This is a genomic window from Sphingomonas sp. LC-1 (genome assembly GCF_025371035.1).
GTDB classification, from domain to species: domain Bacteria; phylum Pseudomonadota; class Alphaproteobacteria; order Sphingomonadales; family Sphingomonadaceae; genus Sphingomonas; species Sphingomonas sanguinis_E.
The window spans coordinates 1-455,805 of record NZ_JANZXB010000001.1 but is presented as its reverse complement, the minus strand read 5'-3'; the positions used below and the strand labels follow the sequence as shown (position 1 = coordinate 455,805).

Genomic DNA, 455,805 nt, shown 5'->3' with positions numbered 1-455,805 from the left:
TGTCGCTCGACGGTGTCGCCCGTCGCGCGGCGCATGGCCTCGGCACTGGCATGTTCCAGCGCGCTTGCCGCCTGGGGAATGACTTCCGCCAGCGTCTCGCGCGCGCTTTCGGCCGCGCTCGCGGCAGTTTCGCGGACGCGGAGCAGCGCATCGACCAGCTTCGGCGCCGCCTCGTCGGCGAAACGGTGCGAGCGGTCGATGGTCTCGTCCACCATCATGCCCAGCGCATCCGCCTTGGCCCGCCCGCTCGACAGCGTCTCGATCAGCGAACCGGACAAGGTCTCCAGCGTCTGGCGCTGTTCGGCGATGACATCGGCAATCGCTTCGATCGCCTCATGCGTGCTTTCGGCTGCGGCGACGAGGGCGAGCAATTCGGGCTTGGTTTCGACCACCACCTCATGGCTGGCGTGCATGCGTTGGTCGAGCCGACCAAGTGCTTCGGGCAGCGTCTCGTCGATTTCGCGCGCCGCGGCATCGAGCGCGATCAACAGCGATTCGGTGGTTCCGATGACGCGATGCGCCACCTGCTCGCCAACCTCCAACGCGCCGGTCATCGCATCCGCCGATCCGCCCAGCGCGCTGATCGACGCGGCAAGCATCTGCGACTTCTCGGTCCCCTGCGCATGGAGCACCGCGATCCGCGTCTCGACCCGTTCCAATTCCTCGTCGAGCGAGCGGACCACCGCCTCGCCCGCGACCCGCTGCGCCTCCAGTTCGCCGGTCAGGCGGGCGACGGCGGCATCGACGGTGACGATCCGTTCGGCCAGCGCATCGGCGCTGTCGCGCGCAGCGCTGTCCAGCGCAGCCTGATTGGCGCCGACCATGGCCAGCATCGCCTCGCCCTGCGCGGCCAGCCCCTGACGCGACTGGTCGATCGCCTCGGCGGTTCGGTCGAGCAGCGCGTCAACGGTCGTCGCGACGCTGGCGCTGACCTTTTCGAGATGCTGGCTGGCGTTGCGGCTGGTCGCTTCCATCTGCTCGATATGGGTCGCCAGCCGCATCGCGGCGCCGGTGGCGATGGTGTCGGCATCCTGTCCGCGCCGCCCGAGCGCCACCAGTTGCGCGTCGAGCGCCGCGACATGCGTCTCGGCCGCGCGGACGATGTCGGCCATCCGGTCGCTCGCCTCGCTGACATCCTCCGCCGCCTGGGGAAGCGCGCCCAGCAATTGGGTCAGCCCCGCCTGGCTGGTTGCCGCGACATCGGCCAGCGTTCGGCCATGCGCCTCAACCATCTGGATGTCGTCCGACAGATCTCGGGAGATGGTGGAGAAATGATTTTGCGCCAATTCCATCAGGTCGGACAGGCTCTGGGCCTGCGCAGACAGTTCGGCCCGATTCCCCTCCAGCGCGCGCCCGATCGCGGCGACCGCGCGTTCGAGCGCCACCGCCTCCGCCCGCATCTCATGCGCGGTGAGCGCGAAACGCCGCTGCTCGGCTCGGCTATTGCGCTGTACGACCAGCCACAGGACTGCGATCGCCATGGGGCCCGCCAGCCCCAGCGTCACCAGCGGAGGCAGGGTCGCCAGCGACAGTTCGGCCGACCGCGACATGCCCCAGGCCGCCACCGCCCCGGCCCAGCCGATCGCGCATGCCAGCGCCAGCATCATCGGCCAGCGGGGGGCGGGTTCCTCCGCCACGGGGTCTGGCGCGGCGCTCTCGTCCAGCCAGGGGCTGCCGGTGAAAGCGGCCATGGGCGGCGCGGTATCGTCGGCCATATCCGACGCCGTTTCCAGCCCGTCCGACCTGTCCTGACGCTCCGCGCGCAAATCCACGATCATCCAAGCCCCCGTGTCACAATGGGTCGGTTTATCACGTTTGCCCGCCGCAGGAAGCGATTTGCGCTATTCCGTGGCAAGGACCATCCGGTTTATGAGGGGGCAATGACCTATGAACATGGAACGATCGACTCCGCTCTGGCGGCCGTTGCCGGTGACGAGCCCGCCGTCATCCAGGATCTTCGGCGCGCCTTTGTCGAGGGCGTGACCCGTGCGCTGGAGGTCATGCACGCGGCAGGAAATGGTCAGGAATGGCGCGAAGCGGCCTTGCGGCTGAAGGGGCTGGCGGCCAGCGTCAACGCCCTGCCGCTGATGACCCTGGCGGCGCAGGCGGCGGAACGCGATGGCCGGGACGCCGCATTGCTCGACCAGATCGGCCAACAGGTCGCCCGCCTCTGAAGGGCTTAGGAGCGAACCCCGCACGGTCGGGGCTGGCAAGGACCGCTCCAAGCGCCTAACAGCGGGCGATGCTGTCCGGTCTTCTTTTTGCGATTGACGACGCTGACGACCGCCCCGGGCGGTTGACGGCCACCTTGCCGTTCGCTGGCGTCACGCTGATCGAATATCAGGCCCGGCTGCTGATCGCGGCGGGGGCGGCGCAGATCATCATCGTGGTGGCGCGGCTGACCCCCGAATTGCTGGGCGCGATCGCGCGGATCGCGCAGCGCGGCGTGGTGGTCGATACCGTGCGCAGCGCGGTCGAGGCCGCCGAAAAGCTCCATCCCCTGTCGCGGCTGGTCGTGCTTGCCGATGGCCTGATCACCACCGAGGACATGATCGCACTGGTGTTGCGCGATACCGGCCATGACGCGCTGGTCGTCGTGCCGGAGGCGGGGGCCGAAGCGGGATTGGAGCGGGTCGGCGGGCAGATGGCATGGGCGGGCGTGGCACGGGTGGATCCGCGCCGCGTGGCCGAGGTCGCCGCGCTGCCCCGTGACTATGATCTCCAATCGACACTGCTGCGGCTGGCCGCGCAGGCGCATGCGACGCACATCCTGCTGCCCGGCGATGCGCAAAAGGCGGGGCATGGCATCGTCCACCGCGCCGAGGCGCTGGATGCACAGGGACGCGCCGTGGTCGCCCGGCTGGTATCCGGGCGGCGGAGCTGGTTCGATCGCTATATCCTCGCGCCGATCGCGCGGCTGAGCCTGCCGCGCCTGGTCGAGCGGGGCGTGTCCGCGCAGGTCGCAGGCGGGGTCGGAGCGGGACTGGGCCTGTTGGGGCTGATGCTGATCGGGTTCGGTCTGCCCGCGTTCGGGTTGTTGGTGACGATTGCCGGGACATTGGGGTTGGGGCTGGGGGAGACGCTGGCGGGGCTTCGTGACGAGCAGGGGGCGGTACGCGCGCATTCGGCGGGTATCGCCGGTCTCGCCGCGCTCGCCATCGCGACATTGGGGTGGCAGCATTACCGGCTCTTCGCCGACGATCTCGCGCCGATGTTCGCGATCATGCTGATCGTCCTTGCCATATTGGCCGAACGCGCGGCGCTGTATCGCTTTCGGCGGCGCTGGTGGGCCAGCCCGCCGGCCTATCTCTTGGTCGTCCTGCCGGCGACCATGCTGGGTATGACGCTGGGTGGACTCGCACTGGCGAGCGTCTATGCGATCGTCACTTTGGCGTCCGCAATCGAGACATTGCGCGCGCAAGTTTAGTGTCGCTTTAACATCAAAGGCATTAGCGATGCTGGATGGCGGTCGCACAGGACCCATTTGATGCCCCCGATTGGCAGCACGCTCGGCTATCCGAGCGCGTTGCAGCGGCGCGTGCGCGGGCGGCGGCACGGTGCCAGGGGGCGGTGGCGGACCTGCGGCTGGATGACGACGCGCGGTTGACCGATCAAATCCGGTTCGAAGTCGGGGCGCGTCTGCAGGCGCTTGTCGAGACGACCGTGTCCGATCTTCTGCATCAGGCCGAGCGTTTGCGCGCGGATGGGGAGGAAATGGCCGATCCCCCCGGTCCGGCCGAGGCGATCCGGCGGCTCCGCCGGGCGGGGCTGTTCTTCGATTCGGATCTGGTCGCCGAACTGGTGGCGCAGCTTCGGTTGCAGCTATTGGCTCAGGCGCTGCCGATCGAGACGATGGTGGGCGACGCGCCCAGCCTGCTGGTGCGCCTGACCGAGGCGCCCGACCGGATCGTCGCATCCTCGGCGCGCGCGGTCCTCGCCGCCGAGGGGCGGGCCCGCATGGTGGAGGCGGATGGCGAGGCGATTGCGCTGCCGATCGCGCTTCGCCGTCATCTGGTCTGGCTGGTCGCCGCCGCGTTGCGCCAGGGGGATGATGCTGGCCTGGACCAGGCGCTTGCCCTGGCGGCGGAGCGGGTCCTGGCGGCCCATGGCGAGGCGGACAGCCCCGGCGCGGCGGTGTTGCGACTGGCCGAGGCGATCGACGCGCGGCCCGCCGAACTGCCCGATCTGCTGCTCGAAAGCCTGTCCGATCGACAGCCGGGACTGTTTATCGCGCTGCTCGCTCATGCATGTGGCATCGACCATGACGAACTGCGCGACGTCGTGCTGGAGCCGGAGGGCGATCGGCTGTGGCTGGTGCTGCGGTCGCTTGATCTAGGGCGGCCGACGGTCGCGCGCATCGGTCTGGCTTTGGCAGAGGCGGATGGGCGGCGCGATGTCGATGCCTTTGCGGACGCGCTGGATGCGATCATGGCGATCCCTGCGGAAGCGGCGCGGAGGGCGATTGCCTCGCTGAGCCTTCCCCGCGCCTTTCGGGGGGCGATCGCGCGGCTGGACCAAGGCGCCTGGCGATGACCTCCATCAACAGCCCGGGCGAATCGATGGTGGCGCGCGCCATATTGGATGCGACCGATCACCTGTTGTCGGCCGATCCTCCGATCGAACTGCTCCATATGCGCGCGGGCGGCGGGGCGGATGATCCCATGGCAGTCGCGCCCGTCGCCCGGATCGCGCGACTGGCCCGTCGGCTCGGCATTGCCGTATCGCGGCAGGTTCGGGTGGCCGATGACGAAGGCGATCTCGACCTGTGGGTGCAGGCACGGCCCGAGACGGGGCAAATCCGGCTGAGCGTCAGCGGCTGGCGTGACCGGGCCGCCTGGAAACCCGTCGCCACGCCGCCCGATTATGCCGCGATGGGCGCCGATTTCCGCTGGGAAACCGATGCGGCGCTGCGCCTGACCTTTCTGTCGCGCGAAGCAGGGGCACGGCATGGTTTCGACCCCGACGCGATGCTGGGGCGGCCGCTCAACGCGCTGTTCGCCTTCGATCCGTCCACGGGGGACGGGGGTGTGCTGATGAGCGGGACCGCTCCGCTCGACGGGCGCTGTGCGCGATTGCGGCCGAGCGATATGCCGGTCCGGCTGTCGGCGGCGATCCGGCATGACGGGATGGGCGGGATCGCCGGGCTGACCGGCGCGACTTTCCTGATCGATCAGCCGGGCGAGGATGACGACGCGGCACGGGCGCTGGCCGCGCAGCCACCCTTGACCGAAAGCTTCACCGCCGGTCTGGACCGGGCGTTGCGCACGCCGCTGGCGCGGATCGTGGCCAATGCCGACAGTATCGCGGCGCGGGCCGATGGACCGATCGCGGCCGATTATGCCGAATATGCCGGTGACATCGCCCACGCGGGACGTCATCTGATCGGGTTGGTCGACAATCTGGTCGAGCTGCAGGCGATCGAACAGCCCGATTTTCGCCTGGCCGCCACGCCGATCGATCTCGCCGACGTCGCGCGCCGCGCCGCGGGTCTGCTCGGCGTGCGGGCGGATTCCGCCGGAGTGACGATCCGCCGCCCGGCCATCGCCGAGGGGATGGGCGCGATCGGCGATTTCGGCCGTTCGCTGCAAATCCTCATCAACCTTATCGGCAACGCGCTGCGCTATTCGCCCCATGGGGGAGAGGTGGTGGTCAGCGTGGAACGCGAAGACGATTGGGCGCTGGTTCGCGTCACCGATCGGGGCAAGGGCATCGCCCTGAAGGACCAGCCGCGCATTTTCGAGAAGTTCGAACGGGTCGATCCGTCCGAACCGGGTGGCAACGGCCTGGGCCTATATATCGCGCGGCGGCTGGCGCGCGCCATGGGCGGCGACCTGTCGGTCGAAAGCGAGCCGGGGCAGGGCGCGACCTTCACTTTCCGCCTTCGCGCGCGATAAAAAAAGGGCTCCCGCAGGAGCCCTTTTCCTTTTCTGGCAGATCGATCAGCGCCGCTTGGGCAAGCGCCGCGCGATCAGGATCAGCGCCAATCCCGCGATCGCGACGAAGGCGCCGCGATCGGCCCATTCGCCCTGACCGAGCATGAAGCTCTCCTGCGGCCAGCGGATATAGCCCAGGCCCTGACCGATCCACAAAAGCCCCGTCAGCGCCAGAAGGACGCCGATGGCGATCAGGATCGGCCGGGCCCGGTTCATGGCTTAGCGCTGCTCGACCGGAACGTAAGGACGCTGCGTCGGGCCGGTGTAGAGCTGACGCGGACGGCCGATCTTCTGGTCGGGATCGGTGATCATCTCGTTCCACTGCGCGACCCAGCCGACGGTGCGGGCAAGCGCGAACAGCACGGTGAACATCTCGGTCGGGAAGCCGATCGCCGACAGGATGACGCCCGAATAGAAGTCGACGTTCGGGAACAGCTTCTTCTCGACGAAATATTCGTCGTTCAGCGCGATTTCTTCGAGCCGGAGCGCCGTCTCGAACAGCGGGTCGTTGACCTTCAGCGCGTCGAACACCTCGCGCACGGTCTTCTGCATCACGGTCGCGCGCGGATCGTAATTCTTGTAGACGCGGTGACCAAAGCCCATCAGGCGGAACGGATCGTTCTTGTCCTTGGCGCGGGCAATGAACTCCGGAATACGCTCGGGCGTACCGATCTCACGCAGCATGTTGAGCGCGGCTTCGTTCGCGCCGCCATGCGCCGGGCCCCACAGACACGCGATGCCCGCCGCAATGCAGGCGAACGGATTGGCGCCCGACGATCCGGCCAGACGCACGGTCGAGGTCGACGCGTTCTGCTCGTGATCGGCGTGCAGGATGAAGATGCGGTCCATCGCCTTTTCGACGGCCGGGTTCACCTCATAGGCCTCAGCCGGAACGCCGAAGGTCATGCGCAGGAAGTTGCCGGTGTAGGACAGCGAGTTGTCCGGGTACAGGAAGGGCTGACCCACACTGTACTTGTACGCCATCGCCGCGATCGTCGGGATCTTGGCGATCAGGCGGTGCGACGCAATCGTCCGCTGTACCGGATCGTGAATGTCGGTCGAGTCGTGATAGAAGGCGGACAGTGCGCCGACCACGCCGCACATGATCGCCATGGGGTGCGCATCGCGACGGAAGCCGCGGAAGAACGCTGCCAGCTGCTCATGCACCATGGTGTGGCGCGTGATGGTGGTGGTGAACTCCGACAGTTCGCCCTGGTTCGGCAGTTCGCCGTTCAGGAGGAGATAGGCCACTTCCATGAAGCTGGAATTTTCGGCCAGATCGCCGATCGCATAGCCACGGTGCAGCAGCACGCCTTCGTCACCATCGATATAGGTCAGCTTCGACCGGCACGAGGCGGTCGAGGTGAAGCCGGGATCGTAGGTGAAGGCGCCGGTCTGGCCATAAAGCTTACGGATGTCGACCACGTCCGGGCCGATCGAGCCGGACATGACCGGATAGTCGAATTCTTTGCCGCCGATGCCGAATTTCGCGGTGTCGCTCATACTCAATGATCCTTCCTATCTGCGGTCATCTGGTCCGCGATCCGCCCCAGGCTTTCTTCACGGCCCAGCAATGCGAGCACGTCGAAGATTCCCGGAGACGTCTTGCGTCCGGTCAAGGCGGCGCGGAGCGGCTGGGCGACCTGACCGAGCTTCACGCCCTCGGCTTCGGCCACCTTGCGTACCGCGTCTTCCAAAAGCTCCGTATCCCAGTTGTGCACCGCGTCAAGCGCGGTGTGAACGGAAAAGAGAATGCCCCGTGCCTTTTCGTCGAGCAGGCCGGTGGCGGCGTCGTCCAGGCTCAACGGACGGGTCGCGAAAAGGAAGCGCGCGCCGTCGGCCAATTCGTTCAAATTCGCCGCGCGCGGCTTCAGCGACGGCATGGCGGCGGTCAGCAACGCCACGTCCTCGACGCCCATACGCTGGGCCACCAGATCGGCCAGTCGCGAATCATCGGCCTCACGGATGTAGTGGCCGTTGAGATTTTCGAGCTTCTTGAGGTCGAAGCGCGACGGCGCCTTGCCCACGGCGGCCAGGTCGAACCACTTCACCGCCTCGTCGCGCGAGATGATCTCGGCATCGCCGTGACCCCAGCCCAGGCGGAGCAGATAATTGTCGAGCGCTTCGGGCAGGATGCCCATCTCATCGCGATACGCCTCGATCCCGACTGCTCCATGACGCTTGGACAGCTTGGCGCCGTCCGAACCGTGGATCAGGGGGATATGGGCATAGATCGGCTCGGCCCAGCCCATCGCCTTGTAGATCGGCAACTGGCGGAAGGCATTGTTGAGGTGATCGTCGCCGCGGATCACATGGGTCACGCCCATGTCGTGATCGTCGACCACCACCGCCAGCATATAGGTGGGCGTGCCGTCCGAGCGAAGCAGGACCAGATCGTCCAGTTCGGCATTCTGCACGGTCACGCTGCCCTGCACCCGGTCCTCGATCGTGACGGCACCTTCGCGGGGTGCGCGCAGGCGGACGACGAAGGGCTGGTCCGCCGGGGCGGTGGCGGGATCGGCATCGCGCCAGGGCGAGCGGATGCGCAGCGGCTGCTTGGCGGCCTGCGCGGCCTCTCGCTGGGCGGCGATCTCGTCCTGGGTCATGTAGCAGCGATAGGCATGGCCGCGTTCCATCATCTCGCGGGCGACCTTGGCATGGCGATCGGCGCGGGCGAACTGGAACACCGCGTCGCCGTCCCAATCCAGGCCCAGCCAGCGCATGCCGTCCAGGATCGCGTCGATCGCGGGCTGGGTCGAGCGGACGCGGTCGGTATCCTCGATCCGCAACAGGAACTTGCCGCCATTGGCCTTGGCGAACAGCCAGTTGAACAGCGCGGTGCGCGCGCCGCCGATATGGAGGAAGCCGGTCGGCGAGGGCGCGAAGCGGGTCACGACCCCGTTGGCGGCCGACCCGGTAGCGATATCATCTGTTGCGCTCAACCGCGCATACTCCCAATCATGAAATCCGATGGCCCATTCAGCCGCCGCAGCCCCTAGCATCAAGCGTCCGCGCCGCCAAATGCCGCGCCTCGCCTGGGCCGAGCGTTGGGCCGAGGCGGAGCGGAACCAGTTACCCCTGTGGGTGCCGGTCATGCTTGGGGCCGGTATCGCTTGCTGGTTCGTGCTGCCCGATCCACGCGCGTGGATCGGCATGGTCTTGGGGCTGGCCGGAATAGGGCTGGCGGCGGTGACGCTGGCCGATGGCGGACGGGTGTCGCGCATGGTGGCGATCGCCGCCTTTCTGATGAGCGCGGGGGTGTTGCTTGCCTGGGCGCGGGCCGATTCGGTGCGCGCGGCGGTACTCCAGCATCCCGCCATCGCGACCATGGTGGCCGAGGTGGAGGGGATGGATCGGCTGGCCGCCAGGCGGATCGTGCGGTTGATGCTGCATCCGCTGGAGGCACGCGACGGTCGGGACCGGCCCATCGTCCTGCCGCCCCGCATTCGCGTATCCTTGCACGAGGAGGATGCGGTCGCCGGACTGGGGGCAGGGGCCCGCATACGCCTTCGCGCCCGTTTGATGCCGCCGGCTGGGCCGGTCGCCCCCGGTGGCCATGACTTTGCACGGGCGGCCTGGTTTCAGGGGATCGGCGCGACCGGGCGCGGCTTTGCGCCGGTGGGAGTGATGCAACCCGCCCCAGACACCGTGGGACTTCGTCAGCGATTGTCGGCGCGTATCACGTCCCGGATCGCGGGCAGCGCGGGCGGGATCGCGGCCGCGCTCGCCACCGGTGATGTCGGGGCGATCGAAGACGGTGATGCAGAGGCGATGCGCCGCGCGGGGCTGGCGCATCTGCTGTCGGTCAGCGGGCTGCACATCACGGCGGTCGTCGGCATCGTGATGGTGCTGACGGTGCGGCTGCTGGCGCTATGGCCTTGGCTGGCGCTTCGGGTACGTTTGCCCTTGGTGGGCGCGGCGGCGGGGGCTTTGGCGGCGATCGGCTATACCTGGCTCACCGGCGCCGAGGTGCCGACGATTCGGTCCTGCGTCGCGGCGATGCTGGTGCTCGCCGCACTGGCGCTGGGGCGGGAGGCGATGACGTTGCGCCTCGTCGCGGCTGGGGCGTTGATCGTCCTGGTCTTCCGGCCCGAGGCGTTGGTGGGCGCGAGCTTCCAGCTATCCTTCGCCGCGATCACCGCCATCGTCGCGCTTCACGATCATCCAGCGATGCGACGCTGGTTCGGCCCGCATCCGGACTGGCGATGGTCGATGCTGCGCCATCTGGCGGCGTTGCTGGTGACGGGGCTGGTGGTCGAGGCGGCGTTGATGCCGATCGCGATCTTCCACTTTCACAAGGCCGGGCTTTACGGTGCGATGGCGAATATCATCGCCATTCCCTGGACGACGTTCGTCGCGATGCCGCTGGAAATGATGGCGCTGCTTTTGGAGCCGCTGGGCCTGGGCGCGCCCTTCTGGTGGATGTTGGAGAGATCGCTTGGCTTGCTGCTGGCGCTCGCCCATCATGTCGCGGTCATGCCCGGCGCCGTGGTGGCTTTGCCGGTCGCGCCCGTCTGGGCCTTTGCGGCGGCGCTCGGGGGCGGACTATGGGTGGCGCTATGGCGTACCGGCTGGCGTTGGTCGGGAATGCCGATTCTAGCCATGGGTTTTGCCGTGATGTTGGCGGCACCGGCGCCGGACCTGATCGTCACGGGTGATGGCCGCCATGTCGCGGTGTCCACCAGCAAGGGCGTTGCCCTTTTGCGCGATCGTGCGGGCGATTATATGCGCTCGACCCTTTCGGAAATGGGCGGCTCCGATGCGGAGCCACAGGCTCTCGCCGATCAGCCGGGCGCGCGGTGCGGGCAGGATATGTGCGTGACCCGGATCGCGACGGGCGGACGTCTCTGGCAGGTCGCCGCGACCCGTAGCGGTTATGCCGTGCCATGGGACGACCTGATCGCGTTATGCTCCCGCATGGACATCGTCATCGCGGATCGCCGTCTGCCCGCCGCGTGTCACCCACATTGGCTGAAACTGGACACCCCCGCATTACGTCGGACGGGCGGGCTGGCGATCCGGTTCGACCCACCGCGAGTCGATATGGTCCGCCAGCCAGGTGACCGTCACCCATGGGTGGAGGCCGCTGCCGATCCGGCGAGCCGCCCTCAATCGTAGCGGCGCAGGATGCCCGACAGCTTGCCCTGCACCCGCACCTGCGCGGGCGCATAACGCTGAGGATTATAAGCACGGTTGGCCGGGTCGAGACGGACCATCGAGCCCTCTCGCCGGAAATATTTGAGCGTCGCCTCCGAATCGTCGATCAAGGCGACGACGATCTGTCCATCGCGCGCCACATCGGTCCGGCGGATCAGCGCATAGTCGCCGTCCAGAATGCCCGCTTCGACCATCGAATCACCCGAGACTTCCAGCGCATAATGCTCGCCCGAACCCAGCAAAGCGGCGGGCACGGCCAGAGTGGAACTGCCCTCGAACGCCTCGATAGGAAGACCGGCGGCGATCCGGCCGTGAAGCGGGATTTCGACCACGTCATTGGCGGGCTCGGCCAGCGGACGGACCGAGGGACTGCGGACATTGTCCGAAGCGGCAGCCGACGCCGTTACCGGCTTTTCGGGCCGATCGGGCATCCGCAACACCTCCAGCGCGCGGGCGCGGTTGGGCAGGCGACGGATGAAGTGGCGTTCCTCCAGCGCGGAAATCAGGCGGTGGACGCCCGACTTGGACTTGAGGTCCAGCGCCTCCTTCATCTCCTCGAAGGACGGCGACACCCCGGTTTCCTTCAAACGGTCATTGATGAAGCAGACAAGCTCATGCTGCTTTGCGGTGAGCATCGCGATCCTCCGTCCAGAACAGACGTGGAACTTATATGGAACGTTTGGGCTTGCGTCAAGCGAGCATCAGGATTTCCGCCGAGTCGCCCTCGTGCGCCGCTGGAGCATGAGGCGGGCGGATCACCAGGCAGGTCGACCGTGCCAAAGTCAGCAGCATCGAACTGTCCTGGATCGCGGCGGCATGGACGCGCCCGTCGATCATCGCGGCGCGGAGATAGTCGATCCTGGGCCCATTGGCGGGCAGATCCTCGCCCAGGACCGCGGGGATCGGCGCGGGGAAGGGATCGGCGGCGCCTGCCATATGCGCGATCAGCGGGCGGACGAACAGGGTCGCGGTGACGAAGGCGGATACCGGATTACCCGGCAGGCTGAGCACCACCGTCTTACCTAGTCGCCCAGCCATCATCGGCTTGCCGGGGCGTAGCGCGATCCGCCAGAAATCGATGCTTCCCCCCGCCGCCTTCAGCGCGGGCTGGACCAGGTCGTGATCGCCCACCGACGCGCCGCCGGTGGTGACGAGCAGATCGGCGCGAACCCCCGCAAAGGCGTCGCGCAGGCGCTCCAGATTGTCGGGCAATATGCCGAGGTCGATGATCTCCACCGGCAGCTCGGCCAGCATCGCCGCGAGCATGACGCCGTTCGATTCGGGGAGCGCGGCAGGGTCGCCCATTCCCGGTGGGACGAGTTCGTCTCCCGTCGCAGCGATGGCGACGCGGACCGGTGGGCGGACGGGCAGGGTGCCATGGCCCCCGGTCGCGGCGACGGCGATCCGAGCGGGCGTCAGTCGCTGGCCCGCGGCGATCAGCCGGTCGCCCGACGAGAAATCGAGACCCCGGCGGCGGACATTGCGGCCCGGATGCGCGGGACCTTCGCCGGTCAGGATCAGCATCGTGCCGTCGCGGCCGGCTTCCTCCTGAATCAGCACGGCATCGGCGCCGGGCGGCATGGCGGCGCCGGTGAAGATGCGGGTCGCCTGGCCCGGCCCGACGCTGTCGGTGAAGGGACGTCCGGCGGCACTTTCGCCGATCACCGTCCAGGGCCCCGGCATGTCGGCGAAGCGGATCGCATAGCCGTCCATCGCCGACAGGTCGCTCGCGGGCTGGGTTCGCGCCGCCAGCACGTCACGTGCCGCCCAACGGCCGGCAGCCTGTCGCAGGGGGAGGTCGACGATCGGGCGATCGGTGGCGAGCGCGATCAGACGCTGCTGGGCTTCGGCGACGGGTAGAAGAATGACGGTCACTCCTGTTGGCCCAAGGCCGTTTCGCGGCCGATCGTCGTTCCCGGCGTCAGGCGTGCCAGTCGCCCGACTTGCCGCCGGTCTTCGACACCAGGCGAATATCGCCGATCGCCATGCGCTTATCCAGCGCCTTTGCCATGTCATAAACGGTCAGCAGCGTGACCGACACAGCCGCCAGCGCCTCCATCTCCACCCCCGTCTGCCCCGCCGTCGCGGCGGTGGCGGTGGCGGTGACGCCATCCGCCTCCAGCACGAGATCGATCTCGACCTTGCTAAGCGGCAGGGGATGGCAGAGCGGGATGAGGTCGCTGGTCTTCTTGGCGGCCATGATCCCCGCGACGCGCGCGACGGCCAGCACATCGCCCTTCTGGACGCTGCCCGCCGCAATGGCGGCGGCGGCTTCGGGTGCCATGGTGATGCGGCCCTTTGCCACGGCTTGCCGTGCCGTCACCGATTTCGCCCCGACATCGACCATGCGGGCCGATCCGCTATCGTCCAGGTGGGTGAGGCCGGTCATCCGATCAGCGCACGCGTGGCGGCCTCGACATCATGCTGACGCATCAGAGCCTCGCCGATCAGGAAGCAGTGAATGCCATGCTCGGCCATCGCGTCGAGGTCGGCGCGTGTCGTCAGACCACTTTCGGCGACGAAGGTGCAACCTTCCGGCGCGCGGCCGACCAGTTCATAGGTCCGCTGGAAATCGACGGAGAAGTCGCGCAGGTCGCGATTGTTCACCCCGATCAGCCGCGACTTCAACCGGGCGGCGCGCTCCATTTCGGCGGCGTCGTGCACCTCGACCAGCGAGTCCATCCCGCATTCGATCGCGGCGGCTTCGATCTCCTGCATCTGCCCATCGTCCAGTGCGGCGACGATGATCAAGATCGCATCGGCCCCCAGCGCGCGTGCCTCATGCACCTGCCAGGGATCGACCATGAAATCCTTGCGCAGCACCGGGATCGACACCGCGGCGCGCGCCTGTTCCAGGAATATGTCCGCTCCCTGGAACCAACGCTCGTCGGTCAGCACCGACAGGCAGGCCGCACCCCCGGCCTCATAGGCGCGGGCATGGGCGGGGGGATCGAAATCCTCGCGGATCAGGCCCTTGGACGGGCTGGCCTTCTTGACCTCCGCGATCAGCGCATGGCCGGTCTTGGCGTCCAGGGCGGCGCGAAATCCGCGTGGGGCGGAAACGGTTTCGATCTTGGCATCCAGATCGGCGAGCGACATCGTCGCCTTGCGCGCGGCGACATCGGCGCGCTTGGTTTCCAGGATGCGGTCGAGCATCGTCATCGGTAGGCTATCCATCGGTCGAGGAGCGCCGCAGCATCCCCGGTATCGATCGCGCGGGCAGCGGCCACGGCCCCCTGGGCCAGATCGGCGCTGTGCCCGGCGACCATCAGGGCGGCGGCGGCATTGAGGAGAACGGCGTCGCGATACGCGCTTGGCTCTCCGGCGAGGAGGCGGCGAAGCGCTTCGGCATTGTGCCGGGCGTCGCCGCCGCGAATGGCGGTGATCGGGTGACGGGGCAGCCCGGCATCCTCTGGCGTGATCGTGGCGGGCGCTTCGATGGAGCCTACCGACACCGCGATGCTGGAACCCGCGCCGGACAGCTCGTCCAGCCCTTCCTCGCCCGAGACGACCAGAGCCGCCTCCGCACCGAGCTGCTCCAGCGCCTCGGCATAGACGGTGGCATAGTCAGGACGGGCAATGCCGATCAACTGTCGCCCGACACGCGCGGGGTTGGCGAGCGGGCCCATCAGGTTGAAGATCGTCCGTCGCCCGATCCGCCGCCGGATCGGGGTGATACGCGCCATGGCAGGATGGTGGTTGGCGGCGAAGAGGAAGGCGATGCCGATGTCGCCCAGGCTCGCCTGCGCCACCTGTCCCGCGCGCTCCATGTCGAGGCCCAACACCTCCAGCGTGTCCGCCGCGCCCGCCTTGGACGAGGCCGCGCGGTTGCCATGCTTAGCGACCGGCACGCCCAGTGCCGCGACGACCAGCGAGACGGCGGTCGAGACGTTGAGCGTATGATGCCCGTCACCACCGGTGCCGCACACATCGATAGTGCCCGATGGCGCCTCGATCGGGATCAGCCTTTCGCGCATGGCGCGTGCCGCTTCCGCAATCTCGATCGAGGTTTCGCCCCGTTCGGCCAGCCGGGTCAGGAAATCGGCGACCGCCTCGTCATCCGCGCGCCCGTCGAGAATGTCGGCAAAGGCGGCATGTGCCGTCTCGCGCGACAAGGGGCTGACGGGATCGGGGAGGAGCGCGATGGTGGTCACGCCGCCGTCTCGGCGGGCGGACGCAGCCGCTCGGGAAGGTCGTGCGCGATTCCCGCCTCGCGCAGGAAATTGGCGAGCATGGCATGGCCGTATTCGGTGGCGATGCTTTCCGGGTGGAACTGGACGCCATGGATGGGCAGGGTCCGGTGGCGGAAGCCCATGACCGTGCCATCCTCCGCTCGGGCGTTGACCACCAGGCTGTCCGGCACGTCGTTGACGATCAACGAGTGATAGCGCGTGGCGGTGAAGGGCGAGGGGAGACCCCGGAACAGCCCCGTCCCGTCATGATGCACCGGCGATGTCTTGCCGTGCATCAGGCCGCCGCGTTCCACCAGCCCGCCGAAATGCTGGCCGATCGCCTGATGGCCCAGGCATACGCCCAGCAGCGGACGGCCCGCATCGGCCGCCGCCTCGACCAGATCCAGGCTGACGCCCGCTTCGGTCGGCGTGCAGGGGCCGGGAGAGATGAGAAAGGCTTGCGCCCCCGACGAGAGCGCTTGGCCCGCCGAGATCGCGTCGTTGCGGACCACCTCCACCTCGCTGCCCAATTCCTGAAGATAATGGACGAGGTTCCAGGTGAAGCTGTCGTAATTGTCGACGACCAGGATCATGGAACCGCCATAGCCGATCGCGCGGGCGGTGCAACGTCTGCGTGACGCATGGGGAAGGTCGGCCCCCTCGCGTCTGCGACACATGGCCGTAATTTCGCCCGAATGGCGTCGTCTGGGCGAACCGTTCAGCGTGGAGCCATGCGCCACGTCCGACGTTAAAGTCTCAAAGGAGTCCCGTTGCCATGGTTCGAGCCGCCCTGATTGCTGCCCTGTTGCTGACCCCGGCCACGGCGTTCGCCCAGCAGGCCACCCAGGATCAGCAAGCCGCGACCGGCCAGCCGCCCAAGCGGGTGCGGCAGGTGACGTTGACCGGCGATCAGAAATGTCCCGAAAGCACGGCCGAGGAAGTCGTGGTCTGCGGCCGGGACGACGAGCCCTATCGCATCCCGAAGGGCCTGCGCGACGACAAGCCGATCCCCGCGCAGAATCAGAGCTGGGTCAACCGCGCGGCGACGATGGATCAGGTCGGACGCGTGGCGGGCGGCATCCCCGACACCTGCTCGCCGGTCGGTACGGGCGGCCAGAGCGGATGCAGCATGACCTGGAACCGCCAGTTCGCCGACGAACGCCGCGCCCGCCGCGCGGAGCAGACGCCGCCTCCCGCCGACGGGGATTGCGGAGATCGCGGGCGGCGATAGACCGAGCCTCATCCCCCGTCCGGCGCTTCGTGCTTCCTCCCTCTCTCATCGAGAGGAAGAATTACTAGCGGGCAGGAAGGACGAAGGTAAGAGACTTACTGTCCGAAACCCCCTTCGCCTGCCCGCGCGACCGCATCCCGGGCGGCGGCGAGCATCGCGCCCGCCTTGGCTTCGCATTCGCGCTGTTCGTAAGCCGGATCGCTATCGGCGACGATCCCCGCGCCCGCCTGGACATGGATGGTCCCGTCCTTCACAACGGCGGTCCGCAGCACGATGCACGAATCCATCGACCCATCGGGCGAGAAATAGCCGACGCCGCCCGCATAAGCGCCGCGCCGCTCGGGCTCCAGTTCGGCGATGATCTGGCAGGCTCGGACCTTGGGCGCGCCGCTGACCGTGCCCGCCGGGAAGCCCGCGAACAGAGCGTCCAGCGCATCCTTGTCATCGGCCAGGCGGCCGACGACGTTGGAGACGATGTGCATGACATGGCTGTAGAATTCGACGGTATAGCTATCGGTCACCCGGACGCTGCCCGCTGATGCTGCGCGACCGACATCGTTCCGACCGAGGTCGAGCAGCATCAGATGCTCGGCGCGTTCCTTCGGATCGGCGAGCAGGCTGTCGCGGTTGGCCGCATCCTCGGCCCCGGTACGCCCACGCGGACGGGTCCCCGCGATCGGCCGGATGGTCACTTCGCCGTCTCGGACGCGGACGAGGATTTCCGGGCTCGACCCGATCAGCGAAAAGCCGGGCAGGTCGAGATGATAGAGGAAGGGCGAAGGGTTGATCCGCCGCAGGCTGCGATAGAGTTCGAACGGCGGCAGTGCGAAGGGCGCGGAAAAGCGTTGCGCCAGCACCACCTGAAATATGTCGCCCGCGACGATATAGTCCTTCGCGCGCGCCACCATCTCGGCATAGCGGCCCGGCGGCAGGGCGGGCTCATAAGCCGGCTCGGGCAGGTCCGCGCGTAAGGCGGGTGGAAGCGCGGTCGTCGCCAGCCGTGCGGCGGTCGCGTCCAGCCGGTCCTCCGCTTCGGCAATCATCCGTTCGGCATCGCGTGCCGCATCCGGCCAGACCGGCGCGACCAGATAGAGTGCGTCGGCCAGCCGGTCGAAGACCAGGATCACGGTCGGCCGCACGAAGATCATGTCGGGCAGGCCCAGCGGATCGGCCTCGGGCTGCGGCAGGTCCTCGACCAGTCCGACCGTCTCATAGCCGAAATAGCCGACGAGACAGGCGAGTGCGGAGGGAAGCCCATCAGGCACATCCGCGCGACATTCGGCGACCAGATTGCGCAGGGCGGTCAGCGTCGGCTGCGCGCACGGCTCGAACGCGTCGCGGTCGGTCGCCCAATGGCGGTTGATCGCGGCGTCATGGCCATGCGCCCGGAATACCAGATCGGGGGCGAGGCCGATCAGGCTATACCGTCCGCGCGTCGCGCCGCCCTCGACCGATTCGAGCAGATAGTCGCCGCGCCCCGGCTCGATCAGCTTGAGCGCCGCCGCCACCGGCGTTTCGGTGTCGGCGATCTGCCGCCGCCAGATCAGCAGCGGCTGCCCGGCCTTCAACCGTTCCACCGCGCCGCCGGCGGCGTTCGCCTCAATTGCCGCCATTGTTCAACAGTTCCGCACGAACCTTGGCCACCGCCTTGGGATCGGTCTTCACACCCACCACGTCGCGAACCGCACGGGCGAATTGCGAGACATATTCGCGGCCGATCAGGCGGCCGATATCGGCGCGCGCGGCGCGGATCGCGTCATCGTTGCCGGCCGCGTTCCCCGCCTCGATCTTCGTCACGCGCAGGATGTACCAGCCCTCATTCTGCGGTGCCTCCAGCGTGCGCGCCTTGTTCTGCGGCATCGAGAAGAGCAGCGCGAGCGGCGCGGCGGCGGGGGTGTTCTGCGCGGCGGCCAGATCACGGCGCGACGCCGCGATCGGGCGGACCGGCGGAGTTGCGAGCCCGGTTTCCTTCAGCGCCTGCGCCATCGGCATGCCCTTGTTGACCTTGGCCAGCACGGCGTTGGCCAGCTTGCGCGCGGCGGCGCGGGCGCGGTCGGCATTCAGGTCGGCCAGCACCTGCTGGCGCACCTGCGCCAACGGACGCGGGGCGGAGCGCTGAACCTGACCGACGCCGACGACCGCGAAGCCGCCATCCTGGCCGATCGGCACGATCTGCGGCGCATCGCCTTCGTCTGCGGTGAACGCGGCGGTGATCATCGCGCGCTGTTCCGGCGTCGGCTGGAAGCCGGGCGCGTCGGGTGCGGCGCCTTGCGCGGTGACGGCGGGCGTCGTCTGCGCCTGGAGCTTGCGGTCGGCCACCACCTCGTCAAAGGTCGCGTTGCCCGACAGCGCATCCTCGATCGTATTGCGCATTTCGCCAAGTGCGGCGGCCTGCTTCTGCTTGGTCAACTCGGCGACGATCTCGGGACGCGCCTGCGCCAGCGTCTTGCCCGGCACCTGAGTGACCGCGTCGACCTTCGCCACGACGAAGCCCAGCGTGCCGCGAACTGGGCCGACCACCGCGCCCTGGCCCGCGCCGAACACCGCATCGGCCACGGCGGCCGAGCTTTGCGCGGCATAGGCGGCCTTCTCGACTCCCTTTTGCGTCGAGGCCTCCAGCCCGGCGGCACGCGCCGCATCGGCGAGCGAGGTGCCCGACTTCGCCTTGGCGGCCAAGGCACTGGCACCAGCCTGATCGGCGACGATCACCTGGGTCACGTCGCGCTTCTGGGTCGCGGCGTAGCGCGCCTGGTTGGTCTGATAATAGCGCGCAATCTCCGCCTCGCTCGGCGTGGCGCTGGCTGCGACGGCGGCGGGGGTCACCAGTGCGTAGCGGACGGTGCGGCGCTCTGGCAGCGTGTAGCGCTGGACATTACGCTGATAGAAGGTCTGCAGATCGGCATCGGTCGGGGCAGGGCCCGCGGGCACCAGACGGGTCGGGATATAGCCGACCTCGCCCGCGCGCTTTTCCAGAAGCAGCGAAGCATAGGGCAGCGCCATCTGCATCGCGAACTGGGTCGCGCCGATGGTGGGGACGGTCAGCTGCTGGGCAAAGGTCGTCCGCTCGATGTCGGTGCGGACCTGCGCGTCGGTCATCTTGCGCTGCGCCAGAAGCTGTTGATACAGCGCCGGATCGAACTGGCCATTGGGACCGCGAAAGGCAGGGATCGAAGCGATCTGGCCATCGACCAGACGCCGCGACACGACCATGCCCTGCTCCCTGCCGAATTGTTCGAGCGACAGGCCCGTGATCTCGCGCTGAAGCACCCCTTCGAAGCCGCCGGCCGCAACGAACTGCGCCATGTCGAGCGTGGGCTGTTCCTGGCGATAGGCCGCGACCTCGTTCTGCGCGGCGGTGCGCAGGTCGTTGGCGGTGACCTTCGCATCGCCGACCTTGGCGACGTCCGACCCGGTCAGCCCGCCCGCCATTCCGGCGATGTTCGACACGTCGCCCGCCGCAAAGGCGATGGCGATGATGCCGAGCACGATGAAGGTCACGATGACGCCGGCCTTCGAATTGATGATCCGGCGGAAGAAGCTGAGCATGGACGACCGATCGGCAAGGAATAAAAACGTGCCCGCTTTAGGGGGCACTCGCGCCCGCATCAAGCTTGTGCGGACGCCACGATACGCTATCGATGTTGAACACGTAAAACACACGACTCAATGGGAGCCTGAATATGGCACGGCGCAAATTGGTGGCGGGCAATTGGAAGATGAACGGCTCGCGCGCTGCTCTGGCCGAACTGGACGCTATCGCCCGCGCGGCGGAAGCGGCTCCCGGTGTCGATGTGGCGATGGCGGTGCCCTTCACGCTGATCGCCCCCGCCGCCGAGCGGGAGCCGGGCCTGGCGATCGGTGCGGAGGATGTGCACGACCGTGATTCGGGGGCGCATACCGGTTGCGTCTCGGCGGGGATGGTCAAGGAGGCGGGCGCGCGCTTTACCATCGTTGGTCATTCGGAACGGCGCGCGGATCAGGGGGAGACCAGCCAGGACGCCTGGGCCAAGGCGGCGGCGGCGCATCGCAACGGTCTGAACGTCATCCTGTGCTGCGGCGAGACGGAAGCGGAGCGCAATGCCGGTCGTGCCGAGCGCGTGGTGCAGGCGCAGATCGAGAAGTCGGTGCCTGACAATGCGGACGGCAGCTGGTTTACGCTCGCCTATGAACCGCGTTGGGCGATCGGCACGGGGCGGACGCCGACGGTGGACGAGGTCGCGAGCATCCACGCGATCGCCCGCGCCAAGCTGCGGATGCTGATCGGCGATGCGGCCGACGAAGTCCGTATCCTTTATGGCGGCTCGGTAACCGGCGACAATGCCGCGACCTTGCTGGGGGTCGAGAATGTCGATGGCGCGCTGGTGGGCGGCGCCAGTCTGACGGCGGCCAAGTTCGTGCCGATCATCGAGGCGGCGGCGGGATTGTGATTTTGCGGTGCGCTCGGACGTGGCCTTCGACGGCGCTCAGGCTGGACGGAGCGAGGGATTATCGCAACCGCCGTTCACGCTGAGCGAAGCCGAAGCGCACGCTCCGAACCTCGCCTCGAGTCCCTGAATAGCGCCCCTTCAACATCCGATAGGCTGCCCGCAGTGCATAGGCATCGCCCCCCTTGGGCCGTCCCGGCTTGGCCGAAGGCCGCCAGGCGAATACGTCGAGATGCGCCCAGGCCGTATCCTTGGGCACAAAGCGCCGCAGGAACAGCGCGGCGGTGATCGCACCCGCAAAGCCGCCATCGGGGGCATTGACCATGTCGGCGATGTCGGACTTTAACATCTCGTCATAGCCATCCCAGAGCGGCAGCCGCCAGACCGGGTCTTCCTCCGCCACGCCCGCCGCCAGCAGTGCCTCCGCCAATGCCTCGTCATCGGTGAACAAGGGCGGCAGATCGGGGCCCAGCGCGACCCGTGCCGCGCCGGTCAGTGTGGCGAAGTCGAGGATCAGTTCGGGCTTCTCCTCGCCCGCACGGGTTAGCGCGTCGCCCAGGATCAGGCGACCCTCGGCATCCGTGTTGGTGTTCTCGACCGTCAGGCCTTTTCGTGTCTTCAGCACGTCTCCGGGGCGGAAGGACGCGGCCGACACCGCATTCTCCACCGCCGGGATCAGCAGGTGGAGCCGCACCGGCAGCTTCGCCGCCATCACCAGACCGGCCAGCGCCAGTGCATGGGCTGCGCCGCCCATATCCTTCTTCATCAGCCGCATTCCGGCGGACGGCTTGATGTCGAGGCCCCCGGTGTCGAAGCACACGCCCTTGCCGACGATCGCGATGCGGGGATGGGCGGGGTTGCCCCAATGGAGTTCGATCAAGCGGGGCGCCCGCTCCCGCGTCGCCGCTTGCCCGACCGCATGGACCATCGGATAGTCGCGCGCCAGCATATCGCCCGCCGTCACACGGATTTCGGCCTGATGCGCACGCGCCAGCGCGGTGGCTTCGGCTTCGAGTTCGGCGGGACCCAGATCGCCCGCGCCGGTATTGACCAGATCGCGGACCTGCGCGGTGGCGTTGGCGATGCGGATCACCTCCTCCCGGTGGCCGACATCGCGGGTCAGCAGCACCCGCGCGCCCGCATTCTCCACCTTGCGATAGCGGGTGAAGCGATATTGCCCCAGAAGCCAGCCCAGCGCGTTCGCGCCGACGTCCGCGCCGTCGAGGCGATAGCTGCCTTCCGGCAGGGTTTCGGCCAGCTTGGCGAGCGCCCAAGGGGAGGCGGGGTCGGTCACGCCCGCGACGACCCCAATGTCGTCGCCGTCGGGAAATAGCAGGACGCTATTGGGCCTGGCGGTGAATGCCTGCGCCGATGCCAGCGCGCGGACCGTGGCGGGCTGGCGTGTCAGCCAGGCGTCGAAGCCGCCGGGCGCCAGAAGCGTGACCGACCGGGCGGGCTGGCCGCGATCGGGTTGCAGCAGGGAAGAAAAGTCCATCATTCGACAGGGCTCACCAGAAATTGCTCGATCTTCCCGCCGGTACCGGGTTCGGCATAGGTGCTGATCCGCAAGGACCGCGTCGGATAGGTGACCCGGTAGGAGCGGTTGACGAAACCGCCGCGCAGGCGCGTGCGCCCTACCTGCTCGACCTTGGTCGGCGCGCCCAGCGGAGACAGGCTGGCCTTATAGTCGGCAATGGTCGCGGGCGTGAAATAATAGGCCGCATCCTCGGTCAGCAGCATGCGGTCGAGACTGCCCATCCGAAGCTGCGTATAGACGCGCTTGGCGCGGTCGAGCGCGGCGGCGTCCTCGGCACTGACCTGGGGCGCGGGCAGGACGATTTCCGAAATGCCTTTGGCGATTCGTCCCTGCGCATCCGCGAACCAGGCGTTGACCGCAACCACCACGGCAGCCTTGTCATCCGGGTAGACGATATTCTCGGTCAGGAAGCCGACCGCCTCGCCGCTATGCTCGACGAAGCGGCGGCCATTGTCGGAGCCGACCCCGACACCCAGACCGTAATTGGTGTTGGACCCGTCGGTCAGCTTGACCGGATTCTCCTGCTCTTCCCACAGCTTGGCCGGAAGGAGCGTGCGGTTCATCCGCGCCACGTCCCATTTGGCCAGATCCTGCGGCGACATCGACAATTCTCCTGCCGCATAGAGCCAGCCCGAAGCGGCGGGTGTCTCGACGCGGACGGGGCCGAGCGCGTGCCGCAGATACCCTTGCGGGAAGCCGGGGCCGACCGCCTTGTCCTGGTCGACCGCACGAATGCCGAGCGGACGGAACACTCGTGCCTGGAGGAAGTCTAACAGCGGTTGGCCGGACACCTTCTCGACGATCATGCCCGCGACGACATAGCCAGTATTGGAATATTGCCACTGCGCGCCGGGCACGAAGTCGAGCGGCGCTTTGGCCCAGCGGTCGACGATCCCCTGCGGCGTGGTGGGGGTCGCCATCGCCTTGAAGCTGTAATCCTGCGGCCAATAGTCCCGCAGGCCCGAGGTGTGGCTGAGCAACTGGCGGATGGTGATCGTGTCGCCACCGGTAATGCCGGGGATATATTGGCCGACCTTGTCGTCGAGCGAGAGCTTGCCGTCATCGGCAAGCAACTGGATGGCCGTGGCGGTGAACTGCTTCGACACCGAGGCGATCTGATAGGGGAGTTTCGGGTCGGCAGGTCCGGTCTGTCCCTCGAACTGCTTGCCATAGGCCTTGGCAAGTACGATCCTGCCGCCGCGCACCACAGCGATCGAGGCGGAGGGGACACCGGTATCGGCCAGCGTCCTGGTCACCAGCGTATCGATCTTCTGGGTTTCCGCCGGGGTCAGCGCCTGGGCGAGCAGCGGGGCGGGGGCGATGAACGCGATCGCCGCCAGCAAATAGGGGTATCTCATGCGCCCCAAGGAAGCAGGTTTGCGGGGGCGGTGCAACGGGCGCGTTGGAGGGTGGGGGCGTGGGCTTCGACTTCGCTCAGCCTGAATGGGCGTAGGAAAAAGGGGCTGCCCTCCCTTCAGCCTGAGCGAAGTCGAAGGCTACGGGACGCCATCCCGACTTCGCGCGATGCGAACGGTTGGGGGAGAGTGGTCCGGGATCTGTACCACCCGGCCCCGCCCGGGTTGTCGTAAAGCCTATCCGTTCCCCATGACAGGCACGCCATAGAGATCGTGCTCGTCGGCATCCTCGATCTCGACCTTCACGATATCGCCGACCGAGAGATGGGCGGCATCGCGCAGGAAGACCTCGCCGTCGATTTCGGGTGCGTCGGCCTGGGACCGGCCGGTCGCGCCGCCTTCCTCGTCCACCGCGTCGATGATGACGGGCAGGGTGCGGCCGACCTTGGCGGCCAGCTTGGCGGCGGAGATGGCGGCGGTCTTTTCCATGATCCGCGCGTAACGCTCTTCCTTCACCTCCTCGGGGACGTGATCGGGCAGGGCGTTGGCGGCGGCACCCTCGACGGGCTCGAAGCGGAAGGCACCGACCCGGTCGAGCTGCGCCTCGTCGAGCCAGTCGAGCAGATATTCGAAATCCTCCTCCGTCTCGCCGGGGAAGCCGACGACGAAGGTCGAGCGGATGGCGATATCGGGGCAGATGTCGCGCCACTGGTGGATGCGCTGGAGCACCTTGGCATCGTTGCCGGGCCGCTTCATGCGGCGGAGCACCGACGGCGCAGCATGCTGGAAGGGAATGTCCAGATAGGGCAGCACCAGCCCTTCCGCCATCAGCGGGATCACCTGATCCACATGCGGATAGGGATAGACATAGTGCAGCCGCACCCAACCGTTCACTGGGGCCGCGATCTTGCCCAGTTCGCGGGCCAGGTCGGTCATGTGCGGCACGACCTCCTGCCCCTTCCACATCCGCGGTTCGCGGCGGATATCGATGCCATAAGCCGAGGTGTCCTGACTGATGACCAGCAACTCGCGCGTGCCCGCCGCGACCAGCTTCTCCGCCTCGCGCAGGATGGCGTCGGGGCGGCGGCTGACCAGGTCGCCGCGAAGCGACGGGATGATACAGAAGCTGCACCGGTGGTTGCAGCCCTCGGAAATCTTCAGATAGCTGTAATGGCGCGGGGTCAGCTTCAGCCCGGCGTCCGGGATCAGGTCGATATAGGGCGACAGGTTGGCGGGCGCGGCGGCGTGGACCGCCTCGACCACCTGCTCATATTCATGCGCGCCGGTGATCGCGAGCACGTCCGGGAAGCGGGTGCGGATCGCCTCGGCTTCCTTGCCCATGCAGCCGGTCACGATGACGCGGCCATTTTCCTTGATCGCCTCGCCGATCGCCTCCAGGCTTTCCTCCTTGGCGGAGTCGAGAAAGCCGCAGGTGTTCACCAGCACGACATCGGCCCCGGCATAGTCGGGCGACATCTGATAGCCATCGGCGCGAAGCTGGGTCAGGATGCGTTCGCTGTCGACCAGATTCTTGGGACAGCCGAGCGAGACCATGCCGACGCGCGGCGGAGTAGGGAGTTTGGTTGCCATGGGATACGCGCGCACATAGTCCAAATCGGATCGCTTTTCCAGATGCGTGCATCGTCGCGCTTAATGTGGATGGTCGACAGGTCCGGCCGATCCCGGCATGAGGGAAACTAACGTAGTTAAAGGTTGGAAGGCGATGCTGGCGATCGGATTGATGTCGGGAACCTCGCTCGACGGCGTGGACGCCGCCTTGGTCGAGACGGACGGCGAGGCCCAGGTCCGTCCCGTCGCCTTTCGTTCGGAGGCCTATTCGGATGTCGCGCGCGCCGAACTGGCCGAGGCCACCGCGCTCGCGCTGACCTTCGACCGACCGCGCGCCAGCCCGCCGATCGTCGCGGCGGGCGAGTTGATCGTGCGGACCCATGCGATGGTCGTGCAGAAACTGTTGCGCGATGCCGGGATCGGCGCCGATGCGGTGGAGGTGATCGGCTTCCACGGCCAGACGGTCGCACATCGCCCCGATCGCGGCTGGACCTGGCAGATCGGGGATGGACAGGCCCTGGCGGACGCCACCGGGATCGTCACCGTCTCGGACTTCCGCTCCGCCGATGTCGCGGTGGGCGGGCAGGGGGCGCCATTGATGCCCGTCTATCACGCCGCGCTGGCCACCGGGCTCGACAAGCCGCTGGCCGTGCTGAACCTGGGCGGGGTGGCCAACATCACCTGGATCGGTCGCGACGGGGCGCTCGTCGCCTTCGACACCGGGCCCGCCAATGGCCTAATCGATAGCTGGATGGAGGCCGAGAGCGGGCAGCGCTTCGATGCGGACGGTGCGCTGGCGGCGTCAGGTCGGGTGGAGCCGACCGTTCTCGACACGATGATGGACAATGGCTGGTTCGACCTCGCACCGCCCAAGTCACTGGACCGCAACGACTTCACCATTCAACCGGCGCGCGGGTTGTCGGCGGCGGACGGGGCGGCGACGCTGACGGCCTTTACCGCACAGACGGTCGCGCGCGCGCTCGACCATTTGCCCGAGCGGCCCAGGCGGCTGCTGGTCGCCGGGGGCGGGCGGCACAATGCGACGATGCTGCGCATGATCGCGGAGGCGACGGGGCTTACCCCCGAGCCGACCGATCGGCTCGGCTGGAATGGCGACGCGCTGGAGGCGGAGGGGTTCGCCTATATGGCGGTGCGCCGGCTGAACGAACGGCCGATCAGCTTTCCAGGAACCACGGGCGTGCCGGAGGCGATGACCGGCGGGGTGATCCACCGGCCTGCGGCAGGCTGAGGGAGATCGGAAAGGCCGAGGTTCGCAGCAGATCGCCTTAGAGGAGAAGGATCAGCGTCGCTTGGTGCCCTGCTTCCGCAACGTGACCGGGATGGGGCAGCCCCCGAAGTTGCGCACCACCGCATAATGCGGTTCGGCAGGCGGCATGTCGCTGAGCTTGCGGGGGCCAGCGGTGGCTTCGGTCTGGCTGACGCGCTTGTCTTCGGGGACGCAGTGCTCCGGCGACGGACCGATGGTCGGCTGGTTGATTTCGGGCTGCGCCATCAATGCGGCGGCGGCGAACAGGATCATCATCGACATATCCTCCCGAGCATGGGGAGGGGCAGTCTATGCCCGGCGACCCCGTCTGGCAATCAGCGCGCGACATAGGCGTCGATCAGCGCACCGACATAATCGGGCTTGTCGCTGGTCAGCTCGGGGGCGGCGCGCCCCTTGCCATAGATGAAGCCGTATATCGGATAGGTCGAACTGCCCAGGCCGTCCGAGTCGCGGAACCAGACCTTGACCTGGCTCCAGTCATTGCCGGGCGAGACGTCGAACAGGGTCACATCCTGTTCGGCATGGCCGCGCTCGCCATTCTGGATCGACCAATTGGCATGGGTCAGCATCAGCACCCGATCCTCGACCACCCGGCTGACCACCGCGACATGGCCCAGCGGCAGGCGGCCGGTCTTCTCGAACACCACGACCGCGCCGACCCGGGGGGTATGGCCACGCGGATATTTGCCCTCGGCCTGGCTCCACCAGGTCCATGCGTCGCCATAGATGGAAATGCCCGATGCCTGACGCGCGAAAGGAACGCATTGCCCGACATAGTCGAGGAGCGATCGCGCTTGGGCCGGGACAGCGACCGTGAGTGCGCAGAGCGATATGACTGCTTTGGACACCAGAGCTTTCATGATCGTCACGCTAACCCGCGTGGATTAATCGTGAACTGTTCGGAATGGTTAACATTGCGGTAGCCAGTCGGGCCGTGGGTTTCGCGCGGCCGGATGAGCGGGCGCGCGGCCTTTGCCGTGGCTAGCCGCGTCGCGCGCTGGCCCGCGCCTCCAGCAGGTTCCACAGGCCGTTATGCTGGACCAGTAACTGAGTCGCGCCGAACCCCAGCGCACGGGGAAGGCCCAGGCTGTTTTCGTCGGTCTCGAAGTCGAGCAGCGGCTCGGGCATCGGATTGGGTGGGGCGGACAGGCCGAAGCGTCGCGCGGCCTGTACCAGAAGCTGGCGGATCGTGCGCCAGTCGAGGATCAAGGCCGAGACCGCACCGGTCGCACATCCCCGCCGGTCCGAATTGGCCAGCATCTCCAGCGTCTGGCGCAACTGGGTCAGCGCGGCATCGGTCTGCGCCTGTCCCGGCGTCGAAGGCAGCGGACCCGCGGCCGAGGTCAGATTGGCGAGAAAGGCGCGTTCATAGCCGAAAGCGGTCGACGACTGGATCAGCCAGGGCAGGGTCTCGATCTGGATGCCGCGCGCCATGGCATAATCGATCATGCATGGGTGATTTCCATGCACCGCGCACACCGCATGAACCGCATCGGTCAGGTCATGCAGCAAGGCCTGCGGCAACAGCAGCGACTGGACATGCGGATGCCCCGCGCTCCCCGACCGCGCCAGGATCGCCCGGATGTCACCCCGTCGATCGTTCTGAATATCGAATGCGATGGTCGCGGCCATGTCCGTTCCGATGTTGGGCGTGGCACGACGACGATTCCAGTTCGTCATCGCACCCGCATGAAAGCTTTACCCAAATTTCGTTAACGCGGAGTTTACGAAGATTGGCGCGGCGGAAAGGTTGCGAGGGGAGTGGGTATCGCGCAGCCTGGCGATCGGCCGTTCGGATCGCGCTTGCCGGATCGTCGTGCCGTCGCGATAACGCCGCCCGACGCGTCGGGGGTGATCCGACGGACTAGGGTCTGGAGTGGTATGAATGCGCAAATGGGTGCTGGGTCTGGCGCTGGCTTCGGTCGGGGCGTCGATCACGATGGCGATGGGAGCACCGGTCATGGCCGCTGAACCGGAGAAACAGGGTGATCTGACGCTGGCGCGCGTCTTTGGCAGCCCCGATCTGTCGGGATCGCAGCCGCGCGGGCTTCGTCTGTCGCCGGACGGTACGCTGCTGACCTCGCTGCGCCCACGGGCCGACGAGAAGGAACGGCTGGACCTCTGGGCGCGCGACACGCGCACCGGTGAGGAGCGGATGCTGGTCGACTCCAAGAAGGTCGGCTCCGGTGCCGAACTGTCCGAAGCCGAGAAGATGCAGCGCGAACGTGCGCGCATCGGCGGATCGAAGGGGATCGTTGCCTATGACTGGGCGCCTGACGGCAAGTCGATCCTGGTGCCGCTCGACGGCGACCTGTACCTTGCCGGCCTGGACGGGCAGGTCCGTCGCCTGACCAACACGCCAGGTGGCGAGTTGAACCCGATCGTCAGCCCCAAGGGCGGTTTCGTCAGCTTCGTGCGGGATCAGAATTTGTGGGCCATGCCGCTGACTGGGGGCGAGGCGCGGGCCTTGACCAAGGAAGGCGGCGGCACCGTCCATTTCGGTGAGGCTGAATTCGTCGCACAGGAGGAAATGCACCGCTTCACCGGCTATTGGTGGAGCCCCGACGAGCGTTACATCGCCGTCGAGCGTTTCGACGAAGCCCCGGTCAAGGTGGCGGTCCGCGCGGCGATCGGCGCGGCGGGCACCAAGATCTATGAACAGCGCTATCCGGCGGCGGGCACGCCCAACGCGCTGGTCGACCTTTATGTGATGAAGGCGGATGGTTCGGGCCGGGTCAAGGTCGATCTCGGCAGTGATCCCGACATCTATCTGGCGCGGGTCGACTGGACCCCGGACGGCTCGGCGATGCTGGTCCAGCGCGAGAGCCGGGACCAGAAGCGGCTCGACATGCTGCGCGTCGATCCGGCGACCGGCAAATCGACGGTGGTCTTCACCGAACGTTCGGGTGAGCGAAGCTGGCTGAACCTGTCGGACGCCTATCGCCCGATGAAGGACGGCAGCCTGATCTGGCGGTCGGAGCGGGACGGTTATGGCCATCTCTATCGTTTCGCGAACGGCAAATGGGCGCAACTGACCAAGGGGCCTTGGGTCGTGACCGGGCTGGTCGGCGTCGATGAAAATAAGGGTCGGCTCTATTTCACGGGCCTGAAGGACGATGTGCTCGAACAGCATGTCTATGCCGTCGACATCGCGCATCCGGATGTCATCACCCGCCTGACCGAGCGCGGCTATACGAACAGCGCGACGATGGATTCGGCCGCCAGCCGCCTTATCGTCTCGCGCTCCGGACCCAGCCAGCCGACCCAGGTCTATCTGGCCGACACGACGGGCAAGCGGCTGAACTGGATCAACGAGAATGCGATTGTCGCGGGCCATCCCTATGCCCCCTATCTCGCCAGCCACCGCGAAACGAAGTTCGGTACGATCAAGGCCGATGACGGCACGACGCTCTATTGGGAGATGATCACGCCCAAGCTGGAACCGGGCAAGCGCTACCCCGTCTTCTTCCAGCATTATGGTGGCCCCGGCACCGGTCAGCAGGTCACGCGCGGCTGGCAGGGCGCGCTGCCGCAATATCTGGTCGACCAAGGCTGGATCTTCTTCCAGATCGACAATCGCGGCTCGTATAATCGCGGCAAGGCGTTCGAGGATGCGATCTACCACGCCATGGGCACGGTCGAGGTGGCCGATCAGCTTGCGGGCGCGAACTATTTAAAGAGTTTGCCTTTCGTCGATCCGACTCGGATCGCGACCTATGGCTGGTCGTACGGCGGCTATATGTCGATCAAGATGCTGGAGAAGACGCCGGGCGTCTATGCCGCCGCCGTATCGGGCGCGCCGGTCACCGACTGGCAGCTTTACGACACCCATTATACCGAACGCTATCTGGGCGATCCGCGCACCGATCCGAAGAGCTACGAAACGTCGCAGGCGATCACCGATGCGGCCAAGATTCGCGATCCGCTGCTGCTGATCCACGGCATGGCCGACGACAATGTCTTCCTCGACAATGCGACCGCCTTTGCCGCCGAAATGCAGAAGACGGATACGCCGTTCGAAATGATGCTCTATCCCGGTCAGACCCACCGCGTCGGTGGACCGGTCATCTCGCAGCATCTGTGGCATACGATCCTGAACTTCCTCGACCGGACGGTGAAGGATAAGCCGGCGGAGAAATAAAGCCGTCATTCCTCCCCTGTAAGGGGAGGTGGCAGTCCGCAGGACTGACGGAGGGGTGTTCACGCTGATGGTGACACCCCTCCACCACCGCTTCGCGGCGGTCCCCCCTTACAGGGGAGGAGTTAGGGTGGCGACCATGGCATTTCTGAAGACCTTCCATCTCTGGCCCTTCCTCGACACGCTGGTCAGCTATCTGACCGCCTTCGTCCTGGGCACGGTGATCGGGGCGGAGCGGCAGTATCGCCAGCGCACCGCCGGCCTGCGCACCAATGCGCTGGTCGCGATCGGCGCGGCGGCGTTCGTCGATTTGGGTCAGCGGCTGGGCGGCAATATCGAGTCGATCCGCATCATCGCCTATGTCGTCTCCGGTATCGGCTTTCTCGGCGCGGGCGTCATCATGAAGGAGGGGATGAACGTTCGCGGCTTGAACACCGCGGCGACCCTGTGGTGCTCGGCGGCGGTCGGCTCGATCGCGGGCAGCGACATGGTGGCGGAGGCGGTGCTGCTGACCGGCATCGTCCTGCTCGCCAACACCGCGCTGCGCCCGCTGGTCGATGCGATCAACCGTATCCCGGTGGAGGGGCGGCATGTGGAGGCGACCTACTCGGTCAGCCTGACCACGACCGCCGCCAATGCCGGGCCGGTCGGCGACCTGCTGGTCGAACATCTGGAGGGCGCGGGCCTGCCGGTCGGCGAACTGGATAGCGAGGAGCGGGGCGAGGATCAGGTGACCGTCACCGCGATCCTGACCAGCACCATCGTCGAGGCGGGCGAACTGGACCGCATCACCGATCATTTCCAGAGCGTCCACGGCATCGCCCACGCGACCTGGGCGGCGAGTACGCATGATTGATACGCCGCCCATTCAAACGGCCGTCGCCCCAGCACAGGCTGGAGCCTCCCGCCGAATAGGCTGACCGATGCCGGGCTGGGTCTATATCACGACCAGCAAGCCGGACGGTGTCCTGTATATCGGCGTCACCGCATATCTCGCCGCGCGCATCCATCAGCATCGCACCGACAAGGGTGCGGAGTTTTGTCGTCGCTACGGGCTGCACCGGCTGGTTTACGCCAAGGAACATGGCCGGATCGAGGATGCCATCGCCCGCGAAAAAGCGATGAAGGCCTGGAAGCCGGAATGGAAGATAGGGCTGATCCAGAGCGTCAATCCCGCTTGGGACGACCTTTTCGACCGGCTGGCGTGAAGGCGAAAGGCCCCAGCCTGCGCTGGGGCGACGTGTCAGCGCCTAAACCCCCGCTTGCCGTGCTCAAACGCGCACTATTCGTAAAGTCGGTGGACGTATCCGCGCAATGACGCTACCGGCTCACGCTTCCGAGTGGAGGGTTTAATGGGTTATCGCGTGGTGGTCGCCGGGGCGACGGGCAATGTCGGCCGGGAAATGATCAACATTCTGGCGGAGCGGGAATTCCCGATCGACGAGCTGGCGGTCGTCGCCTCGTCGCGCAGCCAGGGCGACCAGATCGAATATGGTGAGACCGGTAAGATGCTCACCATCAAGAATATCGAGCATTTCGATCCGACCGGCTGGGACATGGCGCTGTTCGCGATCGGATCGGACGCGACGAAAGTCTATGCCCCCAAATTTGCCGCCGCGGGCTGCATCGTGATCGACAATTCGTCGCTCTATCGCATGGACCCGGACGTGCCGCTGATCGTGCCGGAAGTGAACCCGGACGCGATCGACGGCTATACCGCCAAGAACATCATCGCCAACCCGAACTGCTCGACCGCGCAGATGGTCGTGGCGCTCAAGCCCCTGCACGACAAGGCGAAGATCAAGCGCGTCGTCGTCGCGACCTATCAGTCGGTGTCGGGCGCGGGCAAGGCGGGCATGGACGAACTGTTCGAGCAGAGCCGCAACATCTTCGTCGGCGACCCCGCCGAGCCCAAGAAGTTCACCAAGCAGATCGCCTTCAACGTGATCCCGCACATCGACAGCTTCCTGGAGGACGGCTCCACCAAGGAAGAGTGGAAGATGGTCGCCGAGACCAAGAAGATCCTCGACCCCAAGGTCAAGGTGACGGCAACCTGCGTCCGCGTGCCGGTCTTCGTCGGCCACTCCGAGGCGCTGAACATCGAATTCGAAAAGGAAATCTCCGCGACCGAAGCCCAGGACATCCTGCGCGAGGCGCCCGGCGTCATGCTGATCGACAAGCGTGAGGACGGCGGATACGTCACCCCGATCGAATGCGTCGGCGATTATGCGACATTCATCAGCCGTGTGCGCGAGGACTCGACGGTGGATAACGGCCTGTCGCTGTGGTGCGTGTCGGACAATCTCCGCAAGGGCGCCGCGCTGAACGCGGTGCAGATCGCCGAACTGCTCGGCCGTCGCCACCTGAAGAAGGGGTAAGTCTCGATCCTCCCCGGAACGGGGAGGGGGACCATCGCGAAGCGATGGTGGAGGGGGCTCTCCGACGGGGCAGTCCTATAGGGAAGCCCCCCTCCGTCAGCGCTGCGCGCCGCCACCTCCCCGTATCGGGGAGGTGCAGGGCTTACCGCCCCATATACAGCCCCGGCCGGTGCCAGGCGAACAGGATCAGGCTGATCGCCGCCGCGCTGACCGCCGACCAGGCGAGTTGCGAGACGGTGACGACGGGGATCGCCATCGACAGGATCACGACGTCGAGCGCGACCTGCGTCATTCCCATATTCCATCCACGCTTGCGATAGAGCCAGATGGTGATGACCCCGGTCCCGCCGACCCCGGCCTGGTGCCGGGCGAGCGACAATATGCCCATGCCGATCACCGTTCCGCCGACCAGTGCGGCAAAGGCCGGATGGACCGTATCGACATGGACCGACACGCGGGTGATCGCGGAAGCCACGCCGATCCCGACATTGACCAGCACCGTCTTCACCGCGAAGCGCGCGCCCATCACCTTGTGCGCGAACAGGAAGAACGGAATGTTGACCAGCGTGAACAGCACGCCCGCAGGCAGCGGGACCAGATAGGATAGCAGCAGCGCGACGCCCGCGATCCCGCCCGTCACCAGCCCCGCTGCTTTCAGAAAGACCAGGCCCACGATCAACAGCGTGCAGCCGATGAAGATCGCATAGGCGTCCTCCAACAGGCTGTGCGGACGCCCGATCGGGCTGGGCGGCAGGGTTTCGGCAGGGGAAGCGGTGGCTGCGGTCATCGACGGTCCGGTTATGGGTCCGGCATCCGCTCCCGATTATCCTGCTTCTGGCGGCAGAAGCAGGCTATTATCGCAAATCCCCGGCAAGGCCAATCGCACTAGCGGATGATAAGCCAGCCTATTCCGGCGATCACCCCCAGCGCGTAGAGCCCGCCCTGCGCGCGTAGCAGATAGCTGGCGCCCAGCACCCCGGTCGCCGCCAGCGCGCAGGCCGCCACCCGGTCGGCGGCGATCCATTGCAGGATGACGAACGCACCGACCATGTTCGCCGCCGCGTTGGCCGCGATCCAGATATAGGAAGGGAAGGCCCCGATCGACCCGATCAGCGGGATCTTGATCGTGGCAAAGCCGCGCATCGTGCCGGGAAACAGATCCGCCGCGAGATGAAAGCCCACGCCGAACCCCAACCCCGCCGCGACCGGCCAGGTCCGCAGGTCGAGCGTGGCGACGTAGAAGGGCAGGACGCTGTGCACCAGCGCGCTGCGATGCTGGAGTTGGAGCGGCGTGTCGAGATCGGGCAGCCGCGTCCCCGCCGCCGTCGCCGCCGCAACCGTGGCGATCAGCATCCACGGGCCCCCTCCACCGGCGAAGGCCAGGATCACCGCCAGAAGAAGAAATAGGGATGCTGCCATGGGCGGCGGCTACCCGCTTGTACCCCTTTTGTCCATGCGTGCGACTCGCTCGGAACTACAAAAAAAGCGCGGATTCCCGCCATTTTGTCGCGGACTGGTGAGAATGGGACTCAGGGCGCTGCTTTGGCCTGCGCCGACACGGTCAAGGTACAATTTTTTGAGGGTGGTGGGCAGGCCCCGCTCAGGCATATTCGGGATCATGACCATGCAGGCCAAAGCGGGTATCGGCGCGCTGACCGACCGGGAAAAGCAGACGCTGCGTCTGATCGTCCGGGGGCATGACGCCAAGTCGATTGCGCGTGAATTGAACCTGTCGGTCCACACCATCAACGAACGGCTGCGTGACGCCCGCCGCAAGATGGCCGTGTCGAGCAGTCGCGAGGCGGCGCGGATGCTGCTGGAGGTGGAGGGCGATGCATCGCTGTCGACCCCCGAATCTGTGGGGGACAGAAGGATCGGGGAGGACCGGCCCGAGCCGATCACGGATGAAGGCCCGGCGCCGATCATCGGCGTGGAGGCTGGCATCCGCCGTCCCCGTATCATCATCGGAGCGATACTCATGACCCTCGCCCTCAGCCTGCTCGCCCTTGGCGGCCTGACCCATATGGCGTCCACGCCACCCCCGACGGCTACGACCACAGCCATCGATCCGGCGGTGGTCGAAACCGCGCAGCATTTCCTGCGACTGATCGACCAGGGTCGCTGGGCCGACAGCTATCGCCTGACCACGAACAGCTTTCGCACGCTCAATACCGAGCAGGTCTGGGCCGCCACCTCGGAGAAGGTGCGGACGCCGCTGGGCAAGACGGTATCGCGGACCTTGCTCAGCCAGGACGATGTCCCCGCACCGCCCGCCGGTTATCGGATGGTGCGGTTCAATACGCGCTTCGACAGTTCGGCGAATGTCGTCGAAACCGTCACGTTGGAGCAAGAGAATGGCGAGTGGCGAGTTGCCGGGATTTATGTGGGCTAGCTGCCCGACACTATTGTCCTTTGGCGCGTGCGCAGGGCAAGGTTGTCGGTCCATCGGCAGCCCTTCCTTCTGACCATGAACGCCCCATCAACCGTTCGGCCTGAGCGAAGTCGAAGGCCACGCGATGGTCCTGCGAGGGAAAGCGGGTAAGCGCACTTCGACTTTGCTCAGTGCAAGCGGTCGTTGGGATGATTGCGTGCACATTTTTGCCGAGCCGATTAGGAGGTTGGCTTACAACTCAACCGCCGGAGACCCGACCCTTGGCCGACACCGCCCCCGAAACCCGCTTCTTCGATAGCTTCGACGGCACCCCGATCGCGTGGCGTGAAATGGGGGAGGGGCGGCCCGTGGTGCTGATCCACGGCTATTTCTCCGACGCCTATACCAACTGGATCCGCTACGGCCATGCCGCCGCCATTGCCGCGAAGGGCTGCCGGGTCATCATGCCCGACCTGCGCGCGCATGGAGAGAGCGGCAAGCCGCATGACCTCGCCGCTTATCCGAAGGATGCGCTGACCCGTGATGGCCATGCGCTGGTCGAGCATCTGGGGCTGAGCGATTATGACCTGGGCGGCTATTCGCTGGGTGCGCGGACGGTCAGCCGGATGCTCGCGACCGGGGCGGAGCCGGGCAAGGCGATCTTCGCGGGCATGGGGCTGGAGGGACTGCTCCATACCGATCGCCGGGTCGCACATTTCACCAATATCCTGACGCGGCTGGGCGAGCATCCGCGCGGCAGCCCGGAATGGATGGCTGAGGCGTTCCTGAAGACCACCGGCGGCGATCCGGTGGCGCTGCTCCATATCCTCCAGACCTTTGCCGATACGCCGCTGTCGGCGATCGAGGGGTTCGACCTGCCCGCGCTGGTCGTCGCGGGCGTGGACGATTTAGACAATGGCGCTGCGGTCGATCTGGCCGAAGCCCTGCCGCGCGGGCGCTATGCCGAAATACCGGGCAACCATATGAGTTCGGTGACGAAATCCGAACTTGGCGAAGCGATTGCGCAGTTCCTCACGGCTTGACGGCGGCGGGCAAAGCCGCGCAACTGCGCGCCATTCGCCCCGTTTCGAGGGCCCATCAGATTTTGAGGGGGATAGCATGATCCGTTCCGCCGTTTCCGGCACCGTGCTGGCGTTCCTGCTGGCCGGCACAGCCCAGGCGCAGGCCACGGCTTCGACGCCGCCAGCCGCGCAAGCGCCCGCGACCGTCGCCGGGGCCGATGCCTTCGTCGCAGAGGCGGAGAAGACGCTGGCCGAGAAATCCTTGGGGGCTCAGCAGATTGCGTGGGTCAACGCGACCTATATCACCGACGACACCGATGCGCTGGCGGCTGCTTCGGGCGCGGAGATGACCGATCTGGCGGTCCGCTATGGTCTGGGCGCTGCGCGCTATCAGGCGCTGCCGGGCCTGTCCTATGACACCAAGCGCAAGCTGGACCTGCTGCGCGGCGGGATCACGCTGCCTGCGCCCACCACGCCCGGTGCGGCGGCGCAGCTTTCGATGCTGACGACGCGCATGTCCTCCTCTTACGGCAAGGGCAAGGGGCTGCGGAACGGCCAGCCGATCAACGGCTCGGACATCGAGGCCGCGATGGGCAGCGAGCGCGATCCCGCCCGTTTGAAGGAGATGTGGGTCAGTTGGCACGACAATGTCGGCGCCCCGATGCGCGCCGACTATGCGCAGATGACCGCGCTCGCCAACCAGGGGGCCAAGGAACTGGGCTATGTCGATGCGGGGTCGCTGTGGCGCTCCGGCTATGACATGAGCCCCGAGCAATTCGCACAACTGACCGACCGGATCTGGGGCGAACTGGAGCCGCTCTACAAGGCGCTGCACACCTATGTCCGGTGGAAGCTGAACGAGAAATATGGCGACGCGGTGCAGGCCAGGACCGGCCCGATCCGTGCCGACCTGCTCGGCAATATGTGGGCGCAGGAATGGGGCAATATCTATGACCTGGTCGCGCCCAAGGGGGCGGGCGATGTCGGATATGATACGGGCGATCTGCTGAAGGCCAAGGGGTACGACCCGATCAAGATGGTGAAGGCAGGCGAGGGCTTCTACTCCTCGCTGGGCTTCGCGCCCCTGCCGCAGACCTTCTGGCAGCGGTCGCAGATTACCAAGCCCGCCGACCGTGAGGTGATCTGCCACGCATCGGCCTGGGATGTCGACAATCTGGACGACATCCGCATCAAGATGTGCACCAAGGTCAATGCCGACGACTTCGTGACCATCCATCACGAACTGGGCCATAATTACTACCAACGCGCCTATAAGGATCAGCCTTTCCTCTACAAGAACGGCGCGAATGACGGGTTCCACGAGGCGATCGGCGACACCGTCGCGCTGTCGATCACGCCCGATTATCTGGTGAAGATCGGTCTGCTCGACCCCGCCAGGGTGCCGAGTGCCGACAAGGACATCGGTCTGTTGCTGCGTCAGGCGATGGACAAGGTCGCGTTCCTGCCCTTCGGTTTGCTGATCGACAAGTGGCGTTGGGGCGTGTTCTCCGGCCAGATTCCGGCGAGCCAGTATCAGGCGGGATGGGATGCCCTGCGCCTCAAATATCAGGGCGTAGTGCCGCCAGTGGCGCGGGACGAGACCAAATTCGATCCCGGCGCCAAATATCATATCCCGGCGGGTGTGCCCTATGCGCGCTATTTCCTGGCGCGGGTACTTCAGTTCCAGTTCTACAAGGCGGCTTGCCAGCAGGCCGGTTGGAAGGGGCCGCTTCACCGGTGCTCCTTCTACGGCAACAAGGCGGTCGGCGAGAAGTTGAACGCGATGCTGGCGATGGGCCAGTCCAAGCCCTGGCCGGATGCGCTTCAGGTCTTCACTGGTAGCCGCGAGATGTCAGGCAAGGCGTTGGTCGAATATTTCGCGCCGCTCAAGACTTGGCTTGATCAGCAGAACAAGGGCAAGCCGCAGGGTTGGTGATGGTCGGAGAGGGCGTGGGGCGGCTGGCGTTGCCGGCCCCTCCACCACTCGCTTTCGCCAGTGGTGAAGGGGCGTTTCAAGCAACGTCCGTTCAGGCTGAACGGAGGTCGGGAATCAGTCCTTCTTGCTGTCCTCGGCTTTGCTCTCGTCCCGCTTCGGCGTACTTCCCCGCAGCGACAGCAGCGCCGCCGTCAGCCCGGCGGCGGCCGCCAAGCTCCCCAAGATCGACGCCACACCCCATTTGCCGCCCACCCGGTCTAGCCCATGCTTGCCCAGCACGGGCGCAGGCGCGGGCGTGATCGCGGCGGGCTTGCGCGGTGGCGATTTGCACGGGGTGGTGCGCTTGGTCGATCGCGGCTTGGGTGGTGCCTTGGGCTTCGGCGCGGGCTTGGGGGGCTCGACCGCCGCATTCTCCACCGGGGCGGCGTCGATCGCCTCGACCGGTTTTCCCTCCAGCGGTTCGACCGGCTTGGGCACCGGACGCTTGCGCGGCGCAGCGGTGCCAGCCGTCTTGGGCGTGGCGCGGCGGCGGGGCGGGCGCGGCTTTTTGGTGTCCGGTGTATCGGCCATCGACATTCCCCCTGTTTCGGTCCGTGTCCGTAACGCTCTCGACCCCCGCCGGTTGCCGATCAGCGGAAGGGCGGTTCGTTGAACGCGCGCAGCTTGCGGCTGTGCAGCTTGTCGCCCTCGCGGCGTAGCTGCTCGCAGGTCTCGATGCCGATCCGCATATGTTCGCTGATCGCCCGTTCATAGAAGCGATTGGCCTGGCCGGGCAGCTTTAACTCGCCGTGCAGCGGCTTGTCCGACACGCAGAGCAGCGTTCCATACGGCACGCGGAAGCGATAGCCCTGCGCCGCGATGGTGGCGGACTCCATGTCGATCCCGACCGCGCGGCTGAGCGAAAAGCGCAGCGCCGAGGCGGAGTAGCGCAACTCCCAATTGCGGTCGTCGGTGGTGACGATCGTGCCTGTGCGCAGGCGACGCCGCAATTCATCACCCGACTGGCCGGAGACGATCTCGGCGGCCTTGGCGAGCGCGACCTGGACTTCGGCGATGGCGGGGACCGGAATCTCGGGGGGCAGTACATCGTCGAGCACATGGTCGTCACGCAGATAGGCATGCGCCAGCACATAGTCGCCGATCCGCTGGCTGGGGCGAAGCCCGCCGCAATGGCCGATCATCAGCCACGCCTCGGGCCGCATCACCGCCAGGTGATCGCAGATCGTCTTGGCGTTCGACGGACCGACACCGATATTGACCAGCGTGATGCCGGTGCCGTCTTTGGCGACCAGGTGATAGGCGGGCATCTGGTGCCGCCGCCATGCGCTGTCGGTGACGATCTTGTCGACATCCTCCGGCCGCTCGATCACGATCCCGCCCGCACCCGACAGGGCGGTGAAGCGCGAACCCTCGCCAAGCTGCGACGCGCCCCAGCGGACGAACTCGTCGACATAGCGGTGGTAATTGGTGAACAGCACATAGCGCTGGCAATGCTCGGGCGGGGTGCCGGTATAATGGCGCAGCCGGGCGAGCGAGAAGTCGGTCCGCAACCCGTCGAACAACGCCAGCGGGCGATTGCCGTCGGCGGTCATCCACAGTCCGTCGGCGATCTCGTCGCCGATATGGGCCAGTTCGGTCGCGGGGAAGAAGCGCGCCAGCTCCGCCGCCGACACCGTGTCCAGGCTCAGAGCGTGGCCAGGGTCGAGGACATAGGGAAAGGGGATTTCCTGCCGCCCCGGTACGGCCTCGACCGTGACGTCGTAATCCTCCATCAGCAGGCTTAGCTGCTCGACCAGATAGTCCTTGAACAGCGCGGGCTTGGTCACGCTGATCCGATAGTCGCCCGTCGACACCAGCCGCCCGAAGGACCGCATCGGCGTCGGACGCCCACCGGCACCGCGATAGATAAGTCGGATTTCGGGATAGGCGAAACAGCCTTGCGCGCGCGCTTCCAGCGTCGGCGCGGTGCCATTCCGCAGATAAAGGGTGAGGGCCTCCTTCAGCCGGGTGACAGAGGCGGTGTAGAGGCGGTCGAGTTCTTCGACGATCTTGGCGGCTTGAGTCATCGTCCAGAGCTAAGCCGTGTTTCGGGCTCTGGCAAGCCGGGGTTGAAGGGACCTGACGGCGTGGACGAGTCCGGTTCGTCCACGCCGTCGGTCGTGGGCGATCAGGCGCCCTGTGCGGAGTTCTCGTCGTCCGAGGTGCCGCGCAGCTTGGCCGCACCAAACGCGGCACCGGCGACCGCCGCGGCGACACCGGCGGCGATTCCGGCCGCCGCATAGGGGTGACCCTTCACCGTCTCACCGGCCGCCTTGGCCGCGCCCTGCGCCTTTTCGGCAAAGCTTTTGGCCGCGTCCTGCTTTTCGGGGGGGACATAGGTGGTCATGACCGAGGTTCCTCTCTTCATGCTGGTCTATGCAGGGGAAAACGCGTCGAGCGTCGGGACTGTTCCGCCAGCGATCCGGTTCCCCGCGCGGTTCGCCGGATCAGATTGCGGACAACAGATGCTCGGCGGAGCTCACCTTGAACTCGCCCGGCGCTTCGACGAACAGCTGTTCGACCACGCCGTCATCGACCAGCATCGTGTAGCGCTGGCTGCGCACGCCCATGCCGAACTTCGTGCCGTCCAGCGTCAGGCCGATCGCCTTGGCGAAGTCGGCATTGCCGTCCGCCAGCATGGTGATCGCATCGGACGAATGGACCTGGCCCCAAGCCTTCATCACGAACACGTCGTTGACGGCGGTGCAGGCGATCTCGTCCACGCCCTTGGCCTTCACGGCATCGGCGTGCGAGACGAAGCCGGGCAGATGCTGGGCCGAACAGGTGGGGGTGAAGGCACCCGGCACCGCGAACAGCACGACGCGCCTGCCCGCGAAGAAATCGGTCGTCGTGACCTGCTCGGGTCCCTCGGTCGTCACCTTGACCAGCGTGGTGGTGGGGAGGCGGTCTCCGACCTTGATCGTCATCATCCAGATCCTAAAGGCAAGCGGCCCGGCACCGTGCCGGGCATCGGCCTGGCCCTCATGCGACCGAAGCGCCGCTGATTTCAAGCATGGCGAGGCGGAGCGGTGATCCCTATAGTCGGGGTGTGCATCAACTGACCTTTCTATCCGGCCAATTCCTGCTCGCCCTTCCAGGCATGGCCGATCGTCGCTTCGACCATGCCGTCATCGCCATGTGCGCGCATGACGAGGGCGGGGCGCTGGGCATCGGCCTGGGTGCGACGATCGAGGGTATCGGCTTCCACGCGCTGCTCGACCAGTTCGAGATACCGCATGGCGACGCGCCCGACGCGCCGGTCCATTTCGGCGGGCCGGTCGAGCCCCGGCGGGGCTTCGTACTCCACTCGCAGGACTGGGAGGGGCAGGACAGCGTCGATGTCGGCGGTCGCTGGATCCTGTCGAGCACGGTCGACGTGTTGCGCGCTATCGCCGAAGGGCGGGGTCCGGCGCAATGGGTGGTGGCGCTCGGCTATGCGGGATGGGATGCGGGGCAACTGGAAGAGGAACTGCGCGAGCCCGGTTGCTGGTTCAGCGTCGCCGGCGATCCGAAGATCCTCTACGATGCAACCGCCCCGGATCGGTGGCAGGCGGCGTTCGGCTCGGCGGGGATCGACCCGCGCCTGCTGGTCACCGGCGGCGGCACCGCCTGATCGACGCGCAAGCATATAAAGATATCTTTATATTTGATCCGTAGGGCGAAGGCCGCTAAGGCGGGCGCCGTGCCGATCGGCGTGCGCGCCACGTCTTGGTCGGCCCCATTTTGCACGGAGTTTCGTCGTGTCCACGACTGCCGCCACCAAGAACGATTATGTCATCAAGGACATCAGCCTGGCTGATTTCGGTCGCGCCGAGATCAAGATCGCCGAGACCGAGATGCCCGGCCTGATGGCCCTGCGCGACGAGTTCGGCGCTGCTCAGCCGCTCAAGGGCGCGCGCATCACCGGCTCGCTGCACATGACGATCCAGACCGCCGTGCTGATCGAGACGCTGACCGGGCTGGGCGCCGATGTGCGCTGGGCGACCTGCAACATCTTCTCGACCCAGGACCATGCCGCCGCCGCGATCGCCGCTGCGGGCATCCCCGTCTTCGCCGTGAAGGGCGAGACGCTGGCCGAATATTGGGACTATGTCGGCGACATCTTCGACTGGGACAAGAATGGTGACGGCACCACAGCCAACATCATCCTGGACGATGGCGGCGACGCGACCATGTTCGCGCTGTGGGGCGCCAAGCTGGAAGCCGGCCAGACCTTCGGCGAGCCGGAGAATGAGGAAGAGGTCGAGTTCCAGCGTTCGGTCAAGGCGTTCATCGCCAAGAAGCCGGGCTATCTGACCCAGACCGTCAAGAACCTGAAGGGCGTGTCGGAAGAGACCACGACCGGCGTTCATCGCCTGTACGAGATCGCGAAGAAGGGCGAGCTGCCTTTCCCCGCGATCAACGTCAACGACTCGGTCACCAAGTCGAAGTTCGACAACCTCTATGGCTGCAAGGAATCGCTGGTCGACGCGATCCGTCGCGCCACCGACGTCATGCTGGCGGGCAAGGTCGCCGCGGTCGCCGGTTTCGGCGACGTGGGCAAGGGCTCGGCCCAATCGCTCCGCAATGGCGGCGCGCGCGTGCTCGTGACCGAAATCGACCCGATCTGCGCGCTGCAGGCGGCGATGGAGGGCTTCGAGGTCGTGACCATGGATGAGGCGGTGAAGCGTGCCGACATCTTCGTGACCGCCACCGGCAACGCCGACGTCATCACCGCCGATCACATGAAGGCGATGAAGCCCATGTCGATCGTCTGCAACATCGGCCACTTCGACAGCGAGATCCAGATCGCGGCGCTGTCGAACTACAAGTGGACCGAAGTGAAGCCCGGCACCGACCTGGTCGAGTTCCCGGACGGCAAGCAGATCATCGTGCTGGCCAAGGGCCGCCTGGTGAACCTGGGTTGCGCGACCGGCCACCCGTCCTTCGTGATGTCGGCCTCGTTCACCAACCAGACGCTCGCCCAGATCGAGCTGTGGACCAAGGGCGAAGACTACAAGAACGAAGTCTATGTCCTGCCCAAGCACCTCGATGAGAAGGTCGCCGCGCTCCACCTCGAAAAGCTGGGCGTCCAGCTGTCGAAGCTGTCGGAGAAGCAGGCCGCCTATATCGGCGTGCCGGTCGAGGGCCCGTTCAAGCCGGATCATTATCGCTATTGATCCGACCATCGGGTTTCGATCCGACGGAAAGACAAAGGGGGTCGTCCGAACGGGCGGCCCCTTTTTCATGTGCCGTCCCGCCGAGCCGTTGTTCGATATGGCGTATCGTGTGCCGATCGGGCTAGATGGATCGATGCAGCGTTCAGGCCCGGCCCTTTTCGGATGATCACGATCGGTAGCGTCGAGGCAGCGCTGTTGGGCGCGGGGGCGTGCGCGATGATCGTCGTCGGCATGATCCTGTTGTTCCTGGGTATTCGTGCGCGGGCCGAGGCGTCGGCAGTGCGGCTGGAACGCGATCGGCTCGATGCCCTGCTGCGCGCGGGGCCTGCCCAGGCGATGCTGATCCGCAGTGACGGGCGGATCGAAATGCCCCGGCGGTTGGCCGACTGGCTTGGGCTGGCCGAAGTCGCGCGCTTCCTGGAGGAACTGGCCTCCGACGATAGCGGACTGTCGGCGGATGATGCCGCGTCGCTGGCCGCCGATCTGAACGCCGCGCAGAAGACCGGCCGCCGCTTCCGCCGGATCGTCCGGCCACAGCAATCGGAACGGACCCTGTTGTTCGACGGCGCGCGTGCGCCGGGGGATCAGGGTGCGGCGGGCGCGGTCGTCATCTGGGTCTTCGACATGACCGAGGCGCAGGACCAGATCGTCCGTCTGGATGCCGAGGCCAAGCGGCTGGGCGATGCGTTCCAGGCGCTGACCGGGCTGATCGAGGCCGCGCCCCTGCCCATGTGGTATCGCGGCCCCGACCTACGCCTTGCGATGGTCAACACCGCCTATGTCGATGCGGTGGAGGGACGCGATGCCGCCGATGTGGTCGGGCGCGGGCTGGAACTGGTCGAGGGTTCGGGGCGCGGTGGTCCGCTGGCGGGGGCGGCGGCGGCGCGCGACCAGGGGCGGCCGCACGAGCAGGTGCTGCCCGCCACCATCGACGGCGCGCGCCGGGCCCTGCGCATCTTCGACGTCCCATTGCCGACAGGGGGCATTGCGGGTTTCGCGGTCGATATCGAGGATCTGGAACAGTCGCGTGCCGGGGCCAAGCGCTTCGCCGAGGCGCAGCGCGCGATGCTCGACCGGCTATCGGCGGCGGTGGCGCATTTCGGGCCCGATCGGGGCCTCGTATTCTGCAATCAGCCCTTTCGCCGCATGTTCGCGATGAAGGCGGAATGGCTGGCCGATCACCCCGAATTCGACCGTGTCCTGGAGCGGATGCGCGAGGCCAATCGCAGCCCCGAGGTCCGCGACTTTCCCGGATGGAAGGCCGAGCGGGTCGGCTGGTTCCGCCAGGCGAGCGGCGGTATCGAGGAGCAATGGCATCTGCCCGGCGGCACCCATCTGCGCGTCGTGGCGCAGCCCTTGCCCGATGGCGGGTTGCTGCTGATCTTCGAGGACCGGACCGAGGAGGTGCAACTCGCCTCCGCGCGCGACACGCTGCTGCGGGTGCGGACCGCGACCTTCGACAATCTGTTCGAGGCGCTGGGCGTGTTCGCCGCCGATGGCCGGTTGCAATTGTGGAACAACCGCTTCCGCGCACTCTGGGGGCTGGAGGAGGATTTCCTGACCAGCCATCCGCGCGTCGATGCCTTTGCCGAGCGCGTGGCCGAGCGGCTGGCGACGCCGGGCCGTTCCGGGCTGATCGTCGATCTGGTTCGGTCCGCGACGATCGAGCGGCAACAGCGCGGCGGGCGCGTCGCCTTTGCCGATGGACGGCATTTCGAATTCGCGGGCGTGCCGCTGCCCGATGGCAATGCGCTGTTCACCCTGCTCGACATCACCGACAGCCGCCGCGCCGAACAGGCTTTGCGCGACCGCGCCGACGCGCTGGAGGCGGCGGACAAGGTCAAGACCGCCTTCGTCGCCAATATGAGCTATGAGCTGCGCACCCCGCTGACCTCGATCAGCGGCTTTGCCGAGATGCTGCATGGCGGGTTCGCGGGAGCGCTGCCCGAGACGGCGACGACCTATGTCGAGGCGATCCTGGAATCGACCGAACGGTTGGGCCTGCTGGTCGACGATGTGCTCGATCTGACCCGGACCCATGCGGATGCGGAGATCGCGCGCGAGGATGTCGAACTGGCCCGCGTCGCACGCGCGGCGGCGGACACGATCCGGCCGCTGGTGGGGCGACGCAAGCTGGACTTCGCGGTTGAGATCCAACGTTCGCTGGGCCGCATCACCGGCGACCGGCGGCGGTTGCAGGAGACGATCGAGCATCTGCTGCGCCATGCGGTCGAGCATACGCCGGAGGGCGGGCGCATCCTGCTGCACGCCGATGGCGACTCCGCCCGCGCACGGATCGTGGTGTCGGATGACGGGCAGGGCATGGACGAACAGGCGGTCGCCCGTGCCTTTGACCGCTTCGCCGAACCGGGGATCAAGGCGACGGGCGAGCGCGCGCTGGGCCTCGGCCTGCCGCTCGCCAAGCAGTTCGTCGAGGCGCATGGCGGTTCGATCAGCCTGTTGTCCGAGCCGGGCGAGGGAACGTTGGTGACGGTCGAACTGCCCCGACGCGTGGCGGAAAAGGATCGAACGACGGGAGAGGACAGGGCATGACGATCCGGCTGGCCGATGCCGCCGCCACCGAGGAATTCGGGCGGCGGCTGGCGGCGCATATCCGCCCCGGCGATGTGGTGACGCTGACCGGCACGCTGGGCGCGGGCAAGACGAGCCTCGCGCGCGGTCTGCTCGCCGCGCTCGGCCTGCCGGGCGAAGCGCCGAGCCCCAGCTTTGCCATCGTCCAACCCTATGCCCCGCCCGAAACGGCGATCCCGATCCTCCATGTCGATCTCTATCGTCTCGACGGGCCGGAGCAGATGGAGGAGCTGGGGCTGGACGAGGCCTTGTGGGACTCCGCGCTGATCGTCGAATGGCCCGACCGGGCGGGGCCCGATGCGTGGCCCCAGGCGCTCGCCCTGACGCTGGAAATCGATCCGGCGGGCGGTCGTGTCTTGACAGCGAAGCTGCCCTTGGGCTGGGAAGCGCGATGGCCGATATGACCCCGCCGGCGGATGCCGCCGCCTTTCTGACGACACTGGGATGGGGAGGGGCGGACATCGCGCCGCTTGCCGGTGATGCCTCGTTCCGCCGCTATTTTCGCGTGACCCTCGAGGGGCGCAGCGCGGTGTTGATGGACGCGCCGCCCCCGCATGAGGACCCGCGCCCGTTCATCGCGGTCGCGCGCTGGCTGGTCGGTCGCGGTTTCGCCGCGCCCGCCATATTGGGTGCGGACGAGGCGCGCGGGCTGGTCCTGATCGAGGATTTCGGCGACGACCGGATGCGCGAGGCGATCGAGCATGATCCCGATGCGGCGGTGTCGCTCTATAGTGACGCGGTCGATCTGCTCGCGCGGTTGCGCGGCCACGCGCCCGAGGGGCTGGCCCCCTATGACGCCGCCGTCCTTCACCGCGAGGCCGGGCTGTTCACCGAATGGTATGCCCCCGCACTCGGACTGGACGTGGATGTCGAGGGGTATCGCGCGGCGTGGGACCGCGTCTTCGCCCATGCCATCGCCGACAATCCGGTCACCGTACTGCGCGACTATCATGTCGAGAATCTGATGCTGGTCGGGCCGATGCGGACCCTGGGCCTGCTCGACTTTCAGGATGCGCTGGCCGGCCATTCCGCCTATGACCTGGTCTCGCTGCTCCAGGATGCGCGGCGCGACGTGGAGCCGTCGATCGAGCAGGCGATGCTGGAGCGCTATCTGGCGGCGACGGGCGAGGGCGATGCGTTTCTGCGCGCCTATCATGTGCTGGGCGCACAGCGGAACGCCAAGATTCTGGGCATCTTCACGCGCCTGTGGAAGCGTGACGGCAAGCCGCGTTATGCGGGCCTTTGCCCGCGCGTATGGGCCTATCTGGAGCGTGATCTGTCGCAGTCGGTGCTCGAGCCGGTCGCAGCCTGGTTCGACGACAATATCCCACCCGAATTGCGCGGCGATCCGCAGCGTCTGGCAACGCAGGGAAGCGTGGCATGACCCGGCAACTCTCGATCCGCCCCATGCCCCATGGCCGGGTGCCGCGCACCGCGATGGTGATGGCCGCGGGCATCGGCAAACGGATGCGCCCGCTGACCGCGACGCGGCCCAAGCCGCTGGTGTCGGTGGCGGGCAAGCCGCTGATCGATCACGTCTTCGACCGGCTGATCGCGGCCGGAATCGAGCGGGCGGTGGTCAATGTCCATTACCTGGCCGACCAGTTGGAGGCGCATCTGCGCGACCGCTTTCCGGAGATCGAGATCATCATCTCCGACGAGCGCGATCGGCTGCTGGAAACCGGCGGCGGGCTGGTCAAGGCGCGGCCATTGCTGGGCGACGATCCCATCCTGGTCGTCAACAGCGACAATCTCTGGATCGACGGTCCGGTCGATGCCATCCGCCTGCTCGCCTCCCGCTGGGATGAGGCTCGGATGGACGCGCTGTTGCTGATGGTGCCATTGGCGCGCGCGCATAATCATCAGGGGCAGGGGGATTTCTATCTCGGCCCCGATGGCCGGATCACCGGGCGGCGGGCGCGTCACCGGGTGGCGCCCTTTTCCTATACGGGCATTCAGATCATGCATCCGCGTCTGATCGCGGACGCGCCCGAGGGGCCGTTTTCGACCAATATCTTCTGGAACCGCGCAATCGAGGCGGGGCGCGCCTATGGCCAGGTCCATCAGGGCCTGTGGTTCGATGTCGGCACGCCGCGCGCCATTCCGCAGACGGAGCTGATCCTCGGGGATGGTTGAGCCGCGCCGCCCCCGGCTGCACACCATTCCCGCGCATCGCGGCTTCGCCGATGCGCTGGTCGCCGGGCTGATGCGGCGCACGGGTGGCGATCCGCTGACACTGGCGCAGGGTATGATCCTGTTGCCGACCAATCGCGGTGTCCGCGCCGTGACGGAGGCGTTCGTGCGCGCGAGCGGCGGCGGCCTGATCCTGCCGCGCATGGTCGCGCTCGGCGACCCCGAACTGGGCGAGGCGGCAGGCTCGGCGCTCGATCCCGCCGATGCGGACGCGCCGCCACCGCCCGCCATTGCGCCATCGGCCAGGCGGATGATCCTGGCCCGGCTGGTCGAGCAGGAGCGTGCGCGGGCGGGGCAGCCGGTCACCGCGGCGGAGGCGGTGCGGCTGGCTGGCGATCTGGCGCGCACGCTGGACCAGATGCTGGTCGAGGAGGTCGATCCGGCCGAACTCGCCGCGCTCGACCTGGGCCCCGAACTGACCGAGCATTGGCAATCGGCGCTTGCGACCTTCTCGGTGGTGCTCGACCGGTGGCCGGGCGTGCTGGAACGGATGGGGCGGATCGATGCGGCGCGGCGGCGGACCTTGCTGCTCGACCGGATCGCCGCGCGCTGGCGAGAGGCGCAACCGGCGGGTTTCGTCTGCGCGGCGGGCGTGACCGATACCGCGCCGGCGGTGGCGCGGCTGCTGCGCTGCGTCTCGGAGATGCCGGGCGGATCGGTGGTGTTCGCGGGGCTTGATCTGACCATGCCCGGCGAGGAGTGGGACGCGCTCGGCCCGCATAAGCCCGATCCGGAGACGGGGCGGACCCGTCGCTCGATCGAGACGCATCCGCAGTTCGCGCTGAAGCTGCTGCTCGACCGGATGGGCGTCGGACGGGGCGAGGTGACGGTGTGGCGCGGTGGCGACGACTATGACGCCGGGCCGATACGCGGTCGGGCCATCGCCAATGCCATGGCGCCCGCCGATTTCACCGGCAAATGGACCGACCTGCCCGCCGAGGACCGGCGGCTGTCCGGCGTGTCGACCATCGAACTCGCCACGCCTGCCGAGGAAGCACAGGCGATCGCGCTGGCCCTGCGCGAAGCCGTCGAGGAGCCGGGTCGTACCGCGGCGCTGGTCACGCCCGACCGGGAACTGGCGCGCCGGGTGGCGGCGCATTGCCGGCGTTGGGGGATATTGATCGACGACACCGCGGGGCGGCCCTTGTCGATCCTGTTGCCGGGCACCTTCCTCCTCCAACTGGCGGAGGCGGCGGCCCAGCATTTCGCGCCGCTCCCCCTGCTGGCGTTGCTCAAGCATCCGCTGATCCATGGCAATATGGAGCGGGTCGAATGGCTGGACGGTGTGCGGGCGCTCGACCGGGCGCTGCGCGGGCCACGCCCCGCGCCGGGGCTGGACGGGATTGCCGCGCATGTGGCCGACAAGCCGACGGCGTCCGCCTTCTGGACCAAGGCCGCGCCGATGCTGGAGGCGGTAGGACGCACCTTCGGCGATGGGCCGCAGTCTTTGCGCGGCCTTCTGGCTTGTCTGCGAGAATGCGGCCAGGCGCTGTGCGGCGATGCGCTGTGGACCGGGCCAGCCGGGCGCGCGGCGGCGGAATTTCTGGCGGGCTATGAGGAGCAGGCCGATCACGGCCCCGCGCGCGTCGATCCGGCGGAACTGCCGGGCCTGTTGCGCAGCCTGTTCGATGAGATCGCCATCCGCGCCATCCCGCGCGAAGGCCAGCATCCGCGTCTCGCCATCTATGGTCCGATCGAGGCGCGTCTCCAGACCGCCGACCTGATGATCGCGGGCGGTCTGAACGAAGGCGTCTGGCCGGGCCGCCCCGCGCCCGATCCGTGGTTGGCCCCGCGTATCCGCTCGCTGCTGGGGCTGGTCGGGCTGGAGCAGCGTATCGGGATCGCCGCGCACGATCTGGCGCAGGCGATGGGCGCGCCGCGTGCGCTCCTGACCCGCGCCCGGCGGGATGGCAGCGGGCCGACGCTCGCCTCGCGCTTCTGGCTGCGGCTTCAGGCGATGGCGGGCGACCGGTTCGAGGCGCATCCAAGCCTGGCGCGCTGGGCGGAGAAACTCGACCGGCCGGAGGACTATAGGCCCGCCGACCGACCTGCGCCCAAGCCGCCCGCCGCGCTACGCCCCACCGCGATTTCGGTGACCGAGGTCGATCGGCTCAAGGCCGACCCTTATGCCTTCTACGCGCGCCGCGTGCTGCGCCTGTCGCCGCTCGATCCGGTCGATGCCGATCCCAGCGCGGCGTGGCGGGGCACCGCCGTCCATGACATTCTCGAAATGTGGTGGAAGGAGGATCGATGTGACGTGTCTGCCCTCCGCCCCCGCGCGCTGGCGATGCTGCGCGATCAGCGGACGCATCCGATGATGCGTGCACTGTGGCAGCCCCGGCTGATCGAGGCGATCGACTGGATCGCCGCAGAGGTCGCCGTCAAGGCCGGCGAGGGCCGCCATGTCCTGAGCGCGGAAGGCAAGGGCGAGGCCAAGCTGGCGGGCGTGACGCTGACCGGGCGGTTCGACCGAATCGACAAGGCTTCGGACGGTTCGCTGGTGGTGATCGACTATAAGACCGGCAAGCCGCCCTCGACCACGGCGGTACGCGAGGGGTTCAGCCTGCAACTCGGGCTGCTCGGCCTGATCGCCGAGCGCGGCGGGTTTGAGGGCGTGGCGGGCAAGGCGGGCGGCTTTGAATACTGGTCGCTGGGGCGTGGACGCGAGGGGCTGGGCTATATCGCCACGCCGGTCGATCCCGACGGCAAGCGTGAACGGATACGGACGGATGAGTTCGTATCGATCGCAGCGGCGAATTTCGCGGAGGCGGCGGGGCAATGGCTGACCGGCGATGCGCCGTTCACGGCAAAGCTGGTGCCGGAATATGCGCCCTATGCGGAATATGACCAACTGATGCGGCGGGATGAATGGTATGGCCGTGATCGGTAAATCCTTGGCTTCGGACGCGCGTGATGGCGTGGCCTTCGACCCCGCTCTGGCGGAACGGAGCGGGGGCTTGGTTCCTACCTCCGTTCACGCTGAGCGAAGTCGAAGCGCGTGGGACTCCCGCTGCCCGGAGCATGCTGCATGAGCGCGCGGCCCATGGCGAACCTGCCCCCGCTAAAGGGCGATCAGGCCGCTGCCAGCGACCCCGCCGCGCATGTCTGGCTGTCCGCCTCGGCGGGCACCGGCAAGACGCAGGTGCTGGCCGCGCGCGTGTTTCGTCTATTGCTGCGCGGCGTCGCGCCCGAGGCGATATTGTGCCTGACCTTCACCAAGGCAGGCGCGGCGGAAATGGCGCAGCGGATCAACGGCCGCCTCGCCGCCTGGGTGCGGATGCCCGAGACCGAGCTGTTCGCGGACCTGCGCGCGCTGGGCGAAACCGCGACGCCCGATTTGCGGGAGCGGGCGCGGACGCTGTTCGCGCGGGTGCTCGACGCGCCGGGCGGCGGGCTGCGCATCCAGACGATTCACGGCTTTTGCCAGGGGTTGCTTGCGGCGTTTCCAGTCGAGGCGGGGCTCGCCCCCGGCTTTCGTCCACTGGAGGCGCGCGAAGAGGCAGTGCTGGCGCGCGAGGCGCTGGCACGGATGCTGGAAACCGCGGAGCGCGAGGGCCGGGTCGGGCCGGTCGAAACGGTCGGCGCGCTGTCGCTGCGATTGGGTGAGGGCGGGGCGGAAAGCTTCCTTGCCGCTTGTGCCCGCTCGCCGGGGGCCTTGGAGGCGTTGCCCACCGGCATCCAACCCTGGCTTCGTCGCGCGCTGGGCCTGCCATCGGGCGACATTGACGAGGTGATTGCCGAGGGCGTCGACGAGATCGACGAGGATGCCGTCGCCCGTTTGGCAGGCGCGAACCGGGCCTGGGGTACCGCGACCGGTGAAAAGGCGGCGGCGGTGCTGGAGCGATGGCTGGGGAGCGACCGGGCCGGGCGCGTTGCCGGACTTGAGGAGCTGATGGGCACGGTCTTCACCGCCAAGGGGGAACCGCGCAAGGCATCGAAGAAGCTGACCGATGCCGATCCCGATTATGAGGATATGGCGCGCGAACTGGGCGAGGCGTGTCGCCATCTGCTGGGCCTGGCGGCGAGAGCGCGTCATGCCGACCTGCTGGCCGATGCGCTGGCCGTGGGGCGTGACTATGCACGGGCCTATACCCTGTCCAAGCGCGCGATCGGGGCGGTGGATTTCGACGATCTGATCCGCACGACCGTCGATCTTTTGGAGCGGCCGGGTATCGGCGAATGGGTCCGCTACAAGCTCGATCAGGTGACCGAGCATGTCCTGATCGACGAGGCGCAGGATACCAATGCGCATCAATGGCGAATCGTCCGCGCGCTGGCCGATGAGTTTTTCGTCGGGCGCGGGCTCTATGCGCCCTCGACCCGGACGCTGTTCACCGTCGGCGACCACAAACAGGCGATCTTCGGCTTTCAGGGCACCGATCCGATCAACTTTCAGGCGGCCGAACTCCATTTCTCGCGCCGGGCCGAGGAAGTGGCGGGCGATGACGAATGGCCGCAAGAGGAACGCGGCCTGCCGTTCAACCAATTGTCGCTGACCCACAGCTTCCGTTCCACAACCCCGATCCTGGAGTTCGTGGACGCCGCCATCGAGGCGCTTGGCGAACCCGGCATGGGGATGGCGTCCGAAGTCGAGCGTCACGCCAGCGAGGTGAAGGGCCCCGGCCGCGTCACGCTCTGGCCGCCGGTGGTGGCGGGCGGCAGCGACGAGGACGAGGAAGGCTGGATCGACGATGCGGTGCGCAAGGTCGCCACCGACATCGCGCGCGCCGTCCGCCGCTGGCTGGATGATGGCGTCATGCTGGAGAGCAAGGGCCGTCGCCTCGAGCCGCAGGACATCATGATCCTGGTCAAGCGGCGCGGCGACCTCGCCTCCCTGATCGTCGCGCGGCTTTATGCCGAGGGGGTGCCGGTGGCGGGTGTCGATCGGCTGCGGCTGAACGCGCCGCTGGCCGTGCAGGACCTGCTGGCGACGGTGCGCTTCGCGCTTCAGCCCGATGACGACCTGTCGCTCGCCTCGCTGCTCGTCTCGCCCCTGATCGGCTGGTCGCAGGATCAGTTGATGCAGGCGGGGCACCGCGAGCGGGGATCGCTCTGGGCGCATCTGACGCGGACACGGCCGGCCGAGGATCTGGCCCCGCTCCGCCAGATGCTGGCAAGGGCGGACGTCTCGACGCCATACCAGTTTCTGGAGGAATTGCTGTCGGGGCCGCTTGATGGCCGACGCAAGCTGATCCGGCGTCTGGGGACCGAAGCGCGCGATCCGATCGAGGAACTGCTCAACGCCGCGCTGACCTTCGAAAGTACGACGACGCCTTCGCTTCAGCGGTTCCTCGACTGGTTCGATCGCGGCGATGTGGAGATTGTGCGCGATCCGTCCGCGCCGCTCGACGCGGTGCGGGTGATGACGGCGCATGGTTCCAAGGGGTTGCAGGCGCCGCTGGTCATTTTGGCCGATGCGACCGCCGACCCGACGGCCAGCCCCCGTTCGATCCTGCGCTGGACGCCCGAACCCGGCGCACTGCCCATCCCGGTCTTCCCGCCGCGTGCCGAGGAGCGCGGCGGCCCGCTCGACGCGGTGGCGGCCGAGATCGCTGCGCGCGAACTGGCCGAGCATTGGCGCCTCTTCTATGTGGCTGCGACCCGCGCCGAAGAGCAGCTGGTCATCGCGGGTGCGCTCGGCAAGCGGGCCGCCGGGGTGCCGCCGATGCATAGCTGGTACGCGACCTGTTCCCGCGCGATGACCGCGCTGGGCGTGCCCGAGACCGAGCCGGGCGATGGGCAGCCCCGAACGTTTATCGGCACGGCGCCACAGCCACCCGTCACGCCGCGCCCCGGCGTCGTCGCCCTGTCCGGCGCTCGCGAGGAAACGGTGCTACCCGAATGGGTCCACCGGCCCGCCCCGCAGGAGTCGCGTCCGCCACGCCCGCTCGCCCCTTCGCAACTGGGCGAGGATATGGTCGCCGACCCGCCGCCCACCCCCGCGATGCGCGCGGCGGCGGAACGCGGGCGGCTGATCCATTGCCTGCTCGAACGCCTGCCCCCGGTCGCCCCCGATTTGCGACGTGGGGCTGCGGAGCGCTGGCTGATCCAGGCGGCGGGCGTCGAGGACGCGGCGTTGCGCGCCGATGTGACGGCGGCGGTCTTCGCCATTCTGGACGATCCGGCCTATGCGCCGCTGTTCGGGCCGGGCTCGCTGGCAGAGGCGCCGATCGCCGCGACACTGTCCAACGGGCTGGTCGTGTCCGGGCGAGTCGATCGCTTGCTGGTCGGCGCGGAGGAGATACGGCTGATCGACTATAAGACCGGGCGGCGCGCGCCGGGAGGCATCGACGACGTCCCGGTGTTCCACCTCGCCCAGATGGCGGGCTATGCAGCGGCGCTAGAGGTGATCTTTCCGGGGCGCCCGGTATCGGTCGCGCTGCTCTACACCGCCGGGCCGCGCCTCATCACGGTTCCCGACGCGATGCTCGCCGCACACAAGCCCGGCTATCGCGACGGGGAGCAAAGCTTGCCGTTCGGAGGTTGAGGGACCGGCGCGCCCATCCTAGATGGGATCCAATTCAAGGAGTAACGATAAATGGCAACCAAGCAGATCACCGACGCCAGCTTCGAAGCGGACGTCCTGAACTCCGACAAGCCGGTGCTGGTCGACTTTTGGGCCGAATGGTGCGGACCGTGCAAGATGATCGGCCCGTCGCTGGAAGAATTGTCCGAGGAATTGGGTGAGCAGGTGACGATCGCCAAGCTGAACATCGACGACAATCCCGACGCGCCTGGGCGTTATGGCGTGCGCGGCATTCCGACGATGATCCTGTTCAAGGGCGGGGCCGCCGCCGCGACAAAGGTCGGAGCCGAGCCCAAGGGCCGGATCAAGGCGTGGATCGAAGGCGCGCTATAAGATCGAAATCGCTGGGCATCCCCAACATTCACGGGGCAGGCCCGATCCCCTTTGCCAGGGGATTGCCTGAGGCCTCCTCACCATCCCGGCAAGGGCCGGAGTTGCGTTGGGGAGGCCTTGGCGTATTCGCCTCAATCGGTCCTTTTATCGGAACCATTTTGGCCTAATCTCTCCACGATCTCGAGGAAGCGGACCGGAAGCATGGTGGGGCTGTCCGCTTTGGCGGAGGGTGGCTGACCTCGACCGTCAGGACGCCCGATACAGCGGCCTTGGCCTGTCACGCCTCTGCGAAGGCTGCGATGGGCAGGAATGGCGACAGCTTCAGTCCTCTTCCGTCGATGCGGGAGGGGCCATTGATGCCAGTCCTTCTTATGAATGCGAGGCAGAGAGGCGGTTTTACGGGCCGGTCGGCCGGTTCCGTTCCGGACCCAATACTTCGCGTGAGAAGCGAGCGAATATTTCTACCGGGTCCTGCCCCAGCGCCCAGGCGATTTCGCAGAACTCCAGCATATCGACACGGCGTTCGCCCCGTTCGATGTGAGAGATCATCGGCTGCGGCCTCGAGAGGCGACGAGCGAGTTCGACTTGTGTCAGACCCGCCTCCTTGCGGATCGTCGCCATAAAGCTGGCCAGCTGCTTTCCCAGTGCATGGAAGACATATTTGTCCAAGAAAAAGCGGGCCTTGGCGTAAGCAACTGACCCACTTCCCTTATCGGGAAAATGCGTTTATACAATTTTTGTATATTTTGGATGGGGGCAATGGGGGATACAGGCGAGCGACGTGAGCTTCAGGGCCGGGCCCGGCTCATCATCTTCAGCGCCATCGCCGGGGGGCTAGGCGGGCTTTTCTGGCGCGAGTTGTTCCATCACCTGGCCGCGTTCTGGCGCTAGGCCCGATCGGCGAGACCCGCGTCAGCTCAGCGGGATCATGACCACGTCGCGAAAGGTCTTCCGCTCCTGAAGCGCGGCATACCAGCGTTCGAGCTTGGGTCGCGCAGGGCGCTCCACCGGCAACTGGAACCATGTGTTCGCATAGGTCGCGACCGGAATGTCTCCGATCCCGAACGCCGCACCCGACAGCCAGCGCTGGCGATCCAGCACATCCTCCAGGATGGACGACAGGCTTGCGGCCCGCGCCACGCTTCGTTCCAACAGGGCCGCGTCGCGCTGGTCGGGGGCGGTGCGGATCAATTGGAAGAAGATGGGGCGGATCGCATCGGCCCAGGTGAAGTTCCAGTCCATCCAGCGATCCGCCGAGGCACGCGCCTTGGGATCGGTCGGATAAAGAGCCTCGCCGCCATGACAGCCTGCCAGATAGCGGAGGATCGCGTTCGACTCCCACAGGGTAAAGCCATCGTCCTCGATCGTCGGGATCAGCGCATTGGGATTGCGCGCGAGATAGGCCGCGTCCATTCCGAACGCGCCGCCGACATCGTGCCGCTCATAGGCCAGCTCCAATTCCTCGGCCAGCCAGATGACTTTCTTCACATTGTGCGAGTTGAGGCGGCCCCAGATGGTGAGCATGGAAATCAGCTCCGATAATCGGCGTTGATCGAAATATAGCCGTGGGTCAGATCGCAGGTCCAAACCGTCGCGACGCCGTCCCCGAGTCCCAGATCGACTCCGACCGCGATCTCCTGTCCTTTCAGGTGCGCGGTGACCGGGGCTTCGTCATATCCCTCTACCGCCAGGCCTTCGCGCGCGACGAGCGTTTCGCCGAAGCGGATCGATAGCTTGTCGCGCTCGGCGGGTTCGCCTGCCTTGCCGACCGCCATGACGACGCGACCCCAATTGGCATCCTCGCCCGCGATGGCGGTCTTCACCAGCGGCGAGTTGGCGATCGACATGGCGATGCGATGGGCCGAATGGTCGCTCTCCGCCCCCTCGACGCGAATTTCGATCAGCTTGCTGGCGCCCTCGCCGTCGCGCACCACCAGCAGCGCAAGTCGATGGCACAGATCGGCCAGCGCCGCGCGGAATGCGTCGGCGCCATCGCTATCGTCGTCGATGATCGTCGCATTGCCCGCCTTGCCGGTCGCGAAGGCGAGGACGGTGTCGCTGGTCGAGGTATCGCCATCGACCGTGATGCACGAAAAGCTTCGCCCATTGGCCGCTGCCAAGGCGCGTTGCAGAAACTCGGGCGAGACGGCGGCGTCGGTGAAGATGAAGCCCAGCATCGTTGCCATATCGGGGGCGATCATGCCCGAGCCCTTGATGATCCCGGCCAGCGTCACCGTGCGGCCGTCGACGATGGCGGTCGTCGTCGCGCCCTTGGCAAAGGTATCGGTGGTCATGATCGTCGCGGCGGCGTCTTCCCAGCCACAGGGCTCGGCAGTGAAGGCGGCGTCCAGGCCCGCTTCGGCCTTGTCGATGGGAAGCGGTACGCCGATCACCCCGGTCGAGGCGACGAACACGTCCGATGGCTGGCAACCGATGGCGGCGGCGGCCCGGGCGGCGATGGCCTCTACGGCCGCGCGGCCCCGGTGCCCGGTAAAGGCGTTGGAGTTGCCCGCATTGACCACCAGCGCGCGTGCCTGGCCCAGCACCAGCGCCTTGCGGCACCATTCCACTTCGGGCGAGGGGCATTTGCTGGTAGTCAACACGCCCGCCACGCTGGTCCCCTCGGGCAGCGTCACGAAGGTCAGGTCGCAGCGATCCCAATTCTTGTACCGAGCCCGCGCAACGCGAAGCGTCACGCCGTCGATCGCGGGCATCGCAGGGAAGGGCAGGGCGAGGGGCGAGGTGGCGGTGCTCATAGGGGCAAGCTACATAGCCGAGCGTGTTACGGGAGCAAGCGCTTCCGCCCGTCCGCGAAGCCACGAAAACTGGCAGTCCTGCGATCCTCGAACGGACGACCTGTCGCATGGCCGTGGCGTATGTCCGGTTCCGGCCCGCCCTTGATCTCCGGGCGCGCCCGGCCCGTGGCAAGTATCGCAGCTTCGACGTTCGATCGCTGCGGTGGTCCATGCAACGGATGGACGTGCCGCGCGTATCTGCCTAAGACAGACTCCGCATGAACCTGCTTCTGCTCCTTTCTGCCCTTTTGTCCGCGCTGACCGGCGTGGGCGCGAGCGCGCGTGGGCAGGAGGCGCGGGGTGTCGTGGCCGAATGCAGCATCGCCGCCGCCAAGCAGGCCGCCGTTGCGCGGGCCGCGACCCGGCCGGTGCAGCCGCTTGCCACGTTGATCCAAAGCGCCGGGGCCCTGCCCCTGTTCCGCGCCGATGAACCGCGTGCCGTCGTGGCCATCTTCATGGGCCGTCGGCGCGAATAGGCGCTGGCGTCGGCATCGCGCCGACCCCATTTCTTACCCCATATGGTCGCGCGCCGTCGTCTTCGACGTGGCTGCGCCTGCAACACGCTATCAGTCAGGAAATCGCTTATGTTCGGCGGCCTCGCCAAGTCCCTGTTCGGTTCGTCCAACGACCGCTACGTCAAGTCGCTCCGCCCCACGATCGCCAAGATCGCCGCGTTCGAGCCCGAGATGGAGGCGATGAGCGACGAGCAGCTTGCCGCACAGACGGTCAAGTTTCGCGAACAGCTCGATCAGGGGGCGACCCTCGACAGCCTGTTGCCCGAAGCGTTCGCGACGGTGCGCGAAGCGGCCAAGCGCGTGCTGGGCCAGCGCCATTATGACGTGCAGATGATCGGCGGCATCGTCCTCCATCGCGGCGAGATTGCCGAGATGCGCACGGGCGAGGGTAAGACGCTGGTCGCCACGCTCGCCACCTATCTGAACGCGCTGCCCGGCAAGGGTGTGCATGTCGTCACGGTCAACGACTATCTGGCCAGCCGCGACGCCGCGACCATGGGCCGCATCTACAATTTCCTGGGCCTGACCACCGGCACTATCATCCCCAATCTGGACGATGGCCAGCGCCGCGCCGCCTATGAGGCGGATATCACCTACGGCACGAACAACGAGTTCGGCTTCGACTATCTGCGCGATAACATGAAGTATGAGCGCTCCTCGATGGTGCAGCGCCCCTTCCACTATGCGATCGTCGACGAGGTCGACTCGATCCTGATCGACGAGGCCCGCACCCCGCTGATCATCTCGGGCCCGACCGACGACAAGTCGGAGCTGTATATCAGCGTCGATGCGATCGTGAAGCAGCTCACCGCCGACGATTACGAGAAGGACGAGAAGCAGAAGTCGATCATCCTGACCGAGGACGGCACCGAGCGCGCCGAGCGCCTGCTGGAGGCGGCCGGGCTGCTCCAGGGCGAGAATCTCTACGACTTCGAGAATACCCAGGTCGTCCACCATCTGAACCAGGCGCTGCGTGCGAACATGATGTTCAAGCGCGACACCGATTACATCGTGAAGGACGGCAAGGTCGTCATCATCGACGAGTTCACCGGCCGCATGATGGACGGGCGGCGCTGGTCGGAGGGGCTCCACCAGGCGGTCGAGGCGAAGGAGGGCGTCAATATCGAGCCCGAGAACCAGACCATGGCCTCGATCACCTTCCAGAATTATTTCCGCATGTACCCGAAGATTTCGGGTATGACCGGCACCGCCGCGACCGAAGCGGGCGAATTCTACGACATCTACAAGATCAACGTCGTCACCATCCCGACCAACCTGCCGATCGCGCGCGTGGACGAGGAGGATGAGTTCTACAAGAACACCCAGGACAAGTTCCTGGCGATCGCCAAGAAGATCCGCGACCATGCGGCCAAGGGACAGCCGGTGCTGGTCGGTACCGTCTCGATCGAGAAGTCCGAACTGCTCAGCGAATTCCTGACCCAGGAAGCCGTGCCGCACAAGGTGCTGAACGCGCGCTATCACGAGATGGAGGCGCATATCGTGGCGCAGGCGGGGCGCCTGGGCGCGGTGACGATCGCGACCAATATGGCGGGTCGCGGCACCGACATTCAGCTGGGCGGCAACCTCGAATTCCGGATGCTCGACGAGCATCCCGATCTGGTCGAGGGGACACCCGAATATGAGGAAGCGGCGACCCGCATCCGCGCCGAGATCGTCGCCGAGAAGCAGAAGGTGCTGGAAGCGGGCGGCCTGTTCGTGCTCGGCACCGAGCGCCACGAAAGCCGCCGTATCGATAACCAGCTTCGTGGTCGTTCGGGCCGCCAGGGCGATCCGGGCCTGTCGCGCTTCTATCTCAGCCTCGACGACGATCTGCTGCGCATCTTCGGCCCCGACACGCTGTTCGCCAAGATGATGCGCAGCAACATCGAAGATGGCGAGGCGATCGGCAGCAAGTGGCTGTCCAAGGCGATCGAGACCGCGCAGAAGAAGGTTGAGGCGCGCAACTACGACATCCGCAAGCAGGTCGTCGAATATGACGACGTGATGAACGACCAGCGCAAGGTCATCTATGAGCAGCGCGCCGACATCATGGATGCCGAGACGGTGGGTGAGGTCGTCGCCGACATGCGCGCCGAGACCGTGAACGCGATCGTCGGCACCGCCTGCCCGCCCAACAGCTATCCCGAGCAGTGGGACGTCGCGGGCATGAAGCAGCAGCTCAAGGACCTGCTCAACATGGAGCCGCCGGTCGACGACTGGCTGACCGAGGAAGCGATCGACCCCGAGATCGTGCTGGAACGCGTCAGCGCCGAGGCCGATGCCATGGTCGAGGCCAAGGCCAAGGAACTGGAGCCGGAAACCTGGGCCAGCGTCGAAAAGTCGATCCTCCTCCAGAATCTCGACCATCACTGGAAGGAGCATCTGGCGACGCTCGACGCGTTGCGCCAGGTCGTCCATCTGCGCGCCTATGCGCAGAAGACGCCGATCAACGAATATAAGCATGAGGCGTTTTCGCTGTTCCAGCGGATGCTCGATAATATCCGCGAAGATGTGACGCGCACCATCGCCTACGCCCAGTTCCAGATCCAGGCGCCGCCCGAACTGCCCGAGCTGCCGGACTTCATCACCTCGCACTTCGATCCGTTCACGGGTGAGGACAATACGAACGACTGGGATGCGGCGGCGCGTGGGCTGCTCCCGCCGCAAATGCCGCCGATGCAGATTCCCCAGCCCGAGGGCATGGATCTCGGCACCGACCCGGCGCAGTGGGAAGGCCGCGTCAACCGCAACGCGCCATGCCCCTGCGGCTCGGGTCTGAAGTACAAGCATTGCCACGGGGCGGTGACGGTCTGATCCTCACCTCATGGTAAGCAGAGAGGGCGGTGGGCTTCGGTCCGCCGCCCTTTTCGCATGACGGTGGCCCCGGCGTTACCCGTCTAATCCCACTGCCGAAAAGGATCGCATCCTTTCTCGGTATGACGATGGGGAAGAGTCGGACAGCCGGCGTTAAGCCGGGCCGCGCAATCCTCCCGCAACGGGGAGAAAGAGGGATGAGACACCAAGTGATCGTCGCCGCCGCGCTGCTCGCGCTATCCACTGCGGCGCCCGCGCAATTCACGCAGGCCGGACCGCCCGCCGACGGCGTCGCCATGCCCAGCCAGCCGAGCGTTCGTAGCGATCGCGCCGCCATCCGCCGCTCGATCCGAGAGGGGCGGCGTAGCGGCGATATTTCCCGTGCCGAGGCGCGATCCTTTCGGCGGGACGATGCGGCGATCGGATCACTGGCGGACCGCTTTGCCGCCGATGGGCTGTCGCTGTCCGAACAGGCCGAATTGCAAAGCCGGACCGAGGCGTTGCGCGGCATGGTCAACGCGCGGCGGGTCAGGGGCGGAAAGCCTTGAGCCACAAAAAAAGGGGCCGCCGTCGCGTGACGGCCGCCCCCATTCGTCTGATCGTCGCGAGGCTTATTTCGGCATCACGACCGTCGGGCCGATCGTGCTGACGATCGCGCGGGCATCGAAGGCGCGCAGATTGTCGCGCGGGATCGGGCCCTTGCGCATCACGACCTCGGCCGTCGCTTCGTAACGGTCGATCGTGTTGATATCCATGTTGTTGCCGAAGAAGGGATCGCCCCAGAATGGATCCCAGCTGCGCCAGCCAAAGCCGCGACCATAATAGCGCCAGGACGGGCCCCACCAGCCGCCGCCCCAGCCGCCAAAGCCGGGGCCGAACGCGCCGGGGGTGGAATAGGTGCGCGACCGAAGCTGCGTATCGCGGTCGGCCATCACGAAATAGTCATAGCCATTGGCCAGCGTCAGCTCAGCGGCCCGAAACAGCAGGTAACGCTCGACCGTATCGCGCGAGGTCACCGTGTTGCCGGCGAAGCTGACGATGAAGCGGCCCGGTTCGACCTGCTGATCCGAATAGCCGGTGCGGTAGAAGCCCGATCCCGTGGCCGGGCGATAGGTGGTTTCAGTCGCGCATCCCGCGACCATCAAGGTGCTGGCGCCGACCAGGGCGAGCGCGACCTTCCGACCGAATTGCATGGACTTTTCTTCCTTTCTTGCCGCTCGGCCGTACCGGGCGGCACCAGCCCTGTAGCGTATGGCAGCAAAACGGTCGATGAACGGTTTTGCTCCTGCGATGAATAGTGCGTCACATGCCAGCCATATGAAGCGCCACCTGCCGGCGATGCGCAGCGCGACGATGTTCGAACAGGTAGATGCCCTGCCATGTTCCCAGCATCAGCCGCCCGCCGATCAGCGGGATGGACAGGTGGACCCCGGTCAGGATGCTGCGCAGATGGGCGGGCATGTCGTCGGGGCCTTCGTCGTCATGGGCATAGGCTTGCCGGTCCTCCGGCGCGATCCGGGCGAAGTAGGCCAGGATATCGGTCTTCACCTCCGGCGCGGCATTCTCCTGGATGATCAGCGAAGCCGAAGTGTGGCGGCAGAACAGGGTCAGCAGCCCCTCGTCCATATGCTGTTCGCGCACCCAGGCAGAGACGGCGCGGGTCATCTCGGTCAGACCCTGACCATGGGTGTCGATCGACAATATCGTGGTGGCTTGGCGCATGCGGGATCAATGCCCGAGGCGCCCGAACGGTGCCAGCCCTTCGCGCGATCCCGCGCGATGAAGGCAATGTCATGGTTCGTGGATTGAACGGGTGAGGGGGCCGTGCGTTGTGCCGACTTGAGGAAAAGGAGACCTGCCATGAAAGCCCTGCTCGCCGCTCTGGCCGTCGTTACTGTCGCCGCCCCCATCGCGGCCACGCCCGCCGTCGCGCAGGACCGCGACTATCGCTGGCATGGCGATCGCGACGATTGGGAGCCGTCGCGCGATTACCGCCGCGGCAATGCCCGCGAGCGTCGCTTGAGCCGTGAAGATCAGATTTTCCGGGGCCGCGATGGCCGCACCTATTGCAAGCGCAATGACGGCACCACCGGGCTCGTCGTCGGCGCGCTTGGCGGCGGCGTGTTGGGCAATGTGATCGGCGGTGGTACGCTGGGTACGCTGCTGGGCGCCGGCGGCGGTGCGCTGCTGGGCCGTTCGATCGATCGTGGCAAGGTTCGCTGCCGCTAAACCGCTGATGTGAAAAGGGGATGTCGCCGGGTGGCCCGGCGGCGTCCCGTTCGCCATGAGGCCCTCGCGTCGTCGCCCCCACTAGCCAAACGCCCTATGCCTGCCCCATGATGCGGGTGGGAGGGACTTGATGGCTTTCGATCTCAAATGGACCACGGCGATGGCCGCCGCGTTGCTCGCCAGCGGTTGCAACCGCGCCGATGCCGATGACGGCTGGACCGCCGAACAAGATACCGCGATCTGCACCGATGCCCAGGGCAAGCGCCTGCCCGACGATCGCTGTCGCCAGCACCGTGTCGGCGGGGGCGGAAGCGGGGCCTTCTGGTATTTTCTCGGACGCGGTCGTCCCATCCCCTTTTACGGCGAGCGCGCCACTGGCGGCAGCTTCCGGGCCGCATACGGCGCACGATACGCCACCGCCCCGGCGGGTAGCGCGATGACCCGCGCAGCGGCGGTCAGTCGCGGCGGGTTCGGTTCCTCGGCATCGCGTTTCGGCAGCATCCACGCATGATCCGCGAAACCCTGTCGCCCCGGCCCGATTGGCGCGCCAAGGTCGAGGCGCTGGGCCTGATCTGGCATGCGGGGGCGGAGCGGCCCTATTGGGACGAAAGCGCCTGTTATCGCTTCACGCGGGGTCAGGTCGACCGGATCGAGGCGGCGACGACCGAACTCTACCGGTTGTTCCTGGCGGCGGGAGAGGCGGTGGTCAGCGATCCGGCCTTGCTGAACCGCTTCGCCATCCCGCCGGTCTTTCACGATCCGATCCGCGAGGCGTGGGAGGCCGAGCCGCCATCGCTCAATTTCGGGCGCTTTGACCTGGGCTATGACGGAGCGGACGCGCCCAAGCTGTTCGAGTTTAACTGCGACACGCCGACCTCGTTGCTGGAAGCCGCCGTGGTGCAATGGGCGTGGAAGGAGGAATGCTTCCCCCCGCTCGACCAGTATAACAGTCTGCACGAGGCGCTGATCGCGCGGTGGCGAGAGATCGCGCCAGACATGCCCTCCACGCTACACGTCGCGCATGTCGCCGACATGGCGGGCGAGGATGCGGTGACGGCGGCCTATCTGCGCGACACGGCCGAGGCGGCGGGGATCGCGACGGTACCGATCCTGATGGAGCGGATCGGTTGGAATCACGACGCGCATTGTTTCGTCGATGAGGCGGACATGCGGATCGAGGCGCTGTTCAAGCTCTATCCATGGGAATGGCTGGTGCAAGAGGACTTCGCGCCGCATCTGCTCGACAATCTGGAGCGTGGCGACCTGACTTGGATCGAGCCGATCTGGAAGATGATCTGGTCGAACAAGGCGATCCTGCAGGTGCTGTGGGATCTGTTTCCAGGCCATCCCAATCTGCTGCCCGCCAGCTTCAGCATTCCGAATGGGGATGCGGTCGCCAAGCCGCTATTGTCGCGGGAGGGGGCAAATGTGTCCATCCGGCGGGCGGGGGCCATCGTGGCGGAGACGGCGGGCGCCTATGGTGAGGAAGGCTATATCTACCAGTCGCTCTACCGCCTGCCCGAAACCGCGCCGGGATGTTTTCCGGTGCTGGGAAGCTGGGTAGTGGACGGCGCACCCGTGGGAATGGGGATTCGCGAGGACGGGCTGATCACTTCGAACACCGCGCGGTTCGTACCGCATGTGATCGACGGCTGATCCGTCATGGCTGGCGCTGTCTTGGGAAAGACAGCGCCGGTGGCTCCCTGAGTAGGATTCGAACCTACGGCCGCTCGATTAACAGTCGAGAGCTCTACCGCTGAGCTATCAGGGAATGTTCCGGCGCTGTGGAGGGGTCCTATAAAGGCCCGGAAAAATGCCGCAACCCCCTTTTTGACGCTTTTGCGTAAGGGCGGCAGCCAAAGCTGTGGATAAATCCCCGGCTCAGGAGACGAACTGCTCCATCGTGATGCGGTCGTCCAACGCGTGTTCGGGGTCGAACATCAGGGTCAGCTCGCGCGAACGGTCCATGCAGATGTCGACCTGCGCCACGTCGCGCACCTCGCGCTGGTCGGCCACGGCGGAGACGGGGCGCTTGCCGGGGTCGAGGACAAGGATCGAGATTCGGGCCTTGTCGGGTAGGATCGCCCCGCGCCAGCGCCGGGGACGGAACGGGCTGATCGGGGTCAGCGCGATCAAAGCCGAGCCGAGCGGCAGGATCGGCCCCTGCGCGGAAAAGTTATAGGCGGTGGACCCGGCCGGAGTCGCGGCCAAGATTCCGTCACAGGCCAGTTCGGGAAGGACGATCCGTTCGTTGACCATCACCTCCAGCTTGGCGGTCTGTCGCGTTTCACGCAGCAGCGATATTTCGTTGATCGCGGGCAGGCTATGGACGCGGCCATCGATTCCGGTCGCCGTCATCTTGAGCGGAGTGACGCGGAAAGGCTTGGCGCGGGCCAGCCGGTCCTCCAGCCCATAGCCGCGCCATTCGTTCATCAGGAAGCCGACCGTGCCCAGGTTCATGCCGAACACCGGCACGGGGCCGCGCCGCCGCTCCAACATCCGATGCAGCGTCTGAAGCATGAAGCCGTCGCCGCCCAGCGCGATGATATAGTCGGCCTCGTCGAAATCGACCCAATCGGCGCTTTGCTGCAACTCGATGGCGGCCGCCTGTGCCGGTGCGGTGGGCGAGGCGACCAATGCCCGCCGGACGGGTAGCGTCATCCGCCGGTCACGCTCATATGACGCGATACCGCCGGGGCCGATCCCGCCTCGATACGGAAATCGTGCCGTGCGGGCTTGGCGGCCAGCCCCGCGTCGATCGCGACGTCCAGCCCTATGACCCCGCCGTCGCGCAACGCGGCTTTCAAATCCACCTGATCCTCATGACCCAGACACATATATAATTTGCCTTCGGTCGTCAGCCTCACCCGATTGCAGCCGTCACAAAAATTCGCGGTCAGCGGCGAGATGAGGCCCAGCCGGGTACCGGTTCCCTCAACCTGCCAGTAACGGGCCGGACCGCCGGTCCGATGTCCCGCGCGGACCAGCGGGAAGCGGGCGGCAAGCTGTTCGAACACCTGGGTCAGCGGCAGGAAACGGTCGACCCGATCCTCATCGATCGCGCCCAGTGGCATCGTCTCGATCAGCGACAGGTCCAGCCCCTCGGCCACGCACCAGTCGAGCATGGTGCCGATCTCGTCCTCGTTCAGCCCCTTCAGCGCAACCATGTTGATCTTGATCGCCAGCCCCGCATCGCGCGCGGTCAGGATGCCGTGGATCACCTGGTTCACGTCGCCATGCCGGGTGATGTAGCGAAAGCGTTCGGGATCGCGGCTGTCCAGGCTGACATTGATCCGCCGGATGCCGGCATCGACCATCGTGGTGGCATGGTCGGCCAGCCGGGTTGCGTTGGTCGTCATCGTCAGTTCGTCGAGACCGTGCCCGACATGGCTGCCCAGTCGGCGAACCAGTTCGGCCACGTCGCGCCGGACCAGCGGCTCGCCGCCCGACAGGCGGATTCGCGTCACGCCGCGCGCGATGAACCGCTCGGCGATGATCGCGATTTCGTCCAGGCTGAGCAGCTTGGCACGCGGAAGGAAGGTCATCTGCTCCGCCATGCAATAGCGGCAGCGCAGATCGCAGCGATCGGTTACCGAAATCCGCAAGTAGCGGATCGCGCGGCCATGCTGATCGATCAGCGAATCCCCGGCCGTGCGCCGATCGGTCGGCAATGCAACGGTCGAGGAAGTGGCGTAGCCCATCGTCATGGAGTTAGCCCCATGGCGGGACGCGGGCAAGGCGGATTGCCATTGGTCTTGTCCCAGTCGGTGGATAGGGTGCGCCCATGACGCAGGATGAATTCGGTTTTGACGCCCACAGCAGGGGAACGGCGGTCTTCGCGCTTTCGTTCCATCACCCTGCCATGCTGGACGAAGCGATCATCCGTGCAGGTTGGGCCATCTGGTCGATGGCGCCGGGCGACGGCGGCGCCCCAGCCGGCGATACGCTGGTACAATCGTTTTTGGCGAGCGAGGCGCGGGTCGCTCTGATCGATGCGCGCGGACCGGGCGATACGGGGCTGCGCGCGGCGCAGGCGTTGGGCGCGGTGATCGCCGCGACGGGCGCCGCCATGCTGGCCGTGGTGCCCGATACGGGGCACGAGACGCTGGACGCCTTTCTCTCGGCGGGTGCCACCCATGTCCTGGCACCCGATGCGGATGAGGCGATGATCCACGCCTCGCTGAAACTGGCCGAGCGTCATGCCCGTCGGACGCTGGACGTGCGGCGGCGGCGCAGCCATGCGGATGGCGAGGTGGGTGAGGTCCATCGCTGGATCGCCGACACGATCGAACGGGGCGATCCATGCGTCGCCATCATCGTGTCGCTGTCGCGGCTGGACCTGATCAACGCTGCGCATGGCCGCCCGGCGGGCAACATGCTGCTGCGCGGGGTCGAGGCGCGGATGCAGGCGGCCGCCGAGGAAGCCTTTGGCGACCGGGCGATCGTCGCGCGTTCGGGCGGGGCGGAATTCATCTTGGCGGGCGTGATCGAGGAAGACCGGGCCCGCGCCGTGGCGGAGATGGTGGAGGCGTTGCTCGGCACGCCGTTCCAGGCCGGGGCTGTGCCCATCCGATTGGGCGTCCGGCTGGGGCTGGCGACGGACCGGACGGGGGAGGACCCCGCCACGCTGCTCGCGCGGGCGGGCGAGGCGCTGTCGCGGGCGCGGGCCAGCGACGGATCGATGCTACGATTCGCGCATCCGGGCGATGTCGCCCCGCTCGACGTGCTGGCCGCCGATCTCCACCATGCGATCGAGCGCGGTGAGATCGACATCCTGTTCCAGCCTCAGGTGGCGATCGCCACCGGCCTGATCTCGGGTGTCGAGGCGCTGGCGCGCTGGCGGCACCCCACGCTGGGGCCCCTGGGGGCGGATCCTCTGTTCGCGGCGGCGGAGCGGGCCGATCTGGGCCTGGCGCTGTCGGACCATATCCAGCTGATGGCGCTGCGAAAGGCGGCGAAATGGCCGCTCGCCCTGGCGCATCTCCGGCTGTCGATCAACATCACCGCCGCCGATGTGGCACGGGCAGGTTTCGCGCGGCTGTTCCTCGACCGGGTGGCCGACAGCGGCTTTCCAATCGACCGCCTGACCGCCGAAATCACCGAGACGGGGTTGATCCACGAACTGGACCGGGCGGCTGTGGTGTTGGAAAGCTTGCGCGAGGCCGGGGTGCGGATCGCAATCGACGATTTCGGCACCGGCTATTCCAGTCTTGCCTATCTGACCAGCCTGCCGATCGACGCGATCAAGCTCGACCGGTCACTGGTGGCCGAGGTCGATGGGGCACCCCGCAGCCGGGTTGTGGTGCGCGGGATCATCCGGATCGCGGCACGGCTGGGCATGGCGATCATCGCCGAAGGGGTGGAGACCCATGACCAGGCGCAGCTTCTGGGGCGACTGGGTTGCCAGACCTATCAAGGGTTCCTGCGTGCTGCCCCGCTCGATGAAGACGCGCTGCGTGCAATGGTCGAGGAGGAGGTGAAATGCGCGGTATGACGGTGATGGCGGCCCTGGCGCTGATGCCGGGCGTGGTGCAGGCGGCCCCCGCCAGCGATCCGGCGGCGGCGGGCATTCGCGCCGCGATGCTGGCCAGTGCGGCCGGGTGGAATGCCGGCGATCTGAACCGCTTCGTGGCCATCTACGCCCCGGACGCCATCTTCGTCGGCAAGCGCGACCTGATCCGGGGCAAGGCCGCCATCGCGGACAATTACCGCCGCAGCTTCACCGGATCGGGAAATAGCCGCGGGACTCTGCGCTTCGATTTTCTCGACCTGAAGCCGATCGGCGACCGCCGCATCCTGTTCGCGCGATGGAATTTGTCTGGCGGCGCGGAAGCGGAAAGCGGGATGACGACCTTGGTCTTCGAACGTCGCGCCGATGGGTGGAAGATCGTGGCCGACCATAGCAGCTGACCCATTTATTCCTCCCCGTCGAAACGGGGAGGAATGCGTCATCAACCGGCCGCTTTCGCCAGTCCCTTCGACAGTTGCAACGCCCCGTGTAGCCGCGCCTTGGCATCCGGCCAGGCGCGGTTGAGCACCAGCTTGCCATCGGGGCGCAGTTTCGCCAGCTCACCCAGCCGCTCGACATAGGCGAACAGCCCATCGACATTGGGCGGCCGGTTGTCGTGGAAGGCGATCAGCACGCCGCGCGGGCCGACGTCCATCTTGGCGATGCAGGCCGTTTTGGCGTTCAGCTTGATCTTGATGACCTGGATGAGATTGTCGGTCGCCTCGGGCAGCGGGCCGAAGCGGTCGATCATCTCGGCGGCGAATTCCTCGACTTCCCTGTGCTTTTCCAGGTCGTTGAGGCGGCGATACAGCCCCATGCGCAGGTCGAGGTCCGGGACGTAATCGTCGGGGATAAGGATCGGTGCATCGACGGTGATCTGAGGCGAGAAGTCGCGCTTCTTCTCGAACGCGCCACCCGCCTTGGCCTCCAGGATCGCCTCTTCCAGCATCGACTGGTAGAGTTCGTAACCGACCTCCTTGATATGCCCCGACTGTTCGTCGCCGAGCAGATTGCCCGCGCCGCGAATATCCAGGTCGTGGCTGGCCAGCTGGAAGCCCGCGCCCAGCGAATCCAGGTCGGACAGCACCTTCAACCGCTTCTCCGCCGCCTCGGTCATCATCCGCTCTGGCGGCGTCACCATATAGGCATAGGCGCGCGTCTTCGATCGGCCGACCCGCCCGCGCAGCTGGTAGAGCTGAGCCAGGCCGAAGCGGTCGGCGCGGTTGACGATCATCGTGTTGGCGGACGGGATGTCGATGCCGCTTTCGATGATGGTGGTCGAGACCAGCACCTCGAACTTCCGGTCGTAGAAGGCCGACATGCGCTCTTCGACCTCGGTGGCCGACATCTGGCCGTGTGCGACGACATAGCGGACTTCGGGCACCTCCTTGCGCAGATATTCCTCAATATCCGGCAGATCGGCGACGCGCGGGGTGACGAGGAAGCTCTGCCCGCCGCGATAATGTTCGCGCAAGAGAGCCTCGCGCAGCACCACCGGATCCCAGGGCATGACATAGGTGCGCACCGCCAGGCGGTCGACCGGCGGCGTCTGGATCACCGACAGCTCGCGCAGGCCCGACATCGCCATTTGCAGCGTGCGCGGGATCGGCGTGGCGGTCAGCGTCAGCATATGGACATCGGCCTTCAGCGCCTTCAGCCGTTCCTTGTGGGTCACGCCGAACCGCTGTTCCTCGTCCACGATGACGAGGCCGAGCCGCTTGAACTCGACATTCTTCGCCAGCAGCGCATGGGTGCCGACGACGATATCGATATCGCCCGAGGCCGCGCCGTCCTTGACCTTCTTGGCTTCGGTCGCGGTGACGAGGCGGGAGAGGCGGCCGATCTTGATCGGGAAACCCTCGAACCGGGCGACGAAGTTGTTGTAATGCTGGCGCGCGAGCAGCGTGGTCGGACAGACCACCGCCACCTGCATTCCCGCCATCGCCGCGACGAAGGCGGCGCGCAGCGCGACCTCGGTCTTGCCGAAGCCGACATCGCCGACGATCAGCCGGTCCATCGGCTTGCCCGCAATCAGGTCGCCCAGCACATCGTCGATCGCCCGGTCCTGATCGTCGGTTTCCTCATAGGGGAAACGGTCGACAAACGCCGGATACCCTGCGCTGTCGGGCTCGGCCACCTCGCCGGGGCGCAGCGCGCGTTCGGCGGCGGTGGCGATCAGTTCACCCGCGATCTCGCGGATGCGCTCCTTCATCTTCGACTTGCGCCGCTGCCACGCCTCGCCGCCGAGACGGTCGAGCGTCGCGGCGTCCTCGCCTGAGCCGTAGCGGGTCAGGACTTCGAGATTCTCGACCGGCACGTACAGCTTGTCGCCGCCCGCATAGGACAGCGCGACGCAGTCATGCGGGCTCTTGCCCACGGGGATCGAGGTCAGCCCCTCATAGCGGCCGATGCCGTGATCCGAATGCACCACCAGATCGCCGGGCGAGAGGGTCGCCAGTTCGGCCAGGAAGGCATCGGCCGACTTGCGCCTTTTCTGCCGCCGGACCAGCCGGTCGCCCAGCATGTCCTGCTCGGTCAGCACCGCGATGCCCGGTGCGGTAAAGCCATGGTCGAGCGGCAGGACGACCAGCGCCACGCCGAAGCTCTTCGCCGTATCGGCGATGCCCAGCGCTTCCTGCCAGGTGTCGGCGGCCTTAGCCCCCTTCAGCCCGTGATCCTTCAGCAGGCTACCGAGCCGCTCGCGCGCGCCGTTGGAATAGCTGGCGAGGACGGGCTTGCGGCCCTCCTTGCGCAGCGCCTCGACATGATCGACCACCGCCTCATAGATATTGGCATGGGCCGCGCGTTCGGGGGCGAAGTCGCGCGCGCCGTCCACCTCGAAATCGAGGACGATGGCGCTTCCCGGCTCGTGGAAGGGCGAGACGAGGTGCGCGGTCGCCGCCTCCAACCCAGCCTCCCATTCCTTGTTCGTCAGGTAGAGCGCCTTGGCGGGCAGCGGGCGGAAGCTGCCCGGCTGCGCGGCTTCGGCGCGTTTGCGGTTCTCATAATAGTCGGCAATCGCGTCGAACCGGCCGCTCGCCGCCGCCGCAACGCCATTGTCGCGCACGACGACCGCACCATCGCCGAGATGGTCGAACAGCGTTGACAGCTTCTCCTCGAACAGCGGCAGCCAATGCTCCATGCCCGCCATGCGCCGCCCCTCGGACACCGCCTGATAGAGCGGGTCGCCGGTCGCGGTCGCGCCGAAGGTCTCGCGATAGCGGGTACGGAACCGCTTGATCGATTCCTCGTCGAGCAGCGCTTCGGAGGCGGGGAGCAGCGTGAAGCCCTCGATCCGCCCCGTAGTCCGCTGGTCGGCGGGGTCGAAGGTGCGGACGCTCTCGATCTCATCGCCGAAAAAGTCGAGCCGCAGCGCCTGTTCCTCGCCGCTGGGGAACAGATCGACCAGGCCGCCGCGCACCGCGAACTCACCCTGGTCATGGACCGTCTCGGTACGGACATAGCCGTTCGCCAGGAGTAGCGCGGACAGCTTCTCCAGCCCGATCCGCTCGCCGGGCGCCAGGCGGGCGACCAGCTGGCGGATGCGGAACGGCGTCAATACGCGCTGGGTCACGGCATTGGCAGTGGTCAGCACCAGCTGCGGCGTCTTCGGCTTGGCCTGGAGTCGGTGCAGCCCCGCGATCCGCTCCGCCATGACGCGCAGGGTGGGCGAGGCGCGGTCATAGGGCAGGCAGTCCCAGGCCGGAATCTGCAAGATTTCCAGCTCGGGCGCGAAATAGGTCGCGGTCGAGGCCAGCTCGCGCATCTGCGCTTCGTCGGCGCAGATGAAGACCGCGCGGGTCGTCGCGGCGCGCGACAGGTCGGCCAGCAGCACCGGCAGGAACCCCGCCGGAACGCCCGACAGGGTCAGCGGGCTCTTGGCGGTCAGGATCGTCTTGATATCGGGCATGGGGTTCCGAAGCTGGGGAAAGCGGAGGGCCAAACGCGTGTCGCGGGAAATTTCCCCTTCATCCGTCATCCCGGCGAAGGCCGGGATCTCGTGCGGCAAGGGAAGAACAGCCGCCAAAGGCCCCAGCCTGTGCTGGGGCGACGATGTTACCGGGCGATCGGTACGAAATTCAGCGCGCGCATCCGCTGCATCACCGGGCCGTCCCATTGCGGCGGGCAGGGCTGCGTCCCGATGGCCCAGGCCATGATGTCTACATCCTGTTCCTCCAGCAGCGCCTCGAACCAGTCGAGCTCTTCGGGGCTGAGCGTTTCGTGATGCGCATCGAAGAAGCCGCCGATCATCAGATCGGCTTCCTTGGTGCCGCGATGCCATGCGCGGAAGCGAAGGCGCTTGATACGGGTTTCGTGGTCCATGGGATTCCGATCCAACGAGAATAGGCTCCGCACGCTCTGGCGGCGCGCGAAGCAGAGGCTATACAGACCCATCTAGTCATGCGTCCCGATATCCTCAATCCGCTGTTCGCCGAGGTCACGTCGCTGAAAGGCGTCGGGCCCGGTCTCGCCAAGCCGCTCGAACGCCTGCGCATCGCGCGCGTGGTCGATGTCGCCTTTCATTTGCCGACCGGGCATATCGACCGCTTTCCCCGCGAGGAACTGATGGTGTCGGACGCGGGGCGGGTGATCGCGATCCCGCTGACCGTGAAGGAGCACCGCGTTTCGTCAAGCCCGCGTGGGCCGACACGGGTGCGCGCCGAGGATGCGGCGGGCAACAGCGTTGCGCTCGTCTATTTCGGCGGCAATTCGGGCTGGGTGAAGAAGCTGCTGCCGATCGGCGAGACCAAGGTCGTGTCGGGCCGCCTCGACCTCTACGGCCAGGATTTGCAGATCGTCCATCCCGACCTGGGCGACAGCACCGAGGATTTCCGCGAGCGCGAGGCGATCTATCCGCTGTCGGAGGGGATCACCTCCCGACGGCTGGGCGCGCTCGCGATGCAGGCGGCGGAGCGCGCGCCCGAACTGCCCGAATGGATCGAGCCGGGGCTGAAGGCGCAGCGCGGCTGGCCCGACTGGAGGGAGGCGCTCGCCCGCATCCATGCCGATCCGGCCGACGCGAAGGCGCGCGAGCGGCTGGGCTATGACGAGGTCTTCGCCAACCAGCTAGCGATGACGCTGGTCCGCGCCGACACCCGCAAGCGGCGCGGGCGGGCGTTGAACGGCGACGGTCGCTTACGCGACATGCTCAAGCTGCCCTACACGCTGACGGGCGCGCAGAGCCGGACGGTGCGCGAGATCGAGGGCGATCTGGCGCAGGACGCGCCGATGCTGCGGCTGCTCCAGGGCGATGTGGGTGCGGGCAAGACGCTGGTCGCGGCGATGGCGATGCTGATCGCGGTCGAGGCGGGGGCGCAAGCAGCGATGCTGGCCCCGACCGAAATCCTCGCGCGCCAGCATTATGAGACGCTCCGCAAGACGCTCGCCGGGCTGCCGGTCGAGATCGCGGTGCTCACCGGACGCGACAAGGGCAAGGCGCGCGAGGCCACGCTGATGGCGCTGGCGGCAGGCGAGATCGACATCCTGGTCGGCACCCACGCGATCTTTCAGGAAACCGTGACCTATCGCGATCTCGCGCTGGTAGTGGTGGACGAACAGCACCGCTTCGGCGTGGCGCAGCGGATGATGCTGTCCGCCAAAGGTAAGGCACCGCCGCACCTGCTGGCGATGACTGCAACGCCGATCCCGCGCACGCTGACGCTGGCCAATTATGGCGAAATGGATGTCAGCCGACTGGACGAGATGCCCCCCGGTCGCCAGCCGATCGAGACGCGCGTCGTGTCCGAGGACCGGCTGGACGAGGTGGTCAACGCGCTTGGCCGGCATTTGTCGGATGGCGGTCAGGCTTACTGGGTCTGCCCGCTGGTCGAGGAAAGCGAGAAGTCCGACCTCGCCGCCGCCGAGATGCGCGCCGAAACCCTTCGCGCGCGGTTTGGGGATCGGGTGGGGCTGGTCCACGGCAAGATGAAGCCTGCCGAGAAGGACGCCGTCATGGAGGCGTTTGCAGACGGGCGCCTGGGCGTGCTGGTTGCGACGACGGTAATCGAGGTGGGGGTGGACGTGCCCAACGCGACCCTGATCGTGATCGAACATGCCGACCGCTTCGGCCTGGCGCAGTTGCACCAGCTGCGCGGGCGTGTCGGGCGGGGTGGGGGGCTTTCGCGGTGTCTGTTGCTGCGCGGCTCGCATCTGTCGGAGACGTCGCGGGCACGCTTGGCCCTGATGCGTGAGACGAATGACGGCTTCCGCATTGCCGAGGAGGATCTGCGGTTGCGCGGGGCGGGCGAATTGCTCGGTACGCGGCAGTCGGGGGAAATGGCGTTCCGGCTCGCCACGCCCGAAAACATGGCCGATCTGATGCAATGCGCACAGGACGATGCACGCTTGCTGATCGACCGCGATGGTGGGCTGGAGGCTCCGCGGGGCCAGGCAGCGCGGACGGCACTTTATCTGTTCGAGCGGGACGCGGGCGTGGCGTTGTTGCGCTCGGGCTGAACGAAGCGGCGCGTCCGGCGTTAGGGCGCGGATATGGCTGGCCTTTTACCGCTCATCCTCGTCCTCATCGCCGGTATCGGCCTCGCGGTGCAGCCGCCGACCAATGCGGCGCTGGCCAAGGCGTCAGGCTCGGTCATACTCTCGGCGTTGACGTCGTTCCTGATCGGGGCAGTGGTCCTGTTGGTGGCCTGGGCCGCGATCGACCGGACCAGTCCTATGGCGCTGAAAGGCGCACCCGGCTGGGCATGGCTGGGCGGCTTTTATGGCGCGGGTTTTGTTGCGGTGCTGGCCTATGCCGCGCCGAAGCTGGGCATCTCGGTCGCCCTGACCGCCGCAATCGCCAGCCAGTTGGTCGCGGCGCTGATCGTCGATCATTTCGGCTTGTTCGACGTCAAGGTCGAGCCGGTTTCGGTCGGAAAGCTCGTCGGCGTCGGCTTGGTGATCGCCGGAGCGGTGGTGGTTCGGCGGGGGTGAGAGGTCTGGCCTATCGACCGAGCCGTACCCCGGCGGAGGCCGGGGTCCAGTTGCTGGCCGTTGGTGGTGAGGGAAAGATGCCTCCCACGCATCGTTATCCCGCTTCTTCGGCGAGGTAGAAACTGGGCCCCGGCCTTCGCCGGGGAACAGAGGTTTAGAGGGGTATTGCTCCAAACCCCCGTTCAGCGTGAGCGAAGCCGAAGGCCAGGGGAATTACCCCGCCGTCAGCAACCCATGGTTCTTCTTGCCCGACGACAGCTTCACCGGCTCGGCACCCACCGCGATGACGGCGTTCTCGTCCGCTACCTTCTCGCCGTCCACGCGCGCACCACCACCTGCAATCAGGCGTCGCGCCTCGCCCTTCGACTTGGCGAAGCCCAGCCCGATCAGCGCATCGACGATGGTGATCGATCCGCCCGCGACCGCAAAGCTCGGCAGTGCGGCACCCGCGGAGCCTTCCTCGAACGTCCGCCGCGCCGTCTCGGCCGCTTCCTCCGCCGCCGCGCGGCCACGGCACATGGCGGTGGCTTCGTTGGCGAGGATCTTCTTGGCTTCGTTGATCTCCGCACCTTCCAGCCGTTCGAGGCGTGCGATCTCGTCCAGCGGCAGGTCGGTGAACAACCGCAGGAAGCGGCCCACATCGCGGTCGTCGGTGTTGCGCCAGAATTGCCAGTAATCGAAATGCGGCAACTGGTCTTCATGCAGCCAGACCGCCCCGGCCATGGTCTTGCCCATCTTGCCGCCATCCGCCGTGGTGATCAGCGGCGTGGTGACGCCGAACACCTCGGTCCCGTCCATGCGGCGGGCGAGTTCAATGCCGTTGACGATATTGCCCCACTGGTCCGACCCGCCCATCTGAAGGCGGCAGCCCTGGCGCTGGGCCAATTCGCGGAAGTCATAAGCCTGGAGGATCATGTAGTTGAATTCGAGGAAGCTGAGCGACTGCTCGCGGTCGAGCCGCAGCTTCACCGAGTCGAACGACAGCATCCGGTTGACCGAGAAATGCTGCCCCACTTCGCGCAGGAAGGGGATGTACTCCAGCTTGTCGAGCCAGTCGGCATTGTCGACCATCACCGCATCGGTGGGGCCATCGCCGAAGGTCAGGAAGCGTTCGAAGATGCGCTTGATCGAGGCGACATTGGCCTGGATCCCGTCCTCGGCGAGCAGCTTGCGCGCCTCGTCCTTGAAGCTGGGGTCGCCGATCTTGCCCGTGCCGCCGCCCATCAGGACGATCGGCTTGTGGCCGGTCTGCTGCATCCGGCGCAGGAGCATGATCTGTACCAGACTGCCCACGTGCAGCGACGGCGCGGTGGGGTCGAAGCCGATATAGCCGGGCACCACCCCCGATGCCGCCAGCTTGTCCAGCGCGGCGGCATCGGTCATCTGGTGGACGTAACCCCGTTCATCGAGGGTGCGAAGCAGATCGGACGTGTATGCCATAATGGCCGCTCGTTACACGCCCTATCCGCGTTCGTCACCCTCCGGCGAACATGGGTTTAGCGACAGACGGTCCGGCCGTTGCGCTCGACATAGTTGCAGGGGCGGTAGCCAGAGCCGCGACCGTTATAATTGGTATAGTCGCCCTGCGATCGCGGATCGACATAGCCGGGGGTGCGACGCGCCCGATCAAATTCGCGCTGGGTCCGCGCCTCGCGCCGTCCGCGCCAATCGTCCCGGCGCCGGCCGCGATCGTCGCGCCAGCCCCGACGCTCGCCACGCCAATCGCGACGGTCATCGTTTCGCCAGTCACGGCGATCGTCACGCCGGTCACGCCGGTCGCGATCGAAACGAGGGCCATCGTCGCGCCAGGACTGGGCCTGCGCGCTGGATACGGGAAGCGCCGTCGTCGTCGCGACGCCCGCCATGGTCAGGCCGATCGCGGCCAAAGCTTGGAACATCTTCTTCATACGCCAACTCCCGGGGGCAGGGGCCCCATGATCGTCCCCAACCTATGACAGGGTGTGGCGTTCCCGATCCTGAACAGCGTGTTAGGCGGTGTTCAGGATCGGGCGGAGAGGATCAACGGCCGGGCAACTGGCTCATCGGATCGACCGGCGAGCGTCCCCGGCGCAGTTCGAAATGAAGCTCGGGGCGATCGGCAAAGCCCGTCTGACCCGACAGCGCCAGCGTCTGCCCGCGCTTCACGCTCTGTCCGCGCTGGACCATCAGCTTCGAGGCGTGACCGTACACACTGGTCCAGCCATCGCCATGCTTGACGATGACGAGCCCGCCCAAAGCGGCGATGCCGTCGCCGACATAGGCCACGACGCCGTCCGCCGTCGCCTTGATCGGTGTGCCGACCGGCACCGCGACCTTGATGCCGTCATTGCGCTCCCCGCTGGAGCCCGCGCCGAACCGTTTCACCACCTTGCCCTCGACCGGCCAGGCAAAGCCCGAGCGCAGGCGGCTGGGCGCGGCGACCACGGCAGTCGGGGGCAGGACGCGGGCCGGCGTCGCGCTGGGCTTGGCGGGGGCCTGATTGGTGGCGAGTGCCGGTTCGCCGCCGGTCAGGATGTCGTCCACGTCCAGCGTGAAGGCTGCCGCCCGCTCGGCCAGGCTGCTCGAAACGGGCGTTCCTGCGGCGGTACCGGGGATCAGGATGCGCTGTCCCGCGCGCAGCACATAGGGTTCGGCCAGCGCATTCGCCTCGACGATGCGCGACCAGGGCACGCCATAAGCGCGGGCGATCGCGATGCCGCTCTCGCCGGATCGGACCAAATGATAGCGTCCGGCGGGAATGGTCAGCCGCTGTCCCGCGCGGATGACGTACGGCGCGGTCAGCCCGTTGACGCGCGCGATCACCTCCGACCCCGCGCCGGTCCGATCGGCCACGCCGCGCAGCGTGTCGCCCGACTGGACGACATAGGTCGATGCGGTGATCTCCCTGGCATCCGGGGTGACGGGCCGCACCTCCCAGGAGGGGCGAGGGGCGGGCAGCGTGGATACGGGCTCGCGCGGTGTCGCTGGGATGGGCGCGGTCCGGACGGGCGCCTGGACCGGGACCGGCGGGGGTGACTGACGCGGCGTGACGGGTACCGAGCGGCGGATCGTGGATCGCGGCGCACCTGTCCGGGGTGCGGACGTCCGGGGTGCCGGCGCGATCGGACGGGGCGCACGATCGGCGGCCGTCGTCTGTGGCGGTGTCATGACCGGGGTAGGCGGAGCGACCGGCTCGGGCGTGACCATGGGCGGCTCCATGTTCGGGATGCACGCCGACAGCAGCAACGACGCTGTGATGACGCCCGCCATGGGCTTCGATGTCCGATTCACGCCAAGTCCCCCCAGACCGTCATCAGCGATAGGCCGCGCCGAGCATAGCGAGCGACGCGCGATGCGTCAGGTCGAGATGCAGCGGCGTGACCGCAATGCAATCCTCCGCGATGGCGTCCAGATCGGTGTCGTCGCCCGGCTGATGCGGCAGGCGACCGAGCGCCAGCCAATAATAATCATATCCGCGCGGGTCGCTACGTCGCTCCAGCTTCGCCCGGCCATAGTCGCGCAGGCCCTGGCGGGTGGCGCGAATTCCTCGCACCGCCTCGGGCGGGACCGGCGGAAAGTTGACGTTAATCAGCGTCCTGGGGCCGAAATCGAGTGACAGCAGCGGGCGCAGCACCCGCTCTCCCCAGGCCTCTGCCGTGGCGAAGGACACCGCGTCGCCCAATCCCTGGACGGCGTAGCGCTGACTGAGCGCCACCGACCGTATGCCTGCCAGAGCACCCTCCATCGCGGCCGACACTGTCCCGGAATAGAACACATCCTCGCCCAGATTGGCGCCGCGATTCACGCCCGACAGGATCAGGTCGGGCTTTCGGTCGGCCATCACCTCGCCCAGCGCCATCAGCACCGAATCGGTCGGCGTGCCCGTGACCGCGAAGCGCCGTTCGCCGAACTGCCGCAACCGCATCGGCCGCGTCAGGGTCAGCGAACGGCTGGTCCCCGACTGGTCTTCGGCGGGCGCGACGATCCAGACATCGTCGGACAGCGTCGCGGCGATCCGCTCCAGCGCGGCCAGGCCCGGGGCATGATAGCCATCGTCATTGGTCAGCAGGATCCGCATCAGCGCGGCTCCAGCACCGCCAGTCCGCCCAGATAAGGCCGCAGGGCCTCGGGCACGACGACCGAGCCGTCGGCCTGCTGATAATTCTCGATCACCGCGACGAGCGTCCGGCCGACCGCGAGACCCGATCCGTTGAGCGTATGGACGAAGCGCGTTCCCTTGCCCTCTGTCGGGCGATAGCGGGCCATCATCCGGCGTGCTTGGAAATCGGTGCAGGTCGAGCAGGATGAAATCTCGCGATACCGCGCCTGTCCCGGCAACCAGACCTCCAGGTCATAGGTGCGCGCAGCGGTGAAGCCCATGTCTCCGGTGCACAGCAGCATGCGGCGATAGGGCAGGGCGAGCGCCTCCAGCACGCCCTCGGCGGCGGCGGTCATCCGTTCATGCTCGGCCTCCGACTGGTCGGGGGTGGTGATCGACACCATCTCGACCTTGTCGAACTGATGCTGACGGATCAGCCCGCGCGTGTCGCGCCCCGCCGCGCCCGCCTCCGAGCGGAAACAGGGGGTCAGCGCAGTGAAGCGCAGCGGCAGTTCCGCCTCGCTCAGGATCGACTCGCGGACGATGTTGGTCAGCGACACTTCCGCCGTGGGGATCAGCCAGCGGCCATCGGTGGTACGGAACAGGTCCTCGGCAAATTTGGGCAACTGCCCGGTGCCGAACGCGGCTTCGTCGCGGACCAGCAGAGGCGGCTGGACCAGCTCGAAACCATGCTGCTCGGTCATACGGTCGAGCATGAATTGGCCCAGCGCGCGCGACAGGCGCGCCATCTGTCCCCGCAGCAGCGTGAAACGCGCCCCCGACAGCGCCACGCCGGTCTCGAAATCCATGCCCAGCGCGGGCGCGATCGCATCATGCTCGCGCGCCTCGAACGCGAAGGAAATGGGCTCGCCCTTTTGATGGACCAGCGCATTGTCGTTCTCGTCCGCGCCCTGCGGCACATCGGCGGCGGGCAGATTGGGAATGGCGGCGAGCGCGGTATTCAGTTCCGCCTCGACTAGGCGTTCCTGTTCCTCCAGCTCGGGCAGCCGGGCCTTGAGCGAGGCGACTTCGTCCATCAGCGTCTGGGCGCGTTCCTCGTCGCGTGACGCCTTGGCCTGGCCGATCTGCTTGGACAGTTCGTTGCGACGGGTCTGCGCGGCCTGCGCTTCGGCGACGATCGCGCGGCGGCGTTCGTCGATCGCGATCAGCGTCTCGGCGTGGGGCGCGGCACCCCGCTTGGCAAGCGCGGCGTCGAAGGCGGCGGGGTCATCCCGGATCAGGCGAATGTCGTGCATGGGGGCGAGGCTATGGCCTCCGCTCCGCCGTCACGCAACCCGTGCCGGTGACCTCGCGTTATCCCCTTGCACAGACAAGGAGAAACCCGATGCAGGTGCCGCATAACAGCTTCGTGCTGGTCGTCGATGGCCGCAAGAGCCTGTTCTTTCGCAACGAAGGCGATGCCGAATACCCCAATCTGGTCGTCGAACACGCGGTCGAGCATCCCAATCCCGCCGATCGCGACCAGAAGACCGACAAAGCGGGTTCCGCTTCCTCGACCCAGAGCGGACCGGGTGCCCCGGCCATCGCGCAAGGCGGATCGAATCAGGCGGGCGGCGGCGGCCAGGGGGCGCAATTCGCGCCGGCGCGCGGTTCGATGGGCGAAACCGACTATCATCAGCAGGAAGAGGACCGCTTCGCCGCCGAGACGGCCGACATGCTCAAGCGGCGGGCGCTCGCCAACGAGTTCGAGGCGCTGATCGTCGTCGCGCCCCCCAAGACGCTCGGCGAATTGCGCAAGCATTATCACAAGACGGTCGAGGACCGGCTGGTGGGCGAGCTCGCCAAGGATCTGACCGGGCATCCGGTGCCCGAGATCGAAGCTGCGCTGCAAAAGGCGTAGCGCAAGCCGCCGGCGACGGCGGAGCGATGGTTCAGGCGGCCTTGGGTTTGGCCAGGCGCCGCCGGATCACCAGCGCCGCCGCCGCGCCGCCGAACAGCAGGACCATTGGCGGAGCGGGAACCGGGGTCGGCGGGCCACCGGTCGAACTGCCCGATGACGAAGCGCTGCTCGCCGACGATGCGCTCGACGCGGAGGAGGCGCTGGAGGCCGAACTGGCCGAGGAACCGTTGGACGACCAGCCATCGCTGCTCGATCCATAGCCGCTCGACGACGCGGAGGAAGCCGAGGACGCCGAAGAGGCGCTGGACGCGCTCGACGAGCTGACATTGCCCGAGGACGAACTGGTCGAGGACACGTTGCCCGACGAAGTCGAGGACCCTCCGGTGGACGACGTCGAAGAGACGTTGCCGGACGATGTGGACGACCCGCCCGTGGAGGATGTCGAGGAGACGTTGCCAGATGATGTCGACGATCCGCCCGTGGAAGACGTCGAGGAAACATTGCCGCTCGACGAGGTGCTCGACACATTGCCCGAGGATGAGGTGCTGCTGACGCCGCCGGTCGAGCTGGACGACCCGCCCGAGCCGCCCGATGCGGATGAGGTGGAGGTCGATCCGCCGCTGCTGGTCGAGGAGATGACGACGCTTCCGCTCGATCCGCCGCCGCCAAATCCGAAGCCCCCGCCGAGCCCTCCACCGAAGCCGCCGCCCCAGCCGCCGCCGAAACCACCCCAGCCGCCGATCACCGCCGGCACATAGCCGCCGCCGGTCGCCATGGGTGGGCTGGGGGGCAGGGGGACGGGAACGGGGGGCGTCTCGGTCGTGACGGTGATGACGGTCGGCGGCGGCGTGGTGGTGGTGGTCGTCCGACGCGTGATGATACGTCGCGCCGGGTGAGGCGGAGGAGGACGATGCACGATCCGCTTCTTCTTGACCTTGGTCTGCTTGACCAGGGGCGGCCGCTGGGGATGGTCCACCATATGGACGGCACCTCCGCCGATCACGGCGCCGCCTGCGGCACATGCCGTCAGCTTCGCCAAGGCCATTCGCACTGACATCGTCACATCCTCAAACCGGGCAAGGGGACGGGGTTGCCGTCCGGCCGCCTGCACGGCCTCCATGGGGTCGTCTCTGTCATCATACTGACCAAGAAAGCTTTAAGGTCCAACACCATTGTTCGGTTGCCCGTTCAGCTTTGGGATTCGCGCCTTCTGGTCCGAATCCGGTTCGAGGCGACCGGTCGGTCGCCCAGCGCGGATTCGAGGATCGGGTGTGGAATCTGACGATTGGCTGGCGCTTTCGTCCATTTCTCATTCACGTCGCAATATTATTATAGAATAAGTGATTACGATGAAATGCCGGTCGCTTGCGGCAGACGGTGGCACCGACTATAGGCGCTCTCGACCATTAGGGGGCGGCCCCGAGGACACGGTGCCGACCGTTGCACTGACGGGCCCTTTGGGAGGATGGTATGGCGACGGTGTTTAATCGCGTGACGGACTCCACCGGCCCGGATGTGGCCAACGATATCGATGAAAATTATCGTCCCAGCGCGGACGAGCCTTTCATGAGCCTGAAGCAGCAGGCGTATTTCCGACGCAAATTGCTGGACTGGAAGGAATCCATCCAGCGAGAGGCGCAGGGCACGCTGTCGCAGCTTCAGATCGACTCCTTGCGCGAGCCCGATCTGACCGATCGCGCATCGAGCGAGACCGACTGGTCGATCGAGCTTCGCACCCGTGATCGCCAGCGCAAGCTGATCTCCAAGATCGACGCCGCGCTGCGTCGGATCGACGAGGGCGAATATGGCTATTGCGAAGTGACGGGCGAACCGATCAGCCTGGGTCGGCTGGAAGCACGCCCGATCGCGACCATGACGGTCGAGGCGCAGGAACGTCACGAGCGAAACGAAAAGGTTTCGCGCGACGACTGATCCGTCATGCCGCCGGTTCATCGCGCTTGATCGGGCGTTGACCGGCGGAAGGCGTCGGTCGGGCGCATCCGGCTTGCCCCAAAGGGCGACAACCCCTGTGGCTCATCCTAGATTAAGGAATTGGCAAGGCCATCGCCGGTAGTGCATGGTCGCGCGAGCAATTTGGGGCACCGACGGATTTCGATATGGACGCGATGAACCGCGAACCCGGCGACGGGAAACCGATGGCGGACGACGAGCAGGACCGGGCGGACCGCGCCGGTCAGCGCGACAGCCTGTTGCTGATGGCGCAGATGACATTGAGCGGCGATACGGCGCCGCGCGAAGTGCGGGTGCGCAACATCTCCGAGGGCGGGCTGATGGCCGAACTGCCCGTCGCGGTGGAAATCGGTGCGCCGATCATGGTCGATCTTCGGGGCATCGGTCCGGTCTCCGGCCGGGTCGCCTGGTGTACCCAGGGGCGTATCGGCGTCGCGTTCGACCGGCCGATCGATCCCAAGCTGGTTCGCAAGCCAGTGGGCGGCGGCACGACGACCCCAGAATATGCCAAGGCGGCGACGGGCTTGCGCACGCGTCCGTTCAGCTACTGATCGATGCCGTTTAAGGGGGTGACTGCTTGGGCGGTCAGTCTCGCCGATCTGCCTCCCATGGGGCGGGGCCGCAACAGGGCCATGATCGCGCAATTCCATAATGCCCGGCCATCGCCGGGTATAAAGGCCGCGGCAGGTCCGATGACCCGCGCGGCCAGCCAAGGCTATAGGCCTTGAATCTCTTCCTTCAGCCTCAGTTTCTGCTTCTTGAGATCCGCCAGAATCTGAGTGTCCGGCACGGGGCGCTGTGATTCGGCGCTGATGCGCCGGTCGAGCGTGGCGTGCTTGGTCTCCAGGGCCGTTTGATGCGCCGTATGCATAGGGCTTCAACCTCCTGTCGTTGCTTTGGGACAAGGAGTAAAACACCAAAAGGGCGATCTGTCCCCCCTCATTTTCACGAAAATCGACCGGTCGAGCGATTTGGCCCGATGACATGTTGGGACCTCTCGCCGTGGCGCGACAGGCTTGCTAGAGGGGCGTGGAGACGGCGTGCTTCGCGGCGTCGACCCATCAGGGGGTGCAGGATGGACGTCACGCTGGCGCGCGCGCGGATCGATATGTTGCGTGTCGAGCATCGCGATCTCGACGATGCCATCTCGGCACTGTTGATGGCGCAGACCCCTGATCAATTGCAGATTGCGCGACTGAAGAAGCGCAAATTGCGGCTCCGGGACGAGTTGGTGGAGTTGGAAGACCGGCTGATCCCCGACATCATCGCCTGACCGCGCCGGATCGGGACAAGTCCCCCGATCCGCCCACTTGCCCGAGGCGGCGGCCCCATGCGAGCGTCAAAGCCATGCTGCATCCCCCGATCGAAAGCCATTTCCAGACCCGGCTGATCGATGGCCTTTATGCCGAGACAATGATGCTGGCCGAGGCGGCACGCAGCTATTTCGACGGGATCGGGCGTCAGGATCGTGACGGGCTCAGCCCCGTCCTTCGCGTTACCTTTTCATGCGAGTCGCTCAAGGTGACGACGCGGCTGATGCATGTCCTGGCCTGGGTGCTGACCCAGCGGGCCGTGGATGCGGGGGAACTGGACTGGACGGAGGCGCGGGAGCCGGTACGGCGTCTGGGCCGTTCGCCCGAAACGGATGCGCAACGGGTCGAACAGCTTCCGGTTCATGCCCGTCGCCTGACCCAGGCCAGTCTCGACCTGCATCGCCGTGTCGAACGGCTCGACCGGATGGCCGACGATGCAAGACCGGTGGGAAGCCCGGTCCAGAGCCTACAGGCGCGGCTGATCCACGCGTTTTAAGTCAGCAGCCGCGCCCGGGCGGCGTCATATTGCCCGGCGAGCGTGGCTATCCGCTCGGCCGCAGGCGCAATGTGGTCGATCGCGCCGATCCCCTGACCCGCACCCCAAATGTCCCGCCAGGCCTTAGCCGCCTGTCCGCCGCCAAAGTTCATGGTCGCGGCGTCTCCTTCGGGCAGATGATCGGGATCGAGTCCTGCCGCGACGATCGACGCACGAAGGTAATTGCCATGAACGCCGGTGAACAGGCTGGAATAGACGATGTCGCTCGCGCGGCCCTCGACCACCGCCTGCTTATAGGCGTCCGCCGCATTGGCCTCGACCGTGGCGATGAAGGGGGAGCCGATATAGGCCAGATCGGCGCCCACTGCCTGGGCGGCCAGGATCGCGTCACCGGTCGCGATCGATCCCGCCAAGGCCAATGGCCCGTCGAACCAGGCCCGGATCTCTTGTACCAGCGCGAAGGGGGATAGACGCCCCGCATGGCCGCCCGCGCCCGTCGCCACCGCGATCAGGCCATCCGCGCCCTTCTCGACCGCCTTGCGCGCGAAGCGATCGTCGATCACGTCGTGCAAGGTGATGCCGCCCCAGCCATGGACACCCGCATTCACATCCTCCCGCGCGCCCAGCGAGGTGATAACGATCGGGACTTTCCACTTGGCGCAGGTTGCCAGATCGGTCTCCAGCCGGTCGTTGGAGCGGTGCACGATCTGGTTGACCGCAAAGGGAGCGGCGGGCCGATCGGGATGCGCGCGGTCATGAGCCGCCAGTTCCTCGGTGATGCGGTGCAGCCACTCGTCGAGCAAGGTGGCGGGTCGTGCATTCAGCGCCGGAAACGAGCCGACGATCCCCGCCTTGCACTGGGCAATGACCAGATCGGGGTTCGAGATGATGAACAGCGGTGACCCGATGACGGGCAGCGCGAGACGACTCAAGGCGGGGGGCAGGCTCATGAGTTGACGATAACGTAAACGGAAAGCCTGTCCAGCAGAAGGGTTGGACCATGTAACTTTATGACATGAGCGTCATTTGCTTTGCGCTGTCGAGCGCGTAGAGCTTTGCCATTCCTAGTTGAAAGGCTTTGAACGCGATGAAGTCCGCCCTTTCGGTCCTGCTTGTCCTGACCGTTTCCACCCCGGCTCTGGCGGCGGGTCAGCTGCCGCAGACGGTGGCGCCGATCCTGTACGATATCACCGTCCGGCCCGATGCCAAGGCGATGAGCTTTTCCGGCGAGGAAACCGTCGATGTCGACGTGCGCCAGGCGACCGCGACGATCGTCCTGAATGCGGCCGAGTTGAAGATTACCCGCGCCACCTTCGACGGAAAGCCGGTGCCTTTCGCGCTCGACAAGGATGCGCAGACGGTGACGCTGACTCTGCCACAGGCGGCCGCGGTCGGGCGGCACAAGGTGGGCTTCGCCTGGACGGGGACGATCAACCGTTCGGCCAACGGCCTGTTCGCGATCGACTATACCAATGCCGACGGCACGCCCGATCGCATGCTGGCGACCCAGTTCGAGGCGCCCGACGCGCGCCGCTTCGCGCCGATGTGGGACGAGCCCGCCTTCAAGGCCAAGTTCCGCCTGACCGCCACCGCCCCCAAGGGCCAGCGCGCGATCAGCAACATGCCCGCCGCGTCGATCACCCCGCAGGCGGACGGGACGCAGCTCTATCGCTTCGACGAGACGCCGGTGATGTCGAGCTATCTGCTTTATTTCGGATCGGGCAATCTCGACCGCAAGACGGTGGACGCGGGCGGCGTCCAGATCGGCGTGGTCAGCCGCAAGGGCGTGGTCGACCAGGGCGATTATTCGCTGGGCGCGGCGACCAAGCTGCTGTCCTATTACAACGACTATTTCGGCACGCCCTATCCGTTGCCCAAGATGGACATGATCGCGGGGCCCGGCTCCAGCCAGTTCTTCGGCGCGATGGAGAATTGGGGCGCGATCTTCTATTTCGAGAACGAGTTGCTCTTCAATCCGCAGGTCATGTCGGAGAGCAATCGCCAGCGCATCCACACCGTCGTCGCGCATGAGATGGCGCACCAATGGTTTGGCGATCTCGTCACCCCGCGCTGGTGGGACGACCTCTGGCTGAACGAAGGTTTCGCCTCGTGGATGGAGGGCAAGGCCTCCAACGACCTGAACCCCGCCTGGGAAGCTGCCGCCGCCAGCGTCGCTGGCGAGCGCGAATCGGCGATGGGGATCGACGCGACCAGCGCCACCCATCCGATCATCCGCAAGGTCGAGACCGTCGACCAGATCGGCGAGGCGTTCGACAGCATCACCTATCTGAAAGGGCAGGCGGTGATCGGGATGCTTGAGTCCACGCTGGGCGCGGACACGTTCCGCAAGGGCATTCGCGCCTATATGGCCAAGTACAAATACCAGAACACCGTCACCGATCAGCTTTGGGAGGAACTGTCCAAGGCGTCGGGCACCAATGTCGCGACGATCGCGAACGACTTCACGCTGCAGGGCGGCGTCCCGCTGATCACCCTGTCGGGTTCGCGCTGCGAGGGTGGCAAGACGGTCGCGATGCTGTCCCAGGGACGCTTCGGTCTGGATGAGGCCTCCAAGGCCGCGCAGACCTGGCACGTGCCGATCCGCGTGGCGACGATCGGCGGGGGCGAAACCAGCGCCATCGTCACGGGGGCGGCGCCGGCGCCGGTCACGGTCGGCGGCTGCGGGACGCTGGTCCTCAATCGCGGCAAGGGTTCCTATACCCGCGTCATGTATGACGATGCGGGCCATGCCGCGATCGTGCGCGACTATGCCAAGCTCTCGCTGGATGATCGCCTGGGCACGCTGGGCGATGATTATGCGCTGGCGGCGGGCGGCTATCAGAATCTGGCCCGCTGGTTCGATCTGATGGCACAGGTTCGACCCGAAGCCGATCCGCTGGAATGGCAAACGGTCGCGGGCGAATTGGCGCGTCTGGACGGACTGTACGAGGGCACGCCGCTGGAAAAGCCGCTGCGGGCGAAGGTCGCCGCCCTATTGTCTCCGGTGCTGGCCCGGATCGGATTCGAGCCCAAGCCGGACGACAGCGCGCTGGTCTCCAACCTGCGGGAGACGCTGATCGGGCGTCTGGGCACCAACGGCGACGCGATGGTCGCAGCGCGGGCCCGCGGCTATGTCGCGGCACTGGCGAAGAACCCGAATGCGATTCCGGGCGCGATCCGCCAGCCGATCCTGGCGACCTATGCTACCCGCGCGACGCCCGCCGAGTGGGACAAGCTGCTCGACCTCGCCAAGGCCGAGCGCAATCCGGTGGTCAAGAATCGCCTCGTCGCGCTGCTCGGCTATGCCGAGGACGAAAGCGCAGCGCGCCGGGCGCTGAACCTGCTCAAGAGCGAGACCTTCACCCCGCCGCAGCGCGCCGCGCTGCTTCGCTCGATCGCGGGCGCGCATCCCGACATGGCGTTCGACTGGGCGGTGGCGAACAAGCCTCTGGTCGATAGCTTCCTGGAGGAAAGCAACCGTGCTAGCTTCATCGTCGGGCTGGGCGCGGGATCGAACGACCCCGCCATGCCCGGCAAGATCGAAAGCTGGGCCGCCGCCAATCTGCCCGAAGGCTCGCGTGGCGGGGCCAAGCGTTCGGTGTCGCAGATCGCGGTGCGCAAGGCGGTGGCCGATCGGTTGAAGCCCGCCGTGCAGGCTTGGCTGGCGCGCTGATATAGAGGCTGGCGGGGGCCGTTCCCCCCGCCAGCCCCCCACCCATCTCTAATTGCCGTTCAGCCTGAGCGAAATCGAAAGGCCAGGGGAAAACTTCACGTTCTCTGCTCCCCGGCGAAAGCCGGGGTCCAGTTGCGAAGAAGTTGAGAGGGAAGGAGAATGGCGAGGGGGGAGGCTAAGGTGCTCAGTGTCGATTGGCCTGCCACGCCGACGAAAGGCGCCATCTCGTCCGGGTGGTAACTGGGCCCCGGCCTTCGCCGGGGTACGGCCCGGGGTAAGGGGGGCGCCCGGCCTCCGGCGTCGCTGAGGCGGGTAGGCGAACGCAATAACTGCCCCAGATTCTTGCAGACTCTTGCTTCCAATGCCGAAACACGAAACGATGACGGCTCCGTCATCCAATCGTGAGCGTTACGTGATCCGCAAAAGCCTTGTCCTTCTCCTTGCCGCCACCGCGTTGACCGCCCCGCTCGCCGCCCAGGAGGAGGGGGAGAAAAAGGCTTCGCATCATGAAGCCGCCAAGGCCGAGGCGGAGGCCGCCTGGGCCCGCGCGCCGCTGGAGGAGGCGGAGGTCCGCCACCGCGACAGCGTGACGATCAACGGGCGCGCCTATCCCTATGTCGCCTCGGCGGGCACGCTGACCGTGCGCGATATCGAGGGCAAGCCGACCGCCTCCATGTTCTACACCGCCTATACGCTGGAAGGGGTGAAGCCCGGTACCAAGCGGCCGGTGACGTTCCTGTACAATGGCGGCCCGGGTTCGCCCTCCTTCTGGCTGCGCATGGGATCCTTCGCGCCGATCCGCATCCGCACCACCAGTCCGGAATTCGTGCGTCCCGCCCCCTATGATGTCGGGCCCAACCCGGACTCGCTGCTCGACAAGACCGACCTCGTCTTCCTCGACGCGATCGGCACCGGCTATTCGCGGCCGCTGGGCGATATGAAGCCCGCGCAATTTTACGGCGTGGACGAGGATGTCGATGTCTTCGCGGGCGCGATCCAGCGCTATGTCACCAAATATGGCCGCTGGATGAGCCCCAAATTCCTGCTCGGCGAAAGCTATGGCACGCTCCGCTCGGGCGCATTGGCCTATCAGTTGCAGGAGAAGGGCATGGCGCTGAACGGCGTCGTGCTGCTCAGCTCGATCATGAACTATGGCTATCGCCAGCCGGGGCTTGACCAGGTCTATCTCAACTACCTGCCCAGCTATGCCGCGACCGCCTGGTATCACAATCGCCTGGCCGATCGCCCCGCCGATGTCGCGACGGTGGTGGCGCAGGCGCGCGCCTTTGCGGTCGGGCCCTATATGTCGGCACTGGCCAAGGGGCAGAGCATCTCGCCGCAGGAACGTGACCAGATCGCCGAGCAGATGAGCCGGTTGATCGGTATCTCGCCCGACTTCATCAAGCGCGCCAACCTGCGCATCGACCTGCCGCGTTTCCAGAAGGAGCTGCTGCGCGGCTCGGCGCGGACGGTGGGCCGGTTCGACTCGCGCTATCTGGGCATCGACACCGATGCGGCGGGCGAGCGACCCGAGACGGACGCTTCTTCCGACGCGATTTCAGGGGCTTATATCGCGTCCTTCCAGGATTATTTGCAGTCGACGCTCGGTTATAAGACCGAACTGCCCTATCGCCTGTCGGCCCGCGATGCGGCGGGCTGGACGTGGAACTGGAAGCACAAGTCGCCCGACGGGTCGCAGAACAATCCCAACACCGCGATCGATCTGGGCGCCGCGATGCGGGCGAACCCGTATCTCAAGGTCCTGTCGATGAACGGCTATTACGACATGGCGACGCCATTCTTCGGGACCGAGAACGACTTGGGCCATATGATGCTGGAACCCGCGCAGCAGGCGAATCTGCGGTTCACTTACTATCCCGCGGGCCACATGACCTATCTCAACCCCGACGCGCTGCGGAGCATGAAGGTCGACCTGTCACGCTGGTATGACGAGGCGGTCAGCGACGCGAAATCGTCAACCCCGCCAGTGCCGCCTTCGGGGCAGGGGGCAGGTGTTTTGGATCGGCGGCCAAACTAGTCTAGTGCGATTGTGGTCGGGAAGCGGGGGATGAGCGACGTACCGCAGCAGGATGCGTCTCAGCATCGTCGCTCTCCTGCCCGGCTGCAATGGCTGCATCGCGTCGGCTATGTGACGACGACGCTAGTCGCGATCCAAATTCTGTTCATCATCGGTGCCATTTGCTGGGATGAATGGGATGAGGCGCGTCGTACCCGATCTTGGTGGGAGTGGTCCAAGACACAGGACGGGCCACTCAAGCGGGGCACTCGCCTTCCGAATGACGATCTGCTGGACTATCTGAGGCAGTTGCTCCCGATCGCGTCTCTGCATGGGGATGGCTTTCGTTTCGTCGTCACACCCAGTTTCAGCCAAAGCGATTACGCCTTCACCTTATCGCTGAGACAGGGCGCGAAGTCGGCGAAGGGCTCGCTTTATGTCTTGGGCAGTCGAACGCCTGAGGCCGTCGTTCACCCCCGAGCTTTCACGGTTCCGGCATGGGACTATCGCCGATATGCGGATGTGATGGATCGGCTGACCGATGGCTGGCCGGGTGCCGATGAGGGGTGCACTGATGGGGCGCCGGTCGCATTCGAGCGAATCAGAGGGGAGCGGGTGACGTCGGGGCGCGGCAATTGCAGCCCACATTACGGTCGTATCAAACGGCTCAATCTCGCGCTCATACGACGTTTTGCTCCGGGGCCCGACCTGCCGACCGAACGCGATTGGTATCGCCCCTTTCCGGAGGACCATTGATCAGGAATAAAGGGGGATGATGGTGGACGCACTTGGGCTCGAACCAAGGACCCGCTGATTAAGAGTCAGGCGGGCCACGTCCAACAGCGTGTTAACATGCCTGCATCCATTGGCTTTTGCAACGACCGTTTGCACCTCGGCCAAACCGTTTGCACTCACTTCAGCCGAGGGTTGCGGCGAACCTCAGCAAAGCCAGCGTATCCAAGTACCTGGAGAGGGCATCGATCGTGGTCCGCTTCGATTCTTCGTTCGCCGAGGAGCCGAGCGCACGCGCTATGAAGGGCAGTGCTTCGCTAATCGAACACCATGCTTGCCAGTGCGAAGTGGGTGATCGGCGCTCGATGACCTTTGCTTTGGGACCGCTCTCGTCGAACGGCACCGGTTCGATGATAATCGCGATGACGTCTCCGCCTGCGAAGTAGGTGTAGCCTGAGTGGCCCATGCGCAAGGCATCCATGTCGACGCCCTCGAACGAATGGCCACCGAACAGATTGTTCTCCTCCCAGCGATCCTCCTCGATCATACGTCACCCGCTCGCATGCTGGCCGAGAACCGCATCACGATCAGAGGGCCAAGGAGGCGCGACATGTCCGCGAGGACCTTTTCGCGCCCGGACGGGTGCGCCCGCAGGATCCTGGCGATGTAGGGCAGGGCCTGATCCAGTGTACACCAGCTGCGCCAATGCGAGCCGTCGTCACGTCGCTGGACCACGAGCGCGAACGCCTGATTGCTTGCGCTGTTCAGCCTCACCCAGGTTCCGAGCCCGGTGACGTCGACGGCGTTGGTGCGCTTGCAAAGATTCGGCGAGAAGACATCGAGATCGTCGACCAGCGTGGCCCACGGATGCCAGACCATGTCGTCGCTCATTCTTCGCTTTCCCTTCGTTTAGCAGCTTCCTTCATAATTGCGGCCGCCCTCTGCTGCTCCTCCCGCGCCGACAGGTACTTGAGCGCCATCTGGTAGGTGCTGTGACCGATGATCGACGTGATCGTCGCCACGGTCGCTCCCGCCTCGTTGAGCGTGCCGGCGGCGCTGTAGCGCAGGCCATGGAAGCTGATGTCGTGCCAGCCCTGATCGTCCAGCCATCTGCGCAGGTGGTCACTGTACAGACGTTCGGAGTAGGGACTGCCGTCGTCCTGCAGTAGCAGCTGAGCGGCGTCGTCATCGTCGTTCGATCCACGGCGACGCGCGACCAGGTTGACTAGGGGGCCGGTGGCGACGACGTCAACCAGGTTGCCGGTCTTCTCCTGTCGGATGCGCACCATGGGGCCGACGCACTGCGCCTTCGTCATGTTGCAGCAGGTCCGCAGCCGCTGGCCGGTGTACGCGCCGAGGATCACACCGTCGCGGATGTGGCGGGGGCCGTGATCGATCGCATGCTGGATCTGATGCTCGGTCCACGGCTTGCGACCGTCGACGTTCTTCTTCCGATGCAGCTTCTTCACGCCGAAAGCGGCGTTGACCGTCACCAGCTCCTGATTGATCGACCATTCCATGAGCGTGGATACGACCGACTTGAAATAATCAGCGGTTCGCGCGCCCGTGGTCTCGGTGATCGGTGCGGGTGGCTTTCGCTTGTTCTTGGGCCTTTCCGGGATCGGTTTGTCCTTGGCGCGCAGGCGAGCCACACGCGCTTCCCAAGCGTCGTCGACGGCGGCATCGCGCGCGGCACGGGCATCGATCGCCGCCTGTCGTGACGCGACGGTCGCGGCCTTGACCTGCTTGCGGAGCGCGCGGACGCCGGCGGAGGTTAGGCGGGAATATGGGAGATCGCCGACCATGTCACACAGCCGGTCGAGTTCGCGGCCATAGTCGGTGCGTGTCTTCGCGCTCAGCTGCGTCCATTCGTCCGACGCGCGGTACAGATTGACCAGGGACCGGATCGAGGTTTCGTCGGCAGCCTGCTTCGCCGCGATGGTCGTCTTCTCGACCTGGGCCTTGAGCTGCTCGTACAGGCGATTGAACGCCGGCTCACCCGGCAAACCGGGCAGGCGAGTAGGTGGGCCGGGAAGGCTGGCGTGACGGAAATACCAAAGCTCGCGGGTGCCTTTGCGCCCACCGGTCTTCCGGATCGTCATGGTGTACGGAAGGGTGGCGTCCGCCACGTCAGCTTGCCTTGCTGAACCGGGCCGCGAACGGATCCGCAGCATCACGATCGCGATCGTTGGCCGCATCGCCGTCGACGACGCCGTGCTGACGGTCGATCATCGCGTCGAGGTCGTCGCGAAGCCAGACGCGGCAGCCACCATCGCGGATTCCGGCCGGATAGATGCCGGCCTTCACGCGATCGAGGAAGGCGTTCTCGCTCACGCCGCAGTAGTAGGCGGCAGCCGGAGCGCGCATCTGACGGGGCGGGAAATGGTACGACATGGCTTCGATTCTACTCTGGCGCTGGCATCCGGTGGACCGACCTCGCGGCAGGACCTCTCGAAGATGATGGGTCCATTTTTCGAGATCTGTCGACAGGAGATTCGCGCTTCGTTCTTCCGTTCACGACCTGTTGCTTATCGGCAACCATATGGAAGGGGGCGACCCCGCTCACGGGACTATCCTCTACCGAGGTCCTGATCCGAGCCCATGCCTGCCGGTCTATCTCGGCCGCGACGAACGTGCTGGTCGGATATCGTGTGCGGACCGTCACGCCGGTCGCGGCGGCGGCGATCAGGACGATGGCCGAGGGGACGAGGACCGAGCGCGGCCCCTGCCAGCGCATCATCTCAGCAGCCGGACCTCCATCCGGTCCATCACGCCCCGGTCGATGGCGCCGACGGCGTGAAGCCGCTGCACGTCCTCGAAAAGCATCGGTCGCCAATGACCGTCCGCGCGCCGCTCGTGCCGTTCCAGAACCTCCTTGCGGCGGCACCACATCGTCACGCCGCCACCCATGTCGGCCGCTCCGTACAGCCCGTCCACCGTCTCCTCGATCGCCGAGATCGCGATCGGCTTGCCTTCGTCCATCTTTCATCCTCCGACTGTCATCAGGGGAGGATTCCGACCCTCTTCACGCCGGACGGGTGTAGCTTGATCGCGGGATGGCTATCGCCCGCCTTCTTCAGCGATGATCCTAACCACGCCCAGCTTGTGGGCGAGGAGCAGTGCCGTCGGCAGCGTCGCTTCGCGGCGGTCATCGCCGCTGCTGAACAGCCGCGAGATGTAAGCGCGCGAGAAGCCGCAGCGACGTGCCAGTTCAGACTGGTTGACGTTCTGCTCCTTCATGGCGACGCGGACACGGGCCATCAGGTCGGCGGCTTCGCGGGACTGCGGATCGATGCTGTTCACTGGCCGTCCTCCTCGTCGTCGGCACCGAAGGCAGGGTTGATCGCGTATTCCGACCGGCCGACGCTGATCATCACACCGTCAGCAACAAGGCGATCGAGCAGCCAGCGGGACGTGCCCTCGATTTCCTTCCCACCCCTGGTACCGTTGTCGGCGATGCCGCCCTTCGCCGGCTTAAGCCCGACCAGCGCCGGCGTGTCCTGCTTCCAAAATTCGTCCTTCAGGCGGTTCTGCACCATGTTCGCCGTGATCGGCTTCTTCTCGACCGTGGCGATGTGCGTCGCGATCTTCAGCACCAGTGCCAGCGCGAGCGACCGGTCGACGTTCGAAGGCGTGACCGCAGGCACGTCGCTGATCGCTCCGTTCGAGGCTGCCGCTGAAGCCTGAGCGTTCCATTCGAGGTACTGGACGAAGCTACGCGGCTTGTGCCGCATCAGGTTGGTAATGTCGTGGAACGCGCCCGCACCGACACGACGGGGCGAGAACCACATCTTGAGATCCGGAAGGCCACCGACGTTCTCTTTGGCGATCTGTACGCAGATCGCGCGGGAATGCTCCTGCGGCAGGCCCATCGACTCCCACCACTCGTCGGCGACGATCTTGCCGCCGCGACCCTTGGTATAGCTTCTGCCGAGTGGACGACGTACCTCGATGGTCGCACGAACGTTGGTCGACCACGCGAACCCGCCGGCCAGCCGCTCGGCCCGACCTGCCTCCGGGTCCAGCTTGTCAGGGTTCGCCGACTTGACGGAGTGGGCGAGAGCGAGAACGGCAAAATCGCCTGCGATCGCCTTCTTGTTGAGGAACCAGCAGAAGACAGTCGATTCCTTGTTGTCCGTCAGCTCCATGCCGCCGGTCGTGGTCACCGAGTCCACCACGAGAAGGATATGGCGCTCAGGATCGTCGGCCTCGCGTCCGGCATTGTGCCGGTTCATGTCGTCGACCAGCGCCTTGCACTTGTCGTTGGCCGCGAACCTTCCGGATGCGCCTTCGTCGTCGAACAGGTAGGCCGTGTCGAAGGGGAACTGCTCGTCGGTCATGCTCAACGGCGCGATCACCCGGATGCGCTTGCGGGTGGCCTTGGCATCGTCGCCGGCCGGATCCATGCCGAGATCGTTGACGATGATTGACCAGACGCGGCGATCGACGCGCTCGTATGTGTCCTCCGCCGTGTAGATCGTCGAACGTCCGCGCCTGACGATCTCCAAGCCGGTCTGCGGATCGTAGACGTGCGTCGGTGCCTTCGAACCAACGGCGGCGCAGTGGACCATGACCGACAGGGCGTACCACGTCTTCATGGAATTGCCCTTGCCGAAGATCAGCGTGAGGCCAGTGCGGCACAGCAAGCCCGCCACCGTCATGCGCTCTTCGCGCTCCTCCGGCATCGCGATCGGCCCGTCTTCGTCGTCCGGGCTGTGAAAGGCGAACGTCACCCCCTGCGACGGCTTGCGACCGCTCGTCTCGTCCGCCTTGGCCTGCAGATCCTTGTCATGAAAAGTCATCTTCGCGCCCTCGTTCCCCGTCCCATCAATATAGGCGCAATGTTGCCTGTAGGCAACAACCCCTTCGAACAGGATCGTCGTTTTCTTCAGCAGAGTCCGGGAAGGAGCGGCGACGGCTCGAGGGCGGCAGCGGCATCGCGGTCGGCGAGGCGCTTGGCGGCGCGCCAAGCGCGCTGATCCTCCCGACGCTGGTTGATCGAGGCGAGGACGACGGGATCGGCGGCTAGCTGGTCGAGCAGGCCGCTCAGTTCGAGCTGGAGGAAGATGCGATCGACGATATCGGTTTCTGTGTCAGGCGCGGTGTCGACCCAGGGGCCATCCGCCTCGACGCGTTCCACCACCTTTAGCAGGAAGCGCGCGGCCATGCGGTGATCGATGGATGCCAGGTGGGTCATCGCCTCGAAAGAGGCCAGCATCTCGCGATCTTCGTCGTCACCGGACCCGTCGCGCAGCAGGCAGTCGATCAGCGTCGCGTAGGTGTGCGCCGAATCACGATCAACTTCGGCCTCCTCCGTTCCTGCCAGGCAGCTGTCTATCACCTGCTGCCCCAGGCACCGTAGCGAGACCGTGTCATAGCCGTCGAGCTGTCGCGACGTACTGGCCGTCATCAGCATGGCACCGATCGCGAGCGCGCCTGGCACGCCGGCTTCGTTGACGACCAGCATCGCGCGACCACTGTCGATCAGGCTGGCGACGCCGACCGGCCCGGCCATGCGGCGCAGGCGATCCTTCAAGCCGCGTCCGCCTTCACGAGAGGCGCTGACTTTGATCGAGCCCAGGATCCCGCCGGTCAGATCGCGTCGGCGACCATAGGCCGCGAGTTCCCGTCGCACAGCGGCGTGTCGGTGCGCGGGCACGTCGTAGGCGGCGATCAGCTCTTCGGCCGTCGGCGCGCCGTCGTCGGCGGTGGCGGGCGTCGCGCCCATTGTGTTGATGCGCTGATACAAGCAGTCGGTTCCCGACGCGCCGCCTCGTGCGGAACGTTTGTGGAACCATGGTGGATCGGATCCGGGCTAATGACAAGCCCCTCCATCAACGACCATATCAGGACAACATCAAATCCGGAGGACCGTAGCCGATGGATGGGGGGAGGATGTCTAGCGTTTTGACGGGTCCGCGAGCAGTCTAGCGCACTAGACGCTAACCTTAGTTTCTGATTCTGACCTCAATGACTGCTCGAAACGCCCGCAAAGTATGAGGTTCTGGCGTCAAGCCACCTTAGCGCGGTCTAGTGCAGCTAACCTTAGCGCCGTGCTTCACTAGACGGTCACAACAGGCCGGGGAACTCGCTAAAAAGCCAAGCGCCGTCGGAGTTTTTGCCGTCTTGGCGGGGTGATTACGGCGGTGTTTAGTGTCTAGTGTTTTCCGTATGTATATACATACACAGGCAGGAGAGGCTGACGCCTCCTGCCTGTGTATGGGTACATATACGAAGCGGTGGCGGTTTGGAAGATCAGGACCGGGACGGGCTCAGTGACGTGGAAGGTCAGCTGATGATCGGTACAGTGCAGTGTGCTGAGCCCGTCCCGGTCCCTTAACATCGGAAAGGTTCGCGACGTCGCGATTTCGTACAGGACGACCGTGGGGTGCTGCTACCACCTCGTCAATCCCCTGCGGCATCGGTCTTCGCGGTTCGCATATTCGGCGATGTGTCGCGACCGCGTTGCCGTCGTCCAAAAAAGCGCGCGACATGTCCGAGGGGGGTATTTACGGCAACATCGCCAGGTTGTAATATCAGGACAATTCGTTAACGCAAGGACCACGCAATGGCCGCACCGCTGATCCAGATCGACGCCCGCCGCGCACTGCGCAGCCTCGGACGCGTCGGCCCCGCGCTCCATCACGGCACGGTGCGCGGGATCAACGACGTCGCTTTCGGCGCGATGAGGTTCGAGAAGGGCCAGCTGCCCCGCCGCCTCGACCGGCCCAGCACCTTCACCGCGCGCGGCGTCCAGGTCGACCGAGCCGCCGCGACGCAGGCGACGCCCGAGGCGGTCGTGAAGGTCAGCGACCAGCGCGCCAAGTATCTCCAGTACGCGGAGTTCGGCGGCAAGCTGACCAAGGCGAACGCCGGCGCGTCGCGCGGCAGCGGCTCCGAGGCCATCGTCATCCCCATCGCCGAGATCGTCCAGAACAACCTGGGCTCGGCCGGGCGCGGCGCGGTGAAGCGCGCCCTCAAGCTCCCGCGCACATTCCTGGCGCGCATGAACAACCAGCTGCACGGCGGCGTGTGGCAGCGCAACGAGAGCGGGCGCGGCATCAAGCCGCTGCTGCTGTTCAGCGACACCGTGGACTTCAAGGCTCCGCCGCTGCACTTCCGCGACGATGTCGGCGGTTTCGCCGGCCCGCGCATCCGGGCGGCGGTGGCGATGCGCGTGGATCGCGAGCTGTCGCGGGCGGTGCGCTCGTGAACTACACACAGCCGCAGGTCGTGAACCGCACCCAGCGTCGCGCGGCCGACAAGAAGCGCGGACATGCAGGCAAGGACTTCGTGCTCGCCGAGGCGCGTTGCATCGCTGCGAGCGGACCTCGCATGCGCCGCGCTCGCGAGCCGGAAATCACCTGGGTGGACCAGCCGATGGTGGGACAGGTTGACCCTGTCGAGTTCAAGATGATCGTTGAGGCGCTCGGCATCGATCGCATCCACGGCATCATCATGCAGCAGACCCGCGAACTCCAGATGAAGCTCTGGTGGAAAGGCGACTTGCTCGTCAACAAGCGCTGGATTGAGGCAGATCTGGTCGAGCGTGCTTACTCGGTGATGCGGACCACGCTGGACGGCATGACCATGATGCGCCTCGCCGCCGCCTATCCGACCTCGATCTTCTGGAAGGGAGCGGCAGCATGACCGGCCTCATCGCCAACGGAGCGACCGTCACCAGCCGCACCGGCACGTTCCGCGTGATCGACTGCCCTTGTGGCCAAGTCGACGAGGACGGCGACCCGATCGGCGCGCTGGTGCTGGTGGAGTGCATCGCCGGCGACGCGCCGCGGCACGTGCCGGGACGGCGGACGTGGCAGCCGGGCGAGCAGCTGCGGAGGGCAGCGTGATCAGACAGCTTACTGTAGCCGATCTGGTGAAGGCATCGTTGGCGATGGGCATCCATCGTGCGACCCGCGCTCCCGGAACGACGCCCAGGTACATGCTTTCGGCCGGCTACCCGCCCATAAAGCAGATGGCTTTGCCAGCCCCGTTCAAAGCTGGCGATCTCGTCACCCGCGACGGCACCGACCTGCAGCGGGTTGTGCGCGTCAACCCGTTCGGCGACCTTCTCGACGTGGAATGTGTCCATGAGCCGCTCGGCTACCTGCTCGACGAGCATGGCACCCGTGACAAGCCGTGGTGCCGCGTTGGCGACATCGAGAGCAATCTAGCTCGTCGCTACAGCCTGGTCGAGATCGCAGACGCCCTGGATCCGGACAAGTCGCTGGCTTGGCTCGATATCGTCGTGCCGAACCTGCTCGCCAGCGACGCGATCGACGCGATGACGAAGATGCGGCTGGCGGCGCGATGGGCGGAGGCACGGGCGTGAGGCCAACGACCATGAACCTGTTCGGCGAGGAAGTCCCGCTGCCCTATGAATGGGAAACGGGATACAGGTTGCACCGCAGCGGCTTTGGGTCGTGGAACGAGGTGGCCCGTGAAGATGTCCGCTTCTGTCGGCTGGTGTGGAACGTTGACCGCGAAATGGGAGAAGGCAGCACGTCCTGTCTCCGACCGGCCTTCGTTTACGGCGAGGCCTTCTACGCTGTCGGCGAGCGCGCCCTGTTGTCGGTTGATCACCTGTTCCGTGACGAGTGCGTCGATACGCTCGCGGCGGCGCTTCGACACCCTGACCTGGAATCCGAGTGGGCTCACCAGGCCTTGCCCGGCGTTCTCGCCAGCGGTGCGATCGACGCGATGACCAAACTTCGGCTGGCGGCGCGATGGGCGGAGGACGACATGACTTACGGCGGCTGACCAGATCGCCCTTGGCTCTCCAGGCCCACGTGGCGCGAAACGAGCCTCTAGCCCGGTAGGTAAAGCCGGGCATCTGCGCCGACGGGAGGATCACTGCCGCCACACCGGTACATCTCCGGCGTATCGAAGTGGAGGGGCGGGCCTGCGGGCGCCGCCCCTCATCATCATCGACCTGCAGACGCCTTGTCGAACTCGCCAGCGATGCGATCAGCGAACTCCTTCCGCGCCATCAGGCTCATAAAGTCCTGCCCGGGCGGGAAGTCTGGTTCGAAGCTCGCCAGCGTCGTCGCGTTCGGTGCGGGAAAGACCAAGCTAAGAAACTCTCGGCCTTCGACCTTGACGTATCCGAACAGGAAACGAGCGCGACGATCGAACTTGCGTTCGGTGCTCCCGTAGCGCTGAAAGTAACCTTCGATCGCCTCTGGCGTAGAGAAAGACGTCGAGACACCCTTGTTGAACGCTTCCGGGCTAGCCGCCTTCTTCGCGATCATGTCGATCGACTTGCTGATTACCACCTTGTTAAGAAGCCCGAAGACCAACGCCATTCCCCCATTTGCTGTTGGCGGCACCATATAGCGATCGATGCGCTCGACAAGCGTCGTCGTGTCAGTGGGGTGGCCCGCCGTGGACCACCCCATACGATCACTCCCAGGCTGCCCATTCCGCTCGGATGATCGCCGCGCCGGCGTCGCTGCAGAACGGGCGCAGGAAGGCGCCGTAGCCGCCACTGCCTAGCTCCCTCGCCGGCGCAACCAGATGTACGTGCGCATCCCGGCGGACGCCCGAGCGGGCAGGGACGTGCAGTGCCGCGATCACCGCCATCGACCGATCCTCGCAGAACGCCTTGCGCGCGAACGCCCGCACCCGCGACCACGCCGTCAGGATCTCGTCCGTCTTGTCGATGCGGAAGTTGCAGACGATGGCGAGATCCTTGATCCCGGGGAACGACTCCGCCTCGTACCGCTCGACCAGGCGGCGGGCCTCGAGCAGGTCGGACGGTGCGCCCTGGGGCAGCATGACCTCGTACGTCGCCGTTGGTGACCAGGGATCCGCAGCGCCACCGACTCGCGCGGCTGCGACCGGGTGCAACTTGTTGAACGTGAAGTCAGTCAGGTCGTTGCGGATGCCGTCGCCCAGCTGTCGGCGCAGCACTCCCCACCGCACACCGGGACCAGCGTCCACGGCGACGAACGGTGCACCCGCCCGGGGCGGCATCGCCTGCGTCCAGCCCTCCATCGTATCGATGCGGCGCTGCTGCTGTTTCTGTATCTTCGTCTTCATCGTCATACTCCGGGGCCGGCCACCGCGCGCCTGCCTGAACCCCTGTCATTTCCACCATACGCACGGCTCGACCGTGCATCTCTCCACCTTGCGACTGCGAGCAGGCGTGTGCCGACAGGCGCTGACCCCGTGACACGGCGACGACAGAGATGATGTTCGATCCGACAGGGAGCGTGCCTGCTTGGCCGGCCGTCTCTGTGGGAAGGCGGGGGCGCTCTGTCCGGTGCTAACACGCCGACAGGGAGACAGGCCGAGCGGGTCCTTCCAGGGGGGTATACCCATGACATGCGGGGGTGTTCGCTAGCCCGACCCAAAGCTGCGAAATTCGACGCAAGAATGCATTCCGACACTTTCGGCGTCCTGATCCTTCCTAAAGCCGCACGGGAAGGACGACACCTGCGACAATCCCCATGGGCCCCGTGCATCCAGCCGGAACCGCAGAATCCCGAGGGTTTCATTGGTGTCGAACGACCTGCAAGACGCGATCGCAAAGGCGGCGAAGGCCAAGCCCGCGCCGAAGCCGCGCAAAGTGAAAGTGTCGGAACGCGGGCGACCCCCTTCCGACACTTCACGCCGTAGATCTGCGCCCATCCATACGCCGACCGCTCTGGCTGAGTTGCTCGATGTACATCGTGACACGGTGTACGACATGGAGCGCGAGGGACTGACCCGCAGCGTTGATGGCAAGGGTTTCACGCTGCCCGACGTGTTCCGTTTCGTGAAGGCGCGTGAGCGGGCCGCCGGTCGCGAAGAAGCGTCAGACCCGAAAGGTGAGCTCGAGTTCGAGAAGATCCGTGGTGAGCGGGCGAAGAACGACATCATCGAGGATTCGCGCGACGAGAAGCGCCGCAAGCTGATCGAGGTCGAACTGGCGGTCGCCGTCTACGAGGACGACGCGACGCACGTCGCGGTCCATCTGCGCGGACTTGGCGCGAAACTGATGCAAGATCTAGCCATAGTCGATGATCCTGACGCGATCTGCGACCGCATCGACGAAGAGGTCGAGAAGATGCTCGAGCATTTGAATGCCGAGCACGTCGATCCAAATTGCGAGGACTGCCATCCGTATCTGGGCGGTGTCGAGATCGAGGGGAGGGCCTGATCGCGACCGTCACCTCGTACGCCGCCCTCGGTCCTCGCGTTGCCCAAGCGGTGCGGAACATCGAGATCATGGCCGCGACGTCGGCGCGTCATCCCCGCGAGGGGTACGACCGTCGCGCCGAACGCGCACGCCTGTCGTTCCGCAAGTCGGCCCGTAAGGCGCTTCACCGCGAGGAACGGCTGAACCTCGTTGAATGGACCGAGCGCAAACGCCGCCACGGTCGCTTTTCGAAGTCGCCCGGTTCGAAGGTCCGCATCGCAGATCTCGAGGTTACGCGTGGACCGTTCCTGTGGTTCACCGAGCCCGGCGTTCGCGAGATCGGCATCCAGGCTTGTACCCAGTCCGGCAAGACGTTCCTAATGGAGTCGGTCGCCGGCTGGGTCATGCACATCGCGCCGGGGCCTATCCTCTACGTCGGTCCGACGATCGCCGACGCGGTCCAGTTCACCGATGAGAAGTTCATGCAGATGGTCGAGGCGACGCCCGTCCTGAAGCCGAAGATCAACACCTCGCGGACCAGCGGAAACACGAACGTCCGCAAGCGCTTCCCCGGTGGCCGCATGCGCGCCGTCGGTACGGAAGCGCGCGGCGGCTTTACCATGGTGGCCGATCAGTACCTGCTGCTCGACGAGATCGATGGCCACGGGAACGCCGGTGGCGACGGCGACACGTACCTGCTCGCGAAGGGCAGGACGCCCGAATTCGCACACAGCTACAAGCTGCTGGCTGTTTCGTCGCCGACGGTCGAGGACCGGGGCAAGGGCCTGCCGTCGATCAACAAGATCTACAAGTCCGGCGACCAGCGGTTGCCTTTCGTCCAGTGCCAGAATCCCGAATGTCGGCATGACCACTTTATGGAGTGGCAGCCGGAGAGGACGGGTGAGCCGTCGCTGCATATCCCCAAGCGCGATGACGATGCCCGCGGCGACTTCATGCCCGACGGTGCGGGCTACGTCTGCCCGAAGTGCCGGCACGTTCACACGAACACCGAGCGCCTGCGGATGCTGCGTACCGGCGCGATCCACTGGCGGGCGACGAAGAAGTTCAAGTGCTGTGGTGTTTGGCAGGATCCGCGCGAGCGGTGGGAGGCCTGCGACCAGACGCCGGGCGATTACGCTGCCCAGTGGCAGCCGTGGGGTGAGCCCTTGGGGGTTCCGTCTATCGGATATGGCGACCGGGGTGTGGACCGGGCGCGGTGCCAGGTTTGCACGAAGATGCCGGTCCCCAACCGGATCGCGACAGGGCACTACGGACGGTACTATCGTCCGCAGTTCAGCCTTGCCGAGATGGCGCACGAATTCGTCGAAGTCATCCGCGATCCGTCGAAGCGGCGGGCGTACTGGAACACGATCCTCGGTCTGCCCTACGCGGATTCGAAGTCGCAGGCACTGTCGTCGGACAACCTCGATGCCCGTGGCGAGATCTGGGAAACCCGGATAATCGACGACCAGACGGGCGAGTGGGAATACGTTGTGCCTTGGGGCGTCGCCATGATGGGCGTCGGCATCGACGTGCAGCTCGGTTCGGCGGATGGGACCGGATCGCGCTTCGCCCTGAACCGTAAAGGCTGGGGCGCAGGCGAGGAGGTCTACGTCCTCGATTATCGCGAGACGACCGCAAACACCCGCGACGTGTCGGAATGGGAGCGGGTCATCCTCCCCTACATCGAGCATGCGATGCAGCGCGCCGACAAGCGTCCGTTCATGCCTATGTACGTCTGCATCGATGCCGGCAACAACCCGGACCAGGCTTCCGAGTTCGTCGCTCGACATCGTGCACGTTTGTTCGCTCGCGGGATCCACCTGTTCGCCGTGAAGGGCCTGCGCGAAACCGGGGCCCAGAGCTGGCGCACGTGGGCGGGAGCAGCGCAGTCGGCCAAGGCGTTTGAGAAGTTCAACGATGCCAATGTGCGGCTGTGGAACGTCGGTACGCGCGAGGCCAAGGACACCATCTCCTCCTACCTGCGCACCGAGGCCGGCCCCGGCACGGTCCACTATCCCCGGGGCATCGGACGACACTGGATCGACGGCGTTCTCGCCGAAGATCAGGTCGAGAAGGGGGGGCGTCTCGTCTGGGAACATCTCCGCAAGAGCGTGAAGAACGAGCCTTTGGACACGTTCGTCTATAACCTCGCCGGTCTTCGCGCGATCCAGTCGATGTACCCCAACTGGTCGCTGGCTTGGCAGGCTGCGCAGGTTGGCGCGATCACTCCCGCCATCCGGTCGGTCGAAGGTGAAGACGCCAACGCCCCAGGATCGGCGATCGCCGACGCGGCAGTCCGTCTTCACGGCGCCCTGACCGCGCTCGCGGCACGGGAAGGATCCGCTGCGTCACAATCGTCACCGACACCCACGGTCCCCAAGCCCGCACCCGTCGAGGTCGAGCTGGATGAGCCGTGGATCGCCGAAACCGGCTGGCACGCGCCAGTCATGCCCTGGGACTGACCACGATGAGCATGGGCTACACCGAAGCTGACCGCGCCAAGCTCCGAGCTTGCATGCTGGAGGGTGTGCGTGAAACCAGCATGGGCGGTCGTCGGATGGTATTCCACTCGATCGCCGACATGCTGGCTCTGGATCAGGCCATTTCGGCGGAGCTCGCTGCTACTGCTGCGCCCGTGCATCGCGGTCCTTCGGCCGTCCAGATCGTGGTCGATCTCTGATGGCTGCGCAGACCGGCTTCTTCTCCCGCGCTTGGGCCGCGACGAAGACGGCGTTGCTGGGCGTGCCTGGCGACGTCGGCAGCGACGTGATGACGCGCGGCGTCGACGACCGTCGTGGCCGGTTGCGCGGCGCGTACGACTTCGACGATCCGTTCGGCGGATCCGGTCGCTTCCACACCGCTGGCTCCGGCACGTCGCTGCTTGCGCCGTCGCACCAGCGGCTGGTCGCCAGTTGCCGTGATCTCGTCCGCAACAACCCACACGCCCGCGCGGCGGTGCGCGTTCTGGCCGCTGCCAGCGTCCGCTACGGCATCACGCCGATCTTCTCGTCCGACAACAAGCGGACGCAGGAGGCGATGGAGAAGGCATGGCGCAAATGGATCGCCAAGGCCGACGTGACCGGGACCCATGACTGGTACGGCCTGATGCACCGGGTCGATTGGCAGTTCTGGGAAGCCGGCGAATGCTTCCTGCGCTTCCACGTCCTCGACGACGCCGAGGCGAACGCGCTCGGTCTCGACATCCCGCTGCAGCTCGAGTTGATCGAATCCGAGCAGGTTGCGACCGAGAGTTGGACCGCGCCGAACGGCAACCGGGTGATCGCCGGCATCGAGGTGAACAAGCGCGGTCGCAAGGTGGCCGTCTGGGCGTACGCGAAGAACGCCGAGGACCCGATGGACGTCGGCGTGCGCGAGAAGATCCGCCTGCCGATCTTCGACGGCCGTTCCGGCGAGATCCTGCACATCGCCAACCCGATGCGCGGCAATCTGCGCGGCGAACCCGGCCTCGCCATCGCCGGGACAAGGATGGAAGCGCTGGACATCTACGAGCGCGCTCTGCTGACCCGCGCCCAGGTCGAGGCCTGCTTCTCCGGCTTCATCGAGACCGCGGCGACCAGCGTCCCCGCCAACGGCGGCATGCCGATCGACCCGGCGCTGGGACAGACGTCCGCGCCTGATCGCCCCGGCGCGCCTCCCGTGCTGCACCTCAAGCCCGGCATCGTCCAGCGGCTCAACCCGGGCGAGAAGGCGACGTTCGCGTCTCCGATCGCCAGCGGCGGGCTGGAGGTGTTCGCGCGGCAGACGCTGCACGACATCGCGACCGGCATCGGCGTGCCGTACGAGCTTATGACCGGCGACCTGTCAGACGTCAGCTACACCAGCTTCCGCGCCGGAACGATCCAGTTCCGCGACCAGGTCGAGATGCACCAGTGGCTGGTGCTGATCCCACAGCTGTGCCTGCCGGTCGTGATGTTCTTCTCCTTCCTCGGCTATCTGAAGGGCCGCTGGGCTGAGATGGCGCCGGAGAAGATGGACTGGGGCCTGCCCAAGGCGGCGTCCGTCGATCCGGTCAAGGACGCCATGGCGCTGCTGATCGAGCTCAAGGCCGGCGTGACCGACCTCGCCCAGGTGAAGTCGGACCGTGGCGAGGATTGGCGGAAGACGCTCGATACGATCGCCGAAATTCGCGCCTACGCCAAGTCGCTCGGCCTGGAGGGCTTCCTGCCGGAGGGCTTCGGCGGAGCGCTCGCCGAGGCGGAAGCGGCCGCGAAGTCGCCCGCCGCACGGGAAGATTCGGCCACGGTACAATCGGATGCAACGGACGGAACCGGGGGCGAGCAGACGCCGCGCCAGGCCCGCCAGGCGAAGAAGAGGCATCCGAAGTGACCACGATCACCCGATCCCAGCAGCTGGCGACGACCGCCATCGGCATCATCGGTGCCATGGGCGTGTCCGGCATCGAGCCGGGTTCGGCGGAGTTCACGCGCGCCGTGAACCGCTTCATCTCGACCGATCCGGTCTTCACTCGCGCGGTGCACGTGCGGGCCGAGGGCGACGCCGCCGAGGGCGCGACGGGCGGCGAGCCCGAGAACGTCGAGATCAAGGACGGTGAGGCGTTCAGCTTCGACGCCGTGGCCTCGCGCGGCACGAAGCGCCTCATGTGGCATCCGGCCTATCGCCGCATCGTCTGGGAGGTGCTGACCATCACCCCGGACAGCGTCGACACCAGCGTCGTCGATGCGCAAAACGGCATCCCGTTCTACCGTGACCACTGTCACTGGTCCGGCGCGCTGCTCGGCCGCGTTGACCGGCTCGAGGTGACCGATGGCGAGGTGGTCGCGCGCAGCATCCGCCTGTCCAAGCGCGATGACGTCAAGGGCTATCGCATGGACGTGGCCGACCGGATCACCGGCGGCGTGTCCCTCGGCTACCGACACAAGCGGTCCGAGCTGATCGAGGCGGGCGAGAACGAACTCTACCCGACGTGCATCGTGCACGAGATCATCCCCGTGGAACTGTCGGCTACGGACATGCCGGCCGACATCCTCTGCGGCATCATCGAGGCCAGCATCCGCAGCGCGTCCACCGACGTGCCGGACACGGCCATCACCGGAACCCGCGCGGCCGATGCCGCCGGCATCACCGCCAACCGCGCGGCCAACACTCAGGAGAACCAGAACATGGATCCGACTGCCATCGGCACCACCGGTGCCAACCCCGCTCCGGTCGCCGACGCGCCCGTGATCACCCGCGCCGACCAGCCGGTTGTTCAGCAGCAGCCCGGCATCACGCAGATGAACGTCGTGACGTTCGATCCGAACGCCTTCGCTGCCCGCTCGGCCGAGATCTACACCATCGGTCAGGAGCTGCAGCTCGACCCGGCTGTCGTGACCCGCGCGATCGGCGACGTCAGCATGACGCTCGACGCCTTCAAGCTGCAGGCCCTCGCCGCAGTTCGTGGTCGTCAGACCCCGGGTACCACTGCCGGCAACGATGTTGCTACTCGTGGCGACCGCGTCGGTGCGATGATCGAGTCGATCGTCTGCCGCATGAACAACACTACTCCCACCGGACTGGCGACCGAGTACATGCGTCACTCGATCCGCGACATGGCGGAGGAGAGCCTGGCCGCTGCCGGTCACGTGATCGCGCGTAACGACCCGAACGAGGTCTTCACCCGCACCTTCCACGTCACCTCTGATTTCGGCGAGGCGCTGCGCGGTGCCATCGGCCGTACGCTGATCACCATCGGCGGCAGCCGGACGCCGACGTACGAGAAGCTGTCCGAAAGCCGCGACCTGCCGAACTTCCTGCCGAACAAGGCGATCGACGTCGACACCTTCCCGGTGCTGAAGCTGGTCAACGAGGGTGGCGAGATCCAGTACGGCACCGTTGGCACCGGCGAGTTCGACGTGCTGCTGAAGACGTTCGCGCTGGGCCTGCGGATCACCCGCCAGGCGTTCGTGAACGACGGCCTGGGCCTGTTCCCCGGCGTGGTCCGCTCGCTCTCGCGCCGCATTCCAATTCAGAAGAACGCGATCGTGTACCACGCGCTCTTCATCGAGGCCTATAAGGTCGCGACGGGCAAGGTGTCCAAGGCGCTGATCCCCGGCAAGAACCTGCTGCCCGCCGGTTCCACGCTGTCGGCCGAGAACGTCGACAAGGCCAAGGTGTTGATGGGCGAGCGTACGCTCCGCGACGGCACCGATCCGGGCATCACCGCCCGCTTCCTGGTCGTCGGACCGAAGAACGAGTCTCTGGCGGTCAACATCACGACCGCCAACCTCGCGGCCCTGGGCAAGGTGAACACCAACACCGAGCTGACGACCGTGGTCGACAAGTCGATCAAGGGCGACAGCTGGTTCCTTCTGGCTGACAAGGAGGAGGGCACGCCCGCCCTGCAGCACGGCAGCCTGATCGGTAACACCGGCCCCATGATCAAGCCGTGGGCGCAGGTGAGCGGCTTCGACGGCGTCGAGATGGAAGCCAAGATGGATTTCTACGGCGCTGCTTGCAGCACGTACGCCATCGCCGGTTACGTCGATGCCGACGCCTACAAGGCCGCTGGCCTGGTGAAGGCGAGCGCCGAGGACGCCGGGCTGAAGGCCACCGTCTGATCAACCCAGGGGGCCGGTTCACCGGCCCCCGTAGACGCCCGATGATCCGATCGGACGGGCGAAATCCAGCGAGGGAACGACCACCATGCGCAGCTACGACTCCCCCGGCACGGTCATCACCGTGCTCATTCCCGAAGCGGACTGGGTCAAGTATCCGGTCGGCGACCTCAACGTGCAGATCGGCGACCTCGCCGGCGTGACGCAGGGGCCGGTCAACACGATCGATGGCGGTCTGCTCAACGTCTGCGTGTCCGAGGTGTACAACCGCTCGGTCACCAGCGCCAACGCCGTGACGGCGGGTGCCAAGGTCTATCTGAAGGCCGACGGTACGCTGACGACCACGCAGGCCGATGGCCCGCACTTCGGCCACACGCTCGACGCTATCGCGGCCGGCAAGACCGCCGACGTCCGCGTCAGGCTGCTCGGCTGAGCAACCTGGGGCCGGTCACTGCCGGCCCCTCCATCCTCCCGCGCGAGATCGACCATGCAGAGCTACGCCAGCCCCGGACGCGTCATCACCATCGTCAACGCCGGTCCCGGTGCCGTCGAGGTGCGCCGCGATCAGCCGTACCGCCTCGGCAGCCTGATCGGCATCACCCAGCATGGTGCTGCGGTCGATGCCGACCTGAACTTGTGCGTCGAGGGCATGTACGACCAGATGGTCGATCTCGCGCCGGGTGTCGCCGCCGTCGAGGCCGGATCCCCCGTCCACATGGCGACGGACGGCACCTGGACGCTGGTCGCCGGTCTGACCGACACCGCCGCGCACGTATCGTTCGGCATCGTGACCGAGCGCATGACCCGCCGCCGCGTCGTGCAGGTCAAATTGATGCCGGTCGCATCCGCGTCCGCCGGCGGTGGTGGCGGGACCGATCCCGCGCTGATCACCCGCGTCGGTGCCGCCGAGGACGCGATCCTGGTGCTCGACGAGCGTGCCGACGGCGCGGACGCAAAGATCGCCGCGTTGCAGGCCGGTGGCGGTGGTGGCGGCTCGTCCCAGTCGAAGATGCTCGCCATCGGTGGCTGGACCTGCGGGCCGAGCTACACCGATGGGCAGGCGCGTTTCGTCACCAGCTACGGTGTCACCGGCCAGCCGATCCGGGGTGACAAGCTAGTCTCGAACAACGCGGACGAGTTCGTGTGGCCCGCGTCGCGCGATGGCGTCGAGCCGGCCAGTAAGAGCTACATCAAGGCCGTGAAGGGTGGCGTGTACGAGATCTTCATCTCGGCCAGAATGCCTCAGGAGATCGACTTCCCGCCGAACGTCGGCCTCGAGTTTCGATACTCCATCTGGAACGCCGCTGGTGCGTCGCAGGCCGACAACATTCCGATCAGCATCGGCGTCGGTCCGTACGCGGACGGCTATGGCACCATGGGTCCCAGCAACGGCTTCCGCGAACTGTCGATCATGCGACTGCTCGCCATGCCGGGCGGCTATGTGTCTGCGCGGGGTCTGATCTACCTCTCTCCCGGGTTCACCATCGCCCTGTCTGGGGCAACGTACAAGGGTCCTGCGTACAACGGCGACTCCGCCGTGCTGCTCCAGACCTTCGGCTACGACGGCGAGAACGCGTGGCAGAATTCGTACCGTTCCTCGATCATGATCCGGAGGGTCTGATGCCTACCGCCGACGACACCGCGACGCTGCCGAACGTCAGCGAGAACCCCGCGCTCTTCATCGTCTTCACGAAGGTGGGCGGCAAGCTGCAGACCACCCTCGAGGCCGATGCCGATCCGCAGTTCTGGATCGACAAGGGCTTCCGCGTCGAGCCGGCCTGCCCAGGCAAGTACCGCGTCGGTGCCGAGCTGAAGGTCGAATCCTGGCCGGCCGACGAGGCCTGACCATGTCGATCTGGGACCGCATGGTGGCCGTCGGTTTCCGGCACCTCTCAGATCCCGCGCGCTACACGATCGCGGCGACCGGGGAGGTGCGCGACGTCGCCATCATCCCGATCGACGAAGCCGAGACGCACCAGTTCCGCAAGGGCGGCGTCGAGGGCGACACGTCGCGGATCCTCGCGCGTGTTCACGGCGACCAGATGCCCGCCGGCTGGACCGGGCCGGGGGTCGATCGCAACGGCAACCCGGTCGACACCATCCTGCACGAGGGTGCAACGTACCGCGTCCGGAAGCTGCGGACCGAGCGCAACGACGTGTACGTCATCGAGCTGATCGTCTGATCCTCGCGCGCTGACCGTCGCCGCACGGGAAGGATCGGTGCCCGTACAATCACCGCATGCACATCAGGCGGCAACTTCGCGAGGCTATCGTCACCACCCTGGACGGGATTGCGGGGACGCGCGTGCTGACCACGCACCGTCTCGAGCACGCGGCCGAGCTCGCCGCCGGCGGTGAGCGCGTCATCATGGTGTACCATGTCGCCGATCTCGAGCCGCAGCGCCTCAACGCCGCGATCCAGGGTGCCAGGCCGACCCATCGCGGTTTCGCCTTCGGCGTTGCCCTGATCGTGAACGACACCGCCGCCGAGGATGGCGTGTTGGACGACGTCAGCGTCGAGGTCGAACGCGTACTGCTTTCCGATGAATCCCCGGTCCGCCGCATCGCCACCCGCGACGTGAAGCTGGCCGGCGGCGAGATCGACATCTTCGGCGGCAAGCACCCGGCTGTCGCTCTTCCGTACATCTTCGAACTGGTCGTCCCGATGGTCGAGGGCGTGCCGGACCGCAAGGGCTGAAAGGAGCCACGACCATGAGCACCAGCAACCTCAACCCGAAGTCGATGGAGGACGTGGTTCAGGGCCGCGCCGTCCTCGCGCTCGTCCTTAACCGCGGGACGCCGCAGCAGGAGGAGATCCACGCCGGCATCGTCACCGTCGCCAACATCCAGGGCACGGACGAGCCGACCGACGTGTGGTCGCCAAACGGCGAGACTCGCGTGAAGGTGGGCCAGCTCCCCGGCGAGCGGTCCTTCACCTTCTCGTACACGACCCAGTCGATCACGCCGGACGTCCGTGTCCTGTCGGTCATGGGCCTGAAGCGCGAAGGCGGTCTGCCCGCCATCGCGGACTGGCAGAAGGAGATCGCCAAGCCGGTCGTCGGCCGTCGTGTCGATCTCGGCCGTCCGATCCCGGACGCGGCCGTTGCGGGAATGGTCAAGGGCGAGCACTACGACCTCATCGAGAACGACGAGGTCATCCTGTTCAAGGCTGTGCCGGCGAACGCGCCCGCCACGGTCAAGATCACCGGCACCGCCGCAGCGATCCCCGGCGCGATCGTCGCCGACATGGGACGCTCGCCGACCCGGCAGATCGACATGATCCTGCGCTCGTTCGAGCTCGATAAGAAGCCGTACCGCATCGAAATGCCGCTGGGCCTCCAGCGCATGTCGAGCGAGCTGCCGCTGATCGGCGAGAACGACGCCGTCGAGGCCGAGATTGAGGTCGAACTGCTCGCCGACCAGACCGGCAGCTTCGGCAAGCTCACCGTCTACCCGGCCAAGCCTCAGGCATAACCCCGCGAACGAGCGCCCGGTCGGCTTCGGTCGGCCGGGCCATCGCGCTCTGACAGGACACAACGATCATGCCCGCCACGACCTCCTACACCTCGATCTTCGACCTGGTCGCGCCCGACCATCACGTCGAGATCCGCGGCGAGAAGTTCAAGATTCAGAAGGTGGGACCGGAAGAGCTGGTGCTGCTGCTGAAGCGGTTTCCGAGCATCACTCAGATCCAGGACCTGGACCTCGCCGCGTTCGACGACGAGAACATGGACCTGTCGAAGCTCGATCCGGCCAAGCTCGAGATGCTCGCGACCATGAGCGCCTACAACGTGGCGATGGCCACCGTCGCGCTCGGTCACCGTGACAACCCCGAAGCCGAGGCCCAGGTCGCCGCGCTGTTCGACCAGTCGGAGCAGATCCGCATCATCGTGGCGGCGCAGGAGCTGTCGATGAAGACGCCCGACGAGGGTTTTTCGAAGCGCTCGGCCTGAAACTGCCCAAGGCCAAGCGCGGGAAGGGCGAAAAGGCCGGCGCCGGTCCGCCCGCGCTGGCCATCGCGATCGGCTGGGCGATCGAGCTGCGGCTCGCCGGGCTCCAGTCGCCGGATCCCATGCGCATGAGCTTCGCCGAGATCTGGACGCATTGGCGTGTCCTTCGCGGCATGCAGGCGCGTGAAACCATCCGCGACGTGCAGACGATGACGATGGGCAGCCGGGGCAAGCCCGAAGCGGTGAAGCGCTACATCAACGAACTCGGAGGGGGCAATGGCGCAGGCTAGAGACGCACGCGGCCGGTACATCTCCGGCACCGGCAGCAATCCGGGCATCGCCGTTGCGATCCGCGCGGTCGGTCTCACGCAGACGATCGCCTCGTTCAAGGCCATGCAGGCGCAGGCGCGGCTGACGTTCGCGCATATGGTTAAGTCGTCACAGCAGGCCCGTGCATCGCTTGAGGCGATGGCGAAGCCGGTGACGGTCTCGATCCGTGGATTGCAGAACATCGCCAGGGTGACCGCTCTTGTCGGCACCTTGGCTGCGGCCGTTGCCGGTCTCGAGATCCAGAAGGAGTTCGATGCCGGGAACGCGGTGACCGGCTTCAAGGCGGGTATCGAGGTCGCGATCGATCGTACTGGTGAACTGCAGCAGAAGCTGGCGGACGCCCGGGCGGAGTTCGATCGAACGCCGATCTCCCAGTCCGGTCCCGTCCTTCAGCAGATCCGCTCCCTCGAGGCCGAAATCTCGGCTTCGCGCAATGTCAGCGTGGGCGTCGAGGATCAGTGGAAGCGCATCATCGGTGTAGCCAACGAACTCGGCCAGGAGGTCGAGAAGGTCGCGCCGGGGTTCGTCCAGCTCGCGAACGCCACCAAGGGCACGAGCCTCGCCGGCAAGCAGACGGACATGATCTTTCGCGGGCTGCTCCAGACCAGCCGCGCGATGAGCCTGTCTGCCGACGAGACGTCACGTGCCGGCATCGCGATCGCGCAGGTCGCCAGCAAGCAGAAATGGTCGGCAGAAGAGGCTCAGCAGCTGGCCGAGGCGGGCATTCCGGCGAACAAGATCCTGCAGCAGGAACTGGGCGTCACCGCTCAGCAGTTCGTGAAGATGCAGGCGGACGGCATCAGCGCCGAGGTGGCGTTGACGGCGCTCGCGCGCGGGATGAGCAAGAACTTCGGCGGCAAGGCGGCGGAACTGGCCAACGGTCCTGCAGCGTCGGTGGCGCGCCTGAAGAACAGCATCTTCCTCGCCCGCGCCGAGGTTTCGAATGCGGGGTTGGCCAAGGGCCTGGGCGTAATCGCCACCAGTGCGCAGCAGCTGGTCGATCGGCTCGCATCGACGGGCAAGCTGACGCAGTTCGGTGCCGCGATCGGCCGCGGTCTCGAGGGTGTGCCGGCGATGCTTCAGCGGCTCGCCGCGCAGTACGAGCTCGTACGCTTCTATGCTCGCCAATGGATCGATCAGATGCGGATCGCTCTCGGCCTGGACATGACCGGGTGGGCCGATCGGTCCGCCGCCGGTTTCGCCTGGCTGAGGCAGACGCTGTTCCAACTCGCGTTCGACATTCCCGGCGTCATCTACGCCATGCGTCAGGCGTTCGCCGGCAACGACGGCAACGTCGCCGATCGGTACAAGTGGGTGCTGCCGCTGCGCGACTTCATCCAGAACGAACTCATGCCGATCCTGCAGAGGATTCCGGGCATCCTTGCGGAGTGGTGGCCTGCGATCAAGGCCGCAGCTGACATCATGATCTCGGCGATCACGACCATCCACCAGGCGTTCTTCGGCCTGTTCGGCGAAGAGGCCGGTCGCAAGATCCTGGCGTTCATGGTCATCGCCAAGGTGACCGGCGCGTTCTCCGCCTTCGCCGCGACGATCAGCACCGTGTCGACCATCGTGCGCGGGGCGATGACGGCGTTCACGCTGCTCAGCAGCCCGGTCGGCTGGATCGTGCTGGCAATCGCCGCGCTCGTGGCCGGTTTCATCTACGCCTACACCCACTTCGAGACGTTCCGGAAGGCAGTCGACACCGTCGTCGCCGCCGTCTGGGCCGTGATCAAGTGGTTCTTCGGCGCGGTATGGGACAAGGTCAAAGGCACCTTCGATGGCGTGAAGCAGATCTGGGAAGGCATCACCGAGATCCTGACCAACCCCTTCCAGGCCGCCAAGAAGATCATCGACGGGATCATGAAGGTGATCACCGGCGGCTACGGCTTCGGTGACCTGATCAAGGGCGGCAAGATCATCCTGAGCAAGGTCAGCTCGGTCTTCGGCTTCGCCAGCGGCGGATATGTCCGTGGTCCCGGCACCGGCACGTCCGACAGCATCCCCGCCATGCTGTCGAACCGCGAAGGCGTGATCAACGCGGCTGCGACCCGCCACTACGGCGGCGAGCGCTTCATCGACAGCCTGAACAACCAGACCTTCAGCCCCTTCGCCGCGCCGGCGGACGTGATCGAGGTATCATCCGGCGGCACGGGTCGCCCGATGAGCTTCGTCATGCCGGGCGTCGGCGTCGCCAGCGGCCGCGTCGACGACGACTTCGCGGACGGCATGAAGCGGGTGTTCGATCGCGCCACCGCCGGACGTGCCCGGCAGGCAAAGCCGAGGGGGCATAGGTGATGGATCTGTCGCGCGTCGTCCCAAGCATCAACGGGCGGATCATCTCGCTGGCGGCACATCGCGGCGTGACGATGCGCTACGGTTCGATCGCGGACGTTCCGGCAGCGCGGCGAGATGTGAACTGGACGCTGCGCGCCTCGTCCCGCAGCCGGCTGCCGTCGCGTATGTTCTCGGTAAAGCTGTCCGGCAGCTATATGGTCGCGCCGCTTGCCTTGGTGCGAAACGACATCATCACGCTCGACTGCACGCTGCCGCTCCCTGAGGACGGCTATATTCCCGAGCAGGACCTTCGTCGGCCGATCGCGGTCGGCAGCAGTGTCGTTTACAAGGACGAGTTCGATCGCGAGATCGTCGATCCCGCTGCATGGCCAACGGCCTACAAGACGTACTGGTGCCCGCGCCTAATCATGATGGTGCTGGATTTCGACTACGGCGGAAACACGCTCGCAGCAGAATCCGACTGGGCGTACGACCTCGAAGAGGTTGCACCGGAGGCGACACCATGAGCGGCGAGCCCGTCCAGCTGGGCCGTATTTGGTCCCGCCTGTGCGACGAGAACCGCAACTGGTCGGCCGAGGCGGACCGCGTCGTCGATCTGCCGACCTATGACGTGACCATCTCCGAGGACGAGGGTGAGTTCCCCGTCATGGAGATCGCGTTCGAGAACAAGGGTGTCGGCATCGACACGCTGGTCGGCGGTCGTCCTCGCATTCTGGTGTCGGTCGATCGACTCGACGCCGACCTGAAGCGCGTCGACACCGTTCTGCTGTTTGACGGCACGCTCGATGATGCCGGTGACGTGGAAATGGGCGGCGCGGACGTGACCCTGCGCTACGAAGCGCGGCGGGACGACTGGCAGACGCTGCGCGACGCCGTGCTCGCCACAATCGGCCTGCCGTTCGCGGACCCGTGCGCAGGTGATATCTCCGATCCGGTCGAGCGGCTGGATGCCATTCCGTCGCTGGTGTGCTGGTCGAGAACCACGCGCCGACCGGTCCTGTCCTCGGCGATCGTCGGCGGTGGCGGTACGCACCATGACATCGGTGCCCGCCATGTGCAGGGCGCGTGTCGCGTCCGCCGCAACGGCAAGCCCCTCGGCCGCGTCGATGTGGTGCTGTCGGCCGAATGGACCGAGCGGCGCATCGCCGAGTTCGAGGTCCGCAAGATGATCGAGGCGGCGGCCGGCGGCGAGCTGTCCACGCTGGCGCCCGAGGATCTGGCGAAGGACTGGGCGAAGCCGGGCAGCGACTTCAGCGGCGGCTACATCGTGTCCGACGGCGATCTCGAGGTGCTTGATCCGCCCCAGGGCTCGACCGAGGTCGTCGAGTTCGCGCAGGCGGCAGCGGCCGCTCGCACGTTCCGGCCAGGTGCGACGCAGCCTCAGGCCGTGCGGCTTCGCCGGTACTGGCTCAAGCCGGTCCTGTCCCTCGGTGCGACAAGCGAGACGAAGCGGCGCGAGGAGGTGCGGTTCAGCGTGTACAACGCAGGGCAGGGCGCATCGACCGACAGCGAGACGATCGAGATCAAGCTGGACCGGCTGCAGCTCGACGTGGCCGTGCCCGACTGGCAGCCGAACATCCACTACGCCCAAGGGGCGATCGTGCGGTTCGCCGGCTTCATCTGGCGCTCGCTCAAGGCGCACGACGCGACCGAGTCGCTCTGGATCGACCGCGTCTATGAGGACGATCTCGGTCGCAGGGTGTACCGCTGGGAGCTTGTGATCGCCGACGGTTCGCCGCTCGGCTCACCGATGGCCGCGTCGTTCTTCAACACCGTGCGCGGCTGGCTGTCGATCGATCACGCTGCGGCCGCTGCGGCTCAGCGGCTCGCCTACAGTCAACGCAACTGGGAAGTGGAGATCGAGGTCGAGCCGCTGGACGTGCTGGGCATCTCGACGCGCGACACCATGCGGGTCGTCGCCCCCGGCATCATCCCCGGCGAAGGCTCGGAAGCGATCGGCAAGGTCAAGAGCTACAAGCTGCACCTGAGCGCCTCCGAGGCGACGCTCAGCGTCACGCTCGGCGTAAGCAGCGGTTCCGGGCGGGCTGGCGGCACCGGCGGGCGCGTCGTGGCGTGGGGGCCGAACTGGTCGCGCGTCGCGTACGCCGCTCCGGCCTATGTCGCACCGTACGCTCCGCAGATGGGCATCGCCAAGGTGACCGTCACCAACGACGCACCTGCGCAGATCGCACACCTCCAGCAGGCGGCGGCGAACGGGCGTGATCTCGGAGATGCGCTTGACGAGGTGCCGACCTCGATCCGCGTGACCGTGCTGCCGACCGGCGGCGGAGAGACCGTCATGCCTATCATGATCGCCGTCTCGCCCTACCAGGGCTTCCGCGGGATCTCGACCAGATGATCGACGACGCAATCCGTCAGTTCCAGGAACCGCCGCGCCAGGCGGGTGCGCAGGTGCCGACGCCCGCACCGTCGCGCGCCGCGTCGTCCGTCGCCACCATGGGCCGGGACGCACCCGCACCCGAGGGCAGGCAGCGGATCGAGGCGCGGCTGCTGACCACGTCAGGATCTGCGCACACCGAGACCGGCAATGTCTGGCACCATACGCCGCAGCTCGAGATGGAGATCGGCACCTTCAACGAGCAGGCGTACGTCATCAACGCCGGCGGTTCGATCGTCGTGGATCCCAAGATCGCGAACGTCTGGAACATCAGCCTGGCGGGGACGGCGACGATCTCGTTCGCCCCGCCGGCGGTGATCCCCAGGGGTCAGATCGATGCGGGCCGCGATCGCAACCGCGTCTCCGGCATCGTGCTGCGCGTCATCCGCAACGGCAACGATTACGCCTTCTCCGGTGTCGAGGTGCCGCTCGGTACCAAGGACCGCACGCGGGCCGACGCCAACCGCGACAAGTGGGTAGCCGACTGGTGGGGCGGTCCGGATCTCGGCAGCAACTGGGAACTGCAGCTGGTCGCGTCCGGCTACGAGGCCGGCTGATGCTCTGGCGCAAGCTGCTGATGGCCGGCGTCTCCGCTCCGGCCGTGTCGACGCACTGGATCATACCCGGCGGTCGCATCCTGACGCTGAAGGACGGCACGCTGATCACGGTCGATCCGGCTGCCGGCTGGCCGCAGTGGAGCGATGCCGGCGATCCGTTCCGCGATGCGGAAGGGCGCTACGGCACGTACGAGCAGCTCAACCATGGCGGCGGCGTCGGCGAGGCGCGTACGATCCGGCTGCGCGACAAGGGCAGTGACCGGCAGGCTCCGCGCTCGCTCGGTCCTTACCGGGGTTGGGCTTCCGAGAACGTCGCGATCGGCATGTCCTCGACCGGCATCGGCGACTCCGGCAACCCCTTCGGCTATTCGCGCCCCAGCTGGTCGCTGTCCGGCCGGAACGGCAGCACTGACACCGGCGCGACGGCGGATTGGCCGTGGGAGTTGCAGAGCAACGGCACCAGCAGCGGGCAGAGCACGAAGCCCGACCACATCATCGTCATCCAGAGCAGCTACATCCCCAACATGGCGTACGGCGAGGGGGTCTGCGTCGCGCGCGACCTGGGCGTCGTTCTGCGCCTCGCCGCGACCGCGATCACCGGGGACAAGTCCACCGATCCGAGCGGTCGGCCATGGCTCGGCTGGACCGTGGACGCCGCCGGCACCGTGCGCCGCATCGCCGACCTGACCCCGGCCCAGGCCCGGCAGCTCGGACGCGACAACGGCTTCGTGCCGCCGAGCGATGCCGTGATCGAGGAGCGCGACCAGTCGTACGGCTGGGAATTCCTGCGACCGATCTCGCCGGTCGGCCTCGACGCCGTGCTGGCGACCGGCTGCCTGCGATATGAGGAGAGCTACGTCCGTCGCGCCACGACCGATGAGCGGACGTACTACACCGTCGGTCGCCCCGGTTACGGCACGAACCATATGGCCGCACCGCTCGAGGGCACGCTGAACTGGTACCATGCCGCGAACATGCCGCCGATCACGGTCACGGAACGACGCGCCACCTATCTGTTCGTCACGGTCCTGCTCCGCGCGGGCGGCATCGCGCAGGTCGGCGTGACCGGCAGCTCGGTCGCACGGTCCACGCGGGTCGATGCCGCAGCCAGTCCCAGCACCGGCGAGCCGCTGTCGTTCGACGTCTATCGCCGCCGCGACGGATCGTACGACATCGTGTGGGAGGGGCACCCGCAGTATCGGCAGTTCCGATATCGCGGCGGCACGTTCCCCACCGAGTTCGTCTACAGCCCCAACGGCTGGCGCACCGCCATCATCTGGCCGGCGTACAGCGCCAGCGGCAGCGTGAACGACGAGGTGTTGGTCGATCACTACATGCCCGTCTGGTTCTATTCGGACAGTCCGACCCTGGGATCGATGCCGCCGCCGAAACCCGACGACTGGGACGAAAAGGAGCAGGGGCCATGGGTCGAGCCGCCGTACGACGTCGACGAGCGTCTCGCCTGGCGGGGCATGCGCTTCTGGTGGCCGAACGAACGCGAGTGGCACTGGCAGGATCGTCAGAACGACACCTACGCGGACTCCGGCCGTCTCGGTTACGTCCGTAAGGTGAACCCGCTCTACCCGAGGGGGCCGTACGCCCGCGACGGCGTCGGTCAGTGGTACGGTCGCGGCGACTTCGTCGTGGCCCGCCATCAGGACGGCACGCTGTCCGCGCACGAGGCCGGCCGCATCGTGCCGGGGATCCAGTCCGGTCCCGGTGGTGCGCTCGATCCGCATGCCGAGCGGGACGGTCGCAATCCCGTCATGCGTCTGCTGCGCTGGCCGGGGCGACCGAACGCGTTGCGCATGCTGCAGGACGGATCATGGGCCTATGCCGCCAACGGCCGCGTATGGTCGGCGATAGGCAGCCTGGGGCCGGCGCAGGGTACGATCTCCGTGGCGGCGACCCTGACAGAACCGGACGGCGCGAAGGCGCGGGAAGCATGACCGGGGGTAGCATGAGCGGCATGACCGCTCCCGCCGACCATGCCTTCTCGAAGCACGACGTCGAACGACTCGTTCGTCAGCTCGTGCCCCCGATCGCCAGCGAGACCGCGAAGGCCGTCGCCACCGAAACGGCCAAGGCGGTCGTCGCCGAGGTGACGCGGACGCTATCGACCGAGATCTCGCGTGGCTTCGCCGAGGCCATGACGACCCAGTTCAGGGTGCTCGGCATCGAGACCGGCAGCGCCGAGGCGATCGCCAGGCAGCACCGGCGTAACCAGTTCACCGACGACTGCATCGCCAATCAGGATCTTCACCACCGGCGCATGACCGTCCTCGACGAGATGGTGCGCGACTTCGATCCCGACGACCGCACCTGGGTGCGTGAGCAGCGTCGGCGGCAGGAGCGCGACGGCAACACCCTGCGCGAGACGGTCATCCGCTGGATCGTCCCGATCGTCCTCGGCGCGCTTCTAGCCGCAGGCGGATTCCGGCTTATCGAAGGGAAGACCAGCGTACCGGCGCCGGTCGTCGCGCCGGCGGTCATCGAGCATCGCCCGGCCGAAGCGACGACGCATACGCCGACCCAGTGACCGGCTTGCCTCGATTGCGATAGCCGCTACTCCTGTCGCATGGCGGACGGAAAGCGATCATTGTTGGCGGGACCGGCGGCGCTCGTCGCCGGCTATCTGATGTGCAAGGGCGTGGGTGCCGTGCTGCCGACGCGCTGGATCACCGACTACGACGGCAGCTTCACCGGTCTCGGTGCGACGCTGTACTGGATCGTCTTCATCGGAACCGTCGGCATCGTGCTTCACGCCTTCGGCTACACCGGCCGCGACACGCCCGAGCAGGCGAAGCGTCGCGACGATCCCTGGTACTGATCACGGATCACGCTTGCGGAGCCGGAGGGTGTTTTTCGTGATGCGCTTCACCACCACCGCGTCCATCGGATCACCCTTGCGCCGCGCCTGATGCGCGAGCGTCATCTTCCTGTTCCACTCGGCGTCAGCAGCCTTCTGCTTCTCGGTCTTCGGCAGTTTACGGCTCTTCGGCACCTTGGCGCTCGGCCGGTCTTCGCTCTTCGCGTCCACCGACATAGCCGCAGGCTTGGAGCGGCCACTGATGAAGCCGACCGCCGCCCGGATGATCGACGACCCGCCGTTGTAGCCGCCCTTGCCCATCAGGTCCGGGCTTCCAGTTTCACGTCGACGTCAAGCTCTTCGTCTTCCTCATCGAATCCTTCAGGCAGTTCCCGCAGCGCTTCCCAGCCGTAGGTCGTCCCCAGATCGTCCTTGTCGCCGTCCTCCCACACCTTCACCAGTCCGATGTAGAGGCCGTCGTCGTAACCAACCAACGCGTCGCGCACCTTGCACCGGGCCGCGTCTTCACGACTGCCGGTCATGATCCTCGTCGTCGACGACTCGCCTTCGTCGTCGATGATCTGCGCTACAAATGTCGGCATCCCGGTCTCCTTCCCACCGATCCTGCCTTCGCACGGGAAGGGGCGCAACGGTCATAATGGTCGCCATGCAGCCGATCGATCACGTGGTTCTCGAGAACCAGCTCCGCCAGGAACACGAAGCGCGCAATGCGCCCGTCAGCCTCAACCGCCACGAACGTCGTGCCGTCGCCGTGATGGAACGCCGCGAAGCCGCGATGCGCGCCGTCGAGCAGCGCGTCGCGCCGACGTTCTACGGGACCGCTGGCCACGTCGGTATCATCACCGGCTGATGAGCTGCATCGCGCGCCTGAAGATCGCGCTCGCCGAGGACGACCTCGAGCAGGCGCGCATCCGCACCAACGAGGCCGAACGCGCGGTCCATGCCGCCGAAGACGCGCTCGCCCGGGCGCGCGCCAACCGCGATCACGTCCGCACCGCCGAACGGCTGCGGCTGTCCGACCTGCACCGTCTGAAACGCGACAACGCCTGAGGAGGCGACCTTCATGACCACCGGCATCGGCGTATACGCCGCCATCTCCGCCTGCACCGCCGATCTCCTGGGCGGCGTCGCCAAGGACCGTCGCAACAGCGGGCAGGGCTTCAACTTTCGCGGGATCGACCAGTTCATGAACGCCGTCGCGCCGGTCATCGCGCGCAACGGTCTCGTCGTGCTGCCGCGCGTCATGTCGAAGAGGCAGGACGAACGCCAGACCACGAAGGGCGGCGTCATGTTCTACACCCACCTGCACGTCGAGTTCGACTTCGTGGCCGTGTGCGACGGCTCGACGCACACCGTCGCGACGGAGGGCGAGGCGATGGACAGCGCCGACAAGTCGACCAACAAGGCAATGTCGGCCGCGCTGAAGTATGCGCTGATGCAGGCGTTCATGATTCCGACCGAGGATATGCAGGACGCGGACGCGCACTCGCCCGAGGACGTCCGGCCGCGCCCCAAGCCGATCGACCTGTCCGGCGTGACGAACCCTTGGGAACCGACGAAGGACGCGTTGAAGGCGAAGCTGTTGGCGGCGACCAATACCGGCGCCATCGACGATCTGCGCGCCTCGGACGAGTGGACCGGGTTCGTGAAGGGCGTTGGCGTCCCGAGCGGCTGGCCCGAGTCTCTGATTGATCTCGCACGAAAGAGGTGGCGGGAGGTCGCCTGACCTGCCGCATGGGAAGGTCGTCGCGGCTCACACTGTGGCCATGACGACCGATCCCACCTGGCTCGCCGCCGCCCGCGCGCATCTCGGTACCCGTGAGTTTCCCGGACCGACGAACAACAACCGGCTTCTGGCGCTGCTCAACACCGCCGCCCGCTTCAACGGGTTCACCTGGACGTCAGACGCCGTGCCTTGGTGCGGCGGGTTCGTCGCGGCCTGCATGGTCGCGGCCGGGATCGAGCCGCCGAAGATCGCCGCTCGCGCCAAGACGTGGGCCACTTGGGGCGCGAACCTCCGCACGACGCACCTCGCTCCCGGCGCCGTCCTGGTCTTCGGCCGCGAAGGCGGGGGCCATGTGGCGTTCTATCTGGGCGAAGACGCGACCGCCTACCACGTGCTCGGCGGCAATCAGCAGGATGCCGTGACCGTCACCCGGATCGCGAAGTCGCGCCTCATCGCCGCCCGCTGGCCGCGTGGCGTTCCCGTGGTCGGCGGGCCCGTCCGCATGACGAACATCGCCGGGATGCCACTGTCGAGGAACGAGGCATGAAGCCGTCGGTCCAGCCCGTCGTCGCCTACCTGTCGACGCTCGCCGCCATCGTCGTCCTGACGATCACCGCGGCCGTCGTGTGCGTCCTGGTGCCGGCGGAGAGCCTGACCAAGGTCGAGGTCGCGCTGGGCTTCGTCGGTGCTGCCGTGACCGGCCTGATCGGCGTCATCGGCACCTTCCGCCCGAAGGCGAGCGGTCCGTCCGAGGTGTCGGCCGCGCCTCCGGGGGAGGGCGAGTGACGATGATGGCCCTGATCTTCATCGCCGGCGTCGAGGCCGGCGTCATCGGCATGGCGCTGCTCGGCCTGTCCATGATCCGCAAGGGAGACTGACGATGCTGACCGCATTCACCTGGGCGCGCGCGATCGCCGCCATCCGTCGCTGGGGCATCCCCGCGATCGTCGCCGCACTGGTCGGCATCGCGGTCTGGTTCGCGTTCCAGTCGCAGCGGATCGCGTCCGAGCGGGACGCCATGGCGAAGCAGGTCGCGATCTCGCGTCACGCCGAACGGGACGCGCTCCGCCGTGAGGTCGCCGCCCGCGACGCCAGGCGTGCCGCCGACACCGCCGCCGAAGCGGCAATCACCCGCGCGACCGTCCTCGAGATGGCCGTCTCGCAGCAGAAGGGAATGATCGATGCGCTCGAACAACGCTATGGTGCGACTGCTGTCAGCGATCTCACTCGCGAGCATCTCCGCCGCCTGCGCGCCGCGCAGCGCCCCGCCGGCTAGCGTCGGCATCATCGTCCCGCCCACGCTCCTGCACTGCAAGGGTGAGCCGGCCGTGCCGAACCCTGATACGGCGACCGACGTTGATCTCGCGCGATGGCAGCTGGATCTGATCGCCGCCGGATGCGACTGTCGCGATAAGCTGGCCGCGATCTGGGCGCTGCAGGTGGGGTCGAAGCCGCCGGCATCGACCTGCACGGTCCGCTAGCCGCGCCGCCCCAGACTGCCGCCGTCAGCGACGATCGCGAACGCCTGCTCGGCCTCGGCCAGCGTCGTGAAGGTGAGGGGACCCGCCGACCCGACGCGGACCTGCCAGAAGGGTGCGCCGTTGTAGGAGGACCGGCCTGCGAGCAGTCGGACGGCCGTCGCGCCACCCTCGCGGTTCGCGCGCTGGTGGATCCGCAACTCGCGCGGCTTCGCGATGCGCGCCATCAGATCGGCATCCATTCGGCGTGCGGCCAGTCCGCCGCCAGCCTAAGCATCTCGAGCGGCCGGTTGACGCGACCCCATGCGATCGCCTTGCGGATTCCGTCCTCGAGCTGCGCAGGCACGGTGCCTTCGACCGGGGTGCCGATCATCCAGTCGTCCATCATGCGTACGCTTTTAATGGTGTCGTAGGCATACACGGTGCGGACGATGGCGACCGGGACAATGGTGCCGAGCCGGCGGTTCGCGTCGGCGATGCGCTCGGCGACCTCATCGGACATGGACGTGCTCATGCCCCATAGCTCCCGTCGATCCGCGCCCACAGCTCGGTTGCGAGCTGGCGATCCTCCTCGGTCGAGGTTTCCGACCGCGGCAGCCGGCCGTCGATGCGCATCCACAGCTCCTCAGCGTCGCGGGCACGGGTGCAGGGGGCAGGGCGGCGGCGCACCGAGTACGGGCGGTACGTCTTGGATCCGTGCATCACTTGCCTCCTGTCCTGTCGAGCAATTCGAGTTGCGTGCCGACAGCCGGTTCCTTCGACAGCGACGCGATCAGCGCGAACTTGATCGCCTTGCGCCAGCCATAGGCCGGACGGGATAGGTCGCGGTCACGAGCGGCGTACTGGTAGAGGCAGCGGACCTCGCACGGCATGTAGGTGCGCAGCGAATCGAAGGCCTCACGCGCCTGATCCGGCGTGGCGTCATCGATGGCCCAGGCGAGCAGACACGCCTCGGTGCCGAGCAGCCGCTCGACGGGAACGTCGCCGATGATGAGCTTGCCGCGAGGAAAGCCGGCATCCTTCAGGCGACCATTGAGGTGAATCTGCAGGGCGGGTGCGACAGCGGACCACGTCGTCCTCGGCACGATGGCGCGGACGACTGGTTCGTAGATACCCGATGGCCAGCCGTTGCGGCCGTAATCCTCGAGAAGAGTGACGGCAGCATCACGCTGACGCGGGGTGCGGATGAGCCAGCGATGTGCTCCGTCCCAAGTCGGCGCCCCGAAGCCGATGGTTGCGGCGCTCACGACCGCACCTCCGCCCAGTACGTTCGCGCGGCCTTCGTGCCGCCCCGGGCCAGATTCGGAAAGCCGCCGCGGCGACGGTCATAGCGCAGCTGGTTCGCCGTCCACGGCAGGACCGTGACGACGGAACGGGCGTCGTGATCATAGACGAACGGGATCTCGGCATCACCGATCCACGCCAGCCAGAGCGAGGTGCGACGGCCGCGACGATCGTCCGAGGCATGGCCGATCAGCATCAGACCCGGCTGGACAACGACCCCGGTTTCGATCCGCTTGCCGAGGTTCAGCAGGTGCGCGGTGTCGACCACGACGCCGAAGCGCTCGTGAACACGGGCGGCTGCATGCGAGCGCCGCGCCCACTGACGCACCTCGTCGCGGTGTTCGTTGACGAAGGCGATGTGCGCCGTCCCAATCCCCGCTTCCCTGTCCATCTCCGCGTAGCTCACCCGCTGCGCTGCCGTCCTCGGCGTTCCCATGGCCTGTCTCCCGCACGGTCCTCATTACCGCTGCACGAATCATGGGGTCATCTTATGGTCCTTGTCCATACCCTCTCCGAACAGGACCCTGATATTCACGTACCCAGCCACTCATCTAGGAGGTGAAGGTATCCAGAAAAGCGCATGACGTGCACGAGGGGGGTATGGACAGGTCTATATCATCAGGTTCATTGTCCTCCTACGCCCAGCGCTGTGCTGGACCACGAGGGATGACGACGATGACCGACAAGATGAATGCGCAGGCCGAACTGGACGTGACCATGCTGACGCGGCGCGCCCGCATCGAGCAGACGCGCGGCGGATCCGTCGAACGGCTGCTGGGCAGCACCGATCAAGACGTGTTGGCGCTGATGCCGCTGGACGCCCGCACACCGGACGAGGTCGAGGGATCGATCTACGCCAGCATCGCGAGCGGCGAGGTGTCCGCCCGCATGGGCATGCACCGGATGGACGCCGCCTGCGTCGTCCACACCGACTATGCGTGGCACTGGATCGTCCACGCCGAATGCGCGGAGTACGGCATGACGCCGGCCCGCATCGCCATGGCCGAGGTCATGGACCTGGTACGCCACGACTGGCGCGACGTCCTGCCCGAACGCGACGCTCTCGACACCGCTGTCGCCTGACCGGTCCCGGAAAACCGAAACAACCTACCGACCACCATCACGACGGGGAACACCATGAACACCGCACATCACCACGACGCCGCGCAGTACGCCGCCCTCGATTCCGAGGCCGATGCCCTGCTCGCGTCCGAAATCCTCGAGCACGAGATCGCGACCATGGTCGGCGATGCCGCCGGCGACGTCTGCGGCGACCTGGTCGACGACCTGGACGGCGCGCGCACCGAGCGGGAGCGCGACGCGCTCGAGACGCTGCTCTCCACCGCTCACTCTTGGCTGGACGCGCACTTCCGCGATCACCTGACCGGCAGCACGACGCCGTCGCCCGCCGCCGCCGAGGCCGATCGCCTCTGGGCCGTTGTCACCGCCGAGCGCGCCACCCCCGGCTACGACAAGCGTCCGACGCTGCTCGAGATCGAAGCCGACGAGGCCTTCCTCGCCGACATCGCGTACTGATTCATACGCGCCACGACGGAGGCCAACATGCCCAACTATAAACTGATGGACTCTGCCGCGTCGCCAACGATTAACTGGAGGCACGCGGCACAGCTAGTAGGCGTCGAGCCAGAGGGGATGATCGAGCTGATGAACATCGCCCTGTCGATGACCGCACCTTTCGAGATCGATGTTAACGCCGCGTGCGCTTACCACACCGACCTGGGCATCGGTCCGACCTTCACGCAGGGTCAGCTTGAAAGGTTCTGTCGTGATTACGACCTCACCCAGAGACACCCGTTTCCGGCGGTATAGAATGAACAGGTTACGTTCTGCGGGCGTGGGAGAGAACTGCCTTCTATAGGGCAGGTCTGTGCATAGGCACCGGGGCCAAGCGTGGTCGGAGAAGGGGCCGGTGGAGCGATCCGCCGGCCCTTCTCTTTGCCCGCCGCCTGGGAAGGTGAACGACCGCGACAATCGTGGCCGTGGTCTATCTCGACGCCATCGCCATCGGTCATCCCCGTGCTCAGCCGCGCCCCCGCGTCGTCGGTCGCGCGGTCCTGACCGACAGCGCCGCATCGGCCGCATGGAAGGCGACAATCGTCGCCGCGATCGTCGACGCCGGTTGGACGCCGCCGCCGGCGGACGCACCGCTGGAGTTGGTCGTCGAACTGGCGATGCCGACGGCGCAGGCGAAGCGAGAGGGCATGCCCGCGATCGGCCGTCCGGATCTCGACAATCTGATCAAGGCCGTCGCCGATGCGCTGATGGAACCGGGCGGGCGGGACTTCGCGAAGGCGGTCGCCGGACTGGGGACGAAGGCACGGAACTATGGCGGCGTGATCGCCGATGACGCTCAGATCGTTTCGGTGCAGGGCACGAAGCGATGGTCGCCACGGCCGGGCGGTGTGCGGATCCTGCTGCGGGATGCGACCGCCGGCGGGTAACATCTCTAGTAAGTGAGGGATATTACTCTGCCCATGCCGAGGGGGTGATTCACATCCACCCTTCGGCATGGGACAATCATGCCATGACCGATCAGCCCTACACCATCATGCGGACGCACCGCATCACGTCATGGTCGCACGCGTACTGGGTCGGCCAGCACAACAGTCGCGACATGGACACGCCCAACGCGGACCCGAGCGCGATGCCGCCACGTCACCTCATCGGCACCGGCGACGCCCGTGCCGATCTGCAGGCGGCACACGAGCGGTTCAAGCCGAAGATGACCGCCGATGCGGTTCTCGGGCTGGAATTCATCTTCACGGCAAGCCCGCAGTTCTTCGATCGCCTCTCCCCGTCCAGCCGGGTCAGCGTGGCGTACCAGATGGCCAACCTTGCGCGCGAGTATCTCGAGGAGCGGTATCCGCACGAGGGTCAGATCACGTCACTGGTCATGCATCTGGACGAACGCGTCTTCCATGGTCACGCCGTCGTCATGCCCGTCCACCTGCGCGTCGACGGTCGGACCGGCGAGCGCGAATACTACCGGGACGACGAGGGCAAGCGGCGTTGGCGCGTGAAGCGTCCGGAGAGCCGTGAACCGGAATGGATGCTGTCCGCCGACCGCGACATGGGTGGCAAGGCGCAGCTGTCGATCCATCAGGATCAGTGGGCGAAGATGGTCGAGCATCTCGGTCTGCGGCGCGGTCGTCATCGCAGCGGCGCAGTGCACAAGACCAACAAGGAGCACGCCGCCGATCTCGACGCGGCTATCGCCGCCGCCGGCGTCGAGCGCGACGAGCTGGTGCGCGAGCGCAGCGCGGTGGCCGTGGAGGCGACCCGTCAGCGCGACGATGCCGCCGCACTCGCCGAGAAGCGGACTGCGCTCGACGCCGAGCGGTCGGCCCATGCCAAGGCGGTCGCGGCCGAGCGTACCGCTCTGGCGGCGCTGCGTGCCGCGATCGACGCCGATCGCGCGAAGTTGGACGAACGCGCCGAGAAGGCGAGGGAGTGGCTGCTGCGGGCGCGTCAGCGGGCGAAGGAGTTGAACGGCCTCGAGCTTCAGGAGCGCGCCATCGCCAAGCGCGAAGCACGCGTCGAGGAGGACCGGGCCAAGCTGGACGAACGCGCGACCGTCATCGCGGATCTCGCGGATGCGGCTCGGCTGGCGCTGGCGCACATCGACACCGCCTGGCTGCCGGCCGACCTCCGTCCGCGCATATACGCGGTGGCCACCGACTTCGGCCTCGCGCTGCACGAGGCGGCGCGCGTCGATCCGAACGCGCGCCTCGTGTCTCGCACGCCGATCAGCGCCAGCCGGCCGGTCTGATCGTGGTGCCGCCGCCCGGAGGGGAGGTCAGGCGGCGGCACCTCCCCGGTACAGCGCGCGCTGGAGGGCGAGCGCGCGCTGTTCAGGGATCCATGAATTCCGTAGAGTGTTGCCGAAGTCGGCAATGTCGTCCGATCGGACTGTGATCGCGACGGGCTCCTGCACGATCTCGTCGTCGTACCGGGCGAGCATCAGCATCTCGACGATCCAGTGATCCGTGTCGGCCGGGTCGAACTGGTCGAGTAGATCTCGGGACTGACGGCGGACCGACATCACGGACACGTCCAGCTCCTCGAGCCAGCACTCGTTGGCGACGGTCTCTGCCTTGTCTCGGAGACGACGATGCTCGGCGGCGAGGATCTCGTGCTTGGTGGCGAAGTCCAGAGCACCCTGCACGAACGCGCGGATCGCGGCGTTGTGATCACCGATCATCCTGCCGTACTCGACGTCGATCTGCACCCGCATGGCCTGGACGACGCCGAGGGCCTGCACGCTCATCTCGGCCCAGACCGTCCGCACCGGCCATCCGTCGACCGCGCGCGATATCCGGATCTCGCCGTGATCGACGAGCAGGCCACCCAGCCCGGCCTCCGCCAGTTCCGCGCCGACCGCGCGGCTGACCAGCACCATGGCGTCCAATATGCTGATCTTCATTTCATCGCTCCAGCCGTTTGCCGGAGCCGTCCCACCTATCCCGTCTTGCCCAGTTCACCGTCGCCGTCCCGGTCGTCGGTGACTTCAGCTCGACGCCGGCCGAAGTCGGCGCTCACCGGTTCGTATTTTTTTTGGTCGCCGTCGCCAGGCGTCACGCCCTTGATGCGTTGCTGGTCGGCCCGTTGGCGGTCGCGGTGCGCCTGCGTCGTCGCCGGATAGTCCTCGGCCAAGCCGTGGCGATCGAGATACTCGCCCCAGGTCATCTTGTTGTGCGACGTCAGCAGGTGCGACTTCATCAGCTTGACCGGCTTCCCGCATTCCAGGCACTCGATGGCGTCGGTGTGCACGGTCCCGGCCACCTTGTCCTCGACGGAGACCTCCGGCGCGGCCAGCGGGTGCAGGGGTGGCGGATAGATCTTCGGCTCGACATAGGCCGGAGCGGCCGGCGCTTCGGCCGCGGCGGCGTCCGATGCGGCCTGATCGAGCAGGTCCATTGCAGGCAGCTCGTCGACCCAGGCCGTATAGGTGCCGGACTGCATCCGCATGATGGACCGATGCCACTTGTGCAGCAGACGCATGACCTCGGCGGTCGGTACGGCTGTCGTTTCCATGTGGCCGGCGAGCAGTGCCGTCGCGATCTTCAGGCTGTCGTCTATGCGCATCGGTCCCCCTCGTGTTCTGCGTGGTCGTAGCGTGGTCCCGCCCCGGCTGTCGAGCCGGGGCGCGTGGCGGTCACTTGGCGCGCTGGCCCGGGTACAGGCTATCGTAGCGGGCGATGATCGCCTGGGGCGACGTATCGATGTTGCTGCCCGGTGCGGTCATGTCCAGCATGCGCCGGATCGCGCGGCCCTCGATCGAAAGCGTGGCATCGCGGACCGGGCCGTGATGGCACTTCAGGATGCGTTCCTGTTCCATCCAGTGCACGTACGATTCCATGTACGACCAGACGCCGCCGAAGCCGAGATCCACGAACGCGTCTGTGTCGTTGCGGTGGATCTCGTTGTTCATCAGACCCAGCACGAGACGCATCTGCTCGACCTGATCGGTCCGCCGCTCGCAGTCGCAGAGGCGCAACCGGAACTGGGCGAACAGGTCGCGCATCGTGTCGTACTCGGTGCCGTCCGGCGCGACGAACAGCCATGTCCGCTTGCCCGCCTGGCGGACGCGGAAGTAGTCCTGGGTCGAGAGATTGTCGAAGCCCCAGACCCTGCCGTCCATCGGCCATCGCCAGCTCCAGCCGGACATCTCGTATCCGGCGCCATCCGCATGGCCGAGCGGTACGCGCCATCTCACCGTGTGGTCGATATCACCCATTTCATTCCTCCAGTTGCTAACCGAAGGTGGCGACATCACTTCGTCCAGTTGGCACTCGTTGCGAGACAACGGGGAGCGTGTAGAATATACGCTCCCACGCGCTCTTCACTCTGCAGCTATAGCCGTAGTTCCTTCCGCTTCAACGGGCGTATCCAGCGTAAAGTACGCTTCAGCAATGCTCGTCGCCAACGTTGCAGCTAGCACCGGCGGAACGGCGTTGCCCACCTGAGTAAATTGCCGCGCGGTCGGTCCCAAGAAAATGTAATTATCGGGGAAGGTTTGCAAGCGCGCGCACTCTCTAACGCTTAGAGTACGCGGAATTTCTGGATGAAGATGCGACCTACCTCCTCCATTTGTGCCACCCGCGATGACTGTTTTCGAGGGAAGCGTTGGGTCTAGTCGATCAACCCGGCCAAGCTGATCTCGCTGACCGTATCGAAGTCGCATGTATCGTTCGATGGATCCTGCCTTGTGGGTCCTCGTTTCGTGGTTCGGCAGACCGTTAGGAATGTCTTTTAGGACGCTGGCGGCACCGACATGCGCACGCTTTGCAGGCACAACAAATTGTCCATTGGTCCGGGATCCAACGACGAAAAGGCGTTCGCGAAACTGGGGGACGCCATGATCGGCGGCGTCGTAAACAGTCGGCTCGTTGACGACATAGCCATTGTCGGTGAGCAGTTCGATCGCTGCCGATAGCTGCTCGCCCCCGTCCAGGTCGCGGAGCCCGGGGACGTTCTCAACGACGAAGACCTTGGGTTGGAAGCGAATGATCAACTTCACATAGTCGAACAGCAGATTGCCATTCTTCTCATGCGCAAAGCCGACGCGCTTGAAATTCTCCCCCGAGCGCGAAAAGCGCTGATTGGCCGCGATGCTGAAGGGCTGGCAAGGAGGGCCGCCGACAAAGACACCATCGAATGGTGCCTGAATTAGCGGTGCTAAGGCCGCTTCGACTTCATCATACTTGGAGACGTCGCCATTACCGTACGGGGGGCCGAACACCTTCCAGTTTGGTCGGTTCTTGCGTAACGTCTTACAGAAGATCTCATTGTATTCGAACGCAGCAACGTGTTCGAATCCAAGCTGTTCGAAACCGAGATCCATTCCGCCGCAGCCGGTAAAAAAGCTGACGATCGGAACGCCCGTGACTTTGGCACTGAAATCCTTTAGGGTAAGCGGGGCAGGTCCCGTCCACTGCTTTTCGTGCGAACGTTCGTAGACGAGGTCGTCGTACTGCTTGCCTGCCTTGGCCAACGCCGCAGCGAGATCGTCACCGTTGGACATGGCTTTCGTCACCAGCTTCTTCTGGACCGAGTAGGTGTTGTCCGGCGAGATCGGCGGTGCCGATTGAGGCGTCATGCTACTTTCCTGTCATTCTTGGCGGCATCGTAGACCGCCCTTGCTTCGTTCGCGTCTTCGAAATCCTTCCGCCCGGCCGCCTTCAGCCACTTGGCGTAGTAGCGATGCACCGCACGGTGGCACGTCGGACAGACTGCGACGAGATCACCGAGCGACGTACCTTTGCCGCTCGATCTCGTACCGGAACAGAGAGGCAACACGTGATGAATGTCAAGCACCCGATCGGCCCACGGGTACTCGGCCGCGGTGTCCCGTTCGCAGAAGTCACAAGCGGTCGTGGGCTGTGCCGCGAAGAAGGCGCCTCGGACTGCGGTGTTTCGCTCAAGTACGATATGTGTCCGTTCTACGCGGGTTCCCTCAGCGAAACCTGCCTCGACGATTTCATCCAGCACCGTTTTGGAGAAATTGAAGTCAAGATCGGCGACCGCCCCCTCATACAGGTTGGCCAGACGCATAATCTCGAGTTCGCTGCTAGCCTCCTGCTTCCCACGCACCGATGACAGGCCCTCGAACACGTCACGCGCATCCTCGGCGTCAAGGGATACGGTCACATCAGTCGAGGTGGCGCTCAGATACGAAATCTGGCTGATAATCTGAATGCTCTCGCGCGCTTGACGATGATCGGCCGAATGGGACCATGACTTGCCGGCCAGCGTAAGGAACGCGGTCTGATCCTCATCGCCCGTAAATCCGCTTTTGGAGTATGCCCCGACAATCTCCGGATAGGTTACCACCGGTGCGCCGATTGCGGCCCGAGCGAGCAGAAATTTGATCGAGAAGAGCAGGGGAAAGCGCGGGTTCGCTGTCGGATGCCATTCCTGGAACGACGGGTGCGGATCAGTGAACGCCTGCGCTAAGAAATGGAAATAGTCATCCGAGGTGACTGAACCGTCGGTCGCCAGCAGGTGAGCGACCTTCGTCGGTTTGGCTATACCCTGAATGCTGGCCACGAGCATCGCTGTCCTAAATACCCGGCTGTAGTTGCGCCAAGGCAGGTACGCGTCGCTGACCGGTCTGAACGGCAGACCGGTCGCTTCGATCAACGGCTCATGATCGGTGGATTGTAGGTCGTGTGTGACAGCGAACTTGGCGATTTTCCGGATTTCGTCGAACTGGAAATACTCGATTCGACCCTGATCAAAACGCCACATCGCCATCTCCCTCGCGGCGCGGATACATAGCGCGCCGCGATACGGTAGGCGATGCTCAAAACCGTTTGCAACCTGTCTGCCTTCCCCTCGTGACGCATCGGTGCAACCGGGGCGGAAAAGTGCAAACGAAAAGGGGATGGTGGACGCACTTGGGCTCGAACCAAGGACATGCTGATTAAGAGTCAGCTGCTCTACCAACTGAGCTATGCGTCCATTCGGACAGGTGGTGGACGCACTTGGGCTCGAACCAAGGACCCGCTGATTAAGAGTCAGCTGCTCTACCAACTGAGCTATGCGTCCAATGCCGGTCTGCGGCATGGCGGGGAGCGATGTCCCCGTCTGGTGGCGCGCTGTTAGCCGAGCATGTCCGACCTGCCAAGAGGGTTTTTGACATTTTTCTTGCGGTCGGGACCGGATGTTCGATCCCGACCATGTCGAGGCTTCAATAACCGACCGTGAAGCGCTGGCGGATATGACGCGGCTGCTCGATTTCGTCGACCAGAGCGATCGCATAATCCTCGAACGAGATGCTGCTGCCCTGCTCGTTGGACAACAAAGTGTCGGTGCCCAGCCGGAACACGCCCGTCCGCTCACCGGGGACGAACATCGCGGAGGGGGAGAGGAAGGTCCATTCCAGATCGTCCGCGCCGCGCAACAGGTCGAGGAAAGTCGCACCTGCGCTTGCTTCCGCCTTATATTCCTCCGGGAAGCCGGGCTGGTCGATCAGGCGCTGTCCGGGCGCGACTTCCAGGCTGCCTGCGCCACCGACGAGCAGATAGCGCTTTACGCCCGAGGCGCGGACGGTGTCGATCAGGCCTTGCGCATCGACCGCCAGGAAATGCACCGAACTGATCACCGCATCATGGCCGCGCAGCGCGTCGGCCAGCGCAGTAGCGTCGGCCGTGTCGCCCGCGGTTGGGGTGACGCCGGGCAGGGCGGCGATCCGCTCGGGATGACGGGCGATGGCGGTCACCTGATGGCCGCGATCCGACAATTCCTTCAAAATGCGCGAGCCTGCATTGCCCGAGGCTCCGATCAGCGCGATGTTCATGAGCGTTCCTTTCCTGTTGACGCCTTGGTCCACTTTGTAGACCGTGGAGCTATGCAGAGCCTGTCACCCGCACAAGACGTCATTTTGGAGGGACAAGGTCACGGCGAAGTGACCGTCCCGTCCTTCGCGCGGACCAGCGATGGGGGGTGCCCGATCCGCGAGGTGCTCGACCGGATCGGCGATCAATGGAGCCTGTTGGTGCTCGCCGCGCTGGAGCCCGAGACGTTGCGGTTCAACGTGCTGCTGCGCCGGATCGGGGACGTGTCAAAGCAGATGCTGTCGCGCACGCTGCGGCGGCTGGAGGAGGATGGGTTCGTCGCGCGGACCGTCTATCCCGAGGTGCCGCCACGCGTCGAATATCGGCTGACCCCATTGGGCCGGTCGTTCCTGGAACCGATGCGCGGGCTGATTCGCTGGGCGGATACGCATCAGCCCGAGGTGGAGGCCGCCCGCGCCGCCTATCGCGCGCGGGACTGAGCCCATCCTCCCCAAGCGCGGCTTGGGGAGGGGGCGCCGGGCACCAGCCTGGCGATGGGGGGATGGCGTCAGGCGATATGGACCGACTTGGTGACCATATGGTTGGCGATGCCCTCAGGCCCGTCTTCCGAGCCGTAACCGCTTTCCTTGACCCCGCCGAAGGGGGCATCGCCCCAGCTCAGCCGAACGGTGTTGATCGCGACCATGCCCGCCTCGATCTCGTCGCCGAGCTGATTCTGGCGGCGACCATTTTCGGTGAAGCAATAGGCGCCCAGACCGAAGGGCAGGCGGTTGGCTTCCGCAATCGCATCCTCGGTGGTGGCGAAGGGGCGGATCAGCGCGATCGGGCCGAACGGCTCCTCGTTCATCGCCTTGGCGTCGAGCGACACGTCCGCCAGCACGGTGGGAGAGAAGAAGAAGCCGTCACCGCCCTTGGCCTCGCCGCCGGTCAGCATCCGCGCGCCGCTCTTCACCGCATCCTCAATCATCGCGCCGATGGCTTCGGGGCGGCGGGGATTGGCCATCGGGCCCATCTGCGTGTCCGACGACAGGCCATCACCGATCTTCAGCGCGGCGGCGCGTTCGGCGAAACCCTTGGCGAAGCGTTCATAGATGCCCTCCTGCACATGGAAGCGCGTGGGCGCGACACAGACCTGTCCCGCATTGCGGAACTTGTGGGTGACGAGGATGTCGAGCGTCTTGTCCAGGTCGCAATCGTCGAAGACCAGCACCGGGCCGTGACCGCCCAGCTCCATGGTCGACTTCATCACCGTGTCAGCGGCCAGCTTAAGGAGATGCTTGCCGACCGGTACCGATCCGGTGAAGCTGAGCTTGCGGGTGACGGGCGAGGCGAGCAGGTGACGAGACACCGCGTCGGGCACGCCGAAGACGAGCTGCGCGACGTCGCCGGGCAGGCCCGCATCCTGAAAGCAGCGCATGATCGCGATGGCGCTGGCGGGGGTTTCCTCGCTGGGCTTCAAGATGACCGAGCAGCCAGCCGCAATAGCAGGCGAAATCTTGCGCACCGGGTTCATCACCGGGAAGTTCCAGGCGCAGAAGGCCGCGACCGGACCGACGGGCTGTTGCAGCACGAGCGAGCGGGTGCCGGTAGGACGCGGCAGGACGCGACCATAGATGCGCACCGCCTCGCCCGCATGGAAGTCGAGAAGGGCGGCGGTCGCAGCGACTTCGCCCCGCGCCTCGACGATCGGCTTGCCTTCCTCCAGCGTGGCGAGTCGGGCCAGTTCCTCGGCGCGCTCGCGAACCAGTGCGGCGGTGCGATGAAGGACGGCGGCGCGCTCCTGCGGCGCGACTTTTCGCCATTGCTCGAAGCCGCGCGCGGCAGCCTCCAGCGCGCGGTCCATGTCGGCGGTGGTGGCGAGCGGCAGATCGCCCAGCGGCTGGCCGGTCGCGGGGTTCAACACCGCCTGCGTGTCGCGCCCTTCGGAGCCCAACCACTCGCCGCCGATATAAAGTCCGGTTTTCACGTCGAATTGCGGGGCGGTCATGGGTGTCCTTTCCGAAAGACATGGGAATATGCGGGCGGGAGATCGGCCTTGTCCGTCGGTGATGCAAGGCCGTAGGCGGCTCAACCGGCCTTATGCCGGGATCGAGGGAGCAAAAGCAGGGCTTTGTGCGTCCCAAGCTTTCCGGCATTTCCTATCGGGGGGATCGAGATAGGTTACGCGCCGAAACGAAAGGGACAGGTCCACATGCGAGCACCATTTCTGGCAGCCTTTGCCGCATTGATGATCGGGGCGATCGGCCTGTCCGGCTGTTCGGGCAGCGGCAGCGGCGGCAAGGGCTCGGTTGAGCTGCTGAACGTCAGCTATGATCCGACGCGCGAACTCTACAAGGACGTCAACGCCGCCTTCGCCAAACAGTGGCAGGCCAAGACCGGCCAGACCGTGTCGTTCCGCATGAGTCATGGCGGATCGGGCAAGCAGTCGCGCTCGGTGATCGACGGGCTGTCGGCGGACGTGGTGACGCTGGCGCTCGCCTATGACATCGACGCGATTGCCGAGCGGGCCAAGCTGCTTCCGGCCGATTGGCAGACCCGTCTGCCGGACAATAGCGCGCCCTATACCTCGACCATCGTGTTCCTGGTCCGCAAGGGCAATCCCAAGGGCATTCGCGACTGGGCCGATCTGGTGAAGCCGGGCGTGCAGGTCATCACCCCCAGTCCCAAGACCAGCGGCGGCGCGCGGTGGAATTTCCTCGCCGCCTGGGCCTATGGCAAGAAGGCCGGGGGCGGATCGGACGCGGCGGCGCAGAAATATGTCGCCGAGCTGTACGGTCATGTGCCGGTGCTGGATTCGGGCGCGCGCGGCGCGACCACGACCTTTGTCGAGCGCGGCCTGGGCGATGTGCTGATCGCCTGGGAGAATGAGGCTTTGTTGTCCGAGAAGGAACTGGGCGCGGGCAAGTTCGACATCGTCGTGCCTTCCATCTCGATCCTGGCCGAGCCGCCGGTCGCGGTGGTCGATGCCAATGCCAAGGCGCATGGGACCGAGCAGGTCGCGACCGAATATCTCAAATTCCTCTACACGCCCGAGGGGCAGGAGATCGTCGCGCGCAATTTCTATCGCCCGCGTGACCAGGCGGTGCTGGCGAAATATGCCGCAACCTTCCCCAAGCTGGACATGGTGACGATCCGCGATTTCGGCGGCTGGGGCGCGGCGCAGAAGCGGTTCTTCGCGGATGGCGGCGTGTTCGACGCCATCTATGCCGGCGGAAAGCGGCGCTGATCGCATGAGAGCTAAGAAGCGCCGCTCGGCGCTGCCGGGCTTCGGCCTGACCATGGGGATGACCCTGTTCTGGCTGGGGCTGGTCGTGCTCGTGCCGCTGTCGGCCCTCGTCATCCGGGCGGCGGGCATGGGCTGGGAAGGCTTTGCCGAGGTCGGGCTGTCGCCGCGCGCGCTGGCCGCCTATCGCTTGAGCTTCGGCGCGGCGCTGGCGGCGGCGGCGGTCAATGCGGTGTTCGGACTGCTGATCGCATGGATCCTCGTCCGCTACGAATTTCCCGGCAAGAAGCTGATCGACGCGGCGGTGGACCTGCCTTTCGCGCTGCCCACGGCGGTGGCGGGTATCGCCCTGGTATCGCTTTATTCGGACAATGGCTGGATCGGATCGTTGCTCGCACCGCTGGGGATCAAGGTCGCCTATACCCCGCTGGGCGTCACGATCGCGTTGGTTTTCATAGGCTTGCCCTTCATTGTTCGCTCGGTTCAGCCGGTGCTGGCGGACCTGGGGCGTGACGTGGAAGAGGCCGCCGCGACGCTGGGCGCGACGCGCGGTCAGACATTCCGCCGGATCATCCTGCCCGCCATCGCGCCCGCTCTGCTCACCGGCTTCGCGCTGGCCTTCGCGCGCGGGGTGGGCGAATATGGCTCGATCATCTTCATCGCGGGCAACATGCCCTTCAAGTCGGAGATCGCCCCGCTGCTGATCATCACCCAGCTCGAACAGTTCGACTATAACGGCGCGACGGCCATCGCCTGCGTCATGCTGATCCTGTCCTTTGCGATGCTGTTGTTCGTCAATCTGCTCCAGGCGTGGCGCGCCAAGCGGGGGACGCGATGAGCGGCTCCAATCCTACAACCCATGAAAGCCCCTGGGCGCGGCGGGCGCTGATCGGCGTCGGGTTCCTGTTCCTGGCGCTGTTCCTGTTCCTGCCGCTGGTCATGGTCTTCGCGGGGGCGCTGGCGAAGGGGTGGGGCGTCTTCCTCGAAGCGCTCGTCGATCCCGACGCGCTGGCGGCGATCCGCTTGACCCTGCTGGTCGCGGCGATCGCGGTGCCGGTCAATGCGGTGTTCGGCGTGGCTGCCTCCTGGGCGATCGCAAAGTTCGACTTTCGCGGAAAAAGCTTTCTCATCTCGTTGATCGATTTGCCTTTTTCGGTGTCGCCGGTGGTGTCGGGGCTGATCTTCGTCCTGTTGTTCGGCGCGCAGGGCTGGCTGGGGCCGTGGCTGACCGAACATGGCGTGCGGATCATCTTCGCGGTGCCCGGCATCGTGCTGGCGACCGTCTTCGTCACCTTTCCCTTCGTCGCGCGCGAGCTGATCCCGCTGATGGCCGAACAGGGACGCGACGACGAAGAAGCGGCGCGATCACTGGGCGCGAGTGGCTGGCAGACCTTCTGGCATGTCACCCTGCCCAATATTCGCTGGGGGCTGCTATATGGCGTGCTGCTGTGCAATGCCCGTGCGATGGGCGAGTTCGGCGCGGTGTCGGTCGTGTCGGGGCATATCCGGGGGCTGACCAACACCATGCCGTTGCATGTCGAAATCCTGTACAATGAATATGACTTTGTCGGCGCGTTCGCGGTGGCGTCTCTGCTCGCCTCGCTCGCGCTGGTGACCCTGGGAGTGAAGACCGTGTTGGAATGGCGTTTCGGCATCCACCGGGCGGGAGCCGCGCATTGAGCATCACTGTCGACAATATCTCCCGCCGCTTCGGCGGCTTCACCGCGCTGGACCGGGTCTCGCTGGAGACACGGCCGGGCGAGTTTCTGGCGCTGCTGGGGCCGTCGGGGTCGGGCAAGACGACGCTGTTGCGGACCATCGCGGGGTTGGACTTCGCCGATGAGGGTCATGTCCTGTTCGAGGGACAGGACATGACCGGCACCCCGGCGGCCGAGCGGCGGATCGGCTTCGTGTTCCAGAACTATGCGCTGTTCCGCCATATGACGGTGGCGCAGAACATCGCCTTCGGCCTGACGGTGCGCAAGCGGCGCGATCGGCCCGCCAAGGGGGCGATCGCGGCCAAGGTCGCGGAACTGCTTGCGCTCATTCAGCTTCCCGATGTCGGCGATCGCTACCCGGCCCAACTGTCGGGCGGCCAGCGTCAGCGCGTGGCGCTGGCCCGCGCGCTGGCGATCGAGCCGCGCCTGTTGCTGTTGGACGAGCCTTTCGGCGCGCTAGACGCCCAGGTGCGCAAGGATCTGCGCGGCTGGCTGCGGCGTATTCATGACGAAACGGGTCTGACCTCGATCTTCGTGACGCACGACCAGGAAGAGGCGCTGGAACTGGCCGACAGGATCGTCGTCATGCGTGGCGGCGTGATCGAGCAGATCGGCACCCCGCATGAGGTTCAGGCCAAGCCGGCCACCGCCTTCGTCTCGTCCTTCATCGGCGAGACGAACTGCCTGCCGGTTACGCGCGGCGACGGCCTGGCGGTCGTCGGCCGGGGGCTGGCGACGCTTCGCGACGAAGCGAACGGGCAGGGCGCGGGAGAACTCCATATCCGCCCGCACGACGTCGAGCCGATCGGGGCGGATGCGACCGACGCCTTGGCCGTGACCGTCCTGACCAGCCGCCCGATCGGCCGGTCGCGCCGCATCACCGCCGAGATGACCGGGCTGACCGAGCCGCTGACCTTCGACCTGCCCGTCGATACGCGGGCCGAAACGGGGGAGCGGCTGTCGCTGCGTCCCACCCGTTACAGAATTTTCGCGACGACCTGACGCCCGGATCGGCGGACCATTTCGTCCTCGCAACCGTTTGCCCGTTTGCCAGCCCCGGAAGGGGCGGGCATGAAGCGGTCGCAAACGGGGAGATCGAGGTTTAAGGTCGGACAGGAATGCTGGCGGATCGAGCAGGCCGACCGGATGGCGGTCATCGTCGATGCGGAGCGATATTTTCGCATGGCCCGCCGTGCGATGCTGAACGCGCGGCGGCAGATATTGCTGATCGGATGGGACTTCGACGCGCGCATCGTCCTGGATCATGACGACGCGCCGGGCGAGACGGTGGGCGACTTCATCTACTCGCTGGTGCAGCGCCAGCCGGAATTGGAGATTTACCTGCTCCGCTGGGACACCGGCGCGATCAAGTCGCTGTTCCGGGGGCGAACCTTCTTCACGGTCCTGAAGTGGATGGCGCACAAGCGCATCCATACCAAGCTGGATGGCCATCACCCGATCGCCGCCTCGCATCATCAGAAGATCGTCATTATCGACGACCAATTGGCCTTTTGCGGGGGCATCGACATGACCAGTGACCGCTGGGACACGCGCGAGCATCGTGACGATGATCCGCGGCGCAGGCGCCCGGGCGGTCAGCCCTACAAGCCGTGGCACGACGCGATCAGCGCGGTCGAGGGCCCCGTGACGCAGGCGCTGGGCGAGCTGTTCCGGACGCGGTGGCACGCCGCCGGGGGCAAGCCGATGGCACCTGCCGTCCCGGGTGCAAGCTGCTGGCCCGAGGGGCTCGAGCCCGATTTCATCGACCAGCCGGTGGCGATCGCGCGCACCATGCCCGAGATGGACGATCAGACGCCCGTGCATGAGAATGAGGCGCTGTTCCTCGCCCAGATCGCTCGGGCCGAACGCTACCTCTATATCGAGAGCCAATATTTCGCGTCGCGCCGGGTAGCGGAGGCGATCGCCCGGCGGCTGGACGAAGAGAATGGCCCTGAATTCGTCATCATCAATCCGCTGACCGCGCAAGGATGGCTGGAGCCGATCGCGATGGACACGGCGCGCGCAAGGCTGATCGAGGCGCTTCGGCGGCGGGACCGGCATGGGCGGCTGCGACTCTATCATCCGTTCACGGCGGGCGGGGAGCCGATCTACTGCCATGCCAAGATCCTGATCGCGGACGATCGCGTGTTCCGGCTGGGGTCGTCCAACCTCAACAACCGCTCGATGCGGTTGGACACCGAATGTGACCTCGCCATCGCGGTCGAGCCGGACAGCGCGGCGGGGCAGCGTATCGCGGCGATCCGCGACGATCTGTTGGCCGAGCATCTGGGCGTTTCCCCCGCCACGGTGCACGATGCGGTCGAGCGTAACGGATCGTTGATCGCGGCGGTCGAGGCGCTGCGGGGCACCGAGGGACGGACGCTGCGTCCCTATGAAGCGCCCGATCTGTCCAGCGTCGAGGAATGGCTCGCGGACAATGAAGTGCTCGATCCCGAAGGCCCGGACGAGATGTTCGAGTCCTCCACGAGCCGAAAGGGGCTGTTCCGCCGGTTGCGGCGGCGCTGATGGCCGAGATCATCAACTTTCGCCAGGCCCGCAAAAGTCTGGTTCGCAAGGCCGCCGAGCAACAGGCGACCGAGAACCGGGCGCGCTTCGGTCGGACCAAGGCACAGAAGCAGCGCGACGCCGCCGAGCAGGAACGGTTGCGCCGGGAATTGGACGGCGCGAAGCGGGAGGACGATTAGTATCGGCCTAAATTCCTCCCCTGCACGGGCAGGGGAGGGAAATGGTTTCAGCGCGGGACCGCGAACCAGATGGTGTGGGTCGCGCCCTTGCCATTCTCGCGGGCACGCACCTTCACCTCGTCGACGGTGAAGCCCGCGCGAGACAGCCGCCGAGTGAACACCGGATCGGGCGCGGCGGACCAGATGGCGAGCACGCCGCCAGGGCGCAGCGCGACGCGCGCTTCCTCCAGGCCCCGGAGCGAGTAGAGCCCGTCATTGTCCGGCCGGGTCAGCCCGTCCGGTCCATTGTCCACGTCGAGCAGGATCGCGTCATACTGGCCGCGCCCCGCATAGATGGCGTTGCCGACATCGCCCATGGCGAGCGTCACGCGGGGGTCGTCCAAGCATCCGTCGGTCAGCGCCGCCATCGGCCCGCGCGCCCATTCGATGATGCCGGGCACCAGTTCCGCCACGGTGATCCGCGCATCCGCCCCCAGCCGCGCCAGGACGGCGCGCAAGGTGAAGCCCATGCCATAGCCACCGATCAGCAGATGCGGCGCACGCCGTCCCGCCAGCCGGTCGCAGGTCATTGTGCCCAACGCCACTTCCGAGCCGCTCATCCGCGTGCTCATCAGTTCGTTGCGGTCGAGCACGATCATGAAGTCCTTGCCCCGGCGGAACAGCCGCAGGGGCTCGCCGCCCGGCACTTCGGCAATGCCGAGCAGCTCGCGGGGGGTCATTTGCCCTGGCGAGCCTTGCGCGCGGCGTAGCGGGCGTCACGGGCCGCCTTCAGTTCGGCGGCGGTGGGGACCACCGGCGGGCGTGCGGCGGCAGCAGCGGCTTCGGCGGCCGCTTCGGCCTCGGCTTGGGCCTTGGCGCGGGCTTCTTCGCGAGCGGCCTTTTCCTGCTCGATCGCAGCCTTGTGCGCGGCGCGGCGTTCGGCCTCGGCGGCTTCCTTGGCTGCGCGCGCGGCGGCGCGGGCGGCAACCACTGCCGGATCGGGCGCGGCCTTGTTGCGCAACTTTTCGAGCGCTGCCGCCTTGGCATCGCGCGAGGCCGATGCACGATCGGCGAAACCGGGAACCTTATATCCTGCCATCAATCATCTATCCCGTTGGGGGCCGGACGGCCCCATAGCACAACGGCCCCGCATCGCTGCGGAGCCGTCGGAGAAACTGGTGGACGCACTTGGGCTCGAACCAAGGACCCGCTGATTAAGAGTCAGCTGCTCTACCAACTGAGCTATGCGTCCGATCGTCACGCTGCCCTGGCCGTCCGGCCTGCCTCGTGATCGGGAGGCGCGCCTTTAGCATCCGTGTCGGGCTTTGCAAATGGTTTTTGCGCCCACCTGCGAAATTATGCGGCGCTACCAGCGCGCGGCGCGGCGGTTTTCGCGGTCGATGGCCATCAGGATGCCCAGGCACAATAACACCGTCATCTGCGACGACCCGCCATAGCTGACCAGCGGCAGGGGAATGCCGACCACCGGCGCGAGGCCCATCACCATCATCAGATTGACCATGACATAGATGAAGATGGTCGTGGACAGCCCCGCCGCCGTCAGGCGCGCGAACCGGTTCGGCGCGGCCTGCGCCACGTTCAACCCCCAGCGAATGACCATTAGGAAGGCGAGGATCAGCAGGCACCCGCCGACCAGCCCCCATTCCTCCGCCATGGTCGCAAAGACGAAATCGGTATGCCCCTCGGGCAGATAGTCCAGATGGCTCTGAGTGCCGTTCAGGAATCCCTTGCCCCAGATGCCGCCCGAACCGATCGCGATCTTGGACTGGCTGATATGATAGCCGGTGCCCAGCGGATCGCTCTCGGGGTCGAGGAAGATCAGCACGCGGTTGCGTTGATAGTCATGCAGTACGAAATTGACCGCGAGCGGGGCGGCGACCGCCAGTGCGATGCCGCCCCCGATGAACAGGCGTAACGGCACACCCGCCAGGAACATCACCGTCGCCCCGCCCGCGCAGATCATCAGCGCGGTGCCCAGATCGGGCTGCTTCATCACCAGCGCGGCGGGCACGCCGATCATCGCCGCGACCGGCCAGATGCCGGAAAAGCGCCGCGTCTCGGCGGGCGGCATGAGTTCGTAGAAGCGCGCCGCGCCCAGCACGATGAACAGCTTCATCAACTCGGACGGCTGCAAGCGGATGAAACCGACGTCGAGCCAGCGCTGGCTGCCGCCGCGCACCGCGCCCAGCAATTCGACCAGCACCAGCGCGACGACGAGCAGCAGATAGCCCGGCATGGCGATGCGTCGCCACAGGTCGAGCGGCAGCCGCGACAGGACCAGCGAACCCGCCAGCAGGACGAAGAACCGCACCCCCTGTGGTTTGGCCCAGGGGGTCAGCGAACCGCCCGCCGCCGAATAGAGCACGACCAGCCCGAAACAGCCGATCGCCATGACCAGCAGGATCACGCGCCATGGCAGCTTTGCGATGGGTTCGGGAATGATGCGGCCGCTCATGGATTGGGGTCCGCCGCATCGTCGCTGGGATCGGTTTCGCGCGTCGCCATCGCCTCGGCCTGTGCATCCGAAACATTGGTCGCCGCCTCGACGGCAGGCGCGTCGGTGGCGGCCCCCGCATCGGTTTTGGTCGCGGCGGAGGCGGGCTTGGGCGAATGGGCGGCGCGATAGGCGGCTTCCTCGGCCCGCATCCGCGTGGCGATGTCGCCGCCCCAGGTCGGTTCGTCCTGCGCCAGCGAGGCCAGCGCGCGGTCGCGGTCGAACAAATAGGTCATGATGTCCCGCCCGATCAGCGGCGTATCGAGATTGCGCACGGTATGGCCGTTATGCTCCAGCACGACCGCGGCGGCATAACGCGGATTGTCGGCAGGCGCGAAGCAGACGAACAGCGCATGGTCACGCAGCTTGAAGGGAAGCTGCCCGTTCTTCAGCACGCCCATGCGACGTTCGGCCATGGTGATCCGGCGGACCTGCGCGGTCCCGGTCTTGGCCGCCAGCGAGACGCCGGGAACCAGCATCCGCGCCGCGCCGCCGGTGCCGCCCTGGTTGACGACACCGAACATCGCGTCGCGCACGACCGCCAGATGTTCGGAGGCAACAGGGAGCGCGGGCGCGTCGAGATGGAGCTGATGCGACAACAGGCTGGGCTTGAGATGGCGGCCCGACGCGATCCGCGCCGCCATCACCGCGAGTTGAAGCGGATTGGCGAGTACATAGCCCTGGCCGATCGACGCGTTCAGGCCATCGGCGATGGTCCATTTCGTCTTGTATTTCTTCAGCTTCCACGCCGGATCGGGCACGGTGCCGTAACGCTGGGTATTCAGCGGCAGGTCGAACTTTTGGCCCAGCCCCAGCATCCGCGCGACAGGCGCGATCCGGTCATACCCCATGCGCCGGATCATCTCGTAGAAATAGATGTCGCAGCTCTGCTCGATCGCGCCCTTCAGGTTGAGGGCACCGTGCCCGCCGCGCTTGTGGCAGTGGAAGACGCCGGTGCCGACCCGCATCGCGCCGGTGCACAGCACGCGGTCGTCCGCACCGACCCCGGCTTCGAGCAGGGCCAGGCCGTTCATCGGCTTGACCGTCGATCCCGGCGGATACAGCCCCTGGGTGACCTTGTTCATCAGGGGAACATGGTCGTTTTCCGACAGCATCGCCCATTCGAGATGGCTGATCCCGTCCGAAAAGCTGTTGGGGTCGTAAGCGGGCATCGACACCATGGCCAGCGTCTCGCCCGTGCGACAGTCGAGCACCACTGCCGATCCCGAATTGGTGCCCAGACGCCGCGCGGCATATTCCTGCAACCCCGCATCGATGGTCAGGCGGATATTCCTGCCCGGCACGTCGGGGCGGGTGGCGAGTTCGGCCACGACCTTGCCCCGCGCGGTCACCTCGACGCGCTTGGCGCCGGGCTTGCCGCGCAGATACGGCTCCAGCATCTTCTCCAGCCCGTCCTTGCCCAGCTTGAAGCCGGGGGTGACAAGCAACTGGTCGTGGGTCGCCTTGAACTGTTCGGCGGTGGGCGTGCCGACATAGCCGGTCAGATGCGCGACCGCGGGGCCGGCCGGGTAGAAGCGCGCAAAGCCCCGCGTCGGTTGCACACCGGGCAATTCGGGCAGACGGACGCTGACCGCTGCGAAGCGCTCCCAATCGAGCCGCTCGGCCACCTGCACCGGCTGGAACCCGGCGGCATGTTCGAGGTCGAGGCGGATGCGGTTCATCGCCTCGTCGTCGAGCTTCAGGATCTGGCGCAATAGCGCGAGAACGCGGTCCTTGTCCTCCAGCCGGTCGGGAATGATGTCGACGCGGAAATCGGTGCGATTGTTCGCGATCGGGTGGCCGTGCCGGTCGATCAGCCAGCCGCGACGCGGCGGGATCATCGTCGTGTTGACGCGGTTGCTCTCGGAGAGGAGATTATACTTCTCGTTCTGCGCGATCGACAGCCACGCCATCCGCCCGGCTAGCATCAGCCCGACCGCGCCCTGTGCCGCGCCGAGCACGAAGGCGCGGCGCGAGAAGCTATAGGCCTGCGCCGCCTCGGTCATGATCCGCCCCTGGCGTTCCATGTCAGACCCCTACCTCATTGCGGCCGCGTTTGCGATCGATCCAGGCGACCAGTCGGGTGGCCATGGGAAAGAGCAGGATGGTGATGACGATCTGTAGGATCAGCGGCGCATCCACTTGCGCGCCGACCGGCACCGCCAGGAAACGCCCCGTGATCAGGCAGAAGGCGATGGCGCCGCTCGCGATCAGCCAGTCCTGCCAGAAGTCGCGGAAGACCAGCCGATGCTCGAACAGATCGATGGCGAGCGAGGTCAGCGACCAGAGCAGCATCGCCGAGCCCAGGGGCTGGCCCGACAACAGATCGTCGAACAACCCCAGCGGTGCCGCCGCCCAAAGCCGCAACGCGAAGCGCGCGACCAGCCGCCAGGCGAGCAGCATCAACAAGCCCATCGGCGGCTGCAACGGAACGATCGCCACCACCGGCACGATGGCGACGAGCGAACCGGCCATCACGGTCAGCCACGGCAGCGCACGAGCGCGGGCGGGGGGGAGTCCGGGGTCGAAGGGGTTGAAGTTGTCGAGGGTCACGGCCGGGGTGCCGGCGCCGATGGCGGCATCGGCATGAAGGCGCGCTGAACGATCGCGAAATCCAGCGTGTCGGGATGGACGAAGGGGCGCGCAATCGCCACGTCGCCGCCATCGGTCCGGATGCGCGCGACCGGGATGTTGGGGGTATAAAGACCGCCCGTGCCCGAAGTGACGAACAGGTCGCCCTTGGCCAGCCGGACATTGGTGTTGACCGAGCGGACGTCGAGCAAACCGTCGCCGCGCCCGACCGCGATGGCAGGCAAGCCGTCACGGGTGCGACGAACCGGCACGATGCTTTCCGGATCGGTGAGCAGCAGGACGCGGGCGGCGGCGGGGCCCGTCTCGGTCACGCGGCCAATCAGCCCCTCGGGACCGCGCACCGCCATACCGGCCGCTACGCCCTGCCAGCGTCCGGCGTTGAGCAGGGCGAAGCGCCGGCCGCTGGCCCCCGTCGAACTGACCAGCCGGGCGGTGGCGACCGTGTCGGGCGTCCGGTCGCGCACCGCCAGCAGCCGCCGCAACCGGCGATTGTCATAGGCGATGGTCCGTGCAGTCAGCAGCAGCTTGCGCGACTGCTCCAGTTCGGCGCGCAGGCGCTGGTTTTCGGAATGGACGAAGAAATATTGGCCGATGGCATCGGGGACGCCCTTCACCGCATCCCCGATCATGACGAACCCCGACGAAACCGGCGCGGTCACGCTGCCCAGCGTCATGCGCAACGCGCCGAAGGCGGGCGGGTTGAAGGTCGATGCGACAAGCAGCACCGCACCCACCACCGCACCCGCCACCGCGAGCACATAGGCCAGGAAAGCTCCATATTGCCGCCGTCGCGAGAAACCGGTGCGACGGTCGCGGGCGGGCGCCATGCGCCGGTCCCCTTATGCTGGAGGTTAGCCGTTCAGCAGGACGCCGCGATACATCGGGTCTTCCAGCGCACGGCCGGTTCCCAGGGCGACGCAGGTCAGCGGGTCTTCCGCCACCGTGACCGGCAGGCCGGTCTCGTCGCGCAGCACCTCGTCCAGCCCTTCGAGCAGCGCGCCGCCGCCGGTCAGGACGATGCCCTGGTCGACGATGTCGGCGGCCAGTTCGGGCGCGGTGTTCTCCAGCGCGACGCGGACGCCCTCGACGATGGTCGCCACCGGTTCGGACAGCGCCTCGGCGATCTGGCCCTGGTTGATCTGGATTTCCTTGGGCACCCCGTTGACGAGGTCACGGCCCTTGATCTGGATGGTCACGCCGATGCCGTCCGCTGGGGGACGCGCGATGCCGACTTCCTGCTTGATCCGCTCGGCGGTGGCTTCGCCGATCAGCAGGTTATGGTTGCGGCGAACATAGGAGACGATCGACTCGTCCATCTTGTCGCCGCCGACGCGGACAGAGGTGGTATAGGCCAGGCCACGGAGCGACAGCACCGCAACTTCGGTCGTGCCGCCGCCAATGTCGACGACCATCGATCCGATCGGTTCGGTCACCGGCATGTCGGCACCGATTGCGGCGGCCATCGGCTCCTCGATCAGGAAGACCTGGCTGGCGCCCGCGTTCGAGGCGGCGTCGCGGATCGCGCGCCGCTCGACCTTGGTCGAACCCGACGGCACGCAGATCACGATCTCGGGCCAGCGCGCGAACTTGCGGGGGCCGTGCACCTTCAGGATGAAGTGCTTGATCATCTGCTCGGCGACGTCGATGTCCGCGATCACGCCGTCACGAAGCGGACGGATCGCCTCGATATTGCCCGGCGTCTTGCCCATCATCAGCTTGGCGTCGTCGCCGACCGCCTTTACCTTCTTGATGCCGTTGATCGTCTCGACCGCGACGACGGACGGCTCGTTCAGCACGATGCCGCGTCCGCGGACATAGACCACGGTGTTCGCGGTGCCGAGGTCGATCGCCATGTCTTGCGACATGAATTTCAGGAAGCGGGGGAGGGGCATCGAGGCTTTCGTTCCGTCTGTGGACCGGGGTGGGCTTGGACTCATATCCCGAACCGCCGCCAAGAGCCGTCACAGGCACCTGCACCGTCATTTGCGGGGTCGCGGGATGCCGTCGCTTGGGCTAGGGTTTGCCGCATGTCAATACGGCGTCTGCCTCCCCATCTCGTCAATCGTATCGCGGCCGGTGAAGTGGTGGAAAGGCCCGCCAGTGCGTTGAAGGAATTGGTCGAAAATTCGATCGATGCCGGGGCGACACGGATCGCGGTCGCGCTGGGTCAAGGCGGGGTCGGCCGGATCGAGGTCGCGGACGATGGTTGCGGCATGTCGGCGGAGGATATGGCGCTCGCGCTGGAGCGGCATTGTACCTCCAAGCTGCCGGACGAGGCGATCGAATCGGTCGTAACCCTCGGATTTCGCGGCGAAGCCCTGCCCTCCATCGCCAGCGTGGCGCGGGTGACGATTGAGAGCCGCCCGGCAGGCCGCGACGGCTGGAGCCGGGTGGTCGACAATGGCGAGGTGCTGCGTGACGGGCCCGCCGCCGTGCCGCCGGGCACGCGGATCGTGGTTGAGGATCTGTTCGCTCGCGTCCCCGCCCGGCGCAAATTCCTGCGCTCCCCCCGGTCGGAATATGCCGCCTGTCTCGATATGGTCCGTCGCCTGGCCATGGCCCGGCCGGACATTGCCTTCACACTGGAACATGACGGCCGGCGGGTGCTGACCGTGCCGGGTGGTGAGGAGCGGCCCGGCCGTGTCGCCGGGTTGACCGACCGGGCGCTGGCGGAGAATTCGGTCGCGATCGACTGGGTTCGGGACTCCGTGACGCTGGGCGGGGTAGCGGGCATCCCGACCTTCAATCGCGGTATTGCCGATCACCAATATCTGTTCGTCAACGGGCGTCCGGTCCGCGACCGCCTGCTGATGGGTGCGATCAGAGGGGCTTATGCGGAGATGTTGCCACGTGATCGCCACGCCGTGGTTGCCCTGTTCCTCGATCTGCCACCGACTGAAGTCGATGTGAACGTCCATCCCGCCAAGACCGAGGTCCGATTTCGCGACCCCGCTCTGATCCGAGGCATGATCGTCTCGGGCCTGCGTCGCGCGCTCGACGAAGCCGGGCATCGCAGCGTGCAGCGACCGCCGGAGTCGGCGCTGGCGATGTGGCAGAGCGAGAGCGTCGCTGGCGTGGCCCCGTCCGCACCGCCGCCCGCCGACGACTGGGGTCCCGCGGCACCCGAGGCGCGCGTGATGGAGCGCCAGTCGCTCTTCGCCCCGCGTCCCGGCTTCTCCTCCCCGCCGCCGCTCGCCCGCGCCGAAGCCGCCTTCGCGGCCCCGCCCGAGGTCCGGCAATTCCCGATGGGCGTCGCTCGCGGTCAGGTGGCCAAGACCTATATCGTCGCCGAGGCCGAGGATGGCCTTGTGCTGGTCGACCAGCATGCCGCGCACGAACGGCTGGTGCTGGAGCGAATGCGCGCCGCACTCACCGGCGGGCGGGTCGCGTCGCAGGCGATGCTGATCCCCGAAGTGGTGGAACTGGACGAACCCGCCTGCGACCGTCTGGAGGCGCGCGCGGAGGAATTGAGCGACTTCGGACTGGACCTGGAACGCTTCGGGCCGACCGCGATGTTGGTCCGTGCGACCCCGGCACTGCTGGGGCAGAGCGATCCCAAGGGGTTGGTGAGCGATCTGGCCGACGAACTGGCGGCGTTCGATCAGGCGCTGTCGCTGCGCGAGCGCCTGGACCATGTCGCGGCGACCATGGCCTGCCACGGGTCGGTCCGTGCGGGTCGCATCCTGTCGGTCGCGGAAATGAACGCCCTCCTTCGCGAAATGGAGATCACGCCGCACTCCGGCCAGTGCAATCACGGTCGTCCAACCTGGGTGAAGTTGCAGCATGGCGATATTGAGAAGCTGTTCGGGCGGAAGTGATCGCCTGCCCGCTATCACCGGCCGGAGCGGATCAGTTCCACCGATCCGGATACGATAGGATGGCGATGCCTGTTTGACCCCATAGTATCGTCGCCCGGGACTCGTGACGAAATAATGGGGGCATTATGACGTTTGGCAGGGCATCGTCGTGGCGATCGGTGATCGGCGTTTTGGGTATCGGCGCGTCCCTGACGGGATGCGCCAGTCAGCGCAACGCTCTGGAAGCGCAAAGTCGCGTCAACCCGGTCTCGACCGCCGCCTATCCGCAGAAATTCTGTCCATTGGTCATGGCCAGCGGATCGGACACCCGCATGGGCGCGATCAACCTCGATTGCTTCGCCTTTCCGGAAGTCGATGCCCGATATGATCGCGAGGAGGGCAGGACGCCGCATTACGGGATTAGCGATCGGCGCAATCTGGCCTACGCGATGGCTACTGAAAATTCGATCTATCGCAATCGCTTGACCTCGATCCTTATCAAGCAGTCGGATGATATCTGCGTTCAGGAACTCGGGCGACTGACCGCCAATGAGGCGACGGTGAACACCACGCTCAGCATTCTTGGGACGGGCTTTTCCACGGCAGCGTCGATCGTCTCGGGCGATCTTGCCAAATCGATCCTGGCGGGCGGAGCGACCCTCGCGGGGGCCAGCCGCGACCATATCAACGTTCACGTCTATCGTAACACGATCGCACAGGCGATCAGCCAGGTGATCTGGTCGGAGCGCCAGTTGCGTCAGGCCGACATTCAGAAACATTATGGTCAGGCGCTCGAGGCGTGGTCGATCGACGACGCCATTCGCGACGTGAATGCCTATCACGCCCAATGCTCGTTCTACAAAGGCCTCGAACTTCTGCTCAAGGCGGCGAACAACAATAGCGATGTGAGTGCCTATCGCCGCGAACTGGTCCGGCGCGCCGAACTTTCGCGTACGCGTGAGGCGATACTGGGGGTCGAGCAATCGCTGAAGCAGCTTCCCGTCGACAGTGCCGAAGCAGCGGTGCTCCGACAGGAAGTCGTGCGGCTGACCCTGAAATCACTGGTCGGTCCAGGGGCCGAGAAGGATGGCAGTGGTGATGCCGATGTGACCAAATGACCGTCGGATAAGTCGGCCCGTCGGCATCAGGAGAAACGGGGGAGGGGACGACAGAACCGATTGGAGGGACGGCCCGTGATCCGGGCTGGACACCCTTGTTTTGACGACGACACGAGCCAATAGAGCGATCAGCCGAAAATATTTCGGGTTTCCTGTTCATCTTAACGCAACTTTTGCACGGCGCCGTGTATTATCGGTTCCAATAAGGGCTTGGACGGTTTTCCATATGAAACATATTATGCCTCTGTTTTTCGCGCTGATCCCTCTGGCCGCCATGGTCGGAGCCTGCGTCAGCTGCCCGTAAGCCGGCTGGCGCAGTCGCAAGCCGCGCCGGACATTGTCGTCTTCCAGAACGCAAAAAGGGCCGCCCGGCATGACCGGGCGGCCCTTCCTGTATCGGCGGAAAGCCGAAGCGCTGGAGATTAACCCTGCGCTTCTTCTTCCTGCTCCGGCTGAACCTCGGCGGTGGCGCCGGGCTCTGCGTTGGGATCGTAATCCTCGGTGAAGCCGGCTTCGTCACGCTCGAACATCGAGGCCATGACGTCGACGCCCTGCGCCTGCATCTCGGCTTCTTCCGGCGAGCGGGCAACGTTGACCTTGACGGTCACGGCCACTTCCGGGTGAAGCGCGACGCGCACGTCGTACAGGCCGATCGCCTTGATCGGACGGTCGAGCACGATCTGGCTCTTGTTGACCTTGTGGCCGTCGGCGACCAGCGCCTCGACTAGGTCGCGCACCGCGACCGAGCCGTACAGCTGGCCGACGTTCGACGCCTGACGGATCAGGGTGACGGTGGCGTTCTCGAAGGTCTTCGACTCGACCTCGGCCTCGGCGCGACGGTTCGCGTTCTCGGCTTCGATGCGGGCGCGGTTGGCCTCGAACACCTTCTTGTTGGCTTCGTTGGCGCGCAGCGCCTTCTTGCGCGGCAGCAGGAAGTTACGGGCAAAGCCGTCCTTCACCGTGACCACGTCGCCGATGGCGCCGAGCTTCTCGACGCGCTCAAGCAGAATAACGTCCATCTCTAGGACTCCTTACTTCACGACGTAGGGCAGGAGGCCCAGGTGACGGGCGCGCTTGATGGCCTGGGCCAGTTCGCGCTGCTTCTTGGCCGACACGCTGGTGATGCGCGAAGGCACGATCTTGCCGCGCTCGGACACGAAGCCCTGGAGCAGACGGACGTCCTTATAGTCGATCCGGGGCGCGTCCTTCGCGGAGAAGGGGCAGCTCTTGCGGCGACGGAAAAACGGGCGGGCCATTATGCGGCTTCCTCTTCACGATCACGACGGGGGCGGTCAGCGCGGTCGGGGCGTTCGCCACGATCGGCACGACGCTCGCGGTCGCGCTCCTGCTTGCGCATCATCACCGACGGACCTTCTTCATGGCCGTCAACCTTGACGGTCATGTAGCGGATCACGTCTTCGTTGATCTGGGTCTGGCGCTCCAGCTCGGCGACGACACCCGCGGGGGCGTCGATTTCGAGCATGACGTAATGCGCCTTGCGGTTCTTGGCGATCTTGTACGCCAGCGAACGCAGGCCCCAGGTCTCGGTCTTCACGACCTTGCCCTGATTGTCCTCGACGATCTTCGTGGCGGCTTCCGCCAGCGCGTCCACCTGCGCCTGTGCCAGATCCTGGCGCGCAAGGAACACGTGCTCGTAAAGAGCCATGCAGCTTACCTTATGTTGGCCGATCGCTGATGCCCACCCCATGTGGGACACCCCTCCGGCTGTCTTCCATACTTCAATACCGTCACGCCAAAATGGCATGAGGGCGGGTGAAGCAGGTGCTTCCCGCCCAATGGTGCGCTGGCTCATAGCGATTTGGCGGCAAAAGGCAAGCGGCGAAGGGGCCTCGGACTTGCCAGCGGCGGGCGACCTTTCTACCGCGCGGGCCATCCTATTACCGTTTCATGGCAGAACGACATATGCGTGCATTCATCTTTCCGGGCCAGGGCAGCCAGGCCGTCGGCATGGGCAAGGCACTGGCCGAGGCGAGCCCGGTCGCCCGCGAGGTGTTCCAGGAGGTCGACGAGGCGCTGGGCCAGCATCTCTATCGCCTGATGGTCGAGGGGCCCGCCGACGAACTGACCCTGACCGAGAATGCGCAACCCGCGATCATGGCGAATGCCATCGCGACCCTGCGCGTGCTGGAGAAGGAAGGCGGCGCCCGTCTGTCGGAAAAGGCCGATTTCGTCGCGGGCCACTCGCTGGGCGAATATACTGCGCTGTGCGCGGCCGATGCCTTCGATCTGGCGACGACGGCGCGTCTCCTCAAGCTGCGCGGCCGGGCGATGCAGGCGGCGGTGCCGGTGGGCGAGGGCGCGATGGCCGCTCTGCTGGGCGCGGACCTCGAAAAGGCGAAGGTCATTGCGGGCGCGGCGGTCGATGCGATGCTGGCCGAGGGTGGCGAGCCGCTGGTCTGCACGGTCGCCAATGACAATGACCCGAGCCAGGTGGTGATTTCGGGCCACCGTGCCGCGATTGAGAAGGCGGTGGCGCTGGCCAAGGACCTGGGCGCCAAGCGCGCCGTCCTGCTGCCGGTGTCGGCACCGTTCCACTGCCCGCTGATGCAGCCCGCCGCCGACGCGATGGACGCCGCCCTCGCCGAAGCGACGATCCGCGCGCCGCTGGTCCCGGTCTATGCCAATGTCGAGGCGGCGCCGGTCGCCGATCCGGGCGCGATCCGTGCGCTGCTGGTGGCGCAGGTGACGGGCATGGTCCGCTGGCGCGAATCGGTGCTGGCAATGGAAGCGGCGGGCGTGGCGCAGTTCGTGGAGTTCGGCGGCAAGGTGCTCGGCCCCATGGTCAAGCGCATCGCGCCGGATGCGGACGCGGTCAGCGTCGTGACGATGGATGATATCGAGGGGCTTCTGGCGAAGCTCTGATTTCGCGCGGAGACGCGGAGGCGCGGAGATGCGGGACATAGACGAAATCAGTGGAGCGGTTCTCGACGTTGCGTTGCGGATGCATTGCGACTTGGGGCCTGGTCTTCTGGAAAGCGTTTATGAAACCGTGCTGGCGGGCAAGCTCGTTCAGATGGGCTTGCCCGTGGCGCGGCAGCGCCCCGTCGATATTCATTTTGACGGCATGACGTTCGATGCCGCGTTTCGCATTGACTTGCTTGTCGACGAGCGCTTGCTCGTGGAGATCAAATCCGTCGAGCGGCTTTCCGCCGCTCATGCCAAACAATTGCTGACCTATTTGAGACTGACCGGCCAGCCAGTCGGTCTGCTGATCAACTTTGGCGGCGCAACGCTGAGAGAAGGGGTGCGACGGATCGTCAATTCCCACACTCCCTCCGCGTCTCCGCGTCTCCGCGTGAACCAAAGAATCGGAGAATAAGCATGTTCGACCTGACAGGAATGACCGCCCTCGTGACCGGCGCGTCCGGTGGCCTTGGTTCGGCCGTCGCCAAGGCGCTGGCGGCGCAGGGTGCGAAGCTGGCGCTGTCCGGCTCCAATATCGACAAGCTGGAGGCGTTTCGCGCCGAACTGGGCGGGGACCATGTTGCCGTCCCCTGCAACCTGTCCGACCCCGCCGCGGTCGATGCGCTGATCCCGCAAGCCGTGGAAGCGCTGGGCGGCAAGCTCGACATCCTGGTCAACAATGCGGGGGTCACCCGCGACAACCTGACCATGCGGATGAAGGACGAGGAGTGGGATCAGGTGATCCGCGTCAACCTCGAAGCCGCGTTCCGCCTGATCCGTGCCGCCGCCAAGCCGATGATGAAGGCGCGCTTCGGCCGCATCATCTCGATCACCTCGGTCGTCGGTGCGACCGGCAATCCGGGGCAGGCCAACTATGCCGCCTCCAAGGCCGGGATCGTCGGCATGTCCAAGGCGGTGGCGCAGGAACTGGCCAGTCGCAACATCACCGTCAACTGCGTGGCCCCCGGTTTCATGCGTTCGGCGATGACCGACGTTCTGCCCGAGGCGCAGAAGGCCGCGCTGCTGACCCGCATTCCGGCGGGCGATCTGGGCAAGGGCGAGGATATTGGCGCCGCTGTCGTCTATCTGGCGTCGCGGGAGGCGGGCTATGTCACCGGGCAGACGCTGCACGTCAACGGCGGCATGGCGATGCTTTGAGCCGCTGACGGACACGAATGATCCTATCCTGGCCAAAGTCCGTCGCTGGACGGGCTTGCCAGACTAGGACGCGCGTTCTACGTGCGTTCAGGAAGTATCAACCCCCGATGAATTACGAGAAGGGATTACCATGAGCGAGACCGCCGACCGCGTGAAGAAGATCGTCGTCGAGCATCTCGGCGTCGAAGCCGACAAGGTGACCGAGGACGCGAGCTTCATCGACGACCTCGGTGCCGACAGCCTCGACATCGTCGAGCTCGTCATGGCGTTCGAGGAAGAGTTCGGTGTCGAAATCCCGGACGATGCCGCCGAGAAGATCACGACCGTCAAGGACGCGATCACGTACATCGACGAGAACAAGGCCTGATACCGGGGCCTCGGCCCGCAGGTGATGCGGGCCGAACGGGCCGCCAAGGCCAGGTTTAAAGCGGCTCCCCGACCCCGACATAGCGGGCGGGGAGCCGTTTTCGTTGTGGAATGGAGTGGAATATGCGGCGCGTCGTCGTCACCGGACTGGGTCTTGTCACGCCTCTGGGCGCGGACGTGGAAACCGCCTGGGCCAATCTGATCGCTGGCAAGTCCGGCGCCGGTCCGATCACGCGGTTCGATACCACGGGGCAGAAATGCACCATCGCGTGCGAGGTGAAGCCCAAGGACCATGAATTTGGCTTCGACCCCGACAAGCGCGTCGACCACAAGGTCCAGCGCCAAGTCGATCCCTTCATCGTCTATGGCATCGACGCCGCCGGACAGGCGCTGGAAGATGCCGGCCTGACCGAGATGGACGAGGCGACGAAGCTGCGCGCGGGCGTGTCGATCGGCTCGGGCATCGGCGGCCTGCCGGGTATCGAGATCGAATCGGTCAACCTGCACGAGCGGGGCCCCGGCCGGGTCAGCCCGCACTTCGTCCATGGACGCCTGATCAACCTGATCTCGGGCCAGGTCAGCATCAAATACGGGCTGATGGGGCCGAACCATGCGGTCGTCACCGCCTGCTCGACCGGCGCGCATTCGATCGGCGACGCGGCGCGCATGATCCGCGACGACGATGCCGACATCATGCTGGCGGGCGGTGCGGAAAGCACGATCAACCCGCTGGGCGTGGCCGGCTTCGCCCAGGCGCGCGCGCTCAACATGAGCATGAACGACCGCCCGACCGAGGCGAGCCGTCCCTATGACAAGAACCGCGACGGCTTTGTGATGGGCGAAGGCGCGGGCGTCGTCGTGCTCGAGGAATATGAGCATGCCAAGGCGCGCGGCGCGAAAATCTATGCCGAGGTCGTCGGCTATGGCCTGTCGGGCGACGCCTATCACGTCACCGCGCCGCACCCCGAGGGCAAGGGCGCCGAGAATGCGATGCGCATGGCGCTGCGCAAGGCGGGCATGGAGCCGTCGGACATCGACTATATCAACGCGCACGGCACCTCGACCATGGCCGACACGATCGAGCTGGCCGCCGCCAAGCGCGTGTTCGGCGACGACCTGTCGGGTGCGTCGATGTCGAGCACCAAGTCGGCGATCGGTCACCTTCTGGGTGGTGCCGGTGCTGTCGAGAGCATCTTCTGCATCCTGGCGCTGCGCGACCAGATCGTGCCGCCGACGCTGAACCTCGACAATCCGGACGAAGGGACCGAGGGCGTGGACCTGGTTCCGCACGTCGCCAAGAAGCGTGAAGTGAAGGCGGTGCTGAACAACTCGTTCGGCTTCGGCGGCACCAACGCCTCGCTGGTGATGAAGGCGATCTGAGCTTTCATACCGCTTCCCGACCTCCGCTCGGCGCGAATCGAGTGAAGCGTTGAATTCCAACCCCGGCGACCGCTGGGTCCGCTTGCAAAACGTTCAGGCCCGCGCCATCGGGCTGGATATGCAAGCGGGCCCGGATCGGTGCCGGGGTTGTTATGTGTTCGGGCCTCGCGCCCTTTCCTAACCGGGTGATATATGCGCAAGGTCGGCTGTATCGGGTTGCTGCTGGGGCTGATCGGCATCGCCGTCTTCGCCTGGGTCGCGCATGACTGGGCGGGCAGCGGCCCGGCGGACAGGCCGCTCGCCGTCGTCGTGCCCGAAGGGGCGAGCCTCGCCCGCGCTGCCAACGAACTGGAAAAGGCTGGCGCGATTCGCTCGGCCGGGCGCTTCCGTCTTTATGCGCGGCTGTTCGGTGGCGGGGCCGCGATCAAGGCGGGCGAATATGCCATTCCCGAACATGCCAGTGCCTCCGATGTGCTGACCCTGTTGAAGGAGGGCAAGGTTCGCCAGCGGCTGGTCCCCGTGCCGGAGGGCTATCCCTCGGTGCTGGTCCATGACGCGCTGATGCGCGCCGATGGCCTGACCGGCGATGTGTCGGTCCCGAAGGAAGGATCGATCCTGCCCGACAGCTATGCCTATCAGAAGGGCGACACCCGCGCTTCGGTGGTGGCGCGGATGCAGAAGGCGATGCGCGACTATCTCGCCAAGGCGTGGGCGAATCGGAAGCCCGGCATCGCGGTCACTTCGCCGGAGCAGGCGATCATCCTCGCCTCGATCGTCGAGAAGGAAACCGGCAAACCGTCTGAGCGACGCACGGTGGCGGCGGTCTATGGCAACCGGCTGCGTATCGGGATGCCGCTCCAGGCCGATCCGACCGTGATCTATCCGATCACCAAAGGCCGCCCGCTGGGGCGTCGCATCCTGCGGTCCGAATTGCACGCAAAGAACGGGTACAACACTTATGCCAGCCCCGGCTTGCCGGTCGGCCCGATCGCCAATCCTGGCCGCGCCTCGATCGATGCGGTGCTGAACCCGGCGGACAGCAAGGCGCTGTATTTCGTGGCGGACGGATCGGGCGGCCATGTCTTTGCCGACACGCTGGCAGAGCATAATGCCAATGTGCGCAAATGGTACGCGATCCGTCGCCAGCGCGGCGAGATGTAAGGCTCAGCGCCGTTCGCTGCGCAGCCGCCTGGCCAGCGCGCGTTCGGACGACTGCGCATAAGCGCGACAGGCACCGGCTGTGGTGCGGAAACGGTCAGTCGCGCCGTCCTGATCGGCATGGGCGGTGATCAATATGTCGCAGGGCAGGGCGCGCATCGCAGACTGGCCGCGCGCGAAGGCGGCGACCACGGGGCGGCTGGAGGAGGCCGAGAAGCGATAATCGTCGGTCGAGACCGGATTCAGGCTGCTCGCGAAGACGATCGACCGGCACTGGTCACGCTGACAGGAACGCCAGGTCCAGCTCATGCTGCCCATGGTGTGGCCGGGCGTCGCGCGCGCGGTGACGACGGTGTTGCCCAGCGTCAGCCGCTCGCCATCGCGGATCACCCTTACCGAGCGGACGGCGGGAAAGCGGCTGTCATAACCGCGCTGGGGATCGTCGGCCGCCAGCCGCCCGGTCCGCAACCCTTCCGCCCCGCGCGCGCTGGCGATGACGGTCGCGCCGGTGTCGCGTGCGAGTGCGGCGATCCCCCCGGCATGGTCGAAATGCGGCTCGGTGCTGAGAATATATTTGATGTCGCGGGGGCGGAAGCCGAGCTTGGCGACATTGGCAAGAATGGCCGGAGCCGCCTGGGGAAGCGCGCCGTCGATCAGGATGAGGCCCCGTCCCGTGTCGATCAATGCAACGTTCAACCCGCCAAAGCCCACGAGATAGCTGTTGCCGAACACCCGTACCGGCGGGCGTGGGGCCAGCCATTCCGCCTCACGCTCGGTCGCGATCGGCTGGGTCAGGGGATCGGCTTGCGGTTGTCCGGCGGCGGCCGCCAGTGTGACGGCGATGGCGAATGTGGCTAGCATGGTCGTTCTCCTCGGTCGCGATCATGCGGGTGCGACGCGCGGCGCACAAAGCATCTTCCCTAGACACAGCCATGAGCCAATCTCATGATAGGCCATGGACCGCGCGCAACTTCCCCTCAACGCCCTTCGCGCTTTCGAGGCGGCGGCGCGGCATCTGAATTTCACCCGCGCGGCGATCGAATTATGCGTCAGCCAGGGGGCGGTCAGCCATCAGGTATCGGCGCTGGAGAAGCGGCTGGGGGCGCGGCTGTTTCATCGCCTCCCGCGCGGACTGGCGCTGACCGATGACGGGCAGGCGCTGGTGCCCGTGCTGGCGGAGACGTTCGACCGGATCGGTGCGACGCTCGACCGTTTCGCCGATGGGCGGTTCCAATATGTCCTGAATATCGGCGTGGTGGGCACCTTCGCGACCGGATGGCTGCTCGCCCGGCTCGACGATTTCGCGGCGACGCATCCCCATATCGACCTGCGGGTGTCGATCAATAACAACCGGGTCGATCTGGCGGGGGAGGGATTGGACTTCGCGATCCGTTTCGGCGACGGCGCCTGGCACGGCACCCATGCCGAACCGCTGATGGCGGCACCTTTGACGGTGCTCTGTGCGCCACTGGTGGCGGAGCGATTGCGTGATCCCGCCGATCTGGTCCGCGAGCGGTTGCTCCGGTCCTACCGGGTCAGTGAATGGGAGCGCTGGTTCGAGGCGGCGGGCGTTCAGCCGCCCGCCCTGCGCGGTCCCATGTTCGACAGCTCGGCGTTGATGGTGGGCGCGGCGATGGCGGGACTCGGCGTCGCGCTCGCGCCCAAGGCGATGTTCGGGCACGAGCTGACGACCGAGCGGTTGGCCCAGCCCTTCGCCGTGGAGGTCGACGCGGGGCGTTATTGGCTGACGCGGTTGCTGTCGCGCAAGGAAGGGCTGGCGATGCGCGCGTTTCGAACGTGGTTGCTGGAGCTGGCGGGCGGTTGATCGCCGCCAGCGTGACGGAGGGGATCGCTCTTTTAATGGCGCGACCGCCCTGCCGTCCCACTTAACTAGCGTACGCCCCCCCCAAGTAGCGCTTGGGGAGGGTTTGCGATCAGCCGCGCAGAGCCGATGCCGCGCGGGCCTTGGCCTCGACGTCCGCCATCGATCCGCCGGTCACCCAGCTACCGCCGACGCACAGCACGCGGTCGAATGCGAGCCAATCGGGTGCGCTGGCCTCGGTGATGCCGCCGGTCGGGCAGAAGCGAGCCTGGTAGAAGGGCGCGGCCAGCGCCTTCAGCGCCTTCAGCCCGCCGCTGGTCTCTGCGGGGAAAAACTTGAAGTGCGTCAGGCCCATGTCCAGCCCGCGCATGATGTCGCCTGCATTGGCCACGCCCGGCAGATAGGGAATACCGCTGTCGATCACCGCCGCGCCCAGACGGTCGGTCAGACCCGGCGAGACGATGAACTCGGCGCCGGCATCCGCCACGTCGCGCAGCTGCTTCTCGTTGACCACAGTGCCCGCGCCGACGATCGCGCCCGGGACCTTCTTCATCTCGGCCATGGCTTCCAGCGCGGCGGGGGTGCGCAACGTCACCTCCAGGACTTTCAGGCCGCCCGCGACCAGCGCCTCGGCCAGGGGCTTGGCGGTGGCGGCGTCGTCGATGACCAGCACGGGGATGACCGCGCTGGTGCGCATGATGGTGGCGATGTCGGTCATGTATGCTCCTGTGCGAAGGCCGCAGCCGCGCCGAACAGGCCGGGCTGGGGATGGGTGATAAGCTTGACGGGAATGCGCGCCATCAGCGACTGGAAACGCCCCTTGGCGACGAAGCGCTGGTCGAAGCCCGAGCGCAACAGCTTGTCCTTGATCCGATAGCCCAGGCCACCCGCGATCACGACGGTCTTGGCCCCCTGCGCCAGGGCGAAGTCACCCGCGACCGCGCCGAGCGCCAGGCAGAAACGATCGAGCGCGGCCAGCGCGATCGAGTCGGTGCCGTCCAGCGCCTCGGTCCAGATTTCGCGATCATCGCGGCTGGGCATCGCGCGGCCTTCCATCGAGGCAAGCGTTTCATAGATGGCGACGATGCCGGGCCCCGAGCAGATCCGCTCGCACGACACGCGGGTATAGGTCCGGCGCAGGCGCTTGAGGATCGCATCCTCGATGCCGTCCAGAGGGGCATAGTCCATATGCCCGCCTTCAGTCTCGATGACATGATAACGTTGCGGCGTCAGCAACACCTGTGCGACGCCCAGGCCGGTACCGGGGCCGCAGACGGTGACGACGCCCTGTTCGGGCATCGGCTCTTCGGGACCGCAGATATGGAGGAAATCCTCCTCCGGCACCTGCGCGACGGCATGGCCGACCGCACCGAAATCATTGATGACCGTATAGATGTCCGCGCCCAGCCGCTCGGGGATCAGCGAGGGGCGGATGACCCAGGGATTGTTGGTCATGCGGATCACGTCGCCCGTGATCGGCGAGGCGATGGCGAGCGACGCCGCCTTGGGCAGCGGACGGCCGATATGCGCCTCGAACGCCTGCCACGCGGTTTGGAGCGAAGCGTGCTCGGCGGTCTTCTGCGTGCAGGGTTCGCCCAGCTTGACGACGCGGCCATTCTCGACCTCGGCGATCGCGAAGCGCGCATGCGTGCCCCCGATATCGACGGCAACGATTTCCATGATGTCCTCCCCCTTATCTTTTACAGACCGGCGCCGGCGAGAATGGGCGATGCGCCCTTCTCAGCCTCGTCGGCGGCCTGGCGGAACAATGCGAAAAGCTCGCGGCCCATGCCCTGAACGGGGGCGGGGGTCACGGCCTGTTCGCGCGCGGCCCATTCGACCGGATCGACCAGCGCATTCAGAGTACCCTCGACGGCATCCAGCCGGACGATGTCGCCATCGCGGATCAGCCCGATCGCGCCACCGCCGATCGCCTCGGGGCTGAGATGGATGGCGCAGGGCACCTTGCCGCTCGCGCCCGACATACGGCCATCGGTGACCAGCGCCACCTTGAAGCCCCGGTTCTGGAGCACGCCCAGCGGCGGGGTCAGCTTGTGCAGCTCGGGCATGCCATTGGCCTTGGGCCCCTGGAAACGGACGACGACGACGACGTCGCGCTCCAGCTCGCCCGCCTTGAACGCGGCTTGCACTTCGGACTGGTCGGAGAAGACGCGCGCGGGCGCCTCGATGATCCAGCGCTCGCGCTCAACGGCGGACACCTTGATGCAGGCGCGGCCCAGATTGCCCGAGAGGATGCGCATCCCGCCATCGGGCGAGAAGGGCGCGGCGGCCGGACGCAGGATCGTCTCGTCGCCGCTGTCGCCGACCGGGGTCCAGGCCAGCTTGTCGTCCGCGATCACCGCCGTCTGGCCGTAATCGGACAGGTCCTTGCCCGCCACCGTCAGGATGTCGCGGTGGAGCAACCCCTCCGACAGGAGTTCGCGGATGACATAGGGCATGCCGCCCGCCGCCTCGAACCCGTTCACGTCGGCAGAGCCGTTGGGATAGACCCGCGCGATCAGCGGCACGGCGGCCGACAGGCGGTCCATATCCTCCCAGTCGATGATGATCCCCGCCGCGCGCGCGATGGCGGGCAGGTGGATCAGGTGGTTGGTCGACCCGCCGGTGGCCAGCAGGCCGACTGCCGCGTTGACGATCGCCTTTTCATCGACGCAGCGCCCCAGCGGCCGGTAGTCCTCGCCCCGCTGCCCGATCTTGGCCAGACGGTGGACGGCGGCGCGGCTGAGCTCCTGGCGCAGCTTGGTGCCCGGATTGACGAAGGCGGCGCCCGGCATGTGCAGGCCCATCACCTCCATCATCATCTGGTTGGTGTTGGCGGTGCCGTAGAATGTGCAGGTGCCCTTGGAATGATAGGCGGCGATTTCGGCATCGAGCAGTTCCTCGCGCCCCGCCTTGCCCTCGGCAAAGGCCTCGCGAACGGCGGCCTTCTGCTTGTTGGGCAGGCCCGTCGGCATCGGGCCGCCGGGAACCAGGATCATCGGCAGATGGCCGAAGCGCAGCGCGCCCATTAGCAGGCCCGGAACGATCTTGTCGCAAATGCCCAGCAGCGCGGCCCCCTCGAAGGTGCCGTGGCTCAGCGCGACCGCCGTCGACAGCGCGATGGTGTCGCGGCTGAACAGCGACAGCTCCATGCCCGCATAGCCCTGCGTCACGCCGTCGCACATGGCGGGCACGCCGCCCGCCACCTGCGCCGTGGCACCGACCTCGCGCGCCCAGACCTTCATCAGTTCCGGATAGCGGTAATAGACGGCGTGTGCGGACAGCATGTCGTTATAGGCCGACACGATGCCGATGTTCATGCCGCGATCCGCCTTCATGGCGTCGCGATCTTCCTCGGTCCCGGCATAGGCATGGGCCAGGTTGGCGCAGCCCAGATTGGGGCGGCGCACCGCCGTTTCGGCCTCGTGCGCGATCAGGTCGAGATAGGCCTGCCGCCCGGGCTTCGAACGCTCGATGACCCGGTCGGTGACGGCGGAAACGGCGGCGTTCAAGCTCATTGCTCGCTCCAGTGGATGTCGATTGGCAGTTCGACCTCGGCCAGGACGCGGCCGACGGGATAGGGCGAGGATGCGCCTTCCTTGATCGCGTCCTCCAGAACCTTTTTCTTGGCGGGGCCCGAAATGGCGAACATGATCGAGCGGGCCGAGACGATCCCGGCGCGGCTGAGCGTCACGCGCGCGACCGGCGCCTCAGGCGGCAGGGGCTCTGGCATCAGGCCCAGCGCGCGGCGCTCCTTCGGCCCGTTGAGCGCTTCGTCATAATCGGGGCCGGGGAAGATCGAGGCGGTGTGACCGTCCGCACCCATGCCCAGCAGCACCAGATCGAGCGGCCAGTGCAGCTCCTGCATCAGCGCATCGGCCGAACGTCCGGCGGCCTTATAGTCGGACGTCGCCTGCGGCACGATCGGCATGACCCTTGCGCCCTTGGGCAGGAAGATCTTGCCGATCATCGTCACGTTGGACAGCGGATCGCCCAACGGCACGATACGCTCGTCGGCGGGAACGATGGTCACCCGCTTCCAATCGAGCTTGGCCTGGGCCAGCTTTTCATAGACCGGGATCGGCGTCTTGCCGCCCGACAGCGCGATCACCGCCGCGCCGCGCGCCTCGATCGCGCTTTCGATGATGAACTGGATGTCGCCGGCGAGCGCGTTCGCCATTTCGGTGGTATCCTCATAGTCCCACCATTCGATTTCGTCGGTCATGTCATCTCTGTCCTGATATTCGCGGAGCCGTCCCCGGCCCGCCATTGGGGCGGGCCAAGTCGGCGCCAAAACGCATCCGCCCTTGTTCGGCGAATAGGGCGTGTCAGTCGTCCTGCCAGGTCACGCCATCCCGCTCGGTCAGCGCGATCGCGGCGGACGGGCCCCAGCTGCCGCTCGGATAGCTTTTGGGCTTGACGTCGGCAGCGTTCCAACCGGTGCGGATCGCGTCGATCCAAGTCCATTGCGCCTCCACCTCATCGCGGCGGACGAACAGCGTCTGGTCGCCTTCGATCAGGTCGAGCAACAGCCGTTCATAAGCGATGCGACGGCGGGTTCCGGCGAACTCCGCGTCCAGCGACAGGTTCAGCGGCACTTCGCGCAGGCGCAGGCCTTCGCGGTCCAGACCCGGCTCCTTCGCCATCACCAGCAACTGGATATATTCCTCTGGCTGGAGGCGGATGACCAGTGTGTTGGGCTGAAGGATGCCGCCGCGCCCGGCGAACATCGAGTGCGGAACCGGCTTGAACTGGATCGCGATTTCCGAACGGCGGGTCGCCATGCGCTTGCCGGTGCGCAGGTAGAAGGGCACGCCCTGCCAGCGCCAATTGTCGACATGCGCCTTGATCGCGACGAAGGTCTCGGTCTTGGACGGCTTGCCCAGTTCATTGGCATAGGAACCGACGATCTTGCCGCCGACCGCGCCGTCGACATATTGGCCGGTGACGGTGTTCTGGGGCACTTCCTCCGGCGTCATCAGGCGCAGCGAGCGGAAGACCTTGGCCTTTTCATCGCGGATCGCGGTGCCGTCGTAACGCGCCGGCGGCTCCATCGCGATCAGCGCGAGAAGTTGCAGGATATGGTTTTGCACCATGTCGCGCAGCGCACCTGCGCCCTCATAGTAACCGGCGCGATCCTCCAGCCCGACGGTCTCGGCGATGGTGATCTGGACATTGTCGATGCCGTTGGCGTTCCAGATCGGCTCGAAGAAGAAATTGCCGAAGCGCAGCGCCAGGATGTTCTGGACGGTTTCCTTGCCCAGATAATGGTCAATGCGGAAGGTCCGCTCCTCGGGGAAGCCGAAAGCGACAGCGTCGTTGATCTCCTTGGACGAGGCGAGGTCATAGCCGAGCGGCTTTTCCAGGCCGATCCGCACCGTCTCACCCGCCAGGCCGACCGATTCGAGGCCCTTGATCGTCGATTCGAACAGGCTGGGCGCGGTCGAGAGATAGATGGCCAGGCCGTTGGACACATCGCCGACCTTCTCCGCCAGCGCGGGGAAACCCTCCGTCGTCGACGCGTCGAGCGACTGATACTGCAATCGATTTAAGAAGCCCGCAATTTTTTCCTGGTCCTTGCGGTCATCGGGCAGGAAGGTGTCGAGCGCCTTTGCCGCGAAATCCCGGAAGCTGGCGTCGTCATGATCCGAGCGCGCGGTGCCGGTGATCGTCAGGTCTTCGGGCAACAGGCCGTCGGAATGAAGATTAAACAGCGACGGCAGCAGCATACGCTGCGACAGGTCGCCGGTCGCACCGAACAGCAGCAGCTTGCCAACGGGATTGCGCGTCATGACGTCTCCTTAGAGCACGAGGCCGGCGGTCGGATCGAGTCCGGCCATGATGTTCAAATTCTGCACCGCTGCACCCCCGGCACCCTTGCCCAGATTGTCGAGCGTGGCGATCAGTCGAGCCTGACCCGTGGCCGCATTGCCGCAGACGCGCAAGGTCATCCGGTCGGATCCGGCATTTTCCTCGATATTCACCGCCGCGATGTCGCCGGGGGCGACCGTGACGATGCGGCTGTCCGCATAGGCTTCGGCCAGGGTGGCCGCGACCGTGTCGAGCGACGGCGCGCCGGGCAGGGCATAAAGCGGCAGGGGCACTTCGACCACCATGCCGCGATAGGTGTCGACCACGGCGGGGGCGAAGATGGGGGCGTGGGTCAGCCCCGAATGGCGCTGCATCTCGGGCGCATGCTTATGCGCCACCGACAGGCCATAGGGACGGAAGGCGCGCTGGGTGGCGCTTTCATATTCCGCGATCATCGCCTTGCCCCCGCCCGAATAGCCCGATGCGGCGTTGACCGAGACAGGCCAGTCGGCGGGAATGATCCCGGCACGAACCAGCGGGCGGACCAGCGCCAGGAAACCGGTTGGGTAGCAGCCCGGGTTGGAGACGAAGCGGGCATTCGCGACACGCTGCTGCTGTTCCGGCTCCAGTTCGGCGAAACCGTAGACCCAAGCTTCAGCGGTCCGATGCGCGGTCGAGGCGTCGACGACCCGCGTGCGGTCGTTCGCGATCAGCGATATGGCCTCGCGCGCGGCATCATCGGGAAGGCAGAGGATGACGAAGTCGGCGTCGTTGATCGCCTCGCGCCGGGCCTGTGCATCCTTGCGGCGTTCATCGGGCAGCGTCAGGATCGACAGATCGGGCCGCCCGGACAGCCGGTCGGCGATCTCCAGCCCGGTCGTCCCCGCGCCACCATCGATGAAAACCGTCTTCGTCACTGCACCTGCTCCAGACCGCTGGCGTCGCAATAGCCGACCAGCCCCATCACCGGGGCGATGCCCCAGGCCAAGCCGCCGGCGACCTCCAGTACCTCGAAAGTCTCGCCCGACGCCAGTTCGGCCAAGACCATGCTGCCCGTCGCGCGTCCCTCGCGCAAGGTGACCGGCGCGCTGGTCTTATAGGGCAGGGGAGCGGCATAATGCGGCGCGAATACGTATTCGGCGAGCCGGACATCGGCCAGATCGGGACGCACCGCGTTGGTCCGCGGGTCGAGACTGACCCGCCGACCCTGTAGCGCAAAGCTCTTACGCGCTGGCCCGCTGGAGGCCGGGGGCGTCGCCAGCGCCGATGAAATGTCCGAATTCTTCAAGAAAGTCCGCCCCTTCAGGTGTCCTGGCGACAAAGATGTTACGCTTGTCGCTATCATCGCGTTGGCGGCGCAGATAGCCCAGCGTTCCTAGTCTATTCAAGGCACGGGTGACGACGGGTTTCGAGACGTTCAAAGCGCGCGCCAAACCGCGCACCGTATGGGGCCCCGGACGCAGATAGACGACCAGCAGCAAGGCCATCTGCCGGTTGGTCAGATCGGGCTCGCCCGAACGGACATAATCGACCAAGGCGCTCATCCAGGCCAACAGCGACTGAGCTTCGTGCGGGTGGGACACGACGATGATTCCAATGGCTGAGCCGGGCTTTGCCGGGCGTTGTTTCGAAGTCATAACGCCCTTTATCCATGGTGGTTTCACTCCTGTTCCTTTGAGATGAACAACTTGGGTGAGGGGATTCCCATCTTGCCGGATCATTCCCGCCGAGGCGGGCTTCGTGCCCACGATGGCGGAGCGGGCGGGGATGGGCAGAAGGGCCGCCGCCGCGCCGCCGTTCGACTCCGTTTCCTCCGGGTGAGCGAGGGCAGGGCGATCGGGTTCGGCGCCACATGGTTGATCCCATCCCCCGGCTCGCCTATGTGCGCGGTTTCGCACACCCCTCAATCGGGATCACACGCGCCTCATGTTCGCATTTCTGCTCGTCATCCACGCTCTCATCGCCGCGACCCTGGTCACGGTGATCCTCATGCAGAAGTCGGAAGGCGGCGGTCTGGGCATGGGGGGCAGCCCGTCGGGGCTGATGTCGGCGCGTGGTGCGGCGGACTTCCTCAGCCGCGCGACGGCGGTGCTGGCGACCTTGTTCGTCGGCTTCTCGATCCTGCTCGCGGTCCTCGCCGCGACGCGCGGGGCGCCTGCGATCGACACCTCGCTCGCCCGGACGCCTGCGACTCAGGCACCGATCACCGCGCCGGCCCAGGCTCCGGTGCCGACCGGCAGTGCGGCGGCCCCCGCCCAGGGCTCGGCCGCGCCGCAGCCTGCCGACAATTCGGCGGTTCCGCTCGCCCGCTAAATCCCGTTTTCATCGCAGCTTAGGCCCTCGCGCCGCCGCAAATTGTCGGCGGCGCGCATCTTTGCTGTTGTCGTATCCACCCCATCCAAGCTAGGCGATTCTTCCCATGGCGCGGTATATTTTCATCACCGGCGGCGTGGTTTCGTCGCTCGGCAAAGGCCTCATGGCGGCCTCTCTTGCGGCTCTTCTACAGGCACGCGGTTACCGCGTGCGCATCCGCAAGTTCGATCCCTATCTTAACGTCGATCCGGGCACGATGAGCCCGTATCAGCACGGCGAGGTGTACGTCACCGATGACGGGGCCGAGACCGATCTCGACCTCGGCCATTATGAGCGTTTCACCGGCGTGGCCTCGCGTCAGTCGGACAATGTTACCTCCGGCCGCATCTACAAGACGATCATCGAGCGCGAGCGGCGCGGCGACTATCTCGGCGCGACCGTGCAGGTGATCCCGCACGTCACCGACGCGATCAAGGCGTTCGCCAAGGCCGATACCGTCGATGAGAATGGCGACGACCTGGATTTCGTCCTTTGCGAAATCGGCGGCACCGTGGGCGACATCGAGTCGCTGCCCTTCATCGAGGCGATCCGCCAGCTCAAGAACGAACTGGGCCGTGGCCAGTCGATCAGCATCCACGTCACGCTGGTGCCGTACATCGCGGCGGCGGGCGAGTTGAAGACCAAGCCGACCCAGCATTCGGTACGCGAGATCGCGGCTCTGGGTGTCGCGCCCGACGTGTTGGTCTGCCGCTGCGAGCATCCGCTGCCCGCCTCGGACCGCGCCAAGATCGGCCTGTTCTGCAACGTGCCGCCCTCGGCGGTCATCCCGGCACTGGATGCCAAGAGCATCTATGCGGTGCCGCTCCAATACCATGCCGAGGGTCTCGATTCGGAGGTGCTGCGCGCCTTCGGCATCGAGCCGCAGGGCGCGCCCGACCTGTCGCGCTGGACCGAGATCGTCGATCGTCTGGTGAACCCGGAAGGCGAAGTGACGATCGGCGTGGTCGGCAAATATGTCGGTCTGCAGGATGCGTACAAGTCGCTCAACGAAGCACTGGTGCATGGCGGTATCGCCAACAAGGTGAAGGTCCATATCCGCTGGATCGACGCCGAACTGTTCGAGGGCGACGAGAGCGAGATCGCGCAGCAGCTCGAGCCGTGCCACGCCATCCTGGTCCCCGGCGCATTCGGTGAACGTGGAGCGCAAGGGAAGATCGAGGCGGTTCGCTTCGCGCGCGAACGCCGTGTGCCCTATTTCGGCATCTGTTTCGGGATGCAGATGGCGTGTGTCGAGGGCGCGCGGCATTTGGCAGGGATTAAGGACGCCTCCTCGACCGAGTTCGGTCCGACGTCCGAGCCCGTGGTCGGCCTCATCACCGAATGGATGGGCCGTGATGGCCTGGAACAGCGCGAGGCGAGCGGCGATCTGGGCGGCACGATGCGGCTGGGCGCCTATCAGGCCAAGCTGGCAGGCAACAGCGTGGTCGCCTCCATCTATGGCGGCGAGGACATCTCGGAACGTCATCGTCACCGTTACGAGGTCAACACCGGCTATAAGGACGCGCTGGAAAAGGGCGGCCTGGTGTTCAGCGGCATGTCGCCCGACGGCACGCTGCCCGAGATCGTCGAGCGGCCCGATCACCCCTGGTTCGTCGGCGTGCAGTTCCACCCGGAACTCAAATCCAAGCCCTTCGACCCGCATCCGCTGTTCGCCAGCTTCATCGAAGCGGCGGTGAAGCAGAGCCGGTTGGTGTGATTTGAGAACCCCGCCTCCAGATGATGGAGGCGGGGTTTTCTTTTTGGGTTGGCGGCGAGGCAAAGGCTTCGACTTCGCTCCGCCCGAACGGAGGCTCGAAAAAAATCAAAAGGCGCCCGGACCCGTCGGTCCGGACGCCTCGCGACGTCTTTAGGGAGGGAAAGACGTCGAGCTTGCTTACGCCGCCTTGGCCTCGTCGGCCTTGTGGTCGGCGTGATGTTCCACTGCGGCGAGCGGCTGGCCCGTCTTGATCGCGATCGTCTTGGGCTTCATCGCCTCGGGGACCTCGCGGACGAGGTCGATGACGAGCAGGCCGTCGTTCAGGCGCGCATCCTCGACGAACACGAAGTCCGCCAGTTCGAAGCGCCGCTCGAACGAGCGATTGGCAATCCCGACATGCAGGAAGTTGGGCGCAGTCGCCTTGTCATCCTTCTTGCCGGTGACGAGCAGCATATTCTGCTGCGCAGTGATCTCGATTTCGTCTCGCGAAAAACCGGCCACCGCCAGGGTGATGCGGTAACGGTCCTCGGCCAGACGTTCGAGGTTGAAGGGGGGATAATTTTCCGCCGAAGCGCCACGCGCGTTGGTCTCCAGCAGATCGAACAGCCGGTCGAACCCGATGGTCGAACGACGATAAGGGGTCAGGTCGATACGCATGTCAAAACCTCCATCAGAAGCGAATTGAACCAGGATCGTCAGCGCCGCTCCGGCACGGAACGGCTTTGATCGATCGTGCGGCCCGATGATCGGCACCGCACGTGAACCAATATGGTTCATGAAAAATGGCCTTCAAGAGCCTTGCAGGATCGAAAAGCAAATCTTCACCCATCCCAAGCGTCGTGCGACTTGAATGTCTATTAAATTGATGTGCGAATAGGGTGTGAAACCAAAAGGGGAGCTTCCATGTCCTTGACCCTCGCGCTGGTTCTGGCGGCGCAGACGACGGCGGTGGCCGCCACCGAACCGCAGGATATAGCCGCCGCACAGGCACCACCGTCCCAAGCCCGCCGCGACGAAGGACGGCTCGGCACCGCACAGCAGGGCGGGGGCGACGTGGTCGTCACCGCGCGCCGCCGGGCAGAGACGATTCAGTCGGTGCCCATCGCCATGTCGGTGATCGGCGGCACCGCGCTGGCCGAGACGGGGACATACAATGTTAATCGGCTGACCCAGATACAGCCGACCCTGCAATTCTATTCGACCAACCCGCGCAATTCGGCGGCCAATATCCGTGGCCTGGGCGCTCCGTTCGGCCTCACCAATGACGGGATCGAGCAGGGCGTCGGCATCTATGTCGATCAGGTCTATTACAGCCGCATCGCTTCGGCGACATTCGACTTCACCGATACCGAGCGGATCGAGGTGCTGCGCGGGCCGCAGGGCACGCTCTATGGCAAGAACACCACGGCGGGCGCGATCAACATCATCACCCGCCCGCCCAGCTTTACGCCCGAGGCGCGGGTCGAGGTCAGCGGCGGCAATTACGACTTCTTCCAGGGCAAGGCGTCGGTGTCCGGCCCGCTGGTCGACGACAAGGTCGCAGTGCGGCTGTCCACCTCGATCACCACGCGGCGCGGTACCATTTGGAACACGCGCCAGCAGGAATGGCAGAACAGCCAGGACAATCTGTCGCTGCGCAGCCAGTTCCTGTGGCACGCGACGCCGACGCTCGATCTGACCCTGTCGGGCGATTATGCGCGGCAGAACCCCAATTGCTGCGTCCAATATTATGCGCGCGTGGGGGCGACGCAGCGGCCGGTCACCCGTCAATATGCCTCCCTGGCGGCGGCGCAGGGCTATAGCGTGCCCTCGACCAATGCCTTCGACCGGGTGACCGATGTCGATACCGATCTGCGGGCCAAGCAGGAACTGGGCGGGCTGTCTCTCGTCGCCAATTGGGATGTGGGCGAGGCGACGTTGACCAGCGTGTCGGCATGGCGCTTCTGGCATTGGGACCCGTCCAACGACCGCGATTTCATCGGTCTGCCGATCACCACCGTTTCCGCCAACCCGTCGCAGCAGAGCCAGGTGACTCAGGAAATCCGCATTGCGTCGAACGGCAAGCGGACGCTGGATTATGTCCTGGGCGTCTTCTATTTCTGGCAGTCGATCGATACGCAAGGCTTGCAGGTTCAAGGTCCGGCGGCGAGCCGTTTCCTGCTCAACCCCGGTACGCCGCCATTCGGTGCCAATGGCTGCGCGACGGCCACTACCAATGCGTGCAATCCGGCGGTACTGAACGGCCTAACGTCCCGCAATACGATCGGCTTCACCAACACCTCGGCGGCCTTGTTCGGCAAACTGACCTGGCATGTCGATGATCGCCTGTCGGTGTCGCCGGGGTTGCGGCTCAACTATGACCGCAAGGATGGCTCCTATGTGTCCACGGTCACCAACGGGGCGGGTTCGAGCAACCTGAACAATGACCAGCGCGGCGTTCTTGCGCCGCAGAGTTACACGCCGTCCTTCACCAATTGGAACCTGTCGGGCGACCTGACCATCGCGTACGAGTTCAATCCCAACGTCCATTATTACGCGACCTATGCGCGCAGCTATAAGTCGGGCGGCATCAACCTGTCCGGCCTGCCGCTCGACGGGCAGAACAATCCGATCCTGGCGACCCAGACGGTGAAACCCGAAAAGGTCAACCATTTCGAGCTGGGGCTGAAGACCCAATTCGCCGATCGCCGCGCGACGGTGAACATCGCGGGCTTCTGGACCGAGATCGCCGATTATCAGGCGACGGTGAACAATCTGCAGGTCAACGTCCTGCGCGGTTATCTCGCTAATGCGGGCCGGGTGCGGACGCGCGGTATCGAGATCGATTCGGCCTTCCGCCCGACGCAGCGGTTCAACGTCTATGCCAATGGCGCCTTCACGGACGCGCGCTACACGCGCTTCACCAACGCGCCATGCCCGCCGGAACTGTCGGGTGGCACGGCCCTGCCGGTGGTGAACGGCCAGATCGTCGGCACGCCGGCGGCGGCGGGGACGCCGGGCAATTCGCTGCCCTATTGCGATATTTCGGGCCAATGGTTGCCGGGCGTGTCGCGCTGGGCTTTCTCCTATGGCGCGGAATATGATCTGCCCGCGACCGTGGCCGGGACCGAGGGGCAATTCTATCTGGGCTATGACGGTAGCTATCGGTCGAAATTCTCGTCCAATCCGTCACGCTCGGCCTATACCGATATCAACGGCTACAGCCTGTCCAACGTCCGCGCCGGGTTCAAGGCGCCAGGTAATCTGAACGCCTTTGTCTGGGTGCGGAACCTGTTTGACCATGATTATTACGAATTGCTGGCGACCCAGTCCGGATCGACCGGATTGATCGTCGGCCAGCCGGGCGATCCGCGAACTTACGGGTTCACGATCTCCAAGTCGTTTTGATCCCATCCTCCCCAAGCGCCGCTTGGGGAGGACCCCGTTCGCGAAATCTGTGGGTGAAGCGCGGCGCCCCCATGACGAATCACAGGATTCGTCCACATTCGGTTCATCTTGATCTGGTATAGCGACAGTCCCGTAAACGGGCGCCGGGCCGGCATCTGGGGATGGAGTCTGGAAGCTCCCCGTTCCCCTCGCCGGTTCCGGCGGCTTTTCGGTGGGACAGGATGTGCGGAAGGGCCCGAATGACAAACGCCCGGACCGTTTCCGATCCGGGCGCCTGCGTGACGATCGCTCGTCAGCCCCCTTTTCCCGCTCCCGCATCAACCTCTTTGGGTGAGCGTTGGAGCAATCCCCGAACCACGGCCGTTTCTGCCTGTGTCTCAGTAAGATTGTGTTACGTTAGGGAAGGCTGGCTTGTCATCCCTCTTGCGGCATCCGCGCTACGATTGCTCGGCCGGTGTGGCGTGCGCGCAACAATCCCCGGATTGGCCGGTTTTGCAGGCCGGACCCGGTGCGGCATTGCCAGCATCGGGTGCCGCTCCTACAGCCTCACGGCATTTCCTTGTCTTCATGGATCGATCGGACCTCAATGATCCTGTCTCGTTACGAACGGATGATCGCGCGGCGCTATCTGCTGCCGGGCAAGGGGGAGGCGTTCATCTTCCTCGTCGCCTCGATCAGCCTGGTCGCGGTCATGCTGGGCGTCGCCGCGCTGGTCATCGTCATGAGCGTGATGAACGGTTTTCGCGCCGAACTGTTCGACAAGATCGTCGGGCTCAACGGGCATGCGGTGGTGCAGGGGGTGGGCGGCCGCCTGCCCGACTGGCGCGACATCGTGCGCGACGCCCGTGCGACACCCGGTGTCACCAGCGCGGTGCCGATGATCGAACAACCGCTGATGTCCAGCTATAATGGCCGGGTCGAGGCGGTGTTGGTGCGCGGCATGCGCGTCGCCGATATACGCGGCAACTCCGCGATCCGGTCCAAGATCGTCATGGGCAATCTGAACAACATCACGCCCGGCAGCGGCCGGATCGCGATCGGCAGCCGCCTGGCCGAGGCACTGGGCGCGAGCGTGGGGTCGGAGATTTCGCTGATCAGTCCGCAGGGACAGACTACGCCCTTCGGCACCGTGCCGCGGATCGTCAGCTATACGGTCGGCGCGATCTTCGAGATCGGAGTGTATGACTATGACAAGGCCTATGTCATCATGCCGATCGAGGATGCGCAGACGCTGCTCCTGATGGGTGACACGGTCGGCATGGTCGAGATTCAGACGGTGGACGCCGACCGGGTGGGCCAGATCCTCGCGCCCCTGGCCGACAAGCTGGGCGGGCGTGCGGTGATCGCCGACTGGCGGACGATGAACGCGCAGTTGTTCGAGGCGCTGGCGGTCGAGCGGGTGGCGATGTTCACCGTGCTGTCGATCATCATCCTGGTCGCGGTGTTCAACATCCTGTCCTCGCTGATCATGCTCGTTCGTGCCAAGACGCGTGACATTGCGATCCTGCGCACCATGGGCGCGACGCGGGGCGGGTTGATGCGCATCTTCATGACGGTGGGCACGACGATCGGCGCGCTAGGGACGCTGGCCGGGCTGGTACTGGGGGCGATCTTCCTCTTCTACCGCCAGGGCGTGGTGAACTTCGTGCAGTTCGTGACGGGGCAGAATCTGTGGGACCCCTCGATCCGCTATCTGACCGAGTTGCCGTCCAAGACCGATCCCGTCGAGGTCATCGTCATCGCGTCGATGGCGCTGGTCTTCTCCTTCCTCGCCACGCTCTACCCCGCCTGGAAGGCGGCGAGCACGGACCCGGTTCAGGTGCTGCGCTATGAATGATCCGATCATCCGCATGGGGGCCGCCATACAGCGCCCCGCCGCCGAGCCGGTGCTGGAGACGCGCGGACTCTCGCGCAGCTTCACCCAGGGCGGCCAGACGATCGAGGTGCTTCGCGGTGTCGACCTGGCCATCGCGCCGGGCGAGATCGTGGCGCTGCTCGGCCCCTCGGGCTCGGGCAAGTCGACGCTGTTGCAGGCGGTCGGCTTGCTGGAGGGCGGTTTCTCCGGCTCGATCCGGATCGCGGGCGAGGAGGTGTCGAAGCTCGACGCGCATGGCCGCACCATTGCGCGGCGCGATCATCTGGGCTTCGTCTATCAGTTCCACCATCTGTTGCCCGATTTCAACGCGATCGAGAATGTCGTGCTGCCGCAGCTGGTGCAGGGCAAGCTGCCTGCCGCCGCCGACGAGCGGGCCAAGGGTCTTCTCACCGCGCTCGGCCTCGGCCATCGGCTGACCCACCGGCCCAGCCAATTGTCCGGCGGCGAGCAGCAGCGCGTGGCGGTCGCCCGTGCGCTGGCCAACCAGCCGCCTCTGGTGCTGGCGGACGAACCCACCGGCAATCTGGACGAACATACCTCTGAAGTGGTGCTGGCCGAGTTCCTGCGGCTGGTGCGGGGCGAGGGGTCGGCGGCGCTGATCGCGACGCATAACGAGCGGCTGGCGCTGAAGATGGACCGGGTGGTCCGGCTGCATGAGGGGCGGTTGCAATGAATCCATGGTCTGAGACGCCGACGCTGACCGGCCGTCACGTCACGCTCCGCCCGTTCACAGAGGCGGATCTGCCCGCCCTGGTCGAGGCGGCTCGGCAGGGCGATCTCTGGAACATCTTCTATGCCAATGTCTCGATGATGAAGACGCCCGAGCGCTGGCTGGCGGCGGCGCTCAAGGAACGCGATGTCGGCCGGGCGCTGCTCTTCACCGTCGAGACGCCGAATGGCGAGGTGGTGGGCACGACGCGCTATATGCGCATGGCGCCCCAGCATCGGCGCTTGGAAATCGGTGGTACCTTCTACGCCACCCGCGTCCAGCGGACCGGCGTCAATACCGAGGCGAAGCGGATGCTGCTCGCCCATGCGTTCGAGGTGATGGAGTGCCAGGCCATCCAAATCCGCACCGACGCGCTCAACAAGCGCAGCCAGGCGGCGATTGAGCGGCTGGGCGCCAAGAAGGACGGGGTGTTACGCGGGCATCAGGTGATGGCCGACGGGCGCATTCGCGACAGCATCGTCTATTCGATCATCGACCGCGAATGGCCGGGCGTGCGCGCCAATCTCGATTATCTGCTGGGGAAATACGCATGAGCGGGATTGCGGATTTCACCGTCCGGGCGGCGGATGGTCAGCCTGTCGACATGGCGATATATGCCGGGCGCGTCCTGCTGGTGGTGAACACTGCGTCCAAATGCGGCTTCACCCCGCAATATGAGGGGCTGGAGGCGCTGCATCGCCGATATGAGACGCAAGGGCTGACGGTGCTGGGCTTTCCGTGCAACCAGTTCGGCGCGCAGGAACCGGGCGATGCGGCGGAGATCGCGAATTTCTGTTCGCTGACCTATGACGTGACCTTCCCGGTGATGGCGAAGGTCGAGGTCAATGGCGACGCGGCCGAACCGCTGTTCCAGTGGCTGAAGGCGCAGGCACCGGGCGTGCTCGGCACCAAGGCGATCAAGTGGAACTTCACCAAATTTCTGGTCGATCGCTCGGGCAAGGTGGTCGGCCGCTATGCCCCGACGACCAAGCCCGAGGATATGGTGCGCGACATCGAAGGGCTGCTGTAAACCCAATATCCGTTCAGCCTGGGCGAAGTTTAAGGCCGAGCCACCCGCTCAAATCGAAAACGCGCTCGCGCCCTTCTTGTGATCCAGTGCCGAAGCGATCGACGTGATGCCCCCAAAGAAGAAGCTCAGCCCCAAAATATAGCCCGGCAGCGTCATCGCGCTCCATGGCAGCGTGGCCAGCACGAATACCGCCAGGATGATGTTGAGCACGCCCAGCGCGATCATCCATCCGCGCCGACGGCGCATCCGCGCGCCCAAGCCGATCTCCAACGCGCCGCGCAGGCCCAGCCATACCGCGACGAGCAAGGTAATCGAGATCGCGCCCGTCGCCGGCTTGAACGCCATGATCAGTCCGATGACGAGCGAGATCAGGCCAAAGCCGATGGCATAGCCGCGCCCCTCATGCCCTTTGCCGAAAATCCCCGCACCGATCGCCACGATCCCCGACGCCAGAAAGAACGCCCCGATGACGAGCGTCGCCGCCAGCGTGGCCGGCACGGGAAAGACGAACGCCGCCAGGCCGAGCAGCGCCGACAATATGCCATAGGCCAAGATCCAGCCCCAGCCTGCGCCGGGACGAAGCGAAGTCGCATAGGATCGATCGGTGTCGGTCATCGTCAATATCCTGCGGTAGATCAGCCCTTCTGTTGCCGTAACGGATCGCCTGTGGCCGGGTTCCGCGCTGGTCGAATCACGCGAGGTCGGGTAGGGATGGGGCATGCATTCCGGTTATGTGCCCCTCCGCATCTTTTCGTCCTTCACGATGCTCGATGGCGCGATCGATCCCAAGGCGATAGCCGCGCAGGCCCAGGCCAATAACTTCCCCGCCGCCGGGCTGACCGATCGCAACGGCCTCTATGCCGCCATGGCCTTTTCCGACGCCGCGAAGAAAGCGGGGGTGCAGCCGATCATCGGCACGATGCTGGGCGTCGCGCGGCCCGACATGCCCGACAATGTCGGCGCGGTGGTCGACTGGATCGCGCTCTATGCGCAGGACATGACCGGCTATGACAATCTGTGCGCGCTGGTGTCGGCGGCGCATCTCGACCGGCCGATCGAGCTGGCGGCGCATGTCGGCTTCGACACGCTGGAGAAGTTCAGCACCGGCCTGATCGCGCTGACCGCGGCCGGGGAGGGCGGCATCGCGCGGCTGTTCGCCGAAGGCCAGCCGGACCGGGCCAAGGCCTATGCCGACCGGCTCCAGGCGATTTTCGGCGACCGGCTCTATGTCGAGCTCGCCCGCCGCGACGATCCCATCGAGATCGCGGCCGAGCAGGATCTGATCGACCTTGCCTATGACCGGGACCTGCCGCTGGTCGCGACCAATCCCTGCTGCTTTGCCGATAGCGGGTTCCGCGACGCGCATGACGCCATGCTGTGCATCGCCAATTCGACCTATGTCGAAATGGACGACCGCCCCAAGAGCAGCCCCGAGGCCTGGCTGAAGCCCGCCGAGGTGATGAAGCAGCTCTTCGCCGACCTGCCGGAAGCGATCGACAACACGCTGGTCGTCGCACAGCGCTGCGCGGTGATGGCGCCTTGGCGCAAACCGATCCTCCCCAGCCTCGCGGGCGACCGCGAGGGCGAGGCGGCGATGCTCCGCCGCGACGCGACGGCGGGGCTGGAGGCGCGGCTCGACCGTATCGCCGAGCTGGAGGGCGAGGGCGAACCCGGCTGGCGCGAGGCCTATCACGAACGGCTCAAGTTCGAGGTCGACATCATTATCCAGATGGGCTTCCCCGGATATTTCCTGATCGTCGCCGACTTCATCAAATGGGCCAAGGACCACGACATTCCCGTGGGGCCGGGCCGTGGTTCGGGCGCGGGCTCGGTGGTCGCCTGGGCGCTGACCATCACCGACCTCGACCCGCTGAAGCTGGGCCTGCTGTTCGAGCGCTTCCTGAATCCGGAACGCGTGTCGATGCCCGACTTCGACATCGACTTCTGCGAAACCCGGCGTGGCGAGGTCATCCGCTACGTCCAGGAGAAATATGGTCGCGATCAGGTCGCGCAGATCATCACCTTCGGTAAGCTGAAGGCGCGCGCGGTGCTGAAGGACACCGGCCGCGTGCTCCAGATGAGCTATGGTCAGGTCGACCGGCTCGCCAAGCTGGTGCCTAACCATCCGACCGACCCCTGGGACCTGAAGCGTGCGCTGAACGGCGTGCCGGAGTTGGCGAAGGAATATGCCAACGACAATCAGGTCCGCCGCCTGCTCGACCTGGCGACCAAGCTGGAGGGGCTGCCGCGTCACTCGTCCACTCACGCCGCCGGTGTGGTGATCGGCGACCGGCCGCTGGCGCAGCTGGTGCCGCTTTATCGCGACCCGCGCTCGGACATGCCGGTGACGCAGTTCGACATGAAGTTTGTCGAAGGCGCGGGCCTCGTGAAGTTCGACTTCCTCGGCCTCAAGACGCTGTCCGTGCTGCAAAAAGCGGTGCAGCTGCTCGCCAAGCGCGGGGTCGAGGTCGATCTCGGGGCCTTGGCCTGGGATGATGAGGCGACCTACGCTCTTCTGCAGAAGGGCGACACGGTCGGCGTGTTTCAGCTGGAATCGGAAGGTATGCGGCGCACCCTGTCCGCCGTGCGCCCGACCAATTTCGGCGACATCATCGCGCTCGTGTCGCTCTATCGGCCGGGTCCGATGGACAATATCCCCAGCTTCGGTCGCCGCAAGCAGGGAACCGAGGAGATTATCTACCCGCATCCCCTGCTCGAACAGATATTGTCCGAGACCTATGGCATCTTCGTCTATCAGGAACAGGTGATGCAGGCCGCGCAGATCCTGGCGGGCTATTCGCTGGGCGGCGCGGATCTTCTCCGCCGCGCGATGGGCAAGAAGGTGAAGGCGGAGATGGACGCGCAGCGCGCCATCTTCGTCAAGGGATGCCAGGAGGTGAACGGCATCCCGTCGCAAAAGGCCAATGAGCTGTTCGACTTGATCGACAAGTTCGCCGGCTATGGCTTCAACAAGAGCCATGCGGCGGCCTATGCGCTGCTCGCCTATCAGACGGCGTGGCTGAAGGCGCATCACCCGCACGAATTCTATGCCGCGTCGATGTGCTACGACATGGCGCTGACTGACAAGCTGGCGATCTTCGTCGACGATGCGCGGCGAATGGGCGTGACGATGCTGCCCCCCTGCATCAACGCCAGCCAGGCCGAGTTCGATGTCGAGCCACATGAGGACGGCCTGGGCGTCCGCTATGCGCTGGGTGCGCTCAAGTCGGTGGGCGAGGGCGCGATGGAGAAGCTGGTCGCCGAGCGTAATGCGGGCGGACGTTTCGCCTCGCTCGATGCGCTGGCCAAGCGGGTCGATCCGCGCCTGATGAACAAGCGCCAGCTGGAGACGCTGGCGTCCGCGGGGGCGTTCGACGGGATCGAGGTCAACCGCGCAGGCGTCCATGCGGTCGCCGAAACCGTCCTTGCCATCGCCGCGCGCACCCATGAGGGGCGGACCAGCGGGCAGGGCGGGCTGTTCGGCGAGACGGAGGTGGCGGGCGACGCGATCAAGTTGCCGACCGGCACCCGCTGGAGCCTGTCGCAGCGGATGGAGCAGGAGAAGGAGGCGTTCGGCTTCTATTTCTCCGCCCATCCGGTCGATCGCCACGCGCATATCGCCAAGATGCACGGCGCGCGGACCTACACCTCGCTGACCGACCTGATCATCCCCGACGACGGCGCGCGGATCGGCGCGACGATGGCGGCTTTGGTCGAGGATGCGCGCTGGCGGACCTCGGCGCGGGGCAAGCGCTATATGATGGCGCAGCTATCCGACGCGACGGGGCAGTTCCTGGCGACCTGTTTCGACGATTCGGTGGCGGGCGATCTGGAAAAGGCCGCCAAGGAGGGCGATTGCGCGCTCATCACCGTCGAACTTGATCGCCGTCCGGGCGAAGAGGCCCCACGTGTCAGCATCAAGCGGGTCCAGCCATTCGACGGGCTCGCCAGCACCGCGAAGTTCGTGGTCGAGGTGACGGTGGCCGACAAGGCGGCGTTCAAGGCGCTTCACGCGATGCTCGACCCGCTGCGCAACGGCCGGGGCGAGGTCCGGGCGCGGATCGCGGGGCCGGACGGCGATACGCTGCTGATGCTGGGACGTAACTTCCTGCTCGACGCCGAACTGGCCAGCCATATCGAGGACCTGCCGGGCGTGACCGCAGTCGCGATGAAGTCGTCGGAGGCGCGTCTGGCATTGGTGGGGTAATGGCTGAACCGTCGCCCCAGCGCACGCTGGGGCGACGGCCCGGCATTAGCCCCCGACTTCGCGCCGATCCTGCTCTTCGTCGCCCGCCTCACCATGATTGCCATAGCCGCCGCCGGAGCTGTCGGCCTCGTCCTCGTTGGGCACCTGTTCGGGCGGGGTCTGTTCGGGGTCGTGGATCATCGTCGCTCTCCTTCCCGGTTCCAACGCGTGGACGAAGCGGGATGATCCTCAAAACAACTCGCCTTGCGCTCCCCTTGGCGGGCGAAACAGGCTGGTGTCGAGCGGCGGCCGATCGCGATTGAGGCCGTGCAACCGGCAGGCGCGGCGAAAGCGGACGCGCAGCAATTCCGCCCAGGGGCCCTGTCCGCGCATCCGGGTGAAGAAGCCGGGATCATTGTCTCGCCCGTCGCGCAGCGACTGGATGATCGCCATCACCTTGCTCGCCCGTTCGGGGAAATGCGTATCCAGCCAGGCGCGGAAGAGCGGCGCGACTTCGTGCGGCAGACGGACGGGGATGAAGAAGGCATGACCGGCCCCCGCCTGCGCCGCACGGGCAACCAGATGCTCGATCTCATGGTCGGTGATGGCCGGGATCACCGGCGCCAGCGAGACATAGGTCGGGATGCCCGCCGCCGACAGCTTCGCCACCGCTGCCAGCCGTCGCTCGGGCGTGGGCGCACGAGGCTCGACCGTCCGCGACAATCTGGCGTCGAGCGACGTGACCGAGACGCACACCGTCGCCAGCCCTTTGGCAGCCATCGGTGCTAGAATGTCGATGTCGCGCACCACTCTATCGGACTTGGTGGTGATCGCGACGGGATGGTTCGTCTCGGCCAGCACCTCCAGGATTTGCCGGGTGATCCGCCATTGCTGCTCGATCGGCTGATAGGGATCGGTATTGGTCCCCAGCGCGATCGGCGCGACGCGATAGCCGGGCCTGGCGAGTTCGACGCGAAGCAGCGCGGCGGCATCCGGCTTGGCGAACAACTTGGTCTCGAAGTCCAGCCCCGGCGAAAGGTCGTGATAGGCATGGGTCGGTCGCGCGAAGCAATAGATGCAGCCATGCTCGCACCCGCCATAGGCATTGATCGACTGGCTGAACGGTACGTCGGGCGAGCTATTGCGGGTCAGGATCGTGCGGGGTTTGACGATCGTCACGCTCGTCCGCAGCGGTGGCGGTTCGCCATCGACCACCGTACGCTGGTCCAGCCAGTCGCCGTCCGCCTCCTGTTCGGGCAGGTTGAAGCGCCGGCTCGTCGCATTCCCGGTCGCGCCCCGGCCCGTGATCCTCGTCACGGTAGCGCCCCTGAGCGGCGCGCGATCATATCGGAAGAATCGTCCTTGACCATCTGGTCAGGCTATCGCATCAATGGGAACGTATCAAGAACAAGGGGAGTGTGATGGCACGGTTCGAGTATCTGGAGCTTCCGGTTTCCGATCGGGCGGAGGCCAAGCGCTTCTATGCCGATGCGTTCGGTTGGGACTTTACCGATTTCGGTCCCGATTATGCCGCGACGATGAGCGGGGACACCGATTTCGGCCTCGACGCCTCACCCGAGAAGGTCGGCGCGCCGTTGCCGGTGATACGCGTCGACAACCTGGAGGCGGCACAGGCGGCGGTCGAGCGGGCGGGTGGCGCGATCAGCGTGCCGATCTTCGCCTTTCCGGGCGGCAGGCGTTTCCACTTTCGCGATGTTGACGGTCACGAACTCGCCGCGATGCAGGCCGACTGAGCGATCAGCGCTCCAGCAGCCGGGGCATGAGTTCGACGAAGTTGCAGGGGCGGTGACGGCTGTCGAGCTGATCGCGCAATATGCCGTTCCAGGCGTCCTTCACCGCACCCGTCGAGCCCGGTAGTGCAAAGATATAGGTCCCGCGCGCGACGCAGGCGCAGGCGCGCGACTGGATGGTCGAGGTGCCGATCGTCTGGAAGCTGAGCCAGCGGAAGAGTTCGCCGAAGCCGGGAATCATCTTGGTGGCGACGCGCTCGACCGCTTCGGGGGTCACGTCGCGGCCGGTCACGCCGGTGCCGCCGGTGGTCAGGATGCAGTCGATGCTGACGTCGTCGATCCATCGATGGAGTTGCGCGACGATATGGTCGGCATCGTCGCGCAGGATCGTCCGCTCGGCCAGGTCATGGCCTGCCTCGGTCAGCAGCCCGACCAGCGTATCGCCCGAACGATCCTCCGCCAGCGAGCGGGTGTCGGAGACGGTCAGCACCGCGATGCGGACGGGCAGGAACGGGCGGGTCGTATCGATGGGCATGGCGGCTTTCGAAACAGAGATTGGCGGGTAACGCTCCGACGGGGATAGAGGGGGCGGCTTGGCGAAAGGCGGGACTTGCCCTTCGACGTTGCTCAACGTGAACCGAGGTTGGGGACCGGGTCCCGCTCAAAGTTTCGTTCACGCTGAGCGGCGTCGAAGGCCATGCTATGCCGACGCCCCAAATCCACTCAATTCGCCTGGGGAACCGCCGTGCTCGATTGCGGGCTGATCGTGGCGTTCAGGGCGATCGTCGTCTTCGCGGGTAGGCTCGCTTGTGCGACATTGGGGCGTTGCAGTCGGATCGCACTCGCGCCCGGCAGCCCCGGGAAGCGCGGCCATAGCCCCTGAGCCAGCGCCGACCGGCTGGGCGACTTGCTCTTGCCGGTCTGGCCTTCGTACATCCAGTAATTGCGCAGGACCATGGTGACATATCCGCGCGTCTCCCAATAGGGGATGCTTTCGATGTAGAGCAGCGGATCGCCATTGTCGCGCACGATGCTGTTCCACTCGGCAACAGGCTTGGGCCCGGCATTATAGGCGGCGATGACCTTGGGCAGCAGGCCGCCGGTGACGCCGGTCATGTCGCGCAGCCGCTCCAGATGGCGCTGGCCGATGTCCATATTGGTCGAGGGCTTGGTCAGCGCGCTGCGGTCGATCGACACACCGCGTTCGCGCGCGAAATCGGTGGCGGCGGCGGGCATGATCTGCATCAGGCCATAGGCACCGGCGGGGCTGATGACCTTGTTGCGGAACCCACTCTCCTGAAGCGTATGGGCGTAGACCAAGGCCTTTTCGACGCGCCAGCCGCTGTCGGGCGTCCAACTCGGTGTCGGATAGCGGGCCTCGGCGGTCGCAGTGACACCGGCCGGGCAGTTATGCGCGAGCCAGACGGTCGTCGCGGGCAGGTCGAGCGATTCGGCCAGGCGGACCAGACTGCGAAACTCGCCGGGCTGGCCGATCCGGGCCTGTTGCCGGATCACGGCATCGGCGAGGTCGGTCTCCCCGATCTCGACCAGCGCGGCGGCGACCAGGATGTTGGGGCGACGGTCCAGCGCGGCCCAGTCGGTCGCAACCAGTTGCCCGCGTGCCTCCCGGTCGCCACGCATCCCCAGCGCCTGCCGGGCGAGCTGACCATAAAAGCTCTCACGGAATTGCGAGGCGGAACGCAGCCGTCCCTCGACCCGGTCGGGGCGTCCGCACACCATATCGGCGCGTGCCGCCCAGTAAAGTGCGGCGGCGCGCAGATCGACATCGGTCGCGCGCGCCGCCGTTCCCTCGAACGCGGTTTCGGCGGTCTGGCAGTCATTCTGACGCCAGGCGGAAAGCGCGACGGTCCAGCGTCCCTGGATCGCCCAGTCGCCGACGCCGTCCGCCGCCTTGGCGGCCAAGGTCCGGGCGTTGGCGTCGTCGCCCATCAGGAAATAGATCCAGGCAACACGCTGCTGCCACTCGGTCAGCGCCTCGGGCGAAAGGCCCTGTGTCGATTCGAGCAGCGCCAGGGCAGAGGGGCCGTCATCCGCCTTGACGAAAGGCTGCATCTTCACCGCCAAATCGGCGGCGATCATATCGCTCTTTACGCTTTTGGCGCGGAGCCGGCGGGGGGCGCCATCCTGCCAGATCAGATTATGGGCTTCGGGCAGCGGGGGCAGGTCGCGCGCGCCACGCGAACGGGCCAGGCGGGCGAGCTGTTCGGCCTGGGGCAGCTCGGGGGCTTCGTTGAGCAGCGCGACCAGCCGGTCGACCTCGAACTTGGGTGAGCCCTTGGCGGTGTAGAGTTCGGCGCGAGCGATCGCGTGGAGCGGGCCGGGCTTGAGCGCGTCGAGTTCCAACTGCGCATCGGTCCAGCGGCTTTCGCGGATCGCGGCGAAGACGCGGGTATAGCCGGCTTTCTGATCGGGATCGAGCAGCGCGGGAATGCTGGGCGGCATCTTGGCGGCGGGGGCGGGAAGGGCGACGCGGGCATCGCCACCGGTGGCGGGGTCGATCGGGGCGGCGGTGCCTGGCGTGGCGGCGATCATGGCCCCGACTGTCAGCCCATAGGCGGCAAGCGACCCCAATTTCATCCTCGCATATCCCCCATCAGCATCTGCAGGTCCTTCCAGCTTTCCGCCTTGGCCATCGGCTTCTCGATCAGGAAGCGCGGATGGAAGCTGGCGACGGCCCGACTCTTGCCGTTCTTATGGTCAACATCGTGCGAATGTCCGCGTGCGCTCGTCAATTCGGTCCCGAGCACGGCACGACTCGCCGCATTGCCCATCAGCAACAGGCCGCGCGGCCGGATCAGGCCGACATGGTGCAGCGCGATTTCTGCCAGCCGCGCTTCCAACCCGGCAGGCGTCCGCCCCGCAAGCGGTCGCCGGGCGCAGACCGAGGCGAGATGTACCGTGTCGCGAGACTGTCCGATGGCGGCCAGCATACGGTCGAACAACCGGCCCGATGCGCCGGACAGGATTTGCCCCGCCTCGCCATCCTCGCGGTCGGGACAGTCCACCAGCACCATCAGCGCGGCATCGGCGGGGCCGGTCGCGGTCAGCGAGACGCCGTCCCATGCCGTCTCCGGCGCGGCGTCGGACAGGCGCCAGGCGAGGAACGCCTCCAGCGTGTCGGGCAGCAAGGCGGTGGCGGCAACCGGCGCCGGCGCTGCGACCGAAGCGCTGGCGCTCGGCCGGGCGGCGGGAGCGAAGACCATCGGCTGCGCCGGTTCGGCCGCCATCCAGTCGCGGGGCGCATCCTCGACCAGCAGGTCGACGCCCGCGTCATGCCACCAGTCGAGCATGCTGGCCGCCAATGCACTATCGATCGGTGCGGTATCGAACGTCGGAAAGGCCCCCATATGGGATTAGCCCATGCTGCAAGGTTGACGTGCGCGTCAATCTGTCGGATCGGCAGTCAGGACAAGTTGTTTCCCGTCCGCGCCCGGACGAGCCCGATCCACGGGACGCTACGGCAGCGGCAGGGACCAGATGCGAGGATGCCATGAGCGAACGCGAATCGATGCCCTATGACGTGGTGATCGTCGGCGCCGGCCCGGCAGGCCTGTCGGCCGCGATCCGCCTGAAGCAATTGGCAGGCGAAACCGGCGGCGAATTGTCGGTCTGCGTGTTGGAAAAGGGATCGGAAGTCGGTGCACATATCCTGTCGGGCGCGGTGATCGACCCGATTGCGCTCGACGAACTGCTGCCCGACTGGCGCGAGGATGGCTGTCCGCTGGCCGAGGTGCCGGTGACGGAGAATCATCACTGGATCCTGACCGCGGGCAAGCATCGCAGCGTGCCGCACGCGCTGGTCCCGCCCTTCATGCACAATAAGGGCACCTATACGGGCAGCCTGGGCAATCTGTGCCGCTGGCTGGCGGGCAAGGCCGAGGAACTGGGGGTCGAGATCTTCCCCGGTTTCGCCGCCGCCGAGATCCTGTTCCACGAGGATGGCCGGGTGAAGGGCGTGGCGACGGGCGACATGGGCGTGGCGCGCGACGGCACGCACAAGCCCGATTACCAGCCGGGCCTGGAACTCCACGCCAAATACACCTTCTTCGCCGAGGGCGTGCGCGGGCATCTGTCGAAGGAGATCATCCGCCAGTTCGACCTGGCGCGCGACAGCGATCCGCAAATTTACGGGCTGGGCATCAAGGAATTGTGGGACATCGATCCCGCCAAGCACGTGCCGGGCCGCGTGATCCATACCCAGGGCTGGCCGCTGGGCGACGACGCGAATGGCGGCGGCTTCATCTATCACCAGGCGGGTGGGCAGGTCGCGCTCGGCTTCGTGACGTGGCTGAACTATTCCAACCCGTACATCTCCCCGTTCCAGGAGATGCAGAAGTGGAAGACCCATCCGGTCATCGCCGAGCTGCTGAAGGGCGGCAAGCGCGTCTCTTACGGCGCGCGCGCCATCAATGACGGCGGATTGCAGGCGATCCCCAAGCTGACCTTCCCCGGCGGCGTGCTGGTCGGCTGTTCGGCGGGCTTCCTCAACGTGCCGCGGATCAAGGGCACGCACGGCGCGATGAAGTCGGCGATGCTGGCCGCCGAGGCGGCGTTCGCGGCGGTGCAGGCGGGACGCGAAGGCGACGAGCTGACCGACTATCCCGAGGCGTTCCGCGCCTCCTGGCTCTACAAGGAGCTGGCGGGCGTCCGCAACGTCGTGCCTTTGGTCAAGAAATATGGCGATTTCGTCGGCAGCGGGCTTGCCAACGTCACCATGTGGTCCGAGCATTTCGGGCTGAAGATGCCCTTCACCATGAAGCACAAGCCCGATCACGAGACGCTGTGGCGCAAGGATCAGGTGAAGAAGCCCGACTATCCCAAGCCCGATGGCGTACTGACCTTCGATCGCCTCTCCTCGGTGTTCCTGTCGAACACCAACCATGAGGAGGATCAGCCGGTCCATCTGACGCTCAAGGATGCGAGCGTGCCGATCGCGCACAACCTGCCGTTGTTCGACGAGCCCGCGCAACGCTACTGCCCGGCGGGCGTTTATGAGGTGGTGGATGTGGACGAGGGCGATCCGAAATTCGTGATCAACGCCCAGAACTGCATCCACTGCAAGACGTGCGACATCAAGGACCCGACCCAGAACATCAATTGGGTCGTACCCGAAGGCGGCGGAGGGCCCAATTATCCCAATATGTAAGCGTTCGTCCGTCGTCGCGGGCCCGGCCTTGGCGCTGATCGCGGCCATGGTCGCCGCCCCGGCTGCGGCGGCGGTGAAGGCGGGGCCCGAACCGCTCGCCGCCTATCTGTCCGCCCGTGTCGCGGCAGCGGAGGGGCGCTCGGCGACGGCGGCGAGCGATTACGCGGTCGTGCTGACACAGTGGCCCGACGATCCGGCGGTGGCGGTGCGGGCCTATCGGGAAGCGATGATCAGCGGCGACGAGGCCCTCGCCCTGCGCGCCGCGCGCGTCATGGAGGCGGAGAAGGTCGCACCGATCGACGTGGCGTTGCTCGACCTCGCCATCGCGGCGCGCAAGCATGACCGCGCAGCTTATGATTCGGCCTTGAAGCGAATCGATGATGGCGCACTGCGCATCCTGTCGCCGGTGCTGCGGGCATGGGGTGGCTGGGACCGCAGACAGGCCATCGAACCGGCGCTCGACAGCGCGGGTAAGGAGCCAGTCGCCCGCCGTCTGGCCGAGGAGCACCGGGTCCTGCTGGCGCTGGCCGGCCGCAAGATAGACGATACGGCGGCGCGGCTGATGCTGGAGACGATGCGCGCGCCCGCCGATACGCGGATCGCGGCGGCGGAACTGATGGCGGGGCGGGGCGACGAGGGCAATGCGCGTGGCCTGCTCACCGATCCTCTGGTCGCTTCGGATCGCAAGGCCCTGGGGCGAAAGGCTGATCTCGGCTTTGGCGTGTCGCGACTGCTCGCGCGTGTGGGTGCCGAACTGGTCGGGGAGGGGCCACGCCCGCTGGTGATCGCGCTGGCGCGCACCGCATTGATTGCCGACCCAGGCAATGATCGCGCCCGACTGTTGATGGCGGAGGCGCTGGCGAAGGACGAGGCATGGGATGCCGCGATCGTCGCACTGGAAGGAGTCGACCCCGACCGCGCCTTCGCCCACCGCGCGGCGGTCGTCCGGATCGGCCTGCTCGGCGAAGCGGGGCGGCCCGGCGAAGCGCTGTTGCTGGCGCGAGGGCTGGCGATGGGCACGTCGGCGGGAGTGGATGACTGGCAGGTCTATGCCGACCAGCTCATCGCCGCAAAGCGCCCCGCCGATGCCGCCATCTGGTATGAACGTGTCACCCGCGCCGATCCTCCGCTCCCTTGGGTGGCCTGGCTGCAATATGGCGGTGCCCTGGACCAGGCGGGTCAGGCGGACGAGGCCGATGCGGCATTGGCGCGCGCCGTTGCGCTGGGGCCGGACGAGCCGCTGGCGCTCAACTATCTGGGCTATGCGCGGATCGAGCGCGGGCGCGACGTGTCGGACTCGCTGGCGCTGCTCGAACGCGCGAGCAAGCTGGCGCCCGACGATGCCTCGGTCACCGACTCGCTGGGTTGGGGCTATTTCAAGGCGGGACAGACCAATCGCGCGCTGCCGCTGGTCGAGCAGGCCGCGATGGCCGAGCCCGCCAACAGCGAGATCGCCGATCATCTGGGCGATATCTATTGGGCCTTGGGGCGGCATTACGAGGCGCGCTACGCCTGGCGGGCGGCGGCGCTGACCGCCGACGATGCGGCACAGGCAGGGCTGGCGGCCAAGCTGGCGCGCTGAACGCTCTTGCCGCGCCGCGCAGGGCAAAGCATGGGCAAGACATGACCGCCATCGTCGAGACCGCGCCCGCCAAGATCAACCTTGCCCTGCATGTCCGCCGTCGCCGGGCCGATGGCTATCATGAGCTGGAGACGTTGTTCGCCTTTTGCCGCGACGGTGACACGGTCACGGTCGCGCTGGCGGAGGTGGATCGGCTGACGCTGACTGGCCCTTTCGCCGCCGTGCTGGCGGGTGAGGCGCAGGAGGATAATCTCGTCACCCGCGCCGCGCGCCGATTCTGCGAGCGTTTCGGGGTGGCCGGGGGCCACGCCATCACGCTCGACAAGCATCTGCCCGTGGCATCCGGGATCGGTGGTGGATCGGCGGATGCGGCGGCGACCCTGCGGGCCTTGGCGCGGTTGCACGGCGTAGCGCTCGATCACGCCGATCTGTTCTCGCTTGCGGCCGATCTGGGGGCGGACGTCCCCGCCTGCCTCTTGGGGCGAACGGCACGCGGCGAGGGAAAGGGGGATGCACTCCAGCCGCTGCCTCCGCTCGGCGAAGTGCCGGTGTTGCTGGTCAATCCCGGCGTGGCTGTATCGACCGCGGCGGTGTTCGGTCGCTGGGACGGCGTCGATCGCGGCCCGCTCGGCGAAGGTGCGGCGATGGACGTGGCGGCGACCGGGCGCAATGATCTCGAGCCACCGGCCCGCGCCCTCGCGCGGCAGATCGATGATGTGCTCGCCCTGTTACAAGCGGCGCCCGGAGTCGAACTGGCACGCATGTCGGGATCGGGCGCGACGTGCTTCGCCATCTTTGCCAGTACGCACGCGCGCGATGCGGCCGCCTTGGCGGCACGGACGCAGGGCTGGTGGGAACTGCCGACTTTTTTGCGGTAATCTTTGTTCCCATCTTGTTCTCGTGGAACAAAGCGCATACATAGCAGATGCGTTGAATGGACCACGAGGTTGGTCTAGCGAGGGAAGCATCTGATGGCCGCCAATCTGAAAGTGATCGAAACAGGCATGGCAACCGCAAACGCAGACCGGCAAAAGGCGCTCGACGCCGCGCTCGCTCAGATCGACCGGGCATTCGGCAAGGGCTCCGCGATGAAGCTGGGGCAAAAGGAAACGATGCAGGTCGAGGCGATCTCGACCGGTTCGCTGGGGCTCGACATTGCGCTGGGCGTCGGTGGCCTGCCGCGCGGCCGCGTGATCGAGGTCTATGGCCCCGAATCGTCGGGTAAGACCACGCTGGCGCTGCACGTGATCGCCGAGGCGCAGAAGATGGGCGGCACCGCCGCCTTCGTCGACGCCGAACACGCGCTCGACCCGGTCTATGCCCGGAAGCTGGGCGTCAATATCGACGAACTGATCGTGTCGCAGCCGGATACCGGCGAGCAGGCGCTGGAGATTACTGACACGCTGGTCCGTTCGAACGCGATCGACGTGCTGGTGGTCGACTCGGTCGCCGCGCTCGTGCCGCGTGCCGAGATCGAGGGCGAGATGGGCGACAGCCATGTGGGTCTCCAGGCCCGCCTGATGTCGCAGAGCTTGCGCAAGCTGACCGGTTCGATCAGCCGTTCGCGCTGCATGGTGATCTTCATCAACCAGCTGCGCATGAAGATCGGCGTGATGTACGGCAACCCGGAGACGACGACGGGCGGTAACGCGCTGAAATTCTATGCCTCGGTGCGGCTCGACATCCGTCGGACCGGCGCGATCAAGGATCGCGAGGAAGTCACCGGAAACGCGACCCGCGTGAAGGTGGTGAAGAACAAGGTCGCGCCGCCGTTCAAGCAGGTCGAATTCGACATCATGTATGGCGAAGGTATCTCCAAGATTGGCGAGATCCTCGACCTGGGCGTGAAGGCGGGACTGGTCGAGAAGTCGGGGAGCTGGTTCTCCTACGACTCGGTGCGGATCGGGCAGGGGCGTGAGAACGCCAAGAATTATCTGCGCGACAACCCCGACATGGCCGATCGTCTGGAGCGCGCGATTCGGCAGCGGACGGAAAAGGTCGCCGAGGAGATGATGACCGGCCCGGATGCCGAGGACGATATCTGAACCGAGGAAACGGCCCGCCAGCGATGGCGGGCCGTTTTGCTTTGGGCGCTTACGGGGTGGAGCGATGACCAGCGGACTGGATTGGAGTGGCAAGGTCGGGGATGTCTGGGCGGCGGAATGGCGTCGCACCGATCGCAGCTTCGCCGACCTGTCGCGCCACCTGAACGCGGCGATTGCCGCGGTCGCCCCGCAACGTGGGCTTGCGCTCGATATCGGAAGCGGGGCTGGTGCGACCAGCCTGGCGTTGCATGCGGCGCGGCCCGGTTTGCGCGTGTTGGGGGTCGATCTGTCGCCGGAGCTGGTGGCGGTCGCCCAAGAACGCGCGGCGGACGAGGGCGGCGGGACGGACGAGGCGCCTCTGCGTTTTTGCTGTGACGATGCGATCCAATTGGCGGCGCGCGAGGGGCCTTTCGATCTCTTCGTCTCGCGTCACGGCGTGATGTTCTTCCCTGATCCGGTCGCGGCCTTTCGGGGCTTACGCCAGGCGGCGACCGATGACGCCGCATTCGTCTTTTCCTGTTTCGATGCGCGCGGGCATAACGGGTTCGCGACCATCGCTGATGCGGTGATCGGACATACGCCGTCCACGCCCGCCGGATATGAGCCCGGCCCCTTTGCTTTCGCCGACAGCCATAGGGTGGCGGACTGGCTGGAACAGGCGGGATGGACGCCGGGCGCGGCGGCGCGCATCTCCTTCGATTATGTCGTCGGAGCGGGTGGCGATCCGGTTGCCGACGCGGTCGCCTTCCTGTCGCGCATCGGGCCTGCTGCTCGGGCCATCGCCACGGCCGCTGCCGATGAGCGTAGTCGGATCGTCGAGGCCCTGGGGCGGGCTCTGGCAGACTATCAGGTGGAGGACCGCGTCGTTCTGCCCGCGTCCGCCTGGATCTGGCGTGCCCATGCGCGGGGTGATGCGGGATAGGGGCTGACGCGGCCGTGCATCGACGGTCAATCTCGCCTAGCCAAACGCAATCGGAGTTCGGGCAGAGGCTCGGAGAATGCGGAGCTGGTTTCGCGTGAGCATCTCATAAGTGGGTGCAATGCTGACATACAGGGCGGCTCCCATGACTTGCGCCTCTCGACCGCGGCGAGCGCCGACCTCTGCGGAGCCAGGATTGGGCCCGCGAAACGATTAATGCGTTATCGCCGGTGCATCATGGGGAACAGGCATGACGATCATCGTCCATCATCTGGAAAATAGCCGGTCGCAGCGTATCCTCTGGATGTTGGAGGAACTCGGGCTGCCTTATGATGTGAAGCGCTATGAGCGTGATCCCAAGACGATGTTGGCGCCCCGCGAACTGCGTGCCGTGCATCCGCTCGGCAAGTCACCCGTGATCGAGGATGACGGCATGGTGATCGCCGAAACGGGCGCGATCATCGAGTATCTGGTCGGCAAGGGCGATGGCCGCCTGGGCCCGCCCGCCCATAGGGAAGCGATGCAACGCTGGCGCTTCTGGCTCCATTATGCCGAAGGATCGCTGATGCCGCCGCTGCTCGTCCTGCTGGTCCTCAGCCGGATACCGGTGATGGGCAAGGTTGCGATCAAGCGATTCCAGCCGATGATCGACCGCCATCTCGACTATATCGAAAGCGAATTGCAACGCGCGCCTTGGTTCGCGGGCGATCAGATGACCGCTGCCGACATCATCATGAGTTTCCCATTGGAGGCCGCGCGCGCCCGTGCCGGGCTCGACGAAAGCCGCCCCGCGACGATCGCATGGCTGGAGCGCATCCACGCGCGCCCTGCCTATCAGGTCGCACTCGCCAAGGGCGGGGCCTATGCCTATGCGTGAAGGCGAAGGCCCAGATTCACCTCAAGCCTAGCGCGCTGTCACTCCTGCGGCGTGGCGGAATCGCAGAGGATGGTGACGCTTTAGCGCACCATCCTGCCCGCGAACGCCCTCAATGCCCCCCGATCTGCCGAAAGCTGTCCGGTGCCGGTTCGGCCGGCGTCCCCGATGGCGCGTACAGCGACGGCACGTCCACCGGCTCGGGCGGATCGAGCGGACCTTCCCATTTCGCGATGACCGCACTTGCCACCGCATTGCCGATCACGTTGGTGGCCGAGCGCCCCATGTCGAGGAAATGGTCGACCGCCAGGATCAGCAGCAGACCCGCCTCGGGAATGTTGAACAGCGGCATGGTCGCCGCGATCACGACGAGCGAGGCGCGCGGCACGCCGGCAATCCCCTTCGACGTGACCATCAGGACGAGCAGCATCGTGATCTGCTGCCCGATCGACAGGTCGATGCCATAAGCCTGCGCGATGAACAGTGACGCGAAGGTCATGTACATCATCGAGCCGTCGAGATTGAACGAATAGCCCAGCGGCAGCACGAAGCTGGCGATGCGGGGCGGCACGCCGAACCGGTCCAGCCCCTCCAGGATGCGGGGGTAGGCGGCCTCGGACGAAGCGGTCGAGAAGGCTAGGATCAGCGGCGCGCGGATGTGCGCGATCAGGTCGCGTATGCGCGGGCCGATGAACAGCGTGGCGATACCCAGCAGCACGCACCAGAGCAGCAATAGCCCGAGATAGAAACTGCCCATGAAGATGGCGAGCTTGCCGATGACGGACGGCCCCTGCTCGGTCAGCGTCCCGGCGACGGCGGCGAAGACGGCGATCGGCGCGACGCGCATGACATAGTCGGTCACCTGCAGCATGACGGCGACCAGCGCATCGACCGCACGGACCAGCGGCGCGGCGCGTTCGCCGACCGCGGTGATCGCGACGCCGAGGAACAGCGAGCCGATGACGATCTGAAGCACTTCGTTGGTCGCCATCGCTTCGATCAGCGAGGCGGGGACCAGATGGGTGAAGAATTTCTGAAGGTCGAACCCGGCCTTGACCACCCCGCTATCCGCGGTGACGGCGGGCAGCGGCAGGTTGAGCCCGACACCTGGCTGGAGCAGATTGACCAGCACCATGCCCAGGCTGAGCGATACCAGACTGGCCGAGACGAACCAGGCGAGCGAGCGGAACCCGATCCGCCCCAACGCCCTGGTATCGCCCATCTGCGCGATTCCCGATACTAGGGTCGCGAAGACCAGTGGTGCGATGATCATCTTGATCAGGCGCAGGAACAGGCCGGTGACGATCGCAAAATATTTGGCGATCGTCGTCAGTTGCTCGGTCGCGGCCGCACTGCCGTCGTCCAGGGACAGATTGATCGCCAGACCGACGACCAGCCCCAAAACCAGTCCGATGAAGATGTACAAGGTCAGCCGCTTGGCCATGCATACCCCAATATAAGTTCCTCGCGCGAGCCAAGGGCATTGCGGCGCTCAGGTCAAGAATTCTATCGTCCGGGTCATGCAGACCCTGATGTCCCGCCGCGCGCTGATCGCGGCCGTCGCCCTGCCGCTTCTTGTCCGGCCGGGCTTGCTGCGCGCCGCCGAGCCCGATTTGTCGGCCCTGTCCGACATGACGGGCACAGCGGTGCCGATCGGGCCGGAGGAGCGGGCGCGGCGGCTGGCGCGTGCGCAAGGGCTGATGAAGGCGAATGGGATCGGCGCGATCCTGATCGAACCGGGATCGACCATGGTCTATTTCACCGGCGTTCGCTGGGGCCGGAGCGAGCGGCTGACCGCCGCGATCCTGCCGGTCGAGGGCGAGCCGTGCATCGTAACGCCCTTTTTCGAGGAGCCTTCGGTCCGCGAGACGCTGGCCGTCCCCGCCGAGGTTCGGGTGTGGCAGGAAGATCAGAACCCGCTCGCCATCGTCGCGGGCTATCTACGCGACCGAAAGCTCGCCAACCGCCCGGTGGGGATCGAGGAAACGGCGCGCTTCTTCGCGTTCGACGGGCTGCAAAAGGCTCTGCCGGGCGTGCGCCTGGTGTCGGCCAACCCGGTCGTGCGGGGATGCCGGATGGTGAAGACGCCCGCCGAGATCGCGCTGATGCAGATGGCGACCGATGTGACCATGGCGGCCTATCGCTGGCTGCATCCGCGCGTCGAGCCCGGGATGACCGGCACGGAGATCGGCGCGCTGATGAGCGCCGCGACCCGAAAGCTGGGCGGCAGCCCGGAATTCAGCATGGCGCTGATCGGCGAGGCGTCCGCCTATCCGCACGGCAGCAAGCAGGTCCACCGCGTGGCGGACGGACAGGTTATATTGATGGATTGTGGCTGCACGGTGCAGGGTTACCAGTCCGACGTATCGCGTAGCTGGGTCCATGGCACCGCGACCACCGAACAGCGCAAAGTTTGGGACACGGTCGCACGCGGACAACAGGTGGCGCGGGCCGCGGCAAGGATCGGCGTGGCCGCAGGCAGCATCGACGATGCGGTTCGCCGCTTCTACACCGCCCAGGGCTATGGCCCCGATTATCGCCTGCCGGGCCTGTCGCATCGCACCGGGCATGGTATTGGCATGGACGGGCATGAGCCGGTCAATCTGGTGCGCGGCGAGGCGACGCCGCTGGCGCCGGGCATGTGCTTCTCCAACGAACCGGGGCTTTATCTGCCCGGCCGGTTCGGCATCCGAATCGAGGATTGCTTTCATATGGCCGAAGCGGGTCCGGTCTGGTTCTCGACACCGCCGCGCTCGATCGAAGCGCCGATCGGATGATCGCCGAACTGGCGGCGCGGGGCTATGCGCTCTGGCCCTCCCGGCTCGACCGCCAAGAATGGGACGAACTGGCGGAGTTATTCGCCGCCTGGCCGAAAGGGCGGCCCGGACAGCGGATCGATCCGGCGCGCGCAGCAAAGCTTGGTGGGGTGCGGCGGCTCTGCGCGTCGTTGCGCCCTTTATTGGGCGACAGGGCTCGGCCGGTTCGCGCATTGCTGTTCGACAAGCAGGATGGAGCCAATTGGGCATTGGGCTGGCATCAGGATCGCACGATCGAGGTGACCGAGCGGCGGGCGGTCGAAGGATTCGGTCCCTGGACCGTCAAACAGGGCCGCGTGCATGTCGCACCGCCGGTCGAGCTGCTCGAGCAAATGGTGACGGCACGACTGCATCTGGATGCCGTCGACGGCGATAACGCGCCGTTGCTGGTCGCCCCCGGATCGCACCGCCTGGGCCTGATCGCCGAGGATGGCATATCACGCGTCGTCGATGATCTCGGCGAGGACTGCTGTCTGGCGGACGAAGGCGATATCTGGCTGTACCGCACGCTGATCCTCCATGCCTCCGCTCGCGCAGTGCCGGGGCGGCATCGGCGGGTGTTGCAGATCGATCTTTCCGCGGACGACCTGCCCGGCGGGCTATGCTATGCCGGAGGCGAAATCGGCGGATCGTGACGGACATCTGGGCCGTTTTTGCCAACGGGTCGCTGGGCGTCCTGATCGTGGCGGTTGGTGTCGCTGGGCTCTGCAGCGGGTGCCTCGCAGGTCCGACGCCCGGTTGGCGGCGTTGACCTTTGCACTGGGGCTGAGTCTGGGCCGTCTTGGCGCGGCGAGCCAATCGGGAAGCATGCTCGCGCGCGTCGCCGGGATGGGGGGGCTCTTGCGCTGCTCGGCTGTCTTTGATGGGGTAAATCGTCGACCATGGCCGATGCGATGAAGCGCCCCTGACGCGCGAGTGCTTGAGCGGGCGCGAAACCTCGCCTAAGCCCGCGTCCATGACCTCGACCAACGACATTCGCCGCGGCTTTCTCGACTATTTCGGTTCGCAGGGGCACCAGATCGTCACCTCCGCGCCGCTCGTGCCGCAGAACGACCCGACGCTGATGTTCGTGAATGCGGGCATGGTGCCGTTCAAGAACGTGTTCACCGGCCTGGAGTCGCGCCCCTATTCGACCGCGACCAGCTCGCAGAAATGCGTGCGCGCCGGGGGCAAGCATAATGATCTCGACAATGTCGGCTATACCGCGCGGCACCATACCTTCTTTGAAATGCTGGGCAATTTTTCGTTCGGCGATTATTTCAAGGAACAGGCGATCACCCATGCCTGGACCCTGCTGACCAAGGTCTGGGGCATCCCGGCCGAAAAGCTGACCGCCACCGTCTATCATACCGACGACGAGGCGTTCGACCTGTGGAAGAAGGTTGCCGGGCTCCCCGATCACAAGATCATCCGCATCCCGACCAAGGACAATTTCTGGGCGATGGGTGAGAATGGGCCGTGCGGCCCGTGCTCGGAAATCTTCTACGACCACGGCGACCATATCTATGGCGGCCCTCCCGGCAGCCCGGAGGAGGATGGCGACCGATTCGTCGAGATCTGGAACCTGGTCTTCATGCAGTTCGAGCAGGAAGCCAATGAGATCGTCGGCGAGCTGCCCAAGAAGTCGATCGATACCGGCATGGGGCTGGAGCGGATTGCCGCCGTGCTTCAAGGCGTGCACGACAATTACGACACCGACACCTTCAAGGCGCTGATCGCCGCGTCGTGCGAGCTGACCCACACCAAGGCCGAGAATGGCCAGAAGGCGTCGCACCGCGTGATCGCCGACCATCTGCGCTCGGCCGGTTTCCTGGTGGCGGACGGCGTGCTGCCTGCCAATGAGGGGCGTGGCTATGTGCTTCGCCGCATCATGCGCCGCGCGATGCGGCACGCGCATCTGCTGGGCGCCAAGGAGCCGTTGATGCACCGGCTGGTCCCGGCGCTGGTGTCGGAGATGGGTGCGGCCTATCCCGAGCTGGTTCGCGCGCAGCCGCTGATCGAAGCGACTCTGAAGCAGGAGGAGACCCGTTTCCGCCAGACGCTCGACAAGGGCCTCAAGCTGCTCGACGAAGCGACCGCGGGCATGGCGCCCGGCGCGACGCTGGCGGGTGAGACGGCGTTCAAGCTCTATGACACCTATGGCTTCCCCTATGACCTGACCGAGGATGCGCTGCGGGCGCAGAACCTGTCGGTCGACCGTGCGGGCTTCGACGCCGCCATGGCCGAGCAGAAGCGCGCCGCGCGCGCCGCCTGGAAGGGCTCGGGCGCGAAGGCGTCGGACGATGTCTGGTTCGACATCGCCGAAGAGACGGGCTCGACCGAATTCCTCGGCTATGCCTCCGACACCGGCGAGGGCGAAGTGCTGGCGCTGGTCAAGGACGGCGCGCGGGTCGACAGCGCGGCGGCGGGCGAGAGCGTCGCGGTCATCGTCAACCAGACGCCTTTCTATGGCGAGAGCGGCGGACAGGTCGGCGATAGCGGGACCATTTCGAGCGATACCGGTCTGAAGGCGGTCGTCACCGACACCTCCAAGCAACTCGGCCGCGTCTTCGTCCATAATGCCGAAATCCAGGAAGGCGGGATCAAGGTCGGCGACAGCGTGAAGCTGGCGATCGACACCACCCGCCGCGCCGCGATCCGCGCCAACCACTCGGCGACGCACCTGCTGCACGAGGCGCTTCGCCAGCGGCTGGGCACCCATGTCGCGCAGAAGGGCTCGCTGGTTGCGCCCGAGCGCCTGCGCTTCGACTTTTCGCAGCCGGTCGGCATGACCGCCGACGACATTGCCGAGGTCGAGGCCAAGGTGAACGAGCAGGTGCGCGGTAACGGCCCGGTCGTGACCCGGCTGATGACGCCCGACGAGGCGATCGAAATGGGCGCGATGGCGCTGTTCGGCGAGAAGTACGGCGACGAGGTTCGCGTCGTGTCGATGGGCGAGGATGCCGACGGTACCTACAGCCTCGAACTCTGCGGCGGCACGCATGTGAACGCGCTAGGTGAGATCGGCGTGTTCAAGATCGTGTCGGAAGGCGCGGTGTCGAGCGGCGTGCGCCGGGTCGAGGCGCTGACCGGCGAAGGCGCGCGCGCCTATCTTGGCCACCGCGACGATATGCTGAAGGCCGCCGCCGCGACGCTGAAGACCACACCCGACGAGGTGCCCGCGCGCATCGCCGCGCTGGTCGAGGATCGCCGTCGCCTGGAGCGTGAATTGGCCGAGGCGAAGAAGGCGCTGGCGATGGGCGGCGGGGCCGGTGGTGCGGCCGCTGGGCCGGAGCAGATCGGTGACGTGGCCTTTATCGGCCAGGTGCTGGATGGGTTCGAGGCCAAGGGGCTTCGCGGCGCCGTGGACGACGCCAAGCAGCGGCTGGGCGGTTCGGGCGTCGCGGTGATGGTCGCGGTCAATGATGGTCGCGCCTCGGTGGCGGTCGGCGTGACCGACGATCTGACCGCGAAGCACAACGCCGTCGAACTGCTGCGCAAGGCGGTGGCGGCGCTGGGCGGACAGGGCGGCGGCGGCCGTCCCGACATGGCGCAGGGCGGTGGTCCCGACGGGACCAAGGGGGCCGAGGCGCTTCAGGCGGTCCGGGACGCTCTGGCCGGCTGATCCGAATGAAGAAGGAGGTGACCGAGCGATGCGACGAATGACCTTATCGGCGTTGGTCGGGTTGCTACCCCTCTTCCTCCCCTCGCCGGTGGCCGCGCAGACCGGCGCATCGCCATCGGACCCCGTGGTCGTCACCGCGCGGCGCTTGCCCGAACGGCGGCAGACGCTGCGCTGGTTCGGTGCGATCTCGGGCTATCCGCCCAGCGACGAACCGCTGGCGCGCATGACCGAACCCTTGTGCGTTGCCGCGTCGGGGCTGTCGGCGAAGGCCGGCGCACCGATCGCCGATCGTATATTGGGTCATGCCGAGCGTCTGGGAATCCGGCTGGGTGGCGAGAAGTGCAGCCCCAACGTCCTGCTCCTGATCGTCGAAAACGGAGCCAGTCAGGTCGCATGGCTCGCCGATCATCGCCCCAGCGCCTTTGGCAACATGAGCGCTCATGACGTCGGCGAACTGGTCCGCGACAAGGGACCGGTCCACAGCTGGAGCCTGACCGCGATCACCAGCCGCGACGGCGATCCGCTGGTCCAGATCGGCGGGGGGCTTCCCACGTTGCGCATTCCGACTGCCAGCCGGATCAGCCTGTCCACCAAATCCCATATCGCTGCCGCCATCCTCTTGATCGATCGTGCCGCGGTGGAGGGCAAGACGATCAACCAGATTGCCGATTATGCGACGATGCGCCTGCTCGCCGAGGTGCGCCCGCGCAAGGCAGAGGGGGTTTCGACCATCCTGTCCTTGTTCGACCCCGATGGCGGCGCACCGGAGGCATTGACGCCGTTCGACTGGGGCTATTTGCGGGGGCTGTATTCGGGGCAGGGCGATCGCGCCCCGGCGTTCCAATATGCGGCGATGGCGCGTTTCGTCGAGCAGGACTTGGCGGCAGGAGATCCGAAGCCGTGAATGCGCCCAACGGACGCCGGGACCTGACCGCCGGGCCGATCGGCAAGACGCTTCTGCTCTTCGCGCTACCCACTTTGGGGTCCAGCGTGCTGCAATCGCTGAACGGGTCGATCAATGCGATCTGGATCGGCCAGTTTCTGGGCGAGCGCGCGCTGGCGGCGACGACCAACGCCAATATCATCATGTTCCTGCTGGTCGCCGCGACCTTTGGCTTCGGCATGGCGGCGACGATCCTGATCGGCCAGAATATGGGACGCGGCGACGTGGACGCCGTACGGCGGGTGCTGGGTTCCGCGCTCGGGCTGTTCGTGGTGATCTCGACCCTGACGGTCGGGGTCGGCTGGCTGGCCGCGCCCACGATCCTGCGCGCGCTGGCGACGCCGCCGGACGTCTATCCGCTGGCGCTGGCCTATCTGCGCGTCATCTTCGTGGCGATGCCGCCGGGGTTCATCGCGGTGCTCCTGACCATGGCGCTGCGCGGGGTGGGCGACTCCGTCACGCCGCTGAAGTTCATGGCGCTGGGATCGGTGCTCGACGTCGCGCTCAATCCCGTCTTCATCCTCGGCCTGGGGCCTGCGCCTGCCCTGGGGATCGAAGGATCGGCGGTGGCGACACTGATCGCGAATAGCAGCTCGTTGCTGGCGATGGTCGGCTATGTCTACGCCAGGGATCTCGTCATCCGGTTGCGGGGCAGCGAGTGGCGCTATCTGATCCCGACGCCTGCTCTGCTCAGGACGATCGTGGTCAAGGGGTTCCCGATGGGGCTTCAGATGCTGGTCGTCTCCACCTCGGCGCTGGCGATGATGGGATTGGTCAACCGGCACGGCACCTCGACCACGGCGGCCTATGGCGCCGCGAACCAGCTTTGGACCTATATCCAGATGCCAGCCATGGCTGTCGGGGCGGCAGTCAGCGCCATGGCGGCGCAGAATATCGGCGCGGGGCAGTGGGACCGGGTCGACCGGATCACCCGTGCCGGCCTTCGCATGAACCTGTTGCTGACCGGGACGCTCGTCCTGGTGCTGGCGCTGCTCGACCGGCATGTGCTCTGGCTGTTCCTGGGTAACGAGGCGAGCGCCATCGGCATCGCGGCGCGGATCAACCTGATCGGCGGATGGGGCTTCATCCTGTTCGGCGTGTCGATGGTGCTCGCGGCCACGGTGCGGGCCAATGGTGCGGTGGTGGGGCCGCTGGTGATTCTGGCCATCTCGATGTTTCCGGTCCGCTTCGGCCTGGCCAATGCGTTGGAGCCAATGCTGGGCGCGGATGCGATCTGGTGGAGCTTTCCCGCGGGCTCGCTCGCCTCGATGGTGATGACGATCGGCTATTACCGCTATGGCGGCTGGCGCAAGGGTCGCATGACCGTCACCGACACGACCGAGTGCGAAGAACAGGCGCTGGCCGAGGGGCAACCGACCAACAAGGCGATGCCGGTCGGTTAGTCGCCGATATTCCTCCCCGTGCAGGGGCAGAGTTAGCTCACGCCGCCGGTGCCATCACCTCGATGATGCCGGGCGCGATCCGCGCGGTGACGGGGGTGCGGGCCAGCACTTCGCCGTCGATCGAGATGGGCAGCGGCGGAATGCTGGTGAGCCGTATTTCTCGCCCGCGGAATTCCCGGACCTTCTCCTTGCGATAGTCGCTGCGCAGGATGCTGGCCGCCCAGTTGACGATCAGGCGGCGTTTCACATGGCCGCACACCGCCTGCACCACGATCTCGCCCGAGTCGACCTCCGCCGATTCCACCAGTTCGGTTCCGCCATGATAGGGTCCGTTGGAGATGCGGACCTCCACGACGCGCAGCCGTTCGCGCTTGCCATTCTGCTCGACGATCAGGGTGAAGGGGCGGAAGCGTAGGAACTGATAGGCCGCCCAACCCAGATAGCCCAGCCGCCCAGCCACTTTCTTGAGGTTGTGCGGCACCGTCTCGGCGATCTTGGGGCTCATCCCCATGGCGGCGCAATTGGCGTAATAGTCGTCGTCGATCATCCCCAGATCGATCCGGCGCGGCCGGCCGGTGCGGATCACGTCCACCGCGCCTTCGATGTCGAGTGGAATGCCCAGCGACCGCGCGAAGCTGTTCGCGGTGCCGAGCGGCAGTACGCCCAACATCACGTCATGCCCGACCATCAGGTCGACCAGGCCGCTGATCGTCCCGTCGCCGCCGCCCAGGATCAACAGGTCGGGCTTGGCCGCCAGCAACTCGCGCACCGTCGGCTCCAGCTCTTTGGGATCCTCGACCGCGCGGGCATCGACGGGATAGGGGAGGCCGGACAGGGCGGCGCAGGCGCGGCGGAACAGGGCCTGTCCGCGCCGCGATTTGGCATTCACCACCATCGCTGCCGATCGAATCTCTTTCAAGCTCAGGTCCTTTCGCCCCCGGAACGCTTCATCCAACGCTTGGCAAGCGCGGTACGATCCCCCAAATGCAACAGACATGACCGCTTCCTATCCTGCGCTTCGCCTTCGTCGTACCCGCGCCTTCGACTGGAGCCGTCGGCTTCATGCCGAGAATGTGCTGACGCCTGCCGATCTGATCTGGCCGCTGTTCGTCACCGAAGGGCAGGGGGTGGAGGAACCGATCGCGAGCCTGCCTGGCGTGTCGCGCTGGTCGCTGGACGGGATCGTGGCGCGCGCGCGCGAGGCGGCGGACCTCGGCATCCCGTGTCTCGCGCTGTTTCCGAACACGCCGTCGCATCTGCGTACCGATGATGGCCGAGAGGCGCTGAACCCCGACAATCTAATGTGTCGCGCGATCCGCGCGATCAAGGAGGCGGTGCCGCAAATCGGCGTGCTGACCGATGTCGCGCTCGATCCCTATACTACGCATGGGCATGATGGGCTGGTCGATGCGGCGGGCTATGTCGTCAACGATAGCACCGCCGACGCGCTGGTCGAACAGGCCCTGACCCAGGCGCGCGCCGGGTCCGACGTGATCGCGCCGTCGGACATGATGGACGGGCGGATCGGCCTGATCCGAAGCGCGTTGGAGGCCGAAGGATTCCACAACGTGCAGATCATGGCCTATGCCGCGAAATACGCCAGCGCCTTTTACGGGCCGTTCCGCGATGCGGTGAACACACGTGGCCTGTTGAAGGGCGATAAACGCACCTATCAGATGGATCATGCCAATGCCGAGGAGGCATCGCGCGAAGTGGCGCTCGACTTGGCCGAGGGGGCGGACAGCGTGATGGTAAAGCCGGGCCTTCCTTATCTCGACATTATCCGCCGGGTGAAGGACGAGTTCCGGGTGCCGACCTTCGCCTATCAGGTGTCGGGTGAATATGCGATGATCGAGACGGCGGTCGCTGCGGGAGCGGCCGATCGTGATGCGATGGTGCTGGAGACGCTGATGGCGTTCAAGCGCGCCGGATGCTCGGGCGTGCTGACCTATCACGCCGCCCATGCCGCGCGTCTGCTGAACGCCTGAGCCCGGTTCGGCCCGCATCGGTGCACGCCCGGACGTCCAGCCTGCCCGTGCGGGCGCTGTTCGTGGCGACGATCCTGACCGGATCGTTCCTGCTGTTCCTCGTCCAGCCGCTGGTGGCACGCATGGCGCTGCCACGTTTGGGTGGCGCGCCGGCGGTGTGGAACTCCGCGATGTTCGTCTATCAGGCGCTGCTGCTGGGCGGTTGTGCCTATGCCCATGCGCTGGGGCGGTGGGGGCCACGCGTGCAGGCGGGTGTCCACCTGACATTGCTTGCGGGCGCGGCGCTTTGGCTGCCGATCGGGTTGATGGCGGTCGAATTGCCGCCGGATGCCGAGCTCGCGCTTTGGGTGCCGTGGCTGCTCGGCCTGTCGATCGGCCCGCTTTTCTTCGCGGTGTCGGCGCAGGCCCCGCTGGTGCAGCGCTGGTTCGCGCTCGCCCAGCCGGGGAGCAACCCCTATGCGTTGTACGCGGCGTCCAACCTGGGCAGCTTTGCCGGGTTGATCGCCTATCCGCTGCTGGTCGAGCCCGCGATGATGTTGCGCGGGCAAAGCTGGTTGTGGAGCATTGGCTATGCCCTGCTGGCGGTGCTGGTGCTGGCCTGTGCGACGCGGCTGCCCCCCGGACAGGACCGGGAGAGGCATCAGGTGCCAGCATCGCCACCGCCGGGATGGCGACGCCGAGGGGTATGGACCGCCTTGTCGGCGGTGCCGTCGGGGTTGGTGCTTGCGACCTCGACCTATATCACGACCGACATCGTCGCGATGCCGCTGCTCTGGGTCCTGCCGCTGGGGCTGTATCTGCTGAGCTTCATCATCGCCTTCGCGACGCGGCGGGCCGCGGCGGACACGCTTACCCGGATCGCGCCGGTCACCCTCCTGCTGTTCGGCGGGGTCATCATGGGCGGCTATCCGGGGCGGCCCTATTTCAATGCGGCCGTCGCGCTACTCTTGCTCTTCATGGTGTCGGTGGCGCTGCATACCGCGCTTTACCGGGTACGACCGGCGGTGGACCGGCTGACGGGCTTCTACCTCTGGATGGCGGTCGGCGGCGCGCTGGGCGGTGTGTTCGCCGGGATCATGGCCCCGGTGCTGTTCGACTGGACCTATGAGTATCCGCTGCTGATCCTGGCAGCGGGCATGCTGGTCCCGCAGCAGTTCATGACCATGGGACTGCGCAATCTGTGGGTGCGGCATCGCCCCGTCATGCTGGCCGTCCTCGTCATCGTCATCGGGCTGTTGCTCGGCCTGAGACTGGGCGGCCCGGCAGCGTGGTTCGGCGAAGATCGGCAGGGGCCCGCGTTCCTCATGATCGCGCTGCTCGCCTTTGCCACCATCGGCGCGCGGACCGGCTTTGCGCTGTTGCTGGCCGGGGCGCTGGTGCTCTTCGGCGGCTATCGCGCACTATCACTGTCGATGGAGCGCGACGCAAGGATGCGCAGCTATTTCGGCGTCTACACCGTGCGCGACGAACCCGGCTATCGCGAACTCGATCACGGATCGACCGTCCACGGCATCCAGCTTCGCGGATCGGAAGCGCGTGAGCGGATTCCGACCACCTATTATGCGCCGGATTCGGGCGTGGGGCGGGCGATGCGCGCCGCGCCCGCGCTCTTCGGTCCATCCGCGCGAATCGGCGTGGTCGGCCTCGGCACGGGAACGCTCGCCTGTTATGCGCGGGCAGGCGAGCACTGGCGCTTCTACGAGATCGATCCGGTCATCGTCCGCATCGCGCGCGATACGGGGCAGTTCAGCTATCTCCGCCGCTGCCTGCCCGATCCGGTCATCCGCATCGGCGACGCGCGTATCCGGCTAGCAGCCGAAGCCCCCGACAGCCTCGACCTGCTGGCGCTGGACGCCTTTTCTTCCGACGCGGTTCCGGCGCATCTCCTGACGCGGGAGGCCTTTGCGACCTATGCCCGAGTCCTGTCGCGGCGCGGGTTGCTGCTCGTCCATATCTCCAATCGTTTCGTCGATCTGGAGCCGCTCGTGGCCGCCGCCGCGCGGGATGGGGGATGGGCGATCGGCAAGTTGACCTATATCCCCTCCGATCTGGACGAACAGGATTCGGCCACCACATCGGTCTGGCTGGCATTGTCGCGCGATGCGGCATTGCTCCGCGCGCTGGAGGCGCGAGGCGGGGACTGGAAGCGCGCAGTGGCTCCGTCCGGCCTTGCCCCCTGGACCGACGACTATTCCAGCGTCCTGCCCTTCATCCGGCAGTTCTGACCGGATCAGCCCGCCGGAAGGCTGTCGGACAGTGCCTTGATCTGCCGCGCCTCGCGCTCGACCACCGCCGCCGTGCGGCTACGCAGATCGGTCAGCGCGGGATAATCGGGCTCCAACGCTGCCGCGCGCTGGATGGCGCGGTCGTCAATCTCGGTCAGCAGACCAGAGGTGCGCGCACGAATCTCGTCGAGCGCCGCCAGATCGGTCTGCGCGGTCAGCCATGCGTCGCTGCCGACGCCTTGGCCACGCGCCCTGGCTGCGCTGGTGCTGGCAAGCTGGTGCGCCTTGGTGAACTCACCCTCGACGGCGGAAAGGCGACCGGCGATCGCCGCGATTTCGGTGTCGAGCGCAGGATCGGGGCGGAGCGCGACCGGCTTCGTCACGGGCTCGGCAAAGCCCTGCTTCTCGACCGGGCGGACCGCGAGCGAGGGATAGGGCGCGGTATCGCGATCACGCGCGCAGGCCGACAAGATCGTGGCCGATACGAGGCAAGCCAAAGCGAGAGGGCGAGGTACAAAGGGGAACTGGGTCATTCCCGCCATCCTAGACGGAAGAAGGGCCGGGAGAAAACGTCGCGCGTGCGGTTCGAGGCGGTGTTCGGAAAAAATGTGGATAACCTGTCCGAAGGGCTTGCCATGATCCCGAACCGCTTCTAAGAGCCCACCTCCACAGCGCGCCCGTAGCTCAGCTGGATAGAGCATCAGACTACGAATCTGAGGGTCGGACGTTCGAATCGTTCCGGGCGCGCCAGTGGATCACATCAGGTCTTACCAAAGACCCCATGCGCGCCCGTAGCTCAGCTGGATAGAGCATCAGACTACGAATCTGAGGGTCGGACGTTCGAATCGTTCCGGGCGCGCCATTTTTCCTGACACTGCAATCCAATGAATGCTCGAAGGGCTCCGGCTTTCGCCAAGGCCCTTGCTTCGTCAGCGCCAGCCCAGCGCCGGGGCAATATGGCGCAGGATGTTCTCGATCACATGCGCGTTATAGGCCACGCCCAGCTGATTGGGCACGGTCAGCAACAGCGTGTCGGCCTCGGCGATCGCTTCATCGGCGCGGAGCTGCTCGATCAGCCTTTCGGGCTCGGCGGCATAGGAACGGCCGAAGACGGCCCGCATATTGTCGATGATCCCGACCTGGTCTGTGCTGTCGTCCCGTCCGAAATAGGCGCGATCCTGATCGGTGGTCAGCGCGAAGATCGAGCGTGATACCGACACGCGCGGCGTCCGCTGATGCCCCGCCGCGGCCCAGGCTTCGCGATAGGCACGGATCTGCTTGGCCTGCTGGACGTGGAAGGGTTCGCCGCTCTCATCTTCCTTCAGGGTGGAGCTTTGCAAATTCATGCCGCGCTGCGCCGCCCAGATGGCGGTGGCGTTGGAGGCCGATCCCCACCAGATACGGTTGCGCAAGCCGTCCGAATGCGGCTCCAGACGAAGCAGACCCGGCGGATTGGGGAACATCGGGCGCGGATTGGGCTTGGCGAAACCCTGGCCCTTGAGCAGGTGCAGGAACACCTCTGCATGGCGGCGGCCGAGATCGGCGTCCGTCTCGCCTTGCGCCGGACCATAGCCGAAATGCCGCCAGCCATCGATCACCTGCTCGGGCGACCCGCGACTAATCCCCAGTTGCAGGCGACCGCCGCTGATCAGGTCCGCCGATCCGGCATCCTCGACCATGTAAAAGGGGTTTTCGTAGCGCATATCGATCACGCCGGTGCCGATCTCGATCCGCTTCGTCCGCGCACCCACGGCGGCGAGGAGGGGGAAGGGCGAGGCGAGTTGCTGCGCGAAGTGATGGACGCGGAAATAGGCGCCGTCCGCCCCCAGTTCCTCCGCCGCGACGGCAAGGTCGATCGACTGGAGCAGCACGTCCTGCGCCGAGCGCGTCGCGGACTGGGGGGAGGGCGACCAATGGCCGAAGGACAGGAAACCGATCTTCTTCATGAAAGGAAGATAGGACGACAGGGGGTTCGATGCATCCTTCGTCTCGCTATGATCCGCGAAACGCTCGCTTTCCGAAAACCATGTCTTTCCGGCGTGGCAAGCGGTTCGGCAAAGCTCAGTGTCCGCGCCAATCCTTGGCGATGGCCGCCTTCTCGCCTTCCGCGTCCAGCGGCATGTCGGCCATCATGTCCTGCGCCACCGCCATGAGTTCGGCATCCGACGACCCGGCCTGGGCATAGCCGCCCTTGGCCTGTGGCGCGCTGCCCGGCATGGTCCGGCGCAGTGCCCAACCCCTGGGATCGCGACAGGCGATGCCGTCGGCGGCGGCGGATTGGAACACGCGGCAGAAACCATTGTCCTGCGCGCGGAAGCTGACCGCGATCCGCACCGGCCCTGCCGCCCCGCTTGCCTGACGGTCGAGTGCGCTGGCCAGCGGCCCTGCGGCATAGAGGCCATGGTCGGTGGCCGCGATCGGCCCCTGATCGACCTGCCGCCCCAGAAGCACGCCCACCACCAGACAGGCCGCCATCGCCGCCGCCGACTGCCACACGGGCAGCGACAGGCGGGGGCGCGACGGCGTCCTTTGCGGCATCGGCACGACATTGCTGGTCAGCATCGCGGCGAGCTTGTCGGGCACGGGCTCGTCGGCGACCGGGGCATAGGCGCTCGCCAGACGCGCCTTCAGGCGACGATGAAGCGCGACCTCCTCGCCCAGCGCCGGGTCGTCGGCGATCGCACGCTCGACCCGCTTGGCGTTCAGGGGATCGAGTGCGCCATCGGCATAGGCCATCAGCATTTCGGGTTCGATCGTCATGCCGCTTCTCCCAATCGCGCCATCAGCGCCTGTCGTCCCCGTACCAGCCGCGAGGTCAGGGTGCCCATGGGAATGTCGAGTATCTCGGCGGCTTCCTTATAGGCCAGCCCTTCGACCAGCACGAGTGCCACCGCCTCGCGCTGTTCGTCGGGCAGGGTGCGCATCGCGGCATCCACCTCGTTAAGCGCGACGCGCGCCTCGGCATTGCCGGTCGCGCCGACCGACAGCCCCGCATCTTCTCCCACAAATGTCTCCGCCGCGCGCGAGCGGGAACGGGCAGTGTCGATCCAGGCATTGCGCATGATCCGGTACATCCAGCTATCCAATCTCGTCCCCGCCTGCCACGAGCCGCGCGCCATCAGCGCCTTTTCGACCGTGACCTGGCAAAGATCGTCCGCGTCCGCCGCATCATGGGTGAGCGATCGGGCGAACCGCCGCAGTCGCGGCAGCAGCGCCAACAACTCCTTTTCGAATGCAGCCAAGCGTGGTTCCTTGATGACAGGGATGAAACGGATGACCGGGATCGTTTAATCCCTGTTCGTCTAATCCATGTCAGGTCGAATTTTTCAATGGGAGAGCGGTGGTGAGCAAACGGTGCTTTCGGTTTCTGGGCGTGATGGCCGCCATGACCGGCTGTGCGCTCGGGGTCGGAAGTGCCGATGCGCAGCTAGGCGGGGCTTTGCCCAGTCTGCCGTCCTTGCCGGGTGGCCTTCCTTCGACGATCCGGCCGATGGTCGAGGGGGTGGTCGATCCCATTCGCAACGGCGTCGAGGGGACGGCCCGGGCAGCGGCCAACCGGCTCGACGATCTCCGACGCGCCGCTTACGCTCAGTTGGTGCGCGATCATCCCGATGCGATCGCGCTCGATCCGAACGGATTTCCCGCGCGCGCTGGTGAAGTGGTCGTGGACGCGCCGAGCGACGCGCTGCTGGCCGCTGTTGCCGCGCAAGGCTTCGTGGTGATCGAGCGCGACGACGTACTGGGCGTGTCCTTCGCCCGATTGCGGGTGCCGCGCGGCCTGCCGTTGAAGAAGGCGCTGGACGTGATCGCCAGGTTGGGTGGTGAGGTCAGCGCGGACCAGCTTCATCTGGCCAGCGGCACGGGGACGGTGACGCCGATGGGTGCGGACGGGGCATCGGTGGACGGGCCGGCCGCGATGGTCGGCGTGATCGATGGTGGAGTTGAGGGGGCGGCGCTGATGCGCGGTTTCGCGACGGGCGCGCCCAGGCCGGACGACCACGGCACCGCCGTCGCTTCCTTGATTTCGGGCAAGGGCCCGGTCCGGGGATCGCTGCCCGGCGCGCGGATCGCGTCGGCGGATGTCTATGGCACCGACCCTGCGGGCGGCAATGCGACTGCCATCGCCAAGGCGCTGGGTTGGCTGGTCGAACAGCGGGTGCCGGTCGCGACGATCAGTCTCGTCGGGCCCGCCAATCCGCTGCTCGCGCGGGTCGTGGCGGCGGCGCAGGCGCGGGGACTGATCATCGTCGCGGCGGTCGGCAATAACGGTCCCGCCTCGCCCCCCGCCTATCCGGCCTCCTATCCCGGCGTCGTGGCGGTCAGCGGGGTCGATGCGCGCAACCGTCTGCTGATCGAGGCGGGGCGGGCATCGCATATCGACTATGTCGCGCCGGGTGCGGACATGCTGGCGATCGGACTGGGCGCTCGGCGGATGAAGGTGCGGGGCACGTCCTTTGCCGCGCCGCTGGTCGCGGGGCGGATCGCCGCTGTCTATCCGGCGCTGAATCCCGGTCAGGCACGCGCGGTCCTCGCCCGGATAGACGGCGAAGCGAAGGATCTGGGGGCAAGGGGCCATGATAAAAACTTTGGCCGTGGAATGGTTTGCGGGGAATGTCGTACCCCGGCACCATGATCTTCAAAAAAAGTCGGGATTAAACCGGAAGGCCGCGCCGTTGTCGTTCCAGAAGTTAAGGAGAACGATGATGAAGAAATTTCTTTCGAGCAGCGCGATCCTTGCCGTGGCGCTGGTGGCGATGCCCGCTTCGGCACAATTGCTTGGTGGTGCCGGTGGACTGGCCGGTGGTCTGGGTGGTCAACTCGGCGGTGCGACGGGCGGCGTGGCCGGATCGGCGACGGGCTCGCTGGGTAGCATGGCCGATCAGGGCCGGATCGCGACGGATACCGCGACCCGCACGCGGGGCTCGGCACGGGCGGACCGCAGCGTCGATCTGCGCCGCGGACGGGTGGCGGCGTCGGGCGATGCCTCGGGTGGCTCGACGCTGGACAGCGCGACCCGGATCGGGCGGGCATCGGGATCGGGCAGCGGCTCGGCTTCGGGTTCGCTTGGCGGCGGCGTCGATGCGCAACTGATCGGCACCGATGCGGTGCGCGATGCTGCGGGGCGCGGCGTGAACACCGTCGGCAATGTCGCCGAGCGGGCGCGCAATACGGCGGGTGCGGTAGGCAATCGGGCGCGCGGCGCCGTGTCCAACCTGGCCGACCGGGCGGCGGCGACTGGCGGCAATGTCGCCGGATCGACGGCGGGTTCGGGATCGGGCGCGCTGTCCGGGGCTGGCGGCAACCTGTCCGCCACCGGCAATCTGGCGCTGGCCGGTAGCGGCGCGGCGCAGGCGGGAGGCTTTCCCGTCAATCCGGGCATGGCGGTGACCGATGCGCGGGGCCGTGCGATCGGCGCGGTGCAATCGGTCCGCACCAACGCCCAGGGTGCGGTCGAGCGGGTGCTGGTGAAGGTCGGCAACCGCGTGGCCGATCTGCCCGCCGCCAATTTCTCGGGTTCGGGCAGTGCGCTGATTTCGGCCATGGGACAGGGCGAGGTGAAGAAGGCCGCCGACTAAGTCCGATCAGCGCAACATGATGCGCCCGATCCTGTCACGGGGTCGGGCGCATCGTCCTGTTCGGGTCAGGCCGGAATGCCCTGTGCGGCGGGCAGTTCGACGATGTCGGAGGACTCGGCCCATAGATTGATGCCGCCATCCTGGGCCGCCTCGTCGATCGCCGTCAGTTCCGCATCGGTGAAGCTCAGCCGCGACACGGCATCCAGCGAGTCGTCCAACTGCTCGACCGTCCGCGCGCCGATCAATGCCGAGGTGACACGCGGATCGCGCAGCACCCAGGCGATCGCCATCTGCGCCAGGGTCTGCCCCCGCGCCTTCGCCAGATCGTTCAGGCGACGGATCGCCGACAGGTTCTGCTCGCTGAGCAGCGACTGCGATAGCGAACCGGCCCGGCTTGCGCGGGCATCCTGTGGCACGCCGTCCAGATATTTGCCGGTCAACATGCCCTGCGCCAGCGGCGAAAAGGCGATGCAGCCGGTGCCTAGTTCGGCCAATGTATCCAGCAGTTCGCGTTCGATCCACCGATTGAGGATCGAATAGCTCGGCTGATGGATGAACAGGGGCACCTTCTCTTCGGCCAGGATCGCCGCCGCGCGTCGGGTCAGTCCTGCATCATAGGACGAGATGCCGACATAAAGCGCCTTGCCCTGCCGGTGGAGTTGCACCAGCGCCCCCATCGTCTCTTCCAGCGGCGTCTCGGGATCGACGCGGTGGGAATAGAAGATATCGACATAATCGACGCCCATCCGCTTCAGGCTCTGTTCGCAACTGGCGATCAGGTATTTCTTGGACGAACCGACGTCACCATAAGGTCCCGGCCACATGTCCCAACCCGCCTTGGTCGACAGGATCAGTTCGTCGCGGTGCGCCGCGAAGTCGGTGGCGAGCACGCGGCCGAAATTCTCTTCCGCCGAACCATAAGGCGGTCCGTAGTTGTTCGCGAGGTCGAAATGAGTGACGCCGCGATCGAAGGCCCGGCGAAGGATGGCGCGCCCGGTCTCGAACACATCGGTCCCACCGAAATTCTGCCACAGCCCCAGGCTGATCGCGGGCAGTTTCAGGCCGCTTCGCCCGGTCCGGCGGTAGGGCATTCCGGCGTCGTAACGGCCCGGATCGGCGACATAAGATATGGGGAAGGCCATGGGAAAAGTCCTCTCGTATCGGCGCTGCTCTTATGCCGTCCGGCGATAGCGGCCAATGGCCTGGGTCAAGATGACGGTCAGGCGAGCAGATCGGCCAGACGCGAAAGGCGCTCGGCGGGAGCGTCGTGCCGTTCCTTGAGCAGGAAGCGGCCATTCTTCTCTTCCAGCCCCTCTATCCCATCCAGTTCGGCATCGCGGCCATGCGGGGTGAGCGCGATGGCGGCGGGTCCGGCATCGACCCGTGCGATCCCCAGGGCGCGCATCCGCTCCCGCAACCGGGCGAGCGCGATCAGCAGGCGGGCCTCTTCGGGCAGTTCGCCGAAGCGATCCTCCAGCTCCCCCTCGAAATCGTCCAGTTCGGCATCGTCGCGCAGCCGTCCCAACCGGGCATAGAGCGAGATGCGCAGATCCTCGTCCGGAATCCAGTCGGCGGGCAGGCGTCCCTCGACCCCGACCTGTAACTCGGGTGTCCAGCGCTCCACCGTCTCGCCCCGCGCAGTGCGGAGCGCATCCTCCAGCAGTTGCTGGTAAAGTTCGACGCCGATCAGCCGCATATGCCCCGCCTGCGTATCGCCCAGCAGGTCCCCGGCGCCGCGCATGTCCAGGTCGCGCGCGCTGATCGCGAAGCCCGCGCCCAGCCGGTCGAACGCCTCCAGCGTCCGCAGCCGTTTGAGCGTATGCGGGGCGATGGCGTCGTCGGCCTCGGTGAACAGCAGCACCTGCCCGCGCCGATGACCGCGCCCGACCCGCCCACGCAACTGGTGAAGCTGCGACAGGCCGAAGCGGTCGGCATGGACGACCGCCATGGTGTTGGCGCGCGGCACGTCCAGTCCGGCCTCGATGATGTTGGTCGCTAGCAGGACGTCGCCGTCGCCGCGCCCGAAACGCACCATCACATCGTCGATTTCGGCGGCCGGCAGCTTGCCATGGGCTTGCAGCACCTCCAGTTCGGGAACGATCTTGGCGAGCTTCTCGGCGAGGGGGGCCATATCGGCGATGCGGGGCACGACCACGAAACTCTGCCCGCCGCGCGATCGCTCGCGTAGCAGGGCCGCACGCAGCGTTTCGGGCGAGAATGCCGACACGGCGGTGCGGATGGGCTGGCGCCGGGCGGGCGGGGTCGCGATGATCGACAATTGCCGCAGTCCCACTAGGGCGGATTGCAGCGTGCGCGGGATCGGCGTCGCCGACAGGGTCAGGACATGCCCGGCGGACAGCGCCTGGAGCCGTGCCTTGTCGCTGGCACCGAAGCGCTGCTCCTCATCGACTATGACCAGGGCAAGGTCCTTATAGGCGACGCCTTTGGCCGCGACCGCGCCGGTGCCGATCACGACCCGGATGCTGCCATCGGCCAGCCCCGCCTTGACCTGGCGCTTCTCCGCGGCGGAGGACAGGCGCGACAGCCCGGCGACGGTGATGCCGCTATCGGCAAAGCGGCGGGTGAAGCTGTCGAGATGCTGGCGTGCGAGCACCGTGGTCGGTGCGGCGAGCGCCACCTGCCGCCCCGCCAAAGCGGCGATGGCGGCGGCGCGCAAGGCGACCTCGGTCTTGCCGAAGCCGACATCGCCGACGATCAGGCGATCCATCGGGCGGCCCGATGACAGGTCGGCACGCACCGCCTCGATCGCGGTCAACTGGTCGGGGGTTTCGCTGAACGGAAAACCGGCGGCGAAGCGCTCATAGTCGGCCACCGGCGGATCGAGCACCGGGGCATGTTGCCCGGCGCGTTCGGCAGCCATCTCGGTCAGGTGGCGGGCGGTCTCGGCAATCGCCTCGTCGATGCCCCTGCGGCGCTCGTGCCAGCTCTTCCCGTCGAGCGTATCGGCGCGGACCGCGTCATCCTCGCCGCCATAACGCCACAGCCGATCCGCCTCCGCCACCGGAACGAGGCGGGTCGCCGACTTGGCATAGGCGAGCTTGATCGCATCGCCCTGGACCCCGTCCTGCATGTCGATCGGCTCGATCCCCTCGACGGTGGCGATGCCGTGATCCTCGTGGATGACGGTGTCGCCGACCCGGATTTCGGCGGTATGGATCAACGACAGGTCGACCCGCCGTGCCTTGCCGTCTTCCCGATCCGCGCGACTACCCAGCAAATCGGCGGCGGTGACCGCTAGGATACCCTTTCGCTCGAAGCCGCGCTCGGCAGGCGCGGCCAGCATCAACAACGCGCCGGGCGCGGCCTTCATCACCTCCGACCAGCTTTTGACCCGGACCGAAGGGGTTCGCAGGACATTGTCCACCCGCCGCCCCAGAAAGCGAAGGTCGCGTTCGCTGCCGACCAGGACGACACGCATGCCCTTTTCGCGGGCGGCCCGTGCCTTTGCGGCAAAGTCCCGCAAGGGTGCGCGGCGCTCGACGAAGCGTGGCGGCACTTCACCGATCCGGTCGATGGCGGCGGTCCGGCGATCGGCAAGCAGGGCGGACCAGCACTTGTCCGCGATCATGTCACGCGACGCGCGCTTTGAGCCGCGCTTGGCGACATCGGCGCTCAGAAGCAGCCGGCGACGACGGCGTTCGTCGGCGGCCGGCTCGATGATGAGATGCGCGTCGGGCAGATGTTCGATCAGGCTCGTCGGCTCGCTGCCCGGCGCGGGTTCGGCCACCCGGCCCAGTTCACGGCGGTCGACTTCGCCCGTGCTGCGCTGGTCGGCGGGATCGTAAGAGCGGATCGCAGCGATCCGCCCATCGGTCACCTCGATACGCAGCGGTTGTTCGGCATCGGCGGGAAACACGTCCAGCACCTGGCCGCGAAGCGCCACCTCGCCGGGTTCGTCCACCCGTTCGTCCGCGATATAGCCGAGTTCGAGCAGCAGGTCGTAAAGTCGCGTCAGGTCGCACGGCTCGTCCTTGGCGACGCAAGGCGGCTCGGCATCGAAGGTCGCGGGTGAGGGCAGCGCCCGCGCCAGCGCCTCGCCCGAGGTTACCAGAGCGATCCGGCCACGCGTCTTCGCTGCCAGCGCCGCACGCAGGGCATGGAGCGCCGACACGCGCTGACCCACATTGGCGGGGGAGGCGGGCGCGTCGTCGCCGGGCAGTGCGTCCGATCCGGGGCAGAACAGGATCGTCGCATCGGGCATGATCGCGGCCAGAACACGCGTGACGGCGAGGGCGCGCGTCTCGTCGGTCGCCGCCAATAGGATGTCGGACCGTTGCAATTGCTCGGCCGCACCCGCCGCGAGTTCGGTCACGCCCAGCATTGTGTGGGGTCCGTCCCCCGACGGGGGCATGGTGGCGATTTCGGCGTCTGACATCGGGCGCAACGTTCGGGACTCCCCCAGGATCGGTTGCGTTTTCGAACGGGCGGGGGATGGCGTCGTTCCGCCGGGGATCAAAGACTTATCCTCGGAACCCTATGCCGGTTCGACCTTTCATCGGCGCAATATTGATCTGCATCGATGACATGGGGCGCCGCCGCCCCGACCCGATCATTTGCATGGGCGCAAGGCGACGAAGGAGCAAGACGATGGATCTGGGTATCAATGGCCGCATCGCACTGATCAGCGGATCGGATTCGGGCATGGGCAAGGAAACCGCACGGTTGTTGCTGGAGGCCGGGGTGCGCGTCGCCCTGACCGACAAGCCGGGCGGCACGCTTGATGAAGCGGTCGAGGAACTTGCTCCGCTGGGCGAGGTGATCGCGGTCACCGGTGACGTGACCAAGCCGGACGAGGTCACGGCTTTGTGGCGCGAGGTTCGCGACAAGCTGGGCGAGCCCGACATCTATATCAATGCGGCGGGCGTCACCGGCGCGCAGGGCGACTTTCTGGAAACGGGCGATGACGGCTGGCTGGAGACGCTGGACATCAACCTGATGGGCGCGGTGCGCATGTGCCGCGAGGCGATCCCAGCGATGCGCCGCAAGGGCTGGGGCCGGGTGGTCCTGTTCGCATCGGAAGATGCGGTACAGCCCTATGTCGAGGAACTGCCTTATTGCGCATCCAAGGCTGGCATCCTCAGCCTCGCGAAAGGATTGTCCAAGGCTTATGGCGGCGACAATGTTCTGGTGAACACCGTCTCGCCCGCCTTCATCGCGACGCCGATGACCGACAAGATGATGGAGAAGCGCGCCGAGGAAAAGGGCATGAGCTTCGACGAGGCGATCGACAGCTTCCTCGACGAGGAGCGCCCCGGCATGGTGTTGAAGCGCCGCGGCAAGGCGGAGGAAGTCGCCGCCGCCGTCGCCTTTCTGGTGTCGGAGCGGGCGAGCTTCATCAACGGTGCGGGGATACGCGTGGATTCGGGTTCGGTCTTCACCATCGCCGGATGAGGTCCCCGGCCCGCCGGCATGGCCTTTTACGGAGGAGGGGATTAGGCTGGCGGGCAAAGGACCATGGGAGAGAGGCGATGAGGCGTTGGGCTTGGGCGATGCTGGCTGGGGCCTCCCTGCTGGCGACGGGGGAGGTGCACGCGCAGGAAACCCGGACCGAGACGCTGGGGGCGACCAACACCCAATTTGACGGCCCGATGACGACGCCCCGGACCGCGCCGACCTTTGGCGACGAATTCAACCGCAGGATCGATCCCAGCCGCTGGCGCTGGGACGTGTCGGCGAACAAGCGCGGCTGGCCCAATCACGAACTGCAATATTATGTCGGGCCGAAACGCGACAATGCGCGGGTGGAGAATGGCGCACTGGTCATCGAGGCGCGGCGAGAGAGCGCTGAAAACGAGCCGGACTGGGGCGGACAGGCCTATAGCTCGGCCAAGCTGGTGACGCAGAAGACGCTGGGTTATGGCTTTTACGAAGTGCGCGCCAAGCTGCCCTGTGGCCGGGGCATGTGGCCTGCCATCTGGCTCCTCCCGATGGATGGCGCGCGCTGGCCCGACGGCGGCGAGATCGACATCATGGAGATGGTCGGATGGAACCCCAATGTCATCCACGCCACCGTCCATTCGGCGGCCTATAATCACGTCAGGAAGACGCAGCGGGGCAGCGAGACGAACGTCGCCAATGCCTGCACGGAATTTCATCGTTATCAACTCGACTGGACACCCGATGTCATCACCATCGGCGTGGACGGTCGCGGCTATATGCAGGTGAAGAACGACAAGCCCGGCGGCGCGGCGGCATGGCCCTTCACGCGGCCCTATTCGCTGATCCTGAACCTGGCGGTCGGCGGCGACTGGGGTGGGCAGAAGGGCGTCGACGACGCCGCGCTGCCGCAGCATATGGCCGTGGATTATGTCCGCTACTGGAAGCGCTAGGTCGCAATCGTCTCCCCCCGCACGGGGAGGAGGTGGTCAGCATGACCGAGGGAGGGGGGCGCCGCCAGCGCCGCCCCCCCTCCGCTCAATCGGATATTGGAGCTTAGAGCAACGTCCCCGACAGGATCGCCAGCGCGATGGTGAAATAGATCACCAGCCCCGTCACATCGACCAAAGTCGCCACGAACGGCGCCGATGCGCTGGCCGGATCGAAGCCCAGCCGTTGCAGGACGAAGGGTAGCATCGATCCCGCCAGCGAGCCGAAGGTGACGATGCCGATCAGCCCCGTGCCGACCGTCGTCGCCACCAGCACCCAATGCGGCCCGTAATCGTAAAAACCGATCGTCTGCCACAAGGCGATCCGCGCGATGCCGAGCAGCCCCAGTATCGCCCCCAGCGTCATCCCCGCCGGAAGCTCGCGCAGCGCCACGCGCCACCAGTCGCGCAGGCGCACCTGACCCAGCGCGAGTGCCCGGATGATGAGCGAGGTCGCCTGGCTGCCGCTATTGCCGCCCGAACTCATGATGAGCGGGATGAACAACGTCAGCACGACCGCGCGCTCCAGTTCGGATTCGAAATGCTGCATCGCGCTGGCGGTCAGCATCTCGGAAAAGAACAGGATGCTCAGCCACCCGGCGCGCTTGCGGATCATCGCGAGGAAGCCGGTCTCCAGATAGGGATTGTCCAGCGCCTCGACGCCGCCGAACTTCTGCGTATCCTCGGTATGCGCGGCGACCAGCGCGTCGAGCACGTCGTCGACGGTGACGATGCCGATCGGGCGACCCTGCTCGTCGGTGACGGGCAAGGCGAGCAGATCGTGGCGGCGGATCAGGTGCGCCACCTCTTCGCGGTCGGTGGTGGGTGCGACGGTGATCGGATCATGGCCGCGCGCAAGATCAATGGCGTGCGAGTCCGGCTCGGCGGCGATCAACTGGCGCAGCGAGACGGTGGCGACCAGCCGCCCCTGCGGTTCGAGCAGGAAGACCGAATAGACGGTCTCGCGGCTGCGCTCGACGGTGCGGATATGCGCCAGCACCTCGGCGACGCTGGCGTCTGCGGAGGCGGCGACATATTCGGTCGTCATCATGCCGCCCGCGCTGTCCGGCGGCCAGCGGAGCAGCGTGTCGATCGACGCGCGAACGGGGGCGGGGAGTTCGGCCCGGATCGGCGCGGCGTCCGCCTCGTCCAACTCGGCCAGCACGTCGGCGGCGCGGTCCTCCGCCATTTGCGAGACCAGAGCGGCGGCGCGTGCGGGGGGCAGCAGCGCCAGCATTTCGGCGGCACAGCGCAGCTCCGGGCTGTCGAGCACCGCGACCGCGCGTGCATCGGGCATTTGCGTCAGGGCATCGGCCGCTTCCTCGACGGGCAGCGACTGGAGCGTATCGACGAGATCGGCGATGGACAGGCCGCGCCGGGAGGAACGGAAACCGGCGGTGACACCGGCAATCAGATCGTTGACCATTTCAAACCTTTCGTCCGCACGACCCGGGCGGACGAAAGCCAGTTTCGCGAAACTAGCGGACGACCCCGGGGCGTGCGGCGCTACTGGAACTGTCGCTGGACATGTTCTCGCTTTCTGGAACGACGCGGGGGCTCCCGCGTCTGCGCCGCCCTCTGATCCTCTCCGCTGCAATCGTCAACACCGGGTGGCCACCTGACAAATTTTTAATCCGGCTCCCAAGGTTTTGGCCCGGCGGCTCCGTCTCACAGGGCAAAAGCGCACAAAGGGGACCATATTCGTGCATCGTCTGCTCTTCGCCTCGACCGCCACACTCGCCCTGGCGGCGGGGACGGCCGCCTCGGCCCAGACCGTCATCGACACCAAGCGAACCACCCCGGTCCGCACCGCCACCGTCAACAACGGCGCGGCGGGCGACGTCAGCATCGCGGCGGCGGGCAGCGTCGTGACGAGCGGCGGCACCGCCGTCACCATCGACAGCAACAACAAGCTTTCCAATGCCGGCACCATCCAGATCACCGACGCCAATGACGCGGTCGGTATCGGCGCGGCGGCGGGCGTGAGCGGCGAGATCACCAATACCGGCAAGATCGTCATCGACGAAAGCTACACCCCCGTCGACATCGACAAGGACGGCGATCTCGATGGTCCGTTCGCCGAGGGTGCGCGGCGTACCGGCATCCGCACCGCGGGCGCCTTTACCGGCAATATCACCAACAGCTCGGAGATCACGGTCAAGGGGAATGACTCGGCCGGCATCTATCTGACCGGCCCGCTGACCGGCAATCTGGCGCAGTCGGGCAAGGTCACCGTTACCGGCGACCGTTCGGTCGGCGTGCGGACCGGCGCGGTGTCGGGCAATGTCACGCTGGGCGGGACGATCGTCGCGATCGGCGAGGGCGCGGTGGGCGCCAGAATCGACGGCGATGTCGGCGGCGCGCTGACCATCGAAGGCGGGATCGGCGCAACCGGCTATCGCTACACCACCGCGCCCGCGGACGTATCGAAGCTCGATCCCGACGATCTGCTCCAGGGTGGATCGGCGCTGGTCGTGGCGGGCAATGTCGCGGGCGGCATCACCCTGGGCAATGCGACCGGCAAGACGGCGGACCTGATCTCCAACGGCGCGGCCCCCGCCATGCTGATCGGCGCGGCGGACCGGGCCATCGTCATCGGTGCTACCGGCGGCAGCACGCCCGCACCCGGCCTGGTCATCAACGGCCGTATTTCGGGCGTCGGCGTTTATAGCGGCGTCTCCGCCAATGCGCTGACCATCGGCGGACAGGGCGGCAACGTCCAGATCGCGCAGGGCGTTTCGGTCGGCGGTACCGTGCAGGCGACGGCGAACGGTGCGGCGGCGACCGCGATCCGCTTCGGCGCCGGGGCCTCGACGCCTGAACTGCGCATCGGCGGTGCGGTGACCGCCACCGGCGGCGGCACCTCTGCTATCAGCACCGCCATTCTGATCGACAGCGGCGCATCGGTACCGACGATCCGCAACACCGGCGCGATCCGAGCGACCTCGGCCGGAGCCGGCGCAACCGCGATCCTCGACCGGACCGGCGGCCTGACGCTGGTGGAGAATGCGGGCGCGATCGCCGGGGCCGGGGCGGACAGCTCGCGCAGCACCGCGATCGACCTGTCGGCGAACAACAGCGGCGCGATCGTCCGCCAGATCGCCCCCGCATCCGGCGCAGCGGCACCGACGATCGCCGGCGCGATCCGCTTCGGCAGCGGTGACGACCGGCTTCAGATCGGCGCGGGCTCGGTCACCGGCGATGTGAGCTTCGGCACCGGCAGCAACCGGCTGGAGATGAGCGGCGCGGGCACCTATGCAGGCACGGCGACCTTCGGCACCGGCGCGGATACGCTGAGCATCGGCGATACCGCGCGGTTCGACGGGGTGGCGGATTTCGTGGGGCTTGGCCAGGATGTGGTGGCGATCACCGGCAAGGGCGTCTTTGCGGGCCGTCTGGCCAATGCCTCGCATGTCGCGGTAACGGTCGCGAACGGCGGCGGTACCTTCGCGGCGAACGGCGTGACCAACATCGCCTCGCTAACCATGGGCGACCAGTCGATCCTCAGCGTCGCGCTCGACAAGGCGAACCCGACCGGCAATCTGATCCAGGTCGGCGGCGCGACGACGATCGGTGCGAACAGCCAATTGGCGCTGCGCGTGTCGGGCGGAACCGATGTGACCGGACGCTATGTCGTCCTGCGCTCGGGCACGCTGACGGGGGCGGGCAATCTGACCTTGGCCCCCAGCGCCATGCCGTTCCTCTATAAGGGGGCGATCGTCGCCGCTCAGCCCAATGAAATCGCGGTCGAGGTCAGCCGCAAGGCCAAGACCGAACTGGGCCTCAGCAATGCGGGCGTCAGCGCCTTCGACGCGATCGATGCGGCAATCGGTTCGGACGCCAAGCTGTCCGACGCCATCCGGGGTATTTACGATGGTGCGGCCTTCCGTGGCGCGGTCGAACAGATGCTGCCCAACTATGCGGGCGGCGTGTTCGAGGGGGTGACGCTCGCCTCGCGCGCCGCCGCCGCGCAGCTTCGCGAGCCCGCTGGCGAATTCAGCGAAGAGGGCAAATGGGGCTATTGGCTGACCCCGCTGGGCTGGGACTCGTCCAAGGGCACCCGCTCCACCCGAAGCTATGACGTGCGCGGCTGGGGCGTCAGCGGCGGGATCGAGCACAAGACCGATGCCGGCAATTTCGGGGCCTCGCTCTCCTATATGAGCGGACGCGACAATGAAGGGTCGGCGGTCAACCGGGTGAACTACAGCCAATATGAGCTGGCGGGCTTCTGGCGCGCACGCTGGGGTGCGCTGGCGGCGCAGGCGCGCGGCTCGGCGGCCTTCCTGTCCTTCGATTCGCAGCGTCAGTTCGACGGCGTCGTCGGGACCGAGGCGGTACAGCGTCGCGCGACCGCCGACTGGAAGGGCATGCTCTATTCGGGCTCGGGCTCGGTGTCGTGGGAGCATTGGGTCGGCCAGTTCAACGTCCGTCCCATCCTGGCGGTCGATTATTACCGGCTGAACGAGGATGGCTATCGCGAGAGCGGCGGCGGCACCGGCTATGACCTGACCGTGCGCAAGCGGACCAGCGACGAACTGGCGCTGACCGCCAGCGTCGCGGCGGGCATTAATTTCGGCGGCGACAATCGCTATGCGCAGTGGAGCCGCCTGGAGATCGAGGGCGGTCGCCGCGAACGCGTGGCGGGTGCGCTGGGCCGGACGGTCGCCAGCTTCGGCGACGGCACGCCCTTCATCCTCGACCCGGAGGCGCGGGGCGGTGGCTGGATCGGCCGGGTGCGTGCGATCACCGGGACCAGCGAGATCCGGCTGAGCGGCGAGGTCAATGCCGAGCAGCGGCTGGGCGACGTCGCGCTGTCGGCGCGGGCCGCCTTGCAATTCGCCTTTTGACAGGGTTCGTCCGCGTGCATCCCCCCTGTAGCGTGCGCGGGCGACGGGAGCCCCACCTTGCGTCCCGGTGGGGCTCCTTTTCACGGGCGGAGGCTTCGTCTAAACGGCGAGACTTCCGCCCATTTTGTCCGGTTCAGACCATGACGCCCACCGGGATCGAGGCCGTTTTCCTCGCCAATCGCGACAAGCTCGTGCGCTTCCTGACGGCGCGCGGCGCGGGCGATGGTGCGGAGGATCTGGTCCAGGACCTGTGGCTGAAGGTGGCGGGCCGGATGGACGGTCCGATCGCCAATCCGCTGGCCTATCTCTATCGCGCGGCCGACATGCTGATGATCGACCGCTTTCGCTCGCGGCGCCAGTCCGAACAGCGCGACCTGGCCTGGGCCGAGGGCAATGCCGGACCCGAGCCGCCCGCCGCCGAACGCGCGGTGGAGGCGCGGCAGGCCGCCGAGCGGGTGGCGGCGACGCTGCTCGCGCTGGGCGAACGTCCTGCACTGGTCTTCCGAAGGGTGCGGATGGACGGCGTGCCCCAGAAACAGGTCGCCGCCGAACTCGGCATCAGCATCAGCACCGTCGAAAGCGATCTCCGCATGGCCGCCCATGCGCTCGCCGCGCTCAAGGAACAGATCGGATGAGCCAGGACCGCCCCATCGCTCTCTCCGCCCCGGATGCGGTCGCCCTGGACTGGGCCCTGCGCATGGCCGACCCGGCTCGCGCGGATTGGGACGGCTTCACCGAATGGCTGGAGGCCGACCCAGCCCATGCCGAACGCTATGACCGGATGGCCGCGACCCTGCTCGACGCGGAGGAGGCGCTCGCCGCCCATCCCGAGGTCTGGGAAGCCCCTACGCCGTCGCCGATGCAGGAGATGCCACGCCGTCGGCCCCTGCGCTGGATCGGCGGTGCGGTCGCCGCCGCGCTGGTGGCGACGGTCGGCGTCACTGTCTGGCAGGACCGGGCACAGCCCTATGCGGTCGAAACGGCGGCAGGGGAGTTGCGCAAGGTGCCGCTGTCGGATGGCAGCGTCATCCAGCTTGCCGGGAACAGCCGGGTCGAACTGGACCATGGCGATCCGCGCCGGGCCGTGCTGGCGCGCGGGGAGGCGCTGTTCCAGGTTCGCCATGATGCGGATCATCCCTTTGCCGTAAAGGCGGGCTCGCTGGCGCTGGTCGATCTAGGCACCGTCTTCGACGTCCGGTTGGGTAGCCGGCACACCCGCGTCGCGGTGGCCGAAGGCGCGGTGATGGTCGATCCCGAAGGGGCCGCGCTGCGCCTCGATGCGGGGCAGGCGGTCGTGGCGATGCAGGATCAACTGATCCGCGAAAGCGCGTCGCCCGCCGATGTCGGCGGCTGGCGCGAAGGGCGTCTCGCTTTCGATGGCGCGCCGCTGAGCGAGGTGGCGGAGGATGTGTCGCGCTTCCTGCCGCAGCCGGTCGACGTCGCGCCCGCCATCGCCGCGAAGCCGTTTCGTGGCACCATCAATCTGGCGGCGGTGCGGCGCGATCCGCAATTGCTGGGGCCGTTGATGGACGTGAACGTGCGGCGTGACGGAGCGGGCTGGACGCTGGAACCGCGCAGGTGAAGCATTGGGAGGCGGGGTCGTGCTGCATGCTGGCGATGGCCGCGGCCATGCCCGCCATCGCGGCCGATCGCGTCGCCATCGACCTGCCCGCCGGAACCGTAGGCGCGCAGGTGATGGCGCTCGGACGGCAGGCGGGTGCCAACATCGTGGTGCCCGATGCGCGGCTATGGGATCGGCCGGTGCCCCGCCTGCGCGGGCGATGGTCGGTCGAACAGGCCCTTGGCCTGATCGCACGGGGCAGCGGTGCGCAGGTCCACCAACTAGGACCCGGAAGCTGGCGGCTGACCCCGCGTCAGAAAGCCCCGGTTGCGAGAATCGTCCGTCGCCCGGTCAGCATTCCGCCGCCGCAAATCCCCTCCGGCGATGTCGTCGTCACCGCCGGCAAGCGCGACACGACCCGCGACCATTTCGCTGGGCAGGTCGTGCAGGTGGCCGGTGCCGATCTGGAGCTGGGCGGCGCGGGTGGAACCTCGAAACTCGCCGACCGAATGACGGCGATTGCCTCCACCTATCTGGGGGCGGGGCGCAACAAGCTGTTCATCCGGGGCATTGCGGACTCCAGCTTCACCGGGCCGACCCAGGCGACGGTCGGGCAGTATTTCGGCGATTTGCGGCTCAGCTACAACGCGCCGGACCCCGATCTGCGATTGGCCGATCTCGCCGCCGTCGAGGTGCTGGAGGGGCCGCAGGGGACGCTCTACGGCGCGGGCTCGCTGGGTGGGTTGATCCGGCTGGTCCCCAACGCGCCGGATCCGAGCCGCGCCGGGGGATCGGTGATGCTCGGCGGATCGGCGACCACGAACGGCGCGCCGGGGGTGGATGGGCAGGCGGTGCTCAACCTGCCCCTGATCGCCGATCGGCTGGCGGTGCGGGTTGTAGCGGATAGCGCGAGCGAGGGCGGCTATATCGACAAGCCGCTGCTCGGGCGGACCGATGTGAACCGCACCCGCATCCTTGGCGGGCGCGTCGCGATCCGTGCCGATCTGGGCGATGAGTGGAAAGTCGAGGTGATCGGCCTCGGCCAGCGCATCCGGGGGGCGGACAGCCAATATGCCGATCGCGACGGGCCGCCGCTCACCCGCTCCGCCCCGGTGACCGAAGGCTTTTCGGCCGATTTCGGCCAGGCGCAACTCGTCCTGTCGGGGCATTTGGGCAGCGTCCGCTTCCGTTCGAGCAGCGGGGTGACCGCGCACGACCTGATGGAACGCTATGACGCGACCCCGCCGGGCGGACCGGTGCAATTGTTCGCCCAGGCCAATGAAACGCGAATGCAGGCCAATGAGACGCGGGCATGGCAATCCGCGCCCGACGGATCGGGCTGGCTGGCGGGGTTCAGCTATGTCCACAATCGTACCCGCCTGACCCGTTTGTTCGGCGAGCCGGGCGCGCTGGTGCCGCGAACCGGCGTCGTCAACACGGTGGAGGAGGCGACGCTATACGGCGAGGGAAGCCTGCGCGTGCTGCCCGGCCTGCTGGCGACCGGCGGTCTGCGGGTCACGCATTCGGTGCTCGACGGTGCGGGAGAGGATTTGCCCGCCGCCCTGTCGCTCCAGGCGATGGCGCGGCTGCGTGAGGTGACGGGGCGGCGCGCGCAGACGATCCTGCTGCCCTCCGCCTCCGCTTTGGTCGATCTGACGCCGGGCGCGCAGCTCTTCCTGCGCTATCAACAGGGTTTCCGCCCCGGCGGACTGACGATCGAGGGGCCGCTGGTCCGGCGGTTCCGTAACGACCGGGTGGCCACGATCGAGGCGGGCCTGCGCGGTGGACGGCCAGGACGCGACCGGTTCGACGGGTCGCTGACGCTGGCCCATACCGCGTGGCGCGACATACAGGCGGACTTCATCGATGCGACCGGCCTGCCCAGCACCGCCAATATCGGCGATGGCCAGCTCTGGACGATCGAGGCGCTGGCGGGCTTCCGGCTCGCCCCCGGCCTGCGGATCGAAGGGGCCGTCTCCTATAATGACAGCCGCATCGACGAGCCGTCGAGCGCGCGGGCCTTCACGCTGATGGACGGGCTAGTCGCCGATCCCGTCACGGCGCGCGCGGCCATATTGGCGCGGTTGAGCCAGATTCCCAATATCGCCCGGATCACGGCGCGGGCGGGCGCGACGTATCGCCGGACGCTGGCGGCCGGGCGTGACCTGCGGGTCGATGGCTGGCTGCGCTATGTCGGCTCGTCCAGACTGGGCGTCGGGCCGGTCCTGGGCGAGTTGCAGGGCAGCTATCTGGACAGCGGCGTGACCGCCCGGCTGGGGCTGGGCGGCTATGGCCTGACGGCGGGGATCACGAACCTGGCCGATGTGCGCGGCAACCGTTTCGCGCTGGGCACCCCCTTCACCACCGGGCGGGATCAGGTGACGCCGCTGCGTCCCCGGACGCTGCGGATCGGGCTGGACGCGGCATTCTGATCAGCGACGCGGGGGTGCCTTGCCGAACAGCGCCAGGGGCACCGCCTGCGCCATGACGCGATAGCCCGCCGCGCTGGGGTGGAGGTGGTCGCCACAGTCATAGGCGGGCAGCAGCCGGGCGGGCTGCGCCGGATCGGCTAGCGCCTTGTCGAAGTCGACCACGCCGTCGAATAGCCCGGAAGTGCGGATGAAGCGGTTGATCGCCTGTCGGTCCGCCTCGGTCTCCGGGCCGGGATGATAATAATCATTGCCCTGGAACGGCGTGATCGTACCGACGATAAGGCGGATGCCGTGCGCATGGGCTCGCTCGGCCAGCTGGCGATAGGCGAAGCTTATCTGGCGCACGATCGCCTGGTGCGTCGCGGCGTCCACGGGATGTTCGCGGGTCAGCACGCCCAGGTCGTTTACGCCCTCCAGCACCAGCGCATGGGTGACGCCCGGCCGCGCGATCACGTCGCGATCGAACCGCGCCATCAGGCTGGGCCCCAATCCGTCGAGCAGCACCCGGTTGCCGCCGATCCCGGCATTGACGATCGAAAAGCCGCGTGTCGCGGGCGATGCCGCCAGCCGCTTGGCCAGTTCGTCGGGCCAGCGCGTATTGCTGTCGTCGACGATGCCATAGCCATCGGTGATCGAGTCCCCGATCGTCACGATCGTTGCCGTCTGCGCCGCGTCGCGAACCTCGATGTCGGACAGGCTCCACCAGCCGCCGATCTTCTGCGCTTCGGGCAGGCTTTCGCGGCCCGTCGCATCGCCCGCGACAAGGTAGGTCGTGGAGCGGGCGCCCGAATGGCCGGTCGGGGTGGTGACGGCTTGCGGGAAATAGAGGCTGACCGCCACATCGGCACCGCGTGCGACGGGCAGGGCGATGGGGTCGGAATAGATTTCGGCCCCCGGCGGCACGACCGCGTCGCGCGCGCCGTCGAACAGCACCGGCTGCGGCGCGGCAACCCGCGACTGGCCGGGCTGGGCGAGGCCGATCGTCGCTGCACCGATCGTCATCGGCACCTGTCCCGCGATGTTGGACAGACGTAGGCGGACGGTCCTGCCATCGGCGGTCAGGCGGACGATCTGTCGGATGGTGGCGGGGCCGGTCCTGGCCAGCTTTTCGACGTTCGGTCCGTCCAGTCGCATCTGGGAGGAACCCCAGCCGGGCGTCCAGCGAACCTCCCGCGCGGGGGCCGCCGCAGCCAGCGTCAGGCTCAGGGCGATCAGCCCGGTCAGGCGACCGGCTGCCCGATGAAAGGCGCGCGCCTTGTTCATGTCCATCCCCTCCTCATGTCGATCCGCGCTTGCGGCATAGCCTCATGGTAGCGATAACGATCGGCAAGGCCAATGACAAAGCCCATGGGGATCCATCTCTCCGGGGTGCGGGAGAGTGATGATGCGCCAGTTTTTCCTGTCCGTCGCGTTGACGGCACTGTTGCCGGGTGCGGCCTGGGCGGCGGATTGTTCGGGGCCGGTCGTGGCGTGCGAGCGGGCGGCACCGGGAAGCCTGGCCTTGCTCGCGCCGGGCCGCACCGCGACGATCGTCGTGGATGCCGGGGACGAGCCCGGCGTAGCCCGCGCGGCAAGGGATCTGGTTGCGGACCTGAAGGCGGTCGGCGGCGGCGACGTCCGCCTGGGCACGGATGTCTCGCGCGGCGCCAGCGTGATTGCAGGCACGCTGGGACATAGCGCGCCGATCGACGCGCTGGTCAAGGCGGGCAAGCTCGACGTGTCGGGACTGGCGGGCCAATGGGAAGGCTATGTTCAGCAGGTGGTCGACAATCCCATGCCGGGCGTCGCGCGCGCACTGGTGATCGTGGGCGCGGATCGCCGCGGCACCATTTTCGGCCTGTACGACATCAGCGCCAAGGCGGGGGTCAGCCCATGCACCTGGTGGGCCGATGTCCCGGCGCAGCGTCACCCGACCCTGTACCTGACGGCGGGGCGCGTCGCCGATCGCCCGGTGGTGAAGTATCGCGGCATCTTCATCAACGACGAGGAGCCGGGCTTTGGCGGCTGGGCGCGGGCCAGCTTCGGCGGGGTCAATCACCTGGCCTATGAAAAGGTCTTCACCCTGTTGCTGCGCTCCAAGGCCAATTTCCTGTGGCCCGCCATGTGGGGCAAGTCGCTATGGGAGGATGATCCGGCCTCCGCCCCGCTGGCGCAGGAGATGGGGGTGCTGCTCGGCACCTCGCACCACGAGCCGATGCAGCGCGCGCAGGCGGACTGGAAACGCGAGGGCACCGGCCCATGGGACTATAGCAGGAATGCCGACGCCCTCCGCGCGTTCTGGCGCAAGGGGATCGAGCGGCGCGGCAAGGCCGAGGACCCGGTGACGATCGGGATGCGCGGCGACGGCGACGAGCCGATGACCGAGGGCACCGCCACCGATCTGCTCGAACGCATCGTCCGGGACCAGCGCCGGATCATCGCCGACGTCACCAAACGACCCGCCGCCGAAACGCCGCAGGTCTGGGCGCTCTACAAGGAAGTGCAGGATTATTACGACAAGGGGATGCGCGTTCCCGACGATGTGACCCTGCTGTTCGCCGACGACAATTGGGGCAATATCCGGCGCCTGCCCCCGCTGGGCGAACGGCGCGCGGGCGGGGCGGGTGTCTATTATCATTTCGATTATGTCGGCGGTCCGCGCAACTACAAGTGGCTGGACACCAATGCCATTCCACGCGTGTGGCAGCAGATGCGCATGGCCGACCAGTTCGGTGCGGATCGGCTGTGGATCGTCAATGTCGGCGACCTGAAGCCGATGGAATATCCGACCAGCTTCTTCCTCGACATAGCATGGAACCCGGCGCGGATGGATCTGGCAGCGATGCAGGCCTATCCGACGCGCTGGGCGGCACAGCAGTTCGGCGCGGCGCGCGGGGCGGAGATCGGTGCGCTGCTGACCCGCTATGGTCGGTTGGCGAGCCGTCGGAAACCCGAACTGATCGATGCGACGACCTATGACCTGACAGGTGGGGAATGGGACCGCGTGCTGGGCGAATGGAATGCGCTCGACAGGGACGCGCGGTCGGTCGAGGCGCGGCTGCCCGAGAATCTACGTGACTCCTATTACGAACTGGTCCTGCACCGGGTCGAGGCGATGACCAATTTGCATCGCCTGTATCAGGCCGTCGCCGCCAATCGTGCCGCCGCCCAGGCCGGGGACGGCGCGGCGGCGGAGCGCTTTGCGACAGCGGCGCGGGGCTATTTCGCCCGCGATGCGCAAATTCGTCGTCGCTATGAGGTTGAGACGGCGGGCGGCAAATGGCCGAGCATGATGGCACAGACGCATATCGGCTATACCGGCTGGCAACAGCCCGATGCCGACGTGATGCCCACGCTGGCGACGGTCGCGAAGCCGTTGCCGCTGACGCCTTCGACCCCTTCGCCACGCCTGCGGATCGCGGCGGATGCCGGGCGTGCGGTTGATGGACGCGGCATCCGGTGGGAAGCTGTGGCGGGCTTTACGGCCGAGGGGGCGGCGATGGTCGCGACACCGGCCTCCGCGCCCGTGATCGAGCGGCCGGGCGGGGACAGTCCGCATATCGCCTATGACATGAATTGGGATCGGTCCGGCCCCGCGACCCTGGGTGTCGTGGCGGCGCCCGGCCTCGACGTGCGCGGCGGGGGCAAGCATCGCATCGCGGTGTCGATAGATGACGGCGCGCCGACCATGCTCAACCTGATGGCCGGTGAGACCGAGGCGAACTGGGGCCGCTCGGTGATCGAAAATCGCCGCGTCGCGACCCTGGCCCTGCCCATGCTGTCGCAGGGCCGGCACCGCGTGACCCTGTGGCTGGTCGATCCCGACGTCGTCGTGGAGGGGATCACGCTCGATCCCACTGCGTCGCCCCGCTGACCCGGTCGATCAGCCGCCGCGAAGCATGCGCATGGCATGGGCGCGCAGGATGCCGAGATTTTCCGCGCTCATGCCCAATATCCCGTGCCGTTCTTCGGGCAGATGCGCCAGCGGGTGGCCATCGGGGCGGAACACATAATGGTCGAACCAGGCCCGCCACGCCGCGCGCTCCACCTCCGGCCGGGCGGCAATCGCGCTCATCGCGAGGAGCAGGGTGGCGAAGGGCTGGTCCGCGCCGACCGGGAAAGCGTCCCACCAGTAGTTGACCAGGATATTGAGCGTCCCGCTCGCCTCGACCCGGTGCCACCACAGTTTGGGCATATAGAGCGCATCGCCCGCCGAAAGGTCGACGGTGATCGCCTGGCTTCGCGCCTGTTCGAACCGGGGATAGCGGGGATCGTCGGGGCTGGCCTCAGCCGCGAGGGCGACTGGCTGCCCCGCCATATTATGATCGATCGGTCCGACATACAGGTAGCCGATCGCCTCGGGGGGATAGAGGGTGAAGCGCCGCTGTCCCGCGACCACGCAGGCGATATTGTCCATCATGTCGTAGTGACAGGCGATGGTCGAGGCATGGCCGATCCAGATGCGCGGCGCGACACCGGCCGGTACGAAAGCCAGACGGTTCTCCTCCGCCATGCCCGGCAGGACCAGGGGAATGGGCAGCGATCCGACATAGAGCGTCTCGTCCGTATCGCTGCCCGCGACGATGCGGGCAATGGCATCGCGTAGCGGCATCGACTCGCGGCGGAAATTGAAACCCGAAAGGTCTTCGGTATAGTTGTAGCGCCCCGCGATCGCGGCATCGCCGACAAAGGCTTCCACCTGCCGACCCGCGTCGAACCGGGTGAAATAGTCCTGCAGCGCGGCGGCATCGCCCCCGGCGATCCTTGCCAGCGGCCAGTCGCGCACCGCGCCGCGTAGCACGACCGGTCGACAGGGTTCGGCCACCAGCCGCCGAAACGCCTCCGGTCCGTCGAGCCGCGCGATGTCGATCTCGACCGCCGCGCCGCTCACCGCGCCAGTCCGCTCAACCGGTCATTGCGTCGGCGGGCGAGGAAGGGCAGGTGCCGCACCGATCCGGTGATGGCATAGACAAGTTGCAGATCGCCCGAACGGAACAGCGTCAGTGCCACCTCGTCGGGCAGCGCGTGCAGCGTATCGAGGCCGAGGGTGTAGAGCGAGTCCAGCCTCAGGGACTCGCCATTGTCGAACTGGAAGTTCAGGTCGATCGGCTCGACCAGCTTATGCGCCATCATCCGCTGGATAAAGGCCTCCGTTTGCGGCAATCCGACATGCAGGCGCCGCAGCGCAGCCTGCACGCGACGCAGCGCCGGGGCCGCCCCGCCATCCATTTCGAAGACCGGGTCTCCTTGCCCCTGGGCCAGCGCGGCATGGTCGCGGTCGATCGCGATATTCTCGCCCGACACATAGAAACCCTGCCGCTCCAGATCGGCGGGGCGATAACCGGCCAACGCATCGTTCGGGGCGAGGCAGAGATTTTCGTCCGGCACCAACCCCATCAGCGCACCGGGATAGAGATCGCCCGTTTCGGGATGGCGCGCAAAGAGGATAGGGTAGTGCAGCGCGGCATCGAGGAACTCCTCGGCTACCAGTTGCACGAAGTGGCGGCCGGCATCGGGCGCGGTCGAGACGCGAAGGGCGGCATGCTGCGCGCTGTCGAGCAATTCCATTTCGGCCATGGCGATTCGGTCCTTTCGATTCCTCTCCATCCCGGTTCGGCGCGCACGATCCGGGCGACGAGCCCCCGGTTTGTCCGTCTCCACGAGCCGCTCGTCAAGGCGAGGGACTAGCGGCTCGAGAACGCTCTGACAAATGGCTTGTTAAGCATCCGTTATACCGCTAACATATCGGCATCGAATGGGCGGTACGGTGGGCACAACACCGGTCGCGCAGGAACATAGAAACGTAGGAGAGGGGAAGATGGTGTCTCGCACTAGCTTTGTAGGCGCATTCGTGTCGCGCCGTGGCCTGATGACCGGCGTGTCGCCGCTGATGGCCCTGGCGATGATCGCGCCCGGCGCGGCCTTTGCTCAGACTACGGCTCCTGGAGCCGTTCGCCCGGACACCCCGGCTCAAGCCAACACCACCACCGCACAGGAAGCCGGAACCCCGCAGGATCAGGCGACCGCCCCCAGCGCGCAGAACAATGCGCCGTCCCCCGCGGGCGAGGTGTCGGAGGGCGAGATCATCGTCACCGGCCTGCGCAGCTCGCTCCAGCGCAACCTCGACATCAAGCGGACCGCGACCGGCGTGGTCGACGCCATCTCCGCGGAAGATATTGGTAAATTTCCTGATTCGAACGTCGCGGCGTCGCTTCAGCGTCTGCCTGGCGTGTCGATTCAGCGTTCCGGCGCGCGCGGCGAGCCGACCGGTATCACCGTTCGCGGCTTTGGCGGCGACTTCAACACCACCCTCTATGACGGTCGTCGCATCTCGACCGCGACGGGTGGTCGTCAGATCGACTTCAGCACCGTCGGTTCGGACTTTATCGGTCAGTTGAGCGTGCTGAAGACGCCCGACGTGACGCTGGCGTCCAGCTCGATCGGCGCGACCGTCGACATCCAGTTCCCCAAGCCGTTCGACCATCCCGGCTTCCGCGTGGCGACCAGTGCTTCGGGCTCGCTTCAGGACCGGGCGGGGCATGTCGTCCCGACGCTCGGCGCGCTGGTCAGCGATACCTTCGCCAATGACACGGTCGGTATCCTGTCGAGCTTCATCTACACGCGGCGTGATACCGATACCAACCGCGTTTACGTGTCGGGTTGGCCGGGCGGCAACTTCGCCCCCTGTCAGCTCGCCGGCAGCACTGCCGCCACCTGCGCGCCGACCGACGATGCCAGCGCCGCCGCCAGCAACCGCCGCACCCTGACCGGCTGGTTCCCGCAGCAATATGGCGCCGAGCAGCAGCAGACGAAGGACGAACGCGTCGATGGCCGCATCGCGCTGCAATGGCATCCCAATAACGACCTGATGGTCACGCTGGACAACAACTTCTCGCGCCAGACCATCTCGACCGACGTCTATGGCTTCGGCGTCTGGTTCAGCCAGCCCGACCTGCGCAACGTGACGCAGGACGCCAACGGCACGGCGGTCAGCTTTACCCAGGCGGGGTCGCCGACCGACTTCACCGCGGCGATGAACAAGCAGATCCTTCAGACCAACCAGACCGGCCTGAACGTCAAGTGGGACGTCAACGAGAAGCTGACGGTCGAGGCGGACGGCGCCTATGCCAAGAGCTGGCTGAACCCCGGCAACACGATCGGCAGCAGCAACGGCGACATCGGCTATGGCGGCGCGCTGGGCACCAATCTGGGCTTCAACGTCACCGCGAACAGCAACAAGGCATTCCCGACGATCAGCAATTTCGGTCCCGCCGGCAATGGCGCGGCCTGGGCCGATCCGTCGCTTATCGGTTCGCACGTCACCGTGCTCCAGACCCAGAAGAACACCGACGAGCTGAAGCAATTCCGTGGCGTCGCAACCTGGAAGGAAGAGAATCTCGTCCTGAAGGCGGGCGGTCAATATACCGACGACACCTTCAACCTGCTGAACCGCAGCACCTTCACCAACAATTTCTGGCAGGCCTATGCCGGTTACGGCGCGCCGTCGGGTCGTACGACGGGCATCTCGCCGCTGCCCGCCGGGCTGTATCAGGGATCGATCAGCCTCAATAACTTCATCTCGGGCTTCTCGGGCAGCCTGCCGCCATCGGTCCTGGTCTACAGCCCGGCGGCCTATCAGGCTTATCTGTCGGGGCTGGGCAATCCCTATGCGCAGAATATTCCGGGCTTCAACTATCCGGCGCCGGGCGACGCGGGCAATGGCCTGAACGGCTTTACCGGGCGCTTCGTCGAGCAGGTCGATCCGGGCAGCATCCTGCGCGTCAACGAAAAGACCTGGTCGCTGTTCTTCAGTGCCGCGATCGAGGCGCAGGTGGCGAACATGCCGCTGCATATCGCGATCGGCATGCGCAACGAGAATACGCGACTGAACTCGGTCGGACAGGGGCGCCAGCCGACGGTCATCACCACTTCGACCGCCGACCCGTCGCTGCTGTCGATTGCCTTTACCGACACGCAGCCGGTGGCCAGCAGCAGCAGCTATTCGTACCTGCTACCCTCGCTCGACCTGCGACTGGAAGTGACCGACAAGCTGCAATTGCGTTTCGACGCATCGCGTACGCTGACTCGTCCGGGCCTCAGCCTGCTCAACCCCGTGGTCGGCATCGGCAACGGGCAGCGCGTCGGCGCCCTGTCGGGCAGCGGCGGCAATCCCAACCTGAAGCCGTATCTCGCCGACAATTTCGACGTCGCGGCGGAATGGTATTACCAGCGCAACTCGTATCTGGCGGTCGACTTCTTCCTGAAGAATGTCAGCAACTTCATCGTCGGCGGTGTCACCAACCAGACGGTGAACAACGTGATCGACCCGACCACGGGCCGTCCGGCGGTCTTCGCCATTTCGGCGCAGGTCAACGGCCCGGATGCGACGGTGCGCGGCGTTGAGCTGGCTTGGCAGCAGGTCTTCGGCGACAGCGGCTTCGGCTTCCAAGCGAACGCCACCTTCGTCAACACCAACAAGCCCTATGACCCCAAGATCGTCGGGCAGAGCGGTTTCGCGGTGACGGGCCTGGCGAATTCGGCGAATTTCGTTGGGTTCTATGACAAGAACGGCTTCCAGTTCCGCACCGCGCTGAACTGGCGTGACGAATATCTGTCGGGCTTTGGCCAGAACCAGAATACGGGCTCCTATGGCGCCGAGCCGACCTTCGTGAACCAGAGCTTCCAGGTCGATCTGACCAGCAGCTATGACGTCACCAAGAACTTCTCGATCTTCGCCGAGGCGCTGAACATCAACAAGAACAAGCAGAGCACCCATGGCCGGTTCAAGAACCAGCTGCTCGACGTGTTCGATTACGGTCGGCGCTTCACCCTCGGCGCGCGCTATCGCTTCTGACGATAGCCATTGGTGGGGATGTCGGGCTTCGGCTTGACATCCCCGCCGCTTCTTGGACCTTTCCACTCCCATGGTTCAGCCCGTTCAGAATATCGTGATCGTCGGCGGCGGTACTGCCGGATGGCTGACCGCGGGCGTCATCGCCGCGCGGCATCAGGGGCGGCGGCCGCATGGCTTCACCGTCACTTTGGTCGAAGCCCCCAATGTCCCGATCATCGGCGTGGGCGAGGGGACCTGGCCGACGCTGCGCACGACCCTGAAACGCATGGGCGTGTCGGAAACCGCGTTCTTCCGCGAATGCGACGCCTCGTTCAAACAGGGCGCGCGGTTCAACCGCTGGACCACCGGCGCGGCGGATGACGGTTATTACCACCCGTTGATGCTGCCGCAAAGCTTCGGGCAGGTGAACCTCGCGCCGCACTGGCTGGTGGGTGAGGGGGATGGCAGCTTCTGCGACGCGGTGACACCGCAGGGGCGGATTTGCGACGCGGGCCTCGCCCCCAAGACGATCGCAACCCCCGAATATGAAGCGCTGGCCAATTACGCCTATCATCTCGACGCAGGAAAGTTCGCCGACTTCCTCCGCCGCCATTGCTGCGAGCAACTGGGCGTGCGCCATGTCCTGGCCGATGTCGAACAGGTGTCGTTGACCGAAAACGGTGATATTCGCGCCGTGCGGACGGCGCAGGCGGGCGAGGTGACGGGCGACCTGTTCGTCGACTGTACCGGCTTTCGCTCGCTGTTGCTGGGCGAGGCGATGGGGGTGCCGTTCAAGCCGCTGAACGATGTGCTGTTCTGCGACACGGCGCTGGCGATCCAGGTGCCCTATGACGATGCGGATGCGCCGATCGCGTCCCACACCATTTCGACCGCCCAGTCCTCGGGATGGATATGGGACATCGGCCTGCCCACCCGGCGCGGCGTGGGACATGTCTTTTCCAGCAGCCATATCGACCGCGACGAAGCGGAACGGGAATTGCGCGCCTATTTGGGTGATGCGGGTCGCGACCTGCCGGTGCGCGAGCTGAAGATCAGGGCCGGGCACCGGATCCGTTTCTGGGAGCGCAACTGTGTGGCGGTCGGGCTGGCCGCCGGGTTCCTCGAACCGCTGGAAGCCTCGGCCATCGTGCTCATCGAGCTGTCGGCCAAGCTGATCGCCGAGCAGATGCCCGCCTGTCGCGAGGTGATGGACACGGTCGCGCGGCGCTTTAACGATACGACCCTCTATCGCTGGGGGAGGATCGTCGATTTCCTGAAGCTGCATTACTCGCTGACGAAGCGGACCGATAGCGACTTCTGGCGTGACAATTGCCGTCCCGAGACGATGCCCGATCGGTTGCAGGCGCTGATGGAGTTATGGCGTTACCAGGCGCCGTGGATGCATGACGAGTTCGACCGGGTGGAGGAGGTCTTCCCCTCGGCAAGTTATCAATATGTCCTCTACGGCATGGGCCAGCGGACCGAGATCGCCCCCGGCAGCTTGGAGGCGGAAGCCATCGTCGCCGAGCGTGCGCGCCGCGAAAATGACGTGCAGACGGGGCGGATGCTCGCTGGCTTGCCTCGCCACCGCGACCTGATCCGCAAGATCGTCGAGCGGGGATTGCCGACAATCTAGGCGTTGAGGGTGATGCGTGGCCTTCGACTTCGCTTGGCTTGAGCGAAGTCGAAGGCCAAGGGATTACCGCCCCGACAGCGTGAAGCTGTCCACATCTATCCACCCGCCCTTCGCCTTCGAATTGTAGCAGAACAGCGCATATTGCTGTCCCTGGAACGTCCCCGTCCGCCAATCGAAGGCGAGCGGGAAATCGCCGCCCAACGTCCGCCAGTCCCGGCCGTCGATACTGTAGGCGACGCTGGCCCGGTCGGTCTTGAAGTCCATATCGGTGCGCAGGAACAGCCGCTTGGCGGTTATCGGCTGCGCATCGACGCGGATTTCGGTTTTCTGAGCCGTGGCGACGTCCTCGATCACCCGCATGGTGAGCGTCGGTCGGCCGTCGCGCCCTCGGCCGATGGCGATATGCCCGCTATATTTACCGAAGGTGCCGAAGCCGCACTGATCGCCCGCGACGATATGCGTCGTATCGATCGCGACGACGCCGCGACTGAACGGCCCTTGCCCCTTTTGGAGAAGCGTGTTGCGGGCGCTCCACAGCGCGGGAGCCTGGGTGGCGCGAAGCCGGAGATAGCCCGGCCGCTCGGTCAGCGACCAGCGATCGTCCAGCGGATTGTGGTTCCACTGCCACTGCAGGCCGAGAGTCCGCCCGGAAAAGTCGTCGGAGGCGGGAAGGACGCCGACCGGCTGTCCCTGGATCGGCTTGCGCGCGGTCACGGGGACGCGGCCCGGCGCGTCTGGCGTGCCCCAGACGGGCCAGCCGTCCCGCCAGAAGACCGGGCTGATATTGGTCATCCGCCCGATCGCGCCCGCATCGGTCATGACGAAACCATAGTCGCTGCCGTCGGGCAGATCGACGATCGCCCCTTGGTGCCCGCCGGTCTTGTCGTCGATCTGGTCGCGGGTCTCCCATGGGCCGAACAGGCTCCTGGCGCGCGACACCGTCATCCCCAGCCGCCGGGGGATGGCGTTGAACATATAGTAATAATCGCCCCGCCGGACGATCTTCGAGCCTTCCGCGCCCTTGTTGAAATAGACGACGCGCTTGTCGGTGACGGTGCGCAGGTCGCGGCTGAGGCTGAGCAGGGTCGTCGTGCCGTCCGAACCGACCGAGGTCATGACATAGGCGCTGCCGTCCTTGTCGATGAAGAGGCCGGGGTCGAAGGCTTCTTCGCTCAACCGGTTCATCTGCCACGGCCCGCGAATGTCCCTGGATCGGTAGATGCGCGTCTTCTCGCCCACCGGCGTCACGGCGATGTAGAATACCCCGTCATGATAGCGCAGGCTGGGCGCAAAGATGCCCTTGCGATAGGCCCCGCCGTTCTTCAGCTCATATTCGGGCAACCCCTCCAGCCGGTCGATGACATGGCCGACGAACCGCCAGTTCACCAGATCGCGCGAGGTCATGATGGTCAGGCCGGGGACGTTCGCGAAAGTCGTGGTGATGAAGTAGAAATCCTGACCGACGCGGATGATGTCGGGATCGGGATAATCGGCATAAAGCGGCGGATTGGCATAGCTGCCGTCGCCCCGATCCGATTGCCAGGCCTGCGCCGCCGCCATGGCCGATACGCCGCCGAGCGTTGCCGCCAGCAGGGTGAGCGAGAGGCTGCGCCGCATCACCGTGCCTCATAGACATAGGGGCCGATCACCGTGCCGACAAAGCCGCCGGCGCGTGCCGTGCTGAGGAAACGCACGTCGAGATCGGGCTTTAGCGTCATGGTCCTGCCGCCGACCGCATAGTCGAATGCCATCTGCCCGCCCTTGGCATGGATGGTCAGCGTCACCGGGCCGCTCGCGGTGAAGGGCGCGGAGGCGACGAGCGTCTCGGGCGCGGCTTCGTCACGGGTGTTCTGACCCTCCCGCTTGTAGAGCGCGATCCGGGGCTGGCCGTCGATGCGGGTCAGACCGAAGAACAGATAGGCATAGTCATTCTGGATCGCGACCAGCCCGGCGCGCGCGCCGTCCTTGGCGGGAGCATAGCGCAACGTGGTCGAGACATCGGCGATCGCATGTTGCTGCCGCCGTCCGACGAAGCCCGGTACGCCCTGCCGATCGCCCAGCGCATCGCCGCCGCGCATATTCAGCGTGCCGTTCGCGACGGTGTAGAAGGGCGTTCTGGGCGTACGGATGCCGATCCACTGCATCGCCAACCGATTGCCGTCGAACTCGTCGGTATAGCCGAAATCGCCGCTGGTCGGCAGCTTGTGCGGCGGGGATGCGGGCAGGCGGGGCTTGGCGAGCGTCCAGGGCACCGTCTTGCCCTTGTCCAGAATGATCGGCCAGCCGTCTTTCCACGTCACCGGCAACAGGAAGGTCTCGCGCCCGATATTGTAATAATCCTCGGCATAGGGGCGCGTCGCCAGGAAGGTCGCCCACCAGTCGCCGTTCTGCGTCTGGACCAGTTCGGCATGACCCGCCGCGCTGATCGGATGCGGGCGTTTCGGATCGAGATCGCGCTGGGTCAGGATCGGATTGCCGGCGAACGGCACATAGGGGCCGCGCAGCGCCTTCGATCGCAATACGACCTGCGAGTGGTTGACGCTGGTCCCTCCTTCGGCGGCGGTGAGATAATACCAGCCATCCTTCTTGAAGATATGCGGGCCTTCGATCCAGACAGGCTTCTTGGACAGGTCGACGCCACCATTGATCAACTGCGTACTTTCGCCGACCATTTTCCCGGCGCGCCAGTCATATTCCTGCACCCAGATGGCACGGTGGCCGTCATAGCGGGGCGGCTCGGCGGGGGCGCGGTTGTTGACGATATAGGCGCGGTCCCCTTCCCAATAGATCGACGGATCAATTCCTTCGAAGGGCAGCCAGATCGGGTCGGACCAGGGCCCCGCCGGGTTCTTGGCGGTGATGACGAAATTGCCCCGGCACTGGACGCAGGTGTTGACGATATAGAAGGTGCCGTCGTGATAGGTGATGTCGGGCGCGAACACCGCCTCCGACACCGCGCGTCCGGTAAAGTCGAGCTGCCCCGGCCGATCGATCGCATTGCCGATCTGGGTCCAGTGGACGAGGTCGGTGGAGTGAAAGATCGGCAGGCCCGGATAATGAGCGAAGGACGAGTTGACGAGATAATAGTCCTTGCCCACCCGCGTCACCGACGGATCGGGATAATAGCCTGAAATGACGGGGTTCAGAAATTGGCCCGACGCGGGCTTCGCCTGTTCGATCGAGCGGCCCTGATAGGTGAAGCGCTCGAAGGTCGCGGTCTGGGCCGTCGCCCCGCCAGCCATGGCCAGAGATAGAACGAGCGCGGTCAATACCGGGCGGATCATGCAATACCCTTTCGAACGGGGGCGGCGCGCAGAGCGTCGGCAATGGCGGCGCGGAGCGGCTTCGGCTTCAACGCATCGTCATAGGGCAGGGGGCGCTGCGGCAGTCCGTCGCCGCGCGGCGCGAAGCCGTTCAGCCAGCTATGCTTGTCCCACAGGCCCCAGCACAGGAACTGGTCGAGCTGCGGATAGGAGAACATCATGTCCAGATAGTCGCGCGCCACCGCCGCCGTCTTCGCATCGCGCTGCGCCACGTCGCGCGGCATTTCGCGGTCGTTGATGTCGAATTCCGTGATCAGCAGGCGATAGCCCATGGCGGTGACGGCATCGAGGAAACGCCTCCACTCCGCCTGCTGGATGCGCGAATGGCTGCCGTCATTGCCCAGGTGGCTCTGGATGCCGAGCGCATCGACGGGGACATTCTCCTTGCGGAACCGCTCCAGCAGGCGGAGCACGCCCGCGCGGTGGGCCTCGTTGCCGACTTCCCACGACATGTAATCGTTATAGACGCGCTGGGCATAGGGGGCGTGCTCGCGCGCGGCGTCGTAGGCGATCTTGAATATGTCGAAGCCGAGTGCCTGATCGAACACCGTGCCCCGGATCTGGCCGGTCTTGGGATTGATCGTCTCGTTGACCACGTCCCAGCTATAGATCTGATCGCCGAAATGGCCCGCGACCTGTGCGATATAGGCGCGGAGCCATGTCTCTGCCCCCGTGGTACGGACCTGCTCGGCCAATGCGGGCGATATATATTTTTCGTAATTCCACAGCAGCGTGTGCCCACGTAGTTTCATACGATGGTCACGCGCGAACCCCGCGATACGGTCGGCGGGGGCGAAGTTCAGATGTCGGGGATCATTGCCGACGACATAGACCTTCATCTCATTCTCGGGCACCAGCGTCGCGCATTCGCGCGTGACGACCGCGGCATAAGCGGGGTCGTTGATCGGCGAGCCCCGGCCAGCGCTGATCGCGGTGCCGAACAGGATGCCCTTTTGCGCGGCCAGATCGCGAAGCGGCACGTCCGAACCAGCGGCCCATGCCACAGACGGGAGCGCTCCCATTACCAGACCGCCCGTCATACCGGCCAGTTGCTGACGACGGGTCAGCACCGGCCCTTGCCAATTGGGTTTCATCACCCTCTCCCTTTTTCCTTTGTCAGGACAGTTGCATGGCCACCCAGAAACGGCAAGGCCATCCAACGACGACGTCCATCCGTATCGATCGGGCTCAGTCGAGTAGCCGCGCATCGGCCCAAGTCACCGGCAGGGCGGCATCGGGAGCGCTATCGGCACGGGCGACCAGTTCGATCAGCTTGCGGCCGCGCACATCCGCCTCGATCGTCGCCGGCGCGTCGTTCAGGGCCATGGGACGCGAGCGGGCGAGCAGCTTGCCGTCGCCATAGACTTCGAACACCACGCGTCGACCGCGCGCCGTCGCGGAGTCATCGATGCCGATCGTGGCGCCGAACCGGGACTGGCCGGGGTTGCGCACCTCCAGCCGCGAATTGGCGAGCACGCCCAGCCCGGTATCATAGACTTTGCCCGCCAGGTGCAGCGGCCGTCCGAACGGCGTGCGGTCCGCCTGCGCACCACCCCAGCCGCCATATTGCGGGAAGTCGCCCGGCCCCTTGGTGCCGCCCCAGGGGCTGAGTTCGTGATGGATGGTCGGATCGCCTTCGGGAGTGCGGATGCCGTCCTCCGCCGGGTTCACGTCGCCCGGCGTCTCCGACAGATAATGGCCGCGCGGCAGGCGACGTTCGCCCGACACGCGGAAGATCAGCGTCTGGTGCGGTGCGAGCGTCAGCTTCGTCTCACCCGAAAAGCGACTCTTCTGCCTGGTCCACAGGTCGGTCATCGCCACCGGGCGGTCGCCGCGCAGCTTCAGGTGATCGGCGGTCAGGACGGGAGTGACGGGGGAGGCAGTGCGGTTCAGGATCGCCACCGCCTTGTCTCCATTGGCCAGCGTCTTCACGAAAATCTGCACATCGTCCGATAGATAGGCCGGGATCGCCTGATGCCCGGCCGGGTCCTGGTTGAGCGCGATGATCGCCCGGTTCCCCAGCAGCGCGATCTGTTCCGCATTGGCCTGGCGCAGATCGAAGCCGATCAGCAGCGGCGCGTTCATCATCGCCCACAGCGCGAAGTGCGAACGCGCCTCGGTCATGTGGTTCGCGTCGAATTCGCCCGATCCGACGAACAGCATGTCGGGGTCGTTCCAGCCATGCGGATGGGCATAGAGCGCTCGGGTGGCGCTGGTGTCGAAATTGGTCAGCATCCGCGACCAGTGCGCGGTGATGTCATCGCTGGTGCGCGAGACATTGCCGATCTGCTTGCCCCAGGACCGCACATCCGCCGAACCCCACAGGCAGAGCGAGAAGATATAGTCGCCATCCGGATTTTCGCGCTTCAGGGCCGCCGCGACCTGATCGTACAGCGCGCGCACGGCGGGAATATCGGTCCGCGCCAGCGCGTTCATGTCGATCAACGGGGTCAGTTCACGGTAATCGCCCTTGCGGACATGGTCGGCATCCTTGCCCAATCCACGAATGCCGCACCCATCGACCTTGATATAGTCGAAACCCCATTCGCCGAAATAGAGTGCGATGTCCTGATCCGCGTGCCCGTATAGCCCGACTTCGCGTTCGGCGATGCTTCCCTCGGGCTGGTTGGCGAAATTGGGCGTATAGACCTGGCCGCAACTGTTGCGGCCGATGTCTGAATAGATGCCCGCCTTGAACCCCATGGCGTGGAGCCGGTCGGTCAATGGGCGAAAGCTGGTCTGCTGGTTGGGACCGGCTGCGGCAGACGGGAATTTGTCGGCGCGGATCACCATGCGACCATCGGGCTGGCGACGGCGCAGCCACCAGCCATCGTCGATATTGATGTAGCGATAGCCCGCCTCGCGCAGCCCCTTGTCGGCGATCAGCTTGACCGAGGCCATCACCTTTTCCTCGTCGACGTCGCTGTTGAAGGCATTCCAGCTATTCCACCCCATGGGCGGCAGGGCGGCCTGCCCCTGATCGTTCGCGCTCCATCGGCCGGTCGGCGCGAGCGGATCGACACTTGCCGTTTGCGCGAGCGCAGACAGAGGACTCGCCAGTCCCAGCAGCGCCACGCTGCATGCCAAAATCATCCGCATTGTCCGGGGCATAGCCATCCTCCCAATCTGTTTTAACGCTATCTTGTCGGACTAATCCGCGGCTGTCCACCGACCGCGATCGATTGCGGAGGATTTGTCGGCTGGACAGGCATCGCGCGGCTGATAACGGTAACAAAAACATCATGGGAGTGGATTGTCATGAGATCATGGCGTGCATCGGTCTTGTCCGTCCTGGCGCTTTCAACAGCGCAGGCCGCCATCGCACAAGCGCAGGAGGGCGGAACGGCGGTGGCTCCGGCGACCGACGGGGTGGACCAGGCCGAGGCACTGGCAGTCCGTCTGGTCGCGCGCATGACGACCGACGAGAAACTGGCGCAACTCCTCAACACCGCCCCCGCCATCGCCCGGCTGGACGTGCCCGCCTATAATTGGTGGACGGAGTCGCTCCACGGCGCCCTTGGGCCGGTGCCGACGACCAACTTCCCGGAACCGGTCGGGCTGGCCGCGACCTTCGACGATGCGCTGGTCGGCCGCGCGGCTCAGGTGATCAGCAGCGAGGTGCGCGGGCTCCACGCGCTCGCTCGCCAGACGGGGCGAATGGGACGGATCGGCACCGGGCTCGACACCTGGTCGCCCAACATCAACATCTTCCGCGATCCGCGCTTGGGGCCGGGGGCAGGAGACCTATGGCGAAGACCCGTATCTGACCGCGAAGATGGGCGTGGCCTTCGTGCGGGGCATGCAGGGCACCGACCCGACGCGGATCGACGTGGTCGCGACGCCCAAACATTATGCGGTGCATAGCGGCCCGGAATCCACGCGGCACGAGGCGAATGTCTATGTCTCGCGCCACGATCTGGTCGATACCTACCTCCCCGCCTTCCGCGCGGCGATCGTAGAGGGCGGCGCGGGTTCGATCATGTGTGCCTATAACCGCATCGACGGACAACCCGCCTGCGGCAGCGACCTGCTGCTCAAGGATTATCTGCGCGGACGCTGGGGCTTTCGCGGCTATGTCGTGTCCGACTGCGACGCGGTGAAGGACATTGCCGCCAATCATCATTACGCCCCCGACGCCGCCAGCGCGGTTGCCGCCGCGATGCGCGCGGGCGTCGATAACGAGTGCAACAATGCGACGCTGACCGATACCGATGGGCTGACCAATCCCTATCGCGAGGCATTGTCGCGCGGGTTGATCTCGGTCGCGGACGTCGACCGCTCGCTGACCCGCTTGTTCGCGGCGCGCTATCGCACGGGCGACCTGCCCGGCCTGCGTCCGCTATCGATCCAGACCAGTTCCGCCGCCGACATCGACACGCCCGCGCATCGGTCACTTGCGCTGGAGGTGGCGGAGAAGAGCCTGGTGCTGCTGAAGAACAAGGGCATATTGCCGCTGAAGCCCAGCGCCCGGATTGCGGTGATCGGCCCGCTCGGCGATGCGACGCGCGTATTGCGCGGCAATTATTCCTCGTCGCTGTCGGGACCGGCATTCTCGGTGGTCGACGGGCTGCGGCGCGCGATGCCAGGGGCGCAGATCCGCTATGTGCCCTTCGCCGAGACCTTCACCGATGGCGACCCGATTCCGACCGCTGCGCTCCAGACCGAAGAGGGGCAGCCCGGCCTTCTCGCCCGCTATTACAACGTCCTGGGCCGGATTCCCGAACGCTTCGCCCCCGGTGCGCTGGGCGAATGGCTGAAGACTGCGCGGTTCGAGGATCGCCCCGTCGTCACCCGTGTCGAGGCCAATGCCGCCTCGCGCAGCCTGGATCTGTCCTCGGTCCGCGACGTGCATCGGGCGGTCTGGACCGGCTATCTCGTTCCACCGGAGAGCGGACGCTATCGGCTGGGCATATCGGGTTTCAACGGGGCGATGACCTTTGAGGGGCAGCCCTTTGTCGATCTGACCAAGGCCTCATGGAACAGCCTGCCGACGATGAGGACCGTCACGCTGGAAAAGGGGCGTCGCTACCCGATCACCGTCACGACCGAGGCGCGAATCCTGACCGGCATCAACCTTGTCTGGAAGCGCGTATCCGACGATCCGGCGGGCGAGCTTCGCACGGCGGCGAAGGCGAGCGACGCGCTGGTCGCGGTCGTCGGCCTGACCTCCGATCTGGAGGCGGAGGAGGCGCCGATCTCCGTGCCCGGCTTCAAGGGCGGCGACAAGACGACGCTGGACCTGCCCGCCGAGCAACAGGCGCTGCTCGAACAGGCCAAGGCGACCGGCCGCCCGCTGGTCGTGGTGCTGATGAACGGCAGCCCGGTGAACCTCGCCTGGGCCAAGGCCAATGCGGATGCGATCGTCGAAGCCTGGTATCCGGGGCAGGCCGGGGGGCTGGCGGTCGGCAACGTCCTGTCGGGCAAGACCAACCCGGCGGGTCGCTTGCCGCTGACCTTCTACCGTTCGGTCGAGGACCTGCCGCCCTTTGGCGACTATGCGATGAAGGGGCGGACCTATCGTTACTTTACCGGCACCCCCGTTTATCCGTTTGGCTTTGGGCTGAGCTATACCAGCTTCGCCTATGCGCCGCTTTCGGTCCGCTCGGACGCGGACGGGAGCATGACCGTCACCACCGAGGTGCGCAACACCGGTCGCCGCGCGGGGGACGAGGTGGCGCAGCTTTACCTCGACTTCCCCAAGCTCGAGGGCGCACCGCGCATCGCTTTGCGCGGTTTCCAGCGGGTCCATCTGGCACCCGGCGAGCGGCGCAGCCTGACCTTCAACCTGGCTCCGCGTGACCTGAGCGCGGTCGATGCCGATGGCACACGGATGGTGATGAAGGGCGACTATCGGGTCTCGATCGGCTCGGGCCAGCCCGGTACGGGCGTTCCGACCCGCAGCACACCGTTTCGGATCGATAGCACTCGCCCCATCGCGGATTGAGCGGCCAGCCTGTTCCTCCCCTTGCAGGAGAGGAACAGGCCCGGATCATTTCGTCACCAGCGACCGGCCGAAGAAGGGAAGCACCTGCTCCTGAAAGCGCACGCCGATCCGGTTGACATGATCGCCGTCGTAGATTTCGAACCGGTGTGCGATGCCATAGCGATCCAGGGCGTCGTGCAGCGCCTGGGCATCGGCCTTCAACCCGTCCTGCGACCCGACATCCAGCGCGATCGCGCGATAGCTGCGCAAGGGCGCGACATATTGGTCGACAAAGGCGAGGGGGGTGTTCGCCAGCCACTTGGCGGTGACGTCCTCGCGCAACTTGCCGTCCTTGACCGGCAGGTCGAGATAGAGCGGTGGGTTCTTCGGATTGGGCGACCAGGCGGCCGAGGCGGCGAGCATCGCGCGCTGGCCCCAGTTCAGCTTTTCGGACTCCTTGGGCGAGGAAAGGCTGCTCAGCAACTTTTCGTCGGTGCCTTCGGGCCGGGCCATCATGCGCGGCGACAGGCAACAGGGGCTCATCATATAGATGGCGCCGTACATGTCGGCATGCTTCATTCCGATCCGCGCGGTGCCGTATCCGCCCATCGAATGACCTGCCAGGCCCCGGCTTTCGCGCCGGGCGATGGTGCGGTAGCGCGTATCGATCGCGGCGATCAGGTCGTGGCTGATGAACCGCTCGAAATCGCCCACCGTCTGCGACGAGGAGTACATCGACCCGTTGTGCATCGTCTTGCTGTCGGGAAAGACGAGGATCATCGACGGCACCCCGCGCGCAAAGGCGCCTTCGATCGAGGCGGGCACATGGATTTCCTTGGTCCATTGGTCCGCACCGATCGAATAGCCGTGCAGCGCATAGACGACCGGATAGCGGCGGGCCTTGTTCCTCGCATAGTCGGGCGGCAGGACGACGATCACGTCGCGGTCCGCGCTATTGCCCTCCAGATTGCCGTCGATGGCGGTCGAATGGACCTTGATCCGCTCGACCGTGACGGGCTTGGCCCCCGGTACCGTGGGGGGGGTCTGCGTCGCCATCTGCGCGGGAAGGGCGGAGAGCGGCAGCAGCGCGACACCGGCGGCGAACAGCCAGCAAGAGGGCGAAAAGCGAAGGGCCATGCGGGTCATCCTCTGTCCTGAAATCGCGCCGGCATAAGCGTACCGGTCTTTACGAAAGGGTCGACCCGCAACGGGATGAGCGGGGCCTGAATATCGTTACCAACAGGGCGGGGCTAGCATTGTCAAGCGTCGGCGCGGAGGGGGAATCCGTTTGCCTTCGACCTCGCTCAGGCTGAACGGATGATGGGATGAGGCGCCCTGATCTCGCGCTCCGTTCAGCCTGAGCGAAGTCGAAGGCCATGCGGAACAGCTGTCCCCGGAAAACGACGAACCGGCCTTGCATCCTCGCCGCTGATAGCGCTATCGTGCCGTCAAAGCCCTGGATACGGGGCGAATGGGAGAGAGAAAGCGATGAAGCGCTTGATGATGGCCAGCCTGGTTCTGGGGCTTGGCACCGCGGCATGTGGATCGCCGCAGACGGCCGATAATGCGGCGCAGGGAAACACTGCCACCGCGTCGAACGACGCCAATCCGACATCGCCCGATGGCCGCCACTATCTGTCGCAGCCGCTGGTACGCGACATCTTCACCGCCGACCCGTCCGCGCATGTCTGGAATGACGGCAAGCTCTACGTCTATCCCAGTCACGACATCCCGACCGAGACCAAGGACGACGATCTGGGCAACCAATATGCGATGCGCGACTATCGCGTGTTGCGCATGGACGAGCCCGGTGGTCCGGTCACCGTCGGCCCCGTTGCGCTCGACGTCAAGGACGTGCCCTGGGCCTCGCAGCAGATGTGGGCCCCCGACGCCGCCTATAAGGACGGCACCTATTATCTCTATTTCCCGGCGCGCGATAAGACCAAGGATCGCAACGGCCTGGGCGCGTTCCGCATCGGCGTCGCGACCTCCAAGGATCCGATGGGCCCGTTCAAGGCCGAGCCGGAGGCGATCCCCGGAAGCTTCTCGATGGACCCGGCCGTCTTCCAGGACGCGAACGGCACGGCCTATATGTATTTCGGCGGCATCTGGGGCGGTCAACTTCAGCGCTGGAAGGACGGCAAGTACGATCCGAACGGCAGCGACACCGACCTGAAGCAGGACGACCAGCCCGCCATTTCCGGCAAGATCGCCAAGCTGAATCCCGACATGAAGACCTTCGCGGAAACGCCGCGCGACGTCGTCATCCTCGACGAAAAGGGCAAGCCGGTGCTGGGCGGCGATCATGACCGCCGCTTCTTCGAGGCGTCGTGGGTCTTCAAGCGCGACGGCAAATACTACTATACCTATTCGACCGGCGACACGCATTTCCTGAACTACGCGATCGGCACCAGCCCTTATGGTCCCTTCACGTACAAGGGCCATATCCTGAGCCCGGTTCAGGGCTGGACGACCCATCACTCGATCGTCGAGTGGAAGGGCAAGTGGTGGCTGTTCTACGCCGACACGCAATTGTCGAACAAGAACCACCTGCGCAACGTCAAGATGACCGAGTTGAAGTTCAACCCGGACGGCACGATCCCGACCATCGACCCCTTCGTGAAGTAAGGACGGCGGATGTTTCTGGGTATCGACATCGGCACGTCCGGCGTGAAGGCCGTGGTGCTCGACGAACATGGCGCCGTGGTGGGGCAGGGGACGGCGGCATTGACCGTGCAGCGCCCCCAGCCGCTCTGGTCCGAACAGGATCCCGAAGCCTGGTGGCAGGCGACGACGGCGGCGGTCCGCGCGATCGATCCGGCGGTCCGTCGGGCGGTGCGCGGCATCGGTCTGGCCGGGCAGATGCATGGCGCGACGTTGCTGGGCGCGGACGATCAGCCGCTGCGCCCGGGCATTCTCTGGAATGACGGGCGCAGTCATGCCGAATGTGCGGAACTGGAGGCCAAGGCGCCTGCGCTTCATCGCATCGCAGGCAATCTGGCCATGCCGGGTTTCACCGCGCCCAAGCTGCTATGGGTCGCCCATCACGAGCCGGAGATTTTCGAGCAGGTCCGCACCGTGCTGCTGCCCAAGGACTATGTCCGGCTGCGGATGACGGGTGAGAAAGCATCGGACGTGTCGGACGCGGCGGGCACCTTGTGGCTCGATGTGGCGGCGCGCGAATGGAGCGACGAGATTCTCGCCGCCACCGGTCTGACCCGCGAACAGATGCCGCAGGCGGTCGAGGGCACGGCGCAGACCGGCCATCTGCGTGCCGAAGTCGCCGAGGCCTGGGGCATCGATCAGGTGCCGGTCGCGGGCGGCGGTGGCGACAATGCCGCCGGTGCCGCGGGCGTGGGCGTGGTCAAGGACGGCGACGCGCTGCTGTCACTGGGCACGTCGGGCGTGATCTTCGCCGCGACCAGGGAATTCCGTCCCAATCCGGCGGGGGCGGTCCATGCCTTCTGCCACTGTCTGCCCAATGTCTGGCACCAGATGTCGGTGCATCTGTCGGCGGCGGCGTGCATCGACTGGGTCGCGCGGCTGACCGGTACGCCGGGTGCCGCCGAGCTCTTCGCCCGGGCCGAAAGCGTCGGCCCGGCGAGCGGCCCCGAAATCTTCCTGCCCTATCTGTCGGGCGAGCGGACCCCGCACAACGATGCCGAGGTGCGCGGCGCGTTCCTGGGCCTCGATCATGACACCACGCCCGAACGTCTTGCGCAGGCGGTGCTGGAAGGCGTGGCGTTCGCGCTGGCCGACGGCCTGTCGGTGCTGCGCGAGGCCGGGACCGAATTGTCGCAACTCTCCGTCATCGGCGGCGGGGCACGCTCTTCCTATTGGGGCCAGACCCTGGCCGCGGCGCTCGGGGTCGAACTCGTCTATCTCAAGGGTGGCGAGGTCGGACCGGCACTGGGCGCCGCACGCCTGGCGCAACTGGCGGTCGATGGCGGCTCGCCGGAGGAAGTCTGCGCACCGCCGCCCGTGTCGCACACCATTGCTCCCGACCCCGCGCTCGCCGAGCGCTTCGCTCCCAAGATCGCGCGTTTCCGCGACAGCTATTCCCGCATCACTCCGAGGAATTCCTAATATGGCTACCGATTTTTTCGCCGACATCCCGACGATCCGTTACGAAGGCCCGGACAGCGACAATGAGCTGGCCTATCGCTTCTACGACAAGAACCGCGTCGTGCTGGGCAAGACGATGGAGGAGCATCTCCGCTTCGCCGCCTGCTTCTGGCATACCTTCTGCTGGCCGGGTTCGGACGTGTTCGGCGGCGGCACCTTCAACCGCCCCTGGCATGCCGGTGCCAATGACAGCGCGGCTGCCGCCCAGAAGCGTGAGGTCGCGTTCGACTTCTTCTCGAAGCTCGACGTGCCTTATTACTGTTTCCACGATGTCGACGTAATGGCCGATGCGCAGGGCGTGGCCGAGCATCGCCGTTACTTCGCCGAGGCGGTCGATCACCTCGAAAAGCTCCAGGCCTCGTCGGGCCGCAAGCTGCTTTGGGGCACCGCCAACCTGTTCAGCCATCCGCGCTTCGCCGCCGGTGGCGCGACCAACCCGGACCCCGAAGTCTATGCCTTCGGTGCGATGCAGGTCCGCGACGCGCTGGAAGCGACGCATCGCCTGGGCGGCGCCAACTATGTGCTGTGGGGCGGCCGCGAGGGTTACGAGACGCTGCTCAACACCAACATGAAGCGCGAACTCGACAATCTGGGCCGCTTCCTCAGCCTCGTCGTCGAGCACAAGCATAAGATTGGCTTCAACGGCACCATCCTGATCGAGCCGAAGCCGCACGAGCCGACCAAGCACCAGTACGACTTCGACACGGCGACCGTGTACGGCTTCCTCAAGGCGTACGGCCTAGAGAATGAAGTGAAGGTCAATATCGAGGCGAACCACGCGACGCTGGCGGGTCATACCTTCGAGCACGAGATCGCCACCGCCGGTGCGCTGGGCATCTTCGGATCGATCGACGCCAATCGCGGCGACCACCAGAATGGTTGGGATACCGACCAATTCCCCAACTCGGTCGAGGAACTGACTCTGGCGATGCTGGAAATCATCCGCGCGGGTGGCTTCACCACCGGCGGCTTCAACTTCGACGCCAAGGTTCGCCGCCAGTCGATGGATGCGGTCGATCTGTTCCACGGCCATGTCGGTGGCATCGACGTCGTCGCCAAGGGCCTGCTCAACGCGGCCGCGCTGATCGAGGACGGTCGCCTGGATGCGATCAAGGCCGAGCGTTATGCCGGTTGGGACGGCGATTTCGGTCAGCAGATCGGTGGCCTCGACCTGGCCGGCATCGCGGACCTCGCCGAGCAGAAGGCGGTCGATCCCCGCCCGCGTTCGGGCCGTCAGGAGCGGATCGAGAATCTCGTCAACCGGATCGTCCATTCGGGCAAGTAAGGCGTGGCGGGCCGGTCGATCCGGCCCGCTTCCCGCAATGAAAGGGGGCGCGTTCGGACAACCGGACGCGCCCCCTTTTCTGTTTATATTCCCCTATAGGGGCGCGGTTCAGGCCACCCCGTTCGCCGCCATGTCCCGCAGCGCCGCATGGAAGCGTCCGATCGCTGCGCTGTTGAAGCCGGCGATGTTGATCCGGCCCGACCCGGCCATATAGATGCCGTGGCGGTCCCGAAGCCATTCGACCTGCGAGGGTGAGAGGGGCAGCGTTGCGAACATACCCTTGCCATGCGCCACCGCGCCCAGATCGATCGCGCCGATCCGGCCCCCCGCCGCCAGCGTCGAGCGCAGGCCTTCTAGCCGTTGCCGCATCGTTTCCAGTTCGTCCCGCCATTCGCGGGTCAGGGCCTCGTCCTCCAGGATGAGGCGGACGACCGCCGCGCCGTGATCGGGCGGCATCGACCAGTTGGCCCGCGCCAGCGCCAACAGGTTGGACAACACCACCGCGCCGGTCCCGGCGTCCGGCGACAGCGCGAACAGCGCGCCGGTCCGCTCGCGATAGAGGCCGAAATTCTTGTCGCAGGAATAGGCAAGCAGCGCCTCGGGCACTGCCGCCAGGATCGTACGCGCACCCGCCGCATCCTGGTCGAACCCGTCGCCCAGCCCCTGATAGGCTAGGTCGACCACGGGCGTCAGCGACCGGGCCGCAACATGCTCCGCGATGGCCGCCCATCCGGCGGCGTCGGGATCGATCCCGATCGGATTGTGGCAGCATCCGTGCAGCAGCACCGCATCGCCCGCCGTCGCGCCGTCCAGTCCCTTCAGAAAACCTGACAGATCGAAGAGCTGGGCGGTGAGATCGTAACAAGGGATCATCGCAGGCTCGACCCCGGCCTGGCGGAACAGCGGCGCGTGGTTGGCCCAACTCGGGCTGCCGATCCAGATACGCGGCACACCGGCGCGGGCGAGCAACTCTGCGCAGAGGCGCAGCGCCCCGGTGCCGCCGGGGGTCTGTAGACCGACGATGCGATCGGCGGATACGGTGTCTGCGACCACCAGCCTTCCCAGCGCACGTACGAAGCCGGTATCGCCTTCGGGCCCGAGATAGGACTTGCTGGGCTGTTCGGCGAGCAGGCGGGTCTCGGCGGCTTTGACGGCGGTCATCACCGGGGTGCGACCTTCCTCATCGCGAAACACGCCGACGCCCAGGTCGATCTTGTCGGCGCGAGGGTCGGCGGCGTGCTGGCCGATGATCCGCAACAAGGGATCGTCGGGCTGGCGGGTCAGGTTCGCGAAACGCATGGCAAGGCCTCTTGGAGGTAAAAGGCGCGCACCATAGGGCGTGTTTGGACAAAGGGAATGTCTCATCCACCACACGCGGTGCGGGCCGGGACGCCCGCGCCGTAGGTCCGAATGCAATGCATTTCCGGGTCGCTCGGCCCCGAAAATATACCTAACGCTCGAAAAATGCGTAATATTGATGTGAATTATGGAGCGTGCCGCACGGTTGTTCGTAGTCCTTGTGGACGGAAAACTCCGGTGGTGCTCAATCTGCCTGCCATGACCGTGATGGCAAGCTGATCCAGGGAACTGCCAACGGTTCGGCTCCGTCGAGCCCCCAATATTGTCAGTCTCGGTGACGTGCGTCGCGTCATCGCCATCGCCGTGCGACCGTGACGGGTCGGCGGCGCGATGAGGATAGTTTGCGATGAATCCTAGCCGACCCATCTCGCATGTTCGGACAGACCAGGCGCCGTTTCTATTCCATCCGGGACGGAAGAATCGGGCGGGCTTCACGCGTGCGGAGAAAAAGCCATGATGTACGGCCTGGCTCGCCCGCTTGGGAATTCGCTGCCGGCATTTAGTCGCCTTGCGCGACTGGCCGTCCTGGACAAGGCCGCCGAGTCCGCGCTGCTAGACGCGATGGCCCGGCCGCAACTGTTCCGACCCCGTCGCGACCTGATGGTCGAGGGGCGGGATATTGCCAGCCCGCACCTGATCCTGTCCGGCTGGGCGGCGCGGGTGCGCATCCTGCTCGATGGGCGGCGGCAATTCCTGAACTTCCTGCTGCCGGGCGATGTGATCGGGCTTTACCAGCATCAGAAGCCGGTCGCCCCAACCAGCGTCATCACGCTGACCGAAGTCACCACCTGCGTCCCACCCGCCTGGGGGACGAGTCCCGCGCTGGACGAGGCCTATGCGGTCGCTCATGCGCTGGACGAGGCCTTTCTGCTGGCGCAGATCGCGCGGCTGGGCCGGATGAACGCGATGGAGCGGATCGGCGACCTCATGCTGGAGTTGCAGGAGCGGCTGACCATGGGCGAACTGGCGCAGGGGCGCAGTTTCGAACTGCCGATCACGCAGGAAACGCTGGCGGATGCGCTGGGGCTGACGGCGGTGCATGTGAACCGGATGCTCCAGGCGGCGAGACGGGCGGGCGATCTGATCTGGTCGTCGCGGTCGATGACGATCCCGGACCCCAAGAGCCTGGCCCGCAAGGTCGGCCGGGCGCAGATTCGGGTGTCCGGTATGTAGGCACGACGGCGGTGCGCACCGCAGCACCGGATCATTGATGTTCATCAAGATATTGGAAAAACATCATTAATTAAGGAACAACCACCCTCATCCGACGCTGTCCGGGGCAAGGAATTAGGAGAATGGCTTATGCCGGACATCGCCGACAGACCCTATGACGATGCGCCCCTGTCCACGTCGAAAGACAGCGCCGCCGCCGTCAGGATCACGACGAACGAAGCGATCGAGGATCGCGGCGACACTCTGGCGGCATGGGCGGTGACGATCAACCGCCCCGCCGCCGATCTGTTCGCCTGGTGGCGCGATTTTTCCAACCTTGCCAGCGTGATGGAGAATGTCGAGCGGATCGACGTGCTCGATACCAAGCGCTCCCATTGGGTGGTCAAGGCACCGGGTGGCGCCACCGTCGAATGGGATGCGATCGTCACTGAAGAGACTGAAGGGTCGCTGATCGCCTGGGCGTCTGCCGAGGGTGCCGATATCGCCAATTCGGGTCGGGTGACCTTTCGCGACGCGGGCGCCCGGGGCACCGTCGTCTCCGCCACCATCCTCTATGATCCGCCCGCAGGCGTGATCGGCAAGCTGGTCGCCAAACTCTTTCAGCGCGAGCCCAATATCCAGGTCCGCCGCGACCTGGCGCGCTTCAAGCAACTGATGGAGACCGGCGAGGTCGCGACCAATGCGATGAACCCAAAACAGCTTGAGGAGCAGGGCGCATGAAGGCACTGACCTGGCACGGCAAGCATGACGTTCGCATCGACAATGTGGACGATCCCGAAATCGTCAATCCGCGCGATGCGATCATCAAGGTGACGGCGACCGCCATTTGCGGGTCCGACCTGCATCTTTATGACGGCTATATCCCGACCATGAAGTCAGGCGACATTCTCGGCCATGAATTCATGGGCGAGGTAGTCGAGACGGGCTCGGGCTCCACGCTGAAAAAGGGGCAGAAGGTGGTGGTGCCGTTCACCATCGCGTGCGGCTCCTGCTATCATTGCGGCAAGCATCAATATTCTGGCTGCGAAAACGGCCTGCCCGCCGACAATCAGGATATTGCGCGCGAGCTCTACGGCCATCCCATGGCCGGGCTGTTCGGCTATAGCCACATGACCGGCGGCTATGCGGGCGGGCAGGCGGAATATGTCCGCGTGCCGTTCAGCGACACTGGGCCGATCGTCATTCCCGAGGGAGTGGACGACGAAAAGGTGCTGTTCCTCTCCGACATCCTGCCCACCGGCTGGATGGCGGCGGAGAATGCCCAGATCGAGCCGGGCGATACGGTCGCCGTCTGGGGATGCGGCCCGGTCGGTCTGTTCGCAGTGCAGTCGGCGTTCCTGATGGGGGCGGAGCGGGTGATCGCGATCGACCACTTTCCGCACCGGTTGGAGCTCGCCCGCCAGTTCGGCGCCGAGACGATCAATTTCGAGGAAAGCGCGACCTATGATGCGCTGATGGTGATGACCGGCGGGATCGGGCCCGATGCCGTCATCGACTCGGTCGGGCTGGAGGCGCACGGCCTGTTCGTCGACAATGCCATCGACCAGATCAAGGCATCGACCTTCCTGGGCACCGACCGCATCCATGCCATCCGCCAGGCGATCCTGGCGTGCCGCAAGGGCGGGCGCGTGTCGATGCCGGCCGTCTATGGCGGCTTCGTCGACAAATTTCCGCTCGGCGCGGTGATGCAGAAGGGGCTGACGCTCAAGACCGGGCAGACCCATGTCCAACATTACCTGCCGGGCCTGCTCGACGCGATCATGGAGGAGAAGATCGACACGACCTTCCTCATCTCGCACCGCCTGCCGCTGGAACAGGCGCCTGATGGCTATCGGATGTTCCATGACAAGCAGAATGAAGTGACCAAGATCGTGCTGAAGCCCGGTCAGTAAGGAAACGCATCATGGCAGAAAAATTCGCGATCGTGACCGGTGCCTCGACAGGCATCGGCTATCATCTGGCGATGTGCGCGGCGAAGGCGGGCTATGACCTGTTGATCGTCGCGGATGAGCCCGCCATCCATACCGCCGCGAGCAAGCTGGCGGCCGAGGGTGCACGGGTCCAGCCGGTCGAGGCCGATCTGGCGACGCTGGAGGGCGTGGACACGCTGCTCGCGGCGGCGGACGGACGGCGGATCGACGTGTTGTGCGCCAATGCGGGCAACAGCAAGGGCGGCGGCTTCCTTGACCAGTCGCTGGAGGATTGGCGGCGGTCGATCGATACCAATGTCACGGGCACCGTCTATATCCTTCAGCGCGTGCTGTCGGCGATGGTCCGACAGGGCGAGGGCAGGGTATTGGTCACCGGCTCGATCGTCGGCTTCATCCCCGGCCCCTTCAATGCGATCTACAACGCGACCAAGGCGTTCATCGACAACTTCACCGAGGCGCTGCGCAACGAGTTGAAGGAGGAAAAGGGCGTCACCCTGACCACGCTGATGCCTGGGCCGACCGAGACCGAGTTTTTCGCCCGCGCCGACATGCTCGACACCAATGTCGGGCAGAGCAAGAAGGACGACCCCGCCGAGGTCGCCCGCAAGGGTTGGAACGCGATGATGGCGGGCGAGGGGCATATTACCACCGGACTGAAGAACAAGCTGCAGGTCGCCGGGTCTGGCGTGGTGCCGCAATCGGTGCTGGCCGAAGCGCATCGCAAGATCGCCGAGCCCGGCTCGGCCGACCGATAACCTCGAGGAGACGGATCATGGGCCTATTCACCAAGGACATCGCGACGCTGAACGACCTGTTCGTCCATCAGCTTCAAGACATCTATTATGCCGAGCATCAGATCACCAAGGCGCTGCCCAAGATGATCGAGAAGGCGACCGATCCGCAGCTCAAGGCGGGGTTCGAGCAACATCTGCGCGAAACCGAAGGGCAGATCCGTCGTCTGGAACAGGTATTCGAAATGCATGGGGAGACGCCGAAGGCCGTCACCTGCCCGGCGATCGACGGTATCATCAAGGAAGCCAATGAGGTGGCGGGCGAAGTCGCCGACAAGCGCGTTCTCGACGCCGCGCTGATCGCCGCCGCCCAGGCTGTCGAGCATTATGAGATCGCCCGCTACGGCACTTTGGTCTCCTGGGCGCGTCAGTTGGGCCGCAGCGACTGCGCGGCGATCCTCGACGAGACATTGGCCGAAGAGAAGGCGACCGACGAAAAGCTAACCGGCATGGCCGAAGGCGGCACCAACGCAGCGGCGCAGGCCGCCGAACCCGCCTGACACCCTGTCGGTCAAGGGAGCATCGTCGCCGGAACACCCTTCCCCGGCGGCGATGCTTCAATGGGCGAAGTGGGTGACGCCCAGCATCAGCAGGATGCCCGCAATGGTGGCGATGCTGGTCCGGAAGCGGGGATCGAGCGACTGGCTGCGCGGCACCAGTTCGCACGCGCCGATATACAGGAAGACGCCGGCGAACAGCGCCATCAGCGGGGCGAGCATCGATGCCGGGATGGAGATGCCCAGCCCGATCAGCACACCCAGCATCGGGGCTGCGCCGTTCAGGAGCAGCCAGCGCCGCGCCGCCGCTTCCGATCGCGCGGCCAGGCTGAGGCTGACGGTATTCACCCCGTCCGCCACGTCATGCGTCAGCACCGCCAGCGCGATCATCCAGCCCGCCGCCGTGTCGATCTGAAACGCCAGGCCGATGCCCAGTCCATCCATCATGCTGTGCAGGCAAAGCATTGCCGGGCCGAGATCGCCGCGCCACGACGCCGCTGCCGTACGCGGTATCCGCGCCAGCGCGCGGTCGAGCAGCATGTAACCCGCCAGCCCCATGGCGGTGAACCCCATCAACTGTCGCACCGCCCAGCGATCGCCCGCCAACTCCAGCGCCTCGGGCACCAGATCGAACAGCGCGACGCCGACGACGATCCCCGCGGTGACGCCCAGCACGATGCCGATCCGGTGGCGCAGACGCAGCGCAAGCATCCCGCCCGCCAGCGTCGCCATCATCGCCGCCAAGCCGAACGCCAGGGGGATCAGTGTCATCGCGCGATCCGCCCCGCGAAGGCATCAGGATAGGGTAACGGCCGCAGCATCGCACGCCCATGGACCAGCCCATGTGACGTTACAAGGTCACGCGCCCAGGAAATGTCGGTGACATAACACGGATCATGACGGCCAAGGCGCAAACGCCTTACCCCTTGGCGATGGCGTCGAGGACCAGTCCGGCGACCTCCTGCCGACAGATCAGCAGGTCGGGGAGCAGCGGATTCTCACAGTTATAGACGAGCGGTCGTCCGTCGATCCGCGAGGCGTGAAGGCCGGCGGCAAGCGCGACGGCGGCGGGCGCGCAATTGTCCCATTCATATTGCCCGCCGTCATGCAGATACACATCGGCACGCCCCTCGACCACGGCCATCGCCTTCGCGCCCGCCGAACCCATCGGGATCAGTGTCGCGCCCAGCCGGTCGCCGACGCAGCGTGCGATGTCGGGGGCCCGGCTGCGGCTGACGACGACGCGCAGTCCGACCGGGCAGGGGTCATGTCGGGGAGGCAGGTCGTCGGTCGCGAAAACCTGACGCCGGTCGGGCACCGCCACCGCACCCAGTGCCGGGCTACCATCGATTGCCAGTCCGATATGGACCGCCCATTCGTCCGAGCCGGTAGCATATTCGCGGGTTCCGTCGAGCGGATCGACGATCCACACCCGCCGCGCGGCGCAGCGGGCGCGGTCGTCGACCGACTCTTCGGACAGGATGAAGTCGTCCGGTCGTGCGGCGCGCAGCCGATCGAGGATCAGCATGTTGGCGTCCCGGTCGCCCAGCGCCCCCAATGCCTTACCCTCCAGCCCGCTCGAAGCGCGCAGGTGCCTGAGCAGTTCGCCGGCCTCGACGGCGACCGACCGGGCGAGTTCGGCGTCGCTCACAGGTCGTAGCTCCAGATGCCCAGGACCCGCTCGACGATCCGGCTGGCCGCTTCCTCCGCCGTCTCCTTGGTCGTGTCGATCCGCATTTCGGGTCGCTCTGGAGCCTCATAGGGGCTGGAGATACCGGTAAACTCGGCGATCTCACCCGCGCGCGCCTTGGCATAAAGGCCCTTCACGTCGCGATCCTCCGCCACGGCCAGCGGCGTGTCGACGAAGATTTCGATGAACTCGCCCGCAGGAAGCAGCGCTCGGACCATGTCCCGCTCGGCCCGGAAGGGCGAGATGAAGGCGGTGAGCACGATCAGTCCCGCATCCGCCATCAGCTTGGCAACCTCGCCCACCCGGCGGATATTCTCCACCCGCCCGGCTTCGGAGAAGTCCAAGTCGCGGTTCAGGCCATGGCGGATATTGTCGCCGTCCAGCAGGAAGCTGTGGCGGCCCATGCTGTGGAGCTTCTGCTCGACCAGATTGGCGATGGTCGACTTGCCCGATCCCGACAGGCCGGTGAACCACAGGACCTTGGGCGTCTGGCCCTTTTGCCGGGCATGGGCCTCGCGGGTGATGACCGCCGACTGCCAATGGACATTCTGGGCGCGGCGCAGTGCGTGATCGACCATCCCTGCTGCGACCGTCGCGTTGGTCGCGCGGTCGATCAGGATGAACCCGCCCAATGCACTGCCCTTATCATAGGGCTCGAACACGATGGGGCGGTCGGCATAGACCTCTGCCAGGCCGATATCGTTGAGCGCCAGCGTGTCGGCGGGACGCTGTTCCTGGCTGTTCACGTCGATCACATGACGCGGCGGCTGGACGGTCGCGCCGACCACCTGCGTACCGAGCTTGAGCGAATAGCTGCGCCCCGGCACCATGGCCGCATCGGCCATCCAGACGATGGTGGCGACGAACTGGTCCGCGATTTCGGGCGGGTCCTCGGCCGCGGCGATCACGTCGCCGCGCGAGCAGTCCACTTCCTCCGCCAGCACCAAGGTCACCGCCTCGCCCGCAATCGCCTCTTCGCGGTCGCCGTCAAAGGTGACGATCCGCGCTATGCTGGTCGTGCGACCCGAGGGCGCGATCCGGACGCGGTCGCTGACGCTGACCCGACCGCTGGCGATCAGGCCCGCAAAGCCGCGGAAATCGAGATCGGGTCGGTTGACCCACTGGACCGGCATACGGAACGACGCGACCACCGCGCGGTCGCCGTCGATCGCCACCGTCTCCAGATGCGGGAGCAGCGCGGGGCCCTCATACCAGGGCATGTCGGGTGAAGGCGTGGTCACATTCGCGCCGGTCAGCCCCGACAGAGGGATGGCGTTGAAGTGTTCGATCCCGATGGTCTTCGCGAAGGCGGCATAGTCGGCAACAATGGCGTCGAAGACGGACTGGTCATGGCCGACCAGATCCATCTTGTTGACCGCCAGCACGATCTCCTTGATCCCGACCAGATGCGCCAGATAGCTGTGCCGCCGCGTCTGGGTCAGCACGCCCTTGCGCGCGTCGATCAGGATCACCGCCAGGTCGGCGGTCGAGGCGCCCGTCACCATGTTGCGGGTATATTGCTCGTGGCCCGGCGTATCGGCGACGATGAACTTGCGCTTCTCTGTCGCGAAAAAGCGGTACGCGACATCAATGGTGATGCCCTGTTCGCGCTCGGCGGCGAGGCCGTCGACCAGCAGCGCGAAGTCGATATTCTGCCCCTGCGTACCGACCCGGCGGCTGTCCGCCTCGAGCTGGCTCAGCTGATCCTCGAAGATCGTCTTGGAATCGTAGAGCAGCCGCCCGATTAGCGTCGACTTGCCGTCATCGACCGAGCCGCAGGTGATGAAGCGCAGCATCGACTTGGCGGCGTGGGTGGCGAGATAGGCGTCGATATCGGCGGCGATCAGCGCGTCGGGTTGATAGGCGGTCATCAGAAATATCCCTCGCGCTTCTTCTTCTCCATACTGGCGGCCTGATCGTGATCGATCGCACGCCCCTGTCGCTCCGACGTCGTGGTCAGCAGCATCTCCTGGATCACTTCGGACAGCGTTGCCGCCTCGCTTTCCACCGCGCCGGTCAGCGGGTAGCAGCCGAGCGTGCGGAAGCGGATCGAGCGATCCACCGGCACCTCGCCGGGGCGGAACTGGAAGCGGTCGTCATCGACCATCAGCAACAGGCCGTCGCGCTCCACCGTCGGGCGTGGGGCGGCGAAATAGAGCGGCACGATCTCGATGCCTTCCTGCAGGATATACTGCCAGATATCGAGTTCGGTCCAGTTGGACAGCGGGAAGACGCGGATGCTCTCCCCCTTGTGGATGCGGCTATTGTAGAGGTTCCACAATTCGGGGCGCTGTGCCTTGGGGTCCCAGCCATGCGCGGCCGAGCGGAAGGAGAAGACGCGCTCCTTGGCGCGGCTCTTCTCCTCGTCGCGCCGTGCGCCGCCGAAGGCCGCGTCATAGCCGCCAGCGGTCAGCGCCTGCTTGAGCCCTTCGGTTTTCCACATATCGGTGTGGCGGCTGCCATGGTCGAAAGGGTTGATCCCCAGTGCCTCGGCCTCCGGATTGCGGTGGACGATCAGCTCCATGCCCGCTTCCTCGGCTGCACGGTTGCGGAGTTCGTACATCGCCCGGAACTTCCAGGTCGTGTCGACATGGAGCAGGGGGAAGGGCGGGCGTGCCGGGAAGAATGCCTTTTTGGCAAGGTGCAGCATCACCGCCGAATCCTTGCCCACCGAATAGAGCATTACCCGCCGCTCCGTCTCGGCGACCACTTCGCGCAGGATATGGATGCTCTCGGCTTCGAGGCGTTGCAGGTGAGTTAGGCCAGTCATCGGATTGTCAGATAATGTCGCCAGCGAACCGTGCGACCAACTTATCCTGTCAATCACGATAGTCCCGCTCCAGCGAGTCCAGGATTCGGGACCCTGCCATGAACACCGCGATGGGGCAGGCAAGGAACAGGATCCGGCCCGGCCAGCCCGGATAGGCCGATAGATAATGCATCCCCCGCTCGACCGCGCCGAGCCCGAGCCCATAGATGACGAGAAATGCCTCGAACTTCGTCTTGATCGTGAACAGGGCGACGATGCGGGACCACATGGGCACGGTTACACCACCGCACGACCCAAAGGCCAAGCGTCAAGTCGAAGCCAATATGAGACAGTCGAGTTCGGTGAGCAGTGCGGTGCGCGCCGTTTCGATCCGCTGGATCAGCGCCGGATCGCCGATCTCGTCCGGGTCGATCGATTCGGGCCAATGCGCCTCGATGACCGCGGCGATCCGGTCGAGCCGGGCAGGATCGACCAGGAAGCGCGGATCGATCGTCGCGGGATCGGCCACGACGCGCAGGCGAAGACAGGCCGGTCCCCCGCCATTCGCCATCGACTCGCGGACATTCACCACCTCCAGCCGCCGGATCGGGCCGTTGCCCGCGACATGGTGCTGCAACCACGACCAGACGGGTTCGTTGTCGCGCGCTTCCTGCGGCAGGATCAGGGTCGGCTCGCCGCCCGGCGGGGTCACGAGCTGCGCGTTGAACAGATAGGATGCGATCGCATCCTCCAGGCTGACGCGGGCGGCGGGAACCTCGACGATCTCCACCTCGGGCATGATGCTGCGCAGATCGGCATAGAGACGGGCGGGGTCGGCAAAGGCCTGTTCGTGCGCGAACAACACCCGCTCGTTGGCGACGGCGACCACATCGTTGTGAAAGGCTCCCGCCGCGATCGCCGCCTCCGACTGGCGCGCGAACAGCACGCGGTCGGGGGACAGGCGATGCGCGCGCGACACCGCCTCACAGGCCTGGCGGTGCTGGCGCGCGGGGAAGGGGCCGCCGGTTTCGCCATAGACGAAGACCTCGACGCCCGGCCGGTCATGCGCTGAGCACAGCCGCATATGGTTCGCCGCGCCCTCGTCCCCGAACGGTGCGGGGACGGGCGAATGCACGACAAAGGCCGGGTCGGCGAAGGCGAGGCGAAGCTGCGCCAGGGTCGCGGGCCATTCATGGCTGCGATGCGGCATGGTCAGCAGGTTGGCGACGGTCAAATGGCACCGCCCGTCCCGGCTGTCGGGGGCGGGGGAAACGGTCGCGGCATTGGCCGCCCACATCGCCGAGGCCGACAGCGCCTGTGCCTTGAGCACCGGGCCGGCCGCGTCATAATCCGTCGCCAGTCGTTCGAGCCAAGGCCGATCGGGGCGAGGATGTGGCAGAAAGATACCCTGCACCAATCCCAAAGCGAGATTGGCGCGCATCTTCGCGATCCCCTGCAACGCGGCGGCGCGGGGATGCGAGGTCCTGCCCGCATTGCGGGTAGCGGCCAGATTGCCATGGCTGAGCCCGGCATAATTATGGCTGGGGCCGATGATGCCGTCGAAGTTGATCTCTTTCAGCATGATCCTTACCGATCGATATGCAGGACGGTGTCGCCGACCGACAGGTCGAGCGTCTGCGCGGTGTCTTCGGAGACGATGACTCCGCCGTCCCCGTCGCGTATCTCGCCCAAGGCGCAGCGGAAGTCGGCCAGCCGCCCGACCGCGACCAGTGCCTCGCGCCCCGAATGGACGTCGATACCGACGACCCTGCTTTCGCGTGCATCGCGGATCGTTCGAACCTGATCGGTCCGCGCCGTCATGGTCGGACCGCCATCGAAGATGTCGATATAATGTTCGAAGGCGAACCCCTCATTTTCCAGCATTCGCATCGCCGCGCGGCCCGAAGGGTGGGGCAGGCCGATCGCGGCGCGGGCCGTCTCGGTCAGCATGGCGGTGTAGATCGGATGCTTGGGCATCAGGTCGGCGATGAACTGGTGCCCATGAATGGCGTTGAATTCGTCCGCCTGCTGGAAATTCATTCCGAAGAAACGGCCCGCCAGCCCATCCCAGAAAGGCGATCCCCCCGCCTCGTCGATCACGCCGCGAAGTTCCGCCAACACCCGGTCGGCGAAGCGCGCGCGGTTGGCGCGCATGAACAGATAGCGGCTGCGGGCAAGCAGCAGGCCCAAGCCGCCCGCCCGCTCGCCGGGGTGGAGGAACAACCCGCCCACCTCGCTCGCGCCCTCCAGGTCGGTGGTCAGCGACAGCATCTCGGCGCGAAAGGTCCGGTCGAGTTCGCGGCTATGCTGGGTCAGAGTGCCGATGCGATAGCTGTAGAAAGGATGTTTCTGCCCGACACGGGTGAAGATCTGGCAGGTGCCGCGAACGTCGCCGGTGGCGCGGTCCTCCAGCATCAGGACGAACAGCTCGTCCTGGATGCCGCCGTCCGACTCCCGTGCGAAGGCCTCATGGCTGCGTGCCAGCTTGGCGGTCAGCGCGCGGCGGTCGGGGGGCAGGTTGGTGAAGCCGCCGCCTGTGAGCTTGGCCATTTCGTAAAGGTGACGAAGGTCGCTGTCGACGGCGGCACGGATGCGAAAGCTGGTCATGCGGCACCGATGATGCGCAGGATCGTCAGGGTGGACAAGCCCGCCCGCTCGGCCAGGCTGTCGATCAGCATATATTCGTCCGGCGAGTGGATCGCGCCGCCGCGAACGCCCATGGTGTCGACAACCGGCACGCCGGCCGCCGCGATATTGTTGCCGTCGCATACCCCGCCGGTCGCCCGCCAGCCGATCGACAGGCCCAGATCGGCACCCGCGCTACGCACCGTCTCGAACAACGCCGCCGCGCCGTCGTCGATCGGCTTGGGCGGTCGGTTAAAGCTGCCATGGATTTCGACGCCCACCTCATGCTCGGCGGCGATACGCTCTGCGATCGCCTTCATAGCGGGGCCGGTCCGTTCGATCGCCGCCAGCGCGCGCGGGCGGAAATTGACCTGGAGCATGGCGAGGTCGGGCACGACATTGTTGGGCCCGCCGCCATCGATCCGCGCCGGGTTGACGGTGATGTCCTCCGCCGCCAACCGGCTGAGTTCCAGCGTGATGCGCGCGGCGGCGACGAGGGCGTTGCGGCCCTCCTCGGGATTGCGGCCCGCATGGGCGCTGCGTCCGCGCACGACGATGGTGAAGTTGCCGGTGCCGCCACGTGCGCCCGCCAGCGTGCCGTCGGGCAGCGCAGGCTCATAGGTCAGCGCGGCGACCTTACCCGCCGCCAGTCGGGAGATCAGCGCCGCCGACGAGGCGGAACCGGTTTCCTCGTCCGAATTAATGAGCACGTCATAGCCCAGCCGATCGGCCAGCGGGCTCTCCTCCACCGCGTGAAGCGCGGCCAGCAACACCGCCAGCCCGCCCTTCATATCCGCGACGCCGGGCCCGCCCAGCCGGTTCGCGTCGATCCGCGTCACCGCCTGAAAGGGATGGTCGACCGGATAGACGGTGTCCATATGGCCGGTGAACAGCATCCGCACGGGCGCGTCGGGACGGACCGAGAGATGCAGGTGCCGGCCATGCTCGATCGGCACCGGACGTCCATCGGGGCCGACCCGCTCGACCGGGTCGGGCGCGACCATGGTCAGGACGCCGGGCAAGGTGCCGAAACGTTCCGCCAGATGATCGGCCATGATCGCCAGTCCGGGCAGGTTGCGCGTGCCGCTGTTGATCGCCGACCATTGCTCTGTCAGCGCCAGCATGGGGTAAGCGGCGGCGGACGCGACCGCGTCCCGTTCGATCCTGTTCAGACTGTCCATGACGACAGCCTAGGCCATGGAAGGGGGGCAGGTGAACCCCCGCGCCGGTCAGAAGCTGTAGACCACCGATGCGCGGGTGATCGTGTCGGTCGTCTGGCGGCCGAGCGGCGGCTCGCTTTCATATTGGACGTTGTAGGAAAACTGCGCCGATAGCGGCCCGAACACCTTGGCGTTGAGCGCGGAGTTGGTGCCGACCGTGCTGTTGAACCGTTGCAGATAGGCCGAGGCGGTCTGGTTGAACGAGATGGCGGGGGTCAACTTCCAGGTGAAGTTCAGATTGCCGCGCGCCGCCAGGGCGCTCTCGATGCGGTCGTCGGTGAACTCCGTATGACGGAAGGCTGGGCCCAGTTCCACGTCCAGCGTCATGTTGGGCTTGCGGATCGCGCTGTAGCCCGCCCCTGCCGAGGCCGAGAAACGGTTGAAATAGCCCAGGAACCGGTCGCTTTCATATTGCGCGGCGCCATAGACATAGTTGTTGGCGTTCAGTTTGAAGTTCGGCTCGTAGGAGGCGACATAATGTTCGCGGCTCGTGACGTCGAAGCTTTCCTGATAATCGCCCTGCAGGTGAAGCTTGTGTCGCCATTGCAGCCCCTCGCGGGTCAGGTCGACCACGCCGGTCAGGCCGATATTCTGGCTGTTCCCGGTGGTCGCGAAGCCGCCCAGTTCGACACGGCCGTGCCACAGGTCGAAAAAGGTCGCCTCGCGCAGGGTGCGGCTGCGGCTCGCGGTCTTTTCGTCGCGCCACACATCGGCCATCGCGTCGATCGCATCGGCGGCCTCGGGCACGGCATTGCGCGCATAGCGGACGACGGTGGTGATGTCGTTCTCATTCCCGCTGGCGATCGCCGCCTCCAGCATCGCGCGGATCTGCGGCGGGATCAGCGCGGGGTCGGGATCGTTCGGTTCGGCATTGGCCAGCAGGCCCAGCGCGATGGGGATCAGCAGCAGCCGCTTGGTCATGATACCAAGCCTTAGGCCGATCGCGGCGCGACGGGAATGGCGGCGTCCCCCTGCGGTGCGGCGAAATGCTCCGCGAAGACGACCAGCAGTTCCTCGTACAGCGCCTTTTTGAACGGCACGATCATCGCGGGCAGCGTCTGTGGCTCGGTCCAGCGCCAGGCGCGGAATTCGGGATGTTCGGTGTCGATGCGGATGTCGCCGTCCTCGCCCAGGAAGCGATAGAGGAACCAGATTTGTCGCTGGCCGCGCCACTTGCCCTTCCACACCTTCCCGATCATGTCCTCGGGCAGGTCATAGGTCAGTTCGCGCGGCGCGCGGGCGATCAGTTCGACCTTATCCGCGGTGACGCCGGTTTCCTCGAACAGCTCACGCAGGCCCGCGGCGTCGGCCTCCTCGCCCGGGTCGATCCCGCCTTGCGGAAGCTGCCATGCCTCCAGCGTCGAATCGATCCGCTGCCCGACGAAAACGCGGCCGTCGCGGTTCATCAGGATGACGCCCGCGCAGGGGCGATAGGGGAGGTCGGTCATCATCATTGTCCCATGGGGCGTGCCGCATCCGCCTCCACGATCAGCGACTTCAACGCAAGCAGGAATGCGGCAAGGTCGGCCATGCCCGATGGGATCGCCTTGCGCAGCGTGGCGAAGCCGTGGATCGTCCCCTTCGCCTCGCGAAAGCTGACGGGCACCCCGGCGCGGGCGAGCGCGGCGGCATAGGCGCGGCCCTGGTCGCGGATCGGGTCGCACTCGGCGGTGACGATCGCGGCGGGCGGCATGGCCGACAGGTCGCCGCGCATCGGGGCGGCGCGTACATCGGCCAGATCGGCGGCATAGCAGGCGACGAACCAGTCGAGCATCGCGCGGGTCAGGAAATAGCCGTCCGCGAAATCACGCAGCGACGGATGCGCCCGCGCCATGTCGGTGGCGGGGTAGAGCAGTCCTTGCGCCAGAACCGGCACGGCAGCGGGACGATCGCGCAGGCTCATGGCCGTCACCGTCGCCAAAGTGCCGCCCGCGCTGTCGCCCATCAGGACCAGTCCGGTCGTGTCCGGCCGGTCGGCAATCCACCGCGCCGCCGCTTCGCAATCATCGGGGGCGGCGGGCCAGCGATGCTCGGGGGCCAGTCGGTAATCGAGCGACAGCACCGGCAGGTCCAGCGCGCGTGCGATCTCGGCGGCCAGCGGCGCATGGGTGTCGACATCACCCAGCACGAAGCCGCCGCCGTGCAGGAACAGCACGACCGGCCCCGCCGCCCGCTCCTCGCGCGGATCGAACAGCCGCACCGGCATCGCGCCGCCCGGCCCATCGATGGTGAAGCGGCGGTCGATGCCGAGCGGCCCGATCGGCGGATCGGTCAGGTCGCGGGCCGCCCGCATCATCAGGCGCGCGGCCTCGGGTTCCAGATCCTGCTGGGGTGGGCCGGGCAGACGATTATAATAGCCCAGAAACCGCGCCACATCGGCGCGCAGTTCGGGCAAGGGGCCCTCGGCCCTCCTATCGCGGGTCATGACATCCTAACTAGGCAGGATGATCCATGTCGTCCATCACCCGGCCTATGTGACCGAGGTTCCCACACGCTCCACCTATCGCTGGGGCAAGAATGGCGCGATCCGCGACCTGCTGCGCCGACAGGGCGACGCCGTGGCCTGGACCGAGCCGGCGCTGATGCCGCCCGCATGGATCGAGGCGGTGCACGACCCGGATTATGTCGCAGAGGTGCTGGAGGCGCGGGTGCCGCCGGAAAAGACGCGCCGCATCGGCTTTCCGATCACCGAACAGGTCGCCTATCGCGCGCGGGCGGTGCCGGGCGGGAGCTGGACCGCGGCGATGCTGGCCTTGCATCACGGCTTTGCCGCGAACACCGCCGGGGGCAGCCATCATGCGCTGGCCAATACGGGGGCGGGTTATTGCATCTTCAACGACCTGGCGATCGCGGCGAACCGGCTGGTCGAGGAAGGGACGGTCGCCCGGGTCGCGATCGTCGATTGCGACGTGCATCAGGGCGACGGCACCGCCGCGCTGACCGCCGGGCGGACCGACATCGTCACCTACTCCATCCATGCCGAGAAGAATTTTCCGGCGCGCAAGGCGCGGTCCACGCTGGACGTCGGCCTGCCGGACGGAGTGGACGACGATGGCTATCTGGCCGAACTGGACGCCACGCTCCGGCCCTTTCTCGACGAGCATCGACCCGACATCATCCTCTACCAGGCGGGTGTCGATCCCTTTGTCGGGGATCGGCTGGGGCGGTTGTCGCTCAGCGACAAGGGACTGGTCGCGCGGGAAAATCTGATTGCCAATCTGGCATTGGCGCGGGGGCTGCCGCTGGCGAGCACGGTGGGCGGCGGTTATGGCGACGATGTGATGGCGATCGCGGAGCGGCACGTCACCGCCATATTGACGCTCGGAAAACGATGGAAGGCGGTGGAACCTGGGGGCAAGCGAAGCGTAGCGGTCCGATGACTGCTGCCCCCTCCATCCTGTGGTTTCGACAGGATCTTCGCCTTCACGATCAACCTGCACTGCTGGCGGCGGCGGAGGCGGGTGCCGTCATCCCGGTCTATATCCTGGACGACGACACGCCCGGCGACTGGCGGATGGGAGAGGCGCAGCGTTGGTGGCTCCACCACAGCCTGACGTCCTTGGCCGAAGATCTGAAGCAACGGGGTAGCCGCCTGATCCTGCGGCGCGGCGCGGCGACGCAGGTGCTCCGGGCGCTGATGGAGGAGATGGGCGCGGAGACGATCCATGCCATCCGCCATTACGAACCCTGGTGGCGCAAGGCGGAGGACGAACTGGGCGATGGGATTTGCCTGCATGACGGCAATCATCTCGCACGCCCCGAACTGGTCACGACCGGCAGCGGAAAGCCGTTTCGCATCTATTCCGCCTTCTGGAAGGGCCTGCAGGGCCATTTGCCGCCCGAGCATCCGCTCGACCCGCCCAAGGCGCTGAACGCGCCGGAGCGATGGCCGAAGAGCGAAACGCTGTCGGACTGGGCATTGCTGCCGACCAAGCCCGATTGGTCGACGGGCTTCGACAGCGACTGGACGCCCGGCGAAGCGGCCGCGCGGGAGCGGATCGAGGATTTCCTTCCAAAGGCGACCGGCTATGACACGGGCCGCAACATGCCCTCGGAAGAGGGAAGCTCGCGCCTGTCCCCGCATCTCCACTTCGGAGAGGTGTCGGTGCGCACCGTCTGGCATGCGCTCGACCGGCATGCCGATACCGAGACGTTTCGCAAGGAACTGGCGTGGCGGGACTTCACCGATGGCGTCGTGATGGCGCTGCCCGATTATGCCGATCGCAACGGCCGCGAGGCTTTCGATCGTCTGCCATGGCGCCAGGGGAAAGAGGCCGATGCCGATCTGAAGGCCTGGCAGACCGGGCGCACCGGCTATCCGATCGTGGATGCGGGGATGCGCCAGCTTTGGACCACGGGCTGGATGCACAACCGGGTGCGGATGATCACCGCCTCGTTCCTCATCAAGCATCTGCTGATCGACTGGCGCGAGGGGGAGCGCTGGTTCTGGGACTGTCTGATCGATGCGGATTACGGCAACAACTCGGTCAACTGGCAATGGGTCGCGGGGACGGGGATCGACGCCAACATGTTCGGCCGTATCATGGCGCCGCTCAGCCAGTCGGAAAAGTTCGAGGCGGGCGACTATATTCGAGAATGGGTGCCGGAACTGAAGCATTTGTCCGACACGGCGATCCACGATCCCGACGGGGCGGGGTGCCGGCCCAAAACCTATCCGGCCAAGATCATCGGCCATCGCGAAGGGCGGGAGCGGGCGCTGGCAGCAGGTCGGGCCGCGCGGGGATAGAGCGGGGCCGAGGGGCAACCCTCACCGCTTTTTTCGGCACGTATCCGAACAGTAGATCACATTCTCCCAATCCCGCGCCCATTTCTTGCGCCAGGTGAAGGGGCGTCCGCAGGCGGGGCAGGTCTTGCTCGGCAAATCCTGTTTTCGGACGCCATTGGGCATCAGCGCGGTTCCGCGTCCAGAAACGCCGCGATGTCGGCCAGATCGACCGTCTTGTCGAGATAGGTCCGGCCGATCCCTCGGGCGAGCAGGAAGGGCAGGGTGCCCGCCGCCATTTTCTTGTCGTGCTTCATATGCTCGACCAACGTCGCGGAGGGGGCATCGATCCCGGCGGCGGCGAGACCGTCGGGCAAACCGACCGCACGCAGATGCGCGGCGACCCGTTCGGCATCCTGACGCTCGCAAAGGCCCTTTCGAACCGAATAGCGGAACGCCAGCGCGCAACCTGCCGCCACGCCTTCGCCGTGAAGCAGCCGGTCGGAAAAGCCCGCTTCCGCCTCCAGCGCATGGCCGAAAGTATGGCCCAGATTGAGAAGCGCGCGAATGCCGTTGGTTTCGTGCTCGTCCGCGGCCACGATCCGCGCCTTGGCGGCGACCGAGTGGGCGATGGCATGGACGCGCGCATCCGCGTCACCCGCCATCAGCGCGGAGCCGTTCGCCTCGCACCATTCGAAAAAGGCGAAATCGTCGATCAGGCCGTATTTCACGACCTCGGCATAACCGGCCCGAACCTGTCGCGCGGGCAGCGAATCGAGCACCTGCGGATCGATGAGCACCATGGCAGGCTGATGGAAGGCGCCGATCAGGTTCTTGCCCGCCGAGGTGTTGATCGCCGTCTTGCCCCCGACCGACGAATCGACCTGCGCCAGCAGAGTCGTGGGTATCTGGACGAAGCGGCAACCGCGCTTGACGATCGAGCAGGCGAAACCGACCAGATCGCCGATCACCCCGCCGCCCAGCGCAATGACATGATCCGACCGCTCGATGCCCAGTTCCAGCAGCCGGTCGCAGACAAGCTCGAGCATCGCCCAGCTTTTAGTCTTCTCGCCCGGCGGCAGGATGATCGCCTCGCTATCCACCCCGGCGGACGCCAGCGAAGCCTGCAACGCGGCGAGATGGGGGCGGACATTCTCATCGGTGACGATCGCCATGCGGCGTCCGCGCGACAGGGGGGCGAGCCATTCGGCGGCGCGCGGCAGCAGCCCGGCCTCGATATGGATGGGATAGCTACGGTCGCCGAGCGACACGGTGACGGTCTTCATCGTCCGATGGCTTTCAATATGGCGTTGACGGTGGCCTCGTGCGGCCCGCGCTTGCTGGAGACATGGATGGGGGCGAGCGCATAGATCGGATTGCGGACCGCCGACAGTTCGCGAAGGACCTTCAGCGGATCCTTGCCGCGCAGGAGCGGGCGGGTGTCCCGGCGCTTCACGCGTTCGGCCAGTACCTCGGGCGTCGCGTTCAGCCAGATGGCGGTCGCCTGTTCCAGGATCAGCGCGCGGGTCTCGTCATTGATGAACGCGCCGCCGCCGGTGGCGATCACCTTGGGCCGTCCATCGACGAGCCGGGCGATCACCCGGCGTTCGCCGTCGCGGAAATAGGGTTCGCCGAATTCGGCGAAGATTTCGGACACGCTCATGCCCGCGGCTTCCTCGATCGCGGTGTCGGCATCGACGAAGGGCACCCGCAACCGATTCGCCAGACGGCGACCCACGGTCGACTTGCCCACGCCCATCAGCCCGACGAGTACGATGGGTGACCCGTTCCAGCTTGCATCTACAGGGTTGTGGCTTTGCAACATTGCACTCTGCGCTATACAGCGTGCGCGCGCCCGGCAACACCGGCCGGGCTTTCGCGGGTCCATTATAAGGTTTTGCGTTTCATGTCCCGTATGGTCGTTTCGCTCATCATCCTGCTCGTCGTGATCGTCGGGGGGCTGTTCCTGCTCTCGGGCCGGGCGACCGAACGGCCGACCACCCAGGTCGAAAAGGCGGTCTCGCTTGGCAACCTGCAATAAGCGGAAGGCCGGTTTTCGCCATCTGCCCCGTGCCGTCGCCTTATTGATGGTCGGGGCCGCCGCGCTGGCGGCGGCGCAGGATCGGCCCGAATCGCTGCTTCCTCCCGGCTTTGGTCAGCCGACTGCGCCGGCCACCCCCCGGCCGACCCCGCGCGGAACCTCGACGCCGCGCGTGCCGTCCGGTGCGGTGGCGAGCCCGACGCCCTTGGCGACACCCGCGCCCAGCCAGGCCGATCCCGTCGGCGCGCTGCTGGACTCGCTCGCGACTCCGAAGCCCAGCCCGACGCCGTCGCCCAGCGCGACGATCGATCCCCGCACGCTGGCCGAATATGAGCTGCCCGCCTCGGCGCGCCGCTCGCTGGCCTTGGTCGGACCGGCCGGCCCGAGCGAAGGCGCGCTGGACAGCCGTGTCTTCGCAGGGGCGGACGGGCGGGTGGCGGAAACGCTGATGCGGCGTCTGTCGGCGCCTTTGCCGTCGCGTTGGACCTCGATCCTGCTGCGCCGGACCCTGGCCGCCCAGATGATCACCCCGCGCGGCGTCAACGGCGCCGATTTCGCGGCCGAGCGGGCATGGCTCCTGCTCCGCATGGGCGAGGCACAGGTGGCGCGCGCGGTGGTGCAGTCCGTCGACACCGCCAACTATACGCCCAAGCTCTTCCAGGTCGGCATCAACGCGCTGCTCGCCTCCAGCGATCCGGCGGGCTTGTGCCCGCTGGCCGACCGGGGCAGCAGCGTGACCGGGCTTGGCGGCTACCGCGTGGCGCAGGCGATGTGCGCCGCGCTGGCGGGCGACGGACAGCGCGGTGCCGCGATCCTGCGTCAGGTCCGGCGCCAGCGCATTACGGACGATTTCGATCTGAAGCTCGCCGAAAAGCTGATGGGGTCGAGCGCCGGTGGTCGCCGCGCGGTCTCAGTCGACTGGAGCGGCGCGGATCGCCTGACGAGCTGGCGATTCGGCCTGGCGACGGCGACGGGCGTCAGCATCGCGCCCGAATATCTCTCTTATGTCGGACCGCAGGTGCGCGGCTGGCTGGCCACATCCCCAGCCGTCGCCGCGACCGAGCGGGCAAGCGTGATCGATCAGGCGGCGACGATGGGCGTGCTGTCCAACGCCGCGCTCGTCGATTTTTACTCGGCGCTGGCCGATGACGACCAGGCGAGCCGGGCGCAGGGCGCGATCGCCAACGACCTGCGCAATGCCTATGCGGGAAGCGACGAGAGTCAGCGCCTGTCCGCGATCCGCTCGCTCTGGGGCAGCGACGACCGGACGCCTTATGGCCGGCTGGTGCTGACGGCGCGTGCGGTCGCCCGCCTGCCGGTTCTATCCTCCGATCGCGATTCGGATCGTCTGATCGCCTCGATGCTGTCCGCCGGACTGGATCGCAGCGCGGCACGCTGGCGCGGCGCGGTCAAGCAGGGCGGAGATGCCTGGGCGATGATCGAACTGAGCGATCCCGACCAGCAGGGCCAGGTCGGCTATGACCAGGTGACGTCCTACGCCACCGATGGCGACGCGTGGAAACAACGCATGTTCTTCGCCGGGCTGGCGGGGCTGGGCCGTCTGTCGCAAAGCGATACCGAACGCGGCGCGCAGGCGCTGGACGTGCGGATCGGGCAGCGGAACGCCTGGACCGAGGCCCTGGACCAGGCGGTGGCCGATGGTCAGACCGGCATGGTGGTGGTGCTTTGTGCGATCGGGATGCAGACGAGCGACTGGCGCGGCGTGCCGCCCCAGGCGCTGTACCGCATCGTCGGCGCCTTGCGTTCGGTCGGGCTCGATGCCGAGGCGCGGATGATCGCGGCGGAGGCGATCGCGAGGGCATGACGTCTCGCGATGCCGCGCTGCTCGACCGTTTCCTGGAGATGATGGCGGCCGAAGCGGGGGCGGCGGGCAACACGCTGACCGCCTATCGCTCCGACTTGCGACTGGCGGGCGAGGCGATGGGTGGGCTGGCCGACGCGGACGAAGCGGCGTTGCGCATGCTGGCCGATGGCTGGGCCACGCTGGCCAGTAGCAGCGTCGCGCGCAAGGCGGCGGCGTTGCGGCGATTCTATGCCTTTCTGCATGAAGAGGGGCTGCGCGAGGATGATCCCTCGGCCGCGCTACCCCGGCCGGGCCGACGTCGCACGCTGCCCAAGGTGTTGAGCCATGCCGACATCGACCGCCTTTTCGCCGCGATCGCCGAGCGGACGTCCGCTGGCCATCCGCTGCCCAACGACCTGCGCTTGGCGGCGCTGATCGAGCTGCTTTACGGATCGGGCCTGCGCGCGAGCGAGTTGGTCGCCTTGCCACGCAATGCGGTGCATCCCGATCGCCCCTATCTGATCTTGAAAGGCAAGGGCGCGGTGGAGCGGATGGTGCCGATTTCAGACCGGGCACGGGCCGCAGTCGCGGCGTGGCGAAGCCATGTTCCCACCGAAGCGACCTGGCTGTTCCCCGGCGGCAAGAAGCATCTGACGCGCATCCGCCTCTATCAACTGGTCAAGGCGCTGGCGGCCGAGGCCGGCATTCCGCCGGATCGCGTCAGCCCCCATGTCCTGCGCCACGCCTTTGCCACCCATTTGCTGGGCGGTGGGGCGGATCTGCGCGCGGTGCAGGCGATGCTGGGTCATGCCGACATCGCGACGACCGAAATCTACACCCATGTCGAGGCGGCGCGATTGGTCGAACTCGTCAATGCACGGCACCCGCTCGTTGATTTTCGGAACAAGCGCCCTTAGGCGCTAGGCCCATGTCAACGACCTTCCTCGATTTCGAGAAACCCATCGCCGAGCTTCAGAGCCGGATCGACGAACTGCGCGACACGACGGCCGAGGGCACGGTCGATATCGGCGCAGAGATCGCCAAGCTCCAGGCCAAGTCGGACAAGCTGCTGCGCGATACCTTCGCCAAGCTGACCCCGTGGCAGAAGACGCAGGTCGCGCGTCATCCGCAGCGCCCGCACTTCAAGCACTATGTCGCGGGCCTGTTCGACGAATTCGTGCCGCTGGCCGGCGACCGCGCGTTCGGCGACGATCAGGCGATCATGGGCGGCTTCGCACAGTTTCGCGGCCAGCGCGTCATGGTGCTGGGCCATGAAAAGGGCGAGGACACCGCCAGCCGCCTTCGCCACAATTTCGGCATGGGCAAGCCCGAGGGGTATCGCAAGGCGATCCGCCTCGTCGAACTTGCCGACCGATTCGGCCTGCCCATCGTGACGCTGGTCGATACCTCGGGCGCGTTCCCCGGCATCCAGGCCGAAGAGCGCGGCCAGGCCGAGGCGATCGCGCGCTCGACCGAGGCCTGCCTGGCGGCGGGCGTGCCGGTCGTCTCCGCGATCGTCGGCGAAGGCGGATCGGGCGGCGCGGTGGCGCTGGCGGCGGGCAACCGGGTGCTGATGTTCGAGCATGCCGTCTATTCGGTGATTTCGCCGGAAGGCTGCGCCTCGATCCTGTGGCGCACGGCGGACAAGGCGGCGGAAGCGGCCGAGGCGATGCGGGTGACCGCGCAGGATCTGAAGAGCTTCGGCGTCATCGACACCATCGTTCCGGAGCCGGTCGGCGGCGCGCATCGCGACCATCCGAGTGCGATCGCCAATCTGCGCGACGCGATCGAAAAGGCGCTTGGCGATCTGGGTGGCGTCGGTCGCGACGAACTGAAGCGAGGTCGCGCGGCCAAGTTCCTGGCGATGGGTCGCCTTTAAAGACGGATGGCGGATAGCGGGGGGATGGCGCGGCGCGTTATCCCTCCTGCGGGATTTTTTTGTCGCGCCCTCAACGGGATCACCGATCAGACCGAAGCGCGTTTGCCGGTCACGATGTCGGGAAGGGATGATGGGGCCACGAGCGATCCTGTGCGATCGGCGGGGCGGCTGGCATCATCCGAATGAGCGCTGCGCGAACGCAGCCATTCCAAAAAGCACTTCGGCCGGATTGCGTGCTGTCCGTAAGGCACAATCCGACCGAAGGTCATATCCTGCTGGGCAAGCCCAGGGGATCAGGTGGCGATATTGTCACGCCACGGGATCGCCATTGGATCAGGGGTTGGACAGCTTGGTGGTGATGTTGCCGAACGTGGTGTTCAGCTGCGTGCCGAGGCCCTTCATGGCACCGATGGCGGCGACGGCGATCAGGGCAGCGATCAGGCCATACTCGATGGCCGTCGCGCCCTTGTTGTTCTTCACCATCTTGCGGATCGTCTTCATTCCGGTCTCCGTTGTCTCAAATGCTCTGTCGATCACCCGGCTGAGCCGGAGAGCCGGATCAGCTTGGTGGTGTTTAACCGCTAACTGGTTGACGAAGGCTTAAGTTTTTAACGTTCCTGCTGAGTGCTAACGGACTGCATCGCCCAGTTCGTTGCTCAGCAGCTGCAGCACGCCCTGAAGGCTGACCCCCAATTGGGAGAGCCCCACGATCAGCACCACAACGATGCTGGCGAGGATCAAACCATATTCCACAGCGGTCGCGCCGCGCGTATCGGCGCAGACATGTCGCAAGGTGCGGAGGAGGTTGGACGCTATCATGCCGTATCGGTCTTATCGGGTGTGGGTTAAGAAATGATCTATGGGGAGGGCCCACGGGCCGATAATCCTGCGCCGCTATTTCCGGTGGTGGCGGCGGCCCTGATCGACGGCGCGGGACGGGTGCTCCTGCAACAGCGTCCGGCGGACAAATCGCTGGGCGGCCTTTGGGAGTTCCCCGGCGGCAAGATCGAAGCGGGCGAAAGTCCCGAGGCCGCGCTGGTCCGTGAACTCCATGAGGAACTCGCGATCTCCGTCGAGCCGGCCGCGCTGGAGCCGGCAGGGTTCGCGACCGAGCCGCTGCCCGGTCGCCATCTGGTCCTGCTGCTCTATGTCGTCCGCCAATGGTCGGGCATTCCGGTCGCGCTGGAGGCGGACGGCCTGATCTGGTGCGAGGCGGCGGCGATGGACGCATGGCCCATACCGCCCGCCGATGTGCCCCTGGTCCGCCAGCTCCGTTCCTATCTCGCGGACAGGACGAGTGGCGATGGCGAGTCCGATAGCGCGATGGCGTAGCCGCCGCGCTCCATCGTGCCACGATCGGGGGCATAGGCCTTGCCACCCGGCGTCGTCGTCTCGACGAACAGCCGCGCGGTCGGCGTCGTCGCCGTGGCGGGGTCAAGGGTCAGGCGAACCGTCCGGCTGGCCGGATCATATTCGACCGCCGCGATCTTCCCCGCCTCGAGCGTCAGCCATAGCCCCGCGGGCGCGACGAAGAAGCGGCTCCGCGCCCCGTCGCGCGGCTCGACCCGGATCGCGCTTCCCGTCTGCGACAGGTTGCCGCCATAGGCCAACCAGCCGAGCGAAGGATCATCGACCAGATAGGTCGCCGCCGCATAGGCATGGCCGAAAAAGCCCATGCCGTAATCGCCGCTATACGGGTCCCACGCCATCCGGTCGGGCCAACTATGGAAGGCGGCGGACGACGCGCCCTGCTGATCGATATTGGTGATCCCGCCCAACAGCCCGCCATAGGCGACGCGCAGCAGATGCATGTCGCGCGGGTCGCGCCGGAACGAGTCGAACAGCGGAATGGCGTTCAGCGTCGATCCGTAATGATGGATCTGCCGCTCCAGCCGGGGATATTTGCCGCCATACAGAAAGTCCCAATAGCGCCGCGCATTGCCGTTATAGCCCCAATGCGGAATGGTCGGGTCATAGCCCAATATCACCTCGCGCGTGACATCGGCCTGCGGTCCGTACCCGAAATAGCGCATCCACGCATAGACTTCCGCCTGGCCGGTCGAATCCCACGCCATCTCGCTGCCAAAGGGATATTGCAGCGTCCGCCAGTGATCGGCGCGGCCTTTCATCAGTCGCTCCACCTCATCGGCCTTGGCGGTCCATCCCTCGCGCTTCAGGTCGGTGAGGATGTCGACGAAGACGTCGCCCTCCATCAATCCGAACTGCGCATAATGGGGGGCGTCGCGCATCATCGCGGTGATCGTCTGATAGGCATGATCGAGATACCATTGCCAGTCATGCACCCGCGTCAGGCCCGGATGGTTGCGCGCGATCCGGTAGAGGACCCAATGTCCCGCCGCGACATGCGGATAGTTATAGGCGCGCCCCAGGTCGTCGGCCTGGTCCTTCTTCCACGAGGTCCAGCTCTTCCAGTCCTTGGCGGGCTGATAGAGATTGGGGAAGGCGACGGGGTCGTAATAGAACAGGCTCTTCTTGACGCCGCCCGCATGGGGCCCGTCGGCGACCTGAAGGCGTCCCACCACGGTCTTGTCGACCAGTTGCTCGATCCGGGCGATCTCGGCGGCGTCGGGATTGTCGAGCTGCTTCATCACCGCCGCGACCCAGCTTCCCGCGCCGCCCTCGTCGCTCATCCCCGAAATCCAGACGCGCGGGTCGTCCGTGACGATGCGGTTCGCCTCCCGGTCATAGGTCAGGATGGCGGGGGATCGGCCAAAGGGATCACCCTTGCCTTCGAACCATTGCCGGGTGGTCGAGAAGCGTCCCAGATCGGCCATGGTCTTCTCGAGCGGCTTGGTGACGAAATATTGCACCGTCTGGACGCTGCCATCGGCATATTGGAGCGTCAGACGCGCCCGGCCCCATTGCCGCCCGCGCACCGACAGGCGTGTCCAGCCCGGCTTGCCCTGCTGGCGCGTCACCTCCAGCGCGCCGGCGGGATAGCTGGTTAAACCGGTGATGGCCGAAGGCGCGCGGACAAACAATGCGGCGTCGAGATCGGTCGGCACGACATAGCCGGGCACGCCGACCACCACCGGGCGGCTTTGCGCGGTCAGCGTCTGTTCGATGCCGCGAATGCTCGGCGAGGCGGCGAAGCGCAGTCCGATCCGGCGGCTTTCGCCGGGGGCCAGGCGGATGCTGGTCGGCTCGTTCCATGGCGCCCCGGCCTTGGCCCAGTCGGTCTGGGCATAGGCGGCGCTGGCGATCGTCCAGTCGTAAAAGCCTTCGGAGGTCTGGGCGCGCGGGCTGGCCTCGGAAATGACGGCCTTGCCCCCCGTTTCCCGAACCGTCGGGATGGGGACATAGGCCTCCAGCGGCGTCGCCCGCTCGGGCAGGACCAGCAGGGCCGGGCCCGCGCCGTTCAGGCGGGTCACCTGCACATAGCCCGCGTCGCGCCCGATATAGGGGTCGGCGAAGCTCGCCTGGGCATGCGCCTGTTCCAGCGTGCGGTCGCTGATGATGTTGTCGAACACCATCGGGATGCCCAGCCCGCCAATCTCCACCGGGGCGGGCGAATTGTTGGTCAGGGTGAAGCGCAGCGCGGGCACGCCGCCCTCATTGACCCATTCGCGAACGATGCGCAGCGGCAGGCCGGTGCCCATCGTCGCGGTGATGTCCGCCGCCGCCAGAATGCCGCCGCGCACAGGCAGGGCACGCACCGGCTTGCGCTCGCGGGACGAGGAATAATCCTGCCACGGTCCCGATCCGGCGCGGATGCGCAGGTGGATGTCGCCCAGATGATTATAGCCATTGCCCGCCCGCTCACGCGAACGCCCGACCGGCAGGAAATCGAATCCCGGCGTCCCGACGGGCGACAGGCTGCGCGCCGTCTGGCTGACCGGGTCGAGCCGCAAGCGGAAGGCGCCGACGCGCAGGTCGGACGCCTTGGAAGCGGTCGGCGCAGCGCGTCCCTTGCGCGTTTCGGCAGAGCCCGCGACCTGCCATCCGGCCGTCACCGACAGCGTCGCCAGCGTTACTGGCAAAAGTCGTAAAAGCTTGTGGCGCATAGAATTTCCTCCCTATTGGGTCTGCTCGGCGCCGCACTCGTCGCGATTGACCCTCATGTCATCGGCCGATATGGTATACAGTATAGGCTGGAGAGCAAGATGGTGCGGACAAATAGACGCGAGTGGATGCGGGGAGCGGCGACGGTCGCCCTGATGGGCGCGGCGCCCCGGGCGATGGCGGCGGGTATGTCCGTCCTGCCGTCGAAGGCGGAGCCGTTGCCGCTGACGGCGATACGGTTGCGCCCGTCGGCCTATGCGACGGCGGTGGAGACCAACCGACGCTATCTCTATCGGCTCAGTCCGGATCGGTTGCTTCACAATTTCCGTCTCTATGCCGGACTGGAGCCCCGGGCCCCCCGCTATGGCGGATGGGAAAGCGACACGATCGCGGGCCATACGCTGGGCCATTACATGTCCGCACTGGTCCTGACCTGGCAGCAGACCGGCGATGTCGAGATGCGCCGCCGCGCCGACTATATCGTCACCGAACTGGCCGAGGCGCAGGACAAGCGTGGCAATGGTTATGTCGGTGCGCTGGGCCGCAAGCGGCCCGACGGCAAAGTGGTCGATGGCGAGGAAATCTTCCCCGAGGTCATGGCGGGCAAGATCAAGTCCGGCGGCTTCGACCTGAACGGTAGCTGGTCGCCGCTCTATACGGTGCACAAGCTGTTTGCCGGCCTGCTCGACATTCATGGCGGCTGGGGCAATGCGCAGGCGCTCGACGTCGCGGTGAAGCTGGGCGGCTATTTCGCGCGGGTGTTCGCGGCGCTCGACGATGCCCGGCTGCAAGAGGTGCTGGGCTGCGAATATGGCGGATTGAACGAGAGCTTCGCCGAACTCTATCAGCGCACCGGCGACCGTCAGTGGCTGGCGCTGGCCGAGCGGATCTATGACCGCAAGGTTCTCGATCCGCTGGTCGCGGGCGAGGACAAGCTCGCCAATTTCCACGCCAATACGCAGGTCCCCAAGCTGATCGGGCTGGCCCGCATCCATGAGATCACTGGCAAGCCCGAACCGGCCAAGGGGGCGAGCTTCTTCTGGGAAACGGTGACCGGCCGCCACAGCTATGTCATCGGTGGCAATGCCGATCGCGAATATTTCTCCGCGCCCGACACCATCGCGCGCCACATCACCGACCAGACGTGCGAGCATTGCAATACCTACAACATGCTCAAGCTGACGCGGCACCTTTATGGCTGGAAGCCAGACGGGCGGCTGTTCGACTATTATGAGCGGGCGCATCTGAACCATGTCATGGCGGCGCAGCATCCCGAGCATGGCGGCTTCACCTATATGACGCCGCTGATGTCGGGCATGGTGCGGGAATTCTCGTCGGACAAGGACGATGCCTTCTGGTGCTGCGTCGGATCGGGGATGGAAGCCCATGCCAAGCATGGCGAGTCCATCTTCTGGCAGGGCGGCGACACCTTCTTCGTCAACCTCTACATCCCGGCCGAGGCGCGATGGGAAAAGCGCGGCGCGATCGTCACGCTCGACACCGCCTATCCGATGGACGGGCAGGCCAGGATGACCTTCAACCGGCTGGATCGGGCAGGGCGCTTCCCGGTCGCGCTGCGCATCCCCGGCTGGGCCAATGGCCAGGCGGTGGTCGAGGTCAACGGACAGACGGTCACGCCGCAAATCGAGCGGGGCTATGCGATTGTCGATCGCCGGTGGAAGGCGGGCGACAGCGTGGCGATCCGCCTGCCGCTCGACCTGCGGATCGAGGCGACGCCGGGCGACGATACGGTGGTTGCCGTGCTGCGCGGGCCGATGGTCATGGCCGCGGATCTGGGCGGGCGGGATACGAAATGGGACTCGCCCGACCCCGTCATGGTCGGCGCCAATCCGCTATCCGGCTTCGCGCCCGCCGATGGGGCAGGGGGGCGCTATAGCACGGCGGGAATCTTCCGACCCGGCAATCTGAGCTTTGCGCCATTCTACAGCCAATATGACCGGCGTAGTGCGGTCTATTTCAAGCGTTTCACCGACGCCGGATGGAAGACGCAGGAGGCCGCCTTCCTCGCCGAACAGGCACGGGCGCGCGACATTGCGGCGCGATCTGTCGACGTCATGCATCTGGGCGAGATGCAGCCTGAGCGCGACCACAACCTGACCTCGGACATTTCCTACCCCGTTTCCTATCGCGGACGGCAGGGCCGCGACGCGCGATCGGGCGGTTATATCGAGTTCAGCATGGCGGTGCGCCCCGGCCCAATGATCCTGCAGGCGACCTATTGGGGCGAGGAGCGCGCACGCGACTTCGACATCCTCGTCGACAATGTGAAGGTCGCCACGCAACATCTTGAAAACGATAGGCCGGGCGCGTTCTTCGATGTCGAATATCCGCTCCCCGAACCGCTGACCAAGGGGAAGAAGAGCGTCCGCGTCCGCATCGTGCCGCATGATCGCAGCACGGCAGGGCCGATTTTCGGCATGCGGCTGTTTACTGCGAAGCAGGGGGCCGTGGCTTGACCGGTATCCGTATGACGCTGGAGGAATTGCGCCAGCTTGCCCGCACCAAGCTGCGGGGCGCCGGGCTCGCGCCCGCCCATGCGGAGGCGGTGGCCGAAACGATGGTCGCGGGCGAGCGGGACGGATGCACCTCGCACGGCATTTACCGTTTGCTGGTCGCGGTCTCCAGTATCGAGAAGGGCGTCGTCGTGCCGGATGCCGAGCCGGTCCTGTCGCACCCGGCCAGGGCGCTGGTTCGGGTCGATGGCGGCGGTGGCTTTGCGCAACTGGCCTTTCAGACCGGCAAGCCCGCGCTGATCGAGAAGGCGCGCACGAACGGCATCGCCGCGCTGGCGCTGAACAATGTCGTGCATTTCGCCGCGCTCTGGCCCGAGGTCGAGGAATTGGCGGAGGCGGGGCTGGTCGCGCTGGCCTTCACGCCCAGCCATGCCTGGGTCGCGCCATCCGGCGGAGCGGAGCCGGTGTTCGGGACCAATCCGATCGCCTTTGGCTGGCCGCGCCCCGGTCAGCCGCCTTTCGTCTTCGACTTCGCCACCAGCATGGTCGCGCGTGGCGAGATCGAGCTTCACCGGCGTGCGGGCAAATCGGTGCCCGACGACTGGGGCGTCGATGCACAGGGCAACCCGACGACCGATCCCGCAGCGATCCTGTCCGGCGCGATGCGGACCTTTGGTGGGCATAAGGGATCGGCGCTGGCGGCAATGGTCGAGCTGCTCGCCGGGCCGCTGATCGGCGACCTGACCAGCCGCGAGTCGATCGACATCGATGCCGGGCGCGGCGGATCGCCATTGGGTGGCGAACTGGTTATCGCCATCGATCCCAAGGGGTTCCTGGGTGATCTTCTGCCCGAGCATCAGGCACGGGCAGAGGCGATGTTCGGCGCGATTACGGGGCAGGGGGCGCGATTGCCCTCCGCCCGGCGCTATGCCGCGCGTGCGGTTTCGCTGGTCGAAGGGGTGGAAATCTCCCCCGACCTGCACCGCGACGTGATGGCTTTGAACGGTTGAGCAAAGGGGATTAAGCATGACGAACCGGACCATGTTGCTGCTGACCGGTGTGGCCCTGGCGATCCTGCCGGTCGGCTTTGCCGACGCGAAGGTCGCGACCCCGGCACGGGCCACAAATCCAGCGCCAACGGCGGCGGATGCCCGCTTCCGTGCGCTGTCGGAGGCCGAGTATAAATGGCGCGTCAGCCAGAATGCGGCCGACGAGGACAGCGGCAGCGCCGGTTCGCGCCAACTCCCCGATGTCGGCCCGGCCGCCCAGGCCGCGCGACTGGCGCGGTGGGAGTCGACGGCCAAGGCGCTGGATGCGATCGACCCCGCCACCCTCTCGCCCGAGGTCCGCACCGATTACATGGTCTATCGCGGCCAGATCGACGCGCTGCTCGCCGCGCAGCGGTTCCGCGAATATGAAAAGCCGCTCAACGCGGATACCAGCTTCTGGGGCAATCTCGCCAGTTGGTCGCGCGGCAGCTTCACCAAGGAAAGCCAGTATCGCGGCTATATCGCCATGCTGCACCAGATGCCGCGCTATTTCGATCAGCAGATCGTCAATATGCGCGCAGGGCTGGCGCGGGGCTTCACGGTCCCGCGCGTCACGCTGAAGGGGCGGGACATTGGCGTCGCGCAGGTGATCGATGCGGGTGTGGGCGAAAAGCAGCCCTTCTACGAACCGTTCAGGACGATGCCTGCAACCATCGCCCCCGCGACGGCTGCGGCATTGCGGGCGGAGGCGCAAGCCGCGATCCGCGATGATGTGCTGCCTGCGCATCAGCGGCTGCTGACCTTCCTGCGCAACGACTATATGCCGCGCGCGCAGGCCAGCACGGCGGCCTATGACCTGCCCGATGGCAAGGCCTATTACCGTTCGAAGATCCGCGAATATGTGACCTCGGACATGACTGCGGAACAGGTCCATGCGATCGGCCTGTCCGAAATGCAGCGGATCCGTGCGCGGATGGACGGCGTGATGAAGGAGGTGAAGTTCAAGGGCGACTTCCCCGCCTTCCTGACCTTCCTGCGCACCGATCCGCAATTCTACGCCAAGACGCCGCAGGACCTGCTCGACCGGGCGGCTTGGCTTGCCAAGAGTTTCGACGGGATCGCGTCGGACTGGTTCGGCCGCCTGCCGCGCAGCCGTTTCGCCATCAAGCCGGTGCCCGCCGACCTGGCCCCTTTCTATACCGCCGGTCGTGGGGGCACGGGTATCTATCTGGTCAACACGTATAATCTTCCGTCGCGTTCACTCTATGCGCTACCCGCGCTGACGCTGCACGAGAGCGCGCCGGGCCATGCGTTCCAGATGCCGCTGGCCGCCGAAAACAAGGACCTGCCCGCTTTCCGCCGCGACAGCTATCTGTCGGCTTATGGCGAGGGCTGGGCGCTCTATTGCGAGGCGCTGGGCGAGGATATGGGCTTCTACAAGACGCCCTATGACCGGTTCGGCATGCTTTCCTATCAGGCGTGGCGCGCCGCCCGGCTGGTGGTCGATACCGGCATCCATGCCATGGGGTGGAGCCGTGAGAAGGCGCAGGCCTATCTGCATGACAATACCGCCCTTTCGGATCACGAGATCGAGACCGAGGTAGACCGCTATATCGCATGGCCGGGTCAGGCGCTGTCCTATTATATGGGGCAGCTCGCCTTCCAGCGCGCACGGGCCAAGGCGGAGAAGGCCCTGGGGCCGAAGTTCAACATCCGTGCGTGGCACGATGCCATGCTGCAACTGGGTTATGTGCCGCTCGGCGTGATCGAGCAGCGCAACGATCGCTTTATCGCGGAAGGCGGCAAGGGGCCCTATCCCGACGAGGAATGATCGTTGACCGGATCGCGATCATTCGATAAGAAAGTATACAGTATCTAGAACAATAGCAGGAAGACTGATTGTGAGCATCGGCTGGCGCGGCGTATTCCCCGCAGTGACGACCCAGGTTCGGGAGGATCTGTCGATCGACCTCGCCGATACGCAGCGTGTCGTCGACGATCTGGTTCGCGACGGCGTGACCGGCGTGATCGCGCTCGGCACGGTCGGCGAGAACAACTCGCTCGACTATGACGAGAAGGTCACGGTGCTGACCGCGATCGTCGAGGCGGTGGCCGGGCGTGTTCCGGTCATCACCGGCGTGTCCGAATATGACACGCGCCGCGCGGTCCGTTATGCCCAGGCGGCGGAAAAGGCCGGGGCCGACGGCCTGATGCTGCTGCCGCCGATGGTCTATGTGCCTAAGGCGCATGAACTGGTGAACCACTTCAAGGGCGTGGCGGACCAGACCGGGCTGCCGATCATGCTCTACAACAATCCGCCCGCCTATCGCACAGTGATCGACCAGACGGTTCTGGAGGCGCTGGTCGATGTGAAGAACATCGTCGCGGTCAAGGAGTCGGCGCCCGACACCCGCCGTTTCACCGATTTCCGCAATGCGTTCGGTGACCGTTACACCCTGTTCGCCGGTCTCGACGACGTGGCGCTCGAGGGGCTGTATCTGGGCGCGCAGGGCTGGGTCTCGGGCCTGACCAACGCCTTCCCCAAGGAGTCGGTCGAACTGGTCGCGGCGTTCGAGCGCGGCGATCATGCCAAGGCGATGGAAATCTATCGCTGGTTCATGCCGCTGCTCCATCTCGATGCCGAGCATGATCTGGTCCAGTCGATCAAGCTGGCCGAACAGGTCATGGGGCGTGGCTCGGAGCGGGTGCTGCCGCCGCGTTATGTCCTTGAGGGCGAACGTCGTGCCGAGGTGATCGCGATGGTCGAAAAGGCTGCCGCGACCCGTCCGGCCCTGGGCCAGGCCAAGGCCGCCTGATGGCGACGACGCTCTCGCCCCTGGACAGCGCGCTCGATGACGGGCGTCATCGGGGCGAGGGCGTCATCGTCGTGCAGACGCTGGCGGATCGCATCTTCGCGATCGTCCGCGAACGGATCATCGCGGGCGCGATCCCCGCCGATCGTCCGATCCGCCAGGATGCGCTGGCCGCCGAACTGGGGGTCAGCAAGATTCCGCTGCGCGAGGCGATGGCCCGGCTGGAGCAGGAAGGTCTGCTCCACGGCGTCGCCAATCGCGGCTATATGATCGGCGCGCTGTCCGCCGAACAGGCCGAGGATATCTACGGCCTCCGCCTGAAGATCGAACCGATCGCGGCGGCCCAAGCCTCGCTGGTCGCCGATGACGAGGACCGCGTGAAGCTGGTCGCGGCGTTCGATGCGCTCGATCAGGCGGCCCAGAGCGATCTGGCACGCGTCGCCGTCTGCAATCGCCAATTCCACATGGCCATGGTGCGCCCAGTTCGGCGCCCCTTGACCATCCAGCTCGTCCGCCAATTGGCGGTGCTGGCCGAGCGTTATGTCGTCGCCCATCTGCAACCCGCGGGTCGCGACGCGCGCGCGCATCTGGAGCATCGCGAACAGCTTGATGCCTTCATGGCCCGCGATGCGGCGCGGCTTCAGGGATTGCTTGACGCGCATATCCGGTCCACGCTGATGGACCTGAAAGGCGGGTTTTCACCCGTCGTCTGACAATCATGAGCCCATAGGACAACCAGTCACAGGGCGGGGGGATTTCCATCGATGTTCGGACCGTTAAAACCGCTGGGCAGCGCGACCCAGCATGGCGAGGGGCAGGCGCTGGCCAAGACGCTGAGCTGGCCGCATCTGATCGCCCTGGGGGTCGGCGCGATCGTCGGCACCGGCATCTACACGCTGACCGGCGTTGGGGCGGAGCGCGCGGGACCCGCGGTGATCCTGGCCTTTGCCATCGCCGGTGCGGTGTGCGCCTGTGCCGCCTTGGCCTATGCCGAACTCGCCACGCTGATTCCGGCGGCGGGCAGCGCCTATACCTTCAGCTATACCGCGCTGGGTGAGACGCTCGCCTGGGTCGTGGGGTGGAGCCTGATCCTGGAATATTCGCTGGCCTGCTCGACCGTGGCGGTCGGCTGGTCGGGCTATCTGGTCGGATGGATACAGGCGGCGGGCGTGCATCTGCCCCCCGAGCTTCTGTCCGGCCCGCATGGCGGCGGCATCATCAACCTGCCGGCGGTGCTCGTCGCGCTGTCCGTGATGGGAATGCTCGTCGCGGGTACCCGCGAAAGCGCGACGCTGAACATCATTCTGGTGGTGGTGAAGCTGGTGGCGCTGGGCGTCTTCGTCGCCTTCGCGTCCCCGGCGTTCAGCGCGGACAATCTCCACCCGTTCATGCCCTATGGCTTTGCCGCGACCGAAGTGGATGGCGCCAAGCGCGGCGTCATGGCGGCGGCGGCGATCGTCTTCTTTGCCTTTTACGGCTTCGACGCGGTGGCGACCTCGGCGGAGGAGGCCAAGAATCCGGGCCGCGACCTGACCATCGGCATCGTCGGATCGATGCTGGTCTGCACCCTGATCTATATGGCGGTCGCGGTGACGGCGGTCGGCGCGCTGCCCTTCCAGCAACTGGCCAACTCGCCCGAGCCGCTGGCGCTGGTCCTGCGGTCGCTGGGGCAGCCGACGGCGGCGCATCTGATCGCGCTGGCGGCGGTCATCGCGCTGCCCTCAGTCATTCTGGTGATGATGTATGGGCAAAGCCGCATCTTCTTCACCATGGCGCGCGATGGACTTCTGCCGCAATCGCTGGCGGTGGTCAGCAAGCGGAGCGGCGCGCCGACCCGCATCACGCTGGTCACCGGCGTGTCGATCGCGCTGGTGGCGGGTATCTTCCGGCTGGACGAGATTGCCGAGCTTGCCAATGCGGGCACCTTGCTCGCGTTCATCTCGGTGGGTGCCTGCCTGATGGTGCTGCGTCGCAAGGCGCCCGATGCCAAGCGGCTGTTCCGCTGTCCGCAGCCCTATCTGGTCGGGACGCTGGCGATCGCGGGTTGCCTCTATCTGTTGTTCAGCCTGCCCAGCTCGACCATCGTCCGTTTCGCCATCTGGAACGCGGCGGGCCTGGCCTTTTACTTCGCCTATGGCCGCCGTCGGAGCGCCTTGGCGCAAGCCTGATCCCGATCGGGAAGGACCCCGGCGCGTCGATGCGACCGCCGGGGCTTTCCAAACCGCTCGGATAATTCTATACCGAGTGTTATGAAAAACCTATTGCCCGTCTGTAAGGGGCGGCCACGCGAATTCTGCACTGACAAGGCCCTGGCAGCCGCGCTCCGGGTGTTTTGGAGCAAGGGCTATGAGGGCGCGTCTATGGCCGACCTGACCGAGGCGATGGGAATCACCAAGCCCAGCCTCTATGCCGCATTCGGCAATAAGGAAGCCTTGTTCCACAAGGCGCTGGATCTCTACGAAGCCGAAAAGCTCGCTTATATGCGCGACGCGCTGGAGCAGCCGACCGCCCGCGCGGTAGCCGAGTATCTGTTGCGCGGCGCGCTTGATGCGCAGACCAATTGCGACGAGCCGCAAGGGTGTCTGGGCGTCATCCTCTCGGTGGCTTGCGGGGCAGAGGCCGAATCGATCAAGGCGGAGGTCGTCGCCCGGCGAGCCTCGTCCCAGGCCGCACTGCTGGCGCGTTTCCAGCGGGCCAAGGAAGAAGGTGATCTGCGCGACGGCGTCGATCCCGAAGGGCTGACGCAATATCTCTATGCCTTGTTCCAGGGGATGGCGGTGCAGGCCGGGTCCGGCGCGACGCGCGCGGATCTGGAAACGCTGGTCGAAACCGGCATGGCACTCTGGCCTTCGCGTTAAATACCACCCGGTATAAAACTGCTTGACGACCTTTCCATCGGTTAATATACCACTCGGTATGGAAGGCGCTTCGGGCCTTTCTGATCGATAACAAGCGAGACAGCACGGCGGCGGGCTACGGACTGCCGATCGCGTCGGGCACAGGCCGGGCGCGCGGGATGTCGCGCGACAGAAGGGGTAGTCTCATGGCCTATGTCGCTTTTCAGGAAATCGGTGCCGCCCGCGTCGCGGTCGATGCGGCCATCACGCAGCGCGGCGCGTCGGCGATCCGTCCCGACGCTCGGCTTTCCGCGCTCGAATGGCAGGTCGTGGCGCTGGCCCGTCGGGACCGCATCGCCAGCCTGCGCGCACCGGGCAAGCTGAGCCGCGCGCTGGGCAGCATTTTTGGCGAGACGCGCAATCCCCGTCTGGCCGATCCCTCGCTGGAGGCGCTGCGGCGCATGGCGGTGCTGAGCTGGCACCATGGCTATAGCGTGCCCTCGCATGAGGTTCGCGCCTTTCTGGCGGCGGGTTACACCGCCGACCAATATGAGCTGATGGTCGACAGCATCGCCACAGCGCTCAGCAGTTCGCGGCGTCCGGCACGGCTCGCCACGTCGGAATGACGCTGCGATAAGGCGACGGGCTCTTGCCCTTCGCGCGAAGTGGCGTAGCTTAGGGGCGCCAATGACGGAGCAGACCATGCCGGCCGAACTGCGTCTAAATGACCCCTTTTCGATCATCACCCTGCCCATGGTGGATGGCGAGCGGACCATGCCCTGGGAAAATCTGTTCGCCTGGCCGCGACAGGGCGATGTCCAATTGCCGTTCGATGGCGCCTCACGCGAGGCGCGGGACATTTGGGCGACTCGGCTGGATCATGCGGTGGCCCATGCCGACAAGACCGTGTTGCTGGTGGCGGAAGGGGCGGCGTGCCTCGCCAGCATCTGGTGGGCGCGGTTGTCGCCCAGCCATTATGTCTCGAAGGTCGCGGGTGCCCTGTTCTTCCAGCCACCCGCCGCGACCGCGCTGGAGCGTAGCGGCGGGCAGCTTTTCGCATCGCCCGATGGCGCGCTGCCATTCCCCTCGCTGATCGTCGATGGTTCGGTTCATGGATCGGCCCTGGCGCAAATGTGCGGCGGGCGGTTGCTGGACGCCCCCGTCGCGGCCCCGCCACCGACCGGCATGTGGCGTCAGGCCCAGCGCCTGATCGAGCGTCTCTCGGCCGGCGTGGTGGAGCAGGATTTGCGCATCCTGCGCACGCTGGGCCATTCCGACCGCTGACGAAAAAAAAGGCCCGACGGGTACCATCCGCCGGGCCAGTCGATCGCCTTAGGGAGCTTCCTTTGGCGAGGAGGAGCGGTTTAGAGCCCGCTAAGGACCCGCCACCGAGGGAAAAATCAATTCGCGTTCGCGGCGTTCAGGGTCACCCCATTGTCCGAGAGCAGGTCATTGCCGACCGCGCTATCCTCGTTCAGCACGCCTTCGTCATTCGCGATCACCTCGTTATCCAGCGCCAGCGCAGCTTGGTTGTCGACCGCGGTGACATTGCCCGATCCGGAGGGCGAGCAGCCCGCGACCGTTGCGGCGGCGGCAAGAAGGATCAACGAGGAAATATGGCGTCGCAACATCGTGTGGGTTCCCTGTTCTGCCCGTATATCGCCGCTTTCCGGCTACAGGCAAAGAATACATACTAAAACGATGGGATATAACCAAGGCTATTCTTTGCGGGGCGATAGCTGGGCTTTGTCGTGGCCCATCGTCCTGTTGCTGATCCTGTTCGCGTGGCCCGCTATGGCCGCGGCGCAGGGGGGAGCGGTTCCCGTGAAGAGCCCCGCCGCGCTGGCGCTTGATGCTGACCAATATGGCCTGGCCTCGGGGCTCTCCGGCCCGCAAGCATTGCAGGAGCTTCGCGTGCAGGAGGCATCGGTGCCGCTGACCGATGCGTTGCAAATCGAATTCGCCGACCGCCTGGCCGGCCTGTCGGTCGGTCATGCGCCGTTCCGGATCGATGTGCTGCTGACCGGCGATGCCTCGGTGGCCGACCGGGTGGTCCAATTGGCGGGGCAGGCGGTCGCCATCCGGTTTCGCACCGGGGCCTATGCCACCCATCACCAGTTGGTCGTCGCGCTCGCGCTGCACCAGACCGAAATCCGTGCCAACCTGACTCAGCCGCCGGGCATCGGCGTCGATCCGCGTATCGGGGCGCTGGTCTTGATGGTCGGTCGGGGGGATTTGCTGGCCGAAGCAACGGACGCTCTGCGCGATCGGATCGCGCGGATCGCGGGCGTGCCGGTGAAGATCGCCACCCTGGATACGCCGGAGATCGATCTGGCTGATCTTCAGGGCGGAGCGCGGCTGGTCGGTGTCGATCGGGCCAATGGGCGGCGTTACGCCTGCACCAGCGGCTTCGTGGTCCGGCGAGCGGCCGAGAGCGCGATCGTCACCGCCGCGCACTGCCCGGACGATCTGTCCTGGATCGACGCCATGGGGACGGCGTATCCGCTACGCTATGCCGGGCAATGGGGCTGGGGCTATCAGGACGTGCAGGTCAATGTCAGCGATCATCTGCTCGCGCCCCATTTCTGGAGCGACACCGCCAAGACGATCAGCCGCACCGTGACGGGGGCACGCCCCCGTGCCTCGACCCGTGCGGGTGACATTGTGTGCCATCGGGGCGAGCGGACCGGTTATAGCTGTGCGGAAGTCTGGATGCCCGACTTCGCCCCTGCGGGCGATCTGTGCGGGGGCGGTTGTACCCCGACTTGGGTTGCGGTGCGTGGTCCCACCTGCCGGAGCGGGGACAGCGGCGGTCCCGTCTTTTTGGGCGACACGGCATTCGGCATTGTGAAAGGCGGCAGCTATCGCGGTGACGGAAGCTGTGCCTTTTACTATTATATGTCAGTCGATTTCCTGCCCGATGGGTGGGTGCTGGCGACCGGCTGAGGGATCGCATCGCGTCGCGCCTGCGTTTTTTGCGAACGAACGACAGTGATGAAGGCGACGGTATGAAGGCGATGATCCTCGATGCACCGGGTGGACTGGATCGGCTGAGGCTGGTCGAACGGCCCGACCCCGGTGCCCCGGGTCGCGGAATGATCCGGGTGCGGCTCCACGCGACATCCCTCAACTATCATGATTATGGCGTCGTCTCGGGCAGCATGCCGACTGAGGATGGCCGCATCCCGATGGCCGATGGCGCAGGCGTGGTCGAGGCGGTCGGGGACGAGGTGACCGACTTTGCGGCGGGCGACGCGGTGATCGCCTGCTTCTTCCCCGACTGGCAGGAGGGGCCGCCCCGCGTCGGCGACTTCGCCCGCGTGCCGGGTGACGGGATCGACGGCTATGCCTGTGAGACGGTGGTCGCACCCGCGACGGCCTTCACCCACGCGCCCAAGGGCTATGACCATGCCGAGGCGGCGACCATCACCACCGCCGGTCTGACAGCATGGCGCAGCCTGGTGGTCGATGGCGGTCTGAAGGCCGGGGACAGCGTGCTCGTCCTCGGCACCGGTGGTGTGTCCATCTGGGCCTTGCAGATCGCGCGGATGATGGGGGCGCAGGTGGTGGTGACCTCCTCATCCGACGAGAAGCTCGAACGCGCGCGTGCGCTCGGGGCCGCGCATACGATCAACTATCGCACCCATCAGGATTGGGGGCGGCGCGTCCATGACTGGGCGGGCGGCGGTGTCGATCACGTCATCGAGGTCGGTGGGCCGGGTACGCTGGCCCAGTCGATCGATGCGGTCCGGATCGGCGGGCATATCGGCCTGATCGGGGTGCTGACCGGCGTGGCGGGCGACGTGCCGACCGCGACGATGATGCGCAAACAGGCGCGCTTGCAGGGGCTGATCGTCGGCAGCCGCCGGATGCAGATGGAATTCGTTCGGGCACTGGACGATGCCGCGCTCCGGCCTGTCATCGATCGCCGCTTCGACCTGCCCGATCTGGCCGAGGCATTCCGGTTGCAGGAAAGCGGCGGCCATTTCGGCAAGATCGCCGTGACATGGTGAGGGCAGGGGGATGAGCAGCGCCGCCGCCAACGTCGATCCGAATTGGCCGCACATCGTCATCGTGGGGGCAGGCTTTGGCGGGCTCGCCGTCGCCCAGCAGCTCGCCAATGCACCGGTCCGGGTGACGGTGGTCGACCGCAACAACTATCACCTGTTCGTGCCGCTGCTCTATCAGGTGGCGACCGCCGCACTGTCCCCGGCGGATGTGGCGGAGCCGATCCGGCATGTGCTGGGCCGTTATCCCAATATCCGGGTGGTGTTGGGGGAGGTCGTGCAGGTCGATACCGACCGGCACGAGGTGGCGCTGGCGACGGGCGAGACGCTGACCTATGATCGGCTGGTCGTCGCGACGGGATCGACCAGCAGCTATTTCGGGCATGACGAGTGGCGAAGCGTCGCCCCTTCCTGCAAGTCGATCGAGGAGGCACGGGTCATCCGGTCGCGCGTGCTGGGCGCATTCGAGGAGGCGGAGCGCGACGGCGTGGCGGATCGCGAGGCGTTGATGACCTTCGTGATCGTCGGCGGCGGCCCGACCGGGGTCGAGCTTGCGGGATCGGTGGCCGAACTGGCACGCCATGCCCTGACCTCCGACTTTCGGCGCATTCGACCTGAAACGGCGCGGATCATTTTGGTCGAAGGCGGAAAGCGCATCCTGGCGGCGTTTCCCGACGAGCTGGCCGATTATGCCGAACGCGCGCTGTCGCGGCTGGGGGTTCAGGTGATGACCGATTGCCCGGTCGAGGCGATCACGGCCGAAGGGCTGACCGCAGGTGGGCAATTCATTCCCGCCCGCACCGTTCTTTGGGGCGCTGGCGTCGCGCCGACCGGGGCCGCCAAGCTGCTCGGCATCGCGCCGGGACCAGGCGGGCGGGTGGCGGTGGGGTCCGACCTGAAGGTCGTCGGAATCGATGATGTCTACTCGCTGGGCGATGTTGCTGCGTGTCCCGATGAGCAGGGCAAGCCCTTGCCCGGACTGGCACAGGTCGCGCAGCAGCAAGGCCAGTATCTGGGCAAGGCGCTACGTGCGGGATTGACGAAGGAGCAATCGGCCCGACCCTTCCGCTTCCACAATCGGGGCAATGCCGCGATCATCGGGCGGCACGCCGCTATCTTCGATTTCGGGCGGTTTCGGATGAAGGGCTATCTGGCCTGGATGCTCTGGGCGATCGTCCATGTCGTGCTGCTGGTCAGTTTCGCGCAGCGCATCCGGGTCAGTCTGCAATGGCTGTGGCGATACCTGACCTATCGCCGGGGTGCGCGGATCATCACCACGCCGCTCGCGCGGCCCCCCGGCTGAACGGGTCAGCGGCTCAACTGGGCGCGAAGATCGACCAGGGTGGCGCCGATATGGTCAGTCAGGAACCCGGCGACGCGTGCCTCGTCGCGTGCCAACCAGGCGTCGAGCAGTTCATGATGTTCCTTGTGCGCACGCGTCTCGCGCCCGGCAGGCTTGAGATGCTGAACGACATAGCGTTCGGCCAGCACCTGTAACCGCTCGATCAACTGAAAGGTCAAGGCCGCGCCCAGCGGCCGCACCAGCGCCAGATGGAAGGCGCGGTTGCGCAGCGCGACCTCATGCAGCGCCTCATGCGCGGCGACGTCGAGCGCTACGAGGGCATCCCTGGCCGCCTGCTGGTCGGCGTCGGTCGCCACCCGGCTGGCGCGAGCGGCGGCATCGGGCTCCAGCGCCAGGCGAAGTTCGTAAATTTCCTCCGCCTCGCCCGCCCCCAATGACCGTACGAAAAAGCCGCGATTGGCCTGGCTGGTCAGCAGGCCTTCCTGCTCCAGCCGCGCCAGCGCCTCGCGCAGCGGAATCTTGCTGACGCCCAGTTCGTTGGCGAGGGCGTCCTGACGGATCGGTTGTTCTTCGGGCAGATCGCCGCTGATGATCCGTTCGCGAATGATCGTGAAGATCTGTTCGGACAGCGTGCGAACGACAAGGCTCATGGTCTCTCTCGTGCCGACAGGCCAGGAGGAGCCTGTAATTCATGGATAAAGTATTATTGGGACCGGCAGCATAGACCTTTTCCCATGTCGCTGCCAAGTGTTGCGGATCAGTCGGTGGGCAAGGCGTCGTTCAACTCCGCCAGCCACACCGATGCGCGTCCATCCGAGGGGGCGCGCCAGTCGCCGCGGGGTGACAATGCGCCGCCGGGCGAAACCTTGGGCCCATTGGGCAAAGCGGACCGCTTGAACTGGCTCGTCTGGAAGAAACGGGTCAGAAACCGCTCCAGCCAATGGCGTATGGTCGGCAGGTCATAGGCGACCCGCGCGTCGGGCGGCAAATCCTCCGGCCATCCCCCGACCTCCGCATCGCGCCAGGCATGCCAGGCCAGGAATGCGATCTTCGATGGCTTCAGACCATAACGGATGACGTAATGCGCGAAAAAGTCGTTGAGCGCATAGGGGCCGATCATTGCCTCGGTCGACTGCATCGCCCCGCTGGCGTCGGCGGGGACCAGTTCGGGCGAGATTTCCTGCGACAGGATGGCGGCGAGCACGGCATTGGTGTCGTCGTCATATTGGCGGGTTCGGATACACCAGCGGATCAGGAACTGGATCAGCGTCTTTGGGACTCCGGCATTGACGGCATAATGGCTCATCTGATCGCCGACGCCATAGGTGCACCATCCCAGCGCCAGCTCCGACAGGTCGCCGGTGCCCAGCACGATCCCGCCGCGTTGATTGGCGAGGCGGAAGAGATAATCGGTGCGCAGACCCGCCTGGACATTTTCGAAGGTGACGTCGTGAACCGGCTCCCCCTTGGCGAAGGGGTGGTCCATATCCGCCAGCATCTGTTGTGCGGCGGGGCGGATGTCGATCTCCTCCGCGCTGACGCCCAGGGCGCGCATTAGCGCCCAGGCATGCGCCTTGGTCCCTTCGCCGGTCGCGAAGCCGGGCATGGTGAAGGCCAGGATACGGTCGCGCGACCAGCCCAGCCGGTCGGTCGCCTTGGCGGCGACGATCAGGGCATGGGTGGAATCGAGCCCCCCCGACACGCCGATGACCAATGTCTTGGCGGCGCTGGCATCCAGCCGCTTGGCGAGCGCCTCGACCTGGATATTATAGGCCTCGTAACAATCCGCGTCGCGCCGCGCGGGATCGTCGGGGACGAAGGGAAAGCGATGGACCGCGCGGCGAAGCCCCTGGTCCGCGGGCTCGACACCATGCACGAAGCCGATCCGCCGGAACCGGGTCTCGGGATGCCCGGCAAAGGCCGCCGAATCGTTGAACGTCCCGAAGCGGAGCCGTTCCTGCACGATCCGCTCGACATCGACATCCGCGGTGGTCAGCGCGGGCTCGCGTAGGAAGCGTTCGGACTCGGCCAGTGTTTCGCCTAGTTCGTGGACCAGTCCCTGTCCGTCCCAGGACAGGTCGGTCGTGCTCTCCCCGATCCCGGCGGCGGAATAGACATAGGCGCAGGCGGCGCGGGCGGATTGCGCCGCCGCGAGCATCGCCCGGTCGCGCGCCTTGCCGATCACGATGTTGGACGCCGACAGGTTGCAGCAGATCGTCGCCCCCGCCAGCGCGCCCAGCGTCGAGGGTGGGGTAGGGGCCCAATAATCCTCGCAAATCTCCGCATGGAAGACGAAGCCCGCCACATCCTCCGCCGCAAAGATCAGGTCGGTGCCGAAGGGCACGACCTGCCCGTCCAGTTCGATGGTCAGCCCGGTCAGCCCCGCGCCGCTCGCGAACCAGCGCTTTTCATAATATTCGCGGTAATTGGGCAGGAAGGTCTTGGGCACCACCCCCAGTATCCGCCCCCGCGCGATGACGATGGCGCAATTGTACAAGCGGCCATTGCGGGGCAGCGCGGCCCCGATCAGCAGGACGGGCGACAGCGCGGCGCTGGCATCCACTATCTCGCCCAGGGCGGCCAGCGTCGCGGTGTGCATCGCGCCTTGCAGATGCAGATCGTCGATCGCGTAGGAGGTCAGCGACAATTCGGGATAGACGATCAGGTCCACCCCATCCTCGTCCGCGACCCGCGCCAGATCGAGCATGGCCGCCGCATTGGCCTGCGCATCGCCGACCGACGCGGCGGGCGTCGCGGCCGCGACGCGGATCAGGCCATGGGAGTGAAGGGCGTAGAAGGGATGGTCCTGCATCCTGTCGGGATAGCGGTCCGGGCAGGGGGGCGCTACCCCGTGTGGCTTGTCACGGGTTAGGATGGGGTCGTGATCGTGGGGGATGCGCTTGTTTCCTGGTTCACGCGATCCTGCTGCAATCCATGCCCGACCTCGCTAAAGGCGTCGCATTTATAGCGTCCAGAGGCACTGATGACGGTCGAACTCTATGGCATTCCGAACTGCGACACGATGAAGAAGGCGCGCGTCTGGCTGGATCAGCACGGCGTCGCCTATCGCTTCCACAACTATAAGACGGACGGCATCGACGAGGCCACGCTGCGCCGCTGGGTGGATCAGGTTGGCTGGGAGTTGCTGCTCAACCGCGCCGGCACCACCTTCCGCAAGCTGGAGGAAGCCGAACGGCAGGACATCGATGCGGACAAGGCCATCACGCTGATGCAGGCCCAGCCTTCGCTCATCAAGCGGCCGGTGCTCGACCGGGATGGCGTGTTGACCATCGGGTTCAAGCCGGAGCGCTACGCCGAAATCTTCTAACCCCGCCAAGGGGGTGGAGCGGGCCCGATAGCGGGAGTAAGGGCGGCGCATGTCCACGACCTACACGCTCGACACCGCGACGAGTCGCGCCAATCCCACGCCCGCCCCGATGAAGCGGCTGACCGTTCCGGCCATTCGTCGTCGCAAGGGCGAGACGCCGCTCGTCATGCTGACGGCCTATACGGTGCGCTCGGCACAGTTGCTCGATCCACATTGCGACATGCTGCTCGTCGGAGATAGTCTGGGGCAGGTGATCTATGGCCTGCCCTCGACGGTGCCGGTCACGCTCGCGATGATGGCGGCCCACGGCGCGGCGGTCGTCCGGGGCAGCTATCACGCTGTGGTGGTCATCGACCTGCCCTTTGGCAGCTATGAGGCGAGCCCCGAAAAGGCGTTCGAGAATGCCGCCTGGCTGCTCAAGGAAACCGGCGCGGCGGCGGTCAAGCTGGAGGGTGGGGTGGCGATGGCGCCGACCGTCCGCTTCCTGGTCGAACGCGGCATTCCCGTCATGGGCCATGTCGGCCTGACGCCGCAGGCGGTGAACGTGCTGGGCGGCTATGGCGCGCGCGGCCGTACCCCCGAAGAGGCGGAGAAGATCGTCGCCGACGCCGTCGCCATCGCCGAGGCTGGAGCCTTTTCGGTGGTGATCGAAGGGGTCGTCGAGCCGATCGCGATCGCGATCACCAACCGGGTCGCCTGCCCGACGATCGGTATCGGCGCATCGGCGCAGTGCGACGGACAGGTTCTGGTGGGCGAGGACATGCTGGGCCTGTTCGACCGGACCGCGCGCTTCGTTCGCCGGTACGAGACGATGGGCGACCGGATCGGCGAGGCGGCGCGCGCCTATGCCGAAGATGTCCGGGCTCGTCGCTTTCCGGGGCCGGAACAGATTTACGCACCCCGCGAAGGGGCGTGACGCAAGCTTCTTCCCACCGGGCCCGCTCCTCGCTAAAGGTCGCGGCTTCCTTGTTGCCTTGATCCAGAATAGCGGAGCCCGTCTTGGCCCTAACGCCCCAATCCAGCCAGGCCTTTTTGAGCGAGGTCGACGACGAACTGCGTCGCGACCGGCTGACCAAATTCTGGACCCGCTGGGGCCTCGTCGTCGGTGCGGTGATCCTGATCGGGCTCGCGGCGTTCGGCGGCTATCTCTATTGGCAGCATCGTCAGCATCAGGCGGCCGGTACGGATGGCGAGCAGTTGCAGGCCGCCTATGACGCGCTGTCGCAGAACGACACCAAGGCGGCGGATGCCAAGCTGAAGACGCTGGCGGCGTCCGACGTCGATGCCTATCGCGCGCTGGCGCAATTCACCCAGGCCGACATCCTTCTGCAGAAGGACGATATGAAGGGTGCCGCGGCGCGCTTCGCGACGATCGCCAATGATGCGTCGCTGGCCCAGCCGTTCCGTGATCTGGCGCTGATCCGCCAGACCATGGCGGAATATGATACGCTGAAGCCCGAGGCCGTCGTCGCGCGGCTGCGTGGCATGGCGGTGCCCGGCAACGCCTATTTCGGTAGCGCCGGAGAAATGGTCGCCATCGCCTATCTGCGCCAGAACAAGCGCACGGAAGCCGGTCGCCTGTTCGGCCAGATTGCCAGCGAGAAGGATGTGCCCGATACGTTGCGGCAACGTGCGGTTCAGATGGCCGGCGTATTGGGGGTCGATGCCGTCGGCCAGAGCGAGGACACTAAAACCCAATGACGAAGCATTTCCGCACCTCGGCCGCGCTGGCCGCGCTGATGGCGCTGGGCGCCTGTGGCGTATTCAAGAGCGCGCCGAAAAAGACCCCGACCGTCGGTAACCGGGTGCCCATCCTGGTGTCCGAGACCGGCGTCGAGGCCGACAAGACGATCGCCGATGTGCAGGTCCTGCTGCCCGCACCCGAAACCAATGCCGAATGGTCGCAGCCGGGCGGCAACGCGTCGAAGTCGATGGGGCAACTCGCCCTTGCCGAGCAGCCGCAGCGGGTCTGGGAAACGACGATCAACGGCGGGTCGGCGCGCGATCCGCTGGGCGCCGCGCCGGTGGTGGCGGAGAACAAGCTGTTCGTTGTCGATGTCGAGGGCAATCTCCAGGCGCTGAACGCCGATACCGGGGCTCGCTTGTGGTCGGCCGCGATCACCGAGGGCGACGAAAACCGTCTTGCCCGCTTCGGTGGCGGGGCCAGCTACGACAGCGGCACGGTCTATGCGACCGATGGTCTGGGCGATGTGATCGCGGCCAATGCCGCCGACGGCAAGGTGCTATGGCGCGCCAAGCCCAGCGGCCCGCTGCGCGGATCGCCGACCATCGCCAACGGCAATGTCTATGTCCTGACCCAGGACAATCAGCTTTACGCGATCAACCAGGCCGATGGTAAGATCGTGTGGGCCGGCCAGGGCACGCTGGAGACGCAGGGCGTGTTCGGCGTCGCGGCCCCCGCCGCCAGCCAGGGCACGGTCGTCGCCGGTTTCTCCAGCGGCGAACTCAACGCCTATCGCTACGAAAATGGGCGTATGCTGTGGCAGGACGCGCTGTCGCGGACCAGCATCTCGACCTCGGTCTCGACACTGTCCGACATCGACGCGGCGCCGGTCATCGATCAGGGCCGCGTCTATGCGCTGGGCCAGGGTGGCCGCATGGTTGCGCTGGAACTGTCCACCGGTCAGCGTCTGTGGGAACAGAATTTCGCCGGTATCTCGACTCCCTGGATCGCGGGCGAGTGGATTTTCCTGGTGACCGACGACGCGCGGCTGGTCGCGCTCGCCCGGTCGAGCGGCAAGGCGCGCTGGATCGCGCAGCTCCAGCGCTTCCATAACGAGAAGAAGAAGTCGGGTGCGATCACTTGGTTCGGCCCGGTGCTGGCAGGCAACCGCCTGATCCTGACCAATTCGGAAGGGCAGATCGTCTACGCCAATCCGGGCGACGGATCGGTGCAGGCGACGGTCGAGGCCAAGACCCCCTTCGCGCTGCCGCCGGTCGTGGCGAACGGGACACTCTATGTCCTCGATCAAAAGGGGCGGATCGCCGCCTATAAGTAAAGAACGACCGTCCCTTCGGCCCGGCCGGGGGGACGGTATGTTTTGTACCGTGACGAAAGGCCCGCCTTTCGCTAACGGAACGCGATGGCAAAACTCCCTATCGTCGCGATCGTCGGCCGTCCCAATGTCGGCAAGTCGACGCTGTTCAATCGTCTGGTCGGAAAGAAGCTGGCGCTGGTCGACGACCGGCCCGGTGTGACGCGCGACCGACGCGAAGGCGACGCGCATCTGCTGGGCCTGGACTTCCGTGTCATCGACACGGCCGGTTACGAGGACGAAGACCCCGATACGCTCCCCGGCCGGATGCGTCGCCAGACCGAGGCGGCGGTCGCCGAGGCCGATGTCGCGTTGTTCCTGGTCGATGCGCGTGCTGGCATCATGCCGCTGGACGAGGAAATCGCCCGCTGGCTGCGCAGTTCGGACACGCCGATCGTCCTCGCCGCGAACAAAGCCGAGGGGCGTGCGGCGGAGCAGGGCGTTCTGGAGGCGCTCGCGCTCGGCTTTGGTGACCCGGTTCAGCTCTCGGCGGAACATGGCGAGGGTGTGGGCGATCTGTTCGAGGCGCTGCTTCCCTTCATCGATGTCGAAATCGAGGAAGAGGAAGAGGTCGATCTCGAAAACCCCTTCGCCCCGCTCAAGCTGGCGATCGTCGGCCGCCCCAATGCGGGCAAATCGACGCTGATCAACCGTTTCCTGGGGCAGGACCGCCTGATCACGGGACCCGAGGCCGGGATCACCCGCGATTCGATCGCGATCGACTGGGAATGGCGCGACCGGGACGGCGAAGTCCGCCAGGTCCGCCTGATCGACACGGCGGGAATGCGCAAAAAGGCCAAGGTGCAGGACAAGCTGGAAAAGCTGTCCGTCGCCGATGCCCTGCGCGCGGTCGATTTCGCCGAAGTCGTGGTATTGCTGCTCGACGCGACGCTGGGGCTGGAATCGCAGGATCTGCGTATCGCCGACCGCGTTCTGGAAGAGGGTCGCGCGCTGCTGATCGCGCTGAACAAATGGGATGTCGCGGAAAATCCGTCGTCCCTGTTCAACGGCGTGAAAAAGGCGCTGGAGGATGGGCTCAGCCAGGTGAAGGGTGTGCCGCTGCTGGCGGTGTCGGCCGCGACCGGCAAGGGGCTCGATACGCTGATCGAGGCGGCGTTCGAAACGCGCGCCGCCTGGTCGAAGCGGGTGCCGACCGGCGAGCTCAACCGCTGGTTCGAAAGGGCCGTCGATGCCAATCCGCCACCCGCGCCCGGCGGCAAGCGGATCAAGTTGCGCTACGTCACCCAGATCAAGTCGCGGCCGCCGAGTTTCGTGATCTTCGGAACGCGGGTCGACCAATTACCCGCCAGCTATGAGCGCTATCTGGTCAACTCAATGCGGCGAGAATTGGGCTTCGGCGCAGTGCCGGTGCGGCTGACGCTGCGGGCACCGAAGAACCCGTTCGCAAACAAGGACTGAGGGTAGGGGCGCAAGCCCCGCCTGCTGCCCATGCCACCCTTGGGCTAGTACGCACTTCCGTGCCGTTCCGGACCACCTCCGTTAAGTTCCCGCCTTACCTCCGTTCAGCCTGAGCGAAGTCGAAGGCCACGGGATGACCTCGGCCACGCTTGGACGGGGATTTGTGGCGTAGGGTTTGCCGTAGCCTTCGACTTCGCGCAGGCTGAACGGGGGTGAGGGGATATGGGGGTTGGACGGGGAGGGAGTCCGAAAACCGGAAAGGGGCGGGTTTCCGAACCCGCCCCCGCTGCCATTACCCCTGCAAGTGCGGTGCTGCACCCGACTTGGGGGCGTCGTTTTCTGCCATGGCGTTCAGCTGAACATAATTCTGGATGCCCATGCGCTCGATCATTTCGAACTGGCGCTCCAGCGTGTCGACATGCTCTTCCTCGCTGGCGAGGATGCGCTGGAACAGGTCGCGGCTGACATAGTCGCGGACTTCCTCGCAATAGGCGATCGCGCCCTTGAGCTGCGCCACCGCCTCGATCTCGATGGCGAGGTCGCCCTTGAGCACCTCTTCGACCGTCTCGCCGATGCGCAGGCGACCGAGCAGCTGGAAATTGGGCAGGCCGTCGAGGTAGAGGATGCGCTCGGCCAGCCAGTCGGCATGGCGCATCTCGTCGATCGACTCCTTATACTCGAACTGGGCGAGCTTGTAGACGCCCCAGTGATCGAGCAGCCGATAGTGCAGGAAATACTGATTGATCGCGGTCAGCTCGTTCTTGAGCGCCTCGTTCAGAAACTCGATGACCTTGGGGTCGCCCTTGACTGCCATTGCCTTCATCCTTCGTAAATCGGCTCGCCAACCACATTAGTGTAATATCTGCAACGACGGCAAGAAGATTTTCACAAGTAAAACTGCGAACCATTTTCAGGTCTTTGAAGTTGTGATACCTGCGAATGAAGTTGAAAGGCGTTCGCAGCCTCGGCTGAGTAGCGGACCGGAGAAATTTAGCGAATCGCCGAGATATTTCCAAAGGGCTCATGCTCGTTGATCGGAACCATCGGGGTTTTTCACTCTGCCGATATCTCCCAATCGTGCGTGATAGCTCAGAAAATACTGTGTCGGCGGCGCAATTTCTGGGCGGCGATGTCATTGGTTCGCGACTAGCCATAGCGTCCCGGAAATCGCCGATATTGCGCACTGATCGCCGCGCGGCCTCCGCACTAGTAAGGGGCAAGGGGATCACGCCAGGGGGTATCGGCTAACCCTACCCCAAGGATACCCCCCGAACTACCCCGAGTTGACGCGGGCTTTCGTGGAGGCGAGACAAATGCCCTGATGCCGTAGCTTGCTGGCACCTCAGGGGAAGTTTGGGACAAGGTGAATGTCGAGATTGGTGGGCCCGGCAGGATTTAAACAAATCAGTAAAAACAGTAGGATAAAATGTCTAACCGACACGTACTGCTGCCCAACACCCCTCTTCGCCGGGTTAAGAATGTCTAACCCATGAGCGCTTACCAGCGGCGTAAGCAGAATGTCCGCAATGGGTGGAAGGCAGCCGGTGTCCCGGCGCAAAGTGTGCTATAACTGCGATCCAGCTACTGAGTGAGATGCGCAATGCCACTAAAGGATCTTAGCGGTTCACCCCCGCCCACTGTCCAAGAGCGAATGGCGATCAGGGAAATGTGGAAGCGCTATGGACCGTCATTACCAAATTGGTTGACGTCGAGAAAAGATGACGGGGGCGAAATGGCACCGTTACCTTCCGGTCCGAAACCCACCCCTATGGTTGGCGGCGCGGAAGTGACGTCTGAATAGCCATTCTAAGTCGCCCAGTCATACTAACGGAATATGCGCGCTGGCGAGAACCGAGATGTCCGTGTTTGGGCGGAAGCGGACATTAGCCCTTCACGAGAAACCGCAGATCTGGCCCGAAAAGCAGGCGAGAGAGGCAACCAGGTGCGCTGCTGCGGCAAAGAAAACGACTCGATCGGTCTTCAGAACCACAGCCCGCCCGACCAGTGCACCGTACAGCGGAAATTCAAGCAACCCCGCACCGATAGCGATAGGCCCGATCCCTCCCTCAAAACGCGTGAGGAGCATAGAGAAAGGGAACAGCACGTGTGCCGCGACATAGGTGCCGTGTCCGGCGCCACCAGACATGACGGCCGCGAGGATTGCGGGAGCGGTGATGACGGCGCCTATGCCGGCTCCCATCAATGTGCCGAGCGTAGTCCGGCCGGCTATCGAGTTGGACTGATACATCAGCGCAAATTGCTTCAGCGCGTCAACATCCGCAATTGGCGCCAGGCGCCTAAGCCCTACCGGCGTGGCGCATAGTAGTCCCGGTTAGACAATCAACCAAAGTAAAACCTGCATTTACAATGGCTTATGGAAATTTTTGGTGGGCCCGGCAGGACTCGAACCCGCAACCTAGCCGTTATGAGCGGCCAGCTCTAACCATTGAGCTACAGGCCCCACCGGGAATGTCCGTAGCGTGACGACACGCGGCTTCGCAACGGGGGAATTGCGTATCGGACAAAAGAAAAAGGGCACCTTCGCGAAGAAGGTGCCCTTTTCCGACAAACAGTCTGTGCTTCGGACCCGAAGGTCCGAGGCGACATTACTGCATGTTGTCAGCCTTGGCGTCGGCAGCGTCACGGACGTTGTCGGCGGCGGCGTTCATGTTGTCAGCAGCGTTCTCGAGCGTCGCAGCAGCGGCGGTGTTCGAGGTGTTGTCGGCAACCGCTTCAAGGTTGTCGGCCTGCATTTCCATGTTGTCAGCCAGCATGTCCGCGTTGTTTTCAACAGCGGCCGCTTCCGGCGACTTCGTGCAGGCGGCCACGGACATCAGGCCGGCGGCAGCGAGAACAAAGGCAATCTTCTTCATTCGAATGCTCCCAAGCATAGCAATCATCGCGGCCGACCCGAATGCCGTCGCGAAGCGGCTCAAATAACGCGCGGTTCATCGCGGTCAATCCGCAAAATTCACATCGCGGCAAGGTTCGCGACGAACCGATGGCACGGATCGGGCTTTTTCAAGGCGTTGGGGTTACCAAAACGTTACCGCCAATCCGAAGGGTCATCGCGGTGTCACCGGCCCGATCGCCTCCGGCGCATTGGCCACGACCGCCAGCATCGCGGTCCACGCCGCCACATTCTGCCGCAGTGCCGCCGGATCGACGCGGTCGAGGACATCGTCGGGGGTGTGATGCGTGTCGAAATAATCCCAACCCGACTGGTTCAGGTCGATCGCGCCGGTTCCAAGCTTCAGCGTCGGGCCGATGTCGGTGCCGTCGCCGCCCACGCCGCTACCGCGTGCGATACCCAGCGGCGCGAGCGCGGTCTGGAGCCGGTCGGCGACGGGTTTGGCCGTGTCGGGCAGATTGACCTCGAAGCGCCAGACGCGGTCCGCGCCGAAATCGCTCTCCGATGCGGTCGCGTGACGTTCACCGGCATGCGCCTTGGCATAGGCCGCGCCGCCCATGCCGCCGACTTCCTCGGCACCGAACCAGACGACGCGGATCGTGCGACGCGGGGTGCCAGCGTCCATGATGCGCTTGGCGGCAGCGGTGGTGATCGCCAAGCCGCTGGCATCGTCGATCGCGCCGGTGCCCAGATCCCAGCTATCGAGGTGACCGCCAACCAGGACGATGCCCGCCGAGGGATCGCTGCCGGGCACTTCGGCAATGACATTGCCCGATTCGCCGATTCCGACCATGCGCGGGGTGAGGATCAGCTTCATCCGCACCGGGCCGCCGCGGCTTGCGATTCGCTCCAGCTGTTCGGCGTCGGGAACCGACAGGGCGGCGGCGGGGATCGGCTTCACGCCCTCGGGGAAGTTGGTGGTGCCGGTGTGCGGGAAGCGATGATGGTCGGTGCCGATCGAACGGATGACGATCGCGACGGCCCCCCGCCGTGCCGCCAGGGCCGGGCCGGTGAAGCGCGCGGTGCCATAGGCGCCATAACCCGATCCGTCCTGGGTACGGGGCATGGCGTTGCCGATATAGACGATCCGTCCCTTGATCGCGCTATCCGGCGCCGACTGGAAGGCGGCCATGCTCGGAAAGACCGCGACCTCGGCGGTCAGCCCGGCGGGCGGGGTGGCCCCCGAATTGCCCAGCGCGGCCAGGGTCAGCTTCTGCGGAAAGGGGGCGAGGATCTCGGCGCTTTCCGCGCCGCGTTCCCACACCGGCATCCGATAGGGCTCGATCCGCACATTCCGGAACCCCAGCGCGGTCAGCCGCTTGACCGCCCAGTCGCGTGCGCGCGCTTCGGCTTCGGTGCCGGCCAGACGCTGGCCGACTTCGGTGGTCATCCCCTCGACAATGTCCCAGGCGACCGTGTCGGTCAGTGCGGCATCCCGCAGGCGTTCCACCTTCGGCGCGACCACGGCGGGCATGGGTGGCGGCGTGCGTTGTGCCAGAACGGGAGAGGAAAGGGCGGTGGCGGCCAGCGCCGCTAGGACAAATCGCTTCATGGGTGCGACTGTTGCCCAGCCGGTCCCGTTTGCCAACCGCTCGCCCACAGACTACATGGGCGGGAAATATCCAACAGTCGCAAAAAGCACGGAGCCCCGCGCCGCCATGGCCGTCCAATATACCTATGTGATGAAGGGTCTGACCAAGACCTTCCCCGGCGCCAACAAGCCTGTCCTCAACAACATCCACCTTCAGTTCCTGCCGAGCGCGAAGATCGCGATCATCGGCCCCAACGGCGCGGGCAAGTCCACGCTGATGAAGGTGATGGCGGGCATGGACACCGACTTCACCGGCGAAGCCTGGGCCGCCGAGGGCGTCCGCGTCGGTTATCTGGCGCAGGAGCCGCAACTGGACCCGTCGAAGGACGTGATGGGCAACGTCAAGGACGGCGTGCGCCCGGTCGCCGACCTGGTCGATCGCTTCAACGCCATCTCCGCTGAGATGGGCGATCCCAAGGACGACACCGATTTCGACGCCCTGATGGAAGAGATGGGCGAGCTTCAGGCCAAGATCGATGCGGTCGATGGCTGGGCGCTCGACAGCCAACTGGAGCAGGCGATGGAAGCGCTGCGCTGCCCGCCGGGTGACGCGGACGTCACCCGCCTGTCGGGCGGTGAGAAGCGTCGCGTGGCGCTGTGCAAGCTGCTCCTCGAAAAGCCCGACGTGCTGCTGCTCGACGAACCGACCAACCACCTCGACGCCGAAAGCGTGTCGTGGCTGGAAAATTACCTCAAGGAATATGCGGGTAACGTCATCCTCGTCACCCACGATCGCTACTTCCTCGACAATGTCGTGAACTGGGTGCTCGAGCTGGATCGTGGCCGCTACTACACCTACGAATCCAACTATTCCGGCTATCTGGAAAAGAAGGCCAAGCGCCTCGAGCAGGAAGAGCGCGACGAGGCGGGAAAGCAGAAGGCGATTGCCGACGAGCTGGCCTGGATGCGTCAGACGCCCAAGGCCCGCCAGACCAAGTCGAAGGCGCGTATCCGCGCGTTCGAGGAGCTGATGGAGAAGCAGGAGAACCGCGTCGCGGGCAAGGCGCAGATCCTGATCCAGATCCCCGAGCGCCTGGGCGGCAAGGTGATCGAGGCCAAGGGGCTGACCAAGTCCTATGGCGACAAGCTGCTGTTCGAGAATCTCGACTTCATGCTGCCGCCGGGCGGCATCGTCGGCGTGATCGGGCCGAACGGCGCGGGCAAGTCGACGCTGTTCAAGCTGATCACCGGGCAGGAACAGCCCGATGCGGGCACGATCGAGATCGGCTCGACCGTCAAGCTCGGCTATGTCGACCAGAGCCGCGACGACCTCGACCCCAACAAGAATGTCTGGCAGGAAATCTCCGACGAACTGGAGGTCTTCCGCTTCGGCAAGCAGGAACTGGGCACGCGCGCCTATGTCGGCGCGTTCAACTTCCGCGGACCCGACCAGCAGAAGAAGGTCGGCCAGCTGTCGGGCGGTGAGCGCAACCGCGTCCACATGGCCAAGATGCTAAAGGAGGGCGGCAATGTCCTGCTGCTCGACGAACCGACCAACGACCTCGACGTGGAAACGCTGCGTGCGCTCGAAGAGGCGCTGGAGACGTTCGCGGGCTGCGCCGTGGTCATCAGCCACGATCGCTTCTTCCTCGATCGCCTCTGCACCCACATCCTGGCGTTCGAGGGCGACAGCCATGTCGAATGGTTTGAGGGCAATTACGAATCCTACGAAGAGGACAAGCGCCGCCGCATGGGCGATGCCGCCGATCGTCCGACCCGTCTGGCGTACAAGAAGCTGACCCGCTGATCCGCAGCTTTATGAATGAAGGAAACGCCCTTTCCGAGCGATCGGGGAGGGCGTTTTCATATCCGTCCCGGACCGGCTTTCCGCAAATGCGACGGGGCCGGGTTTAAATCGATTAATCAATTCCCTATTCTTCAACGCGAGGGCGAGGATATTAGGGGTTCGATAGCGAATGGCGGTGGTGGAACAGGCGCAAGGCGAGGATCAGGAAATCGCCGGCGCGGGACAGTTGCATTATCGCCTGCGGCAACAATCGGTCCTCGCGGCGTTCGGGATCGAGGCGCTGCGTGCGCGCGACCTGGACCCGATGCTGCAACGCGCGACGGAATTATGTGCCGAGGGCATGCGCTCGCGCTACTGCAAATTCCTGGAATACCGGTCCGATCGCGAAACCCTGTTGGTGCGCAACGGCGTGGGCTGGGGCCCCGGTGTGGTGGGATCGACCGAGATGCGAACCGATATGGGCTCGCCAGCCGGCTTCGCGCTTCAGACGGGGCAGGGGGTCATCTCCAACCATCTCGATCAGGAAGAGCGGTTCCGCACGCCGCAATTCATGACCGATCATCATATCCGCCGCGCGATCAACGTTCTGGTCGAAGCGTCGGGCCAGCGTTACGGCGTGCTGGAAGTCGACAGCCCTGACGAGGGGCGATTCGAGGAGGCCGATCTGGCCTTCATGCAGGGTTTTGCCAATCTGATCGGCGTCGCGATCGAACGGCAGGAGGCCGAGCGGCGTCTGGCCGAGGCGGTGGAGCATCAGCAACTGCTGACCCGCGAGGCAAGCCACCGGGTCAAGAACAGTCTCGCGCTCGTGTCGGCGATGCTCAACCTGCAAAAGCAGGAGGATGACGATCCCCGTGTCCTGCGAATGCTGAACGACGCGCAGGCGCGGATCACCGCCATCGCCCAGACGCACGATCAACTCTGGCGTGGCGAGCGGGTGGGGATCGTCTCGCTCGACGATCTCGCCTGCGGCATCGCCGAGCAACTGGCGCAACAGGCGCAGAACCATCAGGTTCACTGCGATATCGAGGCGATCGAGATGAACGCCGATACCGCCATCCCGATCGGGCTGATGCTGACCGAGCTGCTGACCAACGCGATCAAATATGCCTATGATGAAGCGGGCGGCACGATCGACGTGTCGCTGCACGCGCGGGACGGGCACATCGTCCTGTCGGTGCGCGACCGGGGGCGTGGCCTTCCCGCCGATTTCGACATGAAGGCGGCATCGCGGCATAGCCTCGGGATGCGGATGATCGCCAGCCTGGCGCGTCAGTTGCGTGGTGAGGTTCGGTTCGACGACGCGGCACCGGGCACTTGTGCGACGCTGACCATGCCCGATCCGAGGGATTAGGAAACTCCTCCCCTTGCAGGGGAGGAAAGGCCCATGGTCACCGCACCCGCTTGACGAAGGTCCGGCCGTCCTCGCGCCGTTCGGTCTGGAAATTGGGGACCGCTTCGATCAGGTCGGACAGGCGCTTGAACCCGTAATTACGTGTGTCGAAGCTCGACCGATTGCCCGCCAGCTGCCCCATTGCCGACAGGCTGGCGAAACCGCGCTCGTCGCGCTTCACGCTATTATAGGCATCGACCAGCAGCTTGAGCAGTTCCTCGTCGATCGGGCGGGGCGTGCCGGCGGTCCGCTTGGTCTGTTCGATTGGCGGCGGGAGCGAATCGGCCAGCGGAACATCGGTGGCCGTCGGTTTGCCTATGGCCGCGGGCCGTGCCGCTTCTCCGATCAGCGCGCCGACATCGATGAAGCGGCTGCACGCCTGTTTGAACGCCTCTGGCGTGCGGCTGTTGCCGAAACCGTAGACGGGAAACCCGTCCTGCCGGATGCGGGTCGCCAGCGGCATGAAGTCGCTGTCGGACGACATGATGCCGAAGCCGTCGATCCGCCCACGGAACAGAAGGTCCATCGCATCGATGGTCATCTTCATGTCGGTGGCGTTCTTGCCCTTGGTCAAATCGAACTGCTGCTGCGGCTCGATGCCATGCTTGACCATGACGTCACGCCAGCCCTTCAGCCCGGGCTTGGACCAGTTGCCATAGGCGCGCCGTACATTGACCGTGCCCAGCTCGGCCAGAACGGTCAGAACGGGGTCGATGGCCGCCGACTGGGCATTGTCGGCGTCGATGAGCAGCGCGATGTTGCGGGTGAGGGCGTTCATGCCGCCCTCGCTATCAGAGCCGGCGATCAGCCGCCACGGCGCATTGCATCGACGCCGATCGAACCGCCGCCCGCCGCCGCGAGATACAGGAAGGCGAAGCAGTAGAGGATCGCCGCTTCACCGCCATTGGCCAGCGGCAGGAAGCCCTGGGGCGCATGAGCCATGAAATAGGCGACCGCCATCTGACCGGAAAGCAGAAAGGCCACCGGCCGGGTGAACAGGCCGATCAGCAGCAACGCGCCGCCGGCCAGTTCCAACACGCCCGCCGCCGTCAGCAACGGGTTGAGCGGCATCGGAAAGGGCGGAAGGCCGAAGAATTTCGAGACGCCGTGCGCCAGGAACATCATGCCGAAAACGGCGCGGAACAGCGACAGGAGAGGCGCGGAAAAGTGGGCAGGAATGGGCATGATCGACCCTCGTTGACAAAGGGCTGCGACAATCGCCGTCCCTGGAAACCCCATCTTGCCAACAGCCTGATCCACAACAAGAACCGGGTGCGAAACGAACCGTTGCGAATGCGGTTACGGATCGGGATAGGCGATCGCCATCACTTCATATTCCCGCTCCCCCGCGGGCAGGGTCACCCGCCGCAAATCGCCGACCGATGCTCCGCGCAGCGCCCGGACCAGAGGGGCGTTCCAGCCGACACGACCCTTGCCCGCATCCGCCTCGTCATCGCCGACCAGTGTCAGGACGCGCTCATTGTCGTCCTCATCGGCGATGGTCACGGTCGCGCCGAACCATATCTTGCTGCGGTCTTCCTGGCGCGCGGGGTCGATGACCTTGGCGGCCTTCATCCGCTTGGACAGCCAGCCCAGCCGCCGGTCGATCTCGCGCAGGCGCTTGCGACCATAGATATAGTCGCCATTCTCCGAACGATCGCCATTGCCCGCCGCCCAGGCGATCGTATCGACCAGCTTGGGCCGCTCGACCGCGAACAATGCCTCATATTCCTGTCGCAGCGCGGCGTAACCGGCGGGCGTGATATAGTTGGGACGATCCATCGCCCCCCCTCTATTCCCTATGCCGCCGCGATCAACCCGGCCGCGACGACTTGCCCAGATACCAGCTGAGCGGCGCCGGTCCCCGGCTGGTGGCGCGGGCGGGGTTCATCAGGTCATAGACGACCGCATTCTCCAGCACGCGCTGAACGTAATTGCGCGTTTCCATATACGGGATCGCCTCGATCCAATCGACGATGTCGACCGCGCCGGTCCGAGGATCGCCATTCAGCCGCAGCCATTTGTTCACATTGCCACCGCCGGCATTATAGGCCGCGATGGCAAGCGGATAGCTGCCGAAATTATTGCGAATCCGCTCGAAATAGCTCGCGCCCAACTGGATCGACAGGTTGGGATCGGTGGTCAGCGATGCGGGCGAGTAAGCCAGGCCGATCTTGCCCGACTGTTCGGTGGCGGTGGCGGGCATCAACTGCATCAGTCCGCGCGCGCCCGCATGGCTGACGGCCGCGCGGTCGAACTGGCTCTCCTGCCGCGCGATCGCATGGATGATCGTCCAGCTCGATTCATAGCCCGACGGTACCGGCACGACCGGGAAGCCGGCGGCCGAATAGTCGGTCAGCCCGTTCTGCATCGCGCTGCGCCCGACCATCACCGCCAGATCGGGGCGGTTGATCGTCCGCGACAGATCGGCGGCGATAAGATGATCGCTCTCGCTTTCGGCATCGGCGGCGATCTGGCGGACGAACGCGCTCTGATCCTGCCACTGGCCGATCTGCCCCAGGAACTTGGCGGCGCGCACGGTCTCGCGGGCGTCGAATGCGGCGCGGGTGGCAGGAGGAACGTTGGTCGCGGCGATGGCGGGCGGCGCGACCAGCGGGCGGCCGGTGCGCTCCAATGCCAGCTGGCCATAGAACTGGTCGCGATACTGCGCCGCGCGGGCATAGAAGCCGGCGGCGTCGGTGGAACGCCCGGCCGCCTCGGCCGCGCGACCCGCCCAGTAAAAGCCCTTGGCGCGCGTCTGCGGCGACTGGCTGCCACGACCATAGCGGTCGAACAGGGTCATCGCATCGGCAGGCCTGGCCAGCTTCATCGCGCTCTGCCCCGCCAGCCAGACCAGGCTGGTATAATCGTCGCGCTCGCCATAAGCTTTGGTCGAGACGTCGGTCCCCGCCGGATAGGCATCGTCCACCTGGCGAGCGATGTCATAGGCGGTCTGAAGCTGGTTGTCGGACGCCGCGGCGCGGGCGTTGACGAGCAGCGCCTCATAGAATTTCTCGACATTGCCGGGCCGCACGGTCAATTGGCGCGTCCGTGCGAGCCAGGACCGCGCGGTCAGGCTGTCGCCCGTGTCGCGCAGCCACATGGCCCGGTCGGCGACATAGCCGGCATCATTGGCGTAGAGTTCGGCGGTCGAGGCGGACAGGCTGGCCGCGTCCGCCGATTTGGTGCGGAAGGCGAGGCGGGCCGCGAAGACCGGCCGCCGCGCGGCGCTCGTATAGCCGAGCTGGCGCGCCGCCGCGCTGGTCTGTCCGCTCCACAGCAGCGAGTCCATCCGCGCGTCGTGATCCTCGGGCGTCAGCGAGGAAGCGAAGGTCGACATGACCAGCGCTTCGTCGGTCGGTGACAGGGTGCCGCGTCGCCAGGCCGTGCGCGCCGCCTGTGCCGCTTCGCCGGGCGCTCCGGTGGCGAGCAGGGCGCGGGCATAGGCGACGCCGCCCGCCGCCGACAATGGCGGATAGCGTCGGAAATAGGCGACGATGCTCGACGGTGCGGCGGTGAAGTTCGCCGCCTGCCGTTCGGCGGCGCGGCGGTTGCCCGCCTCGCCCGGCCAGCCGGGATGCGCCATCAGGAAGCCGGCATAGCTGTCGAAGGGCAGCGAATCGGTCTGTTGCAGCGCGCGCCACTGCGCCAGCGCCGCGGCGATCGCGCCGTCGGCGGCGCTGGGCATTCCCTGGGTGCTTTGGCTGGGGCTCATATTCGCCATCTGGGTGCGATAGCGGTCGAGCTGATCCTGCCCGCCCGAGGAGACCATGGTGCCCGCCAGTGTCGCGAGGATCGCCCCCGCCTTCGTCAATGCCATCATAGTGGACAGGATAGGGACTCTACCCGTACATGTCCTGAACAAATTCCCTTATCCGCGCGAATTTCGGCGCAGCAGGAGCGCATTTCCTCTCATGTTTTCAGGGTCCATTCCGGCGCTTGTGACGCCGTTCGACGATCAGGGCGATCATGTCGGCGGAGCATTTGACGAGGCGAAATTCCGGGATTTCGTCGAATGGCAGATTGCCGAGGGTTCGTCGGCGCTGGTCGCGTGCGGCACGACGGGCGAGGCGGCGACCATGCCCAAGGACGAGCATTTCCACGTCGTGCGCGTCTGCGTCGACCAGGCACGCGGCCGGGTGCCGGTGATCGCGGGTGCGGGGTCCAACGACACCATCGTCGCGATCGAGAATATGAAGGCAGCGCAACAGGCCGGTGCGGATGCCGCCCTGATGGTTCCGCCTTATTATAACCGCCCGAGCCAGGAGGGGATCGCCCGCCACTTCGCCGAACTGGCCAAGGACGCGCCGCTGCCCATCGTGCTGTACAATGTGCCGGGCCGCACGGTGACCGACATCCAGCCCGCGACGCTGATCCGCATCGTCCAATCCGCGCCCGAGGTCTTTGTCGGCGTCAAGGATGCCAGCGGTGTGCTGGCCCGCGTGTCGCATCATCGCGGCGCGCTGGGCGCCGATTTTTGCCAGCTTTCGGGCAATGACGATCTGTCGCTCGCCTTCAACGCGATGGGCGGGGTCGGTTGCATCTCGGTGACCGCCAATGTCGCGCCGCGCCTGTGCGCCGAGTTCCAGGCGGCCTGTGCGAACGGAGACATGGCGCGTGCATTGGAATTGCACGACCGGCTCTTCCCGCTCCACGAGGCGATGTTCGCCGATGCATCGCCGGGGCCGGTGAAATATGCGCTCAGCCGGATTTTGCCGCATTTCCCGGTCGGCGTTCGCCTGCCGATGACGTGGCCGTCCGAGGCGGCTCGGGCCCAGGTCGATGCCGCGCTGGCCCATGCCGGACTGATCTGAAGCCGGCCCCGCTTCCGCCGCATTCCTGATCCAGCATCGGCGTCGCCCGCCGGTCGGGGGGGCGCGCAGGGAGACGGGCCGATGTGGATGGTCGTGATGATCGCGTTGCAGTCTGGCGCGGTGGCAGGGCCCGTCTTGCCCAAGCCGCGCCAGCCCGCCACCGCACGGCGTTGCCCCGTGGCGGAGGATGGCGGAAGCGACGATGTGATCGTCTGCGCCAAGCCGTCGGATGCGTATCGTATCCCCAGCGTGCGCGATTACTCCTCGCCGCTGACCTTGCCCCAGGCGCGGACCGACATTCCGGGCGTCGGCACGCTGTCGGCCGAGACCGAGCAGGGCTCGGTCGGCGGCTTCGTCAGCAACCGGGCGATGGTTCGCCTGAAGATCCCGCTGGGCGGTCGTCGCAAGGAATGAGGTGCAGCCGTCAGTCGCAACTGAAGCGATAGCTGTCGTCCAGCTTCACCGCGAGCACCAGCGTGCGCACCCCCTGATTGCGGGAGGCGGCGCACAGGGCGTCCCGTGCGCCCCCACTGTCGTTGCGATAGCGCTGGGCGTATTCGGCGACGAACACCGGCTTTCCGGCGTCGAGAAACACCGAATAGCCCGCACACTCGGCATATTCATGGCATTGCTCGTTCACCGCGAAGTCGAAGGCGGGTTGCAGGACGGCCAATTGGTCGAGGTCGTTCTTCAACCCGATCGCTAGCCCGCGCGCATGTGCCTGCGTGGCGAGGAAGCGGTTATAGTCGAGCTGCATCGCGGCGGTCAGGCCCAGCCCGTTGTCGTTCGCATAGCCATCGACATTGTCGGGCTCGACCGCGTCGCACCCCTTGCTCCGCGCCAGATCGAGGCGGGCTGTCATGACCTTCCGCACCGACGCCGAATCGATCCGGAGCCAGCGCTCGCCAGCCCATCCGTCCAGCGCCCTGCCGCGATCGCCGGATGCGAACTGGCCATCATCGGGCCGCCAATCCTCCGAACTGCCGGCCGAGAAATAGCAGATGACCTTTCGGCCCTGACGATGCAGATCGGCGATGGTCGCGGCGTTCGTATCGAACAGGTCGATGTCATAGGCGGCGACGGCATAGCCGGTGTTCAGCGGACCGCTCAATTGCCACTGCCAGCTCGTCGCCCGGTCGGGACGCCACCAGGTCGCCGCGGAAGCGCCCGCCGTCGGAGAGGGCGAGGGCTGCGGCGTCGGGCTGGCGGAGACGATCGGGGCCGCAGCCGCATCGTCCCCCGCGCCGCCGCCGCCGCAAGCGGTCGCCATCGTCATCGCGATACAGGGCATGGCCCAGCGGAATATGCACGTCATGCCCATCGCGGCTGCTCTGTAGCAAAGCGGCAGTGCTTGCCAGCCCCGGCGGCCCTGGCGGGAAGGGCAAAGGTCGGAAACGGGACAATGGCGACGGCAGCGGCTTTTCATGCGCGGTCCAAGCGCCTACATCGACGCGTCCATGCGCCCGAAACCCCAAACCTTCGACAAGAAGAAGATCGTCGCCGAGAACCGGCGTGCCCGATTCGATTATGCGATCGAGACGACCTATGAGGCCGGTATCGCCCTGACCGGGACCGAGGTGAAGTCCCTTCGCTTCGGCGAGGGTTCGATCGCCGAGGCCTATGCCGAGGTTCGCGGCGAGGAGGTGTGGCTGGTCAATTCCAACGTTCCGGAATTCAGCCATGGTAACCGCTTCAACCACGAGGCGAAGCGCCCGCGTAAATTGCTCCTTCATGAGCGCGAGATAAACAAGCTGCACGGAGCGGTGGCGCGTGAGGGCATGACCCTGGTGCCGCTGATGATCTATTTCAACTCGCGCGGTCGCGCGAAGGTGGAACTGGCGTTGGCGAAGGGCAAGAAGGCGCACGACAAACGCGATGCGATCAAGGAACGCGATTGGAAGCGTGAGCAGGGCCGTATCCTGCGCGATCGCGGCTGATGGCCTCGGCTGCGCCCACCATGTGGGGCCGCTCTCTGGCCTGGGTCCGGCGCAATATGCCGACCCGCGATTCGATGGAGAAGAACCGGCTGTTGCGGCCGGTCGCGCACCGCGTGCTGGCACCCGAATTGTGGCGCTTCACCCGGCGATCGGTGCCGCGCGGCGTCGCGCTGGGCGTGGTGGCGGGGTTTCTGTTCCCGGTGGCGCAGATCGCGATCGCTGCGGTCTTCGCGCTGCCCTTTCGCGCCAATGTGCCCGTCGCGGCACTGACCACCTTCATCACCAACCCGCTGACCACGCCGATATTGTGGCTGATCGCCTATCGCATCGGCACCTTCCTGCTGCGGAGCGAGACGCCGCTCAATACCCAGCCGGTGGCCGAGGCCGCGACCGGATGGCTGCAATGGGCGCTCAGCGCCTTTCACTGGCTTTGGGAGCAGGGACCCGCCTTCGGCCTGGGGCTGTGCGTGCTGACCGCATCCTGCGCGGTGATCGGCTATGCCGGATCGGCGCTGGGATGGCGGCTATGGATCGCGCGCAAATGGCGTAACCGACGGAAAAGCGCGGCAATCTGATAGCGGTATCGCGGTTTGACGTGACTTTCTAACGGTTTGACTGGGCGTATCGGCTCGCTACAACAGTCGCATCCATCTCCTTTTCGGGAATTCAGATGCGCTCTCTGCTGATCGCCGCTCTTCTTACGACCGCCATTTCCCCCGTCATGGCCCAGACTGCGAACCCCGTCGACAAGGCCGCTGTCGGCCCGGTCAAGCCCAACGCCAAGAACGGTCCCGAAATCGGGGATTTCGGTTTCGACATGGCGGGCCGCGATACGGCGGTGAAGCCGGGCGACGACTTTTTCGATTATTCGAACGGCACCTGGTATAAGAGCACGACGATCCCCGCCGATCGCTCGTCCTACGGCATGTTCCATGTCCTTCAGGATCGCTCGCTGGAGCAGACCCGCACGATTCTGGACGAGGCGACCAAGCAGCCGGGCAACAAGGCGGGCGACTTCTACGCCAGCTTCATGGACGAGGCCGCCGTCAATGCGAAGGGGGCGACCCCGGTCAAGCCGTGGCTGAGCGCCATCAAGGCGACCAAGAGCCGCGACGCGCTGGCGATCGAGATGGCCAAGCTTCAACGGCAGGGCGTCGGCTCGCCGTTCGGCGTCTATATCGGTCAGGACGACAAGGCCCCCGACACCTATATTCCGAACTTCGGCCAGAGCGGTCTGGGTCTGCCCGACCGCGACTATTATCTGAAGGACGATGCCAAGCTGGCGACGATCCGCACCGCCTATCAGGCCTATCTCGCACGGATGCTGACGCTGGCGGGCGAGCCGAATGCCGAGGCGCGCGCGGCGGCGGTGTTCAATTTCGAAAAGGCGATGGCGAACGTCCATTGGACCCGGATCGAAAGCCGCGACGCGGACAAGACCTATAACAAGTGGCTGGCATCGGACTTCGCCGCCAAGGCGCCGGGCTTCCCCTGGGCGCAATATATGCAGACGCTGGGCGTCGCGGGCCGCCCCGCCTATCTGGTGGCCCAGCCGAGCGCGATCACCGGCGAAGCCAAGCTGTATAGCGAGACGCCGCTGAACGTCCTTCAGGACTATGCGATGCTCAAGGTGCTGCGCAGCTATGCGGGTTATCTGTCGAGCGATTTCGACAAGACCAACTTCGCCTTTTACGGCACCACCCTGTCGGGTACGCCGCAGCAGCAGGCGCGGTGGAAGCGGGGTGTGAACCTCGTGTCCGACGGTCTGGGCGAGGAAGTCGGCAAGCAATATGTCGCCAAATATTTCCCGCCCGAATCGAAGGCCGCCGCCGACGCGCTGGTCAAGAATCTGATCGCCGCAATGGGCGACCGGCTGCGCAATCTGGAATGGATGGCGCCCGAGACCAAGCAGAAGGCGCTGGCCAAACTGGCCGCCTTCACGCCCAAGATCGGCTATCCCGACAAGTGGAAGGATTATTCCGCGCTGACCATTCAGCGGGGCGATCTGGTCGGCAATGTCGCGCGCGCCAATGCCTTCGAGTTCCAGCGTGACCTGAACAAGCTGGGCCAGCCGATCGATCGCGGCGAATGGTTCATGACGCCGATGACGATCAACGCCTATGCCAACCCGCCGATGAACGAGATCGTGTTCCCGGCGGCGATCCTCCAGCCGCCCTTCTTCGATCCCAAGGCCGATCCGGCGGTCAATTATGGCGGTATCGGCGCGGTGATCGGGCATGAGATCAGCCACCATTTCGACGATCAGGGTCGCAAATACGACGCGACCGGCAAGCTGACCGACTGGTGGACCGAGCAGGACGTGGCGCGGTTCAAGACCTTCACCGACAAGCTGGTGAAGCAATATGACGGGTATGAGCCGCTGGCGGGCCAGCATGTTCAGGGCGAATTGACGCTCGGCGAGAATATCGCCGACCTGGCGGGGCTGACCGTCGCGCTCGATGCCTATCACAAGTCGCTGGGCGGCAAGCCCGCGCCGGTGATCGACGGCACGACCGGCGACCAGCGCTTCTATTATGGCTGGGCGCAGGTGTGGCGGACCAAGTGGCGTGAACCGGCGCTGCGCCAGGCGCTGCTCTCGGACCCGCATTCGCCGGGGCATGAGCGGGTGCTGACCGTGCGCAACCTCGATCCCTGGTATGCGGCGTTCAAGGTCCAGCCGACCGACAAGATGGCGCTGACGCCCGAACAGCGCGTGCGTATCTGGTAACGTTCTGTCGGGAGACGCACTCGGGCGCAGGATCGCGCTTGACCCGTGCCGGGTCGCCGGATGAAGAGTTTCTTCATGGCGATTGCGTCTCCCGAAAGATTTACCCCCGTCCGCATCGCGGGCTTCGTATCGCTCCTCAGCGGGGCGGGGGCGGCGGCGCTGCTGTTCCTGGCGATCGGCAACTGGATCGTCGCGGCGGGTTTTCTAGGGGTCGCGTTGCTCGCCTTCGGGTTGATCGTCGTCTGGCGCGTGCTGGCCCCGCAGGTCGAGCAGACGCGGCGAAGCGTTGATTGGGATTTCGCGCGCGTCGTCGCCGATGCCAGCCATGATGCGATCGCGGTGACCGACCGGGCGGGGCGACTGGTTTGCGCCAACGACGCCTATGCCTCGCTTTTCCCCATGATGCCGACCCCGCCGGGCGTGCCGCTCGACCAGCCATCGGTTGAGGCGCTGGCGCAGGCTGGGCGGACGGCATGGCGCGACGGGCTAGGCCGCGCGGACCGGATCGCGGTGATGGGCACCGAATTGTCGGTGCTGGTGACGCGCGCGGGGGACGAGGCCGATCTGCTCGTCTGGCGGTTCGCGGTGGCGCAGGAACAGGATCTGGCCGAATCGGTCGAGCGGCTGATCGGTGGCATCCAGGGCGACCGATTGGGGGCGGCGGGGATCATGGCGGCGTTGATCGCCCCCGATGGTCGCGTCCGCGCCGCCAATCGCGTGCTGTGCGCCCGGGCGATGGGCGGTGAGATGCTGTCGATCGTCGGCCGGGACTTCGCGACGTTCCTGATGCACGATCCCGCCGGTCAGGTCCGCTTCGCTGCCGAGGCGGGCAAGGGCGATGGCCGGCCCTTGCGCATCCTGCAAATTCCGTTTGTCGAGGGCGAGGCCGCACCGATGCTAGTCGTGCTGCTCGACGAGGACGAGCGGCTCGTCGCGCCCGCGGGGGCGAGCGCGGGCAGCCATGTGCGTGGCCTCGTCTCGCTGATGCCATTCGGTATCGCGCTGGTCGACCGCGACGGTCGCTTCCTCCAGATGAATTCCGCATTTATGCGCGCGGCCGGGGTGAAGGGGACGACCCCGCCTCTCTATCCGGGCGATCTGGTGGTGCGCGAGGACAAGGCGGCGGTGGCCGATGCGATCCGACGCTTTGCCGGGGGCGCGACCCACTCCGCCGATATGGCCGTCCGCCTGAAGGATCATCCGGAAGAGCCCGTCGCGCTGACCATCGCCGGTGCGCGCGGGCTGGGCGATGCGGCGGTGCTGCTCAGCCTCAAGGACAATTCGGAGGAAAGCCGCCTGAAGCGCGAAGTGGCGCAGGCGACCAAGATGCAGGCGGTCGGCCAGTTGGCGGGCGGCGTCGCGCACGACTTCAACAATATCCTGACCGCGATCATCGGGCATTGCGACCTGATGCTGATGCGTCATTCGCCCGGTGACAGCGACTATGACGATATTCAGCAGATCCGCACCAATTCCAACCGCGCGGCCAGCCTGACGCGGCAGTTGCTCGCCTTTTCGCGTCAGCAGACCCTGCGGCCCCAGATCCTGCAATTGCCCGATGTCGTGTCGGAAGTGTCGAACCTGCTCAAGCGCCTGCTGGGCGAACGGGTGCGGCTGGATGTCAGCCATGGTCGCAACCTGGGCCCGGTCCGCGCCGATCCGGGGCAGTTGGAGCAGGTCGTCGTCAATCTGGCGGTCAATGCGCGCGACGCGATCCTGGAGAATGAACCGGCGGGCGGCGGCATCCTGACAATTCAGACTCGGGCGGTGTCGATGGCCGACGTCCGCGCGATGGGCAACGACATCCTCCCTGCGGCCGATTACACCGCACTGACGATCAGCGACAACGGGACGGGCATCCCCCCCGAAATCCTGCCCAAGATATTCGAGCCCTTTTTCACCACGAAGGAGCTGGGCAAGGGGACCGGGCTGGGCCTGTCGACCGTGTACGGCATCATCAAACAGTCGGGGGGCTATATCTTCGCCGATTCGCCGTCGGGCGGGGGAGCCAAATTCTCAATCTATCTGCCGGTCCATGCCGCGCCCGCCATGCCGACGGCCAAGTCCAGCCCCGAAAAGCCAGCCGCTCGCGCGGCCACGCCATGGGGATCGGGCACCATCCTGCTGGTCGAGGATGAGGACATGGTCCGTGCGGTCGCGGAGCGCGCTTTGTCGCGACAGGGCTATACGGTGATCGCGGCCGAGAATGGCGAGGCCGCGTTGGAGCTGCTGGACAAGCATGGCAAGCCAGACCTGCTGATCTCCGACGTCGTCATGCCGACCATGGACGGCCCGACGATGGTCGGCATCGTCCGCAAACGCTATCCCGACCTCGCAGTGTTGTTCATGTCGGGCTATGCCGAGGAACAGCTGCGCAAGTCGCTCACGCTGCCCAATGTCGGTTTCCTGCCCAAGCCCTTCTCCGTGCAGGATCTGGCCGAAGCGACCCAGGCGGCTCTGTCGCGCGGTCCTGTGGCTTAACGCCGGTTCGTAACAAGCGGCTGGCGGACGGCGCAAACCATGGTATGGCGGTGCCGATGACAGAGCCCGTGCAAATCCTCATTGTCGAGGACGAACCCCTGATCGCCATGATGCTCGAGGATTTCCTGGACGTCCTCGACAAACAGGTCGCGGGCACCGTCGACAGCGTCGATGACGCGCTGGCGCGGGTGGCACAGGGCGGTATCGACGCCGCCATTCTTGACGTCAACCTGCGCGGCGGCCAGAAGAGCACCCCTGTCGCCGAAGCGTTGGCCGAGCGCGGCGTTCCCTTCGTCTTCGCCACCGGCGGGTCGGACGATTCGGTGGACGAGCGGTTCCGCGACCGTCCGCGCCTGCAAAAGCCGTTCACCATGGACGGTGTGGCCAAGGCGCTCGGCTCGCTCTGACCTTTCTATTCCTCCCCATCTCCCATGGGGAGGGGAGCGCCGCGAAGCAGCGGTGAAGGGAGCGGATCGCCTCCCGCTTCATAGGCGCGCAATGCCCGCATTGCGAAATTTGCTTGCGTCAAAGCCCCCTCTGGCGACATAGGCCTGCGCCATGACACGCCAATTCGATAAGTCCCGCCTGCCGTCTCGCCACGTTTCCGTCGGCCCAGAACGCGCTCCGCATCGCAGCTATTATTACGCGATGGGTATCCAGGAAGAGGATATCGCCAAGCCGTTCGTCGCGCTGGCGAGTGCGGGGAACAACTCAGCCCCGTGCAACACGACGCTCGATGCGCAGGCGGACGCCGCGCAGGGCGGGGTGATCCGTGGCGGCGGAATGCCGCGCCGGTTCAACACCATCACCGTCACCGACGGCATCGCGATGGGCCATCAGGGTATGAAGTCCTCGCTAGTCAGCCGCGAGGTGATCGCCGATTCGGTCGAACTTTCGGTGCGTGGCCATTGCTATGACGCGCTGGTCGGCTTTGCGGGGTGCGACAAGTCGTTGCCCGGCATGATGATGGCGATGCTGCGCCTGAACGTGCCGTCGATCTTCGTCTATGGCGGCTCGATCCTGCCCGGTCGGCACCATGACCGCGACGTGACCGTGGTCGATGTGTTCGAGGCGGTGGGCCAGCATGCGGCGGGCAATTGCCCGCTCCATGACCTGATCGCGCTGGAAAAGGTCGCCTGCCCCGGCCACGGTGCGTGCGGCGGCCAGTTCACCGCCAACACCATGGCGTGCGTGGGCGAAGCCATCGGCCTGTCGCTGCCCAACAGCAACATGATGCCCGCCCCCTTCCTCGACCGTCACGGCATTGCCGAGGCGGCGGGCGAGCAGGTGATGGAGCTGGTCGCGCGCAACCTGCGCCCGCGTGACATCTGCACCCGCGAGGCGTTCGAAAATGCCGCGCGCGTCGTCGCCGCGACCGGCGGTTCGACCAATGCCGGGCTTCACCTGCCTGCGATGGCGAACGAAGCGGGCATCGACTTCGATCTGTTCGACGTGGCCGAAATCTTCAAGACCACGCCCTATATCGCCGACCTCAAGCCCGGCGGCCGCTATGTTGCCAAGGACATGTACGAGGCGGGCGGCGTCTATATGCTGATGAAGACGCTGCTGGCGGGCGGTTACCTGCATGGCGATTGCATCACCGTGACCGGCAAGACGCTGGCCGAGAATATCGATGAGGTCACCTGGAACCCCGATCAGAAGGTCATCTACGACGTGAAGACGCCGCTGTCGCCGACCGGCGGCGTGGTGGGCCTGCGCGGGTCGCTGGCGCCCGAAGGAGCGATCGTGAAGGTCGCGGGCATGAAGCGCCTGCAATTCGAAGGCACGGCACGGGTCTTCGATTGTGAGGAAGAGGCGTTCGCCGCGGTCGAGGCCCGCGCCATCACCGAGGGCACCGTGGTCGTCATCCGCTATGAAGGGCCCAAGGGCGGCCCCGGCATGCGCGAGATGCTGTCGACCACCGCCGCGCTCTATGGACAGGGGCTGGGTGAGAAGGTGGCGCTGATCACCGATGGCCGCTTCTCGGGCGGCACGCGCGGCTTCTGCATCGGTCATGTCGGCCCGGAAGCTGCCGATTGCGGTCCGATCGCGCTGGTCGAGAATGGCGATGTCATCCGCATCGATGCGGAGGCGGGCACCATCGACCTGGCCGTCGAGCCGTCGGTGCTGGACGAGCGTCGCGCGCGCTGGACCCCGCGGGTGAACGATTACCAGGCGGGCGTGTTGTGGCGCTATGCCCAGAATGTCGGCCCCGCGCATCAGGGCGCGGTCACCCATCCCGGCGCCAAGAGCGAGCGCCATGTCTATGCGGACATCTGATTGGCTGCCGCTGGCCGGCGCTCTCGCGCTGGCCGGCTGTTCGGGCGAACAAGGCGGGCAGGGGGCGGAGCCATCCGATGCCCCTGCCGCCGAGCAGCGGAGCCTGCCGATCGAATGTGCGCTGGGTGGGGCGCAAGCTTTCCGCCGCGACTGTACGGTAGAGCAATCGGCCGCTGGTGACGCGGTGGTTCTGACCCTGCGGCATGGCGATGGCGGTTTCCGGCGGCTACGCGTGACCCAGGACGGCCATGGCGTCGCCAGCGCGGACGGGGCGCTGCCGGCGCTGGTTTCGGTCGCTGGTGGCGATCAGATCGAGGTGCGGGTCGGCGACGACCATTATCGCCTGCCCGCAACGGTCGGTGGACGATGATCCCGATCGAGGGTCGCCCGGTCCTGACCGCTGCACAGATGCGGGCTGCGGAAGGGCAAGCCATCGCCGATGGCAGTTCGGAAGCGGAATTGATGGACCGCGCAGGGGCCGGGATCGCGCGGGCGGTGGCAAGACTGGCGGGCGGGCGCGAGCTGCTGATCCTGTGCGGACCCGGCAATAATGGCGGCGACGGCTATATCGCGGCGACCCTGTTGCGCGAGCAGGGGCTGATGGTTCGCGTCGCAGCCAGCGACGAGCCACGCGGTAACGGGGCGCGTCGTGCCAGAGCGGGCTGGGACGGTCCGGTCGAACCATTGGCCGACGCCAAACCCGCCCCCATTCTGGTCGACGCGATATTCGGCACCGGTCTTTCCCGCGAGCCCGACGCGGCGGTCGCGTCCGCGCTGTCCCGACTGACGGCGGCGGCCTGGCTGAGCATCGCGGTCGATCTGCCCAGTGGCGTGTCGAGCGATGACGGCGCGCTGTTCGGCGATGTACCGATTTTCGACGTGACGCTGGCGCTTGGGGCGGTGAAGCCTTCGCATCTGCTTCAACCTGCCGCCGCGCGGGTCGGGCAGGTCCGGTTGATCGAAATCGGGGTGCCGGTGTCCGGCAAAGTCCGCGCGATGACGCGGCCGGATCTGCCTGAGCCCGACGCGACGTCGCACAAATATAGCCGCGGGATGGTCGCCGTCGTGGCCGGAAGCATGTCGGGCGCATCGGAACTGGCGGCGGTGGCGGCGTTGCGCGCCGGGGCGGGTTATGTCCTCCATCTCGCCAGCGCGGTCGCGCCGGGCCCGGCGCAGCCCCATGCCATTGTCCGACGCGTCTTTTCGCCGGACGCATTTGCCGAGGAGCGAATCGGCGCGATCGTCGTCGGACCGGGGCTGGGGCGCGATGACCAGGCCCGCGATCGCCCGGAGGCGGCGCTGGCGAGCGGACGGCCTCTTGTCATTGATGGCGACGCGCTTCGGCTGATCGATGTCGAGCGTCTGCACCGGCATGACGGACCGAAGATTCTGACCCCACATGGCGGCGAGTTTGCGCATCTGTTCGGAGACATGAGCGGTGGCAAGCTGGCCGCGACGCTTCGCGCCGCCGAGCGCAGCGGCGCGATCGTCGTTCACAAGGGCGCGGATACGGTCGTAGCGGCCCCCGATGGCCGCGCGATCCTGTGCCCGGAGGCCAGTCCGTGGCTGTCTACTGCCGGGACCGGCGATGTGCTGGCCGGCGCAGTCGGCGCGATGCTGGCGGCAGGGCTCGATCCGCTGGCGGCGGCGGAGGCGGGGGTCTGGCTCCACGCCCAGGCCGCGCGGGCGTGTGGCAAGGCTTTCATCGCGGACGACTTGGCAGACGCGCTTTCCGCCGTCAGAGGCTGATCGCATGAGCGATACCATCATCCGCGTCGCCGCCCGAGGCGATGGCGTGACCAAGAACGGGCGACATGCCGCCTTTGCCGCGCCCGGCGATACCCTTGCGGCGGACGGCACGATCACGTCCGGCCCGCATCACCAGACGCCCCCCTGCGGCCATTTCCCACGTTGCGGCGGGTGTCAGCTTCAGCATCTGGACGACGAGAGCTATGCCGGTTTCGTCACCGACCGTATCGCCTCGGCGTTGGACGCGCAGGGGCTGATCGCGCCGCTGCGTCCCGCCCATCTGTCGCCGCCGCGCAGCCGCAGGCGTGCGACCCTCCATGCGGAGGCCAAGGGCGGCCGCGTACTGATCGGCTTTTCGGAGGAAAAGAGCCACGCGATCGTCGACATCGCCGAATGCCATATCCTCGATCCGGTGTTATTCGCGCTGGTCGCCCCGCTCCGGGTGCTGTTGCAGCGATTGGGCTTCAAGCGGCGCGGTGACGTTCATCTGGCACTGGCGGACCAGGGGGCAGACATTCTGGTCACCGGCTTCTCGCCCGAGGGGCTGGAAGCGGCGGAGACGATCATCGGTTTCTGCGAGCGGCACGGCGTCGCGCGCTTGTCGGTCGATGACGGGCTGGGCCCGGAGACCCGGTGGGAGCCGGAGCCGGTGACCATCACCCTGGGCGGGATCGGCGTCCCCCTGCCGCCCGGTGCCTTTCTACAGGCGACGCCGGACGGAGAGGCGGCCCTGGTCGCCGCCGTGCTGGAGGCGGTCGGCCAACCGCGCACCACGGCGGATCTGTTCGCAGGGCTCGGCACCTTCGCGCTCGCGTTGCCGGGGAAGGTTTATGCGGCGGAGGGCGCGCGGGATGCCATCCTGTCGCTGAAGGGCGCCGCCAATGCGCAGCGGCGGCCGGTCTTTGCAGAGCATCGCGACCTGTATCGTCGCCCGCTGACCAAGGCGGAGCTGGACCGTTTCGACGCCATCGTGCTCGACCCGCCGCGTGCGGGTGCGCGGGACCAGGCGGATGCGCTGGCCAGCGCCGATGTCGGTGCCGTCGCTTATGTTTCGTGCAATCCGGCAAGCTTTGCGCGGGATGCGCGGGCGATGGTCGATCAGGGATGGCAGCTCGAATGGGTCCAGCCGGTGGGCCAGTTCCGCTGGTCGACCCATGTCGAACTGGCGGCGCGGTTCGTGCGTCAGGCTTCGTCCGGGTAATCCGCCCGGACGAAGAACAGCCCGTCGGACGGCGCGTTCAGTCCCAGTTGCGCCCGGTCGCGCGCCGCCAGTGCCGCCGCGACATCGTCGGGCGCCCAGCGGCCCATGCCGACCAGCGCAAGGCAGCCGACCATCGACCGCACCTGATGATGGAGGAACGAACGGGCCGCCGCTCGGATAAGAAGCCGCGGCCCGTTTCGCTCGACCGATAGCAGGTCCAGCGTCCGCACCGGGCTGTCCGCCTGGCAATGCGCCGAGCGAAAGGTGGTGAAGTCATGCCGCCCAACCAGCCGGCCCGCGGCATCCGCCATGGCGGCCTCGTCCAGCGGCTGGGGAATTTGCCAGGCGAGCCCGGCTTCATGCGTCAGCGGCGCTCTGCGGTTGACGATGCGATATTCATAGGACCGTCGGATGCACGAAAAGCGCGCATGCCAGTCGTCGGGGACCTCGACGCATTCCAGCACCGCGACGGGGGCGGGGCGGGCGCGGGCGTTGATCGCCTCCATCAGTCGGAACGGCGTGATCGCCTTTTCGATATCGACATGCGCCCGCATCGCCAGCCCGTGCACGCCCGCATCGGTCCGCCCTGCCGCATGGACGGCGGTCCGCTCCCCCGTCACGGCATGGATGGCGTCCTCCAGCGCCTGCTGGACGCTGGGTCCGTGCGACTGACGCTGCCAGCCCATGAAGGGCCGCCCGTCATACTCGACCGTCAGGGCAAAGCGCGTCAAAGCCGGGTGCCCGCCGGGATCGCAAAGCCGCGCAGCAATTCCTCTGCGCTCGACACGCCACGGCCCGCGCGCTGAACGATCAGCGGGCGCAGGGCCAACGTGCCGCACGCTATGGTCAGCCGGTCGTCCAGAACTTCTCCCGGCGCACCCGATGCGTTCTCGATGTCGGCGGACAGCAGCTTGATCCGCTCCCCCTGATGCTCGAACCAGGCGCCGGGGGCGGGGTGGAAGGCGCGAACCTGTCGCTCCAGTTCGACGGCTTCCCGCGTAAAGTCCATCCGTGTCTCCGCCTTGTCGATCTTGGCGGCATAGGTGACGCCTTCGGCCGGCTGGGGCCGCACCGGATAGCGATCCGGATCGGCCAGCACACGGACCATCAGTTCGGCCCCCATCACTGCCAGTTCGTCGGTCAGTTCGCCGGTGGTCTTGCGCCCGATCGGCGTCGATCCCTCCAGCCGGACCGGGCCGGTATCCAGCCCCGCCTCCATCTGCATGATCCCGACGCCCGTCACCGCGTCCCCCGCCAGGATCGCCCGGTGGATCGGCGCGGCGCCGCGCCAACGCGGCAGCAGCGAGCCATGCACGTTCAGGCACCCCAGGCGTGGCGCGGCCAGGATCGGCGGCGGCAGGATCAGGCCATAGGCGGCCACGACCGCGACATCCGCCTCGAACCCGGCGAAGCGCGCCTGCTCCTCCGCATGGCGCAGGCTGACCGGCGTCAGGACGGGGATGTTCAGTGCCTCCGCCGCCTGTTGGACCGGCGAGGGGACGAGTTGCCGCCCGCGCCGTCCGCCGGGACGCGGCGGCTGGCTATAGCTGGCGACGATGTCGTGTCCGGCCCGTGCCAGCGCGTCCAGAACCGGGACGGCAAAGCCCGGCGTACCCATGAAGATGATCCGCATGGCGAAGGTCTCTCTTCGCTGGCGGGATGGCGCGCAAGCCCCTATCTGTTCATCATGGCATCCCCCGAGATCGAGGCGCTGACCCAGGCGCTGGCGCGTATTCCCGGCCTTGGCCCCCGGTCGGCCCGGCGCGCGGTTTTGCACCTGCTCAAGAAGCGCGAGGCGGCGTTGGCTCCCTTGCTGTCGGCGTTGAGCGCGGTGGAGGAGCGGCTGGAAACCTGCGCGGTGTGCGGCAATATCGACACGGCCAATCCATGCGCCATCTGTGTCGATCCGCGGCGGGATGCGGGTGCCTTGTGCGTGGTGGAAGAGGTCGCCGACCTCTGGGCGCTGGAGCGGTCGCGGCTGTTCCCCGGTCGCTTCCACGTTTTGGGTGGACGGCTGTCGGCGCTGGAGGGCGTGCGGCCCGAGGATCTGGCGATCGACGCGCTGGTCCGCCGGATCGAGGAAGGCGGCATCGACGAGGTCGTGCTAGCGATGAACGCCACGCTGGAGGGTCAGACCACCGCCCACTACATCGCCGAGCGGATCGAGCGCTTTCCGGTGCGTGTGACCCAGCTCGCGCATGGCCTGCCGGTCGGCGGCGAACTCGACTATCTGGACGAGGGAACGCTGGCACAGGCGCTACGGGCGCGGCGTCCCGTGGTCTGATGCGCCGTCTTGACGGTCCCCGGCCCGCACCGTAGCGAAACCGTCATGGCCATTCTTCCTATCGTCGAAGTTCCCGACCCCCGCCTGCGTCTCGTCTCCAAGCCTGTGGAGGCGGTCGATGACTCGATCCGTCAGCTCGTTACCGACATGATCGACACCATGTATGACGCGCACGGTATCGGGCTGGCGGCGATCCAGGTCGGCGTCGACAAGCGGGTGCTCGTCATCGACCTTCAGGAGGAAGAGGATGAAGAGGGCAAGCCGGTCAAGAACCCGCGCGCCTATATCAATCCGGAAATCCTGTCGGTCAGCGACGAGCTGTCGACCTATAATGAAGGCTGCCTGTCCATCCCCGAGCAATATGCCGAGGTGAAGCGGCCTGCGCGCTGTCAGGTCAAGTGGCTGGACGAGAAGGGCGACGCGCATGAGGCCGAACTCGACGGCCTGCTCGCCACCTGTATGCAACATGAGATCGACCATTTGAACGGCGTATTGTTCATCGATCATGTCAGCCGGTTGAAGCGTGACATGCTGATGCGCAAGCTGGGCAAGCTGCGCAAAGCCTGATCGCGGCCCGGATCGATCGGGCGGGGGGCGATTAACCCCTGTTCGATCCCGGTCGTTCGTTCTATGTTCCGACCTGTCCTTGGTTCTGACAGGTTTACATGATGCCCGAATTGATCGTCGTCGCGCTTCTGGCGCTCCTTGTCGGGGGACTGGCCGGCTGGCTGGCCGGACGGCGAAAGGCCGATGGGCTGGCCGCCGAGCTGGCGACGGCGAAGGCACGCGCGGCGGAGATCGATCCGCTGCGCGCCGCCCGCGATAGTGCCGAACGCGACAAGAGCGAGGCGCTCCAGGCGCTGGCCGAATTGCGCGGTCGCGCGGCCGATCTGGACGTGATCCGGGCGGCACGCGATGCGGTGGAGGCCGAGCGCAACGCGGCGTTGCGCGATCTGGCCGAGCTTCAGGCGCGGGCGCAGGAGCGCGAGGCGGCGCATGCGCTGACGCTGGAGGCGCTGGGCAAGGCGCGCGAGCAGATCAACACGCAATTCGGCGAGGCGGCGGCGCGGGCGCTGGAAGTGGCGCAGCGCCAGTTCCTCGAACGCGCCGAGGCCCGGTTCCGCCAATCGGAGGAGGCCTCTGGGCAGACGCTCAAGGCCCTGCTCGATCCCGTACACCAGCGGCTCCAGCGTTACGAGGAAGGCGTCCGCAAGGTTGAGGACGAACGCCGTGACGCGTTCGGCGAACTCAAGGGCCAGATCGAGGCGATGCGGATCGGGCAGGAGCGGGTGTCGGGCGAGGCGGCCAAGCTGGTCAATGCGCTGCGCAACGCCCCCAAGGCACGCGGGCGCTGGGGCGAGCAGCAGTTGCGCAACGTTCTGGAAAGCTGTGGGCTGTCCGAACATGCCGATTTCCAGACCGAGGTCAGCGTGGACGATGGCGAGGGCGGGCGGCTGCGCCCCGACGCGATCGTGCGCGTGCCGGGCGGCAAGGCGCTGGTCATCGATGCGAAGGTTTCGCTCAACGACTATCAGGACGCGTTCGGCGCGGTGGACGAGGTCGAGCGACTAGCCGGGCTATCGCGCCACGCCGCCGCGATGCGCGCGCACGTCAATGGCCTGGGCAACAAGAGCTATTGGAACCAGTTCGAGGATGCGCCCGACTATGTCATCATGTTCGTGCCGGGCGAGCATTTCCTGTCGGCGGCGCTGGAGCATGACCCGACGCTGTGGGATTTCGCGTTCGACAAACGCGTGCTGCTGGCAACGCCAACCAATCTGATCGCCATCGCGCGGACGGTCGCGGCCGTGTGGCGGCAGGAAAAGCTGGCGCAGGAAGCGCGGCAGATCGGGGCGCTGGGCAAGGAGCTCTATGCGCGTCTCGCCGTGATGGGCGGGCATGTGTCGAAGCTGGGCAAGAATCTCGACACCGCGATGACGGCCTACAACGCCTTTGTCGGCAGCCTGGAAAGCCAGGTACTGACCAGCGCGCGACGGTTCGAGACGCTGAACATCGACACCGGTGGCAAGAGCATTGATTCGCCGCCCATTGGCGAACAGGCGGTGCGGCCGTTGACGAAGTTGATGCCGGTGGCGGAACTCGCCGGTGCGGGCGAGGGGGAGGAAGTCTCCGGGTAAGGGGAGGCCCTGTCGGCCGGGGCGAGCGGCGGCGCATCGCCTTCGACTTCGCTCATGTTGGACGAAGGTGGGGGGCGGCTACAGCCTCAGCACCGGGCGCACTGAGCGAAGTCGAAGTGCAAGGGCATTGCTGTCCCCGCGGCAACCACCCTTACCCCACCGAACGACGCCAGGCTCGTCAGCCCGCCTTTGCGCCGCCCTGTTGCGCCAGCACCTCATAGGCCATGACTGCGGTCGCCACCGCCGCGTTCAGGCTGTCCGCCTTGCCCAGCATCGGGATTTTGACCAACGTATCGCAGGCGGCGGCATAGTCGTCCGGCATCCCCTGGGCCTCGTTACCCGTCAGAAGGAAGGTCGGAGCGGCATAGCGCGCGGCGCGATAGTCCGAATCGGTGTCGAGGCTCAGGCCGACCAACTGGCCCGGTCCCTGGCGCAGCCAGTCGAGGAAGGGCTGCCATTCGCTGCGCACGATCGGCACGGTGAACAGCGCCCCCATGCTGGCGCGAACCGCCTCGACCGAGAAGGGGTCGACGCATTCGCCGATCAGGATCAGGCCGCCCGCGCCGACCGCATCGCCGGTGCGCAGGATCGTGCCCAGATTGCCTGGATCGCGAAGCCGCTCGGCGACCAGCCATATGCCCGCCTTGGACCGATCGAGCGAATCGAGCGGAACGGCGAATTCCTCGAACACCCCTACCACCGCCTGGGGATTGTCCTTGCCCGACAGCTTGGACAGGATGTCGGGCGTCGTCTCGATCGCCTCGCCCTCCGACGCCTCGACCGCCTCGATCAATTCGCGGACCAGCGGATGGCCGGCGGAAGGCTTGGCGTAGAATAGCAGGGTGGGCAGGCGGCCCGTCTCGCGCGCTTCGGTCAGGATGCGCAGACCCTCGGCGAGGAACTGCCGATATTGTTTCCGATGGCGCTTGTCGCGCAGGTCGCGGGCCCACTTGATCAGCGGGTTGGAATAAGCGGTAATTTCGCGCGGCATGTCAGTCTTCGCCGAACTTCGCTTCCACCAGCGCGGCCAGCGCCTCGACCGTCTGGTCCGCGCCGTCGCCCTCCGCGCTGATCGTGATGGTATCGCCCATGGCGGCGCCCAGCATCATCAGCCCCATGATCGAGGTGCCCGTCACCGTGCTGCCATCCTTGCCGACGCGCACCTCGCATGGCTGTGCGGAGGCGAGGGTGACGAATTTCGCACTGGCGCGGGCGTGAAGGCCCCGGCGATTGGTGATGAGAACCGACCGCGACTGCTCCGTCATGCGGCGGCCTCGCCGAGCACTTCGGAAGCGACCGAGATATATTTGCGCCCCGCCTCGCGCGCGGCGGCGACGGCATCGACCACCTGCATCGACTTGCGCGCCGACCCCAGCCGGATCAGCATCGGCAGGTTCATCCCCGCGATCACCTCCACCCGGCCGCGCTCCATCAGCGAAATGGCAAGGTTAGAGGGCGTACCCCCGAACAGGTCGGTCAGCACGATCACGCCGCGACCCGCATCGACCGTGGCGATGGCGGCGGCGATGTCGGCCCGCCGCTCCTCCATATCGTCCTCCGGCCCGATCGCGATGGTCGCGATCCGCTCCTGAGGGCCGACCACGTGAATCATCGCGGTCACGAACTCATCGGCGAGCCGCCCGTGCGTCACCAGAACCAGACCGATCATGTCAGACACGCATATCCATCATTGCTTGGCCGGCCCGGCTTCCAGTGAGTCTTTTGGCACGGCACCCAAATCACGATGTACCACCGTGGGGGAAAAACCGCCCCGGCGCAACCGTTGCGCGATCCGTTCGGCGACATGGACGGAGCGATGTCTCCCTCCGGTACACCCGATCGCGATGGTGATATAGGATTTGCCCGACGCGATGTAACGGGGGACCAGCGTGTCCAGCAGCGTCTCGATCTGTTTCAGCGATGTCTCATAGGCCGGGTCGTGACGGATATAGTCGATCACCCCCTGATCCAGTCCGGTGCCGGGGCGCAGCTCGGCCGACCAATGGGGGTTGCGCAGGAACCGCATGTCGAACACCAGGTCGGCGTTGCGCGGCAGCCCCTTGGAAAAGCCGAAGGACATCACGGTCAGCACGGGCTCGCTCAATCCCTCGACCGCGTAATTGGCACGGATCCAACCGCCCAGATCGTTGCTGGTCATGTTGGTGGTGTCGAGCAGCCGGTCCGCCATGTCGCGTACCGGGGCCAGCAAAGCGCGTTCATGCGCAATGCCGTCATCGGCGGCACGGTCTATCGCCAGGGGGTGGCGATGCCGCGTCTCGGCATAGCGGCGCTTCAATTCCTCGCCACCGCAATTCAGGAACAACGTCTCGATCGCCAGATTGGGGCTCTCGTTGAGGCGGCGGATGCTCTGGGTGATCTGATTGGGCGCGAAGTCGCGGGTCCGTACGCCGATGCTGATCGCCAGCGGCCGGTTCTTGCCTTCCATACCGCGCGGCGGTGCTGCCTCCAGCAGCCCGTCGAGCAGGAAGAGCGGCAGATTGTCCACCACCTCCCAGCCCAGATCCTCCAGTGTCTTGAGAGTCGTGGAGGTGCCGGCGCCGGACATGCCGGTGACCAACAATATGCGTTTGCGATCCATCACAAGCGATCCTTGAGGCGCGTGACCCATAGCTCGACCTTGATCGGCGCCGAAGCAGGGAGAGGATTGAGCCTATAGAGCGGAAGTGCGACGCCTGCGATCACCGTTTCGCACCCAAAGGGCAAGCGTTCCTCTTCGATGGGCTCGGCGATCAGGTCGATCACCAGCCCGATGGTTGCGGTCGGGCGATGGGGCAGGGTAACGATCCCGACGCCGCGCACCTCAATCAGCCCCGCGATCCTGTCCGCTACGGTCGCGCGGAGCCGCCCCTCGACCGGCTCGACCCGCACATAATCGTCGCCGACCAGCATCGCGCCGCGATCGATCAGCCGAAGCGCCAGATCGGATTTCCCCGCGCCGGAGGGCCCGCGCAATAGCAGGCCGGTTTCGCCGACGATCACGCAGGAGGCATGGACCAGTTCGCCGCCGTCCCGTGGGTTAGTATCCGCCATCATGCCACCGGGGCGAGCGGCAGGCGGACGACGAAGCGCGCACCGCTCAGCCGATCCTCGCGCGACTCGACATGGATGCGGCCCTGATGCGCCTCGACGATGGTGCGGGCGATGGCCAGGCCCAGGCCAGAATGCTGGCCGAACCCCTCCGAGCTCGGGCGGATCGAATGGAAGCGGCGGAAGATCGCCTCGCGCGCCTCGTCGGGCACGCCCGGGCCTTCGTCCTCGACCCGGACGACCAGATCGTCCTGCTCGCGCGACAGGCTGATCGCCACCACGGCTTCGTCGGGGGAAAAGGACAGGGCGTTGGAGATCAGATTTTCGAACACCCGCTCCAGCCGTGCGCCTTCGCCGGCGATAAGGGCGGGCCCCGGCTCCGTCGCGTCGAAGCGCAGGCGGATGCCCCGTTCGACGCCGCGCGCCTCGCGCTGGTCGATCAGCCCGGCGAGCAGGGCGTGGAGATCGACGGGGTCGAATTTGGCGCGGCTCAACTGCGCGTCCAGGCGCGACGCGTCCGAAATATCGGTAATCAGCCGGTCGAGCCGCCGCACATCGTCGCGCACGATCGCCAGCAATTGCGCTTGCAGATCGGGGTCGTGCACCGTCTCCAGCGTGTCCACTGCGGAGCGAAGCGATGCCAGCGGGTTCTTGAGCTCGTGGGTGACATCGGCGGCAAAGGCCTCGGTCGCGTCGATCCGGGCGCGCAGGGCCAGGCTCATGTCCGACAGCGCGCGGGCGAGCATGCCCAGTTCGTCGCGACGATCGGGCAGGCGCGGCACGACGACTTCGCGTGCACGCCCCAGCCGGACGCGGACCGCCGCGCGTGCCAGACGCCGCAGGGGGCGGACGATGGTGCGAGCGAGGAAGAGCGACAGCAGGACCGAGATCAGCGAGACGAGCGCCAGCACTACGCTCAACCGGAACCGTTCGATCCGAACGGTCGCGGTGATGAAGCGGGCATTTTCGGTCGCCATGATCGCACCGCCGCTGGGCAGGGGAGCCGCGGCGGTGATGACGGGGGTGCGGTCCGGCGCGCGCCAGACTGAGGCGGAGACGTCACCCTGTCGCGCAGCGCGGACATCGGGCCATTCCGCCCCCTGGCGCCGTTCGCGATAGAGCGGCGGGCGGGCTGCGCCGACCACCGTGTCGATTCCGGCGTCGAGGAAGCGGGCGATGGATTGCCCCAGATCCTGTTTGTCGGGATCCCGCAGTACGACATTGCGGACCCCCAGCGCCCGGCTGTCACCGACCAATCGTCCCTTCGCATCGTACAGCCGGATACGGGCCCCCGTGTCGCGGGCGAGGCGATCGATCAACAGATCACGCGCCTCGCTGCGCACCGAGGTCAGCGCCTCGCCCATCAACCGGACTTCGCGGAGCGATTGCGCCACGCGATTGTCGAGCAGCCGGGTCCGGTAGGAGTCGAGATAGAAGAAGCCGCCTGCGAGCAACAGCAGGGCGAAGATGTTGATCGCCAGAATCCGCTGCGTCAGCGAAATCTGACCCGACCAGCGCAACGCCAGGTCGGGGGCTTCACTCCTCGGAGAATCGGTAGCCGGCGCCATAGAGCGTCTCGATGGCATCGAATTCGGGGTCTACTTGTCGGAACTTGCGGCGCAGGCGCTTGATATGGCTGTCGATGGTGCGGTCATCGACATAGATGTCGTCCTGATAGGCGGCATCCATCAACTGGTTGCGGGTGCGCACGATGCCGGGCCGCTGCGCCAGCGTTTCGAGGATCAGGAACTCGGTGACCGTCAGCGTCACCGGCTCGCCCTTCCACGTCACGCGGTGGCGGGCCGGGTCCATCGACAAGGCGCCGCGCGACAGCGGACCCTGCGCATCGGCGGCGGGCGTGCCTTGCGCCGTGCCGACATATTCCGAACGGCGCAGGATGGCGCGGATTCGCGCGATCAGCAGGCGCTGGGAAAAGGGCTTGGCGATATAATCGTCCGCCCCCATCGCCAGGCCCAGCGCCTCGTCCAGTTCGTCATCCTTGCTGGTCAGGAAGATGACCGGAATCTGGCTCTTCTCACGCAAGCGACGGAGCAGTTCCAATCCGTCCATGCGCGGCATCTTGATGTCGAAGATCGCCAGATCGGGCGGATTGTCGATCAACGCCTTCAGCGCAGCCTCGCCATCGGCATAGACACGGGTGACGAAACCCTCCGCCTGAAGCGCGATCGATACCGATGTCAGGATGTTGCGGTCGTCATCGACCAGCGCGATCGTCGCGGTCATGCGATGACCCTGGCCTTGAGCGTTGCGTGCGAAGGAACCGCCATGCGCATCGGTTAAGCCAAAGCGCGGCACGGCTCAACCGTCTTCACGCATCGGCGTGTTTGACGTGTTAAACAAATTCGCTATGACATGGTGAACGCATGGCTGATGGGCGTGTGATGAAAATGGTGTCCGGGCCATCGCGACCGGCATCAAGGGGAACGAGGAGGCTCTATGAACGAACGGATTCCAGAGATCGGTTTGCAGGCGCAGGGGATCGAGACCCGCGCCACGCTCCATTGGAACCTGGTCACCGCGCGGCTGATCGAGACGGCGGTCGCGCGCGGCGAGGGCAAGCTGTCCGCCGACGGTCCGCTCGTCGTCGAGACGGGCGAGCACACCGGCCGCTCGGCGCAGGACAAGTTCATGGTCCGCGACGACGAGACCCGCGACACCGTATGGTGGGGCAAGACCAACAAGCCCATGAGCCCCGACGATTTCGCCGCGCTGAAGGCCGACTTCTTCGCAGCGCTCGGCCAGAAGGAAGACCTGTTCGTTCAGGATCTCTATGGCGGGTCGCAGCCCGAGCACCGGGTCCGCGTCCGCGTGGTGACCGAACTCGCTTGGCACAATCTGTTCATCCGCACCATGCTGGTCCGCCCGGAAGAGCATGAGCTGCGCGCGTTCGTCGCCGACTATACCATCATCGACCTGCCAAGCTTCCGCGCCGATCCGGCGCGTCATGGCTGCCGTTCCTCGACCGTGATCGCGGTCAATATGACCGAGAAGCTGATCCTGATCGGCGGCACGCGCTATGCGGGCGAGATGAAGAAGTCCGTCTTCGGCCTGCTCAACTATCTGCTGCCGACGACGGGCGTGATGCCCATGCACTGTTCGGCCAATATGGGCGCGGACGGATCGACGGCGGTGTTCTTCGGCCTGTCGGGCACCGGCAAGACGACGCTGTCGGCGGATGCCAGCCGCACGCTGATCGGCGATGACGAGCATGGCTGGTCCGACACGGCGGTCTTCAATTTCGAGGGCGGCTGCTACGCCAAGATGATCCGCCTGTCGCCCGAGGCGGAGCCGGAAATCTTCGCCACGACCAAGCGGTTCGGCACCGTCCTGGAAAATGTCGTCATGGACCCGGTCACGCGTCAGCTCGACCTGAACGACAACAGCCTGGCCGAGAACAGCCGGGGCGCCTATCCGATCGACTTCATCCCCAATGCGTCCAAGGACAATATGGGGGGCGTGCCGCGCAACATCGTGATGCTGACCGCCGATGCCTACGGCATCCTGCCGCCGATCGCGAAGCTGACGCCCGAACAGGCGATGTATCATTTCCTGTCCGGTTATACCGCGCGCGTCGCGGGGACCGAGATCGGCGTGACCGAGCCCGACGCGACCTTCTCGACCTGTTTCGGTGCGCCGTTCATGCCGCGTCATCCCTCGGTCTATGGCAATCTGCTGAAGGAGCGGATCGCCAAGGGCGGCGTCGATTGCTGGCTGGTCAACACCGGCTGGACGGGCGGCAAATATGGCGCCGGCCATCGCATGCCGATCAAGGCGACCCGCGCGCTGCTCAACGCCGCGCTCGACGGCAGCCTGAACCATGTCGAGTTCCGGACCGATCCGAATTTCGGCTTCCAGGTGCCCGTGGCGGTGCCGGGTGTCGATCCGGCGATCCTGAACCCGCGCGAGACCTGGGCGGACAGCGCGGCCTATGACGCGACGGCGGCCAAGTTGGTCGATCTGTTCAACGAAAATTTCAAGCAGTTCGCCGAACATGTCGATGAGGGCGTGCGGGCGGCTGCGCCGAAAGTGACGGTCGCGGCATAATTGATGATGGCGGAGGGCGCCCGCAGTGGGCGTCCTCCCTTGGCCTTTGACCTTGGTCAGGCTGAACGGCCGTTGTTACGGACTGTCCAAAACCCCGTTCAGCCTGAGCAAAGTCGAAGGCCACGCCCCGACCCCAGCCTCAATCCGCGAGAGGCTCGACCAGCAACACGCCGCCATCGACATGCGCGACCCGCAAGCGGGTGCCGCTCTGCGCATCCGGCCCGCGCACCGGCCACTCGCCATCGCCCAGCCGTGCCCGGCCTTCGCCACCGACGATCGGCGTCGTCACGGTCACGACCTGTCCCCGCAACCGAAGCGCGGGCGCATTGAGCACCGGCGCGTCGCTCTCGACCGGAAAGTCCCGGTACCAGCGCCGCCCGATCACGACACAGACCACGCTCCACACGGCAAATTCGGCAAGCTGAAGCCCGATCGGCAGGTCGGGGATAGCCCAGGCCGTCAGTGCGGTGACACCGGCCGCGATGGCCAGGAAGATCAGGAATACCCCCGGCACCAGCAACTCGGCAATCCCGAGCGCCAGCCCCGCCGCCAACCACAGCGCGGCGGGATCGAGTTCGCCGATCGTCACGATGGCGACTGGTCGAACGGCCCCGGCTTGGTTGTGACTCGCGGGGTAGCGGCGTCGGACTTGTTAGGGGCGAGTGCTTCCTTGGCGAGTTCACCGATACCGCCCAATGTCCCGATCAACTGGGTCGCCTCGACCGGGAAGAGGATCGTCTTGGCATTGGGGCTGGTGGCGAACTTGCCGACCGCCTCGACATATTTCTGGGCGATGAAATAGTTGATCGCCTGCGTACCGCCCGACTCGATCGCCTCGGACACGACACGGGTCGCCTTGGCCTCCGCCTCCGCGGCGCGCTCACGGGCTTCGGAGTCGCGATAGGCCGACTCGCGGCGCCCTTCGGCTTCCAGGATGCGGGCCTGCTTCTGTCCCTCGGCGCGAAGGATCTCGGACGCGCGTGAGCCTTCGGCCTCCAGGATGTTGGCGCGCTTCTCGCGCTCGGCCTTCATCTGGCGCGCCATGGCGTTGACGATGTCGACCGGCGGGCGAATGTCCTTGATCTCGACGCGGGTGATCTTCACGCCCCAGGGCGTCGTGGCATGATCGACGACGTTGAGCAGCCGTGCATTGATTTCGTCGCGCTTCGACAAGGTCTCGTCCAGATCCATCGATCCCATGACGGTGCGAAGATTGGTCGTCACCAGGTTGAGCAGCGCGACATACAGGTCCGACACTTCATAGGCCGCCTTGGGCGCGTCCAGAACCTGGAAGAAGACGACCCCGTCGGTGGAGATCATCGCATTGTCCTTGGTGATGATTTCCTGCCCCGGAATATCGATCACCTGCTCCATCATGTTCACCTTGCGGCCCACGCGATAGAAGAAGGCCGGGTAGAAGTTGAAGCCCGGTATGGCGGTGCCGGTATAGCGGCCGAAATGCTCGATCGTATATTGATAGCCCTGGCGGACGATCTTGATCGACATCATCAGGTACAGCAGCACCAGCAACACGGCCAGCGCGGCGATGATCAGCCCCATGGATACACTCCCCCAACTCGATCCGGGGCCCTTCTAGCATGGCGGTGCAGCAAGGGCCTAGCGGGAACGGCTTGCTTTGGTTACATGGCCCGCCACTTGTTCCCTCCGCAGGATTTGGCAGCCTTATGGATATCCGCCTCGGCCTCACCTTCGACGACGTGCTCCTCGTGCCCCAGGAGTCCGACGTTCTGCCGAGCACCGCAGACACGCGCACGCAACTGACCCGATCGATCGCGCTCAACATCCCCGTCCTGTCGGCGGCGATGGACACCGTGACCGAGGCCGACATGGCGATCGTCATGGCGCAGCTGGGCGGCATGGGCGTGCTCCACCGCAATCTGACGGTGGAGCAGCAGGTTGCCGCCGTGCGGCAGGTCAAGCGGTTCGAAAGCGGCATGGTCGTCAACCCGATCACCATCTCGCCGACCGCGACGCTGGCCGAGGCGCAAGCGCTGATGGCGCGGCACCGGATCAGCGGCATTCCGGTGGTCGAGTTCGACGGCCGTCTGGTCGGCATCCTGACCAACCGCGACGTGCGCTTCGCCGAGAACCCGCAGCAGCCGGTGTCCGAGCTGATGACCCGCGAAGACCTGGCGACGGTCAAGGTCGGCGTCGGGCAGGACGAAGCGCGTCGCCTGCTCCACGGCCGTCGGATCGAGAAGCTGCTGGTCGTCGACGAAAGCTATCGCTGCGTCGGCCTGATCACCGTCAAGGACATCGAAAAGGCGGTCACCTATCCATCCGCCACCAAGGATGCGGCCGGTCGCCTTCGCGTCGCCGCCGCCTCGACGGTGGGCGAAAAGGGGTTCGAGCGGACCCGTGCATTGATCGAGGCGGAAGTCGATTGCGTCATCATCGACACCGCGCACGGTCATAACCGCGACGTCGCCCGTGCGGTCGAGGCGGCCAAGAAGCTGTCCGACACGGTGCAGGTGATCGCGGGTAATGTCGCGACCGCCGCCGCCACGCGCGCGCTGATCGACGCGGGCGCGGATGCGGTGAAGGTCGGCATCGGGCCGGGTTCGATCTGCACCACCCGCGTCGTCGCGGGCGTCGGCGTGCCGCAGCTGACCGCGGTGATGGACTGCGCCGAGGAAGGCTGGAAGTCGGGCGTGCCGGTGATCGCCGATGGCGGCCTGCGCACCTCGGGCGATCTGGCCAAGGCGCTGGCCGCGGGCGCTGGCGCCTGCATGGTCGGCTCGCTGCTGGCGGGTACCGAGGAAGCGCCGGGCGAGACGTTCCTGTACCAGGGCCGCGCCTATAAATCCTATCGCGGCATGGGCTCGGTCGGGGCGATGGGCCGCGGTTCGGCGGACCGCTATTTCCAGGGCGACATCAAGGACCAGATGAAGCTGGTGCCCGAGGGCATCGAGGGCCAAGTCGCCTATAAGGGCCCCGCCCGCGACGTCATCCACCAGCTGGTCGGCGGTATCAAGGCGGCGATGGGCTATACCGGTTCGGCGACGCTGAAGGACCTTCGCGAGCGGGCGCAGTTCGTCCAGATCACTGGTGCAGGGCTGAAGGAAAGTCACGTCCATGACGTGACCATCACGCGTGAGGCTCCCAATTACCCGACCCGCTGATCCTAGGGATATTCGCGCATGACGCCTGCCGCACGTACCCAGGCGGCGATCGAGTTGCTCGACGCGATCGTCGCCGCTGCGGCGAGCGGCGGGGCGGCGGCGGACACGCTGATCGCCCGCTATTTCGCGACGCGCCGCTATGCCGGGTCAAAGGATCGGCGGGCGGTGCGCGAACTGGTCTATGCCGCCATCCGCCAGGCCGGGCCGGTGCCGGTATCGGGCCGGGCCGCAATGGTGGCGGTGGCGGATAGCGATCCGACCATCGCCGCGACCTTCGACGGTCAGGGCCATGGACCGGCACCGATCACCGCCGAGGAGCCCCGTGCCCAGGGCGGGATCGCTCCTGCCTGGCTGGTCGAGGCGCTGTCGGCATCGGGGCTGGACGCGGTGCAACAGACGGCGCTGGTCGACCGCGCTCCGCTGGATGTGCGGGTCAACACGCTTGCGACCACCCGCGACGCGGTGCTGGCGCAGTGGCCGGAGGCCGCGCCCACACCCGTGTCCCCGCTGGGGCTTCGCCTCGCCAATGGGACGGCGGTCGAACAGTCCGACATCTATCGTGCCGGACTGGTCGAGGTGCAGGACGAGGGGAGCCAGATCGTCGGCGCGGCGCTGTCGGCGAAACCGGGAGAGTGGCTGGTCGATCTGTGCGCCGGTGCCGGTGGCAAGACATTGCAGATCGCAGCGGCCATGGACAATCGCGGCGCGCTGCTCGCCTGCGACATCGACCGCGCGCGCTTGCAGAAGCTGCCCCCGCGTGCCGAACGGGCAGGGGCGACGATCGTCGAAAGCCGCTTGCTCAATCCCGGGCATGAGGCGGACATGCTGTCCGACTGGACGGGTAGGGCCGATGGCGTGCTGATCGACGCGCCCTGTTCGGGCACCGGCACCTGGCGCCGGAATCCGGAGGCCCGTTGGCGGCTGACGCCCGAGCGTCTCGACCGGTTGCGCGCGATGCAGGAGCAGGTGCTGGGCGTCGGGGCCTTGCTGGTCAAACCGGGCGGGCGGATGGTCTATATCGTCTGCTCGCTGCTGGATGCGGAAGGGCGCGACCAGGTCGCGGCATTCCTGACGCGCCATCCCGGCTGGTCGACCGAGCCGATCGAGGCGGCGGTCGGAACGCCGCACGGGCCGGGCTATCGCCTCGATCCGGCGACCCATGGCACCGACGGCTTTTTTGTCGCCTGCCTCCGGGCGCCATGCTAGCATCCGGTTCAGTGCCCAGTCCGGAGTTCCTCATGCGTTTGACGTCCCTGGCCGCCGCCGCCGCCCTGGCAGTGGTTTCCGTTTCCACCTCGCTCAGCGGCCAGCGCCCCGACAGCCAGATCGATGCCCGTTCGCTGCAATTGCTCGAGCAGGGGCGCAGTCTGAAGGCCGCAGGCAATCTGGAGGGCGCGACCGACATTCTGGAGACGGCGGTGACGGTCGATCCGCGCAATCGCGCCGCCTTCGTGCTGCTGGCGGAGGTCGCGGACGCGCGTGGCCTGCCGGGCAAGGCGATCCGGTTGTATCGCGAGGCGCTGCTGCTCGACCCCAACGACCTGCGGGCGCTGCGCGGGCAGGGCGAGGCGCTGGTCCAGCGCGGTGCCGTGGCGCGCGCCAAGGACAATCTCGCCAAGATCAAGACGCTGTGCAAATCCGACTGCGCCGATGCGACCGCTCTGGCCGCGCAGATCGCCAAGGGGCCGCCCGCCCCAGTGACGACCGCGCAGCTCGACACGAAGGCACCGCCCAAGCCGTAAGGCTTGTCCTCCCCCCTGCACGTGACGGGTGCGCTGCGACGCGGGCGACGGTATCCCGCCATCGCGGGGGCGATACGCCTGCGCCTGGCCTATCGCGTGCCACCTCCCCGCGCAGGGGAGGAACATCTCAACCCAACGCGCGCGCCAGGGCAACGAACTCCGCCACCGACAGCGTCTCCGCCCGGCGGGCCGGGTCGATGCCGATCGACTCCATCGCCTCGACCGCACCCGCGACCGGCTTGAGGCTCTGGCGCAGCATCTTGCGGCGCTGGCCGAAGGCGGCGGCGGTCAGGCGTTCCAGCGTGCGGAAGCTCACGGCCTCGGGGGCGGGCTTGGGGGTGATGTGCACCACCGCCGACATGACCTTGGGCGGCGGCGTGAAGGCGGAGCGATGGACCGGCATCGCGATCCGCGATTCGCTCCGCCACTGGGTCAGCACGGCCAGACGGCCATAAGCGGACTGATCAGGCGCAGCGACGATCCGCTCCGCCACTTCCTTCTGGAACATCAGCGTGCAGGACTGCCACCAGGGCAGCCACGCGCCCGACAGCCAGCCGACAAGCAGCGGCGTGCCGACATTATAGGGCAGGTTGGAGACGATATGCGGTTTGGTCTCGAACAGCTCCGGCGCGTTGATGCGCAGGGCATCGCCCTCGATCACCTTCAACCGGCCGGGGAAAGCCTCGGCCAGTTCTGCCAGCGCGGGAATGCACCGGCGGTCGCGCTCGATCGCGGTCACCCGCCCGCCCGCCATCAGCAGGGCGCGGGTAAGGCCACCGGGGCCGGGACCGATCTCCAGCACCTCCTGATCGGTCAGGTCGCCGGGGATCGCGGCGATGCGGGCCAGCAATTGTCCGTCGAACAGAAAATTCTGTCCCAGCGACTTGGAGGCGGACAGGCCATGCTGCGCGATCACCTCGCGCAGGGGCGGCAGGGGCGTGACGGGATCCATGTCAGGCGGCGGCTTCGGCCCGGCGCTTGGCGGCATCACCCGCCATCGCGATCGCAGCAATCATCGCGCCCGGATGCGCGCGATCCTGCCCGGCGATGCCGAAGGCGGTGCCGTGATCGGGCGACGTGCGAACGATCGGCAGGCCCAGCGTGATGTTCACGCCCTCATCAAAATGCAAGGTCTTGAGCGGCACCAGCGCCTGGTCGTGATAGCAGCACAGCACCGCGTCATAGGCCTCCCGCGCACGCGGGTGGAACAGCGTGTCGGCGGCGAAGGGGCCGGTCGCGTCGATCCCCTCAGCGCGAAGCTGTGCGATCGCGGGCTCCATCAACTCAATCTCTTCGCGACCGATCGCCCCGCTCTCGCCCGCATGGGGGTTGAGCCCGGCGAACGCCAGGCGTGGGGCGGTGATGCCGAAATTACGGCACAGCCCTCGCGCGGTGGCGCGTCCCTTGGCCACGATCAAGTCGATCGAGAGCAGCCCGGAAACCGCGGCAAGCGGGACGTGGGTGGTGATCGGCACGACGCGAAGCGACGGCCCCGCCAGCATCATCACCGCATTGGCACCCGCCACGCCACAACGCTCCGCGACGAACTCGGTCTGGCCGGGATGAGTGAACCCGATGCCGTAAAGCTGGGCCTTGCTGACCGGGCCGGTCACCAGCGCGCAGGCCGCGTCCGATCGGACCAGCCCCACCGCCAGTTCCAGCGCGTGAAGGGCGCATCGCGCACCCTCAACGTCCGGCTGACCGGGATGGATCTCGCCACCATCATCGACCGACAGGATCGGCAACGCCTGGTCGAACGCGGCGACGGCGGCCGCCATGTCCGATACGCGGGCGGTCGGACCGCTCCAAACCCGTTCGATCGCGCGCGCGTCCCCCACCGCCAGGAAGGGCGGCATTCCGGCTTCGTGGCGTGCGGCCCAGGCCTTGGCGATGATCTCCGGCCCGATTCCGGCCGGGTCGCCCATCGAGATCGCGAGTGGCCGGATCATCGCCCTATCCTCATCAACGATATTCGATCACCGCGTCGCGGCGGAGGTCGCGCATCTTCTGGTTGGCGCGCAGGTTGACCCGCTGCTGCTCGACCTGATTCTGGATCTGGTCGCTGGTCGGCAGATTGCCCGAGCGCGGTTCCTCGCGGTCGCACAGCACCAGCGAGCGGACGCCCTGCTCTGGCGAACCGAAGGGCGGGGTCGCCTGCCCGATCTGCAGCTTCAGCAGGATTTCCTGGAGCGGGGCGGGGAGCTGGCGGATGGTGACCTGATCATTATCGACCACTTCGGCCTTCAGGGTCGTCGCGACCCGCTGTACGTCGCCGCAGCCGCGGATCGCCTGCGTCGCCTTGGCGAATTCCGCCGCGCGGGCGCTGGCCTGTGCCTGGGTCGTACCGGCGGGGAACTTCACGGTCAGCTGCTTGAGCGACAGGCGCGAGTCGCGCGGATCGGCGGTCAGGACCTGACGCTTGTCGGTCAGGTACAGGATTGAGAAGCCGCCCGGAATCTGGATCGGCCCGGCGACCTGGCCGACCTGCATCTGCTGCGCCGCCGCCTGGAGCTCTGGCGGAAGCTGCGCGGCGCGGACCCAGCCCAAGTCGCCGTTCACCGCACGGGTCGACGCCTCGGAGAAGCTGCGCGCGAAATATTCGAAGGGCTGCTGCCCCTTCTGGATCTCGGCGATGATCTGGCGCGCATTGGCGAAGACCTGCTGCTGCGTCGCCTCGTTGGCGGACAGGAAGATTTCCTTGAGGTTATATTCCTCGGTCCCCTTGGCGGCTTCGAGGCGGGCGCGGATCGCGTTCACCTCTTCGTCGCCGACATTGACGAACGGTTCGACCCGCTTGCGCAGGTAGCGGCTCCAGGCCAGTTCGCCCTCGATCTGGCGGCGCATCGAACGATCCGACGAACCGACCGAGCGCAGGAAGGTCGTCATCGCGGTCGGCGTCTTGCCGAACTGCTGCGAGAAACGGGCATAGGCCTGGTTGATCTCGTCCGGCGTGACCGTGATGTCGGCGGTCTTCGCCTCCTGGATCTGCAGCGTTTCGTCGATCAACTGACGCAGGATCTGCATCCGAAGGCGGTCGCGATCCTCCGGCGACAGGTTCGTCACGTTGTTCAGCGCCATGGCCAGCGCCATCCGCTGATCGATGTCGGTCTGGGTCAGCACCGTGTCGTTGACGATGGCGGTGGGCTTGCGGACATTGGGGTCCAGCTTGCCAAACAATTGCAGGTTGGAGGGGATGTTCAGCCCGCCGGTATCCGGCACGGCCTGATCCGGCACGGTCTGCGCCAGCGTGCTCGCCGCCGCGGCGGCCATCATCATCGTCACGCCCGCGCGAAGAAAGCGGCCCTTGGTACGAATGTCGTTCTTCACCGTGTCTGTGATCCTCATCGCGCCTGAATGGGGCGCGTAACCGTCGCGATATGGCTCGACCATGCTGAATACCGGCTTAGCGGCCGAGATTGGTGAACGCCAGCGTCAACAGGAAGCTGTTGCCTGCACGCGCGTCGCCGGTGTTCACATAGTCCCGCCGCCAGGTGAAGCCCAGGCGAAGGCAGTCATCCTCATATTGCACGCCCAGCCGGTGGCGAATCGGATCGAAGCCGTTGGACAGCGACAATGCGTCTTCCGCCCGGTCGGTCAGATCGATCACGGTCGACCCGAAGGCGGACCAGAAACGTGCGAACTGGACCCGGCCCGCCAACCGGACCTCTTCGCGATCCTGCAAATCCTCGATCGATGTGAAGATGTTACGGTTCAGCCGCAGATAGCCCGCCTGGAAATAGGTGGAGCGGGAGCCGACCGTGGCGTCGATCTCGTTCCGGCGGACGGCGAAGCTGTCCTTGTCCAGGCGGAAGCGATGGGTCAGCGACACGAAATCGCGGAACCGCAACTCGGTCCGCCCGACGATGTCCGACCAGCGATCCGACAGGCCGGTGCCCGGATAGAGGATGGTCGGGCGGTCGTTCAGGCGAAAACTCTGTCCGACGATCGTGTCGAAGGTGAAGCCCGGCAGGGTCAGCGACCATTGCGCGCCATAGGTGATGCGGGTCGAATCCTCGAATCGGTCGTAACCGGGGAAGCGGTTGAGCGCGAAGAGGTTCGAATCCTCCAGATCGACCGAGCGGGCATCCTCGTTGGGGATTTCGATATTCTTGATCTTCGGGCTGGCGACGATCTGCACGCGCGGGGTGAAGCGCTGGCTGCCGCCCCAGAGTTCGCCGACGAATGGCCATTTCACGTCGACCGCGACCGCACCGATCGCGCGCCCCTGAAATCCTTCCAGCCCCTGATAGACGAGCGGGGTGGAGACGATGTTGTTGGAATTATAGGCATCGCCGCGGCCATAGGCGGTGAAGGTCACCTCCTGGCCCCAGTTGGTCAGACGGCGCAGGTCCCAGCGCAGGCTGGCGAAGGCACGCTGGGTATCCTGGCCCGCCGTGCGGCTGATCGCCAGGGTGTTGAGCTGCATCTCGAACTTGCCGCCGAGCAGGCCGTCGTCGAAGCGGCGGCGATAGTCGATCTCGGGCAGCGCGATCGGCTGCTGTCCCTGCGGATCGTTGACGCGCAGCGTTTCGACATACCATCCGGTCAGCGAGAAATAGCTGTCCTTGTCGATATGCTCCAGGCTGGCGGTGGTGCGTAGCCGGTCGTCGCGCGAAATATCGTAGCGGCGAAGGAAGGTGCGGTCGGTGGTGATCCGCATCGAGCCCGACAGGCTCCATTCGGGCGAGAACTGGTAGCGCCCGACCGCATCCAGATAGCCGCGAAACGCCTGGGTGGTGTCGGTGGGGTTCAGCGTGTTCAGGTCGTCGCTGCGGCGGCTGGCGGTGCCATAGCCGGTGACCCGGAATGCGCCCTTGGTGCTCAGCGCCTCATATTGCGCCTCCAGCATCGGCAGCACGGCGGTGAACACATGCGGCGTGACGGTCAGCCCCTTATTGGGGGCCAGCCGCCAGTAATAGGGCACCGCCACTTCGACGCCGTTGACCCGGTCGAGCCGAATATCGGGGGTCAGGAAACCGCTATCGCCCCCCGATCCGACGGGGGCCGACAGACGCGGTAGCGGAATGGTGGGCAGGCCGAACAGGTTCAACCGCGCGCCGTTGAAATAGACGCGCTCGCGGTCGGGGCGATAGGTGACGCGGACCGCCGTGATCTTCCAGGACGGCTCCTTGGGGCAGCCTTCGGAGGTTTCGACCGCGCAAGGCGTATAGGCGGCGCGTTCCAGATTGACGGTGCCGTCCGCCTGCCGCGTGCCGCGATCGGCGGCCAGGCGCCCGCCTTGTTCCAGCACGACCAGCATGTTGTCGACCACGCCGTCCTTCAGCGAATCGGTCAGCTCGATCTGATCGCCATAGGCGATGTCGCCCTCTGGGTTGGTGATGGCGATGTTCCCGGTCGCCAGGACCTTGCCCGTCTTGCGGTTCCAGGTGACTTTCTCGGCGCGCAGACGCTCGCCCTCGCGGAACATCCGCACCTCGCCGGTCGCGGTGACGATGTCGGCGTCGATGTCATATTCGAGCTGGTTCGCGCTGAACCGCACCTGGTTGGGGTCTTCGGGCGCGGGGCCTTCCGATGGCGGGGGCGAGACGGCGCGGTCCTGCAGGTCCTGCGCGACAGCGGGTGCGGCCGCCAGCAGGGCCAGGGACAGGGTGAAGGGCAGGGCGCTGCCGGTCAGAAGCGTCATTCGCAACACGATGATATCTGGTCCGTCCTTGCCGACACGATGAGAAAGCCGCCCCGGGCAGGGCGACGCCGTGAAGGGTCCGCCTATCGCATCACCGGCGGCTTGCTGCAATCGCGCGCTTGCCACACGGGGCTTTCGGCCTAGATGATAGCATCAGTTACCAGTTCATCAGGGGTTTCCCATGCAGATCGCCTTTACCTCCGCCGCCGATGCGAGTGACGTTCTCGTCCTTCCGATCCCCAAGGACGGCGCGGCCACCGGATCGATCGGTGGCGAGGAGATGGCGGCGATCGCCAAGGCGGCGACCGACGCCGCGCGCTTCAAGGGCGAGGCCGGAACGATCGTCGAGGTCTTCGCTCCCGTCGATGGCGGCGTGCGTCGCGTTCTGTTGCTGGGCGTTGGCGAGGGCAAGGATACCGAATGGCGCAAGGCGGGCGGCGCACTGACCGCCAAGCTGTTGACCAGCGCGTCCGCGGCGGCGGTGGTGCTGACCGGGCTGGGTACGAAGCCTTCGGCCGAGGCGATTGCGGGCTTTGCGGGCGCGGCAGTGCAACGCGGCTGGCGCCACGACGTGTACCGGACCAAGCTGCCCGAGACGTCGAAGCCGACCCTGACCCGGATCGCGATCGTCGATGCCGGCGCGGATGCCGAAGCGGCTTTTGCCGGAGTCCATGCGGTCAATGGCGGGCTGGAGTTGACCCGTACTCTGGTGTCCGAGCCGCCGAACAAGCTCTACCCCGAAAGCTTCGTCGAGCGCGTGCTGGCCGATGTCGAGGGGCTTGGGCTGGAAGTCACCGTGCTGGACGAGGCGCAGATGCGCGACTTGGGCATGGGCGCGTTGCTCGGCGTGAGCCAGGGGTCGGTCCGCGAGGGGCGGCTGCTGGTGCTCAAATGGAATGGCGGCGGCGCGGATGCCGAGACGCTGGCGCTGGTCGGCAAGGGCGTGACCTTCGACACGGGCGGCATCTCGATCAAGCCTGCGGCCGGCATGGAAGACATGAAGTGGGACATGGGCGGCGCGGGTGCCGTGGCGGGCGCGATGAAGGCGATCGCCACCCGCAAGGCCAAGGCGAATGTGGTCGGCGTCATGGGCCTGGTCGAGAATATGCCCGACGGCAATGCGCAGCGTCCCGGTGACGTCGTCACCTCCATGTCGGGCCAGACGATCGAGGTCATCAACACCGACGCGGAAGGCCGCCTGGTCCTGTGCGACGCGTTGACCTGGGTTCAGAAGACGCATTCGCCCTCGACCATCGTCGATCTCGCCACGCTGACGGGTGCGATGATCATCAGCCTGGGCAACGAGCATGGCGGACTGTTCGCCAATGACGATTCGCTGGCCGAGGCGCTGCTGGCCGCGGGGTCGACCACCGGCGACAAGCTGTGGCGTTTCCCGTTGGGCGATGCCTATGACAAGCTGATCGACAGCCAGATCGCCGACATGAAGAATGTCGGTCCGCGCGGCGGCGGCTCGATCACGGCGGCGCAGTTCCTGAAGCGCTATATCAACGAGGGCGTCGCCTGGGCGCATCTCGATATTGCGGGCATGGTCTGGTCGGACAAGCCGGGCGTCAACCACGACAAGGGCGCGACCGGCTATGGCGTGCGCCTGCTCGACCGGTTCGTCGCGGACCGGTTCGAGGCCTGAACGGGAACGGTGCGGTCGTGCAGGTCGACTTTTATCATCTGACGATCGCGCCGCTCGACCGGTTGCTGCCCGTGATCGCCGAACGGGTGATGGCGGGGGGAAACCGCCTGCTGATCGTCAGCGGCGATGCGGAGCAGCGGGCGGCGCTGGACCGGCAATTGTGGATGATCCCGGCGGACGGCTTTCTTCCCCATGCGCAGGCTGGCGAGGGGGACGATGCGGCCCAGCCGGTGCTGATCGCGCCGGATACGAATGCCACCAACGGCGCGCGTCATGTCGCGCTGGCCGATGGCGTCTGGCGCGACGAAGCGCTGACCTTCGACCGGGCCTTCCATTTCTTCGATGGCGATCGCATCGGCGAGGCCCGCTCCGCCTGGCGCGCGCTGGCGGAGCGTGAGGGGGTGGAGCGCCGTTACTGGAAGCAGAACGATCAGGGCCGTTGGGAACAGGCGGCCTGATCACCGGTCGATACCCGTCTTCCAGTCAAGAGAGTGACGGGACAGGCCGGAAAGCATCCGGGCCCGCCCCTTGGCATCACCCGGCGGCGCGCTGATCCTGCAGGAATTGCATGATCTGTCCGCGAGGACCGAAGGCGCCGATCGATCCGCCTTCCATCTGCATGATGTGATCGACGCGGTTGAGCAGTGGCGGCCGGTGCGTGACGACGACCACGATACTGCCCTCGTCGCACATATCGGCGATCAGTTCGCACAGCATCTTCTCGCCATCGCCGTCCATGTTCGACGTCGGATCGTCGAGCAGGATCAGGAACGGTTTGCCGAAGACCGCCCGCGCGACGGCGATACGCTGGCGCATCCCGCCGGGCAGATGCAGCCCGTCACGACCGACCATCGTCTCATACCCCTCGGGCAGGCGCAGGATCAATTCGTGCACATCGGCCCGCCGCGCGGCGGCGATGATTGCGTCGGTCGAGGCATCGGCATCGAAGCGGGCGATATTTTGCGCCACCGTGCCGTCGATGAGTTCGATCTGCTGCGGAACATAGCCGATATATTTGCCGAGTTCCTCCGTATCCCATTGATCCAGCGCCGCGCCGTCCAGGCGGATCACGCCGCGCGCCGCCGGCCAGACTCCGGCCAAGGCGTTGAGCAGCGCGGTCTTGCCCGATCCCGGCGCACCCATGATGCCGAGCGAGTCCCCGGCCTTCAGGACGATGCCGACATTGCTGACGACCGGACGCTGCACGCCCGGCGCCAGCACGAACAACTGGTCGGTCGACATCTCCGCCTCGGGACGGGGCAGAAGGGTGGTCACGTCGCGCATCGGCAACTGGCCGAGCAGGACGTTCAGGCGATCGAGCGCCATCCGCGCCGTCTTCACCGTACCCCAGCCGCTGACCACCTGATCCAGCGGTGCGAGCAACTGATAGAAGAGCAGCGCGGCGATCAGGGCCGTGCTCCAGGCCGCCCGGTCGCTGAACGCCAAACCTGCCCCGATCGACAAGAGCGTGATGAACATCATCAGCCGCAGGCCGCGCGCGGCACCGGCCAGCCCCACCGAGCGCCGATGCATCGCCCGCTCTGTCAGGATCATATCCTGTGCCATGCCCAGCCAGCGCTGGCGCAGACGCCCTTCCATCCCCATGGCCCGGGCAGTCAGGGCGTGGCGACGTCCTTCCTCCGCCGACAACCAGCGCAGCGGGTGCATCTCGGCCAGCCATTCGGCGCGCCGTCCCGCCGATCCGCCCATCGCCCAGCCGATCAGGGCGATCAGGATCATGGCGGCCAGGCCCGCCACGCCCAGCCAGACATGCAGGGCGAACAGCATGATCAGCGCGATCGGGGCGAGGCACAGGTCGATCAGCGCGGCGGGCATGGGGCCGGTCAGGAAGTGGCGCAAGCGATCGGCGTCATGGACCGGACCCAGCCCGTCGCCCTCCAGCACACCGGTCCGCGCGACGAAGGCGACCCCGTCATGGATGCGCGGCGCCAGTTGCTGGTCGACTGCCCCGGCCACGTCGAAAAGCAGACGCGCCCGCAGCGTGTCGAGCAGGCCGAACACACCGTACAACAAGACACCCAGGAGCAGCAAGCCCCACAGCGTCGCGACATTGCGTCCCGGCACGGCCGCATCGGCCAGCACCCCGACGAGCAGCGCACCGAACATCAGCATGACTTGCAACACCACGCCGATGGCCACCGCCGCCATCACCCCCCGCCGCAGGGTCGAGGACAGGACCGCACGGTCGTCCGGCGCGGCCGACAAGGCCGATGTGCTCTCACCCCAGATTACGCGTGCCATTGGTCTTTGGTCCTTTTTTCCGGCCCGGCTGTAACATGCTCCCGCAAGCTCCGACAGCGGCGGCGGGATGGACGGGCGGCTCGGTTTGACACGATCCGGGGCCCTTCTATAGCGCGCTGGCGATTGGCAAGGGGTCAATGATTGAAACGGCTTGGCGCGATGGTCGGCTGGATGCTCCTGGCCCTGGCATGGGGCCTGGCACTTTGCCCTTGGCTGGGACGAGTCTGGCCCGGGGCGGATGCCTTCGCCTCGTTTCTACCGCTGGCGGCCATTCCCTTGATCGCGGGGCTCCTGGTGTCGCCGCATCGCAGGCACTGGCCCTTCGTGGCGGGGGCGATCGGGGCGACGGCGCTGATCGCCTGGCCGATCGCGCGCGAAATCGCGGAACGTCCCTCGGTCAACGCGGTGCCCACTGGGGCGGCGAGGGTCGTCCTCGTCACCCACAATCTTCATGGTGGCCGGACCAGCCCTGACCGGACCGCGAATGTCCTGATCGACAGCGGCGCGGACATATTGCTGCTTCAGGAGGCGGGCGGGGCCGAGCCGCTTTTCGAGAAGCTCTCGAACGTCTTTCCCTATCGCAGCGCGTGCCGGGGCTGCCAGTTGGCGATCCTGTCGCGGCGGCCGATGGGGCCCGTTCGCTGGCGTCTGCCAGGGCGACAGGGCGGCCTGGTCGGTCCTGCGCTGTTCCGCGCCGAAATCCCGTTGCGGGGCCTGGGATCGCTCACGGTCGCGACGGTTCATGCACCATGGCCTTTCCCGCCGGGGCCGCAGGCGCGGTTCCGGTCGTCGCTGATCGATGCCGTTCGGCAGGGACCGACCGATCATCTGGTCCTGACCGGCGATTTCAACCTGACGCCCTGGGGGCAGGGGATGGCGATGCTGGACCGGGGGCTGTGGCCGATGACGCGTGTGACGCGCGCGATGTTCAGCTTTCCGGCACGGGTCGCCGGGCGTGACTGGGTCGTGCCGCTCCTGCCGATCGATCAGATTTTCGTCGGGCGCGGCATCGTTGCGGGGCGCGTCGATGCCCTGCCTTTTACCGGGTCGGACCACCGCGCGATCCGGGCCGAGCTGTTCGTCCAGCCCGACCCGGCATGACCGCGATCAGCGTTTGAGCGTGCGATCGACCATGAAAGCGAGTTTGCGCCGCATCCGGTCAGCGGTCAGCCGCATCCTGGCTCCGCGCGTTTGCTTGCCCGCAAATCGGGCCGCCCCGATGGTCGAGGGGCGATAGGCCTCCATGATGGGGAAGGGGAAAAGGCACAGGTTGGGAATGCCGCTTTCCCAGAACCGGTCCATCTGGTCGTCGACGGGCCGAACCGCATCGGTGTAGAGTTCCAGGAACCGCTCCGCCCCCTTGCGGGTGATGAAATAACCCTGGGTGCCATAGGGCTTGCCATAGAGGCGGACGACATAGAGATCGGACGCGGGCCAGTTGCGCCGCCATGGCAGATGGGGTGACGGCTTTTTGTAGAAGAGCCGCATATAATCGACGCCTTCAGCCGCATAATCGACATCGCAAAGCAGGCGGAGCGCGCCCCAGTCTGCGATGACGTCGTCTTCCAGGATCAGATACTGGTCGGCATCGGGATCGGACAGAAGCTGCCGCCACAGCCCGGCATGGCTGGAATAGCAGCCCAATTCGCCGGCCTGGAGCGGTCGGCCATGTTCACGAATGGCCGCCGCCTCGTCATAGCGTAACCCCTGCGGTTCGCGATGGGCGTCGAAGAAGCGCCAGGTCAGTCCGGCCCCTTCGGCATGTCCCGTGAAGCTGGCGCGTCGTTCGGTCGCACTGTCCAGGCTGACGACGTAGATGGAGGTCCGGGCCACGATGCGCTCCTGTCTTTGAGGTGGGTATCGGTTTTAGCGTCGCGGCGGCTTCGCCGGGGCGGGGGTCGTCGCCTCCGTCACCGGGGGCGCGGGCGGCACCTCCAGCGGCGTGACCGACGTTTCGACCCGCAGCGCGCCCGACGGGTCGCGGATCGGACGCTCGCGCGCGATCACGTTGCCGCTCACCAGATTGTCCGCCCCCGACAGCAGCGGGGTCAGCAACGGCACGTCGCCGCGCCGCTTCACGCGATCGAAATTGGCGTTGGTGTCATAGGCGGGCAGGCCGGAGATCAGCTTGGGCGCCTCCAGATTGCCCATGGCGGACAGGAGCTGCGCCCGCGCAATATATTCATTCGCCTCGGCCGTGGCATAGCTGGTGCGGATGTTCAGCAGGTCGCGCGCCAGGTCGAGCACGTCGAGGGTCGTGCGGTCGCCGGCCTTTTCCTGGATGACGGCTCCGTCATAGGCCGCCTGCGCCGCAGCGGAGGCAGCGCGCAGATGGTCGAGCGAGGCCAGCGCGGCGCGGTGCGCGTCCCAGGCCTGCGCGACCGACTGGCGCGTTTCGCGCAGGGCTGCATCCACCAATCGCCAATCAGCGTCATTCTGCTGACGCGCCCGCTCGATCGACAGGCGGCGCGTGCCCGAATCGATCAGCGGCATCGTCACCACCACCGACGAGCGCAGGTCGGTGGTGCGAAGCTGGTTCTGGTAGATCGAGGTCGGGCCGTAGGTGCCGCTGCTTTCCAGCGAGACATTGGGGTTCTGCTCGGCCTTGGCGGCGGCGACGGCGGCGCGCGACACCTTTTCGCGCGACTGGGCGCCGCGAATGATCGGGCTGGCATTTTCGGCGATGCCATAGGCCGCGTCGAGCGAACCGACGCCCAGGGCCAATTGCGGCGGCACTGCCAGATCGCCGGGCAGGCCGCCCGTCGCCTGGAGGAACAGCGACTGGCTCGAACCCAATTGCCCCTGCGCGTTCAGCAGCTGTGCGCGGCCGAATTCGACGCGCGTCTGTACCTGCTGCAAATCGCTGGAGGTGATGTCGCGCACCGCGAACCGCGCGCGGCCATCGCTATATTGGCGCTCGAGCAGCGCCAGGTTCTGTCGCGCCAGTTCCACGATATTGCGGTCGCGGATCACCCCGACATAGGCCGAGATCACGTTGTACATGGTCGATGCTTCGACCAGTCGAAGCTGCTCACGCTCCAGCGCGATCTGCGCGAGCGCATTCTGCTCGGCCGATGCGCGCCGCCCGAACGACAGAACCGGCTGCGAGAAGACCAGCTGCGCGGTGCTCGAGAAACCCTCGGGCCGGTTGAAGAGACCGGGGTAGATTTCGCTGCGGGTACGGGTGAACTGGTGCGAACCCTGAAGCGTGATCTGCGGGCCATAGCTCGCCCGCGCCAGCGGATAGAGCGTGTCGACCGACTTCAGCGTCGAACGCTCTGCGACCAGTGTCGGATTGCTCCAATAAGCCCGCGCGATCGCGGCCTCCAGCGTGGTCAGCGTCGGCGTCGCATTCGCCGCCAGCGCGCCCTCGGGCGTCTCGCGCGGCAGTTGCGGCTCCAGCGGCTGCGGCATGCCGGCAGCGGTCGGCACCTGCGCCAACGCGACGCCCGATGCCGATCCCATCAAGGCCAGCATCGTCAAACCGGCGCGCAGCCCCAGCGCCTTCCCCCTGTTCACCATCATTGCCCCACTCCGTCGAATTAATTGTCTCGGAAAGCCCGCTCGAACTGATCGCGCAGGGGTTTCGTGATGTAAGAGATCATCGTCCGGTGGCCGGTTTCGATGAACACCTCGGCCGGCACGCCGGGGCGCAGCTGGATTTCGGGATAGCGGCGCAACTCGGCCTCCTCGATCGCGACGCGGACCGGGTAGAAGGCCTGCTTGCCCTCCTGATCCATCGACCGGTCGGCGGCCACCGTCACCACCCGGCCATGGATTTCCGGCGTCGCGGTGGAGTTCAATCCGCTGAAACGGATACGCGCCTGTTGGCCCACCCGCACCTGATCGATGTCGAGCGGCGAGACACCCGCCTCCACCATCAGCTCGTCGCTATCGGGCACGATTTCCATGATGACCTCGGCCCCGCGAACGACGCCGCCGATGGTGTTGAAGGCCAGCTTGTCGACGACGCCGTCATAGGGCGCGCGCAGGACGCTGCGGTCTTGCGCATCGACCGCCGAGACGCTGCGCACCTGTTGCTGGTTCAGCGTATTGTTGATCTCGGCCAGGCGCGTGCCCGCTTCCGAACGGCGGGTCTCGCCCAGCTGGATGATCTGTTCGCGCGCCTCGGTGATACGCGCCTGGGTCGAGGCGATATTGGCCTGGAGCGCCCCGACATTGCCCTGAAGATCGGCGGCCGTGCGTTCGAGCTGGTTGCGGCGGCTGATCGTGACCAGCCCCTTTTCCCACAGATCCTTCACGCCCTGACGCTCGGGATTGATGAGCGCGGTCTGCTGTTCCAGCGCGTTGATCTGCGCGCGATAGGCGCCGATCTGCTGCTCATATTGCCGCACGCGCGATTCGAGCTGGGCGATCAGGCCCGACTGTTCGGTCTTGCGGATGGTGAAAAGCTTGCGCTCGTCCGCCATGGCGCGCTGGGCACCCTCGCCACCATTGACCAGTTCGGCGGGGAAGCTGATGCTCGGCGCGCCCAGACGCTCCGCCTCCAGCCGCGCGCGCTGGGCGAGCAACTGGTCGACGCTGAGGCTGGAATAGCGGGCATCGGCGTCGGTGACGCGGTCGTCGAAGCGCATCAGCACCTGGCCCTTGCGCACGCGCTGGCCATTTTCGACCAGGATTTCGGAAATGACGCCGCCCGCGGGATGCGCGATCCGCTTGATCCGGCTCTTCACCCCGACCTGGCCGGGCGCGATGACCGCGCCGCCGATCGGGATGAGCGCACCCGCCAGGCCGAAGCCCAGCACTAGCACGAGGATCGCGGTCAGCGCGATGCGGAACTGGCGCTTCGCACTCCGCAGCGGATCATAGAGGGGGGCCTCTTCGTCGATCGCGGTCAGGCGCGTGCCGGGGCCGCCGGTGGTGACGATGCCGTTCATGACTTGCTTTCCTCAAGGGTACGCTCGGGCGTGGGCGTGCCGTTGGGCAGCGCCGCGCGCGTCAGATGGTCCATGACCTGATCGCTGGGGCCGAATAGCTCGATACGGCCGTCGCGCAAATACATGATCTTGTTGACCTGTCCCAAAACGCTGGGACGATGGGCGATGACGACGACGATGCCGCCACGGTTGCGGACCGAGCCGATCGCGGCGGCCAGAGCGGCCTCGCCCTCGGCGTCGAGATTGGAATTGGGCTCGTCCAGAACGATCAGGAAGGGATCGCCATAAAGCGCCCGTGCCAGCCCGATACGCTGGCGCTGACCGGCGGAAAGCTCGCGGCCATCCTCGCCGATCTGGGTGTCATAGCCGGCGGGCAGGCTGGTAATCAGCGCGTGGACTCCGGCGTCGCGCGCGGCGGCGATGATCGCTTCCGACGTGGCTTCGGGATCGAAGCGGGCGATATTCTGCGCGATGGTGCCGCCGACCAGTTCCACCGACTGGGGCAGATAGCCGAGCCACCGACCCAGATCGTCCGGCCACCATTGGTCGAGCGCCGCGCCGTCGAGCCGCACCGCGCCCGCCTGAGGCTGCCACAAGCCGATCAGCGCGCGACCGAGCGTGGTCTTGCCCGCGCCGCTGGGCCCGATCAGGCCGAGCGCATCGCCGGGGTTCAGCCGGAACTGGACGCCGTGCAGGGTGACCCGCTGCGTGCCCGGTGGGCCGACGACCAGATTTTCGACGAGCAGGCTTTGATGCGGTGCGGGCAGGCGAGTCATGCCGTGATCGGCGGCCGGGACGCGCGAGAAAAGCTGCTTCAGCCGTGCCCAACCCTGACGCGCGCCGACCAGATTGCGCCAATTGGCGATCGCCTGGTCGACCGGCGCCAGTGCGCGGCCCGACAGGATGGACGAGGCGAAGATGACGCCGCCGCTGGCCTTGCCGTTGATGACGAGCAGTGCGCCGACGCTGAGGATGACCGATTGCAGCAGCAGGCGAAGGACCTTGCTGACCCCGCCCAGCTTGGCGCTTTCGCGTGAGACGCGGTTGGACAGGGTGACATATTGGTTGTTCACCCGCTCCCACCGGTCTCGCATCCGCTCGCGCATGCCCAGCGCGGCGAAGAGTTCGACATGCCGCATGTTCGATTCGGCCATGGCGTTGCGGACCGAAGACATCTGGTGGAGGTCAGCCGACGGCTTCTTCATGACCCGGTTGGTCACCAGCGTCAGCGCCAGCAGGATCAGCGCTCCGATCAGGGTCGTGACGCCCAGCCAGACGTGCAGCATGAACAGCACGCCCAGGAAGAACAGGATCCAGGGCAGGTCGATCATCGTCGCCAGGCCGGTGCCGCTGATGAAGCTGCGCACCTGGTCCAGATCGCGCATCGGGCCCAGGCCGTCGCCCTGCGTCACCCGCCCGTCGAGCGACATCTGCCCCATCGCGCCCTGCACCCGGCGCGACAGCGCCCGGTCCAGCCCGTTGCCCACATCGGACAAAAGGCCGGCGCGCAAATTCTCGAACAACCCCTGAAAGGCATAGGCCAGCGTGACCATGATCAGCAGGCCCACCAGAGTCGGGATCGACCGGCCCGGCAGCACCGAGTCGTAGACCATCATCATGTAGATGGACCCGGCCAGCAACAGCACGTTCAATATGGCGCTGACCGCCACGATCATGCCGAAGACCGATCGAAACCGGCGCATGGCCATGCGCAGATCGTCTTGTCCCCCGTCGGCTGTACGCAAAACCCGGCCCTTCCTTACGCCACATGTCACGCCGCGCCAGATGTCCCCGGCGCCGTCATGTCCATGGGCTATAGGCCCTATTGGTTAACGGGCCCATGCGTGCACTACCCCAACTGGTCGCAATGCCACGATATTCGCAGGTCTAGGCGCGCTTCGCCACGCGGGGAATCGACTCCCGGGTCAATTCTGTCCCCAAATGACACGACCATGACGGGGCGGTCATGCCATGGTGGCCGCCGCCCGCTTGCGCCGTAGCTTGCCGAGCATCGCCAGCGCGTCCCGCTCCAGCCCCTCGGGACGACCCGTCACGAACCAGATGGCGAAGCGGGTCACCAGATAGACGAGGCCGCCGACCAGCACGCGCAAGACCAGCTCCTGCGCCAGATCGAAGCCCGCGATCACGCGCAGCCCCCGATCCGCGACCGCCCAGACGCCCAGTGCCATGGCAACGCATCCGATAAAGGTGGGGAGGTGGGTCGCAAACTGGCGCAGGATCGGCACCCCGGCCAGACGGCGCGCAAGCTGCATCGCGATGCCGACCTGATAGAGTCCGGTGACGACCCGCGCGGCGACAAGACCCGGCACCCCGAAGAATATGGCTCCCAACGCCATCAGCGGCAGGCGGACGAGCAGGACCTGAACGTCGCGCAGGAAGAGCATCCGTACCTGTCCCATCGCCATGCCCAGCGGCGTCACCAGCCCGGCGACGCCTTGCAGGCCGAAGATCACGGCAAAGGCCTGGATGATGGGGACGGCGGGCAGCCATTTGGTGTTGAGGAACAGCGCCACCATCGGCTCCGCGACCAACGCAAAGCCGACGCCCACCGGCACGCCGAGCGCGACCAGCAGGCGGTCCGCCTTGATATAGGCGGTCTTCAACCGCGGCTTGTCGTGCTTGATCGAGGCGAAGGCGGGGAACAGCGTCTGCGTCAGCGGCAGTGTCGTCTCACGCGTCGCCAGATTGGCGAGGTTGAAGCCGACATTATAATAGCCGAGCACCGTGGGCGTCGCGATCTTGCCCACCATCAACTGGTCGGCGCGCCAGTTCAGCGCGTTCACGAGCTGCGACGCGCTGGTCCAGACCGAGAAGGACAACAGGGTCCGCCAGCTCGCCAGCGAAAAACGGGGCAGGCGGGGCAGGATGCAATAGGAAACGATGACGTTGGAGGCGTACATCGCCACGATCCCCGCGACGATCGCCCAATAGCTTTGGAAATACCAGGCGACGCCGACCGCGACGATGACGTTGCTCATCTTCGATGCGGTGGACAGGACGAACTCCTGCCAGAAGACCAGCCGCCGCTGGAATACCGCGAGCCAGGGATTGGCAAGACCGGACAGTAGCGCGCCGCCGCCCAGCACGATCAGGATCGGTATCAGCCGCTGATCGCCATAGAGATGCGCGACGAACGGCGACGAGGCGGACAGCACCACCGCGATCGTCACGCCGCGCAGCATCGACAGCGTCCAGGCGGAATGGAAATCGGTATCGGTCGGCTCGTCCAGCCGGATCAGCGCCTGGGACAATGACATTTCGGTGATCGACGTGACGATCTGCATCAACGTCGCTGCGATCGCGACCAGGCCGAAATCCGCCGGGACCAGCAGTCGCGCGAGCAGCACCGTGCTGACCATGCCCGAAAGATTGACGACCACCCGAGCGGCCGACAGCCACATGCTCCCCTTGGCGATCCGCTTTCCGACACCCCCGGCTGTGTTGCTCATGCTATCCTATTCCCGCTGCGGCTGGAATGGCGCCGCTGGCTGACCCGAAGACCCTGATGTGACGCGCTGCCGATACCCGCTCTGTCGGGGCTTTCCTACAGCTATAAAAGGAACATAAGAGGAACATTGTCCCGGACCATCGTGTCCGGGCCTTTATAGGGGGGAAGAACAGCCATGGCCGACCCGTTCAACATCGACAGCCTCAGCGCGCCGTCGCGCGCACCATTTGTTATCATTCCCAGCGACACGGGTGCCCTGGCCATCGTGCCCAAGCGTCTCTTTGTCGGGACCGGAGGGCATGTCACGCTTCGCGGCGTCGATGGCGTCGCGGACGTCGTCTATCGCAATGTCGCCAGCGGCGTTTATCTGAACGTCCGCCCCGGCTTCGTCCGCGCGACCGGCACCACGGCGGCCGACCTGATCGGGGAGGCGTGAGCGATATGGCAGGGGCCTATGCGGGCAATCGCCCGGCCTTTGGCAATCCGCGCATGCCGGCCGACCAGGACCGCTATATGTTCTGGGCGACCGGCGCGCGGATGCCGTCCGGGGCGTTGCTGACCGCGCAGTCGGACACGCGCTTCATCATGACGAAACTGATCTTCGGTTCGCCGCAATATGCGATCGACCATCTGCGACTTCATTATTCGGGCTTCGCCTGCACCGAAGGGGGCAATAGTCCGCAGGAGACGGTCCTGCCGGGCAATGCCACTGTGATCCACGGCGTATGGATCGCGGTAAATGGCGGTCCGGCCCTGTCGTGCGGTTTCGGCGGGGCGGCGGGGACCAGCATCGCCAGCGGCGCGCTGGGGGCCTGGACCGACGACCTCTCGCTCGCGGTTCCGCCGCTCGCGCAGGTGACGGTCTACACGCTCTATATGACTGCCGCTGGGGAAAAACAGATCCCGGTGCATCAGATCATGCGACAGCGGGGCGAGCGCGTCTGGGGCGCGGACAATGCGGCGGCGCTGACCGCACTGATCGGGACCGACACGGCCAGCACCGCCTCGCTGGATGGGCCATCCTTTCCGGCCTATTACGGCCCGGATTTCATGGTCGCCAAGGGATGGGACGGGCGGCCGGTGCCATTGGTCGTCTGCGATTCGATTGGCGAGCGGCAGTCCGACCACCCGCTGGCGGCCGATGCGCGGCGCAATATGGGCTGGCTGCGCCGTTGGCTCGATCGCGATGGGACCTATGGCCGTATTCCGCATATGGTGATCGGCATGCCCGGTGCGGCATCGAAGCGCGAGTTGATCTCGACCAATTCCGCCAAGCGCTGGGACATTGTCGATCAGGTGGTGACGATGAACGGTGGGCGGCGGCCCTTCACCTGTATCCTCAACCAAATGGGGCGTAACGACTATGACAGCAGCAGCTATGCGACGACCCGCAGCAACTGGAAGGCGTTGAACGACCGTGTGCTCGCGCGTCATCCGGGCATACCGATCGTCGCGGTGGGGCAGGTCATCCATCCCAATTCTACCGACGGGTTCCGCACGCTCGCCAATCAGGGTTACCAGGCCGGTGGCGAATGGCCGAGCGGCGTCCGCTATCAACTGGAGGCGGACAAGGAAGCTGGAATGGACGGCTCGCTGGCCGGCTATATAGAGGTCATGCGCGCCAGCGGCCTGGCCGATACACAAGGGAAATGGCCCGAGCCCTTCTTCGTCACGACCCTGGCTCAGCAGGCGGGGACCGATGGCGCGGCCACCTATGACACGATCATATTGGCCGACGCGCCGGAATTGGGCGATACGCTTCAATGGGCGGCGGGCGGAACGTCGGCCTTCGCAACGGTGATCGGGATCAGTGGCCAGCCGGGCAACTGGACCTGCAAGCTTCACTATAACGGATCGCGTACGGTCGTGGCGGCGGGAGGAGAGGTGTTCGCACCCAATGCCAATGACGGCGCGGGCTCGCCGCGTACCGGCACCCACCCCAGGCCCCGGATGATCAGAGCGATCGCCGAACGGGTGCCGCAATCCGGCAAGGCCCAGTTGCGATAAGGGAATGACGGCTTTTGACGGCCTGGCACCGAAAATCTCGATGCCGGGCCGATTTTTTTCGAATCGGCCCGAATCAATGCGTTGCGGTAAAGCGAGGTTTTTGAGCGCCAAGGCGAGGAACAGCCTCCTAATATCTTTTTCGCGTTTGGAAATTGCGTCGTTCGTCGGGCTAGGCGGCAAAAAATGACGCTGTTTTCATCGTCCATGACTTTATTTTCATCGACGGGGGCAGGCGGTGTCATTTCAGGGATAAACGACCCCTTTGATGGCATAAATCGCCGTATCAGACAGCCGTTGTTCAGGATCATAGCGGCTATCCGTTACGGCATCGTTACGCATATCATGCGGTCGAAGTCCGCAGAAAACCGCCGTCCTTACGGTGTCGACACGAGTTCTGTCGCCGTTTGCGCCGAGGCGGGGTGTCGACGTTTCCCAAGCACCAGATGAGACAGGCAAAAAGGGCCGTTAAACCCAGCAATCGGCACCTTGTTCCGTCCGAATTAATTGTGCGCCGCGAAGCATTTGGGCTGCGATCGTCATCCGCCTCATCATGGGACACCCGCCAAAAAGCGGGAAACATTTTCGCTGTTTTTGGTTAACGGATCGCTTACCATCTGGTCATCAACACCGGCCTCGTGGCCAGCACTGCAATCCAAATGCTTTGATAAGCAGAACAAGGGGAGTCCCGAACAATGGCGAGCAAGCCCAACCTTCCTGACCAGACGATTTCGTTCAACGAAAACACCCGTACGATGTCGGGCAACATCCTCAGCAACGCGACCGATGCCGATGGTGACACGATCACTGTCGCACGCGTCAACGACGGCTATGTCGCCGGCCAGATCGGCGGCGGCAAGGGTGGCAACGTGTTCCAGGGCAAGTATGGCACGCTGACCATCGCCCAGGACGGCAGCTATACCTATGAGCTGAACGCTGGCCTGAACATTAAGAACGGCCAGACCATGGTCGAAGACTTCAAGATCAAGATCCGCGACGGCAGCGGCATGTACGATCAGGCCTTTCTGACCTTCGACATCGCCGGTGCCGCCAACCGCAAGCCGGTCGCGGTTGATGACTTCGTCTCGACCAACTCGGGCGTCGTCGGCGGCAACGTCCTTGCCAACGACAGCGATCCCGATGGTGATACGCTGCATGTCGGCGGCGTGATCGATCTCGCCACCAACACCAACTATCACATCACCGGCATGAGCGACGTGCAGATCAAGGGCGTGTACGGCACCCTGACGATCAGCAGCAACGGCGCCTTCAGCTATGCGGTCGACTATACCGACCCCGACACGCTCGCGCTGAACGGCGCGCAGGGCGTCGAGAAGTTCGCCTACAAGCCGCATGACGGCCAGAACGGTGAAGGCAACAACACCGACTATGCCCTGCTGAACATCGCGTTCAACTCGGCTGCTCCGGCCATCTGAGTCCCGATCGGCCGCCTCGTGGCGGCCGATATGGATATGCCGAACGGCGGTGACCGAAAGGTCGCCGGCGTTTGTGCGTTCGGCGCACGGCACGCGTCCGCCGCGTCACTGGCGATCCGCTCGCGCGCCGGTGACAGATCTTAATACGGATTGCCTTTCACGAAATTTACCGCGTTTCGGCAATGTTTTACCGTGTACGAAACGTTAACCCTAGGATGTAACCCGTCGTTTCCACCGTCGCTGGCACATGCTCCTCATCGGGAAGACCTCTGCTCTCTTCCCCGGAGAAGCCGGAAAATGACGACCTATTATGTCGATGCCGCCAACGGTTCGGACAAGAACAGCGGCACGAGTGCGGGCACGGCGTTTCAGTCCGTCGCCAAGATTTCCAGTATGAAGCTCAAGGCCGGCGACACCATATTGCTGGCGCGCGGCAGCAGCTTTGCCGACATGCTGACCATCAATGGCTCGGGCACGACCGACCAACCGATCACCATCGGCGCCTATGGCCAGGGGACGGACCCGACCTTCGTCGGCAAGCAGGGCATTTACGGGACCAAGGCGACGAACATCGTCATCAAGGACCTGACCTTCTCGACCAGCTCGAACGCCATCTATGCCGCGCAGGCGGAGAATTGGGTGATCGATCACGTCTCGCTGATCAACGCCGGCGCCGCGACGGGCACCGGCAGCATCTCGATGAAGACGAGCAAGAACGTCACGATCTCGAACAGCAAGTTCGATCATGTGTCGAATGACGGCATCTACGTCGTCGACATGACCGACGTGAAGATCGTCAACAATGTCATGACGAACCTGAAGGGCGGCACCGCCGACGGCATCCAGGTCACCGGGTCGTCGAACGTGCGCATGACCGGCAACGTCATCGACCAGAGCACGTCGCCCGATTCGACCAAGGGCGGGATCATCGTCAACTCCTCGTCCAACGTCGTCGCCTCGGGCAACGAGGTGAAGGGCGGCAGCTTCGGCATCGCGATCAACGGCTGGGACGTCGAGATCACGAACAACAAGCTGAGCGGCCAGAACAAATATGGCTGGTCGTCGGCGATCATGGCGAGCGCGGGTATCAACCTGGGCAATTACAAGATTTCGGGCAACGAGATCGTCGGATCGAACTTCGGCGTGGCGCTGACCGGTCTGTCGCGCGACGGCGACGTGACACGCCAGAATATCGACATCAGCAAGAACACCTTCGTCAGCGTCGCGACCGCCGCGCTGAAGATCGACAAACAGGCGACCGGCGCCTTCCACGATAATGTGGTGATCGACAGCACCGTGTCGCAGATCAAGGGCAGCGGCCTGACCGGGGCGTTCAACGTGGCCAATAACGTCCTGACGACGGCGGCACAGGCCCCCGCCGGGTTGCAGGCCGAAGCCGCGGCCGCGGTCAAGGCGCAGGTCGATGCCGCCGCCAAGGCTCAGGCAGAGGCGGTTGCCAAGGCACAGGCCGATGCCGCGGCCGCCAAGCTGCTTCAAGAAAGCTATAGCGAGAATCTGAACAAGGCGCTGAAGGTCGGGATCAATGCCGACCGATATGCCGTGGACGTGTCGGGCACCAAGGTTGCCGGCAACATCATGGACAATGACGTCAACGCGGCGGGTAGCAAGCTGTCGCTCAGCTCGTTCAACGGCACCCGCATCGGTACCAATGGCCTCGACCTGAAGGGCAGCTTCGGTACGCTGCACGTCGACCAGAATGGCCATTTCACCTATAGCCTGGACAGCAATGCGCTCGCCAAGCTGAAGAATGTCGGCGCACCGACCGAAAGCTTCCAGTATAAGGCCAATGACAATGGCAAGGTCGTCTCGTCGAACCTGACCATCGATCTGTCCGCCTATATCCGGACGCAGGATCCGACCAGTGCCGCCGCCAAGGCCGCGCTCAAGGCCGGGCAGCCGATCGAGAAGGCGAAGGCGGTGGACGATTTCTACAAGATCGCCGCCAACAGCCAGACGGTCGTCGGCAATGTCTCGACCAACGACCTGACTTCGGACGGCAGCACCCTGTCGCTGCGCACCGTGGGCGGACAACAGCTGAACAAGGGCGCGGTCGATCTGAAGGGCGCCTATGGCACGCTGCACATCGATGGCACCGGTGCCTTCACCTATACGCTGGATGCCGACGCCAATGCGCGGATGGTGGCCGACCACAAGACGAGCGACAGCTTCGTCTACAAGGCGGCGCTGGGGGGAAGCTATGATCAGGGCGCGTTGGTCATCGACCTGACCCCGCATCTGAATGCCGGGGACATGCTGGTCCTGTAACGCGCGTCTCGCCGGCGGGGGGCAAGCCTCGCCGGTCATGAGCAATCGAAGGGGTGGGCGAGCCGGCAATGTCGGCTCGCCCATTGCCGTTTGGCGACGCCTTGCAGCCCCTGCCACGCTCCGGTGCGGCAAGTGGTGTATCGTTTCGGCTATAGCACAGGGCAGGATTGCTCCAGCACATGGACGAAAATCGCCGTCTCTGAGAGGAACAGATCGACAGGTCGGGCGCTTTGACGGGACGATAGGGAATGGAGGCCGTGGCGCCGAAAGCGATCGATACGGCCTATCGCCGCGACTTGGATGGTTTGCGTGCGGTTGCCATTCTCTTGGTCGTTTTGTTTCACTATGAAACGCCGTCATTCTCGGCGGGATATGTCGGTGTTGACATATTCTTCGTCATCAGCGGTTTTCTGATTACCGATATTCTTTTTCGATCGGTACAGGCCGGGCGGTTTCGCTACCGCTACTTCTACATTCGCCGCGCGTGCAGGCTCTTGCCTGCTCTGTTTTGCGTCGTCATCTTCACGACACTTATCGCATATGCGATTTCGACCCCATATGAACTGAAGATTTACGCGATCACGGCAATTGCGACGTTGACCGGTGTTTCCAACGTGGTTTTCGTGGCGTTCACCGATTATTTTTCGCCCAAGGCCGTTCGGCAATTGCTGTTGATGGGCTGGTCGCTCTCGGTCGAATTGCAATTCTATCTCGTTCTGCCGCCCCTCATTCTGATCGGTGTCCGAAGGGGCGGCCATTGGCTGCGCGCGGCTATGCTGGCTGCGGTCGTCCTGTCTTTCGGGCTGGCCGCGCTGATCCAGCTCTATCGGCCGGCAGCGGCCTATTACCTCATGCCGTTCCGCTTTTGGGAGATCGGGGTGGGTGGACTGATCGCGTTGCGGTCGGCTCATCCGTTACCGAGCTTTGCGCACCCGCTGACGCGGCAACACAGGATGGTGGCGGCCACAGTGCTTCTGGCGCTTGCGCTGTTCCTGCCGGAGGGGCAGCCCGTGTTGCTCCGGCAGGTCCTGGCCGTCGCTGCGGCGGCGATGATCGTCATGCCGGGCGTATCCGGCACAGCCCTTGGGATATTGGGGGCGCCCCCCTTGGTCGGTTTGGGTCGTATCTCCTATTCCTGGTATCTATGGCATTGGCCGCCCGTCGCTGCGCTGCATATACTGGGGATCGACGCCAGCCCGGTCGTTCGGGCCGCCCTGATGATCGGAACGCTGCTCGTCGCCGTGGCGAGCTATTATGCGATTGAACTGCCGTTCCAGCACAGGCGAACCGGCGGCGGTATCAGCCTGCGGCGCTACGCTCCGCTTTGGGGCGGGGGCGTCGCCGCACTCGTTCTGCTGGTCATCAGCGGCGGGGTCACGCGCTGGGCTTCGCTCTCGGTCCGACAATTGGACGCGGACGTTCGCGGCGCTTTGGATAACAACTGTCTCGTTGCCTATGGCGCATCCTCTCCGCGTTCGACCGAGGCATGCCTGCCGTCGGGCAGGGGGTCAGCCGTCGCCCTGGTCGGTGACAGTCATGCCAATGCCATGGCGGCGGGGATCGCCGGACTGGCCGCGGATCATTCATTGGCGCTGTATCAGATGACCAAATCGGCCTGTCAGCCGATCCTGGGTTACGATCATTTCCTGGTCAATCATCCGACCCATGCGGCGGAATGTGCCGCCTTCCTGACAAAGGCCTTGTCGATCATTCGGACGCAGCCCCGTATCCGGGTCGTCATTCTGGCCGGCTACTGGTCCTCGATGCTGGAAACCCCTCCCGTCGGAGCAATGGGGAGCGGGAGTTCGGACGGTGTCAGCGTGGCGGAGAGGCGAATGACGCTCGCGTCCGGGCTCGATCGGATGATCACCGCCCTCCACCGGATGGGGCGGACGGTTATCGTCATGCAGGATGTCCCGCGTTTTTCGGTCAATCCCTATAGCGCGGCCTTGAACGATCTGATGCCGGTCCGGACGGCACTGGCCGACAGGTTCGCCACTTGGCCAAACAGGACCCGGCAGGACCGGCTTCCATGGAGCGCCGTAGTGTCTGATCCGGCGCGCCCGGCGGTTGCCGACGTGGCGGCGGGACGATCAGGCGTCTTGCTGTTCGATCCCGTGCCGTCCTTGTGCGATCGGCTCGGCTGCAAATTCCGCGCTGGTCAGCGTCATGTCTTCTACGCCGACACGCATCACCTCTCAAAGGCTGGGGCGATCTACACCGCTCGCCGGTTTGCGGAGGTCCAGGCGGCCTTCGACATTCCCTCGCCGAGGGGTGCGACCGAACTAGCCCTTCGCACGCGTCGGGTGCCGTCCGAAATCGCAATGCAATAAAGCGACAGCACCAGGATGGGCCAGGTCGATAGAGGCGCCAGCATCTGCCCTGCTTCGCTGGTCGAGACCAGCAGCGCCATCACGATCGCCGCGATCCCTTTTTGGATGGGCCGATAATCCGGTGAGGACGGATCGATCAGCAGGATGCCGCGAAAGATCGCCGCCAGCATGATCGCCAGCCAGACGAACAACGCCGGAAACCCCGAATTCAGCGCGATCTCCAGATAGGTGTTATGCGTCGAGCGCGGGCCCCATGCGATGGTGCTGGTGAATTGCTGAAAATAGCTGGTCTGGCGGAAGATGGCGAAGCCATGGCCCAGCCAGGGCTTGTCCAGTGCCACCGGCCAAAGCGCCTCCCAGATCTCGGCGCGCCCCGACAGGGTAACGTCCTTGCCGAAACTGCCCGCCACCTCGCCCAGAAGCGCGACCCCGGCGCCGCTGGCAAGCAGGATGACGAAGGAGAGCGCGAAGGCGAACGCGAGCGCGCGCAGCGTGCGCTGTTCGATGCGGCTCAGGAACCCCGTCACGACCACCATCCCGGTGCCGACGATCAGCAGAACGATCGCCGTCGAGGACAGCGAGAGCTTAGCCCCCACGGCCGCGACCGCGCATAGCACGAGGCGAAGCAGTCGGTCCCAGCGCCGAATGTCGAAATCGGGCGGCAGCAGCATGACGAAGGTCAGCGCGCAATAGGCACCGAAGGCGTTCTTGTGGCTGAACATGCCGCGCATCGTACCATTCAACGATCCGCTCATGAACGCGAAATGGGGAAACAGGATCGAATAGGCGAAGTTCACGACCAGCAGCACCGCCATGACCCGCCATACGAGATCGAAGGATGCCTTCACGCCGAAGCAGGATGCGAGATAGAGCATCGGGATGACGATGAGCATCATGGCGATGAAGCCGCGCAATGAACTCATCCGGTCATCGGACGCCACGATCGACCCGATGAGGAATATGCCCAGCAAGGCCACGAGCGGCCCCATCCGTATCATGGCACGCCCCGCCATCCGGGGAAGCAGGACCGTCGCGAGGCCCGTCAGCGGCACCAGCGAATAGAGCACCAGCTGCATCAGAAACGGATCGTTGGATGCGTTTTCCGTCTGCGACGTGGGGTATCCATACCACATTTGCGTGCTGCGATAGATGGCGATGATCGCGGCGGGCAGCACGAGATAGATGCGCACGAACTTTGCGATCTGCGCGGCACGCGCGGACTCGGCACGGCGCCAGGGCTCGGCCGTCGTCACCCCCGGGGCCGCCAGTGCTTGATCCGTCAATCCAACCTCCACAGGCTATCGCGACACCGCCGCGCGGCGAACTTCATCCGACCACGGAGGGCCTCGTGCCGATCCTGGATCAGAACCGGTAGGAAGCGCTGACCGCGACCTGCGCATCCTCCGGCCCCAGATCGAGGTTGAAGCCCCGGTCGGTACGGCGAAGATAGCTTATCAAGGGCTTGATCGTCCAATGCCGGTCGAGCAACCAGTTCGCGCCCAACGTCACGCCCGTCGCGGAAGCGCGGCGGATGTCGTTGATATAGTCCGTCCATTGCTGACGAATGCCGAGCGACAGGATCAGATTGCGGCGAACTTCCTCATTGGCGCTGATCGTCAGATTGGAGAAAAGCGCCGCCCGCACGCCACGCTGCGCCGCGGTGCGCAACTCGCGCGCACCCGACAGCGAGATGGTCGTGCGGTCCCGAACCAGCCAGTCGACCTGGGTGTCGAAGGTCAGGCTGGAGATCGAATTGGCGCTGGGATCCTGAAAGTCGACGCGGATGATGCCGATACCGACATGGCCACGGATCAACTGGGTCAGCGCCCCGCGCAGACCGGCGGTCAGCGCATAGACATCGGCATTGCTCAGCCGCTTGGCCTCCGCCGTCTCGAAACGGCGTCGTTCGAAGTTGAACTGGCCGTACAGGGCGCGGGTGCCCCATACGTCATGCTCGATCCGCGCCTCGCCGGTATAGCCGGTGAAGGTACGGAAACGCTGATCGGTGAGCTGTCCCGTCAGCGAGCGGTTGTCGGTGAAATCGGTCCGAGACACGCCGCCGCTGGCGGTCAGCCGCGTCGGGCCATATTCGATCCTAGTCCCCAACTGGCCTACAGTCAGATCATACAGGCTGGGCAGCGCCAGGCTCGATACTTCCTCGACCGCGCCTCGCTCCAACTGGATCCGCTGGTGCGAGGCCTCGGTGGTGAAGGACACGTGCGAGGTCGCGTCATAGCGTCCGGCCGTGACCAGCCGATAGGTGGTCGTATTTTCCGAGGTATAGCGGGCATATTCGCGGCGGCGGATATAGCCGCTGATCACGGCGCGATGCCGCCCCCAATCGGATGCGGCGTCGAAGCCGGTCAGGAGATGCGCGAAAATGTCGGTCCGCGGATTCTCTTCGGCATAGACGTTCGCGTCATAGGCCAGACCCGCATCGATATAGGGGTGGACGACCAGCCCACCGACGCGAAGACCGGGTGCGTCGTAGCCGGGCCGTCGTCGCAGCAATACCGTGTCACCCGGCAGCCGCGTGGCGCTCAGCGCGCGATCGGCGATGCGGGCGGTCGGCAGTTCGGTCTGCTGCGTCGAACCCGAGGGAAGGGGGATATAAGCGGGGACGGGGGGTACGTCGCTCGCTGGGGTCGCATCCGCGGCCGTCTCGTTCGCGACACCGCTGGCGCGCGGCGGCGTGTCGACCGGCCGCCCGGTCTGGGGATCGACCAGCGGCGGCGGGACCGGCGTGGCGGGCTGTTGCGTCGCCATCGGGTCGCTCTGCGCCGGCAATGTCAGCCGCCCCGGCACCGTCGAGCGCGGGCGGGGCGTCGGCGTCGTCTGCGCCATGACGGGCATGGCGAGCGACGACATCAGCATCAGCGTGGCGGAGCCCGCCAGGGGAGAACGGATCACCCGATAACCCCTTGTCAGAAATGAACCTCGGGCACGCGGATCGTATCGCCCGGCTGCACCTCGACATCGGCGTCGGCATCGACACTGTAGAAAGTCGGTCCATTGGCCCGGCGCAGCAACAGGCGGTGCTCGTTGGCGCGATAGGTATAGCCCCCCGCCAGCGCGACCGCCGACGTCAGGGTCGTGCCTTCGCGCGCAGGATACGCCCCGGGACGCTGAACTTCGCCCAGGATCGCGAAGGTGCGGAAGTCGTAGACCTCGACCGAGACGCTGGGATTGCGGACGAACCCGTTGCCCAGCCGCCGGGCCAGTTCCGCCTCGACCTGTGCGCGGGTCATGCCCTTGACGGGGACTTCGCCGATCAGCGGCATGGCGATCGATCCGGCTCCGCCGACGGCGAACTCACCGCTCAATTCGGGCTCGCGATAAACGTTAACGCGCAGTTTGTCGCCGACCCCCAATGTATAGGGCTGGCGGGCCTTGCCGATCTCGGACGCGGGCAGGGGCGGGGCGCTGGTCGAGGCACAGCCGGCCAGGGCGACGCTGGCGGTCATCAGTGCGATCATCGCCGGGCGCAGTCGGGTAAGCCGCTGAAAGGTCGACATGGAATCCCCTTGATCCGTTTCTGATCCGCAAATGGCATAGATGACTATCGCTCGACAAGGCGATCCAGGATAAGCCAATTCGTAGCTAATTTTGCGTTAACCAGCCGGATTAAGCCTCGTCTAAGCGCAAACGGCTAAATCGGTTTCAGTGCACTAGACCGTCTGGAAATCGTCATGCGAAACAACCTGGCCCAAACGAAGAAGCTAGACGCTGCGACCGCAACCAAGGCGGGCGAGCGCACTGATGCCTGGCAGGGCCCCAATTCGGGTTCGCCGGTCCACAGCCTCCAGGAAAGGCTTTGGAACGAGTTCGATAGTGAGCGTGAGCAGGCGGTCTTCGACAGCTTCAGCGCGAAGCAGGCGGTGACGCCATCGCGTACGAACTGGCTGAAGACCCCTGTGCTGGTACTGTCCGGCGCGGTCGGCGGCTGGGCCTTGTTCTATGCCGGGTCGATTGCCGGGCTTTATTGAATTTTTCCGCCGGGCGTGGGGGCACGCCCAAATTTCGTTATGTCCCGGATCGAGACAAGAGGCTGGAATCGCCTCCACCTTGCGTCGCGATCCGGCTTCGTCACCCTCGGCTCCCCTCCCGAGCCTCACGCAGCATCCTTCAAAGGTTAACGGGCATGAAACTCGCTCAAGTCGTCGACACTTTCGGCCAGGACGATCGCTCCGAGGAGCGGACGTTGCTGGAGCGTCGCGGCGTGCTTCGGATCGATGGCGATGTCCGCCCCTATGACGTGGTCGTGCTCGACCTGACGCGTGAGGGATGCCGGATCGACACCAAGCTGCCCATCGCCGAAGGATCCCGGATCGAAATTGGGCTGGCGAATATCGGTCGCGTTCGGGCGACCGCGGTGTGGCAGGGCGTCGAGGGGCTGGGGTGTGTCTTCGATCGGGCGTTGCCCTCGGGCGCGATCACGGCGGCGCAGGGGCCGACCAATGTCCTGTCCCTTTCGGGCGAGGATATGGCGAACGAGCGGGCCATGGAGCCCTATAAGCTGCGGGTGCGGACCCGGCTGATGGTTCTTGGGGGGGCGTGCGTGCTGTCCTGGGGCGTGATCGCCGCCGCGGTGCGGGTCACCGTCTGAGCGTTTGGCGAATTCGCCGCTGCCCAGATCAGGCGGCGGTGCGTTCCTCGTCGATGATCGCGCGGGCGATGACGGCGCATTGGCCACATTTGGGCTGCCGCCCCAGCGCCTGATACATCTGACAGGGAGTCATCGAACCTGCCCGTGCGGCATCGCGAACCTGCGATTCCCGGATGGCATTGCAAACGCAAACGACCAAGGTGCTCTCCATCAACAGCATCCTTTGTCTAGCGCTAATGAGAGTGGATCGCAAGGCTGTTGCGATGCGTTTGCAAATATTAGGTGGCAGGTTAGAGACGCGCCCGGACCGCCAGACGCCATAACTGCTCCAGCGGCCCCTGTCCGAAACGGTCGAGCCAGGGTTTGGACCAGAGCAGCATCGCACCCCACATCGGAGGGATCAGAAGATACAGGCTGGCCCGTGTCCAGTGCGCGAACTGCCCCAATCCATGGCCGTAGAAGACCAGGGTCATTACGACACTGGTCGCGAGATAATTGGTGAAGGCCATCCGTCCGGCGGCGGCGATTCGCCCCGTCCACCAGCCACCCGGCCTCAACAGCAGCAGGATGAGGGCGGCATAGCCGATCGTTCCGATCAGCCGGAACGGCACATTGAGGAACAATTCGACCAGCGTTACGGCGCGCACGTCATAGTCGCTCGCCATCACCGCCACCGCCATCCCGGCATAGGCCGCGCAGGACAGGGGCAGGGCGATGATCGCCCAGCGCTTGTAGCTTCGTCGCGGCCATTGCCCGGTTAGGAAACCCGATTTGAGTGCCGCCATGCCCAGCAGCATCGCGCTGAGCGTGTCCGGCCCGATCTGAATAAGGTCGAACAGGGGGTTGCCGTTGTGCGCCAGCCGATAGGCGGTCGAGACCGCCCAAGGGCCGCGCATCGCCGCGATTTCAGGGGCAAGCTGTGTAGGGTCAGGCGTGCCGAATGCGCGCTGATAAAGGTCCCACAGCGCCACCGAGCGCGGCGTGTCCCGCGCGGCGGCGGCGAAAAGGCCGAAACATTCCAGCCATCCCATCGCCATAGACAAGCCGGCCATGGCGATCGCGGTCCAGCACAATGTCCGTGCGCTCAACCCGACAAAGCCCAGAGCGACCACCCCGACCAGCGCGTAATGCGCCAGAATATCGCCGGACCAGATGAAGGTCAGATGGGCCAGCCCGAACAGGAACAGCACGGCCATGCGGCGCAGATGGACCGACGCGCCGTTCAGCCCGGCGGCGTCGGCGCGCTGAAGGATTAACAGGGTCGAGGCCCCGAACAAAAGCGAGAAGAGGCCGCGCATCCGCCCGTTGACGAAGACCTCGGTAAGGAACCATACGGCCAGATCGATCGATCTTCTCCCACCCCAGGCCATGGGATTGGAATAGGCCGGATCGGGCAGGGCGAATCCAGGCAGGTTCGCCAGCAGGATCTCCATCACCGCCACGCCCCTCAGCACGTCGAGCGTTACCCATCGCCCGCCCACCATCTGGGCGGCAGGCAAAGGGGCGGGGGCGGGATCGTCGGCCAATGACATGCTCCATACAGGTCGGGCGGGCTTACCCGCCAAGGCGCAGGATGCAACCGCCTGACCGGCGAAGCATTGGTTTGGCATGGGATTGTCACCTCGCCTGACCGGCCGCGCCAGCGCGCGCGCGCATTCCTCGCCGGCTGCCATGGCATTCCTGCGCAAGATCGAGCCGTTTTTCGCCGGGTCCGACGTGACCGGCGGTCCGCTGCTGCTGGCGACGATCCTGGCGTTGGTCCTGACCAACAGCCCCTGGGCTCGCGCGGTGGAGGGGTTTTGGGATACGTCCGTCGCGATCCGCTTCGGTGCGGCGGGGGTGTCGCACACGCTGGCCGAGTGGATCGACCATGCCCTTTTGCCCTTGTTCTTCGTCATCGTCGGCGCGGACGTGAAGCGGGAGATGGTTGCCGGGCCGCTGGCGCATTGGCGTAGCGCGGCCTTTCCGCTGGCCGGCGCGGTTGGCGGGATGCTGGTTCCGGTCGGGTTATATCTGCTGGTCGCCGGTGGGACGCCCGCCGCGCCGGGATGGGGCAGCGTCATCACCACGGACACGGCCTTCGGCCTGGCGCTGATCGCCCTGTTCGCGACCAGCCTGCCGGTGGGTCTGCGGGCGTTGATGCTGGCCTTTGCCGCGGTCGACGATGTCGGCGGACTGCTCGTGATTGCCTTTGCCTATAGCGATGCGATCGACCCGCGTGGTTTGATCACGGCGGGGGTTGCGCTGGCGGGGATCGTCGGGCTCCGCCGGATCGGCTGGGTATCGTCGGTTCCCTATGTGCTGCTGGCGCTGATCGTCTGGGGCGGGGTGCTGGAATCGGGCATCCATGCGACGATCGCCGGGGTCATGATCGGACTGACCGTGCCCGTCGCGCCGCGGCTCCACCAGCGCGATTTCGCCCAGCGGGTCCAGCGCCGGGTCGACGAGTTCCAAAGCGCGCACGGCGCGGCGGAGAGCGCGGACGATGGCGAGGAGGAACGGCAACTGCGCGAGCAGGCGGAGGAGCGTCTGGGCTATCTCCAGGAAATGGCATCGGCGACCCGCGTGGCGAGCAGCCGGTTGATCGAGATACTGACGCCTTGGGTGAATTATGTCGTGCTGCCGCTTTTCGCCCTGTCCAATGTCCGCATCCATTTCTCCGCCGATCTGCTGCCGATGATCGGCAGCCCGCTCGTCCTGGGCGTCGTGCTGGGGCTGGTGGTGGGCAAGCCTTTGGGCTTTCTGGGCTTCACCTGGGCGGCAAGCGCGCTGGGTCTGGCCGAGCGTCCCAATCGGGTCAGTTGGCCGATGGTGGTGGGCGTGGGGGCGCTGGCGGGGATCGGTTTCACGATCTCGCTCTTCATCGCCGGGCTCGCCTTTGGTGCTGGCGAGATGCGCGAGGCGGCGTCGCTGGGCATATTGATCGCATCGCTGCTGGCCGCGGCGATCGGCTATGGAATATTGCGGCGTTGCGCGGAGCCCCGGCACGCGGCCGAGGCTCCGGCATCGTCTTAGGCCAGGGCGGCGTCGGCGCCCATCAGCGCAGGGAAGAAGCCCTCATGCGCGCGGCGCAGTTCGTCGAGCGACACGACGAAGTCGCCATCCTCGCGCTCGAAGATCAGGCGGCTGCCCGCCGTGCGACCGATCCGCTCCACCTCGACGCCTGCCTGATGCGCGTTGGCGAGGAAGTCGATCAGCGCGGTATCCTCGACGGTGGCGATGTAGAGGCCCTGATCCTCGGCGAAGAGCTGGCGGCAAGCCTCACCCTGGGTCGGGAACTGGATCAATGCGCCGATATTGCCCGCCAGTGCCATCTCGGCCACGGCGACCGCGACGCCACCATCCGACACGTCGTGCACGGCGGTCAGATGTCCGGCCGTGATCGATTCGCGGATCAGATCGCCGGTGCGGCGCTCGGCATCCAGATCAATCGACGGAGGCGGACCGGCTTCGCGACCCTCGATGCCATGGACTTCGCGCAGCCAGAGCGACTGGCCGATCTCACCCTTGGGGGCACCGATCAGGACGATGACGTCGCCGCTGCCCTTGAAGGCCACGGTCGCCGACTTCGACCAGTCGGCCAGCAGGCCGACGCCGCCGATCGCCGGGGTCGGCAGGATCGCCGAGCCGCCGCCGGTCGCCTTCGATTCGTTGTAGAGCGAGACGTTGCCCGACACGATCGGATAGTCGAGCGCGCGGCAGGCCTGGCTCATGCCCTCGAGGCAGCCGACGATCTGGCCCATGATCTCGGGGCGCTGCGGATTGGCGAAGTTGAGGCAGTTGGTGATGGCGAGCGGCTTGGCGCCGACCGCGGTGATGTTGCGCCACGTCTCGACCACCGCCTGCATGCCGCCGGTGACGGGATCGGCATAGCAATAGCGCGGGGTGCAATCGGTGCTCATCGCGAGCCCCTTCTGCGTGCCATGGACGCGGACCACGGCGGCGTCGCCGCCGGGGCGCTGCACCGTGTCGCCGCCGACCATATGGTCATACTGCTCCCAGATCCACCGGCGCGAGGCAATGTCGGGCGAGCCCATCAGCTTGAGCAGGTCCGCCGCCGGGTCCTTACAGCCCGGCGAGGTGATCGCGGCAGGCACTTCGGTCGGGACATGCGGACGGTCGTAAAGCGGCGCGTCATCGGCCAGCGGCGCGAGTGGGATGTCGCAGACGATCTCGCCCTTATGGCGCAGGACCATGCGGCCGGTCTCGGTCACATGACCGATGACCGCGAAGTCCAGTTCCCACTTGCGGAAGATCGCCTCGGCGAAATCCTCGCGACCGGGCTTCAGCACCATGAGCATCCGCTCCTGGCTTTCCGACAGCATCATTTCGTACGCCGTCATGCCCTCTTCGCGCTGGGGCACATCGTCCATGATCAATTCGATGCCGACGCCGCCCTTGGACGCCATCTCGACCGACGACGAGGTCAGGCCCGCCGCGCCCATATCCTGGATCGCGACGATCGCGTCTGAGGCCATGAGTTCGAGGCACGCCTCGATCAGCAGCTTTTCGGTGAAGGGGTCGCCGACCTGCACGGTCGGGCGCTTGGCCTCCGCATCCTCGCCGAAATCGGCCGAGGCCATGGTCGCGCCGTGAATGCCGTCGCGACCGGTCTTCGACCCGACATAGACGATCGGATTGCCGACGCCGCTGGCGGCCGAATAGAAGATCTTGTCCTGATCGGCGACGCCGACGGTCATCGCATTGACCAGGATGTTGCCGTCATAGGCGGGGTGGAAGTTCACCTCGCCGCCCACGGTCGGCACGCCGACGCAATTGCCATAGCCGCCGATGCCGTGCACCACGCCCGAGATCAGGTGGCGCATCTTGGGGTGATCGGGCCGCCCGAAGCGCAGCGCGTTCAGGTTCGCGACCGGCCGCGCGCCCATGGTGAACACGTCGCGCAGGATGCCGCCCACGCCCGTCGCCGCGCCCTGATAGGGTTCGATGTACGAGGGGTGGTTGTGGCTCTCCATCTTGAAGATGGCGGCCTGGCCGTCGCCGATGTCGATGACGCCCGCATTCTCGCCGGGCCCGCAGATCACCTGAGGCCCCTCGGTGGGCAGCTTCTTCAGGTGGATGCGGCTCGACTTATAGCTGCAATGCTCGGACCACATCACCGAGAAGATGCCAAGCTCGACGAGGTTGGGCTCGCGGCCGAGCGCGCTCAGGACGCGCTGATATTCTTCTTCGGACAGGCCGTGGTCGGCGACGATCTGGGGCGTGATCTCGGTCATGGCCCGCGCCTTTAACGTGGTGTCGCGGGTTCGTCACTATCGCTCTCGCGCGAAGTTGCTACCCCAGATGGATCGCGATGGCGATCGCCACGCCCGACAGCGCCAGGGCGGCGGCGATCCAGCCCGTGCCGGTGCGGATCGCGGCCTCGATCCCACTGGTTGGCACCACGGCATTCTCGCTTTCCAGCTTGCGCGTCGTGGCGCGGATCAGGCGGGGCAGGTCGTCGCCCAGTCGATCCAACTCCAGCGCCAGCGCGGCGGCGCGCCGGGTCCATCGTTCGGGGGACAGCCGCGCCTCGACGATCTTGGCGCTCGCGCGACGCAGCGCGGCAGACAGATCGAAATCGGGTTGGATGCCGCTCAACACGCCGTCGATGGTGATCAGCGCCTTGAACAGCAGCAGCATGTCGGGTTGCAGGACGATCCGCTCTTCGCGCAGCACGGGGAAGATGTCGGCGAGGATCGCGGTCAGCCGAAGTGCGCCACCGCCATGGCGGACCACCAGCCGGTCGGCCACGGCCTGGAAGCGTTCAGGCGCGATATCATCGGTTTGCGACCATTGCTTGAGCGTCTCTGCAAGCAGCGCGGGATCGCTATTGGCGATGGATTGGGTGAAGGCGATCACTTCTTCCCGGCGTCGTGGGCTGACATGGCCGATCAGGCCCAGGTCCAGCATCGCGATGCGGTTGCCGGGCAGGCAGAGAAGATTGCCGGGATGCGGATCGCCGTGGAACCGGCCGTTGATCAACGTCATGTCGAGCACGATGTCCGCCCCGGCCGACGCGATGGCGGCCGGGTCGATACCGGCCGCCTCCAGCGCCGCAGCGTTACGAGGTGACACGCCCTCGACATAATCCATCACCAGCAGGGTTTCGGATGACATGCTCCAGTGAATGGCGGGGACGAGGACCCGGCGGTCGCCCGCGAAATCCTGTCGCAGCCGGTCGGCGTTGCGCCCTTCATTGGTAAAATCGAGTTCTTCCAGAATGTCGCGCCCCAACTCGCGAATCATCCGGGTCGTGCCATAGCGCCGGGCTTCGGCATTGGCGGCCTCCGCCATCGATGCCAATTGGGTCAGCAGGCGGAGGTCGGCTTCCATGACGGGGCGGATGCCGGGCCGCCTTATCTTCAGGACGACCTCGGTACCGTCGGGAAGCGCGGCACGATGCACCTGTGCGATCGACGCGGCGGCCAGCGGCTCTGGGTCGAAGCGAGAAAAGGCCGTCTCCGGTGCCTCACCCAATGCCGCCTCCACCTGTCCGCGAAGGGAGTTGAAGGGCAGGCGGGGCGCGGCGCTATGCAGCTTTTCGAGTTCGGCGATCCATTCTGGCGGCAGGAGGTCGGCACGCGTGGCCAGGATCTGGCCCAGCTTGACCCAGACGGGGCCCAGTGCCTCCATCGCCTGTCGCGTACGGACGGGCAGGTCGAAGGGCAGGGCGTCGGGATCGCGACGGGACGGGTCGAGACCCAACCGTGCCAATAGAACGTCCAGGCCGAAGCGCGACGCGGTCGCGATCACCTCGGCCAGCCGGGCGCGGTCGCGCGCCGCAACCCGGATCGCGCCCAGCATCACGACCTCAGATATAGGGCGGCTGGGTGTAGCCCGCCGGGCTGAGCGTGAAAATCTCGCAGCCCTCTTCGGTAATGCCGATCGAATGCTCGAACTGCGCCGACAGCGACCGGTCGCGCGTCACCGCCGTCCAGCCGTCATCCAGCAGCTTCACGTCGGGGCGGCCGATATTGATCATCGGCTCGATGGTGAAGATCATGCCGGGTTTCAGCTCCGGGCCGGTACCGGGGCGACCGACATGGACGACTTCCGGCGCGTCGTGGAACAACAGGCCCAGGCCATGGCCGCAAAAATCGCGGACGACCCCGTAACGATGCTTTTCGGCATGCTGCTGGATGGCATGGGCGACGTCGCCCATATGCTTGCCGGGCTTGGCCTGCTCGATGCCCAGCATCAGGCATTCATAGGTTACTTCGACCAGCTTGCGCGCCTTTAGCGGCACATCGCCGATCAGGTACATGCGGCTGGTGTCGCCATGCCAACCATCGACGATCGGGGTCACGTCGACATTGACGATATCGCCCGACTTCAACGTCTTTTCGGACGGGATGCCGTGGCAGACGACATGGTTGATCGAGATGCAGGTCGAATGGGCATAGCCGCGATAGCCCAGCGTGGCCGGAACCCCGCCGCGCTCGACGATGAATTCATGGACTAGGCGGTTGATCTCGGCGGTGGAGACGCCCGGCACCATATGCGGCACCAGCATATCCAGCGTCTCGGCGGCCAGACGGCCCGCCTTGTGCATGCCCTCGAACGCCTCGCGGCCCCACAGCTTGATCGCGCCGGTCCGCCCCTGGGGCGCGTCGGCGGAAACGGTCACATAATCGGTCATGCGCGCGATATAGCGTGGCGCGGGCGATTTTGCGAGGCTATGTCCTGCCCATGGAATCCCTGCCCCATCAAGAGCGTATCTGGACCGCCGCGCTGGTCGTGATCGGTGACGAAATCCTGTCGGGTCGCACCCAGGACCGGAACGTGGCGCAGCTGGCGAGCTGGTTGAACGTTCAGGGTATTCGCCTGGCCGAAGTGCGTGTCGTCGCCGACCGGACCGAAGCAATCGTCGAGGCGGTCAATATCCTGCGCATGCGCAACGACTATCTGTTCACCACCGGGGGCATCGGCCCCACGCATGACGACATCACCGTCGATGCGATCGCCGAGGCGCTGGGCGTCCCCGTGATCGAACATGCGGAGGCCCGTGCGATCCTGGACCATTATTATCAGGACCGGGGCGGCGTGACTGCGGCCCGGGCCCGCATGGCGCGGACGCCGGAAGGGGCCTCGCTGATCCCGAACCGCGTCTCGGGCGCGCCGGGTATCCGGATCGGCAATATCTTCGTCATGGCGGGGGTTCCGCATATCACCGCCGGAATGCTCGATGCGCTGACCGGCACGCTGGAGGGTGGCCGACCGGTCATATCCCGGACGATCGGCTGCTGGGTGGGCGAAAGCGAAGTCGCCGACCTGCTGGGCGCGACTGAAAAGGCGCATGAGGGCGTCGCCATCGGGAGCTACCCCTTTTTCCGCGAAGGCCGTACCGGGGCGAACTTCGTCGTGCGGAGCGCCGACCCGGCGGTGGCGGAGGCCTGTATCCACGCGCTGACCCAGGCGCTGGAGAAGGCCGGGCATCGTGTCGTCCCGGACGGCATCTGAGCGCCGGTATCTTTTCATTAGTCTTGATACGGCAGGGTTAAGGAAGCGTCGCTTGCCCGTCCGACGGGCGGTGCGGCGGTTCCCCCAGATGATATGGAGTGGTCTTTAATGCGCGTTGTTGGCCGAATGATGAAACGGTCTTCCTGTCGTGACGGGATCGTCGGACGCTGAACGGCATGACGTCTCCCATCCTCGTTACCGGCGCCGCCGGCTTTATCGGTCATGCCACCGCCCAGCGTTTGCTGGCGCGCGGGGAGACGGTGATCGGCGTCGATATTCTCAACGATTATTATGACCCGGCCCTGAAACAGGCGCGGCTGGCCAACTTCGCGCAGACCCGCGGTTTCACCTTCCACCAATTGGACATAGCCGAGCCGGATGCTGTCGCCGCCGTGATGCGTCGGCACGGCATCACCCGCGTCGTTCATCTGGCGGCGCAAGCGGGCGTCCGCCACAGCATCGATCAGCCCTTCGCCTATGAGCGGTCGAACCTTGCCGGGCATCTGGCCATATTGGAGGCGTGCCGCCACCAGCCGGGCTTCGCGCATCTCGTCTATGCCTCGTCGAGCTCGATCTATGGCGACAAGCCGATGGGTGGGCAGGGCTTTCGGGAGGACGAACCCGCCGTCTCGCCCGTCTCGCTCTATGCCGCCACCAAGCGGGCAGGCGAGTTGATGAGCCAGTCCTATGCCACACTCTACGGCTTTGCGCAGACGGGGCTTCGCTTCTTTACGGCGTATGGCCCATGGGGGCGGCCCGACATGGCCTATTTCTCCTTCACCCGGCGCATCCTGGCGGGCGAGCCGATCGAGATTTTCGGCGAGGGGCGAATGGCGCGCGATTTCACCTATATCGACGATATCGTCGACGGCATCCTGGGCGTGCTGGACCGCCCGCATGCGAATGGCGAACACCGCATCCTCAATATCGGCGGCAGCCATCCGGTCGGCCTGATGAGCATGATCGCTACGCTCGAGGCCGCAATCGGACGCGAGGCGATCAAGATCATGAAGCCGATGCAGCCCGGCGACGTCACCTCGACCTATGCCGACACGTCTCGGCTCCACGCGATCACCGGCTATCGGCCCCAGGTCGCCCTAGAAGAGGGACTGGGGCGGTTCGTAGCGTGGTTCCGGGACTATCACCGGCTTTGAGCCAAACGAGATGGCAAGGATGGGCCCTTGCCTTCCCGCGAAACGGGGACCTGCTATCCGGGCTAGGGCCAGATGCGGGGAATAGCTTGGCTGCCTGCTTTGGCCTCGTTCCGGCCAGCTTCCACCCGGCCCGTACTACATAGCGATACCGGCATTCGCGCTACCCAATCACGGGCTACAGGAACTCGCTCTGACCATCAGCTCATAGGGGAGTTCGATCGAGGATCTTGCGCCATCGGGACCATCGCTTCGTTCTGCCAGCAGGCTGACGGCGGCAGCCGCCATCTCGCTATTGGGTTGCCGGATCGTCGTCAGCTGTGGCCAGGCCATGCGTGCCAGCTGGGCATCATCGAACCCGACAATGGCCAATTTCTGGGGTACCGCGATCTGTGCCCGCATCGCAGCCACCAGCACGCCCAGGGCCATTTCATCGTTGCTCGCGAAAATGGCGCTCGGTCGGCGTGCACCATGTAACAGAGCCTCGGCGGCGACGATGCCGGATCGGAAGGTGAAGTCCCCCTGCAACACCGCCTGTTCGTCGAGCGTCATACCGGCAGCATCCAAGGCATCCTGAAACCCTAGCCAACGGCGATGGGCGGAATGATGGGTCGGGTTGCCCTTGATGAAAGCGATGTCGCGGTGGCCGAGATGGATCAGATGCTCCGCCATGGTGCGCGCCGCCGCGCGGTCGTCAATCCTGACATGGGGCGTGCGATCGACGTCGGTACCCGGCGCAATCCGAACCAACGGCACACCGTGCCGCTCGAAAATTGCGATCAGTCCCTCGCAGTCGCAGATCGGCGGCGTCAGGATCGCGCCGCCCAGTTTCAACCCGACCAGGCTTTCCTCCAGCCGGGCCTGCCAATCCGGACGGTCGAGCGCCACGGTCTCGATGACGACGTGGCGGCCCAGCGACCGCGCGCGGTCGAGCGCGCCAAGCAGTACGTCATTGGCATAGCTGCATGCCGGATCGTCGAAGAACAGGCCGATCAGAAAGGAGCGCGCGCTTGACAGGCTACGGGCAAAGGCGTTCGGCTGGTAATTCATCTCCGCCACCACGCGCGAGACAGCCTCTCGTACCGCCGGTCGGACATGCGCTTCGCCGTTGATGACGCGGGAAACGGTCTTGGGGGAAACGCCGGCCTGTCGGGCCACGTCCTTGATGGTAAGCGCCTTCATGGAAACATCCGGTCGAAAGACAAAAAAGCGGCATGCTGGATCGGCCTAGCCGATGAGAGGTGCAGAACGACGGCAAAGCGTCCCACATGCCGCGATCTTATGCAATCGGGTGCAGGGTGCCATTACGGGTCGCTACGAGCAGTCGAAGGCGACGGCGGAGGATTGACCGTTGACATCGTTGTCAGTCTTGCGGACAACAGGCGCTGAAAACGGGAAGACCGGGAGAGGATCGTCACGCCGACGATGCGCGCCGCGCATCGGGCCGTGCTCCATATGCCTCGGCCGGGTTTCCCGAACCCCTGTTCGGAGCGCCACCATGTCCTATCGTCACGCCCTTGTCGTCGCGCTCCTTGCGGGGGCCGCGCCGGTCGTCGCATCGGCGCAGCAAACCTCGTCGCAGGCTCAGGCGACTGAGGGCGCATGGCGTGACAAGGCGGCTCCGGCGGTCGAACGCGCCCGCGCGCTGGTCAAGGCGATGACCCGCGCCGAAAAGCTGGCCTATGTCCATGGCCTGTTCCCGCCCATGACCAAGGAACGTCATGCCGACATGATACCCTCGGCCGGCTATGTGCCCGGCGTGCCGCGTCTGGGCATCCCGACGTTGCGGGAAAGCGATGCGAGCCTGGGCGTCGCCAATCAGGTCGAACAGCGAAAGGGCGACACCGCCACCGCCTTGCCCTCCAGCCTGGCGACGGCGGCCAGTTTCGATCCCGCCATCGCCTATGCCGGGGGAGCGATGATCGGGGCGGAAGCGCGCGCCAAGACCTTCAACGTACTGCTGGCAGGCGGCGTCAACCTGACGCGTGATGCATGGAACGGGCGGAACTTCGAATATCTGGGCGAAGATCCGCTGCTGGCCGGAATCATGGCAGGTGCGTCGATCCGTGGCGTCGAGTCCCAGCATATCGTGTCCACGGTCAAACACTATGCGCTGAACGCGCAGGAAACCGGGCGCAACATCCTGGACGCGCGCATCGACGAGAAGGCGCTGCGCGAAAGCGATCTGCTCGCGTTCAAGATCGCCATCGACGGGGGACGGCCCGGGTCGGTCATGTGCGCCTATAACAAGGTCAATGGCGACTATTCGTGCGAGAACCGTTTCCTGCTGACCCAGGTCCTTCGCGACGAATGGCGCTATCCCGGCTTCGTCATGAGCGACTGGGGCGGCGTCCATTCGACCGAGAAGGCGGCGCTCGCCGGACTGGATCAGGAATCGGGCCAGGAACTCGACAAGCAGATTTATTTCGGCAAGCCGCTGGCGGATGCGATTGCCAGCGGTCGCGTGCCCGAGGCGCGGCTGGATGAGATGGTCACGCGGATCCTGACCGGCGTCATCGCCAGCGGGCTGTACGATGATCCGACCCCTGCGACCGCACAGGCGATCGACTATGCCGCCCATGCCGATGTCGCACAGCGCACGGCGGAGGCGGGAATCGTGCTGCTGAAGAACGACCGCGACGTCCTGCCTTTGGCCGCGACGGTGCGGCGGATCGTGCTGATCGGCGGCCATGCCGATGTCGGCGTATTGTCGGGCGGCGGGTCGAGCCAGGTTCGCTCGGTCGGCGGCGCGCCGATCGAGATTCCGCTGACCAAGGGCGCGGCGGCGTCGTTCGCGCGGATCACCTATCACGCCTCCTCACCGCTGCGTGCGATGCGGGCGCTGGCCCCCGGTGCGCAGGTCACCTTCGTCGACGGTCGCGATCCTGCTGTTGCTGCGGCGGCGGCCAAGTCGGCCGACATTGCGATCGTGTTCGCGACCCAGTGGCAGACCGAAGCGCAGGACGCGACTTCGCTGTCGCTGCCGGATAATCAGGACGCGCTGATCGCGGCGGTCGCAAAGGCCAACCCGCGCAGCGTCGTCGTGCTGGAGACCGGCGGGCCGGTCCTGATGCCCTGGGCCGATCAGGTCGCGGGGATTGTCCAGGCCTGGTATCCCGGCCAGCGCGGGGGCGAAGCGATCGCGCGTGTTCTATTGGGTCAGGTCGACGCTTCGGGCCGTCTGCCGATCAGCTTTCCGGTCCGTGCCGCCCAACTGCCCCGACCGAACCCGGTGCTGCCCGCTGGCGTGACCGCATTGACCGACGCGTCGAGCAACGCGGGCGTCGTCGACACCGGCGATCTCGCCCCGTTCCCGGTCGATTATTCGGAAGGCAGCAATGTCGGGTATCGCTGGTACGCCGCGCGCGGTGACCGGCCGCTTTATCCTTTCGGCTATGGCCTCAGCTATACGCGCTTTCGCTTCGGCGATGCCCGGTTCACGGGCGGCACGGCCCCGGCCGTCGAAGTCGCCGTCACCAATATCGGTAAGCGGCAGGGCGTGATCGTCCCGCAACTCTATCTCGCGGGCACGGGGCAGGGGCCCATGCGCCTGGCGGGATTCCAGCGGGTTTCGCTGGCACCGGGCGAGACGAAGACACTGGCGATCCCCGTCGATCCCCGGATCCTGTCGCGCTGGACGGCAGGCCGTGGTTGGGCGATCGCGCCCGGCCGCTATCGCCTGACGCTCGCCACCGATGCCCAGAGCCCGGTCGCCAATGGAGAGGTGAGTGTGGCGGCGGAAGCACAGTCGCCCGGTTGATTGATCGGGCGCCACGCCGCTGCGGCATTTTGATTGACACCGATGTCGGTCGGTATAGCAATGAACTATAAAGAAAATAATTAGCCGAAATAGTCGGCGAACAGGCGGCGTGACATTGCCGTAAATGGGAGAGGTGGGATGAAGGGGAAGACGCTTGCGCGCGTGCTCGTGCGCTCGACATCGGTTTTGAGCCTGACGGCGGGGTTGCTGCTGGCCTCGCAGGGCCAGGCACAGACCGCGCCGATCGACCCGCAACAGGGCACTCCCCAGGCGGATACGGGCAGTCAGACACTCCCGCCGGGTGAGGCCAGCCCGACCAATCCCCAGCCCGAAACCAGTTCCGATGACATCGTCGTCACCGGCGTTCGCGCGTCACTGGAACGCTCGATCGCGATCAAGCGCGATTCGAACGGCGTCGTCGATGCCATCAGCGCCGAGGATATCGGCAAGTTCGCCAACACCAACCTCGCCGAGTCGCTGCAGCGCATCACCGGCGTTTCGATCGACCGACGCAACGGCGAGGGCTCGACAGTCACCGTCCGAGGTTTCGGCGCGCAATATAATCTCGTGACGCTCAACGGCCGCCAGCTCGCGACATCCAACATCGTCGCGGTCGGCGGCGACCAGGGCGGTGACGGCGCGGGCGGCTTCGGGCGCTCGTTCGATTTCTCCAACCTCGCCTCGGAAGGGGTGAAGACGCTGGAGGTCTACAAGACGGGGCGCGCCGCGATCCCGTCGGGCGGCATCGGCGCGACGGTCAACGTGGTCAGCCGCCGCCCGCTCGACAATGCCGATACCGGTCTGGTCGGGTCGATGGGCGTCAAGGGCAGCTATGACAACAGCTCCGCTGATTGCATCGACTGCGGCGCGCGGGTCACGCCCGAAGCCTCGGGCACGGTCAGTTGGTCCGACAGCGAAAAGCGCGTGGGCGTGTCGCTGTTCGGCAGCTACCAGAAACGCAATTTCAGCTTTGCGAGCGTTGCGCCCGACAATTGGAATATTCGCTCGCTCAACGATTTCCTGAACCCGTCCAACGGCTTCGTGAACGGCGCGACCAAGATCAACAACCGTCCGACGGGCAACCCGCTGGTTTCGGTGCCCAACGACTTCCGCTATCACTTCTCCGAGGCCAGCCGCGAGCGGATCAACGGCCAGGCGATCCTGCAATTCCGCCCGACTGACACGCTGACCTTCACCGCCGATGGTCTCTATGCCCAGTTGCGCCAGTCCGAGCGACGCTCGAGCCAGTCCAACTGGTTCAACCGGCCGTTCAGCGAGGTGACGTTCGACGATGCCAGCAACGGCATTGCCACCACCCAATTCCTGGCCGAGACGATCAACGGCGTGAAGGATGCGGCCTTCGAACAGGCCTATCGCGCGCAGAAGAACAGGCTGTATGATGTCGGCGGCAATATCGAATGGAAGCCGAGCGACCGCTTCACCCTGTCGATCGACGGTCATATCGGCGAGGCGCAGAGCCTGCCCGACAATCCCAATGGCCAAACCTCGACCACCGTCGCGATCAACGCGCCGGTCGTCACCGGGCATACGCTGCGCTGGACCGATAAGGGCTTCCCTCAGCAGACGCTGACGATCAACGATGGTACGCAAAGCACGACCCCGACCGGCCAGTCCTTCATCAAGGGCAACAACAACGGTATACTGGACGTCGGCGATCTGGCGAGCGCGGTGCAGCGCCAATTCGCTTCGAACCAGACGCAGCGGATCCGCGAGCTGCGCGCCGATGCCGCCTGGGAAGTCACCGACCAGATTCGCTTTGACGCGGGCGCCGATTACCGCACCACCACCACCCGCCAGACCCAGTTCAACACGCGTCAGGTGCTGGGCGACTGGGGCAACTCGCTGCCGCCCGACATCGCGCGGCTGGCACCGGGGCAGGTCTTCCAGTTCTGCAACACCTGCAAGTTCGAGCATAACAATCCGAACGCCGATCCGAACACGCAAATCGCCTTCCGCACGGAGGATGCGACCAAGCTCTACAACACGCTGTTCGACTATTATTCCGGCGTGACGAACGACGGCGTCGATCACCGCAACAATATCGATGCGAACAGCGACAATTCGGTGCGCGAGAATATCTGGTCCGGATACCTCCAGGGCAGCTGGAACGGGCAAGTTTTCGGCCGCAACGTGCAGATCGTCGCCGGCCTGCGTTACGAGAATACCAAGGTGCGAGCGGTGTCGCTGCAACCCGTGCCGCTGGCGATCGTGTGGACGGCGGACAACGACTTCGTCGTCCAGAACAGCACCGATCAGCAGGCGATCTCCGCGCGCGGATCCTATAGCAACTGGTTGCCAGCGGTGGACGCCAAGATCGAGGTGCTGGACAATCTGTTCGCCCGCGCCTCGTACAGCAAGACGATCTCGCGTGCCCCTTACGGCAACCTGTTCGCCTCGACCGGCGTCGGTGCGCCCGGGCGGCCGACCGCGATCGGTGGCATCGCGACGGGCTCGTCCAACAATACCGGCCTCTTGCCGCTGTCGTCGGACAATATCGACCTGTCGGTCGAATGGTATCCGCGCAAGGACGTCTTCCTGTCGGCGGGCTTCTTCGACAAGCGGGTGCACAACTTCATCGGCAACACCGTTGTGAACCGCAACCTGTTCGGCCTGCGCGACGCCACATCGGGTCAGGCCGGCACGCGGTCGGGCACAGCGCGCGAGCAACTGACCAACACGTTCGGCGCCGACATCACCGACGTCAATCTGTTCACCTATACCGCGCTGCTTCAGCAGAATAACGGCAATGTTGCGGCGGCGAACGCGCAGTTCGCGGCCAATTACAACACGCAGAGCCGTGCCCTGAACCAGGGCTTCGTCGACTCGATCCTCAGCCAGGTCGACATCAGTCCGAATGCCAGCGATCCGCTGTTCAACTTTGCGGTGAACACGCCGATCAATAACCGCGACGCGCATATCTATGGCGTCGAGCTGGCAGGGCAGTATTTCCTGGGCGAGACGGGCTTCGGCGTCGCGGCCAGCTATACGCTGGTTCGCGGCAATATCGGCATCGACATCGCGGCCGATCCCAGCGTGAACACCTTTGCGCTGGTCGGCCTGTCGGACACCGCCAATGCCACGCTGATCTATGACAAGAGCGGCATTTCGGTCCGCCTGTCATACAATTGGCGCGACAAGTTCCTGAGCGATATTAACCGCGGCGGCGATCGCAATCCGGTCTTCACCGCGCCCTATGGCCAGTTCGACGTGTCGATGAGCTTCGACCTGACGCCACGCTTCGCGCTCGGCTTCGAGGCGATCAACCTGACCGAGGAGGGTGTCCAGACCTATGGCCGCGATCGCATGAACACCTGGTATCTTGCCGAAGGTTCCGCCCGCTATCTGGTCGGCGCACGCTATCGCTTCTGATTTCTGAAACTCGGAAGGCCGCTGTCCCCCCTGCGGTCTTCCGGGTACATGGGGCGATCATGGCCGCACCTGTACTGCTCAACAATGTCGACCATCGCGACCTTCGTGTCGCGATCGGTCATCACGCCCGCTTCGGCGATGCCATCAACCAGACGCGGGTGTTTCCAACCGAGTTCGAGGAGCTTCAGCGCGAATACGCCATCGTGTTGCGGCGCGACGAAGGTGGAGCGCTTTACGCTACCGTTCTCCTCGGCCTCGACCCGGACGAAAACCTGTTCCTGAAGGGCGATCGCTGGGAGGCCCGCTACGTTCCGGCAACCCGTTCGCGCGGGCCGTTTTCGATCGGCCACGACCCGACCGGGGAGCCCATGGTCTTCATCGATCCCGAGCATCCGCGACTGTCCACCGAAGGCATTCCCGTGTTTCGCGAGCATGGCGGCAACGCGCCGCTGCTCGATCATGTCTCGGTCATGCTGCAACGCATTTATGCAGGCGTGCAGACCGAGCAGGCCATGTACGAGAGTTGGGCCGCGCTCGATCTACTGACGCCCGCCGTCCTGCAACTCGATCTGGACGAGGGGCGGCGGTACAATGTGCCGGATTGCCTGACGATCGACACCGCGCGGCTGGCGGCACTGGAGGCCGGGGCCCTGGGCGATCTCCATGCGCGGGACTATCTGCGACCGGCATTCTGGATCGCCTCCTCGCTGGGCAATCTTCGCCATCTGATCGACCGCAAGCTGAGCCTGGACCCCCATGGCTGACCAGCTGCCCACTGGGCGTCATGCCCGTGAACTGGCGGAAACGGGGGCGCCCGACCTGGCTTCGCTCGTCGAAGGCAACGAACCGGTCATCCTGCGAGGCTATGCGGCGCATTGGCCGCTGGTCCAGGCAGGGCGGGTTTCCTCCCGTGCGGCAGCCGACTATCTCCTGCGCTTCGACCGTGGGCGACCGGTGACCGGCTATGTGGGTGACGCGGCGATACGCGGACGTTTTCACTATGACGAAAGCGTCACGGGACTGAATTTCCAGACACAGACTCTGTCCCTGCGCGACTTCATGGCGCGGCTGCTGGATGGAGGCGACGGGTCGGAGGATATGCCCGCGCTCTACATGGGTTCGACCGATCTCGACGCCTATCTGCCGGGCTTTCGCGTCGAGAATGATCTGGTTCTCTCCGACGGGCTGTTCGACCGACACCCGCCACTGGCCAGTATCTGGATCGGCAACCGGACCATCGCCTCGGCGCATTACGACATGGCGAACAATGCGGCGATCTGCGCCGTTGGTCGACGTCGTTTCACGCTGTTTCCGCCCAACCAGATCGGCAATCTCTATCCCGGTCCGCTTGCCCCGACGCCGGGCGGGCAGGTGGTCAGCATGGTCGACTTCGCCCGGCCCGATCTCGACCGCTATCCCCGATTTGCCGATGCCATGGGCCAGGCCGTGGTGGCCGACCTCGAGCCCGGTGACCTGCTGATCTATCCGGCGCTGTGGTGGCACCATGTCGAGGCGCTGGAAGCGTTCAACATCCTCGTCAATTATTGGTGGAACGCCGCGCCGGACTATCTCGACACGCCGATGGATAGTGTGATGCATGCCATGCTGTCGCTGCGCGACCGCCCGGCGGCGGAGAAACAGGCCTGGCGGGCGATCTTCGACCATTATATCTTCGGCGAGAGCGACGCGGTCACCGCCCATTTGCCGCCGGCGTCGCACGGCCCGCTCGCGCCGCTCGACGAGGCCATGGCGCGGCGGCTTCGTGCCTATCTCCTGCAAAGGCTGAACCGATGAGCGTGCCCTATCCGCCGACCCGTGTCGTCATTGCCGGGGGTGGGACGGCCGGGTGGCTCGCGGCAACGGCGCTGGTTCGGCAGTTGGGACCGCTGGTCGACGTCACGCTCGTCGAATCGGACGAGATCGGCACGGTCGGCGTCGGCGAGTCCACCATCCCGACGGCGCGCAGCTTCCATGCCTTTCTCGGCATCGACGAAGCCGAATTCATGAAAGCGACCCAGGCGACCTTCAAGCTCGGCATCGCGTTCGAGAATTGGGGACCGGACGGCGCGCGCTATTTCCATCCGTTCGGAACGGTCGGTCGGTCGGTGGCGATCGCCGATTTCCAGCATTTCTGGTTGGAGGCCAAGCGTCACGGGTTCGGCGGTGCGTATACCGACTATTCGCTCGAGGCGCGGGCAGCGGAGGCGAGCCGGTTTGGACGGGACGAGGCAGGGACCCTGGCCTATGCCTATCATCTCGACGCGACGGCCTATGCCCGCTTCCTGCGCGGCGTCGCCGAACCGGCGGGGGTGCGCCGGGTCGAGGGCCGTATCGCCAGCATCGAGCGTCATGGCGAGGGCGGCGACATCGCCGCGCTGCATCTGGTATCGGGCGACCGTGTGGAGGGGGACCTCTTCCTCGATTGCACCGGCTTTCGTGCGCTGCTGGTCGAGGGTGCGCTGGAGACGGGCTTCGAGGACTGGAGCGAATGGCTGGCCTGCGACCGCGCGTTGGCGGTTCAGACCGAAGCCGTCTCTGCGCCGGTTCCCTATACCCGCGCCATCGCGCACCGGGCGGGCTGGCGCTGGTGCATCCCGCTTCAGACGCGGGTGGGCAACGGGCTGGTCTATTCCTCGGCCGACATGAGCGAGGACGAGGCGACCGCCACGCTACTCGCCGGGATAGAGGGCGCGCCGCTATTCGAGCCGCGTGCTCTGCAATTCCGCGCCGGAATGCGTCGGCAGGCCTGGAGCCGCAATTGCGTGGCGCTTGGACTTGCCGCCGGGTTTATCGAGCCGCTGGAGTCGACCAGCATCCATCTGGTCATGATCGCGGTTATGCGCCTGATCCAAGGCTTTCCGTTTCAGGGACAGGACAGCGCGGCGCTGCGGACACGGTTCAACGCCCAGTCGCGTCACGAATGGGAGCATATCCGAGACTTCATCATCCTGCACTACGCGCAGACCGGGCGGACGGACTCGGCATTCTGGCAACGCCGTTCAACGATGAACGTGCCCGAGGCGCTCGCGCAACGCATTGCACTGTTCGTCGAAAGCGCGGGGGCCTGGCAGGGGCAGGATGATCTGTTCAAGATCGATTCGTGGGTTTCGGTCATGCTGGGGCAGGGACTTGTTCCCAAGGCCCATCACCGCATTCCGGGAATGATCGGTCCGCCCGCCTTGCAGGATTCCTTCTACGGCCTCGACCAACAGCTTTCGCGGCAATTGCAGCAGATTCCGGACCATCTGGCGTTCATCAAGGACTATTGTGCCGCGCCGGTCCGGGCGGACGTCAGGACGGAGCCGGCGAACACAGCCCTCTGACCTGACGTCGCTGGAGTTCACGTCAGCGTGAATGTGCCCGCCAGCCCTTCGGCTTCGGCGGATGGTGCGACCCATAAGCAGAAAGTGCCGGGTTCGGTCGTCGGCGTCAGGTCGCGGCCGATAAAGGACAGGTCGGCGCGGGTGAGGGTGAAGGTCACATCCTGCCGCGCCCCCGGGGCAAGGGTGACGCGGGTGAACGCTTTCAGCACACGCACCGGTTGGGTCACGCTGGCGACGACATCGTGGACATAGAGCTGGACGACTTCCGTCGCCGTCATGCGGCCCGTATTGGCGATGGTCGCGCGGATCGTCAGCGGCGTGTCGCCCAGCGTGGCAGTGCTCAGCCGAAGGTCCGAATAGTCCATCTTGCCGTAGGTCAGGCCGTGACCGAACGCGAACAAAGCACTGTTCGGATAGTCGCGAAAGTGCGCCTTATAGGGCTGTAGCGCTCCAGGCGGGTTGGGGCGGCCGGTGCTGCGATGCGCATAATAATAGGGCACCTGCCCACTGGCGCGGGGGAAGGATACCGGCAGCCGCGCGGAGGGGGAAACCGCGCCGAACAGGATGTCGGCGATGGCCGGGCCGTCCTGCGAGCCCAGGAACCACGTCACCAACAAGGCGGGTGCCTTCGCCACCGCACCGGTCAGCGCGAGCGCCCGCCCGGTGCGCAACAGCACGACATAGGGTTTCCCGGTCGCGGCGATCGCCTCGGCCAGTGCCTGTTGCTCGGCGGGCACGACGATCTCGGTACGCGACTGCGCCTCGCCCGACATGTTCTGCGTTTCGCCGATCGCCAGCACGACGATGTCGGCGGCACGCGCTGCGGCGACCGCGCGCGCCAAATCGCTGCCATCGTCCATGGTCGCGCCGGGAACGGTCTCACGCACCGCGGTGACGAGGTCCACCGCCTCGCGATCGGTGCCATAGACATTCCATGGCCCGATCAGATCATGGCCGCCGCCCGCGAACGGCCCGATCAGCGCGATCTTCTTTCCCGAGCGGGGCAGGGGGAGCACGTCGCCTTCGTTGCGAAGCATGACGATGCTGCGCCCGCCCGCCTCGCGCGCAAGCGCCAGCGTCTCGGGGGTGCGCAGCCGGGCTTTCTCGCGCGCCGGATCGATGCGGCGGAAGGGATCGTCGAACAGCCCGAGCGCGACCTTGAGCGCAAGCACGCGACGCACCGCCTGGTCGAGCCGTGCCATTGGCACCTCGCCTTTCTCGACCAGATCGGGGAGGTGTTGGAGATACAGCCCGCTTTGCATCGACATGTCGACGCCCGCGAGGAAGGCAAGGCGCGCGGCATCACGGCCATCCTTGGCGAAGCCATGTGCGATCAGTTCCTCGTCACCCGTATAATCGGAGACGACCAGCCCACCAAAGCCCCACTCCTTGCGCAGGATCGTGTCGAGTAGCCACGGGTTCGCCGTCGCGGGCACCCCCGACAGATCGTTGAACGATGCCATCACGGTCGGCGCACCCGCCGCGAAGGCCGCCTGGAAGGGCGGGAAATAGACGTCGCGCAGCGTACGTTCCGATACGTCGACGCTGTTGTAATCAAGCCCGGACTCGCCCGCGCCATAGGCGACGAAATGCTTGGCACAGGCCGCAACGGCATCCGGCGCGGCAAGGCCGCTGCCCTGAAAACCCTCGACGCGCGCTGCGGCCATCAACCGACCGAGCAGCACATCCTCCCCCGATCCCTCGACGCCTCGGCCCCAGCGCGCATCGCGGGCGATGTCGACCATCGGCGCAAAGGTCCAGTCGATCCCCGAGGCCGACGCCTCGACCGCTGCGGCACGAGCGGTCCGACGCGCCAGATCGGGATCAAAGCTCGCCGCTTCGGCAAGCGGCACCGGGAAGACGGTGCGCAGGCCGTGGATGACGTCGGCGGCAAATAGCAGCGGAATTTTAAGCCGCGAACGGCGCACCGCCTCGGTCTGCATTCGCCGCGCCATCTCCGCGCCATTGCCGTTGAACACGCCGGTCAGCTCGCCCCGACGGACCATGCGCAACTGCGCATCGAAGCTCGACGCCGCGCCCGCCGGGTTGAGCGAAATCGCCGCGCCCCCGGCCCAGGCGGCTGCGAGGAGATTGAGTTGCCCGGCCTTCTCGACGAGCGTCATTCGGGAGATCAGCGCCTCGACCGCCGCAGGAAGTGGGCGTTCGCCGACGATGGCGAGCAGAGCCCGTGCCGGACTAGCCGACCATGCCAGTGCCGCACCAGCTCCTGCTAGCAATGCACGCCGCGATATCCGTCGATCCTGACCGTTCATCCTGCTCCCTTTCGTTCTCATTTATACGTCATTCACGTCGTGACCGGGAAGGCGATCCGACTTTCTGCCCTGTCTCCACCGCGATCGATGCGGTCAGCAAGAACAGGGCGTTGGATCACTTTCCAGCCGCCGATCGGAATGGCGCCCAGCCGAACAATCGACCGATTGATTGTCATTCCTAGTTCATGTAAGCGGTTTCTGTAAGCGGTTACAAGCCCGCGATCGAGAGAGGATGCTTCGACGGCCATGTTGCCCGACAAACCCGATTCTGCGCCCGTTGCCGCCCCGGCGGCGCGGGGTGCGCATGCGACGATCCACGACGTCGCGCGGGTGGCGGGTGTCTCCGTCGCATCGGTGTCGCGTGTGTTCAACGGGCGGGATCATGTGCGCGCCGAAATGCGGGCCCGGGTCGAGGAGGCGGCGGCGCAGCTCGGCTATGTCCCCCATGCCGGTGCGCGCAGTCTCAGCATGGCGCGGACCGGGGCGATCGGGGTGGTGCTGCCCGATCTGCACGGCGAGTTCTTCTCCGAATTGCTAAGAGGCATGGACAGGGAGGCGAGCATGCGTCGATTGGGGCTGTTGCTGACCGTGCTCCATGACGGGCGCGGGCTCGATACGCTGGCAGCGCTGCGGGGGCAGGTCGACGGGCTGCTGGTGATGGCGCCCGAACTCGATCCCGATGTGCTTGCACAGAATATGCCGCGCGGGCTGGCCGCTGTGTTTCTCGCCTGCGTGCCGCAGAAGGGCAGTCCGAACCTGCGTATCGACAATCGCGCCGGGGCCGCTGCGGCGGTCGCGCATCTGGCGGCGGGCGGGGCGAAGCGGATCGTCCACATCTCCGGCCCCCTGGGCAATCTCGACGCGCAGGAGCGCTGTGCGGGCGCGCAGGACGCCGCCGCCGCAGCGGGCGTCGCGCTCAGTGTGATCGAGGGCGATTTCCTGGAGGCGAGCGGCGTTGCGGTCGGCGAGCGCGTCGGGGCGGGGACGCTGGAGGCGGATGCGATCTTCGCGGCCAACGACATGATGGCGATCGGCGCGCTGACGGCGTTGAAGCGCCACGGCGTCGCGGTGCCGGGGCAGGTCGCGGTCGCCGGTTTCGACGACATTCCGCTGGCTAGGTTGGTGAGCCCGGCGCTGACCAGCGTCGCGGTCGATATCGCGGCGATGGGCGCCCGCGCGGTGGCCCGGCTGGCAAGGCAGATCGAAGGTTTCCGCGAAGGATCTTCGGAAGACGCAACGACCGAAGCGGACGAGGTGATCGTCCCGCATCTGATGGTGCGTGAAACAACAAGAGAAGCAGACAGGGGATAGGATTATGAAAAGGAACGCATTCAGGCTGGCACTTGCCGGGGCGACGATGCTGGCGGGGCTGGGCGCCGGGGCGATGTGGAGCGCGCCTGCATCGGCGCAGGCCGGGCAGGCGGCGCTGCGCGGCGTGATCCGTACCGCGCCCGACAACCCCTTGCAGGATGTGACCCTGGTCGAGGTCGACACCGGCTTTCGTCGTACCGTCGTGCCCGGCGCGGACGGCAGCTATAATTTCCCGTCGCTGCGGGCCGGTGCATATCGGCTGGAAATCCGCCTTCAGAAGGGCACGCGCAATTCGGACGAGTTCACGCTGCGGGTCGGGCAGAATGCCGGGCTCGACCTCGACCTGACCACCGCCCGGCACCCGCGCAACCCGCGCCCGGCGACAACACCGCAGGCGAGACCACGCCGCCCCCGGCCGAAGCGCAGGCCGGCGACATCATCGTCACCGGCAGCCGCATCCGCTCGCTGTCCGGCGGGCAGGTTGGGGTCAACATCACCCCCAGGCTGATCGAGCAGTTGCCGCAGAACAGCCGCAACTTCCTGGCCTTTGCCGATCTCGCGCCCGGCGTCCGCTTCATCGAAAGCTCGGACGGCAGCTCGCGCATCCAGGGCGGCGCGCAGGGGTCGAATTCCGTCAACGTCTTTATCGATGGCGTCAGCCAGAAGGATTACGTGCTGCGCGGCGGCCTGACCGGGCAGGACAGCTCGCCGGGCAACCCGTTCCCGCAGCTCGCGATCGGCGAATATCAGGTGCTGTCGTCGAACTACAAGGCGGAGCTGGACCAGGTCAGCTCGGTCGCGATCATCGCGGGCACGAAGTCGGGTACCAACGAATTCCACGGTGAAGGCTTTTTCGACTTCACCAACCAGAATCTTCGCGACCGTCGCCCGACCGAGATCTTCCCCACCAAGATCACCAAGATCCCCTCGGAAGACAAGCAGTTCGGCGTCGCGCTGGGCGGACCGATCGTCAAGGACGTCGCGCATTTCTTCGTCAGCTACGAGGGCAAGCGGCGGCAGGTCCCGATCGACATCCTGCCGACCAACGGCGTGGCGGTGTCCAGCCTGCCCGCGCAGTATCGCGACATCTTCGGGTCGTACAACTCGAGCTTCCGCCAGGACCTGTATTTCGGCAAGATCGACCTCGAGCCGACCGACAAGGACTTGATCGAGCTCACCGGCAAGTACCGCAACGAGACCGGCGTGCAGATCGGCAACGGCAATGCCGCCTTCTCGACCCGCACGTTGAGCAAGGTCAACGAGAAGCGGGGCATGCTGCGCTGGCAGCATACCGATGACAAGTGGATCAACGACGTGCGCGTCTCCTATGAGGATGTCGCCTGGTCGCCGCAGCCCGCCGAGAACGGCATCGGGCAGCAGTTCCGGACCACCACCCGTAACGGCAACAGCGTGTCGACCTTCGACCTGTTCCGCACCGGCGCCGGGCTTGGGTTCCAGGACAAGGGGCAGAAGGGCTGGACCGTCCAGGACGATTTCACCTGGACCGGCGTCGAGAACCACACGTTCAAGGTCGGCGCGAAGGCGAAATGGGTGACGCTCAACTCGCTCGAGCAGAACCTGATCAACCCGCTCTATCTCTATGACACCACCTTGCCGTCGGCGAGCGGTTTCAACGACCAGATCCCGTACAGCCTGCAATTCGGCGCGAATGGCAGCCTGGGCGATCCGCGCATCCGTTCGAAGAACTTCCAGCTCGGCCTGTATGCGCAGGACGACTGGGACGTGACCGATCGGCTGACGCTGAACCTCGGCCTGCGCTGGGATTATGAGCGGACCCCGGCGTTCCTGAACTATGTAACTTCCGCCGAGAACGTCAACGCGGTGTCGCCCGCAAACTATCCAAACCTTGTGAATGCCGACTACAAGATCGGCGACTATATCTCGACCGGCAGCAATCGGAAGGCGTTCAAGGGGGCGTGGCAGCCGCGCGTCGGCTTCACCTATCGCCTGGACGAACAGGGCCGGTTCGCGGTGTTCGGCGGCTATGGCCGGTCGTACGATCGCAACCAGTTCGACTTCCTGCAGCAGGAACTGGCCAATGGCCGTTTCCAGCGTCGCGAGTTCCTTTTCCAGGGCGCCGACACGATCAATCCGTGCACGCCCGGACCGAACTGCATTCCCTGGAATCCGATCTATCTGACCGATGCGGGCCGTCAGCAGCTGATCGGCAATGGCGGTCCTGGCGGGCGCGAGTTCCGCTTCATCAAGAACGACCTCAAGGTTCCTTATTCGGACCAGTTCAGCCTGGGGGTACGCGGGCGGTTCAACCCGGTCGAGTTGGAAGTCGGCTATACCCGGATCGTCAGCAAGGACGGGTTCGTCTATCTGCTCGGTACGCGTCGCCCCGACGGGTCGTTCTTCGCGCCGTCACCGACCACGGGCGCGCCGCAGGGGCCGAACACCAGCTTCGCGCCTTCGGGTTATGGCGCGATCATCCTGGGCGACAACGGGCTCGAGACGCGCGCGGACTCGGCCTATGCCAAGCTGACCAAGGCCTATTCTGCGGCCTCGCCGTGGAGCATCGACGCCACCTATACCTTCACGGCGGCGGTCGATAACCGGCCGAACAACGACCAGTCGTCCTACTTCCTGCTCGATTTCCCCAAGGCCTCGGATTATCCGATGCTGCGTTCGGGCGTGGTCCCGCGTCACCGCTTCGTGGTCGCGGGCAGCGTGGACACGCCGCTGGGCGTGACGATGTCCGCGAAGTTCCAGATCGAGAGCCCGACCTTCCAGCGCGCCCTGCTCGATACGTCGACGCCGTATCAGCGGACGCTGGTCGGCTCGGAAGTGTTCGGGCTGGGCGATCGCTGGGGCCGTCGCCAGCTCGACCTGGCATTCACCAAATATGTGCCGCTGAAGTTCATCAGCGATGCGACGCGCATCCGCTTCCGCGTCGACATCATCAACGCGATGAACGACCGGAACTATGTCGACTATAACAACGACCCCAGCGATACGACGCGCACGTCGGGCTCGCCGAGCATCTACCGTGAAGTGTCGACCTACAGCATCGGCGGCAATCCGCCGCGCACGGTGAAGCTGTCGGCCGGCTTCAACTTCTGATGATCCGTCGTCATCCCGGCCTCGGGCCGGGGTGACGGCCCTGACAGGCCGCAGAGACGGTCGAGAATGACAGGAGAGGACGGCTGACCGCATGACGTTCGACCGACGCGATATCGTGCGCGCCGCCGCGCTTGGCGGGGCGGGGTGGCTGGCGGGGTGTACCGCCGGGCCGCTTGCGCCCAAACGAGCGCCGCCAATGGCGTTTCCTGGCGTGCTGCCGAAGGTGGGCACCACCCCGGCAAGTGCCAGCGACCCGTTGATGGACGACATTCAGCAGCGCACCGTCAGCTATTTCTGGAATACCACCGATCAGGTCACGGGGCTCGCGCCCGATCGGTGGCCGACGCCGAGTTTCGCATCGATCGCCGCGGTCGGCTTTGCGCTTACGACGTATCCGATCGCGGCGGCGCGTGGCTGGATCACGCGGGCCGCCGCCGCGCAACGCACTTTGGCGACACTGCGCTTCTTCGCGAATGCGCCGCAAGGCCCGGCGAAGGACGGCACGAGCGGCTATAAGGGCTTTTTCTACCATTTCCTGGGCGTCACCAAGGGGCATCGCTTCGCCAGGACCGAGTTGTCGACGATCGACACCGCGCTGCTGCTGGGCGGCGTCCTTTTCGCGCAGACATGGTTCGACGACGAGACCGACCCTGCGGAGCGGGAAATCCGAGCGCTGGCCGACCAACTCTACCGTGCGGTCGAATGGGACTGGATCACGCCGCGCAAGCCGTTCGTCTCGATGGGCTGGCATCCCGAAAGCGGGTTCATCGGTTCGGACTGGAATATCTATAACGAAAGTCTGATCCTGTACGTCCTGGCGCTCGGCTCGCCGACGCATGCACTGCCGCCCACGACATGGGACGAGTGGACCGCCACATTCGACCCGTCCTGGGACGAGAAATACGACAATCCGTTCACGGCTTTCCCGCCCCTGTTCGGGCATCAGTACAGCCAGGTGTGGCTCGATTTTCGTGGTCTGATGGATAGCTATTCCAAGCGGCGCGGGTTCGATTATTTCGAGAATAGCCGCCGGGCGACCTATGCGCAGCGCCGCTATGCGATCAACAATCCGGCGGGCTGGCGCGGCTATGGCGAGAATGTCTGGGGACTCACCGCGTGCGACGGGCCGGGAGATTTCGTCCGGAAGATCGACGGCCGGAACCGGGAGTTCTTTTCCTATTCGGGACGCGGCCCCGGCGACCGCGACGACGGGACGATTGCACCCACCGCCGCGCTCGGTTCGGTGGCGTTCGCGCCGGAAATCGTGCTGCCTGCGGCGCGTGCGATGTATTCCACCTATGGCACCGCGATCTACGACCGATACGGCTTTCGCGATAGCTTCAATCCCACGATGACGCTGAGAGACGTCAAGCTGCAACACGGCAAGGTCGTGCCCTATATCGGTTGGGTCGCGGATGACTATCTCGGCATCGACCAGGGACCGATCGCGTGCATGATCGAAAACTGGCGCAGCGGGCTGATCTGGAAGACGATGCAGAAGAATTCCTATATCCGCGCCGGGCTTACGCGTGCCGGGTTTACGGGCGGCTGGCTTTCATCGGCATAGCTGGCTGGCCCTCATGGAGAATTTGCCGCTGCGGTCGATGGCGACGAACAGGTAGAGCTTGCCTCCAGCGGTTCGCACCTCTGCAATATTGCCTGTGGGAGGCATCGATGCGGCGCTGATCTGGTCATTCGAGGAAATCCGGTGAATTGGGACGAACTGCGTTGACGACCACGCCAGGAATGTGGCACTCGGCCGTCAGATCGCAAGCGGGTCTGCAAACCGGGATTCTGGCCCGGGGCGTCGCGAGCGATGAGAGCAACGATAAGTCGTTGTTTCGCGGGTGTAGCTCAATGGTAGAGCAGAAGCTTCCCAAGCTTACGACGAGGGTTCGATTCCCTTCACCCGCTCCATCTGAAAAGTACGTTCCTGCTCGACAGGCTTCCCCATCGCTAGACAGATGATCGCTGCAAGGCGGTCCTGCACCTCAGTCTCGACGCCGCGCACGCTCTTAGCGGGCGTCAGGATGATTCGATCTATCAGGTTGCGGAGCGCCGGGATGGTCGCTTCCTTGGCGTACGGGGCCGTCACCGCTTGTGGAGGTTTTCGACTTCGCGTCGGTAATCCGCTGCCTCGGTCGGGTGCAGTGCGACGGCTGGTAGAGCATGGGCCGCGCTTAGTTCTTCGCGCGCGCGGTCGCGATCGAGGCGGGCTTGCCCCAATGCGTCTCGTCGTCACCGACGCCAGCCCTACGCCAGCGTCGGTGGCCTTCAGGTCAATGGGCGCCGATCCGCACGATCACAAGGCCAAGCCGCATCGGAGCGATGCCGGCCTGTCAAACGCGCCTATCCATCAACCGATCGGCGTGGTGCGTCCGTCGATCAAGGCCTTCGCCTCGGCCGATCCGGCGGCGGTGGTGATCTTGCCCGACTGGATGTCGTCGGCGATCGCCAGCAGGCGGCCACTGATCACGGTGCCGGTCTCGGCTTCCTCGGGGATGGCGATGCCGCCCTTTGTGTCGGCGATGCGCGCCCAGGCCGTCCTTACCGCGGCCCAGTAATCCTTGGTCTTCGACCAATAGTCCTGGGCGGCCTTCACGTCATAGCCGTCGAACCGCTCATAGGTGTTGAGTACCGATTCCTGGACGATGGGGACGAGTTTGCCGTCCTTCAGCCCCATCTTCATATTGTCCTGCCAGTGGATCCAGCCGGTGGGCGTCGGCTGGTGGCGGTTGATGGCGTAATAGCGGTCATAGACCGGATGGCGCACGGCATCGCGGCGAGCGAGCGGGCGCCAGGTCCAGTTCGAGCGCCAGCGCCGGACTCCGCCCTGCGTCTCGAACTGGCCCCATCCGGCGTAACGCGGGCTGTCGTCGACCTGATAGACGGTTTGCGACCAGCGACCGGCGCGCATCCGCTCCGGTACCTCTTCCCATGTCCATTTGCCCTGACCTGCATAGACCAGCATACGAGACGGCTGATAATCCCAGTCCTGGCGCCAATGCTTGATGACATGGGACTTGCCGTCATGCTCGACGACCAACAGATGCTGGAGCGCGATATGGTCGGGCGTGTCCTCGATCACCCGCACGACTTCGTTGCCGCCGGAAATCTTGCGCTCCAGCGGCGTATAGCCTGCCATCCAGGGGGTCGTTTCCTGCATGTCGAAGCGAACCTTGTAATTGCCCGCCATCGCCAGGATTTCGGCGCGATCGGCGGTCTTGGCAGCTTGGGCCTCGGCAGCGGTCTGCTTGACCGGGCCATCGGCATGGGCGGGCACGGGCAGCAGCGCAAGCGCGGCGATCATCAGCATCGGACGATAGGTCATCGATGGGCTCCTCAAAAGCGGAAGGTGAGCGAAGCGCTGGCATTGCGCCCCGGCTGGGTGAAGGCGACGGGCGGCACGTCGGCGGCGCCGGCGGGGAGAGGGCGGGGTGCGCTCAGCCCGCGCACGTCTGACTACCAGGCATAGGTGGCGTTGGTCAGGTTGAAGACGCCCGCCCGGAACGTCAGCGCGTCGCTCAGTCGCGCGAACAGCGTCGCGTCGAGGATGGTGAAGGCGGCCGGGCGGAAACATTCGGTGCTGCACAGCCCGGTCGTGTCCTGCGTCGCCTTGCGCGCGCTGTGGGTCATGATGATCTGGCCACCGAAGCGCCCCGATCCCGGTTCGCGCCAGCCGATCCCCATCACCAGCTTGAGCGGGTCGATCGTCGCCAGCGGCTTGCGCGTCCCGTCCGGCGTGCTCTGCTCCCCCTCCGAATAGGAGATGGCGAGCTGGCCCGTCACGCCATTGTCCGCCCGCCCTTCGAACCGCGCCTCGGCGCCTTTCACCTTTGCGCGGTCGAGATTGACGAACTGATACTGGGCGGGATTGGTCGGGGTGAAGGCGCCGCCCACCACCTCCTGGCTGATGAAGTCGCGATAATCGGCGCGAAAGACGCTGGCCGACAGATCGACCGTTTCGCTGTTGAGGCGCAGCCCGGCCTCGACCGCTTCGCTCGTCTCGGGGCGGAGGTTCGGGTTGGGAATGGAGGTATAGCCGAAAGCGAGGTTCGAGAAGAACTGGTTGATCTGCCCCGGCTCGGGCGCGCGGAACCCGCGGGCATAGCTGGCGAACAGGCGTATCGTCGGGGCGAGTGTGACCACCGCGCCGATGCGCGGGCTCACCCGGTCGGCAGACTGACCGGCGCCCACGAATTGGGGCAGCAGCGGATCGCGTTCGGGCGACAGGCGATACCAGTCGTAGCGGAGTGCCGGGTGCAGGGTCAGCGGACCGATCCCGATCTCGTCCCCGACAAAGGCCCCGGCCAGCGTGAAGTTGGTGGTCGGGAAGGCGCGGGTCGGAAAGGTTTCGCCAGAGGGCGGCACGGTGCCGTCGCGGACGCCGCGCTGGCGCAGGACGCTGACATCGGCACCGGTCACCAGCCGATGGGTGACCGCGCCTGTCGCAAAGCCCAGCCGTATCTCGCCCGATCCGCCATAGACCCGGTTCTCCAGCGTGTTCAGCCGGGTGCGGTCGGCCAGCGTCCGGCGATCCTCCGCGCTGAACTGGCGATCGTCGGCATCCTGAATATAGGCGGCCGCGCGTGCGAACTGGACGAGGCCTGCACCGTCATAGGTCCAGTCGAGCGCACCGCGCCAGCGCTTGCCGGTATCGCGTGCCTGCAACCCCGCGACGCTGGTGTTGATGCCGGTCAGCACGTCGGTCTCGACCCGGTTGTCGAGATACTCGCCGGTTGCGCGAAGACGATGCCCAGGTGCGACGTTCCACACCAACTTGCCGAGCAGCGCGTTGGACTGGCCGTCCTGCGGATTGGGTGCGGTGCGGGTGACGCCGGTGCCCTCGACATCGCCCCGGTTTTTCAGCTCGGAAAAGTCGCGCCGCGTATAGGCGAGCATCGCCGAGACAGTCCCCGAACGCGCGGCGACGATGCCCGACTGGGTGAACTCGTCATCCGCCGAATTATACTGGGTGCGAAGCGATCCGCCGACGGACGCGTCGCCCAATATGTCGCCAGGGTCGCTCGTCGTGAAGCTGACCGCGCCCGCCAGACCGTCGCTGCCATAAAGCGCTGAGGCGGGGCCACGCAGAAACTCGACCGACTTGATGAGCCCGAGATCGACATAGTCGCCACGCCCCACATCCTGTGCGCCGAAGCTGAAGCCATAGGGTATGCGGACGCCGTCGACTTGGATCAGCACCCGATTGCCGCCGATCCCCCGGATGACGAAGCCTTCATTGCCCGCGCGACCGGTCGACCCCGCCGCCGCGCCGAAGCGGGTGGGCGCCCGGCGCACGCTGATCCCCGGTTCGAAGCGAACCAAGTCCTTGATGTCGGTCGCCAGCTCGTCCGCAATCTGATCGGCGTTCTTGATCGAGATGGTGACCGGCGCGTCCTGTGCCTGGATCGGCGCGCGGGTGGCGGTCACTACGACCTCTTTCTGATCCCCCGCATCCTTAGGCTCGCGGACAGGCTCTCCGAGCGCTGCCACCATGGCAAGCGTCAAAAGCATCTCATACCCCTTTCAGCTATCGATAATCATTCGCAACGCCCTTTAGTACTGCAGTCATAAATATGCAAATGACTCGCATTACCTAAAGGGCAAGGATGTGAGGAGGCGAGGGTATGGGGCTCAACGCTACCGCTCCTGCTCTCTCTGCCGATCAGGTGGCGTATATGAGCAACACGCGCCGGGCATTTTTGCGAACAGACATCATCCCGATTGACAAGAATCACGGCATAATATCGTATACAAATCGTCAGGGGCTATGAGGGACGCATGGCGCATCGAACCTGTTACTTCGCCGTAGTGGGGGGGCCCTTGGATGTCAGCGATCGATTCGTTGCATTGGGCCGGAAATCGCGGCGTGACGGACGGGTGGGGGTGCTAGGCCGGATCGGCGCGCACGGGACGCGACTTTGCATCTCACCGGGGAATTTGGGGAATGTCGATGGGGCCTGGCCTGAAATCGGCTTGGGCGTGACCCACCTACCTCAACGACGAACTTAAGCCATTTCAAGGCGGCATAAACAGACCGTCGAAAATCCGCAGCAGGAACGGAGGCAGATCAGGAAAGATAAGAAGGGGACAGATCATGGCTAATGGAACGGGTCGTATGCGACACTGGCGGCTGGCGAGCGTGGCGATCGGTGCGCTGATCGTGGGTGCGCAGGCGCAGGCGCAGACCGCGCCGACGGAGGGAAGCGGCGCGACCACGGCCGCGACCGGCGACGAGACGATCGTGGTGACGGGATCGCGTATCCGTCGCGATCCGTTGGACCAGACTGCACCCCTGACCGCGATCGACAGCGCGGACATCGCTCGTACCGGCCTGTCGTCGATCGGCGACGTGCTGCAAAGGTTGCCTGGTGCGGCGGGCGGCCTCAATTCCCGCTTCAATCGGTCCGGCAACAATGGCAATCCCCCCGATGGCGGCGGCGTGGGCGCCGGTTCGGCCGAAATCGACTTGCGCTATCTGGGCAGCCGCCGGACCCTGGTACTGGTCGACGGCCTGCGCTTCATCAACGGCAGCGCGGCCAGCGGCGTGCCGGGCGCGGTCGACCTCAATGCCATTCCCGATGGCATGATCGATCGCGTCGACGTGCTGCGTGACGGCGCATCCACCATCTATGGCTCGGACGCGATCGCAGGCGTGGTCAACATCATCACCAAGAAGCGGCAGAACGGCTTTCTGGCGACCGCGCAACTCGGTGCCTATGATGAGGGCGACGGCGTCACCCAGAACTATCAGTTGAGCTGGGGTCATCGTTCCGAGGATCAGCGGGTATCACTGGTCGTGGGGGCCAATTACATCAAGCAAGGCTCGGTCCTCGCCGGGGATCGCCCCTATTACGCCTTCCCCGATCCGGGCGCGACAGCCTGCACCAGCAGCTGTAGCTCGGGCACGCCCAATGGCCGGTTCATCATCAACAACCCGGTGACGGGGGAGTCGATGAACCTGACGCTGAAGAGCAATCCCCTGACCCGTCCCCGTTTCGACCCCAGCGATCCCACGGGTGCGAACAGCGATTTCAAATCCTTCACGGTGGCGGACCGGTTCAACTTCCGACCCTATAACTATCTTCTCACGCCGCAGGAACGCGTCGGCGCGTTCGTCAACTTCACCGGGCAATTGTCGGATCGTGTCCGCCTCAGCACCAAACTGATCTACAACCGTCGGACGTCGGACAATCAGGCGGCACCGCTGCCGCTGTTCGTCGGGCCGGATGCGGGCAACGGCAATTTGCTCGATACCATCTCGATCGACCGGACCAATCCGTTCAACCCGTTCGGGGTGACGTTGAGCGCTGGCAATAACGGTACGCCTGCCAATTACGGTTTCATCGGCCGCCGCTTCGTCGAGAACGGACCGCGCCACTATAGCCAGCGCGTCGACACCATGTACATGTCGAGCACCCTCGACGGGCAGTTCGGGATCGGCGAGGGGACCTGGTATTGGGACGCCAATCTCATCTATGCCGAGAACCAGGCCAAGCAGGTGGCGCACGGCAATGTGAACGCGGCCAATCTCGCGCTGGCGTTGGGTCCGGCCGCCAATTGCACCGGTGCCTGCGTTCCGTTCAACATCTTCGGCGGGGCAGGCTCGATCACGCAGGCGATGATCGATTACGTCACCTTCACCCAGCGCGACCGGTCGGAGCAGACGATGACCGACGCGACGCTGAACCTGACCGGCACGCTTTTGCAGCTTCCCGCGGGGCCGTTGGGGCTTGCGGCGGGCTATGAGTTCCGCCGCCAGACAGGCTCCTTCACACCCGACGCCATCGTCGCGGCCGGTCTGGGCTCCGACATTCCGGCGCAGCCGACCTCCGGCGCGTTCAACGTCAACGAGGTCTATGGCGAACTCAGCATCCCGGTATTGAAGGACGTTCCCTTCTTCCGCCTGCTGGAGGGCAGCTTCGCCGCCCGCTATTCGGACTATTCGACCAGCGGCAACCGGACGGTGATGAAGGGCGGATTGAGCTGGAAGCCTTTCGAGGATCTGCGTCTGCGTGGCACATGGGCGCAAGGCTTCCGTGCGCCCAGCATCGGCGAGTTGTTCGGCACGCCGTCGCGCTTCGACGGCGGCGTGATCGATCCCTGTTCGGGCCTGGCCAGCCTGCCGGCGAACAGCACGGTTCGTCAGAACTGCCTCGCCCAGGGGGTACCGCTGAACTATGTCCAGAACGGCCTGCAACTGCCGATCCTGACCGGCGGCAACCGCGCGCTGAAGCCCGAGCGGTCGGAAAGCTGGGTACTGGGCGGCGTGTACAGCCCAAGCTGGGCGCGAGAGGCCGGCTTGGCCAGCCAGTTGAGTCTGGAGGCCGATTATTACACCATCCGGGTCGATGACGCGATCTCGTCGATCGGCGCCGACGTGCTGCTCGCCAATTGCATCAATCAGAACGACGCCGCGAGTTGCGGTGCGATCACCCGGTCGGCCACGGGCAGCGGACAGATCACGCAAATCCGTGGCCTGCTGCAGAATATCGCATCGCTCAAAAGCGAGGGTATCGATGTAACCCTGACCTACCGCAGTCCACGTATGGGGGCCGGGACGATCGGGCTGACCTGGGCGAGCAATGTCCTGCTGGAATATTCCACGACGCTGCCGACCGCGACGGGCAGTGAGAAGCTGGAACGCCAGGGCACGGAGCGCGGCGATCAGGCCTATCCGCGTTTCAAGAGCGTGGCGACGATCGACTGGTCGAGCGAGACCTTCCTGGCGTCGCTTACTGGTCGCTATATCGGCAAGGTAACCGAGCCCGCCTATGACAATCGCGAGATGAAACCGATCCTGTATCTCGACGCGCAGGTCGGGTGGACCTTGCCGTGGATGGACCGGCGCCTGACGCTGACCGCCGGCGTCAACAATCTGCTGGGTCAACGTGCGCCGGATTGCCTGAGCTGTGGCGGGTTCGATCCGACGACCTACGATCTGCCGGGCCAGTTTGGTTATGCCCGTATCGGCTTCAAGTTCTAAGAATTGGGGCGGTCGGGGCAACCCGGCCGCCTCGCCATCGTCAGCCGACGATGCTCTGTCCCATTTCCAGCCGTTTGCCGTTGGTGACGATGACCCGGTCGCCCAGGCGGGTCGCGGCGAATAGCTTGCGCGCGAAGCCCAGCGGTACGCCGATACATCCATGGGTGGCGTTGCCATAGCGGACGTCGCTGGCATGGATGGCGACCCCGTCGTTGGTCAGCCGCAACATATAGGGCATCGCCGCGTCATAGAGGTTGGAGACGTGATCGGCATCTTTCTGAAGGATCGGAAAGACGCCCAGCGGCGTCGGCATATTGTCCGCGCCATAGATCATCGCCGCCGTCCCGATCTCATACCCGTCGCGGAAGATCGACACGACCTGGGCCGCCAGATCGACGGTGATGACGATTGGCCCCTGCGGTGCGCCGCTTTCGTCCCAGACATAATCGCCATGATGCAGCGGCTTGGTCAGCGGCAGGATGTGCCGGACGACGAAGGGCGTCGGGATCGGGGTGGGCGCGGGGGAGGGCGCGGGTGGCGTCGGCGAGGGTGCGGCCCTTGGCGGTTGTGCGCGGTCAATGGCCGTGTCCTGTCGCCCGGCATGGCGCGACAACATCACGCCGCCTCCCACTGCGCCGATAAGGATGGCGCCCGCCAGAAGTTGCAAGGCTCGCATGACCAGCCTCTTAACGTTCCGCGCTGAACGAAGGGTTAGCGCACTTCGATCGTGACATGGCCAAGCGCGCTCATCCCGTCGAGCCGCTGGTGGACGCTGGCGCTGCTGGGAACATGGCCCAGGCCCTCGACCGCCAGGACCACGGCATGCGCCGTCGGCCCGATCCGCCAGATGTGGAAGTCATGGATGCGCAGGTCGCCCGGTCCCTCGACGCGGTTTCGGACCTCGCTTGCCAGCACGGGGTCGGCGGCGTCGAGCAGCACCGACGAAGCCTGCCGCATCAGCCCCACCGACCAGTTGGCGATGACGACCGCACCAAGCAGCCCCACGGCAGGATCGAGCCAAAGCCAGCCCAGATAGCGTCCCGCCACCAGCGCGAGGATCGCCATCACGGAGGTCAGCGCATCGGCCAGCACATGAATATAGGCGGCGCGCATATTGGTATCACCGCCATGGCGATCATGCCTATGGTCGTGGCCGTGATGATGGTCGTGCGCATGACCATGATGATGACCATGGTCATGCGCATGGCTATGCCCGTGTCCACCGCCCAGCATCCAGGCACTGATCAGGTTGATGAGCAGGCCCAGCACGGCAACCAAGATCGCATCGCCGAACGCCACAGGATGCGGATCGCCGAGCCGAACGATCGACTCATAGGCGATGCCGAGCGACACCAGCCCCAGCACCATCGCCGACCCGAACCCGGCCAGTTCCCCGACCTTGCCGGTGCCCCAGCTATAGCGCGGATTGGCGACGTGCCGCTTGGCATAGGAATAGGCGATGGCCGCAATCCCCAGCGCCCCGACATGGGTCGCCATGTGGAAGCCGTCGGCGAGGAGCGCCATCGATCCGGTCAGATATCCGGCGATGATCTCGCCCACCATCATTCCGGCGGAGAGCCAGACCACCAACCGAGTGCGGCGCGCATTTTCGTCATGGGCATGGCCCAGATAATCATGGCTATGGGTGATCACGAATTCGTCCTTCGGGGATCAACGGAAATGGCGGCGGAGCAGCTTGGCGAGTTCGGTCGCCGCGGCATTGCGTTCCGCATCGCTTTGGCCAGGCGCGGCGACATGGGCGTGGAGGTGATCCTCGACCAGTTCGTCCATCAGGCCGGCCACCGCACCGCGCACCGCCGCAACAAGGTGCAGCGTCTCGGCGCAATCGGCATTCGCGCCGACCGAACGCTCGATCGCGGCGACCTGCCCCGCGATACGCCGGACCCGCGCGATGATCTTTTCCTTGCTGGTGGTGACGTGCGCCATAATGGATAGGGGTATAGGGTATATTCCTATGGCCGACAAGAGGCGGCTTGCCTGCCCCGGTTCGCTTGGGGCACATGGCGGCCACAAGGCGATTAGGGGAAAGATGGGATGCGGACGGCACTAAGCTGGATCGGAATGGGTTTGGCGCTGACGATGGCGGCGCCCGCCAGCGCCGAGTCGATCCTGTTCGTGGGGAACAGCTTCACCTTCGGCGCGAATTCGCCGGTCATGCGCTATCGCCCCGATCTGGTCCGCGATCTCAATCGTGAGGGGATTGGCGGCGTGCCCGCCTTGTTCAAGACTTTCGCCGAGGAAGCGGGGCAGGACTGGACCGTCAGCCTCGAGACCGCTGGCGGTCGCGACCTGGCCTATCATTACGAGCAGAAGCGGCGCGAGATCGATGCGCGGTGGGATGTGGTCATCCTTCAGGGGTATAGCACCCTGGACGCGCAGCGCCCTGGCGACCCGGCCCGTCACGCCGAGGCGGCCGGGCTGATCGCGGCCATGCTGCGCCGGGCTAATCCGAATGTCCGGGTAGAGCTGGTGTCGACCTGGAGCCGCGCCGACCTGACCTATCGGTCGCCCAGCCCGTGGCGGGGCAAGCCGATCGCCGCCATGGCCGAGGATCTGGCGGCGGCGAATGTCGGGGCGGTGCGCCGCTTTCCCGAGATTTCGGGCACTATCCCGGTGGGGCAGGCATGGAACCGCGCCTGGGCGGAGCGGGTCGCCGATCCCAATCCCTATGACGGCATCGCCTTCGGTCAGGTCGATCTGTGGACCTGGGACCAGTATCACGCCAGCGCGGCGGGATATTATCTGGAGGCGCTGGTGATCTTCGGGAAGGTGACCGGCTTCGACGTGCGGCGGCTGGGCGAACAGGAGCGGGCGGCACGCGACCTGGGGCTGGACCCCCAGCTCGTTCGGCGATTGCAGGCGATCGCGCATGCCGAGGTGACGAACGTCACGCCGTGACGACGGCCCCGTCGCATATGGTGACGGGCCATGGGGTAAGAAGCTGACCCATGCAGGGGCCCCCCAGGCACGCGCCGTCTTCCACCGCGAAGATTGCGCCGTGCCAGGAGCAGGTGATCCGTTTGCCATCGGGGGTCAGATAGCCGTCGAGCACCTGCGCGAGGGGCAATCCCATATGCGGGCACCGGTCGACATAGCCATACACGTCATCACCACGCCGCACGACGAACCCATGAAAACGCCCCGCCCGCATTAACAGAACGAAGTTGCGCGCCGCCCCATCGGCGATGGTCTCAAGCGGGCCCAGCGTGATGCCGGGCGGGGTCACGGTCAGCCTTTGGTCGCTCACCCCGCGTCTCCCTGCGCCTCGGGCGCCGCTTCGGGCACAAGTCGGCGCAATTGTGCCGCAACGGCGGTCAGGCGGGGATAGGGGGACAGGTCCATCGCGAAACGCTCGGCATTATAGATTTGCGGCAGAAGGATGCAGTCCGCCAGGGTCGGCGTATCGCCATAGGCATAGCCTGCGCCGTGACGCGCGATCAGCGTCTCCAGTGCCGCGAAGCCCTGCTCCACCCAATGCGCCATCCAGCGGCGGATGGCGTCTTCGTCCGCGCCCATTTCCGTCCGCAACATCGTCAGCACGCGCAGATTGTTGATCGGATGAATGTCGCAGGCGATGATCGCCATCATGGCCCGAACCATGGCCCGCCCGGCGGCATCGCCGGGGAGCAGTCGCGGATCCGGATAGCGTTCCTCGAGCCATTCGAGGATGGCGGGGCTCTGGATCAGGACGCCATCGGGGCCTTCGAGCACGGGGACGAGGCCCTGGGGTTGCAGCGCGCGAAACGCATCCGTCCGCTGCTCACCCGTCCGGAGGTCGTGCGCGATACCGGCATAGGGCAGCCCCTTCAGCGCCAGCGCCAGGCGCACGCGATAGGCGGCGCTCGACCGCCAATAACCATGGAGCGTCAGGCTCATGGCAATCGCGCCTTGGGGAAGTCCTTCCACACCGCGTCATAGTCGAGTTGCGCATGGGCCAGCGCGTGCGTGGTCGGGCGATAGGGCCAGCAGCTTTCGACCATGAAGGCCATGGTCCCCTCGATCCGGTGCGGTTTCAACTCGGCGGCGCTCGCCGCCTGCCAACTGGCATGATCGGGGCCGTGGCCCGCCATTAGATTGTGGAGCGACAGGCCGCCGGGTCGAAAGCCTTCGGCCTTGGCGTCATAGGCGCCGGTGATCAGCCCCATGGCTTCCGACATGACGTTGCGGTGGAACCAGGGCGGGCGGAACGTATCCTCCGCCACCATCCAGCGGGGCGGGAACAGGACCAGGTCGGCATTGGCGCGGCCGGGCACGTCGCTGGGCGAGGTCAACAGGGTGAAGATCGACGGATCGGGATGATCGAAGCTGACCGTGTTGATCGTGTTGAAACGCGACAGGTCGTAACGCCACGGTGCCAGATTGCCGTGCCACGCCACCACGTCGAGCGGGCTGTGGTCGAGCGTCATCGTCCAGAGCGAGCCGAGGAACTTCTGCACGACGGGCGTGGGCTCGTCACGATCCTCGAACCACGCGACCGGCGTCTCGAAGTCGCGGGAATTGCCCAGCCCGTTCGCGCCGATCGGCCCCAGATCGGGCAGGCGAAACAGGCTGCCATGATTTTCGGCGACATAGCCCGCCGCTTCGCCATCGGGCAATTCCACCCGGAAGCGAACGCCGCGGGGCACCAGCGCGATCTGGCCCGGCGCGATGTCGAGGCGACCCAATTCGGTCAGGATGGTCAGCCGACCCGCCTGGGGCAGGAACACCAGTTCGCCGTCCGCGTCGACGAACACCCGATCCATGTCGCGGTTGCAGGCATAGACATGCACCGCCACGCCTTCCAGATCGGCCGGATCGCGATTGGCGAGCATCGTCGTCATCCCGTCGATCCAGTCCGTCCCCACCTGCGGCATCGCCATCGGGTCCCAGCGCAAGCGGTTGGGGGGCAGGGGCGCGCCACTGGTTCCGGGGGCGAAGCGCGGGGCACCGTCATAGGGGCGATAGGGCGGGTGCTCGGCGGTGGGGCGCAGGCGATAGAGCCAGGATCGGCGATTCTCGTGGCGCGGCGCGGTGAAGGCGGTGCCGGATAGCTGTTCGGCGTAAAGGCCATAGGCCGGGCGCTGCGGCGCGTTGCGACCGATGGGGAGGGCGCCGGGGACTGCTTCGGTCGCGACATGGTTGCCGAAGCCGGGGATGTAGGACGTCATCATGTCTCTCCTCTCCACGACAGGCCGGCGCGTCGGACGGGATCGCCCCTGTCCTGCGCACCGGCCGGGCGGGCTTGCGCATCGTCGCGTGCGCATCGGTCGACGCCTATGCGTCGACCTGGATCACGCCGCGCCGGATCTGGTCCAGCTCGATGCTTTCGAACAACGCCTGGAAATTGCCGTTGCCGAAGCCCTCATTGCCCTTGCGCTGAATGATCTCGAAAAAGATCGGGCCGACCATATTTTCGGTAAAAATCTGGAGCAGAATGCCCTCGTCATTCTCCACCGACCCGTCGATCAGGATACGATTGCGCTTCAGCCGGTCCAGGTCCTCGCCATGGTTGGGCACCCGCTTGTCGACCAGTTCATAATAGGTCTCAATCGTGTCCTGAAGCCGGACGCCGTTGGCGCGCAGCTTTTCGACCGTTTCGTAGATATTGTCGGTGGTCAGCGCGAGATGCTGGATGCCTTCGCCATTATATTCGCGAATGAACTCCTCGATCTGGCTCTTCTCGTCCTGGCTTTCGTTCAGGGGAATACGGATCGCCTTGTCGGGGGCGATCATGGCCTGGCTGAACAGGCCCGTCGCCTTGCCCTTGATATCGAAATACTTCTGCTCCTCGAACCCGAACAGTTTGGAGTAGAAGCCCGACCAGGTCCGCATTTCGCCGCGCCGGACATTGTGGGTCAGGTGATCGAGCAGATCGAGCCCGACATTCTTCTCGGCTTCCGCCTGCTGCCATCCGCTGATCTCGTTCCAATCGGCGAACAGGTCGCTGCCTGCCTCGACGAGGTAGAGATAGCTGCCGCCAATCCCCTCGATCGCCTTGGCGTCGGGGGTCAGGCATCCGCGCGACGCATCGACCGGCACCGCACCGCCGCGCACCGCATGGTCGAAGGCTTTGGCGGGATCGGCCACGTAAAAGCCCATGCCGCTGGCCGAGGGGCCATGCTCCGCACGGAAATCGGCGGCCTGTCCACCCCCCTGCGTGTTCAGCAACAGCGTGATCCGCCCCTGCTTGTAGCGGGTGATCGCCTTGGTCGGATGACGATGGGTGGGCACGAAGCCCATCATGTCGAATTGGCGCGCCAGCATATCGGGCTCTGGGGTGGTGAATTCGCAGAAAGCGAAGCCGTCCAGCCCCAGCGGATTGTTCGGGGTGGTTGCCATGACGTCCAACTCCTGATCCAGTATCGTGAGAAACTAGATCGCAGAACGGAGAATTGGTGTCAAATGTTACGATCTCGCGAATTGCGGCTGGACGCCTTTCTCCCCTATCGCCTGTCGATCACCTCGAACCTCGTCAGCGACCATATCGCCAGCGCCTATCAACAGCTTTTCGGGCTGACGATCCCTGAGTGGCGGCTGATCGCCATCGTGGCGGAGGAGGGCGGGGTCGCCCAGTCGAGGGTGTGCGAGCGGAGCCGGATGGACAAGGTCACGGTTTCACGCGCCGCCATCGCCATGGTCGGGCGCGGGTTGCTGGAGCGCACGGCGCATGACGGCGACCGGCGATCGCATTTGCTGGTCCTGACCGACGCCGGACGCACGCTCTACGCCGATGTCGCGCCCAAGGCATTGGAACTGGAGGCGCAACTCTTCGCCGGATTCGAACCCGAGGAACTGGACCGTTTCGTCACGATGCTCCAGCGGATCGACGCGATCGCGCTGTCGCTGCGCGGCTGACTATCGGCCTAGAATGGAGCGATACAGCGCCAGATAGCGATCGGCCATTCGATCGACCGAGAAGCGGGTCGCGGCGATATTTCGGCATGCGGCGCGGTCGATCGTGTCGATCCGTGCCAGCGCCGCGACGGCCTCGTCCACGGTGTCGACCAGAAAGCCGTTCACCCCGTCTTCGATCAGCTCCGGCATCGATCCGCGCCGGATCGCGATCACCGGCGTGCCGCAGGCCATGGCCTCCACCACCGACAGGCCGAACGGCTCGTCGAAATTGATGAGATGGAGCAAGGCCCTGGCCTGGCCCAGCGCGGCGACACGGTCCGCGCCACCGACGGGCCCGCGATAGACGATCCGATCGCCATCGACATGCGGCGCGACCTCTCGCTCCCAATAGCCTTGATCCTGGACGATCCCGGCCATGACCAGCCTCCGGCCGGTGGCCTGCGCCACCGCGATTGCCTCCGCAGCACCCTTGTCTGGGTGGATGCGCCCGAAGAAGAGCAGGTCGTCGCTGCCCGCCGGGTCGAACGGGAAATCCTCGATCGGAATGCCGTGATGGATGGTCTCGGCATAGCGAAGGCGCGGATGGCGATCGGCGTCGGATATGGCGACATAGTGAACCCGATCCTGATAGGGTTCGTACATCGGGACGATCCGCTCGGACGAAAAGCCGTGGATCGTCGTGACCATCGGCGTATCGATCAGCCCGGCAAAGGCGTGGGCAGGAAAATCCGCCTGGTTGTGGATTAGGTCGAACTCATCCGCCCGCTCGAACACGGCCGCGAGGTGGCGCATTTCCCAGACCTTCGCATCGATGCTCGGATCTTCCGAATAGGGCGCGGGCACTGGCCCGGCGAGCGTCGCGCGGGTCACGCTGTCCTGCGTTGCGAACAGCGTCACATCGACACCACGTTCGACCAATGCCTCGGTCAACAGGCTCGTCACCAACTCCCAGGGACCATAGGCGCGCGGCGGGGTGCGCCACGCGATCGGGGCGATCATCGCGATTTTCATGCGGGATTGTCGACTTTCAGGATCAGCCCCTCATCGGGGCGAAGCAGGGCAGGGCTGGTATCCGGCAGCGGGCCGGGCAGGGTGGAAAGCAGGGGACGCCCATGCGGCAGATCGACGGCAGCAGGCTCGTGACCGAGATTGAGTGCGATTACGAAGCGCGCGCCATCCTGCTCACGCTCATAGGCCAGGACAGGGCCTGTCGCCTCGATCAGCCGGATCGAACCCGTAGCCAGCGAGGGAGTAACGCGGCGCAGCGCAAGTAGTTCGCGGTGCAGCGCGAGCATCGAGCCAGGCTCCGCCAACTCGGTCGCCACGTTGCGATGCTGCCAGTCCTGCCCCAGCGGAAGCCAGGGTTCGCCATTGGTAAACCCGCCATTCGCGCTGTCGTCCCACGGCATCGGCGTGCGAACCGGATCGCGGCCAAGCCCCAGTCCCGGTTCGCGCAGTTCGCGGGGATCACGGACCCGGTCGGCAGGAATGTCGCCATTTTCCATGCCGAGTTCGTCGCCATAATAAAGCGTCGGCGTGCCCCGCAGCGTCATGAGCAGCATCGCCGCGACCCGCGCCTGGCCCGCGCCGCGCTTGGTGGCGCTACGGGGGCGGTCATGGTTGCCCAGCACCCAATTGGGCCAGCCGCCGGGGGGCAGGGCGGCTTCATATTCGGCGATCATGCGCGCCAGATGGCGTGCATCCCAGGGCGCGTCGATCAACTGGAAGTTGAAGGGCAGATGCACCCCTTCGCCCGCCTGCCCATAATAGCGCATCAGCCGTTCGACAGGCAGGTAGATTTCGCCGATCAGGACGCGGTCATCCCCCTCGCGGCTGAACGCGTCCGCAATGGCGCGCATGTCGGCGGCAATGTCGTGCACTTCGGGCTGGTCGGTGGAGTGGAGCTGGAACACCCGGTTCATCTCGCCGGTCGCCGGGTCCCAGTCTGGGTTGAGCGGATTGTCGGGAAAGTCGGCGTGTTTGACGATATGCCACAGCACGTCGATCCGGAACCCGTCGACCCCGCGCGCGAACCAGAAGCGGAGCACGTCGAGCATCGCCGTGCGCACCTCCGGGTTGCGCCAATTGAGATCGGGCTGCTGCTTTAGAAAGGCGTGGTAATAATATTGGCCGGTCTCGGCGTCCCAAGTCCAGGCGGGGCCCCCGAAATCGCTGATCCAGTTGTTAGGTGGCCCACCATCGGGAGCGGGATCGCGCCATATATACCAGTCCCGCTTGGGGTTATCGCGCGAGGATCGGCTCTCGACGAACCAGGGGTGCTGGTCGGAGCTGTGATTGGGCACGAAATCCAGCAGCAGCTTCAATCCGCGGGCATGCGCCGATGCGAGCAGGGAGTCGAAGTCCGCAAGGCTTCCGAACCGCGGATCGACCCCACAATAACCTGCGACATCGTATCCAAAATCGGCCATAGGTGAAGGAAAAATAGGCGAAAGCCAGATCGCGTCGATGCCCAGTTCGACCAGATAGTCGAGCCGCGCCTCGATCCCGCGCAGGTCGCCAATCCCGTCGCCATCGCTATCCTGAAAGGACCAGGGGTAAATCTGGTAGAGGACGGCGGACTGCCACCAGGGGCGCGCCGTCATGCGAAGACGCTCTTGGGCAGGCGGGTCATGCGACAGGCCAGGTCGGCTTCCCCGCTGGCGACCAGATAATGGTCGCCCATGTCGACGATGCCCGTCGAGAAGACGACCGGAGTCGGCAGATACATTTGATGCGCGATCGAGGCGGTCAGGCCGGGGTCGGCCTCCAGAACCGGGCGATCATCTTCCAGCCGCAAGATACGGGTGGGATCGTCCCTGTCGAACAAGGCCCAAAAGCTGCGATAGATACCGACCGACTCGCGCCGCTCGACGCCGTGATACAAGGTGAGCCAGCCCTGCTCGGTCAGGATCGGCGGCGTGCCCCCGCCGACCTTCATAGCGGAGGTCGATGTCTTGCGGGCACGGATGCCGGGCGCCTCGACCGGCTTCCAATGCAGGGCATCGGGCGAGGTCGCGAAATTGATCGACGGGCCGCCGACAAAGGGGCTGTCATCCGGATAGGCGAAATAGACTTCGCCCAGCGGCCGGGTCAGCGCCATGAACCGCCCATCGATCAGCCCTTCGAAGAACAGCATGTCCTTGTTCTGATGGTCGAGGATGATTCCTGCCAGCCGATAGTCCAGACCATTGTCGGAGATGTGAAGCGTGGTCGAATGCCGCTCCGCCGATACCGAACAACTGGTCATGTACCAGCGGTCCCCGACGCAACTGATCCGGGCGTCCTCGACCCCGTAATCCTGATAGGTGGCGGCGGGTTCGATCGCCTTGTCGTAATGGACCGCGACGATCCGCATTCCGGCCGGGGTGAGTTCGACCGGCAACAGCCAGGATAGCGAGGTGAGCGCCAGGATACGATGCGCGCTGCCCCGGATGGCGAATTGCCGGGGATCGGTCATATCGACGGCGTCCAGCGGGTAACGGTCGAGCACATAACCCGCCGCTGTCCAGCGGATCGCGCGGACATGGGCGCCATCGACGGGCTGGCTCAATGCCTCCGCGACACGGACCATCAGCAACAAATTGCCATTGGCCAGCCGGGTCATCCCCGGATTGAACGCGCCCAGCACATAGGTGGGCTCGGCTATCCCGCGCCGCAGCGGGGATCGCGAAAGATCGACATCATCGGGGCGAAAGATCAGCAAGTCGTCGGCCATGGGCCCGCCAACGTCCGCGCCGCCTGTCGCGTTCCCGCTCAAGCCGCCGTGGCGACCTTGAGGAACACCGACCAGCGATGCTCGAAGAAGGCGGCGGGATCCAATCCGCCGAACGGATCGGGCAGGGAGAACTGCATGCGGCGGCTGGGGCCGTCGAGCATGTCGGTCAGCAGGTTGAACAGGCTGAGCGGGGTTTCATCCTGTCGCAACGCGCCAGCCTGTTGCGCGTCGCGCATGCAGGCGATCAACGGGTCGGAAATGATCCGGTCCCAGGTGGCGAAGCGCTCGCGCAACTCGTCCGAGAAGACCGCCTCGGATGTCAGAAATGCCATGAACCGAATCGATTCCGGCTCGACACAGAAAAAGAAAAATCGCCGGGCCGCGGTATGCAGCCGCTCCAGCGGATCGGGATCGCTGGCGACATCCAGTACGGCACGGCTCAACCGTTCCAGATCTCGACTGACCACCGCATCCAGCAACGCCATCTTGCCGGCATAGCGACGATAGATGGTGTGCTTGCTGACCCCGACGGACAGGGCGATCTCCTCCATCGAGGTGCCCTCGATCCCGCGACAGCAAAACGCCGCCCGCGCGCCGGTCAGGATAATATCGTCAATATGCTGGGCCTGCTCTCGCGTCGGGCGTCCAGCGGTCCGTTTGATCGTGGCCATGATCCCCTCTCTGCGACCAGTCGCGGCATAGGTCAAATTTTATTGCACCCTATCGTTGCTTTTTTGCAGGTGCGAGGTACAGGGAATATGAATGACTTAAACGTCATCAGGTTCAGGGGGTTTTACCGGGTGTTCAAATTTTCCGGCTTCGGGTCGTCTTTGGCGATGGCTTTTGCGCTCGCGGCGTGCGGGCAAGGGGATCAGCAGCAACCGGCCGCGCCCCCGCCACCGGTCGTCGCCGCCATCACGGTTCATGCGGGCGCCGTCCCCAATGTCATCGAACTACCCGGCCGGATCGAGGCGATTCGCACCGCCGAGGTGCGCGCGCGGACCGATGGCATCGTCGAGGCGCGACTGTATCGCGAAGGCTCCGACGTCGCCGAGGGGCAGCCGCTGTTCCGCATCGACCAGCGCGACTATCGCGCGCAAGTCGTCCAGGCGCAGGCGACGCTGGCCCGCGCCCAGGCCGCGCGCGCCAATGCCGCGTCGATCGTGCGTCGCTATCAGCCGCTGGTCGCCGAACGGGCGGTCAGCGCGCAGGAATTCGATGCCGCCCAGTCGGAGCTGCGACAGGCTGACGCCAGCGTCGCCGATGCCCGCGCAGCCTTGTCGCGGGCACAGTTGCAGTTGAGCTATACCATCGTCCGCGCACCCATTGCGGGCCGGGTGGGCCGTGCGCAGGTGACCGAAGGTGCGCTGGTCAGCGCGACCCAGGCGACGCCGCTGACGCAGGTCGACCAGATGTCGCCTATCTACGCCGTCTTCACCCAGTCGAGCGCGGCGTTGAGCGCGTTGATCCAGCAGGCGCGCTCGGGCGGGCTGGCGCTGCCCGACCTGTCGCATATCACCGTGCGCCTGACGCTGGAGGACGGTCGCGAATATGGGCCGACGGGGCAGCTCGACTTTGCCGGACAGACGGTCGATCCGACGACGGGCAGCCAGCAGCTGCGTGCGCGCTTCCCCAATCAGAACCGCATGTTGTTGCCGGGGCAGTTCGTGCGCGCGCATGTCAATGCCGGGACGATCCGCAACGGCATCTCGGTGCCGCAGCGGGCGGTCCAGCTGAGCAACCAAGCCGCGTCGGTGATGGTGGTCGACGGATCGGGTACGGTTCAGTCCCGCCCGGTGACGCTGGGCGGACAGGTCGGCAGCAATTGGGTGATCCTGTCGGGTCTGAAGCCCGGCGAAAAGGTCGTGACCGAGGGGTGGCAGAAGGTGCAGCCGGGCCAGAAGGTCCGCATCCAGCCACCCGAGCCACAGGCCGGTCAACAGGCGCAGGGACAGGGGCAACCGGGCGGTCAGCCCGTCACGGCCCGCTGATCGCCGGAGTCACATCATCATGAACCGCTTTTTCGTCTATCACCCGGTTTTCGCCTGGGTGATCGCGCTCTTCATCGCGCTGTTCGGCGTGATCGCGCTGCGTCTATTGCCGATCGAGAATTACCCGTCGGTCGCGCCGCCCGCGCTCAACCTGGCGATCAGCTATAACGGCGCCGATGCCGAGGTGATGGACCGGTCGGTGACCGCCGTCATCGAAAAGGAACTGAACGGCGTCGACAACTTCCTCTACATGGCGTCGACCAGCCGATCGAACGGCACTGCGCAGATTACCGTTACCTTCAAGCCCGGCACCGACCTGGACGTTGCGCGCACGCAGGTTCAGGATCGGCTAAGCCGCGCCGAGCCGCGCTTGCCCCAGGAGGTTCGCGCGCTGGGCATCCAGGTGACCGAGGGCTCGGCGGGCTTCTTGGAGGTTATCACGCTCAGTTCGAAGTCGGGCAAGACGAGCCCGGTCGAAATGGGCAATTTCGCCGAGAATAATATCCGCAACGAACTGCGGCGTATCGACGGCGTCGGCGACGTGCAGCTATTCGGTTCGCCCTATGCGATGCGGATCTGGCTCGATCCGCAGAAGCTGGCGGGCTACAGCCTGTCCGCGTCGGAAGCGCTCGCGGCGGTGCAGGAGCAGAACAGCCAGACGGCAGGCGGCTCGATCGGCGCGCAGCCGATCACCCGCACCGCCGAGTTCACCGCGCAGATCATTACCCAGAACCGCTTCGCCACGCCGGAGCAGTTCCGCCAGATCATCATCCGCGCCAATCCTGATGGGTCGGCGATCCGGCTGGGCGATGTCGCGCGGGTCGAACTGGGCAAGGACAATTATGGTTTCCGCCTGACCCTGAACGGCAAGGAGACGGTCGGTCTGGCGGTCCAGCTCGCGAGCGGCGCCAACGCGCTGGCAACGGCGGACGCGGTCGCGGCGCGGATGAAGGAACTGCAATCCAGCTTCCCCGCCGATGTGACGTGGAGCGTGCCCTTCACCACCACCCCGTTCATCACCGCCTCGGTCGATAGTGTGATCCATACGCTGGTCGAGGCGATGATCCTCGTCTTCCTGGTGATGTTCCTGTTCCTTCAGAACTGGCGCGCAACGCTGATCCCCGCGATCGTCGTGCCGATCGCGCTGGGCGGTGCCTGTATCGGACTGCTGGCCTTCGGCTTCTCGATCAATACCCTGTCGCTGTTCGGCATGGTCGTGGCGATCGGCATCCTGGTCGACGACGCGATCGTGGTCGTCGAAAATGTCGAGCGTATCATGTCCGAGGAGGGGCTGAGTCCCCGCCGCGCGACCGTGAAGGCGATGGGGCAGATCACCGGTGCGATCATCGGCATCACGCTGGTGCTGGTCGCCGTGTTCATCCCCATGGCGTTCTTTCCCGGATCGACGGGGGGCATCTATCGCCAATTCTCGGTGACGCTGGCGGTGTCGATCTTCTTCTCGGCGGTCCTCGCGCTGACCCTGACGCCCGCCTTGTGCGCGACCTTGCTGAAGCAGGAAGATGCGCATCTGGAGGATCGCCCCGAGCCGAAGCCCGGCATTCGGGGCCTGCCGCAACGCTTCTTCAACGGGTTCAACGACCGTTTCCGCCGGGGAACGGATAAATATAGCGGCGGCGTCAAGCGGATGATGGCGCGCCCGGTCCGTTGGCTGGCGGTGTTCGCGGTGGTCGTCGTCATCACCGGCCTGATGTTCACCCGTATTCCCGGTGGCTTCCTGCCGACCGAGGACCAAGGCTATATCTTCGTGTCCTATGACGCTGCGCCCGGCGCGACGCTGGAACGGACCGGCGAGGCGATCACCAAGGTCGAGAAGTTCCTCCATGCCCAGCCGCAGGTGTCGGACATCGTGTCGGTCGCCGGGTTCAATTTCTTCGGTCAGGGCCAGGCGGCGGGCATCTCGTTCGTCAATCTCAAGCCCTGGCACGATCGCAAGGGGACGGAGAATAATTCCACTACCTTGGTCGGCAAGACGATGGGCTTCGTCCAGTCGATCCCCGAAGCGACCATCTTCGCGCTCGACCCGCCGCCGATCCAGGCGCTGGGCAATGCGACCGGCTTTTCGATGAAGATCGAGGATCGCTCCGGTCTGGGCGAAGCCGCGCTGCAACAGGCGCAGGGGGCGATCCTGGCCAAGGCGTCGCAGAACAAGGCGCTGATGGGCGTTCGTCCCGAAGGGCTGGGCCCCGCGCCGCAGCTCTATGTCGACATCGATCGCATTCAGGCCCGCGCGCTGGGCCTCCAGATCGCGGACGTAAACCAGACGCTATCGATCGCGTTCGGTTCGGCCTATGCTAACGACTTCGTCGGCGAAGGCAATGTCTTGCGCGTCTATCTTCAGGCCGATGCGCCGCAGCGCATGTCACCCGAGGACGTGCTGGCGCTTCGTGTCCGCAATGCGCAGGGCAACATGGTGCCCTTCTCGGCCTTCACGAAGGTTCGCTGGCAGAACGGCCCGCAGCAGTTGGAGCGGTATAACGGTTATCCGTCGCTTACCGTCTCGGGCATGGCGGCACAGGGCCAGTCGACCGGCACGGCCCTGAAGGAAATGGAAAAGATCGCGCGGGAGGTGATGCCGGCGGGCATGAGCTTCGAATGGACCGGCACCGCCTATGAAGAGCAACAGGCGGGCGGCCAGATCGGCCTCTTGCTCGGCCTGTCGCTGGTCGTCGTGTTCCTGCTGCTCGCGGCGCTGTACGAAAGCTGGGCGATCCCGCTCGCGGTGTTGCTGGTGGTGCCGTTCGGCGTGCTGGGTGCGGTGCTGATGACCATCTTCCGGGGCTTCTCGGCGGACGTGTATTTCAACGTCGGTCTCATCACGATCATCGGTCTGGCCGCCAAGAACGCCATCCTGATCGTCGAATTCGCGATCGAGGATCAGGAGGCGGGCCGCACCCCCTTCGAGGCGACGGTCGAGGCCGCACGCCAGCGACTGCGCCCCATCCTGATGACCAGCCTTGCCTTCATCCTGGGCATGGTGCCGCTGTTCATCGCGACGGGTGCCGGTGCGGCCAGCCGCCGTGCTGTGGGCACTGGCGTGATGGGCGGCATGATCGCGGCCACCGCATTCGGCATCTTCTTCACTCCGGTCTTCTACATTGCCGCCAAGAAGTGGCTGGCGCGCGAAAACGACCATGAGGCCGAAGATGCAGAGGAAGAAGCGCGGCAGCGCGAGGCGAATGAACGAAGGGGCGACGAGGAGGGCCCGGCCCATGCGTAAGTCGTTCCCCCGCGTCGCTGCCGCCCTGGCGCTGACGAGCGCGCTGTCGGGTTGTAACCTGGCACCGCAATATCGTCAGCCTATCGCACCCGTCTCCGCCACCTATCCCGATGCCGGGACCGGCAGCCGCACGGCGGCGGAGATCGGTTGGCGCGAGTTCTTCGCCGACGAACAACTCAAGGCCTATATCGCCGCCGCGCTGACCAATAACCGCGATCTCGCCCAGGCGGTGGCCCGGGTGGAGCAGGCGCGCGCGCAATATCGCATTCAGGACGCGCAACGCCTGCCGGCGCTCGATGCGCAGGCCGGGGCGTCGCGGACACGGGTTCCCCTCAATTCGCTGGGCCTCGGCAATGCGATTCCGGGTGCGGGCGATTCCGAGAGCCCGACCTCGATCACCTACAACCAGTTCTCGCTGGGGGCCCGCGTCTCCAGCTTCGAACTGGATTTCTGGGGTCGGGTCCGCAATCTCGCGGAGGTGCAGCGGCGGCAGTTTCTGGCGACGGTGGAGGCCGAGCGCGCCTTCCGCCTGTCTCTGGTCGGCCAGGTCGCCGCGACCTATCTTCAAATTCGCGCTGCCGAAGAACAGATTGCGCTGGCCGAACGCACCGTGGCCAGCCGCCGCGAAGGGCTGGGCATCGCCAAGCGGCGCATGGATGCGGGCGTGACCTCCAGCGTCGATTACGATCAGGCGGCGGCTCTGCTGACCCAGGCCGAAACGCAACTGGCCGAGCTTCGCCGGACGGTGGCGCAATCGCAGAATCTGCTGACGGTGCTGGTCGGCGGCCCGATCACGAACGCGCTTCCTGCCGGACGGCGCCTGGGCGATCAGAACCAGTTTGCCGCGATCGAACCCGGTCTCCCTTCGGCGCTTTTGGTCAACCGGCCCGATGTGCTTCAGGCCGAGCAGCAATTGCTCGCCGCCAATGCCAATATCGGCGCGGCGCGCGCGGCATTCCTGCCCAGCATTTCGCTGACCGGTCTGGCGGGCTTCGTATCGCCCGCGCTGAGCAGCCTGATCGACGGCAATTCGCAGCAATATCAGGTTCAGGGGGCCGCGCTGCTGCCCATCTTCGACTGGGGCCGCCGCAACGCCCAGTTGCGGTTGAGCCGCGCGCAGGCCGAGGAACTGACCGCCGCCTATCAGCGAACCGTTCAGGGCGCTTTCCGCGAGGTGGCGGACGCCCTGGTCGCCCGTCGTCGCTATGCCGAGCAGATCGAGGCCCAGACCCGCGCCGTCGAGGCTCAGCGCCGCCTGGCCCGCACGGCGCGGCTTCGCTACACCAATGGCATCGCCATCTATCTCGAAGTGCTGGACGCGGAGCGCAATCTGTTCTCCGCCGAACAGCAATTGCTGACCCTGCGCAGCGCCGCGCTCCAGAACGACGTGACGCTCTATGTCGCGCTGGGCGGCGGCCTTCGCGAAACGGGTTCGGCAACCACGGTTCCGACGGCCGGCTAAATCCCCCCCTCCCTGGTCGGCCTGTTGGAGAAGGGGCGTGGCGGGCAACCGTTCACGCCCCTTTGCTTTGCGGGGCGAAGGGCCTAACCGACGCCCGGTGGAACAGGAGCACGATATGACGGGCTGGACGATCGGGATCATCGGCGGCTCAGGCTTTTATGCGATCGACATGATGGAGGATGTCGAGCCTTTGGTCGTCGACACGCCTTGGGGCGCGCCGTCCGACACGCTGGTCCGGGGGCGGATCGGGGCGGTGCGGTTCGTCTTCCTACCACGCCATGGTCGCGGACACCGGCTGTCGCCGACCGAGGTCAATGCGCGCGCCAATATCCATGCGTTGAAGCTGGCGGGCTGTACCGATGTGCTGGCGATCTCCGCTATCGGATCGTTGCGCGAAGAACTGCCGCCGGGCCATTTCGTCGCGGTGGACCAGTTCATCGACCGGACGGTGCACCGGGATACCAGCTTCTTCGGAGCGGGGCTGGTCGCTCATGTCTCTATGGCGGACCCGGTCTGCCCGCGCCTGTCCGGCCTTGCGGCCACTGCGGCGGAGCGGGCAGGGGCGTCGGTCGCGCATGGCGGCACCTATCTGGCGATGGAGGGGCCGCAATTCTCGACGCGGGCGGAAAGCCATCTCTATCGTCAATGGGGCGCGGACGTGATCGGCATGACCGCCATGCCCGAGGCCAAACTCGCACGCGAGGCGGAGCTGCCCTACGCCCTGATCGGCATGGTGACCGACTATGATTGCTGGCGCGAGGGCGAGGCGCATGTCGAGGTGGATGCGGTGCTGGCGCAACTATCGGCCAATGCTGCGACCGCCCGCGCGCTGGTGGTGGAACTCGCGCGCCTGCTGCCCGAGGGGCGGACGCCGTCGCCGATCGACACCGTGCTCGATCAGGCGCTGATCACCCATGTCTCCCATATGGATCGGGCCAAGGTGGAAAGCCTTGGCCCGATCGTATCGCGGGTCCTGGCCGCGCGGGGTGGGTGAGGATCAGTCCTCGACGATCTGGCTGTTCTTGCCGGTATCGCGCATCCGCAGATAGACGATGAGCGAGATGCCGATCATCGCGGTGACGTACCAGTAGAAGCCCTGTTCGAAGCCCCATTTCTTGAACAGCAGGGCGACCGACTCCGCCGTGCCGCCGAAGATGGTGTTGGCCAGCGCATAGGGCAGGGCGACGCCCAGCGCCCGGATATGGGCCGGGAACAGTTCCGCCTTCACCACCGCGTTGATCGAGGTGTAGCCGGTCACGATGATCAGCGCCGCCATCACCAGCGCGCCCGCCACCATCGGATCACGCGTCGTCTCCAGCGTCGAGAAGATCGGATAGGTGAACAGCACGCCCGCAATGCCGAACGCGACCATCAACGGCTTGCGACCGATCCGGTCCGACAGGCCGCCCGCCACCGGCTGCAGGAGCATGAAGACGAACAGGGTGACGGCGTTGATCTGGCTCGCCACCTCGCGGCTGAAGCCGCTGGTGTTGACCAGGAACTTCTGCATGTAGATCGAATAGGCATAGAAGGCGAGCGTACCCCCGGCGGTCAGCAGCATGACCGTCATCGTTTCCCTGGGATGCTTGGTGAAGAGCTGGATCAGCCCCGATTGCGGCTGCCCCTCCTTCTTGACGTTCTCGAAGCTCTTGGTCTCCGACAGGCCGCGCCGAATGTAGAAGACGACGACCGCCAGCACCGCGCCTAGTGCGAAGGGGATGCGCCAGCCCCATTCGTCGAGCGCCGCCTCGCTCAACGTCGATTGCAGGATCAGCAGCACGCAGATCGCCAGCAACTGGCCGGAGATCAGCGTGACATATTGAAAGGACGAGAAGAAACCGCGTCGATCCTTGCCAGCCATCTCCGATAGATAGGTCGCGCTGGCGCCATATTCGCCGCCGACCGACAGACCCTGCATCAGACGCGCGATGACCAGCAGCGCGGGCGCGGCAATGCCGATGCTGCCATAGCCAGGCGTGACCGCGATGATCAGCGATCCCATGCACATCAGCGTGACCGACAGGCTGAGACCCGCCTTACGCCCCTTGCGATCGGCATAGATGCCCATCACCCATGCGCCCACCGGTCGCATGACGAAGCCGACCGCGAACACCGCCGCGGCGCTCAACAACTGCGCCGTGCGGTTCTCGGACGGAAAGAAGTGCGGCGCGAAATAGAGGGTGAAGGCCGAGTAGACATACCAGTCGAACCACTCGACCAGATTGCCGGTCGATCCGCCGATGATGGACTTCAGCCTCTGCCGTCCCGGATCGGTCGTGCTGTTCGACATGATGCTCTCCCTTATGTTCGTGTCGATGGTGAAGGACTTAGAAGCGGAAGCTGAGCCAGCCCGCCCAGAAGTCGGAACTCTTCAGATTGGCGCGGTCCAGCACCTCGCCCGCCCGGAAATGCTCGTAGCGTCCGGTGAAGGACAGGCGCGGTGTGATGGTCCATACCGCCTGCAAACGCGCGACCTCGCCGATTTTCTTCCCGCGCACATTCTGCGTACCCGGCCACGCCGCGCCGCTGGCACGGTAGACCGCGTCGAACTCGTCGGGCCGCCAGGCAAAGCCATATTCGGTCGCGAGCCGCACGCCCTTCAACGGGGTAAAGGTGAAATTTGGCGCGGCGTACAGCAGGTTGGTCGGCGTCAGGAAGAGGCCATAGCTGTAATAGATATTGTTGCCGAACAGGCCGCTGGTGGTGTTCAGGTCACCGCTGCGGTCATAGGTGCCCCCGCCCGACCCATAGTCGACATGGAAGCCCACACGCGGCGCGTCCGGCTTCTTGCCCAGGCGATAGGTCTGCGCGATGAAAGCCTGCCAGGCGGAGATGTCGCGATTGCCGAACGTCCCGCGCTGATTGTTGAGGGTCCAGTCGATATTGACCGGCCCGGCATCGCCATAGGCGTGCAGGCCGAGGAAATACCGTTCCTCCGGCGCGATCACGCCGCCCCAAGTCGCGCGGCGATTGCGCAGCCGCCAGATGAAGGGATCGAGAAACAGCTTCGAGCCGCCGAACAATTTGGGCGACAGGCGAAAGCCGAAGGTGGCGCCGGTGAACCGGACATCGGGATTGGTCTTGTCGTCGCTGATGCCGCCGAAGCCGTAATTGACGTAATTCAGGTCGAACAGGTCGACGCGGGCATTCTTGCCCCGCGCATAGGCGCGCACCCCGTCGAGCACGAAATAAAGCGTATTGTTGTCACGACCGACCGTCAGAAGCTGCGGCCCGTCGAAAAATTCCTGGCGTCCCGCACGAACGCCCACGTCCAACCCCAGGGCCTTGCCCTTCACCTCTGCAAAAAGCTGCTGCACGGTCAGTTGGTTGCGCAGATTGCCGGCCGGTGAGCCCAGGTTGATGCCCTGCAGTTCGGCCCGGCCCAGTTCGCCGAAGACGCGGAAATGATCGCCCAGATGGACGTCGGCGCCACCGACGATGCGGGCAATATCCTGCCGCTGCTGCTCGACCTCGCGCAGATTGGGGTTGGTGGTCAGGTTCACCCGCGTCCGCAACTCGCCCGAGAAGGTGATATAGGATTTGCCATCCTGGGTCAGCTTCACGCATTTGAGCGCGTCGATGGGATCGTCGCGCTTGGCCGGATCGCATAATTTGCGCCAGTCCTCCGCCCAGCGAGACTGGTTATAGCCACCGACCGTATTGCCATCGCCCGCCGCCGTGCTGGGATAGGCGGTGCTGGCCGGGCTTGCAGGTTCGGCGGCGGCCTTTGGCGTGGCGGTTTGGGCCTGGGCTGGCGCGGCGAGCGGCGCCATCACGGCTATGACGGCCGTTCCAGCGAGCCCAAAAAACTTCTTCATAACAATCCCCTCAATCGGACCGATCTGTCATACAGTCGGTCTTCTTTCGCATCCGTGTAGACGGCCGATCCAGCCGACCGGGATCGGCTGGATCAGGATGCGTGTCAGGCCAGTACCGCCTGAGCCGCCGGAAGGGCGGGCTTCTTCTCCAGTGCCGCGTCCAGTGCGTCCTTGTCCAGCGCGCCTTCCCAGCGAGCGACGACGACGGTGGCGACCGCGTTGCCGATGAAGTTGGTCAGGCTGCGACATTCCGACATGAACCGGTCGATGCCCAGGATCAGCGCCATGCCCGCCAGCGGCACGGTCGGCACGATCGACAGGGTGGCGGCCAGCGTGATGAAGCCCGCACCGGTGACGCCCGCCGCGCCCTTCGAGCTGAGCATCGCGACCAGCAGCAGCATCAACTGCTGACCCAGCGTCAGGTCTACGCCGCACGCCTGCGCGATGAACAGCGCCGCCAGCGTCATATAGATGTTGGTACCGTCCAGGTTGAACGAATAGCCCGTCGGCACGACCAGGCCGACCACCGACTTTTCGCAACCGGCCTTCTCCATCTTCTGCAGCAGGCTGGGCAGCGCCGCCTCTGAGGACGAGGTGCCGAGGACGAGCAGCAGCTCGGCCTTGAGATAACGGATCAGCTTCAGGACCGAAAAGCCGTTGAGGCGGGCGATGGTGCCCAGCACGACCACGACGAACAGGATCGAGGTGAGGTAGAAGGTTGCCACCAGCGCGCCGAGGCTGACCAGGCTGCCTACGCCATACTTACCGATGGTGAAGGCGATGGCACCGAACGCACCGATGGGCGCGGCGCGCATCAGGATGCCGACGAGACGGAAAACGACGATGCTCAGCCGCTCCAGGCTGTTCAGCAGCGGCTTGGCGGGTTCGCCGACCAGCGCCATGGCGATGCCGAACAGGATCGCCACCATCAGCACCTGCAGGATGTTACCCTGGGTGAAGGCGCTGACCAAGGTGTCGGGAATGATGCCCAGCAGGAAGCCGGTGATGGTCGTGTCATGCGCCTTGGCGGCATATTCGGTGACCGACCCGGCGTTTAGCGTGGCGGGGTCGACATTCATGCCCGCACCCGGCTGAACGACATTGGCGACGATCAGGCCGACGATCAGCGCCAGGGTGGAGACGCTGATGAAGTAGAAGAAAGCCTTGCCCGCGACCCGACCGACCGAGCCGAGCTCGCGCATCCCGGCAATGCCGGTGACCACCGTCAGGAAGATGACGGGGGCGATGATCATCTTCACCAGCTTGATGAAGCCGTCACCCAGCGGTTTCAGCGCCTCGCCGAAGCTGGGCCAGAAATGTCCGATGATCGCACCCAGCGCGATGGCGAACAGAACCTGTACGTAGAGATGGGACCAGACGCGGGCCCGCTTGGGGGCCTCCGCGACGGCATAATCCTGAGCGATCATCGCTTTCGTCATCCTCTGCAAAAATGGGCTCCGGGCGCGGTGGGCCACGCTCCGAGTTGGCAACAGTGTGCGGGCAAGCGCCCGGGAATCCAAATCTCCTTAGAGCATGCATAAGACATTGATAATAGGCGATAAAGAATCTGAAAGCCATGGATTGCGCGCGAAATTCCGCATGGCGTCGCATGGCCTGTTGCGATATTCCGCACATATGGCCGACACGCCTTCCCTGACCCGTCGCTATGTGCGGCGCTATGCGATGCCGATGCTGGCAGTGCTGCTGCTTGCCCTGGCGGCGTCGCTGGCGCTGCGCGTCTATGCCCATCGACAGGCGATGACGGGGCTTCGCTCCGAAGCGGCGCGTATCGCCCGGCAACAGGAGCGGCTGCTGAACAGCGAGCTGCAACGCTTTCGGCTCCTGCCCATCGTGCTGGCCGAATATCCCGATGTGGGCGCCGCTCTGCGCAACGGGTCGAGCAGGGCGGTCGAGCGGCTGAACGAAAAGTTGAGAGGCCTGGCAGAGCGGACCGGCGCGCCGGTGATCTACGCCATCGATCGCCAGGGGCGCACCATCGCGGCCTCGAATGCGGGCGAACGCGAGAGTTTCGTCGGCCGCGACTATAGTTTTCGCCCCTATTTCCGCCAGGCTTTGCGTGCCGGGACATCCGAATATTTCGCGCTGGGGAACACCAGCCACAGGCCGGGCCTGTTCCTTGCGCGGCGCATCGGGCCCGCCGAAGCGCCGGACGGCGTGGTGGTGGTGAAGGTCGAGTTCGCGCGGATCGTCCAGGCCTGGACCAGCGATCCGGGGCAGACCCTGTTGCTGGACGATCACGGCGTCGTCGTGGTGGCGACCGATCCCCAGGCGCAATTCACCATTATGCGCCCGCTCACTCCGACCGCGCGAGGCGAGATCGCGGAAAGCCAGCAATTCGGGGAGCGCAGGCTTCGGCCCAGCCCATTCCGTATCACCGGCGAGCGCGCGGTCGATCGTGACGGCACCCGCTATGTGGTCGGCGCGATCGCGGCGCCGCTGCCGCGTTGGCAGCTGGTCCATATCCTGCCCTCCGCCCAAGCGCTTCGCGAGGCCGATAGCTGGGTCCGGTCCGCCACGGCGCTGATCGCGGTCGGACTGATCGGCTTGACGCTGCTCGCCATCTGGCGACGCACGCGGGCCGAGCGCGCGGCGCTGGCACGAGAGTCGCTCGAGGCCGAGGTGGCCCGGCGTACCGCCGAATTGCGCGCCACCAATGACCGCCTGACGGTCGGATTCGCCGAGCGCATCCGCGCGGACCAGCGCTTCCGCGCCGCGCGCGAGGAGCTGGCTCAGGCCAATCGGCTGGGCTCGCTGGGTTCGATCACCGCTGGCGTCGCGCACGAGATCAACCAGCCTGTCGCGGCGATCCGGACGCTGGCCGACAATGCGCGAACCTTCCTGTTGCGCAGCCAGCCGGACAAGGCCGACGGCAACCTGACCACCATCGTCTCGCTGACCGAGCGGATCGGCTCGATCGTTCAGGAAATGCGACGTTTTGCGAGGCGGGGCACGCAGGGGCTGGGGCAGGTGTCGCTGGACGAGGTGCTGGACGGCACGATGCTGTTGATCGGCGACCGCTTCCGTAGCGCGGGCGTCGCGCTGGAGCGACCCATGGGCGGCGCGCTGCCCATCGTGCTGGCGGGGCGGGTACGGTTGGAGCAGGTGCTGGTCAATCTCTTGCAGAACGCGCTGGATGCGGTGGCGGGGCGGCCGGACCCGCGGGTCCGCCTGACCGTCACCGAACATGCGGACCGGGTCGAACTGACGGTCGAGGACAATGGGCCGGGGCTGGACCCCGCGATCGCATCGGACATCTTCACCCCCTTCGTGACCGGCAAGCCCGATGGGCTGGGGCTCGGGCTGGGGATTGCGAGGGACATCATGACGGAGTTTGGGGGCATGTTGGAAACCACAGCGTCTTCGCTGGGCGGCGCAGGCTTCCGGATCGGGATGCGCCGGGCATGAGCGAGGGGCAGCGCGTCCTCCTGGTCGATGACGATACCGTGCTTCGTCAGGCGCTGGCGCAGTCGTTCGAACTCGCCGGCATCGATGTCGAGGCACATGGCGATCCGCTGGCGGCACTGGCTACGATCTCGCCCGAATTTCCCGGCATGGTCGTCTCGGACATCCGGATGCCGGGGATCGACGGGATCGAACTCGCCAAGCGGATCGCAGCGATCGACGCGGAGATTCCGGTCATCCTGATGACCGGCCATGGCGACGTACCGATGGCGGTCGCCGCGTTGAAGCAGGGGGTCTTCGATTTCGTCGCCAAGCCCTTTGCCGCCGACCATCTGATCGCCAGTGCCGAGCGGGCGCTGGAAATGCGGCGGCTGATCCTCGACAATCGCCGGCTGCGCCTGGCGGCGGAAGAGGCACAGGGGGCCTATCCGCTGATCGGCGAAACGCCGGTGATGATGCGGCTGCGCGATACGGTGCGACAGGTGGCGCAGGCGGATGTTGATGTGCTGGTCGAGGGGGAGACGGGGACCGGCAAGGAACTGGTCGCGCTGTTGCTCCACCGCTGGAGCGCGCGGCGGACGCGGCCCTTCGTCGCGGTCGATTGCGCCGCCTTGCCCGAGGCGATCGCCGAGGACGAGCTGTTCGGACAGGCGCATGGCCGCACGCCGGGCCGGATCGCCGCGTCGCATCGCGGCACCCTGTTCCTGGATGAGGTCGACAGCATGGCCCCGGCCCTTCAGGGGCGGATGCTGCGCGTCGTCGAGGAGCGCGAGGTGCGGGCGATCGGTGCAGAGGACCCGCAAATGCTCGATCTGCGCATCGTCGCGGCGGCCAAGTCCGATCTGGCGCGCGCGGTGGAGGAGGGGCGGTTCCGCGCCGACCTCCTGTACCGGCTCGACGCCGTGCGTCTGCGCGTCCCGCCCTTGCGCGAGCGACGCGCGGATGTGCCGCTGCTCTTTGCCCATTTCCTGCGCGAAGCGGCCGAGCGGTTCGGGCGGCCGGTGCCGATGATCGATGGCGGTATCCAGGCCAGATTGTTGTCGCATGACTGGCCGGGCAATGTCCGCGAGGTGCGCAACTATGCCAATCGCGTCGCCCTGGGCCTGAGCGGCGAGGTGGCGGAGACGGGTGACCCCCTGCCATTGCCCGAGCGGGTCGAACAGTTCGAAGGCGCGACGATCCGCAGCGTTCTGGAGGAGGTGGCGGGTGACGTCCGCGCCGCGCTCGCCATTCTGGGCATTCCGCGCAAGACCTTTTACGACAAGGTGGCCCGCCACGGCATCGACCTGAACGCCTATCGCCCCAATCGCGCTTGACGCCGCGCCGGGGGCGGGGGAGCATGGCCCGGACGACGCCGACAACCGGCGCGACGGGGTTTAGGAGAATGCCATGGAGGATGCCGCCGCCCGGCTGGCTCGCGATCCGCGCTATTTGGCGCTGGTGCGCAGGCGAGGACGATTTACCGTCATCTTAACGGTGATCATGCTGATCGCCTATTTTGGGTTCATCCTGACCATCGCCTTCGACAAGGCGCTGCTCGCCCGGTCGATCAGCGGTGGCGCGACAAGCTGGGGTATTCCGATCGGACTGGGCGTCATCGCGCTCGCCATTTTTCTGACCGGTTTGTACGTCTGGCGCGCCAACCGGGACTTCGATCCCGTCATCGACCAATTGCGCTCGGAGGAACAGGCATGAGGCGCGCTATTCTGGCGCTCGCCCTGCCCATGGCCATGCTTCCCGTCTCGGGGGCGAACGCCCATGCGATCGGCCCGGCTGTGCAGCAGGCGACCAACTGGACCGCGATCGGCATGTTCGCGGCCTTTGTTGCGCTGACCCTGGCAATCACCCGATGGGCGGCGCGGCGCACGCGGACGGCGTCCGACTTCTACACCGCGGGCGGTGGGATTACGGGCTTCCAGAACGGATTGGCGATCGCGGGCGACTTCATGTCGGCGGCGTCGTTCCTGGGTATCTCGGCACAGATCTATGCCGACGGCTATGACGGGCTGATCTATTCGATCGGTTTTCTGGTCGGTTGGCCGATCCTGTTGTTCCTGATGGCGGAGCGGCTGCGCAATCTGGGGCGTTTCACCTTTGCCGATGTCGCCTCATTCCGCTTTGCCCAGACGCCGGTTCGGATGGTCGCGGCGTGCTCGACCCTGCTCGTCGTCCTCTTCTATCTGATCGCGCAGATGGTAGGGGCGGGGCAGTTGATCCGGCTGCTCTTCGGCCTGCCCTATGGCTATGCGGTGGTGATCGTCGGCGTGCTGATGACGCTGTACGTGCTGTTCGGGGGCATGACGGCCACGACCTGGGTGCAGATCGTCAAGGCGATGATGCTGCTCGGCGCGGCCAGCTTCATGGCGATCGCCGTGCTCGCCCGTTTCCATTTTAGTCCGGAGGCGCTGTTCGCGCGCGCGGTCGACGTCAAGACCGCCCTCGCCGCGCTGGCCGGCGCGGGGCCGGAGGAGGCCGCCGCCAAGGGCAGCGCGATCATGGGCCCCGGCGGATTTATCAAGGACCCCATCTCGGCCATTTCGATCGGGGCGGCGTTGATGTTCGGGACGGCGGGATTGCCGCATATCCTGATGCGTTTTTTCACCGTGCCCAATGCGAAGGCAGCACGCAGTTCGGTGCTGTGGGCGACGGGCTGGATCGGCTATTTCTATATCCTGACCTTCGTCATCGGTTTCGGCGCGATCGTTCTGGTTGCCACCGATCCGGGCTTTCTCGACGCCGATGGGGCGTTGCGTGGGGGCAGCAACATGGCCGCGATCCATCTGGCGCAGGCGGTCGGCGGCAATCTGTTCCTGGGCTTCATCTCGGCGGTGGCCTTCGCGACCATCCTGGCCGTCGTGGCGGGCCTGACCCTGTCGGGCGCGTCGGCGGTCAGCCATGACCTTTATGCGACGGTCATCAAGCGGGGGCAGGCGGACTCGGCGTCCGAATTGCGCGTTTCCCGGATCACCGTGCTGGTACTGGCGGTGGTGGCGATCCTGCTGGGCATCGTCTTCGAGAAGCAGAATGTCGCCTTCATGGTCAGCCTTGCCTTCGCACTGGCGGCGTCGGCCAATTTTCCGGTGCTGCTGCTATCGCTGCTCTGGTCGGGATGCACGACGCGGGGCGTGGTCGCGGGGGGACTGGTCGGTCTGCTGACCGCTCTGGTCCTGACGATCCTGTCGCCCGCCATCTGGGTGAAGGTACTGGGCTATGACGTGCCGATCTTCCCTTATGGATCGCCGACCATCTTCTCGATGCCGCTGGCCTTCCTGACGATATGGATCGTGTCGATCACAGATCGCACCGGGCGCGCCGCGATCGACAAGGCGGGTTATCCAGCCCAGCGCATCCGGTCCGAAACCGGAATCGGTGCCGCGTCGGCGCACCAGCACTGACCAACTGTCCTCGCTGTCTCGGAACGGGGCAGCGAGGCGGTTCCAGCGGCAATATCGATGGATGCCGAAATGGTGAACGCGGCGTTAACATTCTCATCATGAGACGCCGCCTCATCCTCACCAACGAAGCCGCCCGTCACCCCTTTCGGCGTTCGCTTCCGCCCCCCGCCATCATGCCGAAGCGGCGTCGGGACGATCAGGATCTTCGCCTGTTCGTCCTCAGCTTCACCGCCTTCTTCATCTGTATCTACAGCTTCCTGCTCTGATCAGGCCGGGTCGACGCATCCGTCGTCGCAGGCCCGGTGCAACCTGAGCGCCAGCCAGGCGGAGACCAGGCACATGGCGGCGACGAGGAACAGCATGTCCTCCGGCGTCACACCCGCCGCACTGATGGCCAGGACCGCCGCCGATCCTATCGTCATGGCGAAGCAGTTGACGATGTTGTTGGCCGCCACCGTCCGTGCCGTCTGATCCTTGCCGACCGTGGTCGTTAGGAAGGCATAGAGCGGCACCACGAACATCCCGCCGGTCGTCGCGATGGCGAGCAGCGTCGCTAAAATGCCGATCGCGCGCGGTTCGGCGAGAAAGGCCTGCCAGCTATACAGGCCGCCATCGGGGGCAGGGGCCCAGTTGCGGCACAGGATCGAGAACAGGACCACGAATGCGCCCATCGAGATGACCGAGACGGGCGAATAGCGCGCCGAAATCTCACCCTTCAACATGGTATTGATGACCACCGATCCGATCGCGACGCCGATCGAGAAGATCGCGATGGCAAGGCTGGCGACCTCCTTGTCGGCGGTCAGCACGTTCTTCACGAGAGGCGGGAAGACGATGATCAGCACCGATCCGATCGTCCAGAAGAAACTGATCGCGACGATCGCCAGGAACAACCGCCGGATATGCAGCGTGGCGGCGATCAATCGCCAGGAGGCGGTGAAGGGATTGAAGTTCAGCTTCAGCGGCGGCCCCTCGCGCGGGGCGGGGGGAACCTGACGCGCGGTGAACCAACCCAGACCCGCGACGATCAGGACACCGGCGGCGGCGGCCTCGATCGGCACCCATCCCGCCGTGACCGTGCCCAGCAAGATGGCGAGATACGTCCCCGCCTCGACCAGCCCGGTCCCGCCCAGAATATCGTCGGGCTCCAGATGCTGTGGCAGGATCGCGTATTTGATCGGTCCGAAAAAGGTAGAATGGACGCCCAGCGCCAGGACGGTGCCCAGCATCATGCCCAGCCCGATATTGGTATAGCCCGCCTTTGCGACCATCAGGCCTAGCGCGCCGACGATCATGATCCCGATCTCCGCCGTCTTGACGATGCGGATGATCCGCGCCTTGTCATGACTGTCCGCCAATTGCCCCGACAGCGCGGACAGCAGGACGAAGGGCACGATCGACAGGCCGGTCGCCAGCGCGTTGAAGTTCGCTTCGGCATGGGCGTCGTTGAAGATCGCATAGGTGGCGAACAGCACCATCGACGTCTTGAACAGATTGTCGTTGAACGCGCCGAGGAACTGGGTGGTGAACAACGGCAGGAACCGCCGCCGCTTGAGGAGCCCGAGGGCGTTGAGCATAACGAAAAATGGCCCGATCGTGGCAATAGGATGACGACAACATAGCCACCCCCGTCCGCATCGCCAACCGCTTAAAGCGGTTTGTCATGGACGGGCGAGCGGTTAGAAGGCGTCATGCTGACGCTGCCCAACCTGTTGACGCTCTCGCGAATTGTGGCCGTACCCCTGCTCGCGGGGCTACTGTGGCAACCCCATTGGGAATGGGGTTACGGCGTGGCCTTCGCGCTATACTGCCTGATGGGCATCACCGATTACTTCGATGGCTATCTCGCACGTGCGCAGGGGGCGGTGTCGAAACTGGGCGTCTTCCTAGATCCCATCGCGGACAAGATCATGGTCGCCTCGGTCATCCTCGTCCTCGTCGCGGTGCAGGTCATCAGCGGGCTTAGCGTGGTGGCGGGGCTTATCATCCTGTTGCGCGAAATCGCGGTGTCGGGCCTGCGCGAGTTTCTGGCGCAGTTGCAGGTGTCGGTGCCGGTTTCGCGGCTCGCCAAATGGAAGACCACGCTGCAACTGATCGCGCTGGGCGGGCTGATCCTCGGTGGCGCGCTGCCGGGCTGGGCCTGGGTGCACATCGCCTCGCTTGCGGCGCTCTGGGGCGCGGCGGTGCTGACGCTGATCACCGGCTGGGATTATCTGCGCGTCGGCCTCAAGCATATGGATAGCTGATGACCATTCTCTATTTCGCCTGGGTCCGGGAGCGGATCGGACTGGCCGAGGAAGCGCTGACCCTGCCCGATGGCGTGACGAGCGTAGCCGAGTTGATCCGCTGGCTGGCGGCGCGCGGCGGCGGCTATGCCGAGGCGCTGGCCGAACCCGAACGGCTGCGCGCGGCGGTGGACCAGACGTTCGTCGGTCTCGACGCCTCGGTTCATGGTGCCCGCGAAGTCGCGATCTTTCCGCCGGTGACCGGCGGATGATCCGGATTTGCGTCTCGACCGATCCGATCGATCTGGCCGAGGAAATGGCGCGGGTCGAAGGAAGCCATGTCGGCGCGGTCGCCAGCTTCTGCGGCCTCGTTCGCGCGGACGATGGCGTCGACGTGCTGGAACTGGAGCATTATCCGGGCGCGACCGAGGCTGCGCTCGAACGGATCGCACAGACCGCGACACGGCGCTGGTCGTTGCAGGCCGCGGCCATCGTTCACCGCGTCGGTCCGATGCGACCGGGCGAGCGGATCGTCCTGGTCGTCACCGCCGCGCCCCATCGCCGGGACGCGCTCGATGGCTGTGCCTATCTGATCGACCGGCTCAAGACCGATGCCCCCTTCTGGAAGCGGGAGACACGCGGCGACCAAGCCCGATGGGTCGAAGCGCGTGACAGCGATCATGCCGCATCCGAGCGCTGGCAGGACGGCGAAGCGTTATAGAAAAGGCGGAGCCGGAGAGCCCCGCCTTCCTTCTATCGATCGACGAGAGGTCAGCCGATCTTCGGCACGTTGATGCCGTTGGTCAGGTGGACGACGCCATTGGTGGCGTTCACGTCGGCCTTGTCGACATAGGCCTTCTGACCGTTGACGTCGGTCAGCATGATATTCCCGTTAGGGCCGATCTGTGCGGTCAGCGGCTGTCCCGCCAGCGTGGTCAGCGTCGCGGTGCCGTTTCCGGCGGTGATCTGAGCCTTCAACTGATCGGCGGTCAGCTTGCCCGAAACGACATGGTATTTCAGGATCGTGGCGAGCGTCGGCTTGTTCGCCGGCTGGCTTAGCGTGTCCAGTGCACCGGCGGGCATACGGCTGAACGCCTCGTCGCTGGGAGCAAAGACGGTGAAGGGGCCGGGGCTCGCCAGATCGGTGTTGAGGCCCGCCGTCGTGACCAGCCGCGCCAGCGTGCTGCGGTCCGGTGTCGCGGCAAGCACCTGAAGGATCGTGCCGCTGGCAGCCGGTGTCGCCTGCGCCGGGGCGGCAAGCGTTGCCGGTGCGGTCATGGTCTGGGCGGGCGCACTCTGCGCCGGGGCCGGCGTCGTTTGCGCCATCGCCATCCCGGCGCCGGTCAAAGCGGTGGCGGTGGCGAGAATCGCGAAGGTCTTCAGCATGGAATAGTAACTCCCGTTCTTCTGGCGGCGGAGCGGGTTCGCGTCGCGCCGCATGGTGAAGGGCAGACCGGCCGATGCGCAGGCGAAACGGCTGGTCTGTCGGGAGTAACGCACTTAATCCAGTTTTGGCACCAAGACGCCGTTCACGATGTGGATGACGCCATTGGCCTGGGCGAGGTCGCCCGCCTCGATATAGCTTTTGTTGCCGCCCCCATCGGTCAGGGTGATCACCGACTGCGTCATGGTGACGGTCAGCGGTTCACCCTGCACGGTCATGATCCGCGCGGTGCCGCCGCCCGCCGCCATCCGCCGTTGCAACTCGGCGACACCGAGCGTTCCCGGCACCATGTGAAAGCGCAGCAACCGCACGAGCGAGTCGCGGTTGGCGGGTTGCAGCAATTGCTCCAGCACGCCGGGCGCCAGCCGTCCGAACGCCTCGTTCGAGGGGGCGAACAGCGTATAGGGGCCGGGACCCGCCAAGGTAGTGGCCAGCCCCGACGCGCGCACCGCCGCGACCAGCGAGGAAAGCGACGGCGTCGCGGCGGCATTGTCCAGGATCGTCCGGGTGGGGGCCATGGCCTGGTCCGGGGTGACCGGCGGCTCGGCGGGAGCGGGTGCCGCGGCGGTCGATGGCGTCGCCGGCGCCTCCCGCTGGTCCCCGCCGCGCCCGCAGGCACCCAACCCGATCAGGGCGACGAGCGGCAGTGCGGCCAGCAGGCGTCGTGCGGTCAGGGTCATGGAATATCTCCTCGAACGGTGGAATGGGGGCGGAACGCAAAGCTCAGGTTGGGCGCTCCATGGACGACCGGGGTTTAGCCGGCCTCGGCCAGAACCTGCGCAAGCAGGCGGAAATCCTTTTCGCGAGGGCTCGCGCGGCGCCAGACGAGCGCGATCTTTCGCATCGCATTCTCGGCATCCAGCGGACGCGCGGTGATATGGGTGTTGTCCAATATGCCGGATTTCAACGCCATCTCGGGCAGCATCGTCATGCCCAGGCCGTTATCGACCATCTGGACGATCGTGTGGAGCGAGGTGCCGAGCATCGTCGCCTCCGCCCGTAATTCGGGGCGGTTGCACGCGGCCAGCGCATGATCCTTCAGGCAATGGCCGTCTTCCAGCAACAGCAGGCGATTCTCATCGATCGCGGCCGCCGCGATGGCGGGTGGTGGCGTGAGATCGTCCTCGGTGGGGAAGGCGACGAATAGCCGGTCGTCGAACAAAGGCTCGGCGGTTACCTCGCCACAGGCGAAGGGCAGGGCGAGCAGGACGCAATCGGTGCGACCATTATGCAGCCGCTCGCAGGCCGGGCCGCTCGGCTCTTCGCGCAGGAACAGCTTGAGGTCCGGATAGTCGCGGCGCAGGCGGGGCAGGATACGCGGCAGCATGAAGGGGGCGATGGTCGGGATGACCGACATGCGCATCTCCCCCGACAAGGGGCGCCCGGCGGCGCGCGCCATGTCGCCCAGTTCGTCCGCCTCGCGCAGCACGCGCCGTGCCTTGTCGGCGATGCGTTCACCCAGCGGCGTGAAGCGCACCACGCGCCGGGTCCGCTCGACCAGCGTCACGCCGATCAGCGTCTCCAACTCGCGCAGGCCCGCCGACAAAGTGGATTGCGTCACGAAGCAAGCGTCGGCCGCCCGGCCGAAATGCCCATGGTCCTGTAAGGCCACGAGATATTGAAGTTGTTTTAGCGTCGGTAGGTAGGTCGCGGCCATTGATCGTCTCAGTCGATTGCGTTTTGACAAATAGCTTGTTGGATCGAACGCGCCAGTCCCCATATCCGTCGGTGCAACGAATACAGGCGGGTTACCGCCGATCGCGTGAGAGGATGGCTGAAGCCGAACTTTTGGGAATAAAAGGAGGCATATTGCCATGTTGACCGTTGGAGACAAGCTCCCCGCATTCACCGTCCCCGTCCAGCAGGGGACCAACGCGCTCCCCGCCGGCGAGACGATCAGCGACACCTCGTATGAGGGCAAGTGGAAGGTTCTCTTCTACTGGCCGAAGGACTTCACCTTCGTCTGCCCGACCGAGATCGTCGGCTATTCCGAGCTGAAGGGCGATTTCGAGGATCGCGACGCCGTGCTGATCGGCGCGTCGACCGACACCGCGCACGTCCACCTGGCATGGCGCAAGTCGGACCCGGATCTGGCCGCGGCCGATTTCCCCTGGATCGCGGACAATGGCCGCGTCCTGGCCGACGCGCTGGGCATCGTCGACAAGAATGAGCATGTCGCCTATCGCGCGACCTTCATCATCGACCCCGACAATGTCATCCAGCACGTGACGATCAACGGCCTGAACGTCGGTCGCAACCCGGCCGAGACGCTGCGTGTCCTCGACGCGCTGCAGACCGACGAACTCTGCCCGTGCAACTGGAACAAGGGCGACGACGTCCTCCAGCTGGCCGCCGAGTAATCACCAGGGCCGGGGGCGCGATCGCCGTCCGGCCCTTATCTCCGACGCCCCGGCGAGGGTTGCCGATCCATTGCGATCGGCGGCCCGGACTGGGGCGTCGTGTATCTGGAGCAATCCCATGTCTCTCAAGGAATTCGCCGGGCAGTTGCCCGATTTCGCCAAGGACATTCGCCTGAATGTCGGCTCGCTGCTGAATGAGCCGGTGCTCAACGATCAGCGCAAATACGGCCTGCTGCTCGCCTGTGCGCACGGCACGGGTCACAAGCCGCTGGTCGAGGCCGCCGAAGCCGAATGCGCGCCGAAGCTGTCGCCCGAGGCGGCGAACGCCGCGCGGGCGGCGGCGGCCGTGATGGCGATGAACAACGTCTATTATCGCTTCACCCACCTGGCCGGAAACCAGGAATATCGCAACATGCCCGCCAAGCTGCGCATGAACGTGATCGGCGCACCGGGCATCGACAAGATCGACTTCGAACTGTTCAGCCTGGCCGTGTCGGCGATCAATGGCTGCGGCATGTGCATCGACGCGCATGAGGCGGTGCTTAAGAAGGCGGGCGCCTCGGCGGAGATCATCCAGACCGCGGTGCGCATTGCGGCGGTGATGCAGGCCGTGGCGACAGTCCATTCGGCCATCGCCTGAACCCGATCCTCCCCAAGCGGTGCTTGGGGGGCGCGGATTCCGCAAAGCGGTGGTTGGAGGGGCGGCTCCGCGATCGGTCCGCCCCTTCGTCCTGTCTGCGGCGAGACAGGATGAACGGTTCAGCCGCTGACCGCCTGATACAATCCCCAAAAGCTGGTCAGCGTCAGGATGATCCCGACCAACGCCAGCAGCACACGCGGCGGGACGCGCTTGGCCAGCATCGCCCCGAACGGCGCGGCGAAAATGCCCCCGATCAGCAGCCCGACCGTCGCCATGGTGAAGGCTCCCCATCCCAACTGGCTGATGAACGTCGCCGAAATCGTGGTCGTCAGAAAGAATTCGGCGGTGTTGACCGTCCCGATCGTCGTTCGGGGCGCGGCGCCCTGCGCCAGCAGGTTGGAGGTCACCACCGGCCCCCAGCCGCCACCGCCCGCCGCATCGAGAAAACCGCCGAGAAAGCCCAGCGGCTCGACCACCTTGGGCTCTCGGACATGCGTCTTGTGCCGCCAGGCGCGGATCAGCAGATAAAGGCCAATGCCGGTCAGATAGGCGAGGATGAAGGGCTTTACGACCGCCGCGTCGACATTGGACAGGACATAGGCACCCAGCGCCCCGCCGATCACGCCCGGGATCATCAGGCGCAGAAACAGCCGCCAGTTGACGTTGCGCTGGACCGCATGGCTGATCCCCGACACAGCGGTGGTAAAGGTCTCGACACTGTGGACTCCGGCCGAGGCGGCGGCGGGCGGCACGCCCAGGCTGATGAGCAGCGTGTTGGAGATCACGCCGAACGCCATGCCCAATGCACCGTCGACCACCTGCGCGGCAAAGCCGACAGCCACGAACGGCAGGATGTGGATCAGTTCGCTACTGGTCGGGTCCATCATGTCTCCTAGGGGGTTTGCGGCCGGGAGGCCATGCCGTGTCGAAACCAACGCTGCAACAAAGATAGAGTTTGTCGCGAAGCCATGTCTCGACCGGCTATCTGGATTTCAGGGAACGCTGTGCTTAAATGCACCTATCGCATCTGGGGACATGCTCATGCCGAGCCGTTTGGCCGCCTATCTCGATTCGATCCGGGCCCGGGACCCTGCACCGCATTCGCGTGCGGAAATCCTGCTTTATCCGGGCGTATGGGCCTTGGCGGGTCACCGGGTCGCGCATCGGCTGTACCGCGCCCGCGCCTTCTTTCTCGCGCGGCTGGTCAACCACTTCACCCGCTTCCTGACCGCGATCGACATCCACCCCGGTGCCAAGATCGGTCGCAATTTCTTCATCGACCATGGCTTCGTCGTGATCGGGGAAACGGCGGAGATCGGTGACGACGTCACCATCTATCAATGTGTCACGCTGGGCGGGACCAGCCCCGACAATGGCGTGGCGGGCAAGCGTCACCCGACATTGATGGACGGAGCCATTGTCGGCTCCGGCGCGCAGGTCTTGGGCCCGATCACCGTCGGACCGCGAGCGCGTGTCGGGGCCAATGCGGTCGTCACTCGCGATGTGCCCGAAGGCGCGGTGATGGTCGGCATCCCCGCGCGTCCGACCGTCGTCGAGGGCGGGGTTGCGCCGGAGCGGCGCTTCGTCCCCTATGGCACGCCATGCTCCGAGATGTTCGACCCGCAGACGCAGAAGATCGAGATGCTGCGCTGCGAACTGGATACCATGCGGCGGCGGCTAGATGCGGTACTGGCCGAGCGGGAAGAGGAGCGCGACCGCGCCTGATGGGAGTTGTTCCCTTCCCCAAGTCGCCCGGTCAGGTCGGGTTCGACCGCGGCGAACTGAACCGCATATTGGACCTGTACGGCCGGATGGTGGCCGCCGGACACTGGCGCGATTACGCCATGGACCTGGGCCGCGACGCCGCCATATTTTCCGCATTTCGCCGAACCGCCGAGCGTCCCGAATATCGGATCGAGAAGCGGCCGGCGCTTCGCAATCGCCAGGGCATGTGGGCCTTGATCGGCGAGGGCGGGGCGGTGCTAAAGCGCGGGCACGAACTCGGGCCGGTCTTGGCCCCGGTCGAGCGGCGACTGATGAAACTGGTCGAGGAATAGAAAACGCCGGCCCCGCGAGGGACCGGCGTTGCTTTGTCGCGACAGTGCGGGGCGGTTACTTGCCGCCGCGCTGGCGACATTGGTCAAACTGACCCTTTTTACAGATCGGATAGCTTTTGAGCGGAGCCGGGGCCGGATAGGCCTGCGACGGGCTCGGCGCCTGCTGGAACACGACCGGCGCACCCGGGGCCGGCGGCGAGGCCATGGGCGGCTGCGCGGGTTGATAGCCACCGGCGGTCATCGTCGCGGCGGACGCGGCGGCGTTCGCCTGCATCGAACCCGAGGTGTCGGTCGAGGCTCCGGCCTGCACCCCGGCCTGCGTGGTGGTGTCGGTCTGGGGCGTGGTCTGAGCCACGGCGGGCATGGCCATCAGCGCGGTGGCGGCCAGAAAAACGAGCTTCATGCGTATCTCCTGTTCGGAAGCGCAAGTGCGTTAGCGCGTGGGGCAGAACGCCTCATACCCCACTTGGCTCCCTCGTTTCGCTTGCGACCCGATCCTGACACTTTTTTCAGCCGCCCGCGTCGAGCGAGTAACCTGCCGAGCGGACCGTGCGGATGATGTCGGGACGATCGCCGATATTGATCGCCTTGCGCAGGCGGCGGATATGCACGTCGACGGTCCGGCTCTCGATGTCGGAGTCATGCCCCCAAACGGCGTCGAGCAACCGTTCGCGCGAGAAGACCCAGCCCGGATGCTCCAGGAAATGCTTGAGCAGCCGGAATTCGGTGGGCCCGAGCGAGACGACCTCGCCCGCGCGGCGCACCTTGTGGCCGACCGTGTCCATCTCGATATCGGCATAGGTCAGCGCCTCGCCCGCCAGGGCCGGGCGCACCCGGCGCAGCACCGCGCCGACGCGGGCGACCAGTTCGCGCGGGGAGAAGGGCTTGGTGACATAATCGTCCGCGCCCGTCTCCAGCCCACGCACCCGGTCCTCTTCCTCGCCGCGCGCGGTCAGCATGATGATCGGCACGTTCGCGGTTTCCGGCGAGCGACGCAGGCGGCGGCACACCTCGATCCCCGAAATCCCCTCGACCATCCAGTCGAGCAGGACGATGTCGGGCGTGCTTTCGCGCGCCAGCAGCAACGCCTCCTCGCCGTCGGGCGTGTGGGCAACCTCGAAATCCTCGCGCTTGAAATGGAAGACGAGCAGCTCCGCGAGCGCGGCGTCGTCCTCGACCAGCAACATCTTTACCCGTGCCATCGTGCCTGTTCCCTCAAGAAGGCCAAGTGCCGCCGCGGTCCCGCTCACCCATCTGGGTGCCGGTGGCGGCAAAATAGACCATTTCCGCGACGTTGGTCGCATGGTCACCGATCCGTTCGAGATTCTTGGCGATGAACAGCAGGTGCGCGACCTGGCCGATCGTCTTGGGATTCTCGACCATATGGGTGACGAGCGTGCGGAAGATGGAATCGTAGAAATCGTCGAGTGCGCTGTCGCTGTCGCGGACCCGGACCGCCGCCTCGGCATCGCGCGCGGCGAAGGCGTCGAGCACGTCATGCACCATCGCCGAGGCGATCCGCGCCATGGCGGGCAGGATCGAGACGGGCTCGATCCGGTCCTCGCTCTCGATCATCGGCACGCGCTTGGCGATGTTCTTGGCATAGTCGCCGATCCGCTCGACGACGCTGGCGATCTTCAGTGCGGCGACGACCTCGCGCAGGTCGTTGGCCATCGGCGCCCGCAGCGCGATGGTGCGCACCGCCAGCCGCTCGACCTCCGCCTCGATCAGGTCGATCGCCTTGTCGTCCTCGCGAACCTTGCGCGCCAGTTCCAGGTCGGAGCGTTGCAGCGCGCGGATCGCATTGGCGATCGCTTCCTCGGCCAATCCGCCCATCTGGCTGATCAGCCCGCGCAAGCGGCCGATATCGTTGTCGAATGCCTTTACGGTGTGGTCCATGATCCTCGTCCTCAGCCGTAACGGCCGGTAATATAGTCCTTCGTCCGCTCTTCCTTCGGGTTCGTGAAGATGTCGGACGTCTTTCCGTACTCGACCAAGGTGCCGAGGTGGAAAAAGGCTGTCCGCTGGGAGACGCGGGCGGCCTGTTGCATGTTATGGGTGACGATCGCGATGGCGTAGCGGCCACGAAGATCGTGGATCAGTTCCTCGATCCGCGCGGTCGCAATGGGGTCCAGCGCGCTGCACGGCTCGTCCATCAGGATGACTTCCGGGTCGACCGCGATGGCGCGCGCGATGCAAAGCCGCTGCTGCTGGCCGCCCGACAAGGCGGTGCCGCTTTCCCACAGCCGGTCCTTGACCTCGTTCCACAGGCCGGCACGGGTCAGCGAACGCTCGACGATCATGTCCAGCTCGGCCCGGGATGAGGCCAAGCCGTGGATTCGCGGACCATAAGCGACATTCTCGAAGATCGACTTCGGGAAAGGATTGGGCTTCTGGAACACCATGCCGACACGGGCGCGCAACTGCACCACGTCCATCTCGGGCGCGTAGATGTCCTGGCCGTCGAGCAGGACGTCGCCCGTCACCCGCGCCGATGCGATGGTGTCGTTCATCCGGTTCAGCGTGCGCAGGAAGGTCGACTTGCCGCAGCCCGAGGGGCCGATAAAGGCGATGACGTGATCCATATCGACATCGATCGAGATGCCGTGGATCGCCTGCTTGGCGCCATAGGAGACGCTGACGTTGCGCGCGCTAATCTTGGGGGTGGTCACCAGCGTGTCTCGAACCGATTGCGAAGATAGATGGCCAGCCCGTTCATCGCGAGCAGGAAAATGAGAAGAACGATGATCGCGGCAGAGGTCTTTTCGATGAAGCCGCGATCGACCTGATCCGACCAGAGGAAGATCTGGACCGGCAAGACGGTCGCGGGGTCGGCCAGCCCCTGCGGCGGGGCGGCGATGAAGGCGCGCATCCCGATCATCAGCAGCGGAGCGGTCTCTCCCAATGCGCGTGCCATGCCGATGATCGTGCCCGTCAGGATGCCGGGCAGGGCGAGGGGAAGGACATGGTGAAAGATCACCTGCACCCGCGACGCGCCGACCGCCAGCGCGGCGTCGCGGATCGACGGCGGCACGCCCTTGATCGCGTTGCGCCCCGCGATGACGATCACCGGCATGGTCATCAGCGCCAGCGTCAGCCCGCCGACCAAAGGCGCCGAGCGCGGCAGGCCGAAGCTGCCGAGGAACACCGCCAGCCCCAGCAAGCCGAAGATGATCGAGGGGACCGCCGCCAGATTGTTGATCGACACCTCGATCATGTCGGTCCACCGATTCTTGGGCGCATATTCCTCGAGATAGAGCGCCGCGAGCACGCCGATGGGAAAGGCGAGCGCCAGCGTGACCAGCATGGTCAGCAGCGAGCCCTTGGCCGCGCCCCAAATGCCCACCCGGGTCGGATCGGTGGCGTCGGCATTGCGCAGAAAGCCGCTATTCCAGCCGCTCGACACCGATCCGCGCGCCTGCAACCGCACTATGACGCGCTCGGCCTCCGGCGTGCCTTCGCCCTTGGCGGCGACGTCATAGGGGCTTGCGACGGGCAGGGCGAAGCTGGTCGTGCGATGAAGCAGCGAGGGATCGGCCTTGACGGCATCGCGCACTACGATCCACGCGCCCGGCGACAACAGGTCGACCCCGTCCGGCCCGAAGGCGCTCGTCGCCGCCCGGTCGACCGCATCCTCCAGCCCTGCGCCCGCCAGCGCCAGATCCGCCCCGCGCCCCTTCAGCCGGGCGGGCTCGATCGGCAGTCGGGCTTTCGCCAGGTCGATCGGCACGGTCACCCGCGTCTCGGTGAAACCGCGGTAACCCTGTGCGATCATCGTGACCAACAGAAAGGCCAGAAAAGCAGCCGACAGCGCGACGGCGGCCGCGCCGATCCGACGAAAGCGACGCTCTGCGGCATGACGACGGCGCAACCGGCGCTCCATCGCCGGGCTGTCCCAACCTTTGGGGGAGGACGGCCTATTCATAGGATTCCCGATAGCGCTTCACCACGCTCAGCGCGACGATGTTGAGCAACAGCGTGATGACGAACAGCGTCAGGCCCAGCGCGAAGGCCGCCAGCGTCTTGGGGCTGTCGAACTCGGCTTCTCCGGTCAGCAGATCGACGATCTGGCGCGTCACCGTCGTCGTGCTCGCAAAGGGATTGGCGGTCAGGGTCGCGACGCCGCTCGCCGCCATGACGACGATCATCGTCTCGCCGATCGCGCGGCTGACGGCCAGCAATACGCCGCCCACGACGCCGGGTAATGCGGCAGGCAGCATGACGCGGGTGATCGTCTCGGACGGCGTCGCGCCCATCGCCAGACTGCCGTCGCGCATCGCGCTGGGCACCGCGGCCAAGCTGTCATCAGCCATGGAGGAGACAAAGGGGATGATCATCACACCCATGACGAGCCCCGCCGCCAGTGCACTTTCGGAGGATGCCCAGTCGATGCCAATGGCAACCGCGAACTGGCGGACGGCTGGCGCGACGGTCAGCGCGGCGAAATAGCCATAGACCACGGTCGGAATACCCGCGAGCACCTCCAGCACCGGCTTCATGATCCGGCGCGCGCGCGGCTGGGCATATTGCGTCAGGTAGATGGCGCTCATCAGGCCGAAGGGAATGGCGACCGCCATGGCGATCACCGCGCCGATGAAGAAGGTGCCCCAGAATAGCGGCACCGCGCCCAGCGACGCGCCCGGATCGCGCGGGTCGATGACCTGCGGGCTCCAATGCGTTCCGAACAGGAAGTCGGTGACGGGCACCACCGAAAAAAAGCGCCCCGCCTCGTATAGTAGGGACGCCACGATGCCGGCGGTGGTCAGGATCGCGATCAATGATGCCGCAAGCAGCAATCCCAGCACCACCCGCTCGATCCGGGTTCGCGCGGAGAAGTTGGGCTTCACACGCAGATAGGCATAGGCGCCTCCCGCCAGCGCGAGGAGCAGGACGATGGCGGTCGCGATCCAGTCGAACCGGGTCTGCGCTCGATCGTAGGCCGGGGCCAGCGTGCGGGACAGAGCATGGAACGCGCCCTGCGCGCGCCCGGCCGCCAGCGCTCGCGCTTCGGACAGGATCGCCGCCCGCTCGAAACCGGGCGGGGGTAGTTGCGCGGCGGCGGGTACGCGCAGGACCATGTCGGTCACGAGCGCGGGCGAGGTGGCGGACCAGATGATGAGAAAGATCAGCGGCGGCACCGCCGTCCACAATGCGACATACCAGCCATGATGATGGGGCAGCGAACTGACCCGCACGCTCGACCGTCGCCGAAAGCCGAGCGCGCGCATCCGTGTCGAGGCCCAGGCGATGATGCCCAGCCCCAGAATCAGGATCAGGAGAATGATGCCGTTCACGACGGCAGCCCGGCCGGGTCGAGCGCAATTTCGTTCGCAATGATCGCTTGCGCACGGGCCTGGACGGGAGCGGGTGATGCAATCAGCCCGCGCCGGGTCAGCGGCCCGCCTGCACCCCAATTCTGCGCATAGAGCGCCAGAAAGCGCCTGAGGCCGGGAATGGCGTCCAGATGCGCCTTTTTCACATAAATGTAGAGCAGCCGCGATCCCGGATAACGATCGGCGTCGGTCACGAGCGCGGGCGAGGTGGCGGACCAGATGATGAGAAAGATCAGCGGCGGCACCGCCGTCCACAATGCGACATACCAGCCATGATGATGGGGCAGCGAACTGACCCGCACGCTCGACCGTCGCCGAAAGCCGAGCGCGCGCATCCGTGTCGAGGCCCAGGCGATGATGCCCAGCCCCAGAATCAGGATCAGGAGAATGATGCCGTTCACGACGGCAGCCCGGCCGGGTCGAGCGCAATTTCGTTCGCAATGATCGCTTGCGCACGGGCCTGGACGGGAGCGGGTGATGCAATCAGCCCGCGCCGGGTCAGCGGCCCGCCTGCACCCCAATTCTGCGCATAGAGCGCCAGAAAGCGCCTGAGGCCGGGAATGGCGTCCAGATGCGCCTTTTTCACATAAATGTAGAGCAGCCGCGATCCCGGATAACGATCGGCG

The 455,805-nt window shown here is 66.0% G+C and carries 419 protein-coding genes, 8 tRNA genes and 2 pseudogenes (1 of these 429 only partly in view); 226 read left to right on the top strand and 203 right to left on the bottom strand.

Annotated features, from left to right (window positions below):
• A protein-coding gene (locus tag NZL82_RS02145) for a hypothetical protein (RefSeq protein ID WP_261268130.1) crosses the window boundary here: on the bottom strand, positions 1-1,778 show its 5' portion. It extends 526 nt beyond the left edge of the window; the window shows 1,778 of its 2,304 coding nt (coding positions 1-1,778); its start codon is at positions 1,776-1,778; its stop codon lies off the left edge, out of view.
• Positions 1,779-1,880: 102 nt separating this feature from the next.
• Here NZL82_RS02145 and NZL82_RS02140 point away from each other — a divergent pair, with 102 nt between their 5' ends.
• From NZL82_RS02140 to NZL82_RS02125, 4 genes are all read left to right on the top strand, one after another.
• Positions 1,881-2,174 carry an Hpt domain-containing protein gene (locus tag NZL82_RS02140; RefSeq protein ID WP_261268129.1) on the top strand — a complete coding sequence of 98 codons (294 nt, stop codon included), beginning with the start codon at positions 1,881-1,883 and terminating at the stop codon, positions 2,172-2,174.
• Between the two features lie 134 nt (positions 2,175-2,308).
• A complete protein-coding gene (locus NZL82_RS02135; protein ID WP_261268128.1) occupies positions 2,309-3,427 on the top strand; it encodes a hypothetical protein in 1,119 nt (372 codons plus the stop codon).
• Positions 3,428-3,462: 35 nt separating this feature from the next.
• The gene (locus tag NZL82_RS02130) at positions 3,463-4,533 is read left to right on the top strand and encodes a DUF2336 domain-containing protein (RefSeq protein ID WP_261268127.1); all 1,071 of its coding nucleotides are present in this window, start codon (positions 3,463-3,465) and stop codon (positions 4,531-4,533) included.
• Positions 4,530-5,894, top strand: a complete 1,365-nt coding sequence (locus NZL82_RS02125; RefSeq protein ID WP_261268126.1) for a sensor histidine kinase KdpD — start codon at positions 4,530-4,532, stop codon at positions 5,892-5,894. The genes NZL82_RS02130 and NZL82_RS02125 overlap by 4 nt, the downstream gene beginning before the upstream one ends.
• 45 nt (positions 5,895-5,939) lie before the next feature.
• On the opposite strand, the gene NZL82_RS02120 is transcribed toward NZL82_RS02125, so the two are convergent.
• Genes NZL82_RS02120 through gltX form a run of 3 tightly spaced genes read right to left on the bottom strand, consistent with a single transcriptional unit; the run spans position 5,940 to position 8,875 of the window.
• A complete protein-coding gene (locus tag NZL82_RS02120) occupies positions 5,940-6,149 on the bottom strand; it encodes a hypothetical protein (protein ID WP_261268125.1) in 210 nt (69 codons plus the stop codon).
• 3 nt (positions 6,150-6,152) lie between these two features.
• Positions 6,153-7,436 carry a citrate synthase gene (gltA, locus tag NZL82_RS02115; protein WP_261268124.1) on the bottom strand — a complete coding sequence of 428 codons (1,284 nt, stop codon included), beginning with the start codon at positions 7,434-7,436 and terminating at the stop codon, positions 6,153-6,155.
• A 2-nt stretch (positions 7,437-7,438) separates the two neighbouring features.
• On the bottom strand, positions 7,439-8,875 hold the full coding sequence (gltX, locus tag NZL82_RS02110; protein ID WP_405051331.1) for a glutamate--tRNA ligase: 1,437 nt from the start codon (positions 8,873-8,875) through the stop codon (positions 7,439-7,441).
• Positions 8,876-8,954: 79 nt separating this feature from the next.
• Here gltX and NZL82_RS02105 point away from each other — a divergent pair, with 79 nt between their 5' ends.
• Positions 8,955-11,051, top strand: a complete 2,097-nt coding sequence (locus NZL82_RS02105) for a ComEC/Rec2 family competence protein (RefSeq protein ID WP_261268122.1) — start codon at positions 8,955-8,957, stop codon at positions 11,049-11,051.
• Here NZL82_RS02105 and lexA read toward each other — a convergent pair.
• The 6 genes from lexA to NZL82_RS02075 are packed head-to-tail and all read right to left on the bottom strand — an operon-like array spanning position 11,042 to position 15,855.
• The gene (lexA, locus tag NZL82_RS02100) at positions 11,042-11,725 is read right to left on the bottom strand and encodes a transcriptional repressor LexA (RefSeq protein WP_261268121.1); all 684 of its coding nucleotides are present in this window, start codon (positions 11,723-11,725) and stop codon (positions 11,042-11,044) included. The genes NZL82_RS02105 and lexA overlap by 10 nt on opposite strands.
• 55 nt (positions 11,726-11,780) lie before the next feature.
• Positions 11,781-12,965: a gephyrin-like molybdotransferase Glp gene (gene glp / locus NZL82_RS02095; RefSeq protein ID WP_261268120.1), complete on the bottom strand. Its 1,185-nt coding sequence runs from the start codon at positions 12,963-12,965 to the stop codon at positions 11,781-11,783.
• Positions 12,966-13,011: 46 nt separating this feature from the next.
• Positions 13,012-13,479 (bottom strand): cyclic pyranopterin monophosphate synthase MoaC, encoded by a 468-nt coding sequence (gene moaC, locus NZL82_RS02090; protein ID WP_261268119.1) that lies wholly within the window; start codon positions 13,477-13,479, stop codon positions 13,012-13,014.
• Complete coding sequence (trpC, locus tag NZL82_RS02085) at positions 13,476-14,252, bottom strand: indole-3-glycerol phosphate synthase TrpC (RefSeq protein ID WP_261268118.1); 777 nt, start codon at positions 14,250-14,252, stop codon at positions 13,476-13,478. The genes moaC and trpC overlap by 4 nt, the downstream gene beginning before the upstream one ends.
• Positions 14,249-15,244, bottom strand: coding sequence for an anthranilate phosphoribosyltransferase (gene trpD / locus NZL82_RS02080; RefSeq protein WP_261268117.1), 996 nt, complete (start codon positions 15,242-15,244; stop codon positions 14,249-14,251). Before trpD ends, trpC begins: the two co-directional genes overlap by 4 nt.
• Positions 15,241-15,855 (bottom strand): aminodeoxychorismate/anthranilate synthase component II, encoded by a 615-nt coding sequence (locus NZL82_RS02075; RefSeq protein WP_261268116.1) that lies wholly within the window; start codon positions 15,853-15,855, stop codon positions 15,241-15,243. Before NZL82_RS02075 ends, trpD begins: the two co-directional genes overlap by 4 nt.
• A 182-nt stretch (positions 15,856-16,037) precedes the next feature.
• Between NZL82_RS02075 and NZL82_RS02070 the strand changes: the two genes are divergently transcribed.
• Entirely contained in the window at positions 16,038-16,493 is a 456-nt protein-coding gene (locus NZL82_RS02070) for a hypothetical protein (RefSeq protein ID WP_261268115.1), read from the top strand.
• A 95-nt stretch (positions 16,494-16,588) separates the two neighbouring features.
• Here NZL82_RS02070 and trpE read toward each other — a convergent pair whose 3' ends face one another.
• Positions 16,589-18,106, bottom strand: a complete 1,518-nt coding sequence (gene trpE / locus NZL82_RS02065) for an anthranilate synthase component I (RefSeq protein WP_261268114.1) — start codon at positions 18,104-18,106, stop codon at positions 16,589-16,591.
• Positions 18,093-20,039 (bottom strand): peptidylprolyl isomerase, encoded by a 1,947-nt coding sequence (locus NZL82_RS02060; RefSeq protein WP_261268113.1) that lies wholly within the window; start codon positions 20,037-20,039, stop codon positions 18,093-18,095. The genes trpE and NZL82_RS02060 overlap by 14 nt, the downstream gene beginning before the upstream one ends.
• A gap of 134 nt (positions 20,040-20,173) precedes the next feature.
• Here NZL82_RS02060 and tpiA point away from each other — a divergent pair, with 134 nt between their 5' ends.
• Positions 20,174-20,920 carry a triose-phosphate isomerase gene (gene tpiA, locus NZL82_RS02055; protein WP_261268112.1) on the top strand — a complete coding sequence of 249 codons (747 nt, stop codon included), beginning with the start codon at positions 20,174-20,176 and terminating at the stop codon, positions 20,918-20,920.
• A gap of 58 nt (positions 20,921-20,978) precedes the next feature.
• Here the strand turns inward: tpiA and NZL82_RS02050 are convergent, their stop codons facing one another.
• From NZL82_RS02050 to rimO, 3 genes are all read right to left on the bottom strand, one after another.
• On the bottom strand, positions 20,979-22,415 hold the full coding sequence (locus tag NZL82_RS02050; protein ID WP_261268111.1) for a M17 family metallopeptidase: 1,437 nt from the start codon (positions 22,413-22,415) through the stop codon (positions 20,979-20,981).
• Positions 22,412-23,812, bottom strand: coding sequence for a serine hydrolase (locus NZL82_RS02045; RefSeq protein ID WP_261268110.1), 1,401 nt, complete (start codon positions 23,810-23,812; stop codon positions 22,412-22,414). Before NZL82_RS02045 ends, NZL82_RS02050 begins: the two co-directional genes overlap by 4 nt.
• Positions 23,813-24,046: 234 nt before the next feature.
• Positions 24,047-25,399, bottom strand: a complete 1,353-nt coding sequence (gene rimO, locus NZL82_RS02040; RefSeq protein WP_261268109.1) for a 30S ribosomal protein S12 methylthiotransferase RimO — start codon at positions 25,397-25,399, stop codon at positions 24,047-24,049.
• 133 nt (positions 25,400-25,532) lie between these two features.
• Between rimO and NZL82_RS02035 the strand changes: the two genes are divergently transcribed.
• The gene (locus NZL82_RS02035; protein ID WP_261268108.1) at positions 25,533-26,627 is read left to right on the top strand and encodes an anhydro-N-acetylmuramic acid kinase; all 1,095 of its coding nucleotides are present in this window, start codon (positions 25,533-25,535) and stop codon (positions 26,625-26,627) included.
• 51 nt (positions 26,628-26,678) lie between these two features.
• Here NZL82_RS02035 and NZL82_RS02030 read toward each other — a convergent pair whose 3' ends face one another.
• From NZL82_RS02030 to NZL82_RS02020, 3 genes are all read right to left on the bottom strand, one after another.
• On the bottom strand, positions 26,679-26,927 hold the full coding sequence (locus NZL82_RS02030) for a hypothetical protein (RefSeq protein WP_261268107.1): 249 nt from the start codon (positions 26,925-26,927) through the stop codon (positions 26,679-26,681).
• A 53-nt stretch (positions 26,928-26,980) separates the two neighbouring features.
• Entirely contained in the window at positions 26,981-27,514 is a 534-nt protein-coding gene (locus tag NZL82_RS02025) for a CHAP domain-containing protein (protein WP_261268106.1), read from the bottom strand.
• Between the two features lie 133 nt (positions 27,515-27,647).
• Complete coding sequence (locus NZL82_RS02020; RefSeq protein ID WP_261268105.1) at positions 27,648-28,346, bottom strand: DUF6975 family protein; 699 nt, start codon at positions 28,344-28,346, stop codon at positions 27,648-27,650.
• A 205-nt stretch (positions 28,347-28,551) separates the two neighbouring features.
• Between NZL82_RS02020 and NZL82_RS02015 the strand changes: the two genes are divergently transcribed.
• The 4 genes from NZL82_RS02015 (at position 28,552) to NZL82_RS02000 (ending at position 33,182) form a co-directional block, all read left to right on the top strand.
• Positions 28,552-30,807 (top strand): DPP IV N-terminal domain-containing protein, encoded by a 2,256-nt coding sequence (locus NZL82_RS02015; RefSeq protein ID WP_405051330.1) that lies wholly within the window; start codon positions 28,552-28,554, stop codon positions 30,805-30,807.
• 136 nt (positions 30,808-30,943) lie between these two features.
• Positions 30,944-31,660, top strand: coding sequence for an MgtC/SapB family protein (locus NZL82_RS02010; RefSeq protein ID WP_261268104.1), 717 nt, complete (start codon positions 30,944-30,946; stop codon positions 31,658-31,660).
• A gap of 67 nt (positions 31,661-31,727) precedes the next feature.
• On the top strand, positions 31,728-32,012 hold the full coding sequence (locus NZL82_RS02005) for a GIY-YIG nuclease family protein (RefSeq protein WP_261268103.1): 285 nt from the start codon (positions 31,728-31,730) through the stop codon (positions 32,010-32,012).
• A gap of 144 nt (positions 32,013-32,156) precedes the next feature.
• Positions 32,157-33,182, top strand: coding sequence for an aspartate-semialdehyde dehydrogenase (locus NZL82_RS02000; RefSeq protein ID WP_261268102.1), 1,026 nt, complete (start codon positions 32,157-32,159; stop codon positions 33,180-33,182).
• Positions 33,183-33,324: 142 nt separating this feature from the next.
• On the opposite strand, the gene NZL82_RS01995 is transcribed toward NZL82_RS02000, so the two are convergent.
• Together NZL82_RS01995 and NZL82_RS01990 are read right to left on the bottom strand one after the other, a co-directional pair.
• On the bottom strand, positions 33,325-33,969 hold the full coding sequence (locus NZL82_RS01995) for a YitT family protein (RefSeq protein WP_261268101.1): 645 nt from the start codon (positions 33,967-33,969) through the stop codon (positions 33,325-33,327).
• Between the two features lie 98 nt (positions 33,970-34,067).
• A complete protein-coding gene (locus tag NZL82_RS01990; RefSeq protein ID WP_261268100.1) occupies positions 34,068-34,601 on the bottom strand; it encodes a hypothetical protein in 534 nt (177 codons plus the stop codon).
• 199 nt (positions 34,602-34,800) lie between these two features.
• Here NZL82_RS01990 and NZL82_RS01985 point away from each other — a divergent pair, with 199 nt between their 5' ends.
• The 3 genes from NZL82_RS01985 (at position 34,801) to NZL82_RS01975 (ending at position 38,511) form a co-directional block, all read left to right on the top strand.
• A complete protein-coding gene (locus NZL82_RS01985; protein WP_261268099.1) occupies positions 34,801-35,574 on the top strand; it encodes a DUF4019 domain-containing protein in 774 nt (257 codons plus the stop codon).
• Between the two features lie 260 nt (positions 35,575-35,834).
• Positions 35,835-36,596: an alpha/beta fold hydrolase gene (locus tag NZL82_RS01980; protein WP_261268098.1), complete on the top strand. Its 762-nt coding sequence runs from the start codon at positions 35,835-35,837 to the stop codon at positions 36,594-36,596.
• Between the two features lie 76 nt (positions 36,597-36,672).
• Positions 36,673-38,511, top strand: a complete 1,839-nt coding sequence (locus tag NZL82_RS01975) for a M2 family metallopeptidase (RefSeq protein ID WP_261268097.1) — start codon at positions 36,673-36,675, stop codon at positions 38,509-38,511.
• Positions 38,512-38,625: 114 nt separating this feature from the next.
• Here the strand turns inward: NZL82_RS01975 and NZL82_RS01970 are convergent, their stop codons facing one another.
• The 4 genes from NZL82_RS01970 to NZL82_RS01955 all read right to left on the bottom strand — a co-directional run bounded on the left by NZL82_RS01970 (position 38,626) and on the right by NZL82_RS01955 (position 41,477).
• Positions 38,626-39,081, bottom strand: coding sequence for a hypothetical protein (locus NZL82_RS01970; RefSeq protein WP_261268096.1), 456 nt, complete (start codon positions 39,079-39,081; stop codon positions 38,626-38,628).
• A gap of 59 nt (positions 39,082-39,140) precedes the next feature.
• Positions 39,141-40,577, bottom strand: coding sequence for an AMP nucleosidase (locus NZL82_RS01965; protein ID WP_261268095.1), 1,437 nt, complete (start codon positions 40,575-40,577; stop codon positions 39,141-39,143).
• Between the two features lie 101 nt (positions 40,578-40,678).
• Entirely contained in the window at positions 40,679-40,897 is a 219-nt protein-coding gene (locus tag NZL82_RS01960; RefSeq protein ID WP_261268094.1) for a hypothetical protein, read from the bottom strand.
• Between the two features lie 100 nt (positions 40,898-40,997).
• On the bottom strand, positions 40,998-41,477 hold the full coding sequence (locus tag NZL82_RS01955; RefSeq protein WP_261268093.1) for a peroxiredoxin: 480 nt from the start codon (positions 41,475-41,477) through the stop codon (positions 40,998-41,000).
• A gap of 122 nt (positions 41,478-41,599) precedes the next feature.
• On the opposite strand from NZL82_RS01955, the gene NZL82_RS01950 reads away from it, so the two are divergent.
• The 9 genes from NZL82_RS01950 (at position 41,600) to trxA (ending at position 55,353) form a co-directional block, all read left to right on the top strand.
• Positions 41,600-42,163 (top strand): YqgE/AlgH family protein, encoded by a 564-nt coding sequence (locus NZL82_RS01950; protein ID WP_261268092.1) that lies wholly within the window; start codon positions 41,600-41,602, stop codon positions 42,161-42,163.
• 127 nt (positions 42,164-42,290) lie between these two features.
• Entirely contained in the window at positions 42,291-43,709 is a 1,419-nt protein-coding gene (gene ahcY, locus NZL82_RS01945; protein WP_261268091.1) for an adenosylhomocysteinase, read from the top strand.
• Positions 43,710-43,871: 162 nt separating this feature from the next.
• Positions 43,872-46,262, top strand: a complete 2,391-nt coding sequence (locus NZL82_RS01940) for a PAS domain-containing sensor histidine kinase (protein ID WP_261268090.1) — start codon at positions 43,872-43,874, stop codon at positions 46,260-46,262.
• Entirely contained in the window at positions 46,259-46,705 is a 447-nt protein-coding gene (gene tsaE / locus NZL82_RS01935; RefSeq protein ID WP_261268089.1) for a tRNA (adenosine(37)-N6)-threonylcarbamoyltransferase complex ATPase subunit type 1 TsaE, read from the top strand. The genes NZL82_RS01940 and tsaE overlap by 4 nt, the downstream gene beginning before the upstream one ends.
• The gene (locus tag NZL82_RS01930) at positions 46,702-47,685 is read left to right on the top strand and encodes an aminoglycoside phosphotransferase family protein (protein WP_261268231.1); all 984 of its coding nucleotides are present in this window, start codon (positions 46,702-46,704) and stop codon (positions 47,683-47,685) included. The genes tsaE and NZL82_RS01930 overlap by 4 nt, the downstream gene beginning before the upstream one ends.
• Positions 47,682-48,437: a nucleotidyltransferase family protein gene (locus NZL82_RS01925; RefSeq protein WP_261268088.1), complete on the top strand. Its 756-nt coding sequence runs from the start codon at positions 47,682-47,684 to the stop codon at positions 48,435-48,437. Before NZL82_RS01930 ends, NZL82_RS01925 begins: the two co-directional genes overlap by 4 nt.
• On the top strand, positions 48,430-51,384 hold the full coding sequence (locus NZL82_RS01920; RefSeq protein ID WP_261268087.1) for a PD-(D/E)XK nuclease family protein: 2,955 nt from the start codon (positions 48,430-48,432) through the stop codon (positions 51,382-51,384). Before NZL82_RS01925 ends, NZL82_RS01920 begins: the two co-directional genes overlap by 8 nt.
• A gap of 138 nt (positions 51,385-51,522) precedes the next feature.
• Entirely contained in the window at positions 51,523-54,981 is a 3,459-nt protein-coding gene (gene addA / locus NZL82_RS01915) for a double-strand break repair helicase AddA (RefSeq protein WP_261268086.1), read from the top strand.
• Positions 54,982-55,032: 51 nt separating this feature from the next.
• Positions 55,033-55,353, top strand: a complete 321-nt coding sequence (trxA, locus tag NZL82_RS01910; RefSeq protein ID WP_261268085.1) for a thioredoxin — start codon at positions 55,033-55,035, stop codon at positions 55,351-55,353.
• 396 nt (positions 55,354-55,749) lie between these two features.
• Here the strand turns inward: trxA and NZL82_RS01905 are convergent, their stop codons facing one another.
• The 3 genes from NZL82_RS01905 to argJ form a co-directional block, all read right to left on the bottom strand.
• Positions 55,750-56,022, bottom strand: a complete 273-nt coding sequence (locus NZL82_RS01905; protein ID WP_261268084.1) for a helix-turn-helix domain-containing protein — start codon at positions 56,020-56,022, stop codon at positions 55,750-55,752.
• A gap of 243 nt (positions 56,023-56,265) precedes the next feature.
• On the bottom strand, positions 56,266-56,877 hold the full coding sequence (locus tag NZL82_RS01900) for a glutathione S-transferase family protein (protein ID WP_261268083.1): 612 nt from the start codon (positions 56,875-56,877) through the stop codon (positions 56,266-56,268).
• A gap of 5 nt (positions 56,878-56,882) precedes the next feature.
• Complete coding sequence (gene argJ / locus NZL82_RS01895; RefSeq protein ID WP_261268082.1) at positions 56,883-58,109, bottom strand: bifunctional glutamate N-acetyltransferase/amino-acid acetyltransferase ArgJ; 1,227 nt, start codon at positions 58,107-58,109, stop codon at positions 56,883-56,885.
• 257 nt (positions 58,110-58,366) lie between these two features.
• Here argJ and NZL82_RS01890 point away from each other — a divergent pair, with 257 nt between their 5' ends.
• From NZL82_RS01890 to NZL82_RS01880, 3 genes are all read left to right on the top strand, one after another.
• Positions 58,367-58,624, top strand: a complete 258-nt coding sequence (locus NZL82_RS01890) for a hypothetical protein (RefSeq protein WP_261268081.1) — start codon at positions 58,367-58,369, stop codon at positions 58,622-58,624.
• Between the two features lie 108 nt (positions 58,625-58,732).
• Positions 58,733-61,477 (top strand): preprotein translocase subunit SecA, encoded by a 2,745-nt coding sequence (gene secA / locus NZL82_RS01885; protein WP_261268080.1) that lies wholly within the window; start codon positions 58,733-58,735, stop codon positions 61,475-61,477.
• 197 nt (positions 61,478-61,674) lie between these two features.
• Positions 61,675-62,025: a hypothetical protein gene (locus NZL82_RS01880; protein WP_261268079.1), complete on the top strand. Its 351-nt coding sequence runs from the start codon at positions 61,675-61,677 to the stop codon at positions 62,023-62,025.
• 63 nt (positions 62,026-62,088) lie between these two features.
• Here the strand turns inward: NZL82_RS01880 and NZL82_RS01875 are convergent, their stop codons facing one another.
• Positions 62,089-62,670 carry a CC0125/CC1285 family lipoprotein gene (locus NZL82_RS01875; protein WP_261268078.1) on the bottom strand — a complete coding sequence of 194 codons (582 nt, stop codon included), beginning with the start codon at positions 62,668-62,670 and terminating at the stop codon, positions 62,089-62,091.
• 109 nt (positions 62,671-62,779) lie between these two features.
• Complete coding sequence (locus NZL82_RS01870) at positions 62,780-63,199, bottom strand: secondary thiamine-phosphate synthase enzyme YjbQ (protein ID WP_261268077.1); 420 nt, start codon at positions 63,197-63,199, stop codon at positions 62,780-62,782.
• Between the two features lie 138 nt (positions 63,200-63,337).
• On the opposite strand from NZL82_RS01870, the gene NZL82_RS01865 reads away from it, so the two are divergent.
• The 3 genes from NZL82_RS01865 to NZL82_RS01855 all read left to right on the top strand — a co-directional run bounded on the left by NZL82_RS01865 (position 63,338) and on the right by NZL82_RS01855 (position 65,362).
• On the top strand, positions 63,338-63,706 hold the full coding sequence (locus tag NZL82_RS01865; protein ID WP_261268076.1) for a glycine zipper 2TM domain-containing protein: 369 nt from the start codon (positions 63,338-63,340) through the stop codon (positions 63,704-63,706).
• 130 nt (positions 63,707-63,836) lie between these two features.
• Positions 63,837-64,217, top strand: coding sequence for a hypothetical protein (locus NZL82_RS01860; protein ID WP_261268075.1), 381 nt, complete (start codon positions 63,837-63,839; stop codon positions 64,215-64,217).
• Positions 64,214-65,362 (top strand): glutathionylspermidine synthase family protein, encoded by a 1,149-nt coding sequence (locus NZL82_RS01855; RefSeq protein ID WP_261268074.1) that lies wholly within the window; start codon positions 64,214-64,216, stop codon positions 65,360-65,362. The genes NZL82_RS01860 and NZL82_RS01855 overlap by 4 nt, the downstream gene beginning before the upstream one ends.
• Before the next feature lie 40 nt (positions 65,363-65,402).
• On the opposite strand, the gene NZL82_RS01850 is transcribed toward NZL82_RS01855, so the two are convergent.
• From NZL82_RS01850 to moaA, 3 genes are all read right to left on the bottom strand, one after another.
• A tRNA-Asn gene (locus NZL82_RS01850) sits at positions 65,403-65,477 on the bottom strand.
• A gap of 110 nt (positions 65,478-65,587) precedes the next feature.
• Positions 65,588-66,367: an NAD kinase gene (locus tag NZL82_RS01845; RefSeq protein ID WP_261268073.1), complete on the bottom strand. Its 780-nt coding sequence runs from the start codon at positions 66,365-66,367 to the stop codon at positions 65,588-65,590.
• A complete protein-coding gene (gene moaA / locus NZL82_RS01840) occupies positions 66,364-67,407 on the bottom strand; it encodes a GTP 3',8-cyclase MoaA (RefSeq protein WP_261268230.1) in 1,044 nt (347 codons plus the stop codon). The genes NZL82_RS01845 and moaA overlap by 4 nt, the downstream gene beginning before the upstream one ends.
• 83 nt (positions 67,408-67,490) lie before the next feature.
• Between moaA and NZL82_RS01835 the strand changes: the two genes are divergently transcribed.
• Together NZL82_RS01835 and NZL82_RS01830 are read left to right on the top strand one after the other, a co-directional pair.
• A complete protein-coding gene (locus NZL82_RS01835) occupies positions 67,491-69,200 on the top strand; it encodes a bifunctional diguanylate cyclase/phosphodiesterase (protein ID WP_261268072.1) in 1,710 nt (569 codons plus the stop codon).
• Positions 69,188-69,616, top strand: a complete 429-nt coding sequence (locus NZL82_RS01830; protein ID WP_261268071.1) for a DUF4440 domain-containing protein — start codon at positions 69,188-69,190, stop codon at positions 69,614-69,616. Before NZL82_RS01835 ends, NZL82_RS01830 begins: the two co-directional genes overlap by 13 nt.
• A 41-nt stretch (positions 69,617-69,657) precedes the next feature.
• On the opposite strand, the gene mfd is transcribed toward NZL82_RS01830, so the two are convergent.
• Both mfd and NZL82_RS01820 read right to left on the bottom strand, forming a co-directional pair.
• Entirely contained in the window at positions 69,658-73,125 is a 3,468-nt protein-coding gene (gene mfd, locus NZL82_RS01825) for a transcription-repair coupling factor (protein ID WP_261268070.1), read from the bottom strand.
• Positions 73,126-73,271: 146 nt separating this feature from the next.
• Complete coding sequence (locus NZL82_RS01820; RefSeq protein ID WP_061779069.1) at positions 73,272-73,538, bottom strand: succinate dehydrogenase assembly factor 2; 267 nt, start codon at positions 73,536-73,538, stop codon at positions 73,272-73,274.
• A gap of 78 nt (positions 73,539-73,616) precedes the next feature.
• Here NZL82_RS01820 and recG point away from each other — a divergent pair, with 78 nt between their 5' ends.
• Positions 73,617-75,671 carry an ATP-dependent DNA helicase RecG gene (gene recG / locus NZL82_RS01815; protein ID WP_261268069.1) on the top strand — a complete coding sequence of 685 codons (2,055 nt, stop codon included), beginning with the start codon at positions 73,617-73,619 and terminating at the stop codon, positions 75,669-75,671.
• A 33-nt stretch (positions 75,672-75,704) separates the two neighbouring features.
• The gene (locus NZL82_RS01810) at positions 75,705-76,145 is read left to right on the top strand and encodes a DMT family transporter (protein WP_261268068.1); all 441 of its coding nucleotides are present in this window, start codon (positions 75,705-75,707) and stop codon (positions 76,143-76,145) included.
• Between the two features lie 213 nt (positions 76,146-76,358).
• Here NZL82_RS01810 and tyrS read toward each other — a convergent pair whose 3' ends face one another.
• From tyrS to serS, 5 genes are all read right to left on the bottom strand, one after another.
• Positions 76,359-77,585, bottom strand: a complete 1,227-nt coding sequence (tyrS, locus tag NZL82_RS01805; RefSeq protein WP_261268067.1) for a tyrosine--tRNA ligase — start codon at positions 77,583-77,585, stop codon at positions 76,359-76,361.
• A gap of 56 nt (positions 77,586-77,641) precedes the next feature.
• Positions 77,642-78,052, bottom strand: coding sequence for a hypothetical protein (locus NZL82_RS01800; RefSeq protein ID WP_261268066.1), 411 nt, complete (start codon positions 78,050-78,052; stop codon positions 77,642-77,644).
• Between the two features lie 112 nt (positions 78,053-78,164).
• Entirely contained in the window at positions 78,165-79,415 is a 1,251-nt protein-coding gene (locus tag NZL82_RS01795; RefSeq protein WP_261268065.1) for a peptidoglycan DD-metalloendopeptidase family protein, read from the bottom strand.
• Positions 79,416-79,437: 22 nt separating this feature from the next.
• Entirely contained in the window at positions 79,438-80,202 is a 765-nt protein-coding gene (gene surE / locus NZL82_RS01790; RefSeq protein WP_261268064.1) for a 5'/3'-nucleotidase SurE, read from the bottom strand.
• Entirely contained in the window at positions 80,202-81,479 is a 1,278-nt protein-coding gene (serS, locus tag NZL82_RS01785) for a serine--tRNA ligase (protein WP_261268063.1), read from the bottom strand. The genes surE and serS overlap by 1 nt, the downstream gene beginning before the upstream one ends.
• Positions 81,480-81,568: 89 nt before the next feature.
• On the opposite strand from serS, the gene NZL82_RS01780 reads away from it, so the two are divergent.
• The 5 genes from NZL82_RS01780 (at position 81,569) to NZL82_RS01760 (ending at position 84,606) form a co-directional block, all read left to right on the top strand.
• Positions 81,569-82,084, top strand: a complete 516-nt coding sequence (locus NZL82_RS01780) for a host attachment family protein (protein WP_261268062.1) — start codon at positions 81,569-81,571, stop codon at positions 82,082-82,084.
• Between the two features lie 26 nt (positions 82,085-82,110).
• On the top strand, positions 82,111-82,344 hold the full coding sequence (locus tag NZL82_RS01775) for a hypothetical protein (protein ID WP_261268061.1): 234 nt from the start codon (positions 82,111-82,113) through the stop codon (positions 82,342-82,344).
• A gap of 66 nt (positions 82,345-82,410) precedes the next feature.
• A complete protein-coding gene (locus NZL82_RS01770; protein WP_261268060.1) occupies positions 82,411-82,842 on the top strand; it encodes a hypothetical protein in 432 nt (143 codons plus the stop codon).
• Positions 82,843-83,554: 712 nt separating this feature from the next.
• Positions 83,555-84,016, top strand: a complete 462-nt coding sequence (gene dksA, locus NZL82_RS01765) for an RNA polymerase-binding protein DksA (protein WP_261268059.1) — start codon at positions 83,555-83,557, stop codon at positions 84,014-84,016.
• 185 nt (positions 84,017-84,201) lie between these two features.
• A complete protein-coding gene (locus NZL82_RS01760; protein ID WP_261268058.1) occupies positions 84,202-84,606 on the top strand; it encodes a PilZ domain-containing protein in 405 nt (134 codons plus the stop codon).
• 164 nt (positions 84,607-84,770) lie between these two features.
• On the opposite strand, the gene NZL82_RS01755 is transcribed toward NZL82_RS01760, so the two are convergent.
• The gene (locus NZL82_RS01755) at positions 84,771-84,926 is read right to left on the bottom strand and encodes a YdcH family protein (RefSeq protein ID WP_261268057.1); all 156 of its coding nucleotides are present in this window, start codon (positions 84,924-84,926) and stop codon (positions 84,771-84,773) included.
• A gap of 204 nt (positions 84,927-85,130) precedes the next feature.
• Between NZL82_RS01755 and NZL82_RS01750 the strand changes: the two genes are divergently transcribed.
• Together NZL82_RS01750 and NZL82_RS01745 are read left to right on the top strand one after the other, a co-directional pair.
• Positions 85,131-85,328: a YdcH family protein gene (locus NZL82_RS01750; RefSeq protein WP_261268056.1), complete on the top strand. Its 198-nt coding sequence runs from the start codon at positions 85,131-85,133 to the stop codon at positions 85,326-85,328.
• 74 nt (positions 85,329-85,402) lie between these two features.
• Positions 85,403-85,864 (top strand): DUF1465 family protein, encoded by a 462-nt coding sequence (locus NZL82_RS01745; RefSeq protein ID WP_261268055.1) that lies wholly within the window; start codon positions 85,403-85,405, stop codon positions 85,862-85,864.
• Here NZL82_RS01745 and NZL82_RS01740 read toward each other — a convergent pair.
• Entirely contained in the window at positions 85,861-86,814 is a 954-nt protein-coding gene (locus NZL82_RS01740; RefSeq protein WP_261268054.1) for a nitronate monooxygenase family protein, read from the bottom strand. The two genes, NZL82_RS01745 and NZL82_RS01740, sit on opposite strands and share 4 nt — an antisense overlap.
• Positions 86,815-86,951: 137 nt before the next feature.
• Between NZL82_RS01740 and NZL82_RS01735 the strand changes: the two genes are divergently transcribed.
• The 3 genes from NZL82_RS01735 to NZL82_RS01725 all read left to right on the top strand — a co-directional run bounded on the left by NZL82_RS01735 (position 86,952) and on the right by NZL82_RS01725 (position 92,310).
• Positions 86,952-89,537: a M1 family metallopeptidase gene (locus NZL82_RS01735; RefSeq protein WP_261268053.1), complete on the top strand. Its 2,586-nt coding sequence runs from the start codon at positions 86,952-86,954 to the stop codon at positions 89,535-89,537.
• Positions 89,538-89,916: 379 nt separating this feature from the next.
• A complete protein-coding gene (locus tag NZL82_RS01730; protein ID WP_261268052.1) occupies positions 89,917-91,575 on the top strand; it encodes a S10 family peptidase in 1,659 nt (552 codons plus the stop codon).
• Between the two features lie 30 nt (positions 91,576-91,605).
• Positions 91,606-92,310, top strand: a complete 705-nt coding sequence (locus tag NZL82_RS01725; protein WP_261268051.1) for a hypothetical protein — start codon at positions 91,606-91,608, stop codon at positions 92,308-92,310.
• 160 nt (positions 92,311-92,470) lie between these two features.
• Here NZL82_RS01725 and NZL82_RS01720 read toward each other — a convergent pair whose 3' ends face one another.
• From NZL82_RS01720 to NZL82_RS01685, 8 genes are all read right to left on the bottom strand, one after another.
• A complete protein-coding gene (locus tag NZL82_RS01720; protein ID WP_261268050.1) occupies positions 92,471-92,833 on the bottom strand; it encodes a hypothetical protein in 363 nt (120 codons plus the stop codon).
• Positions 92,830-93,177: a hypothetical protein gene (locus tag NZL82_RS01715; protein ID WP_261268049.1), complete on the bottom strand. Its 348-nt coding sequence runs from the start codon at positions 93,175-93,177 to the stop codon at positions 92,830-92,832. Before NZL82_RS01715 ends, NZL82_RS01720 begins: the two co-directional genes overlap by 4 nt.
• Positions 93,174-94,415 (bottom strand): tyrosine-type recombinase/integrase, encoded by a 1,242-nt coding sequence (locus tag NZL82_RS01710; RefSeq protein ID WP_261268048.1) that lies wholly within the window; start codon positions 94,413-94,415, stop codon positions 93,174-93,176. Before NZL82_RS01710 ends, NZL82_RS01715 begins: the two co-directional genes overlap by 4 nt.
• Position 94,416: 1 nt before the next feature.
• Positions 94,417-94,680 carry an AlpA family transcriptional regulator gene (locus tag NZL82_RS01705; protein ID WP_261268047.1) on the bottom strand — a complete coding sequence of 88 codons (264 nt, stop codon included), beginning with the start codon at positions 94,678-94,680 and terminating at the stop codon, positions 94,417-94,419.
• Positions 94,681-95,022: 342 nt separating this feature from the next.
• On the bottom strand, positions 95,023-95,268 hold the full coding sequence (locus tag NZL82_RS01700; protein ID WP_261268046.1) for a hypothetical protein: 246 nt from the start codon (positions 95,266-95,268) through the stop codon (positions 95,023-95,025).
• Positions 95,269-95,346: 78 nt separating this feature from the next.
• A complete protein-coding gene (locus NZL82_RS01695) occupies positions 95,347-95,589 on the bottom strand; it encodes a helix-turn-helix domain-containing protein (protein WP_261268045.1) in 243 nt (80 codons plus the stop codon).
• Positions 95,586-97,088 carry an AAA family ATPase gene (locus NZL82_RS01690; protein WP_261268044.1) on the bottom strand — a complete coding sequence of 501 codons (1,503 nt, stop codon included), beginning with the start codon at positions 97,086-97,088 and terminating at the stop codon, positions 95,586-95,588. The genes NZL82_RS01695 and NZL82_RS01690 overlap by 4 nt, the downstream gene beginning before the upstream one ends.
• Positions 97,089-97,174: 86 nt before the next feature.
• A complete protein-coding gene (locus tag NZL82_RS01685) occupies positions 97,175-98,035 on the bottom strand; it encodes a hypothetical protein (RefSeq protein WP_261268043.1) in 861 nt (286 codons plus the stop codon).
• 819 nt (positions 98,036-98,854) lie between these two features.
• On the opposite strand from NZL82_RS01685, the gene NZL82_RS01680 reads away from it, so the two are divergent.
• From NZL82_RS01680 to NZL82_RS01660, 5 genes are read left to right on the top strand one after another with little or no spacing between them, the layout of a single operon-like run.
• Positions 98,855-99,499, top strand: a complete 645-nt coding sequence (locus tag NZL82_RS01680; RefSeq protein WP_261268042.1) for a hypothetical protein — start codon at positions 98,855-98,857, stop codon at positions 99,497-99,499.
• Between the two features lie 20 nt (positions 99,500-99,519).
• A complete protein-coding gene (locus tag NZL82_RS01675; protein WP_261268041.1) occupies positions 99,520-99,936 on the top strand; it encodes a hypothetical protein in 417 nt (138 codons plus the stop codon).
• A complete protein-coding gene (locus NZL82_RS01670) occupies positions 99,933-100,139 on the top strand; it encodes a hypothetical protein (protein WP_261268040.1) in 207 nt (68 codons plus the stop codon). The genes NZL82_RS01675 and NZL82_RS01670 overlap by 4 nt, the downstream gene beginning before the upstream one ends.
• The gene (locus NZL82_RS01665) at positions 100,136-100,621 is read left to right on the top strand and encodes a hypothetical protein (RefSeq protein ID WP_261268039.1); all 486 of its coding nucleotides are present in this window, start codon (positions 100,136-100,138) and stop codon (positions 100,619-100,621) included. The genes NZL82_RS01670 and NZL82_RS01665 overlap by 4 nt, the downstream gene beginning before the upstream one ends.
• Positions 100,622-100,632: 11 nt before the next feature.
• On the top strand, positions 100,633-101,049 hold the full coding sequence (locus NZL82_RS01660) for a hypothetical protein (protein WP_261268038.1): 417 nt from the start codon (positions 100,633-100,635) through the stop codon (positions 101,047-101,049).
• A gap of 164 nt (positions 101,050-101,213) precedes the next feature.
• On the opposite strand, the gene NZL82_RS01655 is transcribed toward NZL82_RS01660, so the two are convergent.
• Positions 101,214-101,687, bottom strand: a complete 474-nt coding sequence (locus tag NZL82_RS01655; RefSeq protein WP_261268037.1) for a hypothetical protein — start codon at positions 101,685-101,687, stop codon at positions 101,214-101,216.
• Positions 101,688-101,691: 4 nt separating this feature from the next.
• Entirely contained in the window at positions 101,692-102,330 is a 639-nt protein-coding gene (locus tag NZL82_RS01650) for a hypothetical protein (RefSeq protein ID WP_261268036.1), read from the bottom strand.
• Between the two features lie 460 nt (positions 102,331-102,790).
• On the opposite strand from NZL82_RS01650, the gene NZL82_RS01645 reads away from it, so the two are divergent.
• From NZL82_RS01645 to NZL82_RS01550, 20 genes are all read left to right on the top strand, one after another.
• Positions 102,791-103,432, top strand: a complete 642-nt coding sequence (locus NZL82_RS01645; protein WP_261268035.1) for a hypothetical protein — start codon at positions 102,791-102,793, stop codon at positions 103,430-103,432.
• Between the two features lie 50 nt (positions 103,433-103,482).
• Positions 103,483-105,876, top strand: a complete 2,394-nt coding sequence (locus NZL82_RS01640; protein WP_261268034.1) for a phage terminase large subunit family protein — start codon at positions 103,483-103,485, stop codon at positions 105,874-105,876.
• A 5-nt stretch (positions 105,877-105,881) separates the two neighbouring features.
• On the top strand, positions 105,882-106,094 hold the full coding sequence (locus tag NZL82_RS01635; protein WP_261268033.1) for a phage head-tail joining protein: 213 nt from the start codon (positions 105,882-105,884) through the stop codon (positions 106,092-106,094).
• Entirely contained in the window at positions 106,094-107,761 is a 1,668-nt protein-coding gene (locus NZL82_RS01630; RefSeq protein WP_261268032.1) for a phage portal protein, read from the top strand. Before NZL82_RS01635 ends, NZL82_RS01630 begins: the two co-directional genes overlap by 1 nt.
• Complete coding sequence (locus NZL82_RS01625) at positions 107,758-109,992, top strand: Mu-like prophage major head subunit gpT family protein (protein WP_261268031.1); 2,235 nt, start codon at positions 107,758-107,760, stop codon at positions 109,990-109,992. Before NZL82_RS01630 ends, NZL82_RS01625 begins: the two co-directional genes overlap by 4 nt.
• Before the next feature lie 85 nt (positions 109,993-110,077).
• Complete coding sequence (locus NZL82_RS01620; RefSeq protein WP_261268030.1) at positions 110,078-110,422, top strand: DUF2190 family protein; 345 nt, start codon at positions 110,078-110,080, stop codon at positions 110,420-110,422.
• Positions 110,423-110,476: 54 nt separating this feature from the next.
• Positions 110,477-111,610 (top strand): DUF2190 family protein, encoded by a 1,134-nt coding sequence (locus NZL82_RS01615; RefSeq protein WP_261268029.1) that lies wholly within the window; start codon positions 110,477-110,479, stop codon positions 111,608-111,610.
• Positions 111,610-111,834 (top strand): hypothetical protein, encoded by a 225-nt coding sequence (locus NZL82_RS01610; RefSeq protein WP_261268028.1) that lies wholly within the window; start codon positions 111,610-111,612, stop codon positions 111,832-111,834. The genes NZL82_RS01615 and NZL82_RS01610 overlap by 1 nt, the downstream gene beginning before the upstream one ends.
• Before the next feature lie 2 nt (positions 111,835-111,836).
• A complete protein-coding gene (locus tag NZL82_RS01605; RefSeq protein ID WP_261268027.1) occupies positions 111,837-112,172 on the top strand; it encodes a hypothetical protein in 336 nt (111 codons plus the stop codon).
• Between the two features lie 56 nt (positions 112,173-112,228).
• Positions 112,229-112,687: a hypothetical protein gene (locus tag NZL82_RS01600; protein ID WP_261268026.1), complete on the top strand. Its 459-nt coding sequence runs from the start codon at positions 112,229-112,231 to the stop codon at positions 112,685-112,687.
• A 14-nt stretch (positions 112,688-112,701) separates the two neighbouring features.
• Positions 112,702-113,463: a hypothetical protein gene (locus NZL82_RS01595; protein WP_261268025.1), complete on the top strand. Its 762-nt coding sequence runs from the start codon at positions 112,702-112,704 to the stop codon at positions 113,461-113,463.
• Between the two features lie 68 nt (positions 113,464-113,531).
• Complete coding sequence (locus NZL82_RS01590) at positions 113,532-113,942, top strand: hypothetical protein (RefSeq protein ID WP_261268024.1); 411 nt, start codon at positions 113,532-113,534, stop codon at positions 113,940-113,942.
• A gap of 125 nt (positions 113,943-114,067) precedes the next feature.
• Positions 114,068-114,229 (top strand): hypothetical protein, encoded by a 162-nt coding sequence (locus NZL82_RS01585; RefSeq protein WP_261268023.1) that lies wholly within the window; start codon positions 114,068-114,070, stop codon positions 114,227-114,229.
• The gene (locus NZL82_RS01580) at positions 114,216-116,567 is read left to right on the top strand and encodes a tape measure protein (protein WP_261268022.1); all 2,352 of its coding nucleotides are present in this window, start codon (positions 114,216-114,218) and stop codon (positions 116,565-116,567) included. The genes NZL82_RS01585 and NZL82_RS01580 overlap by 14 nt, the downstream gene beginning before the upstream one ends.
• Positions 116,567-117,073, top strand: a complete 507-nt coding sequence (locus tag NZL82_RS01575) for a hypothetical protein (protein ID WP_261268021.1) — start codon at positions 116,567-116,569, stop codon at positions 117,071-117,073. The genes NZL82_RS01580 and NZL82_RS01575 overlap by 1 nt, the downstream gene beginning before the upstream one ends.
• Positions 117,070-118,926, top strand: a complete 1,857-nt coding sequence (locus NZL82_RS01570) for a hypothetical protein (protein WP_261268020.1) — start codon at positions 117,070-117,072, stop codon at positions 118,924-118,926. Before NZL82_RS01575 ends, NZL82_RS01570 begins: the two co-directional genes overlap by 4 nt.
• On the top strand, positions 118,923-119,522 hold the full coding sequence (locus tag NZL82_RS01565) for a hypothetical protein (RefSeq protein WP_261268019.1): 600 nt from the start codon (positions 118,923-118,925) through the stop codon (positions 119,520-119,522). The genes NZL82_RS01570 and NZL82_RS01565 overlap by 4 nt, the downstream gene beginning before the upstream one ends.
• Positions 119,522-121,471 (top strand): hypothetical protein, encoded by a 1,950-nt coding sequence (locus NZL82_RS01560; protein ID WP_261268018.1) that lies wholly within the window; start codon positions 119,522-119,524, stop codon positions 121,469-121,471. The genes NZL82_RS01565 and NZL82_RS01560 overlap by 1 nt, the downstream gene beginning before the upstream one ends.
• 11 nt (positions 121,472-121,482) lie before the next feature.
• A complete protein-coding gene (locus tag NZL82_RS01555) occupies positions 121,483-122,061 on the top strand; it encodes a hypothetical protein (protein WP_261268017.1) in 579 nt (192 codons plus the stop codon).
• Positions 122,062-122,100: 39 nt separating this feature from the next.
• Positions 122,101-122,352 carry a hypothetical protein gene (locus NZL82_RS01550; protein WP_261268016.1) on the top strand — a complete coding sequence of 84 codons (252 nt, stop codon included), beginning with the start codon at positions 122,101-122,103 and terminating at the stop codon, positions 122,350-122,352.
• Here the strand turns inward: NZL82_RS01550 and NZL82_RS01545 are convergent, their stop codons facing one another.
• Both NZL82_RS01545 and NZL82_RS01540 read right to left on the bottom strand, forming a co-directional pair.
• The gene (locus NZL82_RS01545; protein ID WP_261268015.1) at positions 122,353-122,652 is read right to left on the bottom strand and encodes a hypothetical protein; all 300 of its coding nucleotides are present in this window, start codon (positions 122,650-122,652) and stop codon (positions 122,353-122,355) included.
• On the bottom strand, positions 122,652-122,933 hold the full coding sequence (locus tag NZL82_RS01540) for a hypothetical protein (RefSeq protein ID WP_261268014.1): 282 nt from the start codon (positions 122,931-122,933) through the stop codon (positions 122,652-122,654). The genes NZL82_RS01545 and NZL82_RS01540 overlap by 1 nt, the downstream gene beginning before the upstream one ends.
• 56 nt (positions 122,934-122,989) lie before the next feature.
• Here NZL82_RS01540 and NZL82_RS01535 point away from each other — a divergent pair, with 56 nt between their 5' ends.
• The 6 genes from NZL82_RS01535 to NZL82_RS01510 all read left to right on the top strand — a co-directional run bounded on the left by NZL82_RS01535 (position 122,990) and on the right by NZL82_RS01510 (position 125,354).
• Positions 122,990-123,202 carry a hypothetical protein gene (locus NZL82_RS01535; protein WP_261268013.1) on the top strand — a complete coding sequence of 71 codons (213 nt, stop codon included), beginning with the start codon at positions 122,990-122,992 and terminating at the stop codon, positions 123,200-123,202.
• Positions 123,202-123,402 carry a hypothetical protein gene (locus tag NZL82_RS01530; protein WP_261268012.1) on the top strand — a complete coding sequence of 67 codons (201 nt, stop codon included), beginning with the start codon at positions 123,202-123,204 and terminating at the stop codon, positions 123,400-123,402. Before NZL82_RS01535 ends, NZL82_RS01530 begins: the two co-directional genes overlap by 1 nt.
• 13 nt (positions 123,403-123,415) lie before the next feature.
• Positions 123,416-124,078, top strand: a complete 663-nt coding sequence (locus NZL82_RS01525) for an ERF family protein (protein WP_261268011.1) — start codon at positions 123,416-123,418, stop codon at positions 124,076-124,078.
• A 40-nt stretch (positions 124,079-124,118) separates the two neighbouring features.
• Positions 124,119-124,625: a TIGR02594 family protein gene (locus tag NZL82_RS01520; protein ID WP_261268010.1), complete on the top strand. Its 507-nt coding sequence runs from the start codon at positions 124,119-124,121 to the stop codon at positions 124,623-124,625.
• Positions 124,622-124,864 (top strand): hypothetical protein, encoded by a 243-nt coding sequence (locus tag NZL82_RS01515; protein ID WP_261268009.1) that lies wholly within the window; start codon positions 124,622-124,624, stop codon positions 124,862-124,864. The genes NZL82_RS01520 and NZL82_RS01515 overlap by 4 nt, the downstream gene beginning before the upstream one ends.
• 94 nt (positions 124,865-124,958) lie before the next feature.
• A complete protein-coding gene (locus NZL82_RS01510) occupies positions 124,959-125,354 on the top strand; it encodes a hypothetical protein (RefSeq protein ID WP_261268008.1) in 396 nt (131 codons plus the stop codon).
• Positions 125,355-125,555: 201 nt separating this feature from the next.
• Here NZL82_RS01510 and NZL82_RS01505 read toward each other — a convergent pair whose 3' ends face one another.
• The 4 genes from NZL82_RS01505 to NZL82_RS01490 form a co-directional block, all read right to left on the bottom strand.
• Complete coding sequence (locus NZL82_RS01505) at positions 125,556-125,798, bottom strand: hypothetical protein (protein ID WP_261268007.1); 243 nt, start codon at positions 125,796-125,798, stop codon at positions 125,556-125,558.
• Entirely contained in the window at positions 125,783-126,070 is a 288-nt protein-coding gene (locus NZL82_RS01500; RefSeq protein ID WP_261268006.1) for a hypothetical protein, read from the bottom strand. The genes NZL82_RS01505 and NZL82_RS01500 overlap by 16 nt, the downstream gene beginning before the upstream one ends.
• Positions 126,071-126,257: 187 nt before the next feature.
• On the bottom strand, positions 126,258-126,803 hold the full coding sequence (locus tag NZL82_RS01495; RefSeq protein ID WP_261268005.1) for a DUF3780 domain-containing protein: 546 nt from the start codon (positions 126,801-126,803) through the stop codon (positions 126,258-126,260).
• Positions 126,800-127,246 carry a hypothetical protein gene (locus tag NZL82_RS01490; RefSeq protein ID WP_261268004.1) on the bottom strand — a complete coding sequence of 149 codons (447 nt, stop codon included), beginning with the start codon at positions 127,244-127,246 and terminating at the stop codon, positions 126,800-126,802. Before NZL82_RS01490 ends, NZL82_RS01495 begins: the two co-directional genes overlap by 4 nt.
• A gap of 269 nt (positions 127,247-127,515) precedes the next feature.
• On the opposite strand from NZL82_RS01490, the gene NZL82_RS01485 reads away from it, so the two are divergent.
• The 5 genes from NZL82_RS01485 (at position 127,516) to NZL82_RS01465 (ending at position 130,630) form a co-directional block, all read left to right on the top strand.
• Positions 127,516-127,923, top strand: coding sequence for a hypothetical protein (locus NZL82_RS01485; RefSeq protein WP_261268003.1), 408 nt, complete (start codon positions 127,516-127,518; stop codon positions 127,921-127,923).
• A 54-nt stretch (positions 127,924-127,977) separates the two neighbouring features.
• Positions 127,978-128,376: a hypothetical protein gene (locus NZL82_RS01480; RefSeq protein ID WP_261268002.1), complete on the top strand. Its 399-nt coding sequence runs from the start codon at positions 127,978-127,980 to the stop codon at positions 128,374-128,376.
• Positions 128,377-128,403: 27 nt separating this feature from the next.
• The gene (locus NZL82_RS01475) at positions 128,404-128,670 is read left to right on the top strand and encodes a hypothetical protein (RefSeq protein ID WP_261268001.1); all 267 of its coding nucleotides are present in this window, start codon (positions 128,404-128,406) and stop codon (positions 128,668-128,670) included.
• A gap of 164 nt (positions 128,671-128,834) precedes the next feature.
• Entirely contained in the window at positions 128,835-129,302 is a 468-nt protein-coding gene (locus NZL82_RS01470) for a RusA family crossover junction endodeoxyribonuclease (protein WP_261268000.1), read from the top strand.
• An 83-nt stretch (positions 129,303-129,385) separates the two neighbouring features.
• Positions 129,386-130,630, top strand: coding sequence for a plasmid recombination protein (locus NZL82_RS01465; RefSeq protein ID WP_261267999.1), 1,245 nt, complete (start codon positions 129,386-129,388; stop codon positions 130,628-130,630).
• Between the two features lie 27 nt (positions 130,631-130,657).
• Here the strand turns inward: NZL82_RS01465 and NZL82_RS01460 are convergent, their stop codons facing one another.
• From NZL82_RS01460 to NZL82_RS01425, 8 genes are all read right to left on the bottom strand, one after another.
• The gene (locus NZL82_RS01460; protein ID WP_261267998.1) at positions 130,658-131,284 is read right to left on the bottom strand and encodes a hypothetical protein; all 627 of its coding nucleotides are present in this window, start codon (positions 131,282-131,284) and stop codon (positions 130,658-130,660) included.
• 35 nt (positions 131,285-131,319) lie between these two features.
• Positions 131,320-131,946 carry a MucR family transcriptional regulator gene (locus NZL82_RS01455; protein ID WP_261267997.1) on the bottom strand — a complete coding sequence of 209 codons (627 nt, stop codon included), beginning with the start codon at positions 131,944-131,946 and terminating at the stop codon, positions 131,320-131,322.
• Positions 131,947-132,016: 70 nt separating this feature from the next.
• Positions 132,017-132,598, bottom strand: coding sequence for a hypothetical protein (locus NZL82_RS01450; protein WP_261267996.1), 582 nt, complete (start codon positions 132,596-132,598; stop codon positions 132,017-132,019).
• Positions 132,599-132,703: 105 nt separating this feature from the next.
• Entirely contained in the window at positions 132,704-133,960 is a 1,257-nt protein-coding gene (locus NZL82_RS01445) for a DNA cytosine methyltransferase (protein WP_261267995.1), read from the bottom strand.
• Positions 133,957-135,111 (bottom strand): hypothetical protein, encoded by a 1,155-nt coding sequence (locus NZL82_RS01440; RefSeq protein WP_261267994.1) that lies wholly within the window; start codon positions 135,109-135,111, stop codon positions 133,957-133,959. The genes NZL82_RS01445 and NZL82_RS01440 overlap by 4 nt, the downstream gene beginning before the upstream one ends.
• Positions 135,112-135,248: 137 nt before the next feature.
• Positions 135,249-135,324, bottom strand: a tRNA-Lys gene (locus tag NZL82_RS01435).
• An 11-nt stretch (positions 135,325-135,335) separates the two neighbouring features.
• Positions 135,336-135,411 (bottom strand) — tRNA-Lys (locus NZL82_RS01430).
• Between the two features lie 142 nt (positions 135,412-135,553).
• Positions 135,554-136,162 carry an NAD(P)-dependent oxidoreductase gene (locus NZL82_RS01425; RefSeq protein WP_261267993.1) on the bottom strand — a complete coding sequence of 203 codons (609 nt, stop codon included), beginning with the start codon at positions 136,160-136,162 and terminating at the stop codon, positions 135,554-135,556.
• A gap of 108 nt (positions 136,163-136,270) precedes the next feature.
• Between NZL82_RS01425 and NZL82_RS01420 the strand changes: the two genes are divergently transcribed.
• Positions 136,271-136,639: a helix-turn-helix domain-containing protein gene (locus tag NZL82_RS01420; RefSeq protein WP_261267992.1), complete on the top strand. Its 369-nt coding sequence runs from the start codon at positions 136,271-136,273 to the stop codon at positions 136,637-136,639.
• Between the two features lie 68 nt (positions 136,640-136,707).
• On the opposite strand, the gene NZL82_RS01415 is transcribed toward NZL82_RS01420, so the two are convergent.
• Complete coding sequence (locus NZL82_RS01415) at positions 136,708-138,147, bottom strand: NAD-dependent succinate-semialdehyde dehydrogenase (protein WP_261267991.1); 1,440 nt, start codon at positions 138,145-138,147, stop codon at positions 136,708-136,710.
• 204 nt (positions 138,148-138,351) lie between these two features.
• Between NZL82_RS01415 and NZL82_RS01410 the strand changes: the two genes are divergently transcribed.
• From NZL82_RS01410 to NZL82_RS01385, 6 genes are all read left to right on the top strand, one after another.
• On the top strand, positions 138,352-139,386 hold the full coding sequence (locus NZL82_RS01410) for a sulfate ABC transporter substrate-binding protein (RefSeq protein WP_314732863.1): 1,035 nt from the start codon (positions 138,352-138,354) through the stop codon (positions 139,384-139,386).
• Between the two features lie 4 nt (positions 139,387-139,390).
• Complete coding sequence (gene cysT / locus NZL82_RS01405; protein WP_261267990.1) at positions 139,391-140,221, top strand: sulfate ABC transporter permease subunit CysT; 831 nt, start codon at positions 139,391-139,393, stop codon at positions 140,219-140,221.
• Positions 140,218-141,063, top strand: a complete 846-nt coding sequence (gene cysW / locus NZL82_RS01400; protein WP_261267989.1) for a sulfate ABC transporter permease subunit CysW — start codon at positions 140,218-140,220, stop codon at positions 141,061-141,063. The genes cysT and cysW overlap by 4 nt, the downstream gene beginning before the upstream one ends.
• A complete protein-coding gene (locus NZL82_RS01395) occupies positions 141,060-142,103 on the top strand; it encodes a sulfate/molybdate ABC transporter ATP-binding protein (RefSeq protein WP_261267988.1) in 1,044 nt (347 codons plus the stop codon). The genes cysW and NZL82_RS01395 overlap by 4 nt, the downstream gene beginning before the upstream one ends.
• Positions 142,104-142,172: 69 nt before the next feature.
• Entirely contained in the window at positions 142,173-143,627 is a 1,455-nt protein-coding gene (locus NZL82_RS01390; protein ID WP_261267987.1) for a phospholipase D-like domain-containing protein, read from the top strand.
• Positions 143,627-143,806, top strand: a complete 180-nt coding sequence (locus NZL82_RS01385; protein WP_261267986.1) for a DUF4169 family protein — start codon at positions 143,627-143,629, stop codon at positions 143,804-143,806. The genes NZL82_RS01390 and NZL82_RS01385 overlap by 1 nt, the downstream gene beginning before the upstream one ends.
• 47 nt (positions 143,807-143,853) lie before the next feature.
• Here the strand turns inward: NZL82_RS01385 and NZL82_RS01380 are convergent, their stop codons facing one another.
• The 8 genes from NZL82_RS01380 to NZL82_RS01345 form a co-directional block, all read right to left on the bottom strand.
• A complete protein-coding gene (locus tag NZL82_RS01380) occupies positions 143,854-144,525 on the bottom strand; it encodes a spermidine synthase (RefSeq protein ID WP_261267985.1) in 672 nt (223 codons plus the stop codon).
• A complete protein-coding gene (locus NZL82_RS01375; protein ID WP_261267984.1) occupies positions 144,522-144,884 on the bottom strand; it encodes a DUF6481 family protein in 363 nt (120 codons plus the stop codon). Before NZL82_RS01375 ends, NZL82_RS01380 begins: the two co-directional genes overlap by 4 nt.
• A gap of 77 nt (positions 144,885-144,961) precedes the next feature.
• Positions 144,962-145,037: transfer RNA gene (locus NZL82_RS01370), tRNA-Lys, on the bottom strand.
• Between the two features lie 114 nt (positions 145,038-145,151).
• A complete protein-coding gene (rodA, locus tag NZL82_RS01365) occupies positions 145,152-146,261 on the bottom strand; it encodes a rod shape-determining protein RodA (RefSeq protein WP_261267983.1) in 1,110 nt (369 codons plus the stop codon).
• The gene (mrdA, locus tag NZL82_RS01360; protein ID WP_261267982.1) at positions 146,258-148,327 is read right to left on the bottom strand and encodes a penicillin-binding protein 2; all 2,070 of its coding nucleotides are present in this window, start codon (positions 148,325-148,327) and stop codon (positions 146,258-146,260) included. The genes rodA and mrdA overlap by 4 nt, the downstream gene beginning before the upstream one ends.
• Position 148,328: 1 nt before the next feature.
• Positions 148,329-148,853, bottom strand: coding sequence for a rod shape-determining protein MreD (locus NZL82_RS01355; protein WP_261267981.1), 525 nt, complete (start codon positions 148,851-148,853; stop codon positions 148,329-148,331).
• Positions 148,850-149,719, bottom strand: coding sequence for a rod shape-determining protein MreC (mreC, locus tag NZL82_RS01350; RefSeq protein WP_261267980.1), 870 nt, complete (start codon positions 149,717-149,719; stop codon positions 148,850-148,852). Before mreC ends, NZL82_RS01355 begins: the two co-directional genes overlap by 4 nt.
• A 24-nt stretch (positions 149,720-149,743) precedes the next feature.
• Positions 149,744-150,784: a rod shape-determining protein gene (locus NZL82_RS01345; RefSeq protein ID WP_261267979.1), complete on the bottom strand. Its 1,041-nt coding sequence runs from the start codon at positions 150,782-150,784 to the stop codon at positions 149,744-149,746.
• A 135-nt stretch (positions 150,785-150,919) separates the two neighbouring features.
• Between NZL82_RS01345 and mutL the strand changes: the two genes are divergently transcribed.
• Entirely contained in the window at positions 150,920-152,710 is a 1,791-nt protein-coding gene (gene mutL, locus NZL82_RS01340) for a DNA mismatch repair endonuclease MutL (protein ID WP_261267978.1), read from the top strand.
• A gap of 158 nt (positions 152,711-152,868) precedes the next feature.
• Positions 152,869-153,807 (top strand): hypothetical protein, encoded by a 939-nt coding sequence (locus NZL82_RS01335; protein WP_261267977.1) that lies wholly within the window; start codon positions 152,869-152,871, stop codon positions 153,805-153,807.
• A gap of 422 nt (positions 153,808-154,229) precedes the next feature.
• Here the strand turns inward: NZL82_RS01335 and rplI are convergent, their stop codons facing one another.
• The 3 genes from rplI to rpsF are packed head-to-tail and all read right to left on the bottom strand — an operon-like array spanning position 154,230 to position 155,473.
• Entirely contained in the window at positions 154,230-154,826 is a 597-nt protein-coding gene (gene rplI / locus NZL82_RS01330; RefSeq protein WP_261267976.1) for a 50S ribosomal protein L9, read from the bottom strand.
• Positions 154,827-154,838: 12 nt separating this feature from the next.
• Positions 154,839-155,063, bottom strand: coding sequence for a 30S ribosomal protein S18 (gene rpsR / locus NZL82_RS01325; protein ID WP_007403456.1), 225 nt, complete (start codon positions 155,061-155,063; stop codon positions 154,839-154,841).
• Complete coding sequence (gene rpsF, locus NZL82_RS01320) at positions 155,063-155,473, bottom strand: 30S ribosomal protein S6 (RefSeq protein WP_037567458.1); 411 nt, start codon at positions 155,471-155,473, stop codon at positions 155,063-155,065. Before rpsF ends, rpsR begins: the two co-directional genes overlap by 1 nt.
• A gap of 257 nt (positions 155,474-155,730) precedes the next feature.
• Here rpsF and fabD point away from each other — a divergent pair, with 257 nt between their 5' ends.
• The 6 genes from fabD to mltG all read left to right on the top strand — a co-directional run bounded on the left by fabD (position 155,731) and on the right by mltG (position 160,797).
• Complete coding sequence (gene fabD, locus NZL82_RS01315) at positions 155,731-156,690, top strand: ACP S-malonyltransferase (RefSeq protein ID WP_261267975.1); 960 nt, start codon at positions 155,731-155,733, stop codon at positions 156,688-156,690.
• Positions 156,691-156,718: 28 nt separating this feature from the next.
• On the top strand, positions 156,719-157,147 hold the full coding sequence (locus tag NZL82_RS01310) for a GxxExxY protein (RefSeq protein ID WP_261267974.1): 429 nt from the start codon (positions 156,719-156,721) through the stop codon (positions 157,145-157,147).
• Between the two features lie 2 nt (positions 157,148-157,149).
• Positions 157,150-157,890, top strand: coding sequence for a 3-oxoacyl-[acyl-carrier-protein] reductase (gene fabG, locus NZL82_RS01305; protein WP_261267973.1), 741 nt, complete (start codon positions 157,150-157,152; stop codon positions 157,888-157,890).
• Positions 157,891-158,020: 130 nt separating this feature from the next.
• A complete protein-coding gene (locus NZL82_RS01300) occupies positions 158,021-158,257 on the top strand; it encodes an acyl carrier protein (protein ID WP_007403554.1) in 237 nt (78 codons plus the stop codon).
• A gap of 122 nt (positions 158,258-158,379) precedes the next feature.
• The gene (gene fabF / locus NZL82_RS01295; protein ID WP_261267972.1) at positions 158,380-159,636 is read left to right on the top strand and encodes a beta-ketoacyl-ACP synthase II; all 1,257 of its coding nucleotides are present in this window, start codon (positions 158,380-158,382) and stop codon (positions 159,634-159,636) included.
• Between the two features lie 192 nt (positions 159,637-159,828).
• Entirely contained in the window at positions 159,829-160,797 is a 969-nt protein-coding gene (gene mltG, locus NZL82_RS01290) for an endolytic transglycosylase MltG (protein WP_261267971.1), read from the top strand.
• 3 nt (positions 160,798-160,800) lie between these two features.
• Here the strand turns inward: mltG and bla are convergent, their stop codons facing one another.
• The gene (bla, locus tag NZL82_RS01285) at positions 160,801-161,655 is read right to left on the bottom strand and encodes a subclass B3 metallo-beta-lactamase (protein WP_261267970.1); all 855 of its coding nucleotides are present in this window, start codon (positions 161,653-161,655) and stop codon (positions 160,801-160,803) included.
• 94 nt (positions 161,656-161,749) lie between these two features.
• On the opposite strand from bla, the gene NZL82_RS01280 reads away from it, so the two are divergent.
• Complete coding sequence (locus NZL82_RS01280; protein ID WP_261267969.1) at positions 161,750-162,619, top strand: LysR family transcriptional regulator; 870 nt, start codon at positions 161,750-161,752, stop codon at positions 162,617-162,619.
• Between the two features lie 109 nt (positions 162,620-162,728).
• Here the strand turns inward: NZL82_RS01280 and eda are convergent, their stop codons facing one another.
• From eda to NZL82_RS01240, 8 genes are all read right to left on the bottom strand, one after another.
• Positions 162,729-163,334: a bifunctional 4-hydroxy-2-oxoglutarate aldolase/2-dehydro-3-deoxy-phosphogluconate aldolase gene (gene eda / locus NZL82_RS01275; protein ID WP_261267968.1), complete on the bottom strand. Its 606-nt coding sequence runs from the start codon at positions 163,332-163,334 to the stop codon at positions 162,729-162,731.
• On the bottom strand, positions 163,331-164,296 hold the full coding sequence (glk, locus tag NZL82_RS01270; RefSeq protein WP_261267967.1) for a glucokinase: 966 nt from the start codon (positions 164,294-164,296) through the stop codon (positions 163,331-163,333). The genes eda and glk overlap by 4 nt, the downstream gene beginning before the upstream one ends.
• Positions 164,297-164,316: 20 nt before the next feature.
• On the bottom strand, positions 164,317-166,134 hold the full coding sequence (edd, locus tag NZL82_RS01265) for a phosphogluconate dehydratase (protein WP_261267966.1): 1,818 nt from the start codon (positions 166,132-166,134) through the stop codon (positions 164,317-164,319).
• Positions 166,131-166,841: a 6-phosphogluconolactonase gene (gene pgl, locus NZL82_RS01260; RefSeq protein ID WP_261267965.1), complete on the bottom strand. Its 711-nt coding sequence runs from the start codon at positions 166,839-166,841 to the stop codon at positions 166,131-166,133. The genes edd and pgl overlap by 4 nt, the downstream gene beginning before the upstream one ends.
• 103 nt (positions 166,842-166,944) lie before the next feature.
• On the bottom strand, positions 166,945-168,408 hold the full coding sequence (gene zwf, locus NZL82_RS01255) for a glucose-6-phosphate dehydrogenase (RefSeq protein WP_261267964.1): 1,464 nt from the start codon (positions 168,406-168,408) through the stop codon (positions 166,945-166,947).
• A gap of 9 nt (positions 168,409-168,417) precedes the next feature.
• Positions 168,418-169,344 (bottom strand): N-acetyl-gamma-glutamyl-phosphate reductase, encoded by a 927-nt coding sequence (argC, locus tag NZL82_RS01250; protein ID WP_261267963.1) that lies wholly within the window; start codon positions 169,342-169,344, stop codon positions 168,418-168,420.
• A complete protein-coding gene (locus NZL82_RS01245; RefSeq protein ID WP_261267962.1) occupies positions 169,341-169,598 on the bottom strand; it encodes an SH3 domain-containing protein in 258 nt (85 codons plus the stop codon). Before NZL82_RS01245 ends, argC begins: the two co-directional genes overlap by 4 nt.
• A gap of 52 nt (positions 169,599-169,650) precedes the next feature.
• On the bottom strand, positions 169,651-169,971 hold the full coding sequence (locus tag NZL82_RS01240) for a MarR family transcriptional regulator (protein ID WP_175311482.1): 321 nt from the start codon (positions 169,969-169,971) through the stop codon (positions 169,651-169,653).
• Positions 169,972-170,353: 382 nt separating this feature from the next.
• Here NZL82_RS01240 and secG point away from each other — a divergent pair, with 382 nt between their 5' ends.
• Entirely contained in the window at positions 170,354-170,740 is a 387-nt protein-coding gene (gene secG / locus NZL82_RS01235) for a preprotein translocase subunit SecG (RefSeq protein ID WP_261267961.1), read from the top strand.
• A gap of 106 nt (positions 170,741-170,846) precedes the next feature.
• Positions 170,847-172,496 (top strand): CTP synthase, encoded by a 1,650-nt coding sequence (locus NZL82_RS01230; RefSeq protein WP_261267960.1) that lies wholly within the window; start codon positions 170,847-170,849, stop codon positions 172,494-172,496.
• A gap of 177 nt (positions 172,497-172,673) precedes the next feature.
• Here the strand turns inward: NZL82_RS01230 and NZL82_RS01225 are convergent, their stop codons facing one another.
• Positions 172,674-173,153: an Hsp20 family protein gene (locus tag NZL82_RS01225; RefSeq protein ID WP_261267959.1), complete on the bottom strand. Its 480-nt coding sequence runs from the start codon at positions 173,151-173,153 to the stop codon at positions 172,674-172,676.
• A gap of 246 nt (positions 173,154-173,399) precedes the next feature.
• On the opposite strand from NZL82_RS01225, the gene NZL82_RS01220 reads away from it, so the two are divergent.
• From NZL82_RS01220 to NZL82_RS01200, 5 genes are all read left to right on the top strand, one after another.
• Positions 173,400-175,883 carry a TonB-dependent receptor gene (locus NZL82_RS01220; protein ID WP_261267958.1) on the top strand — a complete coding sequence of 828 codons (2,484 nt, stop codon included), beginning with the start codon at positions 173,400-173,402 and terminating at the stop codon, positions 175,881-175,883.
• A 586-nt stretch (positions 175,884-176,469) separates the two neighbouring features.
• Positions 176,470-177,720, top strand: a complete 1,251-nt coding sequence (locus tag NZL82_RS01215) for a lipoprotein-releasing ABC transporter permease subunit (RefSeq protein ID WP_261267957.1) — start codon at positions 176,470-176,472, stop codon at positions 177,718-177,720.
• Positions 177,721-177,733: 13 nt separating this feature from the next.
• On the top strand, positions 177,734-178,432 hold the full coding sequence (locus NZL82_RS01210; RefSeq protein ID WP_261268228.1) for an ABC transporter ATP-binding protein: 699 nt from the start codon (positions 177,734-177,736) through the stop codon (positions 178,430-178,432).
• Positions 178,429-179,022, top strand: coding sequence for a GNAT family N-acetyltransferase (locus NZL82_RS01205; protein ID WP_261267956.1), 594 nt, complete (start codon positions 178,429-178,431; stop codon positions 179,020-179,022). Before NZL82_RS01210 ends, NZL82_RS01205 begins: the two co-directional genes overlap by 4 nt.
• Positions 179,019-179,498 (top strand): glutathione peroxidase, encoded by a 480-nt coding sequence (locus NZL82_RS01200; RefSeq protein ID WP_261267955.1) that lies wholly within the window; start codon positions 179,019-179,021, stop codon positions 179,496-179,498. Before NZL82_RS01205 ends, NZL82_RS01200 begins: the two co-directional genes overlap by 4 nt.
• 48 nt (positions 179,499-179,546) lie before the next feature.
• Here the strand turns inward: NZL82_RS01200 and NZL82_RS01195 are convergent, their stop codons facing one another.
• On the bottom strand, positions 179,547-180,113 hold the full coding sequence (locus tag NZL82_RS01195) for an HdeD family acid-resistance protein (protein WP_261267954.1): 567 nt from the start codon (positions 180,111-180,113) through the stop codon (positions 179,547-179,549).
• 103 nt (positions 180,114-180,216) lie between these two features.
• Here NZL82_RS01195 and dnaE point away from each other — a divergent pair, with 103 nt between their 5' ends.
• Positions 180,217-183,705, top strand: coding sequence for a DNA polymerase III subunit alpha (dnaE, locus tag NZL82_RS01190; RefSeq protein ID WP_261267953.1), 3,489 nt, complete (start codon positions 180,217-180,219; stop codon positions 183,703-183,705).
• Between the two features lie 45 nt (positions 183,706-183,750).
• On the opposite strand, the gene NZL82_RS01185 is transcribed toward dnaE, so the two are convergent.
• Both NZL82_RS01185 and NZL82_RS01180 read right to left on the bottom strand, forming a co-directional pair.
• On the bottom strand, positions 183,751-183,885 hold the full coding sequence (locus tag NZL82_RS01185) for a hypothetical protein (RefSeq protein ID WP_261267952.1): 135 nt from the start codon (positions 183,883-183,885) through the stop codon (positions 183,751-183,753).
• Positions 183,886-183,933: 48 nt separating this feature from the next.
• On the bottom strand, positions 183,934-185,001 hold the full coding sequence (locus NZL82_RS01180) for a PA0069 family radical SAM protein (RefSeq protein ID WP_261267951.1): 1,068 nt from the start codon (positions 184,999-185,001) through the stop codon (positions 183,934-183,936).
• 104 nt (positions 185,002-185,105) lie between these two features.
• On the opposite strand from NZL82_RS01180, the gene NZL82_RS01175 reads away from it, so the two are divergent.
• Positions 185,106-185,438, top strand: a complete 333-nt coding sequence (locus NZL82_RS01175; RefSeq protein ID WP_261267950.1) for a VOC family protein — start codon at positions 185,106-185,108, stop codon at positions 185,436-185,438.
• Positions 185,439-185,442: 4 nt separating this feature from the next.
• Here the strand turns inward: NZL82_RS01175 and moaB are convergent, their stop codons facing one another.
• The 3 genes from moaB to NZL82_RS01160 all read right to left on the bottom strand — a co-directional run bounded on the left by moaB (position 185,443) and on the right by NZL82_RS01160 (position 188,803).
• Entirely contained in the window at positions 185,443-185,970 is a 528-nt protein-coding gene (gene moaB / locus NZL82_RS01170) for a molybdenum cofactor biosynthesis protein B (protein ID WP_261267949.1), read from the bottom strand.
• Positions 185,971-186,158: 188 nt separating this feature from the next.
• Positions 186,159-188,033, bottom strand: coding sequence for a lytic transglycosylase domain-containing protein (locus tag NZL82_RS01165; protein WP_261267948.1), 1,875 nt, complete (start codon positions 188,031-188,033; stop codon positions 186,159-186,161).
• Positions 188,030-188,803: a uracil-DNA glycosylase gene (locus NZL82_RS01160; RefSeq protein ID WP_261267947.1), complete on the bottom strand. Its 774-nt coding sequence runs from the start codon at positions 188,801-188,803 to the stop codon at positions 188,030-188,032. The genes NZL82_RS01165 and NZL82_RS01160 overlap by 4 nt, the downstream gene beginning before the upstream one ends.
• A 143-nt stretch (positions 188,804-188,946) precedes the next feature.
• Here NZL82_RS01160 and NZL82_RS01155 point away from each other — a divergent pair, with 143 nt between their 5' ends.
• From NZL82_RS01155 to NZL82_RS01130, 6 genes are all read left to right on the top strand, one after another.
• Entirely contained in the window at positions 188,947-190,602 is a 1,656-nt protein-coding gene (locus NZL82_RS01155; protein ID WP_261267946.1) for an electron transfer flavoprotein-ubiquinone oxidoreductase, read from the top strand.
• Positions 190,603-190,630: 28 nt separating this feature from the next.
• Positions 190,631-192,184 carry a tetratricopeptide repeat protein gene (locus NZL82_RS01150; protein WP_261267945.1) on the top strand — a complete coding sequence of 518 codons (1,554 nt, stop codon included), beginning with the start codon at positions 190,631-190,633 and terminating at the stop codon, positions 192,182-192,184.
• 41 nt (positions 192,185-192,225) lie between these two features.
• Positions 192,226-193,062 (top strand): 4-(cytidine 5'-diphospho)-2-C-methyl-D-erythritol kinase, encoded by an 837-nt coding sequence (locus NZL82_RS01145; protein WP_261267944.1) that lies wholly within the window; start codon positions 192,226-192,228, stop codon positions 193,060-193,062.
• 93 nt (positions 193,063-193,155) lie between these two features.
• Positions 193,156-194,229: a recombinase RecA gene (recA, locus tag NZL82_RS01140; protein WP_314732862.1), complete on the top strand. Its 1,074-nt coding sequence runs from the start codon at positions 193,156-193,158 to the stop codon at positions 194,227-194,229.
• Between the two features lie 64 nt (positions 194,230-194,293).
• On the top strand, positions 194,294-195,151 hold the full coding sequence (locus tag NZL82_RS01135; RefSeq protein ID WP_261267942.1) for a bifunctional 2-polyprenyl-6-hydroxyphenol methylase/3-demethylubiquinol 3-O-methyltransferase UbiG: 858 nt from the start codon (positions 194,294-194,296) through the stop codon (positions 195,149-195,151).
• Between the two features lie 247 nt (positions 195,152-195,398).
• Positions 195,399-196,025: a glutathione S-transferase family protein gene (locus NZL82_RS01130; protein ID WP_261267941.1), complete on the top strand. Its 627-nt coding sequence runs from the start codon at positions 195,399-195,401 to the stop codon at positions 196,023-196,025.
• 109 nt (positions 196,026-196,134) lie between these two features.
• Here NZL82_RS01130 and NZL82_RS01125 read toward each other — a convergent pair whose 3' ends face one another.
• The gene (locus NZL82_RS01125; RefSeq protein WP_261267940.1) at positions 196,135-197,466 is read right to left on the bottom strand and encodes a dicarboxylate/amino acid:cation symporter; all 1,332 of its coding nucleotides are present in this window, start codon (positions 197,464-197,466) and stop codon (positions 196,135-196,137) included.
• Positions 197,467-197,542: 76 nt separating this feature from the next.
• Between NZL82_RS01125 and NZL82_RS01120 the strand changes: the two genes are divergently transcribed.
• From NZL82_RS01120 to NZL82_RS01100, 5 genes are all read left to right on the top strand, one after another.
• The gene (locus NZL82_RS01120; protein WP_405051329.1) at positions 197,543-198,799 is read left to right on the top strand and encodes a M24 family metallopeptidase; all 1,257 of its coding nucleotides are present in this window, start codon (positions 197,543-197,545) and stop codon (positions 198,797-198,799) included.
• Complete coding sequence (locus tag NZL82_RS01115; RefSeq protein WP_261267939.1) at positions 198,796-199,473, top strand: phytanoyl-CoA dioxygenase family protein; 678 nt, start codon at positions 198,796-198,798, stop codon at positions 199,471-199,473. The genes NZL82_RS01120 and NZL82_RS01115 overlap by 4 nt, the downstream gene beginning before the upstream one ends.
• A 320-nt stretch (positions 199,474-199,793) precedes the next feature.
• Positions 199,794-202,442 carry an alanine--tRNA ligase gene (gene alaS, locus NZL82_RS01110; protein WP_261267938.1) on the top strand — a complete coding sequence of 883 codons (2,649 nt, stop codon included), beginning with the start codon at positions 199,794-199,796 and terminating at the stop codon, positions 202,440-202,442.
• A 28-nt stretch (positions 202,443-202,470) separates the two neighbouring features.
• Positions 202,471-203,346 (top strand): hypothetical protein, encoded by an 876-nt coding sequence (locus NZL82_RS01105; protein ID WP_261267937.1) that lies wholly within the window; start codon positions 202,471-202,473, stop codon positions 203,344-203,346.
• Positions 203,343-204,788 (top strand): MATE family efflux transporter, encoded by a 1,446-nt coding sequence (locus NZL82_RS01100; RefSeq protein WP_261267936.1) that lies wholly within the window; start codon positions 203,343-203,345, stop codon positions 204,786-204,788. Before NZL82_RS01105 ends, NZL82_RS01100 begins: the two co-directional genes overlap by 4 nt.
• Positions 204,789-204,825: 37 nt before the next feature.
• Here NZL82_RS01100 and NZL82_RS01095 read toward each other — a convergent pair whose 3' ends face one another.
• Complete coding sequence (locus NZL82_RS01095; RefSeq protein WP_261268226.1) at positions 204,826-205,683, bottom strand: diacylglycerol kinase family protein; 858 nt, start codon at positions 205,681-205,683, stop codon at positions 204,826-204,828.
• A 100-nt stretch (positions 205,684-205,783) separates the two neighbouring features.
• Here NZL82_RS01095 and hemB point away from each other — a divergent pair, with 100 nt between their 5' ends.
• Together hemB and NZL82_RS01085 are read left to right on the top strand one after the other, a co-directional pair.
• A complete protein-coding gene (gene hemB, locus NZL82_RS01090) occupies positions 205,784-206,776 on the top strand; it encodes a porphobilinogen synthase (RefSeq protein ID WP_261267935.1) in 993 nt (330 codons plus the stop codon).
• Between the two features lie 20 nt (positions 206,777-206,796).
• On the top strand, positions 206,797-209,001 hold the full coding sequence (locus tag NZL82_RS01085) for a hypothetical protein (RefSeq protein ID WP_261267934.1): 2,205 nt from the start codon (positions 206,797-206,799) through the stop codon (positions 208,999-209,001).
• A 5-nt stretch (positions 209,002-209,006) separates the two neighbouring features.
• Here the strand turns inward: NZL82_RS01085 and NZL82_RS01080 are convergent, their stop codons facing one another.
• The gene (locus NZL82_RS01080; protein ID WP_261267933.1) at positions 209,007-209,498 is read right to left on the bottom strand and encodes a hypothetical protein; all 492 of its coding nucleotides are present in this window, start codon (positions 209,496-209,498) and stop codon (positions 209,007-209,009) included.
• Positions 209,499-209,674: 176 nt separating this feature from the next.
• On the opposite strand from NZL82_RS01080, the gene NZL82_RS01075 reads away from it, so the two are divergent.
• A tRNA-Arg gene (locus NZL82_RS01075) sits at positions 209,675-209,751 on the top strand.
• 35 nt (positions 209,752-209,786) lie between these two features.
• Positions 209,787-209,863 (top strand) — tRNA-Arg (locus NZL82_RS01070).
• Between the two features lie 67 nt (positions 209,864-209,930).
• Here NZL82_RS01070 and NZL82_RS01065 read toward each other — a convergent pair.
• From NZL82_RS01065 to NZL82_RS01055, 3 genes are all read right to left on the bottom strand, one after another.
• Positions 209,931-210,947: an LLM class flavin-dependent oxidoreductase gene (locus tag NZL82_RS01065; protein WP_261267932.1), complete on the bottom strand. Its 1,017-nt coding sequence runs from the start codon at positions 210,945-210,947 to the stop codon at positions 209,931-209,933.
• 115 nt (positions 210,948-211,062) lie between these two features.
• Positions 211,063-211,761, bottom strand: coding sequence for an anti-sigma factor (locus tag NZL82_RS01060; RefSeq protein ID WP_261267931.1), 699 nt, complete (start codon positions 211,759-211,761; stop codon positions 211,063-211,065).
• Entirely contained in the window at positions 211,758-212,243 is a 486-nt protein-coding gene (locus tag NZL82_RS01055) for an RNA polymerase sigma factor (RefSeq protein ID WP_261267930.1), read from the bottom strand. The genes NZL82_RS01060 and NZL82_RS01055 overlap by 4 nt, the downstream gene beginning before the upstream one ends.
• Positions 212,244-212,344: 101 nt before the next feature.
• Here NZL82_RS01055 and NZL82_RS01050 point away from each other — a divergent pair, with 101 nt between their 5' ends.
• Together NZL82_RS01050 and NZL82_RS01045 are read left to right on the top strand one after the other, a co-directional pair.
• Positions 212,345-213,634, top strand: a complete 1,290-nt coding sequence (locus tag NZL82_RS01050; RefSeq protein WP_261267929.1) for a S8 family serine peptidase — start codon at positions 212,345-212,347, stop codon at positions 213,632-213,634.
• A 70-nt stretch (positions 213,635-213,704) separates the two neighbouring features.
• On the top strand, positions 213,705-214,577 hold the full coding sequence (locus NZL82_RS01045; protein WP_261267928.1) for a hypothetical protein: 873 nt from the start codon (positions 213,705-213,707) through the stop codon (positions 214,575-214,577).
• A gap of 65 nt (positions 214,578-214,642) precedes the next feature.
• Here NZL82_RS01045 and mgrA read toward each other — a convergent pair whose 3' ends face one another.
• Together mgrA and NZL82_RS01035 are read right to left on the bottom strand one after the other, a co-directional pair.
• Positions 214,643-215,719, bottom strand: a complete 1,077-nt coding sequence (gene mgrA / locus NZL82_RS01040) for an L-glyceraldehyde 3-phosphate reductase (RefSeq protein ID WP_314732861.1) — start codon at positions 215,717-215,719, stop codon at positions 214,643-214,645.
• A gap of 77 nt (positions 215,720-215,796) precedes the next feature.
• The gene (locus tag NZL82_RS01035) at positions 215,797-218,919 is read right to left on the bottom strand and encodes a TRCF domain-containing protein (RefSeq protein ID WP_261267927.1); all 3,123 of its coding nucleotides are present in this window, start codon (positions 218,917-218,919) and stop codon (positions 215,797-215,799) included.
• Positions 218,920-219,185: 266 nt separating this feature from the next.
• Here NZL82_RS01035 and NZL82_RS01030 point away from each other — a divergent pair, with 266 nt between their 5' ends.
• Positions 219,186-219,989, top strand: a complete 804-nt coding sequence (locus NZL82_RS01030; RefSeq protein ID WP_261267926.1) for an SDR family NAD(P)-dependent oxidoreductase — start codon at positions 219,186-219,188, stop codon at positions 219,987-219,989.
• 77 nt (positions 219,990-220,066) lie between these two features.
• Positions 220,067-220,927, top strand: a complete 861-nt coding sequence (locus tag NZL82_RS01025) for a glycoside hydrolase family 16 protein (protein ID WP_261267925.1) — start codon at positions 220,067-220,069, stop codon at positions 220,925-220,927.
• 103 nt (positions 220,928-221,030) lie between these two features.
• Here the strand turns inward: NZL82_RS01025 and mgtE are convergent, their stop codons facing one another.
• Positions 221,031-222,389, bottom strand: a complete 1,359-nt coding sequence (gene mgtE, locus NZL82_RS01020) for a magnesium transporter (protein ID WP_261267924.1) — start codon at positions 222,387-222,389, stop codon at positions 221,031-221,033.
• Between the two features lie 277 nt (positions 222,390-222,666).
• Here mgtE and NZL82_RS01015 point away from each other — a divergent pair, with 277 nt between their 5' ends.
• The 4 genes from NZL82_RS01015 (at position 222,667) to NZL82_RS01000 (ending at position 229,803) form a co-directional block, all read left to right on the top strand.
• Entirely contained in the window at positions 222,667-225,810 is a 3,144-nt protein-coding gene (locus tag NZL82_RS01015; protein ID WP_261267923.1) for an autotransporter domain-containing protein, read from the top strand.
• Positions 225,811-225,950: 140 nt separating this feature from the next.
• Positions 225,951-226,445: an RNA polymerase sigma factor gene (locus tag NZL82_RS01010; protein ID WP_261267922.1), complete on the top strand. Its 495-nt coding sequence runs from the start codon at positions 225,951-225,953 to the stop codon at positions 226,443-226,445.
• Complete coding sequence (locus tag NZL82_RS01005; RefSeq protein WP_261267921.1) at positions 226,442-227,392, top strand: FecR domain-containing protein; 951 nt, start codon at positions 226,442-226,444, stop codon at positions 227,390-227,392. The genes NZL82_RS01010 and NZL82_RS01005 overlap by 4 nt, the downstream gene beginning before the upstream one ends.
• A 26-nt stretch (positions 227,393-227,418) precedes the next feature.
• On the top strand, positions 227,419-229,803 hold the full coding sequence (locus tag NZL82_RS01000) for a TonB-dependent receptor (protein ID WP_261267920.1): 2,385 nt from the start codon (positions 227,419-227,421) through the stop codon (positions 229,801-229,803).
• Here NZL82_RS01000 and NZL82_RS00995 read toward each other — a convergent pair whose 3' ends face one another.
• Positions 229,804-231,066 carry an SGNH/GDSL hydrolase family protein gene (locus tag NZL82_RS00995; RefSeq protein ID WP_261267919.1) on the bottom strand — a complete coding sequence of 421 codons (1,263 nt, stop codon included), beginning with the start codon at positions 231,064-231,066 and terminating at the stop codon, positions 229,804-229,806.
• Between the two features lie 121 nt (positions 231,067-231,187).
• Here NZL82_RS00995 and NZL82_RS00990 point away from each other — a divergent pair, with 121 nt between their 5' ends.
• The gene (locus tag NZL82_RS00990; protein WP_261267918.1) at positions 231,188-233,656 is read left to right on the top strand and encodes a glycosyl hydrolase 115 family protein; all 2,469 of its coding nucleotides are present in this window, start codon (positions 231,188-231,190) and stop codon (positions 233,654-233,656) included.
• A gap of 9 nt (positions 233,657-233,665) precedes the next feature.
• Here the strand turns inward: NZL82_RS00990 and NZL82_RS00985 are convergent, their stop codons facing one another.
• Positions 233,666-234,673: a cupin-like domain-containing protein gene (locus NZL82_RS00985; protein WP_261267917.1), complete on the bottom strand. Its 1,008-nt coding sequence runs from the start codon at positions 234,671-234,673 to the stop codon at positions 233,666-233,668.
• A complete protein-coding gene (locus NZL82_RS00980; RefSeq protein WP_261267916.1) occupies positions 234,670-235,359 on the bottom strand; it encodes a SapC family protein in 690 nt (229 codons plus the stop codon). Before NZL82_RS00980 ends, NZL82_RS00985 begins: the two co-directional genes overlap by 4 nt.
• Positions 235,360-235,600: 241 nt before the next feature.
• On the opposite strand from NZL82_RS00980, the gene NZL82_RS00975 reads away from it, so the two are divergent.
• Both NZL82_RS00975 and NZL82_RS00970 read left to right on the top strand, forming a co-directional pair.
• Positions 235,601-238,636, top strand: a complete 3,036-nt coding sequence (locus NZL82_RS00975) for a TonB-dependent receptor (protein ID WP_261267915.1) — start codon at positions 235,601-235,603, stop codon at positions 238,634-238,636.
• A 70-nt stretch (positions 238,637-238,706) separates the two neighbouring features.
• Positions 238,707-240,251: a tryptophan halogenase family protein gene (locus NZL82_RS00970; protein ID WP_261267914.1), complete on the top strand. Its 1,545-nt coding sequence runs from the start codon at positions 238,707-238,709 to the stop codon at positions 240,249-240,251.
• Between the two features lie 63 nt (positions 240,252-240,314).
• On the opposite strand, the gene NZL82_RS00965 is transcribed toward NZL82_RS00970, so the two are convergent.
• The 4 genes from NZL82_RS00965 to NZL82_RS00950 form a co-directional block, all read right to left on the bottom strand.
• On the bottom strand, positions 240,315-241,868 hold the full coding sequence (locus NZL82_RS00965) for a glycoside hydrolase 43 family protein (RefSeq protein ID WP_261267913.1): 1,554 nt from the start codon (positions 241,866-241,868) through the stop codon (positions 240,315-240,317).
• Positions 241,868-243,535 (bottom strand): glycoside hydrolase family 43 protein, encoded by a 1,668-nt coding sequence (locus tag NZL82_RS00960; protein ID WP_261267912.1) that lies wholly within the window; start codon positions 243,533-243,535, stop codon positions 241,868-241,870. Before NZL82_RS00960 ends, NZL82_RS00965 begins: the two co-directional genes overlap by 1 nt.
• A complete protein-coding gene (locus NZL82_RS00955; protein ID WP_261267911.1) occupies positions 243,532-244,668 on the bottom strand; it encodes an endo-1,4-beta-xylanase in 1,137 nt (378 codons plus the stop codon). The genes NZL82_RS00960 and NZL82_RS00955 overlap by 4 nt, the downstream gene beginning before the upstream one ends.
• 94 nt (positions 244,669-244,762) lie before the next feature.
• A complete protein-coding gene (locus NZL82_RS00950; RefSeq protein ID WP_261267910.1) occupies positions 244,763-246,673 on the bottom strand; it encodes an NPCBM/NEW2 domain-containing protein in 1,911 nt (636 codons plus the stop codon).
• Positions 246,674-246,832: 159 nt separating this feature from the next.
• Between NZL82_RS00950 and NZL82_RS00945 the strand changes: the two are divergent.
• Positions 246,833-249,518, top strand: a pseudogene (locus NZL82_RS00945) (glycoside hydrolase family 3 C-terminal domain-containing protein).
• Positions 249,519-249,563: 45 nt separating this feature from the next.
• Here the strand turns inward: NZL82_RS00945 and NZL82_RS00940 are convergent.
• Complete coding sequence (locus tag NZL82_RS00940; RefSeq protein ID WP_261267909.1) at positions 249,564-250,634, bottom strand: alpha/beta hydrolase family protein; 1,071 nt, start codon at positions 250,632-250,634, stop codon at positions 249,564-249,566.
• A 351-nt stretch (positions 250,635-250,985) separates the two neighbouring features.
• Here NZL82_RS00940 and NZL82_RS00935 point away from each other — a divergent pair, with 351 nt between their 5' ends.
• From NZL82_RS00935 to xylA, 3 genes are read left to right on the top strand one after another with little or no spacing between them, the layout of a single operon-like run.
• Positions 250,986-252,125: a glycoside hydrolase family 43 protein gene (locus NZL82_RS00935; protein ID WP_261267908.1), complete on the top strand. Its 1,140-nt coding sequence runs from the start codon at positions 250,986-250,988 to the stop codon at positions 252,123-252,125.
• 9 nt (positions 252,126-252,134) lie between these two features.
• On the top strand, positions 252,135-253,583 hold the full coding sequence (xylB, locus tag NZL82_RS00930; protein ID WP_261267907.1) for a xylulokinase: 1,449 nt from the start codon (positions 252,135-252,137) through the stop codon (positions 253,581-253,583).
• A gap of 1 nt (position 253,584) precedes the next feature.
• The gene (gene xylA / locus NZL82_RS00925) at positions 253,585-254,907 is read left to right on the top strand and encodes a xylose isomerase (RefSeq protein ID WP_261267906.1); all 1,323 of its coding nucleotides are present in this window, start codon (positions 253,585-253,587) and stop codon (positions 254,905-254,907) included.
• 108 nt (positions 254,908-255,015) lie between these two features.
• Here the strand turns inward: xylA and NZL82_RS00920 are convergent, their stop codons facing one another.
• Positions 255,016-256,206 (bottom strand): aromatic amino acid transaminase, encoded by a 1,191-nt coding sequence (locus NZL82_RS00920; protein WP_261267905.1) that lies wholly within the window; start codon positions 256,204-256,206, stop codon positions 255,016-255,018.
• 513 nt (positions 256,207-256,719) lie between these two features.
• On the opposite strand from NZL82_RS00920, the gene NZL82_RS00915 reads away from it, so the two are divergent.
• The 5 genes from NZL82_RS00915 (at position 256,720) to NZL82_RS00895 (ending at position 260,661) form a co-directional block, all read left to right on the top strand.
• Positions 256,720-257,439, top strand: a complete 720-nt coding sequence (locus tag NZL82_RS00915; protein ID WP_261267904.1) for a Crp/Fnr family transcriptional regulator — start codon at positions 256,720-256,722, stop codon at positions 257,437-257,439.
• A 129-nt stretch (positions 257,440-257,568) separates the two neighbouring features.
• The gene (locus tag NZL82_RS00910) at positions 257,569-258,159 is read left to right on the top strand and encodes an SRPBCC family protein (protein ID WP_261267903.1); all 591 of its coding nucleotides are present in this window, start codon (positions 257,569-257,571) and stop codon (positions 258,157-258,159) included.
• Positions 258,156-259,331 (top strand): zinc-dependent alcohol dehydrogenase, encoded by a 1,176-nt coding sequence (locus NZL82_RS00905; protein WP_261267902.1) that lies wholly within the window; start codon positions 258,156-258,158, stop codon positions 259,329-259,331. Before NZL82_RS00910 ends, NZL82_RS00905 begins: the two co-directional genes overlap by 4 nt.
• A gap of 11 nt (positions 259,332-259,342) precedes the next feature.
• Entirely contained in the window at positions 259,343-260,125 is a 783-nt protein-coding gene (locus NZL82_RS00900) for an SDR family oxidoreductase (RefSeq protein ID WP_261267901.1), read from the top strand.
• A gap of 17 nt (positions 260,126-260,142) precedes the next feature.
• A complete protein-coding gene (locus tag NZL82_RS00895; protein ID WP_261267900.1) occupies positions 260,143-260,661 on the top strand; it encodes a ferritin-like domain-containing protein in 519 nt (172 codons plus the stop codon).
• Positions 260,662-260,718: 57 nt separating this feature from the next.
• On the opposite strand, the gene NZL82_RS00890 is transcribed toward NZL82_RS00895, so the two are convergent.
• The 11 genes from NZL82_RS00890 to NZL82_RS00840 all read right to left on the bottom strand — a co-directional run bounded on the left by NZL82_RS00890 (position 260,719) and on the right by NZL82_RS00840 (position 271,367).
• Positions 260,719-261,429 (bottom strand): ZIP family metal transporter, encoded by a 711-nt coding sequence (locus NZL82_RS00890; RefSeq protein WP_261267899.1) that lies wholly within the window; start codon positions 261,427-261,429, stop codon positions 260,719-260,721.
• A gap of 148 nt (positions 261,430-261,577) precedes the next feature.
• Positions 261,578-262,309, bottom strand: coding sequence for a 3'(2'),5'-bisphosphate nucleotidase CysQ (locus NZL82_RS00885; protein ID WP_261267898.1), 732 nt, complete (start codon positions 262,307-262,309; stop codon positions 261,578-261,580).
• Positions 262,306-264,219: a sulfate adenylyltransferase subunit CysN gene (gene cysN, locus NZL82_RS00880; RefSeq protein WP_261267897.1), complete on the bottom strand. Its 1,914-nt coding sequence runs from the start codon at positions 264,217-264,219 to the stop codon at positions 262,306-262,308. Before cysN ends, NZL82_RS00885 begins: the two co-directional genes overlap by 4 nt.
• The gene (cysD, locus tag NZL82_RS00875; RefSeq protein ID WP_261267896.1) at positions 264,219-265,118 is read right to left on the bottom strand and encodes a sulfate adenylyltransferase subunit CysD; all 900 of its coding nucleotides are present in this window, start codon (positions 265,116-265,118) and stop codon (positions 264,219-264,221) included. Before cysD ends, cysN begins: the two co-directional genes overlap by 1 nt.
• A gap of 49 nt (positions 265,119-265,167) precedes the next feature.
• Positions 265,168-265,386 carry a hypothetical protein gene (locus NZL82_RS00870; protein ID WP_261267895.1) on the bottom strand — a complete coding sequence of 73 codons (219 nt, stop codon included), beginning with the start codon at positions 265,384-265,386 and terminating at the stop codon, positions 265,168-265,170.
• 39 nt (positions 265,387-265,425) lie between these two features.
• Positions 265,426-266,679: an N-succinylarginine dihydrolase gene (locus tag NZL82_RS00865; protein ID WP_261267894.1), complete on the bottom strand. Its 1,254-nt coding sequence runs from the start codon at positions 266,677-266,679 to the stop codon at positions 265,426-265,428.
• A 5-nt stretch (positions 266,680-266,684) separates the two neighbouring features.
• Positions 266,685-267,704: an arginine N-succinyltransferase gene (locus NZL82_RS00860; RefSeq protein WP_261267893.1), complete on the bottom strand. Its 1,020-nt coding sequence runs from the start codon at positions 267,702-267,704 to the stop codon at positions 266,685-266,687.
• Positions 267,701-268,903: a hydrolase gene (locus tag NZL82_RS00855; RefSeq protein WP_261267892.1), complete on the bottom strand. Its 1,203-nt coding sequence runs from the start codon at positions 268,901-268,903 to the stop codon at positions 267,701-267,703. Before NZL82_RS00855 ends, NZL82_RS00860 begins: the two co-directional genes overlap by 4 nt.
• Positions 268,904-268,951: 48 nt before the next feature.
• Positions 268,952-269,863, bottom strand: coding sequence for a YdiY family protein (locus NZL82_RS00850; protein WP_261267891.1), 912 nt, complete (start codon positions 269,861-269,863; stop codon positions 268,952-268,954).
• An 11-nt stretch (positions 269,864-269,874) separates the two neighbouring features.
• Positions 269,875-270,390 carry an RNA pyrophosphohydrolase gene (locus tag NZL82_RS00845; RefSeq protein WP_261267890.1) on the bottom strand — a complete coding sequence of 172 codons (516 nt, stop codon included), beginning with the start codon at positions 270,388-270,390 and terminating at the stop codon, positions 269,875-269,877.
• A 2-nt stretch (positions 270,391-270,392) separates the two neighbouring features.
• Entirely contained in the window at positions 270,393-271,367 is a 975-nt protein-coding gene (locus tag NZL82_RS00840; RefSeq protein ID WP_261267889.1) for an alpha/beta hydrolase, read from the bottom strand.
• A 19-nt stretch (positions 271,368-271,386) separates the two neighbouring features.
• Between NZL82_RS00840 and NZL82_RS00835 the strand changes: the two genes are divergently transcribed.
• Together NZL82_RS00835 and NZL82_RS00830 are read left to right on the top strand one after the other, a co-directional pair.
• Positions 271,387-272,322, top strand: coding sequence for a histone deacetylase (locus NZL82_RS00835; RefSeq protein ID WP_261267888.1), 936 nt, complete (start codon positions 271,387-271,389; stop codon positions 272,320-272,322).
• The gene (locus NZL82_RS00830) at positions 272,319-273,689 is read left to right on the top strand and encodes a deoxyribodipyrimidine photo-lyase (protein ID WP_261267887.1); all 1,371 of its coding nucleotides are present in this window, start codon (positions 272,319-272,321) and stop codon (positions 273,687-273,689) included. Before NZL82_RS00835 ends, NZL82_RS00830 begins: the two co-directional genes overlap by 4 nt.
• A 21-nt stretch (positions 273,690-273,710) precedes the next feature.
• On the opposite strand, the gene NZL82_RS00825 is transcribed toward NZL82_RS00830, so the two are convergent.
• Genes NZL82_RS00825 through NZL82_RS00815 form a run of 3 tightly spaced genes read right to left on the bottom strand, consistent with a single transcriptional unit; the run spans position 273,711 to position 275,490 of the window.
• Positions 273,711-273,851 (bottom strand): DUF2256 domain-containing protein, encoded by a 141-nt coding sequence (locus NZL82_RS00825; RefSeq protein ID WP_261267886.1) that lies wholly within the window; start codon positions 273,849-273,851, stop codon positions 273,711-273,713.
• Positions 273,851-274,951: a 3-dehydroquinate synthase gene (gene aroB, locus NZL82_RS00820; RefSeq protein WP_261267885.1), complete on the bottom strand. Its 1,101-nt coding sequence runs from the start codon at positions 274,949-274,951 to the stop codon at positions 273,851-273,853. The genes NZL82_RS00825 and aroB overlap by 1 nt, the downstream gene beginning before the upstream one ends.
• Complete coding sequence (locus NZL82_RS00815) at positions 274,948-275,490, bottom strand: shikimate kinase (RefSeq protein WP_261267884.1); 543 nt, start codon at positions 275,488-275,490, stop codon at positions 274,948-274,950. Before NZL82_RS00815 ends, aroB begins: the two co-directional genes overlap by 4 nt.
• Before the next feature lie 81 nt (positions 275,491-275,571).
• Here NZL82_RS00815 and NZL82_RS00810 point away from each other — a divergent pair, with 81 nt between their 5' ends.
• From NZL82_RS00810 to NZL82_RS00795, 4 genes are read left to right on the top strand one after another with little or no spacing between them, the layout of a single operon-like run.
• Entirely contained in the window at positions 275,572-275,706 is a 135-nt protein-coding gene (locus NZL82_RS00810; RefSeq protein WP_261267883.1) for a hypothetical protein, read from the top strand.
• Positions 275,690-277,531 carry a hypothetical protein gene (locus NZL82_RS00805; RefSeq protein WP_261267882.1) on the top strand — a complete coding sequence of 614 codons (1,842 nt, stop codon included), beginning with the start codon at positions 275,690-275,692 and terminating at the stop codon, positions 277,529-277,531. The genes NZL82_RS00810 and NZL82_RS00805 overlap by 17 nt, the downstream gene beginning before the upstream one ends.
• Positions 277,528-278,427 carry a tyrosine-type recombinase/integrase gene (locus NZL82_RS00800; protein WP_261267881.1) on the top strand — a complete coding sequence of 300 codons (900 nt, stop codon included), beginning with the start codon at positions 277,528-277,530 and terminating at the stop codon, positions 278,425-278,427. Before NZL82_RS00805 ends, NZL82_RS00800 begins: the two co-directional genes overlap by 4 nt.
• Positions 278,428-278,438: 11 nt before the next feature.
• Positions 278,439-279,389, top strand: coding sequence for an acetyl-CoA carboxylase carboxyltransferase subunit alpha (locus NZL82_RS00795; protein WP_261267880.1), 951 nt, complete (start codon positions 278,439-278,441; stop codon positions 279,387-279,389).
• A 333-nt stretch (positions 279,390-279,722) separates the two neighbouring features.
• On the opposite strand, the gene NZL82_RS00790 is transcribed toward NZL82_RS00795, so the two are convergent.
• Positions 279,723-279,890, bottom strand: coding sequence for a Flp family type IVb pilin (locus tag NZL82_RS00790; RefSeq protein WP_261267879.1), 168 nt, complete (start codon positions 279,888-279,890; stop codon positions 279,723-279,725).
• Positions 279,891-280,016: 126 nt separating this feature from the next.
• The gene (locus NZL82_RS00785; protein ID WP_261267878.1) at positions 280,017-280,208 is read right to left on the bottom strand and encodes a Flp family type IVb pilin; all 192 of its coding nucleotides are present in this window, start codon (positions 280,206-280,208) and stop codon (positions 280,017-280,019) included.
• A 33-nt stretch (positions 280,209-280,241) separates the two neighbouring features.
• Here NZL82_RS00785 and NZL82_RS00780 point away from each other — a divergent pair, with 33 nt between their 5' ends.
• Entirely contained in the window at positions 280,242-280,721 is a 480-nt protein-coding gene (locus NZL82_RS00780) for a (deoxy)nucleoside triphosphate pyrophosphohydrolase (RefSeq protein WP_261267877.1), read from the top strand.
• Here NZL82_RS00780 and NZL82_RS00775 read toward each other — a convergent pair.
• The gene (locus NZL82_RS00775) at positions 280,667-283,414 is read right to left on the bottom strand and encodes a DUF5695 domain-containing protein (protein ID WP_261267876.1); all 2,748 of its coding nucleotides are present in this window, start codon (positions 283,412-283,414) and stop codon (positions 280,667-280,669) included. The two genes, NZL82_RS00780 and NZL82_RS00775, sit on opposite strands and share 55 nt — an antisense overlap.
• 99 nt (positions 283,415-283,513) lie before the next feature.
• Between NZL82_RS00775 and NZL82_RS00770 the strand changes: the two genes are divergently transcribed.
• The 9 genes from NZL82_RS00770 to NZL82_RS00730 all read left to right on the top strand — a co-directional run bounded on the left by NZL82_RS00770 (position 283,514) and on the right by NZL82_RS00730 (position 293,809).
• Entirely contained in the window at positions 283,514-285,889 is a 2,376-nt protein-coding gene (locus NZL82_RS00770) for a glycoside hydrolase family 127 protein (RefSeq protein WP_261267875.1), read from the top strand.
• Between the two features lie 11 nt (positions 285,890-285,900).
• The gene (locus NZL82_RS00765; RefSeq protein WP_261268224.1) at positions 285,901-286,896 is read left to right on the top strand and encodes an Ldh family oxidoreductase; all 996 of its coding nucleotides are present in this window, start codon (positions 285,901-285,903) and stop codon (positions 286,894-286,896) included.
• A gap of 16 nt (positions 286,897-286,912) precedes the next feature.
• The gene (locus NZL82_RS00760) at positions 286,913-288,706 is read left to right on the top strand and encodes a DUF885 family protein (RefSeq protein WP_261267874.1); all 1,794 of its coding nucleotides are present in this window, start codon (positions 286,913-286,915) and stop codon (positions 288,704-288,706) included.
• A gap of 70 nt (positions 288,707-288,776) precedes the next feature.
• Positions 288,777-289,691 (top strand): dihydrodipicolinate synthase family protein, encoded by a 915-nt coding sequence (locus tag NZL82_RS00755; RefSeq protein ID WP_261267873.1) that lies wholly within the window; start codon positions 288,777-288,779, stop codon positions 289,689-289,691.
• Positions 289,691-290,401, top strand: a complete 711-nt coding sequence (locus tag NZL82_RS00750) for a GntR family transcriptional regulator (RefSeq protein WP_261267872.1) — start codon at positions 289,691-289,693, stop codon at positions 290,399-290,401. Before NZL82_RS00755 ends, NZL82_RS00750 begins: the two co-directional genes overlap by 1 nt.
• Positions 290,402-290,452: 51 nt before the next feature.
• A complete protein-coding gene (locus tag NZL82_RS00745) occupies positions 290,453-291,856 on the top strand; it encodes an amino acid permease (protein WP_261267871.1) in 1,404 nt (467 codons plus the stop codon).
• A gap of 81 nt (positions 291,857-291,937) precedes the next feature.
• Complete coding sequence (locus NZL82_RS00740) at positions 291,938-292,546, top strand: TetR/AcrR family transcriptional regulator (protein WP_261267870.1); 609 nt, start codon at positions 291,938-291,940, stop codon at positions 292,544-292,546.
• A gap of 185 nt (positions 292,547-292,731) precedes the next feature.
• On the top strand, positions 292,732-293,151 hold the full coding sequence (locus NZL82_RS00735) for a hypothetical protein (RefSeq protein ID WP_261267869.1): 420 nt from the start codon (positions 292,732-292,734) through the stop codon (positions 293,149-293,151).
• A 61-nt stretch (positions 293,152-293,212) separates the two neighbouring features.
• A complete protein-coding gene (locus NZL82_RS00730; protein WP_261267868.1) occupies positions 293,213-293,809 on the top strand; it encodes an alpha/beta hydrolase in 597 nt (198 codons plus the stop codon).
• Positions 293,810-293,925: 116 nt separating this feature from the next.
• Here the strand turns inward: NZL82_RS00730 and NZL82_RS00725 are convergent, their stop codons facing one another.
• Positions 293,926-294,156, bottom strand: a complete 231-nt coding sequence (locus tag NZL82_RS00725; protein WP_261267867.1) for a hypothetical protein — start codon at positions 294,154-294,156, stop codon at positions 293,926-293,928.
• Between the two features lie 193 nt (positions 294,157-294,349).
• On the opposite strand from NZL82_RS00725, the gene NZL82_RS00720 reads away from it, so the two are divergent.
• The 3 genes from NZL82_RS00720 to NZL82_RS00710 all read left to right on the top strand — a co-directional run bounded on the left by NZL82_RS00720 (position 294,350) and on the right by NZL82_RS00710 (position 297,835).
• Positions 294,350-295,471, top strand: coding sequence for a S1 family peptidase (locus tag NZL82_RS00720; protein WP_261267866.1), 1,122 nt, complete (start codon positions 294,350-294,352; stop codon positions 295,469-295,471).
• Positions 295,472-295,533: 62 nt separating this feature from the next.
• On the top strand, positions 295,534-296,538 hold the full coding sequence (locus tag NZL82_RS00715; RefSeq protein WP_261267865.1) for an NAD(P)-dependent alcohol dehydrogenase: 1,005 nt from the start codon (positions 295,534-295,536) through the stop codon (positions 296,536-296,538).
• 10 nt (positions 296,539-296,548) lie between these two features.
• The gene (locus NZL82_RS00710) at positions 296,549-297,835 is read left to right on the top strand and encodes an NAD(P)/FAD-dependent oxidoreductase (protein WP_261267864.1); all 1,287 of its coding nucleotides are present in this window, start codon (positions 296,549-296,551) and stop codon (positions 297,833-297,835) included.
• A gap of 5 nt (positions 297,836-297,840) precedes the next feature.
• Here the strand turns inward: NZL82_RS00710 and NZL82_RS00705 are convergent, their stop codons facing one another.
• The gene (locus tag NZL82_RS00705) at positions 297,841-298,485 is read right to left on the bottom strand and encodes a GntR family transcriptional regulator (RefSeq protein ID WP_261267863.1); all 645 of its coding nucleotides are present in this window, start codon (positions 298,483-298,485) and stop codon (positions 297,841-297,843) included.
• Between the two features lie 107 nt (positions 298,486-298,592).
• Entirely contained in the window at positions 298,593-300,647 is a 2,055-nt protein-coding gene (locus NZL82_RS00700) for an NAD(+) synthase (RefSeq protein ID WP_261267862.1), read from the bottom strand.
• Positions 300,648-300,818: 171 nt separating this feature from the next.
• Here NZL82_RS00700 and NZL82_RS00695 point away from each other — a divergent pair, with 171 nt between their 5' ends.
• The 5 genes from NZL82_RS00695 to der all read left to right on the top strand — a co-directional run bounded on the left by NZL82_RS00695 (position 300,819) and on the right by der (position 305,638).
• Complete coding sequence (locus tag NZL82_RS00695) at positions 300,819-301,163, top strand: ArsC family reductase (protein ID WP_261267861.1); 345 nt, start codon at positions 300,819-300,821, stop codon at positions 301,161-301,163.
• Between the two features lie 49 nt (positions 301,164-301,212).
• Positions 301,213-302,079: a 3-methyl-2-oxobutanoate hydroxymethyltransferase gene (gene panB, locus NZL82_RS00690; protein ID WP_261267860.1), complete on the top strand. Its 867-nt coding sequence runs from the start codon at positions 301,213-301,215 to the stop codon at positions 302,077-302,079.
• Positions 302,080-302,162: 83 nt separating this feature from the next.
• Positions 302,163-302,864: a tetratricopeptide repeat protein gene (locus NZL82_RS00685; RefSeq protein ID WP_261267859.1), complete on the top strand. Its 702-nt coding sequence runs from the start codon at positions 302,163-302,165 to the stop codon at positions 302,862-302,864.
• Positions 302,861-304,183: a PQQ-binding-like beta-propeller repeat protein gene (locus tag NZL82_RS00680; RefSeq protein ID WP_261267858.1), complete on the top strand. Its 1,323-nt coding sequence runs from the start codon at positions 302,861-302,863 to the stop codon at positions 304,181-304,183. Before NZL82_RS00685 ends, NZL82_RS00680 begins: the two co-directional genes overlap by 4 nt.
• Before the next feature lie 84 nt (positions 304,184-304,267).
• Positions 304,268-305,638, top strand: coding sequence for a ribosome biogenesis GTPase Der (gene der / locus NZL82_RS00675; RefSeq protein ID WP_261267857.1), 1,371 nt, complete (start codon positions 304,268-304,270; stop codon positions 305,636-305,638).
• Positions 305,639-305,930: 292 nt separating this feature from the next.
• On the opposite strand, the gene bfr is transcribed toward der, so the two are convergent.
• From bfr to NZL82_RS00650, 5 genes are all read right to left on the bottom strand, one after another.
• Positions 305,931-306,452: a bacterioferritin gene (gene bfr, locus NZL82_RS00670; protein ID WP_261267856.1), complete on the bottom strand. Its 522-nt coding sequence runs from the start codon at positions 306,450-306,452 to the stop codon at positions 305,931-305,933.
• 1,077 nt (positions 306,453-307,529) lie between these two features.
• Entirely contained in the window at positions 307,530-307,886 is a 357-nt protein-coding gene (locus tag NZL82_RS00665) for a hypothetical protein (RefSeq protein ID WP_261267855.1), read from the bottom strand.
• Positions 307,887-308,023: 137 nt separating this feature from the next.
• Positions 308,024-308,099, bottom strand: a tRNA-Ile gene (locus tag NZL82_RS00660).
• A gap of 145 nt (positions 308,100-308,244) precedes the next feature.
• The gene (locus NZL82_RS00655) at positions 308,245-308,511 is read right to left on the bottom strand and encodes a hypothetical protein (RefSeq protein ID WP_261267854.1); all 267 of its coding nucleotides are present in this window, start codon (positions 308,509-308,511) and stop codon (positions 308,245-308,247) included.
• Between the two features lie 192 nt (positions 308,512-308,703).
• Positions 308,704-310,101 carry a M20/M25/M40 family metallo-hydrolase gene (locus tag NZL82_RS00650; RefSeq protein WP_261267853.1) on the bottom strand — a complete coding sequence of 466 codons (1,398 nt, stop codon included), beginning with the start codon at positions 310,099-310,101 and terminating at the stop codon, positions 308,704-308,706.
• Between the two features lie 106 nt (positions 310,102-310,207).
• On the opposite strand from NZL82_RS00650, the gene ettA reads away from it, so the two are divergent.
• Both ettA and NZL82_RS00640 read left to right on the top strand, forming a co-directional pair.
• Positions 310,208-311,887, top strand: a complete 1,680-nt coding sequence (ettA, locus tag NZL82_RS00645; RefSeq protein ID WP_261267852.1) for an energy-dependent translational throttle protein EttA — start codon at positions 310,208-310,210, stop codon at positions 311,885-311,887.
• Between the two features lie 169 nt (positions 311,888-312,056).
• On the top strand, positions 312,057-313,241 hold the full coding sequence (locus NZL82_RS00640; protein WP_261267851.1) for a sensor histidine kinase: 1,185 nt from the start codon (positions 312,057-312,059) through the stop codon (positions 313,239-313,241).
• Between the two features lie 37 nt (positions 313,242-313,278).
• Here NZL82_RS00640 and NZL82_RS00635 read toward each other — a convergent pair whose 3' ends face one another.
• From NZL82_RS00635 to NZL82_RS00620, 4 genes are all read right to left on the bottom strand, one after another.
• Positions 313,279-314,058: an NYN domain-containing protein gene (locus tag NZL82_RS00635; protein ID WP_261267850.1), complete on the bottom strand. Its 780-nt coding sequence runs from the start codon at positions 314,056-314,058 to the stop codon at positions 313,279-313,281.
• Between the two features lie 26 nt (positions 314,059-314,084).
• Positions 314,085-314,465, bottom strand: a complete 381-nt coding sequence (locus NZL82_RS00630) for a DoxX family protein (RefSeq protein WP_261267849.1) — start codon at positions 314,463-314,465, stop codon at positions 314,085-314,087.
• 114 nt (positions 314,466-314,579) lie between these two features.
• Positions 314,580-315,062, bottom strand: a complete 483-nt coding sequence (gene greB / locus NZL82_RS00625; protein ID WP_261267848.1) for a transcription elongation factor GreB — start codon at positions 315,060-315,062, stop codon at positions 314,580-314,582.
• 31 nt (positions 315,063-315,093) lie between these two features.
• The gene (locus tag NZL82_RS00620) at positions 315,094-317,103 is read right to left on the bottom strand and encodes a lytic transglycosylase domain-containing protein (protein WP_261267847.1); all 2,010 of its coding nucleotides are present in this window, start codon (positions 317,101-317,103) and stop codon (positions 315,094-315,096) included.
• A gap of 91 nt (positions 317,104-317,194) precedes the next feature.
• Between NZL82_RS00620 and dapA the strand changes: the two genes are divergently transcribed.
• Positions 317,195-318,094: a 4-hydroxy-tetrahydrodipicolinate synthase gene (dapA, locus tag NZL82_RS00615; protein WP_261267846.1), complete on the top strand. Its 900-nt coding sequence runs from the start codon at positions 317,195-317,197 to the stop codon at positions 318,092-318,094.
• Between the two features lie 81 nt (positions 318,095-318,175).
• Positions 318,176-318,508 carry a hypothetical protein gene (locus NZL82_RS00610; RefSeq protein ID WP_261267845.1) on the top strand — a complete coding sequence of 111 codons (333 nt, stop codon included), beginning with the start codon at positions 318,176-318,178 and terminating at the stop codon, positions 318,506-318,508.
• A 10-nt stretch (positions 318,509-318,518) separates the two neighbouring features.
• On the opposite strand, the gene NZL82_RS00605 is transcribed toward NZL82_RS00610, so the two are convergent.
• Positions 318,519-319,409, bottom strand: coding sequence for an endo alpha-1,4 polygalactosaminidase (locus NZL82_RS00605; RefSeq protein ID WP_261267844.1), 891 nt, complete (start codon positions 319,407-319,409; stop codon positions 318,519-318,521).
• Between the two features lie 142 nt (positions 319,410-319,551).
• Here NZL82_RS00605 and smpB point away from each other — a divergent pair, with 142 nt between their 5' ends.
• The 9 genes from smpB (at position 319,552) to NZL82_RS00560 (ending at position 330,470) form a co-directional block, all read left to right on the top strand.
• Positions 319,552-320,031 (top strand): SsrA-binding protein SmpB, encoded by a 480-nt coding sequence (smpB, locus tag NZL82_RS00600; RefSeq protein ID WP_261267843.1) that lies wholly within the window; start codon positions 319,552-319,554, stop codon positions 320,029-320,031.
• A 20-nt stretch (positions 320,032-320,051) separates the two neighbouring features.
• Complete coding sequence (locus NZL82_RS00595) at positions 320,052-320,606, top strand: DUF2062 domain-containing protein (RefSeq protein ID WP_261267842.1); 555 nt, start codon at positions 320,052-320,054, stop codon at positions 320,604-320,606.
• A gap of 95 nt (positions 320,607-320,701) precedes the next feature.
• Positions 320,702-322,759, top strand: coding sequence for a M13 family metallopeptidase (locus NZL82_RS00590; RefSeq protein ID WP_261267841.1), 2,058 nt, complete (start codon positions 320,702-320,704; stop codon positions 322,757-322,759).
• A gap of 75 nt (positions 322,760-322,834) precedes the next feature.
• Positions 322,835-325,240 carry a response regulator gene (locus NZL82_RS00585; protein WP_261267840.1) on the top strand — a complete coding sequence of 802 codons (2,406 nt, stop codon included), beginning with the start codon at positions 322,835-322,837 and terminating at the stop codon, positions 325,238-325,240.
• A gap of 56 nt (positions 325,241-325,296) precedes the next feature.
• Positions 325,297-325,647, top strand: a complete 351-nt coding sequence (locus tag NZL82_RS00580; protein WP_261267839.1) for a response regulator — start codon at positions 325,297-325,299, stop codon at positions 325,645-325,647.
• 151 nt (positions 325,648-325,798) lie between these two features.
• Positions 325,799-327,520 (top strand): dihydroxy-acid dehydratase, encoded by a 1,722-nt coding sequence (ilvD, locus tag NZL82_RS00575; RefSeq protein ID WP_261267838.1) that lies wholly within the window; start codon positions 325,799-325,801, stop codon positions 327,518-327,520.
• A complete protein-coding gene (locus tag NZL82_RS00570) occupies positions 327,507-327,890 on the top strand; it encodes a hypothetical protein (protein WP_261267837.1) in 384 nt (127 codons plus the stop codon). The genes ilvD and NZL82_RS00570 overlap by 14 nt, the downstream gene beginning before the upstream one ends.
• Positions 327,887-329,269 carry an NAD(P)H-hydrate dehydratase gene (locus tag NZL82_RS00565; RefSeq protein ID WP_261267836.1) on the top strand — a complete coding sequence of 461 codons (1,383 nt, stop codon included), beginning with the start codon at positions 327,887-327,889 and terminating at the stop codon, positions 329,267-329,269. The genes NZL82_RS00570 and NZL82_RS00565 overlap by 4 nt, the downstream gene beginning before the upstream one ends.
• Positions 329,270-329,273: 4 nt before the next feature.
• Positions 329,274-330,470, top strand: a complete 1,197-nt coding sequence (locus tag NZL82_RS00560; RefSeq protein ID WP_261267835.1) for a class I SAM-dependent RNA methyltransferase — start codon at positions 329,274-329,276, stop codon at positions 330,468-330,470.
• Here the strand turns inward: NZL82_RS00560 and truA are convergent.
• Both truA and fmt read right to left on the bottom strand, forming a co-directional pair.
• Entirely contained in the window at positions 330,452-331,201 is a 750-nt protein-coding gene (gene truA, locus NZL82_RS00555; RefSeq protein ID WP_261267834.1) for a tRNA pseudouridine(38-40) synthase TruA, read from the bottom strand. The genes NZL82_RS00560 and truA overlap by 19 nt on opposite strands.
• Positions 331,198-332,103 carry a methionyl-tRNA formyltransferase gene (gene fmt / locus NZL82_RS00550; RefSeq protein ID WP_261267833.1) on the bottom strand — a complete coding sequence of 302 codons (906 nt, stop codon included), beginning with the start codon at positions 332,101-332,103 and terminating at the stop codon, positions 331,198-331,200. Before fmt ends, truA begins: the two co-directional genes overlap by 4 nt.
• Before the next feature lie 54 nt (positions 332,104-332,157).
• Between fmt and recR the strand changes: the two genes are divergently transcribed.
• The 3 genes from recR to rmuC all read left to right on the top strand — a co-directional run bounded on the left by recR (position 332,158) and on the right by rmuC (position 334,892).
• Positions 332,158-332,754, top strand: coding sequence for a recombination mediator RecR (gene recR, locus NZL82_RS00545; RefSeq protein ID WP_261267832.1), 597 nt, complete (start codon positions 332,158-332,160; stop codon positions 332,752-332,754).
• A gap of 45 nt (positions 332,755-332,799) precedes the next feature.
• Complete coding sequence (gene def / locus NZL82_RS00540) at positions 332,800-333,321, top strand: peptide deformylase (protein WP_261267831.1); 522 nt, start codon at positions 332,800-332,802, stop codon at positions 333,319-333,321.
• A 101-nt stretch (positions 333,322-333,422) separates the two neighbouring features.
• Positions 333,423-334,892 (top strand): DNA recombination protein RmuC, encoded by a 1,470-nt coding sequence (rmuC, locus tag NZL82_RS00535; RefSeq protein WP_261267830.1) that lies wholly within the window; start codon positions 333,423-333,425, stop codon positions 334,890-334,892.
• Between the two features lie 178 nt (positions 334,893-335,070).
• Here the strand turns inward: rmuC and NZL82_RS00530 are convergent, their stop codons facing one another.
• Genes NZL82_RS00530 through NZL82_RS00500 form a run of 7 tightly spaced genes read right to left on the bottom strand, consistent with a single transcriptional unit; the run spans position 335,071 to position 340,184 of the window.
• Positions 335,071-335,883, bottom strand: coding sequence for an RNA methyltransferase (locus tag NZL82_RS00530; RefSeq protein ID WP_261267829.1), 813 nt, complete (start codon positions 335,881-335,883; stop codon positions 335,071-335,073).
• A 1-nt stretch (position 335,884) separates the two neighbouring features.
• Positions 335,885-336,157, bottom strand: coding sequence for an HPr family phosphocarrier protein (locus NZL82_RS00525; protein ID WP_261267828.1), 273 nt, complete (start codon positions 336,155-336,157; stop codon positions 335,885-335,887).
• Positions 336,154-336,561, bottom strand: coding sequence for a PTS sugar transporter subunit IIA (locus NZL82_RS00520; RefSeq protein ID WP_042482384.1), 408 nt, complete (start codon positions 336,559-336,561; stop codon positions 336,154-336,156). The genes NZL82_RS00525 and NZL82_RS00520 overlap by 4 nt, the downstream gene beginning before the upstream one ends.
• A gap of 18 nt (positions 336,562-336,579) precedes the next feature.
• A complete protein-coding gene (rapZ, locus tag NZL82_RS00515; protein ID WP_261267827.1) occupies positions 336,580-337,491 on the bottom strand; it encodes an RNase adapter RapZ in 912 nt (303 codons plus the stop codon).
• Complete coding sequence (locus NZL82_RS00510) at positions 337,491-337,943, bottom strand: HPr kinase/phosphorylase (protein WP_261267826.1); 453 nt, start codon at positions 337,941-337,943, stop codon at positions 337,491-337,493. The genes rapZ and NZL82_RS00510 overlap by 1 nt, the downstream gene beginning before the upstream one ends.
• A complete protein-coding gene (locus tag NZL82_RS00505; protein WP_261267825.1) occupies positions 337,943-339,508 on the bottom strand; it encodes a sensor histidine kinase in 1,566 nt (521 codons plus the stop codon). The genes NZL82_RS00510 and NZL82_RS00505 overlap by 1 nt, the downstream gene beginning before the upstream one ends.
• Complete coding sequence (locus tag NZL82_RS00500; RefSeq protein WP_261267824.1) at positions 339,477-340,184, bottom strand: response regulator transcription factor; 708 nt, start codon at positions 340,182-340,184, stop codon at positions 339,477-339,479. The genes NZL82_RS00505 and NZL82_RS00500 overlap by 32 nt, the downstream gene beginning before the upstream one ends.
• Positions 340,185-340,397: 213 nt before the next feature.
• On the opposite strand from NZL82_RS00500, the gene NZL82_RS00495 reads away from it, so the two are divergent.
• A complete protein-coding gene (locus NZL82_RS00495) occupies positions 340,398-342,005 on the top strand; it encodes a phosphoenolpyruvate carboxykinase (protein ID WP_261267823.1) in 1,608 nt (535 codons plus the stop codon).
• A 139-nt stretch (positions 342,006-342,144) separates the two neighbouring features.
• Here the strand turns inward: NZL82_RS00495 and NZL82_RS00490 are convergent, their stop codons facing one another.
• Together NZL82_RS00490 and NZL82_RS00485 are read right to left on the bottom strand one after the other, a co-directional pair.
• Entirely contained in the window at positions 342,145-342,594 is a 450-nt protein-coding gene (locus tag NZL82_RS00490) for an NfeD family protein (RefSeq protein WP_261267822.1), read from the bottom strand.
• On the bottom strand, positions 342,591-343,565 hold the full coding sequence (locus tag NZL82_RS00485; RefSeq protein ID WP_261267821.1) for an SPFH domain-containing protein: 975 nt from the start codon (positions 343,563-343,565) through the stop codon (positions 342,591-342,593). Before NZL82_RS00485 ends, NZL82_RS00490 begins: the two co-directional genes overlap by 4 nt.
• A gap of 125 nt (positions 343,566-343,690) precedes the next feature.
• Between NZL82_RS00485 and guaB the strand changes: the two genes are divergently transcribed.
• Genes guaB through NZL82_RS00470 form a run of 3 tightly spaced genes read left to right on the top strand, consistent with a single transcriptional unit; the run spans position 343,691 to position 346,890 of the window.
• On the top strand, positions 343,691-345,148 hold the full coding sequence (guaB, locus tag NZL82_RS00480) for an IMP dehydrogenase (RefSeq protein WP_261267820.1): 1,458 nt from the start codon (positions 343,691-343,693) through the stop codon (positions 345,146-345,148).
• Between the two features lie 18 nt (positions 345,149-345,166).
• Positions 345,167-346,354 carry an RsmB/NOP family class I SAM-dependent RNA methyltransferase gene (locus NZL82_RS00475; RefSeq protein WP_261267819.1) on the top strand — a complete coding sequence of 396 codons (1,188 nt, stop codon included), beginning with the start codon at positions 345,167-345,169 and terminating at the stop codon, positions 346,352-346,354.
• 32 nt (positions 346,355-346,386) lie between these two features.
• Complete coding sequence (locus NZL82_RS00470) at positions 346,387-346,890, top strand: tetratricopeptide repeat protein (RefSeq protein WP_261267818.1); 504 nt, start codon at positions 346,387-346,389, stop codon at positions 346,888-346,890.
• Positions 346,891-347,017: 127 nt separating this feature from the next.
• Here NZL82_RS00470 and rsmA read toward each other — a convergent pair whose 3' ends face one another.
• From rsmA to NZL82_RS00450, 4 genes are read right to left on the bottom strand one after another with little or no spacing between them, the layout of a single operon-like run.
• A complete protein-coding gene (rsmA, locus tag NZL82_RS00465; protein WP_261267817.1) occupies positions 347,018-347,842 on the bottom strand; it encodes a 16S rRNA (adenine(1518)-N(6)/adenine(1519)-N(6))-dimethyltransferase RsmA in 825 nt (274 codons plus the stop codon).
• A gap of 1 nt (position 347,843) precedes the next feature.
• Positions 347,844-348,839: a 4-hydroxythreonine-4-phosphate dehydrogenase PdxA gene (gene pdxA, locus NZL82_RS00460; RefSeq protein WP_261267816.1), complete on the bottom strand. Its 996-nt coding sequence runs from the start codon at positions 348,837-348,839 to the stop codon at positions 347,844-347,846.
• Between the two features lie 13 nt (positions 348,840-348,852).
• A complete protein-coding gene (locus NZL82_RS00455; RefSeq protein ID WP_261267815.1) occupies positions 348,853-350,235 on the bottom strand; it encodes a peptidylprolyl isomerase in 1,383 nt (460 codons plus the stop codon).
• Positions 350,236-350,293: 58 nt separating this feature from the next.
• On the bottom strand, positions 350,294-352,534 hold the full coding sequence (locus NZL82_RS00450; RefSeq protein ID WP_261267814.1) for an LPS-assembly protein LptD: 2,241 nt from the start codon (positions 352,532-352,534) through the stop codon (positions 350,294-350,296).
• A gap of 181 nt (positions 352,535-352,715) precedes the next feature.
• Between NZL82_RS00450 and NZL82_RS00445 the strand changes: the two genes are divergently transcribed.
• Both NZL82_RS00445 and NZL82_RS00440 read left to right on the top strand, forming a co-directional pair.
• Positions 352,716-354,182: a leucyl aminopeptidase gene (locus NZL82_RS00445; protein ID WP_261267813.1), complete on the top strand. Its 1,467-nt coding sequence runs from the start codon at positions 352,716-352,718 to the stop codon at positions 354,180-354,182.
• 17 nt (positions 354,183-354,199) lie between these two features.
• Positions 354,200-354,640, top strand: coding sequence for a DNA polymerase III subunit chi (locus NZL82_RS00440; RefSeq protein ID WP_261267812.1), 441 nt, complete (start codon positions 354,200-354,202; stop codon positions 354,638-354,640).
• Positions 354,641-354,716: 76 nt separating this feature from the next.
• On the opposite strand, the gene NZL82_RS00435 is transcribed toward NZL82_RS00440, so the two are convergent.
• A complete protein-coding gene (locus NZL82_RS00435) occupies positions 354,717-356,444 on the bottom strand; it encodes a type I secretion system permease/ATPase (RefSeq protein ID WP_261267811.1) in 1,728 nt (575 codons plus the stop codon).
• Between the two features lie 141 nt (positions 356,445-356,585).
• Between NZL82_RS00435 and NZL82_RS00430 the strand changes: the two genes are divergently transcribed.
• Positions 356,586-357,545 carry an endonuclease/exonuclease/phosphatase family protein gene (locus NZL82_RS00430; protein ID WP_261267810.1) on the top strand — a complete coding sequence of 320 codons (960 nt, stop codon included), beginning with the start codon at positions 356,586-356,588 and terminating at the stop codon, positions 357,543-357,545.
• 6 nt (positions 357,546-357,551) lie between these two features.
• On the opposite strand, the gene NZL82_RS00425 is transcribed toward NZL82_RS00430, so the two are convergent.
• From NZL82_RS00425 to NZL82_RS00405, 5 genes are all read right to left on the bottom strand, one after another.
• A complete protein-coding gene (locus tag NZL82_RS00425; RefSeq protein ID WP_261267809.1) occupies positions 357,552-358,277 on the bottom strand; it encodes a glycosyltransferase family 25 protein in 726 nt (241 codons plus the stop codon).
• A gap of 33 nt (positions 358,278-358,310) precedes the next feature.
• The gene (locus tag NZL82_RS00420) at positions 358,311-359,969 is read right to left on the bottom strand and encodes a TolC family protein (RefSeq protein ID WP_261267808.1); all 1,659 of its coding nucleotides are present in this window, start codon (positions 359,967-359,969) and stop codon (positions 358,311-358,313) included.
• 17 nt (positions 359,970-359,986) lie between these two features.
• Positions 359,987-361,342 carry an HlyD family type I secretion periplasmic adaptor subunit gene (locus tag NZL82_RS00415; RefSeq protein ID WP_261267807.1) on the bottom strand — a complete coding sequence of 452 codons (1,356 nt, stop codon included), beginning with the start codon at positions 361,340-361,342 and terminating at the stop codon, positions 359,987-359,989.
• The gene (locus NZL82_RS00410; RefSeq protein WP_261267806.1) at positions 361,339-363,087 is read right to left on the bottom strand and encodes a type I secretion system permease/ATPase; all 1,749 of its coding nucleotides are present in this window, start codon (positions 363,085-363,087) and stop codon (positions 361,339-361,341) included. The genes NZL82_RS00415 and NZL82_RS00410 overlap by 4 nt, the downstream gene beginning before the upstream one ends.
• A 219-nt stretch (positions 363,088-363,306) precedes the next feature.
• Positions 363,307-364,812, bottom strand: a complete 1,506-nt coding sequence (locus tag NZL82_RS00405) for a lipopolysaccharide biosynthesis protein (RefSeq protein ID WP_261267805.1) — start codon at positions 364,810-364,812, stop codon at positions 363,307-363,309.
• Positions 364,813-364,986: 174 nt separating this feature from the next.
• Here NZL82_RS00405 and NZL82_RS00400 point away from each other — a divergent pair, with 174 nt between their 5' ends.
• The 5 genes from NZL82_RS00400 to NZL82_RS00380 all read left to right on the top strand — a co-directional run bounded on the left by NZL82_RS00400 (position 364,987) and on the right by NZL82_RS00380 (position 372,870).
• Positions 364,987-365,247 (top strand): hypothetical protein, encoded by a 261-nt coding sequence (locus NZL82_RS00400; protein ID WP_261267804.1) that lies wholly within the window; start codon positions 364,987-364,989, stop codon positions 365,245-365,247.
• The gene (locus tag NZL82_RS00395; protein ID WP_261267803.1) at positions 365,244-366,818 is read left to right on the top strand and encodes a hypothetical protein; all 1,575 of its coding nucleotides are present in this window, start codon (positions 365,244-365,246) and stop codon (positions 366,816-366,818) included. Before NZL82_RS00400 ends, NZL82_RS00395 begins: the two co-directional genes overlap by 4 nt.
• A 692-nt stretch (positions 366,819-367,510) precedes the next feature.
• Positions 367,511-368,251, top strand: a complete 741-nt coding sequence (locus tag NZL82_RS00390) for an Ig-like domain-containing protein (RefSeq protein ID WP_261267802.1) — start codon at positions 367,511-367,513, stop codon at positions 368,249-368,251.
• 297 nt (positions 368,252-368,548) lie between these two features.
• Positions 368,549-370,537 (top strand): right-handed parallel beta-helix repeat-containing protein, encoded by a 1,989-nt coding sequence (locus NZL82_RS00385; protein WP_261267801.1) that lies wholly within the window; start codon positions 368,549-368,551, stop codon positions 370,535-370,537.
• Between the two features lie 248 nt (positions 370,538-370,785).
• A complete protein-coding gene (locus NZL82_RS00380) occupies positions 370,786-372,870 on the top strand; it encodes an acyltransferase family protein (RefSeq protein WP_261267800.1) in 2,085 nt (694 codons plus the stop codon).
• Here NZL82_RS00380 and NZL82_RS00375 read toward each other — a convergent pair.
• The 3 genes from NZL82_RS00375 to NZL82_RS00365 all read right to left on the bottom strand — a co-directional run bounded on the left by NZL82_RS00375 (position 372,753) and on the right by NZL82_RS00365 (position 376,385).
• The gene (locus tag NZL82_RS00375; protein WP_261267799.1) at positions 372,753-374,153 is read right to left on the bottom strand and encodes an O-antigen ligase; all 1,401 of its coding nucleotides are present in this window, start codon (positions 374,151-374,153) and stop codon (positions 372,753-372,755) included. The two genes, NZL82_RS00380 and NZL82_RS00375, sit on opposite strands and share 118 nt — an antisense overlap.
• Before the next feature lie 79 nt (positions 374,154-374,232).
• On the bottom strand, positions 374,233-375,780 hold the full coding sequence (locus NZL82_RS00370; RefSeq protein WP_261267798.1) for an outer membrane beta-barrel protein: 1,548 nt from the start codon (positions 375,778-375,780) through the stop codon (positions 374,233-374,235).
• Positions 375,781-375,794: 14 nt separating this feature from the next.
• Positions 375,795-376,385: a polysaccharide biosynthesis/export family protein gene (locus tag NZL82_RS00365; protein ID WP_261267797.1), complete on the bottom strand. Its 591-nt coding sequence runs from the start codon at positions 376,383-376,385 to the stop codon at positions 375,795-375,797.
• Positions 376,386-376,559: 174 nt separating this feature from the next.
• On the opposite strand from NZL82_RS00365, the gene NZL82_RS00360 reads away from it, so the two are divergent.
• Both NZL82_RS00360 and NZL82_RS00355 read left to right on the top strand, forming a co-directional pair.
• A complete protein-coding gene (locus NZL82_RS00360; RefSeq protein ID WP_261267796.1) occupies positions 376,560-376,856 on the top strand; it encodes a hypothetical protein in 297 nt (98 codons plus the stop codon).
• A gap of 155 nt (positions 376,857-377,011) precedes the next feature.
• On the top strand, positions 377,012-377,476 hold the full coding sequence (locus NZL82_RS00355) for a PilZ domain-containing protein (RefSeq protein WP_261267795.1): 465 nt from the start codon (positions 377,012-377,014) through the stop codon (positions 377,474-377,476).
• A gap of 28 nt (positions 377,477-377,504) precedes the next feature.
• Here the strand turns inward: NZL82_RS00355 and NZL82_RS00350 are convergent, their stop codons facing one another.
• Positions 377,505-377,675, bottom strand: coding sequence for a bacterioferritin-associated ferredoxin (locus NZL82_RS00350; protein WP_261268223.1), 171 nt, complete (start codon positions 377,673-377,675; stop codon positions 377,505-377,507).
• 91 nt (positions 377,676-377,766) lie between these two features.
• Complete coding sequence (locus NZL82_RS00345) at positions 377,767-379,002, bottom strand: DUF418 domain-containing protein (protein ID WP_261267794.1); 1,236 nt, start codon at positions 379,000-379,002, stop codon at positions 377,767-377,769.
• 82 nt (positions 379,003-379,084) lie between these two features.
• Here NZL82_RS00345 and nhaA point away from each other — a divergent pair, with 82 nt between their 5' ends.
• Positions 379,085-380,491: a Na+/H+ antiporter NhaA gene (gene nhaA / locus NZL82_RS00340; protein ID WP_261267793.1), complete on the top strand. Its 1,407-nt coding sequence runs from the start codon at positions 379,085-379,087 to the stop codon at positions 380,489-380,491.
• On the opposite strand, the gene purL is transcribed toward nhaA, so the two are convergent.
• Genes purL through map form a run of 3 tightly spaced genes read right to left on the bottom strand, consistent with a single transcriptional unit; the run spans position 380,488 to position 385,118 of the window.
• Entirely contained in the window at positions 380,488-382,713 is a 2,226-nt protein-coding gene (gene purL, locus NZL82_RS00335) for a phosphoribosylformylglycinamidine synthase subunit PurL (protein ID WP_261267792.1), read from the bottom strand. The two genes, nhaA and purL, sit on opposite strands and share 4 nt — an antisense overlap.
• Before the next feature lie 58 nt (positions 382,714-382,771).
• A complete protein-coding gene (locus NZL82_RS00330) occupies positions 382,772-384,283 on the bottom strand; it encodes an AarF/ABC1/UbiB kinase family protein (RefSeq protein WP_261267791.1) in 1,512 nt (503 codons plus the stop codon).
• Between the two features lie 7 nt (positions 384,284-384,290).
• Complete coding sequence (gene map / locus NZL82_RS00325; RefSeq protein ID WP_261267790.1) at positions 384,291-385,118, bottom strand: type I methionyl aminopeptidase; 828 nt, start codon at positions 385,116-385,118, stop codon at positions 384,291-384,293.
• Between the two features lie 50 nt (positions 385,119-385,168).
• Here map and NZL82_RS00320 point away from each other — a divergent pair, with 50 nt between their 5' ends.
• Positions 385,169-385,939 carry a molybdopterin-binding protein gene (locus tag NZL82_RS00320; protein ID WP_261267789.1) on the top strand — a complete coding sequence of 257 codons (771 nt, stop codon included), beginning with the start codon at positions 385,169-385,171 and terminating at the stop codon, positions 385,937-385,939.
• Between the two features lie 176 nt (positions 385,940-386,115).
• Complete coding sequence (locus tag NZL82_RS00315; protein WP_261267788.1) at positions 386,116-387,093, top strand: SDR family NAD(P)-dependent oxidoreductase; 978 nt, start codon at positions 386,116-386,118, stop codon at positions 387,091-387,093.
• 168 nt (positions 387,094-387,261) lie between these two features.
• Here the strand turns inward: NZL82_RS00315 and NZL82_RS00310 are convergent, their stop codons facing one another.
• Positions 387,262-388,272 (bottom strand): LacI family DNA-binding transcriptional regulator, encoded by a 1,011-nt coding sequence (locus tag NZL82_RS00310; RefSeq protein WP_261267787.1) that lies wholly within the window; start codon positions 388,270-388,272, stop codon positions 387,262-387,264.
• 316 nt (positions 388,273-388,588) lie between these two features.
• Between NZL82_RS00310 and NZL82_RS00305 the strand changes: the two genes are divergently transcribed.
• From NZL82_RS00305 to NZL82_RS00285, 5 genes are all read left to right on the top strand, one after another.
• A complete protein-coding gene (locus NZL82_RS00305; protein WP_261267786.1) occupies positions 388,589-390,850 on the top strand; it encodes a beta-glucosidase in 2,262 nt (753 codons plus the stop codon).
• A 138-nt stretch (positions 390,851-390,988) separates the two neighbouring features.
• The gene (locus tag NZL82_RS00300; protein WP_261267785.1) at positions 390,989-394,240 is read left to right on the top strand and encodes a TonB-dependent receptor; all 3,252 of its coding nucleotides are present in this window, start codon (positions 390,989-390,991) and stop codon (positions 394,238-394,240) included.
• Between the two features lie 59 nt (positions 394,241-394,299).
• Positions 394,300-395,004 carry a SapC family protein gene (locus NZL82_RS00295; RefSeq protein ID WP_261267784.1) on the top strand — a complete coding sequence of 235 codons (705 nt, stop codon included), beginning with the start codon at positions 394,300-394,302 and terminating at the stop codon, positions 395,002-395,004.
• A complete protein-coding gene (locus NZL82_RS00290; RefSeq protein WP_261267783.1) occupies positions 394,997-396,034 on the top strand; it encodes a cupin-like domain-containing protein in 1,038 nt (345 codons plus the stop codon). Before NZL82_RS00295 ends, NZL82_RS00290 begins: the two co-directional genes overlap by 8 nt.
• Complete coding sequence (locus NZL82_RS00285; RefSeq protein WP_261267782.1) at positions 396,031-397,563, top strand: tryptophan halogenase family protein; 1,533 nt, start codon at positions 396,031-396,033, stop codon at positions 397,561-397,563. The genes NZL82_RS00290 and NZL82_RS00285 overlap by 4 nt, the downstream gene beginning before the upstream one ends.
• A gap of 17 nt (positions 397,564-397,580) precedes the next feature.
• On the opposite strand, the gene NZL82_RS00280 is transcribed toward NZL82_RS00285, so the two are convergent.
• Both NZL82_RS00280 and NZL82_RS00275 read right to left on the bottom strand, forming a co-directional pair.
• Positions 397,581-399,836, bottom strand: a complete 2,256-nt coding sequence (locus tag NZL82_RS00280; protein WP_261267781.1) for a glycoside hydrolase family 3 N-terminal domain-containing protein — start codon at positions 399,834-399,836, stop codon at positions 397,581-397,583.
• Between the two features lie 32 nt (positions 399,837-399,868).
• Entirely contained in the window at positions 399,869-400,084 is a 216-nt protein-coding gene (locus NZL82_RS00275; protein WP_261267780.1) for a hypothetical protein, read from the bottom strand.
• Here NZL82_RS00275 and NZL82_RS00270 point away from each other — a divergent pair.
• From NZL82_RS00270 to NZL82_RS00250, 5 genes are all read left to right on the top strand, one after another.
• Positions 400,083-401,147: a LacI family DNA-binding transcriptional regulator gene (locus NZL82_RS00270; protein WP_261267779.1), complete on the top strand. Its 1,065-nt coding sequence runs from the start codon at positions 400,083-400,085 to the stop codon at positions 401,145-401,147. The genes NZL82_RS00275 and NZL82_RS00270 overlap by 2 nt on opposite strands.
• A 4-nt stretch (positions 401,148-401,151) precedes the next feature.
• Positions 401,152-401,655 (top strand): carboxypeptidase-like regulatory domain-containing protein, encoded by a 504-nt coding sequence (locus NZL82_RS00265; RefSeq protein ID WP_261267778.1) that lies wholly within the window; start codon positions 401,152-401,154, stop codon positions 401,653-401,655.
• 8 nt (positions 401,656-401,663) lie between these two features.
• The gene (locus tag NZL82_RS00260) at positions 401,664-404,234 is read left to right on the top strand and encodes a TonB-dependent siderophore receptor (protein WP_261267777.1); all 2,571 of its coding nucleotides are present in this window, start codon (positions 401,664-401,666) and stop codon (positions 404,232-404,234) included.
• A gap of 91 nt (positions 404,235-404,325) precedes the next feature.
• Entirely contained in the window at positions 404,326-405,801 is a 1,476-nt protein-coding gene (locus NZL82_RS00255; RefSeq protein ID WP_261267776.1) for a glucoamylase family protein, read from the top strand.
• Between the two features lie 276 nt (positions 405,802-406,077).
• Positions 406,078-406,151: transfer RNA gene (locus NZL82_RS00250), tRNA-Gly, on the top strand.
• Here the strand turns inward: NZL82_RS00250 and NZL82_RS00245 are convergent.
• From NZL82_RS00245 to NZL82_RS00235, 3 genes are all read right to left on the bottom strand, one after another.
• Positions 406,117-406,329: a hypothetical protein gene (locus NZL82_RS00245; RefSeq protein WP_261267775.1), complete on the bottom strand. Its 213-nt coding sequence runs from the start codon at positions 406,327-406,329 to the stop codon at positions 406,117-406,119. The two genes, NZL82_RS00250 and NZL82_RS00245, sit on opposite strands and share 35 nt — an antisense overlap.
• A 261-nt stretch (positions 406,330-406,590) precedes the next feature.
• Entirely contained in the window at positions 406,591-407,565 is a 975-nt protein-coding gene (locus tag NZL82_RS00240; RefSeq protein WP_261267774.1) for a DUF6607 family protein, read from the bottom strand.
• A 131-nt stretch (positions 407,566-407,696) separates the two neighbouring features.
• Complete coding sequence (locus NZL82_RS00235; protein WP_261267773.1) at positions 407,697-409,751, bottom strand: TonB-dependent hemoglobin/transferrin/lactoferrin family receptor; 2,055 nt, start codon at positions 409,749-409,751, stop codon at positions 407,697-407,699.
• 583 nt (positions 409,752-410,334) lie between these two features.
• On the opposite strand from NZL82_RS00235, the gene NZL82_RS00230 reads away from it, so the two are divergent.
• A complete protein-coding gene (locus NZL82_RS00230; RefSeq protein ID WP_261267772.1) occupies positions 410,335-413,223 on the top strand; it encodes a TonB-dependent receptor domain-containing protein in 2,889 nt (962 codons plus the stop codon).
• A gap of 40 nt (positions 413,224-413,263) precedes the next feature.
• Here the strand turns inward: NZL82_RS00230 and NZL82_RS00225 are convergent, their stop codons facing one another.
• Genes NZL82_RS00225 through NZL82_RS00215 form a run of 3 tightly spaced genes read right to left on the bottom strand, consistent with a single transcriptional unit; the run spans position 413,264 to position 415,170 of the window.
• Positions 413,264-413,899: a L,D-transpeptidase family protein gene (locus NZL82_RS00225; RefSeq protein ID WP_261267771.1), complete on the bottom strand. Its 636-nt coding sequence runs from the start codon at positions 413,897-413,899 to the stop codon at positions 413,264-413,266.
• Positions 413,900-413,934: 35 nt separating this feature from the next.
• Positions 413,935-414,876, bottom strand: a complete 942-nt coding sequence (gene dmeF, locus NZL82_RS00220) for a CDF family Co(II)/Ni(II) efflux transporter DmeF (protein ID WP_261267770.1) — start codon at positions 414,874-414,876, stop codon at positions 413,935-413,937.
• Between the two features lie 18 nt (positions 414,877-414,894).
• On the bottom strand, positions 414,895-415,170 hold the full coding sequence (locus NZL82_RS00215; protein ID WP_261267769.1) for a metal/formaldehyde-sensitive transcriptional repressor: 276 nt from the start codon (positions 415,168-415,170) through the stop codon (positions 414,895-414,897).
• Between the two features lie 108 nt (positions 415,171-415,278).
• Between NZL82_RS00215 and NZL82_RS00210 the strand changes: the two genes are divergently transcribed.
• A complete protein-coding gene (locus NZL82_RS00210) occupies positions 415,279-416,142 on the top strand; it encodes a PEP-CTERM sorting domain-containing protein (protein ID WP_261267768.1) in 864 nt (287 codons plus the stop codon).
• Here the strand turns inward: NZL82_RS00210 and NZL82_RS00205 are convergent.
• The 4 genes from NZL82_RS00205 to hppD form a co-directional block, all read right to left on the bottom strand.
• Entirely contained in the window at positions 416,132-416,491 is a 360-nt protein-coding gene (locus NZL82_RS00205) for a Rieske (2Fe-2S) protein (RefSeq protein ID WP_261267767.1), read from the bottom strand. The genes NZL82_RS00210 and NZL82_RS00205 overlap by 11 nt on opposite strands.
• Positions 416,488-417,120: a maleylacetoacetate isomerase gene (maiA, locus tag NZL82_RS00200; RefSeq protein WP_261267766.1), complete on the bottom strand. Its 633-nt coding sequence runs from the start codon at positions 417,118-417,120 to the stop codon at positions 416,488-416,490. Before maiA ends, NZL82_RS00205 begins: the two co-directional genes overlap by 4 nt.
• Positions 417,117-418,391, bottom strand: coding sequence for a homogentisate 1,2-dioxygenase (gene hmgA, locus NZL82_RS00195; protein ID WP_261267765.1), 1,275 nt, complete (start codon positions 418,389-418,391; stop codon positions 417,117-417,119). Before hmgA ends, maiA begins: the two co-directional genes overlap by 4 nt.
• 106 nt (positions 418,392-418,497) lie before the next feature.
• Complete coding sequence (gene hppD / locus NZL82_RS00190) at positions 418,498-419,562, bottom strand: 4-hydroxyphenylpyruvate dioxygenase (RefSeq protein WP_261267764.1); 1,065 nt, start codon at positions 419,560-419,562, stop codon at positions 418,498-418,500.
• Positions 419,563-419,625: 63 nt separating this feature from the next.
• Here hppD and NZL82_RS00185 point away from each other — a divergent pair, with 63 nt between their 5' ends.
• On the top strand, positions 419,626-420,078 hold the full coding sequence (locus tag NZL82_RS00185; RefSeq protein ID WP_261267763.1) for a MarR family winged helix-turn-helix transcriptional regulator: 453 nt from the start codon (positions 419,626-419,628) through the stop codon (positions 420,076-420,078).
• On the opposite strand, the gene NZL82_RS00180 is transcribed toward NZL82_RS00185, so the two are convergent.
• Genes NZL82_RS00180 through NZL82_RS00165 form a run of 4 tightly spaced genes read right to left on the bottom strand, consistent with a single transcriptional unit; the run spans position 420,079 to position 424,464 of the window.
• Positions 420,079-421,089 (bottom strand): glycosyltransferase family 4 protein, encoded by a 1,011-nt coding sequence (locus tag NZL82_RS00180; protein ID WP_261267762.1) that lies wholly within the window; start codon positions 421,087-421,089, stop codon positions 420,079-420,081.
• Positions 421,086-422,681 (bottom strand): alpha-amylase family glycosyl hydrolase, encoded by a 1,596-nt coding sequence (locus tag NZL82_RS00175; protein WP_261267761.1) that lies wholly within the window; start codon positions 422,679-422,681, stop codon positions 421,086-421,088. The genes NZL82_RS00180 and NZL82_RS00175 overlap by 4 nt, the downstream gene beginning before the upstream one ends.
• Positions 422,678-423,793, bottom strand: coding sequence for a glycosidase (locus NZL82_RS00170; RefSeq protein ID WP_261267760.1), 1,116 nt, complete (start codon positions 423,791-423,793; stop codon positions 422,678-422,680). Before NZL82_RS00170 ends, NZL82_RS00175 begins: the two co-directional genes overlap by 4 nt.
• A gap of 38 nt (positions 423,794-423,831) precedes the next feature.
• Positions 423,832-424,464 (bottom strand): TetR/AcrR family transcriptional regulator, encoded by a 633-nt coding sequence (locus NZL82_RS00165; RefSeq protein WP_261267759.1) that lies wholly within the window; start codon positions 424,462-424,464, stop codon positions 423,832-423,834.
• A 165-nt stretch (positions 424,465-424,629) separates the two neighbouring features.
• Here NZL82_RS00165 and NZL82_RS00160 point away from each other — a divergent pair, with 165 nt between their 5' ends.
• The 4 genes from NZL82_RS00160 (at position 424,630) to mtnP (ending at position 431,478) form a co-directional block, all read left to right on the top strand.
• The gene (locus tag NZL82_RS00160; RefSeq protein ID WP_261267758.1) at positions 424,630-425,784 is read left to right on the top strand and encodes an efflux RND transporter periplasmic adaptor subunit; all 1,155 of its coding nucleotides are present in this window, start codon (positions 424,630-424,632) and stop codon (positions 425,782-425,784) included.
• Positions 425,785-425,803: 19 nt separating this feature from the next.
• Positions 425,804-429,022, top strand: coding sequence for a multidrug efflux RND transporter permease subunit (locus NZL82_RS00155; protein WP_261267757.1), 3,219 nt, complete (start codon positions 425,804-425,806; stop codon positions 429,020-429,022).
• Positions 429,015-430,484 (top strand): efflux transporter outer membrane subunit, encoded by a 1,470-nt coding sequence (locus NZL82_RS00150; RefSeq protein WP_261267756.1) that lies wholly within the window; start codon positions 429,015-429,017, stop codon positions 430,482-430,484. The genes NZL82_RS00155 and NZL82_RS00150 overlap by 8 nt, the downstream gene beginning before the upstream one ends.
• Positions 430,485-430,599: 115 nt before the next feature.
• A complete protein-coding gene (mtnP, locus tag NZL82_RS00145) occupies positions 430,600-431,478 on the top strand; it encodes an S-methyl-5'-thioadenosine phosphorylase (RefSeq protein WP_261267755.1) in 879 nt (292 codons plus the stop codon).
• Positions 431,479-431,481: 3 nt separating this feature from the next.
• Here mtnP and NZL82_RS00140 read toward each other — a convergent pair whose 3' ends face one another.
• The 3 genes from NZL82_RS00140 to NZL82_RS00130 form a co-directional block, all read right to left on the bottom strand.
• Complete coding sequence (locus tag NZL82_RS00140) at positions 431,482-432,774, bottom strand: MFS transporter (RefSeq protein ID WP_261267754.1); 1,293 nt, start codon at positions 432,772-432,774, stop codon at positions 431,482-431,484.
• Between the two features lie 37 nt (positions 432,775-432,811).
• Positions 432,812-434,302, bottom strand: a complete 1,491-nt coding sequence (locus NZL82_RS00135) for an alginate export family protein (RefSeq protein ID WP_261267753.1) — start codon at positions 434,300-434,302, stop codon at positions 432,812-432,814.
• Between the two features lie 104 nt (positions 434,303-434,406).
• Positions 434,407-435,729, bottom strand: coding sequence for a dicarboxylate/amino acid:cation symporter (locus tag NZL82_RS00130; RefSeq protein ID WP_261268222.1), 1,323 nt, complete (start codon positions 435,727-435,729; stop codon positions 434,407-434,409).
• Positions 435,730-435,937: 208 nt separating this feature from the next.
• Between NZL82_RS00130 and NZL82_RS00125 the strand changes: the two genes are divergently transcribed.
• The 5 genes from NZL82_RS00125 (at position 435,938) to NZL82_RS00105 (ending at position 441,386) form a co-directional block, all read left to right on the top strand.
• Entirely contained in the window at positions 435,938-437,728 is a 1,791-nt protein-coding gene (locus NZL82_RS00125; protein WP_261267752.1) for an ATP-binding protein, read from the top strand.
• Complete coding sequence (locus tag NZL82_RS00120; RefSeq protein WP_261267751.1) at positions 437,725-439,041, top strand: sigma-54 dependent transcriptional regulator; 1,317 nt, start codon at positions 437,725-437,727, stop codon at positions 439,039-439,041. Before NZL82_RS00125 ends, NZL82_RS00120 begins: the two co-directional genes overlap by 4 nt.
• A gap of 73 nt (positions 439,042-439,114) precedes the next feature.
• The gene (locus tag NZL82_RS00115; RefSeq protein ID WP_261267750.1) at positions 439,115-439,420 is read left to right on the top strand and encodes a DUF485 domain-containing protein; all 306 of its coding nucleotides are present in this window, start codon (positions 439,115-439,117) and stop codon (positions 439,418-439,420) included.
• Positions 439,417-441,120 carry a cation acetate symporter gene (locus NZL82_RS00110; protein WP_261267749.1) on the top strand — a complete coding sequence of 568 codons (1,704 nt, stop codon included), beginning with the start codon at positions 439,417-439,419 and terminating at the stop codon, positions 441,118-441,120. Before NZL82_RS00115 ends, NZL82_RS00110 begins: the two co-directional genes overlap by 4 nt.
• A gap of 98 nt (positions 441,121-441,218) precedes the next feature.
• Positions 441,219-441,386, top strand: a complete 168-nt coding sequence (locus tag NZL82_RS00105; protein WP_261267748.1) for a hypothetical protein — start codon at positions 441,219-441,221, stop codon at positions 441,384-441,386.
• On the opposite strand, the gene NZL82_RS00100 is transcribed toward NZL82_RS00105, so the two are convergent.
• Positions 441,387-442,697 (bottom strand): MFS transporter, encoded by a 1,311-nt coding sequence (locus tag NZL82_RS00100; protein ID WP_261267747.1) that lies wholly within the window; start codon positions 442,695-442,697, stop codon positions 441,387-441,389.
• A 114-nt stretch (positions 442,698-442,811) separates the two neighbouring features.
• On the opposite strand from NZL82_RS00100, the gene pgsA reads away from it, so the two are divergent.
• From pgsA to NZL82_RS00085, 3 genes are read left to right on the top strand one after another with little or no spacing between them, the layout of a single operon-like run.
• Positions 442,812-443,366: a CDP-diacylglycerol--glycerol-3-phosphate 3-phosphatidyltransferase gene (gene pgsA, locus NZL82_RS00095; protein WP_261267746.1), complete on the top strand. Its 555-nt coding sequence runs from the start codon at positions 442,812-442,814 to the stop codon at positions 443,364-443,366.
• Positions 443,366-443,617 carry a molybdopterin converting factor subunit 1 gene (gene moaD / locus NZL82_RS00090; RefSeq protein WP_261267745.1) on the top strand — a complete coding sequence of 84 codons (252 nt, stop codon included), beginning with the start codon at positions 443,366-443,368 and terminating at the stop codon, positions 443,615-443,617. The genes pgsA and moaD overlap by 1 nt, the downstream gene beginning before the upstream one ends.
• Positions 443,614-444,066 (top strand): molybdenum cofactor biosynthesis protein MoaE, encoded by a 453-nt coding sequence (locus NZL82_RS00085; protein WP_261267744.1) that lies wholly within the window; start codon positions 443,614-443,616, stop codon positions 444,064-444,066. The genes moaD and NZL82_RS00085 overlap by 4 nt, the downstream gene beginning before the upstream one ends.
• Before the next feature lie 50 nt (positions 444,067-444,116).
• Here NZL82_RS00085 and NZL82_RS00080 read toward each other — a convergent pair whose 3' ends face one another.
• The 3 genes from NZL82_RS00080 to NZL82_RS00070 all read right to left on the bottom strand — a co-directional run bounded on the left by NZL82_RS00080 (position 444,117) and on the right by NZL82_RS00070 (position 446,446).
• Positions 444,117-444,845 carry a fasciclin domain-containing protein gene (locus tag NZL82_RS00080; RefSeq protein WP_261267743.1) on the bottom strand — a complete coding sequence of 243 codons (729 nt, stop codon included), beginning with the start codon at positions 444,843-444,845 and terminating at the stop codon, positions 444,117-444,119.
• On the bottom strand, positions 444,846-445,469 hold the full coding sequence (locus tag NZL82_RS00075; protein ID WP_261267742.1) for a fasciclin domain-containing protein: 624 nt from the start codon (positions 445,467-445,469) through the stop codon (positions 444,846-444,848).
• Between the two features lie 74 nt (positions 445,470-445,543).
• Entirely contained in the window at positions 445,544-446,446 is a 903-nt protein-coding gene (locus NZL82_RS00070) for a hydrogen peroxide-inducible genes activator (RefSeq protein ID WP_261267741.1), read from the bottom strand.
• A 157-nt stretch (positions 446,447-446,603) separates the two neighbouring features.
• Between NZL82_RS00070 and NZL82_RS00065 the strand changes: the two genes are divergently transcribed.
• A complete protein-coding gene (locus NZL82_RS00065) occupies positions 446,604-447,149 on the top strand; it encodes a peroxiredoxin (RefSeq protein WP_042488670.1) in 546 nt (181 codons plus the stop codon).
• Between the two features lie 118 nt (positions 447,150-447,267).
• Positions 447,268-447,789, top strand: coding sequence for a carboxymuconolactone decarboxylase family protein (locus NZL82_RS00060; protein WP_261267740.1), 522 nt, complete (start codon positions 447,268-447,270; stop codon positions 447,787-447,789).
• Positions 447,790-447,908: 119 nt separating this feature from the next.
• Here NZL82_RS00060 and NZL82_RS00055 read toward each other — a convergent pair whose 3' ends face one another.
• Positions 447,909-448,673, bottom strand: a complete 765-nt coding sequence (locus NZL82_RS00055) for a sulfite exporter TauE/SafE family protein (protein ID WP_261267739.1) — start codon at positions 448,671-448,673, stop codon at positions 447,909-447,911.
• 157 nt (positions 448,674-448,830) lie between these two features.
• Between NZL82_RS00055 and epsC the strand changes: the two genes are divergently transcribed.
• Entirely contained in the window at positions 448,831-449,514 is a 684-nt protein-coding gene (epsC, locus tag NZL82_RS00050) for a serine O-acetyltransferase EpsC (protein ID WP_261267738.1), read from the top strand.
• Complete coding sequence (locus NZL82_RS00045; protein WP_261267737.1) at positions 449,514-449,846, top strand: DUF2794 domain-containing protein; 333 nt, start codon at positions 449,514-449,516, stop codon at positions 449,844-449,846. The genes epsC and NZL82_RS00045 overlap by 1 nt, the downstream gene beginning before the upstream one ends.
• Before the next feature lie 55 nt (positions 449,847-449,901).
• On the opposite strand, the gene NZL82_RS00040 is transcribed toward NZL82_RS00045, so the two are convergent.
• The 8 genes and pseudogenes from NZL82_RS00040 to NZL82_RS00005 form a co-directional block, all read right to left on the bottom strand.
• Positions 449,902-450,249: a hypothetical protein gene (locus NZL82_RS00040; protein ID WP_261267736.1), complete on the bottom strand. Its 348-nt coding sequence runs from the start codon at positions 450,247-450,249 to the stop codon at positions 449,902-449,904.
• Positions 450,250-450,355: 106 nt separating this feature from the next.
• The gene (gene phoB / locus NZL82_RS00035; RefSeq protein ID WP_261267735.1) at positions 450,356-451,048 is read right to left on the bottom strand and encodes a phosphate regulon transcriptional regulator PhoB; all 693 of its coding nucleotides are present in this window, start codon (positions 451,046-451,048) and stop codon (positions 450,356-450,358) included.
• 13 nt (positions 451,049-451,061) lie between these two features.
• Complete coding sequence (phoU, locus tag NZL82_RS00030; protein WP_261267734.1) at positions 451,062-451,745, bottom strand: phosphate signaling complex protein PhoU; 684 nt, start codon at positions 451,743-451,745, stop codon at positions 451,062-451,064.
• Between the two features lie 11 nt (positions 451,746-451,756).
• Positions 451,757-452,521: a phosphate ABC transporter ATP-binding protein PstB gene (pstB, locus tag NZL82_RS00025; protein WP_261268221.1), complete on the bottom strand. Its 765-nt coding sequence runs from the start codon at positions 452,519-452,521 to the stop codon at positions 451,757-451,759.
• On the bottom strand, positions 452,515-453,771 hold the full coding sequence (gene pstA / locus NZL82_RS00020) for a phosphate ABC transporter permease PstA (RefSeq protein ID WP_261267733.1): 1,257 nt from the start codon (positions 453,769-453,771) through the stop codon (positions 452,515-452,517). The genes pstB and pstA overlap by 7 nt, the downstream gene beginning before the upstream one ends.
• Entirely contained in the window at positions 453,764-455,140 is a 1,377-nt protein-coding gene (gene pstC / locus NZL82_RS00015; protein ID WP_261267732.1) for a phosphate ABC transporter permease subunit PstC, read from the bottom strand. Before pstC ends, pstA begins: the two co-directional genes overlap by 8 nt.
• The gene (locus tag NZL82_RS00010; RefSeq protein ID WP_261267731.1) at positions 455,137-455,580 is read right to left on the bottom strand and encodes a phosphate ABC transporter permease family protein; all 444 of its coding nucleotides are present in this window, start codon (positions 455,578-455,580) and stop codon (positions 455,137-455,139) included. The genes pstC and NZL82_RS00010 overlap by 4 nt, the downstream gene beginning before the upstream one ends.
• Positions 455,577-455,805, bottom strand: a pseudogene (locus tag NZL82_RS00005) (phosphate ABC transporter substrate-binding protein); the annotation flags it as partial. The pseudogene NZL82_RS00005 and the gene NZL82_RS00010, both read right to left, overlap by 4 nt.

What these genes read in the sequence shown, in the direction of transcription:
- NZL82_RS02140 (WP_261268129.1), top strand. Translation starts at nt 1,881, where the DNA reads ATGACCTATGAACATGGAACGATCGACTCCGCTCTGGCGGCCGTTGCC.
- NZL82_RS02130 (WP_261268127.1), top strand. Translation starts at nt 3,463, where the DNA reads ATGGCGGTCGCACAGGACCCATTTGATGCCCCCGATTGGCAGCACGCT.
- NZL82_RS02125 (WP_261268126.1), top strand. Translation starts at nt 4,530, where the DNA reads ATGACCTCCATCAACAGCCCGGGCGAATCGATGGTGGCGCGCGCCATA.
- NZL82_RS02120 (WP_261268125.1), bottom strand. Translation starts at nt 6,149, where the DNA reads ATGAACCGGGCCCGGCCGATCCTGATCGCCATCGGCGTCCTTCTGGCG.
- gltA (WP_261268124.1), bottom strand. Translation starts at nt 7,436, where the DNA reads ATGAGCGACACCGCGAAATTCGGCATCGGCGGCAAAGAATTCGACTAT.
- NZL82_RS02105 (WP_261268122.1), top strand. Translation starts at nt 8,955, where the DNA reads ATGCCGCGCCTCGCCTGGGCCGAGCGTTGGGCCGAGGCGGAGCGGAAC.
- lexA (WP_261268121.1), bottom strand. Translation starts at nt 11,725, where the DNA reads ATGCTCACCGCAAAGCAGCATGAGCTTGTCTGCTTCATCAATGACCGT.
- moaC (WP_261268119.1), bottom strand. Translation starts at nt 13,479, where the DNA reads ATGACCGGCCTCACCCACCTGGACGATAGCGGATCGGCCCGCATGGTC.
- trpC (WP_261268118.1), bottom strand. Translation starts at nt 14,252, where the DNA reads ATGACGATGCTCGACCGCATCCTGGAAACCAAGCGCGCCGATGTCGCC.
- NZL82_RS02075 (WP_261268116.1), bottom strand. Translation starts at nt 15,855, where the DNA reads ATGATCCTGGTCGTCGACAATTACGACAGCTTCACCTGGAACCTCGTC.
- NZL82_RS02070 (WP_261268115.1), top strand. Translation starts at nt 16,038, where the DNA reads ATGGTTCGAGCCGCCCTGATTGCTGCCCTGTTGCTGACCCCGGCCACG.
- trpE (WP_261268114.1), bottom strand. Translation starts at nt 18,106, where the DNA reads ATGGCGGCAATTGAGGCGAACGCCGCCGGCGGCGCGGTGGAACGGTTG.
- NZL82_RS02060 (WP_261268113.1), bottom strand. Translation starts at nt 20,039, where the DNA reads ATGCTCAGCTTCTTCCGCCGGATCATCAATTCGAAGGCCGGCGTCATC.
- tpiA (WP_261268112.1), top strand. Translation starts at nt 20,174, where the DNA reads ATGGCACGGCGCAAATTGGTGGCGGGCAATTGGAAGATGAACGGCTCG.
- NZL82_RS02050 (WP_261268111.1), bottom strand. Translation starts at nt 22,415, where the DNA reads ATGATGGACTTTTCTTCCCTGCTGCAACCCGATCGCGGCCAGCCCGCC.
- NZL82_RS02045 (WP_261268110.1), bottom strand. Translation starts at nt 23,812, where the DNA reads ATGAGATACCCCTATTTGCTGGCGGCGATCGCGTTCATCGCCCCCGCC.
- rimO (WP_261268109.1), bottom strand. Translation starts at nt 25,399, where the DNA reads ATGGCAACCAAACTCCCTACTCCGCCGCGCGTCGGCATGGTCTCGCTC.
- NZL82_RS02035 (WP_261268108.1), top strand. Translation starts at nt 25,533, where the DNA reads ATGCTGGCGATCGGATTGATGTCGGGAACCTCGCTCGACGGCGTGGAC.
- NZL82_RS02030 (WP_261268107.1), bottom strand. Translation starts at nt 26,927, where the DNA reads ATGTCGATGATGATCCTGTTCGCCGCCGCCGCATTGATGGCGCAGCCC.
- NZL82_RS02020 (WP_261268105.1), bottom strand. Translation starts at nt 28,346, where the DNA reads ATGACGAACTGGAATCGTCGTCGTGCCACGCCCAACATCGGAACGGAC.
- NZL82_RS02015 (WP_405051330.1), top strand. Translation starts at nt 28,552, where the DNA reads ATGCGCAAATGGGTGCTGGGTCTGGCGCTGGCTTCGGTCGGGGCGTCG.
- NZL82_RS02010 (WP_261268104.1), top strand. Translation starts at nt 30,944, where the DNA reads ATGGCATTTCTGAAGACCTTCCATCTCTGGCCCTTCCTCGACACGCTG.
- NZL82_RS02005 (WP_261268103.1), top strand. Translation starts at nt 31,728, where the DNA reads ATGCCGGGCTGGGTCTATATCACGACCAGCAAGCCGGACGGTGTCCTG.
- NZL82_RS02000 (WP_261268102.1), top strand. Translation starts at nt 32,157, where the DNA reads ATGGGTTATCGCGTGGTGGTCGCCGGGGCGACGGGCAATGTCGGCCGG.
- NZL82_RS01995 (WP_261268101.1), bottom strand. Translation starts at nt 33,969, where the DNA reads ATGACCGCAGCCACCGCTTCCCCTGCCGAAACCCTGCCGCCCAGCCCG.
- NZL82_RS01990 (WP_261268100.1), bottom strand. Translation starts at nt 34,601, where the DNA reads ATGGCAGCATCCCTATTTCTTCTTCTGGCGGTGATCCTGGCCTTCGCC.
- NZL82_RS01985 (WP_261268099.1), top strand. Translation starts at nt 34,801, where the DNA reads ATGACCATGCAGGCCAAAGCGGGTATCGGCGCGCTGACCGACCGGGAA.
- NZL82_RS01975 (WP_261268097.1), top strand. Translation starts at nt 36,673, where the DNA reads ATGATCCGTTCCGCCGTTTCCGGCACCGTGCTGGCGTTCCTGCTGGCC.
- NZL82_RS01970 (WP_261268096.1), bottom strand. Translation starts at nt 39,081, where the DNA reads ATGGCCGATACACCGGACACCAAAAAGCCGCGCCCGCCCCGCCGCCGC.
- NZL82_RS01965 (WP_261268095.1), bottom strand. Translation starts at nt 40,577, where the DNA reads ATGACTCAAGCCGCCAAGATCGTCGAAGAACTCGACCGCCTCTACACC.
- NZL82_RS01960 (WP_261268094.1), bottom strand. Translation starts at nt 40,897, where the DNA reads ATGACCACCTATGTCCCCCCCGAAAAGCAGGACGCGGCCAAAAGCTTT.
- NZL82_RS01955 (WP_261268093.1), bottom strand. Translation starts at nt 41,477, where the DNA reads ATGACGATCAAGGTCGGAGACCGCCTCCCCACCACCACGCTGGTCAAG.
- NZL82_RS01940 (WP_261268090.1), top strand. Translation starts at nt 43,872, where the DNA reads ATGATCACGATCGGTAGCGTCGAGGCAGCGCTGTTGGGCGCGGGGGCG.
- tsaE (WP_261268089.1), top strand. Translation starts at nt 46,259, where the DNA reads ATGACGATCCGGCTGGCCGATGCCGCCGCCACCGAGGAATTCGGGCGG.
- NZL82_RS01930 (WP_261268231.1), top strand. Translation starts at nt 46,702, where the DNA reads ATGACCCCGCCGGCGGATGCCGCCGCCTTTCTGACGACACTGGGATGG.
- NZL82_RS01925 (WP_261268088.1), top strand. Translation starts at nt 47,682, where the DNA reads ATGACCCGGCAACTCTCGATCCGCCCCATGCCCCATGGCCGGGTGCCG.
- NZL82_RS01920 (WP_261268087.1), top strand. Translation starts at nt 48,430, where the DNA reads ATGGTTGAGCCGCGCCGCCCCCGGCTGCACACCATTCCCGCGCATCGC.
- addA (WP_261268086.1), top strand. Translation starts at nt 51,523, where the DNA reads ATGAGCGCGCGGCCCATGGCGAACCTGCCCCCGCTAAAGGGCGATCAG.
- trxA (WP_261268085.1), top strand. Translation starts at nt 55,033, where the DNA reads ATGGCAACCAAGCAGATCACCGACGCCAGCTTCGAAGCGGACGTCCTG.
- NZL82_RS01900 (WP_261268083.1), bottom strand. Translation starts at nt 56,877, where the DNA reads ATGCTCACCATCTGGGGCCGCCTCAACTCGCACAATGTGAAGAAAGTC.
- argJ (WP_261268082.1), bottom strand. Translation starts at nt 58,109, where the DNA reads ATGAGCACCGCCACCTCGCCCCTCGCCCTGCCCTTCCCTGCGATGCCC.
- NZL82_RS01890 (WP_261268081.1), top strand. Translation starts at nt 58,367, where the DNA reads ATGAACCTGCTTCTGCTCCTTTCTGCCCTTTTGTCCGCGCTGACCGGC.
- secA (WP_261268080.1), top strand. Translation starts at nt 58,733, where the DNA reads ATGTTCGGCGGCCTCGCCAAGTCCCTGTTCGGTTCGTCCAACGACCGC.
- NZL82_RS01880 (WP_261268079.1), top strand. Translation starts at nt 61,675, where the DNA reads ATGAGACACCAAGTGATCGTCGCCGCCGCGCTGCTCGCGCTATCCACT.
- NZL82_RS01875 (WP_261268078.1), bottom strand. Translation starts at nt 62,670, where the DNA reads ATGCAATTCGGTCGGAAGGTCGCGCTCGCCCTGGTCGGCGCCAGCACC.
- NZL82_RS01870 (WP_261268077.1), bottom strand. Translation starts at nt 63,199, where the DNA reads ATGCGCCAAGCCACCACGATATTGTCGATCGACACCCATGGTCAGGGT.
- NZL82_RS01865 (WP_261268076.1), top strand. Translation starts at nt 63,338, where the DNA reads ATGAAAGCCCTGCTCGCCGCTCTGGCCGTCGTTACTGTCGCCGCCCCC.
- NZL82_RS01860 (WP_261268075.1), top strand. Translation starts at nt 63,837, where the DNA reads ATGGCTTTCGATCTCAAATGGACCACGGCGATGGCCGCCGCGTTGCTC.
- NZL82_RS01855 (WP_261268074.1), top strand. Translation starts at nt 64,214, where the DNA reads ATGATCCGCGAAACCCTGTCGCCCCGGCCCGATTGGCGCGCCAAGGTC.
- NZL82_RS01845 (WP_261268073.1), bottom strand. Translation starts at nt 66,367, where the DNA reads ATGACGCTACCCGTCCGGCGGGCATTGGTCGCCTCGCCCACCGCACCG.
- moaA (WP_261268230.1), bottom strand. Translation starts at nt 67,407, where the DNA reads ATGGGCTACGCCACTTCCTCGACCGTTGCATTGCCGACCGATCGGCGC.
- NZL82_RS01835 (WP_261268072.1), top strand. Translation starts at nt 67,491, where the DNA reads ATGACGCAGGATGAATTCGGTTTTGACGCCCACAGCAGGGGAACGGCG.
- NZL82_RS01830 (WP_261268071.1), top strand. Translation starts at nt 69,188, where the DNA reads ATGCGCGGTATGACGGTGATGGCGGCCCTGGCGCTGATGCCGGGCGTG.
- mfd (WP_261268070.1), bottom strand. Translation starts at nt 73,125, where the DNA reads ATGCCCGATATCAAGACGATCCTGACCGCCAAGAGCCCGCTGACCCTG.
- NZL82_RS01820 (WP_061779069.1), bottom strand. Translation starts at nt 73,538, where the DNA reads ATGGACCACGAAACCCGTATCAAGCGCCTTCGCTTCCGCGCATGGCAT.
- recG (WP_261268069.1), top strand. Translation starts at nt 73,617, where the DNA reads ATGCGTCCCGATATCCTCAATCCGCTGTTCGCCGAGGTCACGTCGCTG.
- NZL82_RS01810 (WP_261268068.1), top strand. Translation starts at nt 75,705, where the DNA reads ATGGCTGGCCTTTTACCGCTCATCCTCGTCCTCATCGCCGGTATCGGC.
- tyrS (WP_261268067.1), bottom strand. Translation starts at nt 77,585, where the DNA reads ATGGCATACACGTCCGATCTGCTTCGCACCCTCGATGAACGGGGTTAC.
- NZL82_RS01800 (WP_261268066.1), bottom strand. Translation starts at nt 78,052, where the DNA reads ATGAAGAAGATGTTCCAAGCTTTGGCCGCGATCGGCCTGACCATGGCG.
- surE (WP_261268064.1), bottom strand. Translation starts at nt 80,202, where the DNA reads ATGCGGATCCTGCTGACCAATGACGATGGCTATCATGCCCCGGGCCTG.
- serS (WP_261268063.1), bottom strand. Translation starts at nt 81,479, where the DNA reads ATGCACGACATTCGCCTGATCCGGGATGACCCCGCCGCCTTCGACGCC.
- NZL82_RS01780 (WP_261268062.1), top strand. Translation starts at nt 81,569, where the DNA reads ATGCAGGTGCCGCATAACAGCTTCGTGCTGGTCGTCGATGGCCGCAAG.
- NZL82_RS01775 (WP_261268061.1), top strand. Translation starts at nt 82,111, where the DNA reads ATGGTTCAGGCGGCCTTGGGTTTGGCCAGGCGCCGCCGGATCACCAGC.
- dksA (WP_261268059.1), top strand. Translation starts at nt 83,555, where the DNA reads ATGGCGACGGTGTTTAATCGCGTGACGGACTCCACCGGCCCGGATGTG.
- NZL82_RS01760 (WP_261268058.1), top strand. Translation starts at nt 84,202, where the DNA reads ATGGACGCGATGAACCGCGAACCCGGCGACGGGAAACCGATGGCGGAC.
- NZL82_RS01755 (WP_261268057.1), bottom strand. Translation starts at nt 84,926, where the DNA reads ATGCATACGGCGCATCAAACGGCCCTGGAGACCAAGCACGCCACGCTC.
- NZL82_RS01750 (WP_261268056.1), top strand. Translation starts at nt 85,131, where the DNA reads ATGGACGTCACGCTGGCGCGCGCGCGGATCGATATGTTGCGTGTCGAG.
- NZL82_RS01745 (WP_261268055.1), top strand. Translation starts at nt 85,403, where the DNA reads ATGCTGCATCCCCCGATCGAAAGCCATTTCCAGACCCGGCTGATCGAT.
- NZL82_RS01740 (WP_261268054.1), bottom strand. Translation starts at nt 86,814, where the DNA reads ATGAGCCTGCCCCCCGCCTTGAGTCGTCTCGCGCTGCCCGTCATCGGG.
- NZL82_RS01735 (WP_261268053.1), top strand. Translation starts at nt 86,952, where the DNA reads ATGAAGTCCGCCCTTTCGGTCCTGCTTGTCCTGACCGTTTCCACCCCG.
- NZL82_RS01730 (WP_261268052.1), top strand. Translation starts at nt 89,917, where the DNA reads ATGACGGCTCCGTCATCCAATCGTGAGCGTTACGTGATCCGCAAAAGC.
- NZL82_RS01725 (WP_261268051.1), top strand. Translation starts at nt 91,606, where the DNA reads ATGAGCGACGTACCGCAGCAGGATGCGTCTCAGCATCGTCGCTCTCCT.
- NZL82_RS01720 (WP_261268050.1), bottom strand. Translation starts at nt 92,833, where the DNA reads ATGATCGAGGAGGATCGCTGGGAGGAGAACAATCTGTTCGGTGGCCAT.
- NZL82_RS01715 (WP_261268049.1), bottom strand. Translation starts at nt 93,177, where the DNA reads ATGAGCGACGACATGGTCTGGCATCCGTGGGCCACGCTGGTCGACGAT.
- NZL82_RS01705 (WP_261268047.1), bottom strand. Translation starts at nt 94,680, where the DNA reads ATGTCGTACCATTTCCCGCCCCGTCAGATGCGCGCTCCGGCTGCCGCC.
- NZL82_RS01700 (WP_261268046.1), bottom strand. Translation starts at nt 95,268, where the DNA reads ATGGACGAAGGCAAGCCGATCGCGATCTCGGCGATCGAGGAGACGGTG.
- NZL82_RS01690 (WP_261268044.1), bottom strand. Translation starts at nt 97,088, where the DNA reads ATGACTTTTCATGACAAGGATCTGCAGGCCAAGGCGGACGAGACGAGC.
- NZL82_RS01680 (WP_261268042.1), top strand. Translation starts at nt 98,855, where the DNA reads ATGGCCGCACCGCTGATCCAGATCGACGCCCGCCGCGCACTGCGCAGC.
- NZL82_RS01670 (WP_261268040.1), top strand. Translation starts at nt 99,933, where the DNA reads ATGACCGGCCTCATCGCCAACGGAGCGACCGTCACCAGCCGCACCGGC.
- NZL82_RS01660 (WP_261268038.1), top strand. Translation starts at nt 100,633, where the DNA reads ATGAACCTGTTCGGCGAGGAAGTCCCGCTGCCCTATGAATGGGAAACG.
- NZL82_RS01655 (WP_261268037.1), bottom strand. Translation starts at nt 101,687, where the DNA reads ATGGGGTGGTCCACGGCGGGCCACCCCACTGACACGACGACGCTTGTC.
- NZL82_RS01650 (WP_261268036.1), bottom strand. Translation starts at nt 102,330, where the DNA reads ATGAAGACGAAGATACAGAAACAGCAGCAGCGCCGCATCGATACGATG.
- NZL82_RS01635 (WP_261268033.1), top strand. Translation starts at nt 105,882, where the DNA reads ATGAGCATGGGCTACACCGAAGCTGACCGCGCCAAGCTCCGAGCTTGC.
- NZL82_RS01630 (WP_261268032.1), top strand. Translation starts at nt 106,094, where the DNA reads ATGGCTGCGCAGACCGGCTTCTTCTCCCGCGCTTGGGCCGCGACGAAG.
- NZL82_RS01620 (WP_261268030.1), top strand. Translation starts at nt 110,078, where the DNA reads ATGCGCAGCTACGACTCCCCCGGCACGGTCATCACCGTGCTCATTCCC.
- NZL82_RS01615 (WP_261268029.1), top strand. Translation starts at nt 110,477, where the DNA reads ATGCAGAGCTACGCCAGCCCCGGACGCGTCATCACCATCGTCAACGCC.
- NZL82_RS01610 (WP_261268028.1), top strand. Translation starts at nt 111,610, where the DNA reads ATGCCTACCGCCGACGACACCGCGACGCTGCCGAACGTCAGCGAGAAC.
- NZL82_RS01605 (WP_261268027.1), top strand. Translation starts at nt 111,837, where the DNA reads ATGTCGATCTGGGACCGCATGGTGGCCGTCGGTTTCCGGCACCTCTCA.
- NZL82_RS01600 (WP_261268026.1), top strand. Translation starts at nt 112,229, where the DNA reads ATGCACATCAGGCGGCAACTTCGCGAGGCTATCGTCACCACCCTGGAC.
- NZL82_RS01595 (WP_261268025.1), top strand. Translation starts at nt 112,702, where the DNA reads ATGAGCACCAGCAACCTCAACCCGAAGTCGATGGAGGACGTGGTTCAG.
- NZL82_RS01590 (WP_261268024.1), top strand. Translation starts at nt 113,532, where the DNA reads ATGCCCGCCACGACCTCCTACACCTCGATCTTCGACCTGGTCGCGCCC.
- NZL82_RS01585 (WP_261268023.1), top strand. Translation starts at nt 114,068, where the DNA reads ATGAGCTTCGCCGAGATCTGGACGCATTGGCGTGTCCTTCGCGGCATG.
- NZL82_RS01580 (WP_261268022.1), top strand. Translation starts at nt 114,216, where the DNA reads ATGGCGCAGGCTAGAGACGCACGCGGCCGGTACATCTCCGGCACCGGC.
- NZL82_RS01575 (WP_261268021.1), top strand. Translation starts at nt 116,567, where the DNA reads ATGGATCTGTCGCGCGTCGTCCCAAGCATCAACGGGCGGATCATCTCG.
- NZL82_RS01570 (WP_261268020.1), top strand. Translation starts at nt 117,070, where the DNA reads ATGAGCGGCGAGCCCGTCCAGCTGGGCCGTATTTGGTCCCGCCTGTGC.
- NZL82_RS01565 (WP_261268019.1), top strand. Translation starts at nt 118,923, where the DNA reads ATGATCGACGACGCAATCCGTCAGTTCCAGGAACCGCCGCGCCAGGCG.
- NZL82_RS01560 (WP_261268018.1), top strand. Translation starts at nt 119,522, where the DNA reads ATGCTCTGGCGCAAGCTGCTGATGGCCGGCGTCTCCGCTCCGGCCGTG.
- NZL82_RS01555 (WP_261268017.1), top strand. Translation starts at nt 121,483, where the DNA reads ATGAGCGGCATGACCGCTCCCGCCGACCATGCCTTCTCGAAGCACGAC.
- NZL82_RS01550 (WP_261268016.1), top strand. Translation starts at nt 122,101, where the DNA reads ATGGCGGACGGAAAGCGATCATTGTTGGCGGGACCGGCGGCGCTCGTC.
- NZL82_RS01545 (WP_261268015.1), bottom strand. Translation starts at nt 122,652, where the DNA reads ATGGGCAAGGGCGGCTACAACGGCGGGTCGTCGATCATCCGGGCGGCG.
- NZL82_RS01540 (WP_261268014.1), bottom strand. Translation starts at nt 122,933, where the DNA reads ATGCCGACATTTGTAGCGCAGATCATCGACGACGAAGGCGAGTCGTCG.
- NZL82_RS01535 (WP_261268013.1), top strand. Translation starts at nt 122,990, where the DNA reads ATGGTCGCCATGCAGCCGATCGATCACGTGGTTCTCGAGAACCAGCTC.
- NZL82_RS01530 (WP_261268012.1), top strand. Translation starts at nt 123,202, where the DNA reads ATGAGCTGCATCGCGCGCCTGAAGATCGCGCTCGCCGAGGACGACCTC.
- NZL82_RS01525 (WP_261268011.1), top strand. Translation starts at nt 123,416, where the DNA reads ATGACCACCGGCATCGGCGTATACGCCGCCATCTCCGCCTGCACCGCC.
- NZL82_RS01520 (WP_261268010.1), top strand. Translation starts at nt 124,119, where the DNA reads ATGACGACCGATCCCACCTGGCTCGCCGCCGCCCGCGCGCATCTCGGT.
- NZL82_RS01515 (WP_261268009.1), top strand. Translation starts at nt 124,622, where the DNA reads ATGAAGCCGTCGGTCCAGCCCGTCGTCGCCTACCTGTCGACGCTCGCC.
- NZL82_RS01510 (WP_261268008.1), top strand. Translation starts at nt 124,959, where the DNA reads ATGCTGACCGCATTCACCTGGGCGCGCGCGATCGCCGCCATCCGTCGC.
- NZL82_RS01505 (WP_261268007.1), bottom strand. Translation starts at nt 125,798, where the DNA reads ATGGATGCCGATCTGATGGCGCGCATCGCGAAGCCGCGCGAGTTGCGG.
- NZL82_RS01500 (WP_261268006.1), bottom strand. Translation starts at nt 126,070, where the DNA reads ATGAGCACGTCCATGTCCGATGAGGTCGCCGAGCGCATCGCCGACGCG.
- NZL82_RS01485 (WP_261268003.1), top strand. Translation starts at nt 127,516, where the DNA reads ATGACCGACAAGATGAATGCGCAGGCCGAACTGGACGTGACCATGCTG.
- NZL82_RS01480 (WP_261268002.1), top strand. Translation starts at nt 127,978, where the DNA reads ATGAACACCGCACATCACCACGACGCCGCGCAGTACGCCGCCCTCGAT.
- NZL82_RS01475 (WP_261268001.1), top strand. Translation starts at nt 128,404, where the DNA reads ATGCCCAACTATAAACTGATGGACTCTGCCGCGTCGCCAACGATTAAC.
- NZL82_RS01465 (WP_261267999.1), top strand. Translation starts at nt 129,386, where the DNA reads ATGACCGATCAGCCCTACACCATCATGCGGACGCACCGCATCACGTCA.
- NZL82_RS01460 (WP_261267998.1), bottom strand. Translation starts at nt 131,284, where the DNA reads ATGAAGATCAGCATATTGGACGCCATGGTGCTGGTCAGCCGCGCGGTC.
- NZL82_RS01455 (WP_261267997.1), bottom strand. Translation starts at nt 131,946, where the DNA reads ATGCGCATAGACGACAGCCTGAAGATCGCGACGGCACTGCTCGCCGGC.
- NZL82_RS01450 (WP_261267996.1), bottom strand. Translation starts at nt 132,598, where the DNA reads ATGGGTGATATCGACCACACGGTGAGATGGCGCGTACCGCTCGGCCAT.
- NZL82_RS01445 (WP_261267995.1), bottom strand. Translation starts at nt 133,960, where the DNA reads ATGACGCCTCAATCGGCACCGCCGATCTCGCCGGACAACACCTACTCG.
- NZL82_RS01440 (WP_261267994.1), bottom strand. Translation starts at nt 135,111, where the DNA reads ATGTGGCGTTTTGATCAGGGTCGAATCGAGTATTTCCAGTTCGACGAA.
- NZL82_RS01425 (WP_261267993.1), bottom strand. Translation starts at nt 136,162, where the DNA reads ATGAACATCGCGCTGATCGGAGCCTCGGGCAATGCAGGCTCGCGCATT.
- NZL82_RS01415 (WP_261267991.1), bottom strand. Translation starts at nt 138,147, where the DNA reads ATGACCGCCCCGCAATTCGACGTGAAAACCGGACTTTATATCGGCGGC.
- NZL82_RS01410 (WP_314732863.1), top strand. Translation starts at nt 138,352, where the DNA reads ATGCGAGCACCATTTCTGGCAGCCTTTGCCGCATTGATGATCGGGGCG.
- cysT (WP_261267990.1), top strand. Translation starts at nt 139,391, where the DNA reads ATGAGAGCTAAGAAGCGCCGCTCGGCGCTGCCGGGCTTCGGCCTGACC.
- cysW (WP_261267989.1), top strand. Translation starts at nt 140,218, where the DNA reads ATGAGCGGCTCCAATCCTACAACCCATGAAAGCCCCTGGGCGCGGCGG.
- NZL82_RS01390 (WP_261267987.1), top strand. Translation starts at nt 142,173, where the DNA reads ATGAAGCGGTCGCAAACGGGGAGATCGAGGTTTAAGGTCGGACAGGAA.
- NZL82_RS01385 (WP_261267986.1), top strand. Translation starts at nt 143,627, where the DNA reads ATGGCCGAGATCATCAACTTTCGCCAGGCCCGCAAAAGTCTGGTTCGC.
- NZL82_RS01380 (WP_261267985.1), bottom strand. Translation starts at nt 144,525, where the DNA reads ATGACCCCCCGCGAGCTGCTCGGCATTGCCGAAGTGCCGGGCGGCGAG.
- NZL82_RS01375 (WP_261267984.1), bottom strand. Translation starts at nt 144,884, where the DNA reads ATGGCAGGATATAAGGTTCCCGGTTTCGCCGATCGTGCATCGGCCTCG.
- rodA (WP_261267983.1), bottom strand. Translation starts at nt 146,261, where the DNA reads ATGAGCGGCCGCATCATTCCCGAACCCATCGCAAAGCTGCCATGGCGC.
- mrdA (WP_261267982.1), bottom strand. Translation starts at nt 148,327, where the DNA reads ATGGAACGCCAGGGGCGGATCATGACCGAGGCGGCGCAGGCCTATAGC.
- mreC (WP_261267980.1), bottom strand. Translation starts at nt 149,719, where the DNA reads ATGGCGCCCGCCCGCGACCGTCGCACCGGTTTCTCGCGACGGCGGCAA.
- NZL82_RS01345 (WP_261267979.1), bottom strand. Translation starts at nt 150,784, where the DNA reads ATGCCCCTCCCCCGCTTCCTGAAATTCATGTCGCAAGACATGGCGATC.
- mutL (WP_261267978.1), top strand. Translation starts at nt 150,920, where the DNA reads ATGTCAATACGGCGTCTGCCTCCCCATCTCGTCAATCGTATCGCGGCC.
- rplI (WP_261267976.1), bottom strand. Translation starts at nt 154,826, where the DNA reads ATGGACGTTATTCTGCTTGAGCGCGTCGAGAAGCTCGGCGCCATCGGC.
- rpsR (WP_007403456.1), bottom strand. Translation starts at nt 155,063, where the DNA reads ATGGCCCGCCCGTTTTTCCGTCGCCGCAAGAGCTGCCCCTTCTCCGCG.
- rpsF (WP_037567458.1), bottom strand. Translation starts at nt 155,473, where the DNA reads ATGGCTCTTTACGAGCACGTGTTCCTTGCGCGCCAGGATCTGGCACAG.
- fabD (WP_261267975.1), top strand. Translation starts at nt 155,731, where the DNA reads ATGCGTGCATTCATCTTTCCGGGCCAGGGCAGCCAGGCCGTCGGCATG.
- NZL82_RS01310 (WP_261267974.1), top strand. Translation starts at nt 156,719, where the DNA reads ATGCGGGACATAGACGAAATCAGTGGAGCGGTTCTCGACGTTGCGTTG.
- fabG (WP_261267973.1), top strand. Translation starts at nt 157,150, where the DNA reads ATGTTCGACCTGACAGGAATGACCGCCCTCGTGACCGGCGCGTCCGGT.
- NZL82_RS01300 (WP_007403554.1), top strand. Translation starts at nt 158,021, where the DNA reads ATGAGCGAGACCGCCGACCGCGTGAAGAAGATCGTCGTCGAGCATCTC.
- fabF (WP_261267972.1), top strand. Translation starts at nt 158,380, where the DNA reads ATGCGGCGCGTCGTCGTCACCGGACTGGGTCTTGTCACGCCTCTGGGC.
- mltG (WP_261267971.1), top strand. Translation starts at nt 159,829, where the DNA reads ATGCGCAAGGTCGGCTGTATCGGGTTGCTGCTGGGGCTGATCGGCATC.
- bla (WP_261267970.1), bottom strand. Translation starts at nt 161,655, where the DNA reads ATGCTAGCCACATTCGCCATCGCCGTCACACTGGCGGCCGCCGCCGGA.
- NZL82_RS01280 (WP_261267969.1), top strand. Translation starts at nt 161,750, where the DNA reads ATGGACCGCGCGCAACTTCCCCTCAACGCCCTTCGCGCTTTCGAGGCG.
- eda (WP_261267968.1), bottom strand. Translation starts at nt 163,334, where the DNA reads ATGACCGACATCGCCACCATCATGCGCACCAGCGCGGTCATCCCCGTG.
- glk (WP_261267967.1), bottom strand. Translation starts at nt 164,296, where the DNA reads ATGGAAATCGTTGCCGTCGATATCGGGGGCACGCATGCGCGCTTCGCG.
- edd (WP_261267966.1), bottom strand. Translation starts at nt 166,134, where the DNA reads ATGAGCTTGAACGCCGCCGTTTCCGCCGTCACCGACCGGGTCATCGAG.
- pgl (WP_261267965.1), bottom strand. Translation starts at nt 166,841, where the DNA reads ATGACCGACGAAATCGAATGGTGGGACTATGAGGATACCACCGAAATG.
- zwf (WP_261267964.1), bottom strand. Translation starts at nt 168,408, where the DNA reads ATGACGCGCAATCCCGTTGGCAAGCTGCTGCTGTTCGGTGCGACCGGC.
- NZL82_RS01240 (WP_175311482.1), bottom strand. Translation starts at nt 169,971, where the DNA reads ATGAGCGCCTTGGTCGATTATGTCCGTTCGGGCGAGCCCGATCTGACC.
- secG (WP_261267961.1), top strand. Translation starts at nt 170,354, where the DNA reads ATGTTCGCATTTCTGCTCGTCATCCACGCTCTCATCGCCGCGACCCTG.
- NZL82_RS01230 (WP_261267960.1), top strand. Translation starts at nt 170,847, where the DNA reads ATGGCGCGGTATATTTTCATCACCGGCGGCGTGGTTTCGTCGCTCGGC.
- NZL82_RS01225 (WP_261267959.1), bottom strand. Translation starts at nt 173,153, where the DNA reads ATGCGTATCGACCTGACCCCTTATCGTCGTTCGACCATCGGGTTCGAC.
- NZL82_RS01220 (WP_261267958.1), top strand. Translation starts at nt 173,400, where the DNA reads ATGTCCTTGACCCTCGCGCTGGTTCTGGCGGCGCAGACGACGGCGGTG.
- NZL82_RS01215 (WP_261267957.1), top strand. Translation starts at nt 176,470, where the DNA reads ATGATCCTGTCTCGTTACGAACGGATGATCGCGCGGCGCTATCTGCTG.
- NZL82_RS01210 (WP_261268228.1), top strand. Translation starts at nt 177,734, where the DNA reads ATGGGGGCCGCCATACAGCGCCCCGCCGCCGAGCCGGTGCTGGAGACG.
- NZL82_RS01205 (WP_261267956.1), top strand. Translation starts at nt 178,429, where the DNA reads ATGAATCCATGGTCTGAGACGCCGACGCTGACCGGCCGTCACGTCACG.
- NZL82_RS01200 (WP_261267955.1), top strand. Translation starts at nt 179,019, where the DNA reads ATGAGCGGGATTGCGGATTTCACCGTCCGGGCGGCGGATGGTCAGCCT.
- NZL82_RS01195 (WP_261267954.1), bottom strand. Translation starts at nt 180,113, where the DNA reads ATGACCGACACCGATCGATCCTATGCGACTTCGCTTCGTCCCGGCGCA.
- dnaE (WP_261267953.1), top strand. Translation starts at nt 180,217, where the DNA reads ATGCATTCCGGTTATGTGCCCCTCCGCATCTTTTCGTCCTTCACGATG.
- NZL82_RS01185 (WP_261267952.1), bottom strand. Translation starts at nt 183,885, where the DNA reads ATGATCCACGACCCCGAACAGACCCCGCCCGAACAGGTGCCCAACGAG.
- NZL82_RS01175 (WP_261267950.1), top strand. Translation starts at nt 185,106, where the DNA reads ATGGCACGGTTCGAGTATCTGGAGCTTCCGGTTTCCGATCGGGCGGAG.
- moaB (WP_261267949.1), bottom strand. Translation starts at nt 185,970, where the DNA reads ATGCCCATCGATACGACCCGCCCGTTCCTGCCCGTCCGCATCGCGGTG.
- NZL82_RS01165 (WP_261267948.1), bottom strand. Translation starts at nt 188,033, where the DNA reads ATGAAATTGGGGTCGCTTGCCGCCTATGGGCTGACAGTCGGGGCCATG.
- NZL82_RS01160 (WP_261267947.1), bottom strand. Translation starts at nt 188,803, where the DNA reads ATGGGGGCCTTTCCGACGTTCGATACCGCACCGATCGATAGTGCATTG.
- NZL82_RS01155 (WP_261267946.1), top strand. Translation starts at nt 188,947, where the DNA reads ATGAGCGAACGCGAATCGATGCCCTATGACGTGGTGATCGTCGGCGCC.
- NZL82_RS01145 (WP_261267944.1), top strand. Translation starts at nt 192,226, where the DNA reads ATGACCGCCATCGTCGAGACCGCGCCCGCCAAGATCAACCTTGCCCTG.
- recA (WP_314732862.1), top strand. Translation starts at nt 193,156, where the DNA reads ATGGCCGCCAATCTGAAAGTGATCGAAACAGGCATGGCAACCGCAAAC.
- NZL82_RS01135 (WP_261267942.1), top strand. Translation starts at nt 194,294, where the DNA reads ATGACCAGCGGACTGGATTGGAGTGGCAAGGTCGGGGATGTCTGGGCG.
- NZL82_RS01130 (WP_261267941.1), top strand. Translation starts at nt 195,399, where the DNA reads ATGACGATCATCGTCCATCATCTGGAAAATAGCCGGTCGCAGCGTATC.
- NZL82_RS01125 (WP_261267940.1), bottom strand. Translation starts at nt 197,466, where the DNA reads ATGGCCAAGCGGCTGACCTTGTACATCTTCATCGGACTGGTTTTGGGG.
- NZL82_RS01120 (WP_405051329.1), top strand. Translation starts at nt 197,543, where the DNA reads ATGCAGACCCTGATGTCCCGCCGCGCGCTGATCGCGGCCGTCGCCCTG.
- NZL82_RS01115 (WP_261267939.1), top strand. Translation starts at nt 198,796, where the DNA reads ATGATCGCCGAACTGGCGGCGCGGGGCTATGCGCTCTGGCCCTCCCGG.
- alaS (WP_261267938.1), top strand. Translation starts at nt 199,794, where the DNA reads ATGACCTCGACCAACGACATTCGCCGCGGCTTTCTCGACTATTTCGGT.
- NZL82_RS01105 (WP_261267937.1), top strand. Translation starts at nt 202,471, where the DNA reads ATGCGACGAATGACCTTATCGGCGTTGGTCGGGTTGCTACCCCTCTTC.
- NZL82_RS01095 (WP_261268226.1), bottom strand. Translation starts at nt 205,683, where the DNA reads ATGGTGGTGAATGCCAAATCGCGGCGCGGACAGGCCCTGTTCCGCCGC.
- hemB (WP_261267935.1), top strand. Translation starts at nt 205,784, where the DNA reads ATGACCGCTTCCTATCCTGCGCTTCGCCTTCGTCGTACCCGCGCCTTC.
- NZL82_RS01065 (WP_261267932.1), bottom strand. Translation starts at nt 210,947, where the DNA reads ATGAAGAAGATCGGTTTCCTGTCCTTCGGCCATTGGTCGCCCTCCCCC.
- NZL82_RS01060 (WP_261267931.1), bottom strand. Translation starts at nt 211,761, where the DNA reads ATGACGATCGAACCCGAAATGCTGATGGCCTATGCCGATGGCGCACTC.
- NZL82_RS01045 (WP_261267928.1), top strand. Translation starts at nt 213,705, where the DNA reads ATGAAGAAATTTCTTTCGAGCAGCGCGATCCTTGCCGTGGCGCTGGTG.
- mgrA (WP_314732861.1), bottom strand. Translation starts at nt 215,719, where the DNA reads ATGGCCTTCCCCATATCTTATGTCGCCGATCCGGGCCGTTACGACGCC.
- NZL82_RS01035 (WP_261267927.1), bottom strand. Translation starts at nt 218,919, where the DNA reads ATGCTGGGCGTGACCGAACTCGCGGCGGGTGCGGCCGAGCAATTGCAA.
- NZL82_RS01030 (WP_261267926.1), top strand. Translation starts at nt 219,186, where the DNA reads ATGGATCTGGGTATCAATGGCCGCATCGCACTGATCAGCGGATCGGAT.
- NZL82_RS01025 (WP_261267925.1), top strand. Translation starts at nt 220,067, where the DNA reads ATGAGGCGTTGGGCTTGGGCGATGCTGGCTGGGGCCTCCCTGCTGGCG.
- mgtE (WP_261267924.1), bottom strand. Translation starts at nt 222,389, where the DNA reads ATGGTCAACGATCTGATTGCCGGTGTCACCGCCGGTTTCCGTTCCTCC.
- NZL82_RS01010 (WP_261267922.1), top strand. Translation starts at nt 225,951, where the DNA reads ATGACGCCCACCGGGATCGAGGCCGTTTTCCTCGCCAATCGCGACAAG.
- NZL82_RS01005 (WP_261267921.1), top strand. Translation starts at nt 226,442, where the DNA reads ATGAGCCAGGACCGCCCCATCGCTCTCTCCGCCCCGGATGCGGTCGCC.
- NZL82_RS01000 (WP_261267920.1), top strand. Translation starts at nt 227,419, where the DNA reads ATGCTGGCGATGGCCGCGGCCATGCCCGCCATCGCGGCCGATCGCGTC.
- NZL82_RS00995 (WP_261267919.1), bottom strand. Translation starts at nt 231,066, where the DNA reads ATGAACAAGGCGCGCGCCTTTCATCGGGCAGCCGGTCGCCTGACCGGG.
- NZL82_RS00990 (WP_261267918.1), top strand. Translation starts at nt 231,188, where the DNA reads ATGCGCCAGTTTTTCCTGTCCGTCGCGTTGACGGCACTGTTGCCGGGT.
- NZL82_RS00980 (WP_261267916.1), bottom strand. Translation starts at nt 235,359, where the DNA reads ATGGCCGAAATGGAATTGCTCGACAGCGCGCAGCATGCCGCCCTTCGC.
- NZL82_RS00975 (WP_261267915.1), top strand. Translation starts at nt 235,601, where the DNA reads ATGGTGTCTCGCACTAGCTTTGTAGGCGCATTCGTGTCGCGCCGTGGC.
- NZL82_RS00970 (WP_261267914.1), top strand. Translation starts at nt 238,707, where the DNA reads ATGGTTCAGCCCGTTCAGAATATCGTGATCGTCGGCGGCGGTACTGCC.
- NZL82_RS00965 (WP_261267913.1), bottom strand. Translation starts at nt 241,868, where the DNA reads ATGCGGCGCAGCCTCTCGCTCACCCTGCTGGCGGCAACGCTCGGCGGC.
- NZL82_RS00960 (WP_261267912.1), bottom strand. Translation starts at nt 243,535, where the DNA reads ATGATCCGCCCGGTATTGACCGCGCTCGTTCTATCTCTGGCCATGGCT.
- NZL82_RS00955 (WP_261267911.1), bottom strand. Translation starts at nt 244,668, where the DNA reads ATGAAACCCAATTGGCAAGGGCCGGTGCTGACCCGTCGTCAGCAACTG.
- NZL82_RS00950 (WP_261267910.1), bottom strand. Translation starts at nt 246,673, where the DNA reads ATGCGGATGATTTTGGCATGCAGCGTGGCGCTGCTGGGACTGGCGAGT.
- NZL82_RS00940 (WP_261267909.1), bottom strand. Translation starts at nt 250,634, where the DNA reads ATGGCCCTTCGCTTTTCGCCCTCTTGCTGGCTGTTCGCCGCCGGTGTC.
- NZL82_RS00935 (WP_261267908.1), top strand. Translation starts at nt 250,986, where the DNA reads ATGAAGCGCTTGATGATGGCCAGCCTGGTTCTGGGGCTTGGCACCGCG.
- xylB (WP_261267907.1), top strand. Translation starts at nt 252,135, where the DNA reads ATGTTTCTGGGTATCGACATCGGCACGTCCGGCGTGAAGGCCGTGGTG.
- xylA (WP_261267906.1), top strand. Translation starts at nt 253,585, where the DNA reads ATGGCTACCGATTTTTTCGCCGACATCCCGACGATCCGTTACGAAGGC.
- NZL82_RS00920 (WP_261267905.1), bottom strand. Translation starts at nt 256,206, where the DNA reads ATGCGTTTCGCGAACCTGACCCGCCAGCCCGACGATCCCTTGTTGCGG.
- NZL82_RS00915 (WP_261267904.1), top strand. Translation starts at nt 256,720, where the DNA reads ATGATGTACGGCCTGGCTCGCCCGCTTGGGAATTCGCTGCCGGCATTT.
- NZL82_RS00910 (WP_261267903.1), top strand. Translation starts at nt 257,569, where the DNA reads ATGCCGGACATCGCCGACAGACCCTATGACGATGCGCCCCTGTCCACG.
- NZL82_RS00905 (WP_261267902.1), top strand. Translation starts at nt 258,156, where the DNA reads ATGAAGGCACTGACCTGGCACGGCAAGCATGACGTTCGCATCGACAAT.
- NZL82_RS00900 (WP_261267901.1), top strand. Translation starts at nt 259,343, where the DNA reads ATGGCAGAAAAATTCGCGATCGTGACCGGTGCCTCGACAGGCATCGGC.
- NZL82_RS00895 (WP_261267900.1), top strand. Translation starts at nt 260,143, where the DNA reads ATGGGCCTATTCACCAAGGACATCGCGACGCTGAACGACCTGTTCGTC.
- NZL82_RS00890 (WP_261267899.1), bottom strand. Translation starts at nt 261,429, where the DNA reads ATGACACTGATCCCCCTGGCGTTCGGCTTGGCGGCGATGATGGCGACG.
- cysN (WP_261267897.1), bottom strand. Translation starts at nt 264,219, where the DNA reads ATGACCGCCTATCAACCCGACGCGCTGATCGCCGCCGATATCGACGCC.
- cysD (WP_261267896.1), bottom strand. Translation starts at nt 265,118, where the DNA reads ATGACTGGCCTAACTCACCTGCAACGCCTCGAAGCCGAGAGCATCCAT.
- NZL82_RS00870 (WP_261267895.1), bottom strand. Translation starts at nt 265,386, where the DNA reads ATGTGGTCCCGCATCGTCGCCCTGTTCACGATCAAGACGAAGTTCGAG.
- NZL82_RS00865 (WP_261267894.1), bottom strand. Translation starts at nt 266,679, where the DNA reads ATGCTGAAAGAGATCAACTTCGACGGCATCATCGGCCCCAGCCATAAT.
- NZL82_RS00860 (WP_261267893.1), bottom strand. Translation starts at nt 267,704, where the DNA reads ATGACCAGCTTTCGCATCCGTGCCGCCGTCGACAGCGACCTTCGTCAC.
- NZL82_RS00855 (WP_261267892.1), bottom strand. Translation starts at nt 268,903, where the DNA reads ATGGACAGTCTGAACAGGATCGAACGGGACGCGGTCGCGTCCGCCGCC.
- NZL82_RS00850 (WP_261267891.1), bottom strand. Translation starts at nt 269,863, where the DNA reads ATGACCAAGCGGCTGCTGCTGATCCCCATCGCGCTGGGCCTGCTGGCC.
- NZL82_RS00845 (WP_261267890.1), bottom strand. Translation starts at nt 270,390, where the DNA reads ATGACCGACCTCCCCTATCGCCCCTGCGCGGGCGTCATCCTGATGAAC.
- NZL82_RS00840 (WP_261267889.1), bottom strand. Translation starts at nt 271,367, where the DNA reads ATGACCCGCGATAGGAGGGCCGAGGGCCCCTTGCCCGAACTGCGCGCC.
- NZL82_RS00835 (WP_261267888.1), top strand. Translation starts at nt 271,387, where the DNA reads ATGATCCATGTCGTCCATCACCCGGCCTATGTGACCGAGGTTCCCACA.
- NZL82_RS00830 (WP_261267887.1), top strand. Translation starts at nt 272,319, where the DNA reads ATGACTGCTGCCCCCTCCATCCTGTGGTTTCGACAGGATCTTCGCCTT.
- NZL82_RS00825 (WP_261267886.1), bottom strand. Translation starts at nt 273,851, where the DNA reads ATGCCCAATGGCGTCCGAAAACAGGATTTGCCGAGCAAGACCTGCCCC.
- aroB (WP_261267885.1), bottom strand. Translation starts at nt 274,951, where the DNA reads ATGAAGACCGTCACCGTGTCGCTCGGCGACCGTAGCTATCCCATCCAT.
- NZL82_RS00815 (WP_261267884.1), bottom strand. Translation starts at nt 275,490, where the DNA reads ATGTTGCAAAGCCACAACCCTGTAGATGCAAGCTGGAACGGGTCACCC.
- NZL82_RS00810 (WP_261267883.1), top strand. Translation starts at nt 275,572, where the DNA reads ATGTCCCGTATGGTCGTTTCGCTCATCATCCTGCTCGTCGTGATCGTC.
- NZL82_RS00800 (WP_261267881.1), top strand. Translation starts at nt 277,528, where the DNA reads ATGACGTCTCGCGATGCCGCGCTGCTCGACCGTTTCCTGGAGATGATG.
- NZL82_RS00795 (WP_261267880.1), top strand. Translation starts at nt 278,439, where the DNA reads ATGTCAACGACCTTCCTCGATTTCGAGAAACCCATCGCCGAGCTTCAG.
- NZL82_RS00790 (WP_261267879.1), bottom strand. Translation starts at nt 279,890, where the DNA reads ATGAAGACGATCCGCAAGATGGTGAAGAACAACAAGGGCGCGACGGCC.
- NZL82_RS00785 (WP_261267878.1), bottom strand. Translation starts at nt 280,208, where the DNA reads ATGATAGCGTCCAACCTCCTCCGCACCTTGCGACATGTCTGCGCCGAT.
- NZL82_RS00780 (WP_261267877.1), top strand. Translation starts at nt 280,242, where the DNA reads ATGATCTATGGGGAGGGCCCACGGGCCGATAATCCTGCGCCGCTATTT.
- NZL82_RS00775 (WP_261267876.1), bottom strand. Translation starts at nt 283,414, where the DNA reads ATGCGCCACAAGCTTTTACGACTTTTGCCAGTAACGCTGGCGACGCTG.
- NZL82_RS00770 (WP_261267875.1), top strand. Translation starts at nt 283,514, where the DNA reads ATGGTGCGGACAAATAGACGCGAGTGGATGCGGGGAGCGGCGACGGTC.
- NZL82_RS00765 (WP_261268224.1), top strand. Translation starts at nt 285,901, where the DNA reads ATGACGCTGGAGGAATTGCGCCAGCTTGCCCGCACCAAGCTGCGGGGC.
- NZL82_RS00760 (WP_261267874.1), top strand. Translation starts at nt 286,913, where the DNA reads ATGACGAACCGGACCATGTTGCTGCTGACCGGTGTGGCCCTGGCGATC.
- NZL82_RS00750 (WP_261267872.1), top strand. Translation starts at nt 289,691, where the DNA reads ATGGCGACGACGCTCTCGCCCCTGGACAGCGCGCTCGATGACGGGCGT.
- NZL82_RS00745 (WP_261267871.1), top strand. Translation starts at nt 290,453, where the DNA reads ATGTTCGGACCGTTAAAACCGCTGGGCAGCGCGACCCAGCATGGCGAG.
- NZL82_RS00740 (WP_261267870.1), top strand. Translation starts at nt 291,938, where the DNA reads ATGAAAAACCTATTGCCCGTCTGTAAGGGGCGGCCACGCGAATTCTGC.
- NZL82_RS00735 (WP_261267869.1), top strand. Translation starts at nt 292,732, where the DNA reads ATGGCCTATGTCGCTTTTCAGGAAATCGGTGCCGCCCGCGTCGCGGTC.
- NZL82_RS00730 (WP_261267868.1), top strand. Translation starts at nt 293,213, where the DNA reads ATGACGGAGCAGACCATGCCGGCCGAACTGCGTCTAAATGACCCCTTT.
- NZL82_RS00725 (WP_261267867.1), bottom strand. Translation starts at nt 294,156, where the DNA reads ATGTTGCGACGCCATATTTCCTCGTTGATCCTTCTTGCCGCCGCCGCA.
- NZL82_RS00715 (WP_261267865.1), top strand. Translation starts at nt 295,534, where the DNA reads ATGAAGGCGATGATCCTCGATGCACCGGGTGGACTGGATCGGCTGAGG.
- NZL82_RS00710 (WP_261267864.1), top strand. Translation starts at nt 296,549, where the DNA reads ATGAGCAGCGCCGCCGCCAACGTCGATCCGAATTGGCCGCACATCGTC.
- NZL82_RS00705 (WP_261267863.1), bottom strand. Translation starts at nt 298,485, where the DNA reads ATGAGCCTTGTCGTTCGCACGCTGTCCGAACAGATCTTCACGATCATT.
- NZL82_RS00700 (WP_261267862.1), bottom strand. Translation starts at nt 300,647, where the DNA reads ATGCAGGACCATCCCTTCTACGCCCTTCACTCCCATGGCCTGATCCGC.
- NZL82_RS00695 (WP_261267861.1), top strand. Translation starts at nt 300,819, where the DNA reads ATGACGGTCGAACTCTATGGCATTCCGAACTGCGACACGATGAAGAAG.
- panB (WP_261267860.1), top strand. Translation starts at nt 301,213, where the DNA reads ATGTCCACGACCTACACGCTCGACACCGCGACGAGTCGCGCCAATCCC.
- NZL82_RS00680 (WP_261267858.1), top strand. Translation starts at nt 302,861, where the DNA reads ATGACGAAGCATTTCCGCACCTCGGCCGCGCTGGCCGCGCTGATGGCG.
- der (WP_261267857.1), top strand. Translation starts at nt 304,268, where the DNA reads ATGGCAAAACTCCCTATCGTCGCGATCGTCGGCCGTCCCAATGTCGGC.
- bfr (WP_261267856.1), bottom strand. Translation starts at nt 306,452, where the DNA reads ATGGCAGTCAAGGGCGACCCCAAGGTCATCGAGTTTCTGAACGAGGCG.
- NZL82_RS00665 (WP_261267855.1), bottom strand. Translation starts at nt 307,886, where the DNA reads ATGTATCAGTCCAACTCGATAGCCGGCCGGACTACGCTCGGCACATTG.
- NZL82_RS00655 (WP_261267854.1), bottom strand. Translation starts at nt 308,511, where the DNA reads ATGAAGAAGATTGCCTTTGTTCTCGCTGCCGCCGGCCTGATGTCCGTG.
- NZL82_RS00650 (WP_261267853.1), bottom strand. Translation starts at nt 310,101, where the DNA reads ATGAAGCGATTTGTCCTAGCGGCGCTGGCCGCCACCGCCCTTTCCTCT.
- ettA (WP_261267852.1), top strand. Translation starts at nt 310,208, where the DNA reads ATGGCCGTCCAATATACCTATGTGATGAAGGGTCTGACCAAGACCTTC.
- NZL82_RS00640 (WP_261267851.1), top strand. Translation starts at nt 312,057, where the DNA reads ATGGCGGTGGTGGAACAGGCGCAAGGCGAGGATCAGGAAATCGCCGGC.
- NZL82_RS00635 (WP_261267850.1), bottom strand. Translation starts at nt 314,058, where the DNA reads ATGAACGCCCTCACCCGCAACATCGCGCTGCTCATCGACGCCGACAAT.
- NZL82_RS00630 (WP_261267849.1), bottom strand. Translation starts at nt 314,465, where the DNA reads ATGCCCATTCCTGCCCACTTTTCCGCGCCTCTCCTGTCGCTGTTCCGC.
- greB (WP_261267848.1), bottom strand. Translation starts at nt 315,062, where the DNA reads ATGGATCGTCCCAACTATATCACGCCCGCCGGTTACGCCGCGCTGCGA.
- NZL82_RS00620 (WP_261267847.1), bottom strand. Translation starts at nt 317,103, where the DNA reads ATGATGGCATTGACGAAGGCGGGGGCGATCCTCGCGACACTGGCGGGC.
- dapA (WP_261267846.1), top strand. Translation starts at nt 317,195, where the DNA reads ATGTTTTCAGGGTCCATTCCGGCGCTTGTGACGCCGTTCGACGATCAG.
- NZL82_RS00610 (WP_261267845.1), top strand. Translation starts at nt 318,176, where the DNA reads ATGTGGATGGTCGTGATGATCGCGTTGCAGTCTGGCGCGGTGGCAGGG.
- NZL82_RS00605 (WP_261267844.1), bottom strand. Translation starts at nt 319,409, where the DNA reads ATGACGTGCATATTCCGCTGGGCCATGCCCTGTATCGCGATGACGATG.
- smpB (WP_261267843.1), top strand. Translation starts at nt 319,552, where the DNA reads ATGCGCCCGAAACCCCAAACCTTCGACAAGAAGAAGATCGTCGCCGAG.
- NZL82_RS00595 (WP_261267842.1), top strand. Translation starts at nt 320,052, where the DNA reads ATGTGGGGCCGCTCTCTGGCCTGGGTCCGGCGCAATATGCCGACCCGC.
- NZL82_RS00590 (WP_261267841.1), top strand. Translation starts at nt 320,702, where the DNA reads ATGCGCTCTCTGCTGATCGCCGCTCTTCTTACGACCGCCATTTCCCCC.
- NZL82_RS00585 (WP_261267840.1), top strand. Translation starts at nt 322,835, where the DNA reads ATGGCGATTGCGTCTCCCGAAAGATTTACCCCCGTCCGCATCGCGGGC.
- NZL82_RS00580 (WP_261267839.1), top strand. Translation starts at nt 325,297, where the DNA reads ATGACAGAGCCCGTGCAAATCCTCATTGTCGAGGACGAACCCCTGATC.
- ilvD (WP_261267838.1), top strand. Translation starts at nt 325,799, where the DNA reads ATGACACGCCAATTCGATAAGTCCCGCCTGCCGTCTCGCCACGTTTCC.
- NZL82_RS00570 (WP_261267837.1), top strand. Translation starts at nt 327,507, where the DNA reads ATGCGGACATCTGATTGGCTGCCGCTGGCCGGCGCTCTCGCGCTGGCC.
- NZL82_RS00565 (WP_261267836.1), top strand. Translation starts at nt 327,887, where the DNA reads ATGATCCCGATCGAGGGTCGCCCGGTCCTGACCGCTGCACAGATGCGG.
- NZL82_RS00560 (WP_261267835.1), top strand. Translation starts at nt 329,274, where the DNA reads ATGAGCGATACCATCATCCGCGTCGCCGCCCGAGGCGATGGCGTGACC.
- fmt (WP_261267833.1), bottom strand. Translation starts at nt 332,103, where the DNA reads ATGCGGATCATCTTCATGGGTACGCCGGGCTTTGCCGTCCCGGTTCTG.
- recR (WP_261267832.1), top strand. Translation starts at nt 332,158, where the DNA reads ATGGCATCCCCCGAGATCGAGGCGCTGACCCAGGCGCTGGCGCGTATT.
- def (WP_261267831.1), top strand. Translation starts at nt 332,800, where the DNA reads ATGGCCATTCTTCCTATCGTCGAAGTTCCCGACCCCCGCCTGCGTCTC.
- rmuC (WP_261267830.1), top strand. Translation starts at nt 333,423, where the DNA reads ATGCCCGAATTGATCGTCGTCGCGCTTCTGGCGCTCCTTGTCGGGGGA.
- NZL82_RS00530 (WP_261267829.1), bottom strand. Translation starts at nt 335,883, where the DNA reads ATGCCGCGCGAAATTACCGCTTATTCCAACCCGCTGATCAAGTGGGCC.
- NZL82_RS00525 (WP_261267828.1), bottom strand. Translation starts at nt 336,157, where the DNA reads ATGACGGAGCAGTCGCGGTCGGTTCTCATCACCAATCGCCGGGGCCTT.
- NZL82_RS00520 (WP_042482384.1), bottom strand. Translation starts at nt 336,561, where the DNA reads ATGATCGGTCTGGTTCTGGTGACGCACGGGCGGCTCGCCGATGAGTTC.
- rapZ (WP_261267827.1), bottom strand. Translation starts at nt 337,491, where the DNA reads ATGGATCGCAAACGCATATTGTTGGTCACCGGCATGTCCGGCGCCGGC.
- NZL82_RS00510 (WP_261267826.1), bottom strand. Translation starts at nt 337,943, where the DNA reads ATGGCGGATACTAACCCACGGGACGGCGGCGAACTGGTCCATGCCTCC.
- NZL82_RS00505 (WP_261267825.1), bottom strand. Translation starts at nt 339,508, where the DNA reads ATGGCGCCGGCTACCGATTCTCCGAGGAGTGAAGCCCCCGACCTGGCG.
- NZL82_RS00500 (WP_261267824.1), bottom strand. Translation starts at nt 340,184, where the DNA reads ATGACCGCGACGATCGCGCTGGTCGATGACGACCGCAACATCCTGACA.
- NZL82_RS00495 (WP_261267823.1), top strand. Translation starts at nt 340,398, where the DNA reads ATGAACGAACGGATTCCAGAGATCGGTTTGCAGGCGCAGGGGATCGAG.
- NZL82_RS00485 (WP_261267821.1), bottom strand. Translation starts at nt 343,565, where the DNA reads ATGGGGCTGATCATCGCCGCGCTGGCCGTGTTGCTGGTGCTGCTGTAC.
- guaB (WP_261267820.1), top strand. Translation starts at nt 343,691, where the DNA reads ATGGATATCCGCCTCGGCCTCACCTTCGACGACGTGCTCCTCGTGCCC.
- NZL82_RS00475 (WP_261267819.1), top strand. Translation starts at nt 345,167, where the DNA reads ATGACGCCTGCCGCACGTACCCAGGCGGCGATCGAGTTGCTCGACGCG.
- NZL82_RS00470 (WP_261267818.1), top strand. Translation starts at nt 346,387, where the DNA reads ATGCGTTTGACGTCCCTGGCCGCCGCCGCCGCCCTGGCAGTGGTTTCC.
- rsmA (WP_261267817.1), bottom strand. Translation starts at nt 347,842, where the DNA reads ATGGATCCCGTCACGCCCCTGCCGCCCCTGCGCGAGGTGATCGCGCAG.
- pdxA (WP_261267816.1), bottom strand. Translation starts at nt 348,839, where the DNA reads ATGATCCGGCCACTCGCGATCTCGATGGGCGACCCGGCCGGAATCGGG.
- NZL82_RS00455 (WP_261267815.1), bottom strand. Translation starts at nt 350,235, where the DNA reads ATGAGGATCACAGACACGGTGAAGAACGACATTCGTACCAAGGGCCGC.
- NZL82_RS00450 (WP_261267814.1), bottom strand. Translation starts at nt 352,534, where the DNA reads ATGACGCTTCTGACCGGCAGCGCCCTGCCCTTCACCCTGTCCCTGGCC.
- NZL82_RS00445 (WP_261267813.1), top strand. Translation starts at nt 352,716, where the DNA reads ATGCAGATCGCCTTTACCTCCGCCGCCGATGCGAGTGACGTTCTCGTC.
- NZL82_RS00435 (WP_261267811.1), bottom strand. Translation starts at nt 356,444, where the DNA reads ATGGCACGCGTAATCTGGGGTGAGAGCACATCGGCCTTGTCGGCCGCG.
- NZL82_RS00420 (WP_261267808.1), bottom strand. Translation starts at nt 359,969, where the DNA reads ATGATGGTGAACAGGGGGAAGGCGCTGGGGCTGCGCGCCGGTTTGACG.
- NZL82_RS00415 (WP_261267807.1), bottom strand. Translation starts at nt 361,342, where the DNA reads ATGAACGGCATCGTCACCACCGGCGGCCCCGGCACGCGCCTGACCGCG.
- NZL82_RS00405 (WP_261267805.1), bottom strand. Translation starts at nt 364,812, where the DNA reads ATGAGCAACACAGCCGGGGGTGTCGGAAAGCGGATCGCCAAGGGGAGC.
- NZL82_RS00400 (WP_261267804.1), top strand. Translation starts at nt 364,987, where the DNA reads ATGGCCGACCCGTTCAACATCGACAGCCTCAGCGCGCCGTCGCGCGCA.
- NZL82_RS00390 (WP_261267802.1), top strand. Translation starts at nt 367,511, where the DNA reads ATGGCGAGCAAGCCCAACCTTCCTGACCAGACGATTTCGTTCAACGAA.
- NZL82_RS00385 (WP_261267801.1), top strand. Translation starts at nt 368,549, where the DNA reads ATGACGACCTATTATGTCGATGCCGCCAACGGTTCGGACAAGAACAGC.
- NZL82_RS00380 (WP_261267800.1), top strand. Translation starts at nt 370,786, where the DNA reads ATGGAGGCCGTGGCGCCGAAAGCGATCGATACGGCCTATCGCCGCGAC.
- NZL82_RS00365 (WP_261267797.1), bottom strand. Translation starts at nt 376,385, where the DNA reads ATGTCGACCTTTCAGCGGCTTACCCGACTGCGCCCGGCGATGATCGCA.
- NZL82_RS00360 (WP_261267796.1), top strand. Translation starts at nt 376,560, where the DNA reads ATGCGAAACAACCTGGCCCAAACGAAGAAGCTAGACGCTGCGACCGCA.
- NZL82_RS00355 (WP_261267795.1), top strand. Translation starts at nt 377,012, where the DNA reads ATGAAACTCGCTCAAGTCGTCGACACTTTCGGCCAGGACGATCGCTCC.
- nhaA (WP_261267793.1), top strand. Translation starts at nt 379,085, where the DNA reads ATGGGATTGTCACCTCGCCTGACCGGCCGCGCCAGCGCGCGCGCGCAT.
- purL (WP_261267792.1), bottom strand. Translation starts at nt 382,713, where the DNA reads ATGACCGAGATCACGCCCCAGATCGTCGCCGACCACGGCCTGTCCGAA.
- NZL82_RS00330 (WP_261267791.1), bottom strand. Translation starts at nt 384,283, where the DNA reads ATGCTGGGCGCGATCCGGGTTGCGGCGCGCGACCGCGCCCGGCTGGCC.
- map (WP_261267790.1), bottom strand. Translation starts at nt 385,118, where the DNA reads ATGACCGATTATGTGACCGTTTCCGCCGACGCGCCCCAGGGGCGGACC.
- NZL82_RS00320 (WP_261267789.1), top strand. Translation starts at nt 385,169, where the DNA reads ATGGAATCCCTGCCCCATCAAGAGCGTATCTGGACCGCCGCGCTGGTC.
- NZL82_RS00315 (WP_261267788.1), top strand. Translation starts at nt 386,116, where the DNA reads ATGACGTCTCCCATCCTCGTTACCGGCGCCGCCGGCTTTATCGGTCAT.
- NZL82_RS00310 (WP_261267787.1), bottom strand. Translation starts at nt 388,272, where the DNA reads ATGAAGGCGCTTACCATCAAGGACGTGGCCCGACAGGCCGGCGTTTCC.
- NZL82_RS00305 (WP_261267786.1), top strand. Translation starts at nt 388,589, where the DNA reads ATGTCCTATCGTCACGCCCTTGTCGTCGCGCTCCTTGCGGGGGCCGCG.
- NZL82_RS00300 (WP_261267785.1), top strand. Translation starts at nt 390,989, where the DNA reads ATGAAGGGGAAGACGCTTGCGCGCGTGCTCGTGCGCTCGACATCGGTT.
- NZL82_RS00295 (WP_261267784.1), top strand. Translation starts at nt 394,300, where the DNA reads ATGGCCGCACCTGTACTGCTCAACAATGTCGACCATCGCGACCTTCGT.
- NZL82_RS00290 (WP_261267783.1), top strand. Translation starts at nt 394,997, where the DNA reads ATGGCTGACCAGCTGCCCACTGGGCGTCATGCCCGTGAACTGGCGGAA.
- NZL82_RS00285 (WP_261267782.1), top strand. Translation starts at nt 396,031, where the DNA reads ATGAGCGTGCCCTATCCGCCGACCCGTGTCGTCATTGCCGGGGGTGGG.
- NZL82_RS00280 (WP_261267781.1), bottom strand. Translation starts at nt 399,836, where the DNA reads ATGAACGGTCAGGATCGACGGATATCGCGGCGTGCATTGCTAGCAGGA.
- NZL82_RS00270 (WP_261267779.1), top strand. Translation starts at nt 400,083, where the DNA reads ATGTTGCCCGACAAACCCGATTCTGCGCCCGTTGCCGCCCCGGCGGCG.
- NZL82_RS00275 (WP_261267780.1), bottom strand. Translation starts at nt 400,084, where the DNA reads ATGGCCGTCGAAGCATCCTCTCTCGATCGCGGGCTTGTAACCGCTTAC.
- NZL82_RS00265 (WP_261267778.1), top strand. Translation starts at nt 401,152, where the DNA reads ATGAAAAGGAACGCATTCAGGCTGGCACTTGCCGGGGCGACGATGCTG.
- NZL82_RS00255 (WP_261267776.1), top strand. Translation starts at nt 404,326, where the DNA reads ATGACGTTCGACCGACGCGATATCGTGCGCGCCGCCGCGCTTGGCGGG.
- NZL82_RS00240 (WP_261267774.1), bottom strand. Translation starts at nt 407,565, where the DNA reads ATGACCTATCGTCCGATGCTGATGATCGCCGCGCTTGCGCTGCTGCCC.
- NZL82_RS00235 (WP_261267773.1), bottom strand. Translation starts at nt 409,751, where the DNA reads ATGCTTTTGACGCTTGCCATGGTGGCAGCGCTCGGAGAGCCTGTCCGC.
- NZL82_RS00230 (WP_261267772.1), top strand. Translation starts at nt 410,335, where the DNA reads ATGGCTAATGGAACGGGTCGTATGCGACACTGGCGGCTGGCGAGCGTG.
- NZL82_RS00225 (WP_261267771.1), bottom strand. Translation starts at nt 413,899, where the DNA reads ATGCGAGCCTTGCAACTTCTGGCGGGCGCCATCCTTATCGGCGCAGTG.
- NZL82_RS00215 (WP_261267769.1), bottom strand. Translation starts at nt 415,170, where the DNA reads ATGGCGCACGTCACCACCAGCAAGGAAAAGATCATCGCGCGGGTCCGG.
- NZL82_RS00210 (WP_261267768.1), top strand. Translation starts at nt 415,279, where the DNA reads ATGCGGACGGCACTAAGCTGGATCGGAATGGGTTTGGCGCTGACGATG.
- maiA (WP_261267766.1), bottom strand. Translation starts at nt 417,120, where the DNA reads ATGAGCCTGACGCTCCATGGTTATTGGCGGTCGAGCGCCGCCTATCGC.
- hmgA (WP_261267765.1), bottom strand. Translation starts at nt 418,391, where the DNA reads ATGACGTCCTACATCCCCGGCTTCGGCAACCATGTCGCGACCGAAGCA.
- hppD (WP_261267764.1), bottom strand. Translation starts at nt 419,562, where the DNA reads ATGGCAACCACCCCGAACAATCCGCTGGGGCTGGACGGCTTCGCTTTC.
- NZL82_RS00185 (WP_261267763.1), top strand. Translation starts at nt 419,626, where the DNA reads ATGTTACGATCTCGCGAATTGCGGCTGGACGCCTTTCTCCCCTATCGC.
- NZL82_RS00180 (WP_261267762.1), bottom strand. Translation starts at nt 421,089, where the DNA reads ATGAAAATCGCGATGATCGCCCCGATCGCGTGGCGCACCCCGCCGCGC.
- NZL82_RS00175 (WP_261267761.1), bottom strand. Translation starts at nt 422,681, where the DNA reads ATGACGGCGCGCCCCTGGTGGCAGTCCGCCGTCCTCTACCAGATTTAC.
- NZL82_RS00170 (WP_261267760.1), bottom strand. Translation starts at nt 423,793, where the DNA reads ATGGCCGACGACTTGCTGATCTTTCGCCCCGATGATGTCGATCTTTCG.
- NZL82_RS00165 (WP_261267759.1), bottom strand. Translation starts at nt 424,464, where the DNA reads ATGGCCACGATCAAACGGACCGCTGGACGCCCGACGCGAGAGCAGGCC.
- NZL82_RS00160 (WP_261267758.1), top strand. Translation starts at nt 424,630, where the DNA reads ATGGCTTTTGCGCTCGCGGCGTGCGGGCAAGGGGATCAGCAGCAACCG.
- NZL82_RS00155 (WP_261267757.1), top strand. Translation starts at nt 425,804, where the DNA reads ATGAACCGCTTTTTCGTCTATCACCCGGTTTTCGCCTGGGTGATCGCG.
- NZL82_RS00150 (WP_261267756.1), top strand. Translation starts at nt 429,015, where the DNA reads ATGCGTAAGTCGTTCCCCCGCGTCGCTGCCGCCCTGGCGCTGACGAGC.
- mtnP (WP_261267755.1), top strand. Translation starts at nt 430,600, where the DNA reads ATGACGGGCTGGACGATCGGGATCATCGGCGGCTCAGGCTTTTATGCG.
- NZL82_RS00140 (WP_261267754.1), bottom strand. Translation starts at nt 432,774, where the DNA reads ATGTCGAACAGCACGACCGATCCGGGACGGCAGAGGCTGAAGTCCATC.
- NZL82_RS00135 (WP_261267753.1), bottom strand. Translation starts at nt 434,302, where the DNA reads ATGAAGAAGTTTTTTGGGCTCGCTGGAACGGCCGTCATAGCCGTGATG.
- NZL82_RS00130 (WP_261268222.1), bottom strand. Translation starts at nt 435,729, where the DNA reads ATGATCGCTCAGGATTATGCCGTCGCGGAGGCCCCCAAGCGGGCCCGC.
- NZL82_RS00125 (WP_261267752.1), top strand. Translation starts at nt 435,938, where the DNA reads ATGGCCGACACGCCTTCCCTGACCCGTCGCTATGTGCGGCGCTATGCG.
- NZL82_RS00120 (WP_261267751.1), top strand. Translation starts at nt 437,725, where the DNA reads ATGAGCGAGGGGCAGCGCGTCCTCCTGGTCGATGACGATACCGTGCTT.
- NZL82_RS00115 (WP_261267750.1), top strand. Translation starts at nt 439,115, where the DNA reads ATGGAGGATGCCGCCGCCCGGCTGGCTCGCGATCCGCGCTATTTGGCG.
- NZL82_RS00110 (WP_261267749.1), top strand. Translation starts at nt 439,417, where the DNA reads ATGAGGCGCGCTATTCTGGCGCTCGCCCTGCCCATGGCCATGCTTCCC.
- NZL82_RS00105 (WP_261267748.1), top strand. Translation starts at nt 441,219, where the DNA reads ATGAGACGCCGCCTCATCCTCACCAACGAAGCCGCCCGTCACCCCTTT.
- NZL82_RS00100 (WP_261267747.1), bottom strand. Translation starts at nt 442,697, where the DNA reads ATGCTCAACGCCCTCGGGCTCCTCAAGCGGCGGCGGTTCCTGCCGTTG.
- pgsA (WP_261267746.1), top strand. Translation starts at nt 442,812, where the DNA reads ATGCTGACGCTGCCCAACCTGTTGACGCTCTCGCGAATTGTGGCCGTA.
- moaD (WP_261267745.1), top strand. Translation starts at nt 443,366, where the DNA reads ATGACCATTCTCTATTTCGCCTGGGTCCGGGAGCGGATCGGACTGGCC.
- NZL82_RS00085 (WP_261267744.1), top strand. Translation starts at nt 443,614, where the DNA reads ATGATCCGGATTTGCGTCTCGACCGATCCGATCGATCTGGCCGAGGAA.
- NZL82_RS00075 (WP_261267742.1), bottom strand. Translation starts at nt 445,469, where the DNA reads ATGACCCTGACCGCACGACGCCTGCTGGCCGCACTGCCGCTCGTCGCC.
- NZL82_RS00070 (WP_261267741.1), bottom strand. Translation starts at nt 446,446, where the DNA reads ATGGCCGCGACCTACCTACCGACGCTAAAACAACTTCAATATCTCGTG.
- NZL82_RS00065 (WP_042488670.1), top strand. Translation starts at nt 446,604, where the DNA reads ATGTTGACCGTTGGAGACAAGCTCCCCGCATTCACCGTCCCCGTCCAG.
- NZL82_RS00060 (WP_261267740.1), top strand. Translation starts at nt 447,268, where the DNA reads ATGTCTCTCAAGGAATTCGCCGGGCAGTTGCCCGATTTCGCCAAGGAC.
- NZL82_RS00055 (WP_261267739.1), bottom strand. Translation starts at nt 448,673, where the DNA reads ATGGACCCGACCAGTAGCGAACTGATCCACATCCTGCCGTTCGTGGCT.
- epsC (WP_261267738.1), top strand. Translation starts at nt 448,831, where the DNA reads ATGCCGAGCCGTTTGGCCGCCTATCTCGATTCGATCCGGGCCCGGGAC.
- NZL82_RS00045 (WP_261267737.1), top strand. Translation starts at nt 449,514, where the DNA reads ATGGGAGTTGTTCCCTTCCCCAAGTCGCCCGGTCAGGTCGGGTTCGAC.
- NZL82_RS00040 (WP_261267736.1), bottom strand. Translation starts at nt 450,249, where the DNA reads ATGAAGCTCGTTTTTCTGGCCGCCACCGCGCTGATGGCCATGCCCGCC.
- phoB (WP_261267735.1), bottom strand. Translation starts at nt 451,048, where the DNA reads ATGGCACGGGTAAAGATGTTGCTGGTCGAGGACGACGCCGCGCTCGCG.
- phoU (WP_261267734.1), bottom strand. Translation starts at nt 451,745, where the DNA reads ATGGACCACACCGTAAAGGCATTCGACAACGATATCGGCCGCTTGCGC.
- pstA (WP_261267733.1), bottom strand. Translation starts at nt 453,771, where the DNA reads ATGAATAGGCCGTCCTCCCCCAAAGGTTGGGACAGCCCGGCGATGGAG.